General features: G+C 56.1%; 449 protein-coding genes, 6 tRNA genes, 2 pseudogenes and 1 riboswitch (2 of these 458 running past the window's edge). Of the genes and pseudogenes, 200 read left to right on the forward strand and 257 right to left on the reverse strand.

The window, feature by feature from the left end; genetic code table 11:
* From AAC620_RS03145 to grxD, 5 genes are all read left to right on the forward strand, one after another.
* On the forward strand, positions 1 to 371 hold the 3' portion of the coding sequence (locus tag AAC620_RS03145; protein ID WP_317654587.1) for a TetR/AcrR family transcriptional regulator. It extends 244 nt beyond the left edge of the window; 371 of the gene's 615 nt are visible here — the last part of the coding sequence; its start codon lies off the left edge, out of view; the stop codon is at positions 369 to 371.
* A 143-nt stretch (positions 372 to 514) separates the two neighbouring features.
* The gene (locus AAC620_RS03150) at positions 515 to 1,417 is read left to right on the forward strand and encodes a LysR family transcriptional regulator (protein WP_340242767.1); all 903 of its coding nucleotides are present in this window, start codon (positions 515 to 517) and stop codon (positions 1,415 to 1,417) included.
* 328 nt (positions 1,418 to 1,745) lie between these two features.
* Positions 1,746 to 3,908 (forward strand): phosphoribosylformylglycinamidine synthase subunit PurL, encoded by a 2,163-nt coding sequence (gene purL, locus AAC620_RS03155; RefSeq protein ID WP_340242768.1) that lies wholly within the window; start codon positions 1,746 to 1,748, stop codon positions 3,906 to 3,908.
* 88 nt (positions 3,909 to 3,996) lie between these two features.
* A complete protein-coding gene (locus AAC620_RS03160) occupies positions 3,997 to 4,233 on the forward strand; it encodes a BolA/IbaG family iron-sulfur metabolism protein (protein ID WP_340242769.1) in 237 nt (78 codons plus the stop codon).
* A 13-nt stretch (positions 4,234 to 4,246) separates the two neighbouring features.
* Positions 4,247 to 4,606, forward strand: a complete 360-nt coding sequence (gene grxD, locus AAC620_RS03165; protein ID WP_317654583.1) for a Grx4 family monothiol glutaredoxin — start codon at positions 4,247 to 4,249, stop codon at positions 4,604 to 4,606.
* 55 nt (positions 4,607 to 4,661) lie between these two features.
* Here grxD and der read toward each other — a convergent pair whose 3' ends face one another.
* Complete coding sequence (gene der / locus AAC620_RS03170) at positions 4,662 to 6,122, reverse strand: ribosome biogenesis GTPase Der (protein WP_340242770.1); 1,461 nt, start codon at positions 6,120 to 6,122, stop codon at positions 4,662 to 4,664.
* Between the two features lie 81 nt (positions 6,123 to 6,203).
* Entirely contained in the window at positions 6,204 to 6,698 is a 495-nt protein-coding gene (locus AAC620_RS03175) for a YaiI/YqxD family protein (RefSeq protein ID WP_340242771.1), read from the reverse strand.
* 256 nt (positions 6,699 to 6,954) lie between these two features.
* Between AAC620_RS03175 and AAC620_RS03180 the strand changes: the two genes are divergently transcribed.
* From AAC620_RS03180 to AAC620_RS03200, 5 genes are all read left to right on the forward strand, one after another.
* Positions 6,955 to 8,139, forward strand: a complete 1,185-nt coding sequence (locus AAC620_RS03180) for an ABC transporter substrate-binding protein (RefSeq protein ID WP_317654580.1) — start codon at positions 6,955 to 6,957, stop codon at positions 8,137 to 8,139.
* 75 nt (positions 8,140 to 8,214) lie between these two features.
* Positions 8,215 to 8,997 carry an ABC transporter ATP-binding protein gene (locus AAC620_RS03185; RefSeq protein WP_340242772.1) on the forward strand — a complete coding sequence of 261 codons (783 nt, stop codon included), beginning with the start codon at positions 8,215 to 8,217 and terminating at the stop codon, positions 8,995 to 8,997.
* Positions 8,994 to 9,713 (forward strand): ABC transporter ATP-binding protein, encoded by a 720-nt coding sequence (locus tag AAC620_RS03190; RefSeq protein ID WP_340242773.1) that lies wholly within the window; start codon positions 8,994 to 8,996, stop codon positions 9,711 to 9,713. The genes AAC620_RS03185 and AAC620_RS03190 overlap by 4 nt, the downstream gene beginning before the upstream one ends.
* Before the next feature lie 3 nt (positions 9,714 to 9,716).
* The gene (locus AAC620_RS03195) at positions 9,717 to 10,727 is read left to right on the forward strand and encodes a branched-chain amino acid ABC transporter permease (protein ID WP_340242774.1); all 1,011 of its coding nucleotides are present in this window, start codon (positions 9,717 to 9,719) and stop codon (positions 10,725 to 10,727) included.
* Entirely contained in the window at positions 10,724 to 12,034 is a 1,311-nt protein-coding gene (locus tag AAC620_RS03200; RefSeq protein WP_340242775.1) for a branched-chain amino acid ABC transporter permease, read from the forward strand. The genes AAC620_RS03195 and AAC620_RS03200 overlap by 4 nt, the downstream gene beginning before the upstream one ends.
* 63 nt (positions 12,035 to 12,097) lie before the next feature.
* Here the strand turns inward: AAC620_RS03200 and AAC620_RS03205 are convergent, their stop codons facing one another.
* From AAC620_RS03205 to pyrH, 9 genes are all read right to left on the reverse strand, one after another.
* Entirely contained in the window at positions 12,098 to 12,691 is a 594-nt protein-coding gene (locus AAC620_RS03205; RefSeq protein WP_340242776.1) for an OmpH family outer membrane protein, read from the reverse strand.
* On the reverse strand, positions 12,691 to 14,997 hold the full coding sequence (gene bamA / locus AAC620_RS03210) for an outer membrane protein assembly factor BamA (protein WP_340242777.1): 2,307 nt from the start codon (positions 14,995 to 14,997) through the stop codon (positions 12,691 to 12,693). The genes AAC620_RS03205 and bamA overlap by 1 nt, the downstream gene beginning before the upstream one ends.
* A 121-nt stretch (positions 14,998 to 15,118) precedes the next feature.
* Positions 15,119 to 15,253, reverse strand: coding sequence for a hypothetical protein (locus AAC620_RS03215; RefSeq protein WP_317654573.1), 135 nt, complete (start codon positions 15,251 to 15,253; stop codon positions 15,119 to 15,121).
* Between the two features lie 94 nt (positions 15,254 to 15,347).
* Positions 15,348 to 16,679 carry an RIP metalloprotease RseP gene (gene rseP, locus AAC620_RS03220; protein WP_340242778.1) on the reverse strand — a complete coding sequence of 444 codons (1,332 nt, stop codon included), beginning with the start codon at positions 16,677 to 16,679 and terminating at the stop codon, positions 15,348 to 15,350.
* Between the two features lie 15 nt (positions 16,680 to 16,694).
* Entirely contained in the window at positions 16,695 to 17,873 is a 1,179-nt protein-coding gene (gene dxr / locus AAC620_RS03225; RefSeq protein WP_340242779.1) for a 1-deoxy-D-xylulose-5-phosphate reductoisomerase, read from the reverse strand.
* Positions 17,874 to 17,888: 15 nt separating this feature from the next.
* Positions 17,889 to 18,677 (reverse strand): phosphatidate cytidylyltransferase, encoded by a 789-nt coding sequence (locus tag AAC620_RS03230; protein ID WP_340242780.1) that lies wholly within the window; start codon positions 18,675 to 18,677, stop codon positions 17,889 to 17,891.
* Positions 18,674 to 19,474 carry an isoprenyl transferase gene (locus AAC620_RS03235; protein ID WP_445322446.1) on the reverse strand — a complete coding sequence of 267 codons (801 nt, stop codon included), beginning with the start codon at positions 19,472 to 19,474 and terminating at the stop codon, positions 18,674 to 18,676. Before AAC620_RS03235 ends, AAC620_RS03230 begins: the two co-directional genes overlap by 4 nt.
* Positions 19,410 to 19,976, reverse strand: coding sequence for a ribosome recycling factor (frr, locus tag AAC620_RS03240; RefSeq protein ID WP_340242782.1), 567 nt, complete (start codon positions 19,974 to 19,976; stop codon positions 19,410 to 19,412). Before frr ends, AAC620_RS03235 begins: the two co-directional genes overlap by 65 nt.
* A 69-nt stretch (positions 19,977 to 20,045) precedes the next feature.
* Positions 20,046 to 20,777, reverse strand: coding sequence for a UMP kinase (gene pyrH / locus AAC620_RS03245; protein WP_340243602.1), 732 nt, complete (start codon positions 20,775 to 20,777; stop codon positions 20,046 to 20,048).
* Positions 20,778 to 20,905: 128 nt separating this feature from the next.
* Between pyrH and miaA the strand changes: the two genes are divergently transcribed.
* Entirely contained in the window at positions 20,906 to 21,868 is a 963-nt protein-coding gene (gene miaA / locus AAC620_RS03250; protein ID WP_340242783.1) for a tRNA (adenosine(37)-N6)-dimethylallyltransferase MiaA, read from the forward strand.
* A gap of 52 nt (positions 21,869 to 21,920) precedes the next feature.
* Positions 21,921 to 22,796: a helix-turn-helix domain-containing protein gene (locus tag AAC620_RS03255; RefSeq protein ID WP_340242784.1), complete on the forward strand. Its 876-nt coding sequence runs from the start codon at positions 21,921 to 21,923 to the stop codon at positions 22,794 to 22,796.
* Between the two features lie 12 nt (positions 22,797 to 22,808).
* Here AAC620_RS03255 and AAC620_RS03260 read toward each other — a convergent pair whose 3' ends face one another.
* From AAC620_RS03260 to pdxH, 9 genes are all read right to left on the reverse strand, one after another.
* Positions 22,809 to 23,831 carry a quaternary amine ABC transporter ATP-binding protein gene (locus tag AAC620_RS03260; RefSeq protein ID WP_340242785.1) on the reverse strand — a complete coding sequence of 341 codons (1,023 nt, stop codon included), beginning with the start codon at positions 23,829 to 23,831 and terminating at the stop codon, positions 22,809 to 22,811.
* Positions 23,828 to 24,718, reverse strand: a complete 891-nt coding sequence (locus tag AAC620_RS03265; protein WP_317654562.1) for an ABC transporter permease — start codon at positions 24,716 to 24,718, stop codon at positions 23,828 to 23,830. Before AAC620_RS03265 ends, AAC620_RS03260 begins: the two co-directional genes overlap by 4 nt.
* Before the next feature lie 99 nt (positions 24,719 to 24,817).
* Complete coding sequence (locus AAC620_RS03270) at positions 24,818 to 25,831, reverse strand: ABC transporter substrate-binding protein (RefSeq protein WP_340242786.1); 1,014 nt, start codon at positions 25,829 to 25,831, stop codon at positions 24,818 to 24,820.
* Between the two features lie 416 nt (positions 25,832 to 26,247).
* Entirely contained in the window at positions 26,248 to 29,907 is a 3,660-nt protein-coding gene (locus AAC620_RS03275) for a vitamin B12-dependent ribonucleotide reductase (RefSeq protein WP_340242787.1), read from the reverse strand.
* Entirely contained in the window at positions 29,897 to 30,223 is a 327-nt protein-coding gene (locus AAC620_RS03280; RefSeq protein WP_340242788.1) for a hypothetical protein, read from the reverse strand. Before AAC620_RS03280 ends, AAC620_RS03275 begins: the two co-directional genes overlap by 11 nt.
* A 231-nt stretch (positions 30,224 to 30,454) precedes the next feature.
* Positions 30,455 to 30,531, reverse strand: a tRNA-Pro gene (locus AAC620_RS03285).
* Positions 30,532 to 30,585: 54 nt separating this feature from the next.
* A complete protein-coding gene (locus AAC620_RS03290; protein WP_340242789.1) occupies positions 30,586 to 31,029 on the reverse strand; it encodes a DUF192 domain-containing protein in 444 nt (147 codons plus the stop codon).
* A gap of 19 nt (positions 31,030 to 31,048) precedes the next feature.
* A complete protein-coding gene (locus tag AAC620_RS03295) occupies positions 31,049 to 31,576 on the reverse strand; it encodes a cold-shock protein (protein ID WP_317654555.1) in 528 nt (175 codons plus the stop codon).
* A 220-nt stretch (positions 31,577 to 31,796) separates the two neighbouring features.
* Positions 31,797 to 32,408 (reverse strand): pyridoxamine 5'-phosphate oxidase, encoded by a 612-nt coding sequence (gene pdxH, locus AAC620_RS03300; protein WP_340242790.1) that lies wholly within the window; start codon positions 32,406 to 32,408, stop codon positions 31,797 to 31,799.
* A 153-nt stretch (positions 32,409 to 32,561) separates the two neighbouring features.
* Here pdxH and fabI point away from each other — a divergent pair, with 153 nt between their 5' ends.
* The 3 genes from fabI to gpt are packed head-to-tail and all read left to right on the forward strand — an operon-like array spanning position 32,562 to position 34,543.
* The gene (fabI, locus tag AAC620_RS03305) at positions 32,562 to 33,377 is read left to right on the forward strand and encodes an enoyl-ACP reductase FabI (RefSeq protein WP_340242791.1); all 816 of its coding nucleotides are present in this window, start codon (positions 32,562 to 32,564) and stop codon (positions 33,375 to 33,377) included.
* A gap of 7 nt (positions 33,378 to 33,384) precedes the next feature.
* Positions 33,385 to 34,005, forward strand: a complete 621-nt coding sequence (locus AAC620_RS03310) for a LysE family translocator (protein WP_340242792.1) — start codon at positions 33,385 to 33,387, stop codon at positions 34,003 to 34,005.
* 19 nt (positions 34,006 to 34,024) lie between these two features.
* Complete coding sequence (gene gpt, locus AAC620_RS03315) at positions 34,025 to 34,543, forward strand: xanthine phosphoribosyltransferase (RefSeq protein ID WP_317654549.1); 519 nt, start codon at positions 34,025 to 34,027, stop codon at positions 34,541 to 34,543.
* On the opposite strand, the gene aroB is transcribed toward gpt, so the two are convergent.
* Entirely contained in the window at positions 34,540 to 35,655 is a 1,116-nt protein-coding gene (aroB, locus tag AAC620_RS03320; protein WP_340242793.1) for a 3-dehydroquinate synthase, read from the reverse strand. The genes gpt and aroB overlap by 4 nt on opposite strands.
* Complete coding sequence (locus AAC620_RS03325; RefSeq protein WP_445322426.1) at positions 35,652 to 36,233, reverse strand: shikimate kinase; 582 nt, start codon at positions 36,231 to 36,233, stop codon at positions 35,652 to 35,654. The genes aroB and AAC620_RS03325 overlap by 4 nt, the downstream gene beginning before the upstream one ends.
* A gap of 168 nt (positions 36,234 to 36,401) precedes the next feature.
* Between AAC620_RS03325 and AAC620_RS03330 the strand changes: the two genes are divergently transcribed.
* From AAC620_RS03330 to AAC620_RS03350, 5 genes are read left to right on the forward strand one after another with little or no spacing between them, the layout of a single operon-like run.
* On the forward strand, positions 36,402 to 36,536 hold the full coding sequence (locus AAC620_RS03330; protein ID WP_317654546.1) for a hypothetical protein: 135 nt from the start codon (positions 36,402 to 36,404) through the stop codon (positions 36,534 to 36,536).
* Between the two features lie 6 nt (positions 36,537 to 36,542).
* A complete protein-coding gene (locus tag AAC620_RS03335; protein ID WP_340242795.1) occupies positions 36,543 to 38,093 on the forward strand; it encodes a hypothetical protein in 1,551 nt (516 codons plus the stop codon).
* A gap of 12 nt (positions 38,094 to 38,105) precedes the next feature.
* Positions 38,106 to 39,056 (forward strand): tyrosine recombinase, encoded by a 951-nt coding sequence (locus AAC620_RS03340; protein WP_340242796.1) that lies wholly within the window; start codon positions 38,106 to 38,108, stop codon positions 39,054 to 39,056.
* 8 nt (positions 39,057 to 39,064) lie between these two features.
* Positions 39,065 to 40,366: an HlyC/CorC family transporter gene (locus AAC620_RS03345; protein ID WP_317654541.1), complete on the forward strand. Its 1,302-nt coding sequence runs from the start codon at positions 39,065 to 39,067 to the stop codon at positions 40,364 to 40,366.
* Positions 40,359 to 40,967: a nucleotidyltransferase family protein gene (locus AAC620_RS03350; RefSeq protein WP_340242797.1), complete on the forward strand. Its 609-nt coding sequence runs from the start codon at positions 40,359 to 40,361 to the stop codon at positions 40,965 to 40,967. Before AAC620_RS03345 ends, AAC620_RS03350 begins: the two co-directional genes overlap by 8 nt.
* Here the strand turns inward: AAC620_RS03350 and AAC620_RS03355 are convergent.
* Positions 40,964 to 41,620, reverse strand: coding sequence for a Hint domain-containing protein (locus AAC620_RS03355; protein ID WP_340242798.1), 657 nt, complete (start codon positions 41,618 to 41,620; stop codon positions 40,964 to 40,966). The two genes, AAC620_RS03350 and AAC620_RS03355, sit on opposite strands and share 4 nt — an antisense overlap.
* A gap of 617 nt (positions 41,621 to 42,237) precedes the next feature.
* Here AAC620_RS03355 and AAC620_RS03360 point away from each other — a divergent pair.
* Positions 42,238 to 42,924, forward strand: coding sequence for a haloacid dehalogenase type II (locus AAC620_RS03360; RefSeq protein WP_340242799.1), 687 nt, complete (start codon positions 42,238 to 42,240; stop codon positions 42,922 to 42,924).
* Between the two features lie 15 nt (positions 42,925 to 42,939).
* Here the strand turns inward: AAC620_RS03360 and AAC620_RS03365 are convergent.
* The 5 genes from AAC620_RS03365 to AAC620_RS03385 form a co-directional block, all read right to left on the reverse strand.
* Positions 42,940 to 43,024: transfer RNA gene (locus tag AAC620_RS03365), tRNA-Leu, on the reverse strand.
* A gap of 37 nt (positions 43,025 to 43,061) precedes the next feature.
* Entirely contained in the window at positions 43,062 to 43,901 is an 840-nt protein-coding gene (locus AAC620_RS03370; protein ID WP_340242800.1) for a YdcF family protein, read from the reverse strand.
* A gap of 9 nt (positions 43,902 to 43,910) precedes the next feature.
* Positions 43,911 to 44,495 carry an HNH endonuclease gene (locus tag AAC620_RS03375; RefSeq protein ID WP_317654532.1) on the reverse strand — a complete coding sequence of 195 codons (585 nt, stop codon included), beginning with the start codon at positions 44,493 to 44,495 and terminating at the stop codon, positions 43,911 to 43,913.
* 187 nt (positions 44,496 to 44,682) lie between these two features.
* On the reverse strand, positions 44,683 to 45,354 hold the full coding sequence (locus tag AAC620_RS03380; RefSeq protein ID WP_340242801.1) for an alpha/beta hydrolase: 672 nt from the start codon (positions 45,352 to 45,354) through the stop codon (positions 44,683 to 44,685).
* The gene (locus AAC620_RS03385; RefSeq protein WP_340242802.1) at positions 45,351 to 45,977 is read right to left on the reverse strand and encodes a DNA-3-methyladenine glycosylase family protein; all 627 of its coding nucleotides are present in this window, start codon (positions 45,975 to 45,977) and stop codon (positions 45,351 to 45,353) included. The genes AAC620_RS03380 and AAC620_RS03385 overlap by 4 nt, the downstream gene beginning before the upstream one ends.
* A gap of 100 nt (positions 45,978 to 46,077) precedes the next feature.
* Here AAC620_RS03385 and AAC620_RS03390 point away from each other — a divergent pair, with 100 nt between their 5' ends.
* A complete protein-coding gene (locus tag AAC620_RS03390) occupies positions 46,078 to 47,295 on the forward strand; it encodes an MFS transporter (protein ID WP_340242803.1) in 1,218 nt (405 codons plus the stop codon).
* 2 nt (positions 47,296 to 47,297) lie between these two features.
* On the opposite strand, the gene AAC620_RS03395 is transcribed toward AAC620_RS03390, so the two are convergent.
* The 3 genes from AAC620_RS03395 to cysS all read right to left on the reverse strand — a co-directional run bounded on the left by AAC620_RS03395 (position 47,298) and on the right by cysS (position 51,149).
* Entirely contained in the window at positions 47,298 to 48,074 is a 777-nt protein-coding gene (locus AAC620_RS03395; protein WP_317654526.1) for a squalene/phytoene synthase family protein, read from the reverse strand.
* On the reverse strand, positions 48,071 to 49,693 hold the full coding sequence (cimA, locus tag AAC620_RS03400) for a citramalate synthase (RefSeq protein ID WP_340242804.1): 1,623 nt from the start codon (positions 49,691 to 49,693) through the stop codon (positions 48,071 to 48,073). The genes AAC620_RS03395 and cimA overlap by 4 nt, the downstream gene beginning before the upstream one ends.
* Positions 49,694 to 49,781: 88 nt before the next feature.
* Positions 49,782 to 51,149 (reverse strand): cysteine--tRNA ligase, encoded by a 1,368-nt coding sequence (gene cysS, locus AAC620_RS03405; protein ID WP_340242805.1) that lies wholly within the window; start codon positions 51,147 to 51,149, stop codon positions 49,782 to 49,784.
* Positions 51,150 to 51,342: 193 nt separating this feature from the next.
* Here cysS and AAC620_RS03410 point away from each other — a divergent pair, with 193 nt between their 5' ends.
* Complete coding sequence (locus AAC620_RS03410; RefSeq protein ID WP_340242807.1) at positions 51,343 to 51,711, forward strand: MmcQ/YjbR family DNA-binding protein; 369 nt, start codon at positions 51,343 to 51,345, stop codon at positions 51,709 to 51,711.
* On the opposite strand, the gene eda is transcribed toward AAC620_RS03410, so the two are convergent.
* From eda to AAC620_RS03445, 7 genes are all read right to left on the reverse strand, one after another.
* Positions 51,708 to 52,349, reverse strand: a complete 642-nt coding sequence (gene eda / locus AAC620_RS03415; protein ID WP_340242808.1) for a bifunctional 4-hydroxy-2-oxoglutarate aldolase/2-dehydro-3-deoxy-phosphogluconate aldolase — start codon at positions 52,347 to 52,349, stop codon at positions 51,708 to 51,710. The two genes, AAC620_RS03410 and eda, sit on opposite strands and share 4 nt — an antisense overlap.
* A gap of 18 nt (positions 52,350 to 52,367) precedes the next feature.
* Positions 52,368 to 54,173, reverse strand: coding sequence for a phosphogluconate dehydratase (gene edd / locus AAC620_RS03420; protein WP_340242809.1), 1,806 nt, complete (start codon positions 54,171 to 54,173; stop codon positions 52,368 to 52,370).
* Between the two features lie 71 nt (positions 54,174 to 54,244).
* Complete coding sequence (locus AAC620_RS03425; protein WP_340242810.1) at positions 54,245 to 55,378, reverse strand: ABC transporter ATP-binding protein; 1,134 nt, start codon at positions 55,376 to 55,378, stop codon at positions 54,245 to 54,247.
* Positions 55,379 to 55,412: 34 nt separating this feature from the next.
* Positions 55,413 to 57,065: an alpha-amylase family glycosyl hydrolase gene (locus tag AAC620_RS03430; RefSeq protein ID WP_340242811.1), complete on the reverse strand. Its 1,653-nt coding sequence runs from the start codon at positions 57,063 to 57,065 to the stop codon at positions 55,413 to 55,415.
* A gap of 9 nt (positions 57,066 to 57,074) precedes the next feature.
* Positions 57,075 to 58,253 carry a carbohydrate ABC transporter permease gene (locus AAC620_RS03435; protein WP_340242812.1) on the reverse strand — a complete coding sequence of 393 codons (1,179 nt, stop codon included), beginning with the start codon at positions 58,251 to 58,253 and terminating at the stop codon, positions 57,075 to 57,077.
* Entirely contained in the window at positions 58,253 to 59,254 is a 1,002-nt protein-coding gene (locus AAC620_RS03440; RefSeq protein WP_317654513.1) for a carbohydrate ABC transporter permease, read from the reverse strand. The genes AAC620_RS03435 and AAC620_RS03440 overlap by 1 nt, the downstream gene beginning before the upstream one ends.
* A 92-nt stretch (positions 59,255 to 59,346) precedes the next feature.
* Positions 59,347 to 60,708, reverse strand: coding sequence for an ABC transporter substrate-binding protein (locus AAC620_RS03445; RefSeq protein WP_340242813.1), 1,362 nt, complete (start codon positions 60,706 to 60,708; stop codon positions 59,347 to 59,349).
* A 292-nt stretch (positions 60,709 to 61,000) separates the two neighbouring features.
* Here AAC620_RS03445 and AAC620_RS03450 point away from each other — a divergent pair, with 292 nt between their 5' ends.
* The 3 genes from AAC620_RS03450 to AAC620_RS03460 are packed head-to-tail and all read left to right on the forward strand — an operon-like array spanning position 61,001 to position 64,420.
* Entirely contained in the window at positions 61,001 to 62,065 is a 1,065-nt protein-coding gene (locus tag AAC620_RS03450; protein ID WP_340242814.1) for a substrate-binding domain-containing protein, read from the forward strand.
* 45 nt (positions 62,066 to 62,110) lie between these two features.
* Positions 62,111 to 63,454, forward strand: a complete 1,344-nt coding sequence (locus AAC620_RS03455; protein ID WP_340242815.1) for a GH1 family beta-glucosidase — start codon at positions 62,111 to 62,113, stop codon at positions 63,452 to 63,454.
* A 15-nt stretch (positions 63,455 to 63,469) separates the two neighbouring features.
* Complete coding sequence (locus AAC620_RS03460; RefSeq protein WP_340242816.1) at positions 63,470 to 64,420, forward strand: glucokinase; 951 nt, start codon at positions 63,470 to 63,472, stop codon at positions 64,418 to 64,420.
* Here the strand turns inward: AAC620_RS03460 and AAC620_RS03465 are convergent.
* Complete coding sequence (locus tag AAC620_RS03465) at positions 64,417 to 64,890, reverse strand: Lrp/AsnC family transcriptional regulator (RefSeq protein WP_317654506.1); 474 nt, start codon at positions 64,888 to 64,890, stop codon at positions 64,417 to 64,419. The genes AAC620_RS03460 and AAC620_RS03465 overlap by 4 nt on opposite strands.
* A 119-nt stretch (positions 64,891 to 65,009) precedes the next feature.
* Here AAC620_RS03465 and putA point away from each other — a divergent pair, with 119 nt between their 5' ends.
* The gene (putA, locus tag AAC620_RS03470; RefSeq protein ID WP_340242817.1) at positions 65,010 to 68,492 is read left to right on the forward strand and encodes a bifunctional proline dehydrogenase/L-glutamate gamma-semialdehyde dehydrogenase PutA; all 3,483 of its coding nucleotides are present in this window, start codon (positions 65,010 to 65,012) and stop codon (positions 68,490 to 68,492) included.
* Here the strand turns inward: putA and AAC620_RS03475 are convergent.
* The 5 genes from AAC620_RS03475 to AAC620_RS03495 all read right to left on the reverse strand — a co-directional run bounded on the left by AAC620_RS03475 (position 68,489) and on the right by AAC620_RS03495 (position 74,185).
* A complete protein-coding gene (locus tag AAC620_RS03475) occupies positions 68,489 to 69,214 on the reverse strand; it encodes a VIT1/CCC1 transporter family protein (protein WP_340242818.1) in 726 nt (241 codons plus the stop codon). The two genes, putA and AAC620_RS03475, sit on opposite strands and share 4 nt — an antisense overlap.
* A complete protein-coding gene (locus AAC620_RS03480; protein ID WP_340242819.1) occupies positions 69,207 to 70,622 on the reverse strand; it encodes an FAD-binding oxidoreductase in 1,416 nt (471 codons plus the stop codon). The genes AAC620_RS03475 and AAC620_RS03480 overlap by 8 nt, the downstream gene beginning before the upstream one ends.
* A 79-nt stretch (positions 70,623 to 70,701) precedes the next feature.
* Positions 70,702 to 72,180: a carboxypeptidase M32 gene (locus tag AAC620_RS03485; protein WP_340242820.1), complete on the reverse strand. Its 1,479-nt coding sequence runs from the start codon at positions 72,178 to 72,180 to the stop codon at positions 70,702 to 70,704.
* Complete coding sequence (gene ctaA, locus AAC620_RS03490; RefSeq protein ID WP_340242821.1) at positions 72,177 to 73,334, reverse strand: heme A synthase; 1,158 nt, start codon at positions 73,332 to 73,334, stop codon at positions 72,177 to 72,179. Before ctaA ends, AAC620_RS03485 begins: the two co-directional genes overlap by 4 nt.
* Positions 73,335 to 73,417: 83 nt before the next feature.
* Positions 73,418 to 74,185 carry an RNA methyltransferase gene (locus AAC620_RS03495; protein ID WP_340242822.1) on the reverse strand — a complete coding sequence of 256 codons (768 nt, stop codon included), beginning with the start codon at positions 74,183 to 74,185 and terminating at the stop codon, positions 73,418 to 73,420.
* A 100-nt stretch (positions 74,186 to 74,285) separates the two neighbouring features.
* On the opposite strand from AAC620_RS03495, the gene AAC620_RS03500 reads away from it, so the two are divergent.
* On the forward strand, positions 74,286 to 74,906 hold the full coding sequence (locus tag AAC620_RS03500; RefSeq protein ID WP_340242823.1) for a thiamine phosphate synthase: 621 nt from the start codon (positions 74,286 to 74,288) through the stop codon (positions 74,904 to 74,906).
* Here the strand turns inward: AAC620_RS03500 and AAC620_RS03505 are convergent.
* The 3 genes from AAC620_RS03505 to AAC620_RS03515 form a co-directional block, all read right to left on the reverse strand.
* On the reverse strand, positions 74,878 to 75,726 hold the full coding sequence (locus tag AAC620_RS03505; RefSeq protein ID WP_340242824.1) for a lysophospholipid acyltransferase family protein: 849 nt from the start codon (positions 75,724 to 75,726) through the stop codon (positions 74,878 to 74,880). The genes AAC620_RS03500 and AAC620_RS03505 overlap by 29 nt on opposite strands.
* A gap of 4 nt (positions 75,727 to 75,730) precedes the next feature.
* A complete protein-coding gene (locus tag AAC620_RS03510; RefSeq protein ID WP_340242825.1) occupies positions 75,731 to 76,504 on the reverse strand; it encodes a GNAT family N-acetyltransferase in 774 nt (257 codons plus the stop codon).
* A 160-nt stretch (positions 76,505 to 76,664) separates the two neighbouring features.
* Positions 76,665 to 76,850, reverse strand: coding sequence for a DUF3553 domain-containing protein (locus AAC620_RS03515; protein ID WP_340242826.1), 186 nt, complete (start codon positions 76,848 to 76,850; stop codon positions 76,665 to 76,667).
* A gap of 14 nt (positions 76,851 to 76,864) precedes the next feature.
* Between AAC620_RS03515 and AAC620_RS03520 the strand changes: the two genes are divergently transcribed.
* On the forward strand, positions 76,865 to 77,494 hold the full coding sequence (locus tag AAC620_RS03520) for a histidine phosphotransferase family protein (protein ID WP_340242827.1): 630 nt from the start codon (positions 76,865 to 76,867) through the stop codon (positions 77,492 to 77,494).
* Here AAC620_RS03520 and AAC620_RS03525 read toward each other — a convergent pair.
* Positions 77,489 to 78,007, reverse strand: a complete 519-nt coding sequence (locus AAC620_RS03525) for a gamma carbonic anhydrase family protein (protein ID WP_340242828.1) — start codon at positions 78,005 to 78,007, stop codon at positions 77,489 to 77,491. The genes AAC620_RS03520 and AAC620_RS03525 overlap by 6 nt on opposite strands.
* Positions 78,004 to 78,681, reverse strand: a complete 678-nt coding sequence (gmk, locus tag AAC620_RS03530) for a guanylate kinase (RefSeq protein ID WP_340242829.1) — start codon at positions 78,679 to 78,681, stop codon at positions 78,004 to 78,006. The genes AAC620_RS03525 and gmk overlap by 4 nt, the downstream gene beginning before the upstream one ends.
* A gap of 238 nt (positions 78,682 to 78,919) precedes the next feature.
* Between gmk and AAC620_RS03535 the strand changes: the two genes are divergently transcribed.
* Positions 78,920 to 79,552, forward strand: a complete 633-nt coding sequence (locus tag AAC620_RS03535) for a PAS domain-containing protein (protein ID WP_340242830.1) — start codon at positions 78,920 to 78,922, stop codon at positions 79,550 to 79,552.
* Between the two features lie 20 nt (positions 79,553 to 79,572).
* Here the strand turns inward: AAC620_RS03535 and AAC620_RS03540 are convergent, their stop codons facing one another.
* A complete protein-coding gene (locus tag AAC620_RS03540; protein ID WP_317654484.1) occupies positions 79,573 to 80,958 on the reverse strand; it encodes a class II 3-deoxy-7-phosphoheptulonate synthase in 1,386 nt (461 codons plus the stop codon).
* Between the two features lie 225 nt (positions 80,959 to 81,183).
* Between AAC620_RS03540 and AAC620_RS03545 the strand changes: the two genes are divergently transcribed.
* On the forward strand, positions 81,184 to 82,182 hold the full coding sequence (locus tag AAC620_RS03545) for a GlxA family transcriptional regulator (RefSeq protein ID WP_317654482.1): 999 nt from the start codon (positions 81,184 to 81,186) through the stop codon (positions 82,180 to 82,182).
* Positions 82,183 to 82,186: 4 nt separating this feature from the next.
* Here AAC620_RS03545 and AAC620_RS03550 read toward each other — a convergent pair whose 3' ends face one another.
* Positions 82,187 to 82,453 (reverse strand): hypothetical protein, encoded by a 267-nt coding sequence (locus tag AAC620_RS03550; protein ID WP_340242831.1) that lies wholly within the window; start codon positions 82,451 to 82,453, stop codon positions 82,187 to 82,189.
* 39 nt (positions 82,454 to 82,492) lie between these two features.
* Entirely contained in the window at positions 82,493 to 85,306 is a 2,814-nt protein-coding gene (locus tag AAC620_RS03555) for a glutamine-synthetase adenylyltransferase (RefSeq protein ID WP_340242832.1), read from the reverse strand.
* Positions 85,307 to 85,365: 59 nt separating this feature from the next.
* On the opposite strand from AAC620_RS03555, the gene AAC620_RS03560 reads away from it, so the two are divergent.
* The 3 genes from AAC620_RS03560 to speE all read left to right on the forward strand — a co-directional run bounded on the left by AAC620_RS03560 (position 85,366) and on the right by speE (position 87,431).
* On the forward strand, positions 85,366 to 85,839 hold the full coding sequence (locus AAC620_RS03560) for a YbaK/EbsC family protein (RefSeq protein ID WP_340242833.1): 474 nt from the start codon (positions 85,366 to 85,368) through the stop codon (positions 85,837 to 85,839).
* Between the two features lie 159 nt (positions 85,840 to 85,998).
* Positions 85,999 to 86,499: an adenosylmethionine decarboxylase gene (gene speD / locus AAC620_RS03565; protein WP_317654476.1), complete on the forward strand. Its 501-nt coding sequence runs from the start codon at positions 85,999 to 86,001 to the stop codon at positions 86,497 to 86,499.
* A 68-nt stretch (positions 86,500 to 86,567) separates the two neighbouring features.
* Complete coding sequence (speE, locus tag AAC620_RS03570; RefSeq protein WP_340242834.1) at positions 86,568 to 87,431, forward strand: polyamine aminopropyltransferase; 864 nt, start codon at positions 86,568 to 86,570, stop codon at positions 87,429 to 87,431.
* A gap of 4 nt (positions 87,432 to 87,435) precedes the next feature.
* Here the strand turns inward: speE and ispG are convergent, their stop codons facing one another.
* The 3 genes from ispG to hemA form a co-directional block, all read right to left on the reverse strand.
* Positions 87,436 to 88,563, reverse strand: a complete 1,128-nt coding sequence (gene ispG / locus AAC620_RS03575) for a flavodoxin-dependent (E)-4-hydroxy-3-methylbut-2-enyl-diphosphate synthase (RefSeq protein ID WP_317654474.1) — start codon at positions 88,561 to 88,563, stop codon at positions 87,436 to 87,438.
* A 113-nt stretch (positions 88,564 to 88,676) separates the two neighbouring features.
* Positions 88,677 to 89,930: a helix-turn-helix domain-containing protein gene (locus tag AAC620_RS03580; protein ID WP_317654473.1), complete on the reverse strand. Its 1,254-nt coding sequence runs from the start codon at positions 89,928 to 89,930 to the stop codon at positions 88,677 to 88,679.
* 151 nt (positions 89,931 to 90,081) lie between these two features.
* A complete protein-coding gene (gene hemA, locus AAC620_RS03585) occupies positions 90,082 to 91,305 on the reverse strand; it encodes a 5-aminolevulinate synthase (protein WP_317654471.1) in 1,224 nt (407 codons plus the stop codon).
* Between the two features lie 271 nt (positions 91,306 to 91,576).
* On the opposite strand from hemA, the gene parE reads away from it, so the two are divergent.
* A complete protein-coding gene (gene parE / locus AAC620_RS03590; protein WP_340242835.1) occupies positions 91,577 to 93,538 on the forward strand; it encodes a DNA topoisomerase IV subunit B in 1,962 nt (653 codons plus the stop codon).
* 30 nt (positions 93,539 to 93,568) lie between these two features.
* On the opposite strand, the gene AAC620_RS03595 is transcribed toward parE, so the two are convergent.
* The 5 genes from AAC620_RS03595 to AAC620_RS03615 form a co-directional block, all read right to left on the reverse strand.
* On the reverse strand, positions 93,569 to 95,398 hold the full coding sequence (locus AAC620_RS03595) for an ABC-F family ATP-binding cassette domain-containing protein (protein WP_340242836.1): 1,830 nt from the start codon (positions 95,396 to 95,398) through the stop codon (positions 93,569 to 93,571).
* Between the two features lie 51 nt (positions 95,399 to 95,449).
* The gene (locus AAC620_RS03600; protein WP_340242837.1) at positions 95,450 to 96,001 is read right to left on the reverse strand and encodes a peptidylprolyl isomerase; all 552 of its coding nucleotides are present in this window, start codon (positions 95,999 to 96,001) and stop codon (positions 95,450 to 95,452) included.
* Positions 95,994 to 96,500, reverse strand: coding sequence for a peptidylprolyl isomerase (locus AAC620_RS03605; protein WP_340242838.1), 507 nt, complete (start codon positions 96,498 to 96,500; stop codon positions 95,994 to 95,996). The genes AAC620_RS03600 and AAC620_RS03605 overlap by 8 nt, the downstream gene beginning before the upstream one ends.
* A 43-nt stretch (positions 96,501 to 96,543) precedes the next feature.
* Positions 96,544 to 97,038: a pantetheine-phosphate adenylyltransferase gene (gene coaD / locus AAC620_RS03610; protein WP_340242839.1), complete on the reverse strand. Its 495-nt coding sequence runs from the start codon at positions 97,036 to 97,038 to the stop codon at positions 96,544 to 96,546.
* A 76-nt stretch (positions 97,039 to 97,114) separates the two neighbouring features.
* Positions 97,115 to 98,002, reverse strand: coding sequence for a LysR family transcriptional regulator (locus tag AAC620_RS03615; RefSeq protein ID WP_340242840.1), 888 nt, complete (start codon positions 98,000 to 98,002; stop codon positions 97,115 to 97,117).
* Positions 98,003 to 98,118: 116 nt separating this feature from the next.
* On the opposite strand from AAC620_RS03615, the gene AAC620_RS03620 reads away from it, so the two are divergent.
* The 6 genes from AAC620_RS03620 to AAC620_RS03645 all read left to right on the forward strand — a co-directional run bounded on the left by AAC620_RS03620 (position 98,119) and on the right by AAC620_RS03645 (position 103,623).
* A complete protein-coding gene (locus AAC620_RS03620; RefSeq protein ID WP_340242841.1) occupies positions 98,119 to 99,618 on the forward strand; it encodes a CoA-acylating methylmalonate-semialdehyde dehydrogenase in 1,500 nt (499 codons plus the stop codon).
* An 84-nt stretch (positions 99,619 to 99,702) separates the two neighbouring features.
* The gene (locus AAC620_RS03625; RefSeq protein WP_340242842.1) at positions 99,703 to 100,752 is read left to right on the forward strand and encodes an enoyl-CoA hydratase/isomerase family protein; all 1,050 of its coding nucleotides are present in this window, start codon (positions 99,703 to 99,705) and stop codon (positions 100,750 to 100,752) included.
* A gap of 21 nt (positions 100,753 to 100,773) precedes the next feature.
* Complete coding sequence (gene mmsB, locus AAC620_RS03630) at positions 100,774 to 101,649, forward strand: 3-hydroxyisobutyrate dehydrogenase (protein WP_340242843.1); 876 nt, start codon at positions 100,774 to 100,776, stop codon at positions 101,647 to 101,649.
* 111 nt (positions 101,650 to 101,760) lie between these two features.
* A complete protein-coding gene (locus AAC620_RS03635; RefSeq protein ID WP_340242844.1) occupies positions 101,761 to 102,162 on the forward strand; it encodes a DUF2852 domain-containing protein in 402 nt (133 codons plus the stop codon).
* A 90-nt stretch (positions 102,163 to 102,252) separates the two neighbouring features.
* The gene (locus AAC620_RS03640) at positions 102,253 to 102,684 is read left to right on the forward strand and encodes an RDD family protein (protein WP_340242845.1); all 432 of its coding nucleotides are present in this window, start codon (positions 102,253 to 102,255) and stop codon (positions 102,682 to 102,684) included.
* 90 nt (positions 102,685 to 102,774) lie between these two features.
* Positions 102,775 to 103,623, forward strand: coding sequence for an arginyltransferase (locus AAC620_RS03645; protein ID WP_340242846.1), 849 nt, complete (start codon positions 102,775 to 102,777; stop codon positions 103,621 to 103,623).
* A gap of 93 nt (positions 103,624 to 103,716) precedes the next feature.
* Here AAC620_RS03645 and AAC620_RS03650 read toward each other — a convergent pair whose 3' ends face one another.
* From AAC620_RS03650 to AAC620_RS03660, 3 genes are all read right to left on the reverse strand, one after another.
* On the reverse strand, positions 103,717 to 106,074 hold the full coding sequence (locus AAC620_RS03650) for a TRAP transporter large permease (protein ID WP_340242847.1): 2,358 nt from the start codon (positions 106,072 to 106,074) through the stop codon (positions 103,717 to 103,719).
* A gap of 38 nt (positions 106,075 to 106,112) precedes the next feature.
* The gene (locus AAC620_RS03655; protein ID WP_340242848.1) at positions 106,113 to 107,012 is read right to left on the reverse strand and encodes a TRAP transporter small permease subunit; all 900 of its coding nucleotides are present in this window, start codon (positions 107,010 to 107,012) and stop codon (positions 106,113 to 106,115) included.
* Between the two features lie 173 nt (positions 107,013 to 107,185).
* Positions 107,186 to 108,271: a TRAP transporter substrate-binding protein gene (locus AAC620_RS03660; protein ID WP_340242849.1), complete on the reverse strand. Its 1,086-nt coding sequence runs from the start codon at positions 108,269 to 108,271 to the stop codon at positions 107,186 to 107,188.
* A 707-nt stretch (positions 108,272 to 108,978) separates the two neighbouring features.
* Here AAC620_RS03660 and AAC620_RS03665 point away from each other — a divergent pair.
* The 4 genes from AAC620_RS03665 (at position 108,979) to AAC620_RS03680 (ending at position 112,806) form a co-directional block, all read left to right on the forward strand.
* Positions 108,979 to 110,733, forward strand: coding sequence for an acetolactate synthase 3 large subunit (locus tag AAC620_RS03665; protein WP_340242850.1), 1,755 nt, complete (start codon positions 108,979 to 108,981; stop codon positions 110,731 to 110,733).
* A gap of 15 nt (positions 110,734 to 110,748) precedes the next feature.
* Entirely contained in the window at positions 110,749 to 111,309 is a 561-nt protein-coding gene (ilvN, locus tag AAC620_RS03670) for an acetolactate synthase small subunit (RefSeq protein WP_317654445.1), read from the forward strand.
* Between the two features lie 118 nt (positions 111,310 to 111,427).
* Entirely contained in the window at positions 111,428 to 112,582 is a 1,155-nt protein-coding gene (locus AAC620_RS03675) for an aromatic ring-hydroxylating oxygenase subunit alpha (protein WP_340242851.1), read from the forward strand.
* The gene (locus AAC620_RS03680; protein ID WP_340242852.1) at positions 112,579 to 112,806 is read left to right on the forward strand and encodes a hypothetical protein; all 228 of its coding nucleotides are present in this window, start codon (positions 112,579 to 112,581) and stop codon (positions 112,804 to 112,806) included. Before AAC620_RS03675 ends, AAC620_RS03680 begins: the two co-directional genes overlap by 4 nt.
* A gap of 4 nt (positions 112,807 to 112,810) precedes the next feature.
* On the opposite strand, the gene AAC620_RS03685 is transcribed toward AAC620_RS03680, so the two are convergent.
* Entirely contained in the window at positions 112,811 to 113,326 is a 516-nt protein-coding gene (locus AAC620_RS03685) for a lytic transglycosylase domain-containing protein (RefSeq protein ID WP_317655778.1), read from the reverse strand.
* Positions 113,327 to 113,556: 230 nt separating this feature from the next.
* Between AAC620_RS03685 and ssb the strand changes: the two genes are divergently transcribed.
* The 3 genes from ssb to trpE all read left to right on the forward strand — a co-directional run bounded on the left by ssb (position 113,557) and on the right by trpE (position 117,591).
* On the forward strand, positions 113,557 to 114,069 hold the full coding sequence (ssb, locus tag AAC620_RS03690) for a single-stranded DNA-binding protein (RefSeq protein WP_317654442.1): 513 nt from the start codon (positions 113,557 to 113,559) through the stop codon (positions 114,067 to 114,069).
* 131 nt (positions 114,070 to 114,200) lie between these two features.
* Positions 114,201 to 116,057 carry a SurA N-terminal domain-containing protein gene (locus AAC620_RS03695; RefSeq protein ID WP_340242853.1) on the forward strand — a complete coding sequence of 619 codons (1,857 nt, stop codon included), beginning with the start codon at positions 114,201 to 114,203 and terminating at the stop codon, positions 116,055 to 116,057.
* A 10-nt stretch (positions 116,058 to 116,067) separates the two neighbouring features.
* Complete coding sequence (gene trpE / locus AAC620_RS03700; protein ID WP_340242854.1) at positions 116,068 to 117,591, forward strand: anthranilate synthase component I; 1,524 nt, start codon at positions 116,068 to 116,070, stop codon at positions 117,589 to 117,591.
* 10 nt (positions 117,592 to 117,601) lie between these two features.
* Here trpE and AAC620_RS03705 read toward each other — a convergent pair whose 3' ends face one another.
* Entirely contained in the window at positions 117,602 to 118,612 is a 1,011-nt protein-coding gene (locus AAC620_RS03705) for a divergent polysaccharide deacetylase family protein (RefSeq protein WP_340242855.1), read from the reverse strand.
* Between the two features lie 141 nt (positions 118,613 to 118,753).
* On the opposite strand from AAC620_RS03705, the gene AAC620_RS03710 reads away from it, so the two are divergent.
* The 6 genes from AAC620_RS03710 (at position 118,754) to lexA (ending at position 123,682) form a co-directional block, all read left to right on the forward strand.
* Positions 118,754 to 119,341, forward strand: coding sequence for an anthranilate synthase component II (locus AAC620_RS03710; protein ID WP_340242856.1), 588 nt, complete (start codon positions 118,754 to 118,756; stop codon positions 119,339 to 119,341).
* Positions 119,338 to 120,354 carry an anthranilate phosphoribosyltransferase gene (gene trpD / locus AAC620_RS03715; protein WP_340242857.1) on the forward strand — a complete coding sequence of 339 codons (1,017 nt, stop codon included), beginning with the start codon at positions 119,338 to 119,340 and terminating at the stop codon, positions 120,352 to 120,354. Before AAC620_RS03710 ends, trpD begins: the two co-directional genes overlap by 4 nt.
* Before the next feature lie 27 nt (positions 120,355 to 120,381).
* Positions 120,382 to 121,194 carry an indole-3-glycerol phosphate synthase TrpC gene (gene trpC / locus AAC620_RS03720; protein ID WP_340242858.1) on the forward strand — a complete coding sequence of 271 codons (813 nt, stop codon included), beginning with the start codon at positions 120,382 to 120,384 and terminating at the stop codon, positions 121,192 to 121,194.
* Positions 121,195 to 121,201: 7 nt separating this feature from the next.
* Positions 121,202 to 121,684, forward strand: a complete 483-nt coding sequence (moaC, locus tag AAC620_RS03725; protein WP_317654433.1) for a cyclic pyranopterin monophosphate synthase MoaC — start codon at positions 121,202 to 121,204, stop codon at positions 121,682 to 121,684.
* On the forward strand, positions 121,681 to 122,868 hold the full coding sequence (locus AAC620_RS03730; RefSeq protein ID WP_340242859.1) for a molybdopterin molybdotransferase MoeA: 1,188 nt from the start codon (positions 121,681 to 121,683) through the stop codon (positions 122,866 to 122,868). Before moaC ends, AAC620_RS03730 begins: the two co-directional genes overlap by 4 nt.
* 106 nt (positions 122,869 to 122,974) lie before the next feature.
* A complete protein-coding gene (gene lexA / locus AAC620_RS03735; RefSeq protein WP_317654430.1) occupies positions 122,975 to 123,682 on the forward strand; it encodes a transcriptional repressor LexA in 708 nt (235 codons plus the stop codon).
* 9 nt (positions 123,683 to 123,691) lie between these two features.
* On the opposite strand, the gene AAC620_RS03740 is transcribed toward lexA, so the two are convergent.
* The gene (locus tag AAC620_RS03740) at positions 123,692 to 125,812 is read right to left on the reverse strand and encodes a ComEC/Rec2 family competence protein (protein ID WP_340242860.1); all 2,121 of its coding nucleotides are present in this window, start codon (positions 125,810 to 125,812) and stop codon (positions 123,692 to 123,694) included.
* 114 nt (positions 125,813 to 125,926) lie between these two features.
* On the opposite strand from AAC620_RS03740, the gene gltX reads away from it, so the two are divergent.
* Together gltX and gltA are read left to right on the forward strand one after the other, a co-directional pair.
* The gene (gene gltX / locus AAC620_RS03745) at positions 125,927 to 127,333 is read left to right on the forward strand and encodes a glutamate--tRNA ligase (RefSeq protein ID WP_340242861.1); all 1,407 of its coding nucleotides are present in this window, start codon (positions 125,927 to 125,929) and stop codon (positions 127,331 to 127,333) included.
* A 104-nt stretch (positions 127,334 to 127,437) separates the two neighbouring features.
* Entirely contained in the window at positions 127,438 to 128,730 is a 1,293-nt protein-coding gene (gene gltA / locus AAC620_RS03750; RefSeq protein WP_317654426.1) for a citrate synthase, read from the forward strand.
* 78 nt (positions 128,731 to 128,808) lie between these two features.
* Here gltA and AAC620_RS03755 read toward each other — a convergent pair whose 3' ends face one another.
* The 3 genes from AAC620_RS03755 to recA form a co-directional block, all read right to left on the reverse strand.
* The gene (locus AAC620_RS03755; RefSeq protein ID WP_340242862.1) at positions 128,809 to 129,099 is read right to left on the reverse strand and encodes a DUF1330 domain-containing protein; all 291 of its coding nucleotides are present in this window, start codon (positions 129,097 to 129,099) and stop codon (positions 128,809 to 128,811) included.
* A gap of 1 nt (position 129,100) precedes the next feature.
* Entirely contained in the window at positions 129,101 to 131,767 is a 2,667-nt protein-coding gene (alaS, locus tag AAC620_RS03760; RefSeq protein ID WP_340242863.1) for an alanine--tRNA ligase, read from the reverse strand.
* A gap of 179 nt (positions 131,768 to 131,946) precedes the next feature.
* On the reverse strand, positions 131,947 to 133,017 hold the full coding sequence (gene recA / locus AAC620_RS03765) for a recombinase RecA (RefSeq protein WP_317654423.1): 1,071 nt from the start codon (positions 133,015 to 133,017) through the stop codon (positions 131,947 to 131,949).
* 131 nt (positions 133,018 to 133,148) lie between these two features.
* Between recA and AAC620_RS03770 the strand changes: the two genes are divergently transcribed.
* Positions 133,149 to 133,682 (forward strand): gamma-glutamyl kinase, encoded by a 534-nt coding sequence (locus AAC620_RS03770; RefSeq protein ID WP_340242864.1) that lies wholly within the window; start codon positions 133,149 to 133,151, stop codon positions 133,680 to 133,682.
* Positions 133,683 to 133,771: 89 nt separating this feature from the next.
* Here the strand turns inward: AAC620_RS03770 and AAC620_RS03775 are convergent, their stop codons facing one another.
* The 4 genes from AAC620_RS03775 to AAC620_RS03790 all read right to left on the reverse strand — a co-directional run bounded on the left by AAC620_RS03775 (position 133,772) and on the right by AAC620_RS03790 (position 139,712).
* On the reverse strand, positions 133,772 to 136,105 hold the full coding sequence (locus AAC620_RS03775; protein WP_340242865.1) for a hybrid sensor histidine kinase/response regulator: 2,334 nt from the start codon (positions 136,103 to 136,105) through the stop codon (positions 133,772 to 133,774).
* A gap of 169 nt (positions 136,106 to 136,274) precedes the next feature.
* The gene (locus AAC620_RS03780; protein ID WP_340242866.1) at positions 136,275 to 137,444 is read right to left on the reverse strand and encodes an RsmB/NOP family class I SAM-dependent RNA methyltransferase; all 1,170 of its coding nucleotides are present in this window, start codon (positions 137,442 to 137,444) and stop codon (positions 136,275 to 136,277) included.
* Positions 137,445 to 137,453: 9 nt separating this feature from the next.
* The gene (gene guaB, locus AAC620_RS03785) at positions 137,454 to 138,908 is read right to left on the reverse strand and encodes an IMP dehydrogenase (protein ID WP_317655777.1); all 1,455 of its coding nucleotides are present in this window, start codon (positions 138,906 to 138,908) and stop codon (positions 137,454 to 137,456) included.
* A gap of 87 nt (positions 138,909 to 138,995) precedes the next feature.
* A complete protein-coding gene (locus AAC620_RS03790) occupies positions 138,996 to 139,712 on the reverse strand; it encodes an RlmE family RNA methyltransferase (RefSeq protein WP_340242867.1) in 717 nt (238 codons plus the stop codon).
* Between the two features lie 166 nt (positions 139,713 to 139,878).
* Between AAC620_RS03790 and AAC620_RS03795 the strand changes: the two genes are divergently transcribed.
* On the forward strand, positions 139,879 to 140,817 hold the full coding sequence (locus AAC620_RS03795) for a nucleoside hydrolase (RefSeq protein ID WP_340242868.1): 939 nt from the start codon (positions 139,879 to 139,881) through the stop codon (positions 140,815 to 140,817).
* Positions 140,814 to 142,271, forward strand: coding sequence for a protein adenylyltransferase SelO (locus tag AAC620_RS03800; protein ID WP_340242869.1), 1,458 nt, complete (start codon positions 140,814 to 140,816; stop codon positions 142,269 to 142,271). Before AAC620_RS03795 ends, AAC620_RS03800 begins: the two co-directional genes overlap by 4 nt.
* On the opposite strand, the gene AAC620_RS03805 is transcribed toward AAC620_RS03800, so the two are convergent.
* Positions 142,268 to 143,164: a DMT family transporter gene (locus AAC620_RS03805; protein ID WP_340242870.1), complete on the reverse strand. Its 897-nt coding sequence runs from the start codon at positions 143,162 to 143,164 to the stop codon at positions 142,268 to 142,270. The two genes, AAC620_RS03800 and AAC620_RS03805, sit on opposite strands and share 4 nt — an antisense overlap.
* A gap of 149 nt (positions 143,165 to 143,313) precedes the next feature.
* Between AAC620_RS03805 and AAC620_RS03810 the strand changes: the two genes are divergently transcribed.
* From AAC620_RS03810 to AAC620_RS03825, 4 genes are all read left to right on the forward strand, one after another.
* Positions 143,314 to 143,691, forward strand: coding sequence for a Fur family transcriptional regulator (locus AAC620_RS03810; RefSeq protein WP_445322427.1), 378 nt, complete (start codon positions 143,314 to 143,316; stop codon positions 143,689 to 143,691).
* An 84-nt stretch (positions 143,692 to 143,775) separates the two neighbouring features.
* Positions 143,776 to 144,684 (forward strand): DMT family transporter, encoded by a 909-nt coding sequence (locus AAC620_RS03815; RefSeq protein ID WP_340242872.1) that lies wholly within the window; start codon positions 143,776 to 143,778, stop codon positions 144,682 to 144,684.
* Positions 144,685 to 144,729: 45 nt separating this feature from the next.
* Complete coding sequence (gene eno / locus AAC620_RS03820; RefSeq protein WP_340242873.1) at positions 144,730 to 146,004, forward strand: phosphopyruvate hydratase; 1,275 nt, start codon at positions 144,730 to 144,732, stop codon at positions 146,002 to 146,004.
* A gap of 6 nt (positions 146,005 to 146,010) precedes the next feature.
* Entirely contained in the window at positions 146,011 to 146,439 is a 429-nt protein-coding gene (locus tag AAC620_RS03825; protein WP_340243605.1) for a cupin domain-containing protein, read from the forward strand.
* Here AAC620_RS03825 and AAC620_RS03830 read toward each other — a convergent pair.
* Positions 146,436 to 147,494: an anhydro-N-acetylmuramic acid kinase gene (locus AAC620_RS03830; RefSeq protein WP_445322428.1), complete on the reverse strand. Its 1,059-nt coding sequence runs from the start codon at positions 147,492 to 147,494 to the stop codon at positions 146,436 to 146,438. The two genes, AAC620_RS03825 and AAC620_RS03830, sit on opposite strands and share 4 nt — an antisense overlap.
* Before the next feature lie 124 nt (positions 147,495 to 147,618).
* Between AAC620_RS03830 and tyrS the strand changes: the two genes are divergently transcribed.
* The gene (tyrS, locus tag AAC620_RS03835) at positions 147,619 to 148,869 is read left to right on the forward strand and encodes a tyrosine--tRNA ligase (RefSeq protein WP_340242875.1); all 1,251 of its coding nucleotides are present in this window, start codon (positions 147,619 to 147,621) and stop codon (positions 148,867 to 148,869) included.
* 420 nt (positions 148,870 to 149,289) lie between these two features.
* Positions 149,290 to 149,727, forward strand: a complete 438-nt coding sequence (locus AAC620_RS03840; protein WP_340242876.1) for a hypothetical protein — start codon at positions 149,290 to 149,292, stop codon at positions 149,725 to 149,727.
* Between the two features lie 33 nt (positions 149,728 to 149,760).
* Here AAC620_RS03840 and AAC620_RS03845 read toward each other — a convergent pair whose 3' ends face one another.
* Together AAC620_RS03845 and AAC620_RS03850 are read right to left on the reverse strand one after the other, a co-directional pair.
* On the reverse strand, positions 149,761 to 150,498 hold the full coding sequence (locus AAC620_RS03845; RefSeq protein WP_340242877.1) for a GNAT family N-acetyltransferase: 738 nt from the start codon (positions 150,496 to 150,498) through the stop codon (positions 149,761 to 149,763).
* Between the two features lie 28 nt (positions 150,499 to 150,526).
* Positions 150,527 to 151,021, reverse strand: a complete 495-nt coding sequence (locus AAC620_RS03850; RefSeq protein WP_340242878.1) for an outer membrane protein assembly factor BamE — start codon at positions 151,019 to 151,021, stop codon at positions 150,527 to 150,529.
* Positions 151,022 to 151,192: 171 nt separating this feature from the next.
* On the opposite strand from AAC620_RS03850, the gene AAC620_RS03855 reads away from it, so the two are divergent.
* The 8 genes from AAC620_RS03855 to AAC620_RS03890 all read left to right on the forward strand — a co-directional run bounded on the left by AAC620_RS03855 (position 151,193) and on the right by AAC620_RS03890 (position 156,709).
* Positions 151,193 to 151,843: a YceD family protein gene (locus AAC620_RS03855; RefSeq protein WP_340242879.1), complete on the forward strand. Its 651-nt coding sequence runs from the start codon at positions 151,193 to 151,195 to the stop codon at positions 151,841 to 151,843.
* Between the two features lie 268 nt (positions 151,844 to 152,111).
* Positions 152,112 to 152,318: a 50S ribosomal protein L32 gene (gene rpmF / locus AAC620_RS03860; protein WP_317654399.1), complete on the forward strand. Its 207-nt coding sequence runs from the start codon at positions 152,112 to 152,114 to the stop codon at positions 152,316 to 152,318.
* Positions 152,319 to 152,357: 39 nt separating this feature from the next.
* Positions 152,358 to 153,455, forward strand: a complete 1,098-nt coding sequence (gene plsX / locus AAC620_RS03865) for a phosphate acyltransferase PlsX (protein WP_340242880.1) — start codon at positions 152,358 to 152,360, stop codon at positions 153,453 to 153,455.
* On the forward strand, positions 153,452 to 154,426 hold the full coding sequence (locus tag AAC620_RS03870) for a beta-ketoacyl-ACP synthase III (protein ID WP_340242881.1): 975 nt from the start codon (positions 153,452 to 153,454) through the stop codon (positions 154,424 to 154,426). Before plsX ends, AAC620_RS03870 begins: the two co-directional genes overlap by 4 nt.
* 118 nt (positions 154,427 to 154,544) lie before the next feature.
* Positions 154,545 to 154,850: an integration host factor subunit alpha gene (gene ihfA / locus AAC620_RS03875; RefSeq protein ID WP_317654394.1), complete on the forward strand. Its 306-nt coding sequence runs from the start codon at positions 154,545 to 154,547 to the stop codon at positions 154,848 to 154,850.
* A gap of 12 nt (positions 154,851 to 154,862) precedes the next feature.
* Positions 154,863 to 155,408, forward strand: coding sequence for a MerR family transcriptional regulator (locus AAC620_RS03880; RefSeq protein WP_340242883.1), 546 nt, complete (start codon positions 154,863 to 154,865; stop codon positions 155,406 to 155,408).
* Between the two features lie 73 nt (positions 155,409 to 155,481).
* Positions 155,482 to 155,558: transfer RNA gene (locus AAC620_RS03885), tRNA-Pro, on the forward strand.
* A gap of 74 nt (positions 155,559 to 155,632) precedes the next feature.
* Entirely contained in the window at positions 155,633 to 156,709 is a 1,077-nt protein-coding gene (locus tag AAC620_RS03890; RefSeq protein WP_340242884.1) for a 2'-deoxycytidine 5'-triphosphate deaminase, read from the forward strand.
* A gap of 3 nt (positions 156,710 to 156,712) precedes the next feature.
* Here AAC620_RS03890 and AAC620_RS03895 read toward each other — a convergent pair whose 3' ends face one another.
* Positions 156,713 to 157,537: a heme-dependent oxidative N-demethylase family protein gene (locus AAC620_RS03895; protein WP_340242885.1), complete on the reverse strand. Its 825-nt coding sequence runs from the start codon at positions 157,535 to 157,537 to the stop codon at positions 156,713 to 156,715.
* Positions 157,534 to 158,013 carry an Lrp/AsnC family transcriptional regulator gene (locus AAC620_RS03900; protein ID WP_317654389.1) on the reverse strand — a complete coding sequence of 160 codons (480 nt, stop codon included), beginning with the start codon at positions 158,011 to 158,013 and terminating at the stop codon, positions 157,534 to 157,536. Before AAC620_RS03900 ends, AAC620_RS03895 begins: the two co-directional genes overlap by 4 nt.
* 138 nt (positions 158,014 to 158,151) lie before the next feature.
* Between AAC620_RS03900 and cysG the strand changes: the two genes are divergently transcribed.
* The 7 genes from cysG (at position 158,152) to infC (ending at position 164,182) form a co-directional block, all read left to right on the forward strand.
* Positions 158,152 to 159,549 carry a siroheme synthase CysG gene (cysG, locus tag AAC620_RS03905; protein WP_340242886.1) on the forward strand — a complete coding sequence of 466 codons (1,398 nt, stop codon included), beginning with the start codon at positions 158,152 to 158,154 and terminating at the stop codon, positions 159,547 to 159,549.
* Positions 159,546 to 159,848, forward strand: coding sequence for a DUF2849 domain-containing protein (locus AAC620_RS03910; protein WP_340242887.1), 303 nt, complete (start codon positions 159,546 to 159,548; stop codon positions 159,846 to 159,848). Before cysG ends, AAC620_RS03910 begins: the two co-directional genes overlap by 4 nt.
* A gap of 5 nt (positions 159,849 to 159,853) precedes the next feature.
* Positions 159,854 to 161,512 carry a nitrite/sulfite reductase gene (locus AAC620_RS03915; RefSeq protein WP_340242888.1) on the forward strand — a complete coding sequence of 553 codons (1,659 nt, stop codon included), beginning with the start codon at positions 159,854 to 159,856 and terminating at the stop codon, positions 161,510 to 161,512.
* Positions 161,499 to 162,239, forward strand: coding sequence for a phosphoadenylyl-sulfate reductase (locus AAC620_RS03920; protein WP_340242889.1), 741 nt, complete (start codon positions 161,499 to 161,501; stop codon positions 162,237 to 162,239). The genes AAC620_RS03915 and AAC620_RS03920 overlap by 14 nt, the downstream gene beginning before the upstream one ends.
* A gap of 11 nt (positions 162,240 to 162,250) precedes the next feature.
* Positions 162,251 to 162,640, forward strand: coding sequence for a DUF934 domain-containing protein (locus tag AAC620_RS03925; RefSeq protein WP_340242890.1), 390 nt, complete (start codon positions 162,251 to 162,253; stop codon positions 162,638 to 162,640).
* Between the two features lie 42 nt (positions 162,641 to 162,682).
* Entirely contained in the window at positions 162,683 to 163,546 is an 864-nt protein-coding gene (locus AAC620_RS03930) for a ferredoxin--NADP reductase (protein ID WP_340242891.1), read from the forward strand.
* Positions 163,547 to 163,639: 93 nt separating this feature from the next.
* Entirely contained in the window at positions 163,640 to 164,182 is a 543-nt protein-coding gene (gene infC / locus AAC620_RS03935; RefSeq protein WP_411567085.1) for a translation initiation factor IF-3, read from the forward strand.
* A gap of 82 nt (positions 164,183 to 164,264) precedes the next feature.
* Here the strand turns inward: infC and AAC620_RS03940 are convergent, their stop codons facing one another.
* The 7 genes from AAC620_RS03940 to AAC620_RS03970 form a co-directional block, all read right to left on the reverse strand.
* The gene (locus AAC620_RS03940; protein WP_340242892.1) at positions 164,265 to 165,053 is read right to left on the reverse strand and encodes an FAD binding domain-containing protein; all 789 of its coding nucleotides are present in this window, start codon (positions 165,051 to 165,053) and stop codon (positions 164,265 to 164,267) included.
* Positions 165,054 to 165,140: 87 nt separating this feature from the next.
* Entirely contained in the window at positions 165,141 to 167,504 is a 2,364-nt protein-coding gene (locus AAC620_RS03945) for a xanthine dehydrogenase family protein molybdopterin-binding subunit (RefSeq protein WP_340242893.1), read from the reverse strand.
* A gap of 103 nt (positions 167,505 to 167,607) precedes the next feature.
* Positions 167,608 to 168,093, reverse strand: a complete 486-nt coding sequence (locus AAC620_RS03950) for a (2Fe-2S)-binding protein (protein ID WP_317654378.1) — start codon at positions 168,091 to 168,093, stop codon at positions 167,608 to 167,610.
* Positions 168,094 to 168,199: 106 nt separating this feature from the next.
* On the reverse strand, positions 168,200 to 169,207 hold the full coding sequence (locus AAC620_RS03955; protein ID WP_340242894.1) for a molybdopterin-binding protein: 1,008 nt from the start codon (positions 169,205 to 169,207) through the stop codon (positions 168,200 to 168,202).
* Positions 169,204 to 170,181 (reverse strand): XdhC family protein, encoded by a 978-nt coding sequence (locus AAC620_RS03960; RefSeq protein ID WP_340243607.1) that lies wholly within the window; start codon positions 170,179 to 170,181, stop codon positions 169,204 to 169,206. Before AAC620_RS03960 ends, AAC620_RS03955 begins: the two co-directional genes overlap by 4 nt.
* Positions 170,182 to 170,202: 21 nt before the next feature.
* On the reverse strand, positions 170,203 to 171,471 hold the full coding sequence (locus AAC620_RS03965; protein WP_340242895.1) for a vWA domain-containing protein: 1,269 nt from the start codon (positions 171,469 to 171,471) through the stop codon (positions 170,203 to 170,205).
* A gap of 6 nt (positions 171,472 to 171,477) precedes the next feature.
* Positions 171,478 to 172,401 (reverse strand): AAA family ATPase, encoded by a 924-nt coding sequence (locus AAC620_RS03970; RefSeq protein ID WP_340242896.1) that lies wholly within the window; start codon positions 172,399 to 172,401, stop codon positions 171,478 to 171,480.
* 169 nt (positions 172,402 to 172,570) lie between these two features.
* Between AAC620_RS03970 and AAC620_RS03975 the strand changes: the two genes are divergently transcribed.
* From AAC620_RS03975 to purF, 10 genes are all read left to right on the forward strand, one after another.
* The gene (locus AAC620_RS03975; protein WP_340242897.1) at positions 172,571 to 173,461 is read left to right on the forward strand and encodes a hypothetical protein; all 891 of its coding nucleotides are present in this window, start codon (positions 172,571 to 172,573) and stop codon (positions 173,459 to 173,461) included.
* Positions 173,462 to 173,509: 48 nt separating this feature from the next.
* Positions 173,510 to 174,556, forward strand: coding sequence for a dihydroorotase (gene pyrC / locus AAC620_RS03980; RefSeq protein WP_340242898.1), 1,047 nt, complete (start codon positions 173,510 to 173,512; stop codon positions 174,554 to 174,556).
* A 12-nt stretch (positions 174,557 to 174,568) separates the two neighbouring features.
* Positions 174,569 to 175,249: an orotate phosphoribosyltransferase gene (locus tag AAC620_RS03985; protein ID WP_340242899.1), complete on the forward strand. Its 681-nt coding sequence runs from the start codon at positions 174,569 to 174,571 to the stop codon at positions 175,247 to 175,249.
* A gap of 243 nt (positions 175,250 to 175,492) precedes the next feature.
* A complete protein-coding gene (locus AAC620_RS03990) occupies positions 175,493 to 177,019 on the forward strand; it encodes a replicative DNA helicase (protein ID WP_340242900.1) in 1,527 nt (508 codons plus the stop codon).
* Positions 177,020 to 177,109: 90 nt separating this feature from the next.
* On the forward strand, positions 177,110 to 178,159 hold the full coding sequence (gene alr / locus AAC620_RS03995) for an alanine racemase (protein ID WP_340242901.1): 1,050 nt from the start codon (positions 177,110 to 177,112) through the stop codon (positions 178,157 to 178,159).
* Between the two features lie 2 nt (positions 178,160 to 178,161).
* Positions 178,162 to 178,950 (forward strand): MlaE family ABC transporter permease, encoded by a 789-nt coding sequence (locus AAC620_RS04000; RefSeq protein WP_340242902.1) that lies wholly within the window; start codon positions 178,162 to 178,164, stop codon positions 178,948 to 178,950.
* Complete coding sequence (locus AAC620_RS04005) at positions 178,947 to 179,693, forward strand: ABC transporter ATP-binding protein (protein WP_317654368.1); 747 nt, start codon at positions 178,947 to 178,949, stop codon at positions 179,691 to 179,693. Before AAC620_RS04000 ends, AAC620_RS04005 begins: the two co-directional genes overlap by 4 nt.
* Positions 179,694 to 179,742: 49 nt before the next feature.
* On the forward strand, positions 179,743 to 181,110 hold the full coding sequence (radA, locus tag AAC620_RS04010; protein ID WP_340242903.1) for a DNA repair protein RadA: 1,368 nt from the start codon (positions 179,743 to 179,745) through the stop codon (positions 181,108 to 181,110).
* A gap of 26 nt (positions 181,111 to 181,136) precedes the next feature.
* Positions 181,137 to 181,745: a CvpA family protein gene (locus AAC620_RS04015; RefSeq protein ID WP_340242904.1), complete on the forward strand. Its 609-nt coding sequence runs from the start codon at positions 181,137 to 181,139 to the stop codon at positions 181,743 to 181,745.
* A gap of 173 nt (positions 181,746 to 181,918) precedes the next feature.
* Positions 181,919 to 183,424 carry an amidophosphoribosyltransferase gene (gene purF, locus AAC620_RS04020; RefSeq protein ID WP_317654365.1) on the forward strand — a complete coding sequence of 502 codons (1,506 nt, stop codon included), beginning with the start codon at positions 181,919 to 181,921 and terminating at the stop codon, positions 183,422 to 183,424.
* A gap of 70 nt (positions 183,425 to 183,494) precedes the next feature.
* Here purF and AAC620_RS04025 read toward each other — a convergent pair whose 3' ends face one another.
* Positions 183,495 to 184,067 (reverse strand): biotin transporter BioY, encoded by a 573-nt coding sequence (locus AAC620_RS04025; RefSeq protein ID WP_317654364.1) that lies wholly within the window; start codon positions 184,065 to 184,067, stop codon positions 183,495 to 183,497.
* A 166-nt stretch (positions 184,068 to 184,233) separates the two neighbouring features.
* On the opposite strand from AAC620_RS04025, the gene AAC620_RS04030 reads away from it, so the two are divergent.
* Positions 184,234 to 184,896: an SDR family NAD(P)-dependent oxidoreductase gene (locus AAC620_RS04030; RefSeq protein ID WP_317654363.1), complete on the forward strand. Its 663-nt coding sequence runs from the start codon at positions 184,234 to 184,236 to the stop codon at positions 184,894 to 184,896.
* Between the two features lie 14 nt (positions 184,897 to 184,910).
* On the opposite strand, the gene AAC620_RS04035 is transcribed toward AAC620_RS04030, so the two are convergent.
* Together AAC620_RS04035 and AAC620_RS04040 are read right to left on the reverse strand one after the other, a co-directional pair.
* Complete coding sequence (locus AAC620_RS04035) at positions 184,911 to 185,414, reverse strand: cell division protein ZapA (protein ID WP_340242905.1); 504 nt, start codon at positions 185,412 to 185,414, stop codon at positions 184,911 to 184,913.
* On the reverse strand, positions 185,414 to 186,148 hold the full coding sequence (locus AAC620_RS04040; protein WP_340242906.1) for a hypothetical protein: 735 nt from the start codon (positions 186,146 to 186,148) through the stop codon (positions 185,414 to 185,416). The genes AAC620_RS04035 and AAC620_RS04040 overlap by 1 nt, the downstream gene beginning before the upstream one ends.
* Positions 186,149 to 186,439: 291 nt before the next feature.
* Between AAC620_RS04040 and tkt the strand changes: the two genes are divergently transcribed.
* A complete protein-coding gene (tkt, locus tag AAC620_RS04045; protein ID WP_317654360.1) occupies positions 186,440 to 188,455 on the forward strand; it encodes a transketolase in 2,016 nt (671 codons plus the stop codon).
* 40 nt (positions 188,456 to 188,495) lie between these two features.
* Here the strand turns inward: tkt and AAC620_RS04050 are convergent, their stop codons facing one another.
* A complete protein-coding gene (locus AAC620_RS04050) occupies positions 188,496 to 189,440 on the reverse strand; it encodes a DUF808 domain-containing protein (RefSeq protein ID WP_317654359.1) in 945 nt (314 codons plus the stop codon).
* A 187-nt stretch (positions 189,441 to 189,627) separates the two neighbouring features.
* On the opposite strand from AAC620_RS04050, the gene gap (AAC620_RS04055) reads away from it, so the two are divergent.
* The 13 genes from gap (AAC620_RS04055) (at position 189,628) to AAC620_RS04115 (ending at position 201,185) form a co-directional block, all read left to right on the forward strand.
* Positions 189,628 to 190,632, forward strand: coding sequence for a type I glyceraldehyde-3-phosphate dehydrogenase (gene gap, locus AAC620_RS04055; protein ID WP_317654358.1), 1,005 nt, complete (start codon positions 189,628 to 189,630; stop codon positions 190,630 to 190,632).
* Between the two features lie 235 nt (positions 190,633 to 190,867).
* Positions 190,868 to 191,134, forward strand: coding sequence for a PepSY domain-containing protein (locus AAC620_RS04060; protein WP_317654357.1), 267 nt, complete (start codon positions 190,868 to 190,870; stop codon positions 191,132 to 191,134).
* An 86-nt stretch (positions 191,135 to 191,220) separates the two neighbouring features.
* Positions 191,221 to 191,766 (forward strand): cytochrome b/b6 domain-containing protein, encoded by a 546-nt coding sequence (locus tag AAC620_RS04065; RefSeq protein ID WP_317654356.1) that lies wholly within the window; start codon positions 191,221 to 191,223, stop codon positions 191,764 to 191,766.
* 11 nt (positions 191,767 to 191,777) lie between these two features.
* Positions 191,778 to 192,266: a helix-turn-helix transcriptional regulator gene (locus tag AAC620_RS04070; protein WP_317654355.1), complete on the forward strand. Its 489-nt coding sequence runs from the start codon at positions 191,778 to 191,780 to the stop codon at positions 192,264 to 192,266.
* A 67-nt stretch (positions 192,267 to 192,333) separates the two neighbouring features.
* A complete protein-coding gene (locus tag AAC620_RS04075) occupies positions 192,334 to 192,477 on the forward strand; it encodes a hypothetical protein (protein WP_340242907.1) in 144 nt (47 codons plus the stop codon).
* Positions 192,478 to 192,566: 89 nt separating this feature from the next.
* Positions 192,567 to 193,568: a type I glyceraldehyde-3-phosphate dehydrogenase gene (gene gap / locus AAC620_RS04080; RefSeq protein WP_317654354.1), complete on the forward strand. Its 1,002-nt coding sequence runs from the start codon at positions 192,567 to 192,569 to the stop codon at positions 193,566 to 193,568.
* Positions 193,569 to 193,679: 111 nt separating this feature from the next.
* A complete protein-coding gene (locus tag AAC620_RS04085) occupies positions 193,680 to 194,858 on the forward strand; it encodes a phosphoglycerate kinase (protein ID WP_317654353.1) in 1,179 nt (392 codons plus the stop codon).
* Between the two features lie 147 nt (positions 194,859 to 195,005).
* Positions 195,006 to 195,305 (forward strand): FtsB family cell division protein, encoded by a 300-nt coding sequence (locus AAC620_RS04090; protein WP_340242908.1) that lies wholly within the window; start codon positions 195,006 to 195,008, stop codon positions 195,303 to 195,305.
* A gap of 99 nt (positions 195,306 to 195,404) precedes the next feature.
* Positions 195,405 to 196,535, forward strand: a complete 1,131-nt coding sequence (locus AAC620_RS04095) for an S-(hydroxymethyl)glutathione dehydrogenase/class III alcohol dehydrogenase (protein ID WP_317654351.1) — start codon at positions 195,405 to 195,407, stop codon at positions 196,533 to 196,535.
* On the forward strand, positions 196,535 to 197,359 hold the full coding sequence (fghA, locus tag AAC620_RS04100; protein WP_340242909.1) for an S-formylglutathione hydrolase: 825 nt from the start codon (positions 196,535 to 196,537) through the stop codon (positions 197,357 to 197,359). The genes AAC620_RS04095 and fghA overlap by 1 nt, the downstream gene beginning before the upstream one ends.
* Before the next feature lie 120 nt (positions 197,360 to 197,479).
* Complete coding sequence (pdhA, locus tag AAC620_RS04105; protein WP_340242910.1) at positions 197,480 to 198,499, forward strand: pyruvate dehydrogenase (acetyl-transferring) E1 component subunit alpha; 1,020 nt, start codon at positions 197,480 to 197,482, stop codon at positions 198,497 to 198,499.
* Between the two features lie 21 nt (positions 198,500 to 198,520).
* Positions 198,521 to 199,885 (forward strand): pyruvate dehydrogenase complex E1 component subunit beta, encoded by a 1,365-nt coding sequence (locus AAC620_RS04110; RefSeq protein WP_317654348.1) that lies wholly within the window; start codon positions 198,521 to 198,523, stop codon positions 199,883 to 199,885.
* Between the two features lie 13 nt (positions 199,886 to 199,898).
* Positions 199,899 to 201,185, forward strand: a complete 1,287-nt coding sequence (locus AAC620_RS04115) for a pyruvate dehydrogenase complex dihydrolipoamide acetyltransferase (RefSeq protein WP_340242911.1) — start codon at positions 199,899 to 199,901, stop codon at positions 201,183 to 201,185.
* Between the two features lie 53 nt (positions 201,186 to 201,238).
* Here the strand turns inward: AAC620_RS04115 and AAC620_RS04120 are convergent, their stop codons facing one another.
* The 3 genes from AAC620_RS04120 to AAC620_RS04130 all read right to left on the reverse strand — a co-directional run bounded on the left by AAC620_RS04120 (position 201,239) and on the right by AAC620_RS04130 (position 204,912).
* On the reverse strand, positions 201,239 to 201,775 hold the full coding sequence (locus tag AAC620_RS04120; protein WP_317654346.1) for a pseudouridine synthase: 537 nt from the start codon (positions 201,773 to 201,775) through the stop codon (positions 201,239 to 201,241).
* A gap of 56 nt (positions 201,776 to 201,831) precedes the next feature.
* Positions 201,832 to 204,645, reverse strand: a complete 2,814-nt coding sequence (polA, locus tag AAC620_RS04125; protein ID WP_340242912.1) for a DNA polymerase I — start codon at positions 204,643 to 204,645, stop codon at positions 201,832 to 201,834.
* An 81-nt stretch (positions 204,646 to 204,726) separates the two neighbouring features.
* The gene (locus AAC620_RS04130; RefSeq protein ID WP_317654344.1) at positions 204,727 to 204,912 is read right to left on the reverse strand and encodes a zinc-finger domain-containing protein; all 186 of its coding nucleotides are present in this window, start codon (positions 204,910 to 204,912) and stop codon (positions 204,727 to 204,729) included.
* A 127-nt stretch (positions 204,913 to 205,039) separates the two neighbouring features.
* Between AAC620_RS04130 and AAC620_RS04135 the strand changes: the two genes are divergently transcribed.
* Positions 205,040 to 205,975 (forward strand): ABC transporter ATP-binding protein, encoded by a 936-nt coding sequence (locus AAC620_RS04135; protein ID WP_317654343.1) that lies wholly within the window; start codon positions 205,040 to 205,042, stop codon positions 205,973 to 205,975.
* On the opposite strand, the gene AAC620_RS04140 is transcribed toward AAC620_RS04135, so the two are convergent.
* Both AAC620_RS04140 and AAC620_RS04145 read right to left on the reverse strand, forming a co-directional pair.
* A complete protein-coding gene (locus AAC620_RS04140) occupies positions 205,967 to 206,353 on the reverse strand; it encodes a histidine triad nucleotide-binding protein (protein WP_317654342.1) in 387 nt (128 codons plus the stop codon). The two genes, AAC620_RS04135 and AAC620_RS04140, sit on opposite strands and share 9 nt — an antisense overlap.
* A 39-nt stretch (positions 206,354 to 206,392) precedes the next feature.
* Complete coding sequence (locus AAC620_RS04145; protein ID WP_317654341.1) at positions 206,393 to 207,970, reverse strand: DUF5928 domain-containing protein; 1,578 nt, start codon at positions 207,968 to 207,970, stop codon at positions 206,393 to 206,395.
* Between the two features lie 145 nt (positions 207,971 to 208,115).
* On the opposite strand from AAC620_RS04145, the gene AAC620_RS04150 reads away from it, so the two are divergent.
* Positions 208,116 to 208,934, forward strand: a complete 819-nt coding sequence (locus AAC620_RS04150; RefSeq protein ID WP_317654340.1) for a sulfotransferase family protein — start codon at positions 208,116 to 208,118, stop codon at positions 208,932 to 208,934.
* Here AAC620_RS04150 and AAC620_RS04155 read toward each other — a convergent pair whose 3' ends face one another.
* Both AAC620_RS04155 and nth read right to left on the reverse strand, forming a co-directional pair.
* Entirely contained in the window at positions 208,935 to 209,930 is a 996-nt protein-coding gene (locus AAC620_RS04155; RefSeq protein WP_317654339.1) for an adenosine kinase, read from the reverse strand.
* Positions 209,927 to 210,571: an endonuclease III gene (gene nth, locus AAC620_RS04160; protein ID WP_317655773.1), complete on the reverse strand. Its 645-nt coding sequence runs from the start codon at positions 210,569 to 210,571 to the stop codon at positions 209,927 to 209,929. The genes AAC620_RS04155 and nth overlap by 4 nt, the downstream gene beginning before the upstream one ends.
* 137 nt (positions 210,572 to 210,708) lie before the next feature.
* On the opposite strand from nth, the gene AAC620_RS04165 reads away from it, so the two are divergent.
* The 5 genes from AAC620_RS04165 (at position 210,709) to AAC620_RS04185 (ending at position 215,241) form a co-directional block, all read left to right on the forward strand.
* Positions 210,709 to 211,557 carry a bifunctional helix-turn-helix domain-containing protein/methylated-DNA--[protein]-cysteine S-methyltransferase gene (locus AAC620_RS04165; protein WP_340242913.1) on the forward strand — a complete coding sequence of 283 codons (849 nt, stop codon included), beginning with the start codon at positions 210,709 to 210,711 and terminating at the stop codon, positions 211,555 to 211,557.
* 121 nt (positions 211,558 to 211,678) lie between these two features.
* Positions 211,679 to 212,350: an OmpA family protein gene (locus tag AAC620_RS04170; RefSeq protein WP_317654337.1), complete on the forward strand. Its 672-nt coding sequence runs from the start codon at positions 211,679 to 211,681 to the stop codon at positions 212,348 to 212,350.
* Between the two features lie 70 nt (positions 212,351 to 212,420).
* Positions 212,421 to 213,188 carry a FadR/GntR family transcriptional regulator gene (locus AAC620_RS04175; protein WP_317654336.1) on the forward strand — a complete coding sequence of 256 codons (768 nt, stop codon included), beginning with the start codon at positions 212,421 to 212,423 and terminating at the stop codon, positions 213,186 to 213,188.
* Positions 213,142 to 213,987, forward strand: coding sequence for a 3-oxoadipate enol-lactonase (pcaD, locus tag AAC620_RS04180; protein ID WP_317654335.1), 846 nt, complete (start codon positions 213,142 to 213,144; stop codon positions 213,985 to 213,987). Before AAC620_RS04175 ends, pcaD begins: the two co-directional genes overlap by 47 nt.
* 36 nt (positions 213,988 to 214,023) lie before the next feature.
* Entirely contained in the window at positions 214,024 to 215,241 is a 1,218-nt protein-coding gene (locus AAC620_RS04185; protein ID WP_317654334.1) for a TCR/Tet family MFS transporter, read from the forward strand.
* Here the strand turns inward: AAC620_RS04185 and AAC620_RS04190 are convergent.
* Positions 215,230 to 216,201: a threonine ammonia-lyase gene (locus tag AAC620_RS04190; RefSeq protein ID WP_317654333.1), complete on the reverse strand. Its 972-nt coding sequence runs from the start codon at positions 216,199 to 216,201 to the stop codon at positions 215,230 to 215,232. The two genes, AAC620_RS04185 and AAC620_RS04190, sit on opposite strands and share 12 nt — an antisense overlap.
* Complete coding sequence (locus AAC620_RS04195; protein ID WP_340242914.1) at positions 216,198 to 217,040, reverse strand: alpha/beta fold hydrolase; 843 nt, start codon at positions 217,038 to 217,040, stop codon at positions 216,198 to 216,200. Before AAC620_RS04195 ends, AAC620_RS04190 begins: the two co-directional genes overlap by 4 nt.
* 189 nt (positions 217,041 to 217,229) lie before the next feature.
* Here AAC620_RS04195 and AAC620_RS04200 point away from each other — a divergent pair, with 189 nt between their 5' ends.
* Positions 217,230 to 217,658 carry an FKBP-type peptidyl-prolyl cis-trans isomerase gene (locus AAC620_RS04200; protein ID WP_317654331.1) on the forward strand — a complete coding sequence of 143 codons (429 nt, stop codon included), beginning with the start codon at positions 217,230 to 217,232 and terminating at the stop codon, positions 217,656 to 217,658.
* A gap of 138 nt (positions 217,659 to 217,796) precedes the next feature.
* On the opposite strand, the gene AAC620_RS04205 is transcribed toward AAC620_RS04200, so the two are convergent.
* The 3 genes from AAC620_RS04205 to fabA are packed head-to-tail and all read right to left on the reverse strand — an operon-like array spanning position 217,797 to position 220,367.
* Positions 217,797 to 218,585, reverse strand: coding sequence for an enoyl-ACP reductase FabI (locus tag AAC620_RS04205; protein WP_317654330.1), 789 nt, complete (start codon positions 218,583 to 218,585; stop codon positions 217,797 to 217,799).
* Positions 218,586 to 218,591: 6 nt separating this feature from the next.
* On the reverse strand, positions 218,592 to 219,821 hold the full coding sequence (fabB, locus tag AAC620_RS04210; protein ID WP_317654329.1) for a beta-ketoacyl-ACP synthase I: 1,230 nt from the start codon (positions 219,819 to 219,821) through the stop codon (positions 218,592 to 218,594).
* A gap of 36 nt (positions 219,822 to 219,857) precedes the next feature.
* Positions 219,858 to 220,367, reverse strand: a complete 510-nt coding sequence (gene fabA / locus AAC620_RS04215) for a bifunctional 3-hydroxydecanoyl-ACP dehydratase/trans-2-decenoyl-ACP isomerase (RefSeq protein ID WP_317654328.1) — start codon at positions 220,365 to 220,367, stop codon at positions 219,858 to 219,860.
* A 255-nt stretch (positions 220,368 to 220,622) separates the two neighbouring features.
* Here fabA and irrA point away from each other — a divergent pair, with 255 nt between their 5' ends.
* Positions 220,623 to 221,057, forward strand: coding sequence for an iron response transcriptional regulator IrrA (gene irrA, locus AAC620_RS04220; RefSeq protein WP_317655772.1), 435 nt, complete (start codon positions 220,623 to 220,625; stop codon positions 221,055 to 221,057).
* Positions 221,058 to 221,082: 25 nt separating this feature from the next.
* On the opposite strand, the gene AAC620_RS04225 is transcribed toward irrA, so the two are convergent.
* The 6 genes from AAC620_RS04225 to AAC620_RS04250 form a co-directional block, all read right to left on the reverse strand.
* Positions 221,083 to 222,798: a SulP family inorganic anion transporter gene (locus AAC620_RS04225; RefSeq protein ID WP_340242915.1), complete on the reverse strand. Its 1,716-nt coding sequence runs from the start codon at positions 222,796 to 222,798 to the stop codon at positions 221,083 to 221,085.
* A gap of 105 nt (positions 222,799 to 222,903) precedes the next feature.
* Positions 222,904 to 224,577, reverse strand: coding sequence for a TIGR01244 family sulfur transferase (locus tag AAC620_RS04230; RefSeq protein WP_340242916.1), 1,674 nt, complete (start codon positions 224,575 to 224,577; stop codon positions 222,904 to 222,906).
* A gap of 53 nt (positions 224,578 to 224,630) precedes the next feature.
* Complete coding sequence (locus AAC620_RS04235) at positions 224,631 to 225,515, reverse strand: MBL fold metallo-hydrolase (protein WP_317654325.1); 885 nt, start codon at positions 225,513 to 225,515, stop codon at positions 224,631 to 224,633.
* A gap of 30 nt (positions 225,516 to 225,545) precedes the next feature.
* Entirely contained in the window at positions 225,546 to 225,998 is a 453-nt protein-coding gene (locus AAC620_RS04240; RefSeq protein WP_340242917.1) for a YeeE/YedE family protein, read from the reverse strand.
* 4 nt (positions 225,999 to 226,002) lie between these two features.
* Positions 226,003 to 226,434, reverse strand: coding sequence for a YeeE/YedE family protein (locus AAC620_RS04245; protein ID WP_317654323.1), 432 nt, complete (start codon positions 226,432 to 226,434; stop codon positions 226,003 to 226,005).
* A gap of 177 nt (positions 226,435 to 226,611) precedes the next feature.
* Positions 226,612 to 227,289 carry a Crp/Fnr family transcriptional regulator gene (locus AAC620_RS04250; protein ID WP_317654322.1) on the reverse strand — a complete coding sequence of 226 codons (678 nt, stop codon included), beginning with the start codon at positions 227,287 to 227,289 and terminating at the stop codon, positions 226,612 to 226,614.
* A gap of 130 nt (positions 227,290 to 227,419) precedes the next feature.
* On the opposite strand from AAC620_RS04250, the gene AAC620_RS04255 reads away from it, so the two are divergent.
* The 4 genes from AAC620_RS04255 to AAC620_RS04270 all read left to right on the forward strand — a co-directional run bounded on the left by AAC620_RS04255 (position 227,420) and on the right by AAC620_RS04270 (position 234,406).
* Positions 227,420 to 229,354 carry a sensor histidine kinase gene (locus AAC620_RS04255; RefSeq protein WP_340242918.1) on the forward strand — a complete coding sequence of 645 codons (1,935 nt, stop codon included), beginning with the start codon at positions 227,420 to 227,422 and terminating at the stop codon, positions 229,352 to 229,354.
* Positions 229,351 to 230,706: a sigma-54-dependent transcriptional regulator gene (locus AAC620_RS04260; protein WP_340242919.1), complete on the forward strand. Its 1,356-nt coding sequence runs from the start codon at positions 229,351 to 229,353 to the stop codon at positions 230,704 to 230,706. Before AAC620_RS04255 ends, AAC620_RS04260 begins: the two co-directional genes overlap by 4 nt.
* A gap of 278 nt (positions 230,707 to 230,984) precedes the next feature.
* Positions 230,985 to 231,977 carry a TAXI family TRAP transporter solute-binding subunit gene (locus AAC620_RS04265; protein ID WP_340242920.1) on the forward strand — a complete coding sequence of 331 codons (993 nt, stop codon included), beginning with the start codon at positions 230,985 to 230,987 and terminating at the stop codon, positions 231,975 to 231,977.
* A gap of 86 nt (positions 231,978 to 232,063) precedes the next feature.
* On the forward strand, positions 232,064 to 234,406 hold the full coding sequence (locus tag AAC620_RS04270; protein ID WP_340242921.1) for a TRAP transporter permease: 2,343 nt from the start codon (positions 232,064 to 232,066) through the stop codon (positions 234,404 to 234,406).
* Positions 234,407 to 234,443: 37 nt separating this feature from the next.
* Here the strand turns inward: AAC620_RS04270 and AAC620_RS04275 are convergent, their stop codons facing one another.
* From AAC620_RS04275 to AAC620_RS04300, 6 genes are all read right to left on the reverse strand, one after another.
* On the reverse strand, positions 234,444 to 234,950 hold the full coding sequence (locus AAC620_RS04275) for a transcriptional activator RfaH (protein WP_340242922.1): 507 nt from the start codon (positions 234,948 to 234,950) through the stop codon (positions 234,444 to 234,446).
* A 68-nt stretch (positions 234,951 to 235,018) separates the two neighbouring features.
* The gene (locus AAC620_RS04280) at positions 235,019 to 237,484 is read right to left on the reverse strand and encodes an LPS-assembly protein LptD (protein WP_340242923.1); all 2,466 of its coding nucleotides are present in this window, start codon (positions 237,482 to 237,484) and stop codon (positions 235,019 to 235,021) included.
* A 67-nt stretch (positions 237,485 to 237,551) separates the two neighbouring features.
* Entirely contained in the window at positions 237,552 to 238,454 is a 903-nt protein-coding gene (locus AAC620_RS04285) for a hypothetical protein (RefSeq protein WP_340242924.1), read from the reverse strand.
* A gap of 5 nt (positions 238,455 to 238,459) precedes the next feature.
* Positions 238,460 to 239,905, reverse strand: coding sequence for a mannose-1-phosphate guanylyltransferase/mannose-6-phosphate isomerase (locus AAC620_RS04290; RefSeq protein WP_340242925.1), 1,446 nt, complete (start codon positions 239,903 to 239,905; stop codon positions 238,460 to 238,462).
* A gap of 13 nt (positions 239,906 to 239,918) precedes the next feature.
* On the reverse strand, positions 239,919 to 240,770 hold the full coding sequence (locus AAC620_RS04295; protein WP_340242926.1) for an FkbM family methyltransferase: 852 nt from the start codon (positions 240,768 to 240,770) through the stop codon (positions 239,919 to 239,921).
* Complete coding sequence (locus tag AAC620_RS04300; RefSeq protein ID WP_340242927.1) at positions 240,764 to 241,363, reverse strand: glycosyltransferase family 32 protein; 600 nt, start codon at positions 241,361 to 241,363, stop codon at positions 240,764 to 240,766. The genes AAC620_RS04295 and AAC620_RS04300 overlap by 7 nt, the downstream gene beginning before the upstream one ends.
* A 188-nt stretch (positions 241,364 to 241,551) precedes the next feature.
* Between AAC620_RS04300 and AAC620_RS04305 the strand changes: the two genes are divergently transcribed.
* Positions 241,552 to 242,361 carry an FkbM family methyltransferase gene (locus AAC620_RS04305; protein ID WP_340242928.1) on the forward strand — a complete coding sequence of 270 codons (810 nt, stop codon included), beginning with the start codon at positions 241,552 to 241,554 and terminating at the stop codon, positions 242,359 to 242,361.
* Here the strand turns inward: AAC620_RS04305 and AAC620_RS12365 are convergent.
* Positions 242,358 to 243,071 (reverse strand): glycosyltransferase, encoded by a 714-nt coding sequence (locus AAC620_RS12365; RefSeq protein WP_445322429.1) that lies wholly within the window; start codon positions 243,069 to 243,071, stop codon positions 242,358 to 242,360. The two genes, AAC620_RS04305 and AAC620_RS12365, sit on opposite strands and share 4 nt — an antisense overlap.
* Before the next feature lie 189 nt (positions 243,072 to 243,260).
* Between AAC620_RS12365 and AAC620_RS04310 the strand changes: the two genes are divergently transcribed.
* Positions 243,261 to 244,397, forward strand: coding sequence for a Wzz/FepE/Etk N-terminal domain-containing protein (locus AAC620_RS04310; protein WP_340242929.1), 1,137 nt, complete (start codon positions 243,261 to 243,263; stop codon positions 244,395 to 244,397).
* Positions 244,398 to 244,418: 21 nt separating this feature from the next.
* Here the strand turns inward: AAC620_RS04310 and galU are convergent, their stop codons facing one another.
* From galU to AAC620_RS04330, 4 genes are all read right to left on the reverse strand, one after another.
* Entirely contained in the window at positions 244,419 to 245,237 is an 819-nt protein-coding gene (galU, locus tag AAC620_RS04315) for a UTP--glucose-1-phosphate uridylyltransferase GalU (RefSeq protein WP_340242930.1), read from the reverse strand.
* A gap of 191 nt (positions 245,238 to 245,428) precedes the next feature.
* Positions 245,429 to 245,713, reverse strand: a complete 285-nt coding sequence (locus AAC620_RS04320) for a type II toxin-antitoxin system RelE family toxin (protein ID WP_340242931.1) — start codon at positions 245,711 to 245,713, stop codon at positions 245,429 to 245,431.
* 620 nt (positions 245,714 to 246,333) lie between these two features.
* Positions 246,334 to 247,449, reverse strand: coding sequence for an MraY family glycosyltransferase (locus tag AAC620_RS04325; RefSeq protein WP_340242932.1), 1,116 nt, complete (start codon positions 247,447 to 247,449; stop codon positions 246,334 to 246,336).
* 142 nt (positions 247,450 to 247,591) lie between these two features.
* Positions 247,592 to 248,857, reverse strand: a complete 1,266-nt coding sequence (locus tag AAC620_RS04330) for an O-antigen ligase family protein (protein ID WP_340242933.1) — start codon at positions 248,855 to 248,857, stop codon at positions 247,592 to 247,594.
* A gap of 462 nt (positions 248,858 to 249,319) precedes the next feature.
* Here AAC620_RS04330 and AAC620_RS12370 point away from each other — a divergent pair, with 462 nt between their 5' ends.
* A complete protein-coding gene (locus tag AAC620_RS12370) occupies positions 249,320 to 249,478 on the forward strand; it encodes a tyrosine-type recombinase/integrase (protein WP_445322430.1) in 159 nt (52 codons plus the stop codon).
* Positions 249,479 to 249,652: 174 nt separating this feature from the next.
* Here AAC620_RS12370 and galE read toward each other — a convergent pair whose 3' ends face one another.
* From galE to AAC620_RS04405, 16 genes and pseudogenes are all read right to left on the reverse strand, one after another.
* Positions 249,653 to 250,660: a UDP-glucose 4-epimerase GalE gene (gene galE, locus AAC620_RS04335; RefSeq protein WP_340242934.1), complete on the reverse strand. Its 1,008-nt coding sequence runs from the start codon at positions 250,658 to 250,660 to the stop codon at positions 249,653 to 249,655.
* Positions 250,661 to 250,680: 20 nt separating this feature from the next.
* On the reverse strand, positions 250,681 to 251,235 hold the full coding sequence (locus tag AAC620_RS04340; protein WP_340242935.1) for a class I SAM-dependent methyltransferase: 555 nt from the start codon (positions 251,233 to 251,235) through the stop codon (positions 250,681 to 250,683).
* 32 nt (positions 251,236 to 251,267) lie between these two features.
* Complete coding sequence (locus tag AAC620_RS04345) at positions 251,268 to 252,227, reverse strand: O-antigen ligase family protein (protein WP_340242936.1); 960 nt, start codon at positions 252,225 to 252,227, stop codon at positions 251,268 to 251,270.
* 110 nt (positions 252,228 to 252,337) lie between these two features.
* The gene (locus tag AAC620_RS04350) at positions 252,338 to 253,432 is read right to left on the reverse strand and encodes a glycosyltransferase (protein ID WP_340242937.1); all 1,095 of its coding nucleotides are present in this window, start codon (positions 253,430 to 253,432) and stop codon (positions 252,338 to 252,340) included.
* Positions 253,429 to 253,836, reverse strand: a complete 408-nt coding sequence (locus AAC620_RS04355) for an adenylyltransferase/cytidyltransferase family protein (RefSeq protein WP_340242938.1) — start codon at positions 253,834 to 253,836, stop codon at positions 253,429 to 253,431. Before AAC620_RS04355 ends, AAC620_RS04350 begins: the two co-directional genes overlap by 4 nt.
* Positions 253,833 to 254,963 carry a glycosyltransferase family 4 protein gene (locus tag AAC620_RS04360; RefSeq protein WP_340242939.1) on the reverse strand — a complete coding sequence of 377 codons (1,131 nt, stop codon included), beginning with the start codon at positions 254,961 to 254,963 and terminating at the stop codon, positions 253,833 to 253,835. Before AAC620_RS04360 ends, AAC620_RS04355 begins: the two co-directional genes overlap by 4 nt.
* Positions 254,956 to 256,041: a DegT/DnrJ/EryC1/StrS family aminotransferase gene (locus tag AAC620_RS04365; RefSeq protein WP_340242940.1), complete on the reverse strand. Its 1,086-nt coding sequence runs from the start codon at positions 256,039 to 256,041 to the stop codon at positions 254,956 to 254,958. The genes AAC620_RS04360 and AAC620_RS04365 overlap by 8 nt, the downstream gene beginning before the upstream one ends.
* On the reverse strand, positions 256,025 to 256,450 hold the full coding sequence (locus tag AAC620_RS04370) for a hypothetical protein (protein WP_340242941.1): 426 nt from the start codon (positions 256,448 to 256,450) through the stop codon (positions 256,025 to 256,027). Before AAC620_RS04370 ends, AAC620_RS04365 begins: the two co-directional genes overlap by 17 nt.
* Complete coding sequence (gene gmd, locus AAC620_RS04375; protein ID WP_340242942.1) at positions 256,447 to 257,499, reverse strand: GDP-mannose 4,6-dehydratase; 1,053 nt, start codon at positions 257,497 to 257,499, stop codon at positions 256,447 to 256,449. Before gmd ends, AAC620_RS04370 begins: the two co-directional genes overlap by 4 nt.
* The gene (locus AAC620_RS04380; RefSeq protein ID WP_340242943.1) at positions 257,492 to 258,199 is read right to left on the reverse strand and encodes a CDP-alcohol phosphatidyltransferase family protein; all 708 of its coding nucleotides are present in this window, start codon (positions 258,197 to 258,199) and stop codon (positions 257,492 to 257,494) included. Before AAC620_RS04380 ends, gmd begins: the two co-directional genes overlap by 8 nt.
* Positions 258,196 to 259,284 (reverse strand): hypothetical protein, encoded by a 1,089-nt coding sequence (locus tag AAC620_RS04385; RefSeq protein WP_340242944.1) that lies wholly within the window; start codon positions 259,282 to 259,284, stop codon positions 258,196 to 258,198. Before AAC620_RS04385 ends, AAC620_RS04380 begins: the two co-directional genes overlap by 4 nt.
* 20 nt (positions 259,285 to 259,304) lie before the next feature.
* Positions 259,305 to 259,391: a hypothetical protein gene (locus tag AAC620_RS12375; protein WP_445322447.1), complete on the reverse strand. Its 87-nt coding sequence runs from the start codon at positions 259,389 to 259,391 to the stop codon at positions 259,305 to 259,307.
* Between the two features lie 130 nt (positions 259,392 to 259,521).
* A pseudogene (locus tag AAC620_RS04390) lies at positions 259,522 to 259,836 on the reverse strand (adenosylhomocysteinase); the annotation flags it as partial.
* A 3-nt stretch (positions 259,837 to 259,839) separates the two neighbouring features.
* Positions 259,840 to 260,829 carry an NAD-dependent epimerase/dehydratase family protein gene (locus tag AAC620_RS04395; RefSeq protein WP_340242945.1) on the reverse strand — a complete coding sequence of 330 codons (990 nt, stop codon included), beginning with the start codon at positions 260,827 to 260,829 and terminating at the stop codon, positions 259,840 to 259,842.
* Positions 260,830 to 260,895: 66 nt separating this feature from the next.
* Positions 260,896 to 261,252 carry a MarR family EPS-associated transcriptional regulator gene (locus AAC620_RS04400; protein WP_340242946.1) on the reverse strand — a complete coding sequence of 119 codons (357 nt, stop codon included), beginning with the start codon at positions 261,250 to 261,252 and terminating at the stop codon, positions 260,896 to 260,898.
* 165 nt (positions 261,253 to 261,417) lie between these two features.
* Positions 261,418 to 262,314: a tyrosine-type recombinase/integrase gene (locus AAC620_RS04405; RefSeq protein WP_340242947.1), complete on the reverse strand. Its 897-nt coding sequence runs from the start codon at positions 262,312 to 262,314 to the stop codon at positions 261,418 to 261,420.
* Positions 262,315 to 262,343: 29 nt separating this feature from the next.
* On the opposite strand from AAC620_RS04405, the gene AAC620_RS04410 reads away from it, so the two are divergent.
* Positions 262,344 to 262,592 (forward strand): helix-turn-helix domain-containing protein, encoded by a 249-nt coding sequence (locus AAC620_RS04410; RefSeq protein WP_340242948.1) that lies wholly within the window; start codon positions 262,344 to 262,346, stop codon positions 262,590 to 262,592.
* A gap of 141 nt (positions 262,593 to 262,733) precedes the next feature.
* Positions 262,734 to 263,003: a hypothetical protein gene (locus AAC620_RS04415; protein WP_340242949.1), complete on the forward strand. Its 270-nt coding sequence runs from the start codon at positions 262,734 to 262,736 to the stop codon at positions 263,001 to 263,003.
* A gap of 208 nt (positions 263,004 to 263,211) precedes the next feature.
* Here AAC620_RS04415 and AAC620_RS04420 read toward each other — a convergent pair whose 3' ends face one another.
* The 9 genes from AAC620_RS04420 to AAC620_RS12380 all read right to left on the reverse strand — a co-directional run bounded on the left by AAC620_RS04420 (position 263,212) and on the right by AAC620_RS12380 (position 268,801).
* A complete protein-coding gene (locus AAC620_RS04420; protein ID WP_340242950.1) occupies positions 263,212 to 263,643 on the reverse strand; it encodes a DUF6641 family protein in 432 nt (143 codons plus the stop codon).
* Positions 263,644 to 263,789: 146 nt separating this feature from the next.
* The gene (locus AAC620_RS04425; protein WP_340242951.1) at positions 263,790 to 264,587 is read right to left on the reverse strand and encodes a hypothetical protein; all 798 of its coding nucleotides are present in this window, start codon (positions 264,585 to 264,587) and stop codon (positions 263,790 to 263,792) included.
* A complete protein-coding gene (locus AAC620_RS04430; protein WP_340242952.1) occupies positions 264,584 to 265,381 on the reverse strand; it encodes a PIG-L family deacetylase in 798 nt (265 codons plus the stop codon). Before AAC620_RS04430 ends, AAC620_RS04425 begins: the two co-directional genes overlap by 4 nt.
* Position 265,382: 1 nt before the next feature.
* Positions 265,383 to 266,678, reverse strand: coding sequence for an ANL family adenylate-forming protein (locus tag AAC620_RS04435; protein ID WP_340242953.1), 1,296 nt, complete (start codon positions 266,676 to 266,678; stop codon positions 265,383 to 265,385).
* Positions 266,678 to 267,355, reverse strand: coding sequence for an SDR family NAD(P)-dependent oxidoreductase (locus AAC620_RS04440; protein ID WP_340242954.1), 678 nt, complete (start codon positions 267,353 to 267,355; stop codon positions 266,678 to 266,680). The genes AAC620_RS04435 and AAC620_RS04440 overlap by 1 nt, the downstream gene beginning before the upstream one ends.
* Positions 267,356 to 267,631, reverse strand: coding sequence for a hypothetical protein (locus AAC620_RS04445; RefSeq protein WP_340242955.1), 276 nt, complete (start codon positions 267,629 to 267,631; stop codon positions 267,356 to 267,358).
* Positions 267,628 to 267,804, reverse strand: a complete 177-nt coding sequence (locus AAC620_RS04450; RefSeq protein WP_340242956.1) for an H-NS family nucleoid-associated regulatory protein — start codon at positions 267,802 to 267,804, stop codon at positions 267,628 to 267,630. Before AAC620_RS04450 ends, AAC620_RS04445 begins: the two co-directional genes overlap by 4 nt.
* Before the next feature lie 195 nt (positions 267,805 to 267,999).
* Positions 268,000 to 268,320, reverse strand: a complete 321-nt coding sequence (locus AAC620_RS04455) for a hypothetical protein (RefSeq protein WP_340242957.1) — start codon at positions 268,318 to 268,320, stop codon at positions 268,000 to 268,002.
* A 139-nt stretch (positions 268,321 to 268,459) separates the two neighbouring features.
* Positions 268,460 to 268,801 (reverse strand): DUF6626 family protein, encoded by a 342-nt coding sequence (locus AAC620_RS12380; RefSeq protein WP_445322431.1) that lies wholly within the window; start codon positions 268,799 to 268,801, stop codon positions 268,460 to 268,462.
* A 72-nt stretch (positions 268,802 to 268,873) separates the two neighbouring features.
* On the opposite strand from AAC620_RS12380, the gene AAC620_RS04460 reads away from it, so the two are divergent.
* Entirely contained in the window at positions 268,874 to 269,251 is a 378-nt protein-coding gene (locus AAC620_RS04460; RefSeq protein WP_340242958.1) for a hypothetical protein, read from the forward strand.
* A gap of 85 nt (positions 269,252 to 269,336) precedes the next feature.
* Here the strand turns inward: AAC620_RS04460 and AAC620_RS04465 are convergent, their stop codons facing one another.
* The 11 genes from AAC620_RS04465 to AAC620_RS04515 all read right to left on the reverse strand — a co-directional run bounded on the left by AAC620_RS04465 (position 269,337) and on the right by AAC620_RS04515 (position 281,207).
* Positions 269,337 to 270,380, reverse strand: a complete 1,044-nt coding sequence (locus tag AAC620_RS04465; protein ID WP_340242959.1) for a glycosyltransferase — start codon at positions 270,378 to 270,380, stop codon at positions 269,337 to 269,339.
* 41 nt (positions 270,381 to 270,421) lie between these two features.
* Positions 270,422 to 270,754, reverse strand: a complete 333-nt coding sequence (locus AAC620_RS04470) for a hypothetical protein (protein WP_340242960.1) — start codon at positions 270,752 to 270,754, stop codon at positions 270,422 to 270,424.
* Positions 270,755 to 271,107: 353 nt separating this feature from the next.
* Entirely contained in the window at positions 271,108 to 272,298 is a 1,191-nt protein-coding gene (locus AAC620_RS04475) for a hybrid nucleoside-diphosphate sugar epimerase/sugar transferase (protein ID WP_340242961.1), read from the reverse strand.
* Between the two features lie 127 nt (positions 272,299 to 272,425).
* The gene (locus tag AAC620_RS04480; protein ID WP_340242962.1) at positions 272,426 to 274,630 is read right to left on the reverse strand and encodes an NADP-dependent isocitrate dehydrogenase; all 2,205 of its coding nucleotides are present in this window, start codon (positions 274,628 to 274,630) and stop codon (positions 272,426 to 272,428) included.
* A 101-nt stretch (positions 274,631 to 274,731) separates the two neighbouring features.
* The gene (locus AAC620_RS04485; protein ID WP_317654289.1) at positions 274,732 to 275,664 is read right to left on the reverse strand and encodes an AEC family transporter; all 933 of its coding nucleotides are present in this window, start codon (positions 275,662 to 275,664) and stop codon (positions 274,732 to 274,734) included.
* A gap of 3 nt (positions 275,665 to 275,667) precedes the next feature.
* On the reverse strand, positions 275,668 to 276,465 hold the full coding sequence (locus AAC620_RS04490; RefSeq protein ID WP_317654288.1) for an MBL fold metallo-hydrolase: 798 nt from the start codon (positions 276,463 to 276,465) through the stop codon (positions 275,668 to 275,670).
* 4 nt (positions 276,466 to 276,469) lie between these two features.
* A complete protein-coding gene (locus AAC620_RS04495) occupies positions 276,470 to 277,300 on the reverse strand; it encodes a TatD family hydrolase (protein ID WP_340242963.1) in 831 nt (276 codons plus the stop codon).
* Positions 277,301 to 277,364: 64 nt separating this feature from the next.
* Positions 277,365 to 278,492, reverse strand: coding sequence for a DNA polymerase III subunit delta' (locus tag AAC620_RS04500; protein ID WP_317654286.1), 1,128 nt, complete (start codon positions 278,490 to 278,492; stop codon positions 277,365 to 277,367).
* Positions 278,489 to 279,118, reverse strand: coding sequence for a dTMP kinase (gene tmk, locus AAC620_RS04505; RefSeq protein WP_317654285.1), 630 nt, complete (start codon positions 279,116 to 279,118; stop codon positions 278,489 to 278,491). Before tmk ends, AAC620_RS04500 begins: the two co-directional genes overlap by 4 nt.
* Complete coding sequence (locus AAC620_RS04510; protein WP_445322432.1) at positions 279,119 to 280,318, reverse strand: D-alanyl-D-alanine carboxypeptidase family protein; 1,200 nt, start codon at positions 280,316 to 280,318, stop codon at positions 279,119 to 279,121.
* 46 nt (positions 280,319 to 280,364) lie between these two features.
* Positions 280,365 to 281,207 carry an SPOR domain-containing protein gene (locus AAC620_RS04515; RefSeq protein ID WP_317654283.1) on the reverse strand — a complete coding sequence of 281 codons (843 nt, stop codon included), beginning with the start codon at positions 281,205 to 281,207 and terminating at the stop codon, positions 280,365 to 280,367.
* A gap of 184 nt (positions 281,208 to 281,391) precedes the next feature.
* On the opposite strand from AAC620_RS04515, the gene AAC620_RS04520 reads away from it, so the two are divergent.
* Positions 281,392 to 281,482 (forward strand) — tRNA-Ser (locus AAC620_RS04520).
* Positions 281,483 to 281,619: 137 nt separating this feature from the next.
* Here AAC620_RS04520 and AAC620_RS12385 read toward each other — a convergent pair.
* From AAC620_RS12385 to AAC620_RS04535, 3 genes are all read right to left on the reverse strand, one after another.
* Entirely contained in the window at positions 281,620 to 281,814 is a 195-nt protein-coding gene (locus tag AAC620_RS12385; protein ID WP_445322448.1) for a type I secretion C-terminal target domain-containing protein, read from the reverse strand.
* 116 nt (positions 281,815 to 281,930) lie between these two features.
* The gene (locus tag AAC620_RS04530) at positions 281,931 to 283,094 is read right to left on the reverse strand and encodes a glycine cleavage T C-terminal barrel domain-containing protein (RefSeq protein WP_340242966.1); all 1,164 of its coding nucleotides are present in this window, start codon (positions 283,092 to 283,094) and stop codon (positions 281,931 to 281,933) included.
* Between the two features lie 157 nt (positions 283,095 to 283,251).
* On the reverse strand, positions 283,252 to 283,770 hold the full coding sequence (locus AAC620_RS04535; RefSeq protein WP_317655896.1) for an Lrp/AsnC family transcriptional regulator: 519 nt from the start codon (positions 283,768 to 283,770) through the stop codon (positions 283,252 to 283,254).
* 129 nt (positions 283,771 to 283,899) lie between these two features.
* On the opposite strand from AAC620_RS04535, the gene AAC620_RS04540 reads away from it, so the two are divergent.
* From AAC620_RS04540 to AAC620_RS04555, 4 genes are all read left to right on the forward strand, one after another.
* Positions 283,900 to 284,301 (forward strand): thiol-disulfide oxidoreductase DCC family protein, encoded by a 402-nt coding sequence (locus AAC620_RS04540; protein WP_340242970.1) that lies wholly within the window; start codon positions 283,900 to 283,902, stop codon positions 284,299 to 284,301.
* Complete coding sequence (locus AAC620_RS04545; protein WP_340242972.1) at positions 284,298 to 284,678, forward strand: hypothetical protein; 381 nt, start codon at positions 284,298 to 284,300, stop codon at positions 284,676 to 284,678. The genes AAC620_RS04540 and AAC620_RS04545 overlap by 4 nt, the downstream gene beginning before the upstream one ends.
* Before the next feature lie 93 nt (positions 284,679 to 284,771).
* Positions 284,772 to 285,452 carry a phosphatidylserine decarboxylase gene (locus tag AAC620_RS04550; protein ID WP_317655900.1) on the forward strand — a complete coding sequence of 227 codons (681 nt, stop codon included), beginning with the start codon at positions 284,772 to 284,774 and terminating at the stop codon, positions 285,450 to 285,452.
* A gap of 11 nt (positions 285,453 to 285,463) precedes the next feature.
* Entirely contained in the window at positions 285,464 to 286,261 is a 798-nt protein-coding gene (locus AAC620_RS04555; protein WP_340242975.1) for a CDP-alcohol phosphatidyltransferase family protein, read from the forward strand.
* On the opposite strand, the gene AAC620_RS04560 is transcribed toward AAC620_RS04555, so the two are convergent.
* From AAC620_RS04560 to AAC620_RS04585, 6 genes are read right to left on the reverse strand one after another with little or no spacing between them, the layout of a single operon-like run.
* Positions 286,262 to 286,639, reverse strand: coding sequence for a Na+/H+ antiporter subunit G (locus AAC620_RS04560; RefSeq protein WP_411567095.1), 378 nt, complete (start codon positions 286,637 to 286,639; stop codon positions 286,262 to 286,264).
* Positions 286,640 to 286,648: 9 nt separating this feature from the next.
* A complete protein-coding gene (locus tag AAC620_RS04565) occupies positions 286,649 to 286,918 on the reverse strand; it encodes a K+/H+ antiporter subunit F (RefSeq protein ID WP_317655903.1) in 270 nt (89 codons plus the stop codon).
* Positions 286,915 to 287,406 carry a Na+/H+ antiporter subunit E gene (locus AAC620_RS04570; protein ID WP_340242977.1) on the reverse strand — a complete coding sequence of 164 codons (492 nt, stop codon included), beginning with the start codon at positions 287,404 to 287,406 and terminating at the stop codon, positions 286,915 to 286,917. The genes AAC620_RS04565 and AAC620_RS04570 overlap by 4 nt, the downstream gene beginning before the upstream one ends.
* 5 nt (positions 287,407 to 287,411) lie before the next feature.
* Entirely contained in the window at positions 287,412 to 288,935 is a 1,524-nt protein-coding gene (locus AAC620_RS04575) for a monovalent cation/H+ antiporter subunit D (protein WP_340242979.1), read from the reverse strand.
* Complete coding sequence (locus AAC620_RS04580; protein ID WP_340242980.1) at positions 288,932 to 289,285, reverse strand: Na+/H+ antiporter subunit C; 354 nt, start codon at positions 289,283 to 289,285, stop codon at positions 288,932 to 288,934. The genes AAC620_RS04575 and AAC620_RS04580 overlap by 4 nt, the downstream gene beginning before the upstream one ends.
* A gap of 1 nt (position 289,286) precedes the next feature.
* Positions 289,287 to 292,172, reverse strand: coding sequence for a monovalent cation/H+ antiporter subunit A (locus AAC620_RS04585; RefSeq protein ID WP_340242982.1), 2,886 nt, complete (start codon positions 292,170 to 292,172; stop codon positions 289,287 to 289,289).
* A 428-nt stretch (positions 292,173 to 292,600) separates the two neighbouring features.
* Between AAC620_RS04585 and AAC620_RS04590 the strand changes: the two genes are divergently transcribed.
* Positions 292,601 to 293,497 (forward strand): hypothetical protein, encoded by an 897-nt coding sequence (locus AAC620_RS04590; RefSeq protein ID WP_340242984.1) that lies wholly within the window; start codon positions 292,601 to 292,603, stop codon positions 293,495 to 293,497.
* 107 nt (positions 293,498 to 293,604) lie between these two features.
* On the opposite strand, the gene AAC620_RS04595 is transcribed toward AAC620_RS04590, so the two are convergent.
* From AAC620_RS04595 to AAC620_RS04640, 10 genes are all read right to left on the reverse strand, one after another.
* Entirely contained in the window at positions 293,605 to 293,832 is a 228-nt protein-coding gene (locus AAC620_RS04595) for a formate dehydrogenase subunit delta (RefSeq protein WP_340242986.1), read from the reverse strand.
* A gap of 6 nt (positions 293,833 to 293,838) precedes the next feature.
* A complete protein-coding gene (fdhD, locus tag AAC620_RS04600; RefSeq protein WP_340242988.1) occupies positions 293,839 to 294,648 on the reverse strand; it encodes a formate dehydrogenase accessory sulfurtransferase FdhD in 810 nt (269 codons plus the stop codon).
* Between the two features lie 2 nt (positions 294,649 to 294,650).
* On the reverse strand, positions 294,651 to 297,548 hold the full coding sequence (gene fdhF, locus AAC620_RS04605) for a formate dehydrogenase subunit alpha (RefSeq protein ID WP_340242990.1): 2,898 nt from the start codon (positions 297,546 to 297,548) through the stop codon (positions 294,651 to 294,653).
* 14 nt (positions 297,549 to 297,562) lie between these two features.
* A complete protein-coding gene (locus tag AAC620_RS04610) occupies positions 297,563 to 299,089 on the reverse strand; it encodes a formate dehydrogenase beta subunit (protein WP_340242992.1) in 1,527 nt (508 codons plus the stop codon).
* Positions 299,086 to 299,562: a formate dehydrogenase subunit gamma gene (locus tag AAC620_RS04615; RefSeq protein ID WP_445322449.1), complete on the reverse strand. Its 477-nt coding sequence runs from the start codon at positions 299,560 to 299,562 to the stop codon at positions 299,086 to 299,088. The genes AAC620_RS04610 and AAC620_RS04615 overlap by 4 nt, the downstream gene beginning before the upstream one ends.
* Before the next feature lie 127 nt (positions 299,563 to 299,689).
* A complete protein-coding gene (locus AAC620_RS04620) occupies positions 299,690 to 300,580 on the reverse strand; it encodes a LysR family transcriptional regulator (protein ID WP_340242996.1) in 891 nt (296 codons plus the stop codon).
* A 104-nt stretch (positions 300,581 to 300,684) separates the two neighbouring features.
* Positions 300,685 to 301,905, reverse strand: coding sequence for an ABC transporter permease (locus AAC620_RS04625; RefSeq protein WP_317655918.1), 1,221 nt, complete (start codon positions 301,903 to 301,905; stop codon positions 300,685 to 300,687).
* Positions 301,906 to 301,909: 4 nt separating this feature from the next.
* Positions 301,910 to 303,577 carry an ABC transporter permease gene (locus AAC620_RS04630; RefSeq protein ID WP_340243000.1) on the reverse strand — a complete coding sequence of 556 codons (1,668 nt, stop codon included), beginning with the start codon at positions 303,575 to 303,577 and terminating at the stop codon, positions 301,910 to 301,912.
* Between the two features lie 165 nt (positions 303,578 to 303,742).
* Positions 303,743 to 304,864, reverse strand: coding sequence for an extracellular solute-binding protein (locus AAC620_RS04635; protein WP_340243002.1), 1,122 nt, complete (start codon positions 304,862 to 304,864; stop codon positions 303,743 to 303,745).
* Positions 304,865 to 304,944: 80 nt separating this feature from the next.
* Positions 304,945 to 306,042, reverse strand: a complete 1,098-nt coding sequence (locus AAC620_RS04640; RefSeq protein WP_317655923.1) for an ABC transporter ATP-binding protein — start codon at positions 306,040 to 306,042, stop codon at positions 304,945 to 304,947.
* 294 nt (positions 306,043 to 306,336) lie between these two features.
* Between AAC620_RS04640 and AAC620_RS04645 the strand changes: the two genes are divergently transcribed.
* Positions 306,337 to 308,133: an ABC transporter ATP-binding protein gene (locus AAC620_RS04645; protein WP_340243005.1), complete on the forward strand. Its 1,797-nt coding sequence runs from the start codon at positions 306,337 to 306,339 to the stop codon at positions 308,131 to 308,133.
* Here AAC620_RS04645 and AAC620_RS04650 read toward each other — a convergent pair.
* The 4 genes from AAC620_RS04650 to AAC620_RS04665 form a co-directional block, all read right to left on the reverse strand.
* On the reverse strand, positions 308,130 to 308,609 hold the full coding sequence (locus tag AAC620_RS04650) for a periplasmic heavy metal sensor (RefSeq protein ID WP_340243006.1): 480 nt from the start codon (positions 308,607 to 308,609) through the stop codon (positions 308,130 to 308,132). The two genes, AAC620_RS04645 and AAC620_RS04650, sit on opposite strands and share 4 nt — an antisense overlap.
* Positions 308,609 to 308,974, reverse strand: a complete 366-nt coding sequence (locus AAC620_RS04655; protein ID WP_340243008.1) for a dihydroorotate dehydrogenase — start codon at positions 308,972 to 308,974, stop codon at positions 308,609 to 308,611. The genes AAC620_RS04650 and AAC620_RS04655 overlap by 1 nt, the downstream gene beginning before the upstream one ends.
* Entirely contained in the window at positions 308,964 to 309,512 is a 549-nt protein-coding gene (locus tag AAC620_RS04660; RefSeq protein ID WP_340243009.1) for a sigma-70 family RNA polymerase sigma factor, read from the reverse strand. The genes AAC620_RS04655 and AAC620_RS04660 overlap by 11 nt, the downstream gene beginning before the upstream one ends.
* A 129-nt stretch (positions 309,513 to 309,641) precedes the next feature.
* A complete protein-coding gene (locus tag AAC620_RS04665; protein ID WP_340243011.1) occupies positions 309,642 to 310,145 on the reverse strand; it encodes an EF-hand domain-containing protein in 504 nt (167 codons plus the stop codon).
* A gap of 190 nt (positions 310,146 to 310,335) precedes the next feature.
* Between AAC620_RS04665 and AAC620_RS04670 the strand changes: the two genes are divergently transcribed.
* The 3 genes from AAC620_RS04670 (at position 310,336) to pepN (ending at position 314,078) form a co-directional block, all read left to right on the forward strand.
* Positions 310,336 to 310,767: a DUF983 domain-containing protein gene (locus tag AAC620_RS04670; RefSeq protein WP_317655930.1), complete on the forward strand. Its 432-nt coding sequence runs from the start codon at positions 310,336 to 310,338 to the stop codon at positions 310,765 to 310,767.
* Positions 310,768 to 310,864: 97 nt separating this feature from the next.
* Positions 310,865 to 311,371 (forward strand): NUDIX hydrolase, encoded by a 507-nt coding sequence (locus AAC620_RS04675; protein ID WP_340243013.1) that lies wholly within the window; start codon positions 310,865 to 310,867, stop codon positions 311,369 to 311,371.
* Between the two features lie 79 nt (positions 311,372 to 311,450).
* A complete protein-coding gene (gene pepN, locus AAC620_RS04680; RefSeq protein ID WP_340243015.1) occupies positions 311,451 to 314,078 on the forward strand; it encodes an aminopeptidase N in 2,628 nt (875 codons plus the stop codon).
* Here the strand turns inward: pepN and AAC620_RS04685 are convergent.
* Together AAC620_RS04685 and AAC620_RS04690 are read right to left on the reverse strand one after the other, a co-directional pair.
* A complete protein-coding gene (locus AAC620_RS04685; RefSeq protein ID WP_340243017.1) occupies positions 314,066 to 314,797 on the reverse strand; it encodes a heparan-alpha-glucosaminide N-acetyltransferase in 732 nt (243 codons plus the stop codon). The genes pepN and AAC620_RS04685 overlap by 13 nt on opposite strands.
* On the reverse strand, positions 314,794 to 315,411 hold the full coding sequence (locus AAC620_RS04690; protein ID WP_340243018.1) for a transglycosylase SLT domain-containing protein: 618 nt from the start codon (positions 315,409 to 315,411) through the stop codon (positions 314,794 to 314,796). The genes AAC620_RS04685 and AAC620_RS04690 overlap by 4 nt, the downstream gene beginning before the upstream one ends.
* Positions 315,412 to 315,544: 133 nt before the next feature.
* On the opposite strand from AAC620_RS04690, the gene gatB reads away from it, so the two are divergent.
* Complete coding sequence (gatB, locus tag AAC620_RS04695; RefSeq protein ID WP_340243019.1) at positions 315,545 to 317,059, forward strand: Asp-tRNA(Asn)/Glu-tRNA(Gln) amidotransferase subunit GatB; 1,515 nt, start codon at positions 315,545 to 315,547, stop codon at positions 317,057 to 317,059.
* A gap of 6 nt (positions 317,060 to 317,065) precedes the next feature.
* Here gatB and AAC620_RS04700 read toward each other — a convergent pair whose 3' ends face one another.
* A complete protein-coding gene (locus AAC620_RS04700) occupies positions 317,066 to 317,338 on the reverse strand; it encodes a BolA family protein (RefSeq protein WP_340243020.1) in 273 nt (90 codons plus the stop codon).
* 77 nt (positions 317,339 to 317,415) lie between these two features.
* On the opposite strand from AAC620_RS04700, the gene AAC620_RS04705 reads away from it, so the two are divergent.
* Both AAC620_RS04705 and AAC620_RS04710 read left to right on the forward strand, forming a co-directional pair.
* The gene (locus tag AAC620_RS04705; protein WP_340243022.1) at positions 317,416 to 318,051 is read left to right on the forward strand and encodes a DnaJ domain-containing protein; all 636 of its coding nucleotides are present in this window, start codon (positions 317,416 to 317,418) and stop codon (positions 318,049 to 318,051) included.
* A complete protein-coding gene (locus tag AAC620_RS04710) occupies positions 318,052 to 319,266 on the forward strand; it encodes a BaiN/RdsA family NAD(P)/FAD-dependent oxidoreductase (RefSeq protein ID WP_340243023.1) in 1,215 nt (404 codons plus the stop codon).
* Here the strand turns inward: AAC620_RS04710 and AAC620_RS04715 are convergent.
* The 3 genes from AAC620_RS04715 to metZ all read right to left on the reverse strand — a co-directional run bounded on the left by AAC620_RS04715 (position 319,241) and on the right by metZ (position 323,421).
* Entirely contained in the window at positions 319,241 to 320,689 is a 1,449-nt protein-coding gene (locus AAC620_RS04715) for a TrkH family potassium uptake protein (protein WP_340243025.1), read from the reverse strand. The two genes, AAC620_RS04710 and AAC620_RS04715, sit on opposite strands and share 26 nt — an antisense overlap.
* A gap of 227 nt (positions 320,690 to 320,916) precedes the next feature.
* Positions 320,917 to 322,014, reverse strand: coding sequence for a GTP cyclohydrolase FolE2 (folE2, locus tag AAC620_RS04720; RefSeq protein ID WP_340243027.1), 1,098 nt, complete (start codon positions 322,012 to 322,014; stop codon positions 320,917 to 320,919).
* Between the two features lie 168 nt (positions 322,015 to 322,182).
* Positions 322,183 to 323,421: an O-succinylhomoserine sulfhydrylase gene (gene metZ / locus AAC620_RS04725; protein WP_445322433.1), complete on the reverse strand. Its 1,239-nt coding sequence runs from the start codon at positions 323,419 to 323,421 to the stop codon at positions 322,183 to 322,185.
* 37 nt (positions 323,422 to 323,458) lie between these two features.
* Positions 323,459 to 323,537: riboswitch (SAM riboswitch) on the reverse strand.
* A gap of 341 nt (positions 323,538 to 323,878) precedes the next feature.
* On the opposite strand from metZ, the gene AAC620_RS04730 reads away from it, so the two are divergent.
* The 11 genes from AAC620_RS04730 to AAC620_RS04780 all read left to right on the forward strand — a co-directional run bounded on the left by AAC620_RS04730 (position 323,879) and on the right by AAC620_RS04780 (position 334,799).
* Entirely contained in the window at positions 323,879 to 324,751 is an 873-nt protein-coding gene (locus AAC620_RS04730) for a 5-bromo-4-chloroindolyl phosphate hydrolysis family protein (protein ID WP_340243029.1), read from the forward strand.
* A gap of 39 nt (positions 324,752 to 324,790) precedes the next feature.
* Positions 324,791 to 325,954, forward strand: coding sequence for a toxic anion resistance protein (locus tag AAC620_RS04735; protein WP_340243031.1), 1,164 nt, complete (start codon positions 324,791 to 324,793; stop codon positions 325,952 to 325,954).
* Positions 325,955 to 325,986: 32 nt separating this feature from the next.
* Entirely contained in the window at positions 325,987 to 326,943 is a 957-nt protein-coding gene (locus AAC620_RS04740; RefSeq protein WP_340243032.1) for a DUF2927 domain-containing protein, read from the forward strand.
* A 12-nt stretch (positions 326,944 to 326,955) separates the two neighbouring features.
* Entirely contained in the window at positions 326,956 to 328,086 is a 1,131-nt protein-coding gene (locus AAC620_RS04745; RefSeq protein ID WP_340243033.1) for an SPFH domain-containing protein, read from the forward strand.
* A 69-nt stretch (positions 328,087 to 328,155) separates the two neighbouring features.
* The gene (locus AAC620_RS04750; protein WP_340243035.1) at positions 328,156 to 329,199 is read left to right on the forward strand and encodes a primosomal protein N' (replication factor Y) - superfamily II helicase; all 1,044 of its coding nucleotides are present in this window, start codon (positions 328,156 to 328,158) and stop codon (positions 329,197 to 329,199) included.
* A gap of 98 nt (positions 329,200 to 329,297) precedes the next feature.
* Positions 329,298 to 330,221 (forward strand): carbohydrate kinase family protein, encoded by a 924-nt coding sequence (locus AAC620_RS04755; RefSeq protein WP_340243613.1) that lies wholly within the window; start codon positions 329,298 to 329,300, stop codon positions 330,219 to 330,221.
* A 3-nt stretch (positions 330,222 to 330,224) separates the two neighbouring features.
* Entirely contained in the window at positions 330,225 to 330,683 is a 459-nt protein-coding gene (gene dtd, locus AAC620_RS04760; protein WP_340243037.1) for a D-aminoacyl-tRNA deacylase, read from the forward strand.
* 109 nt (positions 330,684 to 330,792) lie between these two features.
* Positions 330,793 to 332,220, forward strand: a complete 1,428-nt coding sequence (locus AAC620_RS04765; protein WP_340243039.1) for a circularly permuted type 2 ATP-grasp protein — start codon at positions 330,793 to 330,795, stop codon at positions 332,218 to 332,220.
* A 22-nt stretch (positions 332,221 to 332,242) separates the two neighbouring features.
* Positions 332,243 to 333,184, forward strand: a complete 942-nt coding sequence (locus AAC620_RS04770) for an alpha-E domain-containing protein (RefSeq protein WP_317655954.1) — start codon at positions 332,243 to 332,245, stop codon at positions 333,182 to 333,184.
* Positions 333,185 to 333,191: 7 nt separating this feature from the next.
* Positions 333,192 to 333,995, forward strand: coding sequence for a transglutaminase family protein (locus tag AAC620_RS04775; protein WP_340243041.1), 804 nt, complete (start codon positions 333,192 to 333,194; stop codon positions 333,993 to 333,995).
* Positions 333,996 to 334,055: 60 nt separating this feature from the next.
* Complete coding sequence (locus tag AAC620_RS04780) at positions 334,056 to 334,799, forward strand: proteasome-type protease (protein ID WP_340243042.1); 744 nt, start codon at positions 334,056 to 334,058, stop codon at positions 334,797 to 334,799.
* On the opposite strand, the gene AAC620_RS04785 is transcribed toward AAC620_RS04780, so the two are convergent.
* Positions 334,789 to 335,946 (reverse strand): FAD-dependent monooxygenase, encoded by a 1,158-nt coding sequence (locus AAC620_RS04785; protein WP_340243044.1) that lies wholly within the window; start codon positions 335,944 to 335,946, stop codon positions 334,789 to 334,791. The genes AAC620_RS04780 and AAC620_RS04785 overlap by 11 nt on opposite strands.
* A 78-nt stretch (positions 335,947 to 336,024) precedes the next feature.
* Positions 336,025 to 336,447 carry an RNA polymerase-binding protein DksA gene (gene dksA, locus AAC620_RS04790; protein WP_317656682.1) on the reverse strand — a complete coding sequence of 141 codons (423 nt, stop codon included), beginning with the start codon at positions 336,445 to 336,447 and terminating at the stop codon, positions 336,025 to 336,027.
* Between the two features lie 355 nt (positions 336,448 to 336,802).
* On the opposite strand from dksA, the gene AAC620_RS04795 reads away from it, so the two are divergent.
* The 4 genes from AAC620_RS04795 to AAC620_RS04810 are packed head-to-tail and all read left to right on the forward strand — an operon-like array spanning position 336,803 to position 339,594.
* A complete protein-coding gene (locus tag AAC620_RS04795; RefSeq protein WP_340243045.1) occupies positions 336,803 to 337,249 on the forward strand; it encodes a GNAT family N-acetyltransferase in 447 nt (148 codons plus the stop codon).
* A gap of 49 nt (positions 337,250 to 337,298) precedes the next feature.
* Positions 337,299 to 338,642, forward strand: a complete 1,344-nt coding sequence (locus AAC620_RS04800; protein WP_340243047.1) for a DUF2927 domain-containing protein — start codon at positions 337,299 to 337,301, stop codon at positions 338,640 to 338,642.
* 22 nt (positions 338,643 to 338,664) lie between these two features.
* Positions 338,665 to 338,838 carry a hypothetical protein gene (locus AAC620_RS04805; protein ID WP_317655964.1) on the forward strand — a complete coding sequence of 58 codons (174 nt, stop codon included), beginning with the start codon at positions 338,665 to 338,667 and terminating at the stop codon, positions 338,836 to 338,838.
* Positions 338,839 to 338,895: 57 nt separating this feature from the next.
* A complete protein-coding gene (locus tag AAC620_RS04810) occupies positions 338,896 to 339,594 on the forward strand; it encodes a M48 family metallopeptidase (protein WP_340243050.1) in 699 nt (232 codons plus the stop codon).
* Here AAC620_RS04810 and AAC620_RS04815 read toward each other — a convergent pair.
* The 12 genes from AAC620_RS04815 to AAC620_RS04870 all read right to left on the reverse strand — a co-directional run bounded on the left by AAC620_RS04815 (position 339,591) and on the right by AAC620_RS04870 (position 350,357).
* Positions 339,591 to 340,136, reverse strand: coding sequence for an RSP_2648 family PIN domain-containing protein (locus AAC620_RS04815; protein WP_340243052.1), 546 nt, complete (start codon positions 340,134 to 340,136; stop codon positions 339,591 to 339,593). The genes AAC620_RS04810 and AAC620_RS04815 overlap by 4 nt on opposite strands.
* Complete coding sequence (locus AAC620_RS04820) at positions 340,133 to 341,341, reverse strand: RSP_2647 family RNA methyltransferase (RefSeq protein WP_340243054.1); 1,209 nt, start codon at positions 341,339 to 341,341, stop codon at positions 340,133 to 340,135. Before AAC620_RS04820 ends, AAC620_RS04815 begins: the two co-directional genes overlap by 4 nt.
* A 46-nt stretch (positions 341,342 to 341,387) precedes the next feature.
* Positions 341,388 to 342,062, reverse strand: coding sequence for a DUF6778 family protein (locus tag AAC620_RS04825; protein WP_340243056.1), 675 nt, complete (start codon positions 342,060 to 342,062; stop codon positions 341,388 to 341,390).
* A gap of 195 nt (positions 342,063 to 342,257) precedes the next feature.
* On the reverse strand, positions 342,258 to 342,431 hold the full coding sequence (locus AAC620_RS04830) for an RSP_7527 family protein (protein ID WP_340243058.1): 174 nt from the start codon (positions 342,429 to 342,431) through the stop codon (positions 342,258 to 342,260).
* 126 nt (positions 342,432 to 342,557) lie between these two features.
* Positions 342,558 to 343,286, reverse strand: coding sequence for a FliM/FliN family flagellar motor switch protein (locus tag AAC620_RS04835; RefSeq protein ID WP_340243060.1), 729 nt, complete (start codon positions 343,284 to 343,286; stop codon positions 342,558 to 342,560).
* Complete coding sequence (locus AAC620_RS04840) at positions 343,279 to 343,644, reverse strand: hypothetical protein (protein WP_340243062.1); 366 nt, start codon at positions 343,642 to 343,644, stop codon at positions 343,279 to 343,281. The genes AAC620_RS04835 and AAC620_RS04840 overlap by 8 nt, the downstream gene beginning before the upstream one ends.
* Before the next feature lie 70 nt (positions 343,645 to 343,714).
* On the reverse strand, positions 343,715 to 346,399 hold the full coding sequence (locus tag AAC620_RS04845) for an ATP-binding protein (protein WP_340243064.1): 2,685 nt from the start codon (positions 346,397 to 346,399) through the stop codon (positions 343,715 to 343,717).
* On the reverse strand, positions 346,399 to 346,734 hold the full coding sequence (locus tag AAC620_RS04850; RefSeq protein WP_317655976.1) for a hypothetical protein: 336 nt from the start codon (positions 346,732 to 346,734) through the stop codon (positions 346,399 to 346,401). The genes AAC620_RS04845 and AAC620_RS04850 overlap by 1 nt, the downstream gene beginning before the upstream one ends.
* On the reverse strand, positions 346,735 to 347,139 hold the full coding sequence (locus AAC620_RS04855) for a response regulator transcription factor (protein WP_317655977.1): 405 nt from the start codon (positions 347,137 to 347,139) through the stop codon (positions 346,735 to 346,737).
* 113 nt (positions 347,140 to 347,252) lie between these two features.
* Positions 347,253 to 348,608 (reverse strand): short-chain fatty acyl-CoA regulator family protein, encoded by a 1,356-nt coding sequence (locus tag AAC620_RS04860; protein ID WP_340243068.1) that lies wholly within the window; start codon positions 348,606 to 348,608, stop codon positions 347,253 to 347,255.
* Positions 348,609 to 348,672: 64 nt separating this feature from the next.
* The gene (locus AAC620_RS04865; protein WP_340243069.1) at positions 348,673 to 348,954 is read right to left on the reverse strand and encodes a hypothetical protein; all 282 of its coding nucleotides are present in this window, start codon (positions 348,952 to 348,954) and stop codon (positions 348,673 to 348,675) included.
* Positions 348,955 to 349,031: 77 nt separating this feature from the next.
* A complete protein-coding gene (locus AAC620_RS04870; RefSeq protein WP_340243071.1) occupies positions 349,032 to 350,357 on the reverse strand; it encodes an aspartate aminotransferase family protein in 1,326 nt (441 codons plus the stop codon).
* 330 nt (positions 350,358 to 350,687) lie between these two features.
* Here AAC620_RS04870 and accB point away from each other — a divergent pair, with 330 nt between their 5' ends.
* The 3 genes from accB to aat all read left to right on the forward strand — a co-directional run bounded on the left by accB (position 350,688) and on the right by aat (position 353,282).
* Positions 350,688 to 351,185 carry an acetyl-CoA carboxylase biotin carboxyl carrier protein gene (gene accB, locus AAC620_RS04875; protein WP_340243073.1) on the forward strand — a complete coding sequence of 166 codons (498 nt, stop codon included), beginning with the start codon at positions 350,688 to 350,690 and terminating at the stop codon, positions 351,183 to 351,185.
* Between the two features lie 13 nt (positions 351,186 to 351,198).
* Positions 351,199 to 352,551: an acetyl-CoA carboxylase biotin carboxylase subunit gene (accC, locus tag AAC620_RS04880; protein ID WP_340243075.1), complete on the forward strand. Its 1,353-nt coding sequence runs from the start codon at positions 351,199 to 351,201 to the stop codon at positions 352,549 to 352,551.
* Positions 352,552 to 352,625: 74 nt separating this feature from the next.
* The gene (gene aat, locus AAC620_RS04885; RefSeq protein WP_340243077.1) at positions 352,626 to 353,282 is read left to right on the forward strand and encodes a leucyl/phenylalanyl-tRNA--protein transferase; all 657 of its coding nucleotides are present in this window, start codon (positions 352,626 to 352,628) and stop codon (positions 353,280 to 353,282) included.
* On the opposite strand, the gene AAC620_RS04890 is transcribed toward aat, so the two are convergent.
* The 3 genes from AAC620_RS04890 to AAC620_RS04900 are packed head-to-tail and all read right to left on the reverse strand — an operon-like array spanning position 353,246 to position 354,794.
* Positions 353,246 to 353,869, reverse strand: a complete 624-nt coding sequence (locus AAC620_RS04890) for a DUF2155 domain-containing protein (protein ID WP_340243079.1) — start codon at positions 353,867 to 353,869, stop codon at positions 353,246 to 353,248. The two genes, aat and AAC620_RS04890, sit on opposite strands and share 37 nt — an antisense overlap.
* A 55-nt stretch (positions 353,870 to 353,924) precedes the next feature.
* A complete protein-coding gene (gene mlaD / locus AAC620_RS04895; RefSeq protein WP_340243081.1) occupies positions 353,925 to 354,377 on the reverse strand; it encodes an outer membrane lipid asymmetry maintenance protein MlaD in 453 nt (150 codons plus the stop codon).
* 39 nt (positions 354,378 to 354,416) lie between these two features.
* A complete protein-coding gene (locus AAC620_RS04900; RefSeq protein WP_411567097.1) occupies positions 354,417 to 354,794 on the reverse strand; it encodes an NADH:ubiquinone oxidoreductase subunit NDUFA12 in 378 nt (125 codons plus the stop codon).
* A gap of 161 nt (positions 354,795 to 354,955) precedes the next feature.
* On the opposite strand from AAC620_RS04900, the gene AAC620_RS04905 reads away from it, so the two are divergent.
* The 4 genes from AAC620_RS04905 (at position 354,956) to AAC620_RS04920 (ending at position 359,615) form a co-directional block, all read left to right on the forward strand.
* Positions 354,956 to 356,248, forward strand: a complete 1,293-nt coding sequence (locus tag AAC620_RS04905) for an O-acetylhomoserine aminocarboxypropyltransferase/cysteine synthase family protein (RefSeq protein ID WP_340243083.1) — start codon at positions 354,956 to 354,958, stop codon at positions 356,246 to 356,248.
* Between the two features lie 451 nt (positions 356,249 to 356,699).
* Positions 356,700 to 357,023, forward strand: a complete 324-nt coding sequence (locus tag AAC620_RS04910) for a hypothetical protein (RefSeq protein ID WP_340243084.1) — start codon at positions 356,700 to 356,702, stop codon at positions 357,021 to 357,023.
* A 123-nt stretch (positions 357,024 to 357,146) separates the two neighbouring features.
* Positions 357,147 to 357,740, forward strand: a complete 594-nt coding sequence (locus AAC620_RS04915; RefSeq protein ID WP_340243086.1) for a hypothetical protein — start codon at positions 357,147 to 357,149, stop codon at positions 357,738 to 357,740.
* 132 nt (positions 357,741 to 357,872) lie between these two features.
* Positions 357,873 to 359,615, forward strand: a complete 1,743-nt coding sequence (locus AAC620_RS04920; protein WP_340243088.1) for a hypothetical protein — start codon at positions 357,873 to 357,875, stop codon at positions 359,613 to 359,615.
* Here AAC620_RS04920 and mgtE read toward each other — a convergent pair.
* The 10 genes from mgtE to AAC620_RS04970 form a co-directional block, all read right to left on the reverse strand.
* A complete protein-coding gene (mgtE, locus tag AAC620_RS04925; RefSeq protein WP_340243090.1) occupies positions 359,612 to 361,000 on the reverse strand; it encodes a magnesium transporter in 1,389 nt (462 codons plus the stop codon). The two genes, AAC620_RS04920 and mgtE, sit on opposite strands and share 4 nt — an antisense overlap.
* 108 nt (positions 361,001 to 361,108) lie before the next feature.
* Positions 361,109 to 362,452 carry a phosphoglucosamine mutase gene (glmM, locus tag AAC620_RS04930; protein WP_340243092.1) on the reverse strand — a complete coding sequence of 448 codons (1,344 nt, stop codon included), beginning with the start codon at positions 362,450 to 362,452 and terminating at the stop codon, positions 361,109 to 361,111.
* Between the two features lie 4 nt (positions 362,453 to 362,456).
* A complete protein-coding gene (gene folP / locus AAC620_RS04935) occupies positions 362,457 to 363,476 on the reverse strand; it encodes a dihydropteroate synthase (protein ID WP_340243095.1) in 1,020 nt (339 codons plus the stop codon).
* A gap of 50 nt (positions 363,477 to 363,526) precedes the next feature.
* Entirely contained in the window at positions 363,527 to 364,453 is a 927-nt protein-coding gene (locus AAC620_RS04940) for a dihydroneopterin aldolase (RefSeq protein ID WP_317655999.1), read from the reverse strand.
* 115 nt (positions 364,454 to 364,568) lie between these two features.
* On the reverse strand, positions 364,569 to 365,273 hold the full coding sequence (locus tag AAC620_RS04945) for a cell wall hydrolase (RefSeq protein WP_340243098.1): 705 nt from the start codon (positions 365,271 to 365,273) through the stop codon (positions 364,569 to 364,571).
* 179 nt (positions 365,274 to 365,452) lie between these two features.
* Positions 365,453 to 367,984: a putative PEP-binding protein gene (locus tag AAC620_RS04950; RefSeq protein ID WP_340243100.1), complete on the reverse strand. Its 2,532-nt coding sequence runs from the start codon at positions 367,982 to 367,984 to the stop codon at positions 365,453 to 365,455.
* Positions 367,985 to 368,067: 83 nt separating this feature from the next.
* Complete coding sequence (glyS, locus tag AAC620_RS04955) at positions 368,068 to 370,146, reverse strand: glycine--tRNA ligase subunit beta (RefSeq protein ID WP_340243101.1); 2,079 nt, start codon at positions 370,144 to 370,146, stop codon at positions 368,068 to 368,070.
* 24 nt (positions 370,147 to 370,170) lie between these two features.
* On the reverse strand, positions 370,171 to 370,863 hold the full coding sequence (locus AAC620_RS04960) for an FkbM family methyltransferase (RefSeq protein ID WP_340243103.1): 693 nt from the start codon (positions 370,861 to 370,863) through the stop codon (positions 370,171 to 370,173).
* Positions 370,860 to 371,399 (reverse strand): DUF6446 family protein, encoded by a 540-nt coding sequence (locus AAC620_RS04965; protein WP_340243105.1) that lies wholly within the window; start codon positions 371,397 to 371,399, stop codon positions 370,860 to 370,862. The genes AAC620_RS04960 and AAC620_RS04965 overlap by 4 nt, the downstream gene beginning before the upstream one ends.
* Positions 371,396 to 372,325 (reverse strand): glycine--tRNA ligase subunit alpha, encoded by a 930-nt coding sequence (locus AAC620_RS04970; protein WP_445322434.1) that lies wholly within the window; start codon positions 372,323 to 372,325, stop codon positions 371,396 to 371,398. The genes AAC620_RS04965 and AAC620_RS04970 overlap by 4 nt, the downstream gene beginning before the upstream one ends.
* 193 nt (positions 372,326 to 372,518) lie before the next feature.
* Between AAC620_RS04970 and AAC620_RS04975 the strand changes: the two genes are divergently transcribed.
* From AAC620_RS04975 to AAC620_RS04995, 5 genes are all read left to right on the forward strand, one after another.
* Positions 372,519 to 374,297 carry a peptidoglycan-binding domain-containing protein gene (locus AAC620_RS04975; protein WP_340243107.1) on the forward strand — a complete coding sequence of 593 codons (1,779 nt, stop codon included), beginning with the start codon at positions 372,519 to 372,521 and terminating at the stop codon, positions 374,295 to 374,297.
* 127 nt (positions 374,298 to 374,424) lie between these two features.
* Positions 374,425 to 375,411: a cobaltochelatase subunit CobS gene (gene cobS / locus AAC620_RS04980; protein ID WP_340243110.1), complete on the forward strand. Its 987-nt coding sequence runs from the start codon at positions 374,425 to 374,427 to the stop codon at positions 375,409 to 375,411.
* Positions 375,412 to 375,428: 17 nt separating this feature from the next.
* Entirely contained in the window at positions 375,429 to 377,339 is a 1,911-nt protein-coding gene (gene cobT, locus AAC620_RS04985) for a cobaltochelatase subunit CobT (RefSeq protein WP_340243112.1), read from the forward strand.
* Positions 377,332 to 379,155, forward strand: coding sequence for an aminopeptidase P family protein (locus AAC620_RS04990; protein WP_340243114.1), 1,824 nt, complete (start codon positions 377,332 to 377,334; stop codon positions 379,153 to 379,155). The genes cobT and AAC620_RS04990 overlap by 8 nt, the downstream gene beginning before the upstream one ends.
* A gap of 70 nt (positions 379,156 to 379,225) precedes the next feature.
* Positions 379,226 to 379,570 (forward strand): DUF427 domain-containing protein, encoded by a 345-nt coding sequence (locus AAC620_RS04995; RefSeq protein ID WP_340243115.1) that lies wholly within the window; start codon positions 379,226 to 379,228, stop codon positions 379,568 to 379,570.
* A gap of 11 nt (positions 379,571 to 379,581) precedes the next feature.
* On the opposite strand, the gene AAC620_RS05000 is transcribed toward AAC620_RS04995, so the two are convergent.
* From AAC620_RS05000 to AAC620_RS05010, 3 genes are all read right to left on the reverse strand, one after another.
* Positions 379,582 to 381,249 carry a chloride channel protein gene (locus AAC620_RS05000; RefSeq protein WP_340243117.1) on the reverse strand — a complete coding sequence of 556 codons (1,668 nt, stop codon included), beginning with the start codon at positions 381,247 to 381,249 and terminating at the stop codon, positions 379,582 to 379,584.
* A 113-nt stretch (positions 381,250 to 381,362) separates the two neighbouring features.
* The gene (metG, locus tag AAC620_RS05005; protein ID WP_340243119.1) at positions 381,363 to 383,075 is read right to left on the reverse strand and encodes a methionine--tRNA ligase; all 1,713 of its coding nucleotides are present in this window, start codon (positions 383,073 to 383,075) and stop codon (positions 381,363 to 381,365) included.
* Between the two features lie 82 nt (positions 383,076 to 383,157).
* Positions 383,158 to 383,817 carry an ImuA family protein gene (locus AAC620_RS05010; protein ID WP_340243121.1) on the reverse strand — a complete coding sequence of 220 codons (660 nt, stop codon included), beginning with the start codon at positions 383,815 to 383,817 and terminating at the stop codon, positions 383,158 to 383,160.
* 115 nt (positions 383,818 to 383,932) lie between these two features.
* Between AAC620_RS05010 and AAC620_RS05015 the strand changes: the two genes are divergently transcribed.
* The 4 genes from AAC620_RS05015 to AAC620_RS05030 are packed head-to-tail and all read left to right on the forward strand — an operon-like array spanning position 383,933 to position 387,381.
* Positions 383,933 to 384,979 (forward strand): aldo/keto reductase, encoded by a 1,047-nt coding sequence (locus tag AAC620_RS05015; protein ID WP_340243123.1) that lies wholly within the window; start codon positions 383,933 to 383,935, stop codon positions 384,977 to 384,979.
* The gene (locus AAC620_RS05020; protein ID WP_340243125.1) at positions 384,979 to 385,470 is read left to right on the forward strand and encodes a lipocalin family protein; all 492 of its coding nucleotides are present in this window, start codon (positions 384,979 to 384,981) and stop codon (positions 385,468 to 385,470) included. Before AAC620_RS05015 ends, AAC620_RS05020 begins: the two co-directional genes overlap by 1 nt.
* Before the next feature lie 42 nt (positions 385,471 to 385,512).
* Positions 385,513 to 386,424, forward strand: a complete 912-nt coding sequence (locus tag AAC620_RS05025) for a DMT family transporter (RefSeq protein ID WP_340243127.1) — start codon at positions 385,513 to 385,515, stop codon at positions 386,422 to 386,424.
* 9 nt (positions 386,425 to 386,433) lie between these two features.
* Positions 386,434 to 387,381 (forward strand): AEC family transporter, encoded by a 948-nt coding sequence (locus tag AAC620_RS05030; RefSeq protein WP_340243128.1) that lies wholly within the window; start codon positions 386,434 to 386,436, stop codon positions 387,379 to 387,381.
* On the opposite strand, the gene AAC620_RS05035 is transcribed toward AAC620_RS05030, so the two are convergent.
* From AAC620_RS05035 to AAC620_RS05060, 6 genes are all read right to left on the reverse strand, one after another.
* Positions 387,382 to 388,224, reverse strand: coding sequence for an ATP-binding protein (locus tag AAC620_RS05035; protein WP_317656685.1), 843 nt, complete (start codon positions 388,222 to 388,224; stop codon positions 387,382 to 387,384).
* 15 nt (positions 388,225 to 388,239) lie between these two features.
* Complete coding sequence (gene tatC / locus AAC620_RS05040; RefSeq protein ID WP_340243130.1) at positions 388,240 to 389,133, reverse strand: twin-arginine translocase subunit TatC; 894 nt, start codon at positions 389,131 to 389,133, stop codon at positions 388,240 to 388,242.
* Positions 389,130 to 389,735, reverse strand: a complete 606-nt coding sequence (gene tatB, locus AAC620_RS05045) for a Sec-independent protein translocase protein TatB (RefSeq protein WP_340243132.1) — start codon at positions 389,733 to 389,735, stop codon at positions 389,130 to 389,132. Before tatB ends, tatC begins: the two co-directional genes overlap by 4 nt.
* 83 nt (positions 389,736 to 389,818) lie before the next feature.
* Positions 389,819 to 390,040 (reverse strand): twin-arginine translocase TatA/TatE family subunit, encoded by a 222-nt coding sequence (locus tag AAC620_RS05050; protein ID WP_317656028.1) that lies wholly within the window; start codon positions 390,038 to 390,040, stop codon positions 389,819 to 389,821.
* A 204-nt stretch (positions 390,041 to 390,244) separates the two neighbouring features.
* A complete protein-coding gene (locus tag AAC620_RS05055; protein WP_340243135.1) occupies positions 390,245 to 391,348 on the reverse strand; it encodes an ABC transporter ATP-binding protein in 1,104 nt (367 codons plus the stop codon).
* Positions 391,349 to 391,435: 87 nt separating this feature from the next.
* On the reverse strand, positions 391,436 to 392,215 hold the full coding sequence (locus tag AAC620_RS05060) for an SDR family oxidoreductase (RefSeq protein ID WP_317656032.1): 780 nt from the start codon (positions 392,213 to 392,215) through the stop codon (positions 391,436 to 391,438).
* 171 nt (positions 392,216 to 392,386) lie between these two features.
* Between AAC620_RS05060 and AAC620_RS05065 the strand changes: the two genes are divergently transcribed.
* From AAC620_RS05065 to AAC620_RS05075, 3 genes are all read left to right on the forward strand, one after another.
* A complete protein-coding gene (locus AAC620_RS05065; RefSeq protein WP_340243138.1) occupies positions 392,387 to 393,406 on the forward strand; it encodes a Hint domain-containing protein in 1,020 nt (339 codons plus the stop codon).
* A 68-nt stretch (positions 393,407 to 393,474) separates the two neighbouring features.
* Positions 393,475 to 395,094 (forward strand): peptide chain release factor 3, encoded by a 1,620-nt coding sequence (locus AAC620_RS05070; RefSeq protein ID WP_317656034.1) that lies wholly within the window; start codon positions 393,475 to 393,477, stop codon positions 395,092 to 395,094.
* 139 nt (positions 395,095 to 395,233) lie between these two features.
* The gene (locus AAC620_RS05075; RefSeq protein ID WP_340243140.1) at positions 395,234 to 396,919 is read left to right on the forward strand and encodes a DEAD/DEAH box helicase; all 1,686 of its coding nucleotides are present in this window, start codon (positions 395,234 to 395,236) and stop codon (positions 396,917 to 396,919) included.
* A 27-nt stretch (positions 396,920 to 396,946) separates the two neighbouring features.
* On the opposite strand, the gene AAC620_RS05080 is transcribed toward AAC620_RS05075, so the two are convergent.
* The 22 genes and pseudogenes from AAC620_RS05080 to AAC620_RS05185 form a co-directional block, all read right to left on the reverse strand.
* The gene (locus tag AAC620_RS05080) at positions 396,947 to 398,626 is read right to left on the reverse strand and encodes a ribonuclease J (protein ID WP_340243142.1); all 1,680 of its coding nucleotides are present in this window, start codon (positions 398,624 to 398,626) and stop codon (positions 396,947 to 396,949) included.
* Complete coding sequence (locus AAC620_RS05085) at positions 398,626 to 399,402, reverse strand: type III pantothenate kinase (RefSeq protein WP_317656040.1); 777 nt, start codon at positions 399,400 to 399,402, stop codon at positions 398,626 to 398,628. Before AAC620_RS05085 ends, AAC620_RS05080 begins: the two co-directional genes overlap by 1 nt.
* A 12-nt stretch (positions 399,403 to 399,414) precedes the next feature.
* A complete protein-coding gene (locus AAC620_RS05090) occupies positions 399,415 to 400,170 on the reverse strand; it encodes a biotin--[acetyl-CoA-carboxylase] ligase (RefSeq protein WP_340243144.1) in 756 nt (251 codons plus the stop codon).
* Entirely contained in the window at positions 400,160 to 401,596 is a 1,437-nt protein-coding gene (nuoN, locus tag AAC620_RS05095; RefSeq protein ID WP_340243146.1) for an NADH-quinone oxidoreductase subunit NuoN, read from the reverse strand. The genes AAC620_RS05090 and nuoN overlap by 11 nt, the downstream gene beginning before the upstream one ends.
* Positions 401,597 to 401,606: 10 nt before the next feature.
* Positions 401,607 to 403,151, reverse strand: a complete 1,545-nt coding sequence (locus tag AAC620_RS05100; protein ID WP_317656046.1) for an NADH-quinone oxidoreductase subunit M — start codon at positions 403,149 to 403,151, stop codon at positions 401,607 to 401,609.
* A 9-nt stretch (positions 403,152 to 403,160) separates the two neighbouring features.
* Positions 403,161 to 405,302 carry an NADH-quinone oxidoreductase subunit L gene (gene nuoL, locus AAC620_RS05105; RefSeq protein WP_340243150.1) on the reverse strand — a complete coding sequence of 714 codons (2,142 nt, stop codon included), beginning with the start codon at positions 405,300 to 405,302 and terminating at the stop codon, positions 403,161 to 403,163.
* Between the two features lie 4 nt (positions 405,303 to 405,306).
* Positions 405,307 to 405,615: an NADH-quinone oxidoreductase subunit NuoK gene (nuoK, locus tag AAC620_RS05110; protein WP_317656049.1), complete on the reverse strand. Its 309-nt coding sequence runs from the start codon at positions 405,613 to 405,615 to the stop codon at positions 405,307 to 405,309.
* Positions 405,616 to 405,683: 68 nt separating this feature from the next.
* Positions 405,684 to 406,298, reverse strand: a complete 615-nt coding sequence (locus tag AAC620_RS05115; RefSeq protein WP_317656051.1) for an NADH-quinone oxidoreductase subunit J — start codon at positions 406,296 to 406,298, stop codon at positions 405,684 to 405,686.
* A gap of 3 nt (positions 406,299 to 406,301) precedes the next feature.
* Positions 406,302 to 406,718: a carboxymuconolactone decarboxylase family protein gene (locus AAC620_RS05120; RefSeq protein ID WP_317656053.1), complete on the reverse strand. Its 417-nt coding sequence runs from the start codon at positions 406,716 to 406,718 to the stop codon at positions 406,302 to 406,304.
* A 23-nt stretch (positions 406,719 to 406,741) separates the two neighbouring features.
* Positions 406,742 to 407,236 carry an NADH-quinone oxidoreductase subunit NuoI gene (nuoI, locus tag AAC620_RS05125; protein WP_340243154.1) on the reverse strand — a complete coding sequence of 165 codons (495 nt, stop codon included), beginning with the start codon at positions 407,234 to 407,236 and terminating at the stop codon, positions 406,742 to 406,744.
* A 3-nt stretch (positions 407,237 to 407,239) separates the two neighbouring features.
* A complete protein-coding gene (nuoH, locus tag AAC620_RS05130; RefSeq protein ID WP_317656056.1) occupies positions 407,240 to 408,277 on the reverse strand; it encodes an NADH-quinone oxidoreductase subunit NuoH in 1,038 nt (345 codons plus the stop codon).
* Between the two features lie 7 nt (positions 408,278 to 408,284).
* Entirely contained in the window at positions 408,285 to 408,671 is a 387-nt protein-coding gene (locus tag AAC620_RS05135) for a hypothetical protein (protein WP_340243618.1), read from the reverse strand.
* Between the two features lie 49 nt (positions 408,672 to 408,720).
* Positions 408,721 to 410,742, reverse strand: a complete 2,022-nt coding sequence (gene nuoG, locus AAC620_RS05140; RefSeq protein ID WP_340243158.1) for an NADH-quinone oxidoreductase subunit NuoG — start codon at positions 410,740 to 410,742, stop codon at positions 408,721 to 408,723.
* Between the two features lie 70 nt (positions 410,743 to 410,812).
* Positions 410,813 to 411,256 (reverse strand): DUF5333 domain-containing protein, encoded by a 444-nt coding sequence (locus AAC620_RS05145; protein ID WP_340243160.1) that lies wholly within the window; start codon positions 411,254 to 411,256, stop codon positions 410,813 to 410,815.
* A 117-nt stretch (positions 411,257 to 411,373) separates the two neighbouring features.
* Entirely contained in the window at positions 411,374 to 412,660 is a 1,287-nt protein-coding gene (nuoF, locus tag AAC620_RS05150) for an NADH-quinone oxidoreductase subunit NuoF (protein WP_317656062.1), read from the reverse strand.
* 3 nt (positions 412,661 to 412,663) lie between these two features.
* Positions 412,664 to 412,936, reverse strand: a complete 273-nt coding sequence (locus AAC620_RS05155) for a DUF5337 domain-containing protein (RefSeq protein ID WP_317656064.1) — start codon at positions 412,934 to 412,936, stop codon at positions 412,664 to 412,666.
* Positions 412,937 to 413,062: 126 nt separating this feature from the next.
* Positions 413,063 to 413,752 carry a hypothetical protein gene (locus tag AAC620_RS05160; protein WP_340243163.1) on the reverse strand — a complete coding sequence of 230 codons (690 nt, stop codon included), beginning with the start codon at positions 413,750 to 413,752 and terminating at the stop codon, positions 413,063 to 413,065.
* Positions 413,753 to 413,946: 194 nt separating this feature from the next.
* Positions 413,947 to 414,801, reverse strand: a pseudogene (gene nuoE, locus AAC620_RS05165) (NADH-quinone oxidoreductase subunit NuoE); the annotation flags it as partial.
* Positions 414,802 to 414,867: 66 nt separating this feature from the next.
* Positions 414,868 to 416,091: an NADH-quinone oxidoreductase subunit D gene (locus tag AAC620_RS05170; RefSeq protein WP_340243165.1), complete on the reverse strand. Its 1,224-nt coding sequence runs from the start codon at positions 416,089 to 416,091 to the stop codon at positions 414,868 to 414,870.
* Positions 416,088 to 416,711 (reverse strand): NADH-quinone oxidoreductase subunit C, encoded by a 624-nt coding sequence (locus AAC620_RS05175; RefSeq protein ID WP_340243166.1) that lies wholly within the window; start codon positions 416,709 to 416,711, stop codon positions 416,088 to 416,090. The genes AAC620_RS05170 and AAC620_RS05175 overlap by 4 nt, the downstream gene beginning before the upstream one ends.
* Positions 416,712 to 416,759: 48 nt before the next feature.
* Positions 416,760 to 417,293 carry a NuoB/complex I 20 kDa subunit family protein gene (locus AAC620_RS05180; RefSeq protein WP_340243168.1) on the reverse strand — a complete coding sequence of 178 codons (534 nt, stop codon included), beginning with the start codon at positions 417,291 to 417,293 and terminating at the stop codon, positions 416,760 to 416,762.
* Positions 417,284 to 417,649, reverse strand: a complete 366-nt coding sequence (locus tag AAC620_RS05185; RefSeq protein WP_317656069.1) for an NADH-quinone oxidoreductase subunit A — start codon at positions 417,647 to 417,649, stop codon at positions 417,284 to 417,286. The genes AAC620_RS05180 and AAC620_RS05185 overlap by 10 nt, the downstream gene beginning before the upstream one ends.
* Positions 417,650 to 417,907: 258 nt before the next feature.
* Here AAC620_RS05185 and ptsP point away from each other — a divergent pair, with 258 nt between their 5' ends.
* The gene (gene ptsP, locus AAC620_RS05190; RefSeq protein ID WP_317656071.1) at positions 417,908 to 420,157 is read left to right on the forward strand and encodes a phosphoenolpyruvate--protein phosphotransferase; all 2,250 of its coding nucleotides are present in this window, start codon (positions 417,908 to 417,910) and stop codon (positions 420,155 to 420,157) included.
* A 3-nt stretch (positions 420,158 to 420,160) separates the two neighbouring features.
* On the opposite strand, the gene AAC620_RS05195 is transcribed toward ptsP, so the two are convergent.
* On the reverse strand, positions 420,161 to 420,910 hold the full coding sequence (locus AAC620_RS05195; protein WP_340243171.1) for an SDR family NAD(P)-dependent oxidoreductase: 750 nt from the start codon (positions 420,908 to 420,910) through the stop codon (positions 420,161 to 420,163).
* Between the two features lie 132 nt (positions 420,911 to 421,042).
* Between AAC620_RS05195 and acuR the strand changes: the two genes are divergently transcribed.
* From acuR to AAC620_RS05215, 4 genes are read left to right on the forward strand one after another with little or no spacing between them, the layout of a single operon-like run.
* Positions 421,043 to 421,720, forward strand: coding sequence for an acrylate utilization transcriptional regulator AcuR (gene acuR / locus AAC620_RS05200; protein ID WP_340243173.1), 678 nt, complete (start codon positions 421,043 to 421,045; stop codon positions 421,718 to 421,720).
* Positions 421,702 to 422,694 carry an acrylyl-CoA reductase (NADPH) gene (gene acuI, locus AAC620_RS05205; RefSeq protein WP_340243174.1) on the forward strand — a complete coding sequence of 331 codons (993 nt, stop codon included), beginning with the start codon at positions 421,702 to 421,704 and terminating at the stop codon, positions 422,692 to 422,694. The genes acuR and acuI overlap by 19 nt, the downstream gene beginning before the upstream one ends.
* Positions 422,695 to 422,718: 24 nt before the next feature.
* The gene (locus AAC620_RS05210) at positions 422,719 to 423,432 is read left to right on the forward strand and encodes a dimethylsulfonioproprionate lyase family protein (protein WP_445322436.1); all 714 of its coding nucleotides are present in this window, start codon (positions 422,719 to 422,721) and stop codon (positions 423,430 to 423,432) included.
* A 20-nt stretch (positions 423,433 to 423,452) separates the two neighbouring features.
* On the forward strand, positions 423,453 to 425,048 hold the full coding sequence (locus tag AAC620_RS05215) for a GMC family oxidoreductase (RefSeq protein ID WP_340243175.1): 1,596 nt from the start codon (positions 423,453 to 423,455) through the stop codon (positions 425,046 to 425,048).
* On the opposite strand, the gene AAC620_RS05220 is transcribed toward AAC620_RS05215, so the two are convergent.
* Positions 425,045 to 425,521 carry a GNAT family N-acetyltransferase gene (locus tag AAC620_RS05220; RefSeq protein WP_340243177.1) on the reverse strand — a complete coding sequence of 159 codons (477 nt, stop codon included), beginning with the start codon at positions 425,519 to 425,521 and terminating at the stop codon, positions 425,045 to 425,047. The two genes, AAC620_RS05215 and AAC620_RS05220, sit on opposite strands and share 4 nt — an antisense overlap.
* A gap of 82 nt (positions 425,522 to 425,603) precedes the next feature.
* Here AAC620_RS05220 and AAC620_RS05225 point away from each other — a divergent pair, with 82 nt between their 5' ends.
* From AAC620_RS05225 to AAC620_RS05240, 4 genes are all read left to right on the forward strand, one after another.
* Positions 425,604 to 426,206, forward strand: coding sequence for a flavin reductase family protein (locus AAC620_RS05225; RefSeq protein ID WP_340243179.1), 603 nt, complete (start codon positions 425,604 to 425,606; stop codon positions 426,204 to 426,206).
* 87 nt (positions 426,207 to 426,293) lie between these two features.
* Complete coding sequence (locus AAC620_RS05230) at positions 426,294 to 427,166, forward strand: S-methyl-5'-thioadenosine phosphorylase (protein WP_340243181.1); 873 nt, start codon at positions 426,294 to 426,296, stop codon at positions 427,164 to 427,166.
* A gap of 23 nt (positions 427,167 to 427,189) precedes the next feature.
* Entirely contained in the window at positions 427,190 to 427,729 is a 540-nt protein-coding gene (locus AAC620_RS05235) for an adenine phosphoribosyltransferase (protein WP_317656083.1), read from the forward strand.
* Positions 427,730 to 427,926: 197 nt separating this feature from the next.
* A tRNA-Leu gene (locus AAC620_RS05240) sits at positions 427,927 to 428,011 on the forward strand.
* A 62-nt stretch (positions 428,012 to 428,073) separates the two neighbouring features.
* Here the strand turns inward: AAC620_RS05240 and AAC620_RS05245 are convergent.
* Positions 428,074 to 428,385, reverse strand: coding sequence for a DUF6280 family protein (locus AAC620_RS05245; RefSeq protein WP_317656084.1), 312 nt, complete (start codon positions 428,383 to 428,385; stop codon positions 428,074 to 428,076).
* Between the two features lie 218 nt (positions 428,386 to 428,603).
* Here AAC620_RS05245 and efp point away from each other — a divergent pair, with 218 nt between their 5' ends.
* The gene (gene efp / locus AAC620_RS05250) at positions 428,604 to 429,167 is read left to right on the forward strand and encodes an elongation factor P (protein ID WP_317656085.1); all 564 of its coding nucleotides are present in this window, start codon (positions 428,604 to 428,606) and stop codon (positions 429,165 to 429,167) included.
* A 66-nt stretch (positions 429,168 to 429,233) separates the two neighbouring features.
* Here efp and AAC620_RS05255 read toward each other — a convergent pair whose 3' ends face one another.
* The 4 genes from AAC620_RS05255 to AAC620_RS05270 form a co-directional block, all read right to left on the reverse strand.
* Positions 429,234 to 430,055, reverse strand: a complete 822-nt coding sequence (locus AAC620_RS05255) for a rhomboid family intramembrane serine protease (RefSeq protein ID WP_340243184.1) — start codon at positions 430,053 to 430,055, stop codon at positions 429,234 to 429,236.
* 40 nt (positions 430,056 to 430,095) lie between these two features.
* Positions 430,096 to 431,007 (reverse strand): hypothetical protein, encoded by a 912-nt coding sequence (locus AAC620_RS05260; protein ID WP_340243186.1) that lies wholly within the window; start codon positions 431,005 to 431,007, stop codon positions 430,096 to 430,098.
* A 280-nt stretch (positions 431,008 to 431,287) separates the two neighbouring features.
* On the reverse strand, positions 431,288 to 432,676 hold the full coding sequence (locus tag AAC620_RS05265) for a TolC family outer membrane protein (RefSeq protein WP_340243188.1): 1,389 nt from the start codon (positions 432,674 to 432,676) through the stop codon (positions 431,288 to 431,290).
* 68 nt (positions 432,677 to 432,744) lie between these two features.
* Positions 432,745 to 433,398: a protein-L-isoaspartate O-methyltransferase family protein gene (locus AAC620_RS05270; protein WP_340243190.1), complete on the reverse strand. Its 654-nt coding sequence runs from the start codon at positions 433,396 to 433,398 to the stop codon at positions 432,745 to 432,747.
* Positions 433,399 to 433,630: 232 nt separating this feature from the next.
* On the opposite strand from AAC620_RS05270, the gene AAC620_RS05275 reads away from it, so the two are divergent.
* From AAC620_RS05275 to AAC620_RS05305, 7 genes are all read left to right on the forward strand, one after another.
* Positions 433,631 to 434,647, forward strand: a complete 1,017-nt coding sequence (locus tag AAC620_RS05275; RefSeq protein ID WP_340243191.1) for a rod shape-determining protein — start codon at positions 433,631 to 433,633, stop codon at positions 434,645 to 434,647.
* A gap of 68 nt (positions 434,648 to 434,715) precedes the next feature.
* Positions 434,716 to 435,111, forward strand: a complete 396-nt coding sequence (locus tag AAC620_RS05280) for a bactofilin family protein (protein WP_340243193.1) — start codon at positions 434,716 to 434,718, stop codon at positions 435,109 to 435,111.
* Positions 435,112 to 435,140: 29 nt separating this feature from the next.
* Positions 435,141 to 435,854 (forward strand): leucine-rich repeat domain-containing protein, encoded by a 714-nt coding sequence (locus AAC620_RS05285; RefSeq protein ID WP_340243195.1) that lies wholly within the window; start codon positions 435,141 to 435,143, stop codon positions 435,852 to 435,854.
* Positions 435,855 to 435,950: 96 nt separating this feature from the next.
* Positions 435,951 to 436,024, forward strand: a tRNA-Cys gene (locus tag AAC620_RS05290).
* 295 nt (positions 436,025 to 436,319) lie between these two features.
* Entirely contained in the window at positions 436,320 to 437,273 is a 954-nt protein-coding gene (locus AAC620_RS05295) for a sulfurtransferase (protein WP_340243197.1), read from the forward strand.
* A gap of 11 nt (positions 437,274 to 437,284) precedes the next feature.
* Positions 437,285 to 438,430: a YeeE/YedE thiosulfate transporter family protein gene (locus AAC620_RS05300; RefSeq protein WP_340243199.1), complete on the forward strand. Its 1,146-nt coding sequence runs from the start codon at positions 437,285 to 437,287 to the stop codon at positions 438,428 to 438,430.
* Positions 438,427 to 438,603 (forward strand): hypothetical protein, encoded by a 177-nt coding sequence (locus AAC620_RS05305; RefSeq protein WP_340243201.1) that lies wholly within the window; start codon positions 438,427 to 438,429, stop codon positions 438,601 to 438,603. Before AAC620_RS05300 ends, AAC620_RS05305 begins: the two co-directional genes overlap by 4 nt.
* Positions 438,604 to 438,642: 39 nt before the next feature.
* Here AAC620_RS05305 and AAC620_RS05310 read toward each other — a convergent pair whose 3' ends face one another.
* A complete protein-coding gene (locus AAC620_RS05310; protein ID WP_340243203.1) occupies positions 438,643 to 439,812 on the reverse strand; it encodes a pyridoxal phosphate-dependent aminotransferase in 1,170 nt (389 codons plus the stop codon).
* A 156-nt stretch (positions 439,813 to 439,968) separates the two neighbouring features.
* Between AAC620_RS05310 and ltnD the strand changes: the two genes are divergently transcribed.
* The 9 genes from ltnD to AAC620_RS05355 all read left to right on the forward strand — a co-directional run bounded on the left by ltnD (position 439,969) and on the right by AAC620_RS05355 (position 448,822).
* Entirely contained in the window at positions 439,969 to 440,862 is an 894-nt protein-coding gene (ltnD, locus tag AAC620_RS05315; protein ID WP_340243206.1) for an L-threonate dehydrogenase, read from the forward strand.
* 4 nt (positions 440,863 to 440,866) lie between these two features.
* Complete coding sequence (gene otnK / locus AAC620_RS05320; protein ID WP_340243208.1) at positions 440,867 to 442,138, forward strand: 3-oxo-tetronate kinase; 1,272 nt, start codon at positions 440,867 to 440,869, stop codon at positions 442,136 to 442,138.
* The gene (gene otnC / locus AAC620_RS05325; protein WP_340243209.1) at positions 442,135 to 442,782 is read left to right on the forward strand and encodes a 3-oxo-tetronate 4-phosphate decarboxylase; all 648 of its coding nucleotides are present in this window, start codon (positions 442,135 to 442,137) and stop codon (positions 442,780 to 442,782) included. Before otnK ends, otnC begins: the two co-directional genes overlap by 4 nt.
* The gene (locus AAC620_RS05330; protein ID WP_340243210.1) at positions 442,782 to 443,543 is read left to right on the forward strand and encodes a hydroxypyruvate isomerase family protein; all 762 of its coding nucleotides are present in this window, start codon (positions 442,782 to 442,784) and stop codon (positions 443,541 to 443,543) included. The genes otnC and AAC620_RS05330 overlap by 1 nt, the downstream gene beginning before the upstream one ends.
* Positions 443,544 to 443,594: 51 nt before the next feature.
* Positions 443,595 to 444,341: a transcriptional regulator NanR gene (gene nanR / locus AAC620_RS05335; protein WP_340243212.1), complete on the forward strand. Its 747-nt coding sequence runs from the start codon at positions 443,595 to 443,597 to the stop codon at positions 444,339 to 444,341.
* Positions 444,338 to 445,585, forward strand: coding sequence for a ribulose-bisphosphate carboxylase large subunit family protein (locus AAC620_RS05340; protein ID WP_340243214.1), 1,248 nt, complete (start codon positions 444,338 to 444,340; stop codon positions 445,583 to 445,585). Before nanR ends, AAC620_RS05340 begins: the two co-directional genes overlap by 4 nt.
* Positions 445,582 to 446,952, forward strand: a complete 1,371-nt coding sequence (locus tag AAC620_RS05345; protein WP_340243216.1) for a four-carbon acid sugar kinase family protein — start codon at positions 445,582 to 445,584, stop codon at positions 446,950 to 446,952. Before AAC620_RS05340 ends, AAC620_RS05345 begins: the two co-directional genes overlap by 4 nt.
* Positions 446,953 to 446,955: 3 nt before the next feature.
* Positions 446,956 to 447,795, forward strand: a complete 840-nt coding sequence (locus AAC620_RS05350) for a phosphogluconate dehydrogenase C-terminal domain-containing protein (protein WP_340243218.1) — start codon at positions 446,956 to 446,958, stop codon at positions 447,793 to 447,795.
* Positions 447,796 to 447,883: 88 nt separating this feature from the next.
* A complete protein-coding gene (locus tag AAC620_RS05355) occupies positions 447,884 to 448,822 on the forward strand; it encodes a 2-hydroxyacid dehydrogenase (protein WP_340243219.1) in 939 nt (312 codons plus the stop codon).
* 55 nt (positions 448,823 to 448,877) lie between these two features.
* Here AAC620_RS05355 and denD read toward each other — a convergent pair whose 3' ends face one another.
* From denD to AAC620_RS05390, 7 genes are read right to left on the reverse strand one after another with little or no spacing between them, the layout of a single operon-like run.
* A complete protein-coding gene (gene denD, locus AAC620_RS05360; protein WP_340243220.1) occupies positions 448,878 to 449,843 on the reverse strand; it encodes a D-erythronate dehydrogenase in 966 nt (321 codons plus the stop codon).
* Positions 449,843 to 450,817, reverse strand: coding sequence for a sugar kinase (locus tag AAC620_RS05365; protein WP_445322437.1), 975 nt, complete (start codon positions 450,815 to 450,817; stop codon positions 449,843 to 449,845). Before AAC620_RS05365 ends, denD begins: the two co-directional genes overlap by 1 nt.
* Positions 450,760 to 451,920, reverse strand: a complete 1,161-nt coding sequence (locus AAC620_RS05370) for a fumarylacetoacetate hydrolase family protein (protein WP_340243222.1) — start codon at positions 451,918 to 451,920, stop codon at positions 450,760 to 450,762. Before AAC620_RS05370 ends, AAC620_RS05365 begins: the two co-directional genes overlap by 58 nt.
* A gap of 13 nt (positions 451,921 to 451,933) precedes the next feature.
* A complete protein-coding gene (locus AAC620_RS05375; RefSeq protein ID WP_340243224.1) occupies positions 451,934 to 453,310 on the reverse strand; it encodes an FAD-binding oxidoreductase in 1,377 nt (458 codons plus the stop codon).
* Positions 453,311 to 453,318: 8 nt separating this feature from the next.
* Positions 453,319 to 454,509, reverse strand: coding sequence for a mandelate racemase/muconate lactonizing enzyme family protein (locus tag AAC620_RS05380; RefSeq protein ID WP_340243226.1), 1,191 nt, complete (start codon positions 454,507 to 454,509; stop codon positions 453,319 to 453,321).
* Positions 454,506 to 455,108 carry a LysE family translocator gene (locus tag AAC620_RS05385; protein ID WP_317656118.1) on the reverse strand — a complete coding sequence of 201 codons (603 nt, stop codon included), beginning with the start codon at positions 455,106 to 455,108 and terminating at the stop codon, positions 454,506 to 454,508. The genes AAC620_RS05380 and AAC620_RS05385 overlap by 4 nt, the downstream gene beginning before the upstream one ends.
* On the reverse strand, positions 455,102 to 456,142 hold the full coding sequence (locus AAC620_RS05390) for an L-idonate 5-dehydrogenase (RefSeq protein WP_340243228.1): 1,041 nt from the start codon (positions 456,140 to 456,142) through the stop codon (positions 455,102 to 455,104). Before AAC620_RS05390 ends, AAC620_RS05385 begins: the two co-directional genes overlap by 7 nt.
* Before the next feature lie 167 nt (positions 456,143 to 456,309).
* Here AAC620_RS05390 and AAC620_RS05395 point away from each other — a divergent pair, with 167 nt between their 5' ends.
* The 3 genes in view from AAC620_RS05395 to AAC620_RS05405 are tightly spaced (at most 26 nt apart) and all read left to right on the forward strand, a layout consistent with a single transcriptional unit that may run on beyond the window.
* Complete coding sequence (locus AAC620_RS05395; RefSeq protein WP_340243621.1) at positions 456,310 to 457,071, forward strand: SDR family oxidoreductase; 762 nt, start codon at positions 456,310 to 456,312, stop codon at positions 457,069 to 457,071.
* An 18-nt stretch (positions 457,072 to 457,089) separates the two neighbouring features.
* Entirely contained in the window at positions 457,090 to 458,013 is a 924-nt protein-coding gene (locus AAC620_RS05400) for an NAD(P)-dependent oxidoreductase (protein ID WP_317656120.1), read from the forward strand.
* Positions 458,014 to 458,039: 26 nt separating this feature from the next.
* Positions 458,040 to 458,783, forward strand: partial view of a phytanoyl-CoA dioxygenase family protein gene (locus AAC620_RS05405; protein ID WP_340243230.1) — the 5' portion only. 147 nt of this gene lie beyond the right edge of the window; the window shows 744 of its 891 coding nt (coding positions 1-744); the start codon lies at positions 458,040 to 458,042; the stop codon falls past the right edge of the window.

The following is a 458,783-nucleotide window of genomic DNA, read 5'->3' on the forward strand; positions in this document are numbered from 1 at the left end:
CCCCTCTGGCCGCATTCGAGGCCACGGGCCGCGCTTATTTGCGTTTTGCGCAATCTTATCCTGGTCACTACATGGCCATGTTTGAAAGCGGCCTTTCGGCCAATGCCCATCCTGATTTGGCCCGTGCATCAGAAAGATCCCGCGCGATTTTGGAACGGGCCGCCGAGGCACTTAGCGCACAATTGCCCGCCGACAGACGCCCGCCTGCATCCATGTTTACCGCACATATCTGGGCCATGAGCCACGGGGTGGTCGAACTCTTTGCGCGCGGTCGCGAAGGTGGCAATGCCCCCTTCCCCGCCGAAGACCTTCTTGAGGCAGGGATCGGGATTTATCTGCGTGGTCTTGGCCTGCTCGACAAAGACTGTTAGCGCAGGACACAGGAGACGACACGCAGTGCCAAAAAAAATGGCACTGGCCCGTAAAATTTACACAAATGTGACGATCTCCCTTTAAAGAACGCAAGAAAACCCTTATAGTCCAACTACTTGGATATGCGCGCAGGATGAATGTAATGGATTGGGATCGTTTACGGATCTTTCACGCCGTGGCGGATGCAGGCAGTTTGACCCATGCGGGGGACGTGCTGCATCTCAGCCAATCGGCGGTGTCGCGCCAAATTCGATCCTTGGAAGACGAATTAAACGCAACCCTGTTCCATCGTCACGCGCGCGGTTTGATCCTGACCGAACAAGGCGAATTGCTATTCGATGCCACGCGCCATATGGCAAAGCGACTTGATGCCGCCGCCGCCCGCATTCGCGACAGCGAAGAAGAGGTATTCGGTGAATTGCGCGTGACCACCACCATCGGCTTTGGCTCGCTTTGGTTGGCACCGCGCCTGCCCGCGCTTTATGAAAAATATCCCAATCTCAAGATTGATTTGATGCTTGAGGAACGGGTGCTGGATTTGCCAATGCGCGAGGCCGATGTGGCCATCCGCATGAAGGAACCCAGCCAAGCGGATCTCATTCGCAAGCGTTTGATGAATATTCGCATGCGTCTTTACGCATCGCCCCAATATCTTGAACAAAACGGCGTTCCCCAAACACTTGAGGATTTACGCGACCATCGCCTGATCAGTCAAAATGCAACGGCGGCACAGGTCTCCTCAGGTGCGCTTTTGGTGCGTCAGCTGATGTCTTATGAAATTGGCAGCTTCTTGACTGTAAATAACTATTTCGGGGTGCTGCAGGGCGTCATCCATCACCTTGGCATTGGGGTCTTGCCCGATTACCTGACCCAAGACTTTCCCAATTTGGTGCGCGTTCTCGACACTGTCGAAAGCAATGATGTGCCCGTTTTCCTTGCCTATCCCGAAGAACTGCGGCAGTCCAAACGCATTGAGGCCTTCCGCGAATTTGTGACCGAAGAAATCATCGCACATCGCCGCAAAGAACGGGACGGAAACGTCTAAACGGCCCGAACTCCTGCGTGACATTTCCGCCATGATCCTGTGTGATATGCGCCACATGCATAGCGGGTTTGCATTCTTGTGGCGGGATTTTTCTTGATACTTCGCAAAGTGATCATTAATTGGGCAGCAGTGATGACATTTGCACAAAGTGTCATGACTACCTCCCTGTTGGACTTCGGCCGAGACTTGTCTCGGCCTTTTTTTTGGCCAAAGCGCAAGATGCGGCTTTTGCAAAACCTGTGCCCCGCCCCCCTTTCCCCTCGCGCGCCTATGCCGTAAAGACGGGGTGTCTGCGCGCCATTGCGCCTCGCCACAGGAACGATACCCCATGACCGAACCCGAAATCACCCCCGAGTTGATCGCTGCACATGGCCTTAAGCCTGATGAATATGAGCGCATCCTCGAGATTATCGGACGCATCCCGAATTTCACGGAACTTGGCATTTTTTCGGCCATGTGGAACGAGCATTGCTCGTATAAATCTTCGAAAAAATGGTTGCGCACCCTACCAACCGAAGGGCCGCAGGTCATTTGCGGGCCAGGCGAGAACGCGGGCATTGTCGATATTGGCGATGGTCAGGCGGTCGTGTTCAAAATGGAAAGCCACAACCACCCCTCTTATATCGAGCCCTATCAGGGCGCGGCCACGGGCGTGGGTGGAATTTTGCGCGATGTTTTCACAATGGGCGCGCGTCCAATTGCGGCGATGAATGCACTCTCCTTTGGTGCGGTAGATCATCCCAAAACACGCTCTTTGATCCATGGGGTTGTGCGCGGTGTTGGCGGCTATGGCAACAGTTTCGGCGTCCCCACTGTGGGCGGCGAGTTGCGCTTTGACGCGGCATATAATGGCAATTGCTTGGTCAATGCCTTTGCCGCTGGTCTGGCTGAGACGGATAAGATTTTCTATTCCGCCGCCTCTGGCGTGGGGATGCCTGTTGTCTATTTGGGCGCCAAGACAGGTCGTGACGGGGTTGGCGGGGCCACGATGGCCAGCGCCGAATTTGACGACACGATTGAAGAAAAGCGCCCAACTGTTCAGGTTGGCGACCCTTTCACAGAAAAGCGCTTGCTTGAGGCCTGCCTTGAATTGATGGCCTCAGGCGCGGTCATCTCGATCCAAGATATGGGCGCCGCAGGTCTGACCTGTTCTGCGGTCGAGATGGGGGATAAGGGCGGCTTGGGGATCAAGCTGCAACTTGATCATGTGCCGCAGCGCGAGCCCAATATGACCGCCTATGAAATGATGCTCTCTGAAAGCCAAGAGCGCATGTTGATGGTGCTACGCCCCGAAAAAGAGGCCGAGGCACGCGCCATTTTTGAAAAATGGGATCTCGATTTTGCTATTGTCGGGGAAACGATTGCTGAAGACCGCTTCGTGATCATGCACGGCAATGCGGTGAAGGCGGATTTGCCGCTGTCGAAACTGTCCTCTACGGCACCAGAATATGACCGCCCTTGGGTCGAAACCCCCGCCGCCGAGGCGGTGGATTTCATCCCAGAAATCGACCCGATTGATGGGTTAAAGGCGCTTTTGTCTTCGCCCAATTACTGCGGGCGCGGGTGGGTCTATCAACAATATGACACCCAAGTTGGCGCAGACACGATCCGCACGCCGGGCTATGGGGCGGGCGTTGTGCGCGTGGCAGGCACGAATAAGGCGCTGGCATTCACCTCGGATGTGACACCGCGCTATGTCAAAGCGAACCCCTTTGAGGGCGGCAAGCAGGCCGTGGCTGAGGCCTATCGCAACCTTGTCTCTGTAGGGGCAACACCGCTTGCAACCACCGACAACCTGAATTTTGGAAACCCTGAAAAGCCCGAAATTATGGGCCAATTCGTGGGTGCCATTAAGGGCATTGGCGCGGCCTGTTCAGCGCTCGACACCCCAATCGTTTCGGGCAATGTCAGCCTTTACAATGAAACCGATGGCAGCGCGATCCTGCCCACTCCCACCATTGGGGCGGTTGGTTTGATTGTGGATATTGACCGCGACCTGATCAACGGAACGGCACGCGAAGGACACTGGGCGCTTTTGATCGGGGAAACCCAAGGTCATTTGGGCCAATCTGCGCTGTTGGCCGAAGTGTTCCATCGCGTTGAGGGCGATGCCCCCCCCGTGGATCTTGAGGCAGAGCGGAAAGCGGGCCAATTCATTCTCGACAATCGCGAAATGATTTCGGCATGCAATGACCTCTCGGATGGCGGGCTTGCCTTGGCTGCGTTTGAGATGGCCGCAGCCTCCGACACGGGTGTAACATTGGACGCAAGCGATGCGGCCAGCTTGTTTGGCGAAGATCAGGGGCGCTATTTGATTGCCTGCTCGACCGATAAGGCCGAAGCCTTGATGGTTGCCGCGGGCCAAGTGGGCCTTCAGATCACCACGGTTGGAAAATTTGGCGGCGACCAGATCACCATCGGCGGCTCTAGCGAAAGTCTTGATGCGCTTCGGACCCTATCAGATGGCACGCTGTCCCGCCTGTTTGACTGACCCATAATGCGCCCCCAACAGGCCCCTTGTTTGGGGCCATATCGGGGCCTAGATTAGACGTAACAGACCGGAATTCATGAGGGCAGATATGGCAATCACAGCACAAGACATCGAGGACCTAATCCGCGCATCTTTTCCTCAAGCGCAGATCACGGTTGAGGGTGATGATGGCCAGCATTTCGCGGCTCAAGTGATTGACGCTAGCTTTAAGGGCATGAACCGCGTGGCCCAACAACGTGCTGTTTATGCCGCCCTCAAAGGCAAAATGGATGGCAGCGCGGGCGAATTGCACGCGCTTGCCCTCACCACCCGCGCCCCCGATTAAAAGGAAGACCCAGATGAGCGTAGAAGATCAGATCAAAGAGATGATCACGAAAAATGACGTGGTCTTGTTCATGAAAGGCACAAAATCCATGCCACAATGCGGGTTTTCCAGCCGCGTGGCAGGTGTTCTGAATTACATGGGCGTGGAATTTGCCGATGTGAATGTGTTAGAAGATGAAAATATCCGCCAAGGGATCAAGGATTTCTCAGATTGGCCCACGATCCCGCAACTCTATGTGAAGGGCGAATTCGTGGGCGGCTGCGATATCATCACTGAGATGACCCTCTCAGGCGAGTTGGACGCGATGTTTGACGCGCAAAATGTCAGCTATGACAAAGAAGCCGCAGATAAAATTCGCGAGGCAAACGCCTGATTTCGTTTGATATTCTGAAAATTGGCGCGTTAGGTTTTGCCTGACGCGCCATTTTTTATTTCTTTTTCGTATCCCCCTTGCGCACATGTTTGCTGAGGCGCGAGGGAATGGATTTTTTGCGATCCTTGTAGGGGTTTTTATCCGCTTGGCTGCGCATGAACAGACGGATCGGCACACCTGGCATGTCAAAACTATCGCGCAACCCATTGACCAAATAGCGCGAATAGCTCTCAGGCAGCTTTTCTGGCATCGAACACATCACAACAAACGAGGGCGGGCGCGCTTTGGCTTGGGTCATATAGCGCAGGCGAATACGCCGCCCTGATGGTGCGGGCGGTGGATGCGCCTCTATCATTTCCCCCAACCATCGGTTCAGCGTGGCTGTTGGCACACGGCGGTTCCAAATCGTGGCGGCGTTAATGATTGCCGCATGCAGTCGATCTAGCCCTTTGCCTGTCTTGGCCGAAACCGTGACCATCGACACGCCTTTGATTTGCGGCAATAATTTTTCAAGACGATCGCGCAGGAATTTGAGTTTTTCCTGCTTCTCATCCTCAACATCCCATTTGTTTACCGCAATCACCACCGCGCGCCCCTCGCGCTCGGCCAGATCAGCGATGCGCAAATCTTGCGCCTCAAATGGAATGGCCGCATCCAGCAAAACCACGACCACTTCGGCAAATTTGACAGCACGCAGGCCATCGGCCACGGAGAGCTTTTCCAGTTTTTCCTGCACGCGGGCGCGTTTGCGCATCCCTGCCGTGTCGAAAATTCGCATCGGCACCCCATCCCATGTCACTGGAAGGGAGATCGCATCACGGGTAATCCCCGCCTCGGGGCCCGTGAGCAAACGCTCCTCCCCCAAGATTTGGTTGATGAGGGTGGATTTGCCTGCATTTGGGCGGCCGATAACGGCGATTTGCAAAGGCCGCTCAAGCGTTAATTCGCGCAGGCCCCCTTCCTCGGTTTCATCCTCATCAAGCTCGATATCGGTTTCGGGGCTGTAATCCTCGGCTTCCTTCGCCTCGATCAGCGGGGCAAGGGCCACGGCCAATTCGCCCATACCTTCGCCATGCTCAGCGGATAGGGCTAAAGGCTCGCCCAAGCCCAGCTCATAGGCCTCAAGCCACCCTGCCTGCCCTGCCCGTCCTTCGGATTTATTTGCGCCCAAAAGAACAGTGACACCGCGCTTGCGCAGCAGATCGGCAAAGGCATGATCGGTCGGCGTCAGGCCTGTGCGCGCGTCAATCAAAAACAGACACGCATCCGCCATATCAACCGCCCGTTCTGTCAGGCGGCGCATACGGCCTTGCAGACTGTCATCTGTGGCTTCCTCAAGACCCGCCGTGTCAACCACAGTGAACCGCATGGATCCAAGCCGCGCCGCGCCTTCGCGCAGATCACGGGTGACACCGGGTTGATCATCAACCAAGGCAAGGCGCTTGCCCACCAAACGATTGAACAAGGTGGATTTGCCCACATTGGGCCGACCAATAATGGCGAGGGTAAAGCTCATGATCTCGACAGTGTAAAATTCCTAAGACCCGTCCCCTATCTTAAGGCAGGGACGAAGGAAAGCCCAAGCAAATCTCGACCGCTATTTTGCACGGCGCAGCATCAGATCGAACCGCTCAAGAAACCGCGAACGATCCGCCTTGGCAAAGGGGCGCGGGCCAGAAGGGGCGCCCTCCTGCAGCAGGCCAGCCCGCAAATCAGCCATCAGCGCGCGTGTCGCCACCTGCGCGCCAATTGTGCCCATTGTATAGGCATCCCCCTTGGGCGAAATCACCTGCGCGCCTAATTTCAACGCGCGTTCCGCCAAAAGAATATCGTCAGTCACCACAATATCATTCGCTTCAAGCCCGGCTATAATCGCATCATCGGCGGCATCAAACCCGTCCCCCACCAGATGCATCGCCAAAAGCGGGTGATCGGGCAGACGCAAATATTGATTGGCCACAAAGCGCACTCCAATCTTGTGGCGCAGCGCCACGCGAATGGCCTCTTCGCGCACGGGACAGGCATCTGCATCCACAAACACCATTGGTGAGCTTGGCCTTGGCATTTCAGTCTTGGGGGCATCTTCCGTCATTTTCACGTCTCCCGCGTCTGCTATCCGCGAATCTTCCAATTTCCGCCCGCGGGAAAAAAATCGTCTAGCGGGGCATTTTGCAGAAAAATGTAAGGCGAATTGGCTCAATTCCCTCTATCCACAGGCGAATGATCCGCAAATCCGCGCAAATGCGGTTCAATTCCCCGCCGTTATGGGTCGTTTTCTCTTTCCAACCCCGTAAGCTGGCATTAATTCTTATCCATCTGGGGTAATAACAACAACTTGGGAGTTCTTCATGAAAAAACTTTTGCTGGCTTCGGCCGCCTCCTTGGCGCTTGCGTCCATGGCAACCGCACAAGAGGTAAAGATCGGCACTGTTGTGGGCTTTACAGGCCCGCTTGAATCGCTTGCGCCTGACATGGCTGGTGGCTCGGAATTGGCGATGAACGAAGTGAACGCAAGCGGCAATTTCCTGAACGGCGCGACTGTTGTCTCCGTGCGCGGCGACAGCACGTGTATTGACGCGGCCGCTGCAACTGCTGTTGCAGAACGCCTCATCACATCTGATGGCGTCAGCGGGATTGTCGGCGCGGATTGCTCGGGCGTCACCAACGCAATGCTGCAAAACGTAGCCGTGCCAAATGGCATGGTCATGGTGTCCCCATCCGCCACTTCGCCTGCGCTGACCACCGTTGAAGACAATGGCCTCTTCTTCCGCACCGCGCCATCTGACGCGCGTCAGGGTGTTGTGATGACCGAAGTGATCATGGATCGCGGCATCAAATCCGTTGCGGTGACCTATACCAACAACGATTACGGCCAAGGCTTGGCTGATAGCTTTGCCGCAGCATTCGAAGCTGCAGGTGGCACTGTGACCCTCGTTGCAGCGCATGAAGATGGCCGTGCGGATTACTCTGCAGAAGTAGGCGCCTTGGCAGCTGCGGGCGGTGACGCATTGGTCGTTGCAGGCTATGTGGATCAGGGCGGCTCGGGCATCATCCGCGCGGCGCTGGATTCTGGCGCGTTTGAGACCTTCGTCTTCCCTGACGGCATGGTGTCTTCAGCCCTCGTTGAAAATTTTGGTAGCGAGATTGATGGCTCCTTCGGCCAGCACCCTGGCACCGATAGCGAAGGTGCATCGATTTTCGAAACCCTCGCCGCTGAAGCAGGGTTCGATGGCACCCAGCCTTTCGCAAAAGAATCCTATGACGCAGCTGCATTGATCATGTTGGCCATGCAGGCCGCAGGCTCAAGCAACCCTGCCGATTACGCAGGCGAGATCATGGATATCGCAAACGCCCCAGGCACACCAATCCTGCCTGGTGAATTGGGCAAAGCCTTGGAATTGATCGCAGCGGGCGAAGACATCGACTATGTTGGTGCCTCTGCCGTTGAATTGATCGAGCCAGGTGAATCCGCGGGCAACTATCGCGAGATCGAAATCTCTGGCGGCGAGATCACAACAGCACGCTTCCGCTAAGTTGATCTAATCAAGACCAACGGGCAGCCCGGAGTGATTTCCGGGCTGCTTCGTTTAAAGGATGCGGGACAAGCGATGATTACTGTCGAAAATCTGCACAAACATTTTGGCGGCTTTCACGCCGTGGATGGCGCAAGCCTGACAATTGAAACAGGCTCGATCACGGGTCTGGTTGGCCCAAATGGCGCGGGAAAGACCACGCTGTTTAACGTGATTGCGGGCGTTTTACCCCCGACATCTGGCCGCGTTGTCATGGATGGCGAGGATATTACGGGCCTTCCGCCGCACGAGCTATTTGGCAAGGGATTGCTGCGCACATTTCAGATCGCGCATGAATTCTCATCCATGAGCTGCCGCGAGAACCTGATGATGGTGCCAAGCGGCCAATCGGGGGAAACGCTGTGGAACACATGGTTCGGTCGCAAACGCATTGCTGAAGAAGAGCGCGCGCTGAAAGCCAAGGCCGATGAGGTGTTGGAGTTTTTGACCATTTCCCATCTCGCAGATCATCCGGCAGGCGCGATTTCTGGTGGCCAAAAAAAGCTGCTGGAACTGGGCCGCACGATGATGGTTGATGCACAGATCGTGTTTCTAGACGAGGTGGGTGCAGGCGTTAACCGCACGCTGTTGAACACGATTGGCGATGCGATCATCCGCCTGAACAAAGAGCGCGGATATACATTCTGCGTCATTGAACATGACATGGATTTCATCGGGCGGCTTTGTGACCCTGTGATCGTGATGGCCGAAGGGCGCGTTTTGGCCGAAGGCACATTGGACGAGATCAAAGCCAATGACGATGTGATTGAGGCCTATCTTGGGACAGGTCTAAAAAATAAGGACAAGATCGGGGCATGAGCGAGACATCACCCTTTTTGATCGGCGAGGCGATGACGGGCGGATATGGCAAAGGGGCCGATATCCTGCACAGCTGCACCATCGCGGTCGAGCGCGGCGAGATCGCCGTCATTGTGGGCCCTAATGGCGCGGGCAAATCGACCGCCATGAAGGCGGTCTTTGGCATGCTGTCGCTGCGCGAGGGGCGTGTTGTGTTGGACGGGGATGATATCACCGCACTTTCGCCGCAAGATCGCGTTGTGCGCGGGATGGGGTTTGTGCCGCAAACCAATAACATCTTCACCTCTATGACGGTCGAGGAAAATTTGGAGATGGGTGCCTATATCCGCCGCGATGATTTACGCGACACGATGGAGCAGGTCTATAGCCTCTTTCCAATCCTTAAAGACAAACGCCGCCAAGCGGCGGGCGAATTATCAGGCGGGCAGCGTCAACAAGTGGCCGTGGGTCGCGCGCTGATGACCAAGCCGAAAGTGTTGATGTTGGATGAGCCGACCGCAGGTGTTTCGCCCATTGTCATGGACGAGTTATTTGACCGCATCATCGAAGTGTCCCGCACGGGCATCCCCATTTTGATGGTCGAACAAAACGCGCGTCAGGCGTTGGAAATCGCGGATAAGGGCTTTGTTTTGGTGCAAGGGCGCAATGCCCATACAGGCACAGGCAAAGAATTGTTGGCAGATGCGGATGTGCGCCGCTCCTTCTTGGGGGGTTGAGGAATGGATCTTCTAAACGCAATTGTCGCTTTGTTGAATTTCGTGATTGTGCCTGCCACCGCCTATGGCGCGCAATTGGCGCTTGGTGCGCTTGGGGTGACGTTGATTTACGGCATCTTGCGCTTTTCCAATTTCGCGCATGGTGACACGATGGCCTTTGGCACGATGATCACCATTCTGGCCACATGGGGCCTACAATCTTTAGGTGTCACGGCGGGGCCTTTGCCAACCGCCCTTATAGCCCTGCCCCTTGGCATCACTGCCACAGCCGCCTTGGTGGTCGGCACGGATAAGATGGTCTATCGCTTTTATCGCCAAACCAAAGCCAAGCCTGTGATCTTTGTGATTGCCTCAATTGGCGTGATGTTCGTGATGAATGGGATCGTGCGCTTTATCATCGGGGTTGATGATCAAAACTTCGCCGATGGGGCAAGGTTCCTGATCTCTGCTCGTAATTTCAAAGACATGACAGGCCTTGACGAAGGGCTCGCCATCCGTTCGACCCAAGCCATCACGGTGATCGTGGCGATTTTGGCGGTGGTGGCCCTGTTTTGGTTCTTGAACAAAACCCGCACGGGCAAATCCATGCGCGCGTTTTCCGATAACGAAGATTTGGCACTGCTCTCAGGCATCAACCCTGAGCGTGTTGTGATGATCACGTGGTTGATTGTGGCGGCTTTGGCGACCACGGCGGGCGTGCTTTATGGTCTCGACAAAAGCTTTAAGCCCTTCACCTATTTCCAACTGCTCTTGCCCATATTTGCCGCCGCGATTGTGGGCGGGCTTGGCAATCCTCTGGGGGCAATCTTGGGGGGCTTCCTGATCGCCTATTCCGAAATCGCGGTCACCTATGCCTTCCGTAAGGTGGTTGGATATATCGGCCCCGAAGGCTGGAGCCCCGAAGGAATGCTGCAGCTTCTATCGACCGATTATAAATTTGCCGTCAGCTTTACGATCCTTCTGATCGTGCTTCTGTTTAAACCCACAGGGATCATGAAAGGAAAATCGGTATGAACCTGACAGTGGATCGCAAGGCGTCAGTTCTCTTTGCGTTGGTGGCTGTGCTTTATATCGGCACAGGCTTTGTTCAATCATGGAATACCGCGCTGTCTATTCTGAACATGGGTCTGATCTCGGCCATCATGGCGCTTGGTGTGAATATCCAATGGGGCTATGCGGGCCTCTTTAACGTGGGTGTCATGGGCTTTACCGCGCTTGGCGGTTTGGCGGCTGTTTTGGTGGCCTCTGACCCTGTTGAGGGGGCATGGGGGGCCACAGGCGGATGGCAAATCTTGCTTGCCCTGTTAATGGGCGGCGCAACCATTGCCGCCGCGATTGCGCTATGGGGCAAGATGAAAGGTCACAAATTGCGCGGCCTTGCGATGGCGGGCTTGTTAATTGCGGGCTTTTTCATCTTCCGCACGGTGTTTGACCCTGCCGTGGCCACGGTTGAGGCCATTGACCCTGCCTTGACGGGCAATATCGGGGGTCTTGGTTTGCCCATCATTCTGGCATGGCCTGTGGGTGGGCTGCTTGCCGCAGGGGCCGCATGGATCATCGGGAAAACCGCGCTTGGTCTGCGGTCGGATTATCTGGCGATTGCCACTTTGGGTGTGGCTGAGATCATCATCTACATCCTGAAAAACGAAGATTGGTTGGCGCGCGGCGTGAAAAACGTTATCGGCCTGCCCCGCCCCGTGCCCTACGAGGTTGACCTACAAGCCAACCAAGCCTTTGTTGGCGCGATGCAGGGATTAGGCGCTGACCCTGTCACCGCCTCCTCCATCGCGGTCAAGCTGGCCTATGCGGTGTTATTCTCAATCGTCCTGATTGCCCTGATCTGGCTGACACAGCGCGCGCTCAACTCGCCCTGGGGGCGGATGATCCGCGCCATTCGCGACAACGAAGTTTCTGCCGCCGCGATGGGAAAAAATGTCACGGCGCGGCATTTGCAGATTTTCATCCTTGGCTCGGCCGTTTGTGGCCTTGCAGGCGCAATGATGACCACGTTGGACAGCCAACTTGTGCCAAGCACCTATCAACCGCTGCGCTTTACCTTCCTGATCTGGGTGATGGTGATTGTGGGCGGATCAGGCAACAATATCGGCGCGGTCTTGGGCGGCTTCTTGATCTGGTGGTTCTGGATTCAGGTGGAACCTTTGGGTCTGCTGCTGTTGCAGGGGATCACGGCGGGCATGGCCGAAGGATGGCTGAAAGATCACCTTATGGATGCCGCCGCACATATGCGCCTTTTGACCATGGGTCTTATCCTGCTCTTGGTCTTACGCTTCAGCCCGCGTGGCCTGTTGCCAGAACGCTGAAAAAACAGCGCCCGCGAAGCGAAGGGGTCCCCTTGGGCTGCGCGGGCGCGTCAAAACCACGCTTCAAAGCTGAGGTTCAGGTAACTCAGCGAGGATCTCATCAATGCGATCTGCCAAGGCCGCATCAATCGCGGCAATCGCCTCATCGGTGATATCAATATCATCTCGGGCAAAGATCACAGCGCGGCGATCCATCAGCACCTCAGCCCCGCTGCGCTGCACCAGATCAATAAGAATTGGCCCCATGATCTCAAGGAACCGCTGTCGCGCCGCTTCCGCATAGGCGCCAAGCGCGCGGTTTTTCGCGTCTTGCTCACTGCGGATTTCAACGACACGGGCGTCAAATTCAGCAGCACGCAGACGAAAATCCTCGATGCTGAGGCTGCTGCGCAATTCGGTTAACCGTTGTTCTTCTTGGGTCAGAACATCTTCAATCTCACGGTTCTGTGCCGAAAGATCACGCCCCACGCGATCAATCACCCCCCCGACTGCCTGACCAAAGACCGACCCAGAAAACAGACGATCTTGATCAATCAGCAACACCTGTGCGGGTGCTTGCGGGGGTTGAGCGCTGATATCCTGCGCCCTCACCCCTGCCCCATAGAGGGCAAACACAAGGGCACATCCACCCACGCGCAGCCAAGCGCGCAAAGGCATCAGAAGCGCGCCTCAACCGTAAAGTCGAAGTTGCGGGTGCGGTCATAGGATTCATTAGAGACAGGCCGCGAGAAGTTAAACCGCAGCGGGCCGATTTGCGTATCCCAGAAGATCGAGAAGCCAATCGTGCTGCGCAGATAGCTGTCATCGTCAACGAGGTTGCCACCTGTGCCCAAGACGTCATCCAAGCCCCATAGGGTGCCGACGTCATAAAAGACGCCGCCTGAAATGCCATATTCGGCGGGCACCCCGATGGGGAAGCCTGCCTCAAAGCGCGCAACGGCGAATTGGTTGCCGCCAAGCGCGTCTTGGTTCGCAGAATTGCGATCCCGTGGCCCGATCCCGCCGGCATCAAAACCACGCATTTGGCGCGACCCGAGGAAGAAACGATCCGTAACGCGGCTATTGCCATCAAGCATATTCACCGAGCCAAGCTCGAACGCGGCACGCAACGAAACCTCTTCACGGAAGGCCGTGGTCTCCCCCTGCACAAGCGCGGTGGTGCGCAGGAATTGATCATCACCCAATCCCCCCAATTCAGCATTGGCGCGCACCAATACGCCCGAGGTTGGGTCAAGCCCCACGCCGCGCGTGTCGTAAATATAGCCCAGACCGATGGAGCTGCTGTCATAGCTGCCCGCCTCGCGCCGCAGAATATCCGATGATGTGGTCGGAACATTGGTCAATTCTGACTGCGCAATCCGCAAAGAGGGGCGCAAACGTCCGTATTCACTGACAGGGAATTCCAACGCACCGCTGACACCCACTTCATTGGTGTTATAGGTCGCATTTTGTTGGTCAGTCGAACTGCTGAAAACCGAAAGAGCCAATTCCAAATCACGGCGCAAATAGGCGGGTTCTACGAAATTAGCCCGCAAGGAACGCGAGCCAGAGGTGGTATCAAAGGACAGACCCACGGTCTGACCCCGCCCGCGCCAATTGCGTTCGTTAAACTGAACGGCAAGCCCGGTGCCAACATCGGTCGAATAATTGACCGAGAAGCCAAGCGTGCCTGTTGGCGTTTCTTCGACATTCACATCCACGATCACCTGATCGCTGCCCGTGCCTTCGCGCGCATTCACGTCAACATTTGAAAAGAAATTCAGCGCACGGATCCGTTCAGCCGCTTGGCGAATTTCGCGTGGATCAAACGGATCCCCTTCGACCATATCGAATTGACGCCGCACAACGCGGTCAAGCGTGGTTGCGTTGCCCTCAATATCAATCCGTTCTACGAAAACCCGCGGGCCGCGGACAATGGCAAATTCCACATCCAAGGTGAGATCTTCGTCATTTCGGGTAATCCGCGGCTCAACACGGATGAAGCGCAACCCCTGCTCGGTCGCCAGATTTTCAAGCCGCGAAATCGTGCGATCCACCAGACGCGGAGAATAGGTTACACCCTCGTCCAGGTCGATTGCGGCTTGGAATTCTTCGACATTCACTTCGGGCAAGTCACTGCTTGCGGTTAATGCACCGAAGGAAAAGCTTTGTCCTTCAACAATGTTAAAGGTCACAAAGAACCCATCCCGCGCACGGGCAAGTTCCGATGTGACAGATTGCACCTCAAAATCAACATAGCCGCGATCACGATAGAAATCGGTCAAAAGCTGTTGATCAAAGGCCAGTCGATCCGCCACAAATGTATCGCGGCTGATAATCGCGCGGAAAAACCCCGCTTGGGTGGATTGCAGAACACGGCGCAAACGGCGGTCTGAAAAGGCGCGGTTGCCGACAAAGGTGATGCTTTCGGTTTCCACCACGCGGCCTTCGGTGATTTCAAAGGCAAGATCAACGCGGTTGTCGCTGCGGCGGATGATCTGCGGGGTCACCGTTGCACTCAGGCGGCCTGTCTGGCGATAGGCATCCACGATGGCCTGTGCATCGGCCTCAGCGATGGCGGGACTATAGACGCGGCGCGGTTGCGATGTCAGCAAAGCTGAAAGCGCATCATCATCAAGCAGATCATTTCCCTCGATGCTGATCTCGTTGATCGTAGGGTATTCTTGCAACTCGATAAACACCGTGTTGCCCTCTAGGCGCAGATCAACTGTTTCAAATAGACCTGTATCCTGCAGGCGGCGCAAAGCATCATTGGCTTGGCCTGCTGTGATTGTGCCGCCGGGCGCGATGCCTGCATATGAGAGGATCGTTGCCTCTTCGATACGGATATTTCCGTCAATCACGATAGCGTCCAGCGCAATATCCTGCGCAACCGCAAGCCCTGAAAGGGCCATCCCCATCGCCAAAACCGAGGCTGTCATCAGCCCGCTGCGATATTTGCGATTGTTTGATTTACGCGACATTCTGCGCCCGCCTTTTTTTGCTTTAGCAAATCCTAAAGCATCCCTAGCGATTGCAGGGGGCAATGTCAAAAAAATGCGCGCAAAAACGGGCGAAACTTACGCCCTTTTCAACCTCTTGGTGTTAGCTTTGCACAATCGGTGCAAGCATCACCGCAAAACCCAAAGCCAAAACAACGATACTGGGGCCAAGGATACGATCCCCAAGAATCGCCGACAGATAGCTGAGACGCGGCAATTGGCGCTGTAAAAATTTCATCGGTCTTTGATCCCCGAATATGTGAAACACATGAACGGATACCAAAACACTTGGGCAGAATTGGGGCGAATTCAGGGGAATTCAGCGGCCTGCCTTAGGGGCAGAGCAGAACATCGTTGAACACCGCGAACACCATCAACCCCATGATCAGGGTCAACCCAACCGTCATGAAAACACGCATGAACATTTCAGGCGGTTTGCGCCCTGCAACGGCCTCAAAGGCGTAAAGCATCAGATGCCCACCATCCAGAATTGGGATCGGGAAAAGGTTCATCAAACCAACCGCGGTAGAGAGAACCGCAATCAGCCAGATAAAGCTTGCAATCCCTTGCGCGGCGGCAGCACCTGAGGTTTCCGCAATTCCCACTGGGCCTTGCAGATTACAGGTCGAAATCGCCCCTGTGATCATATGCCAAAGCCCCGATAGCGATGAGGTGATGATGAACCCCGTTTGCGACACCCCATAGGAGAGCGCGGCCAAGGGCCCCACCGCCTCGGTTTGCGGAACAAAGAGCATGCCCCCCGTGACGCCGATCAGGTAACGCGTTTCAAACCCACCCGATGCGACAGGCAAATCGGTGCGCCGCGGCGACAGGGTCACAGCGATTTCCTGCCCCTCTTGGGTGCCATTTGCCCGCCAAAGCGTCAAATCAATCGGCGCACCCTCGGCCTGATCAACCGCCGCGCGGAGTTGGGAAAAGCTCCAAATATCCGCGCCATTCACGGCCAAAATCACATCGCCCTCGCGCAAGCCCGCCTCCATAGCCGCCGATTGCGGCTGAACGCCATCAACGACAGGCGGCAGCGGCGCTGAGGCCTCGACCAAAATGGCGCGATCATCGCGCAGCACTTCATAGCTCACACGCGGACGAGGCGGCAGGTCAGAGGCGATTTGCAAAAGCGCCGCAAAACTTTCGATCTCTTGCCCCTCAAGCGCAAGGATCAGATCCCCCGCCTCCAGCGATTGATAGACGGGCGGCAGGTCGCGCGGCGCCCCAACACGGGGCTCATCCGTTGCTTGACCCGAGACCAAGACCACGCCTGCGAAAATCGCAATGGACAGGATAAAATTGAACAACGGCCCCGCCACAACCGTGGCCGCGCGGGCCCAAAGGGGCGCGCCATGCATCGTATTACGCGCAGGCGTAACCGCCGCATCCGCCCCAACAGAGGCGGCATTCGCATCGCCTGCAAATTTGACATAACCGCCAAACGGCAAAGCCGCGATTTGCCATTGCGTGCCCCGCCGATCTTTGCGCGAGAGCAGCACAGGCCCGAACCCGATAGAAAACACATCCGCACGGATGCCAGACCACCGCCCGACAATGTAGTGACCATATTCATGGATCGCTACGATGATTGAAATCGCTGCAATAAAGGCCAACATGGTAAAGGCAAAACTGCCGAATTGGGGGAGGAAATCCATCACTTGCCCTGTATTTTATGTCTTTTTGATCCGCGCAGAAATCACTGACCGCGCCCGCACCCTCGCGAGATGGTTCATCGCGAGAACATCTGCAAGGGTTTCAAGCGGATTTGACAGGGTTAATTCCTTGGAAAGCGCAGCAAGCGTCTCTTCGACCACCGCGGCCATGTCCATAAATCCAATCTCGCGCGCCAAAAACGCGTCAAGCGCCACTTCTTTGGCGGCGTTGAACGCCGCCCCAGCCCCCCCGCGCATCTCCATCACATCGCGGGCAAGGCGCAAGGCAGGGAAACGCGCCAAATCTGGCGCCTCGAATTGCAGCTGCGCAATCTGCGCCAGATCAAGCCGCGCGACAGGAAGATCCTGACGCTTTGGCCAATATAAGGCATAGCCAATCGCATGGCGCATATCTGGCGGGCCAAGATGGGCCATCAACGCACCATCGCGAAACCCCACCAAAGCATGGATTAACGATTGCGGATGAATGATGGTCTCGATCTGCGCGGGCGAAATCCCGAAATATTCTCGCGTTTCAATGAGTTCCAGCGCCTTATTAAACATTGATGCACTGTCGATTGTAATCCTTTGCCCCATATCCCAATTCGGATGCGCCCCCGCATCTTCGGGTGTTGCATGGGCCAATTTCTCAATCGGCCAATGCCGTAACCCGCCGCCAGACGCGGTGATGATCACGCGCTCAACCTCGGCAATATCTTCACCGACAAGGGCTTGAAACACGGCGGAATGTTCGCTGTCTACGGGCAAGATCCGCGCGCCATGGGATGCGGCCGTTGCCAAAAGCAATTGCCCCGCCGCAACCAAGCTTTCCTTATTTGCCAAGGCCAGCGTTGCGCCTTGTTGCAGCGCCGCAAATCCAGGCGCGATGCCCGCCGCGCCTACAATGGCCGACATGACCCAATCGGCAGGGCGCGATGCGGCCTCGATCAACGCGGCCTCGCCTGCGGCGGCCTCAACCCCCGTCCCTGCAAGTGCAGATTTCAGATCAGGCAGTCGATCTTCATAGGCGGTTACCGCGATTTCGGCACGATGTGCGATGGCATCCCGCGCCAATTGGTCAATATTGCCCCCGCCCGAAAGTGCCACAACCCGATAGGCATCAGGGGCGCGCGCGATCAAATCGAGGGTGTTCTGCCCGATGGAGCCAGTGGCCCCAAAAATACTGACACGGCGCATCTGAGCAATTTTCCCTTATTGCGGTGGGAAGCTTGTTAAGCTTTCAACCAAGAGTAGCAAAGCCGCAGCGCCAATCATACCATCAAAACGATCGAAAACCCCGCCATGTCCGGGCAATAATCGCGAGCTGTCCTTGACCCCCACATGACGCTTAATGGCGCTTTCCGCCAAATCACCCATCTGGCTGGCAAAGGCCAAGGCAACTGAAATTGCAATAATCCCTGCGCCTGCTTCTGTTTGGGTCATATAGGCAACCCCAACGCAGCCCGCACCAATCCAGCCTGCAATCGTTCCAGACCATGTTTTCTTTGGGCTAACACGCGGCCAAAACTTTGGCCCACCCACAACGCGACCAACGAGATAACCTGCAATATCGGTCACAACCACAACCAAAACGAGCCATGTCATCCAGACAAAGCCAAAGGTCTCGCGATGTGCCAAAAGGCCGTAAGCGGCAAAGCTGATCAACAGCGCGAAGGGCATATATTTTTCGCGCCGCTCTTGCACCAAAACAAGGCCAAGAAAGGCAGGCAAAAACAAAATAGGCAGCGCATAGGCAGGTGGCAGACTATGGGCGGCATAAAGGCAGGCAATCATCCCTGCCCCAAGCCCCGTCGCGCGCATCAACGAGGCGCCCAACATCACTGCCAATTCCCAGATCAAAATCCCTGCGATCAGGAAAATCATGCCAACATAAACAGGGCCACCCAACCAAACCGCATAAAGACCCGTCACAGCCATCAAAAGCCCTGTGATCATACGCGGCCAGAAATCAGAAAACAGGCTTTGGGGTTGATCGCTCACGCAGTGACCCCACCAAAACGGCGCTCGCGCAGACCATAGCGGGCAAGAATTTCTGCAAATTCTTGGGCGGTGAAATCAGGCCAAAGCGTATTGACGAATTCATATTCAGAATAGGCAGATTGCCACAAAAGAAAATTCGAAATGCGCGCCTCGCCCGATGTGCGGATCACCAGATCAGGATCAGGCAACACATAGGTGTCGAGATATTTGGGGAAGGTTTCGTCATCAATATCAGCGGGTTTGATTTTCCCTGCGGCCACATCATGGGCCAAACGCTTGGCGGCGCGGCTCACCTCATCGCGGCCGCCATAATTCAAGGCAACCGTCAAATGCAGCTTGTCATTTTCAGCGGTCATCAATTCAAGATTGTCCATCATCTCGACCAAAGACGGCTCAAGGCGCACGCGATCCCCGATGAAACGCACCCGCACCCCGGCCTTGATCAAGGCCTTGGTTTCACTGGTCAGATACCGCCGAAACAGCCGCATGAGGCCCGCAACTTCTGTTTGGGTGCGTTTCCAGTTTTCGGTCGAAAAGGCGAAAATCGTCAGGTATTTCACACCTAGATCAGGGCAGGCCCGCGCGATTTCCTTGACCCGCGCAGCGCCCGCATGATGGCCAACAAGACGCGGGCGGCCGCGCATCTTTGCCCAACGACCATTGCCATCCATGATAATGGCGACATGGGCAGGATTGCTTCGGCTCATCCGCTTATCCCCTTTTTTGCTTTGCCTAGACCTGCATAATCTCGGCTTGCTTGCCCTCAAGCGCCGCGTCAACTTTGGCGATAAAACTATCGGTCAACTGTTGCACTTCGGCCTCCCAGAATTTCTGGTCATCCTCACTCAGGCCCGTTGATTTGGCTTTTTTAATTTGATCCATCCCGTCACGGCGCAAATTACGCACGGCCACACGGGCGTGTTCGGCATATTGCGCAGCAACTTTGGTCAATTCGCGGCGGCGTTCTTCGTTCAATTCGGGGATCGGCAGCATGATGATCGTGCCGTTCAGTTGCGGGTTAATACCCAAGCCCGATTCACGAATGGCTTTTTCCACCTTACCGACCATTGCCTTGTCCCACACATTGATGGTGACCATGCGGGGCTCTGGCACGTTTACGGTGCCCACCTGATTGATTGGGGTCATCTGGCCATAGGCCTCGACCATCACAGGTTCGAGCATGGTTGCGGAGGCGCGGCCTGTGCGCAGAGAGGCGAATTCCGTTTTCAGAGCGGAAATTGCGCCCTCCATCCGGCGGGTCAGATCATCTAGATCAAGTTCGAATTCATCTGCTGACATTGCCTCACTCCTCGCTTGTCAGGTCGCTTTGGCCCCATATAACCTGCGGGGCTGCCTGTTTCTATGGCTTTAGCGCACTTTTGTATAGGTTCCCTGCCCCGACAAAATCCCCCGAAATCCACCTGGCTCATCAAGGCTAAAGACAATGATCGGGGTGTCGTTTTCGCGCGCAAGCGCGATGGCCGAGGCATCCATGACGCCAAGATGCTGTGCGAGAACCTCATCATAGCTGATCTCGTCAAAGCGTTTCGCATCGGCGTGTTTTTTGGGATCTTTATCATAGACCCCGTCCACCTTGGTGCCCTTTAAGATTGCATCACAATGCATCTCATTGGCGCGCAATGTGGCGGCTGTATCTGTTGTGAAATAGGGGTTTCCTGTGCCTGCCGCAAAAATACAGACGCGCTTTTTCTCCAAATGGCGCACCGCACGGCGGCGGATATAAGGCTCGCAGACCTGATCCATCGGAATGGCCGAGATCACGCGGGTAAAGACCCCAAGCCCCTCAAGCGCGCTTTGCATCGCAAGCGCGTTCATCACCGTGGCCAGCATCCCCATATAATCGGCTGTGGTGCGCTCCATCCCCTGCGCGCTGCCTTGCAAGCCGCGAAAGATATTACCGCCTCCAATGACCATGCAAATTTCCACCCCCAGATCATGCACCGATTTTACCTCGCGCGCGATCCGCTCGACTGTGGGCGGATTGAGGCCAAAGCCCTTATCGCCCATCAAGGCCTCGCCCGAAATTTTCAGCATGACGCGTTTATAGGTTGTTTTGGGGGTGGCATCGCTTGCGGCCATGATATCCTCGTTCAAACGGGTGACAGGCCGCAGATCGGGCCAAAGCCACCAATGGGTGATTGAGCTTAGCGCATCATCGTCTAAAATGCGGATCACTTCAACGGTCGCGCCTGCCCTAGCGACTAAATATGCCAAAGCACGCCCAAGCGAAACCAGATATTGCTAGGCGCGCCGCAAAAGATCAGGAAAAAGGCACGGCATTGGACGCATTTAATTTGGAATTCGCAAAAGACATTGCGCCTGATCGTCCGATCCTGATTGCGGGGGCCACGGCCAGCGGGAAATCTGCGCTTGCCCTTGCCTTGGCTGACAGGTGGGGTGGGCAAATCATCAATGCAGACGCACTGCAAGTCTATGACGGATGGCGCCTCTTGACCGCCCGCCCCAGTGCCGCGGACGAGGAAAGATGCCCGCATCATCTCTATGGGCATGTGCCGTTTTTGGGCGATTATTCCGTGGGGGCATGGCTGCGCGATTTGGCGCCGCTGCTGCGAACAGGGCCGCGTCCCATTATCGTGGGGGGCACAGGGCTTTATTTTCGTGCGCTAACCGAAGGTTTGGCCGAAATCCCGCCCGTGCCAAAACCCGTGCGCATCGTGGCAGATGAACAAAGCCATGCCGCCCTTTTGGCCGATTTAGAGCAATCCGACCCCGTGATTTATGCAAAGATTGACCGACAAAACCGCGCCCGCGTTCAGCGCGCTTGGGAGGTGTGGCGCGCCACAGGCAAACCCCTCTCGCAATGGCAGGCTGAAACGCCCGCCCCCCTCCTGCCTCTGGATCATGTGGCGGCGTTCAAACTCATGGCGGATCGAGATTGGCTCAATGACCGCATCGCCCGCCGTTTCCATACAATGATAAAAGAGGGCGCATTGGATGAGGCGCGGGCCGCCTTGCCCCATTGGGATCAGGTGCAAGGCGCGGCAAAAGCCATCGGCGCACCTGAATTGATCGCCCACCTTCGTGGTGACATTTCGCTTGAGACAGCCATAGAGGCCGCCATTATCGCCTCGCGCCAATATGCAAAAAGGCAACGGACGTGGCTGCGCGCACAGTCCACAGGATGGACAGATCTATATATTCCTGTCTAAATTTTAGGTGCCTATAAATTTGGGGATATAGGCACGAATCGGATAGGGGATAATGTCGGATCAGCAAGAGGTGGGCCCTACCAACGCGCCCGCCTATGCCGCACGAACGATTGGTCAAATTCGACTTCATGGCACTTGGCGGCATGAATTGGCGCATCACTGCCCCAAATCGCGCTTGTTTTGGCTGACGCGCGGCACAACCCGCATCACGGCGGATTTGCACCCGATCATGGCCACAGGCCCCAAGATTTTATTTATTCCAGCGTCAATGCTGTTGTCGATTGAATTGCCCACGCAATTACAAGGCCATGTGGCCTATTTCCCAAATCTTGCCGATTTGGAATTGCCGCAAACATCCCTTTGCCTCACGCCCAGTTCCGCCGAAGCGCAGGTGGAGTTGACGGGCCTAATTGAGCGGATGGCGCGGCTAGAAGATCAAGACACCTCTTCGGCGAGACGGATGAAACTGGGATTTGGTCTGCTGCTCTCAGCGATGCTTGAGCGTGAAAGACTCATTTCCAGCCAACGTGACCGCGATGCCACTCACAGATTGCGCACCCAAATCAAAAAGCCCAGCAAATCGGCGCAGCTCCTCTCGCGTTTTGCGGCGCTCTTGGCGCAAGGGTTCAACGCTCAATTGGGCGTGTCCGACTATGCCGCGCGCCTTGATGTGACGCCCACCCATCTCACGCGCATCTGTCGCGAAATCACAGGGCGCACGGCCCTTGCCCTGATCAATGAGGTGCTGATGGCCGAGGCCCGCCGCCGTTTGGTCGATACCCATGACAGCGCCGCAAAAATCGCACGCGATTTAGGCTATTCGTCACCCGCCTATTTCACCCGCGCCTTTGGCCAAGAAACAGGCACAACCCCCACCGGATATCGCGATCAAAAACAGGGGCAATGGCACAGCACGCGCCACCGATAGCCCCTGTTTCACTTAGCCATGCAGCGCCTCAATGACAGCGCGGGTGGTAATTTTTCCCTTGGGCTGACCGCGTTCTTCGACAATTACGGTGTTGCCCTTTGATTGCGCGACCACCATCAACGCATCTTGCAAAATAGTGTCAGCATCCAAGCGCGGTGCAGAGTCAGGCAATTTCCCACGACCCAGAGGTTGCATGATGGAACCCAATTTGATCACGCGGGCGCGGTTGATGTCCTTGATGAAATCCTCAATGTAATCATCGGCAGGACGCAACACGATATCTTGCGCGCTGCCTTGCTGCACCAAATGACCATCGCGCAAAATCGCGATATTGTCGCCAAGGCGCAGCGCCTCGTCCAAATCATGGGTGATGAAGACAATCGTTTTGTGCAGTTCCTTTTGCAGATCAATCAAAATGGATTGCATATCATAGCGGATCAACGGGTCGAGCGCGGAAAACGCCTCGTCCATCAGCAAGATATCAGCATCCGTTGCCAAACCGCGCGCCAGACCCACGCGCTGCCGCATGCCGCCCGACAATTGACCTGGATAATTGTTTTCATACCCCTCAAGCCCCACGCGGGAAATCCATTGCTTGGCCCGCTTTTCGGCCTCGCTCTCATCCACGCCTTGCACGATCAAGCCATAGGTGACGTTTTCAATCACACGGCGATGCGGGAAAAGACCAAAATGTTGAAACACCATCGACATCTTGAAACGCCGCAGATCCCGCAAAGCATCCTTGTCCATGGTCAAAACATTTTCGCCATCCACCAAAATTTCACCTGCGGTCGGCTCAATCAGGCGGTTGATATGGCGGATTAGGGTGGATTTACCCGACCCCGACAACCCCATCACCACCTGAATATTTTGCGGCGCAATATCAAGCGAGACGTTATCCACGCCCAGAACATGCCCCGTTTCTTCGCGCAAAGCATCCTTGCCCATGCCTGACTGGACGGATTTCAACGCCTTTTGCGGAGATTTTCCAAAAATCTTATAAAGGTTTTTGATTTGAATTTTGGGATCGCTCATTTCTCGCCCCCCTCACGATGCGCCTGTAGGCGTTTGCCATAGGATTGGCTGACGCGGTCGAAAATGATGGCCAGCGCGACAATCGCCAAACCATTCATCAAACCAAGGGCCAAATATTGGTTGGAAATCGCGCGCAATACGGGCACGCCAAGACCCCGCACCCCGATCATTGACGCAATTACAACCATGGCCAAAGCCATCATGATCGTCTGGTTCACGCCTGCGAAAATATTGGGCAAAGCCAAGGGAATTTGCACATCAAATAGCTTCTGGCGCGGGCTTGCGCCAAAGGCCTCAGCCGCTTCTAAAACCTCGCGATCCACCAAACGGATGCCGAGATTTGTCAGTCGCACGATGGGGGGAATGGCATAGATGCAAACTGCAATCAGACCAGGCACCTTGCCAATACCAAGCAGCATAACCACGGGGATCAAATACACAAATGACGGGATTGTCTGCATCACATCCAAAATCGGCGTAATCGCGCCCTGCAGCCTGTCGGATTTTGCCATCAAAATCCCCAAAGGGATCCCCACGATGATACAAACAAAGGTTGCGACCGAAATGATCGCCAAAGTCGCCATCGTATCTTCCCACATTCCAAAATAGCCAATTACGGCAAAGGCAAGGAATGTTCCGATGGTGATTTTCCATGACCGTGAGCCAAGCCACGCAAGCCCGCTGAGAACGACCAAGATAATTGGCCAAGGCGTGGCCAGAAGCAGTTTTTCAAACCACACCAAGAAATGCAAAAGCGGGCTGAAAAATATCTCAAGCGCCTCTCCATAGGCACGCGAAAAGGCGCGGAACCCGTCATCAATGCCCTGTTGTAATTGGCTCAGATCGCGGCGCCCGATGCTTGGAAATTCGGCAAAGAAATCCCACATTTAGATGGCCTCGTATATTTTAATGAATTGAAAAAGCGGAAAGGACAGCGCCCTTTCCGCTTGGATGTCTATGCCCGTCTCAATCGCACAGACAGCGTTTTACAGCGCGCTGCGAATGGCAGCGGCGGCATCCTCGGTCACCCATTGCGTCCAAATATCCTCATGGGTGGCCAGAAATTCAAAGGCCGCAGCCTCGCCCGTGGCTTGGTTATCGGTCATGTAGACCAACATCGCGTTCATCGCCTCACCGGGGAAGATGCGGTTGGCCAGATAATCCACCGCGATACCACCCTCCTGCATCAGGCGATCTGTGATGACCGTATGCACCTCGGATTCGGTATAAGAGGTTGGCTGTGGATCAAGGCATTCCTGCTCTGGCTTCACGATACAGCCATCCCAGTTTTCAGAACCGCCCCACGGGGTTTCCCACTCCAACATCACAAGGTTGTATTTGCCGACAACGGCGGTAGGCGACCAGTAATAGCCGAACCAATATTCGCCCCGATCCACCGCACGGGCGATTGAGCCATCAAGCCCTGCCGCGGATCCAGGATCGACCAAATGCCACCCCAAATCTTCCATGCCGTAGGCGCGGAACAGTTGCGCATTCGACAATTGGCAACCCCACCCCGCGGGGCAGCCCATGAAAGCACCCATATCTTCGTCTTCCGCCCATGGGAACAGATCAGGCCGCGCCAGCACTTTCTCGACTGTGTCTAATTCGGGGTGATCAATCGCAAATTGCGGATCAACCCACCACCCTTCACCAAGGCCAGTAATCGGGCCTTGCACCACGGAATGCAGGCTGCCTTCGGCAATCGCATTGTTCAGCGGGTCGCGCACCGCGTTGATCCACAATTCAGGCGCGACATCAGGTTCCGCCTTTTCATTCATCGAGGTGAAAGTGGTCATGGTCGCACCAGGGATCAGCTCGACATCGCAGCCATAGCCTTCCTCAAGGATGATCTTGTCGACATTTGCCATCAATTCGGCAGATGCCCAGTTCATTTCAGCAATGGTCAATGAACCACAATCTTGCGCAGATGCAGCCCCCCCAAACCCAAGCGCGGCAGCGCCAACAATGCCAGCGGCAAGCGGTTTTACGAATTTCATATGATCTCTCCTGTCGGTCGTTTTATTTTGGGCCGCGCAAAGCGACCCAGACGAATTATGTCGCTATCGTTCTATAACGACTTAAAATTCTCAAGCTCTTATTTCTAAAATCATCCTAAGACACTGAAATAATGTGATTAAAAATATTGCACAACCCACGGATGAATATCGCAAAAGCGACATTTATTTGCTTTGCGACACCATTTTACAATTCAGTCACAAACCAAACGCCAAAAAAATGGGGGCGCCGATGGCACCCCCAGTTTCGCTGATCAAGCTCACTCTATTTACCGCCCGTTGTTTCTGCCTGCGGCTTGATCCGCGTCAGGGGCGAGCGCACCCGCCCCGTGTTCCCCTCCCGCTGCGCGTGATCGTGGGCAAACGACCATCAGCGCGGCGGGATGGAAAATCTGTGCTTAACTGCAGCCCGATGTGCCGCCGCAGGTGTTGCACTTCATGCATGTGCCGTTGCGCACGAGGGTGTAGTTCCCACATTCCCCACAAGCCTCGCCCTCATAGCCTTGCATCTTGGCCTTTGTGCGCGCGTCAATCTCAACGGCGGCTGTGGTGACAGCAGCAGCTTGCACCGCCTCGGCCACGACCGCACCAGATTGGCCAACCGCCGTAGCGGCAAGGCTAGAGACACCCCCCTGCAACACGACCAAATCCTGTGGGACACGCTTGCGCAAATAGCCTGTTGAGCTGATCTGTTTGAGCACTTCCAAGGATTTTGACGCCGCGCTGTCGGACAGTTCCTTGACGTTCGAGACACCCTCTTCGACACCGCGGCCCATATCGTCAAAGCTTGCGCCTTCTGGCTTTACATGGGCCAGATCGGTGCGGTCGAGATAGGACACCGCCAATTCGCGGAAGATGTAATCAAGGATCGAAGTTGCATTCTTGATCGAGTCATTGCCCTGCACCATGCCCGAAGGCTCGAACTTGGTGAAGGTGAAGGCATCCACGAATTCCTCAAGCGGCACACCATATTGCAGGCCAACCGATACTGCGATGGCGAAGTTGTTCATCATAGCACGGAAGCCTGCGCCCTCTTTGTGCATATCGATGAAAATCTCACCAAGCGCGCCATCGGCATATTCGCCTGTGCGCAGATAGACCTTGTGACCGCCCACAATCGCCTTCTGGGTGTAGCCTTTGCGGCGTTCAGGCAGTTTCTCGCGCTTGGCGCGGGCCACTTCCTTGATCACAATCTTTTCGATCACCTTTTCCGCCAAAACAGCCGCTTTTTCCTGCGGGCTGCCGCTTTCAAGGATCTCTGCCGCCTCGTCATCATCTTCGACCAAGGCCGCTGCCAAAGGCTGGCTCAATTTCGAGCCATCACGATACAGCGCATTTGCCTTGATCCCCAAAGACCAGCTCAATTCATAGGCCTCTTGGCAATCTTCGATTGTCGCCGAATTTGGCATGTTGATCGTCTTGGAAATCGCGCCAGAGATAAAGCTCTGCGCTGCAGCCATCATATAGATATGGCTGTTGACCGAGAGGTAACGCTTGCCCTTCTTGCCGCATGGGTTGGCGCAATCGAACACGTTGTAATGCTCTTCCTTTAGGAAAGGTGCGCCCTCCAAGGTCATGGTGCCGCAGACATGATCATTGGCAGCTTCGATGTCCTGCTTCGAGAAGCCCAAATGTTGCAGAAGATTGAAGCTCGGATCATTCAGCTTGGCCTGTGGAATGCCCAAGGTTTTGGTGCAGAATTCCTCACCCAAGGTCCACTGGTTGAACACAAAGCGGATATCAAAGGCCTGTGGCAAAGCCGCTTCGATCTTGTCCAATTCAGCCTGACCAAACCCATGCCCCACCAAGGCGGTATGGTTGATACCAGGCGCATTGCCAAGCGTGCCATGGCCGACCGCATAGGCAATGATTTCTTCAATCTCGGAGGAAGAATAGCCCAGTTTTTCCAAGGCGGCAGGCACAGAGCGGTTGATGATTTTGAAGTAACCACCACCGGCCAGTTTCTTGAACTTTACCAATGCGAAATCGGGCTCGATGCCTGTTGTGTCGCAATCCATGACCAGACCGATTGTGCCCGTTGGCGCAATCACAGTGGCCTGAGCGTTGCGATAGCCATGCTTTTGGCCCAAATCCAACGCCTCATCCCATGCTTGCTTGGCCAGATCAACCAGACGCGCATCGGGGCAGTTGGCGTGATCCAATGGCACAGGGGTGACGTTGACATCTTCATAACCATCCGCCTCGCCATAGGCCGCACGGCGATGGTTACGGATGACGCGCAGCATATTATCCGCGTTGCGCTTATACCCTGAGAATGGCCCCAGTTCAGACGCGATTTCCGCAGATGTTGCATAGGACACGCCCGTCATAAGCGCCGTCAATGCACCGCATAATGCGCGCCCCTCATCACTGTCATAGCCCAAGCCCATATTCATCAACAGGCCGCCAATATTGGCATAACCCAGACCCAATGTGCGGAAATCATAAGAAAGCTGCGCGATTTCCTTTGAGGGGAACTGCGCCATCATCACCGAGATTTCCAAAGTCAATGTCCAAAGCCGGGTCGCGTGCATGTAGCCATCTGCATCAAACTTGCCATCCTTGTAGAAGGTCAGCAGGTTCATGGAGGCAAGGTTACAAGCCGTATCGTCCAAGAACATATATTCCGAACAGGGGTTCGACCCACGGATCGGCCCGTCTGCAGGGCATGTGTGCCATGCGTTAACGGTGTCATGGAACTGGATGCCAGGATCAGCGCAGGCCCATGCAGCATGACCAACCTTTTCCCACAGATCACGGGCCTGCAGGGTTTTGGTGGGCTTGCCGTTCACGCGTGATTTCAGATGCCATTCCGCATCATCCTTGACCGCCTGAAGGAAATCATCCGTCACGCGGATCGAGTTGTTGGAATTCTGACCCGAGACGCTGGCATAAGCCTCGCTGTCCCAATCTGTGTCATAGGTCGGAAATTCAATCGATGTGTAACCCTGACGCGCATAATCCAAGACGCGCTTGATATAGGTTTCGGGGATCGACACCTTTTTCGCCGCGCGGATTGCATCCTTCAGCGCGCCGTTTTTCGCCGGGTCGGTCGCATCCGCGAGATCCCCGTCCCATGTCTTGACCGCCGCAAAGAGACCGTTGAGCATTTTCTCATGCATCTTCGAGCCTGCAACAAGCGAAGCAACCTTCTGTTCTTCGATCACCTTCCAATCGATGAAGGCTTCGATATCCGGGTGGTCTGCATCCACGATCACCATCTTTGCCGCGCGGCGTGTGGTGCCGCCCGACTTGATGGCGCCTGCCGCACGGTCACCGATTTTCAAAAAGCCCATCAGACCGCTGGATTTGCCGCCGCCCGACAGTTTTTCACCTTCGCCACGCAGCATCGAAAAGTTCGTGCCTGTGCCAGAGCCATATTTGAACAGGCGCGCTTCACGCACCCAGAGATCCATGATCCCGCCCTCATTCACCAGATCGTCCGCAACGGATTGGATGAAGCAAGCATGCGGTTGGGGATGCTCATAGGCCGAGGCTGATTTGGTCAGCTTACCCGTTTTATAATCAACATAGTGGTGGCCTTGGCTTGGGCCATCAATGCCATAAGCCCAGTGGAGGCCTGTGTTGAACCACTGCGGGCTGTTTGGCGCGGCCATCTGGCGCGCGAGCATCAATTGCATTTCTTCGAAATAGGCGCGCGCATCGGCCTCGGTCGAGAAATAGCCGCCTTTCCATCCCCAATAGGCCCATGCCCCTGCCAAACGGCGGAACACTTGCTTGGCGGATGTTTCGCCCACAATGCGCTGATCTTCGGGCAGCTCGGCCAAGGCCTCGTCATCCGCCACATGGCGCCAAAGGAAATCAGGCACACCCTTTTCTTTCACGGGCTTCAGCCGTGCAGGAACGCCTGCTTTGCGGAAATATTTCTGTGCGATCACATCCGAGGCAACTTGGCTCCACGATTTGGGAACCTCTACTTCGTCTAGTTTAAAGACGATGGTGCCGTCTGGATTGCGAATTTCAGAAGATGTGAGAGTGAATTCGAGATCTGCGTATACATCTGCGCCGTCGCGGGTGAACCTACGTTCAATTTTCATGGCTGCCTCTTTTGTTACTAGCCCTGTTCCAACTAACGCGGCCTGCCAGCGTCTTACGCGCTCTGACCGTCTTTTTTTGCGGAACCAGCCCGACACACCCAAACAAATTTGCCCGCACCGCCAAAAGAGGTTCGCTATGACAAAGGTTGAGGAACTGCCCCGCACCGAGACCACTAGATATTGTAGTGACACTCTCAGCCCCCACAACCTGACGTAGGGACACATATTTGGTCAATCGGTTTTTTTGTGAATTTTCAAAATTTTCAGTCTTGAAATCTGCCCAAACTGCAAAACCGCAAGAGGCGCTGTGATTCATCAAATCCCCTACAACAGGCTCAATTTGTGAAAGAATTGTTACAGCACGACAGGTTAGACCATGAAACGAAAGCCATGGATCAGGCCGCGCGCATCGTGGTGCGGTCGACAAATAAAAACATTGGCCCCAAGATCTGCCCACAAAATATAGTATGTCTTTTAGAGGTAAATTCACGCCAAAGGCAGATCGCGCCCCATCTCAGGCTCAAATGACGATCTGCTTTTGTGGAAGTGGTCGGGGCGATAGGATTCGAACCTACGACCTACGGTACCCAAAACCGCCGCGCTACCAGGCTGCGCCACGCCCCGACTGCGTGCCTCTTAGCGCCTCTTTTCACGGATGAAAAGAGCACTCATGCACTTCTATTGAACTTCACAGGGCCACAAAGCGCCCTGTTGTGGCATTTGCGGGTGGCGGATCACCGCACCGACCTGCAAATTCAGCATTTCTGACATGCCACCATTGATTTCCAGCACTGCGAGAATCTCATCACCGCCACGGATGGGCGTGCGATCAAGGGGAATCGCGTTTTCATGGATGTGAACCACTTGCCCGCGCGAATCGATGAACAGCATATCAAGCGGGATCAGCGTGTTTTCCATCCAAAAGCTGGCGGGCTGCGGACGCTCGTAGATGAATAACATCCCCGCCATACGCGGCATTGCGGGGCGATTCATCAAACCGACTGCGCGCTCTTGCGGATCGTCTGCGATTTCCACTGTAAAGCGTGCCGTCCCGAAATCACCTTTGATCTCGACCCGTTCGGGGCGGCAGGCCGCCCGCGCAGATATCGCACTGAAAGCCAACCCTAGGGCCGCGGCCGTGTTAATCCAAATTCTCGTGCTGCACATAATCCCACGCGCGCACCTCTGCGGCCATCTTACCGCGCGGGCCATCGACAATGCGAACGGCAAGCGCCTCGCCCGGCTGCAAATCGGCAAAGCCAAAGCGGCGCAAAATCTCGACATGGATAAATATGTCATCGGCAATGCCAAATTCATTCGCAAAGCCAAACCCCTTTGCCTTGTCAAACCATTTCACCCGCGCCGCAACGAAAGGTGCATCTGTCTGCGGTATATCAATACGCGGGTGAAAATCCACCTCTTGCTCGCTTGGCGGTGTCAGTGACAACACCTCCTGCGCTTGCGCACCGCGGTCTGTGTAATTTACGACCACCTCGACATATGCATTTTCAGCAATCGAGCTTTGGCCAAAATTTCTCAATACATTCGCGTGCAATAAAATGTCTGGGCCACCGTCATCGGCAAGGATAAATCCATACCCTTTGGTGGCATCAAACCATTTCACTTTGCCACGAACCGCCACCCCCATGTAGCGATCGACTTCCGTCATTGTGGTGCATCCTATGTCTTCGGGCCTAAGCCCATCCGTCCCTGCCTAAGGGTTTGGCCCGAAGCGAATATATCTGCAAGAATAAATTAAAATTTATGTCGAAAAAAGATAATTATTGGTGATTTATGCAAAATCACCCCCTAAAAATAATCAAATTAAGCATTTTCTGATGGCGCAGTTGATGCGTTTCTCAACAAGAAACGTCCCGCCCTCGCGCAATTTAAGGGTTTAACCGCTGCACTGTCCAATTCGATGCATCTGCCCCGAGATCACGCGTCCACCGAAACCGATCATGCAGACGAAATGCACCATCGGCCCAAAATTCAATTTCCACAGGTCTGATGCGAAATCCGCCCCAAAATGGGGGGCGCGGTGGGTTTGGGCCTTTCTCAACGGTGATTTTAGCAACATCCGCCATCAATGAGGCGCGACTGTCCAAGGGCTGTGATTGACGCGAGGCCCATGCCCCAAGCCTACTTTTCAGAGAGCGTGAGGCGAAATAATCATCCGCCTGCGCCCCATCCTCACGGGTCACCATGCCCCGCACTCGAATCTGACGGCGCAAGGATTTCCAATGCAGCACAAAGGCCGCCTTGCCGCTCGCGCTGATCTCTTGGCCCTTTTTGCTGTCGTAATTGGTGAAAAAAACAAAAGCGTCATCTTCAATTTGACGCAGCAAAACCATGCGCACATTGGGCAGGCCTTGCGCGTCAACCGTGGCCAAGGCAATCGCATCAGGATCGTTGAGTTCGCTTTTCTCAGCCTCCTTCATCCATGCGCGCGCAATGGCGAATGGATCATCCCCTGCAAAAATTCCTGTGCGATCGGTCATGCTATGCCCCATTAATTATTGCGGCATTTCTGCCGCGTCTCAACCTAGAGCGCACACGCCCCCCCTTCAAGGCTGACGGGACATCTTGAAGCTGTGACCCCAAAGGTCTAAACCCTTCCTAACCCAACAATAGCGACAAGGATTGAGGGCGGCATGGGGATTATGACTGGCAAGCGCGGGCTGATTATGGGCCTTGCAAATGACAAATCCATCGCGTGGGGGATTGCAAAAGCCCTTGCAGAGCATGGCGCCGAATTGGCGTTTTCATATCAAGGCGAACAACTGCTCAAGCGGGTGCAACCTTTGGCGGCGGAACTGGGTTCCGATCTGGTGCTGCCGTGCGATGTGACCGATAATGACAGCCTAGACGCGGTTTTTGAGTCCCTCAAAGACAAATGGGGCAGTCTCGATTTCATCGTTCACGCCATTGGATTTTCCGATAAAAACGAATTGCGTGGCCGCTATGTGGACACAAGCGCCGCGAATTTCGAAATGACGATGAATATTTCGGTCTATTCTTTCACCGCCGTGATGCAGCGCGCCGAAAAACTGATGACCAATGGCGGCTCGGCACTGACCCTGACCTATTATGGCGCGGAACAGGTGATGCCGCATTACAACGTCATGGGGGTCGCGAAAGCCGCGCTTGAAGCGTCCGTGATGTATCTGGCCGAAGATCTGGGCAAACAGAATATCCGCGTCAACGCCATCTCGGCGGGGCCGATCAAAACCTTGGCCGCCTCGGGCATTGGAGATTTCCGCTATATCCTCAAATGGAACGAGCTGAATTCGCCGCTGCGCCGCAATGTCTCCATCGAGGATGTGGGCAAATCCGCGCTTTATCTGCTGTCTGATCTCGCCTCTGGTGTGACGGGCGAGAATTTGCACGTGGATGCAGGATATCACGTGGTGGGCATGAAAGCGGTGGATGCGCCTGATATTGATGTGGTGACGGGACGCAAGGACTAGGGGCGCCATGACAGTCGCGGCATTTCTCGCGATTTATTTGGTGCATCTGGCCGCCGCTATGAGCCCCGGCCCCACAACACTTTTGGCGGCCCGCAGCGCAGCGCGCGATGGGTTTGATCGCGCAATTTTCCTCGCCATTGGTTTTGGCATTGGGGCCTGCTTGTGGGCCGTAGCCGCAATTTTCGGCCTTGCGATTCTGTTCGAACACGCCCCTGCCGTGCTTTTGGGGTTAAAACTGGTTGGAGCGGGGTATCTCTTTTACTTAGCTCTCAAGGTATGGCGCAGCGCCGCCCTGCCCTTTGAGGTCACGCCAATCCCCGCGGATGAGGCCCCAAAATCGGCGGCGAAATTGATCTGGCTTGGCATTGCGACACAGCTTGCCAATCCCAAGCCCGCCGTGTTTTTCGGCACGATCTTCCTCACCTTCCTGCCCGCCAATCCAGATCACTGGGTCTATGCTGTGGTGTTGGGCATGATCTTTCTAAATGACGCAGGCTGGAACCTGATTGTGGCGCGTATTTTCTCGCTATCGGGGCCACGGCGTGCCTATTTGGGTTTCAAACCCGTGATTGAGCGTATATTTGGCGGGCTTCTGGCACTTATGGGTGCCAAGCTTGCCCTTGGTTGATCAAAGGAGAAACAGTGCCATGGATCGTTTGCCACATGAGAAAGGCTTTCATGTCTCGTGGGATCAATTGCACCGCGATGCGCGCGCGCTTGCGTGGCGCTTGGACAAACGCGGGCCTGGGCCTGATGGGTCATGGCGGGCGGTGGTCGCCATCACGCGCGGCGGCATGGCCCCTGCAATGATTGTGGCGCGCGAATTGGATATTCGCACAGTGGATACGATCAGCGTCAAATCCTACCATTCTGGCGGCGGCAAGGCCGATCAGCGTCGCGAGGCAGAGGTGCTCAAAAGCCCAGATGTCGACATGATGGGGGATGGTGAGGGCGTCCTGATCGTGGATGATTTGGTCGATACAGGAAAAACCCTCGAACTGGTGCGCAAACTTTACCCCAAGGCGCATTTTGCTACGACCTATGCCAAACCCAAGGGCGAGCCTATGGTCGACACATTCATCACAGGTGTCAGCCAAGATACATGGATTTTCTTTCCATGGGATATGGCCCTGCAATATGTCGAGCCTTATCGCGGCAAGGATTAATTGCGCGCGCCAAGCGCCTCATTTAAAAGGGTTTTAACGGCATCAGGCGGCACATCCGAGGTCACAAAGGATGTGCCAATGCCGCGCATCAAGATAAAGCGCAGCTGCCCTTCAAGCACCTTTTTATCCTGCGCCATCAGCGCAAGCAGCGCGTCCGCATCGGGCAAATCGCCCTCAATATCCGCCAAATCGCGCTTCATGCCCATCTCGGCCAGATGCGCGCGGATGCGGGATGGCTCCTCTTGCGGGCACAACCCCAAGCGCGCCGATAATTCCGCCGCCAAAGCGCACCCAATCGCCACCCCCTCGCCATGCAACAGGCGATCAGAATAGCCCGTGGCCGCCTCAAGCGCATGGCAGAAGGTATGGCCCAAATTGAGAAGTGCGCGATCCCCCTGCTCTGTCTCATCGCGGGCCACGATATCGGCCTTCATCTGAACTGACCAACGCACCGCCTCTTCGCGCAAGGCCAAATCCCCTGCGGCCATGGCGGGGGCGTTTTCCTCAAGCCAGTCGAAAAACGCGGCATCGCCAAGCAAGCCATATTTCACCACTTCGCCATAACCCGCCAAAAAGTCACGCGGGGCCAAAGTAGACAAAAGATCAATATCGGCCAAAACAAGGCTTGGTTGGTGAAAGGCACCAACGAGGTTTTTGCCATGCCGCGTGTTGATGCCCGTTTTGCCACCAACCGAACTGTCGACCTGCGCCAGAAGCGAGCTTGGCATCTGCACGAAGCGCACGCCACGGCGCAGGATCGCAGCCGCAAAACCAACGAGATCCCCAATCACACCGCCGCCAAGCGCGATCACGATATCGCCCCGCTCAACCTTTTCATCGAGCAGCCATTCAACAGTCTGCGTCAGATATTGCCATGATTTTGTGCCCTCACCCGCAGGCAAAGTCAGCGCGCTTGCGGCAATCCCGCCCGCGCTCAAGGCCGCCTCAAGATGGGGCAAATGCAAGGGTGCCACCCGATCTTCGGTCACGATCCAAACTTTTGGACGCCGCAACAAAGGCGCAAGATGGGTTGCCGCCTGCGCAATCAGACCAGAGCCAATCACCACATCATAGCTGCGACTGTCCAGATTTACCCGCACCGTGGATGTCATTTTGCGACCTCCGACAAGACATTATGAGCGTGAAGCAAACGCAGCACATGATCGGTCGTATCCTCAATCGACCAATCATGCGCGATTTCAAGGCGCAATTCAGCCTGCTCATAGGCAGGGCGGCGCGCCACCATCAAAGCCTCAAGCTTGCCGCGCGGATCAGGCCCATGGAGCAGCGGCCGCGTGGTTTTGTGGCGCACCCGCGACCACAAAAGCTCAATATCGGCATCCAACCACAAGACCGCCGCTTGCGCCGAAATCAAATCGCGGTTTTCAGGCGACAGCCACGCCCCCCCGCCAGTAGACAGAACTGCAGGCGCACCCGTCAGTAGCCGTGCGATGACTTTGCTTTCGCGGTCACGGAAAAACGGCTCGCCGAAGCGTTCGAAAATCTCGGCGATGCTCATCTGTGCGCTTTCGACAATTTCGGTATCAGAATCGCGCAACTCGACCCCAAGCCGTGCCGACAAGGCCCGCCCGACGGCGGTTTTGCCCGAGCCTGGCATCCCGACCAAAACCACGGTTTTGTGCAAATTATAGGCGGTTTCAGCCCGTGTTTGCCCGTTCACCCTGTGCATCCTTTATGCATTTGCGAAGATTTCGCAAAATTCCCCCAAGAAATTCTGCGCGAACTCCCCTATATTGGCGCTAGATCGTCTACTATTCCACGCAATACGCGTTGGGGGACAGACACGCAAGCAAGCAACCGCGCGAGAATAAGCGCAGAAGGCAGAGGCACGAGAAATATGGTTAAGCTGTTCATGGGATTGGTGATTTTAATCCTGCTCACTGCTGTTGGCCTGTTGGGATATGGCTATTCGGGCCTTATGCAACCCGAGACAGTAGAATTGCGCGACACAATCTCGATCCCGCTTGAGTAACAGATCATGCGCAGGCTGAGGGGCGGAACATTTTGGGGGCTTGTAGCAGGTCTGATTTGGCTTTTGCCTGCGCTGCCACTGGCGGCACAAACGCCGCAAATGTCGCCACAGGATATCGCGCCCACTTGGCTTTCCGACACGATTGCGCCGCGCAGCCCCGATGTTGCCGCAGAAATTGTCACCGAAGATATCCGCGTGATGCCGATAGGGCCGATCACGCGCAACGCCGTGGGACTTTTGCCTGCGCGGGTTACGGGCTTTCCCAGTGGGCTTTGGGGCCAATCTGACAGTGCCGAGCTTGCAGGCCTGTTTCGCCGCTTGCCGATGACAGGGCCGCCCGCCATTTTGGATTTAACCGAACGTTTGGCCCTGTCCGAGCTTGATCCCCCCCTTGGGGGCAATGATGCCGCGGCGGATGATCTGTTTTTGGCGCGGATTGATATGCTCTTGGCGCGCGGCGCGCTTGAGCCTGCCCGCGCATTGATTGAGCGCGCAGGCGTAGAAGACGGCGAGGTATTTCGGCGTTGGTTCGATGTCTCGCTTCTTTTAGGGCAGGCAGATCGTGCCTGCGCCGCGATGCGCGCGAGCCCTGATATCGCACCAACATATCCCGCACGGATTTTTTGCTTGGCCCGTTCAGGCGATTGGTCAGCGGCGGCGCTCTCAATGGGCACGGGCGTTGCCTTAGGGTTTATCACCGAAGATGAGGCGGATTTGATCGCGCGCTTCCTTGATCCCGAGCTATTTGAGGGGGAGCCGCCCTTGCCCCTAGACCCCGATATAACACCGCTGCGCTATGTGATGCGCGCGGCCATTGCAGAACGCCCTTCATCGCTTGGGCTGCCTTTGGCCTTTGCCCATGCCGACCTCGCCCCGCAGGCGGGGTGGCGCGCACAGCTTGATGCCGCAGAACGCCTGTTGCGCGCAGGCGCGATTGAGCCAAGCCAATGGTTGGCCATTGCCACCTCGCGCCGCCCCTCCGCCTCGGGCGGGATATGGGAGCGCGTTGCAGCCGTTCAGGAATTTGATGCAAGCCTCCTTGCGGGTGATGTGGCGGCCATTGCCCGCAGCCTTGCGCGCGTGGTGGATGTGCTTGGCCCCACGGGGCTTTTGCCCGCTTTTGCACAGCTTTACGCCGACCCGCTTGGCCGCCAACCTTTGGTGGGTGAGGCGGCGATCCTCGCCCGCAAAATCGAACTCCTCTCCCGCAATTACGAAAGCCTTGCCCTGCGTGCGGTGCCGCAATCCGCACATGAGGCGGTGGCCTTTGCTTTGGCGCGCGGGCAGATGCCCAATTTGCCCGCAACGGCAAGCCCACGGGTTATGGCCCTTGCGGCGGGATTTGACGAAATTGCGCTGCCTGACCGCTATGCGCCCCTGATTACAGGCAATCGCGCGGGAGAGGCGCTTTTGCTCGCAGCCCTGACCCTATCAGGGGATGGTGCAGATTTAGACGATCTCTCAGATGCCTTGCGGGTCTTGCGCTATTTGGGTCTAGAAGACAGCGCGCGGCGCGCGGCCCTTCAGCTATATCTCCTGCCCGATAGAAACGGATAAGAGCGCCCGATCATGACAGATCAAAGATTGATCACCCAATTCCTTGAGGCGCAAGCAGCCGAGTTGAACGCAGCGCAAAACACGCTCTTGGCTTATGCCCGTGATTTGGAAGATGCGCGGGCATTTTTCACCGATCACGGCGCAGATTTCCTCAGCGTCACGCGAGATGGGATCGAAACCTATCTTGCCGATCTAGAGGTTCGGGGGCTGTCACGCGCCACGCGCGCGCGGCGCTTATCTGCGCTGAAACAAATGTGTCGATTTCTGTTTGAGGAAGGCCTGCGCAACGATAACCCAAGCCTCAAAATCAAGGGGCCTGCGCGCGAGAAATCTTTGCCCAAAACCCTCAGCCATGAGGCCGTGGATCGGCTTTTGGCGCAGGCTGAAATCCATGGGCGCAGTGCCGATGATCGGTTGCGCAACCATTGCATGATGCAAATTTTATACGCGACAGGGATGCGGGTAAGCGAGCTTGTCACCCTGCCCGTGGCCGCCGTGCGGGGTGACCCCAAGCTGATCTTGATCAAGGGCAAAGGCGGCAAGGAACGGATGCTGCCGCTAACGCAATCCGCGCGTTTGGCGCTGCAATCTTGGCTTGCCCGCCGCGATGCATTGGAAGAGCTCGCAACACGCGAAGGGGGTGCAAAACCCTCGCGCTACCTGTTCCCCAGCCGCAGCAAAGAAGGCCACATGACGCGGGTGCGGTTTTACACGCTGATCAAGGAAATTGCCCGTGATGCAGGCGTGCCACCGCAATCGGTCACCCCGCACCGCATGCGCCATGCCTTTGCCACCCATCTATTGGCGGGCGGCGCAGATTTACGCAGCATTCAGGCCCTTTTGGGTCACGCGGATATCGCAACGACCGAAATCTATACCCATATCTTAGATGAGCGGTTAAAAGCCCTCGTGCTCGAACATCACCCTTTGGCGGATCAAACATCTGCCTCGACTGAAAATTGATAGGCCCCATGACTGAAACGATTTCGTTTGATTCTGCCCTTTGGATAAGCGCCGCCTCGATTATGGGGCTTTTGGTGCTGTCTGCGTTTTTCTCAGGTTCTGAAACGGCATTGACCGCAGCCTCGCGCGGGAAATTGCGCGCACAGGCGGATCGGGGCTCAAAGGGGGCTGAGCGCGCCTTGCGCATGACCGAAGACAGCGAGCGGCTGATCGGATCGGTTCTATTGGGCAATAATGTGGTCAATATCTTGGCTGCTTCTTTGGCGACCGCCCTGTTCACGCGCCTGTTTGGGGAATCGGGCGTGGCGCTTGCCACGCTTGTCATGACCCTGTTGGTTTTGATCTTTGCCGAAGTGCTGCCCAAAACCTATGCCATCACCAATGCCGAAAAGACCGCCGCCCGCGTCTCGCCCGTGATTGCGGTGGTGATTTTCTTGTTTTCCCCGATTGTGGGCGCGGTGCGGATTTTGGTGCGCGGGGTCTTGCGCCTCTTTGGCGTGCAAACCGACCCTGACAGTAAAATCCTGTCTGCGCGCGAGGAAATCGCAGGTGCGATCACGCTGGGCCATTCCGAGGGGGCGGTGGAAAAAGAACATCGCGACCGCTTGCTTGGCGCGCTAGATTTGCACGAGCGGATGGTTGAGGAAATCATGTTGCATCGCTCAAAGATCGAAATGATCAATGCTGATGCCACCCCTGAGGAAATCTTGAGCCAAGCCTTGCAATCGCCCCATACCCGCCTGCCCGTCTATCGCGGCGAGACGGAAAATATCATTGGCGTGATCCATGCAAAGGATTTGCTGCGCGCCATGGATGGGCTGACGCGCGGCGAAAACGCGAAGGGGATCGAAAATTTCCGTATCACCGATGTCGCCATGAAACCCTATTTCGTGCCTGACACCACCACATTGGACGAACAGATGCGCCAATTCCTGCGCCGCAAAACGCATTTCGCGTTGGTGGTGGACGAATACGGCGCTTTGCGCGGCTTGATCACGCTTGAAGATATCCTTGAGGAGATTGTCGGTGAAATCACCGATGAATTTGATGTGGATGAAGCGCCGCAATTGAAACCTGGCCCCGATGGGCATTTCTTGATTGATGGGGCAATGACCATTCGTGATTTCAACCGCGCCACGGATTGGAGCCTTCCCGATGAAGAGGCCAACACTGTCGCAGGGTTGGTGATCCACGAGGCGCAAACAATTCCTGTCATCGGTCAAGCATTTTCCTTTCATGGCTTCCGCTTTGAGGTGGTGGCCCGTGAGAACAACCGTCTCACCCAGATCAAAATTCGCAAACTTGGCTGATCCGATCCCGCATAAAGCGCCCGCAATCGTGGTTCTCGCGGCAGGCAGGTCAAGCCGCATGCGGGGCCGCGACAAGTTGTTGGAAGATGTCGATGGCCAAGCCTTGCTGCGCCTCATGGTGGCGCGGGCACGCAAGGCGGGGGCATCTGCGGTGCGTGTGGTTCTGGCTGAGGGTCAAACAGACCGCGCCGCAGAACTGAGGGATTTCACGGATATCGAAATCATCCACCTGCCCGCAGGGCGCGACATGAGTGACAGTTTGAAAGCAGGGATTGCGGGGCTTGACTGCGCGGTCATGATCCTGTTGGCAGATTTGCCCGATCTGACAGCACATGACCTGTATCTGATGCTCACCTTCGCACGAATGCATCCAGATGCCATTTTGCGCGCGGCTGACAATAAAGGCCGCGCAGGACATCCAATTGTCTTTCCCCGCGATCTTCTGCCCGAACTTGTGAAAGTGACAGGGGATCAGGGCGCGCGCGCGGTGCTAGAGCAACATGGGGCGCGCATTGTGCACATCCCCCTGCCCGAAACCCGCGCGACAACAGACCTCGATACGCCCGAAGATTGGGCGGCATGGCGCAAATCGCGGGCTTAGATAATATTGCGCATCATCCGATCCGTCCGAATATCGGACGCATAATCAACAATCGGGCGGGCTGCACTTGCCTGCGCGATTTGGCCTTCTTCTGTCTCTAACTCTGGGAAGAGAGACAAGATCTCACGCCGCTGCGCCGCATCCATGCCCCGCAATGTTTTGGTTTCTGCGTGAAAGCTTTCTGTCCAAATGCTGTCAGACATCACGATTTGATGATGCTCGAACATGATATGGATGTAATTAACCCGCACCGTATCGACCGCCATCACCTCGCGGTGGTCAATCAGATCGCGTGCGGCAATCAGGCTTTCGCCCGCCAATGCGGCGGGATGTTCAGGCATCAACAAAATGCGGTGACTGGGCGAAACCAACATATCACGCACGGGTAGTCCATGTCCCAAACAGCCCGCACGCAAAAGGACGGGGCGTAAGCTCGCGGCGCACTGCATATCTGCACGCTCCAAAACACGGCCACCAATCCAAGCAATTTCTTGCACACCATTGTCACGGGTGACGATTTTATCCCCCTGCTGCAATGTCTCCACCGCGCGTTCGCCACGCAACGTGGCAATCATCGTGCCCGGCGTAAAGCAGGGCGTTACGGCAGTATGCGCGTCTTGTGCATGAAAATAGGATTGGGGCTGTGCTGTCATTTTTTTACTCCAAAATTCATTACTAACTCGATGGCACGGCTTAGACTCAGCCGAGGCGCCAAATTTTGACGGCCACATGCCTGTTCTCTGCCTCAATTGCTGCGATTCTAGGGCGCTCTTGCGGCGCTTTCATGACCATTTGAAATCCATGCCCCCGATTCCGTATAGCCGATACCTGTATATATTATTCATGCAAAATATTAACACATTTTTTCCACCTCTTCGCCCCACCTAGGACGGTCTGGCCGCAAAACCAAGACGCCCGCCTGCAACGGGCGCGAAAGCGTGAAGATGCAGCAAAGGATAACCAAACCCATACTTTCGACAACTGGTGTCAATAGCGGTAAAACCCTAAACATAAAGGCACCCCTAATACCCCGCTGCTCTCAATGTGGCTTCCCCTAGGCGACATTGAGAGCAGCCCCCAAATCCCAAGTGTTGCCACGGGATTCAGCCCCGCATTCCCCCAACGTGGCTGAAGAGAAACAGAATGTTTCTCACATGGGACAAGTTTGACGGGGCCCCTCACACGCAAAACATCGAAGGCTGACTTGGTTTTGCCATGGCGCAGATCACGCGCTAGGCTGATTGCGCCCCTTCCCGCTTTGTGAGGCCCCATGCACACCACTGACCGCCCGACCCTCGTCTTTGACGTCAATGAAACATTGCTTGACCTGACCACGCTTGAACCTGTGTTTGCCCGCGCCTTTGGCGATGCGGCCATGATGCGGGTCTGGTTTTCTGAATTGATCCTTTATTCCCAAACCCTAACATTCGCGGGTCACTACCGCCCGTTTGGTGAACTGGGCATGGCGGTCTTTACAATGCTGGCCACAGTAAAAGGCATCGCTGTTCACAAGGATGATACGGCGGCGCTTGGCCATGCCCTCACCCATATGCCGCCCCATGGGGATGTTGAGGCAGGATTAACGCGCTTGCGTGCGGCAGGGTTTCGATTGGTCACACTGACCAACTCGCCCCTTGGCGCAGAATCGGCCCTGTTTCGCGCGGGGCTAGACCGCTTTTTTGACGGAAATTTCAGCGTGGCCGAGGTTGCAGCCTTCAAACCCGCCCCCGCGGTTTACGAACATCTTGCCACATCGCTGAACCTAGCCCCTGCTCAGTTGTGTATGATTGCCTGCCATATCTGGGATACGATCGGCGCACAGGCCTGCGGCTATCGCGGCGCGTTTTTGCATCGCACAGGCAATGCGCCCTTGCCGATTGCGGATATACCGCAACCCGACATCATAGCGCGCGATATGACCGATCTGACAGATCAGCTCATTGCGCATTGGGGGTAAAGGAAAAACAGAGCTTGGTACCCGAGGCCGGACTCGAACCGGCAAGCCGTTAGGCGGTGGATTTTGAATCCACTGCGTCTACCAATTCCGCCACTCGGGCTCTGTGCAAAGCGTCCTATACCGCGCGCGGGGGCGCGTCAACGGGTCAACACGCAGCCAAGCGCGAAAGTTTGATCTTCGCTTACCGCGCGCCCTGTAAAGCGATAGACCAAAGCCCCGACCCGCTCATGCAATGCGCGCCGCATAACCGCGACCTTATCGCGATATTCCCCAGAAAACCACTGATCCGCCATCGGACTATGATCCACGGGATAAGGGATCAAACTGCGCCACCCCGCCGCACAAAAGCTCGAGATCGCGCGCGGCATATGCATCGCCGATGTCACGATGATCCAATTCTGATTGGCCAAATCGGGGGTGATCTCACGGGCAATCGCGGCGGCATTCACCGCTGACCCGGCCGAATTGCGACTTTGCGATTCGAGGGTGAGGCGCTCATCTGCAATCCCCGCTTCACGAATGGCCCTTGCGCTGACTTCAGCCTCACTCAAAGAATGGCCTTGAAGATCAAGCCGCCCCTGCCCACCTGCCACAATCACGGGCACATTCGGCAGGGCATGGGCCAAGGCAATGGTCGCCAAAATACGATCCGCCGCCTCGCCCGTATTGACGAGGCCCGTGCGGGCGGTGCGATCCGTATTCTCGGCCCCCGTCATCAGCAAAACACCGCGCGCCCCTGTCAGATCAGGATTGGCCATAAAACGCGCCTCAAGTGGCCCTGCAATCCAACGATCCACAGGCGCGGCCATCACAAACCCCACAAAGCCAAGCGATAAGAGCCAGAACCAAAGTGCTGCACGCCGCCACCGCAGGAGCAGCGCCAGCACCCCAAACGCCCCCAAGATATGCGGCCATAGCTCGACATAGAGCGCGAACCGCATCAGTTTAGACGCGAGGTAAAAAAGGTCTTCCCCCATCTCAGCCTTTCACGCTTCGAGTTCTGCATCCCAATACAGGAAATCCAACCAACTTTCATGCAGATAATTGGGTGGAAATTTTCGGCCGAGATTGCGCAGCTCCTCAGCCCCCGGTTGACGCGGGGCTTGGCGCAGGCTCATACCCGCCTGACGCAGGCTTTTTGCCCCTTTGCGCAGGTTACACCGACCACAGGCCGCCACAACATTTTCCCAAGATGTAACGCCCCCTCGCGCGCGCGGCACAACATGATCAAAGGTCAAATCCCCGCGCGAGCCGCAATATTGGCAAGAAAATTGATCCCGTAAAAAAAGATTAAAGCGCGTGAAGGCCACGCGCTTTTGAGGTTTCACATAATCTTTGAGAACAACCACAGAGGGGATTTTGATCTTGGTCGTTGGCGAATGAACAAAGGTGTCATACTCAGCCACGATATCCACCCGATCCAACCACACCGCCTTGACCGCTTCCTGCCACGGCCAAAGGGATAAAGGATAATAAGAAAGGGGGCGGTAATCCGCGTTCAGCACCAAAGCAGGATGTTGCTTTAGCGATGCGGGTTCGCGCGTAAATTCCGTCCTGAAATCGCCATCCATGAGTGACTCCGTCTCCGCTCTGTTTGCCTGCGCTTCAAGCACCAGAGCGGGAGCCCCGCTCCAGCATTGATCCCACTATATATGGGCATTGCAATCTGGCAAGCCCCTTCATCTATGTGGTCACAATCCCAAGGGTAACGAAACTGAACGTCACTTTTGTGACATTGGAGACACCCACCCCGTGTGTCTAATCTTCCAGCCCGAATTTATCCCGCAAAAAGGCCAGACAAACCTGCAACCCATCGGGCGCAATCCCATGCCCTGTGCCCCGCATGATATGGGCATAAACCTCGCGCCAGCCTGCTTCTTGCAGCGCCTCTGCGGCCTCGGGCAAGGCTTGTGGCGGGACAACATCATCTTGATCACCATGGATCAGCAATACGGGCGGGCGACACTCCGCCTCCTCTTTCAGGCGTTCTGGCTCCAACAAACGGCCCGAAAACCCAACCACTGCGCGCAGGCTATCTTCTAGGCGCGGCGCGACATGTAAGCTCAACATCGTGCCTTGCGAAAACCCAACCAAGGCCACATCGCGCGGTGTCAGGTTATTCTCTTCCATCACCTGTTCCAAAAACGCGTTGAAATCATCAAAGGCCCGCGCAAGCCCTGCGCGGGCATCCTCCTCGGATGAGCCATCAATCCACGGGATCGGGAACCATTGATACCCCATCGGATTAACCGAACAGGCCTCTGGTGCATTGGGGGCGATAAAAATTGTGTCAGGCAGATGTGGGGCCATCGGATCAGCCAATCCCAAAAGATCAGCCCCATCCGCGCCATAGCCATGGACGAAAATCACCGCGCGGGCGATATAGCCTGACTGCGGCTCGCTGCTTTTGTAATCCAATGCGCGCGTCATGCGACCCCCTCACGTTCTTTGACCATGTGGTAGTAGCCCCAGAGCGCCCGCGCGGCAATGGCCCGATGCGGCGACCAAGGCGCCGCCATGGCGCGCAATCGACGCTCATCTGGCCGCTGCGGCAGATCAAACAACACGCGCGCCGCCTCTTGCAGGGCCAAATCACCCGCGGCGAAGGCATCGGAATGACCAAGGGCAAACATCGCGTAAATTTCCGCCGTCCAACGGCCAATCCCTTTGACAGCGGTCAATGCGGCCACCACCTCATCGGTGCTTTGGCTGTGCAGCCGCGCGTAATCAATCCGCGCCTCGGCCAAAGCGCGCATATACCCTGCCTTTTGACGGCTGAGGCCAAGCGCGCGCAAATCGGCCTCGGATGCTGCCAAAACCGCATCTGGCTGTAACATTCCCGCCTCTGCAAGGCGCGCGGTGATCGCATTCGCACTGGCCACTGACACCTGCTGCGAGATAATGGCCTTGGCGAGGGCCACAAACCCCGCCTCTCTTGATCGCAAGGTGACGCGGGCCGGATCAACACGGGCAAAAGCAGGCTCAATTTGGCACAGGGCCGCCAACCCATCAGACAGCAAATTTTCGTCTTTGAGATGATAAGCCTGATCCATTGTTCAACCTGTCGCAGCAAAATCTTGCATTCCACCCTAGACCTGATGCGCAGAAAGGCCTAGCCCTGTGGCCATATGTGCCAAAGAATGAATATATCCCATGACCACTGCTCAAATTGATGATCGCGCCGCCAAACGCAATGTTTTCGTTTTGATCCTTGCGCAGGCCTTCCTTGGCGCGCAAATGCCGATGATCTTTGTGGTGGGCGGGCTTGCGGGCCTGATGATCGCACCAAGCCCCGCATTGGCCACAATCCCGATTTCTTTGATCGTCTTTGGCTCGATGACCACTGCACCATGGTTGTCGGCACTCATGCAGAAATATGGACGGCGGGTTGGGTTCTTTGTCGGCGCGCTTGGCGGGGCCTTAGGGGCGGGCATTGCCAGTTTGGGCCTCTATCTCGACAATTTCGCGGTCTTCCTAATCGGCTCCTATCTGACGGGCATTTATATGTCGGCGCATGGGTTTTACCGCTTTGCCGCAGCAGATAGCGCCTCGGACGATTTTCGCCCGCGCGCCATTTCCTACGTTATGGCGGGCGGCCTTCTGTCGGCATTGATCGGGCCGCAATTGGTCAAATTCACCTCCGATGCCACTGTTGTGCCCTTTCTGGGCACTTACCTTTCTGTGGTTTTGATCAATCTCATCGGTGTCACCTTGTTCTTCTTCCTCGATGTGCCACCCCCCAAAGCCCCAAGCGCGGATGCGCCGCAGGCCCGCAGTCGCCGCGAATTGCTGCGCGACCCGAAAATCGCCGTTGCGATTATCTGCGGCATGGTTTCCTACGCTTTGATGAATTTGATGATGACATCGACCCCTTTGGCCGTGGTCGGATGCGGATTTCCAACCGGAACCGCCGCAGATATCGTCTCGGCCCATGTGATCGCGATGTATGCCCCCTCGTTTTTCACGGGCCATGTCATCGCGCGATTTGGCGCGGTGCGGGTTGTGGCGCTTGGCCTATTCTTACTCGCGCTTGCGGGCGTGGTGGCCTTGATGGGCGTTGAATTGACGAATTTCTTCATCGCGCTTGTTCTTTTGGGCATTGGTTGGAATTTTGGGTTTATCGGCGCAACCGCCATGCTGACCCAAGCCCATCCTGCGCATGAGCGGGGGCGCGTGCAGGGCTTGAATGATTTTCTGGTCTTTGGCTGCGTCACCCTTGCATCGCTGTCATCAGGGGTTTTGATGTCTTTTGGGGAAAGCACCCTTGCAGGGTGGAATGCGGTCAATATCGCAATGATCCCGTTTTTGGCCCTCGCAGGCGCTGCCCTAATCTGGCTTGTGCTGCGCCCCGCTGATGAGGCCGCCGCCTGATCCTACCAGCGCCCTGTCAGGGAAACATAGGCAAGGCGCAGACGCTTGCCTGCCTCTGATGGCTCTAGCCCGCCTTGCGCGACAAGGGCAGGATGGGCAGCCGCCTTTTTCAAAATAGGCTCTGCCAGCCATGCCGCGTATAGCGCGGGCGTCACATGGGCGGGGATCATTCCCCGCTCTATGCGCGCGGCGCGCAATTTACCCAGCCCCATTCGCGCCAAATGGGCCACAGTGGACGGGCGACCATCATGCAAAGGGGCATGCCCCTTTTCCTCAAGCGCGGGGATCGCGCGCAGATAATTGGCCAACCCCATGGCCCAACCTATCGCACGAATGGCAGGCTCGAACATGTCCTGCGCCCCCAAACTGCGCGCAGCCATCCACAAAAGCCCTGCCCCCGTGGCCTCGATATAGGCGCTGAACGCGGCCTCATCTGCGAAGCCATCCTTGGTGGTGTCGCGCATCCGTGCCGCCACAAGATCGGACAAAAGCCCTGCATCGCGCGCGGGCAAACTGGCCGCCAAAGGGGCCGCCCATTCATGCGCAGGCAAGGCCCGCCCCGCCTGCAATGCATCGGCCAGATCCGCCCAAAATTGCAAGCGCATCTGTGCCACCAATGGCTCGGGCGAGGCATAGGGCGCGCGCGCAATTTCCAAATTTACCGCATAAATTGCAAAAAGACGGGCGCGCAGATCGGGCGGCGCGGCCATCACGGCCAAGAACCGCTCGGGATCGCCACGCTCAATCACGCTTGCAAGCCGCGCCAAATCTTGGCTCATGATGCAGGCGCCCCGTCTTGGATCAGTTTCCAATGCACCGCATCCAAAAGCGCCTCGAAACTCGCATCCACGATATTCGCAGAAACACCCACAGTCGACCAACGCCGCCCTGTATCATCTTCGCTGTCAATGATGACACGCGTAACCGCCTCGGTGCCCCCTTGGGTGATCCGCACTTTGAAATCAACCAGACGGATCGTGTCGATATAGCTTTGATACGGCCCCAAATCCTTGGCCAAGGCTTTGGAGAGCGCATTTACGGGGCCGCGATCTGATCCTGTCTCATCCATGCTTTCAGAGACAGACAACATTTTCTGATCGCCAATTTTCACAACCACGACCGCCTCAGAAAGGCTGACCATCTTGTCATATTTGTTTTTGCGCCGCTCGACAGTCACGCGATAGCGTTTGACCTCGAAAAAGCGGGGCATCTGGCCAAGGGCGCGCCGCGCAAGCAACTCGAAACTCGCTTGGGCGGTGTCATAGGAATACCCTGCCGCCTCGCGCGCTTTGATCTCCTCTAGGATTTGGCCAAGCGCGGGGTCACCATCATCCACCATGATCCCCGCCTCGCTCAGGCGGCGGCGCAGATTGGATTGCCCCGCTTGGTTGGACATCGGGATCACCCGCGCATTTCCGACCGACTCGGGCAGGATATGTTCATAAGTGGCGGGGTTTTTTAGGATTGCCGAAGCATGCAAACCCGCCTTATGCGCAAAGGCGGAGCTGCCCACATAGGGGGCTTGGCGCTGTGGCACGCGGTTCAGAATTTCATCCAACAAGCGCGAGGCACGGGTCAGGTTTTTCAACCCCGCTTCGCTGACGCCAATTTCATATTGGCCGCAATAGGGGTCTTTCAGAAGCAGGGTCGCAATCAGCGTTGTCAGATTGGCATTGCCGCAGCGCTCGCCCAAACCATTGAGCGTGCCTTGAATATGGCGCGCGCCCGCATCTATCGCGGCCAAACTGCCCGCAACCGCCGTTTCCGTGTCATTGTGGGTGTGAATGCCCAAACGATCCCCCGCCACGCCAGAGGCGATTACCGCCCGCGTGATCTGGCCTATTTCATCAGGCAAAGTGCCGCCATTCGTATCGCACAGAACGATCCACCGCGCCCCCGCCGCATGCGCCGCGTGAATGGCGGCCAAGGCATAATCTGGGTTGGCCTTATAGCCATCAAAGAAATGTTCTGCGTCAAACAGCGCCTCGCGCCCTGCGGCCACGAGATGGGCGATGGAGGCGCGGATATTTTCAAGGTTCTCTTCAAGGCTGATCCCAAGCGCCTCGGTCACATGGAAATCATGGGTTTTGCCCACCAGACAAACCGCAGCCGTGCCCGCATTCATCACGCCCGCCAGAACATCATCATTCGCGGCAGAGCGGCCTGCGCGTTTGGTCATCCCAAAGGCCGCCATGGTCGCGCGCGTGTCAGGCACCGCTTCGAAAAAGGCACTGTCCGTGGGGTTGGCGCCGGGCCAGCCCCCTTCGATATAATCCACGCCGAGATCATCAAGCATCGCAGCAATACGCAGCTTGTCTTGGGTGGAGAATTGCACCCCTTGGGTCTGCTGCCCGTCCCGCAAGGTGGTGTCATAGAGATAGAGGCGATCGCGGGTCATGTTGCCCCCCATGTTTTGCCTGCGCAAAGCGCCGGCAGCGCCCGCACCGCCCCCCAAGGGGCGGGCGCAGTTCTGTTCCAAAGGCCACTCACAAGAGGCCCTCCAATTTCAACGGGTCAAAATTCGCGGTCGGGATCAACTCGACCCCCTCCTTACTCATCCGCACCTCAACGCCTGCATCGGTCAGGGCAGATTTCAGGGCATCAACAGGCCCGAAATCTTTTGTCTCCATTGCGGTCTGACGCGCGGCAAACAACTGCGCCTCCAATGCCGATAGATCAACATCGGGGGAGGCTGCCCAATCAGGCACCCCGACAGAGGCTAGACCCAATATCGAGAGGCCCGCACGCAAGGATGCAGCATCCCCAGACTGCGAAATCTGATGCAAGGCCGTAATCGCAAGGGGGGTGTTCAAATCATCAAACAGCGCCGCAAGCATCGCGTCAGGCACAGGGGCCTGCGGCGCATCAGCGGCCTGAGCATACCATTTGCGCAGCGTCTTCTCCGCCTCCTCCGCCTTCTTCGCGGTCCAATCCATGGGCTTCGAATAATGCGTGGACAGCATCACGAAGCGGATCACCTCGCCCGGCACGCCCTGATCCAGCAAATCGCGCACGGTGAAGAAATTGCCCAAGGATTTGGACATTTTCTTACCCTCGACCTGCAGCATTTCATTATGCATCCAAATATTGGCAAAGCCCGCGCCTTGATGGGCGCAGCAGCTTTGCGCGATCTCGTTCTCATGATGCGGGAACATCAGATCATTGCCGCCGCCATGAATATCGAAATGCGACCCTAGCAATTCGTGGCTCATGGCCGAGCATTCAATATGCCACCCCGGACGGCCATACCCCCATGGGCTGTCCCATCCGGGCGTGTCCGCACCGGATGGTTTCCACAGCACGAAATCCATCGCATCGCGCTTATAGGGGGCCACCTCGATCCGCGCGCCTGCGATCATATCCTCGACTGTGCGCCCTGACAGGCGGCCATAGTCGGGATAAGAGGCAACAGAAAACAGCACATGACCTTCAGCCGCATAGGCGTGACCCTTGGCGATCAGGTCTTCGATCATCGCGATCATCTGCGGGATATATTCGGTCGCGCGCGGCTCATGGGTGGGGCGGCTTACGCCGATGGCATCCATATCGGCGTGATACCAACCGATGGTTTCCTCGGTGATCTCGCCAATCGCGCGCCCTGTTTCGCGGGCCTTCGCGTTGATCTTGTCATCCACATCGGTGAAATTGCGCACATAGGTGACATGATCTTTGCCGTAGACATGGCAAAGCAGCCGATACAGCACATCAAACACAATCGCAGGGCGGGCATTGCCGAGATGGGCGCGGTCATAGACAGTTGGCCCGCAAACATAGAGGCGCAGATTCGTTGGATCAATCGGGGCGAAAACCTCGATTTTGCGCGTCATAGAATTGCGAAGCTTGATCTCACCCATCGCTTAGATTGCCCCTCTCCCTGAGCCTGACGCGGCACTGCGGCCACACCAGAATTCGCGCCATTGCCCTATCAGGTTGTTTTGGAATTGAAAATAACCCTTCGCGCGCCCGTTCCCGTCAACGCCCCCAAACCTCAGACAAGCGCCGCATAAATTCCTTGCATTTGATAAGAAATTGCACATTTTTAGGGCCATGTTTGAAGAGTTTGTCGAGCGCCATTGCAAATCGCTGCCTGGTGCACGCCTGGCTGACCCCTTCGGCCCAGACATGTATGTCTGGACGGTGGCCGAGAAGATGTTTGCTGCTTACACCAAAGGCAGCACGGGCGTGTCTATCCGCGCAAGATCGGCCCAAGAGGCGCAAAAAATGATCCAACAAGGCAAGGCCGTCTCTGCCCCCTATCTCAAAAGCGGGGGTTGGGTGATGGTCGAATGGCGCAACACAAGCCCGCATGAGCTGCGCCGCTATATCACGCAAAGCTATGCGCAGGTTCGGGCGGAATTAAACCCAAACCAACAGGCCAGCCTGCCGCCCTTTGATGCGGCGCAATTCAAGGGTTAACGGGGCAATGCCGCCGCTTCGCGCGCAAGGCTGGTGATTGCCTCCCAATCCCCCGCGACCATGGCCGCCTTTGGCGCGACCCATGATCCGCCCGCGCACAGCACATTGGACAGGCTCAGATAGCTTTGCGCATTGGCAAGGCTGACCCCACCCGTGGGGCAAAAGGCCACTTGCGGGATTGGCCCGCCGATGGATTTCAACGCAGGCGCCCCGCCAACCGCCTCGGCGGGGAAGAATTTCAGCATATCATAGCCCCGCTCATAAAGCGCCATCACCTCAGACGCGGTGACAGCGCCTGGAAGAAGCGGCAGCGCCTCATCTTCTGCCGCAGCCAAGACACGATCTGTCGCACCGGGGCTAACCGCAAAACGCGCCCCCGCGGCCTTTGCGGCCTTCATATCGGCGGGTGTCAAGATCGTGCCTGCGCCCACAATCCCACCCTCAACCTCGGACATGGCAGCGATAGCATCCAAGGCACAGGCGCTGCGCAACGTGACCTCAAGCACAGGCAGACCGCCCGCAACCAAGGCACGGGCTAAAGGCACCGCATGGGCGAGATCCTCGATCACCAAAACGGGAATGATGGGGGCGTGGGCCGCAAGGCCCCGCGCGAATTTTGATTGCTCTTGCGGTGTCATGGAACCCCTTTCCCTTTTCTACACAACAACACCAGCACCGCTTGAGGCGGGGCCAGCATGGGCGCGGAAGATTTCAAACAATTCACGGCCAATCCCGTGGCTATTGGCGCCAAGATCAGGTGTGACAGCGGCGCGATCTGCCAGATCAGGCACAAGAGCCTCAAGCACGCCTTTGACGGCATCCACGCGGATCATATCGCCCTCCTGCAACCGCGCAAGGAAACCACCATCCAACGCCTCAGGGCTGACATGGATTGCGGCAGGCACTTTGCCCGATGCGCCCGACATACGGCCATCCGTCACCAAGGCCACCTTGTGGCCGCGATCCTGCAACACCGCCAAAATCGGTGTCAGGTTGTGCAATTCTGGCATCCCATTGGCCTTTGGCCCTTGGAACCGCACCACGACCACAACATCGCGGTTCAAATCGCCTGACTGAAACGCCGCTTTGACCGAGGCTTGATCATGGAAAATTGCGGCGGGGGCCTCGATCACCTGACGCTCAGGGGCGACAGCGGACACCTTCATCACACCTTCGCCCAAATTGCCCTTAAGCGCCACAAGCCCGCCTGTGCTTTGGAAGGCATCCTTCGCAGGGCGCAGGATTTTTTCGTTCAGCGTGGTCTTGGGCCCTGCCTGATACACTACCTCGCCATCGCTTAGTTTTGGCTCTTGCGTGTAATGGGCCAAACCCTGCCCCATCACTGTCTGGGTGTCGGGGTGCAACAAGCCCGCATCGAGCAATTCGCCAATCATAAAGCCCAAACCGCCCGCAGCGTGGAAATGGTTCACATCGGCCAACCCATTGGGATAGACCCGCGCCATCAGCGGCGTTGCAGCAGAGATATCCGCGAAATCCTGCGGCTCTAGGATCACACCCGCCGCGCGGGCCATGGCGACCAAATGGATGACCAAATTGGTCGACCCGCCTGTGGCCATCAAGCCCACAAGACCGTTCACAAAGGCCTTTTCATCCAGAATATCGCAAACGGGGCGATAGTGATCCCCAAGCGCGGTGATCTTAGCCACCTGCGCAACCCCTGCATCGGTCAGCGCATCGCGCAAGGGCGTATGCGGGTTCACGAAACTGGCGCCGGGCAAATGCAGCCCCATAAACTCCATCAGCATTTGGTTGGAATTGGCCGTGCCGTAAAAGGTGCAGGTGCCCGGCCCGTGATAAGAGGCCATCTCGGCCTTCATCAATTCCTCGCGCCCGACCTCGCCTGCGGCGAATTTCTGGCGCACCTTCGCCTTTTCATCATTGGGTAAGCCACTGGTCATCGGCCCTGCGGGCAAAAAGATGGATGGCAAATAGCCAAATGTTGCCGCTGAAATCACCAAACCCGGAACGATTTTATCGCAAACGCCCAAATAAATTGCGGCGTCAAAGGTGTTATGGCTTAACGCGACACCTGCGGCCAAGGCGATTACATCGCGGGAGAACAAGCTTAGCTCCATCCCCACCTGCCCTTGGGTGACCCCATCGCACATCGCAGGCACACCGCCCGCAACCTGCGCCGTGGCCCCGTTGGCCCGCGCTGCGGCCTTGATCCGTTCGGGGAAATTCTCAAAGGGCTTATGCGCGGAAAGCATATCGTTATAGGCGGTCACAATCCCAAGATTTGGCGCGCGTGCCGCCACCAAAGGATCCTTGTCCCCCTCCATCGCCGCATAAGCATGGGCCTGATTGCCACAGGTCAAATGCGCACGGCGCGGGCCATCGGCGGCGGCTGCACGCATCCGATCTAGATAGGTCTTACGCGGCCCTTGCGAGCGCGCAATGATCCGCGCGGTGACAGCTTCGATACGGGTATCCAAGGACATAGACAAAAACCTCCATCTTCTGAGGCTTGCTATAATATGTTAGCGCTAACTATGCCAGAGGGAAATCGCACTCAATGCGGGGCTACATTCGGCAAAAACACCTTGTCGCCGCGATAAAGCAGCGAAATTCCCTTGTGGAAAAGGTGAATTTTCTCAGGTGCTGCACCCAGTCGCAGAACTTCCCCGCGCTTTGAGGGGTGAATCCCCGAAAGTTTTGCAATCACAGGATCATCGCCCGTGCTGCCTTTGCTGTCGAAATAGAGAAGCGTCACTTCGCCAAGCGCCTCGGTGATGCCGACACGCCCCTCAAAAGCGAAATCATCCCCTTCTGCGGCGACAAAATCTTCGGGGCGGATGCCGATCTCAACCTTCATGCCTTCATCGCCCTTTTGGGTCGGGATGGCGGCTGTGATGATCCCGCCACCTTGATCCGCTCGGATCTTGGTGGTTTTGCCTGTGCCAACCACCTCACCCGAGAGCAGGTTCATCGCGGGGCTGCCGATAAACCGCGCCACGAATGTGGAATTGGGCCGCTCGTAGAGATCAAGCGGCGCACCGACCTGCGCAATACCGCCCCCTGCCAAGACCACGATACGGCTTGCCAAAGTCATGGCTTCAACCTGATCATGGGTCACATAGATCATGGTGGTTTCTGGCATCGCCTCTTTAAGCTGCGCGATTTCAAGACGGGTCGCCACACGCAAAGCCGCATCTAGGTTCGACAGAGGCTCGTCAAAGAGGAACACTTTGGGGTCGCGCACAATGGCACGGCCAATTGCCACGCGTTGGCGCTGACCGCCTGACAATTCCTTGGGCAGGCGATCAAGCAAGCTGCCAAGCTGCAATTTCTCGGCAGCGGCGCGCACGGCCTTGTCAATGGCCTCTTTCCCCTGCCCTGCAATCCGCAGGGAAAAGGCCATATTATCATAGACGCTCATATGCGGATAAAGCGCGTAGGATTGGAACACCATCGCAATCCCACGTTGCGAGGGCGGCATATCATTGACGCGCATCCCGTCAATTTCCAACGTGCCGCCCGTGATCCGCTCTAGCCCCGCGATCATCCGCAACAGCGTGGATTTCCCACAGCCAGAGGGGCCAACGAAAACAACCAATTCGCCCGTCTTGATCTCAAGATCAATGTCAGACAGCACCTTGACCTTCCCATAGGCCTTTTCCACGGCACTCAGTTTCAAATCGGTCATCTTCAGCCCCCCTCTTGAACAGCCTTGCCGCGCCTTAGCGGTTCTGCGCGCCAAACCATGCTTGATAGGCGGGCAAGGTTAACATGCCTCCCGCAACCGTTGCATGGAATGGTGCGGTAATTTCGTCATATGCGCCCTCAGGCAGTGGCAGCTCGCGTGTCTCGCCGCTGAGGTTGAAGGCACAAAAGACCGCGCGCCCCTGATATCTGCGCCAGAACGCGACCACATCTTGCGTATGGGTGACAAATTCAAACTCCCCTTTGACCAATTCGGGCAAAGATTTCCGCAAAGCGATCATGTTGCGATAGAAGGCCAAAGTGCTGTCTTCAAGGCGGGTCTGCGCCTCCACTGAGCGCTGCAAATGCTCAACCGCGACAGGCAGCCATGGCTTGCTTTGGCTAAACCCGCCATTGTGATTGTCGCTGACCCATGGGATCGGCGTGCGACAGCCATCACGGCCCTTGAATTTTGGCCAAAAGCGGATGCCATAGGGATCCTGCAATTCTTCAAAGGCGACATAGGCCTCGGTCAGCCCCAATTCCTCGCCCTGATACAGGCAAACTGAACCGCGCAGCGACAACAAAAGTGCCGCAAAGACGCGCTGCCCTGCCTCATCCAAATTCCAACGGGTTGGATGACGCACCACATCATGGTTGGAAAAGGCCCAACAGGCCCAACCATCGCCAATGCTGGCCTCTTGCTTTTCAATGACCGCGCCCACGGTTTCCGCACTTGGCGTCTCTCCTGAAAGGAAGTCAAAGCTATAGCACATATGCACCTTATCACCGCCTGAGGTGTATTGTGACTGTATCTCAAGGCCATATTGCGCATCACCCACCTCGCCTACGGCGGTGGCAGCAGGGTATTCGTCCATCACCGCGCGCATACGGCGCAAGAAATCCAAATTCTCGGGTTGGTTTTTGTCATAAAGGTGATCTTGCCAATTATAGGGGTTCACCTCAGGCGCGATGGTGAAATTCCGCCGCTCTGGCGCAAGCGCGGGATTGTCGCGCAGCAGCTTGTCGTGGAAATAGAAATTGATCGTATCAAGGCGGAACCCATCAACCCCCCGATCCAACCAGAAGCGGCACACATCCAAAAGCGCATCCTGCACATCTGGGTTATGCAGGTTCAAATCTGGCTGCTCGACAAGGAAATTGTGCAGGTAATATTGCATCCGCTCGGGCGACCATTCCCACGCGCTGCCGCCGAAAATTGACAACCAGTTATTGGGCGGGCTGCCATCTGGCTTGGCATCGGCCCACACATACCAATCCGCTTTTGGATTGTCGCGGGTTTCGCGGCTTTCGATAAACCAAGGATGCTGATCCGAGCTGTGCGACAGCACCAAATCAATCAGAACCTTCAGGCCCAGATTATGCGCCTTTTCAATCAACGCATCGAAATCACCCAATGTCCCAAACATCGGATCGACATCGCGGTAATCCGAGACATCATAGCCGAAATCAAGCATGGGGGATTTAAAGAATGGCGAGATCCAAATCGCATCCACCCCAAGGCTTGCGATATGATCAAGGCGGTGAATGATCCCCGCCAGGTCGCCAATCCCATCATCATTGCTGTCTTGATAGCTGCGCGGGTAGATCTGATAGATCACCGCACCACGCCACCAATCCTTATCAATGCCAAGGATATCGTTGGGGTTAATTTCAGGCATGATTGTCATTTATATCTCTCATTTTACAGAGCCAGCCAAAAGGCCGCGCACCAAGTAACGTTGTAAGGAAAAGAAAACCACCAAAGGCACCGCGATGGATACAAAGGCAGAGGTCGCCAATATTTCCCAATCGCCGCCGCGTGTGCCCATCATTTCGACCAATTGCCGCGTCATCACCGTGGTTTCGCCCGAACTGTCGATCAAGAACACCATCGCGACCAAAAGGTCATTCCATGTCCAAAGAAATTGGAAAATCGCAAAGGACGCCAAAGCAGGAAAACTGAGCGGCAGGATAATGCGCGTGAAAATCTGAAACTCGGTCGCCCCATCCACGCGCGCGTTTTCAATCACCTCGCGCGGCAGACCCACCATGTAATTGCGCAAAAGGTAAATCGCCAAGGGCAAACCAAAACCCGTATGCGCCAACCAAACGCCCAAATAGCCTTTGCCAATACCGATATCATTATGCAGCTTCAGCAGGGGGATCAGCGCCAATTGCAGCGGCACAACCAACAACCCCACAACAGCCGCAATCAGCAGCGCCCGCCCTGGAAACTCCATCCACGCCAAGGCATAGGCCGCAAAAGCCGCGATCAAAATGGGAATGATCGTTGCAGGGATTGTCACCGTCAGAGTGTTGAAAAACGCCTTTGACATCCCCTCGCGGTTCGAAGGGTCGAACAGAACATTTTGATAATTGCCAAGGGTGAAATCAGGGGGGGCAGAAACAGTCACGAAAATCCGCGCACCGCGCCCCTCAATCTGATCCGCAGTGCCGCGCCATTCATAATCGCCGCGCGCCGTGACGGTCAGGGTTTCCCCCTCGCCCAGATCAGCGACCTCATCGGGTTGATAGGCATCAATCGCGCGCGAGGATGCACCCCATGCGCTGATCTCTCGGACGATCCCATCAAAGTTTGCGGCGGCCCCGCCCTCGACAAAAATATTGCCAGAAACGAGATAGAGACCATCGCCCAATTCCACCCGCGCCTCGTCAGGGTCTGCGGTGCGATAGGTTTCGTTTTGCACCGCAGGAAACAGCGCAGCCCACCATCCCGAACTGCGGATTTGATCCGTTGTGCGGAAGGACGACACCAATAGCCCCAGTGTCGGCAGCACCCATACGATCACAAGGGCCAAGGCCGAAAAATGCACCGCCCATGACAGGCCCGATTTGCGCCCCGCAATATGATCCATCAGCGCATCTCCCGTCTGGCGTTATAGACGTTCCACACAAGGATCGGCAGCACCAAGATCATAATCACCATGGCGGCCGCTGAACCCACGCCCCAATCATTGGCGCGGAACAGTTTGTCATACATGTAATTCGCCAAAACTTGGGTTTCCCATTGTCCGTTGGTCATCGCAAAAACGATGTCGAACACCTTGAGAACCACAATCGTAATGGTCGTCCAAACCACAACAATCGTGCCGGCGATTTGCGGCACTTTGATTTTAAAGAAAATTTGAAACGGGTTTGCCCCGTCCACAATGGCGGCCTCAATGGTTTCCTCGGGAATACCGCGCAAAGCCGCGGATAGGATCACCATGGCAAAGCCTGTCTGAATCCAAATCAAAACAATGATCAGGAAAATATTGTTCCAAAAAGGCACAGTCAGCCAAGTGATTGGGCTATCGCCGCCAAGCTGCAAATAAACGGCGTTAAGAATCCCGATCTGTGCCACATCCTCGGGGCGGGCATCATAGACCAATTTGAAAATCACCGCCGCGCCAACAAATGAAATCGCCATCGGCATAAAGATCAGGGATTTCGCGATATTCCCCCAACTGATCCGATCTGTCAGCTGCGCCGCCAACAAGCCAAAGGCAGTCGAGGCCGCAGGCACAATCAAAAGCCACAGGAAATTGTTGCGCAACGCCTCCCAAAACTTGGGGTCATCCGTCATGCGCGCGTAATTCTCAAGCCCAACAAAGGCGCCACCAAGGCTGCGGTCAGTCAAGGACAGACGCAATGTCTCAAAGACGGGATAGGTCAAATAAAGCGCAAGCGCGAAAAGAGCGGGAAATAGAAAAAGCCACGGGCGTATCGCATTGGCGCGATTGATATTTCGCCCTGCATTTGCCCCGCGCGCAGGAAACAGCACGCGATCAAGAATTTGGTTCGAGAGGTAAAAATAACCCACGCAGCCCCCCACCCCGATCAGGATGGTCAATGCCGCTTGCATGATTGGTGACATGGGTGCCCTCCCCCGATGCGCACGAAAAATCCGCGCAATCAAAAATAGGATCAGCCCGCGATACGCAGGCTGATCCAAAACCTAGCGCAATTTTATTTAATCGCGTCCCAGCTTTGCTGGATGGTGTCTGCCACAGTCGCCGCATCTGCGCCGCCTGCATAATCCACCATACCCGTCCAGAAGCTGCCTGCGCCAATCGCGCCGGGCATCAGGTCGGAGCCATCAAAACGGAAGGTCGTTGCGTTGAGCAAGATTTCCCCCTGACCGCGCAGCGTATCGGTTTCATATGTAGCCAAGTTCACGCCAGAATGGGGCGTCAAGAAGCCACCCTGCGCCATCATGATCTCATGGGCGACAGGTGTTTTGAGAAACTCGATAAAGGCCATGGTCGCGTCAGATGGATCTGTGATTGCCATCAACGTGCCGCCACCCAAAACTGGGCTGCCAAGGTCTTTTTCCGCGAATGCAGGGAAGTAGAAGAAATCAGCATCCTCGCCCACAACCGTGCCATCAGGGAAGAAGGCCGGAATGAAGCTGGCCTGACGATGCATGTAGCAGCCGGGAGGGGACTGAAACAAGCCCGCAGGGCTATCACGGAAATCGGTGGTTGCAACCGCGCCAGCGCCGCCCATCACATAGGCATCATTGCGTGCGAATTGACCAAAGGTTTCGATCGCCTCAACAACGCGCGGGTCATTGAATGGGATCTCATTGGCAACCCATGCGTCATAGACATCTGGTGTCTGTGTGCGCAGCATCAGGTCTTCAACCCAGTCGGTCGCAGGCCAGCCTGTAGCGGCCCCTGAACCCAGACCAATACACCAAGGCGTGCCCCCATCGGCAACGATCTGGTCAGAAAGTGCGATCAACTCTTCCATGGTTGTTGGCACTTCGTAGCCTGCATCCTCGAAATTCTCAGGCACATACCACACCAACGACTTGACGTTGACGTTGAAGAAGAAGCCATAGAACTGATCCGCGCCCGATTGATCGGCATATGTGCCCAGATCAACCCATGATGGGCCTGCTGCAAAATTCTCAGACACCCATGCGGCATTATCCGCGCCAAGCGGGGTCAAAAGACCATTGGCCGCCATATTGGCCGCAAGGCCAGGCTGAGGGAAAACCGCGATATTGGGGGCAGAGCCTGCCTCAGCGTCAATCACGATTTGCTGCTCAAAGCTATCCGACCCTGTATAGGTCGCATCCGCGCCTGTTGCCGCCTCGAAATAAGCCAAAAGCGCATCAAAGCGATCCGCCTCAGGCGAAAGCCAAGGGCCAGAAATCGTGACAGTCTGACCTGTCAAATCATGCGCCGCTGCGAATGCCTCGTAGCTGGCCCAATTGAAATCCCCCTCACCCACGGGGAACACCAAACCACCATGCGCGTCAGCCATCGCCATCCCCGAGGACAGCGCAAGGGCAGCGGCGCTTGCGTAAAACGAACGTTTCATAAGTAACCTCCCAGAACCGCACCCCCTCATTGAGGATGCTTAGAACCCGCATTTCAAAACCTATTCCGCGATTCCGTCAAGAGTGTTTCAAAGCGCTTTGGAAAAGAAATAGCCTTAACGACCCAAGACGCTGAAAGGGCAAGAGAATTTCAATATATTTGATTTTGCATTTGTTTTTGGCAGATACAGCGCGCCGCAATTTTAAAAATTTATTTTTGACAAGCCGCATAAAATTCGCCTAGCTGAGAAGAAATTTGAAAGCGCTTTGAAGGCAATCTTGTCGCGCAAGACGATGAAACGACTCAGCGCCATGCGCGACATAGGAAGGAGGGAGGCGATGAATTTAAAAGAATTGGCATCATCGCTTGGGCTGTCTCAGACCACAGTCAGCCGCGCCTTGAATGGCTATCCCGAGGTGAACCCTGAAACCCGCGCTCGTGTCGAGGCTGCGGCGCGTGCGGCGAATTACCAACCCAATTCCCGCGCCCGCCGCTTGGCCACAGGGCGCGCTATGACCATTGGCCATGTGATTACGCATACGGGCGAAACCGAAATGGTGAACCCGATTTTCGCAGATTTTCTTGCAGGTGCGGGCGAGGTTTATGCCCGCGAAGGCTATGACCTGCTTTTATCTATCGTGCATGAGGGGGCCGCCGAACGCGCCTATCGCCAGATGGCCGCGAATGGCTCGGTTGATGGGGTGATGGTGCAAGGCCCCCGCCAAGAGGACCCGCGCATTGCGCTGCTACAAGAATTGGGGCTGCCGTTCTTGGTGCATGGCCGCACGGGGGATGCGCGCGGCTATAACTGGCTAGATATTGCCAATTTGCAGGCCTTTCGCCGTGCGACCGAATTCTTGTTGGATTTGGGGCATAGCCGCATTGCCCTAATCAATGGCCAAGAGGCGATGGATTTCGCCGCCCGCCGCCGCCGCGGATATGAAGAGGCGCTGCGCGCGCGTGGCATCACCCCTGACGCAAGCCTGATGTATGCCGATGTCATGACCGAAGGCTATGGCCACCGCGCCGCGGCACAATTGCTTGACCGTGAAAACCGCCCCACCGCCTTCTTGGTGTCATCGGTGATTTCTGCCATTGGGGTGCGTCAAGCGGCATGGGAGCGCGGGCTACAACTGGGCCGCGATGTCTCGATCATCACCCATGATGATGTGCTTTCCTATCTCAACAATGATGCCGAAGGCCCCGCTTTTACCTCAACCCGCAGTTCAATTCGTTTGGCGGGGCGGCGCTGTGCAGAAATTTTGATCGAACGGATCAAACAGCCTGACGCGCCCTTTGTGCATGAATTATGGGAGGCTGAATTGATGGTCGGGCGCTCGACTGGCCCTGCACCCTAACGCCTGTCTCTGCCTGCCCCGCTTCAACCCTGCTGCCGCATTGCAATGAGTTCTCTCACCATGACCACCCCCACCCTTCCCGCGCGGTCGGATTTTCCGCAAGATTTCCTGCTTGGTGTCGCCACATCAGCCTATCAAATCGAAGGCCACGCTCAGGGTGGCGCGGGCCAGACTCATTGGGACACATTCGCCGCAACGGGCAACAACGTCACCCGCGCTGAAAATGGCGCGCTTGCCTGCGATCACCTGAACCGATGGGAAGACGACCTTGACCTGATCCGTGATCTTGGCGCTGACATATATCGCTTTTCGCTGTCATGGGCGCGGATCATGCCCGAGGGGCGCGGCGCGGTGAATAAGGCGGGCTTGGATTTCTATGATCGTTTAATTGACGGGATGTTGGCGCGGGGGCTGCGCCCTGCAGCCACGCTGTATCATTGGGAATTGCCTTCGGCCCTCGCGGATCAAGGCGGTTGGGTGAATGGCGATATGCCAAATTGGTTTGCCGATTACACCGAGATTGTGATGGCACGCCTTGGCGACAGGCTGTGGTCGGTCGCCCCCATGAACGAGCCGTGGTGCGTCTCATGGTTATCGCATTTCGAGGGGCATCATGCGCCCGGTCTGCGCGATATTCGCGCCGCAGCCCGCGCTATGCACCATGTTCTCTCCTCGCATGGCCGCGCGATCGAGGTGATGCGCGCGCGTGGCATGCGCAATCTGGGTGCCGTGTGCAATTTTGAGGCCGCCCTGCCCGCCGATGAAAGCCCCGCATCAAAGGCCGCTGCCGCGCGTTACGATGCGATCTATAACCAATTCTTCCTGTCAGGCCTGTTTCATGGCCACTATCCAGATCTAGTGCTTGAGGGGTTAGAGCAACATCTTCCCCAGAATTACCAAGACGATTTTGCCCATATCACCGCCCCGCTCGATTGGTTGGGCTTGAATTACTACACCTGCAAACGCCTGAGCGCAGGATGCGGAATTTGGCCCAACTACCAAGGCGTTGAGGGGCCATTGCCCAAAACCCAAATGGGTTGGGAAATTTACCCCGAGGGGTTGCATCATTTCCTGACCCATACGGCGAAAACCTACACGGGTGACTTGCCGCTTTATGTGACCGAAAACGGAATGGCGAATGACGATACGCCCGATCAGCCAGATGTGGCGCGCATAACCTATCTTGATGCCCATATGCGCGCCTGTTTGCGCGCGATTAAGGATGGCGCACCCTTGAAAGGCTATATCGCATGGTCGCTGATGGATAATTACGAATGGGCCTTTGGGTATGAAAAACGCTTTGGCCTTGTCCATGTTGATTTCGACAGCTTGCAAAGACGACCAAAAGCGTCCTATCACGCGCTCGCACAGGGCTGGCGCGCGGGCTAAATAAGGCAGGACGGAATGACATCTTCCCCCGATTTGGATTTGGTCGCTGATATCGGCGGCACCAACACCCGCGTGGCTTTGGCGCGCGCGGGCGTCATTGACCGCGACAGCATCCGCCGCTTTGCCAATAAAGACGCCGCTGATTTGCGCGAGATATTGGCGCAATTCATGGAACAGGCGGGCCTCCGTTCTGGCGCGCTCTCGGGCATTTGCGTGGCCGCCGCAGGCCCCGTGCGCGATGGCGTGGCCAAGATGACCAATTTGGATTGGCATATTGACCGCACGATGTTGGCTGATGTCTCGGGTGCGTCACGCGTGGCTGTGCTCAATGATCTACAGGCGCAAGGCTATGCGATTGGCCATATTTCCGATACGGAATTGCGTGTGATCCTGCCCCATGATCCCGCCTCTGCCCATGCAGCGAAATTGGTCATCGGCCTTGGCACGGGGTTTAACGCCGCCGCCGTATTTGACGGGCCGCGGGGCCGCGTGGTGCCCCCTTCGGAATCGGGCCATATCACCCTGCCCACCCCTGATGACCAAACCCGCGATCTTGCCCGCTTCTTAGCCGAAAAGCATGGCTTCGCCGCAGTCGAGGAGGTTCTCTCAGGGCGCGGGATCAGCCATGTTCACGCCTTTTTGCATGGGAGTGATCAGCCTGCGCAACAGATCATGGATGCGCTTGAGCAAGATGATGACAAGGCCCGCGCTACTGCTGCGCTCGTTGCGCAGGTTCTGGGCAATGTCGCAGGCGATCTGGCCTTGGTGAACCTGCCCTTTGGTGGGGTCTATCTGATTGGCGGCGTCTCGCGCGCCCTTGCGCCCTATTTAATGCAATTCGGATTTGCCGAGGCCTTTTCGAATAAAGGCCGCTTTGGCCCCTTTATGGCGCAATTCGGGGTCAGTGTGGTTGAAGATGATTTTGCCGCGCTCACAGGCTGCGCGCAGGCCTTGATCGAGCTTTAGAACGCGCGGTCTTTGACGGCCTGCATAGAGACATGTGTCGAGGTTGAGGCGACATGCGGCAGGGCGGATATGACCTCGCCCAATACGCGGCGATAGGCGCCCATATCGCGGCAGCGCACCTTGACCAAATAATCAAACGCCCCCGCAATCATGTGGCATTCTTCGATTTCGGGCACGGCAATGGTGGCTTTGTTAAAGGCGGCCAATGCCGCCTCGCGCGTATCGGACAATTTCACCTCAACAAAAGCCACATGTTCGCGGTCAAGTTTTACGGGATCAAGTTCCGCGCGGTAGCCACGAATATAGCCTTCCTGCTCAAGACGGCGCAGGCGCACTTGGGTCGGACTTTTCGACAGCCCCACCCGATCCGCCAATTCCGTTACGGAAATTCGGCCATCTTCCGAGACTTCCTTCAGAATCTTCCGATCAAACCCATCAATTTGCCCGCGTTCTGGCGATTTTGATACCATCAGACCCAACCTTTTCCTGTTTAATCAATTTATTTTCCCGCAAAACTACAAAGTCAAGGCGGATTTCCCGCCGATATCTTCGTATTGTCGGTCATCTTCACTTTAGCCCTGGTGTCCACATGACCGACCTTTCTGTGCTGCGCGATGCGATCCGTCACGATCACTTGGCCGATGAGGCCGCTATTCTCGACCGCCTGATAAAATCGCACGGCCCCGATCAGGCCACGCGCACAGCCGCCAAGGCGCGCGCAACCCGCTTGGTCACGTCCATCCGCAATGACGCAGATGCAGGGTTGATGGAGGTGTTTTTGGCCGAATATGGCCTCTCAACCCGCGAAGGCATTGCGCTGATGTGTTTGGCCGAGGCGCTGTTGCGCGTGCCAGATGCGACCACGATTGATGCTTTGATCGAAGACAAAATCGCCCCGTCAGCCTGGGGCGAGCATTTGGGAAAATCTTCCTCCTCGCTTGTAAACGCGTCTACTTGGGCACTGATGCTGACGGGGCGCGTTTTACAAGACGGCGAAGGCATGGATCGCGTGTTGCGCGGGGCCTTGCGCCGTTTGGGCGAACCTGTGATCCGCACCGCCGTGGCGCGCGCCATGCGCGAGATGGGGCGGCAATTCGTGTTGGGGCAAACCATGCCAGACGCGATGGCGCGCGCCGCCAAGCAAGAGGCAAAGGGATATAGCTATTCCTATGATATGTTGGGCGAGGCCGCGATGACCATGGCCGATGCGGATGCCTTTTTTGCCTCTTACAAAACGGCCATTGCCAAGATCACCCCGCGTTGTAGGGCAGAGGATATCCGCAGCAACCCTGGAATTTCGATCAAACTCTCGGCGCTCCACCCACGCTATGAAGTGGCACAAAAAGATCGTGTTATGTCCGAACTTGTGCCGCGCGTTTTGGAACTGGCCCTTGATGCGCGTCAGGGCGGGATGGGTCTTAACATTGATGCCGAAGAAGCAAATCGTCTTGATCTGTCGCTTGATGTGATTGAGGCGGTCTTGGCTGATCTACGCCTTGCAGGGTGGGACGGGTTTGGTGTTGTGGTGCAGGGCTATGGCCTGCGCGCAGGCGCGGTGATTGACTGGCTTTACGCCCTTGCCACCAAACTTGACCGCAAGATCATGCTGCGTCTGGTCAAAGGCGCCTATTGGGACACCGAGGTGAAATTGGCGCAGGTTGAAGGGTTGTCTGGCTTTCCTGTCTATACACGAAAATCCGCCACCGATGTGGCCTATCTGTGTTTGGCCAAAAAGCTGCTGGGTCTGACGGATCGCATCTATCCGCAATTTGCCACCCATAACGCCCATTCTGTGGCGGCCATTATCGAAATGGCAACAGACCCTACCCGTTTTGAGTTCCAACGCCTGCATGGGATGGGCGAGGCGCTGCATGATCTGGTGCTGAAGGGCAACGCCACGCGCTGCCGCATCTATGCGCCCGTTGGGGCGCATCGGGATCTTTTGGCCTATCTCGTGCGCCGCTTGTTGGAGAATGGCGCAAATTCTTCCTTCGTGAACCAAATCATGGATGAAAACACGCCACCTGAGGTGGTCGCAGCCTGCCCCTTTGAACGGCTCGAAGGCGCAGGGCCAAATCTTGCTGTGCGCCACCCAAGCGCGCTTTTTGCGCCCGAGCGCGCAAATTCACGCGGGTTCGACCTTAGCGATCCTGTAACCTTGGCCGAGCTAGACGCGGCGCGCGCGCCATTTCGGACGCATCAGTGGCAGGCAGGCCCCATTTTGGTCAAACCTGCGACAGGGGCCGATGACATCACCCAAACCTGCCCCGCCGATCCCGCCGACATCGTGGGCCGTTTTACCGAGGCCGCCGCAGGTGATATCGAGACTGCACTGATATCTGCGCAGGCTTGGGACGCACCTGCCGCAGAACGCCGTGCCTGCCTTGAACGGGCCGCCGATCTTTACGAAGCGCATCATGCCGAATTATTTGCGCTTCTGGCCCGCGAGGCGGGCAAAAGCCCCGCCGATGCAGTGGCCGAACTGCGCGAGGCGGTGGATTTCTTACGCTACTACGCGGCCCATGCGCCGCTTTTGCAGCAGCCCGCGCGCGGGGTGTTTACCTGTATCAGCCCGTGGAATTTCCCCTTGGCAATTTTCACAGGGCAAATCGCTGCCGCGCTTGCGGCGGGAAATGGCGTTTTGGCAAAGCCCGCTGAGACAACCACCCTCATCGGTGCGCGGGCCGTGGAATTGCTCCATGCCGCAGGCGTGCCGCGTGGCGCCCTGCAATTTCTGCCAGGACAAGGGGCCAAGATCGGGGCGGCCCTTGTCAGCGATGCGCGTGTTGCGGGCGTGTGCTTTACGGGATCAACGGCAACTGCCCAAGGGATTAACCGCGCCATGGCGGCCCATCTGCACCCCGCAGCCCCTTTGATTGCAGAGACAGGCGGCCTGAATGCCATGATCGTGGACAGCACAGCCCTGCCCGAACAGGCCGTGCGCGACATTGTCGCCTCGGCCTTTCAATCAGCGGGTCAGCGTTGCTCGGCCCTGCGGTTGCTCTATGTGCAAGAAGATATCGCAGAAGGCCTGTTACAGATGTTGCAGGGCGCGATGGAGGAACTCTCCCTCTCCCACCCATGGAACATATCCTGCGATGTGGCCCCCGTGATCACGGCAAGCGCGGCGGCAGAGATCAATGCCTATGTCCAACAGGCCCAGAGAGAGGGGCGTTTGATCAAACAGATCACCCCGCCCAGCACGGGCCATTATGTGGGGCCTGCGTTGATCTCATTGCCCGATGGGATCAACGACCTTGAGCGCGAAGTCTTTGGCCCTGTCTTGCATGTGGCCACTTATAAGGCCCGCGATCTGGCGCGGGTTGTGGCCGATGTGAATGCAAAGGGCTATGGCCTGACCTTTGGGATGCACAGCCGCATTGATGACCGCATCGCCGAGGTGGCGAGCCAGATCAAGGTTGGCAATCTCTACATCAACCGCAACCAAATCGGTGCCATTGTGGGCAGTCAGCCCTTTGGGGGCGAGGGTTTGTCTGGCACAGGGCCAAAGGCGGGCGGGCCGCACTATTTGCCGCGCTTTACGACCCCCAACCTCGCAGCAGAAGGCCCAATGGGCGATGCGCCCCCCTGTGATGAGGCCAAAGTGACCCGCGCCCTTGCAGCACTTGCACGTCCCTCTGACAGGCCCCTTTCCCAAGCAGAAATGCCTGGGCCTACAGGTGAATCAAACCTCTTGTCACGCTATGCGCGCGGGCGGGTTCTGTGTCTTGGGCCAACGGCGGAAGCGGCCATGATGCAGGTGCAAATGGCTACCGAGGCAGGCTGCACCGCCCTTGCGATTGCGCCCGGTGTTGGCGCGCATGGGGTTGCGGGGCTACTTCCTGCTGACATGCTGCGCAGTCTCACGGGGTTTGATGCCGTGATCTTATGGGCAGACCCCGAAGAGGCCCGCCCCTATCGCGCGGCTTTGGCGGCGCGCGAGGGCGCCTTGATCCCGCTGATTTGTGAACGCGACCCCAAACCGCGCCTGATCCTTGAGCGGCATATCTGCATTGACACCACGGCGGCGGGCGGCAATGCGCGGCTTCTGGCGGCGGCAGGTGAGGCCTAGATCGCCAACCCCACGGCGCGGCCAATCAGGGATGTGGCCACCATCGCCAAAACGCCCCAAAACATGACACGGAATGCGGCGCGCCCTTTGGGGGCGCCGCCCGCCTGCGCACCAAGCGCCCCAAGCGTGCCAAGGGCCGCCAATGTGGCCGCCCCCACCCAAAGCTCCACCTGATCATGCGGGGCCACGACCCCCATCAGCAACGGCACCAAAGCACCGCCTGCAAATGTGGCGGCAGAGACCACCCCTGCCTCTACAGGCTTGGGCGGCGAAAGATCGGTCAGCCCAATCTCATCGCGCAAATGTGCGCCAAGCGCATCTTTGCGGGTCAATTCGCGCGCCACCTCATCGGCCAACTGCTCCGACAAGCCGCGTTGACGATAGATCGCCGCCAATTCGGCCAATTCGCCCGCAGGGTTCAATTTCAACTCGCGCTTTTCGCGCTCGACATCGGCGCGCTCAACATCGGCTTGGCTTGAGACGGAAACATATTCCCCCGCTGCCATCGACATCGCCCCCGCAACCATGCCTGCAATCCCCGACAAGAGGATCGTGCCTTGATCCGCACCGCCCGCAGCAACCCCCACGATCAATGACGCTGTCGACAAAATCCCATCATTCGCCCCCATCACCGCCGCGCGCAACCATCCTGAGCGTTGCGACAAATGCGGTTCCTCATGGGCCGAGGGGACATTGTGGGTATCAGGTCGGTGTTCAGCCATAATTGGGGAATCCCATTTTTCCGGGGTTGAAAATATTTTGCGGATCAATCCCGCGCTTGATTGTGGCCATGACCTCCATCGCCTCTGGCCCCAATTCGCGGATCAGATAGGCGGCTTTGCCTTGGCCGATGCCATGCTCACCTGTGCAGGTGCCCTCCATCGCAATCGCCATATCATTCAGCCATGCAACAAACCCTTCGGCCATCTCAACCTCGTCAGGACTGTCCGTGTTGATCAACATCAACACATGGAAATTTCCATCTCCCACATGGCCCACAACGGGGGCGATCATGCCCAAATCTGCCGCACGCGTCTGTGCCTTTGTCACAGCCTCGGCCAGACGGCTGACGGGCACGCAAATATCGGTGGAAATCCCCTTTGCCCCAGGGCGCAGGGCCAAACCCGCCCAATAGGCATCATGGCGCGCTTGCCACAGTTGATTGCGCTCCTCCTCAAGGGTGGTTGCGGCAAAGCCCGTGCCGCCAAAATCAGCTGCAATCTCGCCAAAACTTGCTGCGTCCTCGGCCACGCCTGTTTCGCTGCCATGAAATTCCAATAACAAAAGCGGCGTTTCTGGCAGGGACAGTTTGGAATAACGATTAACGGCCTCAACCATCAGCTTGTCGAGCAATTCAATGCGCGCCACGGGCAATCCATATTGCACAGTCGCAATGACACATTCGCAGGCAGCCTCGACCGAAGGGAACGAACAAGTCGCCGCAGAAATGGCCGCAGGGATACCGCGCAGACGCAAGGTTAACTCGGTGATCAGGCCAAGCGTGCCTTCAGAGCCGATCATCAGATGGGTCAAATCATACCCTGCCGAAGATTTCCGCGCCCGCGCGGCGGTTTTTACAATCTCCCCCGATGGCAAAACCGCCTTCAGCCCAAGGATATTTTCCTTCATCGTGCCGTAGCGCACGGCATTCGTGCCGCTTGCCCCCGTGGCCGCCATACCGCCAAGCGTTGCATCTGCTCCTGGATCCACGGGAAAGAACAGCCCCGTGTCGCGCAGATGCGTGTTCAACGCCTTACGCGTGACACCTGGCTCAATCACGACATCCATATCCTCGGCACTGACCCGAAGAATGCGGTTCATCTGACTGAAATCAATGCAAATTCCCCCCGCGGATGCATTCACATGCCCCTCAAGGGATGAGCCTGCCCCAAAGGGGATCACAGGCACATGATGACTCGCGCACAGGCGCACGACATGTTGAACTTCCTCGGTGGATTGCACAAAAACCACAGCATCAGGCGCTTGGGTGCGCAGCCATGTGGTGGTGTGGCCATGCTGTTCGCGCAAGGCGGCACTGGTCGCAAGCCGCGCCCCAAATTGCCCTGCAAGCGCCTCGATCACGGTGGCAATGCCATGCTCATTGCGCGGAAGATCTAAAATTTCAGCCATGGTGATGCACTTTCCCTGTTGCTGCCTTTATGTTTAGCGACAGCCGCACTGAAGAAAAAGGGGGGCCGCACACTCGGGGCTAAAGCCCGTAAAGGGCGCCGAATTTTTCCTCGAGATAGCGCAACAGCGGTTCAGGGGAGACAGGCCCACCGATTGCATCCTCAATCGTCTGGCGCGGCGGTTTCAGGCTGCCGTGGCGTTGCAATCTCTCGCGCAGCCAATCGGTTGCAGGGCGTGGATTGCCCTGTGCCAATGCCGCATCCAAATTTGGCACATCTGCGCGCAAAGCCTGCATCAAGCAGCCCGCATAGACATTGCCAAGCGCGTAGGTGGGGAAATATCCAAACAGGCCCGCCGACCAATGCACATCTTGCAAGACCCCGTGGCTTGGGCGAGCCACGGCGAACCCAAAATCAGCCATAAAGCGATCATTCCATGCCGCCTCAAGATCACCCACGGCCAGATCACCGCTGATCAATGCCTGCTCAAGATCAAACCGCAGCATGATATGCAGGTTATACTGCACCTCATCGGCCTCGGTGCGGATATAGCCTTTGGCAACCCGATTGATCGCCGCGTAAAGCGCGGCAGGGCTATCTGTTGACAGCCCACCAAAGGCCGTCTGCATCTGCCCATAAAGCCATGTCACAAAAGGCAGGGACCGACCAAGCTGATTTTCGTAAATGCGGCTTTGGCTTTCATGCACCCCCATCGAGGCCCCCTGCCCTAATGCGGTCAAATGATAGAGCGGGTCGATATTTTGCTCGTAGCAGGCATGGCCCACTTCGTGAATGGTCGAATAAAGCGCATTAAACGGATCATCCCGCGCCACCCGCGTGGTGATGCGACTGTCACTGCCTGAGCCAGAAGAAAACGGGTGAACGGCAAGATCAATCCGCCCTTTGTCGAGATCATAGCCAAAGGCCAAGGCAATCTCGCGCGTCAGGGCAAGTTGCGCTGTCTCGTCAAAATCACCCGATATCGCCGCGGGCATCGGTTTCTCAAGGATCGCCGCGCGCAAGGACACAAGGCGCGGACGCATCGCATCAAACAGGGCCGCAATTTCGCGGGCGCGCATTTCGGGTTCATAATCGTTTAACAGCGCATCATAAAGGGCCGCACCACGCGTCTCGCCTGACAGACAGGCAGCCTCTTCGCGGCGCAGGGTGATCAGTTGCTCAAGAACAGGTAAAAATCCCGCAACATCATCTTCGGCGCGGGCCTTGGCCCAGACCCCATGGGCGAGCGAGGCCGTGCGCGCCAATTCCGCCGCCAAACGCGCGGGGATTTTTGTAGCACGCTGATATGACCGCGAGATCAGCCGCAAAGAGGATACTTCAAAATCCGTTTCAGCCTGTGCGGTTTCCAGCAGTTCGCCAAGTGCAGGGTCAGTGCGGCGGGCGTGCAGAACCCCCTCCATCGCTGCGATTTCTTCGGCGCGCTGTGTCGCTGCCCCCTTGGGCATCATGGTTTCTTGATCCCAATGCAACCGCCCCGCGACCTGCTCAAGCGCGGCGGTTTGCGCTGCATGGGCCAAAAGATCCTGCATCGCGCTCATGCCGCTGCCCCACGCAAGGATTGCTCAGGCGGATAAATCGCGAGGAACCGCGCGCGCAAAATCAAGACAACCAAGGCCACCGCGCCAAGCTGATGGGTCAGCCCAAGGGCAATTGGCGCAGAATGCATCACCGTTACAATCCCGATCACCACCTGCCCAAATAGCATCACCGCCATCCACGCATAGGATTGGCGCACCATCGCATTGCCCGATTTGCGCCCTTTGAGCCAAACCGCAATCCCATAGGCAAACACAAGATAGCCCAGCATCCGGTGGATGAATTGGACGGTGCCATCATTTTCGAACAGATTGCGATACCAAGGGTCAATCGCCCACATATCAGGCGGGGTGAAACCGCCCGCCATCAAAGGCCAATCAATATAATTGCGCCCTGCATCGATACCCGCGACCAAAGCCCCAACCAAGACTTGCAAAAAGGTGAGATGCAAAAGCCCCGTGGTCATACCAAAAAGGCGCTTATCGCCCGCACGCCGCGCCGCCAATAACGCGGGCGCAGGTCGGCTGAGCTGCAAAATAAACCATGTGATAAGGGCAAGGATGAAGAACGCGACACCCAAATGTGTCGCCAACCGATAGGAGGCAACATCAAACATGCCAGGCGCAAGACCTGAATAGACCATCCACCATCCGATGGCCCCTTGCAGACCACCAAGCGCCCCAAGCGCCACGATTTTTGGAACCCACCCTTTGATCAGATTACCAGAGAGCGCAAGCGCGGCAAACCCAAGGGCCCAAACAAGACCGATTGCGCGCCCCCACTGACGATGGCCCCATTCCCACCAGAAAATATACTTAAACTCGGCCATCGACATGCCGCGATTTTGCTGTTGGTATTCGGTTGTCTGCTGATAGGCGGTGAATTGCTCTTGCCACTGGTCATCACTGAGCGGCGGAATGGCCCCCGAAATCGGCGCCCATTGAACGATAGACAACCCTGAATCGGTCAGGCGCGTCATGCCCCCAATGGCAATCATCGCCGCAACCATCACAAAGAGAACCGCCAAATAGGCCCGCATCCATCTGCGCGCCGCGCCCGTGTCGCGGGAAATCCCCGAAGGGTTCGGGCCTGTTTTCCCCGTCCCAGAGGGCCCTTTGACGGATTGGTCGACCTCTTCGAAAATATTGCGGCTCATGGCGCGGCCCCTTCTCGATCTTCATTTGGCAAAAGACCTAGCGCCTTGGCAAAGGCTTCGCAAGAATGCGCGGCAGTTTGGCGCTAGGGCCGATCGCGCCAACGCTGCATCTGTCGCAAAATGCCGTGAAACAGCTGAACATCGGCCCGCGTCAGGGGCAGACGCCCCCACAGATTGCGCAAGACCAGCTTCATGCCTGCAGCCTTTGTTTCGGGAAAGAAATAGCCCATTTCATCAAGCTTTTCTTCGTAGTGATCCGCCAGTTTTTCCACCTCAATCGCGGTTGCAAAATCGCTGCGGGCAAATTCCATGCGCATTTCCACCACCTCGGTGGTTTGGCGGCGCCACTCATAAGCGCAGAGCAGCACCGATTGCGCCAGATTGAGCGAGGGAAAATCAGGGTTCACGGGCACAGTTATAATCGCATCAGCCCGTGCGATATCGTCATTTTCCAAACCTGTGCGCTCGGGGCCAAAGATCACCGCAACCTTGCCGCCCGCGGCATGGATGGCCCGCGCCTGCGCCATCGCCGCCTCGGGGCTGAGGATGGGTTTGGTCAGGCCCCGTTCGCGGGCGGTGGTCACAAACACATGGGTGCAATCGCCAATCGCCTCGGGCGTTGTCTCCACCACCAAAGCAGGATCAAGCACCACGCCGGCGGCGCCACTGGCCAAGGCCACCGCGCGTTCATTCGGCCACCCATCGCGCGGGGCCACAAGGCGCATATGGTTCAGGCCGAAATTCCACATTGCCCGTGCCGCCGCGCCAATATTCTCACCCATCTGCGTGCGCACAAGCACGAAACAGGGCATTGGATGGGCGGTTGCGGGAATTTGGCTATCGTCACTCATGACCCTGCCATAACGCGCGGCGGCATTCTTGCCAAGCGCCCCATTGCTGAACGCAAAGCAAACCATTAGGAACACACAAAGACTGACAAGAGGCAGCCCTATGTCCGACATGGATATTCCACAGATTTACCTTGTGACCCCGCCAAATTTTGAGCTGACGGGCTTTGGCGCACAGCTTGCGGCAGTTTTGGATGCCTATCCTATCGCCTGCCTGCGCCTTGCTCTGGCAAGCCGTGATGAGGATGACCTCGCGCGCGCGGCAGATCACTTGCGCGAAATTGCCCATGCCCGCGACATCCCCTTGGTGATGTCAGAACATATCAAACTGGTCGAACGCTTGGGGCTTGATGGCGTGCATCTCTTGGATGGGTCGCGCAGCACCCGCAAAACCCGCGCGGATCTTGGCGGCGATGCAATCATCGGTTGCTTCTGCGCCAATTCCCGCCATGATGGGATGAATGCAGGGGAAATGGGGGCGGATTACATCAGTTTCGGCCCTGTTGGCGACACAAGCCTTGGCGATGGCAGCCGCGCCGAAGATGATCTTTTCGCATGGTGGAGCCAGATGATCGAACTGCCAGTCGTGGCCGAAGGCGCGCTGACGCTTGCAGATATCGAACGCCTTGCGCCGATCACAGATTTCTTCGCCATCGGTGAGGAAATTTGGCGCAAAGACGACCCTGTGGCAGCCCTTAAGACGCTGCTGTCCCCTCTGGGCTAAGGGCCTGAGCAAGCCCCGCACGCACGGCCGTTTCGGCGGCCTGCGCCAGTGCCTTGCGCGATGCAAACTGTGAGACGCGCAAAGGCGCGTGATAGATGACCGTGACATGGCCATTTTTGCGGACAGATAGCACCCGCATCAGACCCGCACCAAAGGATTGATCCCCCCACCACCCATAAAAGGCGGGATTTTCGCCTGCGGGGGCGTGATAGGCGATGGTGACGGGCTGAACAGTGATATCCCGTGGCAGATCAGCCGCAAAAAACGCCTCAAACAGGCTTGAGCGGAAGGGTAAAACGCGCAACCCATCGGTGGATGTACCTTCTGGGAAAAACACCAAACGCTCGGAACCTTCTGCAAGGCGCATATGCAACAGGCGATTTTGATCTTTTGCCGCCATGCGCCGCCGCTCGATGAAAACGGTGCCTGCTGCGCGCACCAAAATCCCAATACCCGCCCAATCGCGCACTTCGGATTTTGCCACGAACACCACAGGCCCGCCCGCATTGAGCGGGAAAATATCAAGCCAAGACACATGATTGGCGACAATCGCGCCCGCAGCTTGTGCGGCATTTCCTTTGCGCGTCACCTTGAGGCCCAAAATCATACAGACAAAGGCGCAGACGATTTGCGTGATCCGCGCAGTTACAGGGCGGCGCAAAGGCCCCGCTATGACGCGCTCTGGCACGCGGCACAAAAGCAGGGTCAAAAACCCAAACCCAATGACCAGAAGGATCGCTGCCCCGCGCAGACAGGCGCGCAGAAGACCCAAAACCCCAACAGATGCGGGCGTGACCTGAGGGGCGCCATCCCAGCGCATGCGCCTATATCCCCCGACCCCGCGCGTAGAGCGCGCGGTGTTTTTCCGACATCAGGGCCGTATCAAGGATCAAACAAATATCTGTGCAATTAAAGGCGTGATCCACAAAGGCCCCCTGCCCAACCGCACCACCAAGGCGCAGATAGGCCTTGATCAACACGGGCAGCGCACGCGTAGCAGCCGTGCGCTCAAGCGCGTCTTCGGCAATGAGGTTCATATCCTGATAACCCGCCGCCCGCGCCTTTGGGCGCAGCCCCTCAGGCGCAAGATGGCGGTGATGCAGCAGCGACAGAGGCGCGGCCAATTTAGCCACATCGGTGCCATGCAGGGACGCCACCCCAAATAGAATTTCAATCTCATGGGTCACGATATAATCGGCCAGCCCATTCCATAAATGCATCAGCGCCGTGCCCCCGCGATAATCGGCATGCACGCAAGACCGCCCTAATTCCAGCAAACGCCGACCCGAAGATTTGAGGGGCGCGAGATCATATTCGTCTTCCGAATAGAATTGACCTGCGGCTTTGGCCCCGTGCTCCTGCATCACGCGGTAAACGCCCACAACTTGCTCGCCCACAGCGCGGCGATGATCCAGAAGCATGAGATGATCAAAAAATGGGTCAAAGCGATCTGCCTCAAGCCGCGCCTCATGATCCACCAAGGCCCCATCAGCGCCCAATTCCGCCACGAATACCTCATAGCGCAGGCGCTGTGCCGCGCGAATATCCTCTGGGCTTGCGGCCAATCGCAGCTCAAAATGCGGCTCTTGCGACACCATAAGGTGGGCCTTCCTGTCTTGGCTGTGCCTTTCGCGCCGCAAATTTGCGGCCTTTGGGGCAAATGCGTTTATCTGTGCAGCGCGATGCGCCTTTCCAAGATATGATCTTCGTTATGCAGAATTAGGGTATTGTTAACCATCATTCCAGTAGACCGAACCCTTAAGCGCCCCATTCGGGCAGCAATGTCACATGGCGGGAGTCGATCACTTGTTTGCCTTGATGCTCGAAATTGACGGTCACCTTGCCGCTAATATTGGATTGCACCTGCCCCAACCCCCAATCGGGTTGCGCAGGGTTGCGCACCAACATTCCAGGCTCAAGCAGCGCATTCAACTCTTCGGTCATCGGAGGCCTCATTGATGGATCAAATCGTCTTTAGCCCAAATTCACAGGATTTGTCAGCCCTGGTTGCATCACGGCTCTGTCATGATTTGGGCAACCCTTTGGGGGCTGTGTCAAACGGGGTTGAGCTTCTGCAAATGAGCGGCATGGCCAACAGTCCTGAAATGGCCCTGATTGCCGATGCGCTGCGCGATACCGAAGCGCGGTTGCGGTTTTTCCGTATCGCCTATGGCGCGGCGCGGCCTGATCAGCATATCTCTGAACGCGAAGCGCGCAACATTCTGAGCCAGATGTATGGCGCGGGCCGCCTGACAGTTGACTGGCTTTTGACGGGAGATTTACCGCGCCATCATGTCAAAAGCGCCTTTTTGATGATCGCCTGTGCCGAAGCGGCCCTTCCCATGGGGGGGCATATCACAATCGCACAGCCCGAGCGCGGCACAGTTACAGTCAGCGCAGACGGGCCACGGATCTTGCACGACTTGTCAGGTCTGGCATGGCTCGGCGGGGCCAGTCACAGCACCCCAAGCCCGCGCGAGGTGCAATTCCTGATGCTGTTAAAGGAGGCCGCTGACATCGGGGCTGAGATTTCCCTTAGCCTCTCCGACACCCGTGTGCAGATCAGCCTGCAGGGGTCACGGTTATAAGGACTGCAATCCTGCGCGAAACCGCGCGGCTTTGGCCACATAGCCCGCCGCCGATTGAATAAGCCCCGCGCGTGCCGCCTCGTCTAGCGCGCGAATAACACGGCCGGGCATCCCCATCACCAAACTGCCGTCAGGAATAACTTTGCCCTCAGGGATCAAGGCCCCTGCCCCGATCAAGCAGCCCTTTCCGACAACCGCACCGTTCATCACCATCGCGCCCATGCCAATCAATGTGCCATCGCCAATCATGCAGCCATGCAAAAGCGCGCGATGCCCAATGGTGCAATCCTCGCCCACAGTCAGGGGCAGACCTGGGTCTGTGTGGCAGATCACATTTTCCTGCAGATTGCTGCGCGCGCCAATGGAAATCAGTTCATTGTCACCGCGCAACGTGGCCCCAAACCAAATGCTGCTTTCGGCAGCAAGGGCAATCTTACCGATGACATTGGCATCATCGGCAACCCATGCATCGGCAGCAATATCGGGCTGATGCCCCTCAAATGCGTAAATCATGGCGCGCGCATCCCCTCATATTCACTTTGTAAACCCCGCAAAAACCCGGCAAGGCTTGGCTGTTGAATGCGGCGCATCCGTTCAGCCGTGATGATTGTGGTCAGATTGTCAAAGCACGCGTCCAAATCATCATTGACGAGAACGTAATCATAGCCATCCCAATGGCTGATCTCGTCCCAAGATTTTGCCATCCGTTTGGCAATGGTTTCGGCATCATCTTGTGCGCGCGTCACCAGACGTTCGTGCAAGGCTGCGATGCTCGGGGGCAGGATAAAGATCGACAGCGCATGTGCGCCCAGCGCAGAGTTGCGGATTTGCTGCGCCCCCTGCCAGTCTATGTCAAATAAGACATCGCGCCCCGCATCAATGGCCGCACGCACAGGTGGCATCGGGCTGCCGTAGAGATTGCCGAACACCTCGGCATGTTCCAGCATCGCACCCTCATCCACCATCCGCTCAAACCCTGCGCGGTCGAGGAAATGGTAATGTTTCCCATCCACCTCGCCTGTACGCGGCGCGCGCGTGGTGGCGGATACTGAAAACCGCAACGAGCCATCCCATGCCATCAAACGCCGTGCCAAGGTGGATTTCCCCGCGCCCGAAGGCGAAGATAGAATGATCAGCAACCCACGGCGTGTGGCAGCGTTGAGAGATTTTGCATCGGTCTGAGACATCAGGCGCGTCTTTCTATGGCGATCTTTACTGTGCGCGCGCATCTTGAGGATCAGACCGCAGAGGTCAAGCCAAAGCAGCGCCCATGCCCCATTAACCAATTTCTGTCATATGGGCTGAATTTTCCGAAAATTTGCCGTTACTATGCTCGAGGTAACACACCTCAGCACATAAACCTTCGATCCGCCGCATAGGGGTATGCAGCAGGCGTATCGAACCCGTTGAGGATAGGGGAAAACGATGGGGAATTATTATTTTGGCGATGCCGCGCGTGACAAGGACGACACCCTTGATCACCATATGGCCTTCACACGATTGCGGCAGCATTGGAACAGTTTGCGTGACACCGTCCACCAACCACCCAAAGCACGCGATTTGCAGCCGCATATCTTAGGCGCGGCCCTACCATTCGTGTTTTTGGTGGAAAATCTAGGCGGCGAGATTTTGCGCCTGAAACTGGGCGGCACGCATTTATGCGATGTTATGGGGATGGAACTGCGCGGAATGCCGCTGCGGTGCTTTTTTGCCTGTAATGAACGCCCGCGCTTTGCCGCTGCGGTCGAGCCTGTTTTCACGGGGCCTGCGGAATTGGATATAAGACTGCAAAGCAGCTATAGCGGGATTGAGCCACCCGTTTTGGCGCGCATGATCCTTTTGCCCTTGCAAAGCGCCTCGGGCATGATTGATCGCGCCATTGGGGCTTTTGTGGCCAAAGGGCCGCTTAACCATGCGCCCTATCGGTTTGAGATTGAGCGCACGGATCTGCACCCGCTTCTTGCAGAAACGGCGGCTGTAACGCCGCCGCCCCATATGGACATGAAACCCACCAAAGTGCCCTATCTGCGCGTCCTGTCAGGGGGGCGTGCAGACTAGCGTATCAGCGCGGCGGGGTTTTATCCCGCCGCCGCTGCCGCCGCATCACGGCGGGTTGAGGACAATTCCTCCGCCACCAAGAAGGCCAATTCAAGCGACTGGCTGGCATTGAGGCGCGGATCACAGGCCGTGTGATAGCGGCTTGAGAGATCCTCATCGGTCACAGCGCGCACGCCACCTGTGCATTCGGTGACATCTTTGCCTGTCATCTCGAAATGCACCCCGCCCGGAATGGTGCCTTCAGCGCGGTGGATGGCAAAGAATTCCTGCACCTCCCGCAAAACCGAGTCGAAGGGTCGCGTCTTAAACCCACTGGCCGATTTGATCGTGTTGCCGTGCATCGGGTCACAGCTCCAGACCACATTTGCCCCGTGCGATTGCACCGTGCGCACAAGGCGTGGCAGATGATCGCCAACCTTGCCCGCACCAAAGCGCGCAATCAATGTCAGGCGGCCTGCCTCATTTTCTGGGTTCAACTTATCCATCAGGATTTTCAGATCATCCTCGGTGGTGGTTGGGCCGCATTTCAGACCAATCGGGTTTTGCACCCCTGCACAGAATTCAACATGCGCGCCCTCTGGCTGACGGGTGCGGTCGCCAATCCAGATCATATGACCCGAGCCTGCAATCGGCTTGCCAGTGGTCGAGTCAATCCGACACAGGGCTTCCTCATATTCCAACAACAGCGCCTCATGGCTCGTGTAGAAGTCAACACTGTGCAATTCATGTGTGGTCTGTGGGCTGATGCCAGCGGCACGCATGAAATCAAGGCTATCTTGGATATGATTGGCCATGTCGCGGTACCTCTCCGCGTCATCGTGATCGGTAAAGCCCAAGGTCCAGCTATGCACCCGTTCGATATCTGCAAAACCACCCGTTGAGAAAGCCCGCAACAGGTTTAGCGAGGCGGCAGCCTGCGTATAGGCCTGCAACATCTTGGCCGGGTCAGGAATGCGCGCCTCGGGCGTGAAGGCCAACTCGTTGATGATATCACCGCGATAAGAGGGCAACTCGACCCCGTTGATCACCTCGGTGGGCGCTGAGCGCGGCTTAGCGAATTGCCCTGCCATACGGCCCACTTTGACCACAGGAACCTTGGCGCCATAGGTCAAGACCATCGCCATTTGCAGCATAACTTTGAACGTGTCGCGAATGGAATCTGCAGAAAATTCAGCAAAGCTTTCGGCGCAATCGCCCCCTTGCAGCAAAAACGCCTCACCACGCGCCGCTTTACCAAGCGCTGCTTTGAGGCGGCGCGCCTCACCCGCAAAAACCAAAGGAGGATATTTCCCAAGCTGCGCCTCAACCGCCGCCAATGCCGCCTGATCAGGATAATCAGGCATCTGCACGCGCGGCTTGCTACGCCAGCTAGATTTCGTCCATGTTTGTGCGGCTTCAGCACCCATGGGAGCCTCCTTCGGTCTTCCATAAAAATTACGATTTCGGCCTGCTTATAGACGCGGAAACCCCCCGCGTCCAATGGCAATTTCGCAAGCTATGGATCAAAAGGGGGGCTTGCGGCGCGCGCAATTTGGTGGTTTCGCTAGAGAAACGACCGCGTAAGGTTGCATCGTGATATGCGCCTCGGTGCGATGTTTAATGATTGTGGCTTTGTTCAAAGGACTCTGAAGATGAGCAGACCAACCCCCCGCGATGCAGACGCCGCGAAACGCTATGTTTTCGTGCTGTTGGATCGCTTTACGATGCTCTGCTTTGCCTCTGCGGTCGAAGCCTTGCGCATTGCCAATCGGATGTCGGGACGCACACTCTATGAATGGGCCTTGGCGGGGGATGGGGGCGAGGTTGCGTATTGCTCTGCGGGGATCGGCTATAAGCTAGATATGGATCTCGAAGAGCTGACCCGCGAAGACACAATCATGCTGTGCGGCGGGATTGATGTGCAATCCGCCACAACGAAGCGCATTCTCAACTGGTTGCGGCGCGAGGCGCGGCGCGGGTCTGTTGTGGGCGGACTTTGCACGGCGGGCTATACATTGGCCAAGGCGGGTCTGTTAGACGGCAAACGCGCCACGATCCATTGGGAAAACCAAGACAGCTTTTCCGAAGAATTCGAAGACGTCACCCTGACAAAATCGGTCTTTGTGATTGATGGCAACCGCATCACCACCGCAGGCGGCACCGCCTCGATTGATTTGATGCTGAAAATCATCGCCAATGATCACGGCGAAGAATTGGCGAATTTGGTGGCCGATCAGTTGATCTATACCTCGATCCGCACCGACCAAGACACGCAGCGCCTGTCAATTCCAACCCGCATCGGCGTGCGTCATCCAAAACTCAGCCAAGTTATTCGGATGATGGAGCATAATATCGAAGACCCGATCAGCCCGGCAAGTTTGGCCAAAGAGGTCGGAATGTCCACGCGCCAATTAGAGCGATTGTTCCGCCGTTACCTGAACCGCAGCCCCAAGCGATATTACATGGAATTACGCCTTGCCAAGGCGCGCAATCTGCTGATGCAAACCGATATGAGCGTGATCAATGTGGCATTGGCCTGTGGCTTTGCATCCCCCTCGCATTTTTCAAAATGCTATCGCGCGCAATATGACACCACCCCCTATCGCGAGCGGGGCACCCATGCGAGCAAACCTGACATAATCGTCAAATAATACCTTATTGCCCCACCCGTGCGGCGCGCCCCCCACGGCGCACAGCGCGCGGGGCTTGCTCAAGCGCCTCGCGCAGGGTTTCGCTCATCGGGTGCGCTTGATCTTCGGCTGCATATTGCTCAAGCAGATGGCGAATATAGGTTTTGGGGTCATCCGCGGTGATGGACAATGCCCAATCCATGAAAATCGTGCGGCATTCGCCCCGCGTGATCCCCTCGATGCGATAGGCCTCGCGGATCAGCGCCTTTGGATCATAGATATCGCCCTTCATAACACCGAAACTCCTGCATCCCATATGCCCTTGGCCGATCTAGGGCTTGCGCGTCAAAGCGGCCTCGATAATTGCGACAGATTCCACGCGGCCAGCGTCAAGAGCCGCTTCCAAACTGGCGCGATCCGCATGGCCCGTGGCGCGCACCAGAAATTCTAGCCCACCCTGCCCGATATCACTTGGATCAAGCGGCGCGTCCGTCAAGAGGCGCGCAGCCTGCGCCGCACGAGAAAAGAGCGCATGCGCGGCGGATAAGGCCTCCGCTTCGGCTTGGGTCAGCCAACCGCATTTGGCCGCTGCGCGCAGATGGCGCGCAGTGGCGCGGGCCGCACTGCCCGCGATCAGCGCGCCCGCCTGCCCGATCAGATCAATATCCTGCATACCGCCCATGCCCGCCTTGACGTCAAAGGTGCTGCCCTTGCGCCCTGCCGCCGCAAGGCGTTGGCGCATATCGGCCAAATCCGCGATGATCGTGCTTGGCTTGCGCGGGGTTTGGATCACCTGCATCCGTGTGGCTTCGACATCTGCGCCAAGGCTTGCATCGCCCGCCACGACACGCGCGCGGGTGAGGGCCATATGTTCCCACCCCCATGCCTCATTCATTTGATAATGCGTGAAGGCCTCCAACGATGTCGCAACCGGCCCTTTGCGGCCTGAGGGTCGCAGACGCATATCCACCTCATAAAGCCGCCCCTCCGAGGTCGGTGCAGAGAGTGCGGTGATCAGCATTTTTGTCGCCTTCGAGAACCACCCCCGCGCGTCCAATGGGCGTGGGCCATCCGTCATCTCAACACCGCCCGCATCATAAATGACGATCAAATCCAAATCCGACCCCGCCGTAAGCCGTGCAGCGCCAAGGCTCCCCATGGCCAAAACAACCCCACCGCGACCCGGCGCGTCCCCATGTTTTTTGGCCAATTCCGCACAGACCAAAGGCCAGAAGCAGGCAATCACCACATCGGCCAAATCGGTATAGTGCTTGGCCGCTTCTTCGGCCTCTATGAGGCCGCGCAGGTGATGCACCCCAACACGGAAATGCCATTCTTTCAGCCAACGGCGCGCAGCATCCAACTGTCCTTCATAATCAAGCCCTTCAAGCGCGCTGCTGAGAGATTGCAGCAATTCGCCCCGTGCAGGCCATGGCGTAAAGAATCCACCGCTGAGAACCGCATCTAGAACTTTAGCATTGCGCGATAAGTATATGGAAAGCGCGGGCGCTGTTGCGCAAATATCGGCCAAAAGGTCAATCAATGACGGGTTTGATTGGAATAAAGAGAACAGTTGAACACCCGCAGGCAAGCCCTTGAGAAAGCTGTTAAAATTTGAAAGGCTTTCATCTGGATTTGCGGATTTCATCAGCTTGGCTAAGAGGGCGGGTTTGATCTGTTCGAAAATCTCGCGCCCGCGTGATGCGCGCAAACAGGAATAGCCCGGCCAACGCGATAAAATCTCTATTTGTGAGGGAGTAAGCGTAACATCTTCATGTTCAATCTCAGCTTGCTTTTGCGGTGTGTAAAACGGCTCGCAGGCATCATCAACCGCGTGCAATCGCGCGAGAAGCGCGGCACGAAATGCGGTGACATCGCCCTCGCCCATAAAGGCCGCAAGCCGCGCAAACCCTTCGGGCGATTTGGGCAAGCTGTGCGTCTGCGCGTCATGGATCATCTGCAAACGATGCTCGACCTCGCGATGCGCGATGTAATGCGCGGTCAGGCTTTCTGTGACTTCTGGATCAACCCATGATTTCTTGGCCAAGGCGGCCAAAGCATCAACCGTGCGCCGCATCCGCAAATCGGGATCTCTGCCACCTGCCACCAATTGGCGGGTCTGGGCAAAAAATTCGATCTCACGAATGCCGCCTGCCCCCAGTTTCATATTATGCCCCTCAAGGGTGAACCCATGCAGGCCCTTATGGTCGCGGATACGCTGGCGCATGTCTTGGGTGTCACGGATGGCGGCGAAATCCAAATGCTTGCGCCACACGAAGGGGGTGAGGGTTTTCAAGAACCGCTCGCCTGCCGCAATATCACCTGCGGCAGCGCGCGCCTTGATATATGCGGCGCGCTCCCAATTTCGACCCTCCGCCTCGTAATAGCGTTCAGCCGCAGCCATTGAGATACAAACGGGCGTCACAGAGGCATCGGGGCGCAGCCGAAGATCGGTGCGGAACACATAACCCTCGGATGTGATTTCCCCCAAACTTGCGGCAATGCGGCGGGTTGCGCGCACGAAGCCTGTGCGCGCCTCCATCTCATCACCTGCATCGAATCTTGTCTCATCAAAGAGGCAGATCAGGTCAATGTCAGAGGAATAATTCAACTCCCCCGCCCCCATTTTTCCCATCGCAAGCGCCACCATTCCCGCGCCATCGCGTAGCGCGTCCTCCTCGGTTTGGGTGGGAATGCGTCCGCGCCGCGCCTCGGCCCCGACATGAACCCGCAGCGCCGCCTGCACACAGGCATCAGCGAATTGCGACCAAAGGGCGGTGGTGGTCAACAAATCCCAAACACCGGCACAATCGGCCAAAGCCACAAGGATCGCGGCGCGGCGTTTGAGGCGGCGCAGCCCCGCATCGAGATCACTGGCCCCTAAGGCGGCCGCCTCTGCCAAAATTTCAGCCATACCCGCCTCAGGCGCGGCGCTGAGGGTGGGGATCAGCCAATCGACTTCGCGGCGGATCAGGCCCGCCAGATACGGCGCACATCCGGCCACGCCATGGATGACCTCACGCAGTTCAGGCGCAAGCTCGTTCAATTGGGGCAGATCCGCGAACAGACCCGTAGCCAAGGCCCCCTCATAGGCAAGGGGGGCGCGGGTGATCCGATTGGCAAAGGGGGCGGCGTTTAGGGTCATCTTGTCATTATCATGCGTTTGCGCTCAAAGGTTGTGACAGATGATAGAAGGGAATGCGCATGAGCAAAAGCCTTGCCCGCGTGGCCCATGCCCTAGAGAGGGCGGGGCTAGAGGCTGTGATCCTTGAGATGGCCGAAGGCACCCGCACCGCCGAAGATGCGGCGCGCGCGGCGAAATGCCAAATCGATCAAATTGCGAAATCAATCATATTCCGCGAGGTCGCGAGCGGTGAATTGGTTTTGTTCATCACCGCAGGCGGCAATCAGGTCGATCCCTCGCGCGCCGAAGCCCTGACTGGGTGCGCCTTGGCGCGGGCGGATGCCGACACGATTCGCCGTGTCACGGGCTTTGCAATCGGGGGCGTGGCCCCTGTCGGGCATCTGCGCCCCTTGCGCATATGGTTTGACCCACGGCTTTTAGCCTTTGATTTGGTATATGCGGCGGCAGGCACGCCGCGCCATATTTTCGGCATCTCCCCCGAACAGCTTTTGCAACTGAGCGGGGCGAAACAGGCCGATTTCGTGGCCGAATAAAAAGAATCGGAACAGATGCCAAGATTTTCCTTGAAATGGGAAACATGACGCACTAGGTGCCCCCCTTACGAACCGGGTGCCGATCCCAACCTCGCTGCCAACAGCGGGGGGGCGCTAAGGGCCCACCACATCAATCTGCTGGTAAGAAGGGGGCGTGCTATGTCTAGCGCCGACCTCTTCCAACTGGGGACTGGTCTGGAGACAGGCGCCCATGCGGAAGACACTCACAGCCTTTCGGCTGACCGAAGCGTGTTCGATGAAACACGCGATGATCACTTCATTCGCCGCGATGGCCGCGTTTTTGCGGGCACGCATCTGATCCTCGAAGTCGTCAATGGCCATGGCCTTGATGACGAGGCGCGGATTCAAACTGCATTTCGCGACTGCGTGCGCGAATGTGGGGCAACGCTTCTGCACATTCACACCCACAAATTCAGCCCCCAAGGCGTGTCGGGTGTGGCGGTTTTGGCGGAAAGCCATATCTCGGTGCATACATGGCCCGAGATTGGCTATGGCGCATTTGACGTCTTTATGTGCGGCGATGCCGAACCATGGCGCGCGGTGGATGTGCTTAAAGCGGCCTTTGGCACGCAAGATGTGCGCGTCAAAGAATTGCTGCGCGGCGAAGGTCTGGTGACCGAGGCGATTGCCGCAGCATAATTGCGCGTGCAGGGGCGGTGAAACCCCGCCCCTCCCCCTGCCCCAAACTGCCCGAAAGGAGGCCGCCTATGAGCGATCCTGAAACCATGCGCGATTGGAGCGTTGAGCGTCTGCACCAAGATCACGGGCAAGCCTTGCGCGTGGCGCAGATGCATTATGACAGCGAAACCGATCACCAACGCCTACGCGTGTTTGAAAACCCCACTTTTGGGCGCATCCTAACGCTTGATGGCGTGGTGCAGGTGACCGAAGCGGATAATTTCATCTATCATGAAATGCTGACCCATGTGCCAATTTTGGCCCATGGGGCCGCCAAGCGCGTGCTGATTGTGGGCGGCGGCGATGGTGGCATGGCGCGCGAGGTACTGAAACATGACAGCATCGAACAGGTGACCATGGTCGAGATTGATGCGGGCGTGGTGGATTTTTCCAAGAAATATCTGGCCGCCATTTCAGATGGGGCCTTTGACGACCCGCGCCTTGATCTGGTAATCAATGATGGTGCCGTGTTCATGAAACAAAACGCGGATGTCTATGATGTCATCATCATCGACAGCACCGATCCCGTTGGCCCCGGTGAGGTTCTCTTTACCGATCATTTCTACGGCCACGCCAAGGCGCGTTTGGCCGAAGGCGGGATTTTGGTCACGCAAAACGGGGTTCCGTTCCTGCAAGGGGATGAGCTGACAGGCACAATGCGGGCCTTCAAGACGCTATTTTCTGATTACAGCTGCTATCTGGCGAGCATTCCGACCTATGCAGGCGGGCCTATGGCCTTTGGTTGGGGCAGTGATAGTAACGCGCGGCATGTTGATCTTGCCACCCTTGAGGCGCGGTTCAAAGCAGCAGGGATCAGCACAGAGTATTATACCCCCGAGGTGCATCGCGGCGCGTTCGCCCTGCCCCCCTATGTGGCGCGTCTGATCCCCTAAGGGGTTATTCCGCCGCTTCGGTTTTCTGGGCCGCCTCAAGTTGGGCGGCCTTTTTTTCGACCTGCTCTACGATATGGTCGATCATTTGGTCATTGTTCAGCTTGTGGCTTTGTTTGCCTGCAAGATAGACCATACCTGACCCAGCACCGCCGCCTGTAAAGCCCACATCGGTCATCAGCGCCTCGCCTGGCCCGTTGACCACACAGCCGATAATCGAAAGGCTCATCGGGGTTTTGATATGCTCAAGACGCTTTTCCAAAGCCTCGACTGTTTTGATCACATCAAAGCCCTGACGCGCGCAAGATGGGCAGGAAATGATATTCACCCCGCGATGGCGCAGGCCCAAGGATTTGAGGATCTCATAGCCAACTTTCACCTCTTGCACAGGATCGGCCGAAAGGCTCACACGGATCGTGTCGCCAATCCCCATCCACAGCAGGCTGCCCAAACCAATTGCAGATTTGATCGTGCCTGAGGTCAAACCGCCTGCTTCAGTGATGCCCAAATGGATGGGGGCATCGGTGGCCTCAGCCAGACCTTGATAGGCCGCAGCCGCCAAAAACACATCGGACGCTTTGACCGAGATTTTGAACTCGTGAAAATCGTTATCCTGCAAGATCCGAATGTGATCGAGCCCTGATTCAATCATCGCCTCAGGGCAAGGTTCGCCATATTTCTCAAGCAAATGCTTTTCCAAGGAGCCTGCATTCACCCCGATACGGATCGAACAATTATGATCACGGGCGGCCTTGATCACCTCACGCACACGGGTTGCATCGCCAATATTACCAGGATTGATCCGCAAACAGGCCGCGCCTGCCTCTGCCGCCTCAATGCCGCGCTTATAGTGGAAATGGATATCTGCAACGATTGGCACAGGGCTTTCGCGCACAATCTCTTTCAGCGCCTTTGAGCTGGCCTCATCTGGCACAGAGACGCGCACGATATCGGCGCCTGCCTCAGCACAGGCCTGAACCTGCGCAATGGTCGCCTTAATATCGGTGGTGGGGGTGTTGGTCATGGTTTGCACGGAAATCGGTGCATCCCCCCCAACTGGCACAGAGCCTACATGAATCTGACGGCTTTTGCGGCGGTCGATATTGCGCCAAGGGCGGATCGGATTATGAGACATGGGGAGTGTGACCTTTATCTTGTCGCATCGCAAAGACGTTTCACCGCGCAAGATAAGCCCTTGCCACCGATTGCACAATGCTTGGACACGCAGAGCGCGAACAGGCCGCCGATTTATTCGCCTTGCGCGAGGCGCTCGAGAACCAATTGCGCCACTTCGGGCAATTGCGGATCAGAGGCCGCGCTTGCAATGGAATAGCGGGTTTGAATCTCATCGGCAGAAATCGGCACATCCTTGATCACACTGCTGCCTTCACCCGCAGGGCCAAAGGTGACAGAGTTCAGCGCAAAATAGAGTGCGCTTGAATTGCCTGCGCGCAGCACGGGCACCTCATCCATGACGGGGACGGTATAACTATCGCCCGCATTCAACGTGCCCTCAAAAAGAACGGTGCCATCGGTCGTGGTGATCCTGATCCATGACGGGCGCACAGCAAACAGGACAACCTCATCGCGCGGCTCTTGGGTCACGGGCGGATTGCTGGTTGAGGCGGTCGGTGTAGCCTCCCCCCCTCCTGCGGCGGCAATCGCGCGCGAGATATCATCGGGGCGCAAGACGGGACTGTTATCGCGGGCAAAGGCCCCTGTGGTTGAGGGGTTCAAGGTGCTGATGGCGCGGTCACGCGGCACCAAGACCGGAGCCTCAAGCAAGGTGGGGCGATACAGACGCTCCATCGCGGCACTGTCGCGCGTCTCTTCTTGGGCGGGCAGAGCGGGGCTTGCATCGGCCAAATCGCTGGTTGTGTTTTGCGGCAAGGGCAGCGGGTCAAGCGCCGTTAATGCAACGGGCGTATCAGCGACAGGGGCGAATTGAACGCGCTGAAAATCATTGAGCAAGACCCACGCGCCATAGCCCACGCCAAGCAAAACCACCGACAAGACAAAAAGCGAGCCAAGCGCGCCCGCCTCAAGTCGAGGGAGAAATCCGTCATCCGTGTCGTATAAAACATGGCGCTTTGAAAAGCGGCGGTCTTCTTGCAGGCCGCCCATCTGGCCTTTGGGCATTTCAATTTTCTGCGGTCTGCGCGCGGTGCGATCCACCTCGGGAGAGAACCCGCTCACACCTGAAAACCCTGTTTCCTCGCAAAACCGCGAAAACACCCATTCAGGGTCAAGACCCAGATACCGCGCATATGACCGCACATAACCCGCGATAAACCCGCGCGAGGTAAAGACCGTTAAATCTGCGTTTTCGATAGCGGCGATATATGAGGCACGGATCCGCAAATCCGCCTCAACATCCTGCAGCGATTTACCCATGGTTGCGCGTTCACCGCGCATCAGATCACCCAAAGGCACATCCATCAGCAATTCGCTGTGCAATTCTTCTGTTGATGCCCCCATCATCCCCGTCTCATCATGCCCCATTTGGCGCCCCGCTCAACCTGCCCTTGGATGCAGTTTCTGGCCAAAACTGCTTTTCCGTCGCCCATATATCACAAGGCCGATTCGTATCGGCCCCGTCATCCCCCAATGACAGAATAGCATAAGCTAGGCTAGGTGATAAACTTATTGTGTATTACCCCGCCAACTCGGCACGATTCAGCGCACAATGGCTCCAGAGGCGATCCATGGCATGCACCAAAGCATCCATCATTTTGGGGTCATGCACAGGGCTTGGGGTAAAGCGCAACCGCTCTGTCCCGCGGGGAACAGTTGGGAAATTGATGGGCTGCACATAAATCCCGTGATCCCGCAAAAGCATATCCGAGATTTTCTTGGTATGAACAGGGTCACCTACGATCACAGGCACAATGTGGCTGCCGTGATCAATGATAGGCAGGCCCATCCCCTTAAGGCGCAGTTTCAGAACTGCGGCGCGCTCTTGATGCAGATCCCGCAGGGCCTGATCCGTCTTAAGATGCGCAACCGAAGCGGCAGCGCCTGCTGCAACCACAGGTGGCAGGGATGTTGTAAAAATGAAACCCGGCGCATAGGAGCGCACAGCATCACACATTTTGGCCGATGCCGCGATATAGCCGCCCATCACACCATAGGCTTTGCCAAGCGTGCCATTGATAATGTCGATACGATCCGACAAGCCCAGTTTTTGGGCCACCCCGCCCCCGCGTGGGCCATACATCCCCACCGCGTGAACCTCGTCCAAATAGGTCAAAGCACCGAATTCCTCGGCCAATTCTACGATCCCTGCAATCGGGCCAAAATCGCCATCCATCGAATAAACCGATTCAAAGGCAATCAATTTTGGCGCGGCAGGATCATCTGCCGCCAGTTTGGCGCGCAAATCAGCAAGATCATTGTGTTTGAACACGCGCTTTGCCCCACCATTGCGGCGAATGCCCTCAATCATAGAGGCGTGGTTCAACTCATCCGAATAGATGATCAGACCCGGAAACAGCCGCGGCAGGGTCGAGAGGGTGGCATCATTGGCAATATAGGCAGAAGTGAACACAAGCGCCGCCTCTTTGTCGTGCAAATCGGCCAATTCCGCCTCAAGGCGTTTGTGATAGACAGTGGTGCCTGAAATGTTACGCGTGCCGCCAGACCCTGCACCTGTGGCGTCAAGCGCCTCATGCATCGCGTTCAAAACGACAGGGTGCTGGCCCATGCCCAAATAATCATTGCCACACCAGACCGTGATATCCTGCTGGCTGCCATCGGGCCGCGTCCAAGTTGCGTGCGGAAATTGCCCCTTGCGGCGTTCAATATCAATGAACGTGCGATAGCGACCCTCGTTGTGAAGGCTATCCAAGGCATGATTAAGGGCGTTGTTATAATCCACACTCGTCTCCTTACATTTCCGCGCGCAGGCCGTGGTTTAAGGCATAACGGCCAGCGTTGCGTGTCAGATAGTCCCTTCGCTGTTGAAAATCCAAGTAACAAATTGACGCGCGCCTGTATTTGATCTGGCGCAAATTTAAATTTGGTTGACATGCAAACATGCGCAAGCGCCCAAGATGTAGTGGTTTGCAAGGCCGTTTTTGGCTTTTCGCCGCGAGATAAAGCTGCCAATATAGGCAAAATCGTAAAGCAAAAATGTGATTGAGCAGAGCATGGCGGATGATCTTTTGGGCCAAGCGGCCTCGGAACAGGCCTATGACGCCTCATCTATTGAGGTGTTGGAAGGGTTGGAGCCCGTCCGCAAGCGCCCGGGCATGTATATTGGCGGCACCGATGAACGCGCCTTGCACCATTTGGTGGCAGAAATCCTTGACAACTCGATGGACGAGGCTGTCGCGGGTCATGCTAATCGGATTGAGATTGAACTGGCCGCAGATTACACCGTCACAATCCGCGACAATGGCCGCGGGATGCCGATTGATCCGCATCCCAAATTCCCCGACAAATCCGCGCTTGAGGTGATTTTATGCACCCTCCACGCGGGCGGTAAGTTTTCGGGCAAGGCCTATCAAACCTCGGGCGGCTTGCACGGGGTTGGGGCATCGGTCGTGAATGCGCTTTCCGATCATTTGCGGGTCGAGGTGGCCCGCAATCGCACGCTTTACGCGCAAGAATTCTCGCGCGGCCTGCCCCAAGGGGGATTGCAGAACCTTGGCGCGGCCCCCAATCGGCGCGGCACGCAAGTCAGCTTTCATGCCGATGAACAACTCTTTGGCAGCCATCGCTTTAAGCCTGCCCGCCTTTTCAAAATGGTGCGCTCTAAGGCCTATTTGTTTTCAGGCGTGGAAATTCGTTGGAAATCTGCAATTGACGATGGCGAAACCCCACAGGAAGCCACGTTCCATTTCCCAGGCGGCTTGGCCGACTATCTGGGCGAGGTTTTGGGAAATGCCGCGACCTATGCGCAAGCCCCCTTTGCGGGCAAGGTAGAGTTTCAAGAACGCTTCGGTGCGGCGGGTTCGGTCGAATGGGCGATCAATTGGACACCTGCGCGCGATGGGTTCATCCAATCTTATTGTAACACCGTTCCCACGCCCGAGGGCGGCACCCATGAGGCTGGATTTTGGGCGGCGATCCTGAAGGGCATTCGCGCATATGGCGAATTGGCGGGCAATCGCAAGGCCGCGAACATCACCCGCGAAGACCTGACTGCGGGCGGGTGTGCACTGGTGTCATGCTTTATCGCTGAGCCCGAATTTGTCGGGCAAACCAAAGACCGCCTCGCCACCACCGAAGCGGCGCGCATGGTCGAAGGGGCGGTGCGCGACCGCTTTGACAATTGGTTGGCCGCAGATACCAAATCGGCGGGGGCGATCCTCGATTTTCTGATACTGCGCGCCGAAGAACGCCTGCGCCGCAGACAAGAAAAAGAAACACAGCGCAAATCCGCCACCAAGCGCCTGCGTCTGCCGGGCAAGTTGGTGGATTGTTCGGCCACGAACCGCGAAGGCACCGAATTGTTTATCGTGGAAGGCGACAGTGCGGGCGGGTCTGCCAAAATGGCCCGTGACCGCAAGACCCAAGCTCTGCTGCCTCTGCGTGGTAAAATTTTGAACGTGCTTGGTGCGGCCTCCTCCAAAATGGGCCAAAACCAAGAGATCAACGATCTGTGTCAGGCGCTTGGCGTGTCGATGGGCACGAAATTCAATGTTGAAGATTTGCGTTATGACAAAATCATCATCATGACCGATGCCGATGTCGATGGGGCACATATCGCCTCGCTCTTGATGACATTTTTCTTCACCCAGATGCGTCCGATGATTGATCAGGGTCATCTCTATCTCGCCTGCCCGCCCTTGTTCCGCCTGACCCAAGGCGCGCATCGGGTCTATGCCCTTGATGAGGCCGAGAAAGAGAGCTGGATGGCGCGTGGCTTAGGCGGGCGCGGTAAGATTGATGTGAGCCGATTTAAGGGTCTGGGCGAGATGGACGCCAAAGACCTGAAAGAAACCACGATGGATCCCGCCTCGCGCAAGTTGATCCGTGTCACAGTGGATGAGGACACGCCCGGCGAAACCGGGGATCTGGTGGAACGTTTGATGGGCAAAAAGCCCGAATTGCGGTTCCAATATATCCAAGATAATGCGCGCTTTGTTGAGGAATTGGACGTTTAACCCTGTCGAATATTGGCGCAGTTTGGGCGTTCACGCCCCTTGCGCCTTTTCCTCAAGCAGCAGCCATTCTTCTTCGGCAGCCTCAAGTTTCGCCTGACGTTCGGCCAAGGCCTCGGTCGCTTTGGCGAATTTGACAGGCTCGCGCGTGTAGAGATCAGGGTCAGACAGCAATTCAGACAGCTTGCCCATTTCCGCCTCAAGCCGCGCAATCACCGATGGCAATTCCTTAAGACGATGAGTTTCCGTGAAACTAAGACCCGCAGCGGATTTTGCACCTGCATTTGACACCATTCGATCAGGGCCTGATTTTGTGGCAGGCGATGCTTCGCGATCCACCTGCACAGCCCCGATCCGCGCCCCTTGGGCCAAGGCATCGCTCCATCCGCCCGCATAGGCCTGCGCACGGCCCTGCCCCTCAAGGACAACCGTGCTGGTGGCAACCCGATCCAGAAAATCGCGGTCATGGCTGACCAAAAGAACCGTGCCCGCATAGTCGCCAAGCAGATCTTGCAGCAAATCCAATGTCTCGACATCGAGATCATTGGTCGGCTCGTCCAAGATCAAAAGATTGCTTTCGCGCGCCATGATTTTGGCCAACATCAACCGCGCCCGCTCGCCCCCTGAGAGGGAGCGCACAGGCGCGCGCGCTTGCGCCTCGTCAAAGAGGAAATCTTTGAGATAGCCCATCACATGTCGGGGGCTGCCGCGCACCATGACCTGATCAGAGGATCCATTCACCGCAATCTCACGATCCAAGGTCAGGCTGTCCCACAGACTGGCCTCAGGGTTCAATCCTGCGCGGTTTTGATCAAACACCGCCATCTCAAGGCCTTTGCCCAAGGTGACATGCCCTGTGTCAGGGGCAAGTTGGCCTGTCAGCATATTCAAAAGCGTGGTTTTGCCTGCGCCATTTGGGCCGACAAACCCCACCCGATCCCCGCGCAAAATGCGCAGATCAAAGGGTTTAAGAATTTGCGTTTCTCCAAAGGATTTTGAAATTCCCTTGGCCTCGATTACCTTTCGGCCAGATTGTGGCCCCTCCTCCAATACCATGGCGGCGGTGGATTGGCGGCGGATCATTGCGGCGCGTTCTGCGCGCAAATCGGCCAAAGCGCGCACACGGCCCTGATTGCGTTTGCGCCGCGCACTGATCCCCTCAACGGCCCAACGGGCCTCGGATTTGATTTTGCGATCCAATTTGTGGCGCGCTGTGTCTTCCTCGTCCCAAACCTTATCGCGCCACGCCTCGAAGCTGGCAAAGCCTTGTTCATTGCGGCGCACCTGCCCGCGATCCACCCATAAGGTGGCGCGGGTCAAAGCGTTCAAAAACGCACGATCATGCGAGATCACGACAAAGGCTGTGCGGGTTTCTGCAAGCCGCGCCTCGAGCCATCCGATGGCCTCGATATCAAGATGGTTGGTGGGTTCGTCCAAGAGCATGATATCAGGCTCTTCGGCCAAAAGCCGTGCAAGGGCTGCGCGGCGGCGCTCCCCGCCAGACGCCTTGGCAGGATCAGCCTCAAGGCGCAGCTTAAGACCATCGGCCAAGGCCTCGACCCGCCACGCTTCGCTTGGCCCAAGCGTGGCCGTGGCAAAATCACCCAATGTGGCAAAGCCCGTAAAATCAGGCTCTTGTTCCATATAGCCGACCGAGGTGCCTTGCGGGCTTGTGATGCTGCCTGTGTCAGGTTCGGTCAACCCCGCCATGACCTTCATCAAGGTCGATTTGCCCGACCCGTTGCGCCCAACGAGCGCCACACGATCCCCCTGATGCACAACCAAATCCAACCCATCAAAAATAGGGTCACCGCCAAAGGTCAGTGAAATATCCGAAAGCTGCAAAAGCGAAGGGCGGGCCATGGGGGCTATCTTTCACGCAAGCCCGCCTGAACACGGAGGGCTTGTCTTTGCTCAATCACGAATGGCCCGAACAGCCGCCATCTGATCAGGTTCGCCAATCACAGCACCATTTGGACCAAGCCCACGCTTGATCTGATCGACAATCTCCATCCCCGATGTGACCTCGCCCACAACGGTGTAATCCCCATTCAATTGGGGCACGGGGGCAAACATGATGAAGAATTGCGAATTGGCGCTGTCTGGGTTCGCGGCGCGGGCCATGCCGACCACGCCCCGCTCAAAGCTGAGATCAGAAAACTCGGCAGGCAGGTCTGGATATTGGGATCCGCCCCGCCCTGCAAAGCGCATATCTTGCCCGATGCGGCCATATTCCACATCGCCCGTTTGTGCCATGAACCCATCAATCACGCGGTGAAACACCACGCCATCATAGGCGCCATCTTCGGCCAGTTGCAGCATCCGCGCCGTATGTTCTGGGGCGACATCCTCGAACAAGTCGATGACGATGGTGCCATTCGCCTCGCCCGCGATATCAATCTCTAGCCCCGCCCCAAAGGCAGGGCTTGCCAGAAGCAAGGCCATCGCTGCGCCAAGCTTACGCATCTGCAGCCACCTTCATGCTGATCATTTTATCAGGGTTTGCAGGCGGCTCGCCGCGGGTGATCGCGTCAATATGCTCCATCCCTGCAATCACGCGGCCATAAACGGTATATTGGCGATTGAGGAAATGGTTGTCGTTAAAATTGATAAAGAACTGGCTGTTTGCCGAATTGGGGTTGGAAGAGCGCGCTGCCCCCAATGTGCCGCGATCATGCGGGATGCCAGAGAATTCAGCAGGCAAATCAGGCTTGTCCGAACCGCCCGTGCCCGCCATGCGGATATTCGCGCCCTTGTCGGCATTGCCATGTTCAACATCGCCCGTTTGCGCCATGAACCCGTCAATCACGCGGTGAAAGATCACGCCATCATAGGCGCCTTCACGCGCCAATTCCTTCATGCGCGCGCAATGCGCAGGCGCAATGTCGGGCAGCAATTCGATGGTGACAGTGCCGTCTTTCAGCTCCATCAGGATGGTGTTTTCGGGGTCTTTGATCTCGGCCATGCCTTTATTCCTTTTGCGGATATCTGACTTTGGCCTTGACCTATCAGGATGAGAATTTCGCGTCTAGCGCTTGATGCACAGCGGGCGGCACGAAATGGCTGACATCACCCCCAAGCCGCGCGATTTCTTTGACCAGTTTTGAGGCAATCGCCTGATGCTCGGCCTCGGCCATCAAAAAGACAGTGTTGATCTCATCATCCAGTTTGCGGTTCATGCCGACCATCTGGAATTCATATTCGAAATCAGCGACCGCACGCAGGCCACGGATGATAAGCCCCGCCCCAACCTCGCGCGCGCAATCAATCAAAAGATTGTCGAAGGGATGCGCGACAATCTCAATGCCCGTGGCGCGCGCCAGTTTCGCGCTTTCGGCCTCGACCATAGCCACCCGTTCCTCAAGGGTGAACAGCGGGCCTTTATCGCGGTTGATCGCAACACCAATCACCAATCGATCAACCAATGTGGCCGCACGGCGGATAATATCGACATGGCCCAATGTGATTGGATCGAATGTGCCCGGATATAGGCCTGTGCGCATCTGCAAATCTCCCAAACTTGGCATATGCTGCCGCAATTACGGGGTCACGCAACATTATTGCGCCGCGAAACGCAAGCTAAAAGCAGTGCGCGGCCGCCTCTGCTTCAAGCCGCGCCACCTCGGCGCGCAGCCCCGCTGACAAAGCCTCAACCAACCGCCCCAACCTGTCAGAGCGCCGATCTTGCTCGTGGCGCACAAGATAAAAGGCCCGTTTCAGGCTGATGTCATCCTTCAGCACAATCCGCAATTCGGGCGCAAAAGGCAGTGCAAAATCATGCACAAAGCCAATCCCGCCTTGCCGCAGCATGTGCAACTGCACCGCGACAGAATTTGACGCCATCTGTACCCGTCCGCGCCCCAATAGTCCAAGATAGTCCAATTCTTTGTCGAAAATCATATCGGGAATATAGCCCACCACCGCATGATCCCGCGCCTTGGCCAGATCATCGGGCGGCGTCAGATCGGCGCGCATTGCCAAATGCAAATGGTAATCGGTGATCTTTTGCACCAAAAGCCGCCCCGCATCGGGTGGGCTGACCGTAATCGCCAAATCCGCTTCGCGCTTGGACAGGTTCACAACCCGCGGTAAGGCCAGAATTTGGATGTCGAGATCAGGGTTATCGGCGCGAATGGCCGCGCAGACCTGTGGCAGCAAATAATTGGCGCAGCCATCAGGCGCGCCGATCCGCACCGTGCCAGACAACCCCGCCTGCCCCTGCCCCCCTGCAAGCGGAACGGCAAGGGCCGCCTCGGCAGCCTCGGCTGCGGGCAAAAGCTCCTCGCCTACACTGCTCAGGACATAGCCTTGCGGGGATTTCACAAACAGCTCGGCCCCCAGCCGCGCCTCAAGCCGTGCAATACGCCGCCCGATTGTGGCCGCATCAAGCCGCAGGGTTTTCCCTGCCCCTGTCAGGCTTTCGGCGCGCGCAACGGCCAGAAAGACACGCATATCATCCCAATTCATCGCCCCGTCCATTTTGCAAAAATGCAAGACTAATTTGGATTTCTGCCTCTTTTCCCGACAGGATTGCAAGTATAGAAGGGCCACCAAGTGTAGATTTTCAACAAAAGGGTGGGATCATGGAACAGATCGGTCACTGGATTAACGGCGCGCATGTCGCGGGCACATCAGGCCGCACAGCGGATGTCTTTAACCCCGCAACAGGGGAAGTGCAGGCGCAGGTGGCATTGGCCTCGCAGGAAGAAATGGATCGCGCAATCGCCTCCGCCGCAGAGGCGCAAATTGCATGGGGCGCCACAAACCCACAACGCCGCGCGCGCGTGATGATGGAATTGGTGCGCCTTCTTAACCGCGATATGGACAAACTGGCCGAGGCCATCAGCCGCGAACATGGCAAAACCTTCCCAGATGCGAAAGGCGATGTTCAGCGCGGGCTGGAGGTGATCGAATTTTGCATTGGCGCACCGCATCTGCTGAAGGGTGAATTCACAGATGCCGCAGGCCCTGGTATTGACATGTATTCCATGCGCCAACCTTTGGGTGTTGTTGCAGGGATCACGCCGTTCAACTTTCCCGCCATGATCCCTTTGTGGAAATTGGGCCCTGCCTTGGCATCGGGCAACGCGATGATCCTCAAACCTTCAGAACGTGATCCGTCCTGCCCGATGATGTTGGGTGCGCTTTTGAAAGAGGCGGGTTTGCCTGATGGCGTGTTCCAAGTGATCAATGGCGATAAGGGTGCTGTGGATGCCATCTTGGACAGTGAGATCATTCAGGCCGTTGGCTTTGTTGGGTCGACCCCAATTGCGCAGTATATCTATAGCCGCGCGGCCGAAACAGGCAAACGCTGCCAATGCTTTGGCGGGGCGAAAAACCATATGATCATCATGCCCGATGCCGATATGGATCAGGCCGCTGACGCCTTGGTCGGCGCGGGGTATGGGGCGGCAGGCGAACGCTGCATGGCGATTTCCGTGGCCGTGCCAGTGGGTGACGAAACCGCAGATCGGTTGATCGAAAAACTTGTCCCTCGGATCGAGGCCTTGAAGGTTGGCCCTTATATCGCCGGCAATGATGTCGATTTCGGGCCAGTTGTGACCAAGGCCGCCAAGGAAAACATCCTGCGCCTTGTGCAAACAGGCGTGGATCAGGGCGCGGAATTGGTTGTCGATGGCCGCGATTTCAATCTGCAAGGCTATGAAAACGGGTTCTTTGTGGGCGCGCATCTCTTTGACCGCGTCACCCCTGACATGGATATCTATAAGACCGAGATTTTCGGCCCCGTTCTGTCGACCGTGCGCGCTGCTTCCTACGAAGAGGCTTTGGGTCTTGCGATGGATCACGAATATGGCAATGGCACCGCGATCTTTACCCGTGACGGCGATGCAGCGCGCGATTTTGCGTCCCGCGTGAATATCGGGATGGTTGGCATCAACGTGCCAATCCCTGTTCCCTTGGCCTATCACACCTTTGGTGGTTGGAAGCGGTCAGGCTTTGGCGATTTGAACCAGCACGGGCCAGATTCCTTCCGTTTTTACACCCGCACCAAGACCGTGACCTCGCGTTGGCCAAGCGGGATCAAGGAAGGGGCTGCGTTTAACTTCAAGGCAATGGATTGATCCTGCCGCGAAAATCACCAAACTTAACACAAGCCCCCGCGCAGACCTTGCGCGGGGGTTCGCTGTGACACTAGGGAGGGGGCCATGAGCGAGGCAGAGTTTCTCAATATCCGAAAAGACGGGCGCGCAGGTCGTATCACGCTGACGCGGCCACAGGCCCTGAATGCGCTATCGCAATCCATGTGCGCGGAAATTGCCGCAACGATTGACGCATGGGCCACGGATGAGACAGTCGAGATTGTGATCCTAGATGCAATGGGCGAGCGGGCCTTTTGTGCAGGCGGGGATATTGCCGAAATTTACGAGGCGGGTCGCGCGGGCGATATGGAGATTGGCGCGCGCTACTGGGCCGATGAATATCGCATGAACGCAAAGCTATTCCACTTCCCCCGCCCTGTGATCAGCTTCATGCAAGGCTATACGATGGGCGGCGGCGTTGGGTTGGGCTGTCACGCCTCGCATCGTATCGTGGGCGACAGCAGCATTCTTGCCATGCCTGAGGTTGGAATCGGCCTTGTGCCAGATGTCGGCGGCACTTTGATCCTGAGCCGCGCCCAAGGTCGCTTGGGCGAATATCTGGGCGTCACGGGCGCGCGGATGACAGGGGCCGATGCGATTTACGCAGGCTTTGCAGATTATTATATTCCTGAGGCGGATTGGCCCACATTGATTACCCAGCTTTGCGAAAGCGCGGATTATGATTTGGTGGATCAGGCCGCTGCAGGCCATACGGCCCCTGCCGCCCCGCTTGCCGCCCTGCAAGCCGAGATTGACCACCATTTTGGTGGCGAAACCCTACGCGATATTCTCAATGCGTTGAAATTCTCTGACAGCGATTTTGCAAAATCCACCTTAGCCGAGATGGGCAAGAAATCACCCCTGTCGATGGCCTGCACGGTGGAACTGGTGCATCGTGCGCGCCTGCGCGACACAATCGAAAATGCGCTAGAACAAGAATACCGCTTTACCTCGCGCGCTGTGGAAAAGGCCGATTTCCTCGAGGGCGTGCGCGCGCAGATCATCGACAAAGATCGCAACCCGAATTGGATGCATAGCAGCCCGCGCGATGTGCCGCCTGCGATGGTGGCATCGCTGCTCTTGCCATTGGGGCCAAGGGCGCTGAAACTGGATTAAACAAAAATAAGGGGCCAAACCATGCAGATCGCATTCATCGGATTGGGCAATATGGGTGCACCCATGGCGCTTAATTTGCAAAACGCAGGTCACACAGTCACGGGGTTCGACACGGCTGCCGCACCTGACGGGATCGCCTGCGCCACATCGGCGGCGAAGGCCGCCCATGGGGCAGAAGTGGTGATCACCATGCTGCCCAATGGCAGGATTGCGCGCGCCGTGGCGGATGATGTTTTGGCCGTTCTGCCACAGGGCGCGCTGGTGATTGATTGCTCAACCATTGAGGTTGACGCGGCCCGCGCAATCGCCGAGGCCGCCGCCGCGAAAGGGATCGGGTTTCTCGATGCGCCCGTCTCAGGGGGCGTTGGTGGGGCGGCAGCAGGCACGCTGACATTCATGGTCGGCGGGAATGAGGCGGATTTCACCCGCGCCGCGCCCCTGTTCGAGATCATGGGGCAAAAGGCCGTGCATTGCGGCGCAGCGGGAAATGGTCAGGCGGCAAAGATCTGCAACAATATGATCCTAGGGATCACCATGATTGGCACGTGCGAGGCTTTTGCGCTGGCCGATAAGCTGGGCCTTGAGCGGCGGGCGATGTTTGATGTTGTCTCGACCTCATCGGGCGCCAGTTGGTCGATCAATGCCTATTGCCCTGCCCCCGGTGTTGGGCCGCAAAGCCCCGCTGATAACGGCTACAAGCCTGGATTTGCGGCGGAACTGATGCTGAAAGATCTGCGCCTCTCGCAGGATGCTGCAACGACCGCGGATGCCGCCACGCCGCTTGGTGCATTGGCCGAGGCGATCTATACGCAATTTGTCGAAAACGAAGATGGTCGCGGCAAAGATTTCTCTGCCATGCTGCCACGTTTGGCCGCAATGGGCAGAAAAAGCACCTAATTTACAAAGATATTTCCCCGCCCTCTTGTGGTGGGGTTTTTTCTGCCCATATGTGTTAATGTAATTAACATTAACATCATGGCGCGGCTGCGCAGCAAAGGAGAAACGCATATGCAAAGCCAAACACTTATGCCCCCTGCCCCTGTTCAAGGTTGGTTCTCGCGGGCCAAGGCGTTTTTGGATCAACGTGGCAAACCTGCATGGATTGCAGCGATGGTTCTGGGCTTCATCCTATTTTGGCCCGTAGGTCTGGCCCTTCTGTTTTATATGATCTGGAGAAAAGACATGTTCAAAACCTGCGAAAAATCGCGCCATGCTCACATGGGTGGCAGCACGGGCAACAGCGCCTTTGACGCCTATAAGGCCGATACGCTTAAGCGCCTTGAGGATGAGCAGCATGCTTTTGAAGGGTTTCTTGGACGTCTGCGCGAAGCCAAGGACAAAACCGAATTTGACGCCTTTATGAAAGAGCGTGATGCAAAAACAGGCGCCCCGGCCCCACAGGCCGAGTGATCCATAAATGCAACGCTTACCCCACCCTGCGCTTTTGGGTGGGGTATGGCTCTTCTCACCCTGCCCCGAAGCCAGTAGGTTACACCCATCATGTCTCACCTGCCCGATCCTTACGCGCAAAGCGAATTCTATTCATATGTCGCGCTCAAACGCTTTGGCGCTTGGGTGATTGATGTTCTGGTGATCACTGTGATCTTGCTGATTGCAGGGATTTTCACAGTGGGGCTTGCGTGGTTTTTCTGGCCCGTATTCTTTGTGGCGCTTTCTTTTGTCTATCGGTGGTTTACCATTGCCAGCCAATCCGCCACATGGGGGATGCGGATCATGGCGATTGAATTGCGCAATACAACGGGCGCGCGGCTCAATAGTTTCGAGGCGATGATGCATACGTTTTTGTTCATGCTCGCCTCTGGCTTTGTTCTGCCGCAAACGATTTCTGCCCTCATGATGATTTTGGGCGCGCGCAAACAGGGCCTGCACGATCTTTTCTTAGGCACAGTCGCCATAAATCGCCCGCAATAAGCGCGCAGATTTCGCGGCATGGTTGCAATTTACTTGCCCACGCCCCTACATTGAGGCAGGCTATGTTCAAATTTTCGCCGCTGAGGATCCATGCGCCACACTTTACCGATTGCACCGCAATTCTATGTGACTGCACCTCAAACCTGCCCTTACCTTCCAAATCGGCGGGAACGAAAGCTTTTTACCGCATTACAGGGCGATCATGCGACTGAACTGAACGATAGCCTATCGAAGCAAGGCTTTCGGCGCTCGCAAAATGTGCTCTATCGCCCCGCTTGCGCTGATTGCACCGCCTGTCTCTCTGCGCGGATAAGGGTGGCGGATTTTGTGCCAAGCAAAAGCCAAAAACGCACCAAAAAGCGCAATCTGGGGATGACCCGCAATGCCCGCGCCCCTTGGGCCACGGAAGAGCAATTCACCCTTTTTCGCCGCTATCTAGATGCGCGCCACGCCGATGGCGGCATGGCCGATATGGATGTGTTCGAATTTGCCGCGATGATTGAGGAAACACCCGTGCGCTCGCGCGTGGTGGAATATCGCGATGCGGGCAAGGATGCGGGATTAGCGGCGGTCTGCCTGACCGATATCCTCGATGACGGGCTCAGCCTTGTCTATTCCTTCTTTGATCCTGACTTGGATCACCGATCCCTTGGCACGCATGTGATCTTGGATCATATCGATCTCGCACGCGAGGCAGGGCTGCCCTATGTCTATCTCGGCTATTGGGTGCCAGGGTCGGATAAAATGGCCTATAAGGCGCGGTTCTCGGCCCTTGAAATATATGTTTATGGCGCGTGGCAGGAGATCGGCAATCCTGATGAATATTCCAACCAGACGCACCCTTTGTCGGTTGATCCGATTGCGCAACAGGTGGCGCAGATTTCCTTGCCCGACTTGATGGCCCCGCAGACAGCGAAATCTTCGCAGGACACGCCCTAAGGCCCATCTGGTTCACATCAGTATAAGCACCAAACGAAAACGGCCCCCCAAATTGGGGGGGCCGCGCTTTTTCATGCACCCTGTCCTCTGCCCTTAATTGTTGGGCAGAAGGTCAGGCACGATGGTCACGATGTCAGGGAACAGCCACAACAGGCCCAGTCCCAGAACTTGGATCAACACGAAGGGGATCACGCCGCGATAGATGTTGCGTGTCGTCACGCTGGCAGGGGCAACCCCGCGCAGATAGAACAAAGCAAATCCAAAGGGCGGTGTCAGGAACGAGGTCTGCAGGTTCACCGCGATCATGATGGTCACCCATTTCGGATCCAATGTGCCGCCATAAATCACAGGCCCCACGATTGGGATCACGATGTAGATGATCTCGAGGAAGTCGAGAACAAAGCCCAAGACAAACAAGATCAGCATCACCAAGAGGAACACGACCATCTCATTGTCGAAGGCGCGCAGGAATTGTTGAATGTAATGCTCGCCCCCGAAGGAGATCAGAACAAGGTTCAACAACTGCGACCCGATGAGAATGGTGAACACCATCGAGGTCACTTTCGCCGTTTCCCGCACCACAGGCGTCAGAACGCTGCGGCGATAGAGAACATAGCAGCTGTAAAGCAGCCCGCCGAAGGCGAAGTGATAGGCAAATTGCGCGATGAAATAGGCAATCCAATCTTGCAGTGGCACCTCAGAGCGGCTGATGCGCAGATCGAAATTGACACCCACCAAGATCAGGATGACCAGCGCGAAAGACGCCCAGATCACGATCTTTGATTTCTTGTCTTCTTCGCTCAGCTTACGATGCGCGGCGAGCATGATCGCCCCTGCCGCACCCAAAGCCGCCGCAGGTGTCGGGTTGGAAATACCGCCGAGGATAGATCCCAAAACCGCAACGATCAGAACGAGGGGCGGGAACACCACGCGCAACAGATCATTTTGCGACATCCGCATCATAGCAATCCGACAGCCGTAAATGGTGAGGGCAAACGGAAGGGCGAGGTAGATCCACGCTGCACCCGAGCTGGTCGCGGGCGTGATGAACAGCATATCCACCGCAAAGGCCAAGGCCACGCCGATCCCACCGATCAGCAACGGACGCGCGTTTTCATTTGGCGCAACACCGCGTGCCGTGGTCAGGATCAGTGCCAAGAGAATAAAGATTGTCGCCACGCCAGACCCGATCGGTGCCGCATTGGCAACCGCCGCCTCGCGAGCCGCAACCATTTCCTCTTCGGACAATTCGCGGGTTTCACCTGTTGCACCTGATGCTGCAATCTCGGCCGTCTCAACCACGGCTTGATCCCATGCCTCTTGGCCATGCAACTCAATCATCGCCGCTTGGCAGGTTTCGCTCACATTCGTGCGCAGGCTGGCGGAACGGCTGTTGTTTTCCATGTTGGAAACAAAGATCGACTGGCTGCCAATGACACCGCTACTTGCCCCAAGAACCACCGCAAAGATAAGGGCGGCAGGTGCGGCCAAGAACCATGTCAGCGCCTCATTGCGGGTGATCGGGTTCGGATTGGTCGACCCCATCTGAACCGCAGGCGCCTTGCTTGGATTGAACAAGGCAAAGCCGAAGGCATAAGCGGCATAAAGGAACGCCAAGAAGATACCTGGCAAAATCGCGGCTTGGAACAAGGTGCCCACAGAAAGAACCGCAGGCTCGCCCAGATAGGTCAACGCATCGGTGCAGCCCGCCACTTGGGCACGGGTTTCTTGGCCCGTAGCATAGAGGTCACCCACCAATGTGCCCAGAAGAACAATTACGATAGAGGGCGGGATAATCTGGCCCAAAGTGCCAGAGGCCGCAATCACCCCCGTTGCCAGTTCGGGCGAGTAGTTGTTGCGCAACATTGTTGGCAGAGCCAAGAGGCCCATGGTCACCACAGTCGCCCCAACGATCCCCGTGGAGGCCGCAAGGAACGCGCCCACAATCACGATAGACACCGCCAAGCCACCGGGCAGCGGGCCAAAGACGCGCGCCATGGTGGTCAGCAGGTCATCTGCGATCTTAGAACGCTCCAGCGTGATCCCCATCAAAACGAACATCAAAACGGCCAAAAGCGTTTCGATGGACTGACCCGCGATCACACGCTCGTTCATGCGGTTCACGATGAAGGAGATGTTGCGATCCATCGCCATTTCCCACCCGCCGGGGAAGAGATGTTCCTCAATCCGCGGCAATTCGGGGTATCGGAACACCGATATGGTTTCGCGGGCAATCCCGCTTTCGACCAAGGCGTGATACTGGTCAGAGGCCGTATCAATCGCTTGGTGGATCAATAACCCCGCCGAGTCGAGCGCAGCAATAATCGCAAAGGAGATGATCCCCGCCCCGCCAATAGCAAAGGCAACAGGGAAGCCTGTCATGATCCCGCCAAACAGCGTCAGGAACACGATAATCAGACCGATCTCAATTCCATCCAATCCAAAAATCATTTTCTTTTCTTTCCTTCAGGCACGTCTAGGCGTGGGTCTTAATGGCCCGCAGCATGCAGGGCTTCAGTCTCTGCATCTTGCGGATCAAGGTCACGATACTTGTCTGCGCTTTCTTCACCCTCGACATATTCGAGGAAGGCGCGCCAGAACACCGCCAGCGCATGGACGAAAACCATGACGCAGAAGATGACCAACAAGACCTTGAAGATGAAATAGGCGTTAAACCCGTTGGGGCTAAAGCCGATGGTTTCCACGTTCCACCGCAGCACACGCGCTTGCATGATCATACGATCCAACTCGCTTGAGGCGGAGGGGTTTGGCACCACAAGGTGACGCCACATAAAGAACCATGCGTAAAGGTAGGTCAGAACGGTTGTGGGCAGCATAAAGAACAGCGCCCCGCCCATGTCGACAATGCGCTTTGCGCGATGTTTCATGCCAGAATAAAACAGGTCAACGCGCACATGCCCGCCCTGCACGAATGTGTAAGACACGCAAAGGCAGACAATCATAGCGTTATAAAGCTTTAGTTCCTCAGCCCACCAAGACAGGTCTTGCGCAAAACTGATCCCAAGCGGGCCAAGCTGAATATCTGGCACGCGGAAAATTCGTTGCAGGAAGACGATCATCACCTGCTGCAGCACCATAATCAAGCCAACCCATGCAACTGTGCGACCCACGCCATTGGCGAATGCCTCAAGCGCGCGCACCATCGCCCATAGGATTTGGCGTTTCCAAACCGCACCGATGACGGTGACGATCAAGAAGGTGGTGAAGACAACAAAGAAGAACTCCACCGATGCGCCATAGTAGATGAACCGCACGAGGGACTCGTTATTGCTCCAATCCAACCATGACCCAGGGTTCATGAGCGCGATTGCCAGATTGTAAGGGGCCATCGCGATATTGGTGAAGACCCAGACAATGAAATCAATCATGTGACTATCCTTGCAGAAGCGGGCGTTGCATCGACGGAATTTGCAGCACCGCAGCACGCAGAAACCTGCACGCGCTTGGCGCTGGATCTGTCCCGCTATGAGAGGCAGCTTCGGGGAGATGTAAGAAAAACTCCTCCCCCGCTTGCACGGGAGAGGAGCCGAAGTTCAGACGATTAGCCTGCGTTCACACGGTTACGCTGGCGCATATATTCGCCATCACCGATGTCATACCAGCCAACCGATTCCTGCATCGCAGCGAAGTAGCTTTCTGCGATCTGTGCATAGATCGGATCGCCCATGTTCTCTTCGCGCACTTCTGCGGAAGCACGGCCGAACGCATCCCAAACATCATCAGGGAACTGACGTGTCTGGATGCCGCCTGCGCGCAGACGCTCAAGCGCCGCACCGTTTTCCTGCAACGTCATCGCCAAGGATTTGGAGTTTGCTGCCGCACAGGCCGCGTCAACGATTTGCTTCTGTGCACTGGTGAAGCTTTCGTAGACATCGAGGTTGAACGACAAGGTCAATGCAGAACCTGGCTCGTGGAAGCCTGCGGTGTAGTAGATCGAGGTTGCTTCCTGGAAGCCCATGCGCTCATCCGCGAAGGGGCCGATCCATTCCGCACCGTCAATCTGACCAGAAGCAAGCGCCTGATAGATTTCGCCGCCAGGAATGTTCTGAACGGATGCACCCAAGCGGCCAAGAACCTGACCACCCTGACCGGGCATACGGAAGCGCAGACCCTGAAGGTCATCAGCCGAGTTGATTTCTTTGTTGAACCAACCACCTGGCTGCATCGCTGTGTTGCCGCAAGTGAAGGATTTCAGGTTAAAGAGACCTGCAAGCTCGTTGTGCAGCTCGTGACCACCACGGTTGTAATACCAGTTGGCGAATTCCTGACCGGTCATACCGAAAGGCACGGCGGTGAAGAATGCAAAGCCAGGGTGCTGGTTCAAGAAGTAGTAATCAGCCGAGTGATACATATCAGCCTGACCAGAGGACACGGCGTCAAACACTTCGAACGCGCCAACAAGGCTGCCTGCAGGCATCTTGTTGATGGTCAGCTGACCATCGGTCATAGCAGTGATGTAGTCTGCCGCCATCTGTGCCGCATCATCAAAGATCGCGAAACCATCAGGAACCGAAGTTACCAATGTCAGCGTACGATTGCCCTGAGCGTAAAGTGGTGCGGCCAAAGTCGAAGCTGCGGCTGCTGTCCCCCCAAGGGCAGACGTTCTCAAGAAAGAACGACGATCCATAGTATTCCTCCCATTCGGACACTGCCGCATTGGTGCGACAGTTTTTCGTTTCAAGGTTCTGCCACGCTACAGCAACAAAATTGCGCCGCAAACCAATTTCCGCGCTCGAAGCCCCGATTTTGTAAAATTTTTTTACCAAAAGAGCCATTTTCCCTAAAATATATCGCAAATTCTGACCTAATTTTAGAAGAGGTGAATGGATTTTACGCAAGCGATCAACTTAAGGTTACAATTGAACGCGGCGCACTCGCCATGATCTGCGCCCGCGCCCCGAATCTTTTCAAACGCAAGGGCACCTGCAGTTTCACCGATCTTGGCCCTCCCAAAGCGCATAGCCCTATCGGAAAGCAAAAGCGGCCAATCATCCCCAAATTTGGATGGTCAAATTCAGAAAACCATCCATTCGGGCCATTCTGAGATATAAAATTGCGCATTTTCGCCGCCAAAAGACAGTTTATTTAATTTCTACCCTGCAAACGCTGTTGACCTCCCCCCCGCGGATACCTAATGTCGCCCCGATTATAGGAGATTGGGATGCTAGATTTGGTGGTCGTAAATGTGGGAGTGACAGCGCGCATGGGTCGGTGACGATAGCCATAAAAACCCCCATGCGCCCTCGGATATCACCGAGGGCTTTTTTATTCGCAACACCCCATAAAACACCGCCCCGTATAGCGGCCAAAGTGTAAAACGAAGGACAAAGACAGATGACGCGTCAGATGACCGGTGCAAAGATGGTGGTCGAAGCCTTGATCGAACAAGGCGTTGATACGGTGTTCGGGTATCCAGGTGGCGCCGTTCTGCCCATCTATGACGAGATCTTTCAACAAAATCACATTCGCCACATTCTTGTGCGTCATGAACAGGGGGCCGTGCATGCCGCCGAAGGCTATGCCCGCGCCACGGGTAAACCGGGTGTTGTGTTGGTCACCTCTGGCCCCGGGGCAACCAATGCTGTGACAGGATTGGTGGATGCCTTGATGGATTCGATCCCAATCGTGGTTCTGACGGGTCAGGTTCCAACCTTCATGATTGGGTCAGACGCATTCCAAGAGGCCGATACAGTCGGCATCACCCGCCCCTGCACCAAGATGAACTGGCTGGTCAAAGACACAGATCACCTGTCATCCACCATTCACGAGGCGTTTCATATCGCCACAAAAGGCCGCCCAGGCCCTGTTTTGATTGACATTCCAAAAGATGTGCAATTCGCAACAGGCACCTATGTCGAAAAGCCCCGCGCAAAGGTTGATCACTATACCCCGCGCGTCAAAGGCGACACCGCGATGATCACCGCCTTGGTCGAGACCATGGAACAGGCGGAGCGTCCGATTTTTTACACAGGCGGCGGCGTGATCAATTCTGGCCCCGCGGCAAGCAAGCTGCTGCGTGAACTGGTCGAGGCGACTGGATTTCCCATTACCTCAACCTTGATGGGGCTCGGCGCCTATCCCGCATCCGGCGAGAAATGGTTGGGGATGTTGGGTATGCATGGCCTTTACGAGGCCAACCTTGCCATGCATGGCTGCGATTTGATGATCAATATTGGCGCGCGGTTTGATGACCGCATCACAGGGCGTATCAACGCGTTTTCGCCAAACAGCCTCAAGGCGCATGTCGATATTGATCCCTCCTCGATTAACAAGGTGATCCATGCGGATTTCCCCATTATCGGGGATGTGTCCCATGTGTTGGAAGATATGCTGCGCATCTGGAAATCGCGCGGCAGCAAAACGAATTCCGCAGCGGTCAAGAAATGGTGGGGCCAGATCGAAGAATGGCGTGCCGTGAAATGCCTCAGCTATAAAAATTCGACCAAGACAATCAAACCGCAATATGCGCTTGAGCGGCTTGAGGCGCTGACGAAAGGCATGGATCGCTACATCACAACTGAGGTCGGCCAACACCAGATGTGGGCCGCGCAATATTTGGGTTTTGAAGACCCCAATCGTTGGATGACCTCTGGCGGCCTTGGCACAATGGGCTATGGCACACCCGCCTCAATCGGGGTGCAGGTCGCCCATCCTGACGCCTTAGTAATCAATGTGGCGGGCGAGGCATCATGGCTGATGAATATGCAGGAAATGGGCACGGCCGTGCAATACCGTCTGCCCGTCAAGCAATTCATCCTCAACAACGAACGTCTTGGCATGGTGCGCCAATGGCAGGAATTGCTGCATGGTGAACGCTACAGCCATTCATGGTCAGAGGCCCTGCCCGATTTCGTGAAACTGGCCGAAGCGTTCGGGTGCAAGGGTATCCTCTGCGACAATCCTGATGATCTGGATGAGGCGATCAAAGAAATGCTCGCCTATGACGGGCCTGTGATTTTCGACTGTTTGGTTGAAAAGCATGAAAATTGCTTCCCAATGATCCCATCGGGCAAGGCACATAATGAAATGTTGTTGGGCGAGGCTGAAACCCAAGGCGTGATTGACGCCAAGGGCAGCGTCTTGGTCTAAGGAAAGGGTGTAATCATGTCTCCGCTCAATATCGAAAAAGGCTCTAGCAGCCATTCGGCCTATGATCTGCGCAGCCATATGTCTGACGCGATTGAAACCCACACGCTCGCGGTTTTGGTGCAAAACGAAGCGGGCGTTCTGGCCCGTGTCATCGGGCTGTTTTCGGGCCGCGGCTATAATATCGAAAGCCTGACTGTGGCTGAGGTTGATCATGCAGGCCATCGGTCACGCATCACGATTGTGACCTCAGGCACGCCACAGGTGATCAACCAAATCAAAATGCAGCTTGAGCGTATGGTGCCCGTCCATGAGGTGCATGACCTCACCGTGGAAGGCGCGATGGTCAGCCGCGAATTGGCCTTGTTCAAGGTCAAAGGTAAGGGTGAGCATCGTGTCGAAGCCTTGCGCATTGCCGAGATTTTCCGCGCCAATGTGGTGGACAGCACTTTGGAAAGTTTCGTCTTTGAAATCACCGGCACGCCCGAGAAAATTGACGCCTTTGCCGATCTCATGCGCCCCTTGGGCCTGTTAGAGGTTGCCCGCACAGGCGTTGCTGCCATTGCGCGCGGTGCGTAACCGCATAGGTCGCTTCCCATAGTCTCAAAGGTCGCGTTTTGATAAGATCAGCGCGGCCTTAGCCTTCAAAAAAGATCATCCCCATTTGGGGCGCATCTTTTCTTGGGGGGAAAGACCTATGCCTGATGATTTGATCAAGCACGATCTCGACAGCGTTCTTGCGCCAATTTCGCGCGCCAATGGCCTGCCGAATGCGCATTACACCGACCCCGCAACAATCGCTCGTGAAAACCGCGCGGCGCTTGAGCATCAATGGGCCGCTTTGGCCGTTGGGGCCGATGTGCCTGAAAATGGTGATGCAAAACCGATTGAATTTTTGGGCCAACCCCTGCTGCTTTTGCGCGATGACACAGGGGCGGTGCGGGTCTTTTTCAACATCTGCCGCCACCGCGGTATGATCTTGGTCGATGCGCCGCGCAAAATCGAAGGCGCCATCCGCTGCCCCTATCATTCATGGTGCTATGCCAAGGATGGCCGCCTTGTGGCCACGCCCCATGTGGGCGGGCCAGGCCAAAACCAACATGAAGGGATTGAGCGGACGACCTTGGGCCTCAAAGAGGTGCGCAGCCTTATCTGGCGGGATGTAGTGTTTATCAACCTTTCGGGCGATGCGCCCGATTTTGAAACCCAACACCAAGCCGCCCTCACCCGTTGGGCTGAATTTGAAAAGCCGCTTTATCATGGCGGCGAAGACAGCCGCTTTACCTTGGATGTGAATACGAATTGGAAACTCGCGGTCGAGAATTATTGCGAAAGCTATCACTTGCCATGGGTGCATCCGGGCCTGAACAGCTATTCGCGCCTAGAAGATCACTATCACATTGAAGAAGAACAAAAATTCTCGGGCCAAGGCACGCTTGTCTATCGCCAGCTCAAGGATGAGAAAGGCCAAAGCTTTCCTGATTTTGACGGGCTGTCGCAGACATGGGACACCGCCGCTGAATATATCGCGCTTTATCCCAATGTCTTGCTGGGCGTGCATCGCGATCATGCCTTTGCGATCATCCTAGAGCCTGTCGCCCATAACCGCACGCGCGAGCATGTGCATCTCTACTATGCCACCCCAAAGACCGATCCTGCCTTGCGCGCGAAAAACGCCAAGCTGTGGAAGGATGTCTTTATCGAAGATATTTTTGTGGTGGAGGGGATGCAAAAAGGGCGTGCTGCCGCAGGGTTTGATGGGGGCCGCTTTGCCCCCGCGATGGACGGGCCGACACATATGTTCCACCAATGGGTGGCGCAGCGGTTGCGCGACACGGAAAGCGGATTGTGAGCGCCCCAAAATCCGCGCTTGATGCCGCACTTCTTGCGGCCCATGCGGCAGGCGACAAAGAACGCATTGCGCAAATATATGCCAAGGCCGCCGATGATATGGGTGCGGCCTCTGCCGCGTTTTATTTGACCCATGCTTATGTGTTTGCCCTAGATGCAGGGCTGCCCGAGGCCGAAACCTATCGCCGTGCCTTGGTCGAATTGGGGGCCGAGCCGACCAGCTAGGCGCTCACCCACCCCCCAAAATGCGGCGCACATAATTTTGCGTCTCTTGAAAGGGCGGCACACCGCCATGGGTGTTCACGGCTTGTGGCCCTGCATTATAGGCCGCCAAGGCCAAACGCCATGAGCGGAAATTGCGATATTGCATCGCCAAATAGCGCGCACCCCCTTCTAGGTTTTGCGCAGGATCATGCGGGTTTACCCCCAAGAGATCAGCGGTATCTGGCATCAATTGCGCCAAACCAATCGCCCCTGCGTGGCTGATGGCGCGCGGGTTCCAGTTCGATTCAACCGCAACAAGGCGTAGGAACAAATCCTCAGGCACGCCATGACGGCGCGCTGCATTGCGGGCAAGATCAAGATAGGCCTGAGGGGCCTGCCCTGAAAAGCGCGGGATCGCCGCGCCAAGGGCCGCATCGTAATCAGGGCGCAAGCGTTCTGAATTGGAATATTGGCTTGAGGCGCGGCTGTCCAAAACCCGTGCCGCCGAACGGAAACGATCAAGGCTATTGCCATAGGCCATAGAGATTTGCCCAAATATTAGGACAAATCCCACAGAAATCAGGCTGACTTTCTGCACCTTCACGGCCCATTCACCTCATAAAACCTGTGTTGTTTTAGCCTGTATCCCCCACAGGGCCAAGCGCTTGTGCGCCGCCTGCAAATGAAATTCGGGTTTCATTAACCAATTTACGATGGTCTAAACATATCTCAAAGGCGCAGATTCGCGGCCACGACTATGGGAGAGGTGACATGGCAGGTTCGGTTAATAAGGTAATTCTGGTCGGGAATTTGGGGCGCGACCCTGAGGTGCGCAGCTTTCAGAATGGCGGCAAAGTGTGCAATTTGCGCATCGCGACATCTGAAAACTGGAAAGATCGCAATACAGGCGAGCGGCGCGAGCGCACAGAATGGCACTCGGTGGCGATTTTCTCAGAACCTTTGGCCCGCATTGCAGAACAATATCTGCGCAAAGGGTCAAAGGTCTATATCGAAGGGCAGTTGGAAACCCGCAAATGGCAGGATCAAAATGGGCAGGATCGTTACACGACCGAGGTGGTCTTGCGCCCCTATCGTGGCGAGTTGACCTTGCTTGATGGTCGCAATGATCAATCGGGCGGCGGCGGCAGCTATGGCGATAGCGGCGGCTATGGCGGCGGAGATGACCGCATCAGCGGCGGCGGTTTCCCAGATGATCGCGGAATGGATCGCGGTGGTGCGGGCCAATCCATGCCAAGCGATATGGATGACGAAATCCCCTTCTAAGTTGCTTGCCCCCCCTGCCCCAAGCGCGTAAATCCTCATCACAAATTTGGTAAATGCCACCCGCGCGGGTTGCGCGTGGTGGCTTTTGTCAGGCACAAGATCGGCACAGCGCAACAAAGCGAGACACGCATATGAGCAAATCGGCCCGAAAATCCCTGTCCAAGATTTTTGTCTGGGCAATCCTTGGCCTGCTATTTGTGGCCCTAGCAGGCTTTGGGATCGGGTCGTTCTCAGGTGGCGCCTCGCGGATGGGATCGGTCGGCGATATTGAGATCAGCGCCGAAGACTATGCCCGCGCCCTAGATCAAGAATTGCGTGCCCGCAGCGGGGAGACAGGGCAAAATGTGACCCTATCGATGCTGATTGCCAACGGCATAGATGCACAGGTGCGTCAGGGCCTTTTTGCGCGCGCGGCCCTTGATAATGAGGCGGCGATGATGACGCTCTCCATCGGGGATGAGGAGATCGCCAACCAGATTTTGCAAATCCCCGCTTTCCAAGGCGCAGATGGCACGTTTGACCGCCAAGCCTATGAGTTTTTTCTCAGCCAACGCGGTTTGAGTGCCGGCGAATTTGAGGAAGAAATTCGTGCGGATATCGCCCGCTCCATCCTGCAATCTGCGATTTTGGGGCGCGTGCCTGCGCCTGCGGCATTGGTTGATCCTTTGGTGGCCTATCAACAAGAATCCCGTGGCTTTTCTTATCTGCCTTTGACCGCCGCCGATTTGGACACCGCCGTGCCCGCCCCTACGGAAGAACAGATCACAACCCATTACGAGGCATTCCCAGATCGCTTTACCCTGCCCGAGGCCCGCGAGATCACCTATATCTGGATCACGCCCAACATCATCATGGATGATATCCCCGTCAGCGACAGCACGCTGCAAAGCCTCTATCAAGAACGCATTGAGGCGTACCGCCAACCCGAGCGCCGCTTGGTTGAGCGTTTGGTCTACCCCACCGAAGCGGAGGCCGAAGCCGCTTGGACACGGCTCAATGACGGCAGCGCAGATTTTGAAACCCTCGTGAGTGAACGTGGGCTGTTGTTGGAAGACACCGATATGGGGGATGTCACGCGCGATGATCTCTCTGCCGCCGAGGCAGAGGCCGTTTTCGCCGCAAGCGATGCGGAATTCGTGGGCCCCGTTGCCTCGCCCTTTGGCCCTGCAATTTTCCGCATCAATGCCGTGTTGGATGCGACAGAAATCCCGTTTGAGGAGGTGCAGGACGACCTGCGCAGCGAAGTCACGGCGGATGCCGCGCGCCGCGCCATTTCTGACCTGCGCGAAGGGTTTGACGACCTCCTCGCCTCAGGCGCCACCCTTGAGGAGGTCGCGGATGAGACGCAAATGGTGCTTGGCACGATCCGCTATGATGGCAGCCAAGAGGATGGCATTGCCGCCTACGAGGCCTTCCGCGCGGTTGCAGACACGATTGAAGACGGGGATTTCCCCGAAATTCTCGATCTCTCCGATGGCGGGGTATTCGCCCTGCGGCTTGACCAAATCGTGTTGCCAACCCTGCCGCCTCTTGACGATGTGCGCGCGGATGTCATCGCGGATTGGACAATCTATGCGACCCAAGACGCGCTCTTGGCCCGCGCCGAAGAAATCCGCGCCGATATTGCGGCCTCGGGTCGGCGCCTTGAGCGGTTTGGCGGCTTGATGCGCGAGACAGATGTGCGGCGCAATGACTTTATCGCGGATACGCCTGACGCGCTGGTGCAAACAGTGTTTGGCCTGTCCCGCACGGGCGAGATTGCAGTTGTCGGCGGTGAGGCACAGGCCTTGGTGGTGCGCCTTGATGCGATCAACCCCGCCGATCGCGCCGACCCTGACACGGATCTACTGGCCAATATCCTGACCCAACAAATCAGCCAGTCCCTGACGGCTGATTTATTCGAAGATTTCGGACGCCAGATGCAATCGGCGGTCGGCCTTACCTTTAACCAATCCGTGGTCAACCAAGTCCACGCATCCTTCCCATAAGGCACGGATCATGGCGCTAATCACCCGTTTTGACAGCTTCGCCGAAGGTTGGGCGCAAGGCAAAAACCAGATTGTCTATGCTCGTTTGGCTGCTGATTTGGACACGCCTGTTTCGCTGATGCTGAAACTTGCGAATGCGGGCCAAGACAGTTTCATGCTTGAATCTGTCACGGGCGGTGAATTGCGCGGCCGCTATTCAATCGTGGGCATGGCCCCCGATGTGATCTGGGAATGTCACGGCACACAGGCGCGGATCAACCGCCACGCTGCCCAAGATCGGGATCATTTTGTTGAGTGCGACAGCGCGCCCCTCACCTCGCTGCGCGCGCTTTTGGCCGAAAGTCAAATTGATTTGCCCGCCGATATGCCACAGGCCGCAGCGGGTCTATTCGGCTATTTGGGCTATGACATGATCCGTTTGGTGGAGCATTTGCCCGATGTGAACCCAGACCCGCTTGGCCTGCCCGATGCCGTGATGATGCGCCCATCTTTGGTTGCAGTGCTAGATGGGGTTAAGGGCGATGTAACCTTGGTGTCGCCTGCGTTCTTCTCGGCGGATATTTCGGCGGAAACCGCCTATGCAGCGGCCTGCGCGCGGGTGCAAGAGGCGCTCGACAAGCTCGAACAGGCCCCTGCCATCGCGCAACGCCATTTGGGGGCGGATGCAGACACATCTGGCGTTGAGCCCGTTTCCAATTTCACCAAAGAGGGCTATTTCGCCGCCGTGGACAAGGCCAAGGCCTATATTCGAGCGGGCGATATTTTTCAGGTTGTCCCCTCGCAGCGCTGGACGCAGGATTTCCCGCATCCGCCCTTCGCCCTCTATCGCGCGTTGCGGCGCACGAACCCTTCGCCCTATATGTTCTTCTTCAATTTCGGGCCTTATCAGGTCGTTGGCGCAAGCCCCGAGATTTTGGTGCAGGTCAAAGGCAGCCAAGTCACCATTCGCCCGATTGCAGGCACACGCCCCCGCGGTGCTACGCCCGAAGAAGATCGCGCGCTTGAGGCGGATTTGCTGAGCGATAAAAAAGAATTGGCCGAACATCTGATGCTGCTGGATTTGGGCCGCAACGACGTGGGTCGTGTCGCAAAAATAGGCACGGTGCGTCCAACCGAAGAATTCATTGTCGAACGCTACAGCCATGTGATGCATATCGTCTCGAATGTGGTGGGCGAATTGTCGGATGAGCATGACGCGCTTTCTGCCCTTTTGGCGGGTCTGCCCGCAGGCACAGTCTCGGGCGCGCCGAAATTGCGCGCCATGCAGATCATTGACGAGTTAGAGCCAGAAAAGCGCGGCGTTTACGGGGGCGGTGTCGGGTATTTCAGTGCGGGCGGCGATATGGATATTTGTATCGCCTTGCGCACCGCTGTTTTAAAAGATGCACAGCTTTACATCCAAGCGGGCGGTGGCGTTGTCTATGACAGTGACCCCGAGGCGGAATTCATGGAAACCGTGAACAAATCGCGCGCCTTGCGCAAAGCGGCGGCAGAGGCCGCGCAATTCGCGGGCCAATCCCAAAGCAAAGATTAGACAAGAACGCCTAGCGCGCGAGGGTCTGTTGCAAGATCGCTGAGACGGGCGCGACCGCATAACTTGCGTTCACCGCCGCCTGCCCTGCCCCCCAAGACAAAAGCGCCGCCAAGGTTTCGGGATAGCTGCGGCCCAGAACAATCGCGCTGCCTGTTTGCTGTGCCTCAAAGGCCGCACGATCCAAAAGCCGCAACATGACGGGCGCAGATTGCCCCTCGTCATCCAAAACGCGGTAAAGACGCGCGGCAGGAACGCCATCGCGGGCGGCGGCCTGCTCAAGGCCGCCAAGACCGAAGGCGCCTGCAATCAGCCCATGGCCCGTTTCCCCCATCCGCGCCAGAACCTGACTTTGGAGGGAAATATCCCCGCGCAATGTTCCATCTGCGCTGTCGAGCAAGGCCACAGTTTGCGGCAGGCGGTCGAGCGCGACCTCGAATGCCGCAAGATCAGCAAATCGCGCCTCTATGACCGCCTCAATCCCTGCCGCACGATATCGCGCCAGTTGCGCCTCTGCATCCATGCGCGTGGGATCAATCACGATGCTCACAAGCACCGTTAGGCTTTGCAGGGTGCTATCGGTCAGCGGAAATTCGGGATCATCATAAAGCAAGATTGAGAAAAGCGGCACAAATTGCGGTGCAGAAAACGGCGTTGCGTAGGCCACGACCGCAGGCAGATCTTCGGGCTCTGGCATGGGTGCCGAGGCCGAAACGGGGGGCATCGCGGGTTGTGCAACAGGGGCATCTGGCGTGATTGTTGGCAAAACCACGCGTTCTGGCTCGGGTTCTGGTTGCGGCTCAGGCTCTGGCTCTGGCTGCGCTTCTGGCTGCGGTTCAGGCTCTGGCGCGGCGGCGGGGGCAGGATCTGGGGAGGGGGCGGCCACGGGATCAGGGCGTTCGGCCTCTTGGGCCTGCTCCACCACCCCGCCCGTGTCTTGCCCTAAGAAATAGGATGTGCCCAATAATCCCGTCACAGAGATCACCGTGCCGATCACGGCACCGACCAAAAACCCCTTTAGCATCCGACTTTACCCTCTCTTGTGCCAATCAATCTGCGCAGTGCCGCATGTTTTCAGCCCCACCTCCCTTGACCCCGAGGCGCGGCTCTGAACATTTATAGCCTGAGTGATCTGCCAAAACACCCCCAATTCCGCGAGCCCGTCATGCTTCTCTTGATCGATAATTACGACAGTTTCACCTATAACCTTGTTCACTACTTGGGCGAGCTTGGGGCAGAAACCCGCGTTTTGCGCAATGACGCGCTGACAGTGACCGAGGCCTTGGCCATGGGGCCAGATGGGATTGTTCTTTCACCTGGGCCTTGTGACCCCGCACAGGCGGGTATCTGTCTTGATCTGACCCGCGCTGCCGCCGAGGCCCGCGTGCCGCTTTTTGGCGTATGCTTGGGGCATCAAACCATTGGCGAGGCCTTTGGGGGTAAGGTCGTGCAGTGCCATGAAATCGTGCATGGCAAACTGGGCGAGATCCATCACAAAGGCATCGGGGTCTTTGCAGGCCTACCTTCGCCCCTTTTTGCCACGCGCTATCACAGTCTGGTGGTTGAGCGCGCCTCCCTGCCCGATTGTCTTGAGGTCACAGCGGAATTAACAGATGGCACGATTATGGGGCTGCGCCATAAAACCCTGCCGATTGAGGGCGTGCAATTTCATCCCGAAAGCATCCGTTCGGAACATGGCCATGCGATGCTGAAAACCTTTATCGACACCACGAAGGGAGCGGTGCCTGCATGAGCGATGCAATGAAACCCCTGATCTTTGCGGCCTCAGAAGGGCCGCTGTCCCGCGCCCAAGCCGAGACGGCCTTCACACATCTGTTCGAGGGCACAGCAACCGCCGCGCAAATGGGGGGCTTGTTGATGGCCTTGCGCGCGCGCGGTGAATCCGTCTCTGAATATGCGGCGGCGGCGGCTGTGATGCGCGCAAAATGCACCGCCGTGTCCGCACCCGCAGGCGCGATAGATATCGTGGGGACAGGTGGCGATGGCATGGGCACGCTGAACATTTCCACCGCGACCGCCTTTGTGGTGGCGGGTGCAGGGGTGACCGTGGCCAAACATGGCAATCGCAATCTGTCGTCCAAATCAGGGGCCGCAGATGCGCTAACCGCCTTGGGGGTCAATGTCATGGTCGGCGCCGAAGTCGCAGAACGTGCCATAAATGAAATTGGCATCGGCTTTATGATGGCCCCAATGCATCACCCCGCGATCAAACATGTCATGCCCGTGCGCCAAGAATTGGGATGCAAAACCATCTTTAACATCCTTGGGCCTCTGACCAACCCTGCAGGGGTGAGACGGCAATTGACCGGGGCCTTTGCGATTGACCTGATTTTCCCAATGGCTGAAGTTCTCAAGGATTTGGGATCCGAGAAAGCATGGCTTGTCCATGGGGATGACGGCAGCGATGAGGTGTCGATCTGCGGGGCTACACAGGTTGCAAAGCTTGAGGATGGAAAAATCACAGGAGGTGAAATTCACCCCGAGGATGCAGGCCTGCCCGTTCACCCCTTGCGCGATATCTTGGGTGGCTCTCCTGAGGAGAATGGCCGCGCCTTTGCCGCGCTGCTTGAGGGGGCGCCATCCGCCTATCGCGATGCGGTTCTTTTGAATGCGGCCTGTGCGCTTGTGGTTGCGGATCACGCCAGTGATCTGCGCGCAGGGGTCGAGATGGCCCGCGACAGCATCGACAGCGGCAAGGCCAAGGCAAAACTAACCGCCCTTGCCCGCCTGACATGGCAAGCCTGACATCGCAAGCCTGACATCGGAGGCCGCATGAGCACCCCCACGATCCTAGAAAAAATCAAAGCTTATAAGCTTGAGGAAATCGCAGCCGCAAAGGCAGCGAGGCCTCTTAGCGAGGTTGAGGATGCGGCACGCAATGCCCCGCCCCTCCGCCCCTTCGCCGAGGCGCTACAAGAGGCCAGCCGCGAAGGCTATGGTTTGATTGCTGAAATCAAGAAGGCGAGCCCGTCCAAAGGGTTGATCCGCCCTGATTTTGATCCGCCCGCCCTGGCACGCGCCTATGAGGCGGGCGGGGCCACCTGCCTCTCGGTTCTGACCGACACCCCCAGTTTTCAGGGTGCGCCTGACTATCTGGTGGCGGCACGCGCCGCAACCACCCTGCCCGCGCTGCGCAAAGATTTCCTCTATGACACGTATCAAGTGGCCGAGGCGCGCGCTTGGGGGGCCGATTGCATTTTGATCATCATGGCATCTGTCAGTGATGCCCAAGCCGCCGAGCTTGAGGCGGCGGCGTTCGATTGGGGAATGGATGCGCTGATCGAAGTGCATGATGAGGCCGAGCTAGAGCGCGCAAGCGCCCTAAAATCACGCCTCTTGGGGATCAATAACCGCAATCTCAACACCTTTGAGACCAGCCTTGAGACCACCCGCCGCCTGTCGCGCATGGCCCCTGAAGATCGGCTTTTGATCTGTGAAAGCGGGCTTTTCACCCCCGCAGATTTGGCCGATATGGCAAAATATGGGGCGCGCAGTTTCCTGATCGGCGAAAGCCTGATGCGCGCAGATGATGTGGCCGCGGCCACAAGCGCGCTCTTATCTGACCCCTATACTGGCACAATGTGAGGGCGGCATGAGCGAGCAAAAACTGACCCATTTCGACAAAGACGGACAGGCGCATATGGTGGACATCTCTGCCAAAGACGCAACTGACCGCGTGGCGATGGCCGAATGTTTTGTGCGCATGGCCCCTGAGACATTGGCGCTTGTGGAAAGTGGCACTGCGAAAAAGGGCGATGTTTTGGGGGTCGCGCGGCTTGCGGGGATCATGGGGGCGAAGAAAACCGCCGATTTGATCCCGCTGTGCCATCCTTTATCCCTGTCAAAAGTGGCCTTGACGCTCGAGGCAGACAGCGCCCTGCCTGGGGTGCGGATTGTAGCGATTGTGAAAACCACGGGCCAAACGGGGGTTGAGATGGAGGCGCTGACCGCCGCCTCCACCGCCGCGCTGACGGTCTATGACATGCTCAAAGCCGCCGACCGCGCGATGGAAATCGGCGGGCTGCGCGTGCTGCTCAAAGATGGCGGCAAGTCAGGGAAATACGAGGCGCAATGATTTCCGTAAGTGAGGCCCTCGCGCAGTGTTTGGACTTGGCGCAGCCCTTGGGGGTTGAAGATATCCCCTTGCGCCATGCAGCGGGGCGGGTTTTGGCGCGGCCTGTTGTGGCGATGCGTGATCAGCCGCCCTTTGCGGCCTCTGCGATGGATGGCTATGCAATCCGCAAAGCGGATTTGTGCCTTGGCGCGCGGCTGCGGGTGGTGGGTGCGGCCCCCGCGGGGCAAGCATGGCAGGGCCAGATTGGCCAAGGTGAGGCGGTGCGAATTTTCACGGGCGCCCCGCTGCCGCAAGGGGCCGATCATATTGTGATCCAAGAGGATGTCACCGCCGCAGAGGATCATATCGTGATCAATGCGGTGGATGACGCGCCCCATATTCGCCCTGCAGGCGCTGATTTCAAAGCAGGGGCAGAGATGACCCCACCACGCCGCCTGACCCCTGCGGATCTGGCCTTGGCCGCGGCCATGAATGCGCCGCGCCTTTCGGTTTATCGCCGCCCTGAGGTGGCAATCATTGCCACAGGGGATGAATTGGTCAGTCCCGGCGAAACCCCGCGCCCTGATCAAATCATTGCCTCAAACACTTATGGTTTGGCCGCAATGGCCGAGGCTGAGGGTGCGGTCGTGCGCCTTTTGCCGATTACGCGCGACAGGCGCGACAGCCTTGCCGCCACGTTTGAAATGGCAAAAGGCGCAGATTTGATTGTCACTGTGGGCGGCGCATCGGTAGGCGATCATGATTTGGTTGGCGCCGTGGCCCAAGATCTGGGGCTTGAGCGCAGTTTTTACAAAATTGCGATGCGCCCTGGAAAGCCCCTGATGGCGGGGCGGATGGGGGATGCGGCCCTCTTGGGTTTGCCCGGAAACCCCGTATCCGCCATGGTGTGCGGGCATCTTTTCATGGTGCCGCAATTGCGCGCCTTCCAAGGGCTGCCCAAATCCCCGCGCCGCACCAAACAGGCGCAACTGTCAACGGATCTGCCCGCCAATGGCCCCCGCGCCCATTACATGCGCGCAAGCCTTGCGCCGCAAAAGGGGGCGGCGCTGCCACATATTGCCCCCTTTACAAGCCAAGACAGCGCGCTCTTGACCATTTTCGCCGAGGCGGGTGCCTTGTTGATCCGCCCCCCGAATGACGGGCCGCGCAAGGCGGGTGATCTTGTTGATTACCTCAGCCTTTAACACCTAAAATCGCAGGGGCGTTGACAAAATAGGCGAACAAGGGTAGAACATTCATCGAACATAACCGCATCACGCCAAGCGATGCATGAGCAGAGGCCCGTTCGAGATGTTGACGAAAAAGCAGCTAGACCTGTTGGAATTCATCCACCGCCGCATGCAAAAGGACGGTGTTCCCCCCAGTTTTGACGAGATGAAAGATGAGCTGGATTTGCGCTCGAAATCGGGCATCCATCGTCTGATCACCGCCCTTGAGGAACGGGGCTTTATCCGCCGTCTGGCCCATAAGGCCCGCGCGCTGGAGATTGTAAAACTGCCCGATGCGTTAGAGCAGAAATTTGGCACTGGGGCCAAAGCAGGCTTTGCGCCCCGCGTGATCGAGGGGGACAGGGTCGACCCGCCCGCCCGCGCGCAAGCGGTTGAGACGCGCGGGGTCAGCGAATTGCCAATGATGGGCCGCATCGCAGCGGGCACCCCGATTGAGGCTTTGGCGGATATCTCGCATCACGTCAGCGTGCCAGCCTCCATGTTGGCGGCAGGGCGGGCGCATTACGCGCTCGAAGTGAAAGGCGACTCTATGATTGAGGCGGGCATCAATGATGGCGATATGGTCATCATCGAAGAACGCAACAGCGCCGAGAATGGTGACATCGTTGTGGCCTTGGTCGAAGGCTATGAGGCCACGCTCAAACGCTTTCGCCGCAAGGGCAATATGATCGCGCTTGAGGCGGCCAACCCTGCCTATGAAACCCGCGTCCTGCCCGAAGGTCAGGTGAAGGTGCAAGGTCGCCTTGTTGGCTTGGTGCGGGTTTACTGACCCGCCCTCTTATCGTGACCTGCCAGACCAAAGCCGCGCACCCTGTGATGCGCGGCTTGTTTCTATGGTGATTGGGCCGATACCCCCTTGGGGCAAATGCAAGGCCACAGCGCCCGCACGGGCCATATCGCGCGCATCAAAAAATAGGCAAGGCCCCGGACTATCCGATGTGTTTAGACGGGCGGCAAGGATCACAACATCCGCCGCCCTGCAGGCCGAGCGGGCCTCAGCCAAGGCCGCCTCGCCCCGTCCGTGCCAAACACGATACCCATTGACGGTGGCACGCTGCCCTGCCCCCTGCGCCTGCCAAAGCGGTCGTGCGGCCGCCTCGGGTTGGGTCGCAGGATCCCCATCGTTTTCAAGCCAGAGATCCACCACGAACCCCTCGCCGCGCGCGTGGCTTGGCACACGCAGGTCCGCCGCATCCATCACCCCGACAAGACGCGCTGAAGGGGCAATCAAAATATCAGGTCGCGGGCTTTGCCCCCAAATCCAAAGGGCCACCCCCATGGGCAAGAAAAAGGCGGCCCGCATTGGCCCGTTCCAAATCAATCCGCCCACAAACCCCGCCGCGAAAACGGGCATAACAAGCGGTGCGGGGCTGACGACCATACGCACCGCGCGCGGCCATGCCGCCACCTCATGGGCCACGGATAAGATGAGGGTCAGGCCCTGCTCCATCGGATAGAGCGCCAGATTGGCAAGACCGAAAGGCGCAAGCAGTCCTGCCACAACCCCCAATGGCATCACCAAAATGCCCATGATCGGCATCGCAATCAAATTCGCGACCAAGCCATAGGTGGTGAGGCGGTTGAAATGCATCGCCGCAAAAGGCGCCGTTGCTGCCCCTGCAAGAATGGATGAGACAAGCACCCCAATCACCGCCATTCCCAACCGCCACCCCCAAGAGCGCGGGCCCGTCCGCCCCGTCAAGAGGCGCGACAAGGCCCCAAACCCAACCACAAGCGCCGCCGTGGCTGCAAATGACATCTGAAAGCCTGGCGACAATAATGTCTCGGGTCGGCGGATCAGCACGATCAAGGCTGCAATCGCAACAGAGCGCAGTGAAATCGCCCGCCGATCACAGAGAACAGCCGTGAACATGACCGCGACCTGAATATAGGCGCGCTCGGTCGCGACTGACCCGCCCGAAAGGGCCAGATAGAACCCGCCCGCGGCAAGGGCCGCAACAGCCGCCCATTTCTTGGTCGGGTAGTAGAGCGCCACGCGCGGGAAAAGGGCCAAGATCACCCGCAAGGCGGTAAAAACAAACCCCGTCAAAAGCCCCATATGCAGCCCAGATATTGCAAGGAGATGGGCGATATTGGTGTCGCGCATCGCCTCGACATCTGTGGCGATCAGGCCCGCGCGATCCCCTGTTGAAATCGCGGCGGCAAATCCCCCTGCCCCCGCCTGCATGCGTGCTTGAATGGCGCGCGAAAGATCAAGCCGCGCGCGGGTCAACCACAGGCCCGATGGATCATGGTCAATCACTTCGAAATCTTTGCGGCTGTAGCCAACGGCACCAAGCCCCAGAAAATAGGCATGGCGCTGGAAATCGAACCCGTTTGGTTCTGATGCAGGGGATGGCGGCAAGGCGCGCGCCTCAATCCGAATGATATCGCCAATTTGCGGCACTTGCACCGATTGCCCATGCAAAGACAAGCGCAGCCTGTCTGGCGTTCTGGGGGGGCTGATGGGGGCCATGGTGACGCGGTCTAAAGTCAGGCTCGGCGCCTCTGAGGCCGAGCGATCCAGCATCACCACCCGCCCCTCAATCACGCCGTAATATGGCCATCCCAAGATAGGGGCCTGCATGTGATGCGCGCGCCATGCCCCAAGGGACAGCCCCATTAAGAAAAGTGAAAGCCCGATAGAGATCAGCGCAATCCCGCCACGCGTCCAAACACCAAGGGCTGCGCAGCACAGCCCTGCTGCAAAAACGGCGATGCGCGTGCCCGTGTCAGGTTCCACAGGCAGCGCAAAATACGCTGCAATGCCTGCGGCCAAAAAGACAGGCACCCATAAAAATCGATCTTGGGCTTGCGCGCGGAGGTTAGAAACAAAAGCGCGAAACCCAAGGCGGCGCGTCCAGATGTGGATCGGTGGATGTGGTGCTGCAATCGGCACGTTCTGCGCCCTTGTTTCCCTGTTGCGGAGTGCCTAAACACAGGGCCAAACCTAGCCGTAAGTTTGTAAGAGAAGGGTTAAGGGCCACCGCCCAAACCCGCGAAAGGAAAGCCGATGAGCCAGCCTGTCACACGTTTCGCCCCCTCGCCCACGGGGTATTTGCATATTGGCGGCGCGCGCACGGCCTTGTTCAACTGGCTTTACGCGCGCGGGCGGGGTGGGAAATTCCTGCTTCGGATCGAAGATACGGATCGCGCCCGCTCGACCCCAGAGGCGACAGAGGCTATTTTAAAGGGCTTGGCTTGGCTGGGCCTCGACTGGGATGGGGAACCCATCAGCCAGTTTGAGCGCGCAGATCGCCATGCCGAAGTGGCGCGCGCGATGCTGGAAAATGGCACGGCCTATAAATGCTTTGCCACCCAAGACGAGATCGAAGCCTTTCGCGAGGCGGCGCGGGCCGAAGGCAAATCCACCCTTTATCAAAGCCCGTGGCGGGATGCGGCCCCTGACACCCACCCTGACGCGCCCTTTGTGATCCGTCTGCGCGCGCCGCGTGATGGTGAAACCATCATCGAAGATCAGGTTCAGGGGCGTGTCACCATCGGCAATGCGCAATTGGATGATATGGTTTTGCTGCGCTCGGACGGAACCCCGACCTATATGTTGGCGGTGGTGGTCGATGACCATGACATGGGTGTGACCCATGTGATCCGCGGCGATGACCATCTCAACAATGCCGCACGGCAAAGCCAGATTTATCGCGCAATGGGATGGGATTTACCGATTTGGGCGCATATCCCGCTGATCCACGGGCCAGACGGCAAAAAACTGTCCAAGCGCCACGGGGCTTTGGGGGTCGAGGAATATGCCGCGATGGGATACCCGCCTGCCGCGATGCGCAATTATCTCGCCCGTCTGGGATGGAGCCATGGTGATGATGAATTGTTCACCGATGCCCAAGCGATCGAATGGTTTGATCTGGGCGGCATTGGCAAATCGCCTGCGCGGCTTGACTTCAAAAAGCTCGAAAATGTCTGCCAATGGCATATCGCACAGATGGAAGATGCCGCGCTTTTGGGGGATATTGAAACATATCTCGCAGCGGCCAATCAGCCCGCCCTTTCGCAATCGCAGAAAGATGGCCTCAAATCCGCGCTCTATTGCACAAAGGATCGCGCCAAATCCCTGCCAGAGCTTTTGATGAAGGCCGCATTTGTTTTAAACGAAAGACCAATAAAACCTGACGAAAAGGCCTTAGGGGCGCTGGATAATGTATCCCGTGGTATACTGAAATCATTGACTGCGCAGTTGCAGAATGCTACGTGGACGCGTGAGGGTCTTGAAACGCTGATCGGCGCAGTCGCCGAGGCGCATAAGACCAAGCTTGGCAAATTGGCAGCACCGCTTCGTGCGGCCTTGTCGGGACAAACAGTTTCACCGAGTGTCTTTGATATGATGCTCGTGCTGGGTCGGGACGAATCCATTGCCCGACTTACGGATGCAACGGTTGGTGCGGATTAAACCAGACCCGCACCAATGAGGCCCCAAGCGCATGCTACGGCCAGATACGTCAACACCCCCCGTGCAAACCCTGTGTTTTGCGCGGCAAAGCGAGAGGGAACGTCATGACTGACACGAAAACGGCCAAACTCAGCATCAATGATCGCGACTTCGATCTACCCGTCTACAGCCCCACAGCAGGGCCTGATGTCATCGACATCACCAAACTATATGGCCAAGCGGGCGTGTTCACCCATGACCCAGGCTTTACCTCCACCTCGTCTTGCGAAAGCCAGATCACCTTTATTGATGGCGACAAGGGCGAACTTTTGCACCGCGGCTATCCGATCGACCAACTGGCGAAAGATTCGCATTATCTCGAGGTTTGCTACCTCTTGCTTTATGGCGAATTGCCGACCGCGGCCGAATTGGAAGATTTTGAGACCCGCGTGACCCGTCACACCATGATCCACGAACAGATGCATAATTTCTTCCGTGGCTTCCGCCGTGACGCGCATCCAATGGCGACAATGGTGGGTGTCGTGGGGGCAATGTCGGCCTTCTATCACGACAGCACCGATATTGCGGATCCTTGGCAGCGCGAAGTGGCCTCGATCCGTATGATCGCGAAAATGCCAACCATTGCTGCGATGGCCTATAAATATTCCATCGGTCAGCCCTTTGTGTATCCACGCAATGACCTCGATTATGCGACGAATTTCTTGCGGATGTGCTTTGCCGTGCCCGCCGAGGAATATGTGCCTGATCCTGTGCTAAGCCGCGCGATGGATCGCATTTTCACGCTGCACGCAGATCACGAACAAAACGCCTCCACCTCAACAGTGCGCTTGGCGGGCTCGTCTGGGGCGAACCCGTTTGCCTGTATCGCGGCGGGTATTGCCTGCCTTTGGGGGCCTGCACATGGCGGTGCGAACCAAGCCTGCCTTGAAATGCTGCGCGAAATTGGCACTGTGGATCGCATTCCCGAATATATCGCCCGCGCGAAAGACAAAAACGACCCGTTCCGCCTGATGGGCTTTGGTCACCGCGTCTATAAAAACTTTGACCCGCGCGCGAAGGTGATGAAGGAAAGCGCCGATGAGGTGCTGGATTTGTTGGGTGTTGAAAACAACCCAACCCTGCAAGTTGCGAAAGAACTTGAGAAAATCGCGCTTGAGGACAGCTATTTCGCGGATAAGAAACTCTATCCAAACGTGGATTTCTATTCGGGCATCATTTTGGATGCGATGGGGTTCCCAACCTCAATGTTCACCCCAATTTTTGCGGTCAGCCGCACAGTGGGTTGGATTGCACAGTGGAAAGAAATGCTGAACGATCCTGCGGCAAAAATTGGCCGTCCGCGTCAGCTTTATACGGGCCCAACCAAGCGCGATTATGTCGATATCGCCAAGCGCTAAGGCAGGACTGTAGACGAAAAAAGAAAAGCCGCCCTCTAGGGGGCGGCTTTTTTTCGTGTCGTGCAAGGCAGCGGTGGATTATTCCACGCCTTCAATCAAGACCAATTCGCGTATTGAGCTGTCCTTGGCAAATGCCATCGCCTCTTGATAGGCGGGGCTGTCATAGCAGGCATTGGCATCTGCCAAACTGGGGAACCAGATCACCACATTGCGCGCATGACCCTGCCCTTCTTTGATGATCACCTCACCACCGCGCGCCAAGAATTTGCCACCAAAGGCCGCAATCGCGGGGCCTGCCAATTCGGCATAGCGCGCATATTCCGCTGGATTTGTAACGGTGACATGCGCTACCCAATATGCCCCTGCCATGTTATGATACTCCCTTAATCACATCCCGCACGGCTGCAAGCGCCGCATCGGCTTGGGTGGCATCCTTCGCCCCCCCTTGCGCCAAATCTGCGCGGCCACCGCCGCCCTTGCCGCCAAGCGCCTCAACGGCTGCCTTGACCAGGTCAACGGCGCTAAGCCGCGCGGTCAGATCATCGCTGACCCCTGCAGCCACTGCGGCCTTGCCATCGCCTTCGGCAATCAAAAGAACCGCGCCAGAGCCGATTTTGGCCTTATGCGCATCAATCAGGCTGGGCAGATCTTTGCCAGTAACACCTGCAACCACCTGCCCAAAAAAGGCGATGCCGCCGATATCTTCGGCAGCGACCTCTTTGGCCCCCGCACCACCACCCGCAAGCGCAAGCTGTTGGCGCAATTGGTCGCGTTCATTCTGAAGCGCGCGGCGCTCCTCCATCAAGGACTGGACACGGGCCAAAACATCAGTCCCTTGCGCCTTGAGCATCCCGCCAAGCTGGCTGAGGATGCGATCTTGTTGCGCCAAATAATCAAAGGCCGCTTGCCCCGTCAGCGCCTCAATGCGCCGCACACCCGAGGAAGAGGCGGTTTCCGCAAGGGTCACATAAAGCCCAATGTCGCCCGTCTGGCGCACATGGGTGCCGCCGCACAGTTCAAGACTATAGGTCGCGCCATCGCTGCCCTTGCCCGACCCTGCAAGCTTACCCATGGAGACCACGCGCACCTCATCGCCGTATTTCTCACCAAAGAGCGCCTGCGCCCCCAAATCACGCGCCGCATCAGGGGTCATGATCCGTGTCTCAACAGCCGCGTTTTGGCGGATGAATTCATTCACCTCGGCATCGACCCGCGCCAATTCCTCGGTGCTGAGCGCCTTGGCGTGCGAGAAGTCAAAGCGCAAGCGATCCGCCGCGTTCAATGAGCCACGCTGCGCCACATGATCGCCGAGCGCGCGGCGCAGGGCCTCGTGCAACAAATGCGTGGCCGAATGGTTCGCGCGAATGGCGCTGCGGCGGTTGTGATCCACAACCAATTCCGCGGCCTGCCCCGTCTTAATCTCGCCTTCTGTCACCTTGGCGATATGCAAGAACAGGCCCGCAACCTTTTTCGTGTCTGATATTTCAGCGCGGCCCGTATCGGTCTTGACCAGACCAGTATCGCCAACCTGACCACCGCTTTCGCCGTAGAACGGGGTTTGGTTCGTGATCAGCGTGACAGCGCCGCCTTTTGCCGCGGCAGTCACTTCGGCCCCGTCAGAAACAAGGGCCAAAATCTGACCTTCGGCCTGTTCCGTGTCATAGCCCAAAAATTCGGTCGGGCCATGTTGATCGGCCAGATCATACCAAATTGCGGCATCTGCCGCTTCGCCCGACCCCGACCATGCGGCGCGCGCCTTGGCCTTTTGGGCCTCCATCGCTTGGTCAAACCCGTCTGTGTCGACCTTGCGGCCCTTTTCGCGCAGAGCGTCTTGGGTCAAATCCAGCGGAAAGCCGTATGTGTCATAAAGTTTGAACGCCGTCTCACCTGCCAAAGCGGCCCCTTCGGGCAGATCAACAAGGGCCTCATCCAACAGTTTAAGCCCACGATCAAGGGTGGTGCGGAAGCGTTCTTCCTCAAGCTTAAGCGTCTCGGTGATCAGCGCCTGCGCGCGGCCAAGCTCGGGATAGGCCTGCCCCATCTGGCTGACCAAAGCAGGCACGAGGCGATACATCAACGGGTCTTGCGCGCCCAAAAGATGGGCGTGGCGCATCGCGCGGCGCATGATGCGGCGCAACACATACCCCCGCCCCTCGTTTGAGGGCATAACCCCATCCGCAATCAAGAATGAGGTCGAGCGCAAGTGATCTGCAATCACACGGTGATGCACATTCTTTGGCCCGTCTGGATCAACGGATGTTGCGTGCGCGGAAGCCTCAATCAAGGCGCGCATCAGATCGGTGTCATAATTGTCGTGCTTGCCCTGCAAAAGCGCGCCAATTCGCTCAAGACCCATGCCTGTATCGATGCTCTGCATCTTAAGAGGCACCATCGAGCCATCCGCGAATTGCTCATTTTGCATAAAGACCACGTTCCAAATCTCGATGAAACGATCGCCATCTTCTTCGGCCGATCCAGGAGGGCCGCCCCAGATATGGTCGCCATGATCATAGAAAATCTCGGTGCAAGGGCCGCAAGGGCCTGTTGGCCCCATCTGCCAGAAATTGTCGGATGTGGCGATGCGGATGATCCGATCCTCAGGCACGCCCACTTTTTTCCAAATCTCAAACGCCTCATCATCGGTATGGTAGACCGTGGTCAAAAGACGTTTCGGGTCGATATCAAAATCCTTAGTGATCAATTCCCATGCAAAGGGAATGGCCTCTTTTTTAAAGTAATCACCAAAGGAGAAATTCCCAAGCATTTCAAAAAACGTGTGATGGCGCGCCGTGTAGCCGACATTATCAAGGTCATTATGCTTGCCGCCTGCGCGCACGCATTTTTGCGCCGTGGTGGCGCGCGGCGGGTCGCGATGCTCAAGCCCTGTGAAGACGTTTTTGAACTGCACCATGCCCGAATTGGTGAACATCAAAGTCGGGTCATTGCGCGGCACAAGCGGCGAGCTTTCAACAATGGCATGGCCGTTGCGTTCAAAATATTTGAGAAAGGTTGAGCGAATATCGTTCAAACTGGCCATGAGCACGCGGTCTTTCTGACTAAATCCATCGGTTCTGCGTGGGATACAAGTTTGTCAAAGCACTGTCCACAGGACAAAAACTTGGGACGGGGATGGAAATTTCAAGGGCCTAAAATACAAGACGCGCGCAGCCCGATTGGGGCTACGCGCGAAACTGTGCTGACGCAAGGAGTGCGGAATTAATCCTCTACCATCGCGCTGTCATCACTGTCATCCATGCCGAATTCCAACCCATGGGCGGCGCGGATTTTGTCTTCGATCTCCAAAGCCATGCTTGGATTGTCTTTCAGGAATTGCTTGGCGTTTTCGCGGCCCTGTCCAATCCGCTCGTCCCCGTAAGAAAACCAAGCGCCTGATTTCTCAACCACGCCTGCCTTAACACCTAAATCAAGCAATTCGCCCGTTTTCGAGATGCCCTCGCCATACATGATGTCGAATTCCACCTGTTTGAACGGAGGGGCCACCTTGTTTTTGACCACTTTCACACGGGTTTGGTTGCCGACAACCTCGTCACGATCTTTGATCGCACCGATGCGGCGGATATCCAAGCGCACGGATGAATAGAATTTCAGCGCATTGCCACCTGTGGTGGTTTCTGGGCTGCCAAACATCACACCGATCTTCATGCGAATCTGGTTGATGAAAATCACCATACAGTTTGAGCGCGCGATAGAACCTGTCAGTTTGCGCATCGCCTGAGACATGAGGCGCGCATGCACCCCGACCGAGCTGTCGCCCATATCGCCCTCAAGTTCGGATTTCGGGGTCAAAGCTGCAACGGAATCCACCACCACGAGGCTGACCGCGCCAGAGCGCACCAATGTATCGGTGATTTCAAGCGCCTGTTCCCCTGTATCGGGCTGAGAAATCAGGAGATCATCCAAGTTCACGCCCAATTTTTTGGCATATTGTGGGTCAAGCGCGTGTTCGGCATCGACAAAGGCGCAAACCCCGCCCTTCTTTTGCTCCTCCGCGACCGCGTGAAGCGTCAGCGTGGTCTTCCCCGAGCTTTCAGGGCCATAGATTTCGATGATCCGCCCCTTTGGCAGACCCCCAATCCCAAGGGCGATATCGAGCCCGAGCGAGCCTGTCGATGTCGCCTCAATTTCTTGGATGGCGTTCTCGCCCCCAAGGCGCATGATCGAGCCCTTGCCAAATTGGCGCTCGATCTGTGCCAAGGCGCTGTCGAGTGCCTTTTGCTTTTCCGCCGCGTTGCGATCCGTCATGTCCAGAATATCCGCCATTGCCATTGGTTTGGCTCCTTATTTCACACTGCTGCCAAGGCGGCAATGCTTGCCCGTGTTCACCTCTTGTTCTCAGATATAAATGCAAACAAAAAGAGAACATTTCAAGTAAAATCTTGCAAGGCCCATGTTTTACGGTGAATGGTAAAGAGGTGGTTACGGGGATCGCCCTTGGCGATAATATTAATATGCTCTTGTTTTTTAAACAGAAACTGGTGCTTTTCAGTGTGCCAAAAACAGGCACAACCGCATTAGAGGCCGCAGCCCTGCCCTATGCGAGTGCGGCGATTCTTGACCCGCCGGGGATGAAACATGTCTCCGTGTCGCGCTATCAGGCGCAGCTTGCCCCGTTTTTTGAGGCGCGCGGCAAGCAGCCGCATGAAACCATGGCCATCATGCGCGAACCCATTGACTGGCTTGGAAGTTGGTATCGCTACAGGCGGCGCGATCAGATCAAGGGAAAACCAAATTCCACCGCTGATGTAAGTTTCGCCGAATTTGTTGAGGCGTGGTTACTGGATACCCCCCCTGCCTTTGCACAAATCGGCGCGCAGGCGCGTTTTTTGGGCACGGACACGGCGCAGATCGGGGTCGATCACTTGTTTCGATATGACAAAATGGATCAGGCAGTCGCGTTTTTGGAACAAAGATTGGGGGGGCGCTGCAGCTAGAGCGGCGCAATGTCTCGCCAAGCCTGCCGTTGGAATTGCCCAAGGGGCTTGAGGCGCGCCTCAGGGCAGAGCGACCCGAGGAATTCGCACTATGGGAGGCGCTCTGCGCGCGTTTGTAATTGATGCTCTACCTTGGCCAAGAGATCGGCCAGCGCAAAGGGTTTTTGCAAAAAGGCAGAATTGGGGATCTCGCCCAAGGTTTTTTGATACACATCCTCCGCATAGCCCGACATGAACACAACAGGGGTTTGCGGGCGTGTTTCCAACGCCTCGCGCACCCAAGAGGGGCCATCACGCCCCGGCATCACCACATCGCTGATGAATAAATCAACCTCGCAATTTGGGGCGCGCAGCTTTTCAAGGGCTGCTTCCGCGCTCTCAGCCTCTTCCACCTCATAGCCGCGCAGACGCAGCGCGCGGGCGGCGAAGGCGCGCACGGGCGGCTCATCCTCAACCAACAGGATTTTCTCGCCCCGTCCCTTGGATTGCTTTGCGGGCACAGGCGCCTGCGGGGTGGCCGCATTTGGCGTGTCTACGGGCGGGGCGGCCGCAGGATCATAGGCAGGGCAGTAAATCGTAAATGTCGCCCCTTGCCCCAACTCGCTATCGACAAAAATATACCCGCCCGTCTGTTTGATAATGCCATAGACCATCGACAACCCAAGGCCTGTGCCCTTCCCCACGCCTTTGGTTGTGTAAAACGGCTCAAAAATCTTGTCCCGCTTGTCAGGGGCAATGCCTGTGCCTTGATCGCGCACTTGCAAGGTCACATAGCGCCCTTCTGGCACAAGCGCGCGGTCGCGCGCCAAGGGGGCATCAAGCGTCACCATTTTCGTCTCGACCGTGATTTCGCCCCCTTCGGGCATGGCATCACGGGCGTTTACCACCAAATTCATCACCACCTGCTCAAATTGGCGCCGATCCGCCCGAATGGGCATAAGCGCAGGGTCATGCGCGATGCGCAGCCTGACAGTCTCGCCCACCAATCGATTTAGAAGATGGCCCAGATCAGACAGGCAATCGCGTAAATCAACCACTTCTGGGGCCAAGCTTTGCTTGCGCGAAAAGGCCAAAAGCTGCCCCACAAGGGCGGTGGCGCGATTGGTGTTTTGTCGGATTTGCTCGATATCCGAAAAGTCAGGATCACCTTGATCATGACGCAGCAACAAAAGATCCGTGTGACCGCTAATTGCGGTTAGAACATTGTTGAAATCATGCGCAACGCCACCTGCCAATTCGCCAATAGCCTGCATCTTCTGGCTCTGCACGAATTGGGCCTCGAGTTGCTTTAATTCGGTCGCATCATGCAAAACCGCCAAGAGTGTATCCCCCCCCAACCCCGCAGGCGCATTTTCAGCAACAACACGCCCTAGGGTGATTTGCACAAAGCAATCATCATCACGATTGCGCACCCGCACCATCTCGGGGCGGTTTGGCACGCGCTCAGCGAGAACATCAGCCACCCAGTCGCGCACGGGGCGGCCTAAGCCTTCGACCAGATTGCCCAGGGGGCCGAGATCCCCCCCCGCCTCAATCGCCAAAAGCCGTTGTGCCGCGCGGTTGGCGACCAGAACCTGACCATAGCCCGCAACATGCAATAGGGCCGCAGGCAAAGCATCAAACACCTCAGATAGGCCCGTAGAATTGCGTGGCAGGTGATCGGGGCCAAGCAAGAACAATTCTCGCATCCCATCAACCCGTGCTGCAAGCGCCGCACGCATGTCCACCACCCCGCGCGGGGAATGAACCCGATGGGTCTGGCCCGATTTCAAGGGCAAGTCATCGACAATATCCTCCAATCTTTCGATCTTTTTCCCATCGCGCGCCATAAGCCGCGCGATTGCGGCATCATTAATGGCCAAAACCTCATCTTCGGCGGATAGAAGAAGCGCGGGCAGGCCCAACCCTGCACCAAAGCCCGAAACCTCGCCACGCGCCTCCATGAATTCAATGCGCCAGATGACGAAATCGCCCGTGTTGTGCAGCGCCAGTCGCAAACCGCCCTTTGAAAGCCGCAGCACCTCGCGTGCGGGGGTTTGCGCGCCGAGATCTTGATCCAATTGCGCCAGGTGACGGGCAACAACCGCCGCGGCATTGGGCAGACGCTGTGCCAAGGCCAGATCAATACGATCACATCCTTGTAGGCGCAGCATAGTGTGCGCAGACGGGTTGGCATGTTCCAACTTCCCGCGACTATCGGTGATCAAAACCGCATCAACATCGCCGTGATAGACCTTGGCCAAGGCCCTTAAATCTGCATCACGGCGCGATTGTGCCCATAAGGCAGGGATCAAAGCGGCCAAAAGCCCGCCCGCCCCACAAATCAGCGCGACCGACCACAGCGGTGACATAGAGGTCGTGCGCCCCGCATAGGTCAGGCCCAAGCCAAGGGTCACAATCCCAAGCACCACAAGAACTGTCAAAAGAACAGGAGAAAATTGACCAAACCGCGGCTTGGTTTGCCCGCTCGCTATACTGGCTTGATCTGACAAGCCGCGCCTCCGTGTTCACGTTTTTTCACGCAGCATCGGCCGAAACAATTAACGATTGATTAAGATTTACACGAAAGGCGCGGCAGCGCGCGAAGATGCCTTATTTTGCCTGTAACACGGCAAAAAAGAACCCGTCCGAGGCATTGCGCGGATCAAATCGGCGTGACTGAAGCAGGTCAAACTGCGGGTGGCGCGCCAAAAACGCATGCACTGCATCCTGATTTTCCGCACACAGCAGCGAACAGGTCATGTAAATGATAAGGCCGCGCGGCGCGGTAAGGGTCACCGCCCGATCCAAGATCTGCGCTTGCTCACTCTGCAAAGTCGCCAGAGTTTCGGGTGTCATCCGCCACCGCACCATCGGATCACGCCGCCATGTTCCACTGCCAGAACAGGGCACATCCAAGAGAACCACATCAAATGGGACTTCGTGATCCAATTGCGCATCTTCGCGGGTTTGATAGACCATCCCTGCCCGTTCGGCGCGCAAGGCGACATCGCCCATGCGTTTGGGGAACTTATCATGTAATGTCAGATCCGCATCACTGCGCGCGGCAATGGCCAAAGATTTCCCCCCTGCGCCTGCGCAATAATCCAAAATGCGCCCTGTTTGGGGCACTGGGATCTCGGCCATTGCCATCTGCACAGACAGATCTTGCACCTCGATCAAACCTGCCTGATAGGCGGCTGTGGCGGTAATTTTGCGCGCGCCCGTCTGCACCTCAAGCGCGGTGGCAAGGCGTGGGTCGGCTATCGCGTGCACGCCCGCTTGGGCCAAGTCAGAAATCACATGCTCAGGCGTGGTCTTGCGCGTGTTCACCCGCAGATAGACAGGCGCCCGCGTGGACATGGCGGCAAGCAAGCCTTCCAAGTCTGGCCCAAATTCCGCCTTGAGCAGCGCCAACAGCCAATCGGGCGTATCGCTCAAAATATCGGGGGTTGGGTGTTCCTTCGCCTCATCCGCCGAAAGCGCGCTAGGGCCGTATGGCATCTGCCCAAAGACATCCTCAACCGCCACATTTTGCAGGCGCAAAAGCCCCAAAATCAGCGCGCGCCCCGTGGCCTGCGTGACGGTGCATCCCGCAAGGGCCGCCACGCGGCCGCGATTGCGCAGCACATCGTAGACATGATCGCTAATGGCCGCGCGGTCTTTTGACCCTGCAAAGCGGGCAGACCTGCCCCATGCCCGCAAGGCGGGTTCAGGGGTTTGGCCCGCAAGAATGGCGTCCAAGACTTCAATCGCGGCCTGATATCGCGCGGCAGGCGTCACGCGCGCGCCTCAGCCCACGCGGTAATTGGGGCTCTCGCGGGTGATTTGCACATCATGCACATGGCTTTCTTGCAGGCCCGCATTGGTGATTTTCACGAATTGGCAGTTTTTGCGCATCTCATCCACAGTGGCCGAGCCCGTATAGCCCATCGCCGCGCGCAAACCGCCCACCAACTGGTGGATGACCGCATTGGCACTGCCTTTATAGGGCACCTGCCCCTCGATGCCTTCGGGCACCAATTTGTCAGAGGCGGCATCTTTTTGGAAATAGCGATCCGCTGAGCCGCGCGCCATGGCGCCAAGACTGCCCATCCCGCGATAGGATTTGAACGAGCGACCTTGATAGAGGATCACCTCACCAGGGGATTCATCTGTGCCCGCAATAGCAGAGCCGACCATCGCGCAAGAGGCGCCTGCGGCAATCGCCTTGGCAAAATCGCCCGAGAATTTAATACCACCATCAGCAATGATCGGCGTGCCAGAGGCCGCGGCTGCTTCGGCACAATCCATGATCGCGGTTAATTGCGGCACACCAACGCCCGCCACAATCCGCGTGGTGCAAATGGATCCGGGGCCAATGCCCACTTTGACCGCATCTGCGCCCGCATCAATCAAGGCGCGAGTGGCATCGCCTGTGGCGACATTGCCCGCCACGACCTGCACAGCATTGGACAGTTTCTTAACCCGCTCAACCGCATGGGCCACGCCCTCGGAATGCCCGTGCGCAGTGTCGATCACGATCAGATCACAGCCCGCGTCAATCAACGCCTCCGAACGCTCAAAGCCCGCATCACCCACGGTTGTGGCGGCGGCCACGCGCAAACGGCCCAAATCATCTTTGCAGGCATTGGGGTTCAGCACTGCTTTCTCAGTATCTTTCAGGGTCAAAAGACCCGTTAGCTTGCCCGATTTATCGACAACCAACAGCTTCTCGATCCGCCGTGCCTTCATCAGGCTTTTGGCTTCTTCCAAATCTGCAGGTTCGCGCAGCATCGCCAAATTATCAGATGTCATCATCGCGCGCACAGGCGTCTCGTCAGATGTCGCAAAGCGCATATCGCGGTTGGTGACGATCCCCACCACGAGGCCCTTTTCATCCACAACAGGAAAGCCCGTGAAATTATACCGCTCAATCAGGGCCTTGGCATCGGCCAAGGTCTGATCTGGGGTCAATGTGACGGGGGAATAGACAATGCCGCTTTCAAACCGTTTGACGCGCCGCACCTCGCGGGCTTGTTCCTCAAGCGTAAGATTGCGGTGGATTACCCCCATACCGCCCGCCTGCGCCATTGCAATCGCCATGCGCGCCTCGGTCACTGTATCCATAGCGGAAGACAAAAGCGGGATGTTCAGCGCAATCGATTTTGTCACCCGCGTGCGCGTATCTGCGGTCGAGGGCAGCACGCTAGACGCGGCAGGCAGCAGCAAAACATCATCAAAGGTAAGGGCCTCACGAATCTCCATCACGCATCTCTCCTTGCGGGAGTTTCAATTGGCACTGCCCTATCTCATGCATAAGCCCTGAGGGAAAGCCCCAATTGGGAAAAAATCTCAGCCGCGAAATCCTGAGGCGACCACAAATTTCTCGGAACTATCCGCGCGGCTCGCGCCTGGTTTCACATTTGCCACCTTGGAAAAGCGCTGTTTGAGGATCTTTTGCAGATCACCCTCAGCGCCCCCTGCCAACACTTTGGCCACAAATGTGCCGCCCTCTTCCAAGACATCAAAGGCAAAATAGGCTGCGGCCTCGCACAAGGCGATGATGCGCAAATGGTCGGTTTGCTTATGCCCTGACGAGGCTGCGGCCATATCGCTCATCACGACATCGGCCTTGCCACCAAGCCAGCCTTTGACCTTTTCATCTGCATCATCTTCCATGAAGTCCAATTGATGCAGCTCTGCGCCTGCGATGGCTTCGACCTCTTGCAGATCAACACCGATGATACGGCCAATGGCCTTGCCTGATTTCTCACCCAAGGCGTTGATGCGGGGCACGGCCACCTGACACCATCCCCCCGGCGCACAGCCCAAATCGACCACCCGCGCGCCTGGCACGAGAAAGCGGAACTTATCATCCAATTCCATGATCTTAAACGCCGCGCGGCCGCGATAGCCTTCGCGCTTGGCGCGCTGCACATAGGGGTCGTTTAACTGCCGCTCCAACCAACGGGTTGAGCTGAGTTTCCGCCCGCGCGCGGTTTTGACCTTCACACGCAAATCCCGCGCGCCGCGCCCGCTGCCGCTTTTTCCTGTGGGGGTTTTGGTCATCTCAGGTTCCAACTCGCTTCTTTCCCTCGCTTACTGCGCAGACCGCATTAGCGCAAGGGATTGCGCCTTTTGCGCGAATTTCCAAAACCTACCGCACAGGTCATGGACAAGCCTGCCAAGCCACGCCAATTTAGCCGCAATGACGCAGCGCAAGGATCAACACCACATGGCACGCAAAATCATCATTGATACGGATCCAGGCCAAGATGATGCCGTGGCCATTCTGTTGGCTTTGGCCTGCCCTGAGGCGCTTGACGTGTTGGGCGTGGTGGCCGTTGCGGGCAATGTCCCACTGCCCTTGACCGAGCGTAATGCCCGCATTGTAACGGGTCTGTCTGGGCGCACTGATGTGCCCGTCTTCGCGGGCGAGGCTGCCCCGCTTGCCCGCCCGCTTGTGACCGCCGAGCATGTGCATGGGCAAACAGGTCTAGATGGCACGCCTTTGCCCGAACCCCATCTGCCGCTTGATCCTGAACATGGGGTGGATTTCATCATTCGCAGCCTGCGCGCCCATCCCAACCAAGTGACGCTTTGCCCGCTTGGCCCCCTGACCAATATCGCACGGGCCTTTCAAAAGGCCCCCGATGTGATCCCACTGGTGCAAGAGATCGTGCTGATGGGCGGCGCTTATTTTGAGGTCGGAAACATCACCCCTGCCGCAGAATTTAACATTTACGTAGACCCAGAGGCCGCCGAGATTGTGTTTCAATCAGGCGCGCCGATCACGATGATGCCGCTTGATGTCACGCATCAGGCCCTGACGACCGCGCCCCGCGTTGCGGGCTTTGAGGCAATGGGAAATCACGCAGGCGCGATGGTTGCCGCATGGACAGGGTTTTTTGAACGCTTCGACAAAGAAAAATACGGCGCTGCTGGGGCGCCTTTGCATGATCCTTGCGTAATTGCCTATCTGCTAGAACCTGACCTTTTTTCTGGCCGCACCATCAATGTCGAGATTGAAACCCAATCCGCGCTGACGCTCGGCATGACAGTTGCGGATTATTGGGGTGTTACAGATCGCAAGGCCAATGCGCTGTTTATCCGAAATATGGATGCGGATGGATTTTATGCGCTGCTGCATGACAGGGTCGCAAGACTGCCATGACGGGCCAAGACAAACCCCATGCTCATGTTGGCTTTGACAACAGCTATGCCCGCTTGCCCGATCGCTTTTTTGCGCGGGTTGCCCCGACCCTTGCTCCAGATCCACAGCTTTTGGCGCTAAACCGCGCGCTTGCAGACCGCTTGGGGCTGGCTGACACGCTCCGCGCTATGAATGATGCTGAACTGGCCCAGATTTTCGCAGGCAACAAGATGCTTGCAGGGGCAGACCCGATTGCACAGGCCTATGCGGGGCATCAATTCGGCGGATGGGTGCCGCAATTGGGGGATGGGCGTGCAATCCTCTTGGGCGAGGTGGTAACGGATCAGGGGCGCTTTGACATCCAACTCAAAGGCGCAGGGCCCACACCCTTCTCGCGCATGGGGGATGGGCGCGCATGGCTTGGGCCCGTCTTGCGCGAATATGTCTTGAGCGAGGCGATGGCGGCCTTTGGGATACCCACCACCCGCGCTTTGGCCGCTGTCACCACGGGCGAGGATATTTTGCGCGAAGATATCCGCCCCGGCGCGGTTCTCACCCGCGTTGCCCAAAGCCATATCCGCGTGGGCACATTCCAGTATTTTGCAGCGCAGGATGATCGCGAGGCCCTGCGCGCTTTGGCGGATCACGCAATCGCGCGCCACTATCCGCAGGCCCAAAGCCTTGATGATCTTTTGATCGGGATGCGCGATGCGCAAGCGCGCCTGATTGCGCAATGGATGGGGGTGGGGTTCATTCATGGCGTGATGAACACCGACAATATGACAATATCGGGCGAAACCATTGACTATGGCCCTGCCGCCTTCATGGATCGTTATGATCCTGAACAGGTGTTTTCATCCATCGACCAGTTTGGGCGCTATGCTTATGCCAATCAGCCCAATATCGCGGTCTGGAACATCGCCCAATTCGCCACCTCGCTTTTGCCCATCTGCGATGGCCCGCGTGAGGATGCAATAGACCGTTTCACCCAGATCGTGCAGGGATTTGCGGATCGCTTTGACGCGGAATGGCATGCGGTTTTGGGGCGCAAACTGGGGCTTGGCCCTGATCATCCGCAGGCAGGCACAATGGGGCTTCAGTTTCTCGAGCATATCGCACGGCTGGGCGGGGATTTCACCCGCGCCTTTCGGGCACTGACCGATGGGGGCCTGTCGGGTTTTGAGGCTGAACTGGGCGCAACAGGGGATCAAGCCCTGCGCGACTGGGGCATGATGTGGGAGGCCGAAACCACCCCAGAGACGCGCGCAAAAATGGGTCAGGCCAACCCTGTGCGCATCCCGCGCAATCATCAGGTTGAGGCAATGATCGCAGCCGCGCTATCGGGTGATCTCTCGAAATTTCAGGCCCTAAGCCATGCCTTGGCTGCGCCCTACACGCCCGATCCCAGCCTTTCCGCCTATGAGGCCGCGCCAACAGCCGCAGAACGGGTGACACAGACCTTCTGCGGCACCTAGCGGCGATTGATCAAGATCAGCCCCGCACAAACCAAAGCAAGCGCAAGCAAAAGCTCAAGCCCAACCGCCTCGCCCAAAAAGAGCCACCCCATCGCAACCCCAAAAATCGGCGATAAAAAGCTAAAGGACGCAATGGAGGAGGCAGGGTAAATCGAGATAAACCAAAACCAGACCAGAAAGGCGGCAAAGGCAATCACCACAATCTGAAAGCCCAGCCCCGCCCAATGGATCAGCTCAGGGTCACGCAAAAACGGGCCAAAAAACAGCGCCGCCGCGATTAATATCGGGCCAGAAACGAGAAGCTGCCAGAATAACTGCATTTCAATCCGCAGCGTGCGCAACGGCGTGATCCGTGCCGACACCGCAATCGCAGCCCAACACATTGCCCCTGCAATCGCATAAATATCGCCCAAAACCCCGCCTGCGCCGCTTGCCCGCCCATTATGCGGCCATGCCAAAGCGCACAGCACCCCGCCAAACGCAAGCGCCAACCCGATGCCTTTTTGGGCTGTAATCCGCTCGTCATGGATCAGAAAATGCGCGGCCAGTGTCAGCCAAATCGGCATGGTGTAAAACAAAACCGAGGCGCGCGCGACCGTGGTGTAATCAAGAGCAAGGAACAGAAACATAAACTGTCCCGCAAAGAGTAGCGCCACCCAAAGGCCCGAGAGGGGCGCACGGGCGAAATCAAGCGGGATCCCGCGAAATCGCATCCACACCAGCAGCAAAAATGCGGCCCCCACAGATCGGATGCCTGCAAAAAACACGGGCTGAATCCCCTCATTCGTGACCCTGACCACGACCTGATTAAAAGCCAGAAGAACCGCAAAAAGGATCATACCCACAGTGCCGAATTGATCCATCTGCGCTTTGCGCTGTGATTGATGCTCCATCACCCTGCCTATGTGTTTTGATATGCCATGACCCAAGCGGTCTTTTCGGGCGATGTCAAATCCCTTACAGAAGAAAAGACACAGGTAGAAAAAGGGCCAAATTGGTGACTGAGACGATCGAAATGAGATGCAATGCGCAAGGGCTGCGCATGACGGAACAGCGCCGCGTCATTGCGCAGGTTCTAGACGCATCTGCCGATCACCCCGATGTCGAAGAACTCTATTCTCGGGCCTCCGCCGTTGATCCACGGATTTCCTTGGCCACAGTCTATCGCACCGTTAAATTATTCGAAGAAGCAGGCATCCTAGAGAAGGTGGAATTCGGCGATGGCCGCGCACGCTATGAGGATGCAGAGCGCGAACATCACGATCATCTCATCGATGTGACAACAGGCGATGTCATCGAATTCATCGACCCCGAGATCGAAGCCCTGCAAGAAAAAATCGCAGCTAAGTTGGGCTATCGGCTTCAAGGGCATAAGCTTGAGCTTTACGGCGTTCCTATTACAGCGCCCAAGAAAAAATAGTCAGACCCACCACAGGGCTAGCATCGCGCCACGGCACAGGCTAAGCCACGCGCAAGGCTATTTTGCACGGAAGCGACCCCCAGAATGGAAAATATACGCGGCATCGCCTTGATGACGGCAGCGATGTTTGGCTTTGCGATTGAGGATGCGCTGGTCAAAACCCTCAGCGTGACCATGCCTGTCGGGCAAATTTTGATCCTTTTGGGCTTAGGGGGCGCGCTGATCTTTGGCGGGATCGCGTGGGCGCAAGGCACCAAATTGATCACCCGTGACTTGCTTGACCCGCTGATGCTGACCCGCAATTTGGGCGAGATGTTTGGCACGATGGCCTTTGTCTCTGCCCTCGCGCTGTCGCCCATGTCCCTTGTCGCGGCCATTGTGCAGGCCATGCCCTTGATGGTGACGATGGGCGCGGCTCTGTTTTTAGGCGCGCCTGTTGGGTGGCGGCGGTGGAGTGCGATCATCATCGGCTTTATCGGGGTTCTTATCATCATCCGCCCCGGCACAGCCGAATTTGATATCGGCGCGGTTTTAGCCCTTTTGGGGGTCACGGGCCTGACGGCACGCGATTTGGCAACCCGTGTGATGCCCGCGAAATACAGCTCAATGCAGCTGTCGTGTTACGGTTTTTTTGCGGTCGTGCCCGCAGGGCTGTTACTCTGGGCCTTTTCAGGCGGGGCCTTTGCCCCGCAAAGCCCCGAGGTGATCCGCCTTGCTGCCGCCCTGCTTGCAGGGGTGATGGGCTATTACGCGCTGACCCTCTCCATGCGTATGGGGGATATCTCGGTCATTACACCGTTTCGCTACTCGCGGCTCTTATTCGCCCTGATCTTGGGCGCGATTGTTTTTGGCGAGCGGCCCGATGCCTATATGCTGACAGGGTCGGCCATCGTGATCGCGGCGGGGCTTTACACGTTGATCCGCGAAGCGCGGCTTGCGCGTGCGGCACAACAGGCGCAATCGACCCTTTCTTCTGATCCCACATCGCGCTAAAGCATCGCGCAAATCTTTTTTCTTTCTTCACAGACAGGCCAAGCCATGACCACCATCATTGATATTCACGCCCGCGAAATTCTCGACAGCCGTGGCAACCCCACTGTTGAGGTGGATGTAATCCTCGAAGATGGCACCTTGGGCCGCGCGGCTGTGCCTTCGGGTGCATCCACAGGCGCCTATGAGGCGGTTGAGATGCGCGATGGCGATAAAGCGCGCTATATGGGCAAAGGTGTTCAAAAGGCGGTCGCGGGCGTCAATGGCGAATTGGCCGACACGTTGGTTGGGTTTGACGCCACTGAACAGGCCGCGATTGACGCGGTGATGATCGAAATGGACGGCACCGAGAATAAGGGCCGTCTGGGCGCGAACGCAATTTTGGGCGTCTCGATGGCCGTTGCCAAAGCCGCCGCCGAGGCCACAGGCCAGCCGCTTTATCGCTATATCGGCGGCACTCAGGTGCGCGTGTTGCCTGTGCCGATGATGAACATCATCAATGGCGGTGAGCACGCTGATAACCCGATCGATATTCAAGAATTTATGGTCATGCCTGTTGCGGCCCCAACATTGTCTGAGGCTGTGCGGTGGGGGTCGGAAATTTTCCACACCCTGAAGAAGGAGCTTTCCGCCGCAGGTCTGGCAACGGGTGTTGGCGATGAGGGCGGCTTTGCCCCTGCGCTTTCGTCAAGCCGCGCGGCGCTTGATTTCATCATGCAGTCGATTGAAAAAGCAGGCTTCAAGCCTGGCTCTGATGTGATGTTGGCGCTTGATTGCGCGGCGACCGAATATTTCAAAGGCGGCAAATACGAGCTGACAGGCGAAGGCCTCAGCCTGACCCCTTCGGAAAATGTGGCCTATCTCAAGGCGCTTTGCGCTGATTACCCGATCTTGTCCATCGAGGATGGCATGTCCGAAGATGATTGGGCAGGTTGGAAAGAATTGACCGATGCGATTGGCGACAAGGTGCAATTGGTGGGCGATGATCTCTTTGTCACCAACCCTGCCCGTTTGGCCGAAGGTATCGAAAAAGGCTGCGCCAATGCGTTGCTGGTGAAAGTGAACCAGATCGGCACATTGACCGAAACCTTGGACGCGGTCGAACTGGCGCATCGCAACCGCATGGCCTGCGTGATGAGCCACCGCTCGGGCGAGACCGAGGATGCCACGATTGCCGATCTAGCCGTGGCCACCAATTGTGGGCAGATCAAAACAGGCAGCCTCGCGCGGTCAGATCGTTTGGCAAAATACAATCAATTGATCCGCATCGAGGAAGAATTGGGCGATGTCGCGCGCTATGCGGGCACATCCATCCTGCGCTAAGGCATGATGACAGCCACCGAGATTATCGCCCATCTGGGCCTGATGCCCCATCCTGAGGGTGGGCATTATCGGCAAACATGGGTGGGCGGCGGCGTTGCCGACCGCCCTGCGGGGTCTTGCATCTATTTCCTTCTGGCCGCAGGCGAGGTCAGCCATTGGCACCATGTCGATGCGACCGAGGTGTGGCATTACCACGCGGGCGCGGAATTGATCCTGTCGCTCAGCGCCACCGATCAGGGGCCTGCGCACGATCATATTCTTGGGCCAGACCTGACCCGCGCCGCGCCGCAGATCATCGTGCCAGAGGGGCATTGGCAATCGGCGCGCAGCACGGGGGATTACACGCTGGTGTCTTGCACTGTCAGCCCTGCCTTTTCTTTTGAGGGCTTTACCCTTGCCCCTGCGGGGTTTGATATCCCGCGCGCGGCTGGCTAGGGGCGGCAGATTTGCCCGCCCCCTATGGCCGCCGCCACGCCCGTGGTTGCAGGTGCAGAGGTGGGCAGCCCTGCCTGCACCCGCGCCGCAAGATAGGCAAAGGCCTGCGCCTCGAGGAAATCCCCATCAAAGCCCGCCACCTCAACCGCCACGACCTCTAGGCCCGTTAACGCGGCGAGGCGCGCCATAAGATGGCCATTCTTACGCCCGCCACCACAGACCAAAATCTGGGCAACAGGCTTGGGCAGATGTGCGAGGGCTTCGGCGACAGCGCGCGCGCTGACCTCAGCCAAACTGGCCAGACCATCGGCCAAGGGCATCGTCTGCGCCTCGATCAGAACCTGCGCAAACGTATCGCGATCAAGGGATTTTGGGGGCATTTTCAAGAAATACCCCTGCGCCATGACGCGTGCGACAAAGGCCTCGTTCACGCGGCCCGATGCGGCCATGGCGCCGTCAGTGTCATAGACCTGCCCTGTCCCTGACATCAGATCATCCATCGGCGCATTGGCAGGCCCCGTGTCAAAGGCCAAAAGCGCCCCCTCCTGTTCTGGGAGGTCATGGCTTGGATCAACATAGGTGATATTCCCCACCCCCCCCAAATTGAGAAAGGCCAAGGGCGCCATGGCGCCCCTCTGTTTGGCAAGGGCAAAATGATAAAACGGGGCCAAAGGCGCGCCCTGTCCCCCCATCCGCATATCATTGCTACGAAAATCCCAAACCACGGGGCAGTCAAAGGCCTGCGCCAAAACCGCGCCATCGCCCAATTGATGCGTGCGTCCCTGATCAGGATCATGCGCCAAGGTTTGTCCATGAAACCCTATAAGATCAAACGGGGCGTTCAACGCCTGCAACGCCTCGATATGGGCGCGGTGAATGACCTCTTGGGCCTCTGCAAGGCCCGCATCATCGGGCCATTTGCCAAGGCAGCCCCGCAGCACGGCACGTTCCTGCGCGCTATAGGGACGGAAGGCCGTTTGACCAAAACCAAGCACATGCACCCCATCGGTGTCCAAAATGGCGGCATCCACCCCATCTAGCGATGTGCCAGACATCAATCCCGCCACGCGTAGCCTTGGGTTGGCTTGACCCTTTCCCTTCATCCCCGCCCCCGTTATAGATCACCGCGCAGAGCATAAAACCGCTGCGCCTCGCTTGCCAAGAATGGATCACACCGCAATGACCTACCAGCCCAAATCCGACTTCCTTCAGATCATCCGTGCGCGCGGTTTTCTTGCGGATTGCACGGATCTGCAAGAGCTAGACGAAAAGCTGCGCGCGGGCGTGACCCCTGCCTATATCGGATATGATGCAACAGCAAAATCCCTGCATGTGGGTCATTTGCTGAACATTATGTTGCTGCGTTGGTATCAGAAAACGGGGCATAAGCCGATCACATTGATGGGCGGCGGCACCACAAAGGTTGGTGATCCCTCCTTCCGATCTGATGAACGCCCGCTTTTGGATGCGGCGGCGATTGATAACAATATCGCGGGCATGAGCCACGTTTTTGCGCGCTATCTCAGCTATGATGACAGCGCGACAGGCGCGTTGATGCTGAACAATGCCGAATGGTTGGACGGGCTGAATTATCTGGAATTTTTGCGCGATATTGGGCGGCATTTTTCGGTCAATCGCATGTTGTCGTTTGAATCGGTCAAATCGCGTCTGGATCGCGAACAAAGCCTGAGCTTCCTTGAATTCAATTACATGATCCTTCAGGCCTATGACTTTCTTGAACTGAACCGCCGTTATGGCTGTGCGCTGCAGATGGGTGGGTCGGATCAATGGGGCAATATCATCAATGGTATCGACCTGACCCGCCGTGTTTTGGATCACGAGATTTTTGGCCTGACCACCCCGCTTTTGACCACATCAGATGGCAAGAAGATGGGCAAATCCCAAGGTGGCGCGATCTGGCTGGATGGCGAGATGCTGTCGCCCTACGAATTCTGGCAATTCTGGCGCAACACGACCGATGCGGATGTGGGGCGATTCCTGAAACTTTACACCGAATTGCCGCTTGAAGAGTGCGAGCGGCTTGGCGCGCTTGCAGGTTCCGAAATCAACGACGCTAAAATCGTTCTTGCCAATGAGGTGACGGGTCTGTTGCACGGGCGCGATGCCGCCGCCGCCGCAGAGGCCACCGCGCGCGAGGTGTTTGAAAAAGGGGGTATGGGCGATGACCTGCCCCGTCTCACGCTCAGCGCCGATGACATTGGTGAGGGCGTGTCGATTGTGCAGCTGATCACGCGCTCAGGCTTGGCAGGGTCGGGCAAAGAGGCCAAGCGCCTGATTGCAGAAGGCGGCGCACGGATGAATGACGCGGCCATCACCGATGCAGGCCTGATGATCACAGCTGGTGATCTGGCCACGCCCTTGAAACTGAGCGCAGGGAAAAAGCGCCACGCTTTGGTGGAATTGGGCTGATCCGTTAATCTTGGATTTACCTTGATCGGGCAGTCTTGCGGCTATGTTGCACAGCCTGCCCGATCTTGATGATGCCCTACCCATTGCCACAGCAGGCTTTGCCCAATCTGCGGGGTTTGAGCAGGCATTGCGCGCGCTCGGGCAGTCTGTTGCGCGCATTGACGGGCAGCTTTTCATAACGCGCCGATTTCCAATCCTAGGCCCCGTTGGCTATTGCGCAAAACCTGCCCATATACCCGCCTCCCTTCTTTCAGGCGCATCCCCACAGGGCATGGCACATATGCTCATCAACGCGGCCACCCCTGCCCAAGGGGCGGCCTTGGCGCGTGCGGGGTTTCTGCGCCTTGCCAAACCGCGCCACAGCTTGAGCGTGCCGCTGACACAAAACACCGCCGAGATGGTCGCGCGCCTGCATCCCAAATGGCGGGCCCGCGCAAAACCGCGCTGCAACGTGGCGCTGTGGCCCGCATTCGGCCCTTCTACACGCCGCGCGATGGGTGGCTTTTGGCCGCCGAAGCGGCACAGCGCAAAAGAAACCACTATGACGGGATCGCGCTGGCCCTGTTGGCCGAAATTGGCCGCAGCAAGACCCAAACCCTGCTTTATATCTGCGAGGGGGTGTCGCGGCAGGCAGCGTTGCTATTCTCACTTTCAGGGCATGAAGCGGCCTATCACATTGGATGGCGCAGCGCCGATTGCCCCTATGGCAGCCACCAGATGCTGCTCTTTGCGGCCATGGAATACGCCGTCAAGCGGGCGCAGCATTTTGATCTGGGGCTGAGTGAGCCGGATAGCCTTGGACTTGCGCGGTTCAAACGGGGAACGGGGGCAACACTTCTGCCGCTTGGGGGCACATAGGCGCTCAGCCGCGCCTTGGCCCCTTTGCACCCCTTAGCGCGCCAGACGCAACAGCCGCGCGCGGGCGGGCGGAACGGCGGCAATCTCTAGCCCTGTGAACACATGCAGCGTGTTCAAATCTTGATCAATCACAGCATGATCGCTGACCCATCCCCCCAACATCAAATAACTGCGCAAAAGCGGCGGCAGCGTTGCCATTGCCCGTTTCAGATCGGGTTTGCGCCGCAGCTTTGCCGCGAATGGAAACACATGGGACGACTTGATCTGAGGCCGCCATCGGGCGGGTGCAATATGGCGATCACGCAACAGCGCAAAGGCATCATGATAGGGCTGCGCATCCGTGCCGCGAAAAGACGAGCAACCAAAGAGCAGCTTGACCCCGATCTCATCCACATAGGCGGTCAATGCCCCCCATGCGAGACGCAAAATGTCAGGGTCATGCACCTCTGGCGCAAGGCAAAAACGCCCCATCTCAACCATTGGCCCATCAAAATCGGACAGGGGCGATAAATCGTAAAACTGCGCCGAATAACTGGTGTGCAAGGATGCCCCATCGGGCAGGCACATCAAGCGAAAGCAGGCGACCAATTCCCCCGCTTCCTGCGTTTCAATGAGGATATGGTCACAAAGCGCATCATAAGGATCTGCATCTAGAGCCGCCTCATCTGCCCCACCGCGAAAAGCGCGGTGGCGCAGGGTTTGCGCGGCGGTCACATCGGCGGCGGTTTGGGCCATGCGCAGCCGATATTTCCCAGCCACCTTCTCGCGCATGATGCACCTATGTTACGCAGACAAAGGATTAATTGTTGGCGTTGACCAACTCACCCACATTGATGCGACCAAAATTACCCACAACCTGACGGAAAATCGATACTTCACGGATCGAGCTTTCCGTAACGCGGCGCGAAATATCGACAATCTGACCATCGGCCAGCGTGTAGGTTTCCACATTCGACACGGTGCCGTTATCGGCAAAGGACACGGCCACGATATCGCGGCTGACAATTTCGGGCGCCCGCCATGCATAGCTGCGCACACGATATTGCGAATAGAACCATGTGGTTTCGCCAATCACGCCCTCACCAGCAGGGCGGCCAAGGGTTTGCCCGAGGCTGTCGCGGGTATCTTGACCGATGGTGATGGCATCCAATTCTTCTTGCGGCGGGATAAAGCCATGGTCACGGAAACTTTCGGTGCAGCCAGACAAAGCCAATCCAAAGGCCACTGCAATCGCCGCTGCACGCAGCCGTTTGCGCCCCATGCGTGCCTGCGTGCTGATCCGAAGTTCTGCCATGCCCATCTTCCTTACACTAGCGCCAGCTTCTCTTCTGCGCTTGGGCGCAAACATTCAGGCATGGCGTCTGTCTTCATTTGGGCTTAACTTACAGTGACCAACAGAGCAAGCATTGCAATCGCGCGACCCTCATTTTCGAGGGGAAATTGATCAGAAACTTGAGGGGAGATCATGTCAAACGCCAGCCCACGCCCTGATCTTTTGGCTTTGGCCGAACTGCGCCGCGCAGGCGGCAAAACATTTGCCTTGACCCCCGATGCGGATGCGTTGCGCGAGATTGCAGATGATCTAGAGCTGCGTGCGCTGCGCAAACTGCGCTTTACAGGCAAAATTATGCCCGAGGGCAAAAGCGATTGGCGCCTTGAGGGGCAACTGGGCGCAACTGTGACGCAGGCCTGCAGCGTCAGTTTGGCGGATGTGGTGACACGGATCGATACCGATGTGTTGCGCCGCTACATCGCCGATTTCACGGCGCCCGAGGCCGAAGAGGCCGAGATGCCCGAAGATGACAGCATCGAGCCATTACCCGCAAAAATTGACCTCTATGCCGTGATGACCGAAGCCTTGGCATTGGCCCTGCCCGATTATCCGCGCGCACCAGATACCGCAACCGAGGATGACGCCGCCGATTTGGTGCATATTTACAGTGCAAGCCCCCCCAATGCGGGCCCAGTAGAGGCAGAGGATCAGCCCCCCCAAACCGCAAACCCACTTTCTGCTTTGCAAGAATTACGGGATAAATTGGCGCAATCCCCCGCAGACAGCAGCGATGCGGGCGCAAGCAAAAACAAAGGCAGCCCCGCCAAAAACAGCAATAAATAACCGCAAACAAACGCAAACGCGCGGAATTTACCCAAAGGTCTATTAGGGCTTGCATAGGTGCAGAATCTTTGTATGTTCCCGCCCTCATTCGCCAATTGGATTTTATCCCAATTTTGCGCGCGTTTTTCGGGCAAATCACCCCATGAGCCGCGCATCACAGGTTGCCCTTTGGTGAAAAAAATGTGACAGAGATTTGAAACGTGACGATGGGCTGCCCCTGTTTGGTCAATCTTGACCGCGAAGCCCCTAACAAAACCGAGGTTGAGACATGGCTGTCCCCCAGAACCGAGTGACCCGCTCGCGCCGCAACCAACGCCGTTCGCATGACGCGTTGACCGCTGGCAATCCAAATGAATGCCCCAGCTGTGGTGAGCTGAAACGCCCCCACCACGTCTGCCCGTCTTGCGGCAGCTACAATGACCGCGAGGTTATTGCCCAAGCAGACGAGATTGATCTCGATGATGACGCGGCCTAAGGGCCGCGCGTTTTTCCGAGGCAAGCGGATTTAAAAGTCATGACAGAGACATCCGTTCTGACTGGGCGTCAAGTTCCTGGAACGGTGCTATCGATTGATGCAATGGGGGGCGATCTTGGCCCCTCTGCTGTTGTTTCTGGCATGGCCAAAGCTGCGCGCAAGAACCCTAATCTGCGGTTCATCGTGCATGGCGATGGCAAAACCCTGAACAAGCTGATTGCCAAACGCGGTGACCTGAAGGGGCGCTGCGACATTCGCCATTGTGACGATGTGGTCACGATGGATGCCAAACCCTCGCAGGTGGTGCGCCACGCCAAAGGCAGCTCGATGTGGAGCGCGGTTCAGGCCGTGGAAAACGGCGAGGCGCGGGCGGCTGTGTCTTGTGGCAACACGGGCGCGCTGATGGCGCTGTCAATGTTGCGGTTGCGCAAAATCCCAGGGGTGAACCGTCCCGCGATTGGTGTTTTGTGGCCTTCGCGCAACCCTTCTGGCTTTAACGTCATGTTGGATGTGGGCGCTGATATCCGGGCCGATGCCCAAGATTTGTTGCATTTCGCCCTGATGGGCAGCGCCTATGCGCGCAGCGGCTTAGACCAATCCCGCCCGCGTGTCGGAATCCTGAATGTAGGCACCGAGGAACATAAGGGCCGCACCGAATTACACGATGCCTATGACCTTGTCGCCCGCGCCGCACCTGCGGCAGATTTTGAATTCGTGGGCTTTGTCGAGGGGGGCGATATCCCCTCCGATAAGGTCGATGTCATCGTCTGTGACGGATTTACAGGGAATGCCGCGCTCAAAACGGGCGAAGGCACCGCGCGTCTTATCCGCGAATTTCTGCGCGAGGCATTTGAATATTCAATATTGTCGCGCTTGGCTGCGGTGATGGCCTATAGCTCGCTCAAGAGGTTGCAAAAACGTATGGATCCCCGCCGCGTTAATGGCGGTGTTTTCTTGGGCCTCAATGGCACAGTGGTCAAAAGCCACGGCTCGGCAGATGGAACAGGGGTTGCAGCCGCAATCAAATTGGCGGCACGATTGGCCGCAGCGGATTTTGCAGATCAGTTGACCAAACGGATCGCCGAGGCGGAAACAGCAGCAGATCAGATCGTCCATGGGGAAGGGAAACAGGCATGACACTTCGCGCGGTCGCAACTGGAATTGGCCATTACCTGCCTGAGCGGGTTGTGCCCAATTCGGAGTTCGAAGCGCAAATCGACACTTCGGATGAGTGGATTCGCGCCCGCACAGGGATTGAGCGGCGCCATTTCGCCGCAGAGGGCGAGACGACCAGCCAAATGGCAATCAAGGCCTGTGAGGCTGCCTTGGCCCATGCAGGCTTGTCTGCGGCCGATGTTGATGGCGTCATCGTTGCCACCTCAACCCCCGATCTCACCTTTCCCTCTACCGCCACGATGGTGCAGCATGGGCTTGGGATGACGCAGGGCTTTGCCTTTGATGTGCAGGCCGTCTGCGCGGGGTTTATCTATGCGCTCTCCACCGCCAATGCCTATATCCTCTCTGGTCAGGCCAAGCGGATTTTGGTGATTGGTGCGGAAACCTTTAGCCGCATTTTGGATTGGGAAGATCGCGGAACTTGCGTTTTGTTTGGGGATGGCGCAGGCGCCGTTCTGTTATGCGCCGAAGAAAGCGCAGGCGCGGCCACAGATCGGGGCGTTTTGGCCGTTGATCTGCACTCAGACGGTCAATTCCGTGATCTGCTTTATGTCGATGGCGGTGTCTCGCAGACACAAACCACGGGCCATCTGCGGATGGAGGGGCGTGAAGTGTTCCGCCATGCGGTCGAAAAACTGGCCGAAACCGCCCATGCCGCGCTCGCGCGTTCGGGCAATGCGGCGCAAGATGTCGACTGGATCGTGCCGCATCAGGCCAATTTGCGCATCATCACCCGCACCGCCCAAAAAATGGGGGTCGATATGGATCGGGTGATTGTGACCGTGCAAGATCACGGCAATACGTCAGCCGCCTCTATCCCCTTGGCATTGTCGGTTGGGGTCGCGCGCGGGCAGATCAAAAAAGGCGACCTCTTGGTCACCGAAGCGATTGGCGGTGGCTTGGCTTGGGGTGCGGTGGTTTTGCGCTGGTAAGGCGTTAAAATCTTGCCCTTACGTCACGGCGATTGACTCGCGCCGCAGCTTTGCTCATTCTGTGGCGGTGCTAAAACAACCCTTATACCGCTGCGCCAATGTCGGGAGGACATGAGCAATGAGCAATAAGACACTGACGCGGATGGATTTATCCGAAGCCGTGTTTCGTGAAGTGGGTTTGTCGCGCAATGAAAGCAGCGACCTTGTTGAGCGTGTAATTGAGTTGATGTCAGACGCATTGGTCGATGGGGGACAGGTCAAAATCTCGTCTTTCGGCACATTTAGCGTACGCGCCAAATCTGAACGCATTGGTCGCAACCCCAAAACGGGCGAAGAAGTGCCCATTACGCCCCGCCGTGTTCTCAGTTTTCGCCCCTCGCATTTGATGAAAGAGCGGGTCGCAGACGGCAATAAGAAACGCTAAGAGGCGGGCAGGATGGCCAAATCCCCCGATGCCTTTCGCACCATTCGCGAAGTCGCCGATTGGCTTGGTGTCGCGGCCCATGTGTTGCGGTTTTGGGAAAGCAAATTCACTCAGATCAAACCTGTGAAGCGCGCAGGCGGGCGGCGCTATTATCGCCCTGCCGATATGCGCCTGATCGGCGGGATCAAGGTGTTGCTGCATGATGAAGGGATGACCATTCGGGGCGTTCAGCGCCTTTTGCGCGAAGACGGGGTTGCGGCAGTCGCTGCGCGCTCGCCTGAGCTTGACCCCGATATGATGGTGGCCGAGGCGCAACCCGCCCCAAGCATTGCAGAGGTGGCGCGTGAAGCGGCCAATGAAAATACGCAAAACCCCACGCCGCGCCCTGCCCCCGCTCAGCCAGCGACACAAGGCGTTCCCCTGCCCCTCGCTGATGGGCTGGCCGCGCTAAAGGCGCGCAAGGCCGTGCTGAAATCATTGCCAGAGGCGCAATCCGCCCCGATCCTTGCACGGCTGCGCAAACTACAGGCGGGGCTCATGGCTGCGGCGCATGGGTAAAGCCTGCGCTTTGTCGAAATTCCTGCGCCCTAGCCCTTGCGCCACGCCATAAAATCGGTAGAAGAACCCCATTCGGGCTATAGCGCAGCCTGGTAGCGCGTCCGTCTGGGGGACGGAAGGTCGCAGGTTCAAGTCCTGCTAGCCCGACCAGATTTTTGAAAACCGCTCTTGCCCTTTGCGGCGGGGCGGTTTTTTCTTGGGTAAAGGTCAAGGGAGGGTTCGCAATGGCGACAGATCAGACACGGGGCGTGCTGCCGGATCATCGGATTGAGGCGATGATCGCAGAAGGTCAGATCACGCTCACGGCCCCACCTGCGGAAACCCAAGTGCAACCTGCAAGTCTTGACCTACGCCTTGGCCCCGTGGCCTATCGCGTGCGCGCCTCGTTTCTTGCAGGCAAAGGCGCGCGTGTCGCAGATCGGTTGGCCGAATTTGAGATGCATAAAATCGACATCAGCGCAGGCGCCGTGTTGGAGAAGGGCTGCGTTTATGTTGTGCCCCTGATGGAGGGCTTAAACCTGCCCCAAGATATCAGCGCCGTTGCCAATGCCAAAAGCTCAACCGGGCGTCTTGACCTTTTGACGCGCACGATCACCGATAGCGGCACAGAATTTGACCGCATCGCACATGGCTATAACGGGCCGCTGTATGCTGAAATTTGCCCGCGCAGTTTCTCGGTTCTGGTGCGGGCAGGCGCACGACTTAATCAAATCCGCTTTCGCCAAGGACAAGCGGTTCTCAGCGATGATGAATTGCGCACACGCCACGCAGAAAGCCCGCTTGTCTCCGGCGAGACAGCTGTGATTGACGAAGGATTGGGGTTCTCGGTTGACCTTAAGCGCGAGAATAGCACCCTTGTCGGCTATCGCGCCAAACCTCATACGGGCGTGATTGATCTTGATCGTATCGGGGCCTATGACGCGCGCGATTTTTGGGAAGAAATCCATACGGATCAAGGCCGTATCATCCTTGATCCCGGTGCGTTTTATATTCTGGTGAGCCGCGAGGAAGTCTCAATTCCGCCCGATTGCGCAGCGGAAATGTCGCCCTATCTGGCGATGGTTGGAGAATTCCGCGTTCATTATGCAGGCTTCTTTGATCCAGGTTTTGGTCACGGCCAACCCGCGCGCGGGGTTCTTGAGGTGCGCTGCCACGAAGCCCCTTTTGTGCTCGAACATGGGCAGGTGGTTGGCCGCTTGGTTTATGAACGGATGGAAAGCCTCCCCAGCACGCTCTATGGCCGTGAGATTGCCTCAAACTATCAGGGCCAAGGGCTAAAACTGTCCAAGCATTTCAAATAGGCGTCAGACAGAGCGCCCTGCGTAATGCACAGGGTGGGCTGCCAAACCTTCGACCTGTTCAAGGCTTAATTGCCCAAAGGGCAAAACCCATGTGTGTATAGAAAACACCATCGCCCCTGTAAGGGGCAAGCGCAGAATGACCTGCCGCTCTGAGCGCAAAAATTCTGGTCGCCGTTCAGGGGTTTTGCGTGGCTGTGCCTCTGAGGCAGGCTGAAACAGGGCGGGGTTTTGATAAAAAAGCGCATTCTGCCGCCACAGCGGGTGATCCACCCGCACCATATCAAACAGGCGCTGCACGCGCTTGGCCATAACATCATCGTATTTTTCAACGGGAATATGGATCGCGGTCAAAGGGCGCCCAATCTTTTCGGCCAATGTCCAACTGGCAGGAAAGCACAAAACCGCCGCGCTGAGCAGATGCTCGCCCTGCAGGGCATCATGGGTGAGGATGCACAAATCCTCCTGAACAAGACGGGCAGCGGTGATCAACGGGTGATCGGCATCAAGATCAAGCGCCACCCCATCTGGTCGGGTAATCACGCGGCCTTGACGCAGAAAGCCATCAGGCAGATGCGCGACCACCAGATCGCGCAATTCGGCACAGGCGGCTTCTGCGCCCGTGTGGCATTCAAACACCCGCGCACGATGCGCCGCCAACAGGTGATCGCGCAAGGCCATTTGTTCGGCATAGCGCTCGTCACGGATCAGCCAATCCGACATCGGCACAGGTTGCACCCCAGGCAGGCGGCGGGTCGCCTCGGCCATCCAAGGCGCGCTTGGCAGATGGTCGTGCAAAATAGGGTCGGATAAGATCCTGTCTGAGATCATTTCACCTCGGCCAATCCCAACGGCAACATGGAGGTGGATTTAATCTCCTCCATCGAAAGCAATGCGGTGACGTTGTAGATTTTCACCTCTGAAATCAAGGCCTGATAAAAGGCGTCATAGGCGCGTGCATTACGCACCCGAACCTTCAAAATATAGTCAATCTCCCCCGCGAGGCGATGCGCCTCTAACACTTCGGGGCGAGATTTGAGGCTGCGCAAAAACGCCTTTTGCCATTCGGCATCATGTTCAGATGTGCGGATCAAAACGAAAAAACACGCCTCAAGCCCTAACGCATCGGCATCCAATTCCACAGTATGCCGCCCGATAATCCCCGCCTCTTTCATGCGGCGAATCCGCGTCCAAACAGGCGTCTTGGACGAGCCAACACGGCGCGCAATTTCATCCAACGACAGGCTTGCATCCTCTTGCAGCACCGCAAGGATTTTTCGATCGGTCTCATCTATTTGAACAGCCATCCGCAAAGCCTTTCATCCACAGAACAGCGAGGGGTTATGCGGCATCAATACCGAACATATGTCCCTATCTGCAAGGGGTATCTGCCAAATTTCAGGAAATTGTTCTATATGATGCAGAGTGAACGCGGAGTTTTGACCATGCAGCATTTTCCGATCTTCCTTAATCTCGCGGGACGGCGTGTAATCGTGTCGGGCGGCGGCGAGTGCGCCTTGGCCAAGCTGCGCTTGCTGCTTAAGACCGAAGCCCGCATTTGGGTTTTTGCAGCTGACCCCGCCCCTGCGGTTTTGGATTTGGCTGCCACGGGCAAGATTACCTTGATCAAGCGTGCGCTTGCGGCGGGGGATGCGTTTTGTGCCGCCCTCTTTTACGCCGCAAATGATGATGATGCCGAGGATGCGCGCGTCATTCGTTTGGCCCGCGCGGATGGGGCATTGGTGAATTGGGTCGACCATCTCGAAGCATCCGAATTCATCACCCCCGCTATCGTTGATCGTGACCCCGTGACCATTGCCATCGGCACCGAGGGCGCGGCGCCCGTTTTGGCGCGGCGGATCAAGCGGGACTTGGAGGAGAGGTTAAGCCCTGCCCTTGGGATTTTTGCCCGTATGGCGAAGTCCTTTCGCCCTCAGGTCGAAGCCTTGCCCGAAGGGGCCGCGCGGCGCGGGTTTTGGGCACGCTATTATGATCAACTCGCGCCACGGATCTTTGCAGCCGAGGGTGAAGCAGGTCTTGAGGGTGCGCTTGAAACCCTGCTGACGGAGAGCCTGACCGCCACCCCCCCTATGGGCGAGGTGCTTTTGGTCGGTGCAGGCCCAGGCGACCCCGAACTTCTCACACTCAAGGCGCGCAAAGCCCTTGATGAGGCCGAGGTGGTGATCCACGACCGCCTGATCTCGCCCCAAATCCTAGAGCTTGCGCGGCGCGAGGCGGTGCTGATTGATGCAGGAAAAACGGGCTTTGGCCCTGCGATGAAGCAAGAAGATATTTCTGCCCTTATGGTGGAACATGCGCGCGCCGGCGCAAAGGTGGTGCGCCTTAAGGCGGGCGATCCGTGCGTCTATGGACGCTTGGATGATGAGATTGATGCGCTTTCTGATGCTGATATTCCATGGTCGATCATTCCAGGTATCACGGCGGCCAGCGCCGCTTCCGCGCAAATCGGGCAAAGCCTGACGAAACGGGGGCGCAATTCCGCGCTGCGATTTCTCACGGGCCATGATGTGGCAGGGTTTGCCGAACATGATTGGCGCGGCCTTGCGCGCAGTGGCGAGGTGGCGGCGATCTATATGGGCAAGCGCGGTGCGCTTTTTATCCAAGGGCGGCTTTTGATGCATGGCGCACGCCCCGACACACCCGTCACTGTGGTCGAACATGCAAGCCGCGCCGACACTCATGTCATCGATACCGATCTTGCACATCTTGCCCACGCCATTGAGGCCCAAGGCAAAGGTGCGCCTGCGGTGATCCTATATGGGCTTGCGCCGCGCGCCGCGCGCACGGCCCTTAACTCTCTCAAAGCGGAGATTGCGTTATGAGCCGTGATTATTCCAAAATCCTGACCGCGAATGACCTGCGCCTTGGCGATGTCGTCTATTGGGCGGCCGACCAAAGATGGGCGCGGGGCATCACCGATGCGGTGGTCTTTGCTGACAGTGCCACGGCCGAGGCCGCGCTTGCCGCAGCCTTCGCGCAAAGCGATCTGGTGGTTGGCCCCTATTTGGTCGATGCCATTACAACCGAAACAGGGCCAGCGCCTGCGCATTTTCGCGAGGCATTTCGGATGCGCGGCCCCTCAAACTATCCCCATGGCAAACAAGAACAAGCGCAAGGGTAAGGCAGATGTATCGCTACACTGAATTTGACGAAAGTTTCCTGCGCGCCCGCAACGCGCAATTCCGCGCGCAAGTGGCCCGCCGCCTGTCTGGCGAATTGACCGAGGATGAGTTTAAACCTCTGCGCTTGATGAACGGGCTATATCTGCAGCTTCACGCCTATATGCTGCGCGTAGCAATCCCCTATGGCACGCTCAATTCAGCACAGATGCGCGCCTTGGCGCGGGTCGCACGGCAATGGGACAAGGGCTATGGCCATTTCACCACGCGCCAAAACATCCAATTCAATTGGCCAAAATTAGAGGATGTGCCCGATATTCTGGACGCTTTGGCCGAAGTTGGCCTTCACGCCATCCAAACTTCGGGGAACACCGTGCGCAATGTCACCGCAGACCATTTTGCAGGGGCCGCTGCAGATGAGATTGCAGACCCTCGCCCCGTGGCTGAATTGATCCGCCAATGGTCAACCGATCATCCCGAATTTCAATTCCTACCGCGCAAGTTCAAAATTGCCGTAACAGGCAGCCCCAATGACCGTGCCGTCACCGCCGCCAATGATATCGGTCTGCGCCTTGTCGCGCGTGAAGGCGAGATTGGTTATCAGGTCTTGGTCGGGGGCGGCTTGGGCCGCACGCCTATGATCGGCAAGGTTTTGGCAGAGTTTCTGCCCGAGGCGGATCTTCTGCCCTATATCGAGGCGATTGTGGCGGTTTATAACCTGATCGGGCGGCGAGATAATAAATATAAGGCCCGCATCAAGATCACCCTACACGAGACAGGCTTGGACGAAATCAAACGCCTTGTCGAAGAGGAATTCATCCCACGCCGCGCGGCATTCAAAGGGGTTGATCGACGCCTTTTGGCAGAAATTCGCGGCCATTTTGCCCCCCCTGAGTTTATCAAAGGCGACAACGGCGCCCCACCCCTAAGCCCCGCGTTGCGCGCCTTTATCGACAGCAACGTAACGGCACACCGCCATCCAGATTACGCGATTGTGACGGTTTCGATGAAATCCCATGGCGCGACACCCGGTGATGCCACCGCCGCGCAAATGGAGGTCTTGGCCGATCTTACCGAAACCTATGGGCATGACGAGTTGCGCATCAGCCACGAGCAAAACGTGATCCTGCCCCATATTCCCCGCGCAGCGCTGCCTGATCTCTATCAGCGGCTGAAGGCTGTGGGTTTGGCCACGGCCAATATCGGGAAGATCTCGGATATTATCGCCTGCCCTGGCATGGATTACTGCGCCTTGGCCACGGCGCGCTCTATTCCTATTGCGCAGGAAATCGCCACGCATTTTCGCGATATCGGCCTAGAGGAGGAAATTGGCGCGCTGAAAATCAAAATCTCAGGCTGCATCAATGCCTGCGGGCATCACCATGTGGGCCATATCGGGATTTTGGGCTTGGATCGTGCAGGGGTCGAAAATTACCAAATCACCCTTGGGGGTGATCACACCGAGGCCGCCGCAATCGGCGAGCGCGCAGGCCCCGGATTTTCTGCCGATGCGCTGATCCCTGCGCTTGAGCGTCTATTGCGCGCCTATTTGACCTTGCGCGATGGGGTGGATGAGCCCTTCATCACGACCTATCGCCGCTTAGGGCTCGGCCCCTTTAAGGCCGCGCTTTACCCGCAGGAGGGCGCGCAAGATGTTGCAGCCTAGCCCCTTTGGCACAGTTGCCGAACGGGTGGCTGTGCTGAACCGCCGCTATGACAAACATGGTGCCACAGCCGTGCTTGAGCATGCGTTGCGGGACGCAGATTGCGGGCGCGTGGCCTTGGTGTCCTCCTTTGGGGCGGAGTCTGTGGTGTTGTTGCACATGGTGTCAGTGATTGATCGCACGACACCCGTTTTGTTCATCGACACCGAAATGCTCTTTCCCGAAACCTTAACCTATCAAAACGACTTGGCAGATCATCTGGGCCTTGAAGATGTGCGCCGCATTCACGCCAGCCGCACGATGATTGCGGCAAGCGACCCGCAGGGCGATTTGCATAAAACCAACCCCGATGCCTGCTGCGCCAAGCGCAAGACCGAACCGCTTGAACACGCCTTGGCCCCGTTTGACGCGTGGATCACGGGGCGCAAACGCTTTCAGGCGCAAAGCCGCGCGGCGTTGGACTTCTTCGAGAATGAGGCCGAGATCAGGATCAAAATCAACCCACTTGCCCATTGGGCACGCGAGGATGTGCAGGACTATATCACCAATAACCGCCTGCCCCGTCATCCGCTTGTGGCGCGGGGCTATCCGTCTATTGGCTGCGCCCCCTGCACGAGCCCCGTTGCCGCAGGCGAAGACCCGCGCGCAGGCCGTTGGCGCGGGCAGGACAAAGAGGAATGCGGCATCCATTTCGTGGATGGCAAAATCATCCGCCGCAACGTGGCGTGAAAGGATATATCATGAACACCACCCCCCATATTGTGGTTACTGATCAGGGCTTTACCCCAGAGGCTGCGCGGCCCGCAGAGATGGTTGAACTCAGCGATCCCGCCGCGTTTGACGCGGCCCTCCAGACACCGAAAGGCCATAGCGCGATCTGCATTCCCTTTGGCAGCTTTTCCGATGGCCGTGGCTTTACATGGGCTAAACGCCTGCGCATGGCGGGGTTTTCGGGGCGCTTGCGCGCTGCGGGTCATGTCATTGCGGATCAATACGCCATGGCGCGGCGCGCAGGGTTTGACGAGGTGGAAATCAGCCCTGATCTGGCCCGAAGGCAACCGCAAGAGGCATGGGTGTTTCGGGCCGATTGGCGCGCGCATGATTACCAAAATCGCCTGCGCGGCGAATAGCGCCTTTCCCTGACATAAATCAAAGTTTACAACTGCGGGCATATGCTAGGGCTGTGCCCATTCCGAACCATAGGCCAAAGTGACGTGACAGACGCAACATCGACCCTCCCCAAAGCCACCCCCACCCTGCCCGATGCGCAGCGCGTGACCTTTGTGAAACATTGGACGGATCGGCTGTTTTCCTTCCGCGTAACGCGGCCTGCAAGCCTGCGCTTTCGGTCGGGCGAATTTGTTATGATCGGATTGATGGGCGATAACGGCAAACCGCTATTGCGCGCCTATTCCATTGCATCCCCCTCCTGGGATGAAGAATTGGAATTCTATTCTATCAAGGTGCAAGACGGCCCCCTGACCTCAAAGCTGCAGCATATCCAAGTGGGTGATGAAATCATCCTGCGCCCCAAACCTGTGGGAACATTGGTGCATGATGCGCTGTTGCCTGGAAAGCGGATTTGGTTCTTTGCCACGGGCACGGGCTTTGCCCCTTTCGCAAGCCTCCTGCGCGAGCCGCAAACCTATGAAGATTATGACGAGGTCATCATCACCCATACCTGCCGCGAAGTGGCCGAGTTGGATTATGGCCGCACCCTGATCGAAGAGATCAGGCAAGATGAGCTGTTGCGCGAATTAATCGGTGACGGGTTTGCGGATAAAATCCGATACTACCCCACCACCACCCGCGAACCGAGCCCCAAGATGGGCCGCATCACCGATTTGATGCGGGCAGGCACTGTGTTCGAGGATTTGGGTGTTCCGCCCCTCAGCCCCGAATGCGACCGCGCCATGGTCTGTGGCAACCTCGCCTTCAATCTTGAGATCAAAGATATGCTTGAGGGCTATGGTTTGGTAGAAGGGGCCAATTCCAACCCACAGCATTACGTTGTGGAAAAGGCCTTTCTTGACTGATTGCAGCAGCCAAGAACGTGCCCCCTTGAAAGCCTTTTGGTGGGCCTGTAGGTTAATGCATCATCACTGCAAAACCACAGAAGGACAAAACCCATAGCCCGCAGACCCCACAACGCGCCGCCCAGCCGTGACACTGGCCCGCGCGTCAACGACCGTATCCGCTGCCCCGAAGTTCGCCTGATTGGCGCAGAGGGCGAGAATATTGGGGTGGTCACCCCAGAACGCGCAATGGAATTGGCAGATGAGGCAGGATTGGATTTGGTGGAAATCTCCCCAAATGCTGAACCGCCCGTTTGTAAAATCATGGATTTCGGCAAGTTCAAATATGAACAGCAGAAACGTGAAGCCGAAGCCCGCAAAAAGCAAAAGGTGATCGAGGTCAAAGAGGTCAAAATGCGGCCTGGCACCGATGATCACGATTTCGACCGCAAGGTGCGCGATGCCATCAAATTCCTTGAAAATGGGGATAAGGTGAAGGTAACGCTGCGCTTCCGTGGCCGCGAAATGGCGCACCAACAATTGGGCCGTGAATTGCTGGAACGTGTGGCCGAAAAGATTGAAGGCGTGGGTAAGATCGAGAATATGCCCAAGCTGGAAGGTCGCCAAATGGTGATGATGATCGGCCCCGCAAAATAATCTAGACGAGGGCATGGGCCTAGGCCCATGGCACGAAAAAAGCCCCGCTTTCGCGGGGCTTTTTTTTTGGATTGTGCTGACCTCAGGCTGCCGCGACAGCGCGCGCGGTCATCACTTTGACCAAATGCGCGCGATAGGCGCCTGTGCCGTGCAGATCAGAGATCATCCCATCCGCCGAAGGGGCCGCTACGCCATCAAGCGCCGCTGCGGTGAAATCCTTGGACAGCGCGGCTTCGGCCTCCGCCCAACGGAACACGCCCTCGCCTGACGCGCCCGTGACCGCCACGCGCACACCATCTGCGAATTTCGCAACAAACACCCCAACAAGCGCAAAGCGCGAGGCGGGCTGCACGAATTTTTGATAATTCGCCTTTTGCGGCACGGGGAATTTCACCTCGGTGATGATCTCGCCTTCTTCAAGGGCCGTGGTGAACATGCCTTGAAAGAAATCATCCGCAGCGATTTCGCGGCTGTTGGTTTTCACAACGGCCCCTGAGCCTAGCACCGCAGACGGGTAGCAGGCAGACGGGTCGTTATTGGCAAGGCTGCCGCCAATTGTGCCACGGTTGCGCACGGCAGGATCCCCGATATGGCCCGCAAGATCAGACAGCGCTGGATAAGATTTAGCCACCTCGCGCGCGACCTCTGCATGGGTTGTTGCCGCGCCGATGCAAATCTGGCCTGCATCATTGGTGCAAATGCCCTTCATCTCCTGAATGCCTGTGAGGCTGACCAAGGTTTCAGGCATGGCAAGCCGCGCTTTCATCGTGGGGATGAGGGTCTGCCCCCCGCTGAGCGCCTGACCGCCTGCGCCAATGGCCGCAACCGCGTCTTTGATGGTGCTTGGGCGGGTAAAGTCGAAATTATACATATCCCGTTTCCTCTGGTTCCAAGGGGCATGGCCCCTCTTTGACGTTTATGGTGCGCGGGTCAGAGCACCAACCCGCGCGTGTTTTCTTTAGCCCTGCATTGCTTGCCAGACGCGGTGCGGTGACAGGGGCATATCAATATGCGTCACGGCATGACCGCCGCGGTTCAACGCATCGACAACCGCATTCACCACCGCAGGGGGGGAGCCGATGGCCCCCGCCTCGCCGCAGCCTTTCACGCCCAACGGGTTATGGGTGCAAGGGGTCTGACAGGAATGATCGACCTTGTAGAAGGGCAGATCATCGGCGCGTGGCATCGCATAATCCATATAGCTCGCCGACAAGATTTGCCCGTTCTCATCATAGCTGACCCCTTCAAGCAGGGCCTGACCAATCCCTTGACCGATCCCGCCATGCACTTGGCCATCCACGATCATCGGGTTTACGATGTTGCCAAAGTCATCGGCGGCAGCAAAGGCCATGATCTCGACCTTGCCCGTTTCAGGATCAACCTCCACCTCACAGGCATAGGCACCCGCAGGATAGGTGAAGTTGGACGGATCATAAAAGGCCGTCTCCTCAAGACCGGGTTCGATCTCATCCAGCGGATAGTTATGCGGCACATAGGCGGCCAAGGTCACATCGCCCCAAGCCACCGATTTATCTGTGCCTGCCACTGAGAATTGACCATCTTTCAATTCGATATCGGCCTCAGACGCCTCCATCAAATGAGCCGCTATTTTCTTGGCCTTAGCGATGATCTTTTCCGTGGCGCGCACCATGGCAGAGCCGCCCACCGCCAAAGAGCGCGAGCCATAAGTGCCCATGCCCATTGGCGTGTTGGCTGTATCGCCATGCACGATTTCAACCATGTTTTCATCAATGCCAATCATATCGGCCACAACTTGGGCAAAGGATGTCTCGTGACCCTGCCCATGGCTGTGGCTGCCTGTCATGACAACAAGCCCGCCGGTGGCATTCACGCGCACAGTGGCCGATTCATAGAGGCCCGCGCGCGCGCCTAACTGACCGACCAATTGCGAAGGCGCAATACCACACGCCTCGATATAGGAGTTGATCCCAAGACCACGCAGCTTGCCGCGCTTTTTGGCTTCGGCAGCACGGGCATCAAACCCTTTGCGGTCGATCATCTCCATCAGCTTGTCCATGGTGGCGTTATAATCGCCCGTGTCATATTGCACGGCGACAGGTGTCTGATAGGGGAATTCGGTGACGAAATTCTGTCGCCGCAATTCCACAGGATCCACGCCCAATTCACGCGCCGCTTTGTCAATCACGCGCTCAAGCTGGAAGGTGGCCTCAGGCCGCCCCGCCCCGCGATAGGCGTCCACAGGCACGGTATTGGTAAAGACCGCCTTCACATTTACATAGATCAGCGGGGTTTTGTAATTGCCCGCCATCAAGGTGCCATGCAGCCAAGTTGGAACCGAAGGCGCGAAGGTGGACAGATACGCGCCCATATTCGCATAGGTTTCAGTGCGAATGGCGGTAAAATTATTGTCCTTATCCAAGGCAAGTTCGATTTTGGTCACGTGGTCACGGCCATGCGCGTCAGACATAAACGCCTCAGAGCGCGAAGATGTCCATTTCACGGGCCGTTTAATCGCTTTGGCCGCGAAGGTGCAGAAGGCCTCTTCTGCGTAATGGAAAATCTTTGAGCCAAACCCACCCCCCACATCAGGGGCAATCACGCGCAGCTTATGTTCAGGGATGCCAAGCACGAATGCGCCCATCAAAAGGCGGATCACATGGGGGTTTTGCGAGGTGGTATAGAGGGTCGATTCATCGGTGCCCTTATTATAATCACCAACCGCAACGCGCGGCTCCATTGCATTGGGGGCAAGGCGTTGGTTCACAAGTTCCAGCGTAGTGACATGCGCCGCGTTCTTGATCGCCTCATCCACCGCTGCGCGGTTGTCTTCGACAAAGCCCCAATCATAGCAAAGATTGTCGGCCAGATCGTCATGCACTTTCGGCGCGCCCGCAGCGACCGCCTTTTTCATGTCGATGACGGCAGGCAATTCTTCGATATCAACCTCGATGGCCTCAGCCGCATCGCGCGCGGCAGCCTGGCTTTCGGCCACAACGGCGGCAATCGGGTCACCCACATGGCGCACTTTCCCTTGGGCAAGGATTGGGTGCGCGGGCTCCTTCATTGGGTTGCCCTCGCGGTCGGTCACCTGCCAGCCGCAGGGGATGGTGCCCACCCCTTCAAAATCTGCGCCGGTAAAGATCCGCACCACGCCCGGCATTGCAGAAGCCGCTTTGGTGTCGATGGATTTAATCCGACCATGCGCCACATCCGAGCGCAGGAAATAGACATAAGCCTGTCCATTGAGATTGATATCATCGGTGTAGCGACCGCCACCCGTCAGAAATCTAAGGTCTTCGCGCCGCTTTGACGCGGCCCCGATGCCACTATCTTTTGGCATGGTCATTCCTCCCTTGGGTTCTGTCACGCCCACCTGACGCTGAGGCAGGCCAGTTTGTTCTGATTACCTACCCTCGGGCCTCCTCTGCCCGAAGGGGTGGCGTTTATTCTGCAGCCATCGCCGCGACATCTTGGCCCGAGGCCGCAAGGATCGCTTTGACGATGTTATGATAGCCCGTGCAGCGGCAGATATTGCCTTCAAGATAGGCGCGCACTTCGCCTTCGGTGGGCTTTGGGTTTTCTTTCAGCAAGGCAGCTGCCGTCATCACCATACCAGGTGTGCAGAACCCGCATTGCAGGCCATGATGCTCTTTGAAGGCGGCTTGGATCACGGAAAGCGAGCCATCAGGATTGGCCATGCCTTCGATAGTGGTCACCTCTGCGCCCGCGACATCCATCGCCAGAACCGAGCATGATTTCATAGATTTGCCGTCCACATGCACGGTGCAAGCCCCGCATTGGCTTGTATCACAGCCCACATGGGTGCCTGTCAGACCAAGTTTTTCGCGCAGCACCTCAACAAGAAGTGTGCGGCCTTCAACCTCGGCTGACATTTCCTTTCCATTTACTGATAGTTTGACCGTCGTCATTCGATCCTCCCTGAACGATTGCTGTTATCCAAACATGGATTTTGCCAATGGCAAAACAAAAAAATGCATTCGCGCCAATTTGCCCCCTCAAACCCGCGTGAGGGGGCTATCGTCTGCGCCCATCACGGGGCTGTGGCCGCGTGGGAATTTCCTTTAACAAGCCCCCAACCCCCATCGCGCCAATTTCTTCGGCGCTTGGCGGATGGCCACAGATGACCCGCTCCAACACCCAATCTGCCCCATTCAAGGCGGGACTGCGCGCGCAGCCGGGCAAGCCTATGACAGGGATGTCTGCCAATGCGCCCAAAACCAAAAGATTGCCTGGATCAACGGGCATTCCAAACCGCGTCACCTGCCCCCCCGCGCCCCGCAACGCAGCAGGCATCACATCATCAATGTCAGATGTGGCCGAGGCGGTGAGGATTAAGATCAGGCTTGTCTTTGCCTGCGCAATCTCACCCTCAAGTGCGGCTTTGTCATGCGGGCAGATGCGGGTGTCTTTGAGGTCAACCTGCAACGCAGCGAGACGCGCCTCAACCGCAGCGATAGATTTCGCCTCAAGCGCGGCCGCCTTTTGCCCCTCATGGCTCGTGAGGATCAGGGTGGCCGAAGAGATCTGTGGCGCGATATGGGCCAGTGCCCCACCACGGGCCGCCTCTTCCGCGGCTAAGAGCGCGGCCTCTGGCACGGCGTAAGGAATGATCTTGATTGTGGCGACCATCATCCCCTTTGAGACACGCTGCCATGGCGGCAGGGTGGCAACCGTGATGCGTGGGTCAATCGCATTCACCGCCGCGATTTTTGCGGCATCTACCGAGACAATGCCCGCGCCGCGACTGCGCAGATTGACCCGCCCTGTAAAGGCAGCTTCAATCTCAAGGCCTGCATCGGCCCCACATAATGCATGCGCCAATCGCGCGGCGGCGGTGTTTTCATCGACATCGCCCGTCTCCATCGCGGCCACTGTCACCTCGGCCACGCCCGCAGCCCGCAGCGCCGCGATATGATCTGCCCCAAGGCGCGTGCCCTTCCGGATCAGCCCCCCTTCAACGGGCACGGAATGGGCCAAGATCGCGCCCATCCCTTCGGTTATCGGACGCGGCCCAAACCTCATGATTTGCGCAACCTTTCAGTGATTTGCGCCATGATCGAAATTGCAATCTCTGCAGGGCCCATCGCCCCAATATTCAGACCAACAGGGGCATGGATGCGTGCAATAGCCTCGGCACCAAAGCCTGCCTCGGTCAGGCGATCCACCCGTTTTGCATGGGTGCGCGTTGAGCCCAAACAGCCCAGATAAAACACATCGGCCCGCAGCGCGGCCATAATTGCGGGATCATCAAGCTTGGGATCATGGGTCAAGGTTACAACGGCCGTGCGAGCATCAAGCCCGATTTCATCCAAGGCCTCATCGGGCCAAGCATCGAGCAGTCGCACCGCCTCAAAGCGGGCGGTCGAGCCAAAGGCGGGGCGCGGATCAACTAGCGTCACATCATACCCTGCCATTTGCGCCATTGGGATCAGGCTTTGCGCGATATGCACCGCCCCCACAACAACCATGCGCAACGGCGGGTTGTGGATTGCAATATAGCGCAAGCCCTCCGCATCAAGGCCTGACTTATCCTTGGCGAAGGCCTCGCTCAGATCGGGCGCTTCTGCGCGTTCCACGACCTGCGGCGGGGCTTCGCCCGTGACATCGCTGATCAAAGCCACCGCTTGGCGGGCCGCACGGGCCGCAACGAGATCACGCAAGATGGCCTCGGGCAAGGCCCCGCCAATGGGCTGAAGCAGAATTTTGATCCGCCCCCCACAGGCTAAGCCCACAGCAAAGGCTGCATCATCAGAAACCCCAAATTCCAACAGCTTGGGCGCGGCGGCGTGGGTGGCAAGCATATCCTGCGCTTCAAGAACCACAGCCCCTTCGACACAGCCCCCCGATACGGAGCCTTGCATCTCGCCATCGCCTGCAACCACCAATTGGCTGCCCACACGGCGCGGCGCGCTGCCCCATGTCTCCACCACAGAGGCCAAGACAGCACCGCGACCCGCGCGATGCCATTCAAGCGCCAATTCGGGCATATTTTCCATCATGACCCCTCCCTTTCAACCTCAGCTTGCCGCATCGGATAGCATCCGCGCAAGCCGTGCTTTTTCGTTGAAATCCCCGCGCGCATTCAGCGCCTCGGCCAAGCCCTGCAATGCTGCGATATTGTGCCCAGCGCGGAACATATCAACATGGGGCAAAATGGCACGAATACCTGCGGCCTTTGGCGCAAACCCCTCCCAACGCAAAAGCGGGTTAATCCAGATCAACCGCTTAGATGACAGGCTAAGACGCTGCATCGCGCTCGATAACAGTTCGGGATCATCCCGATCCAGACCATCGGTGATCAAAAGAACAATCGCGCCTTGCCCCATGACACGGCGCGACCAATCGCGGTTAAAGCGGTCGATGCAATACCCAATGCGCGTGCCGCCTTCCCAATCTTGCGCCTCCGCCCCCGCAGCGGCCAGTGCCGCATCCACATCGCGCCCGCGCAAGTGGCGGGTGATATTGGTGATCCGCGTTCCAAAGGTGAACCCATAGACCTTTGACCACCCCGCACCTTTCGCGTTTGAGAGCGCGTGCAGAAAATGCAAAACCGCACGACTGTAGGCTGACATCGACCCAGAGATATCGCAGAGACAAATCAAGGCAGGCATCCTTTCGCGCCGCGCCTTGCGCGCGAAGCCTTGCATCTCGCCACCATGGCGCATGGCTTGGCGCAGGCTTCTGCGCCAATCGGGCTTGGGGCCATTGGCATCTGCCGCATAGCGGCGGGTCAGGAGCGGTGGCACAGGCAGGCTCAACCGCGCCAAAATACGCCGCGCCTCGGCCATTTCAGCCACGGACATTTGTTCAAAATCAAGGCTGCGCAAGCGTTCTTCACGGCTCATCGTCAGGCTTGCGTCAATTTCGATTTCCGTGTCCTGCGGGCGATCCTCGCCTTTTATATCGGGGGCCTCAGGCGTGATCCCGTCCAGCAAACTTTCTGCCGCGCGTTTTTCGGCAGGTTTGGCTTGGCGTTCCTCCGCCACGCCGCGAATAGCGGGCAGCATCAAGGACATCATATGTTCCATATAACGCGGATCCCGCCAATAGAGGCGGAAGATCTGCGCAAAAATTGGCAAATGCTCGGGGCGCGTGCAAAAACAGGCACGCAAAGCATAGAAAAACGTATCCCGATCCGTAAAACCGACACTGGCCAAGGCGCGCGCCGCATCCATCACACGCCCTGACCCCGCAGGCAGACCCGCCACGCGCAAGGCGCGCGCAAAATGCGCAAGGTTGCGCAAAAGCTGCGGATTGTCGGGCAGATCAAGCGGGGCGTATTCCATAGCGCCCTAGCCCAAATCGGCGCGGATTTCGTCCAAGATACGCTTGGCCTCAGACCCTTGCAGCCGCGCGATGTCGTCTTGATATTTCAAAATCGCGCCAAGCGTATCTGCAATCACCTCAGGCGATAATTCGATCACATCAAGCGCAAGCAGACATTTCGCCCAGTCAATCGTTTCTGCGACACCTGGCTTTTTGAATAGATCTTCGCTGCGCAGGCGCTGCACGAAGGCCACAACCTCGCGCGAGAGTGTCTCTGCCGCCTGCGGCACACGGGCGTGCAAAATCTCCATCTCGCGGGTGATGTCGGGATAGTCGACCCAATGATACAGGCACCGCCTTTTGAGCGCATCATGCACCTCGCGGGTGCGGTTTGATGTCAAGATGACGATGGGCGCCTCTGGGGCTTTGATCTGGCCAAGCTCGGGGATTGTGACCTGAAAATCTGACAGCGCCTCAAGGAGGAACGCCTCAAAAGGTTCATCTGTTCGGTCAATCTCATCAATCAACAAAACAGGCGCCCCTGCGGGATCAGGGCGCATGGCCTGCAACAAAGGCCGTTCGATCAAATAATCTTGCGAGAACAAGTCAGCGGTCAGGCTTGCGCGATCTGCGCCGCCCGCAGCCTCGCTTGCGCGGATGGCGACCATCTGCGCGGCAAAATTCCATTCATAGACGGCAGAGGCCGCATCAAGCCCCTCATAGCATTGCAAGCGGATCAGGCGGCGGCCCAACATCGCGGCAATAGATTTGGCAATCTCCGTTTTCCCCGTGCCTGCCTCGCCTTCTAGAAACAAAGGCCGCCCAAGGCTGAGGGCAAGATAGGCAACCGTGCCCAATGATTTGCCGCAGATATAGCCTTCGGCGCTTAACCCTGCGCGCAATGCGTCAATGGATGGGGGAATTGCCGTTTGGTTTGGTGTCCCGCTCATGCTGCCTCCCTCAATGTGTTGCCCCTATCAAGGCGAGAGAATAGCGCGCGGTCAAGCCCGTGCAAATTCCCTTTGTTCCGTCCTTCTCAGCTGCTAGGATCGCAACAGGGTTACGACAAAAAAGGAGCGGCAGCGGGCGCGAAAGTGGCCCCCTTGCAACGCATATTTCATGAATGAATTGATCCCAAGCACTGGCCAACCTCACCCGGGCGAGGGCCAGACTGCAAATGCAGCACAAGTCTGGCGCGCGAAAATGGCTCAGCTTGGCAAGGATTATGGCAGTTTTGCACAGCTTGGGCGCAAGCATTTCGCGCTCTTCGTTGAAAGTGGTATGGATTTGGTTGTGACCTTCGACAACGCGGCGCGATTGGCGGCGATGGGGGCAAAAGGCCTGCCCTTGGGTACAGAATTGGCACAGCAACATGGGTTTTCCACCCTGACATTTATGTCCGCAGGGCAAACATGGTTCCGCGATGCTGATCTTTTTGCCTATATCGACACATTGGTGGATGAGGGTTTTTTTGACAGTTTCAAACGCGTTGTCTTTTGCGGCCTCGGGCCTGTTGGCGGATATGCGGCCGCGGCCTTGTCGATTGCAGCGCCACAGCCCGAGTTGATCCTGACCTCCCCCGTGGCCAGCCTTGCGCCCAAAGATGCGCCGTTTGAGACGCGGTTTTCACGGGCCAAGCGGTTGGATTTTTCGACCCGATTTGGCTTTGCCCCCGAGATGAGTGCGTATGCCAAAGCGCTCTACCTGATTTTTGACCCTGCAACCACGATGTCCGCCGCTCATGCCGCGCTTTATCGTGGCGCGCATGTGACGAAAATATCTTTGCCCCGCCACAGCCCGCTGATCGAACGATTGGCGATGGCCGATGGCGGGTTGGGGGATCTTGTTTTGGCCCTTAAGGCCGACAATCCCACCGCCCGCTTGCGCCAAATTTTTCGAGGTCGCGCCCGCGCGGATGAAACCTATTTGGTCAATCTCGCGGCACAGGCCAAGGCGCGCAATCACCCAAAATTGGCCGCACGGGCCGCAGGCTATACGCCCACCAGATAGCGCGCTTACCCCTTGGCAAGGCTGCGGGAATTCTGTAGCGCAAAGGACATGACACACAGCCTGACCCTTCGCCGCCCCGATGATTGGCATTTGCACCTGCGCGATGGTGCAATGCTGCGCGCCGTATTGCCCGAAACCGCGCGCCATTTCGGTCGTGCTATCATCATGCCGAACCTCGTGCCGCCCGTGGTCACGGGGGACGATGCCCGCGCCTATTGCGACCGTATTTTGGCGGCCCTGCCCGAAGGCATGACCTTCACCCCATTGATGACATTATATCTCACCGAAGGCACGGATCCCAACGATCTGGCCGCCGCCCATGCGGCGGGGCTGATCACGGCGGTGAAGCTTTACCCTGCAGGGGCGACCACAAATTCCGCCTCAGGCGTGCGCGATATCGCCAATGTGCGCGCCGTTTTGGAAAAGATGGCGGAGATTGGCCTGCCTTTGTGCATCCATGGCGAGGTCACGCGCCATGATGTCGATATTTTCGACCGCGAAAAAGTGTTTCTAGACACGGTTCTTGACCCGCTGCGCCGTGACATTCCTGAACTCAAAGTGACGCTTGAACATGTCACCACCAGCGATGGGATCGACTATGTGCGCGAGGCAAGCGGCGATATTGCGGCCACCCTCACAACGCATCACCTGATGATCAACCGCAATCATATCTTGGTGGGCGGGATCAAGCCGCATTACTACTGCCTGCCCGTGGCCAAACGCGCGACCCATCAAGAGGCGCTGCGCAAAGCCGCCATTTCGGGAAATCCGCGCTTTTTCCTTGGCACGGACAGCGCCCCCCATACCGACCCCAATAAAGAAAGCGCCTGTGGCTGTGCGGGATGTTTCACCGCAACCAACACCATGGCCTGCCTCGCCCATGTATTCGAGGAAGAAGGCGCGCTTGATAAGCTTGAGGGCTTCGCCTCGCTGTTTGGCCCAGCGCGCTATGGTCTGGCCCCGAATGACACTATGATCACCTTGGTCAAGGAAGACACCCCTGTGACCTATCCCGCGAAAATCGAGACAGAAGATGGGCCTGTCACTGTCTTTGACCCAGGCCATCCGCTGTTTTGGCGGGTTCTCGACCAATAAAGGAGCCATGCCATGATCCCGACAAGCTATCCTGATCAGGCGCAGATTGCGAAAATGTCAGCACGGATGTTGCTGGATATTGGCGCGGTGCATTTCAACGCGGACGAGCCCTACACCCATGCCTCGGGCAAACGTGCGCCCACCTATATTGACTGTCGGCGGATTATTTCCTTCCCGCGCGTGCGCGCCACTTTGATGGATTTCCTGACCTGCAAAGTCATGCGCAATGCGGGGCTTGAGGCCTTTAACAATATCGCAGGCGGCGAGACGGCAGGCATTCCCTTTGCCGCCTTCGTGGCCGAGCGTATGGCCCTCCCCATGAGCTATGTGCGCAAAAAGCCCAAAGGGTATGGCAAAAACGCCCGTATCGAGGGCGCAATGGATGCGGGTGACCGCGTGCTATTGGTGGAAGATTTGACCACCGATGGTGGCTCGAAGCTAAGCTTTGTCGATGCAATCCGCGAGACAGGCGCAAGCTGTGCGCACACGGCGGTTGTATTCTATTACGGCATTTTCGAGGACACGATCCCGCGGTTGCGGGAGCACGGGGTTGAATTGCATTGGCTATGCACTTGGGCCGATGTGATTGCCGAGGCACGCGCAGGCAACGACTTTGACGCGAACACGCTTGAGCAGGTCGAACATTTCCTGCGCGACCCCGAAGGGTGGCGCGCCGCGCGGGGATTCGCCTAAGCCCCAAGGCACAGGCCCAAAAACGGCCCAGACTTAACGCGACCGCATTTGCCCGATCCATCAAGCAAAGCAGAGGCCCGAAAAAAATTCCTACCGCCTTGCCCTATGTGGTAGGGTTTGCAAAGGGGGCACCCATATCTTGCGGTGATTGTCGGGGATCAACATATCCACAGGATATCCAGATTGACGCTGCGTCATACGCAGCATACCGCAGATAGGGTGTGATTTGTCGGGGGAGTAATCATGAGCGAGATCGCCAATCTCAATGCCAAAGCATTGCGCAAGTCAGGCGATGGTGATCCCGACACGGACGCAACCGCCCTCTCCCCTCTGCCGCATAACATCGAAGCCGAACAGCAATTATTGGGCGCGATTTTGGCGTCAAATGACGTCATTGATCGCCTGCAAGACCTGATTGAACCTGCGCATTTCTATGACCCCGTGCATGGCGCGATTTTCGAGGTTGCGCGGGCGCGCATCCTCAAGGGGCAGCAAACAGACGCGACAACCCTCAAAAACTTTATGGCCGAACACGAAGGTCTGCGCGCCCTTGGGGGGGCCGAATACCTGTTGAAATTGCAGCTTTCGGCCATCGCTACATCGGCCGCGCGCGATTACGCCCAGCTGATCCATGATCTGGCTGTGCGCCGCAATCTGATTGATTTGGGCAAATCCATTTCAGATCGCGCGCAATCGATGCGCGAAGATGTCTCGCCCGATGAGCAGATCGTGCAGGCCGAATCCGATTTGTTCCAACTCGCCTCAACGGGCAGCACATCCCGCGGGTTTCAATCATTCTTGCGCGCGCTGCATGATGCGGTGGAAATGGCCAATGCAGCCTATAATCGGTCGGGCGGTTTGGCGGGGCTTTCCACGGGCTTGGCTGATCTGGATAAGATGTTGGGCGGTTTGCACCATTCTGACCTTTTGATCCTTGCGGGGCGCCCCTCGATGGGGAAAACCTCGCTTGCCACCAATATCGCCTTTAACGTGGCGCGTGCCTTTAAGCGGGGTCTTAAGGATGATGGCACAGAGGGCACAATTGATGGCGGTGTGGTGGGTTTTTTCAGCCTAGAGATGTCTGCTGCGCAATTGGCGCAGCGGGTTCTGTCAGAGGCGGCCGAGGTGCCATCGGAACTGATCCGCAAAGGCGATTTGAACGAGCAAGAATTCCAACGCTATCTGATCGCGGCGCAGGATTTGCAGAATTGCCCGCTATATATTGACGACACCCCCGCACTGCCGATTGCTCAAGTTGCCGCCCGCGCGCGCCGCCTCAAGCGCAGCCCGCAGGGGTTGGATTTGTTGATCATCGACTATTTGCAACTGTTGCGGGGCAATGGCCGCAACGAAAACCGCGTGAACGAAATTTCGGAAATCACCCAAGGGCTCAAGGCGATTGCGAAGGAATTGGATATCCCTGTGATCGCGCTGTCGCAGCTGTCCCGCCAGGTCGAAAACCGCGATGATAAGCGCCCCCAATTGTCAGACCTTCGGGAATCTGGATCAATCGAGCAAGATGCCGATGTGGTGATGTTCGTCTATCGCGGCGAATATTACAAAGAGCGCGAAAAACCAGGCGAAGAAAATCTCGAGGCCATGGCAAAATGGCAGCAGGACATGGACGCGCTTCATGGCAAGGCCGAGGTGATCATCGGCAAGCAGCGTCACGGGCCGGTTGGCACGGTTGAGCTAAGCTTTGAGGGGCGCTTCACCAAATTTGGCAATCTCGTCAAACCATGGCAGCAAGGCGCGGACGGGTTCAACTAAGGCGCGCATTCGTGCCATGATCTGTTGGAATTTCGGGCAAAACCCGCCTTGCCCCTTGACGGGTTCCGATGAAAACGGGACAGAAGGCGCATGGCATCTGGAAAGCTTCATATTGATCTGGGCGCGATTGTCGCCAATTGGCACGCCCTTGACGGCCTGACCAACGCGAAAACGGCCGCGGTGGTGAAGGCAGACAGCTATGGCTTGGGTGCAGGGCGCGTGGCGCCTGCCTTGGCCCGCGCAGGCGCTGACACATTTTTTGTGGCAATTGCCGAAGAAGGCGCGGCACTGCGTGCCGCCCTCACGGAGGCGGGTTTCCCGCACGCCCGCATTTTCGTCTTTTCGGGTCATATGGCGGGTGATGGCGCGCTGTTGCGAGATCACAATTTGATCCCCCTTTTGAATTCCGCCGCTCAATTCCGCCGCCACCGCGATGCGGGCGACCTGCCCTATGGGATTCAGCTGGATACAGGCATGAACCGCCTCGGCATGGAGGCGGCTGATTGGGCCGCCTTGCGCGATGAGGCCGAGCGCGGGCCCTGCCAGTTGATCATGAGCCATCTGGCCTGCGCTGATGAGCCTGATCACCCAGAAAATCCCGCGCAATTGGCAAATTTTCGCGTCATGACCGATGGCACGCATCACCCCCGTTCGCTCTCTGCCACGGGTGGCGTTCTTTTGGGCGAGGCTTATCATTTTGATCTCACCCGCCCTGGAATCGGGCTTTATGGCGGGCTGCCCTTTGCGGATGCGATCCCCGTGGTGCGTCTCTCCCTGCCTGTCATCCAAGTGCGGCAAGTCGAGTTGGGCGAGTTTGTGGGCTATGGCGCGGGCTACCGCCCCAACAGCCCCCGCCAGATCGCAACCGTGGCCGCAGGATATGCCGATGGGTTGATCCGCGCGATGACGGGCAAAGCCGCAGTCTATGCAGGTGACACGCCCTGCCCCCTTGCGGGGCGCGTGTCGATGGATTTGATGGGGGTGGATGTCAGCGGGCTTGGGTCAGATGTGCCAGATCACCTAGACATTCTCTGCCCCGCACAAGGCGTGGATCAACTGGCGGATCATGCGGGCACGATCGGCTATGAAATCCTCACCTCGCTTGGCGCGCGCTATCAGCGTCACTATCAAGGGGGTTAGGGATGGCTGCACTTATTCTTGCACCGCTTGCCACGATTGGCCGCTCGGTTATGGGGCTGTTGGCGGGTGTGGGGCGCGTCAGCATCTATGCAGGCGCGACTATCTCGCACCTGTTTCGCCCGCCATTTTACCCGCGCGAGTTCCTGATCCAACTGATGCAAATTGGGTTTTTATCCCTGCCCGTGGTCGGCCTGACCGCCCTGTTTACGGGCGGGGCCTTGGCGCTGCAAATCTATTCGGGGGGCGCGCGATTTAATGCCGAGGCGGTTGTGCCCTCGATTGTGGCCATTGGCATGGTGCGCGAACTTGGGCCTGTTTTGGGGGGCCTCATGGTTGCGGGCCGCGTGGCGGCTGCGATTGCCGCCGAGATTGGCACGATGAAAGTGACCGAACAGATTGATGCATTGGTCACGCTTTCGACCAACCCGCTCAAATATCTGACCCTACCAAGGGTCTTGGCCGCAACCCTGTCTTTGCCCCTTTTGGTGGCGGTTGGGGACAGTATCGGGATTTTCGGCGGCTATTTGGTCGGCACAACGCGGCTTGGGTTCAACGCGGCCAATTACATTCAGAACACCGTTGATTTTCTCGAAGCTTGGGATGTCATCTCGGGCATGATCAAGGGGGCGGTGTTTGGCTTTATTGTGGCCATGATGGGTTGCTATCACGGGATGAATTCAGGCAAAGGGGCCGCGGGTGTGGGCCGCGCCACAACCAATGCGGTGGTCTCGGCCTCTATCCTTATTTTGGCGTCAAACTACATTCTGACAGAGGTGTTTTTCAGCGCATGATTACCCTGTCCGATGTCCATAAATCCTTTGGCCCCAAGCAGGTCTTGCGCGGCGTGAACCTTGAGGTTCCCAAAGGCGAAAGCATGGTCATTATTGGCGGCTCTGGCACAGGCAAATCGGTTTTGCTGAAATCGGTTTTGGGTCTTGTGCGCCATGACAGTGGGATGATCCTGCTTGACGGCGAGGATGTCACCCGCGCCGCGCGTGACCCGTTTTTGGCCCGCTTTGGGATGCTGTTCCAAGGTGCGGCTCTGTTTGACAGTCTGCCCGTATGGCAGAACGTGGCCTTTCGTCTGATGCGCGGCCATCTTAAGCGGCCAAAATCAGAGGCGCGCGAGATCGCGATTGAAAAATTGCGCCGTGTGGGGCTGAAGCCCGATGTCGCTGACCTTTACCCGTCTGAATTGTCAGGGGGCATGCAAAAGCGCGTAGGCCTCGCCCGCGCCATTGCAGCGGAGCCTGAAATTATCTTTTTTGACGAGCCAACCACAGGGCTTGATCCGATCATGTCGGGCGTGATCAATGATTTAATCCGCGAAATCGTGGTTGAGATGGGCGCAACCGCCATGACCATCACCCATGATATGTCCTCGGTGCGCGCGATTGCCGATAAAATCGCCATGCTGCATGACGGGGTGATCCAATGGACTGGCCCCGTTGCGGATATGGACAGCGCCGATGACCCCTATTTGCGCCAGTTTATCACTGGCTCCGCCGATGGCCCGATTGAGGCGGTGCGCTAAGGCGCAGCATACTCTGGCCAAAGCGCGCGACCCGCGCTAATCCTGTGCCATGGCAAAACCTATAACCCAATTCATCTGCGGCCAATGCGGCACGGTTCATAAAAAATGGATCGGGCGTTGCGATGGCTGTGGCGAGTGGAACACGATTGTTGAGGAGGCCCCGCTTTCGGCAGGCCCCGCCAAATCGGGCTTGGGTGCAGGCAAGGGGCGCAAAATGGCGCTGATGGATTTGGCCAGCCAAGAGGCCCCGCCACCGCGCCACCCTTCAGGCTTGGCGGAATTGGATCGTGTTCTTGGTGGTGGGCTTGTGCCTGCCTCTGCGCTGCTTTTGGGGGGGGATCCGGGTATCGGGAAATCAACCCTATTGCTGCAGGCTGCGGCCAGTTTCGCGGCCAAGGGCCTGTCGGTTGTTTATGTCTCGGGCGAGGAAGCCAGCGCACAGGTGCGCATGCGCGCGCAACGTCTGGGGCTGGGCGCAGCCCCGATGGCCTTGGCGGCAGAAACCAATTTGCGCGATATTCTGACCACTTTGGACGAAACCCGCCCCGATTTAGTGATTATCGATTCCATCCAAACCATGTGGCTTGACACAGTCGACAGCGCGCCTGGATCTGTCAGCCAAGTGCGCGCCGCAGCACATGAATTGGTTACCTTCGCCAAACGGCGTGGGGTCAGCGTGATCTTGGTGGGCCATGTCACCAAAGATGGCCAAATTGCAGGGCCGCGCGTGGTCGAACATATGGTCGATTGCGTCCTTTATTTTGAGGGTGAACGCGGGCACCAATTCCGCATTCTGCGCTCGGTCAAAAATCGCTTTGGCCCTGCGGGGGAGATTGGTGTTTTCGAGATGACAGGCGCGGGCCTCTCCGAGGTTGCAAACCCGTCTGCTCTGTTTCTCTCAGAGAATGAAACCGCCTCACCTGGATCGGCGGTCTTTGCAGGCATTGAGGGCACAAGACCCGTCTTGGTCGAAATCCAAGCCTTGGTCGCCCCCTCCCCGCTTGGTCAACCCCGCCGTGCGGTTGTGGGTTGGGACAGCGCACGGCTTGCCATGATCTTGGCGGTGCTTGAGGCCCGTGTGGGGATCGCCTTTGCGGGGCTTGATGTTTATCTCAACATCGCAGGTGGGTTGCGGATCAGTGAACCTGCGGCTGATCTGGCGGTTGCCGCCGCCTTGCTGAGCGCGCGCGAGGATGCGGCGCTGCCACAAGGGGCGGTGATTTTTGGCGAATTAAGCCTATCTGGCGCGCTTCGGCCCGTGGCACAGGCGGAAAACAGGTTGAAAGAAGCGCAAAAACTTGGTTTCTCGACTGTGATCGCGCCAGAGGGCTGCAATTTTGGCTCGGTCGGGGGTGTTAAGCTGATGCAAATGGCGGATATGACGCGATTTGTGGGCGATATATTCGGCGCGGGCTAGCGCCAAAATAAGTGAGGGAGCGGGCGATGGATGGGTTCACGATGATTGACGGCATTGCAGGCGGGGTGATTTTCATCTCGGCCATATTGGCCTATTCGCGCGGTTTTGTGCGCGAGGTCATGTCAATCTTGGGCTGGATCGCCGCCGCCATCGTGGCCTATTGGGCCGCGCCAGAAGTGCGCCCACTGATCGCGGAAATTCCCTATATCGGGCCATATGTCGATGACAGTTGCGAATTGGGCATGATTTTGGGCTTTTCGGCAGCCTTTGCTGTGACGCTGATCGTTGTCTCGCTCTTCTCGCCGCTGTTTTCCTCGTTCATACAGAAAACCAAACTGGGCGGGTTTGATGCGGGCGCGGGTCTCTTCTTTGGCGTGCTGCGCGGTGTGGCCTTGGTGGCGGTGGCCTTGGTCGCCTATGACCGACTGGCCGGCAGCGATCCTGCGGCGGCAGTCGTGAACAGCCAAACCGCACAAATCTTTGCCTCGCTGACCACGCAGATCGACAGCGAAATCCCAAGCGATGCGCCGGGTTGGTTGATCGGTCGCTATGAGGGGCTGACCGCAGGATGCGTGGCCCCTGCCGCAGGCGACACGCAAAGCGCGCGCACACTCCTATCCGTGCCCGCAGCGTAACTGCGTGCCCGCGCCGCGTTGCGGTAAAATTATACGTGAATTTCGAGCGCAAATTGTGACGCATTCATGACAGCTAATAGGTGACAGCGCCGCGCCTTTGTCCTAGGTAAGGCGTGCAACCGACTCGCCCATTTCCGTAGCTTTCGGCTATGACCGCAGGCAGGAGCCCGCCGATGCCCAGCAATTTTGCGTCCCCGCGCACCGCACAATTCCCCGCCCATCCCTTTGATCCCCTCTCTGATGATAAGCTGCGTGAAGAATGCGGCGTCTTTGGTGTGATCGGTGTGGCGGATGCCGCGAATTTTGTGGCCCTTGGCCTGCACGCGCTGCAACATCGCGGCCAAGAGGCGGGTGGGATCGTCAGCTATGACCCTGTCGAAGGGTTCAACTCGGCCCGCCGTTTCGGATATGTGCGCGATAATTTCACCAATGCCAGTGTGATGGACACGCTGCCCGGTGCGCTTGCCATCGGCCATGTGCGTTATTCCACGGCAGGCAATAAGGGCAACACGGCAATTCGTGATGTGCAGCCCTTTTTTGGCGAATTCGCCATGGGTGGGGCGGCGATTGCGCATAATGGGAATATCGTCAACGCCGATGAACTGCGCCGCGAATTGATTGAACGCGGGTCCATCTTCCAATCCTCATCGGACAGTGAGTGCATCATTCACCTGATGGCGCGCAGCTATCAGAAAAATATCCCCGAGCGCATGAAAGACGCGCTGCGCCGCGTAGAGGGCGCGTTTTCGGTTGTGGCCATGACGCGCACAAAATTGATGGGTGTGCGCGACCCGCTTGGGGTGCGCCCCTTGGTGTTGGGCAAGATCGGCGATGGTTACGCGCTTTCCTCCGAAACCTGTGCGCTTGATATCATCGGCGCCGAATTCGTGCGCGAGATCAAGCCCGGTGAGATGGTCGTCATCACCGCGCAGGGCATCGAAAGCTATATGCCCTTCGAGCAGCGCAAATCGCGCTTTTGCATTTTCGAACATGTCTATTTCTCGCGCCCCGACAGTATTTTGGGCGGGCGGTCAGTATATGAAACCCGCCGCCAGATTGGCGTGGAATTGGCGCGCGAAGCCCCTGTTGAGGCAGATCTCGTCTGCCCCGTGCCCGATAGTGGCACGCCTGCGGCCATCGGGTTTGCCCATGAAAGCGGCATCCCGTTTGGCATGGGGATCATCCGCAACCAGTATATGGGCCGCACTTTTATCGAACCCACCGAACAGATCCGCAATATGGGTGTGCGTCTTAAGCTGAACATCAACCGCGCCTTGATTGAAGGCAAGCGGGTGATCTTGGTAGATGACAGCGTTGTGCGCGGCACCACCTCGCAAAAGATCAAAGAAATGATTTTGGACGCAGGCGCGGCCGAGGTGCATTTCCGCATCGCCTCTCCGCCGACAGCATGGCCTTGTTTTTACGGGGTGGACACGCCACAGCGCGACAAGCTTCTTGCGGCGACAATGAGCGCCGAAGAAATGCGCGCCCATCTGGGTGTGGACAGCCTGCGCTTTATCTCGCTTGATGGGCTCTATCGTGCCGTGGGTGAGGCCAAGGGCCGTGACCCCAAAAACCCCACCTATTGCGATGCCTGTTTCTCAGGCGAATATCCTGTGCGCCCCACAGATCAAATCGCCAAAGGTTTTGCCATGAATGAACCCGCCGCTGCTGAATAAACGGCACCATGGCACAAAAGAAAAAGGCCGCTCCGAGGAGCGGCCTTTTTCTTTTGATCTTTACTGCAGATCAGCGGATCGCTTTGCGCAAGTTAAACGCCCCCGCCACAATCAAAGCTGCCAAAAGCGCCTTGACCATATCACCCGCGATGAAGGGCGCCATCCAGCCAGAGAGCAAGGTTGAAGGCTCAACCCCCATGACCAAGGCAGGCCATGCAAGGCCGGGGACATAAAGCGCGGCCGAAGCAACCAGTGCCGCAGCAAAACCAAGGATTGGCTTACGCGCCATGCCACGATCCGCAGCCAAACCCGCGATATAAGCCATCACAACAAAGCCCAGAAGGAAACCACCGGTAGGCCCGAACATATAGGCCAAACCTGCACCGCCATTGGCGAACACAGGCAGCCCCATCGCGCCCTCAACCAAATAGGCCACAAGTGCCGCAACGCCCAAACGCGCGCCCAAGGCGAAAGCAACGGTCAGGATTGCTAAGGTTTGCAGCGTCATTGGAACGGGGAACATCGGCACCGAGATTTGCGCCGCAATCGCAATCACAAGCGAGCCCGCCAAGACCAATGCCGCTTTTTGCGCAAGGCTTGTGGGGGTGGTCAGGGATTTGGTTAGAAAGTCAGAACGGCTCATAAATCGGGCTCCTCAAAGGTTCTGGGGAATTCGCGTTTAAGCTGTTTTCCGCTTGCAGCACGGCAAAGTCAAGCAAAGAGCACGCAAATTACCCACAGCCACCGCAAATCAGGCGCGGCAAAAAACCCTGCTTGCCAAATCGCTGCTTTCATCCCATGTGGGAGGCATGGAAAAGATTTTGTCAGGTAAAATCGCCCTCGTCACAGGGGCATCGCGCGGAATTGGGGCAGCCTCGGCGGAATGGTTGGCCGCTCGCGGCGCTCATGTCGTTGCCGTTGCCCGCACCACGGGCGCTTTGGAAGAATTGGATGACCGCATCCAAGCCAAAGGCGGGCAAGCCACGCTTGCCCCCATGGATATTACCACGGATGCTGCAATGGCGCATTTGTGCCGTTCAATTTTTGATCGGTGGGGGCGCGCCGATATTTGGGTGCATGCGGCCTTTCACGCAACCGCGCTGACCCCTGCCCCGCATATCACGGAAAAAGACCTTGATCGGGCCATCGGCACCAATATCCGCGCAGTATCGCGTTTGATCACCATGATCGCGCCATTGATTGAGCCGTCTGACGACCCGCATGCCGTATTCTTTGACGATACATGGGACGCGAAATTCGCAGGCACCTATGGTATGAGCAAGGCCGCCACCCGCGCCTTGGTGCAAAACTGGCAATCCGAGACGGAAAAGCACGGGCCGAATGTGCATCTGCTACACCCAAAGCCCATGCCAACCGCGTTGCGCGCACGGTTTTATCCTGGTGAAGATCGGGAGGGGTTGGCAAAGCCCAGTGACGAAGCCGAACGGCTGTTGCAACCGATCTTCGGCTAAAAGCCGAAGGTCAGCTAATCTTTATCGTCATCTTCTTCGTCCTCGACCGCAGCCGCTTTGGCCTTCGGGGCTACAGGCGTGGGACGGGGCGCTTCAACCTCAGGCATTTCTTCGATACGATCTGCCAAGGCCTCGGCGCGGGCGGCAAGCTCGGCCAACCCATCCACCACTTGCGCAGGGATGACAGCCACCTCTGCCGGCGGTTTCGCGGCTTCAAGATCTGCGATTTTCATCTGCGATTTGCGCAAAAGATCCTCAGCTTTGGCCAGCGTCTCTTCCATCGCCTTGATTTTGGTTTGCGCGGCCTCAAGCTCATCGGTTTTGGCAAGGGTTTTATCGGCCAAAAGCAGACCCGCCATCAGCAACATCCGTTCCGCAGGCAACCGACCGATCTGACCCGAGACCACAGAGGCCTCGGTGTCCAACATTTTCGCCGCCGCTTTGAGAAGGGGTTCCTCGCCCTCTTGGCAGGCGACTGGGAAATTACGGCCACCGATGGTAATCGTTACATCAGGCATTACGCGCCCCCTTCTTCGGTCACGGTATCAATCTCGGCCAAAATCTGCGCCAGTTCTTGGGCATCAGCGGCGCGCTGCGCCTTGAGCGCACGAATTTCCGCCAAAAGACCAGATTGCAGCAATTCGCGATCAAAATTCCCTTCCGGCGCCTCGCGCAACTCTTCCAAGGTCTCTTGCAGCCTTGCGATTGTTGCGCGCAATTCGCCCAATGTGCTGTTCGTCATCTGAGCGCCCCGATCCTCGAGCGCATCGCGCGCGGCATCACGCTCATCGCGGGCCTCGTTGCGTTCTTCGCGCAAGCGCGCGGCGCGCATCCGCAGGATTTGCACCTCACTCTCGCCCGTGGCTTCGGGTATTGGGGCGGCATCAGATGCGGGCTCGGCTTGGGTGGTAGATTGGGCAAAGTTAGATTTCAGCTGCTCAACCTCGGCACGGGCGGCTGCCAATTCGGCCTTGAGCGCATCCCGCGCGGCCTCGGCCTCAGCGGCCCGCAATTCGGCCCCATCTGTGCTGCCCTGCGCCTGAGCCTCCATCGCTTTAAGCCGTGCCGCCAGATCCAATCGCGTGCGCTGCTCTAGCGCCAATTCCTCGCGCAGATCGGACAGCTCATCCGAGGACGCAGTGCCGTTTGCGGGGGCGCGGGCCTTTCCCATCGCCGCATCAATTCGCGCAAGCGCAGCTGACAGGCGCGCCTCAAGCTGATCGACTTTTTCAATGGCCAAAGGATCGCTCATTTTGCCTCCCCCAATTGCGGGCGTTTGGATCGCCTCATGAAACATTTACGCGGCAGTCGTATCACGCAGACCATGTCAGATCGTGCGGGCCGAATCTGACCCCCTGCGACACATTATGATCCAATTTCGGGAGTTTGGCAGGATTTCTTGATCTAAGGCAACCCTTGCGTCTTTAGCGACCAACAGGACTTGGGCGTGGGCTTCGGGCTTGAACTTTGGTCACGCCCTGCTAAACCCGTGCGCGTTAACGCTCGCACAAGCACTCCCGCAGCCCTCTTCTAGGACATTGATATGGATCTTTCTGCACTTGCCGCCCGCAATCCTGACCATTGGCGCCGCGCCGCCTGTATCCGCACGCTTGCCCTTGACGGGGTGGCCGCCGCGAATTCGGGCCATTCTGGCATGCCGATGGGGATGGCGGATGTTGCGACCGTGCTGTTTGACAAGCACCTCTCTTTTGACGCATCGGCCCCGAACTGGCCAAATCGTGACCGCTTTATTCTGTCGGCGGGCCATGGCTCGATGCTGATCTATGCGCTGCTGTATCTCACGGGTTACAAGCAGATGACATTGGAGCAGATCAAGAATTTCCGTCAGCTGGGCGCCATCACAGCGGGCCATCCTGAATTTGGCCATGTCGAAGGGGTTGAAACGACCACAGGCCCCTTGGGGCAAGGGATTTCCAACGCGGTTGGCTTTGCCATGGCCGAGGAACATCTGCGCGCCACATGGGGCGCAAAGATTATGGATCACTACACCTATTGCATCGCGGGCGATGGCTGCCTGATGGAGGGCATCAGCCAAGAGGCGATCGGTCTTGCAGGGCGTCATGAACTCAGCCGCCTGATTGTGCTTTGGGATGACAATAACATTACCATTGATGGCACGGTTGATATGGCCTGCCGTGTGGATCAGCGCGCGCGCTTTGCCGCCGCAGGGTGGGATGTGTTTGACTGTGACGGCCATGATGCCGCCGATATCGACCGCGCGATCACGGCAGCCAAGGCAAGCCCGCGCCCCGCAATGGTGGCCTGTAAAACCCATATCGCAATCGGCTCTGCCGCACAGGACACCCCCAAAGGCCACGGCGCATTGACCGACCCAAAAGTCGTGGCTGATACCAAGGCCGCCTATGGCTGGACGCATGGGGCCTTTGAAATCCCTGCCGATCTCAAAAACTGGTGGGAAGCTGTCGGCGCAAAAGGCGCCACCGCGCGCGCCGAATGGGAGGCCCGTCTTGCCGCCCTGCCCGCCGCCAAACAGGCCGAGTTTACCCGCGCCTTTGCAGGCGAGGTTCCCGCGAAATTGGGCAATGCGCTGCGCCGCTATAAAAAATCCCTCGCGGATGAGGCGCCCAAAGTGGCGACCCGCAAGGCCAGTGAAATGGCCCTTGCCGTGATCAATCCGATCATGAAAGAGACCTTGGGCGGCTCTGCAGATTTGACTGGGTCGAACAATACCAAAACGGGCGATATGGGGATTTTCACCCCTGAAAACCGCAAAGGGCGCTATGTCCATTACGGCATCCGCGAGCATGGCATGGCGGCAGCGATGAACGGCATGGCGCTACATGGGGGCGTGCGCCCCTATGGCGGGACATTCTTTACTTTTACCGATTACGCGCGCCCTTCGATGCGACTTTCCGCTTTGATGGGGATTAACGTGGTCTATGTGATGACCCATGACAGCATCGGCGTTGGCGAGGATGGCCCAACCCACCAACCTGTTGAGCATCTCGCCATGATGCGGGCCACGCCAAATTGCCTTGTGATGCGCCCTGCCGATGCGGTGGAAACCGCCGAATGTTGGGAGATTGCGCTGTCGCAACCAAACCGCCCGAGCGTTTTGGCCCTGACCCGTCAAAACCTGCCCACGTTGCGCAGAAAACATGTCTCGCGCAATTTGGCCGCCCAAGGGGCCTATGTTTTGGCCGAGGCCGAAGGCAAACGTCAGGTGATCTTGATGGCAACAGGGTCGGAAGTCGAAATCGCCATGGCGGCCCGCGACAAGTTGCAGGCCGAAGGTATCGGAACACGGGTTGTCTCGGTGCCGTCTATGGAACTCTTTGCCGAGCAAGACGAAGCCTATCGCAAGCGCGTTCTACCTGCTGGGCCCGTGCGCATTGCGGTTGAGGCCGCTGTGCGTCAGCCTTGGGATCGCTGGTTGTTGGGCGAGCGTGGTCGTGAGGCCAAGGCGGGCTTTGTTGGCATGAACAGTTTTGGCGCTTCTGCCCCTGCTGAAGTTCTCTACGAGCATTTCGGCATCACCGCAGAGGCGGTCGTGGCCGAGGCCAAAGCGCGCCTTTAGGCACAGAACCTAAGATGCACAATCGGGCGTGTGGGGCCTCCTACACGCCCTTTTTCATTGGGAAAAGTGGCAGGATCACCGCAACGACCGGGATCAAACAGGCCCCAACACCCAAGCCCAAAATACCTGACCCGAGGGCGAACACCGCCCATTCCACCAATCCGTGGGCCGAGGCCACAGCATCCGCTGCGGTAAGGCTGAGGTGATGCAGCATCTCTTCTGGGGCGGGCCAGCCCAGTTGCGCGGCCCCGTGCAGAAGGATCGCGCCCCCCACCCACAGCATCGCCGCTGTGCCAATTCGGGTGAGCCACAACAGGAAGCTTGGCATCGCGACCACGATCCCCCGCCCCAGACGTTGTAAGGCGGGCGCGCGGTCGGGATGCGCCAAATGCAACCCCACATCATCGGCCTTCACAATCAGGGCGACCGACCCATAGACCAAAGCGGTGATGCCAATCGCCACAAAGGCAAGCGCGAAACCCGCATAAATCAGGCTCGGCGCCTCAAGCGCCGAAAGCGCGATGGTCATGATTTCAGCGGAAAGGATGAAATCTGTTTTGATCGCACCTTTGACACGCGCCTCTTCCAAATGGGCGGGGTCGCTTGCCGCAGGATCGCGCGTCTCAGAATGCGAACGAAAGGCATGAAGGATTTTTTCCGCCCCCTCGTAACACAAATAAGCCCCCCCCATCATCAACAGCGGCGGAATCGCCCAAGGGGCGAATTGCGACAACAGAAGCGCCACAGGCAAAAGGATCACCAATTTATTGACAATCGAGCCGCGCGCGATCTTCCAGACAATCGGCAATTCTCGCTCAGGCGAAAAACCTGTAAGATATTTGGGGGTGACGGCCGCGTCATCAATCACCGCGCCTGCGGCCTTTGCCCCTGCTTTGGCTGCTTGTGCCGCGATATCGTCCACGGACGCCGCCGCAACCTTGGTCAAAGCCGCGACATCATCCAACAGCGCCAATAATCCGCTCATTCACCCCATTCCTTTTGCAGCCAACAGCCGCCTCTAGCATAGCGGCACGGCATGTTCGCGCAACCGTTCGCGCTAACATCGGATGTTTTCGCTAACATTATGAAAATTCGTCATTTTTTCCTTGGGGATCGGGCGCGGCTTTTGTATGCGGTCAAGCAAGAGCGCAAATCGGATCGGAGACAGGATCATGACCATCACCCTTGGCATCAATGGATTTGGCCGCATCGGGCGGTGCACCCTTGCCCATATCGCAGAGGCTGCACGCAACGATGTGCAAGTGGTCAAGATCAACGCGACTGGCCCGCTTGAGACAAATGCGCATCTTCTGAAATATGACAGCGTGCATGGCCGTTTTGGCGGCGAGGTGCGCCTGACCGAGGACACAATGGATTTGGGCCAAGGCCCGATTAAAGTCTTTTCCACCTACGACCCACAAGAGCTGGATTGGGAAGGCTGCGATGTCGTTCTCGAATGCACGGGCAAGTTCAACAATCGTGACGCGGCAGCGGTGCATTTGACCCGCGGCGCAAAGCGGGTTTTGGTCTCCGCCCCCGCGAAACAAGCCGATAAAACCATCGTCTATGGCGTAAACCACCGCGATCTGCGCGAAGATCATCATGTGGTCTCGAACGGGTCTTGCACCACGAATTGCTTGGCCCCTTTGGCAAAGGTTCTGAATGACGCGATTGGTATTGAACGCGGGATCATGACCACGATCCACAGCTACACAGGCGATCAGCCCACGCTAGACCGCCGCCACTCCGATCTTTACCGCGCGCGTGCCGCCGCGATGGCGATGATCCCCACATCGACTGGCGCTGCAAAAGCGCTGAAAGAAGTTCTGCCTGAGCTCGAAGGTCGGTTGGATGGCACGGCCATGCGGGTTCCGACACCGAATGTCTCTTGCGTTGATCTGACCTTTGAGGCGGGGCGCGATACATCGGTGGAGGAGGTCAACCAAATCATGCGCGATGCGGCCGAGGGCCATATGCGCAGCGTCTTGGCCTATGATCCAGAACCCAAGGTTTCGATTGATTTCAATCACACCACGCATAGCTCGATTTTTGCGCCAGACCAGACAAAGGTCATCGGTGGGCGCACGGTTCGGGTTTTGGCATGGTATGACAATGAATGGGGATTTTCGGCGCGTATGGCGGATGTCTCTGCTGCCATGGGGCGTCTGATCGCCTGACCCCCTGTCCTAAGGGACGACCTTTTGCAAAACCCAGCCATGATGCATGGCTGGGTTTTTGCTTTTTCACCCCCTGAACGGCCTAAACCCTAGTTATACTGGCCCCAACCACAGATCGAACTCTGCCATCTATAACCCGCGTCCAATGGTGATTGGGGCGATTTCCTCTCAAATCCTTTCTCACGAGGCCGCCACAAACAGGTGGGCCGTTCACCACAGCAGAAAGGAAATCCACATGTCTTTCATCAAAACATCGACCTTTGTCGCAGCACTGGCCCTGACCACCGCCCTACCTTTGGCGGCACAGGCCTCTGGCTACGAGCGTCTGACTGAAGAGCAGCGCGCAAACATCACCGCCGCCATGACCGAACAGGGCTATGAGACCCGCAAGATCGACATGGAAGATGGCATGATCGAAGTTTACGCCCTCAAGGATGGCGAACGCTTTGAGCTGTATCTCAATGACAATCTGGAAATCATCCGCGTGTCCCGCGGCGATTAATCCCGACCCTGCCCGCGCGCGCGTTTTGCAGCCCCCTCCCCAGTGTCTGCAAAACGCGCCTCTGCCCCCCTCGCTGAGGATATGACATGTCACATACGAAAAGTTACAAAATCTGGGATCCGCTGATCCGCCTGTTTCATTGGAGCCTTGTGATTGGCTTTGCATCGAATGCGCTGATCACTGACCCCGAAAGCAACCTGCACGAATATATCGGCTATGCGATTGCAGGGCTGATTGCCTTCCGCCTGATTTGGGGGCTGATTGGCACGAAATATGCGCGGTTTTCTTCCTTCATGCCATCGCGCGTGTCAATCAACACCCAGCTAGACGACATCATCACCGCGCGCCGCAGCACCCATTTGGGGCATTCGCCGCTTGGGGCGTTGATGATCTTTAATCTCATCGCAACCATTATCGGCATCGCGATCACAGGCTATATGATGACCACCGTGACCTTTTGGGGCATCGGATGGGTGGAAGAAACACATGAAATTCTCGTGACTTGGGCGGAACTTTCTATCGTTCTGCACATCGCTGCCGTATTGTGGGAGTCGCGCCGCACGGGTGTAAATCTTGCCCGCGCCATGGTGACAGGCATCAAAGCCATCCCCGAGACAGTCAAAATCAAATAGGGACGCGATCCATGCAGAAGCAGCCCATGTTCCTCGGCCTTTTAATTTTGGCACAGGTGGCCTCTATCCTGTTTTTCATGACGGATGTGGTCACCGATGCGCAGAGTTTGGGACGCTTCTGGTATCTGGATCAACATTTTCGGGTGGAATTGATCGCGGCTTTGCTGCTGACGGCAGCGGTCGCGATTGAAACCCGATATCTGAGCCATTTAGTGGCCCATGCGCGGCGAATGGAGAAACAACTGTCCACCGCCGCTATGGCCTTTCATGATGTGGTGGACGCCCATTTCACCGAATGGGGGCTGACCACATCCGAAAAGGATGTCGCGCATTTCATGGTCAAGGGCTGCTCTATTGCAGAAATCTCTGATTTGCGCGGCACAGCCGAGGGCACAGTCAAAAGTCACATGAACGCAATCTACCGCAAAGCAGGCGTCACCAATCGCGGCGAGCTTTTAAGCCTGCTGATCGAAGATTTAATGCAAGCCGAGCGCCCGTAATCTTTGGGCACGCGCGGCATCACCACCATCTTCCCCCCGGCCAGAAATTTGTTTAGACTTAATTTTTATGACAAATACGATTGCAATCTGGCTGGGTGTTTTAATCCTTTGCGTCATCGCAGTGGATTTTCTTTTTCTAGATGCGGCAGGCCTCGTTTTTCTTGGCAAAGATTTGATCCATATCCTCGATAAAATGGCGTTCTGGCGATAGAGATCCCCTTTCCTTTTCGCGGCTAAGGGACTATACCACCCGCAACTGTTACCGCTAACAATGCCATGCTTGGCGCACTGGAGGGGATTATGGCTGTTAAAGTTGCCATTAATGGGTTTGGTCGGATTGGACGCAACGTGCTGCGCGCGATCATCGAGTCGGGTCGCACCGATATTGAGGTGGTCGCAATCAATGATCTGGGGCCCGTTGAAACCAACGCGCATCTTTTGCGTTTTGACAGCGTGCATGGCCGCTTTCCCGCCGAAGTGAAAACAACCGAGACGACCATTGACGTGGGTCGTGGCCCAATTGAGGTCACCGCCATTCGCAACCCCGCTGAATTGCCATGGGGCCATATTGATATCGTCTTGGAATGCACGGGCATTTTCACCGACCGCGACAAGGCCGCCGTGCATCTTGAAAACGGGGCTTCGCGTGTCTTGGTTTCGGCCCCCTCAAAAGGGGCGGATAAGACCATCGTTTACGGGGTAAACCACGGCACGTTGACAAAGGACGACATCATCGTCTCCAACGCCTCTTGCACCACGAACTGCCTTAGCCCTGTGGCCTTTGCGATCCACAATGCCATCGGCATTTCGCGCGGCTTTATGACAACGATCCACAGCTACACAGGCGATCAGCCCACCTTGGACACGATGCACAAAGACCTCTATCGCGCCCGTGCCGCCGCGATGAGCATGATCCCCACCTCAACAGGGGCCGCGCGCGCCGTTGGTTTGGTTTTGCCCGAATTGAATGGCAAGCTGGACGGGGTCGCAATCCGCGTGCCGACACCGAATGTCTCGGTTGTTGACCTGACCTTTGAGGCGGCCCGCGCCACATCAGTTGAAGAAATCAACGAGGCGGTGATCAAGGCGGCCAATGGCCCGCTTAAGGGAATTTTGGGCGTAACGGATCAGCCTAATGTCTCGATGGATTTCAACCATGATCCCCGCTCCTCGATCTTCCATTTGGATCAGACCAAGGTGATGGATGGCAATATGTGCCGCGTTCTAAGTTGGTATGATAATGAATGGGGCTTCTCAAACCGCATGGCCGATACGGCCGTAGCGATGGGAAAACTGATCTAAAGACAAAAAGGCGCGGAACACCGCGCCTTTTTCTTTGCCAAAAAATTGACCTTTGCGCTGGAAAAGTCTAGCGCAAGGAAGTCTATATTTCCCAAATATTGGAGGCCGAAAATGGGCTGGAACACCTTGGATGATCTCGATCTTGCGGGCAAAACGGTGCTGACCCGTGTCGACATCAACGTGCCCATGGAAAATGGCCGCGTCACCGATGCGACACGGATTGAGAAGATCATCCCCACGATCCGCGACATCCGTGCGAAAGGTGGCCGCGTGGTTCTTTTGGCCCATTTTGGCCGCCCAAAAGGGCGCCCCGTTCCAGAAATGAGCCTTGCGCAATTGACGCCTGCCCTTGAGGCCGCGCTGGGGCATGAGGTGATTTTCATCGAAACCCCAAGCCGCGCCGCGATTGAGGCAACTCCCACAGATGCTGTGATCTTGGTTGAGAACACTCGCTTTTCCCCGATGGAGGAGGCAAACGATCCGCAAATGGCGCAATTCCTTGCAGGGCTTGGTGACATTTACTGCAATGACGCTTTTTCAGCGGCACATCGGGCGCATGCCTCGACCGAAGGTGTCGCGCATTTGCTGCCCTCTTGCGCAGGCCGCCTGATGGCTGCGGAATTGGCCGCATTGGAAGCCGCGCTTGGCACCCCTGCCCGCCCTGTTATGGCCGTTGTTGGCGGGGCAAAAGTCTCGACCAAGCTGGATCTTTTGCACAATCTGGTGGGTAAGGTGGATCGCCTCGTAATCGGGGGCGGCATGGCCAATACGTTTTTGGCGGCACAAGGCCATGATGTCGGCGCATCTTTGTGCGAACATGATCTGGCGCAAACGGCGCGCGACATTTTGGATCACGCAAAAACCACGGGTTGCGCCATCATTTTGCCAAGCGATGTGGTCATCGCCCGCGAATTCAAATCGGGTGCTGCGCATGAGGTGGTTGCAAGCACGGCCGTGCCCAAGGATGCAATGATTTTGGATGCAGGCCCGAACAGTGTGGCAGCCGTTATTGCCCAGATTGAAACTTCAAAAACCTTGATCTGGAACGGCCCGCTTGGCGCCTTTGAACTGAGCCCCTTTGACGCGGCCACCAATGCGGCCGCACAAGCGGCAGCGCAAGCCACCCAAGCAGGCCATCTGATTTCTGTCGCAGGTGGCGGGGATACGGTCGCGGCCCTCAATAAATCGGGCGCGGCAGAGCATTTCACCTATATCTCAACCGCTGGCGGTGCCTTCCTTGAATGGATGGAGGGTAAAACCCTCCCAGGTGTTGCGGCACTGGGGGTCTGACCCCCTAAATTTAGTGCTATAAATAACTGACTCTAAATATAAAAAAAATCGAATCAGGGGGATTCCCTTTTCGATTGGGATATGCGAATCTGCCCGCACGATATCGGCACAAATTCAAAGAATGCCGAATTGATGAGGCAGTAACGCATGTCGAAGACACGCAAACTTTCCCTTGCGGGGGCAGTTCTTCAGATCACGCTGATTTTGGTCGGTGGGTATTTTGGGCTTGCCGCGATCCAAGGGGACTCGGGCCTGTTCGAGCGCATCCAAATCGAAGCGGAAGCCGATGAGCTGCGTCTCGAATTGGCAGCGTTGCAGGCTGAAACGGCCCATCTTGAGACGCTGACACGGCGCATGTCGGACACGTTCCTCGACCTTGACCTTCTGGATGAGCAAGCCCGCGAAATCCTCGGCTATCTGCGCGCGGATGCGATCGTCCTGCGTTAAGGTGCAAAAAACCCCTTCAACCGCCGCATTCCGCCTTGCCCCCATGGGATGGGCTTCTTAACACTATGGCGAGATCGGATGAAAACAGGGGAGATCACCATGCGCACCAAAGCAGCCGTAGCCCTAAAAGCGGGCGAACCATTGACCGTGATGGAGGTCGAATTGGACGGCCCAAAGGCGGGCGAGGTCTTGGTGGAAATCAAAGCCACAGGCATTTGCCATACGGATGAATTTACCCGCTCAGGCGCGGACCCTGAGGGGATTTTCCCTGCTATTCTTGGCCATGAAGGTGCAGGCATTGTGGTTGAGGTGGGCGAAGGCGTGACCACCCTGAAACCTGGTGATCATGTGATCCCCCTCTACACGCCTGAATGTCGGCAATGCGCATCCTGCCGCTCAGGCAAGACCAACCTTTGCACCGCCATTCGCAACACCCAAGGTCAAGGGCTGATGCCTGATGGCACAACACGGTTTAAGATGCTCGATGGCACGCCGATTTATCACTATATGGGCTGCTCAACCTTCGCCAATCACACAGTGCTGCCCGAGATCGCATTGGCCAAAGTGCGCGATGACGCGCCGTTTGACAAAATCTGCTACATTGGCTGCGGCGTGACCACGGGTATTGGCGCGGTGATCAACACCGCAGGGGTCGAGATCGGATCAACAGCCGCCGTGTTTGGCCTTGGCGGCATCGGCTTGAACGTCATTCAAGGCCTGCGCATGGCAGGTGCAGATATGATCATCGGCGTTGATCTCAATGATGGCAAAGAGGAGATGGCGCGCAAATTCGGCATGACCCATTTCATCAACCCATCAAAGATCGAAGGCAGCGTTGTGCAGGAAATTGTAAACCTCACCAAGCGCGGCGATGACCAGATCGGTGGCGTGGATTATTCCTTTGACGCCACAGGCAATGTCAAAGTGATGCGCGATGCGTTAGAATGCAGCCACCGTGGGTGGGGTGTTTCCGTCATCATCGGTGTTGCCCCCGCAGGGGCCGAGATCAGCACGCGGCCCTTCCAACTTGTGACAGGGCGCGTCTGGAAAGGCACGGCCTTTGGCGGCGCGAAAGGGCGCAGCGATGTGCCAAAATTTGTCGATTGGTATATGGATGGTAAGATCGAAATTGATCCGATGATCACCCATAAATTGACACTTGATCAAATCAATGAGGGGTTTGATCTCATGCATGAGGGCAAATCCATCCGCGCGGTGGTGGAATTCTGATGCAGGTGATCAGCGAAAATCGTGCATTTGGCGGCAAGCAAATTGTCGCCAAGCACCTGTCAGATGCGTGCAACTGCGAAATGACCTTTGCCGTTTATCTGCCACCACAGGCCGAAGACGGGCCTGTGCCCGTGTTGTATTACCTGTCAGGTCTGACCTGCACACATGAGAATGCGATGACCAAAGCGGGCGCCCAAGCATGGGCGGCAGAGTATGGCATTGCCGTGGTCTTTCCCGACACCAGCCCGCGTGGCGAAGGCGTTGCCAATGACGAGGCCTATGATCTGGGCCAAGGTGCAGGGTTCTATGTCAATGCGACCGAGGCCCCTTGGGCTGCACATTTTAAGATGTGGGATTACATCGCAGAAGAATTGCCTGCCTTGATTGATGCGGAATTTCCCATTGACGGCACCCGCGCGGGCATCACGGGCCATTCAATGGGCGGGCATGGGGCGCTAACCCTTGCCATGACCTATCCTGAACGATTCAAAAGCCTTTCTGCCCTTGCACCAATCGCCAACCCCACCCAATCAGATTGGGGGAAAAAGCAGCTTGCCGCCTATTTGGGGCCTGATCAGGGCCAATGGGCCGCGCATGATGCAAGTCTTTTGATGGCTACACGGGGCTATCCGAGTGACATCTTGATTGACCAAGGCGGCGCAGATCAATTCCTTGACCTGCTGCGCCCTGCCAGTTTGGCCCATGCCATGACAGAGCGCGCGCAACCTCATGTGATGCGGATGCATGAGGGCTATGATCACAGCTATTTCTTTGTTGCGTCTGTAATCGAAGACCACATTCGTTGGCACGCTGAACGGCTGTAAAAATAGCAGAAATTTGCGCAAAAACCCTTGGGCCGAATTCCCCCTACCCTTTCCCCTGACTTTTGTGATAAAGAATAGTTCAACGTTAAACTATTCTTTCGAATGGGAGGGCCCAAGGATATGGCCGCGAAACGACCGACCCCCGCATCGAGCGGAAAAACCAAAGCGAAATCAAATGTTTCGCCTGATGAATTGAAAAAATTCTATCGCGAAATGTTGCTGATCCGCAGATTCGAAGAAAAAGCAGGTCAGCTTTACGGCATGGGTTTGATCGGTGGTTTTTGCCATCTCTATATTGGGCAAGAGGCGGTTGTTGTCGGCCTTGAGGCTGCGGCCAGCGAAGGTGACAAACGGATCACCTCCTATCGCGACCACGGGCACATGTTGGCCTGCGGGATGGACGCCAAGGGTGTTATGGCCGAATTGACGGGCCGCATCGGGGGCTATTCCAAGGGCAAAGGCGGCTCGATGCATATGTTCTCGAAAGAGAAACATTTCTACGGCGGCCACGGCATCGTGGGCGCGCAGGTGCCGTTGGGTGCAGGTTTGGCCTTCTCGGACAAATATCGCGGCAATGGTCGCGTCACCTTCACCTATTTCGGCGATGGTGCAGCCAACCAAGGTCAGGTCTACGAGACCTATAACATGGCCGAGCTGTGGTCGCTGCCCGTTGTTTTCGTGATTGAGAACAACCAATACGCGATGGGCACCTCGGTGCAGCGTTCAACAAAATCCCCAAGCCTATGGGAGCGCGGCGCGGCCTATGGGATCGCGGGCGAAGAGGTTGACGGGATGGATGTTCTGGCGGTCAAAGATGCGGGGCAACGCGCCGTTGCCTACTGCCGCGCGGGCAAAGGCCCTTACATTCTTGAGGTCAAAACCTATCGCTATCGCGGACATTCGATGTCTGACCCCGCAAAATATCGCACCCGCGAAGAAGTGCAGGAAATGCGCGAAAAGCGCGATGCGATTGAACATGTCCGCCAATTGTTGCTGACGGGCGGTCACGCCTCTGAGGACGACCTCAAGGCGATTGATAAAGAAATCAAAGACATCGTGAATGAGGCGGCCGAATTCTCCAAAGAAAGCCCTGAGCCACCTTTGGATGAATTGTGGACAGATATTTACGCGGACGCGTGAGCGGAAGGAGAGGATAAACCAATGGCAACCGAAATTTTGATGCCCGCCCTTTCGCCAACGATGGAAGAAGGCACTTTGGCCAAATGGCTGGTTAAGGAAGGCGACACCGTGCAAGCAGGTGATATTCTGGCCGAGATTGAAACCGACAAGGCCACAATGGAATTCGAGGCCGTGGATGAAGGCGTGATCGGCAAGATCCTTGTGGCTGAGGGCACTGAAGGGGTGAAGGTCAACACCGCCATCGCCATCATCGGCGAAGCGGGCGAGGATATGAGCGCGACCCCTGCGGCAGCCTCCCCCGCCCCTGCGGCCCCCGTTACAGAAGCGGCACCTGCCGCGCCCGTGGCCGCGGCCCCTGCGGCACCCGTGGCAGATCAAAGCCCCGATTGGCCCGAAGGCACGCCGATGAAAACGCAGACCGTGCGCGAAGCGTTGCGCGATGCCATGGCCGAAGAAATGCGCGGCAATGACAACGTGTTCTTGATGGGCGAAGAGGTCGGTGAATATCAAGGTGCCTATAAGATCAGCCAAGGTTTGTTGGATGAGTTCGGCGCAAAACGCGTGATCGACACCCCCATCACTGAGCATGGCTTTGCAGGGATCGCGGTTGGTGCGGCCTTTGGCGGGCTGAACCCCATCGTGGAGTTCATGACCTTTAACTTTGCCATGCAGGCGATTGACCAGATCATCAACTCGGCGGCAAAGACGCTTTATATGTCGGGCGGTCAGATGGGCTGTCCGATCGTGTTCCGTGGCCCGAACGGCGCCGCCGCCCGCGTGGGCGCACAGCACAGCCAAGATTACGCCGCATGGTATGCGCATATTCCAGGCCTCAAGGTGGTGCAGCCTTATACCGCGGCAGATGCCAAGGGCCTTTTGAAACAGGCTATCCGAGATCCGAACCCCGTGATTTTCCTTGAGAATGAAATTCTCTACGGCAAAACCTTTGAGGTGCCAGATCTACCCGATTTCACCATTCCGTTTGGCAAGGCAAAAATTGCCCGTGCAGGGGATGATGTGACCCTCGTGTCCTTCGGGATCGGCATGACATACGCCATGGAGGCCGCCGAACGCCTGGCCGCTGAGGGCATTTCTGCTGAGGTGATCGACCTGCGCACATTGCGCCCCTTGGATTACGGCACGGTTTTGGCCTCTGTTCAAAAAACCAACCGCTGCGTGACGATCGAAGAAGGCTTCCCTGTGGCCTCCATCGGCAATCACATCTCGGCATATCTGATGCAGAACGCCTTTGATTATCTCGATGCGCCCGTGATCAATTGCACGGGTAAAGATGTGCCAATGCCCTATGCGGCGAACCTTGAGAAACTGGCCCTTGTCACCACCGATGAAGTGGTCGCAGCGGTCAAATCTGTAACCTATCGCTAAGGAGGGGCTGATTATGGCAACCGAAATTCTAATGCCCGCCCTGTCGCCCACAATGGAAGAGGGCACATTGGCGAAATGGTTGGTCAAAGAGGGCGACACTGTGCAAGCAGGCGACCTCTTGGCCGAGATTGAAACCGACAAAGCCACGATGGAATTTGAGTCCGTGGATGAAGGCGTGATTGGCAAGATCCTTGTGGCTGAGGGCACCGAAGGGGTGAAGGTCAACACCGCCATCGCGATCATCGGCGAAGCGGGCGAGGATATGAGCGCGGCACCCGCCGCTGCGGCCCCTGCCCCTGCGGCATCTGCACCCGCAGCCCAAGCAGCCCCTGCGACACCTGCAACCCCCACCCCTGCACCTGCGGCCCCTAAGGCAGAAGGCGCACGGGTTTTTGCCTCACCGCTTGCGCGGCGGATTGCGGCGGAAAAGGGCATCGACCTGACCCAAGTGAAGGGCACAGGCCCACATGGGCGGATCGTGAAGGCCGATGTCGAAAGTGGCAAGGCGGTGGCATCTGCCCCCACGGCGACAGCGGCACCTGTGCAAAGCGCGCCCGCTCTGCCCGCCTCGCCTGGTGCAGATCAGATCAAGAAAATCTACGAAGGCCGCGATTATGAAGAAGTGGCTTTGGATGGGATGCGCAAAACTGTTGCCGCGCGCCTCACCGAAGCCAAGCAAACCATCCCGCATTTCTATCTGCGCCGCGATATTCGGATCGACAACTTACTTGCCTTCCGCGGCCAGCTGAACACGCAATTGGCTGCGCGCGATGTCAAGCTTTCGGTCAATGATTTCATCATCAAGGCCTGTGCCCTTGCCCTGCAGGAAGTGCCAGATGCCAATGCGGTTTGGGCGGGGGATCGTATCCTCAAGCTGAAACCGTCTGATGTTGCGGTGGCTGTGGCAATTGAAGGTGGGCTGTTCACGCCTGTCCTAAAAGATGCGGATCAAAAATCCCTGTCGCGCTTGTCGGCCGAGATGAAGGATCTGGCCGCACGCGCGCGGTCTAAGAAACTCGCCCCGCATGAATATCAGGGCGGCAGTTTCGCAATTTCCAATTTGGGTATGTTCGGGGTCGATAATTTCGATGCTGTTATCAACCCGCCCCATGGTGCGATTTTGGCGGTTGGTGCAGGGGTGAAAAAGCCTGTCGTCAGCGAGGATGGCGCGGTGCAAGTGGCGACTGTGATGTCGGTCACGCTTTCCGTGGATCACCGCGCGATTGATGGCGCACTTGGGGCAGAATTACTGGCCTCGATTGTGCGCAATCTGGAAAACCCAATGGCGATGCTGGCCTAACAGCTTCCGACATTCGGACAAGGGCGCGCAGGGTGAAAGCCTTGCGCGCCTTTTTATTTGGGCAATTCAATCTCGCGCCATGCGGCAGGGGGCAGGTCACCCAAAACCCAATCCCCGATTTGCCACCGAACAAGCCGCAAAACAGGCAAACCCACATGGGCGCACATCCGCCGCACTTGGCGGTTGCGTCCCTCGGTAATGGTGAGGCGCAGCCAATGATCTGGCACAGTTTGACGAAAACGCACAGGCGGCACACGCGGCCAGAGCCAGTCAGGCTCGGCCACCTGCGCAACCTCGGCAGGGCGTGTTGGCCCATCTTTTAGAGTAATCCCTGCGCGCAATGCGGCAACGGCATCGGGGTTTGGCGCGCCCTCTACCATCGCATAATAGGTCTTTGGCAATTTGGCGGCAGGGCTTGTGATCTGCGCTTGCAATCGGCCATCATTGGTCAACAGCAACAGCCCTTCGCTGTCGCGATCCAACCGCCCCGCAGGATAAAGGCCAGGCAGATCCAAATAATCAGAAAGCCCCCGCCAATGACCATCGGGCGAAAATTGGCTGAGGACATCCATGGGCTTGTTAAAAGCCACAAGCCGCCTTGGCCCCTCAAACGTCTTGCGGGGGCGCGGCCGATTTGTGCGCCGCCTCAATGCGCCTCCGCCCAATTTTTACCCTGCCCTGCATCCACGACCAACGGCACAGATAGATGCAAAACGGGGCTTGCCGCGCTTTCCATAACATCGCGGGCGCGGGCAATCAGGGCGTCCACCGCGCCCTCATCCACCTCAAAGACCAATTCATCATGCACCTGCAACAACATGGTTGCAGGCAAATCTGCGATTGCCTGATCCATGCGGATCATCGCGCGGCGGATAATATCGGCCGCGGTGCCTTGGATGGGCGCGTTGATGGCCGCGCGCTGCGCAAAGCCTGCGGCGGGGCCTTTCGCCTCGATATCGGGTGTATGAATTTTACGGCCAAACAAGGTTTGCACATAGCGGTGCGATTTGGCGAATTCCTTGGTCGCGGTCATATAATCACGGATGCCCGGGAAACGCTCAAAATAGCGGTCGATAAACCCTTGCGCCTCGGCGCGTGGGATCCGCAAATTGCGCGCAAGACCAAAGCCAGAAATGCCATAAATGACCCCAAAATTGATTGCCTTGGCCTGACGGCGAATGTCAGAGGTCATTTGATCCAGTGGGATGCCGAACATTTCAGATGCGGTTGCAGCGTGAATGTCTTGCCCTTCGCGGAAGGCCTGTTTCAATGCATCAATCCCCGCAATCTCGGCCAAAATGCGCAATTCGATTTGGCTATAATCCAAACTGACCAAAACGCGCCCCTCAGGGGCCACAAAGGCCTCGCGGATGCGGCGACCTTCTTCGCTGCGGATAGGAATATTTTGCAGGTTCGGATCGGTTGAGGCCAGACGGCCCGTATTCGCGCCCGCAATGACGTAGGAGGTATGCACGCGGCCCGTCTCGGGGTTGATATGATCTTGCAACGCATCGGTATAGGTCGATTTCAGCTTGGCAATCTGGCGCCAATCCAACAGGCGCGCAGGCAATTCGTGACCTGCGGCGGCGAGATCCTCGAGGATATCCGCCCCCGTGGAATAGGCCCCCGTCTTACCCTTTTTGCCCCCTTCAAGGCCCATCTTGTCGAACAAGATTTCACCAAGCTGTTTGGGGCTCGCCAGATTAAACGCCTCGCCCGCCAATTCATGCGCTTCAGCCTCGAGCGCCGCCATTTTCTGCGCAAAGGCGTTTGACATACGGCTCAGCACATCGCGGTCAACGCAGACCCCTGCCATTTCCATACGCGCCAAAACGGGCACAAGTGGGCGTTCTAGCGTTTCATAAACCCGTGTCACCTGGACCTGATGCAACTGAGGCTTGAACACCTGCCACAGGCGCAAGGTGATATCGGCATCCTCCGCCGCATAGGGGGCTGCATCCTCAATCTTGACCAAGTCAAAGGTGATTGCGGCCTTGCCCGCCCCAAGCAGGGTTTTAATCGGGATCGGTTCATGATCGAGATAGCGCGCAGAGAGCGCATCCATCCCATGCCCGTGCAACCCGCCATGCAGCGCATAGGACATCAACATCGTGTCATCAATTGGCGCGACCTTGATCCCGTATCGGGCCAAGATTTTCGCGTCATATTTCATATTTTGCCCGATTTTGACAATGGCCTCATCCTCGAACACGGGGCGCAATGCATCTAGGGCTGTGACAAGCGGCATTTGCCCCTCGACCAATGCGGCGCTGCCAAAGAGATCATCCCCGCCCGCGCGGTGTTGCAGCGGGATATAACAGGCGCGCCCTGCCTTTGTGGCCAAGGACACGCCAACCAATTCGGCGCGCATTTCATCTAGGGCGGTTGTCTCGGTATCAATCGCAATGAACCCTTGCGCGCGCGCCGCCTCAAGCCACGGGGTGAGGGCCTCAAGCGTTGTGATTGTCTCATACTGGCCATGATCAAAGGCAGGGAATTCTGGTGTGGCAGGGGCCGCCCCGCCCGAAGGCGCAGGGGCCGCGGCGCTCGTCTGAATTTCAGGGGCCTCAACCCCCAAATGATCCGCGACACGCTTGGTCAGGCTGCGAAACTCCATCGCGGCCAGAAATTGCATCAGCGTCTCTGGTTCGGGGTCTTTAACCTCTAAATCGTCAAGGGTGATCTCAAGCGGCACTTGATCATCAAGACTGACCAATTGCCGCGACAATCGAATTTGATCGGCAAATTCAATCAGCGCCTCCCGCCGCTTGGGCTGTTTGATTTCCTCGGCCCGCGCCAGAAGCGTGTCCAAATCGCCATATTCATTAATCAAAAGCGCGGCTGTTTTAATGCCGATGCCAGGCGCGCCGGGAATATTGTCAACACTATCCCCCGCCAAGGATTGCACATCAATCACCCGCTCAGGCCCGACCCCAAATTTTGCAAAAACACCTTCGGCATCAATGCGCGCATTTTTCATCGCATCGAACATCTCGACCCCACCGCCGACAAGCTGCATCAGGTCTTTATCCGATGAGATAATCGTGCAGCGCCCCCCTGCCTCGCGCGCTTGCCGCGCAAGGGTGGCGATGATGTCATCCGCCTCGTATCCCTCCAACTCCAGACAGGCGAGGTTGAACGCTCGCGTGGCCTCGCGGGTCAGCGGCATTTGCGGGCGCAAATCCTCGGGCATAGCATCACGATTGGCTTTGTAGAGATCGTATAGATCATTGCGGAACGTGTGGCTGCCTTTGTCAAACACCACCGCCGCATGGGTCGGCCCGTCAGAGCCGCCATTCTCAACAATCATTTTCAAAAGCATATTGCAAAAGCCCGACACCGCCCCGATGGGCAGGCCATCGGATTTGCGCGTCAGCGGCGGCAGCGCGTGATAGGCCCGAAAAATAAAGGCCGAGCCATCAACGAGATGAAGGTGGCACCCTTTGCTAAATCCGCTCATATTCACACCGCGCTTGTTTCTGGGGTCTTGCTTCCCCTGTTCTAGCGCAGCATCAGGCGGGATGCGACCCGAAAGCGGTGCTTAGGACTTGGCCTTTTTGGCGGCGCTTTCGTGAATGAACATTTTGTCACAATAGCCACATTCGACACGGCCCGATTCATGCGGAATGGACAGCCACACCCGTGGATGACCCAAGGCCCCCTGCCCGCCATCGCAGGCCACACGCCATTGGCTGACAATCTCGGTTTCTGGGGCGTCCATGGTCATTGAGCCGTTCCTCCTGTCCTGTCTGTCTGCGCGCGATGCGCGCGGGCTGCTTGCCCTAGCCGTAGCATAGGCTTACATCTGCCTCATATCGCAGTTTGCCTCTCATCGGGCAAGAGGAGACAGGACAATGCCACGCGAAAACGCCATCGAGTTGCGCAATTTGCGCAAGACCTACGCGGCCAGTGCGCGCAGCCCTGCCAAAGAGGCGCTGAAGGGCGTTGATCTCGACATTCCGCGCGGGTCTATTTTTGGGCTTTTAGGGCCAAATGGCGCGGGCAAATCCACGATGATCAATATTTTGGCGGGGCTTGTGACCAAGACCTCAGGCCAAGTGACAATTTGGGGGTTTGATCAGGACAAAAACCCGCGCCAATCGCGCGCCTCTATCGGGGTGATGCCCCAAGAATTGAACATCGACCCGTTTTTCACCCCCCGCGCGGCATTGGATGTGCAGGCAGGGTTATATGGAATGCCAAAATCGCAACGCGATGTTGAGGGGGTTTTGCGCCTCATTGGGCTTGAGGATAAGGCCGAAGCCTATGCCCGCACCCTATCAGGTGGGATGCGGCGCAGATTGCTGCTTGGCAAAGCATTGATCCATAACCCCCATGTGCTGGTCTTGGATGAACCAACCGCAGGGGTCGATATTGAATTGCGTCAAATGTTATGGGCCAATGTGCGCCGCCTGAATGAAGAGCGCGGCATGACCATCATTCTCACCACCCATTACCTCGAAGAAGCCGAGGAGATGTGCGATGAAATCGCCATCATCAACCATGGCGCGGTGATCGCACGCGACCGCACCGAAAACTTACTGGCGCAGATGGATCAAAAAAGCCTTGTGATCTTGCCAGAAGGGCCAAGCGATGCTGTCACCGCCCCGCAAGGCGTAACACTTGAGCGGCGCAGCGATGGCGCATTGGTCTTTAGCTATAGCCGCGCCAAAACTAGCCCTGCCGCGATTTTAGACAGTCTGCGGGTTGCGGGCGTGGGCATTCGTGACGTGAAAACCCAAGAACCCGATTTGCAGGATGTCTTTGTCTCGCTCACGCAATCAGCCTGAGCGCTGCGCCAACAAGGGCCCTAAAGCCGCCCCACCCAAAAGATGCAGGTGATAATGCGGCACTTCTTGTCCACCATGATCGCCCGCGTTAGAGATGACGCGATAGCCCTGCCCGCCTTCAGCCAAGGACAGGCCAAGCTCTTTGCACAGCCGCCCCGTTAGGCGCACAAAATCCAAGATTTCCGCGTCTGACGCGTTTTGTGCAAAATCATCATAGGTCACATAGGCCCCTTTCGGGATCACCAGAATATGGGTCGGCGCCTGTGGCCCGATATCGTGAAAGGCCAAACAATGATCAGTCTCAGCGACCGTGTTGTTTGGAATTTCCCCGCGCAGGATTTTGGCAAAGATATTCTGCGGATCGTACTCATGCGGCATGTGTTGCGGCCCCCTTTTGGCATTGGCGTTTGGCAGGGGTTAGTCGTCAAACAAATGCGGCGTGTTCAACAGCCCCTGCGCCCGTTCCTGCGATATGGTGAAGAATTGCGCAAGCGCCTGCAAGTTCTCATCGCTGTTGCGTGATTGGCGGATGATGTAATGCGGATCAAACCCTGCCTCCAAAAGCTGAATTTCTTGGTGTTGGAATTCATAGCGCAAAACGGGCAGCATCCGATCCATCACCTCCTGCGGGGCATCGGCACTGGCCAGACCCACGCGATAGGCATGACCGCGCAGGTAATCATCGTCAAAATCGCATTTGATCTCCAAAATGGCGGACTTCGCACGGTCATTCATCACATCCCTAATCCATTCGATATTATTGGGATCAAGACAGATGATCAGGCGGTCGGACTGGTAATAATCAAATAACATCCGCAACAAGGCGCGCCTGTGGCGATTGCGCTTTTTTAAGGTGCGCTCAATGCCGCCCAAATGCGGCAAGCCGCAATCTTCCTCGTCATAGAGATATTCCACGGCGGGAATGCCAAGCGTGTCTTTGGCGCTGTGCAGCAGTCGTTTGGCCACATGCCATTTCTTGCACACGATCATCAGAACCTCGCGCCCCTGCCCGATGGAGCCATCCCGTTCCCAGAACCGCGGCGCAAAGCGTTGCCCGATCCGCCCCCGTTCACGCAAGAATTTATAAAGCCGCCGCCCCCCATGCGAGATCACAAAATTCGTCTCGCCTGAGGCCCAGAGTTTCGACAAAGCCTCGCGCAGAAACGATGCTTCGGCACTGATTTTTCGGGCAAAAATATAATCCTGCGCCAAAAGCATCTGCAAATGGTCGTTATAAAACGTGGCGGGCATCCCGTAATCTGAGAACATCAAAAAGGTCAAAGTGCGCCGCTCAATCTCGCGATCTGGGACAAGATGATTGACCAAGGTTTGAAAGAACGTCTCGTCAGGGATCCATGTATATTTGAAGAACCGCATCACATCGGGGCGGGCTGCGCAAAACCCAAGGATTTTTTCGATTGTATCACGGCGCAAACACCACCATTGCGACCCGATCATCACATCCAAATCACGCGGAATTCTGCGCTTTAGACGCAATGCCCGTTGCAGGCGTAACGCCGCATAAAACAGAGGCTTGCTTTCGCGCTCATTGAAGAAATGGCGATAATAAAGCCGCTCCTCCTTGATGCCTGTTTGAATCCAACCTGATTTGAAGAAATCAAAGCTTTCGATGAAATCCTTGTTTTGTGCGGCAAGGAAATTGCGCGCATAGGCAGCAGATTTGATGGCCATGCAATCGCCCGACACCATATAAAAATGCGTGGCTTTGGGAAAGGCAGACACCGCCGCGTGCACCGCATTTAGCGTGGCGCGCACAAGGCTCCATTCCCCCCAACCGCATTTGACACGCTTTTGCGCAAAGGCCACAGAAGGATTGCCTGCGAAACGCGTGGTCAGCGCCGTGTAATCCGCGGCATCTGCATTGGCGTCAAAATGCACCGCCACATAGTCCCCAGTCGCCGTCAGACCCTCGATTTGCTCGATGATCTGCTTGGGGTTCTTGTGACATAGTAGAATGAAAGCGATGCGCACCATAGCGGGCCTGCCCTGCCGTCTCTTCTTTTTTCTTCTATATATTGTTAATACCTAAATTATATTGAATAAATAGCCCAAGTTGGATTTCAAGCCACGGGCGCAGAGAAAAGCCAAAGAATAGGGCGTAAAGTTCGAGGAAGAGATTATGGGTTTCCCAGGCACATGGATGACGGAAAGCGGGTCAATGATTTATCGGGTTGTGCCCAAATGCGCCTGCTCAAGCATCGGCCAAATCATGTTTTACTCAGATCATGGCCGCTTTTTTGATGGGGACATCCATGATGCAGGCGAAGGGTTGCACAAATGGGCGCAAGAGCATTCTCAGCCCATCATCGAGGCGGGCGTGACAGCGCAAAACACCCTGACCTTCACCTGTGTGCGCAACCCCTATACCCGCATTCTTTCCAGTTTCTTTGACAAAATTTGCGGCATCCAACGCAATGGCAATCGGTATCGCGGCAATCTCGTGCCGCAAGTCATGCAGCGCTACGGGGTCGAGGTGGGCGGTGATGATGGCAAACAAGAGTTCGACCAAATCGCCAGTTTCCGCCGATTTTTACTGTTTGCGCGCGACACGATCCGTTTTCGCAAACCCATGGAACCTGACATTCATTGGTCAGCCATGTCAGGTCACATCTCAACCCTGATTGCCAATGGCGGACGTTACAACCAGATTTTCTGGACAGAGCATTTCGATCAAGGAATGCAGCAGGTTCTGGACGCTGTAGAAACACCTGTTTCAGTCAATCTGGCGGATGTGCCGCGCTTTAACGAATCCGAAGGGCACGGCCCCAAGCGCGCCCATCCTGTTGAGGATTATTTTGACGATCTGTCGATGCATCTGGTCTATGAAATCTACAAACGGGATTTTCAGTTGTTCAAATATGACTTTGAAAACCCCGCCAATAAGATGCCCATTGGCGAGATTGATCTAGACGAGGTGCACGCCAAACTGGGCGATTGATCAGATCAAGTTTTGATCAGCGAATACCGCACGCAGGCTGCGCTTGGGGCGCGGGCCGATTTGGGCGATCACCTCTGCCGCCGCAGCCACACCCATCTCGCCTGCGCGCACAATGCCAACATCCATCGCCATCCCGCCCAAGAACCCCGCGGCGAATTGGTCGCCCGCCCCTGTTGCATCCACAGGGGTGACGGGGGTTACGGCAACTTCGTAACGCGTGCCTTGGTGAATGATCTTCACCGCTTCGCCCGAATGGGTGCAGACAATCAGCCCACAAGCCCCTGCTGCCTCAGCCAAGGCCGCGTCAAGATCGCTGGTCTGATAGAGCGACAGCCATTCTTCATGGTTGCCAATGGTGAAATCCATACCTTGCGCAATCAGATTGCGAAAATCATCGCGGTGCCTGTCCACACAAAACGGATCAGAGAGGGTGATCCCAACTTTGCCTCCGCCCGCGCGGCAGGCCTGACCTGCAAGGGTAAAGGCGGACTTGCCTTCGGGCTTGTCATAGAGATAGCCCTCCAAAAACATCCAGCGCGCGGCTTTGGCAGTGTCGACATCCACATCTGCCTCGTTAAAATCAGCGCCTGCGCCAAGATATGTATTCATCGAGCGCTCACCATCTGGTGAGACAAAAATCATCGAGCGCGATGTAGGCGGCAAATCCGTGTCCGCCACGGGCGGGTTGGGAAAATCACTGCCATCGGCACGCATGCCATCTGCGTAAAATCGGCCCAACTCATCGTCTTTGACCTTACCCAAAAACGCAGTTTTCAGTCCCAAACTGGCCGCACCTGCGATTGTATTGGCCACCGATCCGCCAGCGGTCTGCACACGATCCGTCATCGCGGCATAAAGCGTCTCAGCGCGATCCTTATCGATCAATTGCATAATGCCCTTGTCAATTCCCATGTCAGCCAAAAACGCGTCATTGCCATGTGCAATCACATCAACAATGGCATTCCCGATGCCGACCAGATCATAGGTTTTGCTCATTGGGTTTTTTCCTCGAATTGACACAAGTCTTTGATGGGGCAGGCCCCGCATTTGGGTTTGCGCGCCACGCAGATATAGCGACCATGCAAGATCAGCCAGTGATGGGCATGCAGCTGGTATGGGGCGGGGACATGATCCTCAATCGCGCGCTCAACCGCATCCACCGACTTGCCAACGGCAATGCCCGTTCGATTGCCCACGCGGAAAATATGCGTATCCACCGCCTGCGCGGGCTGCCGCCACCACATGTTCAAGACCACATTCGCGGTTTTGCGCCCTACCCCTGGCAACGCCTGAAGCGCGGCGCGCGAGGCAGGCACGACACCATCATATTCTTCGACCAAGATTTGCGCCATCTTGATCACATTCTTGGCCTTGTTGCGATAAAGCCCGATGGTCTTGATATGTTCAATCAGACCCGCTTCGCCCAGCTCCAGCATTTTCTGCGGGGTATCCGCGATCTGAAAGAGCTTTGCAGTGGCGCGGTTCACGCCTGCATCTGTGGCCTGTGCAGACAGGGCAACAGCCACTAAAAGCGTGTAGACATTGACATGGTTCAGCTCTCCCTTGGGTTCAGGTTCAGCCGCCTCAAAGCGGGAAAAGATTTCGACAAGGGTGCTGTAATCCAATTGGCGTGCCATGGCCTCTTGTGGCGATTGGGGCGCGCGGGCGCAAGCCCTGTTGAAGGGCTTTTGCGCAAGTTTCGGGTCGCGCGGCACCAAAGCCTCGCGTAGGTTTAGCATAGGCACAACAGAGCACATAGGGACGAAGGCGCGCGATGAAGACCACCGAAAGTGAAACCGAGTATCACTATGGCGTCATTGCCCGCGCCATCGCCCTTATTGATGAAAACCCTGCTGCGGCCAGTAACCTTGACCATCTGGCCGCGAAAATCGGCCTGAGCCCTGCGCATTTGCAGCGAGTTTTTTCGCGCTATGCGGGCATCTCACCCAAACGCTATGCGCAATTCCTGACGCTTGGCCATGCAAAATCGCTTTTGACCACGCGCCACAGCACGCTTGAAACAGCCGTGCTGACGGGGCTTTCTGGCACGGGCAGGCTTTATGACTTATTCCTGCGATGGGAGGCCATGGCCCCAGGTGACTATGCCAAAGGCGGCGCAGGCCTGACCCTGCGCTACGGATGGTTTGACAGCGCCTTTGGCCCCGCTTTGATCGTTGCATCAGATCGCGGGATTTGCGGGCTTGGCTTTGCCGCCGAGATCGGGGAAGCGGCCTGTTTGGCGGATATGGCAAGACGTTGGCCCAAAGCCGATTTGCAGCATGACCAAGCGGCCATCGCCCCATGGGCCAATGCCGCCCTAAGCGCCAAGGGCGAGGCGTCTTTGCACCTAATAGGCGCCCCGTTTCAGATTAAGGTATGGGAGGCGCTGATGAATGTGCCCGCAGGCCATGTCACCACCTATTCCGAAATTGCAGGGGCCATTGGCGCGCCAAAGGCGGTCAGGGCGGTTGGCACGGCGGTGGGACGCAATCCCATCTCGCTGCTTATTCCCTGCCATCGGGCCTTGCGCAAATCGGGCGAGATGGGGGGCTATCATTGGGGCCTGCCCGTCAAACGCGCGATGTTGGCATGGGAAACCGCCGCCTTTGAGGCGCAGGGATAAACCTCACGCGCCTCTCACGTCTGCGCGAGGCTTTGCCGATGAGAGGCTTGCCCGCTTTCTTTTGTGTCCAGGCAAAGCTATGATGAGCGCACGAGCAAATAACCAAGAAAGAAGGTGTTCCATGGCGCAACAGACTGCAGGCCTGCGCGTGAAATCTCTGGGCGCATTGAGCGCGATTGCCCTTGTGTTGAGTGGCTGTGTCCAAAGCACCGCCGCTGATCCAAACGCCAACCGCACCCGTGACGGGGCGATTGTAGGCGCGATGTTGGGCGGCTTTCTTGGCGCGACCCGTGACGGAGAAAACAGCCGCCGCGATACCGTGATCGGTGCGGCAGCGGGGGCAGCAATTGGTGCAGGGATTGGGTCCATGCTGGATCGCCAAGCGGCTGATCTGCGGGCGCAGATGGATAATGAAAACATCATGATCCAGAACACGGGCGAGGAATTGATTGTCACCTTACCCGAGGGCATCTTGTTCGACACTGACAGCGCCGCCATTCGGGCCATGCTGCAATCGGATTTGCGGGCCTTGGCGCAGAACCTTCAAACCTATCCAGACACGACTGTCGATGTGATCGGTCACACCGATAATACGGGGTCGTCTGGCTATAATATGGATCTGTCCTCGCGCCGTGCGAGCGCGGTTGCGGGTGTCTTGCTTGAAGAGGGGGTTGCCCCTTGGCGCGTGCGCAGTTTTGGCCATGGCGAAACTGAACCTGTCGCTTCGAACCTGACCCCCGAGGGACGGCAGCAAAACCGCCGCGTGGAAATCTTTATTCGCCCGAGCACCTGATAAGTCGCTAATTCCTTGCCCCACGCCCTGTCTGGTCATATAAATTGACCAATCAGGGAGGGGCGCGCGGATGCCATTTCAACGGATCGAAGCCGAAAAACTGTCGCATTCTGTGCAGCGCCAGATAGAAATGCTGATTTTGCGCGGCATATTGCGCCCTGGAGAGAGGCTGCCATCTGAGCGGGAATTGTCAGAACGGCTTGGGGTGTCGCGCCCCTCGCTGCGCGAAGCGATTGCCGATTTGCAAGATCGCGGCCTTCTGGCAACCCGCGCAGGCGCAGGGATTTATGTCGCCGATGTCTTGGGGTCTGCGTTCTCACCTGCCCTGATCCGTCTGTTTGGCAGCCACCCAGAAGCGGTGTTTGACTATGTGGCCTTCCGCCGAGATATGGAGGCTTTGGCCGCAGAACGCGCCGCACAATTTGCCTCGGACACCGACCTCAAAGTGATCGATACCGTATTTCGCAAAATGGAAGCTGCCCATTCCAAGCGCAATCCTGCGGATGAGGCCGATCTTGATGCCCAATTTCATATGGCGATCATTGAAGCCAGTCACAATGTCATCATGCTCCATATGATGCGCTCCATGTTTGATCTGCTGCGCGAAGGTGTGTTTTACAACCGCTCAGTCATGTTCAAGCAACGCACAACGCGCGATTTGCTGCTCGATCATCACCGCGCGATCAATGATGCAATCCAAGCCCGCGATGGCGAGGCGGCGCGGGCCGCCATCCGCCACCATCTGACCTATGTCGAGGAAGATTTGCATCGGCAACAAAAGGCCGAAGCCAATGAGCAAATCGCCAAATTACGCTATGACCATGAACGCGAAAGATAACACCGCCTTCGATTTGACCCTGAACGGGGTGCGCCATCATGTTGAACGATGGGGCGGTGAGCAGGCCCCCGCGCTTGTGCTGTGTCACGGCTTGGGGTGCAGCACGCGCCTTTGGGATGGGGTGATTCCGCATTTGCCCGAAGGTTTGCAGATCATCGCCTATGATATGCGCGGCCATGGCCAGAGCGATATTCCAGACGGCCCCTATTCCATGGGGATGCTGATCCGCGATGCTGAGGCGTTGTTGGACGAATTGGGGCTTTCTGAGGTGATGTTCTTAGGTCTGTCCCTTGGGGGGATGGTGGCGCAAGGATTGGCGGCAAAGCGGCTTGACCTCATCCGCGCGCTCATCCTGTCGAACACAGCCACCAAAATCGGCACGCGCGAGATGTGGCAGTCCCGCATTGCCACAATCGCCAAGGGCGGCATGGCGGCCGCAGCCCCCGCCTTGATGGAGCGTTGGTTCACCCGCGCCTTTCGCGCCAGAGGGGGACACGCAGCCTTTGAGGAAGACCTGAAAAATGTCTCCCTGACAGGCTATCTCGCCGGGGCCGAGGCCATATCAGGCAGTGATTTTTACACCACCACCGCCGCTTTGCGCCTCCAGACCCTTGTCATTGCGGGGGCCGAAGATGGATCAACCCCGCCCGATCTGATGCGCGAGATGGCGGATCTCATCCACGGCGCGCGGTTTGAATTGATGCGCAATGCAGGACATTTGCCCCCTATCGAGGCGCCCGAAGATTATGCTGCCTTGATCACAGATTTCATTGCGGCCACAGGCCATCTGTCAACCTAGCTTGACAAGTCGCATTCACCCTCGCATGAGGGGTCTATGACAATGCGCCTGTCGCTCACCTTTATCATGATCACTGTGACGCTTGATGCCATGGGTATCGGGCTGATCTTGCCTGTCATGCCAGATCTTATTGAGGAAGTGCAGGGGATCACCCTCTCTGATGCCGCGATTTGGGGGGGCATCTTGTCGGCCTCTTATGCGGTGATGCAATTCATCTTTTCCCCCATCATTGGCAATCTGTCCGACCGATTTGGCCGCCGCCCCATTTTGCTGATCTCGCTTTTGGTGATGACGGTGGATTATCTGATCATGTCGCAAGCCAATTCGATTTGGTTGCTGTTCTTGGGGCGGATTATTGCAGGCATTGCCGCTGCAACCCATGCCACTGCCCTTGCCTATATGGCCGATATTTCCCCCGCTGAAAAACGCGCGCAGAATTTTGGGCTGATCTCGGCAGGGTTTGGGATGGGCTTTATTTTGGGCCCCGTTCTGGGCGGTATTTTGGGCGGGCTTGATCCGCGCGCGCCGTTTTATGCGGCAGCCCTTCTGGCTGGATTGAACCTGATCTTTGGGATGTTCGTAGCACCCGAAACGCTGCGGGCCGAAAATCGCCGCCCCTTCAAATGGGCACGGGCCAACCCTTTGGGCGGCATCATGGAAATTGGGTCGTTGCCAAATCTCGCGCCACTTTTGACCGTGATGTTGGCGTATCAAATTTCAAATTTCGTCTACCCCACGATCTGGGCCTATTACACCCAAGCCGCTTTTGGATGGGATACTGGCCTGATCGGGGCCTCATTGGCGGCCTATGGCGTGGCCATTGCTGTTACACAAGGCGCATTGATCCGACCTATCCTGTCCTATTTAGGCGAGGCGCGCGCGGTGCGATATGGCTTGATCCTGAATATTCTATCGCTTTGGGGTTATGGATTTGCGCCTGAGGCATGGATGGTTTGGGTGTTGATCCCGATCTCATCCGTGGGCGCGGTGGTGGCCCCTGCGATGCAGGCGCTGATGTCCCGCGCGGCAGGGGCAGATCAACAAGGGGCGTTGCAAGGCGTGCTTGCTTCCTGCTCCGCCTTGTCGATGATCATCTCACCCCTTGTCATGACCCAAGCCTTTTTCTGGTTCACCCGCGAAGGGGCCAATCTTTACCTGCCGGGCGCGGCCTTCTTGGTGTCAAGCCTGCTGATGGTGGCGTCCCTCTTGATCTTCATCAGCAAGGGACGCGGGATTAAGACCTCAGCCGCGTAAAATATCGGCGAAGAGATCAGGATCAACATTGCCCCCTGACAAGGTGACGATGGCCGTGTCGCCCTCCAACGCAGCCCCATGAAAGAGTGCGGCGGCCAAAGCCACCGCGCCGCCGGGTTCAACCACCAGTTTCAAATGCGCATAGGCAGCGCGCATGGCAGCGCGCACCTCATCATCACTGACCACGATCCCCGCCCCTGCCAGGCGGTTAAGGATGGGAAAGGTCAACTGCCCTGGCGCAGGGGTGACAATCGCATCACAAAGCCCTGCTTCTGGCCCCGTGTTGCGGCAAATCTCGCCCGCAGCCAGACTGCGGGCCGTGTCATCAAACCCTTCTGGCTCGACTGTGCGCAGGCGCATTTGTGGTGCATCCGCCTCAAGCGCCAAGGCAATCCCCGCAGAAAGCCCGCCACCCCCGCAACAGGCCAGAACCTCGGCCTGCTCGATACCTGCCTCGCGCGCCTGTTGGGCAATCTCAAGCCCGCAGGTGCCCTGCCCTGCAATCACATCTGCATTGTCAAAGGGTTTGATCAAAGGCAGGCCGCGCTCTTCTTGCAGGCGCGCACCGATCACATTTCGATCCTCCCCCCCTTTGCGGTCATAAAGGATCACCTCGGCCCCATAAAAGCGCGTATTGTCGATCTTGGCCTGTGGCGCATCGGCGGGCATGATGATGGTGGCCTGCACCCCATGCAGCGCGGCGGCATAGGCCACACCTTGCGCATGATTGCCCGATGAAAAGGCAAGCACCCCTTTGGCGCGCTCTGCAGCGGGTAAATTCGAGACGGCAGACCATGCCCCGCGAAACTTAAAACTGCCTGTCAGTTGCAAAACCTCGGCCTTGGCAAAAACCCTGCGCCCCGCGATGTCATCGAGGGCGGGCGCGGATAAGAGCGGGGTTTGACGCACATGGCCCTTGGCGCGGGCAGCAGCGGCACGGATTTGCGCGATATCGCTCATGCGATCTCCTTGAGAAATTGGGATATCACCGCCTGTGATGCGGGTTCATCGAGAAAGGGAACATGGCCGCGATCAGGTAGGTCAGCGTAAATCATATCGGGCCTGCGAGCGCGCATTTCATCGGCTACCTCGCGCGACAGGATATTTGACCCTGCCCCACGGATCAGCGCGAGGGGCAGCGCGGCCAAAGCATCGAAACAGGGCCAAAGATCAATGGGCTTGGCATCAGCGGCAAAGGCGGGCGCAACCGCCTCGCGCAGGCGCGGATCATAGCGCAGATGCAGTCCTGCCTCATCCTCGCGCCACAGCCGCGCCACATGGGCGTCCCATGTTTCAGAGGGCACGTTGCGAAAACTGGGGTGCAGATCAGGCATGGCCGCCGCCGCCTCGGCCAAACTGCGAAACTTGGGTCTGCGGCCAATATAACCCATGATCGCAGACAAGCCTTCGGGCATAATTTCGGGGCCAATATCGTTGAGGCAAACACCGCTGAGCCGTGCGCGCGCCGTAAGCCCCATAATCATCGCTACAATGCCGCCGCGCGAGGTGCCCAATATAGCCGCTTGCGCAAGTCCCAAATGATCCAGCAGGGTCACAACATCTTCGGCCTCTTGCAAAGGGGTGTAGGTGGCGGGATCCGCATAATCCGAGCCGCCCCGCCCCCGAAAATCAAGGCGAATGATGCACGCCTGATCGCGAAAATCGCGCACCACAAAATCAAAATCCTCACGATTGCGCGTCAGCCCCGCAAGACAGAGCAGAACAGGCCCCGCCCCGCCCGTGTCATCATAGGCAAGGCGCACCCCATCTTTGGCGGTCACATAGGCCGTTTCGCCCATCAGATACCCCCCTTTCGCGCATCTATTGGGTCAGAGTATCAGTCGCCTTCGCGCGCACAATCGCAAAATTCACCAACGGGGTTTCAATCTGAGGTAGAAACGCCTAAGTTGAGACAGAACCCAATACGGGCACCTGCAAAGATGCGGCCCCGTGACATTCATTTCCCCCAAATATCCGAAAGGACAGCCATGACGCAGGCGAAAGCAGGCGATACAGTCGCCATTCATTACACAGGCACCTTGGCCGATGGCAGCCAATTTGACAGTTCCGAAGGGCGCGATCCGCTGCGCTTTACGCTTGGCTCAGGTCAGATCATCGCAGGTCTAGACGCGGCCATCACGGGCATGAGCCAAGGCGAAAAGAAATCGGTGACCATCGCCGCGGCTGAGGCCTATGGCGACCACCGCCCCGAGGCGGTTCAGGCGGTGCCACGGGCGCAAATCCCTGCTGAAATCCCCCTTGAAGTGGGTGGCGGCCTGCAAGTGCAAACCCCAGACGGCCAGACGATCCCCGTCACAGTGACCTCCGTCACCGATGAGGAAGTCACCCTAGACGCAAACCACCCGTTGGCAGGCAAGGATTTGACCTTTGCGGTGGAATTGGTCGAAATCGCCTAAATTAGGCTGATGAGAAAAACAAAACCGCCCCCAGATGCAGGGGCGGTTTTTTAATGCGGCGCGCCGTTTCTAACGCGGATCAAAATCAGCCAAAGAGCGGCCCAAAACCCGCCCGAGCCGATCATATTTTGGCCTTCGTCACAGATTCTCCGGCTGCGCCATGCCCAGAACGTGGTAGCCACCATCCACGCGCACAATCTCGCCCGTGGTGCAGGCCCCATAGTCAGAGGCGAGGTAGACCGCCGTTCCCCCAACCGCCTCAAGCGTTGCGTTGGCGCGCAAAGGTGCGTTCATCTCTGTCGTCTTAAAGGTTTTCCGCGCGCCGCCAATCGCGGCCCCTGCCAAGGTTTTCATTGGGCCCGGGCTGATGGCATTGACGCGGATATTTTGCGGGCCAAGGTCATTGGCCAAGTAGCGCACGGCACTTTCCAAGGCCGCCTTGGCCACGCCCATCACGTTGTAAAATGGCGTCACGCGGTTTGACCCTTGATAGGTCAGCGTCAACAATGTGCCACCCTCAGGCATCAATTCCGATGCGCGGCGGGCGACATCAATGAACGAGTAGCAAGAGATCTCCAAGGAATTAGAGAAATTCGCACGGCTTGTATCGGAAAACCGCCCCGTCAATTCGGACTTATCCGAAAAAGCGATGGCATGAACCACGAAATCGAGTGTGCCCCATTTCTCTTTGAGTGACGCAAATGCCGCCTCCATCGAGGCATCATCGGTCACATCAACATCAATCAAAATGTCCGACCCAACGGATGCGGCAAGCGGTTCGACCCGCTTGCCAAAGGCTTCGCCCTGATAGCTAAAGGCAAGCTCTGCACCCTCATCTGCCATGGCCTTGGCGATGCCCCATGCGATAGAGCGATCATTCGCGACCCCCATAATCAGGCCGCGCTTACCCTTCATCAAATCCGCCATAATCCCCTACCCCCGATAGCGCGACAACAGCATCGAGCCATTGGTGCCGCCAAAGCCAAATGAATTGGTCATCACCGTATCCAGATTTGCCGCCTCAACAAGTGTGGTGGCAATCTCACTGGGGTGCAAATTGGGATCAAGGGTTTCTACATTGATCGAAGGCGCAATGAAATCTTGGTCCAACATCAGCAAGCAATAGATCGCTTCCTGCGCGCCAGTGGCCCCTTGGCTGTGGCCTGTCATGGATTTAGTCGAGGAAATTGGCGGGGTCTGACCTTCGCCAAAGACGCGGCGCACCGCCTGAACCTCGCCCACATCCCCCACGGGTGTGGATGTGCCATGCGCATTGATATAGCTGATCTTGCGCCCCTCAGGCAGGGATTGCAGCGCAAGACGCATCGCGCGCTCTCCCCCCTCGCCCGATGGGGCAACCATGTCATGCCCATCCGATGTTGCGGCAAATCCCGTGACCTCGGCATAAATTTTGGCCCCGCGCGCCAGCGCGTGATCAAGGCTTTCCAACACAACGATGCCGCCGCCCCCTGCAATCACGAAACCATCACGGTCTGCATCAAAGGCGCGGCTCGCTTTTGTGGGTGTGTCATTATATTTTGAGGACATCGCCCCCATGGCGTCAAAGAGACAAGACAAGGTCCAATCCAATTCTTCCGCGCCACCTGCAAACATCACATCTTGCTTGCCCATCATGATTTGTTCAGCCGCGACCCCGATGCAATGCAAACTGGTCGAACAGGCCGAGGTGATCGAATAGTTGATCCCCTTGATCTGATAAGCGGTCGAAAGATTTGCCGAGATGGTGGAGGACATACATTTGGGCACGGCAAACGGCCCAATACGCTTGGTTGCGCCCGAATTCAGCACTGTTTGATGCGCAGCCAACATGGCACTGGTGGATGGCCCGCCTGAGCCTGCGATCAGACCTGTGCGTTCATTCACAACTTCGGCCTCAGACAGGCCTGCATCCGAAATTGCTTGCGCCATCGCGATATGCGCATAAGCGGCGCCCGGCCCCATAAAGCGCAAGGCGCGTTTATCGACATGTTCGGTCACATCAATTTTCAGCGTGCCCGAGACATGGCTGCGAAACCCGCGCTCGGCCATGTCAGGGTTGAATTCAACCCCAGACTGCCCCGCTTTCAAAGCTGCGGAAACCTCTTGGGCATTATTCCCGATGGGTGAGACAATGCCCAATCCCGTAACGACAACGCGGCGCATTCAAAGCTCCTTCTTGCGTATTCGAACCGCTTCCAATCAGCTTTCTGAAAGCGCGACTTTCATATCTTTGACTTGGTAAATCACCTCACCATCGGCCTCAACCCGACCATCGGCGACACCCATTGTCAGACGCCGTGTTTGCACGGCTTTGGTGAAATCTATATGATAGGTCAGCATTTTGCGATCAGGGCGCACCATACCCGTCAGCTTTACCTCACCCACGCCAAGCGCATATCCGCGCCCCTGCCAACCGCGCCAACCAAGGTTGAAGCCCGTCAATTGCCACAGGCCATCAAGGCCAAGGCAGCCCGGCATGATTGGGTTATTAGGAAAATGGCAGTCGAAAAACCAAAGATCTGGCTTGATGTCGAATTCTGCAACCACATGACCCTTGCCATGCGCGCCGCCATCTTCGGAAATATCGGTGATGCGATCCATCATCAGCATTGGGGGCTCGGGCAATTGCGCGTTGCCAGGCCCAAACAATTCGCCGCGCGCGCATTTCAATAGATCATCTCTGTCAAAGCGTGTCGGATATTGCGACATATGCTCTGCCTCCCCTGCTTATTTTTGCCGAGCACCCGCGAGGGGCGGCCTGTCCGATCGTGTGTATTCGACTTACCATTGCGTTTGCACCCCATGCAAGGGCAGCACGCAGCAAAGGTAACGATTTTGCGACAGCTTGCCTAAGGTTTTTTCCTGCGACTTGGCATCCAACTGCGTCAATTTCGACAAACGAATTGAAAAACCTACGCCTTAGGGCATATATTGCAATCAGAACTCGCAGGACATTGACCAATGATGACACCCGAAGCCCTAGAGCGCAGCACAAACTGGCTGGCACAGGCGGCGCTCCGCCCGACCCGTCAGCGCCTTTCGCTTGCAACTTTGTTGGTGGGGGATGGTCATCATCGCCATGTGACGGCTGAAGGCTTGCATGCAGCAACCCAAGCAGCGGGTGATCCAGTGTCCCTTGCGACCGTCTACAACACCTTGCGGGCCTTTTGCGATGCGGGGCTGATGCGCGAGGTGATCGTGGATGGCGCGCGCAGTTATTTCGACACCCGCATGGATGACCATCCGCATTTCTTCATGGAAGAAACAGGTCAGCTTGAAGATGCGCCTGCGGGCCAGTTAAAGGTCACGGCCCTACCCGATTTGCCTGAGGGCTATGAAATATCCAAATTGGATGTCGTGATCCGTCTGCGTAAAACCCCAGCACAAGCGGCGGAGTAATCCCCCGCCGCCCTGAGGCACGCTGTCATGCTTTGCCCGAGAGTTTGACCCACGCATCATATTGCGACAGGAACAATTCGCCTGACAATTCATCCAGAAAATGACTGCGCTTGAGGCGGTCAGTGACAGGCCCTTTCACTTCGGACATATGAAGCCGCACGCCCATGTCACTGAGGCGCGTATTCAACGCCTCAAGGGTTTCTAGTGCGGACATATCAATCTCGTTCACCGCAGAACACATCAGCACCACATCCTTGATCGGGCAATCCTCGACCACGCGATCCAGCACCAAATCCTCAAGGAAGCGGGCATTAGCAAAGTAAAGCGACTCGTCAATCCGAATGGCCAAAAGGCTATCCGCCGTCTCAACCTTGTGGCGGTTGATATTGCGAAAATGCTGTGTTCCCGGAACAAGACCCACTTCGGCGACATGGGGGCGCGAGGTTTTGTAAAGGTGCAGCAAGATTGACAAAATCACCCCTGCCGAAACCCCCGTCTCAACGCCAAAGCCCAAGGTCAACACAATGGTTGCAGCCACCGCCGCAAAATCGGCAAAGGAATAGCCCCATGTTTTTTTCAAAATTGATAAATCGACAAGGCTCAGCACCGCGACAATGATTGTGGCCGCAAGCGTGGCTTTGGGGAGGAAAAACACCAATGGCGTCAATGCCACGGCCGCAATGGCCAACCCCACCGCCGTATAAGCCCCTGCCGCTGGTGTCTCAGCCCCTGCATCAAAATTGACCACCGAACGGGCGAAACCACCCGTCACAGGATAGCCCCCCGTAAAGGCCGCGCCCAAATTGGCCGCACCAAGGCCAATCAATTCTTGGTCGGGATTGATGCGCTGCCGCTTTTTGGCGGCAAGGGTCTGTGCCACCGAAATCGATTCAACAAACCCAATAATCGAGATCAACAGCGCGGGCACAAACAATTGCCCCAACAGTGCTGGCGACAGGTCAGGCAGGGTCAAGGGCGGCAGGCTTTGGGGCACATCCCCCACAATCGCAACGCCGTGATCCGCCAACCCAAAGGCCCAAGTGGCAAGCGTTGTCACAACAACGGCCGCAACAGGCCCCGCTTTTTGCGCAATATCTGCCATGCGCGGCGCCATTCCCATGGCCAAAAGCCGCGGCTTTAGGCCCTTGCGCACCCAAAACAGAAACGCGGTTGCCGACACACCAATCACCACAGTGATCGGGTTGATCTGGCCAAGATGCTCGACCAAGGAAATGACCATCTCAACCAATGTATGGCCGCTGGCCTGCACCCCGATGATATGTTTGAACTGGCTTGCCGCAATCAAGATGCCAGAGGCGGTGATAAACCCTGCAATCACAGGATGGCTGAGGAAATTGGCCAAGAAGCCGAGGCGGAAAATGCCCAAAAACAGCAGCATCGCGCCCGATAACATCGCAAGGCTTAAGGCCGCCATGGCATAGCCCATTGTGCCCGCCTCGGCGACCTGTCCAACGGCAGCAGCGGTCATCAAGGACACAACCGCCACAGGCCCCACCGCCAAAGCGCGGCTTGTGCCGAAAATAGCATAAAGAATGATGGGCGCGATCGAGGCATAAATCCCCGCCTCAGGCGGCAAGCCTGCCAAAAGCGCATAAGCCAGCGATTGCGGGATCAGCATGATCGTCACGATCACCGCCGCAATCATATCATTGGAAAAGGCGTTAGAATTATATGTCCGCCCCCAATCAAGGACGGGGAGGTAACGGGAGAGCTTCTTCATGGGACAATTGCCTGTCGTCTAGCGGTAGGGTTTTGGCACGCGGCACGCTAGGTGTCGTGGCAGTTTAGCGGTCAGGGCCAGACGCGGCCCTGACCAATCTCATCCTCAGCTTGCGCTGATCTTTTCAGGCTTCACCATCCATTCGCGGCCCTTGAGCATACCTTTCCAATAGAAAGGCGGCAGGAAGCTTTCCTTCAGCCACCATGCAAGGCGCGAGGGTTTTGTGCCGTCAATCAACAGTTTCGGGAAGGAGGGCAGCAGCGCCCCACCATACCCAAATTCGGCCAAAACGATTTTGCCACGCTCAACCGTCAACGGGCAGGAGCCATAGCCATTATATTGGGCGGTGGCGCTGCGGCCATTGATGTCATCGACCACGTTTTGCGCGACCACAGGGGCCTGCATCCGCGCCGCCGCAGCGGTTTTTGCATTTGGCGCGTTCATCACATCGCCCAATGACCAGATATTGTCATAGGTTTTATGACGCAGCGTGGCTTGATCCACATCGACCCATCCCGCCGCGTCAGCCAAAGGCGAGACGCGAATGAAATCGGGTGCGATCTGCGGCGGCACGACATGGATCATGTCGAATTCCACCTCCACCTCAGTGGGCGTGGTGTCGGGCTTGGCCACAGTGAACCACGCCTTTTTCGCCTCCCCATCAATCGCCTTGAGATTGTGAAAGAAGTTCAGATTGGCGCCGTATTTTTGCACATAGCCCTCAAGCGCGGGGACGTAATCCTTGACCCCGAACAAAACGCCACCTGCATTCATGAAATCAATCGAGATGTCCTTGAGCACGCCCGCGCGCGTCCAATGATCCCCAGAGAGATACATCGCTTTTTGTGGCGCGCCTGCGCATTTGATGGGCATGGGGGGCTGCGTAAAGATTGCGCGCCCTTCCTTCATGTTCTTGACGAGGTTCCATGTGTAAGGCGCTAAATCATAACGATAATTTGAGGTCACGCCATTCTTGCCAAGCGTGGCTTCCAAGCCCTCAACCCGATCCCATGCCAGTTTCAAACCAGGTGCCACGATCAGGCGTTTGTATTTAACCACCCGACAGCCATCAAGGATCACGGAATCATCTTTGGGTTCAAAGGCCGCAACGGCGGATTTGATCCATGTGACCCCGCGTGGGATCAAGCCGCCCATGGTTTTGGCCGTGTCAGAGGCTTCAAAGATGCCCCCGCCCACCATTGTCCAACCGGGTTGATAGTAATGGATATCTGCGGGATCAATCACAGCAATATCAAGCGATGATTTGCGCGATTTGAGAGAGGCCGCAACAGCAAGCCCTGCCGCCCCGCCGCCTACGATGACGATGTCATAACTTGCATCTGCGCGATCTGTTGGGGTTTTGCCGCCATTGGCAATGCGGCGCACAACGCCCCCCATATCATAGCCCGCCGCCTTGGTGGCCGCCAAAATATCGGCAACTGACATTCGATTGGCTTGCGAGAGTGACCACAAAGTGGCCGAGCGCGTGCCCGTGCGGCAATAGGCCAAAATGGGACGCGGCAATTCCTGCATTGCCGCGCCAAAATCTGCTGCATCTTGGTCAGACACTTTGCCCGACACAATCGGCAGATTGCGGATTTCAAGACCTGCCTTTTTAGCAGCCGCCTCGATTTCCGAAAAATTCGGCTGATCCGCCGCCTCGCCATCAGGGCGGTTGCAGATCAAAGCGCGAAAGCCCTGATCTGCCAATTTCTGCACCTCATCAGGCGTGATTTGCGGTGCAACCGAAATCTCGGCATTGATGGTCTTGATTTCCATTGTCGTTCCTCCCTCCGAAAAACGGAGACTGTTGGCTTATGATAGCGAGACGCTCAAAGTGTGTTCAAAGGCACCTTGAGCATCGGACGGCCATCCTTGTCTGTCGGGATGTCGCCTGCGCGCATATTCACCTGCAATGAGGGAATAATCAATTTCGGCATATCAAGCTGCGCGTCACGCTCGGTGCGGAACTTGATAAATTCCTCGCGTGTCTTGCCCTCGCCCACGTGGATATTGTGCTTTTTCTCATCACCCACTGTGGTTTCCCACTCGATATTGCGGCCATTGGGGCCGTAATCATGGCACATAAAGAGACGCATCTCATCGGGCAGAGCCAAAACTTTCTGAATGCTGTCATAAAGCGTGCCTGCGTCCCCGCCTGGGAAATCCGCCCGCGCAGAGCCGCCATCAGGCATGAACAGCGTGTCGCCCACAAAGGCCGCATTCCCAACCACATGGGTCATGCAAGCGGGCGTGTGGCCAGGGGTGTAGATTGCAAAGGCACGTAGACCCCCGATCTCGTAGACATCGCCATCCTTAAAGAGCGCGTCAAACTGGCTGCCATCGCGCTGGAATTCAGTGCCTTCGTTGAACACTTTGCCGAAGGTTTCCTGAACGGTGATGATATTTTCACCAATGCCGATTTTCCCACCAAGTTTTTCTTGGATATAAGGTGCGGCCGACAGGTGATCAGCGTGAACATGGGTCTCAATCAGCCATTCAACTTTGAGGCCCTTTTCCTTGACATAGGAGATAATCGCATCGGCATTTTCATAGGAAATCTTGCCCGCCGCATAGTCGATATCCATAACGCTATCGACAATCGCGCAGGAATTGGAATTGGGATCTTTGACCACATAGGAGATTGTATTGGTCGCAGGATCAAAGAACGGCTCAACCTCGGGCTGAACATTCATATTTACGGGGAAGGTGGTCATTTTCTTGCTCCTTAAAGACGATCGTTTCAGTCAGGCGCGTTTCACATTTGAATTCAGTTCGGCATTTTGACGCGCCGCTATGATGGCGCGGGCTACGAAAATACCGACAAGCATTGCGGCGACAAAGGCCAAGACATCGAGGCGGCCAGTGCCGATTGCGGGCAAGGCGCCGCCAGGGCAAAAGCCTGCAATACCCCACCCCACCCCAAACAAGGCTGAGCCACCCAAGAGGCGCGCGTCCAATTTGCTTGCGGTTGGTAGGGCAAATTTACCCTCAAAAATAGGGCCAGAAGGGCGCGGCAGAACCAAGCGATACCCGATAAAGGTGACAAGCAAAGCACCGCCCATCACAAAGGCAAGGCTTGGATCCCAACTGCCCGCAACGTCAAAGAAGTTGATCACTTTTGCGGGGTTAGACATGCCCGAAAGCGAAATGCCGAGGCCGAAAATCAGGCCGATGATATATGTTGAAATATAGCGCATCAGATCAGCCTCCGATCACGTGGCGGATCACGAAAACAGTGATCGCGGTGGTTGCCATGAATGTTAAAGTTGCGGAGATTGACCGCTTGGACAGGCGCGCCATGCCGCAAACGCCGTGGCCCGAGGTGCAGCCAGAGCCAAAGGTGACGCCAAGTCCCACGATAAAGCCACCGATCAAAAGCATCGGCATCGAGGCGGGCACGCTGATTTCGGGCATCTCGCCGCGCAAAAAGAAATGTGCCGCAGGGCCAGTGATCATGCCCAACATCAAGGCCGCGCGCCAAGAAAAGTCGCTGCGGCTGGCAGGCGCCAAAACGCCCGTTAAAATGCCTGTGGCCCCCATGACGCGACCCAAGGTCAGCATCAACAGAACGGCCGAGAGGCCGATCAAAATACCGCCAGTGGCGGAAAGAAGTGGTGTAAATTCGGTTTCCATCTTACGTCCATATGTCTGCGCGTAAAATCAAGGCCTGAGAGATTCGCCCTTATTTTATGCGTGATTAAGCTGGTTACGTTGTTCGCTGGAAATCTATCTACAAAATACCACCCGCGCTGACAGTGATGTAGTCACATAAGCCAAAAATTTTTTGAGGTTACGAATAGCAACCCGCGCTTAATGCTCGGAACGCGCCAGTTTTTCGATGTCGCCACGCGCCTCAATTTTGATCTGCCCCCGTGACAGGCTGATCCAACCGCGGCGCTGAAATTCGGCCAGTTGACGGGAAATGACCTCGCGCGCGGTGCCAAGTTCGGCTGCCATTTGCTGATGGGTGGCTTGGATCAGATCATCCTTGGCCAAATCCAAAATCCGCTGTGCAAGGCGGATGTCCACGCGGCGAAATGCGATTTCTTCGATCACATGGAACAAATCGGTCATGCGCCGCGAATAGGCGGAAAACACGAAAGTGCGGAAACTTTCGGATTGGCTGATTAGATCATCAAAAACGCTGCGCGGGATCGCAACCGCCTCAACCGCCGTTTCGGCGATACCTTCGGCCGAGTAATCCTCATAGGCCAAAAGACAGGCCGAGGTCATCACACAGCTTTCCCCCGCATTGACCCGATAAAGAACCACCTCGCGCCCTGTTTCGGATGTTTGCTGCACGCGCACTGTGCCCTCAAGTAACAAAAGCAAGTTTTCAGGCCGCTTTCCTGGCCCGAAAATGACCGTTCCCTCGCGAATGGAAATCGTGGTCGCGCGCGCGGTCAGCACATCGCGCACCCGCGGCTCTAGCCGCGAAAGACCTGTAAATCGGTCAATCCAAGAGGCGCCTGCTGGCATCACATTCATCGCGCATCGTCCTTTTTGCTTGCGCCTATCATAAGTGGAACCACCTGCGGATCAAAGCGAAATCGCGGATTGCAAACATCGGCTAACAGACACTGGTCATGGGCGCAAAAATCAGCACATACTGCGCGTCATGGTGACAGCATCCACTCAAAAAACCCGCCCTCTGGGCAACAGCGCCAAGCGCCCTCGGCGCAATTTGGCGGCTTTGGCCTTGGTGGTTATGGTTTCGCTTGCCCTCAGCGTGGCCGCCCTGCCCCAGATTGAAGAGCGTTTGATGGGCGGTCGCCTGCGTCAGGATGAGGCCACAATGCGCCTTGTGACCGAGGTCATCCGTGGCGCGCTGTCGCGCACCGAAGCCCTGCCCGCCTTGATCGCAGAGCGCCCCATTTTACGCGACATTTTGCGCGACCCTGACAACACAGGACTTTTGCCCTTCGCCAATGAGCAGCTGCGCCAAACCGCGCTGTCGCTTGATATTTCAGATATCTATGTGATGGATACGTTCGGCACGACCATTGCCGCATCAAATTATCGGTTGGATCGCTCATTCATTGGGCAAAATTTCCGCTTTCGCCCCTATTTCACCGATGCCCTTGATAATGGGATTGGACGCTATCACGCGCTCGGCACGACATCGGGGCAACGCGGCTATTACTTTGCCGCGCCAATTTTTGACGGCACGCGGATCTTGGGTGTTGTGGCGGTGAAGATCACGCTTGACCGCTTTGAGGCGGCGTGGCGCGACAGTGACTCGCGCATCTTCGTGACGGATCAACATGGGGTGATTTTCATGGCGGATCGGTCGGATTGGCTGTTCCGCACGCTTGGCCCCTTGAGCGAAGCCGCGCTTGAGGAAATCCAAAGCACCCGCCAATATCCGATCACCTTGCTTACCCCCCTCAGCCTGCGGCGCGAGGCCGTGAGCCTGTCTGATTTTCGCAGCAACGCCCTGACCCGCATGGTCATCACCACATCAGATCAAGGGCCAGAACAGCGCCAAGCCTTTTTGGCGCAGCAATCCTTGATTGCCTCGGCTGGGTGGCGGGTGAATATCCTGACGCCATCAGGTTCGGCCCGCACCGAGGCTTTGGGGCTTTTGGCGATTTTGTGGCTGGTGATCCTGATTGCGGGACTATCGGCGGCCATTCTGTTACAGCGCCGCGCACAGTTGCTCGAACGCATCGCAGCCCAGCGCGAATTGGCCGAAACCCTTGAGGCGCGGGTGCGGGAGCGCACCCGTGACTTAAACAGTGCCAACACTCAATTGCGCCAGGAGGTTGAGGAACGCACCCGCACCGAAGACCGCCTTCGCCAAACCCAAGCCGAATTGGTGCAGGCGGGCAAATTGGCGGCTTTGGGGCAAATGTCGGCGGCCCTTAGCCATGAATTCAACCAACCCCTTGCTGCGGTGAAATCCTATGCGGAGAATGCCGCGACCTTTTTGGACCGGGGCCGCGGGGATGAGGCGCGCGAGAACATCACCCGTATCTCGCATATGGCGGATCGGATGGCGTCTATCTCGAAACATCTGCGCAATTTCGCACGCCGCCCGCAAGATCAGTTGCGCGATATTCCATTGCGCGCGGTGATCCGTGACGCGCTTGATTTGCTCGATCCAAGGCTGCGGCGTGCAAAGGTAGATTTGATCCTAGACATGCCGCCTGAGGACGATGAGATCATGGTTGTGGGCGGGCGCGTGCGGCTGCAGCAGGTCTTGGTGAATCTGCTGTCAAATGCGCTGGATGCCATGGCGGATGTCAGCGCCCCGATTTTGCACCTTTCTGTGACCGATGAGGCAGACGATATGATTGCCCTGCGGTTGCGCGATCAGGGGCATGGCCTGTCGCAAGATGCGCAAGCGCAATTGTTTGACCCGTTTTTCACCACCAAAGAGGTCGGACAGGGTCTTGGGCTTGGCCTATCAATTTCCTACAATATCATTCGTGACTTCGGCGGCCGCATTGAGGCGCGAAACCACCCAGAGGGGGGCGCGGAGTTCAGTTTGCATCTGCGCAAAGCCGCGCCAGAAACGCCATCGGCGCCAAGGGAAATGAAAAAAGCATGACCGAAACGCAGACCATCAAGAACGGCATGATCTATTTCGTGGATGACGAGGAAGACCTGCGGGTTGCTGCAAAGCAAACGCTGCACTTGGCGGATCTTGATGTGATCTGCTTTGAAACGGGTGAAGAGGCGCTTGCCCATATCGCACGCGATGGTGATGCGATCCTGATTACCGATATTCGTATGGCAGGCATGGACGGGATCACCCTGATGAACCGCGCCTTAGAGATTGACCCAGAATTTCCTGTGATCCTTGTGACAGGGCATGGCGATATCGAATTGGCGGTCAAATCCATGCAGCAAGGCGCCTATGATTTTCACGAAAAACCCTATGACCCAAAGCGTCTGGTCGATAGCGCGCGGCGCGCCTTGGAAAAGCGGCGTTTGACGATTGAGAACCGCGCCTTGCGCCGCGAGGTGGGGCAGCGCGACCCAGTCGAGGCGCGCCTGACAGGGCGGGCCAAGAATATGGTGCAGTTGCGCGCGGAACTGCGGGCCATCGCCGCGACCGAAGCCGATGTTCTGATCGAAGGTGAAACAGGCACGGGAAAGGAGGTGGCGGCCCGCGCCATCCATCGCATGTCCCCCCGCCAAAGCGGGCCCTTTGTTCATATCAACTGCGCCGCACTGCCCGCAGCCCTCATTGAAAGCGAATTGTTTGGCCATGAGGCGGGTGCCTTTGCGGGTGCGATGCGACCCCGCTACGGAAAGTTTGAGCATGGGCGCGGCGGCACGGTCTTTTTGGATGAGATCGACAGCCTCCCCCTTGAACTGCAAGCCAAGCTTTTGACCGCGATCCAGAACCGCGTCATCACGCGCCTTGGATCAAATGAACCGATTGATTTGGATCTGCGGTTCATTGCGGCCTCTAAGGTTGATCTGGCACAGGCGGCCGAGATTGGCACGTTTCGCGCAGATCTTCTCTATCGGTTGAATGTCACAAGCCTGCGGATGCCCCCCCTTTCAGAACGGCGCGAGGATATTCCGCGCCTCTTTATGGATCTCGTGGGGCAAGCGGCAGCACGCTATAAAATCAATCCCCCGCAGGTTCCTGGCGCGGTTTTAGACGCACTTGTTGCGCGGGATTGGCCTGGAAATGTGCGCGAATTGCGTAATATGGCGGATCGGTTTGTTTTGGGGTTGGATTTGGGTTTGGCGACACCCGATGCCGCCGCGCCCGAACAGGGGCTCGCTGTGCAAATGGCGCAATATGAGCGCAGTCTTATTGCGGCGGCCTTGGTGCGCTATGGCGGCAGCCTCAAGGCCACCTATGAGGGATTGGGGCTAAGCCGCAAAGCCCTGTATGAAAAGATGCAGAAACACGGGCTTGATAAAGGGGATTTCACCGAATAGCCCCGCGCGCTTGCCCTGCACTCTCTTGTGTCGATTTCGACACATGGATTTTGCGGCAATGGGTCAACTTTGACCAATTGGCCGAGATTCTTTTGCAATCGTATAATTTGTTAGCGCCAACTTAGTTGCTTTGATGGGATTTAGACCAGTTTGTGGACGTGACGGGCTGACCCCGTTGCAGACCAAGGAGGGAGCCTTGGCTGCAAAACCTGCATCCAGATCAAGCCCAATAGAGGGGCGCATGCTGGCGCAGGATGACCTTAGGGAGAGATTTGAACATGAAACTCACCAAAATGACCGCATTCGCGATGACCACTGCACTTTGCGCAACTGCCGCGTTTGCAGATGGCCATATGGATCGCACTGGATGGCCTGAAAGCTTTACTGTTGGCACCGCATCTCAAGGCGGCACCTATTTCGCTTATGGTTCTGGCTGGGCAAACCTTGTCGCAGAAGAATTGGGCATGACAGGCGGCGGCGAAGTCACCGGCGGCCCAATGCAGAACATGGCGCTTGTGCACACGGGCGAAGTCGCCTTCGGCATGACCACAATGGGCCCTGCGGCGGAATCCTTGGCAGGCACCAATCCAATCGCACCTGGTCTGCAAATGACCAATGCCTGTGCGATGTTCCCAATGTATCAAACGCCATTCTCGGTGACGGCGTTGTCCTCCTCGGGCATCACAAGCATTGATGAAATCCCAGATGGCGCGCGCATCGGCTTTGGCCCTGCGGGTTCGACCTCTGACACCTACTTCCCTCGCATGATGGAAGAGTTGGGCGTCAACTTTGAGCGCCGTAACGGCGGTTGGTCGGATCTCGGTGGCCAGTTGCAGGATGGTCTGCTGGACGTGATCGCCTTTGCCGCAGGTGTTCCTGTGCCCGCGGTCAGCCAGCTTGAAGTGCAGACGGACATCAACATCATCGAATTCACCGAAGAAGAGCAGGCCCAAATCATGGCGGCCTTCCCTGTGTCTGAATTCAACATCTCTGCGGATGCCTATACCACACTCGAAGCACCTGCGCGTTCCGTTTCCATGTGGAACTTTGCGATTGCAAACTGCGAATTGCCAGAAAGCTTTGTTTACGCGGTTGTGGACACTGTGATGTCTGACAATGCGCGTATGGTTGCCATCCACGGCGCCGCACGTTCGACCTTGCCCGAAAACTGGGACAAGAACGGCGTTTTGATGTGGCACCCAGGTGCGGCACGTTGGTTCACCGAAAATGCAGGCGCGACCATCGCGGCTGATCAGATTTTCGGCGGCTAATGCTGTAATCTATCAGGCGCGCGGGGGCCTCAAACCCTTCGCGCGCCTTTTCTTTTGCCCTTATCGGCAGAGCGGAAGCAAAAATCATGACCAACACCTTACAGACCAAAGCCAGCGATCTTGACGCGATCGCGGAGACAGGCCCCGTCATCGCCGAAGGCGTAGATCAGGAACCTGTTGAGAATAACCGCCGCCTGTTCACAGGCCCTCGTATGATTGCCGTGGCTATCCTTGCAACGCTCTATGCAGGGTTTCATATGGCCGCATTGAACGGGATTTCTATCTCGGCTTGGACGGGCATAGATCTGCCGCTTTTGCCGCAATTCCCGCTTGAGACTTGGAATTTCCGAATTGTCCACATCGCAGGCGCGCTTGTTTTGGGCTTTGTGCTTTATGCGTCCTACACTTGGAAAGAAGACGCAGAAGCCCCCAAAGATACGGCCCTCTTGTCTAAGGCGGGCTATGCTTTGTTCATTCCCGCCGCCTTGGCGTTATGGTCTGCGCTGTCCTTTGGGCGGTTGATCGACTCTGGCACATTGCCAGAGATGGGGGGGCTTGTGTCATGGGCCGCCTTCCCTGGAACCGAGATTTATGAAACCGAGATTTGGAACTTTGGTGTGCCCCTCTTGGTGGCGACCTTTGGCGCCATCATCTTGGGGTGGTTTGAACGCAAGCCACGCGATAGCTTTGCGACCAGCGATTTGGTGCTTGCGCTTTGCGCAATTGTGGTCGCGGCCTATCTTGTGCCAATTTTCTCAACCGCGGCGCGCAATTCAGTCGGCACGCCCTTTGTGCCAATCGGTGTGGCCTTTGCCGCGACAGCAGGCACAGCGATGATCATGGAATTGACACGCCGCGTGGCAGGTCTTGCCTTGGTGATCATCACAGGCGTGTTCCTTGTTTACACCTTCACCGCGCATTTGCTGCCTGGCATCTTGGCCGTGCGCAATCCCTATACGTGGCAACGCTTCTTCGGCCATCTCTATTCGGATGCAGGCATCCTTGGGCCAACAACGGCGGTGTCCTCAACCTATATCATCCTCTTCATCATTTTTGCGGCTTTCCTTCAGGCTTCGAAAGTGGGTGATTATTTCGTGAATTTCGCCTTTGCCGCAGCAGGGCGCGCCCGTGGTGGCCCCGCCAAAGTGGCCATTTTCGCAAGTGGCCTGATGGGTATGATCAACGGCACCTCCGCGGGGAACGTTGTGGCGACAGGATCGCTGACCATCCCCTTGATGAAAAAAGTAGGCTATCACAAGAAAACCGCAGGCGCGGTCGAAGCGGCCGCCTCAACAGGCGGCCAGATTATGCCCCCCATCATGGGCGCAGGCGCTTTCATCATGGCCGAGATCACAGGGATCCCCTATCAGGATATTGCAAGCGCCGCGATCATTCCCGCAATCCTCTACTTCGTGTCGGTCTATTTCATGGTCGATCTTGAGGCCGCGAAATTGGGTATGCGCGGCATGCGTGAGGATGAATTGCCAAAATTGGCACTGCTTTTGAAGCAGGTCTATCTGTTCTTGCCCATCCTGATCCTGATCTATGCCCTGTTCCAAGGCTATTCCGTCATCCGTGCGGGCACCTTGGCCACGCTCAGTGCCGCCGTTATTTCATGGATGCCCGTGTTGATGGTGCGCTTCTTCCCACAAAGCCTACCCGCCGCCTCGGTCGCGGGTATGGGGCCACGGGAGATTCTCAAGGCGTTTGAATTGGCTGGCATCATGGCCATTCAGATCATCGCGGTTTGTGCCTGTGCGGGTGTTATCGTGGGTGTGATCAGCCTGACAGGTGTTGGTGCGCGCTTCTCGTCCCTCCTGTTGGATTTGGCGGGTGTGAGCCAAGTTCTGGCACTATTCTTTGCGATGTGTATCGCGATCCTTCTGGGGATGGGCATGCCCACCACAGCCGCCTATGCGGTTGCGGCCTCGGTGGTCGCACCGGGCTTGGTTGAGCTTGGCATTCCGCAGCTGACCGCGCATTTCTTCGTGTTCTATTTCGCGGTTGTCTCGGCCATTACACCGCCTGTGGCGCTGGCCTCTTATGCGGCGGCGGGGATATCGGGGGCAAATGCAATGGAGACATCGGTGACCTCGTTCAAAATCGGTATCGCCGCCTTCATCGTGCCTTTCATGTTCTTCTACAATTCGGCCTTGCTGATGGATGGCACCACACTTGAAATCCTGCGCGCAGGGGCAACCGCCATTTTCGGCGTGTTCCTGTTGTCCTCAGGGGTGCAAGGGTGGTTCATGGGGGCGCGCAACCCGTGGTTCTTACGCGCCATCCTTATTGCGGCCGCGCTGTTCATGATTGAAGGCGGGCTGCTGACTGATCTGATTGGCCTTGGTGGCGCAGTTGGGGTCTATGTGATCCAAAAACTGTTCCACCCAAAGGCGGATGCACAGATCGATGTCAAAGGCCTAGATTGATCCGACAAAGCGGCCCCCTTGTGGGGCCGCTTTTCATTTAGGTCTTTGTTAGATCCTCTCGCGCGACATTGATCCGGGTCTTTTGCCCCATCAGGTCAATCAAAACCCAAACGCGCTGATCTTCATCCAAGCTTTCGACTGTCGCAACAAATTGTGAGAACGGGCCCTTTTGCAAGGTCACCTGATCTTGCGGGGCCAGATCACTGGCTGCTGTCAAAACCCCCGCATCATCGCACCGCGCCTGCAATCCCGCCACCAAATCATTGGGCACAGGGCTTGGCTGCCCTGCGAAAGAAACAATGCGCGCCACGCCATAGGTCGAGTTGATCTTGCGCCACGCCCCCTGCCCCGCATCTAGCGCCACAAAGAGATAGCCCGGGAAAAGCGGGCGGGACTTGGACATAAACCGCGCACCAACACGGGATGTGACACTCAGCATTGGTAGGAAAGTTTCAAAGCCTTGGCGGATCAAATTGCGCAAGGCAATGCTGTGCGAATTGGGTTTGAATTGCACCAAATACCATTCATTAGCTTTATCTGGCATCAGGCTCCTCCAATTTATTAAGCGAATCCAATCAACTTTAGCCACAGACGCGATAGTCTCCGGCCGCGTCAATTACACCTTCGGATTTGAGTTCCACTCCCACGCCCAAATGCTCCAAGTTCAAAATTCAGAGAAAATTCTGTTATCGGATCGAGATTTGTTACGCGGTTATCAACACGTGTCACTTGAGCACGCATCAATACACACTCGTTTTGGTAATCAAGTGACAGTCCGTAGCGCCGGACAGTGTCGTCCTCTCTCGCGTAAAGGGCAGAGATGTCGCCTCCCCAATCGAGGGAGTGCCCCACCATAAAGCGCAGGTCGTCATATTTGTTGCTATCGCGGTCATAAACCCAGCTCAGGGAAGAGTTCCAATCGATATCATTGTCAAAGCGAATAGAACCCTCCGTGTAAGACCGCTCGCTCTCGTATCTGTCGCTGGTCAAGCCAAGACTTGCATCGATCTGTGGTGTGATTTCGGCAGTCAGTCCTATTCCCCACCGACGCACTTCGTCGGGGCTGCCGATGGCCTCATCGCTATCAACCCTGTGGTAATTTCCATTCAGGGTCAGAAAGTCAAAATTTTGCGATGCCGTGACGCGGTCAGATATTCTTTCAAACTCTGGGTTGAACTGGCTGATGACCGAGAACTGAAAATCGCCGCCATTCTTGCCAAAGCGTGTCACGTATAACTCGCCCTCCCTCAAAAGCGCATTATCCGAGGAAAGTATGAAGTCTCTCTCTGCGGAACCGCCAATGTAGTAACCAGACGCTGTCTCAAAACGATACGTTAGGTCGACGTCACTTGCTGTAACGTCATATTGTGAATTCTGGTTGCGGTTTACACGACGAAAGCGGCCCAGAGACGAGTAATTGAATGGATCTACTTCATCAATTGAACCATCTACAGACGGCATGGTCACATCACCTGCAGCAAAATATACGAAGCCAATTGATGGTGTGATTGAGTGCCTTGAACCAGAAGCCGTATCAAATTGGAAAGGCCATGTAAGACGCGTCGACAAAACACCGCTGGATGATGACTGACTGTCAGGATTTACCGCGTCATCGTGAATTCCGTAATGGTCGAAGAATAACGAAGCATCACTGTCGACACGCAACACATTGCCGGCCTGCCAGGTGTCATTCCATCTCACATTCGCAGTTATTCGATTGATGTCTCTCTGCCGCGAATTGGAAGCACCGAACTCATTATAATTCGCTTGCGCCCCAAAATTGACGGTGAAATGCCCGGGTACGCCATCAAAGCTCTCAAACAGCGTCCACTGAGAATTCAGGACCCTGTTCGGCGCATCGTAAGTGTAATTAGGATCTCGCAATGCCGAGAAGCCCGTGTAATCAAACGCGATCAACTCATCGCTCTCTCTACGAGAAAACCGCAAAAAATTATTCAGTCGATCTTCGTTGAAGACGACATCATCATTGCCGAATGTGGTAATGCGATCCGCGAAGAAGTCGTATGTACCGATATAAGCGCGATCGCTTGACGACTGGCTCTGGAAGACGACGTTGAAACCGTTGTCCAAATCAAAGCGTCCATTAGAGAATAGAAACGCTCTCACATTGTCATTGGTCAAGTCGTCTTGGCTGAGGGCGCCGTGCATCTCGACGTACCCTGAGCTAAAGGCCTGACGATAACGCCCCTGCAGTGTCTGAAGGAGATAGTTTCCCGCGTCGCGCCCGCCATCAAGCGTCACTGTCGGCGTCACAGTGACGTCAGAGCTGTCACCCAACATACGGAAATACGGCAAACCAACACGCGCACCCAAGCGTGAATTGATCGAATATGTGGGTGCCAAAAAACCGTTTGCTCGCTCGACGGTCGGATCGGGCGTCCTTAGCCACGGCGTGTAGAGCACTGGGTAGCCGGCTATTCGCAGCTGCGCGTCATTGTATGTAATCGTTCGAGCTTCTTGGTCGTGAACAGCACGTCGCGCTCGCAATTCCCAAAGTGGCGTCGCGTTTTCTGAGCACACCTCGCAGGCAGACGCCCTCACATATTCTAGCTCAGTGTAGCGGCCATCACGCCGCACCATTTGATCTGATGCAATCTGCATATTTTGGTCGATCAACTGGCGAGCCGATGTGATTACGCCATCCCTTAGGTCGGCGGACATGTCCGCAAATTCACCGTAGAGTGTCTGCTGGCCGGCTTCATCGATCAACATCAGCGGGCCGTCGACGATTACGCGATTGGATACTACGTCGTATGCGACACTGGGCGCGCGAAGCTCCAAGCCATTAAAGAAAATTTGGACATTGCCGGTTGCGTGGTAAAACTGACGGTCTTGATCGAAGTAGAGGTCATCAGCGATCATTGATGATACCAGTGGATCATCTGCCTCCTGATCCTGTGCGAACGCAAGCGGGGCAGTCACGCTAAAGGCCGCCATGAGGGCCAAAACTGCGCACCAATCCCTTAACGTTTCTCTTGTATTTTCGGCTCGCAACAGTGGCATCCAGTGTCCTCCAGTCACCACCAGTATTGGAATAAAATTATCATTCCAATACATGATCAACGCGCTTAGCTAAAAATATGAGACTGTTGTGGCCACCCATACATAAGAAACAAATCGACCGTTACTTACGGTCCGATGGCATAACCCGCTCTTCTACGCTCGAAAACAATGGCTTAACAGACTTGCGGCGCCACTCATTTACAACAAACCTTAATGGAAGCCACACCAGTCTCACTATCCCTTTGAAACGCCTCTCAACAAAAAATTGAAAAAAATCGTCCATATATGTCCTGCATCGGCCCTTAAAATGATAGAGCACAACACCTCTTGGCGGCGGCAGAAGATATGGGTGATCCCTATTCGGAGAAAAATTATATTTGGCTGCATCAAGAATTTTTATACGCAGACCGTCACAGTCATAGACATCGTTCGAAACTTGCGTGGAACGCTTTTCAATGATTTCTGTGAGTACCAATTGGTCCCCGAACCAACCCGCCTCTTTGCTGAAAAGCTCCGTAATTATTTCATCTTGCAAACGATAAAACCGCTGACCACAGTCGGAAGAATGATCATTAACAAACACAACACCGCTGTTATAAGGCATTCGCCTGTCATCACGGCGCGTAATTGCTATGTCAAAACTGTCATCAAAGACTTGCTCAATTCCGGCCCTAACTAATAGCACATCCGGATCACACACTACGTATTTACCGCGATCAGCATGGAACTGAAAGAATTCAACGAACTGCCGAATGACGGCCAAAGTGAGCTCGCTCTCCGACGGCCGCAGGGCTCTGATTGTCTTCAAAACATCTGAGACGACTTCGACATCTGAAATGAAGTAGGCGGACCCGAGACGTGCGTTTTTCTGAAACGAACGCGCAAGTAGTTCAGCTTGGCGGGCTCCACCGATTAATTCATTGATTGCCGCGTTCGATGAGCCAGGTACTGGAGAGAAGTGGCACGTCAATAGGTTGACACATGTTAAATCACCGTTTTCATCGTTGCCTGCAGTTAAGTTCATGGACATTAGCTACGGCTATAAACGTCTTGGTATCTGACAATGTCGTCCTCACCGAGATATGCCCCTGTTTGAACCTCGACCAACGTCATTGGAAGCTTTCCCGGGTTTTCCATCCGATGTGTCGCACCCAGTGGAATGTAGATAGACTGGCCCTCAGTGACCAAGCGGACATCGTCATTCACTGTCACCCGCGCGGTGCCCTCGACGACAATCCAGTGTTCCGAGCGGTGGTGATGGCTTTGCAAAGACAAAGCCGCACCTGGATTAACGTGGATGCGCTTCACCTGAAAACGATCACCAAGCGCCAAGCTCTCAAACCATCCCCACGGCCTGTGATCTTTAGTCGACTGCTGCGCCTGCTTGATGCCGCGGCGCGTAAGTTCGCTGACGACAAGCTTTACATCCTGACTTCGGTCCTTGTGAGCAACCAACACCGCATCCCGCGTCGCCACAGCGACAATGTTGTCTAGCCCCAGCCCAACCAAGTGCACACTCGGATCGTCCGACCGCAACAGAGAATTACTGCAGTCAATAATCGTCACTTCACCATTGGCGGCGACACCATGTTTATCGGGATCACCTGCCTCCCAGATTGCATCCCAACCACCCAAGTCAGACCACTCCCCGACAAAGCGCACCGCAGACACATTGCCGGCCCGCTCCATGACGGCATAGTCAACAGAAATATCTGGGCATTTGCCCCACGGCTCCGCAGCGAGACGTAAAAAGCCAATGTCCTCCTCACTATTCTCCACGGCGGACGCGACAGGCTGCAATAAATCTGGGCAATACTGCTTGACTGCATCCCGGAAATCGCTGGCACGAAACAGGAATATTCCAGAATTCCAAAAGTAGTTCCCATCCCGCAAATAGCGTTCTGCAGTTGCAGCATCAGGCTTCTCAACAAATGAGGTAACGGATGCAGCCCCATCCTTGCTCCCAAATGAGCACTCAATGTAACCATAACCAGTTTCTGGACGAGAAGGCTGTACTCCAAAGGTGACAATATTTCCGTCGAGAGCCGCTCGTATGCCTGAGCCCACACAGTCAACAAATGCCATTACATCTGGCACCAAGTGATCGGATGGCATCACCAACACCAAAGCCTCGGGATCTAGCGCCCCAATGTGCTCAACCGCTGCAAGTATTGCGGGGGCAGTGTTTCGAGGCTCGGGCTCAATCAAGATTGCGCCGGGATCAATGCCCAGAGCCTGTAATTGTTCGGCAACGATAAATCGAAAATCGTTATTGGTTACGATTATAGGTGCCTGAAATTCAAGGTCCCCACAATTCACCAAGCGCAGCGCGGACTGCTGAAACAAAGAGTGATCGCCCACTAGTTTTGAAAATTGCTTTGGATAGCTCTTGCGGGAAGTCGGCCAAAGGCGGGTGCCCGATCCACCCGCTAGGAGCACGGGATAAATTTTTTGTGTGGAGCTTGTTAATGACATATTACCCCCAAAGCTAATGACTGCGCTTCATCACGGCTACGACATCAAGTTGACGGCCCTCGGTGATAGCACGACTAAAAAAATCTCTGCCTTGTTCGACAATCTTCATCTCAGTTACGATTGATACAGATTCAGCGCTGGAAAAAAGGAAATTCACAAATTTTATAGCATCTTCCTCACCAAGAAGTGATGGGGAAAATTCAACAACTAACAGATCCGGAAAAATGCCAGCATCAAACATGCTCGTCAGCACTTTGAGTTCAAAACCTTCGGCATCCACCCAAACGAATGCCACTTCCTGTGCGTTAATTTTATTTTCATGCAGCACCGAAGCCAACGTCTTTAGCTCCAAAATATTTTCAGAGACAGAGGCCTGCGGCCGAAATTGTGGCAAGTTTTTTGAAAAGCTGGCCGCACCCAAATTTTTGGGGTCGATAAACATCGTCTCTGAACTAGGAACGTCTGAGACACCTACCGGGCAGACAAGCACTCTCGACACAGTGTCGTTCAAATTCAAGTTGGACCGGAGAATTGGCACGATCTTCTCCTGAGGCTCAATTGCGACCACTAGATCAAACAGGCTAGATTGCGCCAGTATGAGCGTCTGAGTACCTATATTTGCGCCAACCTCTAAAGCGACTTTCCGACCGCGCCGCGGCGAATCATTTTGAATAAAATGACCTAGGGTAAGTTCTGTCTCATCTTGGAAATACAGTCGATTAGAAATGTATGAGCGCGCAAAAATGTAGTCTCTTGGGTATCCAACCAAGCGATTGCGTCCAACTCTCACACTAACCGGAACGTTTCTGAGCCGCATTAAACGCAGCCAAATAATTCTAAATATTTTTTTAATTGGCCCTACCACGCAATCTGTGCCCCCGAATATGCTATCGGCAAGATTGGCGGAAATTCCCTGCGCCAAAAATGATACAACACACAGCGGCCCTCCGCGTCCAGAGACTTAGCGACCTTCCGCGAGTGCAGCACTTCATCAAATAGTGTCACAGTGTCTGGCTTAATATCCTGCTCTGAGAGTGCTTGCTGCAAAAACAAGTGTAGATTTTTACACAGCAGGTGATGGTCCGCCTTGAGCTGAGCGTTCGTGGTGTCGCACACATCCTTAATCGCGCGCTTTAGAACAGGATGCCCAGGCCCTGCAGCCAAAAACCCTTGAAACAGACTATCTGGGACTGCTCCAGACTTTACTGACAGAAAATCACAACCCAACAAATACCGGTGCAGGGGCGCAGTGAGCAGCACATCTGTGTCGAAGTACACGCCACCCATAGTGTAGAGGTAATAGTATCGAAATAAATCGGCTTTGTGCTCTCCAGATTTGAGCTCCCTGAAACGATCCGACACACCTGGAAAATCACTGTGGGGATGTTCGTCAAAGAATTTTAAAATCGCGTCATCATCAAAGTGAACATATGAAAACCCATCGCCCAACACGCGCATTGTACGCCGAATGATGCGCTCAGGCGGGCGCCTTAACGAAGTTTGCATTACTGTCCGCGGTATCATCTGACACTAACCTTTTTGCTCCACAGGCCTGGTAACGGCTATTAAATTTTGAAACAAGGGCAACACCTAACTCTATACGGGCCAAAATGCGAAAATCATTCATTCATGACCGCATAATGCAAATGCGTGAGCGGATTGTGCTGAGCAACCTGAGAAAGCTCGCGCGACGCAACTTAGAGAGCCACCCCCAAATGGTGGTATTCGCCCACGACTTGGTTTCTCATGAAATAGCCGCCCGTGGGCTCTACGAGGCAGACCTCCTGCACAGCATATTTAGCTCACCCGGCTTCAACACGGACATATATAATGGAGCGTGCCTAGATATTGGGGCCAATATTGGCAATCACTCAGTATTTTTCGCCAGAGAATTTTCTGAGGTTCTGGCCTTTGAGCCCAACCCCCTGACGGCCCAACTGCTTCAAATTAATGTTCGTGCCTGGCCGAATGTGAGGACGCTTCAATTTGGGCTCAGTACGCAAACAGGCGATGCGTTGCTTCAACCCGGCACCTTCAACGTTGGAGGCTCCAAAATAGTGAGCCAAAATACTGGCGACTGCATGCCAATCAGGTTGGAGAGGTTAGACACCGTCATCGATACACTCGAAATTCCAGTCACATTCATAAAGCTAGATGTTGAGGGGCATGAGTGTGACGCACTCAAGGGCGGAGAAGTTACCATAAATGAAGCCTTACCCATCATTTTGTTCGAGCAACATGCGAAAGACTTTCAAAATGGAACCTCTCCAACGATAGAACTCCTGAAGTCCTGGGGCTATCAATTCTTCACCCGAGACGACAATGGGTCACCAATCTTCCGTCCCCGCCCAAGTCGCAAATGGCACCGGGAAATGTCATTCGTCGAGAAATACTATCCGGGGATATTGGCCGCACACCCCATGGGCCACAAGATTTGGACGGATGACGAACACTAAGCCGTTTCATTCAAAGTCGCGATGCGATTGCGCTCAAATATTTCAATCCGCCGTAAATTTGTGTGGTGACCATCTCTCGTGCGCGTGAATTGCTTTCTGTGTCTACGGTACAGGACATGTAGCCGACTATCGGTGTGTATAACGCACTCGGACCACAACACCCGGCTCCATAATTCAAAGTCCTCCACGCCATCAAAATATGGGTCGTATCCCCCAACGCGCTGCACGGCTAATTTGGTGAACGCCGATCCCGGATGCACAAATGGGCACTCGTGCAATGAACGACGGCGCGCAGCCTCAATGCCCTGTGGCACCGTGATACGCTTTAGCTTAGGGAAGCGGAGCGCCGATCCAAATACAAACTCGGCCCCAGCATCAAACAGTTCCGCACAATAGTTCAGCCTACCCGGCATCATAATGTCATCAATGTCATGACGAATTACAAATGGCGCGCTTGCAGCCTGTATCCCAGTATTCAGCGCAGCCGAGATACCCCCCCCCTGGCTAGTGATCAAATTCACGGAAATACCGGCGCGCTTTATTTGTCTTTTGAGGAGCGAATACTCTTGAGAACTGGGGCCGTCGAGACAAATTATGACTTCGGCATCAAAGTCTCGCGCCGCTAACCGACAACTCAACAAGGCAGACAAAGCATATTTGGCGCCATGACGAAATGGTATAACTATTGAGAAATCGTGCACGCGCGCCACCTCATCAACTACCTGCCGCCCACCTAAGAATTATAGGCTCAAAACACAACACGATTTTGGCTATATTATCCAAATTGACTTATCGAACGAAGCCCCATTCCTTCGTCCAATTAATGAGTTATGCCTTTCAATCATTACACTGAAATGACTATATACACTCAGAGCAAGACTTAAGAAGGACGACAGATTTTGCCCACTGATCAATACCCCAACGACGAAATCGACCTCATCGAACTCCTACAGAGCCTGTGGGACGGGAAGTGGTTAATTGGTGGCGTGTCGGCGGCGGCCCTCTCGATAGGTGGAGCATATGTCGCACTGACGCCCGATAGCTTTGATGGGAGGCTCGAGCTCCGCCCGATCAGTATCAACTCACAGTCCGCTTACTTAGAACTCAATGAACTAGATTACTTCAATATATCGCCCGACCTCCTCCTAAATACCTTTGCCGACGTGCTTTTGGAGGGACAGGTGTTCATAGAACAAATGGATACGCTCTCCGTTTTAAATCGCTCAAATTATGACAGCGAGGCTGAATACCGCGACGCACTGTCACAAAAGTCATTTGAGGAGATCAAAATCAGTCAATCGCTACCACCTGAGAACGTCACGATAGACCCTGAGGAAGGTCAATTGACCACGCCTTGGGTAATTGAAATTTCTGGGGACCACATAGAGACCACCACGACGCTGCTCACCAATGCACTCACGCGCGCAGAAGAAATCACGCGCTCCCGCCTGATTGAGAACTTTGAAGTCCTCGCCGCAAACACAGAACGCTCTCAAGCTTACACAATTGAAGACACCGAGACGGAAATAGAGAATGCATTTGAAGACTACACAACACAGCTCTCCGACCGCCTCGAGTTTCTGCAGGAGCAGGCGCAAATCGCGCGTGCACTTAACGTCGCGCGCAACACCCTCGAGGTTAATAGTTTCACGCAGGGCACATCAATATTAGCCAACGTGAACGCTGAGACGCCATTCTACATGCGGGGCTACGAGGCAATTGAAAAAGAAATCGACCTCCTACAGTCGCGAACCAGTGCAGATGCATTCATACCGAACCTGCGAGAACTACAGACGAGAATAAGATCGACACAGCAGGACCGGACACTCGAGAGAGCAGTGGCGGCAATTGAGGCAAGCCCGATACACGAACCAGAGCGCTTCACCGCGGCGCGCTACGACATTGCCTCACTCGATGTCGAGTACCACAAGAAGACGCCACTAATCCTGGCACTGTCAATGATACTGGGCGTCTTTGTGGGGGCAGTTTCGGTCCTCATACGCGGCGCCCTGCGATCACGCACAACTCAAAATTAATGGCTCCTTGGCGAACTGAATTTAACCGCGGCCGGAGACGGCAATGATCGCGTCGAGATATCCCTGCACGCTGCCGCAGTCAAAGCGGCGGCCACGAAGCGTGACGGCATCCACGGCTCCATTGGCGGCCTGAGCGTTAATTGCATCAGCGAGCTGCACCTCTCCCCCCGCTCCCGCTGGCTGTGTCCGCAATATATCGAAGATGTCTGGCGTTAGGACGTAGCGACCGATGCTCGCCATGTTCGAGGGGGCATCCTCGGCGGCTGGCTTCTCCACGAGGCCCGCGACAGATCCCGGAACTGAGCCCGGCACCACGACGCCGTATTTTGAAATGTCCGGGCCGTCGACTTCCATCACACTCAATTGAGTGCGGCCCGTGGCGCCAAATGCACGCACGAGGTCACTCGTGACGCCGCCCCCCTCACCAATTGTCAGGAAGTCATCGGCGAGGAGCACTGCAAAGGGCTCATCGCCCACCACTCTCTCCGCGCAGAGGACTGCGTGGCCCAGCCCCAATTGCTCTGCCTGCCGCACGAAGATGCACTCAATTCCCTCCGGCAGGATATTCTTGACCATGTCGGCCTGGTCGTGCTTGCCCTTGGCACGCAGCGCCATCTCGAGCTCCTGATTATTGTCGAAGTGGTCTTCGATGGCGCGCTTATTGCGACCAGTGACGAAGATGAGAGTGTCAATGCCAGCTGCGATGGCCTCCTCGGCGGCATATTGGATGAGCGGCTTGTCAACAATCGGCAGCAGCTCCTTCGGCATCGCCTTGGTCGCGGGCAAGAAGCGCGTGCCGAAGCCCGCCACCGGAAACACTGCCTTACGTAGTCTCGCCATTTTTGACTATCCGCCCCGCCACAACTTGAAGATTAAATCTGTTTAATGGCTTCAATTCTGAGCGCAAGACCCAACGCCCAGGCGATACTGTGGGCCTAAGCGACCTCAGTTAAGCCGGATACGAGCCGCGACGCCAGCACGCGTGCGTCAGCCCATTGGCGTCGCATAATATATTTTCGTTAGGGTGATACTCACTCACGCGCATCAGCTGAGCGATACACAGCCCCGCGCTCCCGCTTTCCGACGGCAATTACCCCCACCGTGACGGTAGTGTCATCAACGCTGTAGACGAGGCGATATCCAGAGGAGCGCAACTTAATTTTATAGCGATTTTTTCCGCCCGACAGGCGGTCTGCAGGCACGTGAGGGGCAATAAGACGCTCACCTAGCTTCGCCTTGAACTGTGCCCTACTTGTCACCCCAAGCTTCTTCCACTCGCGCAACGCGGCCACGTGGAACTCGAGACTATAAGTCACTCAGATCAACGCTCACAAATGGCCCGCCGTCGCGTGCGTCGGCGAGCGCATTGAGCTCAGCGTCTTCGAGAGCTTCTAGCATTTGGCCGTATAGATCCGCCGGCACGCAGTAGAATGCCGGCGCGTTCCGGTTCAAGACTGCCACTGGCGCCCCGCCGCCAGACGCGACAGTCCCCATCGGATTTTTTTTCAATTCCGTGACACTCACTGTGAATTCTGTGAGAACTTGACTGACCATAAATTCGCCCCCTATTGAGTGCTTTCTTTAGCACCAAATAGAGTACTTTTCAAGCGCACCATTACAGTGCTCACCACACATGAAATCACGCACCGGCAGTCTTTTTTAAAAATCTCTCCGCGTCGCATAATCAGCGTTTCGTGACATTCAGACAATTATTTTGCCTCACTAGAGAGGCAGCCCATTGCATTTATTGAAAGCCAAACACGTCCGCGTAAGAGTTACTCTATTCGAGGCGCATACGATGCCTGTGATGATGTAGTCGCTGAAGATCGACAGAATTGGTTGCGGACACATCACTGCCGAAGAAACTACCACCACAGAGTTGGTTTGACTGTGGCAGCAGGATAACTGGAAAGCTTCGCGGAGTGAGATAATAATACTAGACTTCCCCGCGCCCGCGCCCGCGCCCGCGCCCGCGCCCGCGCCCGCGCCCGCGCCGAGACCAGTGCATTCCGGCGAGATATGTCAAGAAGAAGACGCCAAAGGCCACAGCCGACAGCCAGGCAGTGGCCACGACGTTGTCGTAAAAGAGGACCCCCGCAAACATCGGCGCGAGCGCCATCGGGACGATCATCGCGGCGGCGAGCGGGTTGGCGATGTGGCGGCGCCCCCGCCCGAGGACTGAAATCTCGAGGCCGCGCATTACCAGCTGGTGGAAGTGCAGCCTATCGGGCCGCGTCATGTCGGCCCCCCGGACCGTCCGGCGCCAGATGGCGAGGAGCGTGTCAGCAATCGGCCAGAAAAAAATCAAGAGGATCGCGAAGGCAGACACGTGTGGGGAGTTCCAGACAATCGACACGGAGGTCCACACGAGGATGTGCCCCACCACATAAGCGCCGCCGTCTCCCATAAACACGCGCCCAAATGGAAAATTGACCACCAGGAAACCCGCCAGCGCCGTCAGCAGGAGGCCCAGCGCCTGAAAATGTGCAGCGAGACCCACTTGCGCGCAAATCGCCATGAGGGCGGCGCAGACACCCATCGACACGAAAGACGACAGCCCATTGAGACCATCGATCAGATTGAAGGCGTGCGTCACGCCCGCGCAGGCGAGCACCGTGAAGGGGATTGCGACAGCCGGCACGGCCATGCCTCGGTCGACAATCGGAATATCCAGCCGGGGCAGCCACTGCCCAAACGCGACCACGAACGCGGCCCCGGACACGACGGCCGCCAGCAGGCGTAGTCTCACGCCCGTCGGGTAGCCCAAGTCCTCCGTCACGCCCGCCACGAATAGCGGCGAGGAGACCAATAGGAAGAGCTGGTAGCCCGACGACACTGCTGGAGCGGAGAACCAGAACCAAGTACCCGCGAACACGACCCCAAATACCGCAACTCCGCCAAGGCGCGACGTGGGCCGCGTGTGTGACGCCTGAACCGCAGACAAATCCACGGCCCCGCGCCCGATCCGCACAAATATCAGCGCCACGCTCAGGGCGAGGGACGCGCCGAAGACGTAAATGAAGTTCGTCAGAAATGCATAGTTCAAAAGCATGCGGCACTCACTACACTAATGGCAGTATGCTTCAAGCGGAAATACACTACGGTAACAAATGCGATACGACCGCCCAATGCCAGACCAGAGTGATTCCCTCGATCATTGCAATGTGCCACTTACTATACACAGCTGGCCAAAATTATCCTGACCTAAGCGGCAATATCCCCCTGCCCCGTAGGTACCCGTACGCCACGGCAATGAACGCCATACCAGCGTGGCCGTGCTCATTAATCATGGTAGTGTTGCCCAATCCGGCCACAGCGAAGCCAATGGCCACAAGAAGTGCAGCAACCGCCGCCCCCCGATCCATTGGGTCAAGTTGATCACGGCTGAGTGCAATCGGGAGAAATGTTTTAAAATATAAAAACAGAAGAATGGTCACCAGCGTAACGCCGACCAGCCCGCGCTCGATTAGCATGGTTGTCCAGAGATTGTGACCGTGTTCGTAGTGCCAGTACACATTCGGGTCATACTCTATACCGTCCGCCTCGAGCGCTGCGCGCACCGCCTCCTCTGACGTGGCCGTGCCGAAGCTGAACCACCCAGTACCGAGAAGTGGGTGCTGGTCCCACACTGCCAGAGCAGAGTTCAGGATCTTGTCCCGCCCGGAGAAGAAATTGTCGCCAGTAACCCGTTGCACCAACTCTGACCGGAAGCCTTCCGCAGTTGGCGTCATTAAAACTGCAGACACCAGGGCTAGCCCCGCAACTGTCGAAAGAACAAGGCCGCGTAGCGACCACTTTCGCACCGCAACAATACTGAGTGCCACAATTATTACTGCCGTAATTGCCACGCCCCCGACGAGGCTGCGTGATGGAGGCAAGAATGCCAAGGAAGATATAATTGCAATCACACCAAGGATCTGCAGCCACCTCTCGCGTGCGTAAAGGGCACCAAGGCCGGCAGCAAGCGGTATTAGTGTGTACATGGAGGAGTGGTTAACGTGGCCTACCGATCGGAATTCTGGGTATGGCTTGTCGTTAAATTGCCAGACCCAAAAGCTTTCGACTACTGCGACTGCGCCGCCAAACATTAACGCCGCCCACACAATGAATAGTTGTGCACGTGAATAATTTAATCGCGCGGCGGCAATCACGAAGAGCGCCAGCAGCGTCCACCTAGGGGCTGAGTTTAGTGGTGTTATAGTGTCGCCATAAGTAGAGAAGAGAGGTGAAACCCATAGGACAGCCGCGAGGCCCCAGATCGGCCAATTCAGGGCGCAGTGGGCGCCAACAGACTTACACCTGAATGACTGCACAACCCACGCCAATAGGAACAGCAGGCTGAAGATGTTCTTAGGAGCCTCAAACAGCGGGAGGCTGACGAAGGTTGCGGCAATAAGTAAGACTTCAAAATGCGACGCAGTTCGCTCTTCACTACATGCAAAAATGCCCCAAAAATTCATTTTCTCTGTGGCCTTTACAATCTACTAGCATGGCAGGTCACTACTTAAGACGATGTTGAAATGCAAGACCACCAGAACTTGTTCACCGTAGCTGATTTTATCGCAATCACACATCATCGGAACCCCCAACCCCATGAATTGGCGCGGCTTTCTACTTAACCGCGCCCCCACCAAAGCGACAGCTTCCGCTTGTGTTTTGCGCCCAGCGCCGTTAGGCGGTTTGCATGCGCAAGTACCTCGACATACCCCTCACCATAGTCGTGACGCTGGCTTGTCCCTGGCTCTGAACGAAGCGCTAAATTGTTAAGGGGATGATTTCGAAAGAAACCCAAGGAAATTGAAGCAGTCTTCTGCGCACTTAATCACGGTCGATGTATTGACCGCCCAATTTGCCATCGTAACGTCAATGAAATTATCAAGAAGAGTGTTGTAAAGGTTTAACCGTGTGAGCGGCCAAGTAACTTGGAAGTTTCAGGGCATTCACTGCGCGTTGGGGCTGCTCAAGACTTACTCACAAAGGGCTACGATCTAGCAGCAATCATGCGCGCGGGTGGATGGTCGAATGCAGAGACTGTTTCGAGATATTTGCGGTTTTCGCAGCACAATATTTGGAAAGGCTGACATATACACATGCAATTAATCATAACAATTTGCTTATTATTTTTCCTTTATTCAAAACGATACTTTTCCATTCAACTAGCCGAAAATAATTACCTACAAGCTCGTACACTTCACAATGCTGAAGTATATTTGGACATTTATATTCCTAGAAAGTGCACTGTCTACACACATCCTTTAAGTCAATGGTTTCGTTGTCTCACACCAATTCCACGCTGTGTCACACATTTGGTGTAACCCATACTGGGACGTCCACCCAAGTACTCTCTTAATTTTGGCTACATCGGCAAAACAGTTTGGAGCGTCACCGGAACGCCGGTCAACAAACTTGTATGGAACCTGGATTTTCGTAACATGCTCAAATGCTTTGATAACATCTAAGACTGTATAACTACGACCTGTGCCCACATTGAAAGTTTCCACCCCCTCGAACACCGCTAACAAATCCAGTGCCGCTAGATGCGCCGACGCTAAATCTTCAATGTGAATGTAGTCACGCGCTGCAGTCCCATCATGCGTATCGTAATCATATCCATATATTTCCAGATTTGGTTGAATCCCTAATATCGTTCGCAAAATAATCGGGAATAAGTTTGAAGGAACACCCGTTGGGTTTTCTCCGATTAAACCTGACGAGTGTGCACCAACAGGATTAAAATACCTTAAAATAACCGCCGACCGATCAGATCCCGCATTGCTCCAATCTTTAATAATATTTTCACCGACTAATTTTGAACGCCCATACGGAGAAATCGGATTAAGACCGTGCTCTTCCGTAATTGGAAGGATTGTTGGCAGTCCATAAACAGTCGCTGAAGAAGAAAAAACAATATTTTTACAAGAATATTTTTCCATTAATTGCAGAATATTTAACAATCCCACAACATTTTCGCGATAGTACTTTTCGGGCACTTTAAAAGATTCCGCTACGGCCTTCAGACCAGCAAAATGCATAACTGCCTCTGGTTGGAAATTCCGAAAAGCGCACTCTAACTTATCATTATCTAAAATGTCGACTTCTTCCAAATCATAACTTAAGTTACACAGTCTTTGTATTTCTATTTTCACTTCTTGCTTACTATTTGAAAAATTATCTAGCACCAAAACCCTATGACCAGCTGCAAGAAGCTGCCTCACCGTATGGCTACCAATATAACCATTTCCGCCTGTAACTAAGATACGCATAACATATTCCTAACTATAATTTATAAATCTTTATCCTCAACTTTGCGCAATTCAAAATAAACTTCATTACATGGTATAACGCTGGAGAAGAATTTCTCATAAATCCTTGGAAATTTATTTATTATATATTCCACACCTGTCCAATAAAAAATATTTTTTATACTTTTTCTTTGATCGTAATTAAACATCGATAAATAACGATAAGTGATTGACAGATTTGTTTTCACATATGTTAAAGGCCAATCTACGTCATTGACAAAATAATTCAAAGATCGATATCCGATCGAAATTTGATGTGTCGGATCAGTTTTATAATTATCACTAGAGAAGTGCGGTGCATATATACGTAAAATACCTCCGTATTTTGTTACTCTGTCAAGCTCTAGCATTAAACTATTAATATCATGAATATGAGAAATAAAGTGTCTACAAAGCACTTCGTCAATTGATTCGCTTTCAAACGGATATGGGAAAACATCTAAATTGAGAACCTGATCTACGGTTGGCAAATCTAAGATATCCACGTTTAAAAAACCCTCTTCTGCTCGCAAACCACACCCTAAATTAAGTTTCATTATTTCTTCTCACCAGTTATAATGATCGCTTTTTAATTGGAAACACGGGTACGACTTAACTTTTCTTGATCAACTAAATTTTTGAACACAAAAAAAAGTAATACCATCAGAAAACTTCCAATAATATGCAAAAACTGAAGTGGGGCTACTGCCATAATAAAATAACTTTTTCGCTGCCCTGTTAACTTGATGGATATTGCCATGAATAAACTCACAGAGACCGCATAGCTAACTATGCCAAACTCAGCCAATATTTGAAACCAAGTATTGTGAGGTTGCATCCCAGTAGAACGCAAAGAGAATGGACTTTCATAAACGCCAACAAATTCAGTAGACTTAAAATACCCGACCCCAAACGGATAATCAAGTACAGTTCCAAGAAGTTGGTCCCAGATTTCTAAACGATTAGAAGACAAAGCGTTAAGCAAGACCAAAAAATCGTAGTCTAAACTCTGCAGTAATCCATACACTAACCATGGAGAAAGTGCCGTAATGAGGCATATAATATTCAAAATTACCGTTCTTAATGGTAGTAAGTTTAAGATTGATAGAAGTGGCCACAATATAATTGACAGCATCGCACCTCTGCTTCCACTTATAAAAATCATGCACAATAATATAAAACCAGTAACAGATCCCTTGCGTTGAAGTAAAATAAACATCAGCAAACTAAAATACCCAAAATAATTAGGTTCGCCAATAGTACCCGTTAGCCGAGGAATGCTTTCCCCAAAGTATTTTGCGTAATCAACGTGAATAGAAGCATATTGTATTAAAAATATCTCTAGCAGGAGAAATAAGACACTGATAATTACTGAGTGCGATATAAATTTTGAAATTTTATACGTGCGCGGTAATTTGAGAACCAGTGAGGCAAAGATCAACATCAAAAATAGTATTATGAAGCGATAAATATTTATACTTGAATATAGACTCACCAAAAGTTGTGAAACTATTAGCGTTGCAGAGAAAATAAATAAAAAGAAATTCATTGATCGTATGTGAATGAAGGCTAGCAAACTTGTCAAATATGCAAGCGCGTCAAGGTATAGCCTGATTGTAGCTATCGCCTTGATTTGAGCCAAAATCAGTACCCAGTGCATTAACAGAAGTCTTCGTAACTAGCGGCAACAGCATCAAAATGGGTCACGTGCGTAAATTTTTTAATAACAGTGCTTCTTGCTTCGTTGCCAATAAACACACGCAGACTGGCGTCATTTTCTAGCGCGTTAATGGTATCTAATATTTCGTTTAAATAATAGTCAGATTTTTTTATCAGGTAGCCATTTCTGCCGTGCTCGATTAAATCACAATGTCCACTAACATCGGTTAAAACACAATTTAACCCCATAGACATCGCTTGTAATACGGCAAGAGGCAAACCTTCCCCTTTTGAGGTTGAAACATAGTAACGCCCACCAGCTAAAATCGCCTTGGGATCAGCTGAATATGGTAAAACTCTGAAATTCCCTAATCTTTTTGCCTGATTTATTATTTCGCGCAATGATCCTGGAGGATCAATAAGCTCAACAGGATCTAAGCCAACTAAGTCAAACATTAAATTTGAATGGCTCATCGAAGACAACTCGGCCAACCTTGCAAAATCTTTTAAATTTTTGATGGCGTCATTGCGGGCAAGATAAATTGCTCTAGGTTCGGCCGTCAGATTCTCACTAGGATGAAATACTGCTGTATCCACACCATTGGGATTGACGTATATTTTGTGATTTTTAATCTTAACAATTGAGCCGACTTTTTCTGCTTCTGATTGCGAGATAAAACAATATAAGCTCGTAAAATACTGCAATATTTTTTCCGATGCCAGATATAAAGTTTTACCCATTTTACTTAAGTGAGAATAATGAAAGCCATGAAAATAATGAAAAGTTGGAAGTCTTAAAATCAGGCCTGTCATGCGACCGTAAATTCCAGCTCCTTTACCATGAGATACGACTATATCGATCTTCTTTTTTTTTAAAATATTCGTTAACCTTATAAAGGTACATAAATCAATTCTTTTTGTATTAATTTTATGTAAGAAAACGTTTTTTCCTACGATAAAGCTTGTTAAATTTTCAACATCTGGTGAAAATATGTGAAATTCATAACGGTGACTTAAATGTTTTATTAAATTTCGTATGTAATCTCCGCCACCTCCATTACCAACATGGACACAAATATGCGCTATTCTTTTCATAATTGTATCAAACGCTCTTTTAATTCGGATGTGGATATTGATTTAGTATATGGAAGATATACTATCTCAATGTTATGTTCTATTGCGCCCTGCTCATATTGTTGCCACTTATTGGTACCATACCAATCGTCGCCGACAAATAATTTCGAACACTTAAGTTTCGTCATAGTTGAAATTTTATCCATATCCATCTGTGGAACGACCAAGTCAACGTATTTGCATGCGTCAACTACAGAAAATCTTTCTTCGTATGTAAACAGCGACTTTGTTCCTTTATAGGAAACCAACTTATCGACAGTTAACCCGACAATAAGTTTATCACATAAGCTTCTTGCATTCCTTAGTAAATTTACATGCCCATAATGAAATGCATCAAATACGCCTGCTGTATATCCTATTATCATTTTTGCCTTTCCATTATGCTGATGATCTGAGCCCCTACTTTATCCCACGAATATTCTGATGCATGGTCAATTATTTTCTCCCGATCGGTGTCCCGTGTGTGCCGAGTGAAAAACCAAAGGGTAGTCGCCGCAACATCTTCTGGGGACAAAGATGGTGTGACAATTGCAGTTAAATCTTTCTCATAAAAGTAAGTATCTATTGCTGCCGGATGCTCAATAATCAGTGCCGGTAATCCACATCGATTGGCTTCATGCAGTGCTATACTCGCGCCACCCTCGGACTCTGTTAGGAGAATAAAGATACCTGCATTTTTCATTGCCGCATATGCTTGAACTGGAGAAATTTCTCCGTCTTTAAATGTTACAGCATGCCTAATTTTTAATTCATCTGCGAGCGAAATGAGTTTTGATTGTTCACGTCCGTTACCAATTATTATGAATTGGAAATCTGGGCGTGTTTTTAAAATAATAGGAATTGCTTGTAGAAATTTGTCAATATTTTTATAATCAACTAAGCGGCCAAAGTATATGGCGTCAAAAAATTCAGTACTCGGACTTACAGTTTGAATAGTATTATTATCAATTCCATTTGGATTGAAATAAACTTTTTTACGCGTCGTTTTTAAACATAACTCCGTCTGTTTTGATATTGTACTCACGCTGCCAACAGTTTGCACAATTAGCCACTCCAAAAACATACCAATCACTCCTATAAAGAAAGAGTAATTTTTGAACCATTGTTTGCCCCAATACTCCCACAATTCAAGAATAGTTTGCTTGCGCAGCCCACCTAGATATATGGGAAGCAAATGAAGCCATGGTGTATTGCTTGCGACGACATAATCAAATCTGGGACGTTTTTTTAGAAATCTTTGTAATTCAATTGCATATTTAATCGCGAATGATAAGCTCATTCGCCCACTTGTGCTCCTTACGTCGGGATCGAAATAACAGTGCACATAATAGTTTGTCTCTAGGTCATTATTATAACTAGAAGCGAAATAGTGAACCTCATAGTCGCCTGACGCTTGAAGCATCTCAGCGATTTTATGCATGCGAAGTGCACCACCACCTAACATATTCGAGAAATGGTGAGGGTAAGCAAGTAAAACCGTTTTCTTATTCATATTTATTCAGTTTTTCGATAACAAAATCGAATTCGTCAAGAGTGTTACCAAGACCACTAGGTATGTATAGACCTTTTTCACGGAGATAACTTGAGATTCTACAATGTGGATGATTTCTTTTCAGAAGTGGCTGTTGCTCTAATGGAAAAAAGAATGGACGCGTTTGTATCCCGTGCTCTAACAAATAACTAGAAAGCTGTGCAGCTGTATGGCGTCCTTTAACCAATAATCCAAAAACCCAGTAATGATTTTTGCCCATAGAATTTTTTACAGAAGGCAAAGTAAACTTTTCGGGGTCAATTCGTTCACGATAGTAATTTCCATTGGAGATACGCATATCATTGGCCTCATCTATATGTCTAAGTTGACCCAATGCAAATGCAGATTGTAAACCGCTTAATCTGTAGTTCGAACCTATTTCAAAATGCTTAAACCGTTCGTTGGGTTCAAAGCATAAGTTACTGTACCATCTTATTTTCTCTGCTATACTTTCATCATCGGTCAGGCAAAAGCCACCCTCTCCAGATGTTATATTTTTGTTTGCATAAAGTGAGCAACAGGAAACATCGCCGAATGAACCAGCCATTCCGCTGTCGAACTTATTTCCAATGGCCTGGGCAAAATCCTCAATAAGATAAACATTATTTTCTTTAGCAATTTTCGAAAGTCGAACCATGTCCGCTGCTAAACCATAGGTATGCGGAGCAATAATAGCTTTTGTTCGCTCAGTAATTTTCTCCGGTAGAAGATCAATATCTAAATTCCAATCGTGCAATGAGCTATCGATAAATACGGGTGTCGCACCTACTCGTAAAATTGAATTTAAAAGCGAAACTATCATATGGCTAGGAATTATTACTTCATCACCTTCACTAATATTTAGCACCTTTAAAGCGAGTTCTAAAGCAACCGTTCCATTAGAAACGGCTACTCCATATTTTCGATCACAAGCTTTTGCGAATTCGGTCTCCAAGCGTTTAGAATATGGACTCTCTGAAGATATCCAGCCGTCATCTATCGCTTCTTTGATGATATCAATTTCTGAACCCCATATTTTTGGCCTATTTACAGGTATCATCAAAAACCTCTTTATCTGCATATTTACCTAAATATGGCCCTTGTTTGATTTCGAAATATTTTGTACCTGGCAAAATCTTAAAAGCATGTCCACCTGTAAGTTGCAGGAGCGCCATGTTGGAAGTTAATTTTACTTTTTGCACTTCGTTAGAATAGTTGTCTAAAATACAGCATTGGAGTTGACCTGATATCACATAGATGAATTCGCTAGTTGTATCAATCACCCGAGTATTTTTTTTATGTATATGTGCTGGGATAGACAGCGGAATATCATTTATAACACCAAACCCTAGTTGGAAATTTTCCGAGACACTTGATATGAAACCCCGATCTTCGATCAAATTAAAGTTTAGAACCCTCGCTAGAAGAACATCAGCACTAAAAATTTCGGTCTGAATCACTTTTCTCACAAATTAACTCCAATATCATTTAGCACCATTTCCGAAACTAAGTCATCAAACCTATACTTTGGTCTCCAACCGAGTTTGCGTTTTATTTTACTTGGGTCACCAATTAGCAAATCTACTTCGCTTGGACGAAAATATTCGGCATCTACCTTAACTACTGTGTCCCCAACTCTGATAGCTGAGAATCCTCCATTATTTGAAATTACGCGCCCAACCTCATTTATTCCGTCTCCCTCGAAACCTATTTCCACACCGATCACAGCAAATGCTCTTAACAAAAATTCGCGGATACTATAGCATTCCCCTGTGGCCACAACCCAATCCGACGCGGCATCCGCTTGGTTAATAAGCCACATGGCGCGTACATAATCTTTCGCGTGTCCCCAATCGCGTTTAGCATTCAAATTCCCTAGCACAATTTCTTTTTGTGTGCCCTTTGCGATCCTCGCTAATGCCATAGTTATCTTGCGAGTTACAAATGTCTCTCCCCTCCGTGGTGATTCGTGATTGAATAAGATACCGTTGCTAGCCTTCATATTATACGCTTCTCGATAATTCTTTACTATCCAGAAGGCATAAAGCTTCGCTACAGCATATGGAGATCTAGGGTAGAATGGCGTTTGCTCGGATTGCGGAACTTGTTGAACTTTTCCATATAATTCTGATGTGCTCGCATGGTAAATGGAGCATGTACTTTCTAGACCTGCCAACCGCACAGCCTCCATCAACGCAATTGTACCCATGGCATCTACATTAGCGGTATACAGTGGAGTTTCAAAACTCACCGCAACGTGACTCATGGCGGCTAAATTATATATTTCGTCTGGTCTTACTTCCGTCAAGATCCTTACCAAACTTAAAGGATCAGTCAAATCGCTATAATATAACTTTAGTTTGTGTCGTCCATCTAACAAATGATCGATCCTCGACGTATTAAACTGCGAACTACGGCGCCTTAGACCATGAACCATGTAACCTTTCTCTAAAAGAAACTCAGCGAGGTATGATCCATCTTGACCGGTAATACCTGTTATGATTACATTTTTACTCATTTACCAACCTCAGTGTATTTATAACCTTGTAAATTTGGTAGCTTACCCAAATAATTATTATTAAAAATAGGTGTAGTGACACGATATTAGGCATCGACAATATTAAAAGTGTGGACAAAATAAAGTGCCCCGGTTTCGTAAATGAATATTTTAGAAACGTTTTCAATCCACTTCGATCGCCAGTGTGCGAGCTTCTCTTGGCCGCCGTTTCTCTACTCAAATCTACATAATTCAGATAACGTTCCAGCAAAGTAGAAACAATTACTAAATATAAACAAATCAAGCCATAGCTACTTTCACTAAAAATATAAAAGCAGTACAGGATAAAATAAAGGTCAACTAAATACCACAACAAAATATCGAGCCATTTACCTAGTTTTGATTTTTGCTGTCGCAATCTTGCGACTTCGCCATCAACAACATCCAAAAAATATATTATAAAATAACAAATGGGGTACCCAATACCTGCAGCATTAGAAATGACAAGCGCGGGTGCAGATACCAGCGCAAACACAACCATTAAAAAACTGATTTGATTACCAGTTATAGAAGTGCGCTCAACCAAAGCCATACTTAAATATATAGAAAACTTCCTAAAAGTATAAAATGAAAAAGGGTCAGCAACCGAAAGCTCCTTTTGTGCTATAGTCCTGCTTTTTTTAATTTTTGGCGTATCAAGAAAAAATGATGGATACTTCATCGATACTTATACACTCCAGCTAAGTTAAAGAGACACGTGCAACTATTAATCACTGCGATAAGATATAACAATTGCACCAAAGTAATTTCATGCAAACTATAAAGGGCAATAATATAGCACCACCCTGTTATGACTAGCCCAGAAGTTCGAAGTGACTGATGTCCAGTCGCTGTTAGCAAGCTACCAAAAAACAACGTAAGAGTTCTTATTACTAAAATAAACCCTACTATTAAAATGGTGTATGCGCTAAATTTTCCAATGATGAGGGCGGTCAATACAAGTATTAATCCAATAAAACCGTATAATATAATATTTGAAAGATTTTTTAAAACTAAATAATTCTTTGCCTCAATCCATTGAGGCATATTTTTCAGCGCATATGTAGACGCGAAAAAGAGACCAATATTCACTAATCTTGCCAAAACAGCATACGCACCAAAATCTTCTAAGGTCATTAAATTGTTTAATAGTATTAAATCAAAATAGCCTACAATAACACCAAGAACATTGTGTATACCAAAGCTAAAACTTAGATTTAATTCCAAATTATCTGTAAAATTCTCTTTGTAAAAATTATGTAAAATAAAGTTTTCAACACAGTAGCAAATGAAAAGCATAGCTACTAAGGCGGCTATGTCATCCAAAAGTAAATATAGACAAATGGAAAAAAAGATGCCTACAGACTTTATAATTCCAGCTGCAGACTCAATCTTTAATTGTTGTTTTTTGTGAATATAGGCCCGCCGAAAGTTTGAGTGCGCAGATATAATACATGTCAACAGTATAATGATCTTAACAACATTACTAAAATCAGTAGCAAGAAATATGTATGCATATGTTATTAGTATAGGAATTATTTTATTTTTTACATAAATAAATGGATTAATATTTCTATTATGATGATTTTTTACCTGTAATTCTGATCCATATGACCCAAAGTCAATTAAAACTTCTCCGACGATGATACAAGATGAAATTAACGCAATAACAAAAATATTTTCATATGCACCAAAAATTTTGAATGCAAATATGAATATTGTAAAAATAAAATTTCGAGATACTTGCGTTATAATTAAATTAAGCACTTTGTGACAGATTTTTCGTTTTATGTATTTCGACTATACCGATCTTCATAGCGGACTATATCGTCTTCATCCAAATAACTGCCAATTTTCACATCTATCGGCATCATCGGGACCTTACCGGGGTTTTCCTAACAATGAATCGCTCCCAAGGGAACATAAATAGACTGACCTTCAGTCAATATTTTTGGTCTGCATCAATTTGTATCTTGGCAATACCTTCTACAACGATCCAATGGTCTCCAATGACTGGCCTTTGATCGCAAACACAGGAATGTTCGCTACCGCAATTGCTGCCGCTGCGTGGTCCTGTGTGGAAAAGATATTGCAAGACGCCCAGTGCACATCAGCACCAAGGGCCACCAATGTTTCAATCAAAACGGCTGTCTGGATCGTCATGTGAAGAGAGCCAACAATGCGTGCACCTTTCAGGGGCTTGCTTTCGCCGTATTCAGAACGAAGCGCCATCAATCCTGGCATTTAAGTTTCCGCAATATCCAATTCCTTGCGGCCAAAATCCGCTAAAGCTAAGTCCTTAACAACATAATCCGTCATTTTTTACTCCGTGTAAAATATTTCTCGATTAGGTTCAGGTGAGATAAATTCACTCTGCAGAGTGCGTTCGATGCCGTCGCTGAGTGTAAACGGTGCTTGAAAGGTTTCTAAGCTGGCTTTTGCGCTTCTAAACTCGGTCGATGAAGCAAATTTCTTAACGCGAATTGCACTCACTGGTAAATTTTTACCGCTGAGCATAGCAACGGCATCCGCGACGTAACCCAAAAGCATCCCTAACCAATACGGTAATCGCAGACCTACTCCGGTTTTACCCTTCAATTTTGCTCTCACCTGCGAAACCAGCTCATTCATGGTCAAGTCAGGCGTATCAACATAATTGTATACACCATATTTCTGTTCAGTAGCGACGCATGTTTCTAAAAAGGCAACAATATTGCCGATATAGGCCATCGACTTCTTGTTTTCGCCTTTGCCCACCATAAGAAATTTTCCTGAAGCGATTTGATTTAGAAGATTGAAAACGTTTCCGCGATTGCCCTCACCAAAAATCACAGTTGGGCGAACAATGATCAGCGAGTTTTTCCCTTTCATCTGCCAAGCGCGAAGTTTCTCTTCAGCTTCAAACTTAGTCCGTCCATATTCATTAAAGGGGTTTATTGCCCCGCTTTCATCTGTCCCCGGCTCTGCAAATCCATAAACCGCAACGGTACTGGTGAAGACAATCTTTTTGATACCCTTTTCTTCACATACTAGAGCAACGTTTTCCGCGCCATCTACATTTGTACGCTGATATTCTGACTTATCCCTTACGTCGTCGCGATGCACTGCCGCCAAATTTACGACCACGTCACCCGTAATCGTTTTCCGCAAAGTACCCATATCGCGAACATCCGCAATCTTACACTTGTCCGGGAACTGATTGCTCATCTTGATGTCAATGATCTCAAAATCTTGCTGCTTTAACGAAAGCTGCCGGCATAGGTTAGTACCAACAAAACCAGACCCACCAATCACTGTTATTTTTTTTGCCATTATCTGTTCAAATTTTCTTTTTTTCGAGGTCGAAATAGTCCCATTTGACCTACCCATAACGCCCCATTATCGGGTACTAAGCTGCTGTGCGGCATACTCGCGCTCGAGAACTTCAATTTCCACTTTCAATGCCTGATACTCTGCCTTCTTCCGCCGAATAAACTTGGCAGTGAGCCGCGCCTTCTCCCCTAGCCCAGCGGGAGTGAGCAAGTAAAAGTACCGTGACTTACTGGTGTTGTTTTTAAAACTCTCAGCCTTGACGTAGCCCTTCTCGATCAATGCGCTGAGAACATAATAGGCTGCGCCGTTGGATATTTTCATACGCTCAGCTAACTCCCGGGTGGAAATGTCACCACATTTATGTATCAGGCACATACACTGAAAAGTCCGCTCGAGTGCGACATCCTCACGGACACTTGCCATTAAGTCGCAATCTCCATAGCTACCGCACGGCAGATCGAAAAAATTGGCCGCCACATAATATTAACAATTTGAAGCAGTGTAATCATTTGCTCAAATTTGAGCGTACTGGAGGTGCTTGAGATTCGTAAGTGCTAAAGTCACACGGCAATTTTTATTGTGATAGTTCTAGCCACCCCAGACTGAGTGCTCAGCGCGTTCAAGATAACGTGCCAGTGTGGACACGGACTTCCAACCGCCGGCCCGCATGATACCCGCGGTGTCACGGCCCATTCGTAATAATTCCTGCGCAGCACCCACACGCAGCGCATGCCCCGTGTAGCAATGGCACTGATCATGACCAATTTCTTCGAGACAACGCTTAATCGCACGCTGCACGGACACCGGGTTGAGCCATCGATCAATCACCACGCCACCATAGATTGGCCCAAACAAAAGCTGCGCATTAGAACTTAGGTTAACCCACTCTCGCAACACTTGCGATGATGTCGGAGTGAGCCAAACCACCCTGCCCCGCGCCAACTGATCCGTCTTGCCGCGTCTTACGATCAAGCGCGCCGTACCTTCATTAATCCATGTAACATCAGACACCTTGAGCACGACAATCTCAGAGCGCCGCATCAGTCCGTCAAATCCTACGGAGATCATGGCAGCGTCACGCATGTGACGCAGCGATCGATGTCGCATCGCCACAATCGCGTTCACGTCTTCCCTCGTGAGGCCCAGTGATTGCCTCTGCGGCGCGATAGCAGACCGCTGCGCCCGCCGCAGAGCCAGCCGCACAAGTTCAGCCTTCGTCGGGTCATCAAAATTCAAGAGGCGGTGTATTTTTCCGATGGACACGGTATAGCGGCGGACAGTCACGGCGGCCTTTGTCTTGGACTGATCATCCAAAAACGAGGCAAGCAGTCTGGCTTCACACGGCAGCGGATCTATAATCTGAGTTTCACACCATTGGACAAAGACGCAGAAGTCTCGATAATACCCGTCAATCGTCGACTGAGCATAAGCACCCTGTAGCATGTCGAGTGCTTTGACCCAGTCATTTTGAGCATGATGTTCCATATGTCCAATATGATACTTGAGGTATCAAATTGCAAGAGAAAATTATAACCGTGAGTCAAATGAGAGCAGCTCGTGCAGCTCTGGTACTGACATTGGCACAAGTTGCGGATGCAACCGGAATCGGAATAGCGACATTAAAGCGATACGAGGCCACAACCGGCGTACCCGCAGCCAAGAAAAATAACTTACAAAAAATTAAAACCTTCTACGAAGCCGCCGGCATCGAATTCATCGGCACGCCCGACGACCGCCCCGGCATCCGCATCACAACCAAGTGAAACCGGGTGAGACAAACCCGAGACACAATGAGACAACGTGAGACAATATCCCCATAATTATTGAACATTTCGTTATTTTAGATTTGACATGTTCATTATTTGTTCCAAAATTCTTGCAGACCAACTGTAAGGATTTCGAATATGTCAGAACACCTCCGGATTATCTCTGGCCCCATACTCTCCGTTGGAGAGGAGCCACACGACTTCCAAATTCACTTCGACGCCATTAAGGCGCACTTCAGTCCATTAGAGCCCTTCGAGGTGAGGCAAGTCGAACTCATCGCGTATTGTGACCTCGAGATCGACCGAAACCGCCGCCGCATGCAGTCATACATGGAGCGAGCGATCGACGAATACGCGCACGAGATAGCGCCAATGTTTGACGCCGACCCACCGATCGCCCCCCACTAACTAGTAACGCCAATATTTAATTGTTTAATATCAATCATTTAACGTCTAAAAATAATTTGTGTGCAACTAATGTGTAACTCAATATCCACTTTGCACGTTTTATCTACGCTTGTGTAACTATTGCAATTAAATTGTTTACGCAATCATTTGCTGCACATTGTAAGACGAAGAACGTGCTTAATCCATCCACGTTCTTGTCTTCTTTCGTTCACTTGTTCTTTCGTGTAACTCGTCTTCCAAACTGCGCTTGCTGTTCAATAAGTGCATCTAACTCACCATTCTCTGCAGCTTCGCGCACCTTAGCTAGTACATCAGCAACTTCTGCTTCACTAGCTAGTTCGATTGCATTCTTACCTTCAGCAAACTCTAAAGCCTTGCTTCCATAGCGCACTACAAGATTTATCTTTCCATCAACACTAGCAGCCCACCAACGTTTAACACGTTTAGCAACTTCTACTTTGCGTTGGTTACCATCTTCGTCAGTAACCCACTTGTGTTGCACAGGTGTGTAGTCTTTGTTTGCTGCAAGTTGGATTTGTTCATCAATCTTTTCAATCAGCTTACGACGACGAACAGCGATAGGGTTGTTGTTTTGAAGTGGGTTAAATGCAACAAAATTAAGGGTATCAAGTACAGTCATGTCAGCCTCCTAGTTAGCCAAAAGCATTGTGCTTTCAGAGTTCAAAGGCTGTCATCCGAAGATTAGTAATCTGTAATCAAAAACTTATCTAGCTTAGAAACTCAAGCTTCAATACTTGAAAATAACAAAAATTAAAATTAGTCCACTTATTGGGTAATCGATAACTCTGAATTTTGAGGGTGTACATAAAGATTATTTTCGAAGCTTTTCACAAGCCATGGTGCTTCTTTTGAGGTACCGCATGTTTCCGCGTATATGTTTACGCGCACCACGAAATTGCGCAAGCACTGTGCAAACAACCAGGTGAAAGAAACAGAACTGACGTCTTCTCTCAAGTAGATATTTAAAATTCTTAGCTTTAATCCAAATTTTTTAACTGTAACTAATTGGTACCCAGCATGAGAGATATCACTATCACGGTTATAAATTAATTTTACAGGCTTAACTGCTCCTTCAGAAAAATTGATTTTCTTGTTGATGTGCTTCAGTTGAACAAAAGGAAACTGCTTTACCACACCATAGGAAAAAAGTTCAACATTCATGTATTTATAACCCAATGCAATAAGTATTTTTTTGACAGCGGAACTCGGTGTGTAATTTGTAATCGTATAATCAGAAAGCTTTGCAGTGAGCTTTTTAGCAAATCTGACCGCGTCAATTCCTCTGTGAGATTCTTTAGCATACCAAGAAGAGAGATTAATAACCTTGTCAGAGCTACTATGAATAGTATTTTGTTCAAAAAGAAGGATTGCAATCTTGATTTGACCGTGTTCAGAAAATAAAGCCGCTTTAGGCGTCTCCTTATCTAAAGATCCAAGACATTCCAAAATTTCTTTACTTCTACGATTATCCCACCCAAAACCCAGCTCCAAAAACGCTATCACTCTTTTCAGTGTGTTGATATCATAAACTACGTGGAAACCACTTTGAGATATCGAAGTCATTTTCTAACTTTTTTCAATAAATTTTTGATGTAGGTCTTGAGGGCTTTGGGAAGCATCCGACGAACCAAGGTCCCTAGTAAACTTTGTTTGAATGACATTGTTAACAGCAAAACAGGAGGATTTGCAGTAGGATTCTGATATTTATTTTTGGTTGGTACTGAGAGATCATTAATTTTTATGAATAATTCCGTGTAAGGCCAGATGTAATCGTCATTCCAAGTCCAGCAATTATTCTCCATATACAGACTTTTTATAGAATGGCAGAGGTTCGTGGGGATGCTCCCTACTATCAGCTCAGGACCTAGCAGAGCTTTCTGAATATCAAAAACCTTCTTGGATCGATCGCTAAGATAGCTTGAAACATAAATTGAAGGTTTCGTAGATTTAGTTGCTACGCAAACAGCCCTAAAAACTGAAATATGCTCTTCATGACCATATTCACCCCAAGGATTGTGAGTATATACAACATCAAATGAAGATAATTTTAACTTAAGTAATTCAGCTAAATGGTTAAAGTTTTTTTCGTAGTCATTTTTATTGCGGGAAACAACCATACCACAGTCATTCAGTTTAGGAGAATTCCAATTCCCTGAGCGAAATACATTGCTTTCTTCAACATTTAACCATTCAATGTTTTTAAGTGGATATCTACTTTGAAGTTCTTTTCGCCCATTGGTGACGTCATCATTACTTGATGGACCAAAGCATACAATAATCTGATCAACCGCTTCTAAAACTGAGCTAAAGAATAGAACTTCGTCATCAGGGTGTGCTACTACTATAGCTTTTTTCATTTTAATTCCTTTTAAATCTATGTCCAACACTTACAGAACCTACTCTTATGCGCTTAGGCATCATGTGGTTAGGTAGTTGTGCAGCAAGAAAAGTTTTCAAGCCAACTTTATCTACTTCATGATTTGATGCAGACTGAACCGCTAACTCTACATGCTCTCCAGTAATTGGATTAGGTTTTGCTTCGGCTTTAGCAAGCTCAACATGCTCATATTGCAGAGCTACCCTTTCAACTTCAGAAGCCATAAACTTTAGCCCACCAACATTTATAACCTCACTCGTCCGTCCAGTTACTTTGTAGTAGCCATCACGTTCTTCAACGATATCCTTTGTGTTATACCAACCTTCATCATCAAAGGGGCTTTCAGCATTTAGGTATCCAAGCATTCTTGTCTGCGAGCGAATTTCCAGTACGTTATCTACAACCCTTGTCTCTACGCCCTCGCCACCAACTTTCATAAAGAGGCTATTAGATGATTCACTCTTTACACGCACGATTCCAAGCTCAGACATACCAAACGTTTGTCTAAATTCTACGTTCGGCAATAACTCACAAAGCGAATCAAGCGTAGGTTGATCCATACGTTCAGTACCGTATGTAATAATGCGTAACGATTTAGGAACGCTATCTGGTATAAGCCCACTCATTAACATCATTCGAAGAAATGTTGGTGTGGTAGGCAGAACTTCTATTTCATGCTCAGAACATGTAGTTAAGATGTCTTCGACGCTGCGAGACTTTGGTGCAACTACGGTTCCTTTGTTAAACAAAGTGTGAAGCAGTGTATTGAGTCCACCAATATGATCAAACAGCAAGAAATTGATCGTTTTTAGAGTTGGACGTGGCGTTTCGAATCGCTGCATAAACAGCGTTAAATCATGCAAAATCGCTTTAGGACGTCCAGTAGTACCCGTTGAGAAGAGAATAAGTCCAGCATGTTCTTTTAGCCTTAACTCGTCAATCAATTCATGCGTTTGGCTATGACTAAGGCGTTTAACTTCATCACCTTCGATGACAACATCTACAAGAGCTGACCCAAAGAAGTATTCATGTTGAGATCTTGTATCTACTGTCAGTGGCACAAGAATTACATTCTTATCAATTAGCTGCAAAAGAGTAAGAATGGATTGGGGATTAAAGTCACCAATAAGCGCAACAACATCTCCGCTTTTAACTTCAGTCAAATCAACGTGCTGCTGGTTAACAACTTCATCGAATTTTAACGAACCATTAGCGTGTATTAAGAATGGGTAATCAATCCCTTTCCATCTCTCGGACAGTTTTCTTATGATATCCATTACACACCACCTACATTAAGTACTTGTCCACTGAGAGATGTTGCTTTTTCGTCAAGCAATAATTCAACAAGATCGCATACATCGGACTTTTGGAATTGCCTTTGAATTACTTGTTGTGATGTGATTTTTTCTATTTGGGCATCCGTAATTCCTCGTAGAAGATCAGTACGTATAGGCCCCGGCGCAATACAATTTACCCTTACATTGAAGTCAGCCATCTCTCTTGCGAATGTGCGAGAGAATGATTCAACACCAGCCTTAGATGCAGCGTAAACAGACTCACCTTTCAAAGCTAAAGCCACAGCTATCGTAGAGAAATTGATAAAGCTCCCTTGCTTCTGACGCAGCATTAACGGAGCGAATAACTGACAACAATATATAGTTCCAACGAGATTTGTCTGTATCAACTTCTGCACTGTTGATTCATTCGTTGTCACTGCCATGTTCATAGAAGCAACACCAGCCGCGTTGATAAATGCTTTAACTGGCTTTTTCATCCGCTTTACTTCTTTTGAAGCATTCTTTACCGAGGCATAGTCACTTACATCACATTCAATAGCGTTTATATTCAATCCGCTTGTGTTGCGAGCTAACCCTATTACTTCTTCACCTCTCTCAATGAGACGCTCAGTTATGGCTTGCCCCAGTCCACGACTTGCCCCAGTAACAATAATCACTTAAACCTCCGATTGATTTGCAAACTCTTCCGCAAGTGCAGCTACACTTCTGAACATACTGCGTGACTTTGACATCGCTGCTTCTGATGTCCAGTCAAACTCAAATCCATGCTCATCTGCTAAATCTTCTAGTGCAAGACACACTTCAACTAGCTTCATAGAGTCAAGCAACGACTCGCCACCGATAAGCTGCATATCTTCGGTAATTTCTGCTTTGCCTTCTAATGCAGTGTTTATAGCTGAGATAACAATTTCTTTAGCTTTTTCGATATTCATTGTTTCTTTCTGCCTTCAGCCAAAAAACCCTTCAACATGCCAGCAGTAAAGCCAAACTCTTTGCAAAGACGCTTTACTTCCTTCAGTGCGTTCGCACGTTCATTCTTCTTCGCTTCAACCATCTGCTGCTGAATTGCTTCCATTTCAGCTTTTAATTCATCATAAGATTTCATCTCACACCTCCATAGGTTAAGTGTCAGTCTTATATTATAGATTTGTTAAAGGGATGAACAGCACGTGTTTTCTACGCTTGCCGTAACGTGTTGTATTGTGACAACGGTATATGTACAGCGCCTCACTATGCCAGTCAGCCGTAGTGTCAACCACGCAATCAAACAGCTACAAACCATGCACTTTTGACTGGTTTCCTAACGTTTGTCTCTGTCGTCTTGTTGATTTGGTAACGGTGGTTGTGGACGAATAGGTGTGAAGTCTGTTCGTTCTGTGTCTTTTGGCGTCGTCTGCTGCTGTGGCTCTTGTTTGACTATCGTTGTCTTTGGAACAGCTACAGTGCGTGTAACAGTCTTTGTTTCTGGTTTTGCCATCTTCTTAGCAAGCGCCACAATACAGCTGCTTGTGCCTAGCATTAACTCAAGTGCAGCCCACTTTGTCTCGTCGTCAACACGTTCGATTTCGCTACGTATCGCGTTTAATGCTTGCTGTATGTCTTGTAATGCACTCTTGTTCATACTGTTATTTAGCAACTAGCAGAATGGGATGATGCAAAATCACCACCTCACTTCTGTAAGTACTCCACCGCAGAAAACCGCAGCACGAAAATTTACTGCTTAAAACCCAATTTCGGATGACGAGGTTGTTGACGTGAAGCTACAGTGCTATTTGTCCAACCCTCACCTCGTCTTTCCACCAACCCACAGCATCACTATTAATCTGCTTGTGGCACTGTTCGCTGAGTTCAATAAAACGCTTACCAAGCTGCGTATGCTGTTCTGTCGCCGTCATACAGCGTCCGTAGTGCTGTAATTTGCTTGCGCATATAGCCAACGTACCCACACTGGGTTTAACACGCTTAAAACGCAGCGTACGCATGTAACACTCGCTTCTACATAGCCAATCTTTGCTGAACTCGCTTTCACTGCTGACAGCGCCAATCTGCAAGTCGCCGCCAACCGCTCTAACGCGCAGAAGAGCAGCGGACCCAAGACGCAAGCGGGCAGGCGCAAGTCATCACAAAACGGCGTCCTCCACGGGTTAAACCAGCCGCCGCCCCACGACCTCGTCTTGAAATACCTGGCGCCATACGCCGATGAGTTCGGTGTCAATGCGTCCGAGGCCTACCAGACGGACCTCGGCCGCGCCCTCCTCGCGGTCGCGACGGCGGACGCACAAATCGACAGCGTCTTGACGGTCATCGCCAGCGCACCAACGCACGAGGAGGAGCGAGAGCGTGCCGAGTTCTGGATGGACTTCATGATGACATTTCCGCGGCGATCCGGCCAAGACCCCATATACCGGCAGGCCATCAAACTCATTTACAGATGCGAGCAAAATGACAACAGGCGCAAATACTCGAACCACAAGACCCGCAACCGCTACCTCGACGCCGCCATCAACGCCCGCCGCAAGGCCATCAAACGCCTCGACAGTCTCTTGTCATGATTTTCCGAAGCGAAGCCAAATTCACCTTGAGGTTGTATCGCTCTAAAACAGGCAAAAGCTCGTACGGAGCGCACCCGCCCCATAGTCACGTCCGGCCGGCATTAATCCCGTCAAACAACGCCAGATACGCGTCCACCACTCCGCCGCGGTCAAACCTCTTCGAAAGAGTGGTTCGCGCTCCCTCCACCAGCCGCCCCCTCAGGCCCCCATCCTCCACCAGACGCCGCACTGCACCGGCAATAGCCCCAGCATCCCCCACTGGCACCAGCAATACATCCCGACCATCCTCTGCATACCAATTCGGGCCGTCGGTCATGCTCGCCACAGACGGCACACCCACCCGCCACGCCTCTATGAGGGCATTGCCCAGTGGCTCGTCGCGCGACGGCAGGACAAATGCATCGGCAGCCCCGATGACCTCGGTCGGGTCGTCGCGCCAGCCAGCAAATCGCACGCGGTCGGAGACGCCCAAGTCCTCCGCCTGCCACAGCAGTGCATCAGCCTCTGGCCCGTCCCCCACCAGCCACAAATACACGCCGGGGACCTGCGCGATCGCCTCGATCAGCAGGTCAAAGCCTTTGACCTTGGTAAAGCGACCTGCACCGCACACGACAAACGCGCCCTCTGGCGCGTCGAGCTCAGCGCGCGATATCGGGGCGCCCGCCACCGGCCGCGAGAAGTTCGATATGATCGGGGCGTCCCCCTGCCACCCTAGCTCCTCAATGTGGCGGGCGATGCTCGGGTTATTGCACACGACCGCGTCGAGACCAGCGAAGTGGCGGACGTGGCGCGGGTAGTCGCCGAGGCGGACAATTTTCGCGGCCGCCACGTCCCGCGGGATCAATCGCGCCGCCGGAGCCCGCCACGCCATAATCGCGTCGGGCTGAAACGCGCGAATGGCCCTGTGAAGGCGCCACAGGTCGAACATCCCCCCCGGCGTGCGCCGCAGGAACTGTCCCTCCCTAATTTCGCCAAATCCCTCCACCTCCTGCCGCCACGCGCGGCCCGAACGAATGGCAAATGCCTGCTCGATGCCCCGCTCCGCGAAGGCGTCAGCCAGCGTCACGAAGAAGCGCTCCGTCCCGCCGTCTGTCCCGGGCTGTATGTGGAATATCCTGCGGACCGTCACTAGGCAGCCTCAAACAAATTCATCAGCAATTCACGATCCCGCTACTTGCACCACTCAGGGATCACGGCCGCATACTCAATGCAGTACTCCGGCGCCGCGAACCACACACCCGTCGCACCGATCGAGTGGTGAACGGCCACCCACGTCTCCCTCAGCTTGCGGTACAGAACCGCCACATGCGCCCCGTCCATGTACTCAGGCTCCATCTCACCACGCCGAGAACCCGGGGTATTGGAGAGATCGATCGCGCCGCCGCCCGGCCGCTGCGGAGAGAGGGAGCCATAGGCCACATCGCCCGCCACCCGCAATTCGTCGACGACAAACTCAATGGGCTGCCCGAGGTCCCACTCGATGTGCGGGCGTATCGCATCCATCAGAGCGGCCCGCGTGGCAGTGCCCCGCGCGGGCTCCGAATAACTCTGAGCAACCGCCGGGGCACAGCCCAATGCAGACACTCCCAAGACAAGAGCAAAAACAAACCTCACAGCGATGCCCTCCCAGATAAAACCACGAAGCCATCAGACGCCACGCCGCCAGAATTTGCAACACTCACGCCACCAAAAACACGCGCCAAGCATACCCCGAAACGCACCACGGACCTAAATCCCTAAGCCACTGATTTTAAATAACGAAACGCGTCCCGCGCGCGCGGCTGTGTGTTTATAGCGTTTTTTGATTTTTCTAAATGTCACGAAACATCAGTTATCAAACACGCGCAAAATCAATCTCATTTCCCAACGCGATCGCCCTGTCCCGCCCCAAGGGCGGTTTGCAAGATCAACCGAATGTCCAAAATCAGACCGCGCAGCGCGATGTAGCGGGCATCCCATGCAACGAGGCGTGCGGGGTCGCTCATGTCCACGCCCGCAACTTGGGCAAGACCTGAGATGCCAGGGCGAATGTCCAAAACACCCGCCTGATCACGCAGGCGCACCAATTCCTCTTGCGCAGGTAGGCAGGGGCGTGGGCCAATAAGGCTCATGTCACCCCAAAGCACGTTCCAAAGCTGCGGCAGCTCATCAAGTTTATATCGGCGCAGCTTGGCCCCCAAGGGCGTGACGGCGGCGCTAGACACCTCATGCGTGCCCGCCTGTTTCGTGCCAATCGCCATGGTGCGGAATTTATAGCAAGTGAAAACCTGCCCGCCACGGCCCACGCGCGGTTGCGCGAAAATTGCAGGGCCATCGCCCTCTTTGCAGATCAAAGCCCACAAGATCAGCATGGGCAGCGCGAATAGGATCAAGCCACCCACTGCGGCAGCTAAATCCATGACGCGGCTGACCGCGCGATAGGTGAGGTTGCCCCCCTGCCCGTCACTCAGCACAAGCTCACGCGGGGCCGTCCGCGCGTGATGACACAGCCACTCCGCCAGCCGCGTCACGGACAGGGTCGGCTTTAGCGCCGAAATCGGGCCAAAGGCAAACCGCGCCAGAGGCTTGGGTAAGCGGTTTAGATGGCGCAGCGCGCCTGCAAATGTCGCGCCATAAATCGCGGGCAGATAGAGATGGACAACATCCCCCCCCACCGCGTCAACTGCGGCGACACCATCGCGCTTGCTTTGTGCATAGGCGGATCGGTTGGCTGCCTCCAAAGCATGGGTTGAGCTGACATTGATAAACCGCACCCCCGCATCCTGCGCCGCCTGCGCAAGCGTGGCTGCAAATTCTACATTAACGGACTGATAAGCGCTCAGGCTTGCCCCCGCATCTGAATTCACCACCGCCAAATTGAGCAGCAGATCTGCCCCCTGCAACGCCTGCGATAGGTTTGCATAATCCGACACTGCGCATTCGGGGAATTTCGCCTGCAGCGCCTCAGGGTCGCGGCCAAGCAGCATCACATCTGCGCCGCGCGCGCGCAATTCGGGCACAAGCATTTGCCCCACAAACCCGCTCGCCCCTGCAATGACAATGCGCATGGCATCCCCCCTCATGTTGCGCCATGTTCTGTCTGATTGGGGTCGATATGGAAAGCCCCCAAACAGAGAAAAGCCCCCCGAAACCACGGGGGGCTTTGCTAAAATATCACGCGAAGTGGCCTATGCGTCAGGCGAAAATTGCGTTCATCGTGGCCGAGGGGCGCATGACGGCTGCAACCTTTGCGGGGTCTGCGTGATAATATCCGCCCAAATCCACAGCCGTACCACGACCGGCGTGCAACTCTGCCAAAATCTGCGCCTCATGTTCCGCCAATGCTTTGGCGATTGGCGCGAATTCTGCGGCAAGCTTTGCATCCTCGTCTTGCGCGGCCAAGGCCTCGGCCCAGTAGCGCGCGAACCAGTAATGGCTGTCGCGGTTGTCAGGCTCGCCCACCTTGCGGCCAGGGCTGCGGTTATCGTCCAACACGCCTTGGGTCGCGGCCTCGACCGCTTCGCCCAAGATACGGGCTGCGGCATTGTTCTTTGTCTCAGCCAAGAACTTAAAGCTTTCACCAAGGGCGCAGAACTCGCCCAGACTGTCCCAACGCAGGTGGTTTTCACCTTGCAACTGCTGCACATGTTTCGGGGCCGAGCCGCCTGCACCCGTCTCAAACAAACCACCGCCCTGCATCAACTTTACAATCGACAGCATCTTGGCCGATGTCGCCAATTCAAGGATGGGGAAGAGATCGGTCAGGTAATCGCGCAACACATTGCCTGTGATGGCGATATGGTTCTTACCTGCGCGGATCGTTTCTAGGGCTTTGCGGGTCGCTTCACGCGGCGCCATAATCGCGAATTTATCAGCCACACCGCGCGCTTCCAAAATCGGGCGCACATAGGCGATCAATTCCGCATCATGGGCGCGGGTTTCATCCAACCAAAACACCGCCTCGCAGCCTTCGGCGCGTTGACGATCAATCGCCAAATTCACCCAATCCTCAATCGGTGCCTTGCGTGCATAGGCGGAACGCCAAATATCACCCGCCTCAACAGCGTGTTCATGGATCACTGTGCCATCTTCCAAGATCATCCGAACCGTGCCTTTTGCGGCCATTTCGAATGTGGTCGGGTGGCTACCATATTCTTCGGCCTTTTGCGCCATCAGGCCTATATTCTGCACTGTGCCGCAGGTGGCAGGATCAAGCTTGCCCGTTTCTTTGAAATACTTGATCGTCTCGTCATAGACGGGCGCGTAAGAATTATCAGGGATCACACAGACCGCGTCATGTTCCTTGCCATCTGGCCCCCAGCCTTTGCCACCTGCACGGATCAGCGCAGGCATGGATGCATCAACAATTACATCCGAGGGAACATGCAAATTGGTGATGCCGCGATCACTGTCGACCATATACATTGGCGGGCGCGCTGCCATGCAGGCGTCAATCGCCGCTTTGATATCGGCCTCACCTGCAATGCGGGCCATGAGATCACCCAAACCCGAATTGGGGTTGACGCCAAGTGCCGCCAAACGATCCCCAAATTCGTCAAAGACGGGCGCAAGATAGGCTTTGACCGCATGGCCAAAGATGATCGGGTCAGAGACCTTCATCATTGTGGCCTTCATATGCAGCGAGAACAGCACGCCATCTTTCTTCGTTTGTTCAATCTCAGCCGCCAGAAAATCGCTCAGCGCGGCGGCACTCATGAAGGTCGCATCAACAACCGTGCCCGCAGGGTAGCTGACTGCATCCTTCAAAACGGTTTCAGTGCCATCTTCCGCAACGTGAACGATGCGCGCGGTTGCGGCATCTTTCAGCGTGACCGATGTTTCATTACTGCGGAAATCGCCGCCCGACATGGCCGCAACGCGGGTTTTGCTATCCTTCGTCCACTCGCCCATGCGATGTGGGTTGGCCTGCGCATAGGCCTTCACGGCTTTAGCCGCGCGGCGGTCTGAATTCCCTTCACGCAAAACGGGGTTCACAGCAGAGCCTTTGATCGCATCATATTTCGCGCGCGCGTCTTTTTCCGCATCAGTTTTGGGGTTTTCTGGATAATCAGGGATCGCATAGCCCTGCCCCTGCAATTCTTTGATTGCGGCTTGCAATTGCGGCACAGAGGCCGAGATGTTTGGCAGCTTGATCACATTGGCATCCGCCGTTTTGACCAATTCCCCCAAGGCGGCCAGATCATCACTTTGGCGCTGATCGGCGGGCAATTGATCGGCAAATGCCGCCAAAATGCGCCCTGCCAGCGAAATGTCGCGCGTGCCAACCGATACACCCGCCGCCCGCGCAAAGCGCGCGATGATCGGCAAAAGCGAAGCCGAGGCAAGTTCAGGCGCTTCGTCAACTTTGGTATAGATGATATCTGGGGTCTGGTCGGTCATAGCTTTGGCTCCTTAGGGAGGATGATTTCGGCATCCCATAGTATACAATTGACCAAATGGGAAGCGTGAAGGTTGCCGCAGCACAAAATTTACAAGGGGCCTCACCCGAGGATGATCAGCCAAATTGATGAGGTCAAAACTGTCACGCCCGTGCCAACCAAAACCGAACTGGCCGCAACGCGCCGCCCTGCCCCATACATATTGGCAAACAGATAGGCATTGGCGCCTGGGGCCATCGCGGCGGTGATGACCACAGATTTCAGATCATCACTGGGAATATGCAAAATCTGCGATCCCATCATCCACCCAATTGCGGGATGCACAATCAGCGACAGGATCAAGACCATCGCGATCACCCGCACCTCGCCCTCAGGACGATAACGATAGAGCACCCCACCCAAGCCAAAAAGCGCGGTCGGCAGGGCCGCACGGGCCAAAAGGGCAATCCCATCCTCGACAACAACGGGCATGCCAAGCCCGATGAAATTCACAACAAACCCCGCCCCAATGGCCAAGGTCAGCGCATTGCGCGACAGCGCGCGCCCCACGGCAAGGGCCAAGATATGCGGGGCCACGCGGCCCGCCTTGACCCCCTCCATTGCGGTTACGCCCACCAGATAACAAAACGGGGCGTGCAGCGCGACAATCGCAAAATTCCCTGCAAGGCTATCGGGGCCATAAGCGCGCTCCATGATCGGCAGGCCCAACAGCACGGAATTGGCGAACATGGCCACAAAACCAATCGCCACCGCATCTGTCCAAACCCGCCCAAAGATGACGCGCGCCCCGAACATCCCCAAAAGGAACACAAGGATTGAGCCAGAATAATAGCTCAGCAGCAGCGGGAAATGGAAATCTTGGCTCAGATCAAGCCGCGCAATCGCCAAAAATAGCAGCGCAGGGATCGCAATCCCTTGTGAAAACTTCATGAGAAGGTCAACGCCTTCCTCAGAAAACAAGCCGCGCCAGACCATCACATAGCCAAAGCCAATGACGATAAAGACGGGCAAGACAACTTCAAGAAGGGCGGACATCCTCTAGAAATCCAAACTGATACGCAGCCCATCATAGGCGGGCGAGATATGCGCAGGCAATTCATCGCAAAGCGTTTGATAGTCCAAATCTAAATGCATATTGGTCAGGATTGCGCGGCGCGGGCGGGCGCGGGCAATCCAATCTAGGCTTTGCTCAAGATGCGCGTGGCTTGGGTGGGGCGTGCGGCGCAGCGCGTCCAAAATCCAACAATCCAAACCCGATAGCATCTCCCAGGCAGGCGCAGGAATGTCCGAGACATCCGGCAAATAGGCCACGTCACCGATGCGAAACCCTTTCGCCATGATGCGCCCGTGTTGCACATCGAATGGCTGCAGCGTCACAGGCCCGCCTGCCCCCGTCACCACAATCTCACCCTCAATCGGGTTCAGCGTCAGGATCGGTGGATAATCCGACCCTTCGGGCTGCACAAAGGCATAGCTAAAGCGGGATAAGAGATCGCTGGCCGTGGCTGCATCTGCCCAAACATTGAGGCGGGATTTCATGTTGAAAACGATCATGCGCAGATCATCCAAACCATGCACGTGATCCGCGTGTGAATGGGTGTAAACCACACCATCCAGCGCGCCCACATCTGCATCCAATAGCTGGGCGCGCATATCAGGCGAGGTATCAATCAAGACCCGCGTTGTGCCGCCCTCGCCCAAACGCTCCACCAAAAGCGAGCAGCGGCGGCGGCGGTTCTTGGGTTCACGCGGATCACAGGCGCCCCAATTGCCCCCCAAACGCGGCACCCCGCCTGATGAGCCGCAGCCAAGTATGGTATAACGCAGCTTGCCCATAACCCTAAACGCCCCCCTGCCATTGGGCGGCCTTGGAAAACAGCCTGTCAAAATTCGCACTGGTTGCCGCGGCGAATTCGGCAAGGCTGATGCCAAAGATATCCGCCCCCACCTGCGCGGTCAGGGCTGTATAGCTAGGCTCATTGCGCCGTCCGCGATGGGGCGGCGGGGCCAAATAGGGGCTGTCGGTTTCAACCAAAATCCGATCAAGGGACGCTTCGGCAAAAATGGCGCGCAACTCGCCCGATTTTGGGAAGGCCGCAATGCCCGACATTGAAAGATAAAACCCCAAATCCAATGCCGCGCGCGCCAATTCAGCCGAAGAGCTGAAACAATGCATCACGCAGGAATAAGGGCCGTTTGCATATCCTTCGCGCAGGATCTGCGCCATATCCTCATCTGCGGCGCGGGCATGGATGATCAAGGGCAGCCCTGTCTCGCGCGCGGCATCAATATGGATGCGCAAACTGTCTTTTTGCGCCTCTGCGCTATCGGCGGTGTAGTGATAATCCAGACCCGTCTCGCCTATGCCAACGAATTTTGGATGCGCTGCAAGGGCCACTAAATCCTCAACCGTGACGGGCGGTTGAGCGGCCACGCTCATCGGATGAAGGCCCGCAGCCCAGAACACGGGCGCATGGCTCTCGGCAATGCTGCGCACCTGTGGAACATTGCCCATTTTGGTGCAAATCGTCACCATACGGGACACACCCGCCTCCACGGCCCGCGCCACGACATCGCCCAATTCGCCTTCAAAATCGGGAAAATCCAGATGGCAATGGCTGTCGACCAATTGCGGGGTGGCATCAGAGGAGGGGGTCACGCGGTCACTCATGGGCTAAAAGATCAGTCTCGCAGATTATGGCACAGCAAGGGGGTGATGCGCCCCTCCAGGAGGATCACGCCATCACACGCGGTGCCGCTTTTTCGATGCTTATGATCATATCAAGGATCAAAGCGGCAGGGTCAAGGTTCACCGCGCGCCCCTGTCGTGCCTTGGCGGATAAACGATCCGCAAGATCGGCCCATCCCCGACCCTCATGGGGGCTTGGCGAAAGGCGCGCCAAAATTGCCCCCTCGCCCGTGACAATGTCGGGGGGCAGTGCGCCAGTTACCCCCACACGGGCCAAGCGCGCCAACAACCGATCCAACAGCGCAAGCATCAGATCAAACTGCGCTTCTCCTGCTTTGCCCGTGACCTGCTCGGAGAGGGCCATCGCTTGGGCGCGATCCAATCGCGGCAAGGTTCCAATCAGCGAAACCAAAGCGCCGTAAAGCGCCAAACCGCCCCCCTCAATCATCTGCGCGGCCACCCCAACCGATCCATTGGCCAACTCAACCACCGCGCGCGGGTCGTCCACTGCCACATCAATGCTGTGCATGGCTTGGGCCATCTCATCCGCCCCAAGCGGGTTAAGACGCAACGTGCGACAACGCGAGCGGATTGTGGGCAGAAGCTTCGCGGGTTGATGCGCAACCAAAAGCAAAATCGCATCCTCAGGCGGTTCTTCAAGCAGTTTGAGCAATGCATTGGCCGCGTTGCGGTTCATCTCATCCACCGCATCAACAATCACCACACGCCGCCCGCCATCTACGGCGGAAAGTCCAAAAAATTGGTTCAGGCGGCGCACTTCATCCACAGTGATTTCGGCGGAGAGCTTCTTGGTTTTTTCATTCCATCCGCGCCGCACCAGCAAAACCCGTGACTCAGACAGCGCGCGCAAACGCCGTGCCACGGCCCCCTCAGGATCAGTGACGAAGCCCTGCGGATCAGGCGGCATGTCGAACAAAGCCGCCCCTGCGTCATCGGGGCTGTTCAATAAATGCTCTGCCGCTTTCCACGCGAATGTAGCCTTGCCAATGCCCTTTGGCCCCGTAATCAGCCACGCGTGATGCATCCGATCAGAGGCAAGCGCCGCACAAAACTCGGTCACGGCGGCGGCGTGACCAATCAGTTGCGGGGCATGGCGCGGATGCGGCAGACCCTCGGCGGCATCCGCCTCTGGCAGGAGATCATCATCTTTCATAGCCGCGCCTCTACGATCCGCGCGATATCCTGTGCAATCGCCTCGGGCGCTTGATTGGCATCAACCATTGCGCAGCGGTCAGGAAAATCGCGGGCAAGCGCCTGAAACCCAGACCGCAGCCGCTCTTGAAAGGGCAGCCCCATGTCCTCGAACCGATCTTCGCCCGATTGCCGCGCCAACCCACGCGCCAAGGCCACAGCGGGGTCCATATCCAATATCAAGGTCAGGTCAGGCTCCACCCCGATCACACGGGCATGGATATCATCGACAAGATCGCGCAGATCGCCACGCGCAGCCCCCTGATAGACACGGGTGGAGTCCGCAAATCGATCACAAATCACCACGGCCCCACGGGCAAGCGCAGGCGCAATCGTGCGCTCAAGGTGATCACGGCGCGCGGCAGAAAAAAGCAAGATCTCCGTTTCGGGCGACCAGCGATCTGGATCCCCCTCGACCAACAGCTTGCGAATATCCTCTGCCCCCGCCGCACCGCCAGGTTCGCGTGTCTCAATCACATCACGGCCAAGGCCGCGCAGATGCGCCGCCAAAAGGCGGCTTTGCGTGGATTTTCCCGCCCCATCTATCCCTTCAAGACTGATAAACAGCCCGCTTGCCGCGCCCGACATTCAATTATCACTCAGGCTAGACACCTGACCCATCACGGCCGCCATAGCGCGCGAAGTTGCAGCCCCCAGACGCCCCATTATGCCTGCCTGCGCCACATCAGTGGCGGCAATCAAGGGCACTGTTGTCGGCGCCAGCCCCTCAACCGCGATGTGCAGCTCACCCAAAGGCGTGCCCGCCGCAATCGGCGCGGGAATAGGGCCAGACAGCGTAACCTCCGCCTCAAGCAACCCGCCCGTGACCGTCAATTGCGGCAAGAGCATCCGCACATCATCGGCCACTGTCAGAGGCACGGTTGGCGTTTCGCCCAAGAACACAGGCGCCTGCGCCAAAATATCCCCCGCTGCGATCACATCGCGCTCGACAAATTGACGAAAGGCCCAATTCACGATCCGCTCCGCCTCACCGGCGCGGGCATCCGCCGTAGGCAAGCCCGAAATCACAAAGGTCACGCGGCGATCGCCTTGCACGGCAGAGCCGACCAAACCATAGCCTGCCTCCTCGGTATGGCCCGTTTTCAGACCATCAGCCCCGATGCCCAATCCCAAAATCGGGTTGCGGTTAAAGCGATTGTCAGGCGCGCGGTTGTCGAAGGGAAATTCACGCTCGTTGAAATAGTGATAATATTGCGGAAACTCGGTGATCAGACGTTCCGCCAAAATGCCCAGATCGCGCATCGACATCACATGCCCCGCAGCGGGCCAGCCGCTGGCGTTGCGAAAGGTTGCCGTCTCCATCCCCAATTGCCGTGCGCGTTCTGTCATCAGTGCGGCAAATCCTGCCTCAGTGCCATCAGGGCTTAGCGCCTCGGCCAAAACCACCGTTGCGTCATTGCCAGACAGAACAACAATTCCGCGGATCAAATCCTCGACCCGAACGCGGTCGGTGGTGTTGAGAAACATGGTTGAGCCACCAAAGGACATGGCATGCTCTGAGACAGGCAATGAGGTGTCTAACGTGAGGCGCCCATCTTCCAGTGCCTCAAACGTCATGTTCAACGTCATCAGCTTGGACATCGAGGCAGGCGGCAAGGGCACATCCGCATTCAGAGCGAACAGAACCTGCCCTGAATTGTGATCCACCACATAGGCCGATCCTGCCTGTGTCTCAAACCCTTGGGCCTTGACCGCCTGAGGCAGCAAAATTCCCAAGGCCAAGGCCAAACTGCAGCCAAAACTGCCGAGTGTCTTTGCCAATGTCACGCCCATTCCCCACCTGTCACTCGACCCGCAGGGCTTGGCTGCGGGTTCAATTGGTTACAAAATACGCATCTTGGAAGCCAAGCCTGCGTGCAACGTCCAGATTATTGGCCCGCTCCGCAGTTGTCGAGGCAGGCCCGACCACCACCCGCCAAAAACGGCGGCCATTGGAGGTCTGATCATAGATGGTGGGCTGCAATCCAGAATTTCGCAAGGCCTGCGCGGTGTTATTTGCATTTTCTTGCACTGCAAAAATGCCAATTTGCACGAAAGGCCGCTCAAGGGCGCTTGTCGCAACGGGTGCGGGGCTTGCGGCAGGTGCAGGCGCAACGGGGGCAGCAGAGGCAGGCCTATCCAAAGGCAAGGCGGCAATCGTCTCGGCCCCGCCCGCATCAGGCCCGTCATAATTCGGCGGCGCAATCCCTTCGGCAGGGGTGGCCAAGGCGATATCCTCCGCGACCTCCTCGCGGCGCAAGGCGGTGACGTTCAACATCGAGGGCGCCCCCGCCAGTAGCCCCAAAGCCGAAGCTGCGTCAGATGACACCTGAAGCGCAGGCCCAGGATTGTCGCGTTCACGGCGGAACAACGCACCAATCACAAAGCGCCCATTGGCCTCGTTGCGAATAATCACCCGCTCGGGATCCGTGGCTGACGGGTGCGCCACCCAAACACCGCCCAAGGAGGGCCGCCCATCCCAAAGCCCGTCTTCGGTCACCTGAAACACATCGGGCGCCTCAACATCGCGCTCGACCAAACGGGTCGTGCCAGTATCAGCAAGGCTTGGATCGGCCGCATTCCCCGTGAGCCCCGTCTGACACCCGCCAAGCCCGAAAGCCGCCACCACCAAAAGGGCATAGATCGGCCTTGCCCGTCCAAAAAAGGAAAAATCCATCTGCCCTACCCTGTTCTCAATCTGATGCCGCGCGCCCATCTGGGTGCAATTGTTATTTTTTGCACGAATAATATACATGAAAAAGCAACCTGAAAACCCATGTCGCGCAATTTTGACTACGGATGAATCCACAACCGCAGCCCCCCTTCCAGAATCGCCCTCCACAAGCTATCCCGCCCAAGTCGGAGGAGTGGCAGAGTGGTTTAATGCACCGGTCTTGAAAACCGACGTACGTCAAAAGCGTACCGTGGGTTCGAATCCCACCTCCTCCGCCATCAGGCGCCAAGCCGCGGCTCTTGGGCCGCCGTGCCGTTTCATCCCAGCATCTTTGGCCTTCTCATGCCTGCCATAAAGCGCGGGCTTGGGGACATCCCTCTTAGCCACCGCGCCGTTCTGGTTACCGGCCTGGCCTTTAAATGATCAAATTATTGGTAAGGAACGTCAGGTCATCTTCGGCAATCACTTGGCCGATGATCACCACCAGATCACTCTGCGCATATGTGCCACCGCCTGCATCGCGATCAATTGAGATGGTGGTGTTTCCTGCGCTTGATGTGAAGGTCAGATAATCCCCGATATTGCTGGCATTTTGGTTGCCATCAAGCAGGGTGAATTACTGAGGGAAGACTGCCTTGGCATGACAAAGGCGCACAGAAAAACCCCGCCAAGCGTCATGCTGGCGGGGTTGTTATTGATAGGATCTTGCGAAAGACGCGCGGCGCTTTATGCGCTGATTGAGGTGGCCTTAGCACCCGCAGCCAATTCTTTGCGGGGATCAAAGAACGGTTTTTCCACAACACGGGCCTGCCGTGGCCCCTCATGCGTTGTGACCTCTAATTCTGTGCCAAGCTCTGCGGCGGCCAGATCGACCATGGCCAATGCAATATTGGCCTGCAACCGTGGCGAATAGACCGCAGAAGTCACTTTGCCCACGGGTTGCCCCTGATGCGACAGCGCCCAGAAACGGGTGTTTGGCGTGGCCAAGGGCGCCCCATCCAGAATAACGCCCACCTGACGGCGGGTGATCCCATTGTCACGGATGCGTTGCAGGGCGAATTTTCCGATGAAATCTGCCTCCATCTCGAGATCGACCAAGCGATCAAGGCCCAGTTCGAACGGGTTGGTTTGGATATCTGCATCCGCGTGATAAGACAGCATCCCCCCTTCAATGCGGCGGATTGTGGAGGTGTGACCTGGCTTCAACCCCATCGGCAGACCTGTGGCCATGATCCGTTCCCACAGCGCATCGCCATATTCCGAATTGCGGAGATAAATTTCATAGCCAAGCTCGCTTGACCATCCTGTGCGGGACACGATCAGGGGGATGCCGTCCAACTCCATCTCGCGGAACCAGTAATAGCGCAGATCGGCAATCTCATCGCCAAACAGCGCCTTCATAATCTCGCCCGATTTCGGGCCTTGCAGCTGAAGGGGTGACACATCTGGCTCGGTGATGGTGACATCCATTCCCGAATGCACCGCCACGCCCTGCGCCCATAGCAGGATATCGCTATCGGCAAGCGAGAACCAAAAATGGTTTTCACCAAGGCGCAGAAGGATGGGGTCGTTCAAAATCCCGCCCGAGGCATTGGTCATCAAAACATATTTGCACTGGCCCACCGCCATGTTGGACAGATTGCGTGGCGTCAGCATCTGCACGAATGCCGCTGCATCTGGCCCCGTGACCTCAACCTGACGCTCTACCGCCACATCGCACAAGATGGCGTCATTGACGAGGTTCCAGAAATTCGCCTCAGGATAGCCGAAATCGCGGGGGATATACATGTGGTTGTAAACCGAAAACCCCTGCGCGCCCCAGCGCACGGTTGCGTCAAAATAGGGCGATTTACGAATTTGCGTGCCAAAGCCAAAATCCTGAACATGCATCTGTGCCTCCCTCAGATGATATGGGCGGGGGGATACCCGTCCCTGATCAGCGGGATTTAAGGCAGGATGGTCGCGCGGCGAGACTAAAAATCGGCCCATTCAAAGACCAGTCAGACTGAAAAAATCGGCATCGCTAGTCTGGCTGGACTAGACCGGCCTAGGGGGTTTTGCGTGCTTGCGTCACAAGCTTGGCCAGATTGGGCTGTTCGGCCTTGACCAATCGCGTTGCAAAATAGGTCATGTAGCGCTCAATCAGCAGATCAGCCTGCAGCATGGTTTCCATCAAATCTTGGAATTCCGCCATGGATGTGGTGACAACTGTCATCACATAGTCAGACCCACCCCCTGTTGAGACGCAGTTGATGATTTCATCGCGGCCGAGCACATAGGCCTCGAAGCGCTCAAAATCCGTTTTGCGGTGGCGTGATAGCGAGAGGGTCACAATTACCCGTGTGGTGTCGAGCACCGCATCCAGAACAATATCTGCGTGATATCCTTTGATATATCCCGCGGCCCGCAACCGTGTGAGGCGCGCCCAACAGGGCGTGGCAGACAGGTTCACCAGTTCCGCCAGTTTTGTTTTGCTTAATTGACCATGCTTTTGCACCGCACTGAGAATGCGGATATCCGTTGCATCAAGGCCTAGTCGATCTCGCAAAACACATCCCCCACTCATCACCCTTATCCCCTAGCATGGGCGCAGGCGCGGGCAAAGGCCGCGATGATTGCGACCCTTGGGGCGGCCGCGGCGGCAGGATCAGCGCCAAAACGGTGACAATGCCCAAACACGCCCTATCTTTGGCCCATGACCGAGCATAGCACCCCTTCGACCCCGAAAATCGAACTGCTTTACAATGCCGATTGTCCCATCTGCAATTGGGAGATCAATCAGTATAAGAAACACGCGCCCGACCATCTGCGTTTTGTGCCGATCACGGATGAGGCCGCCGCAGACTGGGGCGTCAGCCCTGATACAGCTTTGCGGGCGCTGCATTTACGCGACATGGGCAACCCTGATCTGCATCAAACGGGAGTTGCGGCCTTTCTGGCGCTTTGGCAGGCTATGCCGCGCACAAGATGGATTGCGCGTCTGGTTGGGCTATGGCCGCTGCGCCCCTTAGTGGATTGGGCCTATCGCAAATTGGCGGCACCCGCCCTTTACCATTTGCACCAAAGGCGCAAGGTAAAACGGGGGGACAGATCGTGAAGCCTATTCTTGCCGCATGGGCCCTCTTGGGTTTCGCAGTCGCGGGGCTTGCTTTTGCAACCGCCACCCCGCCTTATCAGCTTGAGCTGACCTGTCGCGCGGGGGATGTCACGGCCACTGTGCGGGTCGATCAACCTCGGCGCTATTTCGCGTCTCTGCGTGCCACGGCACTGCCACAGGCCGAGATCGATGATGGGCGCGCGCGCTTTACGGCGCAATTTGCACATCAACACTCTGATCGGGGCGAGGAAGTTACTTTTTATCTCGAGAGCGGGGCATATTTGGGCGCTTGGACGGATGCAATCAATGAATTATGGCTCTATCGCGATGCTACGGGCGCAGTTTATGACAACGCCCTTGTCCTGCCCTGCACATAGGGGCAGAATGACGGGCATCGGTTATTGCCCCTTTACGCATGGGCCTTCGCAGATTAGTCAATCGCTAACGTAATCCTTTCAGGAATGGCCAAAATGTCGGTTTCGATGCTCTCCACCTTTGTCAAACCCATGCATCCCGAAGGGCGCAAATTCGTGGCCATTGCAGCGGCAATCACGCTTGTCCTCTTCGCGCTATGGGAACCTTTGGGGTGGATTGGCACGGGTCTGACAGTGTGGGTCTATTACTTTTTTCGCGACCCGGAGCGCGTCACCCCAGATCGCGCTGGCGTGATGGTCTCGCCCGCCGATGGTGTGGTGTCCCTGCTTGAACCTGCGACCCCGCCCGCCGAACTTGGCTTGGGCGAGGCGCCGATGACGCGCATCTCGGTTTTCATGTCCGTCTTTAATTGCCATGTGAACCGTATCCCTGCGGCGGGGCGGATCACGGCCGTGGCCTATCATGAGGGCAAATTCCTCAACGCCTCGCTTGACAAAGCCTCGACCGATAATGAGCGCAACGGCATCGCCGTTGAACTGCCCGATGGCCGCAAATACGGCGTGGTGCAGATTGCAGGGTTGGTTGCACGCCGCATCCTGTGTTGGAGCGTTGTGGATGAGGCGATGGAGCGCGGGCAACGCTTTGGCCTGATCCGCTTTGGCTCGCGGCTTGATATCTACCTGCCAGAGGGCGCAGAACCTTTGGTCGAGATCGGACAAACCATGGTCGCAGGCGAGACTGTGATCGCCACGCTTGACCCTGACACGCAACACTAAGGCCCGCGGCAATGAAACGTCTGTTTTCACGCAATTCTGGAAATGAAGGGGTGCCTTTCGCCCTTCTACTGCCCAATCTTGTTACTTTGACAGGCATGTGTTTGGGCCTTACCTCGATCCGCTTTGCGATGGATGGGCGATTTAAAACGGCGGTGGTGTTAATCCTGCTTGCGGCTGTCATGGACGGGCTAGACGGGCTGATCGCCCGCCGCCTCAACGCCACCTCTCGCCTTGGCGCAGAATTGGACAGCCTGTCAGATTTCCTTTGCTTTGGGGTCGCGCCCGCGCTGCTTGTCTATCATATGATCTTGGATGGCACTGGATCTTTAGGATGGATCGCCGTTTTGACCTTTGCAGGGGCAAGTTGCCTGCGCCTTGCGCGCTTTAACGTCATGCGGGCCGAACCTGACAAAACCGAGGACAGCACACCTGATCTCGATGATGTCATCGAAGAGGTTGAAAACAGCAAACCCCATTTCGTAGGCGTGCCTGCCCCAGGTGGCGCAATGTTGGGGCTATTGCCGCTTTATCTCATTTTTGCAGGCTGGGATTTCCCAATCATGCACCCGTTCGCTGCCGCGCTTTGGTTGGGGATTGTGGCGATTTTGATGATCTCCACGCTAAAAACCTTTTCGCCAAAGGCGCTGAAAATCCCGCGCTGGTCAATCGCACCTTTGATGATTGTCACAGTGGTCTTTATCGGCTTGATCTTTTCGATGCCTTGGACGCTCTTCGCTGCAATCTGCGCGGGCTACGGCGCGCTCATCGCGGGCAATATCATCACGGCCCGCGGCAGGCTGTTTGGCTGATTAAGCGGTCTTATCGCCCTCAGGCTGTGCGGGTGGATCATTATAGGCGGCCCAGCCGTAATCCCCACCTGATGGCGGCAATTCCGTTTCGCGCACCCGCCGCGCCATATAGGCCTTGGCGATGAAATGACCCGAAATCGGTGCGGTGAGGAACAAAAACAAGGTGATCAACAGCTCGTGAAAACTCAGATGCCCCTTGATCAATAGGAAGTAGAGCATCGAGGCCAGAAGCACCCCACCCACACCCAAAGTTGCGGCCTTGGTCGGCGCGTGCAGCCTTTGCAACGTGTCTTGCAACTTGATCATCCCGAATGATCCCACGAGGCCAAAAATCCCGCCGATGACCAAGAGCGCGCTGATGATAATCTCTGCCAACATCGCTATCCCCTATTCGATAATGTCGCCGCGCAACAAAAAGCGGCAATAAGCAACGGTTGACACAAACCCGACCATTGCGATCAGCATGGAGGCTTCGAAATAAACGCCCGTGCCCTGCCAAATGCCGTAAAGCACGACCAAGGCAATGACATTCAGCACCATTGTATCCAAGGCAAGGATGCGATCCGCAAGATCAGCGCCCGTGGCAAGAATATAGAGATTGGCCAAGAGGCCGATGCCAAAACAGGCCATCGCGAAAATCAACGCATAGGTGATCATTGGAAAATCTCCTTCAAACGGCGCTCATAGCGGGTTTTGATCTCATCGCGCACGGCATCGGGATCATCCGTGTCCAAAGTGTGAACCAAGATCGCTTTCCCATCTGAGGACAGCATGGTCGAAACCGTGCCTGGGGTCATCGTGATGGTTCCCGCCAAAATCGTGATCGCCTCAGCCGAGGTCAGATCATGCGGCACAACCACCCATTGCGAATGGATATTGGCATTGCGCTTGAACAAGATCACCTTCGCGACTTGAATATTCGCGACAATAATATCCCACAGCACGATCAGCATAAATTCGATCGCCTTGAACGGGTGGCGTAGAATTGGCCGATGCGGCCAGTAGATCGAGGTCATCAATGGCAGAACAAGCCCAAGGAACCCGCCAAGCAAAATATTGCCAAGCGTCACCTTGTTGACGAGGCCCAACCAGACCAATGTCAGCAAAAGCGAAAGATAGGGATGTGGAAAGATGCGTCTGAGCATGGGGGTCATCCTTCGCCATGGGGTGCAAGCACCGCCTCAATATAGCCCTGCGGGAAGAACAATTGATCCGCCGCAGCCGCGCCCGCGTCATAAATTGGGCCTGCGAAGAGGGTCAGCCCCACTAAGAGCGCGACAAGCGCACCCATTCCTGCCCCGTGCGATAGGGTGACAGGCGGGGCGGCCTCTGCATCGGGGTCTGGTGCGACCGTCACCGATTTCCAGAACAGGATTGATCCCGCACGCACAAAGCCCAAGATCATCACCAAAGAGCCTATCAAGATGGCCGAAAAGGCCAAAGTGATATGCGGGCCATCGGCCAAGGCCTCGAGGATCAACAACTTACCCAAGAAGCCGCTCAATGGGGGCATACCCACCATCGCAATCCCTGCGGCAAAAAAGGCAGCCGCAAACAGCCCGTTTTTCGCCAAAGGTGCTGCAAGGGTTAGCCTGCCATCTTCGCCGCGCCGTGACAGGTAAATATCTGCAAATAAGAACAGCGCAGCGGCCGCAAGGGTCGAGTTCAGCATGTAATATATCGCCGCAGAGGCCGCCGCAGGGGTCATGGCGGCAACCGCCAACATCATCGTGCCCATTGACCCGATTACCGCATAGGCGATGAGGTGCTCCAAACGTTTGGCGCCAAAGACACCAATCGCCCCAACCGCCAAAGTCAAAGCCGCCATTGGGATCAACCACGCGGTCACCATATCCCCAATCGCGCCCGCCTCAGGGCCAAAGGCGATGGTGTGAATGCGCAAGATTGCATAAGCCCCGACCTTGGTCATGATGGCGAAAAGCGCAGCAACGGGGGCTGGTGCGTTGGAATAGGTTGCAGGCAACCAAAATTGCACAGGGAACAACGCGGCTTTGACCGCAAAGACAAACAGCAACAAAATCCCCGCAACCCGCACGAGGGCCGCATCCTCTACAGGCACCTGCGCAATTTTCACGGCCATATCCGCAATATTCAGCGTGCCAGTCGAGGCGTAAAGCGTGCCAAGCGCGAACAAAAAGAGGGTCGAGCCTGCAAGATTCATCACCACATATTGCAAGCCTGCCTTCAGACGGATCTTGCCACCCGCATGGATCATCAACCCATAAGACGCGATCAAGAGAACCTCAAAGAACACAAAGAGGTTGAAGGCGTCCCCCGTCAGGAATGCCCCGACAATCCCCATAAGTTGGAATTGATAGAGCGCGTGGAAATGGCGGCCTCGCTTATCCCAATCGGTTGCAACAACATGATAAAGCACCACTAAGGCCAAAATCGCCGTGAGCAAGACCATCAGAGCCGAAAGGCGATCAAGCACCAAAACAATGCCAAAAGGTGCGGGCCAATCGCCGAGGCGATAGACAAATGTCTCACCGCCCGAAGCCATTACAAAGAGGCCAGTCGCAAGACCCAATAGGCCAAGAACGCCTGCAAATGACCCAACCCGCGCAAGGGTTATGTCGTGCCGCATCACATAAGCGATGATCGGTGCAAGCATCGCGGGCAGAATAACGGGGGCAATGATCCAATGCATCATTTCGTTCCCTCTTCTGCTGCGTCTTCGGCATCAAGATTGATCTCATCACTTTCGTTTTCGAAAAATGAACCCAAGGAAATCATCACCAAAACCGCCGTCATCCCGAAGGAAATCACAATCGCCGTCAGAACCAAGGCCTGTGGCAACGGATCTGTGTAGGGCTGATCACCATAGGGGTTGAGGATGGGCGCTGCATTTACCACAAGGCGGCCTGTTGAGAACAAAAACAGGTTTACCGCATAGGATAAGAGGGCCAGACCAAGGATCACGGGAAAGGCCCGCAACCGCAAGATCAGGTAAACGCCCCCAGCGGTCAGAATGCCGACCGCGCTGGCTACAAGAGACTCCATCTCAAACCCCCTTCGCAGTCTGCTCTTGCGCCGTGTCATCGGCGCGGGCGGGATCAAAATCCATTGGTTCGGGATTGGCACGCTCGCCGCTGGTAAAGGCAATACGAGCCAAGGAATAGAGCATCAGCATCACCGCCCCCAGAACCGTTAAGAAGACGCCCAGATCAAAAAGGGCCGCTGTTGCCAATTCGAATTCCTCAATGGGCGGGAAATGGAAATACCCAAAGGCAGAGGTCAGGAACGGCGTGCCCGAAAGCCACGCGCCCATCCCCGTCATGCCTGCAATCACCACGCCCCAACCAATCAAGCTGTGATATTCGAATTTTTGCCGCTCCTGCGCCCACGCAAAGCCTGACGCCATATATTGCGTCAAAAGCGCAATCGACACGATCAGCCCCGCAACAAAGCCACCACCCGGTTGGTTATGGCCGCGCAGGAACATATAGACCCCGACCATCAACACGATAGGCAGCATCACGCGGGTTGCGACAACCATCATCAACGGGTGACGATCACGCGATAAATCCCCACGATCAGGGTTCGCTCTGCGCCGCAACCGCCGCCCCACTGGGCCAGAGAGCAGCGCCTCCATCAATGCATAGATCACCAGACCCGCAATACCCAGAACGATGATCTCGCCATAGGTGTCGTAGCCACGGAAATCGACCAAGATCACGTTCACCACATTGGTGCCGCCGCCGCCGGTTTTGGAATTGGCGAGGTGGTAATGCGAGATTGACGAAAAATCCCGCAAGAGGAACGCCATAGACAAGGCCGCGACCCCAACACCCGCCGCAATCGCAATCGCACCATCGCGCATGCGCAAAGCGGGGCTGCTTTCAGTCGGAGTGTATTTCGGCAAGAAATGTAGCGCGATCAACAACAGCAAGATCGTCACCGTCTCAACCGAGATTTGCGTCAGCGCCAAATCAGGCGCCGAGAGATAGACAAAAGCACCAGAGACACCCAGGCCGATAATACTGATCAAAATCAGCGACAAGAAACGCTTGCGGTGGTTCAAGACAACAAGCGCCGTTGCGATCACCATGGCCACCCACCCCGCTGCGGCTATCGGGGTGATTGGCAAAGCCTCGCGCGTGACAGGGCCGATACCCGCGCCGCTATATGCAATGTAGCCTGCCGCTAAAATGGCAACCACGAAGATTGCCAAATAGCGACTGATCGCGCCATTGTGCAACGTCCCGTTAAGGACCGACATGGCCCGCTGAACCGCGCCATAGAGAGCATCAAAAATCACTTTCGCCTCAGGGCGCGGCACCGCGTTCCAAAGACGCTCAAGCTTGTCATGCAGGGCGAGCAGGATCAAACCACCGACCACCGCGCCGATGGACATAAACAGGGCGGGCGTGAAGCCATGCCAAATCTTGAGGGCGTAATAGGGCAACTCTCCGCCGATGACCGCCTGCCCTGCCGTGGCCACCAAAGGCCCCGCAATCAGGGCAGGGAAGAGGCCGATTAAAACAACGAAAACGACCAAGACGGCAGGCGCGGCCCACATCCCAAATCCTGGATCATGCGGCATATGCGGATAGTCATCCCGCTTTGGCCCAAAAAAGACATGAACGATCAAACGGAACGAATAGGCGACCGAGAATAATGCCCCCAAGGTTGCGAATACTGGCATCACCCAATGCGCCCCCGCCCAAGGGGTATGCACCGCCGCCTCAAGCATCATTTCCTTGGACAAGAACCCGTTGAAAAGCGGGATCCCTGCCATAGACAACGACCCAATCACCGCAATCACCGCGGTGATGGGCATCAGGTGACGCAAACCGCCAAGCCGCTTGATATCGCGGGTATGGGTTTCATGGTCGACAATCCCCACGCTCATGAACAAAGCGGCCTTAAAGGTCAGGTGGTTGAGGATATGAAACACCGCCGCAACAGCGGCAAATTTCGTGCCCATCCCCAAGAGCAAGGTCAAAAGACCCAAATGGCTGACAGTCGAGAAGGCCAACAATGCCTTTAGGTCATCTTTGAACAGCGCGATTTTCGCGGCCATCACCATCGTGATCAAACCTGTCGTGGCCACGATGTAGAACCACTCAGGCGTGCCTGCCAAAACGGGCCACATCCGCGCCATCAGGAAAATGCCCGCCTTCACCATAGTTGCCGAATGCAGATAGGCTGATACAGGTGTGGGCGCAGCCATCGCGTGGGGCAGCCAGAAATGGAAGGGGAACTGCGCGGATTTTGTAAAGGCGCCAAGCAGGATCAAAATCAGCGCAGGCAAATACCAGTCGGAAGCGCGGATCGCATCGCCTGCCTGCAAAATATCCGTCAGGTTATAGCTGCCTGCAATCTGGCCCAAAATGACCAATCCCCCGATCATGGCCAAACCACCCGCACCCGTGACAGCCAAAGCCATACGCGCGCCTTGGCGACCTTCGGGCAGGTGTTTCCAATAGCCAATCAGCAAGAAGGAGGAGAGCGAGGTCAACTCCCAGAAAATTAGCAAAAGCAGGATATTGTCAGACAAAACAATGCCGAGCATCGCGCCTTGGAACAGCAGAAGATAGGTGTAAAACTGCCCCATCGGGTCTTTGTCCGACAGGTAGAACCGCGCATAAAGCGTGATCAACAGGCCCACGCCCAAGATCATGCCCGCAAACATCAGGCCCAAACCATCAAGGAAGAATGCCATCTCCAAACCCATGGCAGGCAGCCAAGGGACGGAATAGGTCAAAACCTCGCCAAGAAATACCGCAGGGGCAAGCGTGCCCAACATAATAAGCGCCAAAGCCGTGGGGATCGCGGTAAATGTGGCGCAAGCATTGCGCCCCGCGCGGATCATCAACCCCGGCACCAAGGCGCCCAAAAACGGTAAAATGGCAATGATAGGCAATATCTGGCCTGCGCTGCTCATGTTACTTCCCTGTTCTAGGCGCATCTTGGGTGATGCGCGATTATGCTGTCTCAATCTGCAAAGGCTTTGCGGGAAAGGTCAATATCTGACACCCAATTAACGGCGCATTTTCTGCGTCCGATAGAGAATGCGCGTGAAAAACGCCAAGATATCGCCCCAACCTGCGCCAACCTGCCATGAGCGCATAATGGGAAGGTCACACTGACCGCTGCCCGTTCCTTTTGCCTTCTTCGGTGGTCTCAACTTTCTGTGAGGTGATCTAGAGCCCGAGATATGGTTCTGCAAGAGGTGGGCGGCTCATTTATGTAGGATTTCGGAAGGATTGGCTGCCACAGGGCTTGAGATATTCTGTTCGATATGGTCTGACTTGCCCTGCTAAACTCGGGGATTACCAAAAGGCCAGTGCATCGACCATGCAACCTACAGCTATGAGCGCAAAACACGCAATTTTGACCTGTTGCGATGAAGCTTCGGGATGGAATGCTGCCTTTTTGATGTCGCAGTTGCGTCAGCGCACAGATACGCGCAGCTGCGTCTATTATGTCTTTACCGACCGCGCCCTCTCGGCCAGCACATCCGCCATGATCAAGCGTTACGCCACCTTGATCCGCTGCGAAGACGTCTTTGATTTGGACGAATTTGCCCCTGATGGCCCCGATGGCGCCCCAAACCCCGCGCGGGAAAGTTTCCTTGTGCTCTTCGCGCTTGAGACGTTGACGCGGATTCACAGCAAGGTGCTGTTTGTCGATAAGTTCAGCTTTGCCTTGGGGGATGGGTTTGATGCGCTGTTCTCTTATCCCTTCAGCGCCCCAGCGGCAGCTGTGCGCCATATCTCATCATGGACATTGGCAGAGAGCGACAAAATCCCTGCCCCGTTCAAAGATCGCATGCCTGCGGGATATGAACGCGCGCTCAGCCCTGCTTTGCTGCTTGTGGATGCCGCACAATTTTCAGAAACGGGCATCGGGCAAGCCGCAATTGCCGATTTACGCAGCGAGGGCGGCACAAGTTTCAGCGCCTTGAACGTGGCCTTCGCGGATCGTTGGCAAGAGCTTGCGCCAAGATGGAATTGGCCGATGACGGAACAAATGGCCATTATTGGTGCGATGCGACCCTTGCAGCTTGTGAATTTCTTGGGCGGGCGGAAACCATGGTCAGACAATATCGGCTTTTTTGATGTGAAATATCTGACCGAAATCACCGCCTTTCTCACCTATGAGGAACGCGAACAAGATTTGCAGATGATCCGCAATAATGGGTTTCAACCGCATAGAGAGCGGCGCCGCCTGCGCTTTCTTGAAGGGTGGTCAAGCAATCTGGTGTAAAGCTATGACCAGATCAAAGACTACATTGACCGCGAAGATTTCATTGATGGCGGCTTTTCACCCGCATCGAAACTTGATCTCACCTCTGACCTCGCAGCAGAGGATGATCAAACGTCCTGAGGCAGACGCAACAACGCCACAGCATCGCGTGCCAGCGGATGCAATCGGTCAGCCTGTGATGGGTCGCTCACCAGATGCACGAAATCAGCGCGCATCTCTGGCCCCCAAAAATCGTTCAGATGGGCCGCAACACGTTCGGCCAAATCATCGCCTTTTTGGCTTTCGAAAAATGTGGCGATCTGGTTCGCCATCGTAATCAGCTTATCCAATGCCATAGTGATCTATCCTTGTTCTATCCGCTCAGGATGCGTGAAAATTTCAAATTGCCCTTTGCGCGCCAATGCCGCCACGCACAGACCCGCCTGATCTGCAACATCTAAGGCCAACGCGGTTGGTGCGGAAACCGCGATCAGCACAGGCGCGCCTGCGATAACGGTTTTTTGCACCATCTCAACCGAGACGCGGCTGGTGATCACAATCGCGCCCGCAGTCGGATCAATATGTGCCGCCCCCATCGCGCCGATTAGCTTATCAAGCGCATTGTGCCGCCCGACATCCTCGCGCGCCAAGACAATGCCCTGTGCGGGCTGAAAAAACCCCGCCGCGTGAACCGCATGGGTTTCATCGTGCAAAGGTTGGTGACCCCGCAAGGCCTCCGCCGCGCCCAAAAGCGGGGTGAGGGGCAAAGGGGCTATATCGTGCGGCAAGGGCGCGATATCCCGCATCGCTTGCGCAAGGCTGTCAATACCACACAGCCCGCATCCCACAGGGCCCATCATCGAGCGGCGCCGAGCTTGCAAGGCCTGCGATTGCGCGGCATCAAGCCAAAGCCGTGCTTCAATGCCTTGACCCGCCTCGTGGCGGACAATCTCAATCTCGCGAATATCGGCATCGCTTGCGATAAAGCCTTCGGTCTTGGCAAAGCCGCGCGCGAAATCTTCAAGATCACGCGGGGTGGCCATCATGACCGCTTGCGTGCCCCCATCAAACACCATGGCCACAGGGCATTCTTCGGCCAAGGCACGGTCTTCGGCCGTCAGGCCGTCACGGGTGGCTTTTACCACCGCGCGCGCCAACGGGGCCGCAGCCATAGCTATTCCGCCGCAGGCAGGATACGCCGCGCCGCCTTGGCCTGCGCCTCATAGCTTTCTTGCCATTCAGTCGGGCCATTTGATTGCGACACCTGCACTGCTGTCACCTTATATTCAGGGCAATTCGTGGCCCAATCCGAGAAATCGGTGGTGATCACATTGGCCTGAGTCTGCGGGTGGTGGAAGGTTGTATAAACCACACCTGGGCTAACGCGATCGGTGATCTTGGCGCGCAGGGATGTCTCGCCTGACCGCGAGGCCAGCTTGACGTAATCCCCCTCCTTGATCCCGCGTGTTTCTGCGTCATGGGGATGGATTTCCAACACATCCTCCTCATGCCAGACGGTGTTTTCCGTGCGCCGTGTCTGCGCGCCCACATTATACTGGCTCAAGATACGCCCTGTGGTCAGCAACAGTGGGAAGCGCGGCCCTGTGCGCTCATCAGTGGCAACATATTCAGTCAGAATAAAGCGCCCCTTGCCGCGCACAAACCCATCAACATGCATCAGTGGCGTGCCCTCTGGGTTTGCGTCATTGCACGGCCATTGCACACTGCCTTTTTCCTCAAGCACCGCGTAATCAACGCCAGCAAAGCTTGGGGTGGTGGCGGCGATTTCCTCCATGATTTGAGACGGGTGGGTATAGTTCCACCCTGCCCCCATGGCATTGGCCAAGGCTTGCGTTACTTCCCAATCAGCCATCCCTGCCTTTGGCGCCATAACTTCGCGCACGCGGTTGATGCGGCGCTCAGCATTGGTGAAGGTGCCATCTTTCTCAAGGAAGGTTGAGCCAGGCAAGAAAACATGGGCGTAATTCGCAGTTTCGTTCAAGAAAAGATCATGCACGATCACGCAGTCCATCGCGGCCAAACCTGCCGCCACATGTTTGGTATCTGGGTCAGACTGAAGGATATCTTCGCCTTGGCAGTAAAGCCCTTTAAATTTACCCGCCACTGCCGCATCCAACATATTGGGAATGCGCAGGCCCGGCTCTGGGTCAATCTCAACGCCCCAAGCTTGCTCAAAAATAGCGCGCACATCAGCGTTTTTGACATGGCGATAGCCCGGCAATTCATGCGGGAAAGACCCCATATCACACGAGCCTTGCACGTTATTTTGCCCACGAAGCGGGTTCACACCCACACCTTCGCGGCCCACATTGCCCGTAAGCATCGCCAAATTGGCGATCCCCATCACTGTGGTCGAGCCTTGGGAATGCTCCGTGACACCCAAGCCGTAATAAATCGCCCCATTACCGCCCGTTGCATATAAGCGCGCTGCGGCGCGCAGTTCCGCAGCAGGCACACCCGTCAAGGCCTCAACCGCCTCAGGGCTATGGCGCGGGTCAGAAATGAATTCTGCGTAATCCTCGAACTCATCCCAATCGCAGCGCTCGCGGATATAGGCCTCGTTCGCAAGACCTTCGGTGACAATCACATGGGCCATGGCCGTAACAACCGCCACATTGGTGCCTGGTTTCAACGGCAGGTGATGCGCGGCCTTGATATGGGCGGATTTCACCAGATCAATGCGGCGTGGGTCGATCACGATCAGCTTTGCCCCTTGGCGCAGGCGCTTTTTCAGACGGCTTGCGAAAACGGGGTGGCCATCGGTTGGGTTGGCCCCAATCACGACAACCACATCTGCGTGCGCGACCGAGTCAAAATCTTGCGTCCCTGCCGATGTGCCAAAGGTCTGGCCCAAGCCATAACCCGTTGGCGAATGGCAGACCCGCGCACAAGTGTCGGTGTTGTTATTGCCAAACACCGCACGCGCCAGTTTTTGCACAAGGAAGGTTTCCTCGTTCGTGCAACGGCTTGAGGTGATCACGCCGATGGATTTCTGGCCATACTTCGCCTGAATGCCCCGCAGTTTTTGCGCGGCGAAGCCAAGCGCCTCCTCCCATGACACTTCGCGCCATGGCTCGGAGATGTCATCGCGGATCATCGGGTTCAAAATACGGTCTTTATGGGTGGCATAGCCATAGGCAAAGCGCCCCTTCACACAGGAATGCCCGCGATTGGCCTTGCCGTGTTTATAGGGCACCATCCGCACCAATTGATCGCCATTCAATTCTGCTTTGAACGAACAGCCCACACCACAATAGGCGCATGTGGTCACGACCGAGCGTTGCGGCGTGCCCAATTCGATGACAGATTTTTCCTGCAAGGTTGCCGTTGGACAGGCCTGCACGCAAGCGCCGCATGACACGCAATCCGAACTGAGGAAATCATCCAACGGGCCGCCTGCGGATACGCGGCTGTCAAACCCACGTCCTTCGATGGTCAGCGCAAACGTGCCTTGCACCTCCTCGCAGGCCCGAACACAGCGGTTGCAGACGATACATTTGGAGGGGTCATAGGTGAAATAGGGATTGCTTTCATCCTTGGGTAAATATTCGGGGTTGAGATCCCCATTGGTGTCACGCGCGGTGAAATGGTTGGCGATACTCGCCCCTTCGGTCGCGCTATAGCGCACATCGCGCAATCCAACCGCGCCCGCCATGTCCTGCAATTCGCAATCGCCATTGGCGGCACATGTCAAACAATCAAGCGGGTGATCGCTGATATACAATTCCATCACCCCGCGGCGCAGTTTGTGCAGCTTGGCGTTCTGAGTATGAACCACCATACCTTCGGCCACGGGTGTCGTGCAGGAAGCGGGCGTGCCGCGCCGCCCCTCAATTTCGACAACGCATAAACGGCAAGAGCCAAAGGCCTCAAGGCTGTCTGTGGCGCAGAGCTTGGGGATCGACAACCCCGCCTCGGCTGCGGCGCGCATAACGCTTGTGCCCTCTGGCACAGTAACCGCAACACCATCAATCGTCAGACTGACAGGCGCGCCCGTCTTAGCGGGCGTTCCCATGTCGCGGTCATCCCAAGGAATGATAAAATCTTTCATGGATCAAAACCCTCCTATTCAGCGGCCTGATTGGCGGGGGTGGCCCCAAATTCATCTGGAAAATTCTGAAGGGCCGACATGACAGGGTAAGGCGTGAACCCGCCAAGCGCGCAGAGCGAGCCGTCTTTCATCGTCTCGCACAGATCGGTCAACAAGGGGATTGCGGTCGCATCCCCCGCGGCAATGCGGTCGATGGTTTCCACCCCGCGTCTTGCCCCAATGCGGCAGGGCGTGCATTTCCCGCAAGATTCCACCGCGCAGAATTCCATCGCAAACCGCGCCATCTGAACCATGTCTGCGCTGTCGTCAAAGACGACCACGCCCGCATGCCCGATCAGCCCACCTTGCCCATCAAATTCCTCATAGGCAAAAGGCGTGTCAAATTTGGACGGGGGCATATAGGCACCCAAGGGGCCGCCCACCTGAACCGCTTTGACGGGCCGCCCCGTAGCGGTGCCGCCTGCAATCTCGTTGACCAATTCGCCCAAAGGCATCCCAAAGGCGGTTTCAAACAACCCGCCGCGCGCAACATTGCCTGCAATCTGGATTGGCATCGTCCCTTTAGACCGACCAAGGCCGAAACTGGCATAATGCGCCGCACCTTTTTCGAAAATCACGGGGATCGTTGCCAAGGACAGGACGTTATTCACAACTGTTGGCCGCCCGAGAAAACCCTCTAAGGCGGGCAACGGCGGCTTGGCGCGCACAACACCGCGCTTGCCCTCAAGGCTGTTCAAAAGCGATGTCTCTTCGCCGCAAACATAGGCCCCTGCCCCCACACGGATCTCAAGATCAAAGGCTTTGCCTGATCCCAAGACATCGTCACCCAAAACGCCTTCGGCACGGGCGATGGTGACCGCCTGTTCCATCACTTCAATCGCATCGGGATATTCGGAACGGATATATACAAACCCGCGCGTGGCCCCTGTGGCCAGCCCCGCAATCGCCATGCCTTCAATCAAGCAGAAAGGATCCCCTTCCATGATCATCCGATCCGCGAAAGTGCCGCTATCCCCCTCGTCTGCGTTGCAAACGATGTATTTCTGAGGGCCTGCCGCCTCTGAGACAGTTTTCCACTTGATCCCAGTCGGGAAGCCTGCGCCACCACGCCCGCGCAATCCAGAGGCGATCACCTCTGCGACAATGTCAGCGGCACTCGTGGCGGAGGCACGAGACAGTCCCACAAGGCCGCCGTGATCGCGGTAATCCGACAAGCTGAGCGGATCAATCAAACCGCAGCGCGCAAAAGTCAGACGGTTTTGCTTGGCAAAAAACGGAATATCTTCGACAGGGCCGAGCGTCTCGATCTTGCCTGCCAGAAGATCCTCGACTTGATCCGCAGCAATCGGGCCGTAAGCCAAACGGGTGCCATTTTCTTCGATCTCTATCAGAGGTTCTAGCCAGATCATCCCGCGACTTCCGTTGCGGATGATCTGCGCCTCTTCCCCACGCGCCATAAGCGCATCGGCCAAAGTGGCCGCAACCTCATCAGACCCAAGCGCCTTGGCGGCGGCATCGCGGGGGATGTAAATCTTTTTCATAGGGCCGCCTCCGACAAGGTTTTACTGATTTTTTCTTCGGTGGCGCGACCGATCAATTTGCCATCCAGCATAGCCGCAGGCGCACAGGCGCATAGGCCCAGACAATAGACAGGCTCAACCACCAATTTCCCATCGGCGCGCGCCTGGCCCCAATCCAGTCCAAGCATCGCGAGAATACGATCAGACAGCGCCTTGCCGCCAACAGCCTGACAGGCCTCAGCGCGGCAGATTTTCAAGCTGTGCCGCGCGGACGGCGCTGTGCGGAAATCATGATAAAAGCTGATCACCCCGTGCAGTTCCGCGCCTGTGATATTGAGCGCATCGCAAATGATCGGGCGGGCCGCTTCAGGAATATACCCGAATTCTTCTTGCAAGGCATGCAGCATGGGCAGCAGCGGCCCCTCCATCCCCATGTGGCGCATCACAATCGCCGTGATGTCTTGATCATTCGCATCAGCATGGTCGCGGGGCATGGCCGTCATCCTTTGGTCGTGAGGATCGCGCGCATCCACGCTTGAGCGCGCGCGCGATACCCGACCAATGCCCGAGGTATAATTCTGATTCAATATCAGTATTTCGTCAAACGATAGACAAAATCTATCAACCAACCTCGCCCGCCATCTCGCGTGCAACGCGTAAAAGGCTTCGGAAAACGGGGGTATAAGGCTCTTGATGGGGGGCAATCAAACCCACCTCAGGGCGCAGCGCCCCATCTTCCAACGGGATCACCCGCAGATCATGGCCAATGGCAAGGAACTGCGCCATGGATTGCGGCAAAACTGTCAGCGCACCTGCCTCAATCACATGGCTCACCAGAACAATGGTCGAATTGCTTTCGACAACCGATTTTGGCTCAAGACCATGCGCCGCGAAATTGCGGTTTAAGATCCGCCGATTTTGCATATCAGGGGTCAGGAGGCTCAGGCTCATCCCCTCGAGCGCGGCCCATGCCACTTGGGTCTGTGCCGCAAAAGGGTGATCTGATCGGCACAGAACCGCGTAATTTTCACGATAGAGCCCCGTGCTCACCATGCGTCCCAAAGGCTCATTGTCCAAATAGGTCACACCCGCATCTGCATCGAGATTTTCCAACAGCTTGAGGATTTCGGCGGACGAACGGGACAGAATAGAAAAACTGACATTGGGATGCACGCGCGAAAAGCGGCTGACCAGACGCGCGGCTTCGGTCAATGCAGTCGGGATCACCGCAAGGCGCAAATGGCCCGATAACCCCTCGCGGCTATAACGCATTTCTTCACGCAACTGGCGGCTATCGCCCACGATACGCCGCGCCCACTCCAATGCGCGTTGCCCCTCAGGGGTCAGACCGCCAAAGCGTGACCCGCGCTGCACCAGCTTCACCCCAAGCTGGTCTTCCAGTTGCTTGATCCCTGAGGACAGGCTTGGCTGAGTAACCCCCAACAATTCAGCCGCACGGCCAAAGTGCTGGGTTTTGGCCAAAGCAAGTAGCATTTCCAGTTTTTGGATCATAGGCAAGTCCTATCAATTTCCACAAATTCTATCGCAATATCAGATCAAAAAAAAGGCCGCATCGGCATATCCAATGCGGCCTTGATGATGTGATCTTGCGCCAATCAGCTTGGGCTGAGGCCCCTCAGGCGCTCTGATCTGCGGCGCAGAAGTTCGACTGTGGTCAAAAGCAGGATAGAGATGGTCACAAGGATCGTGGCCGCCGCCAAAATCGTTGGCGAAATTTGTTCGCGGAGGCCCGTGAACATCTGCCAAGGCAGGGTCTGCTGCTGCGCTGAACCAACAAACAGCACCACGACAACCTCGTCAAACGAGGTGATAAAGGCGAACAGACCGCCTGAGATAACACCCGGCAAAATCAGCGGCATCTGCACACGGAAGAAGGTGGTCACAGGGTTGGCGCCCATATTCGCCGCCGCCCGCGTCAGCGACCGATCAAAACCAACAAGCGTGGCGGTCACTGTGATGATCACAAAGGGCACGCCCAACACGGCATGCGCCAAGATCACTTTCACATATCCCACGAAGGACTTGTTCAGACCCAAGGTCAGTTCCAACCAATTACCAAGAGGGGCGTAGAAAAAGAACATCCCTGTCGCGGAGATGATCAAAGGCACGATCATAGGCGAGATCAAAACCGCCATGATGGTTTGACGCCCAGGCACATGCGATTGCGACAAACCGATGGCCGCCAATGTGCCAAGACTAACTGAGATAACAGTCGCAATTGGCGCAATGATCAGCGAGTTTTTCAGCGGCTGCATCCACTCATCCGTGGTTAGGAAATCGCGGTAATGCTTCAGCGAATACCCCTCGGGATCAAAGGCCAGCATCTCGGGCGTGAAGGTAAAGAAATCCTGCGCGTTAAACGACAGCCACATCACGGGGAAAAGCGGGGCAATCAGAAAGAAGAAGATCAGCCCACAGATAAACAGGAAACTGTTATGCCAAAGGGTCTGCCCGCCTGTGTAATAAATCGGCACGCCTTTGCGATAATCGCCCGTGTCGATCCAGAAGACGAACCATGACAGCACCGCGCCTACAAGGCCTGCTGCGATCCCGCCGCCCAAATTGGTGGCGAAAAGACCCGCGGCAAAGAAGATCGCAATCACACCAAGGCGCGCCATCATCCGCTTTTCAGCCATAGGGTGCAGCAAGGCCGCCAATACGGCCCCAATGACAGCGCCCGCAACAATCCCCATGAGCGGATTTCCAAAGGATGTGCCTGCGATATAGCCAAAGGCCGCTGACACAGCCGCAGTCAGGGGTGCCGTGAACCCCCAAAGGGAGGGGCGCTTGAGCGTAAGTTTCAGCGATTGAGCCATAATCTCAGCCCCCCAATTTCACGTTATCAATGCCGACAATGCGGTCATAAAGCCAATACAGCGCCAAGACCAAGGCCAGAAGGATCGACCCCAAAGCCGCCGCCAAGCCCCAGTTGAGCGAGGATGAAATATGGTAGGCAATGCGGTTCGAGATAAAGACACCATCTGTGCCGCCCACGATTTCGGGCGTGATGTAATAGCCAATCGCCAAGATGAACACGAGAATCGACCCCGCCCCAATGCCTGGAACAGATTGTGGGAAATAGACCCGCCAGAACGCTGTCCAATTGGTCGCGCCAAGACTTTTGGCGGCGCGAAGGTAGGACGGCGGAATGGTTTTCATCACCGAATAAAGCGGCAAAATCATAAAGGGCAGCAAAATATGCGTCATCGCAATGATCGTGCCTGTCGAGTTATTCATCAAAATCAGGCGGTTTGCATCATCGACAAATCCAAGCCAGACAAGGATTTCATTGATCACGCCTTGCTGTTGCAGCAGCACTTTCCACGCACTGGTGCGCACCAAGAGCGATGTCCAGAACGGCAGAAGAACAAGGATCATCAATACATTGGCGCTGCGCACGGGCAGGTTGGCCAAAAGCCACGCCACAGGATACCCCAAAAGGATACAGGAGCCCGTGATGATCAAGGACATGATCATCGTACGAATGAACAGTTTGATATAAAGCTGCTGGCTTTCAGGGCGGGCATTCACACCCTCAAGCCCCTTTTCCATATCAATCGCGTTGAGGAAATAGCCAGTGGTGTAATCAGGGCTGTAAATCTTGATCGTTTGCCAGTTTTCCGTATCGCCCCACCCATCATTTTCTTCGATGAATGCGGCGCGGAAATCAATTTGCGGCAGGCTTGGCAGGGCTGCAATCGCATTGGCCAATGGGCCTGCGCCCGCCCCTGTGTATGAGGCCAGGGCGGACGCTGTATCAGCGCGCGCCAGATCAAGGGCCAAGGCCGCATATACCGCCTCCCATGGGTCTTCTTCGGAAACCACATCCTCATCCGCGATGGCGGTATAGATGGCCCAGTCACTATAGGCGGCGGCGGTTTGGGGCAGAAGTGCTGCCATCTCACCCGATAGGGTAAACCCAATATCGCCTGCAAACCCCTCGCCCACCATATTCGCCCAAAGGGCGCGTCGGGCTTCGATCACATCTTCGCCGCCTGTGCCAGACAGCATCTCATACCATGTGATCCCATCCTTGAAGGCAGGATCTGCATCTTCAAGCCAATCTTGAAAAACCTCGCCAATATCATCAACGCCCCGCCCTGTGGTGCGGAACATCGAAGAAAGGCCCGTGCGTTCATAATTTAGGCGCGAGCCAAGTTTGGTATGTTCCTTGGCCTCGGCAGCGCGAAAAATGTCGAAAAATAAGGCTTGGAACACGGTCTCATCTGGCAAGGTGCCGTCTTGGCCATCCCAAGCGTCAAGCGCTTCAACCGTTTCGGGAAGCGTGCCAGATACAATTTGGTTTTCTACCGATCGAAACAACATCGATCCGATCGGGACAACAAATGTCAAAACAACAAAGGCCAAAAGGGGCGCAATCAACATCAGCGCACGCAGCTTTTGACGTCTGAGGGCACGGGCGAGGCTCGTCTTGAGGGGGGTTCCATCCGCCGCCAGCATCGGGCCTGAATTGGTGGTGTCGCTCATCCTGTCCCCGTCAGTCGTTTCTATCTTCAATCGTCATGAATTTGGTCGGGCCGCGCCGCGGTTTCACGCGCGTTAGATCTGCCGAGACCCTTGCCCTCATGGGGCTACCCGATGGTTGAGAGGGGGCCGCGTTTGATCGCGGCCCCGCCCCAAATTCAGCTCAGATTACTGAGCCAGCCATGCTTGGAATTTCGCGTCAATATCATCGCGATAATCCGCCCAGAACTCGTAGTTATAGAGGAACGTGTTCTGTGCATTGTTTGGATCGGTTGGCATATGGGGTGCCATTTCGATGCCAAGCTCTGCATGGTTGCCAACCAGTGGCGCAGAGGACAGACGTGCAGGGCCATAGGAAATGTAGGCGGCCTGATCTGCCAGACGCTGCGTGTCGGTTGCGAAATAGACGAAGTCCATCACGCGCGCCAGACGATCTTCTGGCAGACCTGCTGGGATGATCCAACCATCAAGGTCGAATACCTGTGCGTCCCACATCATGCCGATTGGCTGGTTCTGCTCAACGATGGCCGAGAATAGACGGCCATTATAGGTCGAACCGATAAAGACTTCGCCATCCGCCAAAAGCTGTGGCGTATCGGCGCCAGCGTTCCACCAAATCACGCTGTCGCGGATGGTGTCGAGCTTGGCCAAAGCCTGCTCTTGGCCTTCATCAGTGGCCAGAACGTCATAGACGTCTTCCTTTGCAACGCCGTCACAAAGCAAGGCCCATTCCATGTTGTTGATTGGGCGGCTCTCAAGCGAACGCATGCCAGGATATGTTTCGAGATCGAACACATCACAAATGTCATTTGGAGGCTCTACACCATCAGGCACCATGTCGGTGCGATAGCCGAAGGTGGTGGAGTAAACGATCTGTGGGATGAAGCAATCGCCAACCAAAAGGTCACCGAAATCTTCGCTTGCGGGAGTGCCATCGGGCGCAGGTGCAAGCATCTCATCAGGATCGATTTCCATGGCGAGACCTTCGTCACACAGACGCAACGCGTCCGATGCCACAACGTCAACCAAATCCCATGTCAGGTTGCCCGCTTCGTTCATCGCGCGCAGTTTTGCCACCGCTTCGTTCGAGCTTTCGTCCCAAACGATCTGAACATCAGGGTTATTCGCGGTGTATGGATCCGTATAAGCGTTGGTTTGGCTGGCCTGATAGGCACCGCCCCAGCTTACGAAGGTAAATGTGCCAGTGGCCATGTGGCCGCCCGCATAGGCCAAACCTGCTGCGGCGACGCCGAGTGCAGAAGTTGCCAGAAGTGTTTTTGACAGTTTCATGTCAGTCTCCCGTGTTGTTACCTGGTATGGTCTTATGCATGGCCACCCTCCAGGCGAAGGTGGCAGCTTAGGCCATGCGCTTAAGCATCAAGCGCGCGGCAATCGTCAGGCAACCATCCTATTTCAATCTGGGTGCCAGGTGTGAGTCGTTTTTGATCGGGGGCGTTGCGGGTCTTAATGATGAAGTCATCCGACCCGGCCACGCGCAGGCGCGTGCGGAAAATATCGCCCATGTAAATAAATTCGAGAACCTCGCCTTTCAGCGTATGCGCGTCAGGCGAAAGGCGGCGCTTGTCCATTTCCACCCGCTCGGGACGGATTGAAACAGTTGTGCGATCCCCCACGGCCGAGACGTTTACAGGACGCGCGTCAATTTCGTCACCGCTGTCCAGCTTCACAACGCAGCGATCGCCTGAGATTTTCGTCACCACACCCGAAAGCGTGTTATTTTCGCCAATAAACTGCGCCACAAAGCTGTTTTGCGGCTGTTCATAGAGAACATCAGGCGGATCAAGCTGTTGGATACGGCCATCATCAAACACCGCGACACGATCTGACATGGTCAGGGCTTCGGTCTGGTCATGGGTCACATAAACTGTGGTGATGCCCAACTGATGCGCCAGATTGGTGATTTCAAATTGCATATGTTCGCGCAATTGCTTGTCGAGCGCCCCCAAAGGTTCGTCCATCAAAACAAGCTCAGGCTCGAACACCAAGGCCCGCGCCAAGGCGATACGCTGTTGCTGCCCACCCGAAAGCTGCGCGGGACGGCGACCGCCAAAATCCCCCATCTGCACCATATCAAGCGCGCGTTTGATCTTTCCTTCGCGCTCCGATTTGCCCATGCCGCGCACTTCCAAGGGGAAGGCAAGGTTTTCTGCAACCGACATATGCGGGAACAAAGCGTAATTCTGGAACACCATCCCAATGCCGCGCTTATGGGGCGGAATGTTGTTGATCGGACGACCCTGCAACAGGATCTCGCCATGGGTGGCTGTCTCGAAACCTGCAAGCATCATCAAGCAGGTCGTTTTGCCCGACCCCGAAGGCCCAAGCATCGTTAGAAATTCGCCCTGACCGATCTGAAGGTTAAGATCTTTTACGACCAGCGTTTCGCCATCGTAACTTTTCTGGACATGCTCAAAAGCGACAAACGCGTCTTTTGCTGTGTCGAACAAAGTGTCGAACTCCCGTTGTGGTTGCGGTGTAGCCCCGCATTCAATTGCCCTAAGCTAAACAGCCTGAGCCTTAGATGACAACCAATTAACAGAAATTAGTGCAAAACCGTCCTGAAAACGCCGCTTTGCACCTCAGAAAAGACATCGACCCGAAAACAATGGCGGATTCAGGAAATATGACCCCATACATTGCGGGTGCTTGTTTGCAGGGGCGGCATAGCCTAATCAGGGCGGATGATGATTTGCTAAGCATTCTTTAGCAGAATGCGAAATTTTTCGCAGATTTGGAGACGCATGTCAGACCCAAGCCCCGCATCAGATTCGCAGGCCACGGCCCCAAATGGGGTTGATCTGCGCTCGTCTCGACTTGTGATCCGCCTGTGGCGCGAGCATGTCCTCAGATATTGGCCCGCCCTGACATTCGCACTGATCTTGATGAGCCTTGAAGGCGCCGCACTTGGTGCATTTGCATGGATGGTGCGCCCTCTTTTCGATGAACTTTTTGCCGCACAAACCTTGGATGGGCTTTGGAAAGTGGTCACGGTCATCGGCTTTTTGTTCCTGTTCCGCGCCGTTGCGGGCTTTGTGCAGCGCGTCATTATGTCGGCGCTTGGCCTGAAAGTGACAACCGCATTGCAAACACGCCTGGTCGAGCATCTTTTGACGCTTGATGGTGCCGTCTTTACCCGCCACCCCCCAGGTGAATTGATCGAACGCGTGCGCGGGGACAGCCAGACGCTGCAATCTGCGGCGACAAGTGTCCTTCTCTCCTTTGGGCGTGATTTAGTTTCGCTTGTGGCTTTGTCCTTTGTGATGTTCTCAAATGATTGGCAATGGTCACTGGTGGCCTTGGTTGGGCTGCCTTTGATGATCGTGCCCATGACCCTGCTGCTCAAGCAAATCCGCCGCACCGCATTTGCCGCGCGCGAGGCTGCCGCGACCCTGACCACGCGGCTGGACGAGATGTTTCACGGCATTCAATCCATCAAGGTCAACCGCCTTGAGGCGCATGAGCGCGGGCGGTTTGAGCGCAGCGTCAAGCAATACCTCAAGCAACAGATCCGCTCGAGTGCAGGCCAATCCGCGAACCCCTCGTTGATCGACCTCATGTCGGGCATTGGGTTTGTTTCAGTCACATTATTTGGGGCCACCGCCATTGTGACGGGTGATAAATCGGTGGGGGATTTCATGTCCTTTATCACCGCGCTTTCGCTGATGTTCGACCCGCTCAAACGTCTGTCAAATATTGCAGGCAGCCTTCAGGCCGCCGCAGCCTCGCTAGAGCGGATCTATTCCATGCTTGATCTGCGCCCCACCGTTCTTAGCCCTGCCCACCCTGCCCCGCTGAGTTCTGGCGATATCTGCTTTGAGAATGTCGAATTCTCCTATGGCGACATGCCCGTTCTGCATGATCTGACCTTCACCGCCAAAGAGGGGCAGACAACCGCGATTGTGGGGCCATCAGGCGCGGGCAAGACCACGCTGTTTGCCTTGCTGACCCGCTTGATTGATCCAGTGGCAGGCAGGGTGCGCATCGGCAGTGTTGCGACCACCGAGGCTGATCTGGCCGCCTTGCGTGACATGATCGCGGTTGTGGGCCAAGACACGGCGCTGTTCGATGAAAGCATCGAAGATAATATCCGCATGGGGCGGCTTAATGCTGACAGCGCCGATGTGGCCAAAGCCGCAGAAAACGCCGCCGTGATGGAATTTGCCAAATCCCTGCCCGCAGGGTTGGAAACGGCTGTTGGCCCGCGCGGCTCGTCCCTGTCGGGCGGCCAACGTCAGCGCGTGGCCATCGCCCGCGCGATGCTGAAAGATGCGCCGATTTTGCTGTTGGATGAACCCACATCGGCCCTCGACACGCAATCTGAAAAATTGGTGCAAACTGCCCTATCGCGCCTATCGCAAGGGCGCACGACCCTTGTAATTGCGCATCGGCTGTCCACCATTCGCGATGCCGATAAGATTGTGGTCATGGATAAAGGCCATGTTGTCGAAGAAGGCACCCATGACAGCCTGATGCAAAGGGGCGGCATTTACGCGCGTCTTGTTGAATTGCAATCCGCAGGGATGAGTGCCGATCTCTAACGCCTGCGCCCTTCGGCCAATTCATCGGCCAAGGCCGCACGGCGTTCAGGCGGCATATCCGCGATCAAATCAACCAAAGCACGATGCCCGCTTTCCTGCATGGCGCCAAGATATCCGCGCTGCTCAGACAGGGCCTGCATCAACGCATCAGGCACAAAGGGGGTTGCGCGCAACGCAGCCTCAACCTGCAGATTGGCCGCCGCGATCCCACGGCGCGCGGCGCCCATCCCTTCGCGCCCCCCCATGCGCCCAATCAACACCCGCATTTCATCGCGGTTCAATTCCCCCGCCAATGGCCCCAAACTGCGCAAGGCGTTGATCCGCTCACGCGGGCCTTCGCCGTCTGGGCCGCGATGCAAGACCACCGCCCCTAGAACCGCGCCCGCAATCGCCAAATTAATCGCCAGAGAGACACCAAGAACGATCTTCATGCCCCGCGGCGCTTGGGGTTTCGGGGTTGTCATCATCTCATCCATCACTCACCTCCCAAATCGGCCAAAGCCCAAGGATCCCCAAAATCAGAAACCGATGTGCTGGCCCATCCGCTGGCCTCTTGCAAACTTAAGGTCATATCGGGGTTCAAGGTCGAAAGACCCACCCCAAACAGCAGCCCCGCGATTCCCGCCATCGCCGCACCTGAGACAACCGACCAGCCCCCAAATAGGCGGTCAATCAGATCAGACAGGCGCGAGAGCGTATGCTCACGGACGTGGTGGGTTTGTCTTTGCACGTTCTGTGCATCCGCCAAGACCCGCGCCATGAGCGCATCACTTGGCGCATCCGCCGCGCGCGCTTCGGCGAAAAGATCATCCAGATCTTGGTCTGCCTGTTCATTGCGCATAGCCCAATGCCTCCTTTTCCTTGGCCAAATGGGCGCTCAATGCCCTTTTGCCGCGTGCGGTCAAACTTTCGACCGCCTCAATCGTAATATTCAGAATTTGGGCAATCTCACCATTTGATAACCCTTCGATGTGACGCAATACCACCGCCTGCCTTTGACGCTCGGGCAAAGTGGCAAGCGCCGCATCCAGGGCATCAAGTCGCGCCCTTTGCATCATTTGCGCGGGCACTGAGGCCGCATGATCCTCGATTTGTTCAACCGTATCCGTATCAAGGGTGGGCGCGGCGCGGCGGTTCTGCTTGCGTAAGCGATCAATACATAGGTTCGCTGTCACCTGATGCGCCCAAGTGCTCAGTTTTGCGCGGCCTGCGTCCCAGTCAGGGGCAATGCGCCAGATGCGCATCATCACCTCTTGCGCGACATCTTCGGCCTCGGCCTGATCCCCCAAAACACGGCGCGCATGCGACAGAATGCGGGGCAGATGCCGCGCGGCCAAATCCCGCGCCGCAGCCGCATCGCCCTTGGCGAAGCGGGCCATCAGATGATCATCTTCTGATGCTGCCTTTGGTGGTCTTTGCACGCTGCCCTCGCCGCCGCAATCTGCTGCAACTATTGCATTCAAGCACGCGACTGCCAAGGGAGAGGGGCAGCCGCGTCTGATTGCGCCTTAGCCGCGATGGCCACGCCCTTCGCGGCCACCTTCGCCGCGCTCATGGCCGCCGGGCATTTGGGACATGGCCGAGAATTCCTCAAGGCTGATGCTGCCATCCCCATTGCTGTCCATGCGCGACAACATCCGATCAAAATTTGGCTCACCGCGCCCCTCATGTTGGTCGCGGCCACCCATCATTTCAGATTGCGACAAAAGCCCATCGCCATCCAAATCAAGATCGCCAATCATACGATCCACGCGATCCGCCATGCGGGCCTGCAGGGAGGCGCCCAATTCTTGGGCGTCCAACATGCCATCCCCATTGGTGTCTTGGGCCGCAAATCGCGCCTCTGGCATACGCTCCAATTCCTCAGCCGTGACCTGACCATTGCGATCCGCATCTAGGGCGGCAAATATCGCATCTGCATCAGCCTGCGCCATTGGGGCGGCGGTTGCCATTTGCGCAGCAAGACCTAAAGGCAGGGCCAAGCCCAAAGTGAAAAGTTTGAATGTGCTCATCTCAATAACTCCTGATCTTGTGGCAAATGGCCCATCCATCTGCCGATCTATTCCTTTCACGCGCTCGCCCGCAGTTTCCGTCACATTTTTTTGCGGCTCTCTTTTGCCCCGCGTCAAAACGGCCCGCCCCTTTGCCAATGATTGCGCTTTGCGCTAGGGCTAGGGTCGAGACAAGAAAAGGATGCGCGCCATGGCAAACCCCAGCACCGAAGCGGCTGAAATCGATCCAATCACTGCCTTGGCGGATGGTGTTTTCGATCATGTCCCGCAGGAACGCCCAACATGGCCCGCGATTGCCAAAGCCATGCGCGGCCGCTGCCCGTGCTGTGGTGAGGGCGCACTGTTTAGCGGCTATCTGAACCTTGTAAAAACCTGTGGCAGCTGTGGCGAAGATCTGAGCCACGCCCGCGCGGATGATGGGCCTGCCTATTTGACGATCCTCGTCACAGCGAAAATCTTGGGCACCTTAATGCTCTGGGTTTATACGGCCTATCAACCAAGCCCATGGGTTATGGCAGGCGGGTTTTCGCTTGGGGCCTTTGTGGTGGCACTGTTCCTCTTACCCCGCTTTAAGGGGCTGATTGTGGGCATCCAATGGGCCAAGCGGATGCATGGTTTCTGATCCTCCCATTCGGGATGCCGCAAGCATCATCTTATTGCGCGACAGCACAAAAGGCGCCCAGGTCTTAATGGGCCAACGCGGGGCATCTGCCGCGTTCATGCCGCAAAAATTTGTATTCCCCGGCGGGGCGGTGGATGCGGTGGATCACGATACCCCGCTTGCCCACGCAATCCCTGATGCGCTTGCAGCGCGCCTCGGCCATGACAGCACCTGTTCACCCAAGGCCTTGATCAACGCAGCCTTTCGCGAATTGCACGAAGAAACAGGGCTCAGCCTTGGCCCACACGACCCGCGACAGGTTGATTTCTTTTTTCGTGCCGTCACCCCCACAGGCCGCCCACGCCGCTTTGACGCGCGCTTTTTTTTGGCGCGTGCTGACGATCTGAGGGGCGTTGCGCAGGATTTCACCAAAGGCGATGGCGAGTTGTCTCATCTGACATGGCTGGATCTGGCAGAGGCGCAAAGCTTGGACATCCCCTTTATCACCCATGTGATCCTCGCGGAATTATCCCAAGCGGTGGCGCGGCACGGCTATGGATTTCGGCCTGAGGCGGTGGCATTCTTTGACAATCGCACAGATATATCGCGGTTTTACTGGCTCTAACCCACCTATCTGGTTGCAGCCTGTCACCGCCGCGCATAGCCTAAGGCCAACCCTTCCCCGATATAATGAGGCCCGCCCCGTGTCCGCCCTGCCCCTTGATGCAACATCCGCCACTGCCACGCCCCGCACCATTTGGCTCAGTGACTACACCCCGCCCGAGTATTTGATTGACCACGTGCATCTCACCTTTCGCCTTACCCCAAAGGCCACGCGGGTCATTTCACGGATCACCTTTCGCCCCAACCCCGAGGCGCAAGGTTTGGGCGAAGGGGCGCTTGTGCTTGATGGCGAGGATCTGCGTCTGATCTGGGCAAAGATAGATGGAACAGCGTTAAGTGAGGCCGATTATCGCCTCAACGAAACAGCCCTGACTGTGCCTGCCGCACGCCTGCCAGAGGGTGGCTTTGTTTGGGAGGCCGAAGTCGAAATCGCACCACAGGATAACACAGCCCTTGAGGGGCTTTATATGTCCAAAGGCATGTATTGCACCCAATGCGAGGCGGAAGGGTTTCGCAAAATAACCTATTACCCCGACCGCCCCGATGTCATGGCGCCCTTTGATGTGCGCATTGAGGGGGATGCACCGATCCTGCTGTCCAATGGCAATCGGGGCGAGACAGGCGCAGGCTATGCAGAATGGCATGACCCTTGGCCCAAACCTGCTTATCTCTTTGCTTTGGTGGCGGGCGATTTGCGCGCCTATAGCGATCAGTTCACCACGGCCTCGGGACGCGAGGTTGATCTCAATATCTATGTCCGCCCCGGTGATGAGGGGTATTGCGCCTATGCGATGGACGCGCTCAAGCGGTCAATGATCTGGGATGAACAGGTTTATGGCCGCGAATATGACCTCGATCTGTTTAACATCGTGGCGGTCGATGATTTCAACATGGGCGCGATGGAGAATAAGGGGCTGAACATCTTCAACTCCAAATATGTGCTGGCCAGCCCTGAAACCGCGACGGATCAAGATTATGCCTTTATCGAGCGGATCATCGCCCATGAATATTTCCACAATTGGACAGGCAATCGCATCACCTGCCGCGATTGGTTTCAACTCTGCCTCAAAGAGGGCTTAACCGTCTTTCGCGATCAACAGTTCAGCGCAGATGCCCGATCTGCGCCTGTGCAGCGAATTGGCGATGTGCTGAATCTGCGCGCGCGCCAATTCCGCGAGGATGCAGGCCCATTGGCGCATCCCGTGCGCCCTGCAAGTTTTATCGAGATCAACAATTTCTACACGGCCACCGTTTACGAAAAAGGGGCGGAGCTGATCCGAATGCTGCGGCTTTTGGTAGGCGAAGGGGCCTATCGCGCGGCGCTTGATCTCTATTTCGACCGCCATGATGGGCAGGCCTGCACCATCGAGGATTGGTTGCAGGTGTTCGAAGACACCACGTTGCGCGATCTGTCGCAATTCAAACGGTGGTATGAACAGGCAGGCACGCCGCGTTTGACAGTCACCTCCACCTATCAAGATGGGCGCTTGGTGCTGAAATTGGCACAGCGCACCGACCCTACCCCCAACCAACCGCTGAAAGAGCCCTTGTTGTTTCCTGTGGCGCTTGGCCTATTGGGTCGGGACGGGCGCGAATTGCGGCCCACGCAGATTGTCGAAATGGCGGATCCTGAGATGGAATTGTTGTTTGACGATCTGCCTGAGGCCCCTGTGCTGTCGGTCTTGCGCGAATTCTCGGCCCCTGTGATTTTAGAAATCGAGCAAGATTTTGCTGCGCGCGCGACCCTCTTTGCGCATGACACAGACCCGTTCAACCGATGGGAAGCGGGCCGCAGTCTATCGCGTGAGGTTCTGTGCGCAATGATCACCAATGGCACAGCCCCGAACCCTGACTATATCTCAGCCCTCGCTGCGGTGATGCAGGATGACACGCTCGACCCCGAGTTTCGGGCGCTATGCGCAAGCCTGCCAAGCGAAGATGCGCTGACCAATGATTTGGCCGAAGCAGGCGTGGTGCCTGATCCAAGCATGATCTATGAAAAGCGCCGCGCTTTGGAACAGTCCATCGCAGCTGCACTTGCGCCGATTTACACGCGGCTGTTTGAAACACTGACCGATAAAGACGGCTATAGCCCTGATGCGGCCTCCGCGGGCCGGCGCAGTTTGCGCAACGTGGCCCTGCGTGCCTTGACCCGTGTGCATGGCCCAGAGCTCGCGCAGACGCAATTCGAGACGGCCACCAATATGACTGATCAATTGGCCGCTTTCGGTGCGCTGTTGGATCACGGGGGTGATGTTGCGCAGCAGGCAAGCATGGCCTTCTACAACCAATGGCATGAAAACCGCATCGTGATGGATAAATGGTTCATGCTGCAAATCGCCCATGCCGCCCCTGATGAGGCCGCGCAAGTTGCACATCGCCTGACCGAGCACGCAGATTTTGATTGGAAAAACCCCAATCGCTTCCGCGCGGTGATTGCAGGTCTGACCTCGGCCAACCCTGCGGGCTTTCATGCGCCCTCAGGCGCGGGCTATCAGTTCCTCGCGGATTGGCTAATCCGCATGGATGGCAAAAACCCGCAAACTGCGGCGCGGATGTCCACCGCCTTTGAGACTTGGGCGCGCTATGATGTTGATCGTCAGGCCCTGATCCAAGAGGCGCTAAAGCGTATTTCTGACACCCCGAACCTCAGCCGCGATATGAGCGAGATGGTGGCAAGAATGCGTGCGGGTTATCAAGGCGCATAATCCAGCAGCCAAACATATCCACCGACCAATGCCAGCAGCACGGGTTGGTGGATCAGATAAAACGCAAGGGAATTGCGCCCCAAAAGGGCCAAACCCGCCCCAAGCACACCATCGCATATCTGTTGGGGCATGATCGGCCGGCCCAGATCACGGGCAAATTGCGCCCAAGCCATGCCCAAAAGATAGGGGCCGATCCATGGCAAGATTGGCAAATAATCCACTGTCACAGGCCGCGCCGCCTGTGCGCCTGTGATCCAAAATATCGGGCACTCAAGCGAAGGCAGGCGCAGCCAAACCCCTGCAGCAAGGGCCAAGACACCAAGCACTGCCAAGCCCCAAGCAGGCACCCGTCCCAAAAGGACAATCCCCACTAGGCTTGCAGCCGCCATCATGTGCAAGATGCCCCAAAAGACAAATTGCGCCCCAAAGGCAAAATAGGTCGCAAGGCTGACCGCCGCCGCAGCAGCGACCAAAATGCCCCACCGCCGCCAAAAGGCGGGCCACCGCCGCCCCACCCCATGGGCCAAGACCATGCTGAGGCCCGACAGGAACAGAAAGCTGCCCGCAATCGCGATAGCATAGCCGCGCATATAGGGGGACAGGGCTGTGCCCGAAGGCACAAGCCCGAATAAATCGAGATCAAAGATGAAATGATAGCTTGCCATGGCCACAAGCGCGACACCGCGCGCCTGATCCAAACCCGACAAGCGCGCCGTCATGACTGGCAGTAATCCTGCTCCGACACCCAACCGCGAATATCATTGCGCAAGGCTTCGCGTTGCAACGGCCCCCAATCGGCCGCAACCCCGCCTTGATCTGCGGCAATGACCCCATCGCGCACGACAGTTGATGACCAAATGCGCAAAGCGCAGCGCAAATTCGCCTCGCCCTCGCGCAAAGCCTCGCTTGTGCCAGCAGCACAGCCATAGCCGCGCGCCGTTGCGGGCGAGATTTGCAAAAGACCATGCCACTTACCATTTGACGAAATCGCATCTTCGCGGAAGGTGCTTTCACGATAGGCCAAACTGGACAAAAGCCCGTTCCAGAACGCAGCACGCTGTTCTGGGTTCGCCTCATCATAGGCGGGACACCATGCCTCAATATCCGCAGGGGTTGTCTCAACCAAAACGGCCGCGTCCTCCTCCAACATCGAGAGGCTTGCCTTTGTCCAATCTTGGGCCTGTGGGGTTTCATCCCAACGTGCGGCGGGCAAATCAGCCTGCGCGCCGACACATCCCATCAGAACCGCCGCGCCCAAAAAGGTTGCAGCACATTTGCCGAATTTCCGCGCATGATGCGCCAGATCGCGTTCATTCCTTTTGAATGAAAACATGCAATTCCCTCAGGTGGCCAATAGATGCCCGCCCTTTGCCCTTATTTTGCCTCAAAATGCAAGTCCTGCCCTTGCCGCGCCCTACGCGCTGGCCTAGTAAACGGCGGGAAACCGCCTGTTGGAGAGATGCGCCATGCTTGACCTCAGCTATGAAGCCCCAAAACCCAAAGTGATCGCGGGTGCCAAATCCGATTGGGAACTTGTGATCGGGATGGAAGTGCACGCGCAGGTCGCAACCCGTGCGAAACTCTTTTCGGGGGCTTCAACGAAATTTGGGGCCGAACCCAATTCCAACGTGGCCTTTGTGGATGCTGGCATGCCAGGAATGCTGCCTGTGATCAACGAGGCCTGCGTGGCCCAAGCGGTGCGCACAGGGTTGGGTCTGAAGGCGGAAATCAATTTGATCTCGGCCTTTGATCGCAAAAACTACTTCTACCCTGACCTTCCGCAAGGCTATCAGATCAGCCAATTGTATCACCCGATCGTGGGCGAAGGCGAGGTTTTGGTCGAGCTTGGCGATGGCACGGCAAGGATTGTGCGCATTGAGCGTATCCACTTGGAGCAAGACGCAGGCAAATCCATCCATGATATGGATCCCGCCCTGTCTTTCGTGGATCTCAACCGCACGGGTGTCGCGTTGATGGAGATCGTCTCGCGCCCCGATATTCGCGGCCCAGAGGAGGCCGCGGCCTATGTCTCTAAATTGCGCCAAATCATGCTCTATCTGGGCACGTGTGACGGGAATATGCAAAACGGCAATCTGCGTGCGGATGTAAACGTGTCTGTCTGCGCACCGGGCGCCTATGAAAAATTCCGTGAAACAGGTGATTTCAGCCATCTTGGCACGCGCTGCGAGATCAAGAACATGAATTCGCTGCGGTTCATTCAACAGGCCATCGAATATGAGGCACGCCGCCAAATCGCCATTATCGAAAATGGCGGCACTGTGGATCAGGAAACACGGCTCTATGATCCTGATAAGGGCGAAACGCGTTCGATGCGGTCGAAAGAAGAGGCGCATGATTATCGCTACTTCCCAGATCCCGACCTCTTGCCGCTTGAGATTGAGCAGGCATGGGTGGACGACATTCGCGCGAACCTGCCCGAATTGCCCGATGCCAAAAAGGCGCGCTTTATCGGCGATTTTGGTCTGTCAGATTACGATGCTAGCGTTTTGACCGCCGATGTCACCGCCAGCGCGTTTTTTGAAGAGGTCGCGGCGACCGCCAAAGACGGGAAACTGGCCGCGAATTGGGTCATCAACGAACTCTTTGGCCGCCTAAAGAAAGACGAGCGCGAAATCAGTGACAGCCCTGTCTCACCTGCACAGCTTGCAGGCATCATCGCGCTGATTAAGGCGGGGGATATTTCGGGCAAAATCGCAAAAGACCTGTTCGAAATCGTCTATACCGAAGGCGGTGACCCCGCGCAGATTGTCGAAGCGCGCGGCATGAAACAGGTCACAGATACAGGCGCGATTGAAGCAGCGGTAGACGAGATCATTGCCGCCAATCCCACCCAAGTGGAAAAGGCCAAGCAGAACCCGAAACTTGCGGGGTGGTTCGTGGGTCAGGTGATGAAGGCCACAGGCGGCAAGGCAAACCCTGCCGCTGTGAACCAGTTGGTCAGCCAGAAACTAGGGCTGTAACCCTTCTCAGGCGGGCCGCTCAGGCCCGTCTGCATCAATGGCCAAAGCGTGAATTTCGCCCATCAAAGGCTTGCCGATGGCATCATGCACGGCACGATGGCGCGCAATGCGCGACAACCCCGCCAATCCATCAGCGCGGATCACCACGCGAAAATGACTTTCGCCCCCCTCTTGATAGCCGCTATGGCCACGATGGACCTCACTTTCATCGTGAACATCCAACACTTTGGGATTGAATGCTTTTTCTAATGCGTCACGAATTTTTTCGGTTCTTGTCATGAAAATCTTCACCCTAGCCCTTCACCTTCGCCACCAATAGCTTAGACTGCCCGTTCCGAGTCGAGAAGGACAGGCCCATGACCGACAAAGATCCATTTAATTTTGACCTTCGCGTTTCGACCGACAAGAAGAAACGCAAGACGGGCCGGCGTGGCATGTCTGGGGCATTTGAAACCTCGCAGCGCAAATGCGAGCATCCCACCTGCGAAGAGGCGGGGCAGTATCGCGCGCCCAAATCCCCCGACAATCTTGAGGATTTCTTCTGGTTCTGTCGCGAACATGTGCGCGAATATAACCTCAAATGGAATTTCTTTGAGGGCACGACCGAGGCCGAGATGGAAGCGCAGCTTGACCGCGATCGCGTCTGGGACAGGCCGACCAAACCCTTCAAAAAATCGGTTGAAGAAAAAGCATGGGCACGGCTAGGCGTGGATGACCCGCATCAGGTTTTGGGCGGCAATGCCACCCGTAATCCAGGGCAGGCAGGTGGGGCACAATCGGGTCGCAAACTGCCGCCAACAGAACGGCGTGCGCTTGAAATTTTGGAAGCACGCGACACGATGAACAAGACCGAAATTCGCAAATGCTACAAGGCGCTGATCAAGGTTCTACATCCCGATATGAATGGCGGTGACCGTTCGGATGAGGAACGCCTCCAAGAGGTGGTCTGGGCTTGGGATCAGATCAAGATTAGCCGCAATTTCGTGGACTAAATGGCACAGCTGCCGCAGCATCATGTCAGCACCCTAATCCTTGGCGCGGGTGCGGCGGGGATGATGGCCGCGGCCCATTCGGGCGCGGGCGTTTTGGTGATAGACCACGCAAAAGCCGCGGGCGAGAAAATCCGCATCTCAGGCGGCGGGCGATGTAACTTTACCAATATCTACTGTGACCCTTCGGCGTTTTTGTCCGAAAATCCGCATTTCGCCAAATCTGCCCTGTCGCGATACGGCCCCTATGATTTTCTAGATTTGGTCAATCGTCACCGCATTTCATGGCATGAGAAAACCTTGGGGCAGCTTTTCTGCGACACATCTGCAAAAGAGATCATCGCCATGCTGCGGGCCGAGATGGCGGTGGTCGGTGCCGAACTTTGGCTAGAAACAAGCATTTCTTCCGTGCGGCAGAGCGGGGATAAATTTTGCGCATTAGTCGAAAAACAGGGCCAAGCGCGCGAGATATATGCCGATCATCTCATCGTGGCTACAGGCGGAAAATCCATCCCCAAAATGGGTGCTACAGGCTTGGCCTATCAGATTGCGGAAACCTTCGGTCACCGCGTCACTGATACCCGCCCTGCCCTTGTGCCCTTTACGTTTGACGAGGGGCTGCGCGCGCGGTTCGTGGCGCTGGCTGGGCTCTCCCTGCCTGTGCGCGCAAAGGCGGCCGATGCAGAATTTGACGAAGCCATGCTTTTCACCCATCGCGGCCTGTCTGGCCCCGCCATTTTGCAAATTTCATCCTATTGGCGCGAAGGGCACGAGATCACGCTGCATATCGACCCCGAAACGGATTTTTTCGCTGTCCTGCGCGAAGCGCGGGGTCAATCAGGCAAGCGCAGCCTGCAAGGGGTGCTGTCCGATTATCTGCCCAAAGCCTTTGTTGCGGATTTTGGGCAAACCCAAAGCCTTGCCGGCAATATCGCCGATTGCAGCGATGCGCGCCTGCGCGAGATTGTAGAGGCATTGCAAGACTGGCGACTGCGGCCCACAGCCACCGAAGGGTATCGCACCGCCGAAGTGACCTTGGGCGGTGTCGCGACCGATGGCTTAAGTTCCAAAACCATGCAGTCCACGCATATCCCCAATCTCTATTTCATTGGTGAAGCGGTGGATGTGACGGGTTGGTTGGGCGGATATAATTTTCAATGGGCATGGGCCTCGGCCGTTGCGGCAGGGGCGGCTATCCGCGCCAAAAGGCAGGCATGAACAGCACCAAAACCGCCAACAATTCAAGGCGGCCAAGCAACATGCCCAGCGTCAAAATCCACTTCGCCGCATCATTGAGCAGCGCGAAATTGCCAGAGGGGCCAATCACATCCCCCAACCCTGGCCCGATATTTGCCAAGGCGGTGGCAGCCCCGGATACCGAGGTGACGAAATCTAGCCCCGTCAGTCCCAAAGCCACCGAGAAAATCCCCAACAACACGAAGAACAGCACAAAGAACCCCATGACGGAGGAGAGGACATCTGCCGAAACAGGCCGCCCCTCAAAGCGAGGTTCGAACACACCATGGGGGGCCGACAAGCGGCGCACTTGGGTGGAGATGGATTCGAGCAAAATCTGGTAGCGGAATATTTTGATGGAACAGGAGGTCGAACCCGCGCATCCCCCGATCAAGCCGACAAAGAAGAACACCACCACGGGCAAAGGCCCCCAAAGTTGGTAATCCACCGAAGAATAGCCTGTGCCAGATATGATGGAGGTGACGTTGAACAGCCCTTCGCGGATCCCATGCTCGAGATGGTCGCCATTCGCGACAATCCGATACACTGTCATGATCAGCACAAGGGCCGTGATGACCCCGAGATAAGCGCGCACTTGGCTGTCGCGATAAAGCGGTTCTGCCGTGCCCGCCAAAAGTTGCACAAAGCGCACAAAGGGCAGGCTTGCCAAAATCATGAACACCGCCGCGACATATTCAAGCGGGCCTTGATAAACCCCAAAAGAGGCATCCGTGTTCGAAAACCCACCCGTGGACAGCGTGGTAAAGGCGTGGAAGATCGCGTTGTAAAAGGTCATGCCTAAGGCCCAATAAGCCAGAAAGCACAGGAAGGTCAGCGCCACATAGATCACCGAAATACGCGCCGCAATTTCAGTTGCGCGGGGCAAGATTTTTCCCATTGTTTCAAATGCCTCGGAGCGGAAGATTTGCATCCCCCCCACCCGCAATTCAGGCAAAAACACCATCGCGACCACGATGATACCCACCCCGCCAAACCATTGGATCATCGCCCGCCAAAGGTTCAGCCCGTGGGGTAAATATTCCAAGCCTGTGAAAACAGTTGAGCCTGTTGTCGTCAGCCCTGACATCGCCTCAAACACTGCATCAACAATCCGTGCATCTGTTGCGCCGAACACAAAGGGAAGCGCCGCAAAGATCGGCAAAATCGCCCAAATCGCGGTTGTCAGAAGAAAGGTCTGTTGTAGGCTCAGGCCCTGCTGCACCCCATTTGCGCAAGAAAACACCAAAGCAAGGCCGATAAACACAGAGATTGCGGCAGACTCGGCAAAGACACCCCATTCGCCATTGGCCAAGGCAAGATCCACCCCCATAGGCACAAGCATCGATACCCCAAGAAAGGTAACGATCAGGCCAATGACATATCCAACGGGGCGTATATCAAACATGACGCAGAGCGTTGGCCCCTGACTTAGGCAGTGTCAAGCATGGAAGGGCCTAAAACCCCGCCAAAGCCTTGATCTGGGGCTTCATTTCATTTGCAAACACCACGCCCGCAGTTTACTGTGTTCGGTAGTATACGACCGGACTGCTTCGTCAGACCGAGCAAAGCCTCAAGACAGCGTCACATCCGTGACCCGCGTCTTGGGGCTTTTTTCGTATGGGGTCTTGGCCCTTAGCCGATATGGAACAGGCTTTGGAACAGGCGCGGGTCAAGGCTGGCCTGCTCAAACGTGGCGCCTTCGGTCAAGAGGCTAACCGCGTCATGGCTGTGCAGGCTTTCTTGGTGGCTTGCCAAAACACGGAAATCGCCCACGCGTGGATCAGCTTGCAACTCGCCCGCGAAAAGGCGGGCCGCATCTTCCACAAAGATCGGGTTTGCGGCGTTTAATTCCGCGAAGGCTTGTTCATCCTCGCGTTTCACCATGACCTGCGTTTCTGTTGGCACAGCGCGGCGCGCCATCTCAATCAGGTCTTCAAACCACAAACACCCTGCGTCAGAGGCAATCGCGACCGAAATCCGCGCAACAGATCGCTGCGAATGCGGGGTGGCCAATTGCCCACGCGTGGCGCGCGCATGTTCGCTCAATTCAAGCGAGCAGGGGCAGGTCGAAGAATAAACGTAATCCAGATGCACCAATTTCTGGCGCACCCCATCGCGCTCGACCAGTTCCAACGCAATGTCATAATATTGATAACCCGACAGGCCAGACCGCAGGCTCTGCACCTTCATTGGGAAGGAAAGGCGCATTTGGATACGCGCATCAAAACTTTCGAGGTCGGATTTGTAATCATCAAGCGCGGCTTCGATCACCTCAAAGCTGAACGTTTTTTCGGCATGGGCATAGAAGCTGCGCATGATGCGGCTCATATTGATGCCCTTTTTTCCTGCCTCTAGGCTGACGGTGCCCGTCACCGAAGTTTCCAGCATCACATCGCCATTGTCGCGGGTGTGATAGCGGATAGGCAGGCGGAAATTGGAAATCCCCACATGTTGGATCTGACGCTTGGCTCCTTTGATCAGCGAGGCGGGGCCATTTTGAAGATCAGGAAGACCCGCCTTATAGGCTGCATCCACTGTAAAATCCTGCGGATAGCTGCGCGAAAATTCGGGATAATCTTGGGAGGGGGTCAAAAGTTTGGAGACAGCAGGATCAAGGGCGGCACGCTCCGCCATGCTTGCGCTTTCCGCCCACTGTTTCAAAAGCGCCAAGGCCGCACGGGCCTCGTCTTGGGTTGGTTCACTCGCAACTGCACCAATATGGACGTTCATCTCATCACCCCTTCGGCCACGCGACCCTCCCATCATATGGGTGTTGGTGCGCGGAATCCAAACTTGTTTTGTGAATAGTTTACGATTGTGAACGCTGAACGGATCAATATTGGCCCGACAAATATCGACCAATTCCTTGAGTTTCCGACAAAATCCCAAAAATAAGGGTTAATTTGCAGCGTGCGCAGCACCGAGCGCGTGTTTCAAATCCCTTAACAGGTCGTTAACGTCCTCAAGCCCCACCGACAGGCGCACAAGACCAGATGTGATGCCCAGATGTTGCTTTTGGTCCTCAGGCAAACGCTGGTGAGTCGTTGTGGCAGGATGGGTGATAATAGATTTTGCATCGCCCAAATTATTGGAGATTGTAATGATCTCTAACGCGTTGAGGAACCGAAACGCCGCATCGCGCCCGCCCTCCAGTTCAATCGCGATCACTGTGCCGCCTTTTTGCATTTGCGTGCGGGCAAGCATGGCTTGCGGGTGGCTGTCGAGATGAGGATAGAGCACCCGCGCCACACCCGTCTCGCCCTCTAGCCCTTGCGCAATGGCAAGAGCAGTGTCGGCTTGGGCGTTCACCCTCAGGTGGAGCGTTTCCAAACCCTTGAGCATAACCCATGCGTTAAAGGGCGACATCGCCGCGCCTGTATGTTTCAGATAGGGTTCCACGGTCTTGCGAATGAACGCGCGGGTGCCACAAATCACCCCGCCCAAACATCGCCCCTGCCCATCAATATGCTTGGTCGTGGAATAGATGACGACATCAACGCCCAGTTTACGATTGTCTTGGAACAAGGGAGAGGCAAACACGTTGTCCACCACCACCAAAGCGCCTGCATCATGGGCCAGACGCGCAACCGCGGCGATATCGACAACCTGCAACGTGGGGTTCGAAACACTTTCAAAGAATACAGCGCGGGTTTTGCCCTTGATGATTGCGGCTTCCCATTGGGTCAGGTCATCGCCATCCACAAACGTGACCTCAACCCCGTAACGGGTCAAAATCTCCTCAAGAATGTAGAGACAAGACCCGAACAAGGCGCGCGCAGACACCACATGATCCCCCGCGCGCAACATGGACATCAGCGCGCCATTCACCGCCGCCATTCCAGAGGCGGTTGCAAAAGCATCTTCGGTGCCCTCAATCGCCGCAATCCGATCCTCGAACATTGCGACAGTCGGGTTGCCATAGCGGGCATAGATAAATTCCTCACGCCCCGCTTCGATAAAGCGGGCCTCGGCCGCCTCGGCGCTGTCATAGACAAAACCTTGGGTCATAAAGATTGCCTCAGACACTTCGCCATATTGGCTGCGGCGGGTGCCTGAATGCACTGCGCGTGTCTGCACCGAAACAGTATCGGGCAAGGATTTCAAACCTACGGATTTCTTGGCGCCTGTGTCTGACATTTCATATCCCTTCCATCTGAACGGTCGGGCATCATGCGGCAAGCAGGCCTCGACCTCTTTAGCGGCATTTTTTTTGTGGCCCGCAATCCGGTAAACAAATCGCCACGCGACAGGGCATTACGCCTTGACCCTGATCGGGTCAAGGGGCCGCAAGCCAAAGCACCGCGCCAAGCGGCGGGATTGCAACCCCGACAAGGACACCCCACATCTTTGCCAGTCACACCACCGCAAAGCAGCCGCAGGGTGCAATATATGTATGAATTTTATGTTCTTTAGGTTGACACATTGGGTTGCTAAAGGTGAAACCTAAAACAGGGGTAAGGGAATGACCAATCCCATCTGTGGTATTGTAAAAGGATTTGGCCATGTCGGCTAAACCCATCGGGGCAATTGCATTTGCGATCTTGGTGATCGTCATCCTAACGGCCGCTTTTGGCGGCTTTGGGGAATTCTAGACATGGCCACACGCTACACAGCTCAATTCAGCCCCAACGCCCCTTCAGGCGCACGAGACGCCACCCTCCCCTTCAAGGGCCGCCGTCCCATGCGGTTTGGGGCGCGCCTGAATATTTACGCGGCCTTGCCTGTCATCGCGGCCTTTCCCAGTTTCTTTCAACCCGTCTCAACGATGTTGGTTGATATGGCGGGCGCGGCTCTGCTTGGCTTTGCGGCAGGGTTGACGCGGGAGGGCATCAAGGCAGAAGACGCATATTCCGTGCGCATTGTGGCGCGCCGCCCCATGATCCCGCGCAAAATTATGGCTGCCCTCATTTGCGGTCTGGCGGTGGGTCTGTTGGTTTGGGGCGGGACATGGGCCATCTTGAACGCCACTGCAATTGCGGTTTTCGCAGGGGTTTTGCACCTTGCAGCTTTCGGTATTGATCCGCTGCAGAATAAGGGCATTTCGGAGGTAAACAGCACCGCTGAGCGCCGCCTCGCCGATAAAATCGAAGCGGCCGAGGCCCTATTGCAGGAGATGCGCGATGCGGTCACCCAGACGGGGCAGCGCGATCTAGAGGCGCGGGTTATCGCCTTCCAACAGACAGCGCAGGCGATGTTCCGCCAAATCGAAAGCGACCCGCGTGATCTGAATGCCGCGCGGCGCTTTTTGGGGGTTTACCTTGAAGGCGCACGCGATGCCGCAGTTAAGTTCCAAAGCCTATATGCGGCACATCCTGATGCGGCGCTTAAAACCCGCTTTGAGGGGCTTTTGAACGATCTTGAGCGCGACTTTGCCGCGCGCACCACCAAACTGGCTCAAAACGACACGGAAGACTTGGATCTAGATATCGAGCTTTTGCGCGAAAGACTGGCGCGCGAGGCTGTTTAAAACCGCCCCTCCGCGCAGGGGTTTACATTGGGGGATAGAATGACCGACACAAAAACTGCCGCGCGTGACGCAAGTAAATTGGTCGATGAAATTAACGCCGTGGTCTTGACTGACCCAAGCGACCTGCTGCCAGACCCGAAGGCCGCAGACAAACCGACCGCCGAGGCCATCGCCAAAGCAATTGCAGAAATTGATATGCATGACACAAATTCAATCGTGTCTTTCGGTTCCGCCGCGCAGGCAGAATTGCAGGTCATTTCACAGGCAATGCTCGATGGCGTCCGCAACAAGGATGTCGGCCCCGCAGGTGCATCGTTGCGCGATATTGTTGGCACGATCCGCGGCTTTTCCGTGGAGGAGCTTGACCCCACCCGCAAAATCAGTTGGTGGGATCGCCTGCTTGGCCGCGCCAAGCCCGTGCATGATTTCCTTGCGCGTTATGAAACCGTGCAGGGTCAAATCGACAAGATCACCGATGATCTGTTGCGGCATGAACATCAGCTCATGCGTGACATTAAGTCATTAGATCAACTTTATGAAAAGACATTACAATTTTATGATGCGCTTGCCATTTATATTGCCGCAGGCGAGGCCAAACTGGCCGCGTTGGACAATAATGACATCCCTGCGAAGGAAGCGGAGGTGGCCGCCCCACCCGAAGCCGATCAAGTGATCCGCGCGCAAGAATTGCGCGACCTGCGCGCTGCTCGCGATGATCTTGAGCGGCGGGTGCATGACCTTAAGCTGACACGCCAAGTCACCATGCAATCCCTGCCCTCGATCCGCTTGGTGCAAGAAAATGACAAATCCTTGGTCACCAAGATCAACTCAACCTTGGTCAATACCGTGCCGCTGTGGGAAACTCAATTGGCACAGGCCGTGACCATCCAACGCTCGACCGAAGCGGCCGAAGCGGTGCGCGCAGCCAATGATCTGACCAATGAACTGTTGGAAAAGAATGCCTCGAATTTGCGCACATCCAATCGTATGATCCGCGAAGAAATGGAGCGTGGCGTTTTTGATATTGAGGCGGTGAAACGCGCCAATGCAGAATTGGTTGCAACCATCGAAGATAGCCTTGCGATTGCAGATGAAGGGCGGATGCGCCGCGCCAAAGCAGAAGAAGACATGATCAAAATGGAGGCGGAATTGCGCGATACGCTGGCCGCCGCCAAGGCAAAATCCACAAGCACCGCGTCCTAAGCGCGGAGAGATAAGGCGTCATTGTGTTGATTATGGGTAAAGTGAGGGTTTTGGGGCAAAAGGCTTGGCGCGGTCTATGGGTTGGGGCGGCGCTTGGCCTTTTGGCGGGATGTCAGGCCCTCGGGCCAAGTGCCACGGGGCAGAACGGGGTGGCAAGCAGCATAGCGACCACCACCCCTTCGGCTGAGAGCGCGCTTTACGCGCAATATTACGCCCAAACCGAGGCGCGGCTTCTGCGTGAGGGGTTATTGCGCCAATCCGCCACCCCCTCGGATGCGCCCGTGTCGCGCCGTGCTTTGGCGCGCAATTTCGAGGCCATTGCGCTTTATGATGAATATGCTCTGGAAAACGGGCGCTTTGTCGCCCGTCAAACCCCCTCGCGGCTGAGGCGATGGATTGATCCTGTCCGTATCGAAGCCCATTTTGGGCCAGCAACCGACCCACAGAAAATGGCACGGGATCGCCAAATTCTGGCCAATTACACCCGACAACTCAGCCGCGCCGCGCGGCATCCGATTGATTTGGTCGGATCGGGTGGAAATTTCCATGTGCTGTTCATCAGCCGTGACGAGCAAGCAGAAATCGGCCCCTATCTGCGCAGCATCGCGCCCAATATTGATGCTTCAATCATCCGCGAAATTGAGAACCTGCCGCGCTATACGTTCTGCTCTGTCTATGCATTTGCGCGTTCAAATGCGCAGCCAGAATATCGCAGCGCCATTGCCGTAATCCGCACAGAGCATCCCGATTTGATGCGCACCTCCTGCATCCATGAGGAAATCGCCCAAGGGTTGGGATTGCCCAATGACAGCCCAACGGCGCGTCCCTCGATTTTTAATGATGATGAAGAATTTGCACTTTTGACCGCGCATGACGAATTGCTGTTGCGCGTGCTGTATGACCCGCGCCTAGACATTGGCATGACCCCTGATGAGGCGCGCCCCATTGTCGAAGCGATTGCCGCAGAATTGATTGACGCGTCTAGCTAAAGAAGGCTGCTCATGCCCATTTTTGATTTCCTCTCAGGTCAATTCATTGATGTCATTGAATGGACGGACGACACCCGTGACACATTGGTTTATCGCTTTGAGCGCGAGGGGCATGAAATCAAATACGGGGCCAAGCTGACTGTGCGCGAAGGCCAAGTTGCGGTGTTCATCCATGAAGGCCAATTGGCGGATGTCTTTACGCCCGGTCTCTACATGCTTGAGACTAACAATATGCCGATTATGACCAGCCTTCAGCATTGGGATCATGGGTTCAAATCGCCGTTCAAATCCGAAATTTATTTCGTCTCGACACAGCGGTTCACCGATTTGAAATGGGGCACGAAGAACCCTGTGATGCTACGTGATCCCGAATTTGGGCCAATCCGCCTGCGCGCCTTTGGCACCTATACTGTGCGCGTCAGCGATGCGGCGCGGTTCATGACCGAAATCGTGGGAACAGATGGCGAGTTCACCACGGATGAGATCAGCTTCCAAATCCGCAACATCATCGTGCAGCAATTCTGCCAAACTGTGGCCAATAGCGCCATTCCCGTTTTGGACATGGCCGCGAATACGGCTGAATTCGCCAAACTGATCGCCGCGCGGATTTCTGACACCATAACCCAATATGGCCTGAGCCTTCCCGAGCTTTATATCGAGAATATATCCCTGCCCGAGGCGGTTGAAGCCGCGCTTGATAAGCGGTCTTCGATGGGCATCTTGGGCGATATGAAGACCTATACTCAATTTGCCGCCGCGGAGGCCATGCAGGCGGCAGCACAAAACCCTCAGGGGGATGGCGGCATGGGCGCGGGTCTGGGTATGGGCTTGGGCATAGGGGCCGCACAGGCCGCGTTTCAAGCAGGGCCTTGGGGTGCAGCCCCTGTTGCCCCCGTTGCGCCTGCCGCACCACCCCCGCCACCAGTCGAACATGTGTGGCACATTGCCGAGAACGGTGCGACCAAAGGGCCATTTTCCAAGGCCAGCCTTGGCCGCATGGCAACCGATGGCACATTGACCCGCGACACGCTTGTATGGACGGCAGGGCAAGACGGATGGATGCGCGCCGAGGATGTGCGCGAATTGGCGCAGCTCTTCACCATCCTTCCACCGCCGCCACCGCCACCGCCACCCGCGCCCTAAGTCGTGATGCCAAAGGCAAAGACAGATCAACCCCATCGCCGCTTTCCCTGCACCGCCTGCGGGGGCGATATGCGTTGGACCCCTCAAGTAGGCGCGATGGTCTGCGCGCATTGCGGCGCGCAAAGCAGCGTGGAGATGCCCGATCAAGGCCCTTGGGATGTCACGGCAATCCGCGAACAGGATTATCGCGCGGCTTTGCGCGCATCCCGCGAGACAGCGCAGGAGGTTGAAACCCGCGTCTCAACCTGCCCGAATTGCGCTGCCCGTGTTGAAGTGTCAGACACAGATCACGCGCTAGAATGCCCGTTTTGCGCCACGCCTGTTGTGGTTGGATCTGGCGCACATCGACAGATCAAACCCCAAGCCGTGCTTCCCTTTACCTTGACCGAGCGCGAAGCACATCGCGCGATGGAAAATTGGCTCAAGGGGCTGTGGTTCGCCCCCAATGGTTTGAAGAAATACGCAAGCGCCTCGCGGCAGACGGAAGGGATTTACACCCCCTATTGGACATATGACGCCAAAACCGCGAGCCAATATCGCGGGCAGCGCGGCACCGATCACACCACCAGCGTCTCGGATGGCAAGGGGGGCCGGCGCAGCAGCACCACAACAACATGGCGCCGCGTCACGGGGCAGGTGCGATTGGCGTTTGACGCTCTCTTGGTCTTGGCTTCAGAAAGCCTGCCCAAGCGATTTACCGACACGCTCGCACCGTGGGATTTGACCGCCCTTGCCCCCTATCAGCCAGAATTCCTGTCAGGTTTTCGGGCCGAAGCCTATAGCATCGACCTAGAGACGGGGATGGAGGAGGCCCGCGCGCGGATGGATCAAGCAATCCGTGCCGCAATCCGCCGCGATATTGGCGGCGATCATCAGCGCATTGACCATGTCGACACGGAAATTTGGGATGTGACCTTCAAGCATATCCTGTTGCCTGTCTGGGTATCGGCCTATCGCTATGGCGGAAAGTCCTATCGCTTTGTTGTCAATGGGCAGACGGGCAAAGTAATGGGAGAGCGACCCTATTCCGCGATCAAAATCGCTATCGCGCTGATCCTGGCGGCTCTGTTGGCGCTTGGCCTCGCTTATGTCTATGACGGATACATCCGTTAAGGCGCTGCATTCTTGTTTGCGCTAACATCAATCTCTTGCTAGACCACGCGGGCCGCAAAGCGCGGCGGGGATACGTCACATTTGGAAAGGCCTACGCCATGCTGCTGTGCTGTGGTGAATCTTTGATTGATATGTTGCCACGCGAAACCCGTGCAGGCGAAGCCGCCTTTGCACCTTACTCAGGCGGCGCAGTTCTCAACACGGCGATTGCCGCAGCGCGCTTGGGACAAAAGACTGCGATGCTGACGGGCCTATCCCGTGATCTTTTCGGGCAGATTTTAGAAGGGCATTTGGCGGGCAATCATGTGGACACAAGCCTGTGCTTGCTCAGCGACCGCCCTACGACCTTGGCCTTTGTGACGTTGAAAGATGGCCACGCCACCTATGCGTTTTACGATGAAAACACCGCAGGGCGCATGATCTCTCCCGCTGACCTGCCCGCCTCTTTGGAGGGGATCACGGCGCTGTTCTTTGGGGGCATATCCTTGGCCGTAGAGCCCTGCGCAGATACCTATGAGACACTCTGCCTCCGCGAGGCAGCCCGTCTGCCTGTCATGATCGACCCAAATATTCGACCTAGCTTTATCGCGGACGCGGCCCGCTATCGCGCACGACTGGCGCGGATGTTGGCCGTGGCTGACATCATAAAGCTGTCAGATGAGGATCTTGCATGGCTGAGCAATAACAGCTCAGAGGCAGAGGCCGTGGGTGATCTTTTAACGGCGGGCGCGAAACTTGTGCTGATCACAAAAGGGGCCGATGGGGTTACCGCTTATTCGGCAGATGGGCAGCTGACCCATCCCGTGATCCCCGCCACGGTTGTGGATACTGTGGGCGCGGGCGATACGTTTAACGCAGGCATCCTGACGGGCTTGGCCGAAGCAGGATATCTGAGCAAAGCGGCGCTTGCAGCCCCCTTGCCACAAGATGTTCTAAATGCCGCGCTTGATCTGGGCGTGCGGGCCGCCGCCGTAACTGTCGCACGAGCGGGCGCGAACCCGCCACTGCGCGCCGAGATTTAACCGATGCGCGCCTTGCTTCAACGGGTAAGTGAGGCTGCCGTCCGTGTGGATGGGGAAACGATTGGGCAATGCGGCGCAGGCCTTTTGATCTTGATCTGCGCAATGCGCGGTGACACCGCAGCGCAGGCCGAACATTTGACCCAAAAGATCGCCAAAATGCGCATCTTCAAGGATGAGGCGGGCAAGATGAACCGCGCACTTGTGGACATAGGCGGCGCGGCACTGGTGGTCAGCCAATTTACCCTTGCCGCCGATACGCGCACAGGCAACAGGCCAGGGTTTTCGCAGGCCGCAGACCCTGAGACGGGGCGTGCCCTATACGAACATTTCGCGCAAAGCCTTGCCGCGCTTGGCCCCAAAGTTGAGACGGGACAGTTTGGTGCAGATATGAAAGTTTCACTGATCAATGACGGCCCCGTTACCATTTGGCTCGATACTGAGGCATCTGCGCCTAAAAATTAGGCAGTTGAGCCAAAGTTAACCATTGCCCCCCAAGCTGCAGGGCGATGCGCCCTAGCCCAGACCCCGATATCGCGCCACCGATAGGGGAACTGGTATTGGGTAAGCGTAGATGGAAAACCCCACCCCCTTTTTTGATGAAATGCTCGGCCCTGATAACGGGGCGCGCCCGCCTTACGAGGCCTATCATAGATGGTTCGAGGGCGAAGATCGCCGCGACCTGATCCGCAAATCGGGCGAGGCTGAGCGGTTCTTCCGCCGCACGGGCATCACCTTCAACGTTTATGGTGCCGCTGATGCAGATGAACGTCTGATCCCGTTTGACATCGTGCCGCGTATCATCTCTGGCCGAGAATGGGCGCGTCTGACGCGCGGCATCGAACAGCGCGTTCGCGCCATCAACGCCTTTTTGCACGATATATACCACCGGCAAGAAATCATCCGCGCAGGCCGCATTCCGATTGAGCTGATTGCCAAAAACGATGCGTTCCTCAAGGCTATGATCGGGCTAGAACCACCGGGCGGCGTTTACACGCATATCGTGGGAATTGATCTGGTGCGCGTGGCCGAGGATCAATTCTATGTGCTTGAGGACAATGCACGCACCCCATCGGGCGTGTCCTATATGCTCGAAAACCGCGAAACCATGCTTCAGATGTTCCCCGAACTGTTCGGGCGCATTAAGGTGCGCGGCGTTGGGGATTATCCACTTGCTTTGCGGCGTTCGCTTGGCGCTTCGATGCCGCGCCATGCCTCAGGCGATGGGGCTGTGGCCGTGCTGACACCGGGCATTCATAATTCCGCTTATTTTGAACACGCGTTTTTGGCCGACCATATGGGGGTCGAATTGGTCGAGGGCAGCGATTTGCGCGTTGTGGATGGTAAAATCGCCATGCGCACCACGCGCGCCTACAAACCGATTGATGTCCTTTATCGGCGTGTCGATGATGATTTCCTTGATCCGCTCAGCTTTAACCCTGACAGCTTGCTTGGTGTGCCAGGGATTATGGATGTTTATCGCGCAGGCGGCATCACCATTGCCAACGCGCCTGGAACAGGGATTGCCGATGATAAGGCGATCTATTCCTACATGCCCGAGATTGTCGAATTCTATACGGGCGAAAAGCCGCTTTTGGAAAATGTGCCGACTTGGCGGTGCTCTGAGGCGGACGCATTGGCCTATGTGCTAGACCATCTCGATGAATTGGTGGTCAAAGAGGTGCATGGGTCGGGCGGCTATGGAATGCTTGTTGGGCCTGCCGCCTCGAAAAAGGAATTGGCAGCGTTTCGCGCCAAGCTGAAATCACGGCCCGCGAATTACATCGCACAACCGACCTTGGCGCTTTCGACAGTGCCCATCCTGACCAAAGCGGGGCTTGCCCCTCGCCATGTCGATCTGCGCCCCTTCGTCTTGGTCAGCCCCAATGGCATCGAAATCACCCCCGGCGGACTGACGCGCGTGGCGCTGAAGAAAGGCTCACTCGTGGTGAATTCCAGCCAAGGGGGCGGGACGAAAGACACATGGGTTCTGGAAGAATGAGCGCGCATAGGGGGCAACGGCCATGTTAGGCAAAACCGCGGGCGGATTGTTTTGGATGTTCCGCCATTTAGAGCGCGCCGAGAACACGACCCGTCTGATTGAGACGGGCCTGCGCATTGCGCTGACACGGCCAGATCGTTCCAATGACGAATGGCAAAGCCTGCTGAAAACAGCCGCCGCAGAGCAGTTGTTTTTCACCAAATACGAGACGGCTGATGCAGCCAATGTCGTGGATTTTCTATTGCGGGATGCGACCAATCCGTCATCTGTGCAATCAAGCATGGCCCAAGCCCGCCAAAACGCCCGCATGGTGCGCACCGCCCTCACCCGCGAGGTCTGGGAAGCAGTCAATGACACCTATATGCAATTGCGCAGCACCCTTGCCCGCCCCGCCACAGATAAAAACCTACCCGATACGATTGCCTTGGTGCGACAGCAATCCGCACTGGTGCGCGGCGCCTTGCACGGGTCGATGCTGCGCAATGATGTTTTCGATTTCGCGCGGCTTGGCACATTCCTAGAACGCGCCGATAACACCGCACGTATTTTGGATGTGAAATACTATGTCCTGCTGCCCTCTATCAGCCAAATCGGGTCAAACCTTGATAACGTGCAATGGGAAACGATCCTGCGCGCGGTGGCGGGTCAACGCGCCTATTCTTGGTTGACCCAAGGGGCGGTCACACCCAAAGGCATCGCAGACTTTCTCATCTTTGACGGGCGCATGCCCCGCAGCCTGAAATTCGCACTTGGTAAATTGCAAAGTAATCTGGGCTACCTTGAGGCGGAATATGGCAGCACCCTGCCCTGCCACGCGATGGCAGCACGGCTCAATGCGCGGCTTTGCACAAGCAGCATCGACCAAGTCTTTGAGGAAGGATTGCATGAGTTCATCCTGACCTTTTTGCAGGACTTAGCGGCACTTGGCCGCCAGATCGAAACCGATTACCGTTTTATCGGATGAGGTGCTTATGCGATTAAAACTGTCCCACCGCACAAGCTATGGTTTTGACACTGCGCCCTCTTACGGGCTTCAGCAATTGCGACTGACGCCGCAAAACACGCCTGCGCAATCTGTGCAGGATTGGCAAATGCAGGTGACGGGTGGCACAGTGGAATGCAGTTATCTTGACCATAACCAAAACCTTGTAACGCTGATTTCTTTTGCCCCTGATGCACAAGCGGTTGAGGTCACTTGCACAGGCGAGATCGAAACAAACGAGGTTGCGGGCGTGCATGGGGCCCATCGTGGACTTGTCCCCCTATGGGTGTTTTTACAGCCCTCCGATCTGACCCGTGCGGGCAATGGGACGCGCAAACTGACCGCGGGGCTTAGGGATGCCAAACTCAGCGATATTGAACGACTGCACACCCTGTCTGCCCGTATCCTAGAGGCTGTCCCCTATGCCATTGGCCCCACCCATGCAGGCAGCAGCGCCGAAGAAGCCATAGAGGCAGGCAGCGGTGTCTGTCAGGATCACGCCCATATTTTCATCTCAGCCGCCCGCCTTTTGGGATACCCCGCGCGCTATGTCTCGGGCTATTTGATGATGGAAGACCGCATCCACCAAGACGCAAGCCATGCTTGGGCAGAGGCCCATATTGAGGGGTTGGGATGGGTTGGTTTTGACGTCTCAAACGGCATCAGCCCAGATACGCGTTATGTGCGCGTGGCCTCGGGTGTCGATTACCGCGAAGCGGCCCCCATCATTGGCCTGCGCTACGGCGCGGGAGACGAGCGGCTTTCAGTAGATATTCAGGTTCAACAGCAATAATAAAGACAAGGCGCGATTCTCGAGCTCGCGCAAAAATACAGGTGAAAGACAGCCCCCGATATGACCTATTGCGTTGGTTTGAAACTGAATTCTGGCCTTGTGTTCATGTCAGACACGCGCACGAATGCGGGCGTGGATAACATATCGACCTTCCGCAAAATGTTCACATGGGAAGGCCCGGGCGAGCGAAGCATCACCCTGATGACCGCGGGCAATTTGGCAACAACACAAGCGGTGATCAGCCTCTTGAATGAACGCGCCAAACCCGCCGAAGATCGGGGGAACCCCTCGATCCTCGAAGCGCCTTCGATGTTTCAGGTCGCCAAATTGGTCGGGGAAACCTTGCGCGAGGTGATCAAAACACAATCAGGCCAAGATGGGCCTGAGGCAGAGGCAACCTTTTCCGCAACCATAATATTGGGCGGCCAGATCAAAGGCGCCCCCCCGCGCCTGTTCCTAATTTATCCTGAGGGCAATTTCATCGAGGCCAGCGATGACACGCCATTCTTTCAGATTGGCGAGACGAAATATGGCCGCCCCATTTTGGTGCGTGCCTTTGACCCCGAAATGAGTTTTGAGGATGCGGTCAAGCTTTTGATGGTGAGTTTTGACTCGACCATTAAGGCCAATCTTTCGGTCAACCTGCCGCTTGATCTTCATGTCTATACCGCAGACAGCTTGAAGCATGGAACAATAACACGGATCGAAAAAGATGATCCGTATTTCAACGTAATTTCAATGGGTTGGGGTGATGCGCTAAAGCATGCGTTTAACAGCCTACCCCCCTATAGCTTTACGACTTAGTCGGATCAAATCCGTAAATCCACTCAAAGCGTTGCGCCAACAGATGCGGCGCGTAGCGCGTTACCATGCGTAGCCCTGTATGCGCAGCCACCCGCAACAGGCTTGGCCGCATATGATAATGGTCTGCATTGTCCGAGGCCGCCTGAACAATCCGCGCGGTGCGGGGGCGGCGCAGCGCCTCATATTCAGCCAAAGCCCCGGTTAGATCATGCGTATCGGACAGGCGCGCGGCCAAAATCCAAGCATCCTCTAACGCCATATTGGCCCCTTGCGCGAGGAAGGGAAGCGTTGGATGCGCTGCATCCCCCAAAAGAACCATCTGGCCATTTTGCCAGTTGCGCGCGACCGGATGGCGAAACAACCCCCATTGATAGCATTCCGTCACGCGGGCTAAATAGGCACGCGCCTCGGGGCAAAAATCACCAAATCGGCCCGTCAGCTGTGCAGGATCGCCCCGCTCCGACCACGAGTCCTTAACCCACTGGTCATGTTCCTCAACCGCCACGATATTGATCAATGTCCCGCCCCGAAGCGGATAGATCACCATATGGCGGGCAGGCCCCATAAACACCTGCACATCGCGCAACGCATCGCCCTGTTGCGCCTCAATCACCGCGCGCCACGCTACTTGGCCCGTGAAAAACGGATGCCCACGCGGCTCAAGATGGGTGCGGATGCGGGAATGCAATCCGTCTGCCCCGACAATCACATCCGCAGTTTCGCGCTGACCATCGGCCAAGATCACATCACGCCCCTCGACCCCTGTCACAGCCGCGCCAAGGGTGATCTCAACCCCAAGATCACGGGCACGACTGGCCAAAATCTCGATCAAATCCGCCCGATGGACATAGTGATATGGGCGTCCATGACCGGATAAGGGCACACGCGCCACCGCCGCCCCTTTGCGAAAATCGCGCAGATATACGGCATTGGCGCGGGGGGATATCGCGCTGATCTCTTCGGCCAGCCCAAGGCCTGCTAACGTGGCCATCCCATTGGGGCTAAGTTGAAGCCCTGCCCCAAAGGCGCGGATTTCCTCGGCCTGTTCTAGCACGCGCACCGAAGCGCCGCGTTGCGCAAGGCAGCAGGCCGCAGCCAAGCCACCAACACCTGCCCCAACCACCAAAATACTGCGCCCGATAAGCATGCTCAGCCTCGCACCCGTCAAAGAAAAAAGGCATCCGAAAAGATGCCTTTTTTAATCTTATAAACTCGCTGCGCGCAATCAATCGTCCCGATGGACTTTTTCGCGGCGCTCATGGCGCTCTTGTGCTTCAAGCGTCATGGTCGCAATCGGGCGCGCATCCAGACGTTTAAGGCTGATCGGGTCGCCTGTGACCTCGCAATAGCCATATTCGCCCTCTTCGATACGGCGCAAAGCAGCATCAATCTTCGTGATCAGCTTGCGCTGACGATCGCGGGTGCGCAATTCAAGCGCGCGGTCTGTTTCCTCACTCGCGCGATCCGCAACATCAGGGATGCTGCGCGTGCCATCTTGCAGCGCGGTGACAGTTGTGCGGCTTTCATCAAGCAGATCAGCTTTCCAGTTGAGCAGTTTCCTGCGGAAATACTCTAACTGTCGCTCATTCATAAACGGCTCGTCCTCGGCGGGACGATAGTCTTCTGGAAGAAAGGTCTCAGCTTTCATCTCGTTCCCCTCAGCGGCGGCTGACCCGATTTTTGATTTTACATCAGACGTCATTTTACCACCTCGGGCTCCGCTTACAGGATGGCGTGGGTAATGTCACCCACCTAAAGACGGTTTTTCCGCTCAAAATCACCTGAACGGATCGGCACGCGCCTAGGCCCTATTATAAAACCGTTTCTAACTGCGCCTCAAATCGCTTTGGACTGGCGAATGGCCCCAATTCGGCTTGGCCCGCGCAATTTGTCGCGGCTATAATGCCTTAGGGATTATCACCCAGAACAACACCAGTTTTCGCCAAATTTGCGACAGAATCTGTGGATACATCCGCAACAGCAATTGGTAGTCGGAGTAACATATGCCCAGATCAATCGATATTTTGCCCTTGCGCCCTGAAGACCGGGGCGCGTGGGAGGGGCTGTGGAAGGCCTATCTCGCATTCTACGAAACCACCCTCGCCGAGGCGGTGATTGATCTCAGCTTTACCCGCTACAGCACCCCTGCGCATAGCGATATGATGGCATGGTTGGCATGGCAGGATGGGCGCGCGATTGGTTTGGTTCATGTCATCTCTCACGCTCACGGGTGGAAGGCCGAACCCGTAACATATCTGCAAGATCTGTTTGTCGCCCCTGATGCACGCGGGCAGGGTATCGGGGCCGCTTTGATTGATCATGTCTGCGCCGATGCCGCAGCGGCAGGGCGGCCTTCGGTATATTGGCTGACACAAAGCCACAATGCGACCGCGCGGCGGCTTTATGATCGCGTGGCAACGGATACGGGCTTTGTTAAATATGCGAAATAAATTAAACCGCGCTTTTGGCCTTTTGGCGCTGCTCACGCTGTGCGCCTGCATGGCCGATATGCCGCGCGATGATGCGGCGGCGCGTCTTGCGCCCGCATTGGACACATCCACATCTGATCTGCCAAGTTTTGGTGCGCCAAACCCAATCCGTTTTTCGCGCAGCAACCAATCCTTAGCTGAAGATTTCATGGCCCTCAGTTTTGTTTTGGAATCGGGGCGGCAAATCCCACGGATCAGCCGTTTTGAAGGGCCGATTACGGTGGCCCTTGCGCCCTCCGCCCCACCTGCATTGGAGGGGGAGCTGTCGCGCCTGCTGACCCGTCTGCGCACCGAAGCGGGGATTGCGATCAGCGCAACCGCCTATCGCACGAACAGCCCCGCAAAAATCACAATCGAGGCCCTGCCCGCCGAACGCATTGCGGCTGCCGTGCCTCAAGCGGCCTGTTTTGTCGTGCCCAATGCCAGCACATGGCAAGAATTCATCCGCCAACGAGGGCGCGTCACCTCCGATTGGGCGAGCCTCACCACCCGAAACCGCGCGGCTATTTTCCTGCCCGCCGATGCCAGCCTGCAAGAAATGCGTGATTGCCTCCACGAAGAATTGGGGCAGGCTTTGGGGCCATTGAACGACCTATATGACCTGACCGACAGTGTCTTTAACGATGACAATTTTCATGCGGTGCTCACCACGACCGATATGATGTTTCTGCGGATCTTCAATGACCCGTCCTTGCAAAGCGGCATGGGTCAGGCCGATGTCGCCGCGCGCCTGCCCGCGATTTTGGGGCGGATCAACCCGACAGGTGGTGTTGTTTCCAGCATCAATCTGGCCAACCGCGACAATCGGGCATGGTCAAATGCCATCGGTCGCGCGCTTGGCCCGAATATGCCCGAAGGACAGCGCCTTGAACACGCGCAAGCGGCGCTCAACATTGCGCAACGCTCAAACATGCGCGATGCGCGTTTGGGATTTAGCTATTATGCCTTGGGTCGGATTGCCTTGGCCCGCGACCCTGATCGTGCCGCAGTCGCCTTTGCATCGGCGCTAGATATATATCAACGTCTGCCCAACACCGATGTGCAGCGCGCCCATATCGCGATGCAAATCGGGGCCTTGGCCCTTGCGCGTGGGGATATGACCGCAGCACTTTTGCAAAGCACAATCGCCCTTCCCATTGCGCGGCGCAGTGAAAATGCCCATCTCTTGGCAAGCCTTTCAATGCTGCGCGCAACAGCACTCGAAGGATTGGGGCGCGGGTCTGAGGCACAGAGATCACGGCTTGAAGCCTACGCATGGGGCCGCTATGGGTTTGCGGATCGCAGCCTGATGCAAATTCGTTTGGGCGAAATCGCAAATCTCGCTCCAAACGCAACTCAAGCCGCGCGCAATTAAGACGAGAAAAGGACAGCTTCGCATGATCCCCTTGCCCGCACTTCTTGGCCTTTTGGGCGGCATTGCCCTCGGCCTCTTTATGGCCTTTCGCAAAAAGGGCAATAAGCTAGACCTCTTGCATTATGGCGCGGTCTGCGGGCTGATCGGGTTCACTTTGGGCTATTTTGTGATGTTGGTCGTGCCTGCCCCCGTTTAGGCAACCCTTGCATAAGCACCCCTTGTCCGAGGCGCAGGGCCGCGCCATATCAGCCTTATGTTGAAGCTGACCCCGATCCTTTTGGCCATTGGCTATGCGCTGCTCAGTTACCAGTTCTCAAGCTGGCGACTGAAGCGAGAGCTTGACGAACGCTCAACCCGTCTGGTCGATCCGCGACTGCGCGAAATCTCTAAGCGGATGGCCAAGGTGCTCGACCTTGAGGATATTCCTGTCCATCTCTACGAGGTTGATGCCATCAATGGGCTTGCAGCACCAGATGGGCGCATTTTCATTACCCGTGGTTTTTATCAAAAATATCGCGCGGGCGAAGTCACTGCCGAAGAGCTGGCCTCGGTGATCGCGCATGAATTGGGCCATGTCTCACTGGGTCACACCAAGCGGCGGATGATTGATTTTTCGGGTCAAAATGCAATCCGTGTTGCCCTCAGCAGCCTTTTGGGGCGGTTGATCCCCGTTGCGGCGGTGGGGATTTGGGTCGCCAATATCCTGACCTCTCTTTTGGCCGCGCGCCTAAGCCGTGCCGATGAATACGAGGCGGATGCCTATGCCGCCTCATTATTGACGGCAAGCGGCATCGGGACAGAGCCGCAAAAATCGCTCTTTCGGAAACTCGAAGCCCTGTCTGGCGGAGGATTGCGCGGGGGGGCGGCGTGGCTGATGAGCCATCCAAGCACGGCTGATCGGATCAAAGCCATCGAAACCCTCGAAGATAAATGGCGCGGGCAAATCCGCTAATCTGCAAGGCGTTTCGCCAATTTTGGCAGGCGCGCGCGCTTTAGCATTTTGCGCAGATTAGATGGCGCCTCGCGCAAATCATTCATGCGCGCCAGAACGCCCGCGCAAATTTTGGCCACCAAGTCAGGTTCCTGCGCCCAGATATCGCACAGGTAGCTGTCAGGATGGAGGGCCACGATATCATGGCCCGCCAATTCAGCCCGAGGAAAATCGCGCAGGTTAAAGGTCAAAATGGCTTCGGCCTTTCCCGTGATAGCGGTGGCCAACACATGAATATCAGCACGATCAGGCAGGTAAAGCCGCGCTTCTATCTCAGAATCCGCCTCGATGACGGCAGCGGGGAAATTGGCGCGCAACAGCGCAATTTCGCCGCGTGCAATCATACCCCCCTCAGGCCCAAGATTACGCTCTGCGGCACGGGCCCATTCCTCGAGAATGCGATCGGACCAAAGCGGCGTCATCTGCCCTGCCTGCGCAAGCCCCATCAAACAGTCGCGCAGAACCGTGGGGTATAGCACACAGGCATCCAGACAAAGCCTCATGGCATCAGGCGGAAGGCCAAAGCCTTCAGATAGCCTGTTGCAGTCAAACTTGGATGTTGCGGATGATCAGGCCCCGCGAAGCCCGTATAGATCAATCGCGCCTCACGCCCCGCGCGCCCGATGCCGCGCAAACACGCGGCGCGGAATTTTTCCAGATCCGCCGCGTGCGAACAAGAGCATAGGATCAGAACACCCCCCTCAGCCACCAAGGGGGCTGACAAACGTGCAACGCGTTCATAGGCGCGCAGGCCTTTTTCCAAAGCGGGCTTGGATGGCGCAAATGCGGGTGGATCGGCCACGACAAGATCAAACTGCGCAGCCTCGCCTGCCAAGGCCTCAAGAACGTCAAAAGCATCCCCTTGGCGGGTGGAAAATCGCGCCTCGGCCCCCATGGCCTTGGCCCCTTGCGTTGCCAGATCAAGCGCCGCTTGCGAGGCATCAACCGACAGGGCCGAGCGCGCACCCGCGGCCAGACTTGCCAAGGCAAACCCGCCGACATGCGAGAATACATCCAAAACCCGTGCATCCTTGGCCAATTGCGCAGCAAAGGCATGGTTGGGGCGTTGGTCGTAAAAGAGACCAGTCTTTTGCCCCCCCATCACATCGGCCATATAGGTGGCCCCGTTCATGACCACCGGCAATGGCCCGGAAATCGGTGCGCCAGAAAGCTGCACCATCTCCTCGGGAAGGTTTTCCGCGGCGCGCGCGCGGGACGTGCCGTTCTTGATCAGCGTTTCAGCGCCCGTCACATGGCGCAAAGCGGTGGCGATCTCCTCAATCCGATCTTCTAGCCAAATCGCATTGGGTTGGATCACCAAACAGTCGCCAAAGCGGTCAACGATCAAACCTGGCAACCCATCCCCCTCGGCATGGATCAGGCGGTAATAGGGGGCGGGATAGATCTTGTGGCGCAGGTCATGAGCTGCTTGGATCTTTGCCTGCAGCCACGCAGAATCTATCACGACATCCACGCGGCGCTCCAAAACCCGAAAAGCAATCTTCGCCTCAGGTGTCGCGATGCCAAGGGCCAGCGGATTGCGCTCGGCATCCTCTAGAATGGCAAGACTGCCTGCCGCAATCGCGCGGCTGCGGCGATCAAGCACCAGATCATCGGCCCAAGCCCAAGGGTGACCAAAGCGGATGGCACGCGCATCGGCCTTGGGACGCAGACGCAAAACGGGAAGGGGCGAAGGTTTATGTGTCATGCCCCGCCTTTAGCTCAGAATACCGCGCCCTGAAAGAGGGGCGAGATTAGAATGTGACGCCCGATGGGGCCACAGGTAGTCGGAATTCGGAAATCATCCAATCATGCATCCGCGCCTCGATGCGCGCACGCTGGGTCAAACCCATCGCTTCGGCTTCCACGGCGCGCCGTCCGCCATAAGCGGCAAAGGTCAGATCCCGTGATGCGGGGCCATATACCAAGGCACCCGTTGTCGCGTCATAAAGCGAAAAGGTGAATTCGATCTCATGCTCACCGCCAAACGTGCTGCGCACCAAGGGTGTCTGGGCATGAAAGAACGACACGTTGAGTTGCAAAACCACGTCACGGCTGCCCTCAAAGGCAGACAGAAGCCCGCGCATAGGCCGCTCTAGAATGTCACGCACTTGGGCATAGCGATCCCCATAGGGCTCATCCTGCCACAAAAGTTCGACATTGGGTTTCATGGTATTTGCTTCAGAGGTGCTGAGACTGCGCGGCACATTCACGCGCACATCTGTGATCCTCCAGCCCCGCTCGCGCATCAACGCCGCAAGGGTGGGTTGGGTTTGTGCCGATGGGTTTGAAACATTTCCGGCAACATCGAAAAAGGTGGATGTGTCAAAGGCGTTGGTCGCTTCGCGGGTTACTGTCCCGTTCGAGACACAGGCCGAAGCCGAGAGCGCGACGGCAACAAGGCCTAATGCGGTTTTCAATCGTGACATATCTTCCCCCATTCTGGGTTTCTTCTCTATCGCAGTGGCCAAGATAGGCGCAGATGCGACTCAAGAATTGTGCTCGTTTTCAGCACCAATGACCCATAAATGAGGCGGAAATAAGAAAGCCTCGGCACATTGCCGAGGCTATTCTTGATCTCAAACCCCTGCGCGCAAGGGCCGCGCGAGGCGAGGGCCGTAAAATTAGGCCAAATGCGCCGCTTGTTTGCCACCCAATTTTGCGGCAGCGCGGAAGGGGGCGCCAAGTGCGTTAAAGAGTGCGCCAAAGATTTCTTTCATCGCTTCAGCGCGCAAACGGCGGGCTTCAAGCTCTACACGGCGAACATCAGCGAAAGAATAAACAGAAGCAGTTGTCATTTCATTTCTCCTCTATGGCTGTCACATCAGCCTTTCTGCTATGCAGCATATGGGACAGCATGGGTGACTTACCACTGCCGATTTGATCATCCCGCCATGCGCCAGACGCATAGCTTATTCAAAAGCCTATGCGCCTGGCGGCAAAGGTGCAGCTTCCATCGCAAGCGGTGTTGGTATCTCAGGCAGGTCAACCGCAGGCGGTGCTGCTGCAGGCGGCGGCGCAAGCCCTCCAGTCGCGCGCATCGTAATTTCTTTGCCAAGGCGCACGGCGCGCATGCCTGACTTTTGTCCCAACCGACCGCGCAACACGGCCCGCCCTGTCACATCCTCAAGCCGTATTTCGGTCAATGTTGCATCTGTAAACGGCAGCACAGTGCCGACAGACAGCCCCTCAACCTCAACAAAAGGCAGTTTGCGGCGCATCAAAATGGCCTCAAGCGAAACGCTAGCCTCGCCAATTGCAGCGCCCCATGCAGCGCGCCATTTCTGCCGCTCTGCCTCGGTGAATTTGCGCAGCTTTTTAGGGGCTTGGGCCACGGCATCGGCGCGCCCAATGACAGGCAGGATCAACGCGATCTGCCCCGATTTCACCCCGCCGCCCAACTCAAGGCTTAATTTCCACATGTGATAATCCCGCTCCTCCAAAATCAAAGGCAAGCGATGACGTTCTTCTACAGGTTCCCCCAAAGACAGACGCAACGGCCAATCGCGGGCTTGGAAATCGCCGAATTCCCGCGCGCAGCCTGCCAAAAGCAGGTCGATAAAATCGCGCACCAACACGATATCAACCCGCGTCACGGGGCGGGCGGGGCCTGTTTGCGCCTCAACACGGCCCGTTGTCTGCACCTCAACCATGGCATCGACAAACGTCTGAGGACAGCGCCACCGCGCCGTAAATCATAGCTTCTCCTGCACCAGTTTGCTCAGGCACTTGCCCCTCGAGAAGGGCGACAAACCCGTCTGTGGGCATGACCGCGCCCAAATCCCCTAGATCGCGCCCCCAATGAAAGGTCGAGTCCAACGCATTCGGGGAAAGTGTGCCGTAACTGTCGCCCGCTGCAATCAAGGCCCGCTGCACCCCACGGATCACACGCGCCTCTTGCCGCGGATCTGGCGGGGTCGTGGCACTGGCCTGCCGCGGCAGATCACGGCCCAGCATTTTGGACAGGATCCGCGTATGATCGGATCGATTTTTTGAAATGCCCTCTGTCATCCTGCGCGCTTTCTGCCCCCAAATTCATCGGCCTTTCGGGGATCATAGCCGCGCAAAGGTTGAGCAAAGTTTAAGCCGCGCGCGCCTCCGCTTTGGGAAGGCGCACCAAAAACACGGCTCCGCCCTCTGAAGGCACATAGTGCAGCCCCCCGCCAAGGCGCTGCATGATCTCGCGGCTGATGGCCAAACCCAACCCCGCGCCTCGCGCGGGGCGCGTGCCATCAAGGCGCACGAATTTCTCGAAAATCAAACTTCTCTGGCGTTCAGGAATGCCTGCGCCATTATCGGCAAATTCCACCTCAAGATGTCGTGCTGTCTCGCGCAGGGTGATGGTGAGGCGCGGGGCCTCTGCCTCGCAATATTTCTGGGCGTTCGAAATCAAATTGATAAAGACCTGAGCCAAACGATCTGCGTCCGTGTTCAGACGAAAGCCCGCCTCCTCCGTCCCGTTGTAAATGATCTCAAGGCGATGGCTTTCCTCAAGGGCGGCGGTGGCATTGATCGCCCGCTCTAAGACCCGCGCGAGATGCACCTCACTGGGGTTCAGAGAGACATGGCCATTCTCGAGAACGGATAAATCCAGCAGATCATCCAAAAGCCGTGTCAGACGGCGGCTTTCATCATGGATGATCTTAGAGAACCGCGCCCGCGCCGCGTCATCCAAACCGTCAGATTGCATCAGGATTTCAGAAAACGCGCGAATTGAGGTCATAGGCGTGCGCAATTCATGGCTGATCTGCGATAGAAACGCATCTTTTTGCACAGAGAGTTCCGTCAGCTTTTGGTTCACCTCACGCAAGCGCGCCGCGGTGCGGGCCAATTCCGCCGATTGCGCCTCAAGTTTCGATGAATATTCCATGATCTGCGCGGTCTCATCGGCCACAGCCAGAAGGTCTTGCACCGACACGCCTGCGCCGCCCGTAATTTGCCCGACCATCGCATGGGCTGTTGCAGCACCAACAGACCCCGCCAGTTCCCGTTCAAGGCGCTCCAGAAAATCGGGGGTTGGATCGGGTAATTCACTGTCCCGCCCCTGCGCGCGGGCCGCCTGCCCAAACAGACGCGCAGCACGCCCTGCCCCTAAAATACGCCGCGCCATGATCAAAAGATCATCAGCCGTGCCCTGCGCCGCCTGCCACCCCGATGGGGCATGGGTATAGTCAAACACTTTGACAAATTGCGCGCCCTGCAAGCGCTCTAGCGGGGACGGGAAGCTTGCCAAAGACACCACGATAAACACAACCGTGTTCAGCCCCAAAGACAGCACCATCGCCGTCAAGAGCGGGTCTGTTCCAGCCATGCCAAGGAAATTATTGGGGCGCAGCCATTGCACCCCCATTGGCCCCAAGGTCAGCACATCATGCAGCAACTCACCCGCAAAGGCATTTGGCAGCAACAGAAGCCACGCCCATACGGCAAAGCCCGTCAAAATGCCCGCCCCTGCCCCAAGCCGCGTGGCCCCGCGCCAGAATATGCCCCCTGCCAGCGCAGGCAAAACCTGCGCCACACCCAAAAAGGCAATCAATCCCATTGCGGCCAAAGCCTCGGTTCCGCCAGAGAGGCGGTAATAGGCAAGGCCCAGCGCCATGATCCCAAGGATCGAAAACCGCCGCGCCATCAGCGCCACGCGGCGCATATCGCCAGACATCGGATCATCGTGGCGCGTGGCGCGCAGCCAGACAGGCATAATAATATGGTTCGACAACATCGTAGCCAAGGCCAAGGCCGCCACAATAACCATTGAGGTGGCGGCAGAGAACCCGCCCAAAAACGCAAGCAGGGCTAGGAATTCGCGCCCTTGCGACAAAGGCAGGGTCAGAACGAACAAATCAGGGTTCGCGCCTTGCGGCATTTCTTGCAGGCCAGCCACAGCAATTGGCACCACGAAAATCGAAATCAGCAGCATATAAAGCGGGAAGGCCCAAGCCGCCGTTGCCAGATGTCGCTCGTCAGAGTTTTCAACGACCAAGACCTGAAACATCCGCGGCAGGCACAAAATCGCGGCGCCCGATAACAGTGTTAAACCGACCCAACGCGCGCCATTGGACGAAATCGAGGCAAGCGGGCTTGCATCGATCCGCGCCAACATATCCATCGGGCCAGAAGCCACGCCCCAGACCACGAAGACGCCCACAGCGATCAGGGCGAATAACTTGACGATGGCCTCTAGGGCAATAGCGGAAACCAGACCCGGGTGACGCTCGTTCACATCCAAAGAGCGCGTCCCAAACACGATAGTAAAGAGCGCAAGCCCCCCCGCAACCCATATAGCCATCAGGCCTGTATCCATCTCGCGCCCTGAATTTGGCGTGATAAAGGCAGAGAAAGACAGCGTCACCGATTGCATCTGCAAGGCGATATAGGGCGTTGCCCCGATCACCATGAGGATGGTCACAATCGCAGCCAATCCCCCCGATTTCCCATATCGAGACGAGATCATATCCGCGATAGATGTGATCCTTTGCGTGCGACCAATGCGCACCAATTTTCGCAAGATCCAAAACCATCCGATGAAGACCAAGGTCGGGCCAAGATAGATCGTTATATACTCAAGCCCTGATCGCGCGGCAGACCCGACCGCGCCGTAAAATGTCCATGCGGTGGTGTAGATCGACAATGACAGCGTATAGGTCACAGGGGATTGCAGCCAACGCGCTTTGCCCTCGGCTGCGCGTTTCTCCGCCCAAAAAGCCGCGCCAAAAAGCCCCACCACATACAGAACCGCAACCGCGACCAACCCGTCAAAGGACAGCATCACCCCTCCCCCGATGCTGGATCGGCCGCAGGGTCTGGGAGGTCTGCGGAGGCATCTTCGCGCTCAATCTGGCGCAGCGCGCGCGACAGAATATAGGTGATCACAATCAAGATTGTCCAAACCGCGAAAAAATAGACAAGCCAGAATGATATCCCCCCTGCCAGTTGCTCGCGCGGGGTGAGGATGAAGGCGGGGCCAAAGAACAACAATCCCCCAAAGACAGGCATCAAAGCAGCCGCATCACGCAGGCGATTCTTGCGATAGCTTTCGCGTTCAAGAAACAAATGCCTGCGCGCAGGTGGCGCCGCGCGGGACGTGTCGCGTGGGGGGCTCATTTAGGCCGATCCTTTTTGCACGGCTGATTTTGCCCCGCGTTCGTCCAAAATTTGGGTCAAAAGCTGCAACATTTCGGAATTGGAAAAGGGTTTGGTCAAATAGGCATCCGCCCCCAACCCAAGCGCCGTCTCGCGATCCTTGGCTTGGCCTTTTGCGGTCAGCATGACCACAGGCAATGCCTCCGTGCTCGGATCAGCGCGCAGGTCACGCAGAATATCCAAGCCCGATCTGCCAGGCAGCATGACATCTAATACGATCAGATCAGGGCCATAGCGTTTGACCTCCTCCACGGCGGTGGCCCCATTGCCGTGGCTGCGCACCTCCATTCCAGCACGCGAGAGGATGAACGTGATGGCCTCAAGAATATTGGCCTCATCCTCAACCAGCAAAATGCGGTTCGTCATGATGTCCCTCCCCAAAGCAGATATGGGCTTGGCATTTGCGCCTTCTGTCCCACGCTGCTTTTCCTATGGAATCCCCGCGACACCGCTTTTGTCAATCTTTCTGCATCAAGCCCCTAGGCCAGAACAGAAGGCACGCGGCGCGCGGCACAGGCGTCACGCGGGCAAACATGACAACCAGACCCGATGGGAAGCGCGGTTTGCGGCAAGGCATTCTCAGCGTCCTGCAAAGGACGTAGAAGCATCGTTGCATTCAAAATTGGCGCGGCTGCAAACCCCGCACCGCCGCGTGGTTGCGCCACCGCCCATGCATGATAGGCCAAACCGTTAGGCAATTCCAAAACCCCATCCGTTGGCATCATTGGGCGCGACAGCACGGTATATAGCGGCCATAAGGGGCAGCCCGCCCCAAAGCGCGGGATCGAAAACCCCGTGATACGTTTGCGGAACATCAGCGCGCCCGAAGCATCGCAAATCGCAAGTCCAAATTCAGGCATATCAGGGTCAGGCGGCAGCGTGGCCAAGCGGCGCAAGATCAAGGCCACATCCCCCTGCCCCAGATGCAGCAATTGAGACGGGTTATAGCCCGCCGATTTGGCGGCAGATTGAAACTGCGCCAAGGGAAGTCGCGCAGCATCTTGCGCATAGGCCTGCAACATAGCACGCGCCAAATCTCGCGATGTGCGATCCTCCATCCCAGCAGCGCGCGCAATCACCGCGTCTATCGCGTCCACGCCATGCGCCTCAATCGCCGCAAAATGATGCCCTGCCGCGTCAAACATGGCCTCAACCGTTTCTTGCGCTGTTGAGCTTGCGCCATCATTTGTATCACCTTGTTGCTCGAAATGGCTGAGCATTTGCGTGGCCCGCAACGATAGGCGTTCTGCCTCTTCGTTTAGGTTACGATGAAAGCGGGCACGCCATTGCGTTTCGAGATCAGGCTCGCGCACCAAAATATCAGCGGTCGAACGGATTGCCGCAACGCTTGAGAGGATCTCATGCATGGCTTCAGCCAAAACGGGGTCATTGGCCAATCGATCCTGCAAACTGTCAATCATCGCCTCAAGTGCGGTGATCCGTTTTTGCTGTTGGGTCAGAACCCCCGACCATCCCGGAAAGCGGCCAGACAATTCATCTATGCGATCCAATTCTGGCTCAGCCAAAAGGTTCGGGCGCAAATCTGTCGCGGCCTTGTGCAGCGCGTCAAAAACCGTTGCGTCCGCGCCTGATGACAGGGCGGTCGGCTCGACCGATAGGGCGCGGGCAATATCGACCAATAATTTACCGCCAATTCGGCGGCGGCCATGCTCAATCAGATTGAGATAACTGGGCGAAATCTCGACCGCTTTCGCCAAATCAGCCTGCCGCATCCCCAAAGCACTGCGGCGTTGACGGATACGACTGCCTGTTAGCGCGCTGCTTGAAGGCAGGGCGGCGGTTTTCGTTGTAGGGGGCAGGTCAGCATGGCTCATAATCCCTGCTTATCGCAAGTTGGCCGGCCTTGTAAAAGAATTTACTAACCGCCTCTCGCCTGCCTTACTGGTTGCAGATCATGCGCCCTTCTTCGGTGAGGATTGGCAGCAAAGTGGTTTCGACCACGCCATTATAGAGATACCAGTAACAGTTATCTTCCATCAGACGCACGCGGGCAATGTCTTGCCCATCCGCCGCCAACTCGACCAAAGCCTCTGGCAATTCAACCAAATAGCCCTCGTCATCCACAGGCGGGCTTGTGACGCAACCGGTCAAAAACGCGGCCATCGCCACGGCCCCTGCTGCAAATCGCAGATTTGATCCGGTGAAGTTCAGTATCATCACGACAGAGGCCCCCTATGGCGCATTTGGTTTTTATGTGGGCAAGCACACAGCCGCACCCCGCTGTTCGTCAAATCAGATCAATGCAGTTTTTTCAACACATCTGCCAATGTTCCGATCAATTGATCAATATGCGATTTCTCAATGATCAACGGCGGTGACATTGCGATAATATCGCCCGTGGTGCGGATCAAGATGCCTTTTTCATAAGCGTCAAGGAAGGCTGCAAAGGCGCGCTTGGCTGGCTCGCCTGCAATCGGCTCTAGCTCGACCGCGCCAATCAAACCCATATTGCGGATGTCTTTGACATGCGGCAGGCCTTTCAGGCTATGCAGCGCCTCTTGCCAATACGGGGCAAGTTCGGCTGCACGCTCAAAAAGGCCTTCTTCTTTGTAGGTTTCGAGCGTAGCAATCCCTGCCGCAGAGGCAATCGGGCTGCCTGAATAGGTATAGCCGTGGAAGAGCTCAATCATATGTTCTGGGCCTTGCATAAAGGCATCGTGAATTTCCTTTGTGGCCAGAACCGCCCCCATGGGGATCACGCCATTGGTCAAGCCTTTGGCACAGGTGATCAGATCAGGCATGACCCCGAAATGTTCCGCAGCAAAGGACGAGCCCAGACGACCAAACCCTGTGATCACCTCGTCAAAAATCAGTAAAATGCCATGTTTCCGGGTGATCTCGCGCAGGCGCTCAAGATATCCTTTGGGCGGCAGAAGCACACCCGTTGAGCCCGCCATAGGCTCGACAATCACGGCGGCAATGGTTTCAGGCCCGTGCAGCGCCACGATCCGCTCGAGATCATCGGCAAGATGCGCGCCATGCTCAGGCTGACCTTTGCTATAAGCGTTTTCAGCCAGATGCGTATGCGGCAGGTGATCGACACCTGTCAACAAACTGCCGAAGAATTTGCGGTTATTGACGATGCCGCCCACAGAAATCCCGCCGAAATTTACACCATGATAGCCGCGCTCGCGTCCAATCAGGCGGGTGCGGCTGCCTTGGCCGATGGCCCGCTGATAGGCCAGCGCAATTTTCAAAGCTGTTTCAACAGACTCAGAGCCCGAATTCGTGAAGAACACATGCTCAAAGGGCGCAGGCGCCATATCCCGCAGGCGAGAGGCCAATTCAAACGCCACAGGATGCCCCATCTGGAACGCAGGCGCATAATCCAATTCGCCTGCCTGTTTGCGGATGGCTTCGACAATTTTGGGGCGATTATGCCCTGCATTGCAGCACCACAATCCCGCCGTCCCATCCAAAACATCGCGCCCATCCGCTGTTTTGTAGAACATCCCATCGGCCGAGACGAGCATCCGAGGCGCTTTCTTGAACTGCCGATTGGCGGTAAACGGCATCCAAAATGCCGAAAGATCATTGGGTGTGTTCGACCGATCCAAAGCCATGATGCATCTCTCCCGTGGCGAAAGCGCCCTAGTTCCGTTTCCAAGAATATGAACGCCTTTATTGGCTTTGGCGCAAGAGGGAACGGGGCAAATCTATGCGTATATCCTCAATCATTGCATGCGCAATCGTTCTGGCCTATCACAGAAGATGCAAATACAGATAAGGAAAGAAATGCGCATTCGTTGCAAAAGAAGCATAATTTTTTGACCATCTGGTGCTTTCCACTCTGGCCGAGGTGGCATATAGAACTTCTGATTTTGCTGCAATTCAGGGCGCAAACATAAGCGAAGGGCTCAGCCAAAGGCGGGCGAATAATCTGCGAGGGATCCATGAGCAAGAATACGCATGACGGTGACGTTGGCTTTATCAAAGCCTTGGCTGAGTTGCTGCGCGAAAACGATCTGACCGAATTGGAAGTTATCCGCGAGTATGGCGAAGATGACAGCCTGAATGTGCGCGTGGCGCGGCAAATCCATGCGGCCCCCGTTGCAATGGCCCCTGCCCCAGTTGCAGCAGCCCCATCTGCAGCGGCCCCAGTCGCCGCCGCCGCACCCGCAGCGGCCCCTGCTGCCGCCGAAGACCCAACCCAAAGCCCAAATGCGCTGACCTCTCCAATGGTGGGCACCGCATATCTCGCACCAGAACCTGGCGCGGCGGCCTTTGTCTCGGTGGGCGATAAAGTCACCGAAGGTCAGCCTGTCTTGATCATCGAAGCAATGAAAACCATGAACCAAATCCCAAGCCCGCGCGCAGGCACGGTGAAACGGATTCTGGTGGAAGATGGCTCACCCGTGGAATTCGGCGCGCCATTGATGATCATCGAATAAGATGGCTGCCCCGATGTTCAAAAAAATTCTCATCGCCAATCGCGGGGAAATCGCGCTGCGCGTGATCCGCGCCGCGCGCGAAATGGGTATTGAGACAGTCGCCGTGCATTCCACCGCCGATGCCGATGCCATGCATGTGCGCATGGCCGATGAAAGCGTCTGTATCGGCCCGCCCACCAGCACCAACAGCTATCTGTCGATCCCTTCAATCATCTCGGCATGCGAGATCACAGGGGCCGAAGCGATCCATCCTGGCTATGGGTTTCTCTCCGAGAACGCGAATTTCGTGCAGATCGTAGAGGATCACGGGATCAAATTCATTGGCCCCTCTGCCGAGCATATACGCATCATGGGCGATAAAATCACCGCTAAGGAAACGGCAAAGGCGCTTGGTATTCCTTGCGTGCCCGGTTCTGAGGGGGGGGTTCCCGATCTGGACGCGGCCAAGAAAGTCGCCGCCGATATGGACTACCCCGTCATTATCAAAGCCACTGCAGGGGGCGGCGGTCGCGGCATGAAAGTGGCGCAAAGCGCCAAAGACTTGGAAAACGCATTCCGCACGGCGCGCAGCGAGGCAAAATCTGCCTTTGGCAATGACGCGGTTTATATTGAGAAATACCTCACCACGCCGCGCCACATTGAGGTGCAGGTGTTTGGCGATGGTAAGGGCAATGCGGTTCATTTGGGCGAGCGGGATTGCTCCCTGCAGCGCCGTCACCAAAAGGTCTTCGAAGAGGCCCCGGGCCCCTGCATAAGCGAAAAGGAACGCGCCGAGATCGGGGCGATCTGTGCCAATGCGATTGCCAAAATGGGATATGAGGGTGCTGGCACCATTGAATTTCTCTACGAGAAAGGCGCGTTTTATTTCATCGAAATGAACACCCGCTTGCAGGTGGAGCATCCCGTGACCGAAGGGATTTTCGGGGTGGATTTGGTGCGCGAGCAAATTCGCGTGGCAGCGGGCCTGCCGCTTAGCTTTGCGCAGGAAGATTTGCAGATCAACGGCCATGCCATTGAGGTGCGGATCAACGCGGAAAAAGTGCCACAATTCTCCCCCTGCCCCGGCAAGATCACGCAATACCACGCCCCAGGTGGCTTGGGTGTAAGAATGGATAGCGCGCTGTATGATGGCTACCGCATCCCGCCTTATTATGACAGCTTGATTGCCAAACTGATCGTGCACGGCCGTGACCGACCCGAGGCGCTTGCCCGCCTAAAGCGCGCCTTGTCGGAATTGATTGTGGATGGTGTCGACACCACGGTGCCCTTGTTCCACGATTTGCTCGACCAAGAGGCGGTGCAAACAGGTCAATATAACATCCACTGGCTGGAACATTGGCTGGAAGAAACCTTCGGCAAGGCCTAATTCTGGCACGAAATCAAAGATCACAGGCCAAAATGCGTGCAGCATTTTGGCCTTTATCATGCTAAATTTCATTCATGCCCGACACCCAAGCCCCTCTTAAAATTACCCCGCAACTTCTGTTGCAAGCCTATGCAGCGGGCATATTTCCAATGTCCGAGGGCCGCGATGACCCAAACTTATTTTGGGTTGAACCAAAACGGCGCGGGATCATTCCCCTAGATGGCTTTCACATATCCCGCAGCCTTGCGCGCAAGATCCGCCAAAACCCATTTGAGATTAGGATCAATAGCGATTTTGCAGGTGTTGTGGCGGCCTGTGCGGATCGGGATGAAACATGGATCAACGCAGAAATAACCGCTTTATACAGCGCGCTGCATGAGGAAGGCTTCGCCCATTCCCTTGAGCTGTGGCAAGGGCGTGATCTGGTGGGCGGTGTCTATGGCGTGGCGCTTGGGGCTGCGTTTTTTGGGGAAAGTATGTTTTCGCGGGCGCGTGATGCCTCGAAAATTGCGCTCGCCTATTTGGTCGCGCGCCTCAATGCAGGCGGGTTCACGCTCTTTGACGTGCAATTTACCACGCCCCATTTGATCCGTTTAGGTGCTATCGAGATCTCGCGCATCGACTATCGCAAGCGGCTTGATGCGGCGCTTGAGAAACAGGCAGATTTCATGGCGGGCGGGGCCCTATTCACCCCTCAGGATGTGCTACAGCGCAACACCCATACATCATAGCGCGGGTGATCAAAGGCGATCAGCGCAGGGCTAGAGGCCACCATCCATCCATCAAACAAGGCCCGCCCATCGGTGTCGGTGATGCGCATATGGGCGAAAGCATCTGAATTGGCGTCACCCTCAGGATAACGGCATTCAACCATTTCAACCGTGATACGGCCAAGCCGCGCCGCGGCCCCAGTCGCCAATTCCAGATCACGCGATTGCGCCAAGGTTTTGTCCAAGGCGCGCAACAGCGCCCCTGACCCCGTTTCTGTTGCGATTTCTGTGATGGACGTCACGCCGCCCAAATCGGGTTCAGCGGGGCTTGTTTCCAAGAGGACGCCCGATTGCCCCGCATCGCCATTATCGGTCAGGTTCACATCCCCGTTTTCCTCTTGCGGCACGATCACAGGCGCCACCTCCCCCATAACGGGGGCAGGCGCGATGACTGTGCCGCTGCCAAGAGGAAGGCTGCCTTCACCAAAGGTTTGCGGGCGGCTTGTCTCTGCGCCAGTATCAAGCGGCAAAGGATCAATCGGGATCACAACAATGCCATCGGCCGACACTTGCCCATTCAAACCCAAGGTTTGATCTTGCGCACTCACAGGGCCTACGCAAATGGCTGATATCAACGCCAATCCCGCCAGACGCGCCCGCATGTTACTGCCCAGATCCCGAGAAAGCGCGCATCAGCAAGGTCACAAGGCTGACCGAACTTTGTGTGTTTAATACCTCATCCCCAGCGGCCAAGTTAAACGGCGAACCACCCGGTTGGATGTCAACAAATGACCCACCCAAAAGCCCCTCTGAGGCGATGCTGACAATGCTGTCATCAGGCAACAGAATATCGTCACGGATATTCAAGGTCGCTTCTGCGCGGAACGTGGCAGGGTCAAGATTGAGTCTACTGACAGTGCCAACCCGAACGCCCGCAAGGCGCACATCTGTGCCAATCCCGATCCCTTCTGCAGAGCGGAACAGCGCCGATACCTCGTAGCTTGACCCCGTGCTGCGCCCAATCCCGCCGATTTCAGCGGCATAGAGCAGAAACCCCGCAGCTACGGCCAAGACCGCGCCGCCAACCAAAATTTCGCTCAATCTATTTTCGGCCATCACGGAACCCCTCTCATGCTGCCAAAAAAGCGCACAGGCTTATTCGGGGCTCCATGCCTCGTAATCCTTGCGCGCGACTGGTGCGGCCTGACGCAACGAACCCGCAGGCGCATAGGCCGCTTCTGATCCCGTCAGGTTCATTTCGTGCTCTTTTTCCCATGCCTTACGCGCAAGCGGCGCATCGGCAGGGGATTTATCCCACGTGTGATGCAACCAGCCATGCCAATCGGGGCTGATGCGGCTGGCTTCGGCCTCGCCATTGAAAATCACCCAACGGCGTTTGCCATCGCGGGATTGGTAGAACACATTGCCCTGCGCATCCTCACCCACCTTCTGGCCCTTCCGCCAAGTGTAGAGTTGCGTTCCAACCGTCTGACCATTCCACCAAGTCACAAGGCGCAGCAGGAATGAGAGCATGACAATCTCCAAACTAAATCGCGTGTCGTTTTGTCTTCTAATGCCGCAACACGCCGCTAAGGTCTAGGGGCAATGCCAATAACAACTGCGACAGATGTTGTTTTGCACACGCCAGCGCCCTAAACATAACCCTCAGGGAAACACGCGAGGAGAAAAACGCCATGTCCGACCCCAAAAGCCTAAAATTTGACACGCTGCAGATCCATGCAGGTGCGCATCCAGACCCTGCAACCGGCGCACGCCAAACGCCGATCTATCAAACCACGGCCTATGTGTTCAAAGATGCTGATCACGCGGCGCGTCTGTTTAATTTGCAAGAGGTCGGCTTTATTTACTCGCGCCTGACCAACCCCACAGTCGCTGTGCTTCAAGAGCGGATCGCGACCCTCGAGGGCGGTGTTGGTGCGGTTTGTTGCTCGTCTGGTCATGCGGCGCAGATCATGGCCCTGTTTCCGCTCATGGGGCCAGGCTGCAACATCGTGGCCTCTACGCGCCTTTATGGCGGCACAATCACCCAATTCAGCCAGACCATCAAACGCTTTGGGTGGTCTGCAAAATTTGTTGATTTCGATGATCTTGACGCGGTGAAAGCGGCGATTGACGATAACACGCGCGCCGTGTTCTGCGAGGCCATCGCAAACCCTGGTGGCTATATCACCGACCTGCGCAGTATTGCGAATATCGCAGATGGCGCAGGCATCCCCTTGATCGTGGATAACACCTCTGCAACACCTTATCTCTGCAGCCCAATTGAACATGGCGCGACATTGGTTGTCCATTCCACCACAAAATATCTCACGGGCAATGGCACTGTCACAGGCGGCTGTGTGGTTGATAGCGGCAAATTTGACTGGTCAGCCAGTGATAAATTTCCTTCGCTCTCGGCACCTGAACCCGCCTATCACGGCCTAAAATTCCACGAGGCGTTGGGGCCGATGGCCTTTACCTTCCACTCAATCGCGATTGGCTTGCGCGATTTGGGGATGACCATGAACCCGCAAGCGGCGCATTACACGCTGATGGGGATTGAAACCTTGTCGCTGCGGATGCAGCGCCATGTTGAGAATGCCGCGAAAATCGCTGCATGGCTTGAAAAGGATCCCCGCGTTGATTTCGTGACCTATGCGGGTCTGCCATCCTCGCCATATCATGGGCGGGTCAAGGATATCTGCCCCAAGGGTGCGGGCGCATTGTTCACCTTTGCTGTGAAAGGCGGATATGAGGCTTGTGTGAAACTGGTAGATAGTCTTGAGCTGTTCAGCCATGTCGCCAATTTGGGCGATACGCGTTCGCTGATCATTCATTCAGCATCAACCACCCACCGCCAGCTGACCCCAGAACAGCAACAAGCAGCAGGGGCCGCACCTAATGTGGTGCGTGTCTCCATTGGGATTGAAGATGCTGATGATCTGATTGCCGATCTTGATCAGGCCTTGGCCAAAGCAACCGCGTAAACCTTGCACCACTGAAAAAGAAAAACCCTCGTCCAAACAGATTTGGATGGGGGTTTTTGATAGGTTCGGGCAGAGGCCAGTGTCGGCTGCTAAACTGGGGACTGGCCTCTGCCCCGGGCTACGATGGGGTTACGGAGTAGCCCGCACCCAACCTGCAAGATTGGCCAGCTGCAGGAGGGGTGTTCGAATATCTGCGGAAAAGTCCCAAATTGATACGCCCGACTAAAGCGCTTGCATCAAGAATTCAGGTCTGAGATTTCCCCGTGAATCGCATGTGACACATCGGGCGCTCGTTTTCAATCATTTTGATTATTTTTTATGAATTTCAATGCAGAGAAGGCGTTGTATTTGGGAAACATATATGAATTATAGTTACATATAGATATGAGATATGAGCGGCTTAGCGGCGAGATTGGTATAAACGCGCGGTCGGTTAGTACGGAGTTTAAGCGTGGATCAAAGCTCGCTCAATGTGTTGTCGCGCATGCGCCAGCTTTTGGCGTCGCTTGAGCGGGACTTGGGCCTTGTTTCGCTGCCGAAAGTAGAACTTGATCTTCTATACGCGATCGATCTTTTGGCTGAAAATCCAGATGAGATTTTAACATCCGCAGAGATCCACAATCATCCTTTGATGCGAGACGTCCCCACAGCCACTTTCAATCGTGCGCTGAAATCCCTTATGAAAAAGGGGTTTATACAGTTGAATCCTGACAGTCGCGCCAAACATTATCGCAAGACAGAGCATTGGCCCCGTCTTTTGCAGCGTGACGATTGACATCAGTCAAATATAAGCACTTGCAATCTTTAGGCATGAGTAATAGATCTTGATTCACAACAAGACTTTAAGATTGGTTATCGTAGTTCGGAGCGGGCTCTTACCTCCAAAGGAGTTAACCGCGTGGTTAAATGGTTTAAATGTCTTGCGGGACCTGCGTTCCTGCGCGGTGTTTCACATCTGAAAACCGCTTTTTTCGTGTCCGCAGGCCTGTTGACTGCTGCGGCGATCAATCATGGCTTGATGGGCCAAACCAATGCGACCCTCCATCATGCCACGGAGTCCGTTTTGATCTTCTTTGGCTTTGCAACCATTGTCAAAGTGCTGACCGCTTGGCTTTATTCACATTCTGGGCTTCTCTACGGCCTGCCAGGTATCGCGCTGACTGTATATATCTACGACACCGAAAATGATGCCCATCTTTTCTTACTGGGCATGATCGGGCTCACGGTGCCCGTTCTCGCGTTCAAACTGCTGGCCTTCTTGGGGCACTATATCACAGTGGCACAGCGCCAGTCATGGCGGGTGTTACCACCCGTTACTATCGCAAGTAGTGCAATTTTGATGATCTGTGCATGGGTGATAGCGCCCAACGCAGAATTTGGGCTTTCAGCACTGTTTGAATTGGCGGCTGTCGCACTATTTGATGCATGCCTGCTGATGAGTGTGCTGTTGATCGCCTTGGCCCTGACACGCGCCTACGAGCAATGGCGCTGATCTCGTTCAAATTTTTATAAATATCGCGCTTATCTGGTTTATGCCCCCTGCAACTATCGTATAGAGTTGGGCGCAAGGAAGGAAAAATTAGCCCCCCCCTTTGGCCCACTTAACGAGAAGCGCATCGGTATTTTGAGCACGGAGTTCACGCTACACCTGTCGCCCGAGGCCATTAGCCTTGCATCACGCCGCTCTGATGATGCGTGGGAGGTTGTCGTTCGCACCGCGCCAGATGCAGAGGATCTCAGCGCCGCTTTCGCGCAGATGAAATCTCTGATTGAGGCCAAAGACAACGCACAAGTTTTGGTGATTGTCCCGCGCGAGCAAGTTCTGTTTACAAGCTGCGAAGCCCCTGATGAGGCCACCCCCACCGCTGAGCGGCGCGCAGTCGAGGCCAAACTGGATGGCCTCACCCCCTATGAATTGTCGGAATTGCAATATGATTGGCTGCGCACAGATTCCGTGATCCAAATCGCCGCGATTGCAGCGGAAACCATCCAAGCCGCGCAAGAGTTTATAAAATCCTACGGGATCACGGCTGTGGCATTGACCGTGGAAACACTGCCAGATGATTATGATGGAACGCCCATCTTTCGTTTGGCAAAGCGCTCCAAACCGACACCGCATGTGGAAAACCTTGCGACCATTCCTGCCCCAAAGCGCAAAATTCGCCTAGAGGACATCGCGCTCTTCGTGCCGCGTTTTCGCAAAGGAATGGCCCTTGGTCTTGGCGGAGGGATTGCCGTGATTGTTGCGGCATTTCTCCTGATGCCTTCTGTCCCAAAGCAAGATGTGACGCCTGAAGCCCCCGCTGTTGTCGCAGCAACGCCCCCAGTTACCGAAGCTGTCCCAAGCGCGCCTGTGGCAAGCGGCCTGCCTGCGCCCGATGTGGCACTTATGGCGACAGCGCCTACCCTTACTGCGCCAAGGCTACGGCGTGACGGCACCATCCTTGCCGCGATTGACCCGATCTTGACCCAACAAGATGCACTGGCCCTACGCCCCCCCTTGGGCGGTATCGGCGATGATGCCCCGCCGCCAATCCTCTCGCCGATCCCCTTTGGCACAGGCAGCGTTTTGAACAGCGCAGGTCTTGTTGATCCAACCCCTGAGGGAGCGTTGAACCCCGATGGTGTATTGGTCTTTGATGCGGCGCCCCCCGTTGCGGCAATCCCGCGCCCCGATGCCATCCTAGAGGCAGCCCGTGCGGCACAGCTTGAGCAAATCGAAACATTGGCAGGCACGCTGCCACGCCTCAGACCTGAGAATTTCGCAGAAATCCTTGAGCGCCAGCAATTAAACGGCTTTACGCGCAGCGAATTAAGCAGCATCACGCCGCAACTGCGCCCTGCCTCGCTTCAAGAAATTGCCGAAGCGGCCCGCGCCGCCGAGGCAGCAGCCTTTGCCGTCAGTGAAGGACGCAGCGCCAATCAGGCCTTGATCAGCGATTTGGCTGTCGCGCGTTCGCTTTTGCCACAGGCCCGCCCCTCGGGCTTTGAGGCGGTGGTGACCGCTGCAACACCTGCAAGCGCCGCTGCACCAAATGGTGTTGCTGCAGAGGCCGCGGCACAATCAGGCGCAGATGAGGAAATTGAGGCGGAAATTGCCGCCGTCAGCACCGACACCCCATCCGGCGAACGGGTGACCCGCGCCGCGACCAATCGCAATGCCATAAATTTGCGCGACACGAATTTGATCGGTATCACTGGCCCTTCGAGCAGCCGCCGCGCCTTGGTGCGCCTGCCATCGGGTCGGTTTGTTACGGTCGAAGTTGGAGATCGTCTTGACGGGGGGCGTGTCGCCGCGATTGGCGATGACAGCCTTCAATACATCAAGGACGGCGAAAACATCACGCTAGAAGTGCCAAACGGCTAAATCAGGACAAGTGCGGCGAGGCCAAGAAAGGCGAAGAAGCCCACAACATCGGTGACCGTGGTCACGAATGTGCCAGAGGCGAGCGCAGGATCCGCGCCAAAGCGTTCCAACGCAACGGGGATCAATATCCCCGCCAATCCCGCCACAACAAGATTAACCACCATTGCGCCTGCAATCACGCCGCCCAAGAGAACGGAATCAAACCAAACATACCCCACAACGCCCATCACAAGGGCAAAGGCCAAACCGTTCAAGGCCCCCACGCCCGCCTCACGCATCACAACGCGCCACAGGTTGGCGGAGGTTAGGTCGCGCGTTGCAAGCCCACGCACAGCCAAGGCAAGGCTTTGCGTTCCCGCATTGCCCCCCATAGAGGCCACAATCGGCATCAACACGGCCAAGGCCACCAATTGCGCAATCACCGCTTCGAATTGTGCAATCACCACCGAGGCCAAAATCGCTGTGCCCAAATTAACAAACAACCAAGGAAAGCGTTGACGCACAGTTTCAAAGGTTGTGTCGCTGAGGCTTTCGTCCACGCCCAAACCTGCAAGGCGGCGCAAATCCTCTTCATTGACTTCATCAAGAACGCTCATCGCGTCATCAATGGTGATCACGCCCACCAATCGCCCATCATCATCGACAACGGGCGCAGAGATCAGGTGATACTGGTTAAAGGCGTAGGCGACATCATCTTCATCCTGCTTGGCAGGGATGGTGCGAAAACTGTCTTCCAGAATGTCCTTCAATGATGTTGCCCGCGCACTCGACAACAGCCGCCCAAGCGAGACATAACCCACAGGTTTCATTGCAGGGGTCACGAGAATGATGTGATAGAATTGTTCGGGCAATTCCGCTTTTTCGGAACGCAGATAGTCAATCATCTGCCCGACATTCCAATGTTCGGGCGCGCGCACCACCTCGCGCTGCATAAGACGCCCAGCAGACCCTTCTGGAAAACTCAGCGCCTGTTCAACCGCGACCCGATCCGCATCGTCAAGCGCGCCAAGAATGGCCCCTTGCTGATCTTCTTCTAGGTCTTCGACCAGATCAACAACATCATCCGAGTCCAACTCGCGCACAGCATCGGCCAGAACATCGCTTGGCAAAAGCGGCAGAATGTCTTCGCGGATTGACCAATCAAGTTCAGAGAGAACCTCACCATCAATCCCACGCGACCAAAGCGCCAGAAGGGCTGCACGCTCGCCGCTGGAGATTTGTTCGAGAATATCAGCGATATCAGCAGGGTGTAGCGGCTCCATCAACGCATCAATGGCATCTACATCCTCTGCGCTGACCGCACGCCGCAATTGCGCGCGCAGACTATCGTCCAACGCATAAGCGTCACGATCATCATCTAGATGGAGGTCTTGTTCGTCCAACATGATCCACCTCGCGCAACAAGATCAGGCGTTGCGCGGGGTATGACATTGCAAAGCCGATCTGAAAAGGTGGTTTTGCGAAAAATCCCAAAAGGGACAGTCAGCACGGGGTTACAGCTCGGCGCGAATGGCCGCTGCAATATCCCCAACCACAGCCGCCATGAGCCCCTCATCCTCGGCTTCGGCCATAACGCGAATAAGGGGTTCTGTGCCTGATTTACGGATCAAAATACGCCCCGCCTGCCCCAATCGGGCCTCTGCCTCGGCGATGGCGGCCTTGACTGATGCTGCCTCTAACGGGGCTTTGTCAGGCGAAAAGCGCAGGTTCTCTAACATCTGCGGAACGGGATCAAAGCTGCGCGCAAGCGCGCTTGCCGGTTTGTTCTGGCGCACCATTTCAGCCAAGAATTGCAAACCTGCCATCAACCCATCACCCGTGGTGGCATGGTCGCTCATGACGATATGGCCTGATTGCTCACCGCCAAGATTGTAGCCACCTGCGCGCATCGCCTCGACAACATAGCGATCCCCAACGGCCGTGCGGTGTAGGCCAATCCCGCGCCCGCCCAAAAACCGTTCCAATCCCAAATTCGACATCACGGTGCTCACCAAGGCACCACCTTTGAGACGGTTCTCATCTGCCCATCGCGCCGCCAACAGCGCCATGATCTGATCCCCATCCGCGACTTGGCCCGCCTCATCAATGATCACAATGCGATCAGCATCGCCATCAAGGCACAAGGCCACATCGGCCCCTGTTTCCTTGATCTTGGCAATCGCGGCTTGCGGCTTTGTTGAGCCGACATTTTCGTTGATATTGAACCCATCTGGGCTCACGCCAATCGCCACGACTTCGGCGCCCAATTCCCACAGCACTTCGGGGGCGGCGCGATATGCGGCACCATTGGCGCAGTCGATGACAACCTTCAAACCTTCAAGGCTCAGACCTTGGGGGAATGTGCCTTTGACGCGTTCGACATAGCGGAAACGACCATCATCAATGCGCCGCGCGCGCCCGATATTGCCCGCTTGTGCAGGTTGAATATCCCCAAACACAAGGGCTTCGATCTCGGCCTCTGCCTCGTCTGACAGTTTGAATCCCTCAGGGCCAAAAAACTTAATCCCATTATCTGAGGCGGGGTTGTGGCTTGCCGATATCATCACACCAACATCGGCCCGCATGGAGGGGGTCAAAAGGCCCACAGCAGGGGTTGGCACAGGCCCCAGCAACAGCACATCCATGCCCGTGGAGGTGAAGCCCGCCGTCAGCGCATTTTCCAACATGTAGCCCGAAAGGCGCGTGTCTTTCCCGATCACAACACGATGGCCGCGCTCCATATCGCGGCGGAAATAGCGCCCTGCCGCGGCCCCCAATTTCAGCGCCATATCGGCGGTCATGGGATAGCTGTTTGCCTGACCCCGCACCCCATCCGTGCCAAATAATTTTCGTGCCATTTTATTACCCCTCCCCAAGGGTCAAACCGCTTGCTGCCATATAGGCAGAAATCATCGCTTGATGCACGGCTATATCATGGACACGCAGCATCTGAACCCCCTGCGATATGGCCCATAGGCCGATTGCCGCCGATGCAGCATCACGCTGATCTGCCTGTTTGATCCCCGTCACATGGCCCACAAACCCTTTGCGCGATACGCCCAAAAGCAACCCACAGCCAAGCCCGTGGAACAGGCTGATGTCACGCAACAACGCGCGGGTTTGCGCAAAGGTCTTGCCAAAGCCCGCCCCAATATCAAGCAAGATTTGGTCATACGTCAGCCCCACAGAAAGCGCCTGATCGCGCATCGCAGCAAGCCCATCGTAGATATCGAGAACGACATCTTGATAGGCATCGGGGGCCAAATCTTGCATGGTTTCAGGCGTGCCAAGCGAATGCATCAAGATCACGGGCGCGCGGCTCTCGCGCAGAACCTCAATCATATTTGTATCAAAGCGCAGCCCCGAAACATCGTTGATCACCTGCGCGCCCGCAGCAAGGCCCGCACGCGCCACATCGGCCTTGCGCGTGTCAAGCGAGATCACGCCAGAGCCGCGCAAGGCCTCTAGCGCAGGCATCAGGCGCGCGATTTCTTGCTGTTGCGGCACTTCTTTGGCGCCTGGCCGGGTGCTTTCTGCGCCCAAATCCAAAATATCTGCGCCTTCCGCCACAAGACGATGGGCTTGCTCCAGCGCGGCTTGGATGTCCTCATGCCGCCCACCATCGGAAAAGCTGTCTGGGGTGAGGTTCAAAATCCCCATAAGGCTTGGGCGCCCCATAGGCACAGTCGCAAAATCACCACGCGCTGCCGTCAAAGGCGCGCGCCATGCCGCGGGCAAGTCTGCGGCGGGCAAAATCTCGCGCGCGCCCGTGCGGCTTAACCGCTCAACATGCGTGAAATGGCACCAGCCCCCTGCAAGGGGCACGGCCTCAGGCCCAATCGCGGGGCCCGTAACGGGTATGGGGCGATAATAATCAGTCATAGGAGTAGCCCTACCCTGTGGCTCAGCGTCCATCAAGTTTACTGCCCAGATTAAAGATCAGGCATCACGTCAAACGGCCATGCCTGCACTGGGATAGACGATTTCAACGGCGGGTGGCCGCCCAAATAAACAATACGCTGCGCCTCAAATTGCTCGGCCAACCACAGCGCCAATTGCTCCCCCGTCACTTTTGCCCCTTTGGGTGGTTCGGCACTGTCCAAAACCAGTTTTGAGGGGGCCCAAACCGAAATTTGCCCCTGCCGCATGGCCCAGTCCAATTCTGTGCGACTGTCCACCACCACACAGCGATCATCGCAAGAGGCCAAGACCCAAGCGTTCTTTTCCATATCCAACAGATCAATCCGCCGCTGCGGCAGGCCGTGGCGGGCTTGAGGCTGCGCCAAGCCCGTGCTGCCCACGCACAAAATGACAGGGGCACCTGCCTGCTCAAGGTGATCCAGAAGCTGCGCCAAATCAGGGCGCGCAATTGCATCATTGGCCAAATACACGATCAAAGGATGCGGGCCATCATCCGCAAGAAGACTAAGGCGCTGATTGGCCTCTGCTTCGCGCATAATCTCGACCCCCAAAACATAGGGCCCGCGATCCAATTTCTCAATTCGCACGAAACAGCGCGCAGCCAATGGGTGGCTCAAGACCCGCTCTGCAATTCGCACCGAGAGCGTTTCCAGCAAATTGACACGGCCCTGCGCAAGCTCGGCATCAATCGCCTCGACAATGCGGTCATAGGACAAAATGCGATCCACATCATCCTCGGCGCTTTCCGCCTGAGAGCGCACCTCAACGACCACATTAAAACGGATACGCTGCAAAATCCCGCGCTCGGCCTGAAAGGCGCCGATTTCAACATCCCGCTCATGATTGGACATCGAAATACGATCAAGCGGGGCATCTGTGGCGGTCGCCTTGGCCCGCTCGGACGGGTGGGCAAAAGCAAGTCGAATATCATCCGTCATAGGCGTAGGCTTTCGTGATCGTCTTTCCGCAGGTTGCATAGCCCAAAACACGGCAAAAGACAGGCGTCAAAACCGCCGCAACCCGCGCTATCAGCGACCCGCTCTTGCGCTGCGATTAATATTGCTGACGATAGAACAGATGCTGCCCAATCGTGGCAGTGCGCGGATAAACCCGCGCCCAGTCAGGATGGACATAATCCGCATGATAATGCGTGGCCCCTGAGGTGAGGGTGCGCGGCGCGCCATCCATCATCAAACGGGCGATACGCGACAGGCGGTCCCATGTGGCACGATCCGTCACATTCTCGGGGATGCCATCACAGGCATAGGTGAATTGGCAGGCCAAATGCCGATGCGCGTTTTGGTAGACGACATCGCAAATGTTATCTGGATAATTGTCGTTATCCACGCGGTTCAAAATCACTTCGGCCACGGCATATTGACCGCGGATCGGCTCACCACGCGCCTCGAAATAAAGCGCCTCGGTGAGGCATCGATGCTGCGCGTTACTGCGTGGACGGGGCAAGGACATCAATTGGGCTTCGTTATAAATCTGACGCGGCGCCCCATTTCGACCAAAGGGGGAGCGCACAGGCGCACCCAAACGGGCGACTTGTGAGGGGCTGATGCCGCGCAACGCAGCGCGCTCATCAAACATCAAAGACGATAGGCGCAATTCCATCGAACCGGCTTGCGGCTGCGAAGATGACATAACAACGGGATAATCCCCATCATAGATTGAGGACGTTTCCGCCAAGGCGGCATTTGACATAAATAACAAGGAGGCCGCAATCGCAGCGCATGCCTGTTTGAAACCCATTACCTCTGCTCCTTGGGGTTGATCCCCAATGTCGCAATCCGTTGATCAGAATGCGACAGAGCCATTAGCACGGTTTTCTAAAACCGACAACTTGACCCGCGTTTTTGTGTTTGACGCGCAGCACACCGCATCATTTAGACGTAGGCCTTGGCAAATCAGATGGCAGACTCAACGCAATATCAACGCTTTGCGGGGAGAGTCTCATCCTCCAACACCCATTGTGCCGCCGACAGCTTGGCCAAGGGAACACGGAAAGGTGAACAAGACACATAGTCGAAACCAGCGATCCGCGAAAAGCGGATCGAATCTGGATCACCGCCATGCTCCCCACAGATGGAGAGGGTCACTTCGGGGCGGACAGCGCGCCCACGTTCTGCGCCAATGAGCAGCAATTCACCCACCCCTTCCGTGTCCAAGCGGGTGAACGGGTCTTCCACAAACACACCTTGCTGAACATAGGCCGACATAAAGCGCCCCGCATCATCGCGCGACAAACCATAGGTCATTTGGGTTAAGTCATTGGTGCCAAATGACAAAAAGGACGAAGATTCCGCGATCTCACCCGCCCGCAACGCTGCGCGCGGCGTCTCAACCATCACCCCAAGGCGATAGGTGAAACTTTTGCCATTTTGCGCGGCAACGGCGGCGGCGACCGCATCCACCCGTGATTTTACCAACTCAACCTCGCGCTTGGCCGAAACAAGCGGGATCATGATTTCGGGAACAACGGGGTTTTTCCCCTCGCTTGCGGCAATGGTTGCCTCAAAAATCGCACGGGCCTGCATGTCATAAATCTCAGGCACGGTGATCCCAAGACGCACGCCGCGCATCCCCAGCATTGGGTTATATTCTTGCAACGATTCAATGCGCGCGGCCACGCGGCTTACGGGCAAATCCAACGCTTCGGCCAAGGCGCGAATGCCATCGCGATCTGAGGGCAAGAATTCGTGCAAAGGCGGATCAAACAGTCGGATACACACAGGCTTGCCCTGCATCCGTTTAAACAGCTCGGTGAAATCACCCCGTTGCATTGGCAATAATCGATCCAAGGCTGCCGCGCGGTCACTTTCGGTTTCGGCAAAAATCATTTCCCGCATCAAAGTCAGGCGATTTGGATCAAAGAACATATGCTCTGTGCGGCACAATCCGATCCCGTCAACTCCGAATTGCTGCGCGGTTTCCACATCCTCGACTGTGTCCGCATTGACGCGAATGCCGATATCGCGAATTTCATCGGCCCATTGGATCAGCGTGGCAAAGGCCCCGCCAACAGCAGGCTCGATCATCTTGGCCGCCCCCACCAAAATATCACCAGAGGAGCCATCAACAGTAATCACATCCCCCTCATGGAACACGCGCCGCCCTGCGGTGGTGAGCGTTTTCTTACGCATATCCAGTTGCAGGCTGCTTGCCCCCGTCACACAGGGCAAACCAAGCCCGCGTGCAATCACGGCGGCATGGCTGGTCATACCACCCCGCTCGGTCAAAACGGCCTGCGCGGCGTGCATCCCACGCACATCTTCGGAACTGGTTTCACGCTTGACCAAAATTGTGGCTTCGCCTTGCGCGGCCAAGGCCTGGGCCGCGGTAGACGAAAAGACAATCTTGCCGGTCGCAGCCCCAGGTGCGGCGGCAATACCACGCCCCAAAACATCACGCGGGGCCTCGGCATCCACCTGACGGTGCAACAATTGCCCCAAGGAAAAGGGCGGTATCCGCGACAACGCCTCACCGCGCGAAATAACGCCATCATTGGCCAAATTGACCACCGTTGCGACTGCCGCGCGTGCAGACCGGGGCGCGCGCACCGCGTCAAGAATGTTCAGCTGACCATTCATCAAGGTGAATTCAATCTGCATTTCTTCGCGCAATTTCTCACGCATCAAAGCGCCCGCAGCGATCAAGTCATGATAGGCCTCTGGCGCAGCATCTTGAAGGGAATGGCCACGCGCATCACTGCGGATGTAGAGCGCATCATCATCACGCAATGCCACCCGGCCCTGCGCCTGCGGCACGAAACGACCGATCACATCGGCGTCTCCCGTGTCGGGGTCGATCATCTGAACGATACCAGAGCCCGAAACGCCCTCACCGACACCCAGTGCCATGCGCTGCACCACAAGACCAAGCCCCGCATCAGCAGGTGCGCCTTGCGCCTGCCGCAACAGCCGCGCGGTTGTCCCCTCCCACGCCCGCGCCATAGAGCGCAGAACCTCGCGCAACTGCACGGCGGGGTCTTGGGGAAAGGCCTCCTCCGCTTCATCCTCGAAATGGTCTTTGGCAATCCGTGGGGTCAGCGGCCCCTCAAATTCATCGGCATCCAGACGCAAGACATCCACCGCATAGGCGCGGATGAAATTGACATAAAGCTGATCTGCCGCGCTGCGGCCATGAACCTTGGCCAAATGTTCGGCCAAGTCGTCATTCATCCCGATATTCAGCACCGTGCCAGGCCCGCCCCAATCCGCAGCTTGGCTGCTGGAGCGCACAGAAACCAAGGCATGAGGGCCAAACTCGGCCCAAAGCGGGGCCAGATCAGGAACCACCCCTTGCGCGATTTGGCGCACAGCGTCAAAGGACAAAGCCGCTGTCAAAGGCACGGGCAAACCCAAGCGCACCAAACGCTGCAAGCATTTGGCGCGATTGCCATGGGTGGCTGTGTGCATATCCGCCGTGGCGGTGATCAGCATATAGTCGGGGCGATTTTTCATTTGCAATTCTTACTCTTAGCCGAAGCTGGCCAAGACACTAAGATACAATCATAACGCGATCTGTAAAGCGCCGCGATGCAGCATTACCCCTCGATGCGCGACAAATCGGCGACCTTGCCACAGGTTTCCACGATTTCATGCAGCAAGTTCAGACGATTGCGCCGCACAATTTCGCTATCCGCATTAACCTGCACCTTTTCGAAAAAGGCATCAATCGGCCCGCGCAGCGCGGCCAAAGCCGCCATGGCGGCCGCAAAATCCTCTGACGCTAGGGCGGGGTTGGCCGCCTCCCGCGCGGCGGCAAGGGCCGCGAAAAGCGCGCGTTCTTCATCGGTTTCTGCAAATTTCATATCTGCGCCAAACCGATATTCCACCCCATCCTTGGCCTCTGCTTGCGTCAGGATGTTGTTGGCACGGCGATAGCCTTGGATCAGATTTTCACCATCATCGGTCGACAGCACCGCCTGCACGGCGCGCGCCCGCGCCACGACCAAGGCCAGATCATCATTGCCCGCCATTGACAGGCAGGCATCAATCACATCATGTCGAGTGCCCTCATCGCGCAAATGCACCTTAAGGCGGTCATGAAAGAACGAAAGGAGGTCTGCGGCTACAGCCTCAGGTGCATCAGACCCAAAAGCCGCACCACGCGAAACGAAGGGGGCAGATAGGTTCAACCGCACACCATTGTCCAAGATCAGGCGGATCACCCCCAAGGCCGCGCGGCGAAGCGCGTAGGGGTCTTTGCTGCCTGTTGGTTTCTCATCAATCGCCCAGAAGCCCGTCAGCGTGTCGATCTTATCGGCCAAGGCCACGGCAACGGACAAAGGCGCGTTTGGCACATCATCTGACGGGCCAAGGGGTTGGTAATGTTCCTGCGCAACCGCTGCAATTTCAGGCGCATAGCCTGCCTCAGCGGCGTAATAGCGCCCCATCAGACCTTGCAATTCAGGGAATTCATAGACCATCTCAGAGGACAAATCCGCTTTGGCGATTTTGGCCGCTTGGCGTGCTTGATCTGCGTCCGCCCCCACAATTGGCGCCAGTTCCGCCGCCAACTCCGCAATCCGTTCGATCCGCGCGGCCTGCGAGCCAAGTTTCGCCTGAAAGGTCACATTCTCAAGGCTTTGCGTCCATTGGGTGATATCCGATTTTGCCACGCGCAAATCATTTTCCCAAAAGAATTTCGCATCTGACAGACGCGCAGAAAGCACCTTTTGATTGCCCGCCAAAATGGTCGCACCCTCATCTGCGGTGATGCGGTTGGCTACAGTCACAAAGCGCTCAATCCGCCCTGTCTTGGGGTTCTTCACAGAAAAGAATTTCTGATGCTCTTTCATCGAGGTCTGCAAAACCTCTGGTGGCAGGTTCAAGAAATCCGCGCCAATCTCGCCCATTAAAACAACGGGCCATTCCACAAGGCCCGCCACCTCGGCCAAAAGGCCGCGATCTTCGACCAATTCCAACCCCGCGGCGAAGGCCATTTGACTGGCCTCGTGCCAAATGGCATCTGCGCGTTCATCTGCGCGCAAGATCACATGGGCACGTTTCAGCTTGGCTTCATAATCCTCAAAACTGCTGACAGCAAAAGCATCAGGGGCCATGAAGCGATGGCCGCGTGTTTTGTCACCCGCCACGATATCATCTACCTCGAAGGGCACAACGCCTGCGCCCGCCTCATCGGTCAAGAGGCATAGGATGGAATGCAAAGGCCGCACCCAACGCAAAGAGCCTGCCCCCCAGCGCATGGATTTCGGCCATGGGAAATTGCGAATGACTGATGGCACCAATTCCGCAATAATATCCGCAGCATCACGCCCCTGATGGGTGATACGGGCGACATAAATCTCGCCCTTCTTATCTTCGCGCGTCTCAAGCGCATCGCGTGACACGCCTGCGCCGCGCAAGAACCCTTCGATCGCGGCCTCTGGCGCATCCACGCGCGGGCCTTTGCGCTCTTCTGTTGTGGTTGGGGAATTGGCGCTCAGCCCGTCCACCACCAAACACAGGCGGCGGGGGGTCGCGAAACTAGCCGCGGACGCATAGGTCAGCCCCGCCTCAACCAGACCATTGGTCACAAGCGATTTCAAATCCTCGGCCGCTTTGGCTTGCATGCGGGCAGGGATTTCTTCGGAAAACAGTTCCAGCAGAAGATCGGGCATAGATTTCGTCCTATTGCGGTCGCGTTAGATCCAATCAAGGTTGACGCGGGTGATCGGATAGGCCTCGCTCAGCCGTTCGCGCAAAGCGCGGAAACGGGGGCGAAGCTCTTTGAATTTATTTTCATGGGTTTCAGCCACAGTCAGGCGGATTTTGTCAAACAGGCCCACCGCCTCCATCGCCTCGAGAAGGTCAAGCTCAGCGCCCTCGACATCCATTTTGACAAAGGCAATTTCGCCATGCTCTGCGATGAGATCACGCAAAAAGGTGGGGAAATCCAACAGGCGCACATCTATCGCGTGCTCCAGATCCTGATCAATCATCCGCCCGCCTTCCAAGACAGTGGATTTGACGGATGCACCTTTTGGGTTTTCGTCAAAATTGACAGCCCGCATCAATTGGATCGTGCCTTCGCGCGTGCCAAGTGCCGCTTCGTGAATGGTCACGTTGGGCGCATCGGCAAAGCGTTTTTTTAACGTATCGATGCAATAGGGATCAGGATCAAATGCGTGAACATGGGCGCCTGACGCGGCAAGCTGTGCGGTCACATCCCCAACATTCGCCCCACAATCGCAGACCACATCACGCGGGGTCAGCATCGACACAACCCCCATCAACAGCCCATCCGCCTGCGCCTTGCGCGTATTGCGGCGCGCGCGGCGGCGGAACCGATCAAACTCGGCTTGCAGCTGTTCAAGTTCGGTGAGGGTTTCGGTCATTGCATCCCCTCAGGGACAGGGGGGCACCCTTCTGGCACAGGATCCCCATTAAAGGCCGCTTCGCCGCACAGGTTGATCTGCCGCCAAGCATGGCCCTGCCCTGCGTCATCCAAGGCAACCACGATATCGACCCCATAGACAAAATCGCGCGCGCCCAAATAGGCGGTTGCGCGCCCCGCCTCTAGGGCGGCACCAATCGCCTCGGCGTCAAAACATTGGAACCAAGATGGCGCGATCAAGGGCGTTGCCCCCTCGTAAGGTTCCGCTGCCGAAATCAGCGCCTCTTGGCCTGCCTCAAGATCAAAACAAGCGCGGAACCGAATGGGCGAGCTGTTGCTGTCAATGCCATCGAAGTTGGAAATAGCCAAAGGCATGGGCGCGCCATCAACGCTGAGCGTGATCTGCCCGCGCGGATCATCGGGCATAACAGGGGCATAATAGGCGCGGGTTTGCGCATACCACATTCCCGCCCCTGCCGCCAAAGCCGAGAGGGCAATCGCCGCCACCACAAAACGACCCACGCGTTTATTGCTCATGCGTGCTGCCCCGCCTCAAATCCGCCCGCCTCAGTTTGCACGAAAGCGTCAGCGCACAGTTTCGCCAATGCGCGCACCCGCCCAATGTAACCTTGCCGCTCCGTCACCGAAATGACCCCACGGGCATCCAACAGGTTGAACATGTGGCTTGCCTTGATGCATTGATCATAGGCGGGATGCGCCATGATGATCCGCTTGCCTGTTTTGGGATCAATATTTTCTGCGGCAAGGATGCGCTGACATTCGGCTTCTGCCTCTTCGAACTGACGCAAAAGAATGTCTGTGTTGGCCGTGTCAAAGTTAAAACGGGAATATTCTTCCTCGGTCTGACGGAACACATCCCCATATTTCAACGCAATCGGTGCATCTGGATCATTAAACGGCATCTCCATCACATGATCCACGCCCAGAACATACATCGCCAGACGCTCAAGACCATAGGTCAACTCGCCCGACACAGGGTGGCAATCATGCCCGCCCACCTGTTGGAAATAGGTGAATTGGCTGACCTCCATGCCATCACACCAAACTTCCCAACCAAGACCCCAAGCGCCCAAAGTCGGACTTTCCCAGTCGTCTTCCACAAAGCGAATGTCATGCATCGCCATATCAATCCCAATGGCCTCAAGGCTACCAAGATAGAGATCTTGCAAATTGGGCGGGCTTGGTTTGATCAGCACCTGATACTGGTAATAATGCTGCAAGCGGTTCGGGTTCTCCCCATACCGGCCATCGGTGGGGCGGCGCGAGGGCTGCACATAAGCTGCCGCCCAAGGCCGCGAGCCTAAGCTGCGCAAGGTTGTGGCAGGGTGAAAGGTTCCCGCCCCGACCTCCATGTCATAGGGCTGCATCACGGCACAGCCTTTCTGCGCCCAGTAGGTTTGAAGACGCAGGATGATCTCTTGGAAACTGCGGGGCTTTTCCATGCGCGACATTGATCGTTCCTTGGGCTTAACGAAAGTTGTCGACCACATAGGACGCAGGATGCCGAGGGTCAATCACAGCTTATGACCTGCGCGATGGGAAATTTAAGAAATTATTGATGAAAACGGGGTGCATCCCGTCCGTTTCGCGGATAACCTGCACAAAATCACCCTTAAGGTTACAGATTAGGGCAGTATGCAAAATCACGGGGTTCGGGCAGGTCAGACTGCGCGGTTGCGGGCGGCAATTGTGATCTCTTTGGCCATTCTATGCGCCAGTCTGATTGGCCACGCGCCACAGGCCCAAGCGCAGGCCCAAACAGATTTGGTTTGGGTGCAAATCGAAGCGCATCCCGATCTGGTTACGGCGCAATCGCGTCTGCGCGTCTATGAAAGCCGCAGCGCCACCATGGGGGTGGCAGGGTTCATGATGCGCACGGGCCTATATGCACTGGCCCTCGGCCCCTATCCGCGCGAGGTCGCACAGGAACGCCTGCGCGATCTACGGGCCTCGGGTCAAATCCCTAGCGACAGCTATATGCAAACGCCGCAAAATTATACGCGCCAATTCTGGCCTATTGCGGCCCAAGCGACAGCACCGCAGGTGATCGCAATTGAACCTTTGCCCGAGGTCGCGCCACAAGACGCGCCTGAAAAACCATCACAAACACCCGTGGAACCAAAAGCCGCCCCTGTAACCACGCCCCAAACAGATGCGCCACCGCGAGAAACCCTTGCCCAAGCGCGCGCAGGCGAAGCGGATCTTGATCCCGCCGCGCGCGATGATTTACAGCGCGCGCTGCAATGGTTCGGGTTTTATGATGGGGCGATTGATGGGGTATTTGGCGCGGGCACGCGGGCGGCTATGGCGGCATGGCAGCGCAGGAATGACTGGCCCGAAACGGGGGTATTAACCACCGCCGAACGGTCAGATTTGATCGCGCAATGGCAAGCAGATTTGGGGGAACTTGGGCTAGAGCGGATCACGGACACCCGCGCGGGCATCGCAGCACTCTTGCCCATGGGATATGTGGAATTCGCGGCCTATGCCCCCCCTTTCGCGGTCTTTGCCCCGACAGATGCGCGCGGGGTCGAGGTCGTGCTGATCTCCGCTGAGGGGGATCAGGCGCGGCTGCAATCGTTGTTCGAAATCGTAACGAATGCCGACATCATGCCCGAAGGGGGCTTGCGCGATATGCTGCGGGGCCGTTTTGATATTGCCGCCAGTGATGCGGCGCGCTTTGCCACAGGTTTTGCCCGCTTAGAGGGCGGCGCGATTAAGGGTTTAATCATCCGTGGCCCCGCCACAGAATATACCCCCATCGCACGGCTGATGCCGCAGATTGAGGAAAATTTCTTGGCATTAGAGGGCGTGTTAGAGCGTGACACCGCACAAAGCGGCACATCACCCGCGCTGAATGCATCGGAAACAGAGCCAAGCCCCCTTGCGCAACGCTCAGGCGTTTTTGTGACGGACACTGGCCATGTCCTAACCGATGCAAGCCTGCCGCAAACCTGCCCCACCCTGCGCCTCAATGATGCGATTGCCGCGCGGGAGATTTACCGCGACAGCGCCCTTGGGATTGTAGTGATTGCGCCCGACACCCCACTGACCCCACCAGATTTGGCTGAATTTACCGCCGCCTCTCGCATGGGATCGGCGCAGTATATCGCTGGATTTGCCTATGAGGGCAGGCTTTCAGCGGCCACCTTGCGACCCTTGGAGGACGCAGGCCCCGCCTATCCAAACCCCTCGCAAACCGAGTTGGGCGGGCCCGTCCTTGATGCCACGGGCGGGCTTTTGGGGCTTTATCGCGGGGGAGCTGTCACGCCTGCTGCAGATATCACCACAACGCTTGCGGCGGCAGGGCTGCCTGCCCTGCCCCGTGTGATCCGAGAGGAACCGCTGCGCGGCGAGACCTTAGCGCGGCTTGCGCAGGCGATTACAGCAAAGGTGACCTGTCTTTCGCGTTAAGCGTGTATTTTGGCAGAAATAGCCCCAAATCGGAGACAAAATTCCTACGCCCCTTCCCCTTGCGGCGCGGCGCGATATGTTGCACCACCACAGGTGACGCATTTTAACTCCCCCGAGGTTTTACGATATGGCAGATGGCAGCTTGGCAATGGATGCAAAACCCACCGAAGAAATTTCGGTGCGGGATGTCTTTGGCATCGACAGTGATATGAAGGTTAAAGGCTTTGCTGACGCGACTGATCGTGTGCCTGAGATCGACTCGACCTATAAATTTGATCGCGATACGACATTGGCGATTTTGGCGGGGTTTTCGCACAATCGCCGCGTGATGATCCAAGGCTATCACGGCACAGGGAAATCCACCCATATCGAACAGGTCGCCGCCCGCCTGAACTGGCCCGCCGTGCGCGTGAACCTCGATAGCCATATCAGCCGTATTGACCTCATCGGCAAAGACGCCATCAAACTACGCGATGGGAAACAGGTGACCGAATTCCACGAGGGCATCCTTCCTTGGGCTTTGCGCAATCCTGTCGCCATCGTGTTTGACGAATATGATGCGGGCCGCGCTGATGTGATGTTCGTGATCCAGCGCGTGCTCGAGCATGATGGAAAGCTCACCCTGCTTGACCAAAACGAGATCATTCAGCCGCATAAATATTTCCGTCTTTTCGCAACGGCAAACACAGTCGGTTTGGGCGACACCACAGGTCTTTATCACGGCACGCAGCAGATCAACCAAGCGCAGATGGACCGTTGGAGCCTCGTGGCAACCTTGAACTATCTCAGCCATGATGCCGAAGCCGCAATCGTTCTGTCAAAGGCCCCCCATTACAACACGGCAGAGGGGCGCAAAACGGTCAGCCAGATGGTCACAGTTGCAGATCTCACGCGCACGGCCTTTATGAACGGGGAGTTGTCGACTGTGATGAGCCCGCGCACCGTCATCAATTGGGCGCAGAATGCCGAGATTTTCCGCGATACGGGCTATGCGTTCCGTTTGTCCTTCCTCAACAAATGTGACGAACTCGAGCGCCAGACCGTGGCGGAGTTTTATCAGCGCTGCTTTGATGAAGAATTGCCAGAAAGTGCTGCAAGCGTAAGCCTTGGCTAAGGAAAGACCGACACCCAATGGGCAAGCCCACCGATAATCCAGCCGATCCGTTCAAAAAGGCGCTTGCCGATGCGACACGGGTTTTGGCCAATGACCCCGATCTTGGGGTCAGCTATTCGGTTGACCCGCCCGGCGCCAGCAATGACACGATCCGCCTGCCGCAAATCAGCCGCCGCATGAGCCGTGATGAGGTTCTGCTTGCGCGCGGCACGGCTGATGCGTTTGCACTGCGTCATCGCTTTCACAACCCCCGCATTGCCGCGAAATACGAACCCACGGGGCCTATTGCGCGCGATTTGATGACGGCGATTGAAACCGCCCGTTGCGAAGCCATTGGCGCCCGCGTCATGCCTGGCACAGCTGGGAATATTGACGCAAAAATCGGCGCAGAGGCGCGGCGCAAGGCCTATGGTGAAATCACCGAGCGCAGCGATGCGCCGCTGTCGACCGCGGCGGGATATATGCTGCGTCAGATTGCAACAGGCCGCCCGCTGCCCGCTGAGGCGCAAAATATCGTAGAGCTGTGGCGCCCCTTCATTGAAGAACGCTGCGGCGAAAGCCTAGATGCCCTCAAAGGGTCACTGGACGATCAAGCCGCCTTTTCGCGCGTTGCGCGGCAATTCATCTCTGATTTGGGATATGCTGACCAACTGGGCGATGACCCCGACCAATTGGACGACCAAGAGGACGAGGACAGCGCCGATCAAGATCAGGATCAAGAAGAAACACCAGACAGCACAGGCGATAGCGAAAGTCAGGAAGATGACAGCGCCGATGCCGACCCAGAGCGTTCGCAAGAAGAACAGCAGGACGCCTCTCAGGCACAGGTGCAAATGGATGAGAACGGCGATGCCGAGGAGGGCGAGGAACAAGAGCTGCCCGATGGGGATGCGCCCGTTGAACCGCCCCAAGCGCCCCCTCATTCGGATGCTGATCCAGATTACACCGTATTCTCAACCGCCCATGACGAGGAAATCGCCGCCGAAGATTTGGCCGAAGCGCAAGAGCTTGAACGCCTGCGCGCCTATCTTGATCAGCAGTTGGAACCTTTGAAAGGCGCGGTCAGCCGCTTGGCCAATAAACTCCAGCGCCGCCTTCAGGCACAGCAAAACCGCTCGTGGGAGTTTGACCGCGAAGAAGGAATATTGGATGCAGGCCGCCTTGCGCGGGTTGTAGCCAATCCTACAACGCCTTTGTCCTTTAAGGTGGAAAAGGATACCGAATTCCGCGACACGGTGGTCACGCTTCTTTTGGACAATTCAGGCTCGATGCGCGGGCGGCCCATTTCCATCGCGGCAATCTGCGCCGATGTTCTGGCGCGCACGCTAGAGCGCTGCGATGTAAAGGTCGAAATCTTGGGCTTCACCACCCGCGCGTGGAAAGGTGGCCGCGCGCGCGAGGAATGGCTGGCACAAGGGCGCGCGCAGCAACCTGGTCGTCTGAATGATCTGCGCCACATCATCTACAAATCGGCCGATGCCCCATGGCGGCGGGTGCGCGACAATTTGGGCCTGATGATGAAAGAAGGCCTTTTGAAAGAAAACATTGATGGCGAGGCGCTGGAATGGGCGCATAAGCGGATGTTGGCCCGCCCCGAAGCCCGTAAAATTTTGATGGTCATTTCGGATGGCGCGCCTGTCGATGACAGCACCTTATCCGTGAACCCCGCGAATTACCTCGAAAAGCACCTGCGCGATGTGATCAGCATGGTTGAACGCCGCCGTGCCGTTGAATTGCTGGCGATTGGGATTGGTCATGATGTAACCCGCTATTACGAGCGCGCCGTGACGATCACTGATGCCGAACAATTGGCAGGGGCAATCACCGAACAATTGGCGGCCCTCTTTGACAATGACCCACGGGCCCGCGCCCGCGTTATGGGACTGCGCAGCGGGGGCGCAAAATCAGGGTTATATCGGTTTGGATAAGCGGGCAGAGTTTCAAAGTTTTGATACAGCCTCCCGCCCCGACCAAGGCGCCCCACGCGTGGCCGCTTTGCGTGATTGTTTCCCAAAACTTGGGGTCGATGGTGTTCTAGTGCCGCGCGCCGATGCCCATCAAGGCGAATATGTTGCGCCTTGTGATGCACGGCTTTTGTGGTTGAGCGGATTTTCAGGCTCGGCGGGGTTCTGTGCCGTTCTCAAAGATCAGGTTGGTATCTTTATTGATGGCCGTTACCGCCTGCAGGTGCGCGATGAGGTCGATTTAGACATCTTCACCCCTGTAGATTGGCCCAAAACCAAACTTGAAACATGGCTGCCCACAGCATTGCCGAAGGGCGGCGTGATCGGGTTTGATCCATGGCTGCACACAATGGCCGAGATTGATCGCTTGGCCGAGGCCGTTGCCGGCCATCAGATCACCTTGCGCCCTCTTGCTGAAAACCCAATTGACGCGCTTTGGTCTGACCGCCCGCCGCCGCCTGATGGGAAGGCGAGCGCCTATCCGCTGCGCTATGCGGGCCGCAGCGCCGTTGAAAAATGTAGCGAAGTGGCGCTTGATCTCGCCGCCCAAGGCGTGAGCGCCGCTGTGCTCAGCCTGCCCGACTCCATCTGCTGGCTTTTAAACATTCGCGGCGCCGACCTGCCGCATCTTCCCGTGGTGCAGGCCTTCGCCATTCTCTCAAGCACAGGCAGCATCAGCGTATTTGCCGACCCTGCGAAATTCGCGGATGTTGATCTGCCCAATCAGGTCACGCTTTACCCGCTTGACCGCTTTGCGGAGCGGTTGCGCCAAGAGGCAAACTCTGGCCCCATCCGCCTTGATCCTAAGACAGCCCCCCATAAGCTGCGGATGATTTTGGCCGAGGCAGGGGCAGAAATTGACGAAGGCCCCGAGCCTTGCACCCTGCCCAAGGCGCGCAAGCATCCCGCCGAGATTGACGCAACCCGTGCCGCACATCTGCGCGATGGGGCCGCCATGGTGCGGTTTTTGCATTGGTTTGATCACCGCGCCCTTCAAGGCGGGTTGACTGAAATTGAGTGCGTCTGTGCGCTTGAACGCTTTCGCCGCGAGACGGGTGCGCTGCAAGATATCAGTTTTGATACAATCGCAGGCGCAGGCGCACATGGCGCGATTGTGCATTATCGCGTGAGCGAGGCCACCAATGCGCCACTTGCGCCAAACACGCTGTTTTTGATTGATTCAGGCGGGCAATATCTTGATGGCACCTCCGACATCACCCGCACCCTGCCCGTGGGGGATGTTGGGCTTGAGGAAAAACAGGCCTTTACCCAAGTTTTGCGTGGCATGATTGCGCTGTCGCGCGCGCGCTTCCCCAAAGGATTGGCAGGGCGAGATTTGGATGCATTGGCCCGCGCCCCCCTCTGGGCCGCTGGACGCGATTATGACCACGGAACAGGTCACGGTGTCGGGGTCTATCTCAGCGTGCATGAGGCCCCGCAACGGATCAGTCGCGCCTCGGATGTGCCCCTTGAGGTTGGGATGATTTTATCAAACGAACCAGGCTTCTACAAAGAGGGGGCTTATGGGATCCGCATTGAAAACCTGATTGTCGTCCAAGAGGCCGCCCCAATTGCGGGGGGGGATGCGCGGGCGATGTTGGAATTTGAAACTTTGACCCTCGCCCCCATTGATCGGCGCTTGGTGGTCAGTCATGACATGACGGCGGCGGATATCGCATGGCTGAACGAATATCACGCCCGCGTGGCCAAAGCCCTGATGCCGCTGGTGCCGCCCGAGGCGCAAGCATGGCTGCGGCAGGCCACTGCGCCCATCGCGTAGTCTTTCCGTTACCTTCCCTAGCTATTCTCCGACCAAGCCTGTATGAGAGGCCCAAGAAGGAGATCTATTCATGACCAACACAATGTCGATTCGCCCTGCATCGGGGAAATATGTTGTGCGCGCAGGTGGCGCGATCGTAGCGGAATCTGCTGCGGCATTGGAATTGAGCGAGGGCGATCTGCCCGCTGTGATCTACTTTCCGCGCGCAGATATCGCCATGGCGCTTTTGGAAAAGACCCAAAGCACCACCAAATGCCCCAAAAAGGGAATGGCCAGCTACTATGCCATTTCAACGGCATCAGGGCAGATTGACGATGCGGCGTGGTCTTATGAAGACCCAAAAACGGACGAAGCCCAAGCCATTAAGGGCCATATCGCCTTCTTTACCGACCGCGTCACAGTCGAGCGTATTTAACAGAGTGTCCGTCAGCTGTGCTCTTCTGCGGCAGTGTCCGCCATGGCACGGGTATAGGCTTTGAGCGCATCAATATGGAACACCGCCCCCTCTAGGGCGGGTGGCCCATCCTGCGGATTTTCTTTGATTACGGGAATGTAATCCGCTTCGGTTTTCTCAAAAATCGGCATGATGGTTTCAAGCGTATCCTCAAGCGTCACAAACACCCCTTCCGCAACCTGCGCCAAGAGGGCATCAGCGGGCGCGGCACGCGGATCAGTCATGGGCCGCATGATCCGCCCTGCCCCCACCATGGCCAACAAATAGGCCTGTGGCCCTGCCGCCAAATGGATGTTTCGCCGTTCAAGTTGGGTCAAAAAGAACGAGCGATCCACAAGGCGGCTGGCAAGCGCCGTGGAAAGGGACACAGAAACCATCACCGCAAGGCCCGTTTGCCAGTCGCCTGTCAGTTCAAACACGATCAACGTGGTTGAGATGGGCGCGCCCAAAACAGCGGCGGCAACCGCCCCCATCCCTGCCAACGCGTAGAGCGTCACCGACCCTGACATTTCAGGCAGGATTGCGGTCGCGATCAAACCAAAGGCAAGCCCCGTCAGCGCGCCAATCATCAATGAGGGCGAAAACACCCCGCCCCCCATGCGCCCCGCAACCGTGATTGCCACGGCAACCGTCTTGAGAATGGCGAAGATAATCGCCTCATGCAGCACCAATTGCCCCGTCAAAGCGGCGCTTGTGGTTTCATAGCCCACGCCAATGATATGGGGGAAGAAAATCGCCAAACCGCCCAGTAACGCCCCCGCAATCGCAGGACGCAAGAACCGCGGCAAGCGTAAGAGATTTTGCACCCGAGTGCCTTGGTCATCGGCCCAAAAGGCCGCGCGGATAAACACCACGGCAACAAGCCCACAGATCAATCCCAACATAAGATAGGCGGGTAGTTCCGCGTAAAAGCCTAAGGCGCTTTCACGACCCAATGTGAACTCGGTCACATCGCCCAAGGTGAGGCGACTGATTACTGTGCCTGCCACACTGGCAATGACAATGGGCGCAAATGCATGCACTGCGAAATGGCGCAAGATCACCTCAAGCGCGAAAAGCGCCCCTGCAATCGGTGCATTGAACGAGGCGGAGACAGCCGCAGCCACCGCGCAGCCCAACAAATCCCGCCCCGTGATCCCATCGGCACGAATAAGCGCGGAGATTTTACTAGAGATTACGGCAGCCAAATGCACCACAGGCCCCTCTCGACCCGTAGAGCCGCCTGAGCCAAGCGTGATTAAGGACGCCGCAGCCGAGGCAAGGCCCGCGCGTATCTCAACGCGACCTTCATTCAGCGCGGCCCCCTCAATCACATCCGCCACAGAGCGCACCCGCCCATCAGGCGTAAAGCGATGCAGGATCAGCCCCACCAAAAGCCCCCCTAAAATGGGGATCAGCAAAATCAGATACCACGGCAAACTTTCGGCGTAGCTGTGCAAATGACGGATATCATCAGTGCCATAAAGCGTGGCTTGCAAGCGATCCACACCAAGGCGGAACAAAACCGCCGCACTGCCTGCTGCACCCCCAAGCACAAGCGCGATAAACCAAAACTGAATTTGGCTTGGGCCTTTGCGGCGCAGGATAAACCATGCCTCCGACAACAAGGCGCGCTGCTGGCGCCATATTGCTGCCAACATCGCCTTAAGGGGGTGTTGCCCAGATCGGGACGGGTCTTTATCCAACTTACCAGCCTTTGCGCCGCGCCTCTATCACCACCAAAGGCCCAAAGAGGTTGAAATTCAACCCTCTATCAGCTGCGCACCCCCGCAAAGCGGGCTTGCCATTCTTCGCGCTGCTCGTCACTGATCTTTGCGAAAAGAACCTCAGGCACAGTGAAGCCCTGCCCAGCTGGCAGCCGCGAGAGGCCTTCTGCAACATCTTCGGGCCATGCGTAATCTTTGCACCCCATCGCATCCAACATTGCCTGTGCGGCATCTGGGATGAACGGCGCAGATAAGAGCGCATAAAACGGGATGAGGTTCAGAGAAAACCGCGTGATGGCCGCGGCGCGATCTGGATCTTCCTTGAACACCGTCCAAGGGGCTGCAGATTGCAAATATTCATTCCCCAAAACCCAAATTGCGCGCAACTCGGCGGCGGCTTTGCGAATTTCAATCGCCTCCATATGCGCCTGATAGGCCGCAAGGCGGGCCTGTAAATCAGCCATCACTTGGGCCTCTTGTGCGCTGTAGTCGCCCGCTTCAGGGATCACTTCACCGAATTTCGAGCGGCAGAATTTGGTGATCCGACTGACGAAATTGCCCAGAACATCTGCCAAATCCTTGTTCACGCCTGCTTGGAAATTCTCCCAAGTGAATTCGCTATCCGAGGTTTCTGGCGCATGGCTCAGCAACCACCACCGCCAATAATCCGAAGGCAGGATCGACAAAGCCTGATCCATGAACACGCCACGCCCTTGGCTGGTCGAGAATTGGCCGCCATCATAATTGAGATAGTTGAAGGATTTGATGTAATCCACCAGCTTCCATGGCTCGCCGGAGCCTAAGATCGTTGCAGGGAAACTCAAGGTGTGGAAGGGCACGTTATCCTTGCCCATGAACTGGACGTAACGCACATCTTGGGCGCCCTTGTCAGTGCGCCACCACCGCTCCCAATCATCTCCCTTGCCTGCGTCAACCCATTCTGCGGCGCAGGCGATATATTCAATCGGCGCATCAAACCAAACATAGAAGACCTTGCCCTCCATCCCTGGCCATTCATCCTTGCCCTTTTTAACAAGGATGCCCCAATCCAAATCGCGCGTGATCCCACGATCTTGCAACCCGTCCCCGTCATTGAGCCATTTTTTGGCGATAGAGGTGGTCAGAATTGGCCAATCTGTCTTGCTGTCGATCCAAGCGTTCAATTGATCCCGCATAGAGGATTGGCGCAGATAGAGATGCTTGGTTTCACGCACCTCCAAATCTGTTGATCCAGAAATCGCACTGCGCGGGTCAATCAAATCGGTCGGGTCAAGCTGCTTGGTGCAGTTCTCGCATTGATCGCCGCGGGCCTTGTCATAGCCGCAATTGGGGCATGTGCCCTCAATGTAGCGATCAGGCAAAAAGCGGCCATCGGCGTTGGAATAGACCTGCCGCTCGCTCACCTCAGAGATCAGCCCTGCCTCGGCCAAACGGCCTGCGAAATGCTGGGTCAATTCGTGGTTTTGCGGGCTAGAAGACCGGCCAAAGTGATCGAAACTCAGGCGAAAACCCCGTGCAATCTCAGCCTGAACTGCGTGCATTTTTGCGCAATATTCCGCGACATCCATGCCCGCTTTCGCGGCGGCTAATTCGGCGGGCGTGCCATGCTCATCTGTGGCACAGAGGAACAACACCTCACGGCCCCGACCGCGGTTGTAACGGGCGAAAAGATCGGCAGGCAATTGGCTGCCTACGAGATTTCCCAAATGCTTGATCCCATTGATATATGGGATCGCCGAAGTGATCAGAACACGCTCCATCACGCCCGCCTTGTCTTAGATGATTTCCTTCGCTCCCGCGTCTAACCCAAAGCAAAGCGGATGGCTAGACGGTGCAAAGATGTCAAACAAAACTGGGCGCTATGGATTTCGCACAAAGGCCTGAGGATGTGCGCGTCACGCGCCATGCGGCGGGCGGGGCAAGGCGCGCGCGCAAACGCTGCATATGCCATGCGCGCCCCTCCAGACCTGCGGGCAGATTTCCTGCAAGCGCCCCTTGCATGGATAAGGCCCCATGATTGGCCGCCAAGGAAAAGCGCGTCTCAACCCCAGCCGCGCCCCCATGATGCGGTGTTAAAATCGCGGCAAAAGGCTGCTTTCCCGCATGTTCAGCCGCCAGATGCAAACGGCGGATCGCGGTCAGGTTGGGGGGCTCTAGAACTTCGGCCACCACGGTTTCACAGGCCCCGCTGCGCAAAGCCTCCTCCATGCACCATAACAGGTCTTCGCGCCGCTCAGGCGCGACAAAGATCATGTGGGCGGGGTCAATTTCCTCCGCCACGGCTTGCATATGCAGATGATCAGGGTGCCACGCAGGGCGGATCCAAAGCACCGCCCCCTCCATCCGCGCCGCCGCCCAAAGCGCCAGACGCCGCCGTGCGGGGCCGCAAAACTCATGCACCCGCCCAAGCCGCAAATCACACCCCTCGAAAAGGCGCAAAGACGGGTTTGCGCGCGCCACAGAGGCCGTAATGTGATCAAAAGAGGCATGGGTGATTTGCATAAGGCGAGACTAAGTGTTCTTCTTTTGTTCTGCAAGAAATTTTCGCACTCCCCTTGCCCTTCTTGGGCATCTCGCTACCAATAACGCCGAAGATAGCAGCGAAGGATAGGATGGGATGCGCAAAATTCAGCTTGGCACCACAGACACAATGATCACCGATTACTGCCTCGGCACGATGACATGGGGCAACCAAACCCCAGAGGCAGACGCACATCGCCAAATGGATATGGCGCTTGCGGCAGGGATCAATATTGTCGACACCGCCGAGATGTATCCCGTTAACCCTGTGCGGGCGGAAACAGTCGGCAATACCGAAACCATTCTTGGCAATTGGAACCGCGCCAACCCTGCGCGGCGCGGCGATTATATCTTGGCCACCAAAATCACCGGCAAAAACGCCGCGTTTGTGCGCATGGGTGAGGATATAACAGCCGCAAGTTTTACCGCAGCACTCGATGCTTCGCTCGCACGACTGGGCACAGAGTATATCGACATTTACCAAATGCATTGGCCCAATCGCGGTTCATATCATTTCCGCCAAAACTGGGGCTATGATCCTTCGGCACAGGTGAAATCCGTGACGCTGGCCCATATGGAAGAGATCTTGGATGCGGCGGATCGGATGATCAAAGCAGGCAAAATGCGCTATTTCGCGCTGTCCAATGATACGGTCTGGGGCGTTGCGCAATGGATGCGCCTTTCCGAAGAGCGCGGCCTGCCGCGTGTGATGTCCTTGCAAAATGAATATTCGCTCCTGTGCCGCCTCTATGACACAGATTTTGCGGAACTGGCCGTGAATGAGCAGCTGACCCTGCTGGCCTATTCGCCCCTTGCCGCGGGCCTATTGACGGGGAAATACCAAAACGGGGCCATTCCAGAAGGCTCGCGCATGGAGGGCAACGGGGATTTGGGCGGTCGCAAAAGCCCGCGCGTCTTTGATGCGGTCGCAGCCTATCTAGACTTGGCGCAAAAGCACGGGATTGACCCCGTTCACATGGCATTGGCCTTTACGGTGCAGCGCCCTTTCCCTGTCTCGACCATCTTTGGCGCAACCACAAGCGCACAGCTTACCCGCATTCTAGATGGCTTGGATGTGACCCTATCGGGCGATGTTCTGGACGAGATAGACGCGATCCATCGCGCCCATCCGTTGCCCTATTGATGCGCCTGCGCCTCACCCAAACCGCGCTCCTATTGGCCCTGTGTTTGATCACGGCCTGTAGCCCGCCCATGGTGGGGGCAAGACGGGCGGATGCACCGATTGCCTCGACCACGCGGTTTGAAGCCGCACGATTTGCGGGGCCATGGGTGATGCGCCACGCTATTGATAGAACCGCGCCGCGCAACCTCAGCTTTGAGGAAGGCGGCGGCCAAATCATAGGTTTGCATTATGTGGATGGGTCTGGCCAAAGGATGGCGCTGACCTCGGACGGCCCGCACCCTGCCCGCTTTACAGACGCGCGCGGGCGGGCGCTTTGGGTGCTTTGGGTTGATGATGACTATCGCACCGCATTGCTTGGCGCGCCTGACGGGCGCTTGGCGTGGATCATTGACCGCAGAACAACGGGGGGCGCTGATCGCATTGACGCTGCATTGCGCCTTGCTGCGGCCAATGGCTATGACCCGAATGATTTTATCGCGCTGAACCCATGACTGCACGCTTGCCCTTTCTCAGGAAAGGCGCAATCTGATCGCATGCCAATTTGGATTGCCGCCACCATCTTTGCTGCCTTCATGCAGAACCTCAGGTTTCTGTTGCAGCATCACTTGCGCAAATGTGCGCTGTCGACCGCAGGCGCCACTTGGGCGCGGTTTCTTTACAGCGCGCCCATAGTGGCCTGTGGCGTGATCCTATATGCCCGCCTACGCGGGTTTGATTTGCCGCAGATCCAACCCCAGTTCTGGGCCTATATCGTTCTTGGATCATTGGCCCAAGTTCTGGCCACAGCCTGTGTTGTGGCGCTGTTTGGATTTCGTAACTTCGCAATTGGCGTGACCCTGAAAAAGACGGAAACCATCCTGACCGCCTGCCTCGGTTTGGTGGTTTTAGGCGAAGGCGTATCGCTATGGGTTTTTGCCGCCATCGTGGTTGGGGTAATCGGCGTTATTTTGATCTCAGACGGGGGGCAAAAGGGCGATGGTCAAACCCTTCTCGCACGCTTTGCCACGAAGGCCGCATTTTTCGGGCTGGCCTCTGGCGGGCTTTTCGGGGTGTCTGCCGTGACCTATCGCGGCGCGATCCTAAGCCTTGAAGGGGGGGATGCGCTGCTGCGATCTGGATTTGCCCTTGCGGTGGCCTGCGCCATTCAAGCCAGCAGTTTGGGCCTTTGGATTGCTTGGCGCGAGCGCGCACAAATTGGTTCTGTGCTGCATCAATGGCGCATTGGGCTTGCCACGGGGGCCACCTCACTTTTGGGTTCACTTGGATGGTTCTTGGCCTTTGGCCTGCAAAATGCGGCATTGGTCAAAGCGGTCGGGCAAGTGGAATTGGTCTTTACCTATCTCTTTTCCATCTTCTGGCTTAAAGAACGCAGCACCAAAAAAGAGGTGATGGGATTGGTTCTGATCCTCGCCGCGCTGCTCGCCATTATCCTGCAAGAGGCGTAAGACAGCGCCATGTTCACGATACCCCTCGCCATTGCGCCGATTTTCGTTCTGATTGCCACAGGCTACGGCCTGCGCCGCGCGGGCCTGCCCTCGGCCGAGTTTTGGAACCTTAATGATCGTCTGGTCTATCTGGTTCTAATGCCTGCCATCTTCTTTGATAGCATTTCTACAGCCGATTTGGGCGCCGCTGCTTTGGGTGGCTTTTCGGCATTGCTCTATGTGGGTTTTTTCGTGGGCATCCTTGCGGGGCTCATCGGGGCAGGCTTAATGCGCCACCATGGGCGCGCCGCAGGCAGTTCTTTGGTGCAAGGGGCGGGACGGTTCAACACGTTCATCGCCCTTGCTGTCGCAGGCGCCCTCTATGGGCCTGAGGGGTTGGAGCTTGCGATTTTAGGCGCGGCCATTCTGGTGCCTGTGGTCAACCTAACAGTGGTGACCACGCTTGTCCTCATGTTGCCACAAGAGCGCGGCACGGGGATTGGCGGCCAGATCACCGCCACGCTGAAAAATCTTGCGAAAAACCCTTTGATCCTGTCGATTGCCGCCGCCTTAGCATGGAACCTTGCAGGGTTGCCGCGCGTGCCAGTTTTTCATGACAGCCTCGAAATTCTGGGCCAAGCGGCCCTGCCCATTATGTTGCTGTGCGTTGGGGCGAACCTCAAACTGCGCGGCCTCTCGGCGGAGGCGGGGCCATTATTTCTTGCAGCCATCGCAAAGCTTGGCTTGTTTCCTGCCGCAATTATGGGGTTGGCTTTGATCCTCGATGTGCCGCCCCTACAGGCACAAATCGCGCTGACCTTTGGCGCGCTGCCAACAGGCGTCGCCGCCTATACATTGGCCCGACAAATGGGGGGGGATGCGCCGCTTATGGCCGCAATGATCACCGTGCAAACGCTGCTCTCCTTCGCAACCATGCCATTGTGGCTGAGCCTTGGGGAGCGGGTTTTCGGTCTGTAATTATTTCAGCGCAACGCCGTGTCGACCTGCCAAATCAGTGAAAAATTGCCATGCCACGCGGCCTGACCGCGCCCCGCGCGTTGCAGTCCACTCAATCGCCTCGGCACGCAACTGATCTTGGGGCACAGCCACGCCATAGGCACGGCAATAGCCGTCAATCATCTCGAAATATTCGTCTTGCGTGCAAGGATGGAACCCAAGCCACAGCCCAAACCGATCCGAGAGCGAGACCTTCTCCTCCACCGCCTCAGATGGGTTTATAGCACCGCTGCGCTCATTCTCGATCATATCACGCGGCATCAGGTGACGGCGGTTAGAGGTGGCGTAGAAAATCACATTTTCAGGGCGGCCTTGCACACCACCATCCAAAACCGCCTTGAGCGACTTATAATGTTGGTCATCATGGCTGAAGGATAGATCATCACAAAACAAGATCACGCGTGCAGGGGCCGCGCGCAACAGCGTCAAAAGCCTGCCAATCGTGGGCAAATCTTCGCGCTGCATTTCCACCAATTTGAGTGGCAGACCCTCGGCCACCACGGCCCCATGTGCGGCCTTAACCAACGAGGATTTCCCCATCCCCCGCGCGCCCCATAAGAGCGCGTTATTGGCGGCATAGCCGCGCGCAAATTGGCGCGTATTGGCCATAAGCGTGTCGCGCGCGCGATCCACGCCCACCAACATTTCAACACCCACGCGCGAAATCTGTGCGACAGGTTCCAAATGATCAGGATCTGCATGCCACACAAAGGCATCAGCCGCATCCCAATCAGGGGTTTGCGCGGCGGGCGGGGCCATCCGTTCTAACGCATCCGCAATTCGGGCAAGCTGCTTTTTCGCCATAGCCATTACTACCGTTTACTCTTTCTTTGCCCCGTCCTCGGCGGGCGCTTCATCTGCCTCGTCTTCATCCCACAGGCCTTCGGCCTTGAGGCGCTCCTTACGCTTTTTCTCAACCATGGCGACCAAGAAAATGGAAATCTCGTATAGCCCATAAACGGCGCTGAACAGGATCAGCTGCGTAACAACATCTGGCGGGGTCACCAAGGCCGCAACAACCAAAATGCCCACAATCGCATATTTGCGCACATCGCGCAGACCTGCGGCTGAAACCAAACCCGCCTTACCCATCAAGGTCAAAAGCACGGGCAGCTGAAAGCACAGCCCGAAGGCAAAGATAAACTTAAGCGCCAGATCAAGCGACTCGCGCACCGAACCGAGAAAGACTGTTTGCAGCTCTTGTGAGGGCGCGGAGGGTTGGAATTCCCCCTCCCCTGCAATCAAGTTGGCCAAGGCAGGGATCGCATCGGAAAACCCGATGAAGAAATTCATGGCCAAGGGCGTAACAATGAAATGCGCGAAGGCAGCCCCCAAGAGAAACAAAAGCGGCGAAGCAATCAAGAAGGGTAAAAACGCATTTTTCTCGGTCTTGTAGAGACCCGGTGCCACAAAGCGCCAAAGCTGATGCGCGATCACTGGGAAAGAAATCGCAAAGCCCGCGATCACCGAAATACGGATCAAGACAAAGAATTTCTCTTGCGGGGCGGTGAAGATCAAACGTGCATCTTCGCCCCGCGCGCGTAAGACATCGGCCAGAGGTTGCGAAATAAATTCAAGCAATGGCTCGGCTACAGTGAACATAATCACCATACCCGCCACAAAGGCCAAAACCGAGCGGATCAACCGCGTGCGCAATTCCGCCAAATGCTCAATCAATGGGGCGGAATGATCTTCAATCTCGTCTTCGCTCATGCCTCATCCGCCTTTTTCGCGCGGGGTTTAGGGGCCGCTTTGGGCGCAGTCGTCTTGGCCTTTGCAGGCGCGGCCTTGGCCCGTGTCGTTTTTGCGGGTTCGGCTTTTTTCGCAGGCGCCTTTTTCGGCGCAGCCTTCGGGGCCGCCTTTGCTTTGGGTGCCGTCTTTTTGGCAGGCGCGGCTTTTGCCTGCGCTGGCACCTCGCTTGGCGCCTCTGCAGGCTCACTGCGCTTAACGGCAGGTGCGGGGGCTTGGGTCGGATTTCCTTGCGCGCCCGCAGGTTTACCCTGATTGCCCGTCTTCAGCGGCTTGTCGCTGTTGAAATCTGCATCCAGCTCAAGATCCGCGTTGAGAGATTGCTTGACCTTATCCAGACCATATTGACGCGGATTGGTCAGGGCTTTCATCTCGCGGTTCATTTCGCGCATGCCCGTTTGATCAGCCGCATCATTCATAGCCGAGGTAAACTCGCGCGCCATGCCTTTGATGCGCCCCACAAACAGACCCGCTTTGCGGAACATAACAGGCAAGTCTTTTGGCCCGACAACGATCAAGGCGACAATGCCGATCACCATCAATTCCATCCACCCGATATCAGGCATGGCGTCCCTCTCGTGACAAACCGCGATTAGCGCAGGGTTTCATGATCCCGCCCCGCGCCAAGGCGCAAGGCCAAAGACGATCATTAGGCCTTGTCACGCTCGTTTTCAGGGGTGACATCGCGCGCGCCCTCACCATCGGCAGCTTTATTTTCAAGCTCCTCGGTGCTGTCTTTGACGCCGCGCTTAAAGGCGGTGATACCTTTCCCCACTTCGCCCATCAGGCCCGCGATTTTGCCGCGCCCGAATAGAACCAGCACGACCACCGCAATCAGCAAAAGCCCTGCAGGGCCAATATTGTTGAACATTTCGCTCTCCCATTTCAGCGCAGGCTGATGACACAATCCGCACATCAACCGCGCCGCGTTTATATCTTGGCCTCAACGCCACAGCCCCCAAAGGCCAATGCCGCTTGCCCACCAAGGGAATGTCGCGAAATCCTGCGCCGCCTGCAAGGGGCAAAACGCCCCTACACGCGGGAAACTGATCACGATTGTATAATGAAGGCCCCTTTAGAATGCTTTGGCCGCGGGAAAGACAAAACATTTCTCGCGGCGCAGGCTCAACCACATCGCGGTGCCTTTCTTGGGCAAAAATACGCCCGGCACCGTGGCACGGATCACCTCGCCGTTGAAATCCATGCGAAACTCAACAAGGCTTTCATGGCCCATGAAGCGCGCGCGCTCGACCATGCCGCGTGCTGGCACACCATCGCTGACAGTCGGGTTTGGGCCACGACCGCCCCGATCAAAATCAATCTTCACATGTTGGGGGCGAAAGACAATCTCAACAGCCGTGCCATCGGCAAAACCCGGCGCCAAGAATTGCCCAAAGGCAGTGTCGGTCAGCGCCCCCTCCACACGGCCAGAGATGACATTCACATCCGAGAAAAACGCCGCCGCCGCCTTATCCACGGGGGCATTGTAAATATTATAAGGCGCGCCCTGTTGCACGATGTGACCGTTGCGCATCAAGGCAATTTGATCTGCCATGCGCATCGCTTCCTCGGGCTCATGGGTGACAAGAACCACCGCTGTGCCCTCTTCTTTCAGCAATTCCAATGTTTCATCGCGGATGCCATCGCGCAGACGATTGTCCAACCCCGAAAAGGGTTCATCCATCAGCATCACTTTCGGGCGCGGCGCAAGCGCGCGGGCCAAGGCCACACGCTGCTGCTCGCCGCCCGACAGCATATGGATGCCTTTTTCCCCATAGCCTTTGAGATCGACACGGGCGAGCAAGTCCTCAACCCGCGCGCCCACTTCAGGGCCGCGCCCCTTTAGACCAAAGGCAATATTTTGCGCCACGTTGAGATGCGGAAAAAGCGCGAAATCTTGAAAGATCAAACCGACCGACCGCGCCTCGGGGGGCAGATGCAGCCCTGCATCGGAGACAGTGACACCATCAAGCGCAACCGTCCCACCCGTTTGACGCTCGACCCCCGCGATGACACGCAATGTGGTGGATTTTCCGCATCCCGAAGGGCCAAGCAAACACATCACCTGCCCAGCCGCCACCGACAAGGATATGCCCCGCACCACTTCCGTCCCATCAAAGACGCAAGAGAGGTTGCTTACCTCAAGCCGCGGGGAATTTTGGCGCGGGACTTGGTTCATAGGGCGCTTGCATCCTGATAAAAACACTCAACTTGGTCAGCTATCAGGCACAAGCCCCCCTTTCAAGCGCCGCTTTGCTGCGGCCTCTCAAATGGTGATGGCGTTCTGACCACCATCCAAGAGCACATTTTGCCCCACCATGAAGCCCACATGTTGCGAGCATAGAAAGGCACAAGTAGCGCCAAATTCCTGCGCCGTGCCGTAGCGCCCAACGGGTAGGGTGCCAAAGCGGCGGGTGCGTGCCTCCTCAACACTGATCCCCTCGCGCTCCGCCACACCCTTATCAAGCGCATCGGCGCGATCCGTGGCGTGGATACCAGGCAAGAGATTGTTGATGATCACCCCTTTGGCAGCAACCTGTCGGGCTGTGCCCGCAACATAGCCCGTCAAGCCTGCACGTGCAGAATTGGACAAGCCCAATTGTGGGATCGGTGCCTTGACCGATTGCGAGGTGATATTGACCACACGACCCCATGATTTTTCCATCATCTGCGGCATGTAATGTTTCATCAGCGCAATCGGCGTCAGCATATTGGCATCCAACGCCTTGATGAAATCCTCACGCGTCCAATCCGACCACAAACCTGGTGGGGGGCCGCCTGCATTGGTCACAAGAATATCAATTGCACCCGCCCCCGCGATCACATCGGCGCGCGCCGCCTCATCCGTGATATCGGCGGCAATCGCGGTGACTGAAACACCATAGGTGTCGCGAATATGCGCGGCAGTCGCCTCAAGCGCCTCTGCACCGCGGGCGTTGAGCACCAGATCAACCCCTGCCTCAGCCAAAGCTTCGGCGCAGCCGCGCCCCAAGCCCTTGGACGATGCACAAACCAATGCGCGCTTTCCCTTAATGCCCAAATCCATGATCTGCTCCCTCGCATTCTTTACTATCTTTCCTTGCGCGCAAGCGCGCCTCTGGGGGCAAGTTAGGTGCCTGTTGCCGCCAAATCCAGTCTTGCGCGAGATTTACCTTTCACCAAAAGCGCCGCTTGACCGCGCCCTGCCCCGTTTCTATTGAGAAAAAAGGAGGGTGAAATGGCCAGCTTACCCGCACAATTAAAATTCGATGTTTATCCTGCCACGCAGTTCTGCGTGGATCGCGGCGCCAATGAAGGCGATGCGCTTGGCACCTTTGACGAGGTGGAAGCAGGCGATATCTACCGCATGCGCAAAGATGCCAGCGCCCTCACCCTTGCCATGCGGGATGATGCCGATGGCACGCAGTTGGTGGCCGAAGGCAGTCAATTGGGGCGTGCAGGCGACAAGCTGACGATTGCAGCCTGTCACCAATTGATGACCCCAGACGGGACTTTGGCCGAAATCCTGACCCTGACAATCTGGCCTGCAGGCCAACCCGCCCATTACATCCTGCCGCTGTGCAATCTTGAGCCGGGTGAAGATTATGAATTGGTGGGCTCTGAGGCCGAAACAGCATCGCTGCGCTTTGCTGATATTGCCTGCCTGTCCTTTTTGGCAGGCACGCACCTTACCCTTGCCTCTGGCGCACAAATTGCCGTTGAAGCGCTGCAAGAGGGCGACCTGCTGCTGACCCGCGAAAATGGGGCGCAGCCTATTCGATGGATTGGGCGCACTGTGTTGCGCGGCACAGGCAGCACAGCGCCCGTGCTGATCCGCCAAGGCGCGTTAAACACGGCGCGAGATTTGGTTTTGATGCCGAACCATCGCCTCTTTGTATGGCAGCGCCAAGATATGCTTGGCACAGGCCGGGCTGAGGTCATGGTGAAGGCCGCCCATTTGATCAATGGCAGCACCATCACGCGGCTTGAGGGCGGCTTCTTTGATGGGTTCCAAATCCTACTTGATCGTCACGAAATCCTATATGCCGAGGGGATCGCGGTCGAAAGCCTGATGGTTACAGGACAAACCCGCCCCGCCTTGCCCGAAGCGATCCTTGCAACCGCCGCGCCAGATCTGAGCCCCGAATTACGCACCGCGCTTGAGCTTGACGCGCTGGCGCTTTCCCGCGCGGGGGGTGATCCCGCCAAGGCGCTTTACGAGGCCTCACTGGGTGGCAAAAAACGCCCTAACCCATAGCATATTCTCATCACCCTGCCGCATCATCCCCCTTTCCAAAGGGCGCATCGCGCCATATACCGCGCCCCATGTCCGATATATCGCCTTCACCCCTCGCCAATCGCCCTGCCCTGCCGCCTGAAATCGGGCGCAGACGCACCTTTGCGATCATTTCCCACCCAGACGCGGGCAAGACCACGCTGACCGAGAAATTCTTGCTCTATGGCGGTGCCATTCAAATGGCGGGTCAAGTGCGCGCCAAAGGCGAAGCACGGCGCACGCGCTCGGACTTTATGAAAATGGAACAGGATCGGGGCATCTCGGTCTCGGCATCGGCCATGTCCTTTGATTACCGCGAGTTCCGCTTTAACCTTGTGGACACCCCCGGCCACAGCGATTTCTCAGAGGATACCTACCGCACGCTTACGGCGGTGGATGCCGCCATCATGGTGATTGATGGGGCCAAGGGCGTAGAAAGCCAGACCCAAAAGCTCTTTGAGGTTTGCCGCTTGCGCGATTTGCCCATCCTCACCTTCTGCAACAAGATGGATCGCGAAAGCCGCGACACATTCGAAATCATTGACGAAATCCAAGAAAACCTCGCGATTGATGTGGCTCCCGCCAGTTGGCCCATTGGGATGGGGCGCGATTTCTTGGGGTGCTACGACCTGATCCATGATCGGCTTGAATTGATGGATCGCGCAGATCGCAACCGCGTTGCCGAAACGGTCAAGATGAGTGGGCTAGATGACCCCAAACTTGCGGATCACATCCCCGAAGCACAGCTGGCCAAGCTGCGCGAAGAAATCGAGATGGCGCGCGAATTGCTGCCCGCCTTTGACCGCGCCACATTCCTTGCGGGTGCGATGACCCCGATTTGGTTCGGCTCGGCCATCAACTCATTTGGGGTGCGGGAATTGATGGAAGGCATTGCCGAATTCGGCCCCGCGCCACAGGTGCAAACGGCCGATCCGCGCGAAATTGCGCCAGAGGAAGGCAAGGTTACGGGCTTCGTGTTCAAAGTTCAGGCCAATATGGACCCAAAACACCGCGATCGCGTGGCCTTTATTCGTTTGGCGTCAGGACATTTTGAGCGGGGCATGAAACTGCATCATGTGCGCTCTAAGAAACCGATGGCTGTATCCAACCCCGTGCTCTTCCTCGCCGCTGACCGCGAATTGGCGGAAGAGGCATGGGCAGGCGACATCATCGGCATTCCCAATCACGGGCAGTTGCGCATCGGGGATGCCCTGACCGAAGGGGAGGCGCTGCGCTTTACAGGGATACCCAGTTTCGCGCCTGAATTGTTGCAAGTGGCGCGCGCAGGCGACCCGATGAAGGCCAAACACCTTGAAAAGGCCCTGATGCAATTCGCCGAAGAGGGGGCTGCAAAAATCTTTAAGCCACAGCTTGGCTCAGGTTTTATCGTGGGCGTTGTGGGCGCGCTGCAATTCGAGGTTCTCGCCAGTCGGATAGAACTGGAATATGGCCTGCCCGTGCGCTTTGAAGCCAGCCAATTCACATCGGCCCGATGGGTGCATGGCGCGCGCGACAAGGTCGATGCATTTGCGACCGCCAATAAACAACATATGGCGGTCGATAATGATGGCGACCCTGTGTATCTGACGCGCCTGCAATGGGACATTGATCGTGTCGAACGCGACTACCCCGATGTGCGGCTCTCGGCGACCAAGGAATTGATGGTTTAACACCCCGTTTGACCCTTGCCGTGGTTTCGGCTAAATGCTTGTCCATTCTTGGCAATCTGGCCAAGGATCACGCCGCGGAGCGCGCGAGGATATGCGCTCCTTCACATATGCCAGTTGAGACTGGCCAGAACGGACGCATATGACCAAATTCACCGATCTAAACCTCAATCCGAAGGTTCTGAAAGCTATATCTGAAGCAGGGTATGAAACCCCAACCCCCATTCAGGCAGGCGCGATCCCCCCCGCATTGGAAGGGCGCGATGTTTTGGGGATTGCCCAGACGGGCACAGGCAAAACCGCCAGTTTCACATTGCCCATGATCACGCTTTTGGCACGGGGTCGGGCACGGGCGCGGATGCCACGCAGCCTTGTTCTTTGTCCCACCCGCGAATTGGCGGCACAGGTGGCCGAAAATTTCGACACCTACACCAAGCATCTGAAACTGACCAAAGCGCTGCTGATTGGCGGGGTGTCATTCAAAGAGCAAGACCTTCTGATTGATCGGGGTGTCGATGTTCTGATCGCAACACCAGGCCGTCTCTTGGATCATTTCGAGCGCGGCAAACTGCTGTTGACGGGCGTTCAGATCATGGTGGTGGATGAGGCCGACCGCATGTTGGATATGGGCTTTATCCCAGATATTGAGCGGATTTTCTCGCTGACGCCCTTCACGCGCCAAACCTTCTTTTTCTCTGCCACGATGGCCCCAGAGATTGAGCGGATCACATCAACATTTTTGTCGAACCCTGCGCGGATCGAAGTGGCGCGCCAATCCACGACATCCGACACAATCACGCAGGCGTTGTTTTCTTTCAAACCCACCCGCCGCGACACAAGCGCGAAAGAAAAGCGCACCATGCTGCGCGCCGCGATTGCCGCAGAGGGCGAGGGTTGCACAAATGCCATCATCTTCTGCAATCGCAAGGTGGATGTCGATATAGTCGCAAAATCGTTGAAGAAACACGGGCTGGATGCGGCCCCTATTCATGGCGATTTGGATCAATCGCAACGCATGCGTACCTTGGATGGGTTCCGCGAAGGAAGCCTTCGCTTTCTTGTGGCCTCAGATGTGGCCGCGCGCGGGCTTGATGTGCCAAGCGTAAGCCATGTGTTCAATTATGACGTCCCCTCCCACGCCGAGGATTACGTCCACCGTATTGGCCGCACGGGCCGCGCAGGGCGTAAGGGCCGCGCAATCACCATCGCGGTGCCTGCAGATGAAAAATATCTCACGGCGATTGAGGCCTTGATTGGCAAGCCCATTCCGACTGATGAGCCCCTGCCATGGAGCCCCACAAACGCGCAAAAGCCTCATGAAGCGGACGCGGCGAATGATGACCGCGACAAACCCCGCCGCAGCCGCGGGGGGCGTGGTCGCCGCAAGTCGCACGAGGGCGATGAAGGCAGCACAGCAAAGACTGAAACACAGACCGAAGCGCCCAAAGAGGTGTCCGAAGACAACACCCCGCCCCAGCCAACGCCGAGCAGCGCGGCGCCGCACCCCGAGCGCAGCCATGACCGCCATGAGCGCGGCGGACGCAATCGCGGCGGACAAGGTGGCGGACATCGTGTTGTTGGCATGGGTGAGCATTTGCCAAGCTTCATCGCGCTCAGCTTTGACGAACGCCGCGGGCCAAGCAGCAGCTATGTTCCTGCCGATACAGAGGATGAGCAGAGCCAAGCTGAGGCGCAAGAGATTGAGACGCCCGTGGCCGCCACTGAGGAGGCCCCAAAGCCAAAGCGCAAGCGCAGCCCGCGCAAACCTAAAGAAAAACCTGAGGCGGAAGGGGCAGAAACCCCCGCCGAAGCAGTATCAGAAGAATAACAAAACGCCCCATCTTGGGGCGTTTTGTTATTCAGCGACAAGGCGGCTGATAATCACGCTGACCTCAGGCTTTTTGCCGATTTCAGCCTGAACAGATTGGCGGATGGCGCGGCGCACCGCCTCCTCAATCTTGTCGTCATCACGGGTGATCTTGCGATCCAGACGCGGCAGAAGATCGGCCAATTCATCCTCGAGCATCTCGGTTAAACTGCCATGGCCATTGCGCAAATGATCTGGCAGGCCACGCAGCTCGACCCATGCATCTTCAATCAAGCTGTCATCTTCATCGACAATCAGCGCCGCAATCACAAGGCCGTTTAGGGCCAGTTTCATGCGATCACGGATCACCCCGTCATAGGCGCCCACCCGTGTGCTGCCATCTAGGTAATCGCGCGCGACCTCGACATATTCGACCGCAGCGGGCGCATTGCCTGACAATTCCAACATTGTGCCATTTGGCGCTACAAGGCCAAGCATTCCCTTTTCCGTGGCAAGCCGCGCATGTTCGCGCAAATGGCGGAATTCACCATGATTGGGCACAAGGATACGTGGACGCAAAATATCATGCATCTTTTCCAAATCGGGGCGATTGGCATGGCCCGACACATGGAAAAAGCCCGATTGTTCATCCACAATCTCTACCCCGATTTCTGCAAGCGCGTTTTGAATACGCCCCACGGAAACCTCATTGCCCGGAATTGTTTTGGATGAGAACAGGAACATATCGCCCTCTTTCAGCTCCATCCCCAAATAAGAGCCGCGCGATAGGGCCGCCGAGGCTGCCCGCCGTTCCCCCTGACTGCCTGTCACAATCAGCATGAGGTTTTCGCGTGGGATATCGCGGGCCTCCTCAACTGACACGGTCGAGGGGAAATCTGTCAGCACGCCTGCCTCGACCGAGGCGCGGATCATGCGTTGCATCGCACGGCCCAGCAGACAAACGGAACGGCCATTGGCCACCGCGGCATCGGCCAAGGTTTTCACCCGCGCAACATTGGAGGCAAAGGTGGTCGCCACCATCATACCCCGCGCGCGCCCAATCAGCGCTGTGATGGGTTCTGGCAACTGGCTTTCGCTGCGCCCCTCATGGCGCGAAAACACATTGGTGCTGTCGCAGATATAGGCCAAGACCCCCTTCCCTGCGATCTCGCCCCACATGGCTTCGTCAAAGGGTTCGCCGACCATCGGGTTCGTATCGATTTTGAAATCACCCGAATGCACCACACGGCCATGTTCAGTGTCGATAACAAGGCCCGAGCTTTCAGGGATGGAATGCGAGACGGGGGCAAATTGCACCTTGAACGGGCCTGCTTCCACCACTTCGGGATAGGCCCGAACGACCCGCACCTGATCCGGCTCGTGACCCGCCTCCTCCAATTTTCGGCGCGCATGGATGGCCGTGAAATTACGGGCGTAAACAGGCGCGCGCAGGCGCCCCCACAAATGGCCAAGGGCGCCAACGTGATCTTCATGGGCGTGGGTGATGAAAATCCCCTCAAGGCGATCTGCGCGTTCTTCCAACCACGCGATATCAGGCAGGATCAGGTCAACGCCAGGTTGACCATCCATGTCGGGAAAGCTGACGCCGCAATCGACAAGGATCAAACGCTCCGCACCTTGTTCTCCAACACCATAGACATATGCGTTCATTCCGATCTCACCTGCCCCGCCAAGGGGAAGATAGATCAGCCTGTTTCGATCGCTCATCAGCTTGCCTGTTCCTCGTTATATTTATGGATCACGGTCAGACCATGCATGGTCAGATCATCTTCGATCCTGTCAAACAACACATCGCCCGTAGAGAAGAGCGGCGCAAGCCCCCCTGTCCCAACTATCCGCATCGGGCGGTCGCGCTCGGCGCGAATGCGGTCACAAATACCACGCACAAGGCCCACATAGCCCCAAAACACGCCCGACTGCATGCAGGCCACCGTATTGGTGCCAATCACCGATTGCGGTTTTGTCACATCCACATGGGGCAAGGCGGCGGCTGCATGATGCAATGCTTCAAGGCTAAGGTTTACGCCAGGCGCGATAACACCACCCACATAAGCGCCATCCTCGGCCACAACGTCAAAGGTGGTTGCTGTGCCAAAATCCACCACAATCAAATCGCCGCCATGGCGATCATAGGCGCCCGCGGTATTGACCAAGCGGTCAGGCCCCACTTGCGTGCCTGCATCCACCCGTGGCGGCACAGGCAAGAGACACTCAGATTTACCAACCACAAGCGGGCGGCAGTCGAAATAGCGATCACACAACACGCGCAAGTTAAACACCACGCGTGGCACAGTTGAGGAGATAATCACCGCGTCAATCTTGGGTTTTAGCCCATAATGATCCATCAAGGTCGAATACCAAACGTAATATTGATCTGCGGTGCGTTGATGCTCGGTTGCGGTGCGTAATGTGCACAGAAATTGCGCGCCATCCCAAAGGGAAAACACTGTATTCGTATTGCCGCAATCCACGCAAAGAAGCATCTCGCACGCCCCCTAAAAATAAATATCCGCCGCCGCAATAGCACAAGGCCCGCTTGGCGTGGTTAATATCAGATTACCAGTTTCATCGACATCGTCAAAAACACCACGAATGTCCCGATTGGGCAAACGCGCCAAAATGACTTCGCCGCGCTTGGCGGCGTGGGTCATCCATGCGGCGCGCACAGGGGCAAAACCCTGCTGAGAGATCTGCGCCTCCCAATGAGCCATGCGCGGGGTCAGCTGATCTAAAAAGGTTTCAGGGTCTGGGCATTGGCCTGCAACGCTGAACAGATCAATGGGCGCAAGCGCGCCCTCCTCAAGGCCCGCCACATCTGGGCTGTGCCGAAGGTTCACACCGATGCCGATCACCAAATGCCCCTGCTGGCCCGCAGTGATCGCGTGGCTTTGCAGCAGGATGCCCGCGATTTTCTGACCATGAAGCAGCACATCATTGGGCCATTTTAAGGTCAATGCGTCAGGCGCCACATAATTGGCCAAAGCATCGCGCAAGGCCAGCGCCGCGGTGAACGAGCGCAAAGCTGCCTCTTGCGGGGGGCAGTTGAGTGGCAGGATGAGTGAGGCTGTGAAGTTACCAAGGGGGGCGCGCCATGCCCGCCCCCGCCGACCATATCCCGCTTCTTGGGTATGGGCCAAAATCCATGTGGGTCGCTCTAGCGGCGCGGCGCGCAAGCGCCGCTCCGCTTCGGCCATGGTGCTGTCGACACGGGCTAAAATGACCCGTTCAACCGCCGTGCTGTCAGCGCACAAGTGCCTGCGCCGCGTTGGCCGCCAAATGGTCAATCCCGAACAAATTCACAATGCCCGCAATCATGACCACAGCGGAAATCGTCAGGCCCAAGAATTGGATGATCGACATCCGCCCATCTAGGCCTTCGCGCGGTTCGCCAAAATACATGAAATAGACGATACGCAAATAATAGTAGGCGCCGATCACAGAGGCGATGACCCCTGCCACGGCCAACCACACCAAGCCCGCATCAACAGCCGCGACCAAGACCGCGTATTTCGCGAAAAAGCCCAACATGGGTGGGACACCCGCAAGACTGAACATCAGCACCAAAACCGCCAAGGCCTGGCCCGATTGCGCGGTGGCATAGCCGTTCAAGGCAGAGATATCAGTGACGGGGTAACCATCTTTCTCCATCGACATGATGAAGGAGAAAACACCAATATTCATGGTCACATAAATCGCCATATAGATCAGCATCGCCTCGACACCCTGCCCCGTGCCAGACGCCAGACCCATCAGGGCAAAACCCATATGCCCGATGGAGGAATAAGCCATCAGGCGTTTGATATCGGTTTGGCCAATGGCTGCAATGGCCCCGACAAACATCGACAAAACCGCCAAGGCCGCAACGATCTGCTGCCAATCGGAAATGGCCATGCCAAAGGCATCGTAGACCACACGGGCAAATAGCCCCATTGCGGCCATTTTCGGGGCAGTTGCGAAAAGGGCTGTCACAGGGGTTGGTGCGCCCTCATAAACATCAGGTGTCCACATATGGAACGGGGCCGCTGATACTTTGAAGGCCAGACCTGCCGCCATAAAGACAAGGCCAAACACCATACCCAAAGACATACTGCCCATCGATGCCTCGATGATGCCCGCAAAAAGCGTGGTGCCCGCAAAGCCGTAAACGAGGGACGCGCCATAGAGCAAAAGACCCGAGGAGAGAGCGCCAAGCACGAAATATTTAAGGCCCGCTTCGGTTGAGCGGACACTGTCACGGCGCAAGGCGGCAACCACATAAAGGGCTAGGGATTGCAGCTCCAACCCCATGTAAAGCACGATCAAATCACCAGCGGACACCATGATCATCATGCCAACAACCGCCAAGGTGACAATCATCGGATATTCGAACCGACCAAGGCCCGATTTCTGCATCGCCTCTTGGCCCACGATCAAAATTGCCGCCGCGGATAAAAGGATCACAATTTTGGCAAAGCGCGCAAAATCATCAACCACGATCATGCCACCAAAGCTGCTTGCATCGCCTTGACCTGTTGCCGCGACATAGAGCGCCATAATCGCAAAGACTGCGGCGGTCGCGTAGGTCAAGGCAGGCGCCATGCCATCTTTGGTTGTGTAAACAGCCAACATCAGCCCCGCCATCGCATAGATGGACAGGACAATCTCTGGGATCAAAACTGCGAGGTCTGCGCCGATCATTAGAAATTCCTCAATGGCTGGCTGCAAGGGCAGTTGCGGGGGCAAACTCCGCAACGCTTGTGTGATAATTCGACAAAAGCGCCTCTACCGAGGGGCCAATAATATCGGTGACGAGGCTCGGATAGACACCCAATAGAATGGTCATCACCACCAATGGCGCGAAAATCGCCTTTTCGCGCGCGGTCATGTCGGTGATGGATTTCAGGCTTTCCTTGATCAGGTCACCAAACACCACGCGGCGATAGAGCCACAGCGCATAGGCCGCCGACAAGATCACGCCTGTTGCCGCCAAAAGCCCAATCAACGTGTTCACATGGAAAACACCCATCAAGGTCAGGAATTCGCCGACAAAGCCCGATGTGCCAGGAAGGCCCACATTGGCCATGGTGAACAGCATGAACACCGCCGCATAAGCGGGCATCCGATTTACCAGACCGCCATAAGCATCAATCTCGCGCGTATGCATGCGATCATAGATGACGCCAACACAGAGGAACAATGCCCCCGAAACAAAGCCGTGACTGATCATTTGGAAAATCGCGCCATCTACACCTTGTTGATTGGCGGCGAAAATCCCCATCGTCACATATCCCATATGCGCAACTGATGAGTAAGCGATCAGCTTTTTCATATCTTCTTGCACCATCGCGACCAGTGAAGTGTAGATGATCGCAATCACAGACATCCACAGCACCAATGGCGCCATGATGTCAGAGGCGACTGGGAACATTGGTAAGCTAAAGCGCAAGAAACCGTATCCGCCCATCTTCAGCAAGATTGCCGCCAGAACCACAGAGCCTGCGGTTGGCGCCTGAACGTGTGCATCGGGCAACCATGTATGGACAGGCCACATTGGCATTTTGACGGCAAAGGACGCGAAGAAAGCAAGCCAAAGCAACATCTGCATCCCACCTGCGATCTGCCATCCAAAGAGGCTGATGCCTGCCGCCGAGAATTCATGTGTCAGCAATGTTGGGATATCGGTGGTGCCGGCATCGATATACATCGCCACCATCGCCACCAGCATCAGCACCGAGCCAAGGAAGGTGTAGAGGAAGAATTTGAACGCCGCATAGATGCGGTTTTTGCCGCCCCAAATCCCAATAATTAGGAACATCGGGATCAGGCCTGCTTCGAAGAACAGGTAGAACAGCACCAAATCCAATGCCACAAAGACGCCGATCATCAGGCTTTCGAGAACCAAAAGCGCGATCATGTATTCTTTGACGCGATGCTCTACACCCCAACAGGCAGCGATTGTAATCGGCATCAAGAATGTGGTCAGCAGAACGAATAGCACGCTGATCCCGTCTACGCCCAATTTATAGCTGAGGCCAAAGAGCCATTCGCGTTCTTCCACCATTTGGAAGCCCGTGTCATTCGCATCGAATTGCACAAGGATCGCCAAGGAGATCAGGAAGGTTGCTGTGGTGGCTGCCAGCGCCAAACGCTTGGCTCCAAGCTGTGCCGCCTCATCCTCGCCGCGCAAAAACAGCGCAAGGATGAGGGCCGCAACCATAGGCAGGAAGGTGACGATGGAAAGTAAGTTGTCCATGGAAATCCCTTAGCCTCCGATCGAAAGGCTGATCCATGTGATCAGTGCTACCACACCGACCACCATGGCAAATGCATAATGGAAAACGTAACCCGACTGCGCACGCCCTGCGAGGCGGGTTAAGAAGGGGATGATCCCAAGGGCAAGGCCGTTGATCCCCCCGTCAATGATTTTGGTATCGCCAAGCTTCCAAAAGACACGGCCAATCGCCTGAGCAGGGCGCACAAAGACCGCGTCATAAATCTCGTCAAAATACCACTTGTTCAGCAAGAACAGATAAAGCGGGCGGTTGACCGCTGCCCAACGGGCAGGAAGGCTTGGGACAGCGATGTAGAAGATATAAGCCACAAGCAGCCCGCCCAACATCGCGATAAACGGCGCAACTTTGACCCATTTGGGCACTTCATGCGCGTCACTGAGAACCGTGTTATCCGGGGCTTGGTGGATGGCCCCTTCACCAGGTGCGCCCGTAAAGACGTAGTGATGTTCAGCTTCGGCTGTGCCCTCATGCGTGGCGGCATGGGTCGCATCATGACCTGCTTCGGCCATGGCCGCATCGGTGTGACCTTCGGTGCCATGGGTTGCATCCCCTTCACCATGGGCCATCGCCTCAGCATAGGGGACGCCAAAGAATTTACCGACCTCATCTGGATGCCCAAAGAACGGCTTCAGCCAGATCATACCGGCAAACACCGCACCAAAGGCCAGAACGCCAAGCGGGATCAACATCACCACAGGGCTTTCATGTGCGTGATCATGCGTGTGCTTGTCACCCCGCGGAGTGCCAAAGAATGTGAGGAACATCAAACGCCATGAATAGAAGCTGGTGAAGGCAGCAGCGATCACCAACATCCAGAAGGCGTAATGGCCCAAACCACCGCCAAAGGCATAGGCGCTTTCAATCACCGCATCTTTGGACAGGAACCCTGCAAAGCCATAATAGGTCAGCGGGATACCAACGCCCGTGATGGCCAATGTGCCAATCAGCATGGCCGCGAATGTATAGGGGATCTTCTTCCGCAATCCGCCGTAATTGCGCATATCCTGTTCATGATGCATCGCGTGGATGACCGAGCCCGCGCCAAGGAACAGCATTGCTTTGAAGAATGCGTGGGTGAAGAGGTGGAACATCGCCACCGAATAGACCCCAACCCCTGCCGCAACGAACATATATCCCAATTGCGAACAGGTGGAATAGGCGATGACGCGCTTGATATCGTTCTGCACCAATCCAACCGTGGCCGCAAAGAACGCGGTCAGCGCGCCAAGGATGATGATGAAATTTGTAGCAAAGGGGGCGTATTCCATAATTGGCGACATACGGCAGACCAAGAAGACCCCCGCCGTCACCATGGTTGCAGCGTGGATCAGCGCGGATACAGGGGTCGGGCCTTCCATCGCGTCAGGCAACCATGTGTGCAGCAAGAGCTGCGCCGATTTCCCCATCGCACCGATGAACAACAGCATTGCGATTGTATTGGCGGCATTTACCTCAAAACCGAGGAAGGCAAAGCTTTGCTCTGCCAATTCCGCACCCATCGGCAAAATCACATCGAATTGGATCGAGTCCGCCATCCAATACAGACCGAAGATCCCCAACAGGAAGCCGAAATCGCCAACGCGGTTGACGATAAAGGCCTTCATCGCCGCCGCACCTGCGCTTGGCTTGCGGAAATAGAAGCCAATCAAAAGATAGGAGGCGACCCCGACCCCTTCCCACCCGAAGAAGAGTTGCAGCAGGTTATCCGCGGTCACCAGCATCAGCATGGCAAAAGTGAAGAACGACAGATAGGCAAAGAACCGCGGGCGATAGCTTTCGCCTTCGCGGAAATTGTCATCATGCGCCATGTAGCCAAAGGAATAAAGATGCACCAGCGCAGAGACAGAGGTGATCACAATCAACATAATCGCCGTTAAGCGATCAATGCGAATGGCCCAATCCGTGAACAGGCTGCCTGATTCCACCCAACGCAGGATTGAGATGGAATAGGTTTCGCCATCAAACCCGATGAACACGGCCCAAGACAGGATCATCGACAAGAACAAAAGCGCGGTTGCAATGATGCAGGCGAGTTGTTCACCAAACCACCGCCAGCCAAAGCCAGCCAAAAGCGCGCCGATGAGCGGTGCAAAAAGCAGGATCGTTTCCATCGGCTCAGCCCTTCATATTCGAAACATCTTCAACCGCGATGGTGCCACGGTTGCGGAAGAAACAGACAAGGATCGCAAGACCAATCGCGGCCTCTGCCGCGGCGACTGTCAGGACGAACATGGTAAAGACCTGCCCCGTCAAATCCCCCAAATAGGAGGAAAAGGCGACAAGGTTGATATTCACCGATAGCAAAATCAATTCGACTGACATCAGGATCACGATGACATTCTTCCGATTGAGGAAGATGCCAAAAATCCCGATCACAAAGAGCGCAGCCGCCACCGTCAGGTAGTGTTCCAGTCCGATCGTCATCTCGTCCCTCCGAGGGGGTTTCCCTCATGGTCATTCAATATTCTGCAGGGCCAAAAGCCCCGCTTTTGTCACAGCCCTTGACCAGGCTTTACGTCTTTTAGTTCCATCGCTTTCGCAGGATCACGATACATTTGTGCCAAGACATTCTGGCGTTTGACGTCTACGCGGTGGCGCAGCGTCAGAACAATCGCGCCCACCATCGCAACCAACAAAACCAAACCTGCCAATTGGAACACCAACAGGTAATGATCATAAAGGATCATCCCCAAGGCTTTGGTGTTGTGCATCTGATCAATTGCGGGGGTTGGGTTGCCAAGGCGGGTATCAATCCCATCTGAAAAGGCCCATGTGCCATAGGCAAGGCCAAGCTGGATCAACAAAACCACACCAATCAAAAGCGCGAGTGGCATATATTGCGCCATTCCCGCCTTAAGTTCGGCGAAATCAACGTCCAACATCATCACCACAAAGAGGAACAACACCGCCACCGCGCCCACATAGACAATGATCAGCAGCATCGCGACAAATTCAGCGCCCAAAAGGACGAACAAACCCGCCGCAGACAGGAAGCTGAGGATCAGCCACAGAACCGAATGCACGGGGTTGCGGGCCAGCACCACCAAAAGTGCTGCGGCAACCAGAACGGTTGAAAACGCATAGAAGGTGATATCGGCCACGCCCATATTTCAGTCCTCGCCTTCGTCAATGGCCGCTTTGGCCAGTTCCATCGCTTTGTTCATCGCAGGCACACCGCCAAACATCGCGGCCATGCCAATGGTCTCAGCAATCTCTTGCGGGCTTGCCCCTGCCTCGACCGCGTGGCGCACCGTCATACGGATTTGCGCCTCGGCCAATGCGCCCTGAACGGTCAGACCATGCAGGGTCAAAAGCAGCCGCGTTTTCGCGTCCAAACCCCCAGGATTGAATTGCTTTCCAAAGAAAGCCTCCATCATTTCGGCGGGCATGGTGGGCCAAAGTTTATCAAGGTTTGACGCAGTAATATTCGCCATGGCGGGGTTAACCGCCTTGAGGAAGTCCTGTGTCATCTCTTGCGTTTGGCGCATCAATGCCTCGAAAGGGTTCTGGGGGGACTCGTTACTCATTTTACACACTCACAGGTTCGGACTTACCGATACGGCGCGTCCAACTCTAGGTTGCGGGCAATTTCCGCTTCCCATCTCTCACCATTGGCCAGAAGTTTGGCCTTGTCGTAATACAGTTCTTCACGGGTTTCAGTGGCGAATTCGAAATTCGGCCCTTCAACAATCGCATCCACAGGGCAAGCCTCTTGGCAGAAACCGCAATAGATGCATTTGGTCATATCGATATCGTAGCGCGTGGTGCGGCGGCTGCCGTCCTCGCGGGGTTCAGCGTCAATCGTAATCGCCTGTGCGGGGCAAATCGCCTCGCATAATTTACACGCGATGCAGCGTTCTTCGCCATTAGGATAGCGGCGCAGCGCATGTTCACCGCGAAAACGCGGAGACAACGGCCCCTTTTCATGCGGGTAATTGACGGTCACTTTGGGGGCAAAGAAATACTTAAAGCCCAGCTTGAAGCCCTTAAAAAAGTCGACCAGCAAGAAATATTTTGCAGCACGGGTATAATCGATCTGTGTCATCGTTCAGCCCCCAATTGCCCAACGGGCATATGCCCCACCAAAGAGTTCAAACTTTGCGAGGAAGGCGACCAAAACGACCCAAGCCAAAGACATAGGCAGGAACACTTTCCAACCGATGCGCATCAATTGGTCATAGCGGTAGCGCGGCACAACCGCCTTTACCATCGCGAAGAAGAAGAAGAATACGGCCATCTTAGCGACCATCCACAGCGCGCCATCTGCGACCCCTGGAATGGGCGACAGCCAACCGCCGAAGAACAACAGCGTCATCAGCGCGCACATCAAGAAAATTGCGATATATTCGCCGGCCATGAACAGCAAGAACGGTGTCGAAGAATATTCAACTTGATAGCCCGCGACCAGTTCCGACTCCGCTTCGGGCAGATCGAAGGGCGGGCGGTTGGTTTCGGCAAGCGCCGAGATGAAGAACAAAAACACCATCGGCAAATGCGGCAACCAATACCACGAGAACAGGCCGAAATCCCCGTCCTGCGCGCGCACGATATCGCCAAAGTTCAGCGATCCAGTCGAAATGATCACCCCAACGATGATCAGACCAATCGACACCTCATAAGAGATCATTTGCGCTGCCGAACGCAAAGAGCCAAGGAACGGATATTTCGAGTTGGACGCCCATCCCCCCATGATCACGCCATAAACCTCAAGCGAGGAAATCGCGAAAACATACAGGATTGCCACGTTCAAATCGGCCAAAACCCATGTATCGTTGAACGGGATCACCGCCCAAGCAATCATGGCCAAGACAAAACTGGTCATTGGTGCCAGAAGGAACACGGGGCGATCCGCACCTGCGGGGATCACGACCTCCTTCACGACATATTTCAGCGCATCGGCCACGGTCTGCAACAGGCCAAACACACCCACCACATTGGGGCCGCGGCGCATCTGAACAGCCGCCCAGATTTTGCGGTCGCCATAAACAAGGAAAAGTAGCGAAACCATCACAAAGCCGATCACAAGCAAACATTGTGCTGCGATGATCAGCATCATTCCGGGCGTGGTTGATAAGAAACCGTCCATGTCGTCCTCAAACCGTCGGTATGCCGTTATCCTGACAGGCCGCAACGATGACTTCTGCATCTATCGTCTGCGACCCGAGCGGGAGCGATGGCGAGATGGTGTAAACCGCATCTCCGCGCCAAATGCCACCCTCTTCGTATACATTTGTGCGCACATGTCGCGCAAAACCATATCCGCGGATCAGCGCATATTGCGCTGCCGCACATTTGGCATAGTCCTCGACATTACTTGTCGTGGCCGCGCCTGACATTTGCACGATGAAATTCACCAAGTCGTCGTCCAGTAGTCTTGTCTCTACACCGTCATAAAAAGCGGGTGGCCCTTGATCGTAACGCGGAATAGTCTGGCATCCCGCAAGGCCTAAGCCCGCCCATATCAGCCCCGCGACCATCATAGAACCCCGTTTCGAGATAATATGATGTAAATCGCGGAACATCATTTCTTCATTCAGCCGCCAGTGCGGCCGCATTACGCGCCTTTGCATTCGCGGATAGCTCGGCCATCAATTGGCTGGCGCGGGCAATCGGGTTGGTTAGGTAATGATCTGCAATGGCCGATTTGAAATCTGCCTTGCCCAAGGCCTTTTGCGTCAGAGCCGCACCTGAATTTGCGGGCAACTCGTCCACCATAGCCAAATGCGGCACGGCTTTCACCAAGGCCTGACGCAATTGGGTTTGGGTGTCGTAAGGCAATGTTGCGCCCAATTCAGCGGAAAGCGCGCGCAAAATCGCCCAATTTTCCTTGGCCTCATTGGGCGGGAAATTCGCGCGCAGCGCCAATTGCGGACGCCCTTCGGTGTTTACGAAGAGACCATTTTCTTCGGTATAAGCCGCAGCAGGCAGAATGACATCCGCACGATGCGCGCCACGATCCCCGTGGCTGCCTTGATAGATGACAAAAGCACCATCGGCGATCTCAACCTCATCTGCGCCGAGGTTATAGATGACATCCGCATCTTTTACCGCGGCGCTCAGCCCCCCCTTGGTAACAGCGCCCACATCCATCGCGCCCACGCGGGCCGCGGCCGTGTGCAAGACCAAGAGGCCCGATTTGGTTTTCTCAGCCACGGCTTGCGCTGCGGCCAAAACCGCCTCGCCATCGGCCTCGCGCAGGGCGCCTTGACCGATGATGACCAGTGATGCCTGTTTTGCGACCGCCCCTGCCGCACGGGACAAGGTTTTCTCCAAGGCCGCACGATCTGTGCCCAGATGTGCATAGTCATAGGTCAGATCAGCCGCTTCGCCGATCACCTCGACATTTGCGCCGCGCGCCCATGCTTTGCGAATCCGCGCATTGAGCACGGGGGCCTCAAGGCGGGGGTTGGTGCCGATTAGGATGATATGATCTGCGTGATCAATATCTTCAATCGCCGCTGTGCCCACATAGGCCGCGCGATTGGCTTCGGGCAATTTCGCGCCATCGGTGCGGCATTCTACAACGCCACCTTGACCCTCGATCATCTGTTTCATTGCGAAAATCGCCTCAACGGGGGCCAAATCACCCACGAGACCCGCAATTTTCTTAGCGCCTTTCAGCGCCTCCGCGGCTTTGGCCAAAGCCTCGCCCCACGTTGCTTTGCGCAATTTACCTTTTTCGCGGATATAGGGCACATCAAGCCGCTGGCGGCGCAGGCCATCCCACACAAAGCGGGTTTTATCCGAAATCCATTCCTCGTTCACGCCATCATGGTTGCGCGGCAGGATGCGCATCACTTCGCGTCCTTTTGTATCCACGCGAATATTGCTGCCAAGCGCGTCCATCACATCGATAGTCTCGGTCTTGCTCAACTCCCAAGGCCGCGCGGTAAAGGCATAAGGCTTGGAGGTCAGCGCGCCCACAGGGCACAGGTCGATAATGTTGCCCTGCAAGTTCGAATTCAAAGTTTCCCCAAGATAAGAGGTGATCTCTGCATCCTCGCCACGGCCTGTCTGGCCCATTTGGGTGATCCCCGCCACCTCGGTGGTGAAGCGCACGCAGCGCGTGCAGGAAATGCAGCGCGTCATATGGGTTTCGACCAAGGGGCCCAAATCCAAATCTTCTGAGGCACGTTTGGGTTCGCGATACCGGCTGAAATCCACGCCATAAGCCATGGCCTGATCTTGCAGATCACATTCACCGCCTTGGTCACAAATCGGGCAATCCAGCGGGTGGTTGATCAGAAGAAACTCCATCACCCCTTCGCGGGCTTTCTTCACCATAGGCGAATTGGTTTTCACCACAGGCGGCTGACCTTCTGGACCGGGGCGCAAATCGCGCACCTGCATCGCGCAAGAGGCCGCAGGTTTGGGGGGGCCACCCACAACCTCAACCAAACACATCCGGCAGTTGCCCGCGATGGAGAGGCGCTCGTGATAGCAGAAGCGCGGAATTTCGATTCCTGCCACTTCACAAGCTTGGATCAGGGTCATCGCCCCTTCCACCTCGATCTCATTCCCATCAATTACGATTTTTCTCAGGTCGCTCATGCGCGCGGTCCTTCGTTGGCCTCAGGGCGGGTCTGGAATTTATGCCCTGCAAATTCGCTTTTGGTGCCTTCTAACCCTCAATAAGCAATCTGCCAACGGCTGACTGCGAAGAAATTTCATCGCGGCCCAATCTGCACATAGATTGGGCATCTTCGACACTTGCTTCGCGCTCTGCCAGATAGGCCGCTGCTAGGGCACGGTATCGTGCTTTGTCAGCATCGCTATCGAGATAGTCTTCTAGCTCAGCACGCGAATAGCCCAAGGATATGCCGCGATCAACCAAGCTTTGTGCAAAAGCCCAAGCGCGCAGAATGCGTGCATTGATACTGTCACAATGATTGCGCACCAATCGCCCGATTGAGATGACCAAAAGACCCTCATGAATTTGGGGATCGTTACGCAAGGCATCAAAGCGATCCTCAGCCCTTGCAGGCATCGCCGCAGCCGCCAAAAGCAGCGTAACGGCCAAGGCACGCATCATTGCGCGCGGGCCATTTCGTGGGGATTTGTGCATCTGCGTTACCATATTCAAATCAGGCCACATCGGGTGCCAGAGCGCAATTCACAAGCCCGTGCAGGGCTTAGGCCAACGATAGATACAAAAACGGGGCCGCAAGGGCCCCGTTCTCTCTCATTCTGCTGCAATCGCGGCACCGCGTTTTGATTTGATGCGATCTTCAATTTCATCACGGAAATTGCGGATCAAACCTTGGATCGGCCATGCAGCCGCATCACCAAGCGCGCAAATTGTATGACCTTCAACCTGCTTGGTCACATCAAGCAGCATATCGATTTCTTCAACCGATGCCTCGCCTTTGACCAAACGATCCATCACGCGCATCATCCAGCCCGTGCCTTCGCGGCAAGGCGTGCATTGGCCACAAGATTCGTGTTTGTAGAATTTCGACAAACGCCAAATCGCTTTGATGATGTCTGTGGATTTATCCATCACGATCACCGCTGCTGTGCCAAGGCCAGAGCGCTGTTCGCGCAGATAATCAAAATCCATGATCGCTTCGCGCATATCCTCACCACGGATACAGGGCACAGATGATCCACCGGGAATGACCGCCTTAAGGTTATCCCAACCACCGCGAATGCCGCCGCAATGACGCTCGATCAATTCCTCAAAGGTGATCGACATCGCCTCTTCCACCACGCAAGGGGTGTTCACATGGCCAGAAATCGCAAAAAGTTTTGTCCCTGCATTATTGGGGCGCCCAAAGCCCGCAAACCATTCAGCCCCACGGCGCAAAATGGTCGGCACAACTGCTATTGATTCGACATTGTTCACCGTGGTCGGGCATCCATAAAGACCCGCCCCCGCAGGGAAGGGTGGCTTCATGCGTGGCATGCCTTTTTTGCCCTCAAGGCTTTCAAGAAGTGCGGTTTCCTCGCCGCAAATATAGGCCCCTGCCCCGTGATGCAGGTATAGATCAAAATCCCAACCCGATTTCGCGGCATTTTTGCCCAGAAGGCCCGCATCATAACATTCATCAATCGCGGCCTGCAGGGCCTCGCGTTCGCGGATATATTCACCGCGGATATAGATATAACAGGCATGGGCCCCCATCGCGAAAGAGGCGATCAAACACCCCTCAATCAGCGTATGCGGGTCATGGCGCATGATCTCGCGGTCTTTACAGGTGCCAGGCTCAGATTCGTCCGCATTCACCACCAAGTAGGAGGGGCGACCATCGCTTTCCTTCGGCATGAAGGACCATTTCAGACCTGTGGGGAACCCTGCCCCGCCACGGCCCCGCAATCCCGATGCTTTCATGATCTCAATGATTTTGTCACGGCCCAGCGCAATCAGGTCTTTGGTGCCATCCCAATGGCCCCGCGCCTTTGCGCCTTTCAGGCTGCGCTCATGCATCCCATAGATGTTGGTAAAGATGCGGTCTTTATCCTGAAGCATGTCCTAGTCCTTGTCGTTCTGGCGCTGCCCGTGCCCCGCACGGAGTTTTTTACGGCCTTGCCATACCTGATACGTTACCACAAGCGCCCAGAAAAGGGCCGCAATTGCCGCAAGGTCAAACAAAAAAGCCAGTCTCGCAGGCCACCCAAGATGGGCACCAATGGCCTGCATCAACATCCACAACAGCATTGCCCCCGCAATAACCAAGGCAGCCACCCGCCCCTTGCGGTCGAGCGCGGCATCTTCAGCGTTTTGCATGGGCAGTTTGCGGGTCATTCATTTGGTCTGCAACATGGCATGTCATTTGCTCGGGGTTGTAACGGGGGTGGCTGCAAGCTGCAAGAAAAAGCGGCCCCGCATCTGGGATGCAGAGCCGCCTTTTGCAGGAATTCGTATTAGGACTTAGTAGACATCCCCATCGCCAACGCGTTTTGAGAATTCCGTTTGTCCACCTGCGGCCAAGGTTTTGGCTTGCGCGACCCAATTATCGCGGCTGACGCGGCCCTTGAACCCTTCGAGGTTCTGATCAACCCATGCGACCTCATCCGCCGTCCAAGAGGCCACTTGGTCAAAATGGTAAAACCCTAGACGATTGAGCAACGCCTCCAGTTTCGGGCCAACGCCTTTGATCATTTTCAGATCATCTGCCCCCGAGGCGCGCGCGGCGCTCAAGGCGGCAGGGCGCGTGCCTGCACCTGTGGTGGCCGCAGGCGCGGCGGCTTTGGCAGGCGCTTTGGGTTTTGCTGTGGCTTTGGGTTTTGCCGCTGCTTTTGGCTTGGGGGCGGCTTTAGGTTTTGCAGCAGGTTTTGTTGTTGCGGATGCTGCAGGTGCCGCCGCCTTCGGGGCCGCGGGTTTTGGCGTTGCGGGCTGTGGCGCAGACACACTCTTATTGGCGGGCTCAGGCAAGCTGCGACACAGCGTGAGCATCAAAAACAACCCCACACCAACCGCCACGATCACGGCCGCAAACACCGCTTGCATAAAGCTCCAATCACCAAGGACTGCCACAAGCACCCCTGCAAATGCGCCGACCAATGCCGCCAAGCCCCATGACACAGCTGCACAGGTCAAACCCCCTGAATTCTCGCTCATTTATTTTCCCCCGTCTGATCGTAGATTTTTGATCACTGATTTCGACATGCGCCTGTCGCGCCTTAATGCCCCGCAACTTACCCTATCTTTTCACATATAAAAAACATCTTTTCATGGGGTAAGATGTAAAAAACCCGCCATAAAGGCGGGTTTTTTGTGGAATTGATCCGAGTTTTACGTGGTAAAGCCGCTTATTCGCTCGACTTTGGCTTGCGCGATGTGGGCTTTGCGGCCGCCTTTTTGGCGGCTGGTTTCTTCGCAGCAGGCTTTTTCGCAGGGGCTTTCTTCGCCGCATTTGCGGGTTTAGGCCGCGCGGCCTCCTTGGGAAGGCCAGCAGATGACTGCTTACCCCACGGGGCTAGCAATGGCACCTCGGTGCCATCAATCCGCTTGACCGTATCACCGATATCTGCCGCCAATCGCGCGGAGGCATTCAGCGGATCGCGGCCCTTTTCATGTGCGGCCAGACTGGTCAGACCCGATGCAGGCTCGGATGTGTAGCGGCCATTTTGTGGCCCCGGTGTCGGCACCTTGCCTGCCGACAATTCATCAATAATCTCAGACAGGCGCGCCGCCGTCAGGTCTTCGTAATAGTCCTTGCCGATCTGCGCCATTGGCGCGTTGGAACAGGCGCCCAAACATTCGACCTCTTCCCACGAGAACTTGCCATCTTTCGACAGCTCATGCGGGTTGGGGGAAATTTTCTCGCGGCAAATGCCAATCAAATCTTCCGCGCCACAGATCATGCAGGAGGTGGTGCCGCAAACCTGAATATGCGCCACGCTGCCCACGGGCTGCAATTGGAACATGAAATAGAAGGTCGCGACTTCCAAGGCGCGGATATAGGCCATGCCGAGCATATCAGCGACATATTCAATCGCAGGCTTGCTGAGCCACCCTTCCTGTTCTTGTGCGCGCCACAACAGGGGAATAATCGCCGAAGCCTGACGTCCTTCGGGATATTTGGTGATCTGCGCCTGAGCCCATGCCTGATTTTCAGGGGTAAAGGCAAAGCTATCTGGCTGTTCCGAATGAAGGCGTCTGAGCATCGTAAAGTTTTCCGTCAACAGGTTGAACGCGGCAGTGATCCCGCCGCTGCAAAGGCCGATCCGAGATCAGCGGTCAATCTCACCAAACACAACATCAAGCGACCCAAGAACAGCAGACACATCCGCCAATTGGTGGCCGCGGCATAGGTGATCCATCGCCTGAAGATGCGCAAATCCAGGGGCGCGGATCTTAGAGCGGTAAGGTTTGTTGCTGCCATCAGAAACCAGATAGACACCAAACTCACCTTTCGGGGCCTCGACCGCGGCGTAAATTTCGCCCTCAGGGACGTGGAAGCCCTCGGTGTAAAGTTTGAAGTGATGGATCAGCGCCTCCATCGAGGTTTTCATCTCACCGCGTGAGGGCGGGGTGATCTTGCCGCGTGCCAGAACATCGCCCTGATTTTCGGGCAGTTGCAACTTGGCACAGGCTTGGCGGATGATCGAAATGGATTGGCGCATTTCCTCCATGCGGCACAGGTAGCGATCATAGCAATCGCCATTCTTGCCCACAGGGATTTGGAATTCGAACTCGTCATAGCATTCATAGGGCTGTGCGCGGCGCAAATCCCATGCCAAACCAGACCCGCGCGCCATAACCCCCGAGAATGCCCAGTTTTGAATATCTTCTTCAGTGACAATGCCAATATCGACATTGCGCTGTTTGAAGATGCGGTTTTCGGTCAAAAGCCCGTCAATATCTGACAATACGCGCGGGAAGTCCTGCGCCCATGTATCGATATCCGCAATCAATTCAGGGGGCAGGTCTTGGTGCACGCCACCGGGGCGGAAATAGGCTGCGTGCAAACGCGCACCACAGGCGCGCTCGTAGAACACCATCAGCTTTTCGCGCTCCTCAAAGCCCCAAAGGGGTGGCGTCAGCGCGCCCACATCCATCGCCTGCGTTGTTACGTTCAGCAAATGGTTCAAGATACGCCCGATCTCGCAATAGAGAACACGGATCAACTGGGCGCGGCGCGGCACCTCGACACCTGTCATACGTTCGATCGCCAAGCACCATGCGTGCTCTTGGTTCATCGTGCCAACGTAATCCAAACGGTCGAAATAGGGCAGGTTTTGCAGATAGGTGCGGCTTTCCATCAGCTTTTCTGTGCCACGATGCAAAAGGCCGATATGCGGATCGCAGCGCTCGCAAATCTCGCCGTCCAATTCTAGCACCAAACGCAACACGCCATGCGCGGCGGGGTGTTGTGGCCCGAAATTGATATTGAAATTGCGAATTTTCTGCTCGCCTGTCAGCGCGTCTTCAAATCCTTTGGAGCCGTCCATCATTTCTGCGCCTCCTTGGCTTGGTCTGCCTTCTCATCCCCGGGCAGCACATATTGCGCGCCTTCCCATGGGCTCATGAAATCAAATTGGCGGTATTCTTGAACCAGTTTTACAGGCTCGTAGACCACACGCTTAAGCGCCTCGTCATAGCGCAGCTCGACATAGCCAGTGGTCGGGAAATCCTTGCGCAACGGATGACCGCGAAAGCCGTAATCGGTCAAAATGCGGCGCAGATCGGGATGGCCTGTAAAGAGAATGCCGAACATATCGAACACTTCACGCTCGAACCAATTCGCCGATGGGTGAATCGACACAATGGAGGGGGCCATCTCATTCTCGCGCAGCGCCGCTTTAAGGCGGATGCGCTGATTTTGATACATGGACAAGAAATGCCAGACCAAATCAAAGCGCCGCTCCCGACCGGGGTAATCCACAGCGGTCACATCGACCAAGGTCGAAAAGGCGCAATTACGGTCGAGTTTCAAGAATTCCACGAAATCCAACAGATGGGCCAAGGAGACCTCAACCGTCAATTCGCCGCGTGTGATGGTGCTGCCCATCACGGCTTCGGGCTGCTTTTCGGCCAGATAATTCGCCAATTCTTGCAAGGCCTGGTCGCTCATTGCGTCACTCTCTTTTTGGTTCGGGCGCCTTGCGCCCAAAGATGCGCCTTAGCGCGTAATCGTTCCCGTGCGGCGGATTTTGCGCTGCAACTGAAGGATACCATAAAGCAGCGCTTCAGCGGTCGGAGGGCAGCCAGGAACATAAATATCCACTGGCACAATCCGATCACAGCCGCGCACAACGGAATAGCTGTAATGGTAGTAACCGCCGCCATTCGCACAAGATCCCATCGAGATCACATAGCGCGGTTCAGGCATCTGGTCGTAAACCTTGCGCAACGCAGGGGCCATTTTATTGGTCAAAGTGCCCGCCACGATCATAACATCCGACTGGCGTGGAGAGGCGCGTGGGGCGATCCCGAACCGCTCCGCATCATAGCGCGGCATTGAGGTGTGCATCATCTCAACCGCGCAGCACGCCAGACCAAATGTCATCCAATGCAAGCTGCCCGTGCGCGCCCAGTTGATGATCTCCTCTGTCGAGGTCAGCAAGAACCCTTTATCCTGAAGCTCGCGATTAAGCGCTTGGGTGGCGACCTCTTTGTCCACACCTGCGGTGTTTTGACCTGTCATCACTCCCATTCCAGCGCTCCTTTCTTCCATTCATAGGCAAAGCCAATGGTCAGCACGCCTAAGAACACCATCATCGACCAGAACGCCGTCATCGACATATCTGGGAAGGCAACCGCCCATGGGAACAGGAACGCGATTTCCAAATCAAAGATGATGAACAGGATCGACACCAAATAGAAACGCACATCAAATTTCATGCGCGCATCATCAAAGGCGTTGAACCCACATTCATAGGCGGAAACTTTTTCAGGATCAGGATTGCGCACAGCGACAATCACAGCAGCCAAAATCAGGATCAGGCCAAGGCCGATGGCCATGGCAAGAAAGATCAAAATTGGCGCGTATTCAGAAAGAAGGTCTTGCAAGATGCTCTCCCTCGGTTGTCAGGAACCGTGGCAAAGGGTGTCCGGTCAGCGCAGGGTCTAGCGTCAAGCCTTGAAGTGGTCAACCGATGCGCGCGCATTGCGCACCTTTTGTCGCTGCTTTTTTCAACCAAAGGCCCGAGTTTCGGGCAAATTTATGCCGCAAGGCGCAGATTGCGCCAACCCTATGTTGCGCGACACCTGCATCGGGCGGTATGTCTAGGCCGAACGACAAGCCCCCATGGGGCTAAATGAGGGACTATGCCAGAGCGCACGGAAACCGAGAGCCGCAAATTGCTGCGCCGCTTGCAAGCCAGTTTGGCCGAAGCAGGCGCAGGACAGGAGCGACTTGACCGTATCACCCATCTGATCGCCGATTCGATGGGCACGGAGGTATGCTCGATTTACCTGCTGCGCGATTCTGACACCCTCGAGCTTTGCGCGACCGAGGGCTTGGCCCCAGAGGCCGTTCACGTCACCCGAATGCGCCTTGGCGAGGGTCTGGTGGGGCGCGTTGCCCGCGATGCCCGCCCCATTAACACCCCCAACGCCCCCGCCGCGCGTGGATTTCGCTATATGCCTGAGACGGGCGAAGAGCGGTATTCCAGTTTCTTGGGCGTGCCGATCCAGCGATTGGGGGAACGGCTTGGCGTTTTGGTTGTGCAATCGAAAGAGGCGCGCAGCTATTCGGAAGATGAACTCTATGCCCTAGAGGTTGTCGCGATGGTTCTGGCTGAAATGACAGAACTTGGTGCCTTTGTCGGTGAGGGCGAGGCTTTATCTGCCCGTCACCAATCGCAGGTGATGATCCGTGGCGGTGTCGCGCAAGAGGGCGTGACCGAAGGCGCGGTTTACTTGCACGAACCGCGCGTGGTCGTCACCCGCCCCGTGGCGGATGACCCAGAGGCCGAACAAGCCCGCCTATCGGATGCAATCGCCACGCTGCGCCAATCGGTTGATCAGCTTTTGACCCGTATGGACAACGATGACAGCGAAGAACGCCAAGTTCTCGAAGCCTATCGCATGTTCGCTAATTCGCGCAGTTGGATCAAACGGATGCAAGAGGACATTGCGCGCGGCCTATCGGCCGAAGCCGCCGTTGAGAAAGAACAGTCCGCCGCCCGCGCGCGGCTCGAAACTGTGCCTGATGCCTATTTGCGCGAACGTTTGCAGGATTTGGACGACCTTTCAAACCGCCTTTTGCGGATTTTGACAGGTCAAGGCGGCGACACGGGCGCGGAAATGCCCGAACACCCGATTCTCGTGGCGCGCAACATTGGGCCAGGGGAATTGTTGGATTATGGCCGCCGCCTCAAAGGGGTGGTGCTTGAGGAAGGATCGGTTGGAAGTCACGCGGCGATTGTGGCCCGCGCCCTTGCGATTCCGCTAATCATCAATGCAAAACGTATCACAACCGAGGCGCTGAACGGTGACCCGATTTTGGTCGATGGCGAGCAGGGTATCGTGCATTTGCGGCCCGAAGAAAATGTGGCCAAGGCGTTTCGCGATAAAATCGCCATGCAGGCCGCGGCCCAAGAACGCTATGCCTCGATCCGTGACAAACCCGCTGAGACGCTTTGCGGCACGCGTATCACGCTTGAGATGAATGCGGGCCTTATGGCGGATCTGCCCTCCCTGCCCTCCTCTGGTGCGGAAGGGGTGGGGTTGTTTCGCACGGAATTGCAATTTCTAACGCGCAACCAAGTGCCACGGCGCGGGGAATTGGCCGCGCTTTATTCCCGCGTCATGGATGCAGCAGGCGGCAAGCGCGTGGTGTTTCGCACGCTTGATATAGGCTCGGATAAGGTGCTGCCCTATATGAAGCGGCCAGAAGAACCGAACCCCGCCTTGGGGTGGCGTGCGATCCGCGTGGGTCTTGATAAACCGGGCGTTATGCGGATGCAGTTGCAGGCCCTAATCCGCGCAGCACAAGGCCGCCCGCTTTCGGTCATGTTCCCCTTTGTGGCCCAGCTTGAAGAATTCACCGAGGCCCGTGATCATCTTTTGCGCGAAATGGATCGCGAAGCGGCCTTGGGACATATCTTGCCCGAAACTCTTAAAATCGGGGCAATGCTGGAAACCCCAAGCCTTGCTTTCGCACCGCGCCAATTTTTTGAAATGGCTGATTTTGTCTCAATCGGCGGCAATGACCTTAAGCAGTTCTTCTTCGCCGCTGACCGCGAGAACGAACAGGTGCGCCGCCGCTATGACACGCTCAATGTCAGTTTCTTGAATTTCCTAGAAATGATCGTCACGCGCTGCGCGGAAACTGAAACCGATTTGTCATTTTGTGGCGAGGATGCAGGCCGCCCCCTTGAGGCGTTGTGCTTTGCCGCGATGGGGTTGCGCAAATTGTCGATGCGCCCCGCCTCCATCGGCCCCGTCAAAAGCCTCTTGCGGCGGGTTGATTTGCGCGAATTGCGGGCCGTGATCCGCGAAGCGCAGGCAACAGGAGCGATGAGCGTGCGCAGCGCGGTTGCAAACTGGCTCGCTCATCAAAACGGCCATTAGGCCCTAGCTGCGCAGCGCAGGCAGCCCAACGCCTGTCGACTCAAACCCCCCATCCGCGGCCAGTATTTGACCAGAGATGTAGCTCGCTTTTTCACTGCACAGGAAGCAGATCGCTTCGGCAATCTCGCGCTCGGACCCATAACGATTGAGCGGGATCGCATCATGATAGGCGGCGATGATGGCGGGCGAATGCACCGCTATCGACAATTTCGTGCGCACAGGGCCAGGGCAGACGCAATTCGAACGAATGCCGTATTCGCCCAATTCCGCCGCCTGCTGTTTGGTCAAATGAATAACAGCCGCCTTGGTCGTGCCATAAGCCACCCGCAAGGTTGACGCCCTCAGACCCGAAATTGATCCAATATTGACAATCGCGCCGTGGGTTTCCTTTAGCGCAGGCGTCAGCGCCTGTGACATCAGAAAAACACCATCTAAATTGGTCGCCATGACACGGCGCCATGTTGTGAAATCGCATTCTTCAATCGGCCCAAATTCCGCGACCCCTGCATTATTCACCAAAGCATCCACGCGCCCCATTTTGGCGCTGATCTGGGTCGCCAGTTCTGCCACGGCCTCAGGGTCTGAGACATCGCAGACAAACCCTAGGGCCCCATCACGCGGGGTCGCTGTCGCATCAAGTTCGGCCGCATCGCGATCCACCATCGCAACCCGCCAGCCCATCTCAAGGAAAAGATCCGTGGTGGCCAATCCGATACCGCGCGCGGCCCCCGTTACAATCGCTACTTTGCTCACCCGTTTGACCCTCCCTTTATGTTGGCTTTGCCGTGGCATCCTGACGGGTTCCGCGCTCGTGGCAAGCGGAATTTATGCCACCCGAAAAATGAGGGCTTTTATTATTAGACCGAGCCGTCTAAGAAATATCGCATGAGCTTAGCCGATGTGACATATGACGCCCCCAAACGCCGTGGCCGCCCCGCCACTGCGCCCCAAGACGCGGCCACCTATCAGCGATTGATCCGCGCAGGGTTGGTGCATCTCACAGAGCGGGGTTATTCTGCGGTCGGGCTTGATATGATCCTGACGCATGCCCGTGTGCCAAAGGGCAGTTTCTATCATTATTTTCCCAACAAGTCCGCCTTCGGTCGCGCCGCCATCGCGGCCTATCGCGCCTATTTCGTGGCAAAGATGGAACGCCACTTGAGCGATGACAGTCTAGCCCCGCTTGCCCGTGTCGCGGCCTTTGCTGCGGCGGCCGAGGCGGGCATGGCCCGTCACGGCTTTCGGCGCGGATGTTTGATTGGCAATCTGGGCCAAGAAATGGGCGCATTGCCCGAAGAATTTCGCGCCGATCTCATTGCGACCTTGGAAGATTGGCAAGCCCGCTTGGCGCGGGTTCTACAGCTTGCCCAAAATCAGGGCGAGATATCCCCCCATCACAACCCCGCCGATCTGGCGCAAATGTTCTGGATCGGATGGGAGGGCGCCGTTTTGCGGGCCAAATTGGAACGCGGGCCTGCGCCCTTGCGCCTGTTTGCAGCGCAATTTCTTGCACAGCTTAACACCACCCCAAAAGGAGATGCCCCATGTTCGATGCCATCGTAATCAGCAAAGAGGATGATCAGCAAAGCGTGGCCTTGCGCCAAATCGCCAAGGAAGACTTGCCCGAGGGGGATGTTTTGGTCGAAGTGGCTTGGTCAACCTTGAATTACAAGGACGCGCTCGCCATCACTGGGGCCGCGCCTGTGGTGCGCAGTTTTCCGATGGTTCCCGGCATTGACCTATCGGGCATCGTCCGTGAAAGCGCAGATCCGCGCTATAATCCCGGCGATCGGGTGGTCTTGAACGGATGGGGTGTTGGTGAAAAACATTGGGGCGGTTTGGCGCGTTTTGCGCGCCTCAAGGGCGATTGGTTGGTTCCACTTCCCGATGGTGTCAGCCTGCGCCAAGCGATGGAGATCGGCACGGCAGGATATACCGCGCAGCTCTGCGTCAGCGCCTTGTTGAAGGCAGGGCTGACGCCAGAGGCGGGCGAGGTCGTGGTCACGGGGGCCGCGGGCGGTGTTGGCAGTGTTGCCGTGGCCCTTTTGGCGGCGAAAGGATTTACTGTCTGTGCGGTCACCGGCCGCGCCGAGGAAGAAGCCTATCTTAAATCCTTGGGCGCAAGCGAAATCCTGCCGCGAGAGGAATTCGCAGGCAAACCCCGCCCCCTCGACAAGGAGCGTTTCGCAGGTGCGGTCGATGTTGCGGGCAGCACCGTCTTGGCTAATGTTATCTCGAAAATGAAATATCGTGGGCTTGTCGCCGCCTGTGGCCTTGCCGCAGGCATGGATTTGCCAAGCTCGGTCGCGCCCTTCATTTTGCGCGGGGTCAGCCTATTGGGGGTCGACAGTGTCATGGTGCCGCGCGATGAGCGGATTGATGCATGGGCGGCCTTGGCCAAAGATTTGGATATGAGCAAATTGGCGGCAATCGCCCATGAAATGGCCCTTGAAGATGTCATCGCCGAGGCGCCAAAATTTCTTGAAGGTAAAATCCGCGGCCGCGTGGTTGTGCCTTTGAATGCGGCACTGGCCTAATAGGGCCCCAGAAGGATAGCAGCTATGACAGACCCCCTTGCCCCGGTGGCGCTTGAGGTTGAGGCCCCAAAGCGGCTTATGGCCTTTCCAAATTGGGTCTATCTCTTGCGCGAGTTTGAGGCGCTTTACAGGCGCGGCTCGGCGGGGGGATCAAAACCAATCCGCAGCCACCGAAAACGGGTGCGTGAAGGCATCTCGCAGGTATTTGACACAAATCCCGTGGTGATGCCGCGCGGGCCATTGCTTAAACCCGTCACCGACCATTTGCCCCGCGCCCTTGATCTGGGCGAGCGGGGTTTGGTCGCGGGATTGTCGCGCGCGCTGTCGCGGGTCGCAACCGAACTGACATGGGAATACGGCTATGAGAAAGTGCCAAAGGCCTTGGCGCAGAAATATGCCTATTGCGAGATATTGGGGCCGCGGGGGCCGATCTATTCTGAAAAGATGATCTTGGGCTTTGTTCTCTTTGCCCCCCGCACCACTTACCCGCAACACAGCCATGCGGAAATTGAAGAAAGCTATATCTCGGTCGCGGGCGATTGGTCTGAAAACGAGGTCGCAGTTCATGCGCCAGGTTCGTTAATCCTAAACCGCCCCGGTGACGAACATCGGATCACAACGGCGGATCTTGATCCCTGCCTCTTGGCATATGCATGGCTTGGGCCTGAGAGCAAACTTTCAAGCCCAGGGATGAAGCTTTCCGCGACAAGAAAAGCCCGCATTGAAGCGGGCATATAAAAAGCAATCGAGGATAAATCATGCAGGCAGCGGATATTGTGATTGTCGGCGCAGGGTCAGCGGGATGTGTATTGGCCAATCGACTGTCTGAAAATGGCAAGCACAAGGTCGTGTTGTTGGAGGCAGGTGGGCATGACCGCCACCCTTGGGTGCATATCCCCGTGGGATATCTCTATGCGATGGGAAATCCGCGCCTTGATTGGTGCTATAAAACCGCGCCTGTGGCGGGGTTAAATGGGCGCGCGCTCAACTATCCGCGTGGAAGGGTTTTAGGGGGCTGCTCCTCAATCAATGGAATGATCTATATGCGCGGCCAAGCGCGCGACTATGATCTTTGGCGCCAGATGGGCAATACGGGCTGGGGATGGGAGGATGTCCTGCCCTATTTCAAACGCTCGGAAGATTATCATCGCGGCGCGGACGCCCTGCATGGCGCAGGCGGCGAAATGCGCGTGGAAAATCAGCGCCTATCGTGGGAAATTTTAGATGCGGTGCGGGAAGCCGCCGCTGAAATGGGCATCCCGCCCTCAGATGATTTCAACACAGGCGACAATGAGGGCGCGGGATATTTCGAAGTGACCCAAAGAGGCGGTTTGCGGTGGAACGCGCGCCGCGCCTTCCTTGATCCTGCCAAAACCCGTAAGAACCTGAGCATCCTCACGAATGCCGAGGCCGAGCAAATCGTCATCACCGAGGGGCGCGTTCGCGCCTTGCGCTATCGTCAAAACGGGATCGTCAAAGACATCCAAATCCGTGGTGAGTTGGTCTTAGCCGCAGGGGCAATTGGCACACCGAAACTGTTGGAGTTATCAGGCATCGGCCAAGCGGAGCGCCTACAGGGTTTGGGCATACCCGTGATCCAAGACAGCCCCGAGATTGGCGAAAACCTCGCCGATCACCTTCAGATCCGCACGATTTTCCGCATCACAGGCGCGAAAACACTCAACACCCTTTACGCCTCGCTCTGGGGGCGGGCCAAAATTGCGATTGAATATGCGCTCAAGCGATCTGGCCCGATGGCCATGGCCCCCTCACAACTTGGCATTTTCACGAAATCAAGTTCCGATTACGAAACCGCCAATATCGAATATCATGTGCAGCCCCTATCGCTTGAAGCTTTTGGTCAGCCTTTGCATGACTTCCCCGCCCTCACCATCTCGGTCTGCAACCTGCGCCCAGAAAGCCGCGGTTCGGTGCATATCACCTCGCCTGATGCAAAGGCCGCGCCTGTGATTGACCCAAATTACCTATCGGCTGAAGCAGATCAGCGCGTGGCGGTCGATAGCATCAAACATGCCCGCCGCCTGATGCAAACCGAACGCTTGCGCGCCTTTGCGCCGCAAGAAATCAAACCCGGCGCCCATATCAATAGCGAAGGTGATCTGGTGCGCGCCGCAGGCGATATCGCAACCACGATTTTTCACCCTGTCTCAACCGTTCGAATGGGGGCGGATCAAAACGCGCCGCTTGACCCAGAGCTGCGCTTGCGCGGGATTTCCGGCCTGTCCGTGGCGGATGCCAGCGTGATGCCATCCATCCCCTCGGGCAATACCCATGCGCCCGTGACCATGATTGCCGAAAAAGCCGCAGATCTGATCTTGGCGCGCCTCGCTTAGGCGCCCCAACGCGTCACTTTCCCCGTCACCCCTGACCAGTCCCCAACGCCCAAAATGCGGGCGGGGTTGGTGGGTGGTGGCATCTCCACCCCCTCGAGGCGGTGAAACCCGAAGCGGCTATAATACGGGGCATCCCCCACCAACATGGTGCGCGGCCAGTGCAAGGCGTCAGCCCGCCGCAGACCTTCGCGGATCAGCAGCCCGCCCAAACCCTCCCCCTGACGGGTGGGATGCACGGCAATCGGGCCAAGCAACAACGCCTCTTTGGCCCCGACACGCACGGGCCAAAAGCGGATCGCCCCACCAATCGCGCCATAGTCATCGCGGGCTATGAGACAGAGCCCCTCAACAGGCGGCACCCCATCACGCAAGCGATAGGAACTCAGGGCCGTGCGCCCGGGCGCAAAGCACAGATCGAAAAGGGCTTCGACCTCCCACCGGTCATTTGGCTGCTCTTTGGCGATATCGACCATTGGCTGCTCATGTAATGCCTCTGGTCAAACTGGTAGCACGGCGCTAGCTCAATGCCAAACCGAAGAAGCAAAAGGCGCGGCGATGTTCTATAAAACTGATGACGGCCACCCCCTGCCCCACAACCCGTTCAATGCCATAGTCGCACCGCGCCCGATTGGGTGGATTTCGACACGGGGGAGCGATGGTCAGGACAATCTTGCGCCTTATTCCTTTTTCAACGCAGTCGCCTATGTGCCGCCACAGGTTATGTTCGCCTCGACCTCGGCCAAAGCGGATCGCGGCGACACCAAGGATAGCGTGGCCAATATTCGCGAGACGGGGGTGTTTTGTGTCAATCTCGTGGGCTACGAGATGCGCGATATGATGAACCAAAGCTCTGGCCCGTGGCCAAGGGGCGTGGATGAATTCACCCATGCAAAGATCGCCCGTGCCCCCTGTGAAACCATTGCGGCGGCGCGGGTCGCAAACGCCCCCGCAAGCCTTGAATGCAAACTGACCCAAATCGTTGCCTTGGACGGGGTACATAATTTTGCGGTCTTTGGCGAAGTGACAGGGGTGCATATCCGCCCCGATTGCCTGAATGATGGCCGCTTTGACATCACCCGCGCGGGCTTGATTTCACGGCTTGGCTATCAGGATTACGCGCAAATCGGTGAAATTTTCACCATGACGCGGCCTGAATAGGCCAAAATACCAATTCGCGGGTTCCCTTCCCCCCGCCGCTTGCGATACTGCGCGCGTGGATTTGGAACCAACCCATGGAGGGGCAGGATGACAGAGCGCGTGATTGGCGTGATCGGCGGCTCGGGCGTCTATGAGATAGACGGGCTTGAGGGCGCGAAATGGGTTGAGGTTAACAGCCCCTTTGGCACGCCATCTGACGCCATCCTGACGGGCCGCCTGAGCGGGGTCAGCATGGCCTTTTTGCCACGCCACGGGCGCGGCCATGTCCACAGCCCCACCACCGTGCCCTATCGCGCCAATATTGACGCGCTAAAACGCCTTGGGGTGACCGATTTGATCTCTGTCTCCGCCTGCGGGTCATTCCGCGAAGATTTGGCGCCTGGTGATTTCGTCTTGGTTGATCAATTTATCGACCGCACCTTCGCGCGCGATAAATCCTTTTTCGGCACAGGTCTGGTGGCCCATGTCAGCGTGGCGCATCCCACCTGCGCGGATCTCAGCGCAAAATTGGCCAAGGCCGCAAGCGCAAGCAGCGCAAGACTGCATCAAGGCGGCACGTATCTGGCGATGGAAGGCCCGCAATTCTCGACCCTGGCGGAATCACTGATGTATCGCAATGAATGGAAGGCCGATGTGATCGGCATGACCAATATGCCAGAGGCAAAATTGGCCCGCGAAGCGGAGATGTGCTACGCCCCGATTGCGATGATCACGGATTATGACAGTTGGCATGCTGATCACGGCGCGGTGGATATCACCGAGATCATCAAAACCCTTACAGGAAATGCAGAAAATGCGCGCAAGACCATTGCCGCCTTGCCTGCGCTTTTGGGGCCTGAGCGCGCGCCTTGTCCATGCGGCTGTGATCGCGCATTGGATCACGCCATCATGACGGCCCCCGATAAGCGCGACCCTGATATGGTCGCCAAGCTAGATGCGATTGCAGGCCGCGTGCTGTAAGGCCCGCCGAACGGAGAGATGCTATGACGCCCCAAAAAACGGTTCAGGATTATATCCGCACCATTCCCGATTTCCCGCATGAGGGAATTTTGTTTCGTGACGTGACCACGCTTTTTGCAGACCCGCGCGGGTTTCGATTGGCTGTGGATCAATTGCTTGCCCCTTATGTTGGGCAAAAGATTGATAAGGTCGCGGGGCTTGAGGCGCGGGGGTTCATCCTTGGCGGCGCGGTCGCGCATCAACTGGGCAAAGGTTTTGTTCCTATTCGCAAGAAAGGCAAATTGCCCGCGGCCACAATCAGCGAAGATTACGCATTGGAATATGGCACCGCCACTGTCGAGATCCATGATGATGCTTTCGAGGCGGGTGAACGTGTCCTGCTCGTGGATGATCTCTTGGCCACTGGCGGCACGGCGCGGGCGGGCATTCACTTGATTGAGCGCCTCGGCGCGCAGGTGACGGGCTGCGCCTTTGTGGTTGATCTGCCCGAATTGGGGGGGCGCGCCAAGCTTGAGGAGATGGGCCAAAGCGTTCACGCGCTCTGCCAATTTGATGGGCTATAAAATTTTTCGCAATTTCACCAAAATTTAACGCCCTGCCCTGTATCGAAGGGGCGTTCGCCAGCACGTGCGAAAATGTTGCTTGCTAACCCAAACCCTCGCCTCGCTCATTTTATGGGCGGGGCGAATTTTGGATGTAGGGGATGGAACGTGCCTTGGCCGCTTGCGGGGCGGGAAACTTTCCTCTAGTCAAACCCTGTGGCCGCTTGCTGGAACTGGTAGACAGACCGGACTTAAAATCCGAGGCTTTCGGGCGTGTGGGTTCGAGTCCCACAGCGGCCACCACCTTCCCAACAAAAAACGCGCCCCAATGGGACGCGTTTTGAAAGATCAGGCGTGACGTTAGATCAGGCAGCTTCGGCCTGATTGCGGCGTTCGCTTTCCTCGCGGCTCAGCGCAACAGAGGTGCGCACGCCAGAGGCCACAAATTTCATCAAGCCTTGAACAACGCGCTCGTTCGGGTCAATGCCCGCGCAGCTGAGCACTTCGCGCCCATCACGCGAGCGCGCCCAGCGCGCGATTTGCTCTGGGCCGTTGCCGAATTTCTTGTCATCGGCGATTGCATCATCCAGCGCGGCCAAAACAACAGCAGCAAATAGTTTGCGTGCGCGTTGACCTTGCTCGTAATTGAAGGCGGTGCCATCAACGAAATCTCGCATTTCGTCGTCCTTTTTATTTTTTGCTCTTGCGTTTTGCGGCGTGGGGCCCCTTATGCACATGTTCTAAGCGATTCTGGTATGCGAATATTGCATACCTCGTATGCGTTTTTTGCATGGGATCGCATTTAATGCTGCACGGCGCTTGTGTATTGCCACCCTGATATCGCCTAGATATAGGGAGCATTAATCAATCATCAAGGTTTGCTAGGGTTTACACTATGCCTAAAATCAACGGCAATGAAATTCGTCCCGGAAATGTTTTGGAACATAATGGTGGCCTCTGGGCCGCTGTAAAAGTGGATCACGTGAAGCCTGGTAAGGGCGGTGCTTTTGCTCAGGTCGAGATGCGCAATCTGCGCAATGGCAGCAAATTGAACGAGCGTTTCCGCTCTGCGGACAAGGTTGAACGCGTGCGTCTTGAACAAAAAGACCAGCAATTTCTCTATGAGCAAGATGGAATGTTGGTGTTCATGGACGCCGAAACCTATGAGCAGATCGAATTGCCTGCGGAATTGTTGGGCGACCGCCGCCCCTTCTTGCAAGATGGGATGACCATCGTGGTGGAATTCCATGAAAGCGAGGCGCTCAACGCAACCTTGCCTCAGAAGGTCACTTGCAAAGTTGTGGAAACAGAACCCGTGGTGAAGGGCCAAACAGCGGCGAATAGCTTTAAGCCCGCAATCCTCGACAATGGCGTGAAGGTTATGGTTCCCCCCTTTGTCGGCCAAGAGGAAATGATCATCGTGAACACCGAAACGATGGAATATTCCGAACGCGCCTAAACAGGCACGCGGTCGGTCAGATCAAATGCCCTGCGCGATGCGCGGGGCATTTTTCGTTTTCACAGATCACTTTGACCAAGGGTTGTCGCCGCGCGTCTTGCGGGTCACCCGCGGCACACGGGTGACTGCGGGTGGCGCATTTTTGGGCCGACCCACAGCGGGAATACGGCTTTGGCCGAAGCGATATTGCGCCTCTTCATGGGGGGGAACCCCCGCGGTGCGCGCCCAAAAAGCCTGGGCGCCACGATTGATCCAAAACGGCAGCATCAATGCGAAGCCTGCGATAAACCCGCCCGCATGGGCCCAATAGGCCACACCACCACCTGTGGCATCCATCGACAAACCATTAAACAGCTGCAGCCCAAACCATAGCCCCAACATGGCCCATGCGGGCACAGTGAAGACTTTGAAGAAAATGATGAAGATAAAAAGGATGTCGATCTTCGCGCGCGGGAATAACAGCAAATATCCCCCCATCACCCCAGCGATGGCCCCAGAGGCACCCACCATCGGCACTTGCGAAGCGGGGTTTGACAAAATTTGTCCAAACCCCGCTGCCAGCCCTGCGACAAGGTAAAAGGCCAAAAACCCAACATGCCCGAGCTGGTCCTCTAGGTTATCGCCAAAAATCCATAAGAACAGCATATTGCCGATCAGGTGCATCCAGCCGCCATGCAGAAACATGGACGTAATCAAACTATGGGGATCTCCGCCCTTCAGCACTTCGGCGGGGACAAGGGCCCAACTGTCAAAAAACCGCGCAAGCCCTGCGGGGGTCGATGAAAGTTCGGGGTAATAGCCCAGAAACACGACTACATTCACCAAGATCAGACCGATCGTGATCACGGGCTTGCGGTTGGATGGGTTATGGTCGCGTATCGGAAACATGACACTGCCATCTTCGCGGGACGGCGCCTGTCGTCAAGGCTTATCCATCCAGTTTCTCAGCCGCGAGGATCATACGAATTTCGCGGCGCACCAATTTGCGCAGATTGCTGGTAATCCGTTGCCCCAAATCACCCTGCAATTCCTCGCGGACAACACGCGCAACAAGGGCGCGTAACGCAACTTCGTCTTGCTCGGCCAAGATGAAACCGGCCTCTTTTGCAGCGAACCGCACATGCGGGGCATGGCCCAAGTCATCAACAGGACCCTCCGTTGCAAGATCATCTTCTTGCACCTCTGGCTCGGGCTCGACCGTGTATACAGGGGGGGCCTCCCGTTTGGGCTTGGCCCTCAATGGCGGCGGCGGCGCGGCGAAGAGGGTCAGGGTTTCCACCTCCTCGTCATAGCCATCTTCATCGGCTATCTCGGTTGAGATAAAATTATGATGCCTTTCAGGCGCGTCTTGTTGCACTGCATCTGCCTGATCAGGCAGGGGGTCCGCGGCGGGAGGCATGGCCGCTTGAAGCAAAGCGTCTTTCCGCTCTGGCCCTGCAGGTGACGCGGCGGGGCCGCGCAACCCTTCTGCAGCGGCAGCCAAGGCAGCACCAAGCGCATCTTGCGGCGCGGCTGAAGGCGAAGCGCCGCCATCTGCATAATCCGCCAAGCGATCCTCACGCGCCCAAGCCCGTCCATCGCCAGACGCGTGATCTGCAGGATCCAGGGGGATCACTGTCCAAGGGTTTTCAGGCTCACTCACCCGTTGGCTTGGGGACAGCACCAATTTTTGCTCAACAGCGTCACCCACTGGGCGCGTTGGTCGCAAGCGTGGTTCTGCGCGCAAAGCGCCGCGGCGCTCGGCCGATGACACCGTTTGCGCGGGCGCTGTCTTAGCCACCAAACGGCGGATCGAAGAGAGCACATCCTCTATATCAGCACCGTCTTTATCTTCGCTCATCCCGTCACCCCAAATGCCATCCGCTTTGCGGTCTTGTTGCTGATCCCACCCGCACTGCGGGGCAGAACACTTTGATAATAGCAAAATAGTAAATTATTTATGTATTTATTTAATTATATACTCTGCACGGAAGTCAAACGGCAACGTAAAGAATTCTGCCGATGCGGCAGCTGCGACACGTGACACGGCAGAGCGGATATAAGACCAGTGGCCTAGATGTAAAAAACCCGCCACATGGGGCGGGTTTCATCGGGCCTAATTGCGACTTAGCCGTTTGGGCTTACTCACGCCCTAAGCGTTCCAGAACACCGTCAAGGCGGCTGCCTTGCACCGATGGGCGGCCAAGTGGTGCGCCTGAGAAGCGCGCACCATAGGCGTCAGCATCGTATAGCTCTACATCCAGCCCCATCGCCTCTGCGGTCAGCCCACCCATCGCATTCAAAACGCCGTAGCTTGCCGTATAGAGATCCGTCTGCGCCTGAATGCGGGCTATGCGCGCATCAAGCAAATCTTGTTCCGCATTCAGCACATCAAGCGTTGTGCGCGCACCCAAAGACGCCTCTTCACGGACGCCTTCAAAGGCCAGCTGCGCCGCGTTAATCTGCTGCTCGGTGGCCGCAATTTGCGCCGATGCGATAGAAAGGCGTGCATAAGCATTGCCCAAATTTTGGATGACTGTTGCGGTCTGGCGGCTCAAATTAGATTGAGAGGCCGCAAGATTGGCCAGCGCCGTGCGCTCAAGAGAGGCTAGACGCCCACCTTGGTAAATGGGTTGCGTGATGGTCAGCGACAGACGCTCGCTGTTTCCGATGGTATTGGGGGCCCCTTCCCGCGTGTCTGTCGAGGTCGCGCTCATGGTGACAGTTGGGCCATAGGCGGCACGGGCCGCGGTCAAATTGTGCTGATTGGCCGTCACCTCATGCTGTGCTGCGAGGATCAAGGGGGCTGAGTTGCGCGCAATCACCTCCGCTGCCTCAGCAGACGCAGGTAATTCGGGCCGCGCACCTGGCGCGCCAAGCGCCTCTGGTGCTACGCCCACGGCCAATTGATACAGTTCGCGGCTAATGCTGAGCGTCCCTTGCGCCGCTGCCAAAGCGGATCGTGCCGCGGCCATCTGCGCCTCGGCATGCGCAACATCGGTTCGGGTGGCCTCGCCTAAATCAAAGCGATCTCTAGCGGCACGTAATTGTTCTTCAACCACGCGCAAATTGGATTGACGCACATTCACCACCTGAACATCGCGCCAGACATTCATATAGGCCGTGACAGCATCAAGCAGCACCTGCCCCTCAAGCCCCAAAAGCTGCGCTTGGGTGGCCTCGGCAGAGGCCCGCGCCGCCGCAATCTGAGCGCTGCGACTGCCACTTGCAAACAGCACCAATTCAGCGGTCAGGGCAATGGTTTCAGTCAAGCTGCCTGCCGCGTCCGTGCGCGCCCGCTGTGCGACCATATTCAGGGTGGGTCGCAACGCGGCAACGCGCTGCGCAATGCCTTCATTAGATACTCGCGCAAGATAGCGGTTTTGCTCAAGCAGATCAGAATTTTCATAGGCCGCTTCCATCGCGGCCTGCAACCCTTGCGCGCTTACCTGCCCTGCCCCAATGACGGACAGGGACATGGCCAACGAGACGCCAAGCATCTGAAAGGATTTCTTGATCCGAACACTCACAAGCAACACTCCTTCACGGGGCCCATCGGCACCCCAAATTTACTTCGTGCCGCCGCTGATGCGCGTTCTTAGAGCTGAAACGCCGCTTCGCGCTTGAACCCGTCCAAAACAGGCGCATTGGCATGGCACAACAGCCGCCAATTCATTTGGCCGTCAATTTTGCGCCCAATCCGCAATTCGCAGAGTTGACCAACCGCGAAGATCGCGCCCATGCGGCCACCTTCCTTCAGTTGATCCGTCAGGCTTGGGGGCATGGTTTCAACAGCCCCGTTCACAACTATGACGTCATAGGGGCCATATTTGGTCGCGCCTTCCGCGTGGCTTGCGCAAATCATTGCGGCATTATCAACAGATTGCGCCGCGAAATTTGCTTCTGCCTCTTGGGCAAAGTCGGCATTTTCTTCGACCGCAACCACAGCCTCGGCCATATGGGCCAAAACCGCACTGGAATAACCAAGACCTGCGGCGACATCGAGAACCAGATCACTCGGCCCAATATCGAGCGCGTCCAACATTTTCGCAAAACTGCGGGCTTCAAGGATCACGCGACCTGCCCCAAGGATCAGGTTTTCACCGATATAAGCCACATCCTGCATATCGGCGGGCACATAGGCCTCGCGCGGGATGGCAAGCATGGCATCAATCACTTGGAATTTCGTGACATCTGAGGGGCGCACTTGGGTGTCTACCATCGTGACGCGGCGAGATTTAAAGTCGGCCATTCAACTGAACCAATGAGTCTAGTTTGCGTTGCTCCTGCTATGGCACATGGCGGGCTCTCGTGCAACGCCTGCTGGGCGCTTTGGTGCAAGTTAGGTCTGCTTTGCCGCATCCTTGCCCAAAATTCCCTCGCAATGGGGTGATAGACGCGCGCATCACAATAGATTAACACTTGCGCTAGGGCGGCCTGATTGATGCCCATCTGTCAGTTTATTTGTATTTCGGTTAACCAGTATGACGTCAAAAATCAGCATTGATCTTGGCACGGCCAATACCGTTTTCGTGGATAGCGAGTCGGGCGTGATCTTGGATGAGCCATCTGTCGTGGCGTTTCACATCAAAGACGGGCGCAAAAAGCTATTCGCGGTGGGTGAAGATGCCAAATTAATGCTCGGCAAGACGCCGGAATCGATCCAAGCCTGCCGCCCCCTATCCGATGGGGTCATCGCCGATTTTGATGCCGCGCAAGAAATGATCGGCGCGTTTTTTCGCAAGGCTTTGAACCGCTTCATGCTGCGAAAGCCGATCGTGTATGTCTGCGTGCCATATGGGGCCACCCCCGTTGAAAAGCGTGCGATCAAGCATTCGGTCGAAGCGGCAGGGGCGCGCAAAGTTGGGCTAGTCGAAGAACCGATGGCCGCCGCACTTGGTGCGGGCCTGCCTGTTCTTGACCCACGCGGCGCGATGATTGTCGATATTGGCGGCGGCACAACCGAAGTTGCAGTTCTCTCCTTGGGCGGCATTGTCACAGCACGCTCAGTACGCATTGGGGGTGACCATTTTGATGAGGCTATCTCAAACTTCATCAAGAAGAACTACAATTTGAACGTGGGCGTCTCATCCTGTGAAAAGCTCAAACATGAGATTGGCACCGCCATCTTCCCCGCAGATGGCAAAGGACGCAGCGCCACAGTGCGGGGGCGCGATGCCTTTAATGGCCTGCCCAAAGAGCAAGTTGTGACCGAACAAGATGTGGCCGAGGCGCTGCACCCGCTAATTGAACAGATTTGGACGGCGGTGATGTCACTGCTCGATCAAACACCGCCCGATCTGGCATCGGACATCCATGAATATGGGTTGATGCTTACAGGCGGTGGCGCGGGCCTCAGGGGCATTGACAAAGCCTTGTCTGACCTCACGGGCGTTCCTGCAACCGTGGCCGAAAATCCCAAATATTGCGTGGCCTTTGGCACCCGAATTGCGATGAATTTGGGCAAGCGCATGGAGCACGCCATACAGCGCGATCCATAGGGTCGCAGCGGATTGACCCTTGGCCCTGCAAAGGCATATTATATCATATTGATAATTTTTCTGGATGAATGATGACGCCGTTCTCTCCCACAAGCCCGAATGAACCCAACCTTGACGGCCCACGCGGCACAGCGTCTGCAACAGTCATCCATGCAGGTATGACGATTGAGGGGAAGTTGCGCAGCAATGGCGATGTCGTCATCGAAGGCAGCGTGACGGGCGACATCACGGGTCATAACGTAACCATTGCCCACGGGGCTAAAGTGCGCGGCACAATCACCGCTGACATGGTTAAAATTGATAGCCAGTTCGAGGGCACGATCACCTGTAGAAAGCTGCAAATCGACAGCAACGCACAAGCGCGCGGCGAGTTCAACCAAAACATCCTCGCCGTGGCCTTTGGTGCGCGCTTTGAAGGCAATGTCACCGTGAAGCAGCAATCTAGCATGGCGATAAACGATTGAACCGCGCAGCAATCAATAGGCACGGCATCATGAGCGCAGAGTATGAAAACGCCAATGAACTGGTCTTTGTGTCCAATGCCTCGCAGATGAAACTTGCGCGCAGCATGGATGTTGAGGCGCCATCGACCGAATATTTGCGCAACCTACCCGAATGCGCCGCCGATTACTCAATTTGCCAAGGCATGATCGCAGATTGTTTGATGAGTGACGGTCAATCGCTTGATCTTTCAGGGCTTAACAATTTGGTGGAATTGCCCTCAAGCATCGCCAAATGCAGCAATTTACGCAGCCTGAACATTTCAAACACGCGCGTCACCAGCCTACAGCCTTTGCGCGGCCTGTCTCATCTTGAGCGCGTCTCAGCTTGGGCCACGCCAATTAGTGATCTCAGCCCCTTGGCAGGTATGCGCAGCTTGACTCATCTGCAGCTTGGCGGGACATTTATATCCGACATCACAGCTTTGCGCGAATTGACGGTGCTGCGCTATCTTGATGTATCTCATAGCCGCGTTGCGGATATCAGCCCGTTGAGCCTGTGCAAAGATCTGCGGGAATTGATTCTGCGTGACACCGAAGTTTATGACATCACGCCGATTGCGCGGCTGCAACGGCTTGAGATCCTTGACCTCAGCCTTTGCCCCGTGGATCCATCCATGATCCAAACGGGGCCCCGCATCAAAATCGTGATCCGTGAGGCCGCTGCCGTAGAAAAGCCAAAGCGCAAAGGACTGTTTTCAAGCTAAGCCAACCCGTTCTTCCGCGCGTTTTGCCCTCTTACCACTTGCGCAGGCGCAAACCTTGCAGTAGCACCGCCCCATAGACACCACAGATACCCCGAAGGCGAGTTGGCGGAGTGGTGACGCAGCGGATTGCAAATCCGTGTACACCGGTTCGATTCCGGTACTCGCCTCCACTTCCCCCCAGTTTTAGTATCCCCATACAAAAATCGCCCCAAGCGGGTGGATTGTTCGCGCAATCCATGGATCTATGCAAAAAAGAACGAAAATATTCCGTGAAATCGAAAATTGCGGAACAATTTTCCTCGATCAGCCCTGCTGCGTGACAGGAATTCTGCCGATCCTCCTTGCTTAGAATTTTGGCCGCCTTCGGGGCTGTTTTCTGATGTGCTGTCCCCTTGTCAGTCATGCATTCTCACGTCACATGCAGCGCCGTAATCGTCCCTCTCACCCGAAAAACGAGGCCATGAGATGAAACTTATTGCTTATGCAGCCGCAGCTCTTGTGCTGATGGCGAATGTTGCAGCGGCGCAGTTTGGCCCTTTGGTCAGCCCCGCTGAATTGAACGCCAGCTTGGGCACGAATGCGCCCGTCATCTTGGACATTCGCGCGCCCGCTGCAGCCGAAGGCCAAGAAAATGTGAACACCTACAGCGCAGGCCATATCAAGGGCGCAATCAACGCCCCCTATGGTCGGTTCCGTGGGCCTGCTGAAAATCCTGGCCAATTGCCGAGCGCCGCAGAGCTTACCGCATTGCTACGTGAATTGGGTTTGCGCCAGAACCAGACTGTTGTGATTGCCCATCAAGGCGCGAATGAAACCGATTTCGGTGCCGCGGCGCGTGTTTATTGGACGTTGAAATCCGCAGGTTTCGGAAATCTGTCGATCCTCAATGGCGGCGTTGCCGCATGGACGGAGGCAGGGCTTGCCCTGTCGACCGAGCCAACCACCCCAACACCAAGCACAATCACTGTCACCCTCTCTGATCAGTGGACAGCCACGGCAGAGCAAATCCAGACCGTGATTGCAGGCGACAGCAATGGTTTGTTGCTTGATGCGCGCCCTGAAAGCTTCTGGAACGGCGACCAAAGCCACCCTGCCGCTGCCCGTCCAGGCACGCTGCCGCAGTCGCAATATTTTGTGCATAGCAGCTGGTTCGACAATGGCCCTGCGATTGTGGATGCCGATGCCGCGCGTGCTTTGGCCGAGGCCGAGGGGTTCACGGATGCAGAAACCTTGGTGTCTTTCTGCAACACGGGCCACTGGGCTGCAACCAACTGGTTCGCCCTCTCGGAATTGGCAGGGATTGAGAATGTGAAACTCTACCCCGAATCCATGGTCGGATGGTCGAATGCAGGCTATGAGATGGCCAATGTCCCTGGCCCAATCCGCAACCTGTGGAACCAGATCAAATCGGTTTTCTAAGGAGAGACGCAATGGCGCCGCTGGCCCAAAGCGACCAAAGCAGCCACTTAGACCGCCCCCAACGCCCCGCGCGTTGGGGGCGCCTTGCCTTGCTGATTGGCGCGATTTCTTTTGTTTTGATCCTTGCCGCCGCTGCGGGTGCGCGGTTTGGTCTGCTTTTGCTGATCGGTCTTAGCCTTGGCGCAACGCTTGAAGGGTTGCGGTTCGGCTTTGCGGGGCCGTGGCGCGCGATGATCCTGCGCCGTGATCCATCGGGCCTTTTTGCGCAGCTCTTGGCCATCGCCCTTGTGGCCGCTGTGGCCTTCCCGCTATTGGCCAGCCATTCGGGCGAGTTGATCGGGGCCCATGCGCCCATCGGGTTTGCGATGGTGGGCGGTGCCTTTGTCTTTGGCGTCGCAATGCAAGTGGTTCTGGGCTGTGGCTCTGGCACCTTGGTTAATGCAGGCAGCGGCAATCCGGTGGCTTTGGTCGCGTTACCTTTCTTCGCCATTGGCAGCTTTCTTGGCGCTGCACATCTCAACTGGTGGACGTCACTTGGCACTTTGCCTCTTGTCACGCTTGAGGGCGGCGCGGGCCTTGGCCTGACCCTTATAGGGCTTGGCAGTGTCGCGCTCATCGTGTGGATTTTCGCCGAACAAGGCCAACGCCGCCTGCCCCGCCGTCTTGTGATGGCTGCAATATTGGTCGCTCTCTTGGCACTGGGCAATCTTGTGGTCGCAGGGCAACCTTGGGGCGTGGTTTACGGTCTTGGCCTTTGGGTTGCTAAGGGCGTTAGTACGGCAGGCGTTGATCTGACGCTTAACCCGTTTTGGGGAAGCCCCGCCCATGCTGAACGCATCGCGCAAAGCCTTTTGACCGATGTCACCTCGCTCACCAATCTCGGCCTGATCGGGGGCGCATTCATCGTGGCCGCATGGCGCGCGGGCCTCTCGCAACCAATCCCGCGACTGCCCTTGATTGCGTGGGGTGCTACGATCCTTGCGGGGCTTGCGCTTGGCTACTCCTCACGCCTTGCCTTTGGCTGCAATGTGGGTGCCTTTTTCAGCGGCATTTCCACAGGCAGCCTGCATGGATGGGTTTGGTTTGCAGCAGCCTTTGTTGGATCCATCATCGGTGTGCGTCTGCGCCCGCTTCTACAACTGGAGCCCCGCACATGACAGTGTCTCGCAAACATGGGGTCATCGCGCTGTTCGTGATGATCGGCGCTCTTTTGGCTTTTGATCTTAGCCACAGCGCACCGCTTGATCCATTCCGCGCCCCTGCCATTCTGGCACTGGGTTCAGGTCAAGCCGCCAGCGGCGCGCATTGCGCCGCAGCGCCCGGGTCTTAAAAAGTGACGCGCGAAGGGTCATCTTCGCGCGTCATTGCATCACAACACCTTCGCAATACGATCAAGCGCAGCGAGGATATTCTCGGTGGAATTGGCGTATGAAAAGCGCACATAGCCCTCGCCCATCGCGCCAAAACTTGTGCCCGCCACCGTGGCCACGCCCGCCTCATTCAGGAACAGGTTCTGTGCCTCCACGGCCGTCATGCCAGTGCCCGAGATATTTGGGAATGCATAAAACGCACCCGCCGCATCGGTGCAGGTCACGCCTTTAAGGGTGTTCAACCCCTCAACAATCACTTGTCTGCGCGCATCGAATTGGGCGACCATCTCGCGCACGGCATCTTGAGGGCCATTGAGCGCCGCAATCCCTGCAAATTGCGTAGCGGCATTCACACAGGAATGGTCATTGATGCACAGGCGGGTCACATGCGGCACGCAGGCCTCAGGCCAAACGGCGTAACCCAAACGCCACCCTGTCATCGCATAGGTCTTTGACCACCCATCTAGCATGATCAATCGATCCCGAATTTCGGGATATTGCAGAAGCGAAACATGCTCGCGCCCGCCATAAAGCATGTTGGAATAGATCTCATCCGACATCAGCGCCACATGGGGATGATCCAAAAGACCCGCGACTAACTTGTCGATCTCCTCCTTCGGGGTCACGCCGCCTGTTGGGTTGGCGGGCGAGTTGATGATGATCAACCGCGTCTTGGGCGTGATCTGCGCCAAGACCTCCTCTGCCGAAAAGGAAAACCCGTTTTCCTCGCGCAGCGCAATCGGCACTGGTGTTGCCCCTGAATAGCGGATGACAGATTCGTAAATCGGGAACCCAGGGTTGGGATACATGATCTCGGCGCCAGGCTCTCCGAACATCATCACCGCAAAGAACATCGTGGGCTTGCCCCCAGGAACGGCGACCACACAATCAGGGTTCACCTCTACCCCATGGCGGCGATGCAAATCGGCGGCCACCGCCTCGCGCAGTGCGGGCAGGCCGTTGGCGGGCGTATAGCCATGATGACCATCCCGCAGCGCCTTGATGCCCGCTTCAACGATATGCTCAGGCGTCCGAAAATCGGGCTGACCGATGCCCAGATTGATGATGTCGCGCCCCTCGGCGGCCAAGGCTTGCGCGCGGGCCAAAACGACAAAGGCAGATTCCGTGCCCAAGCGAGACAGGCTTTGGGCGAATTTCAAGTCAGACATGCGCGCTCCCTCTATGATGCGCGGCCAAAATGGCCACTCTTTTTTGGTATACCAAACTTGTGATACCCAAGGCATAGAGCTATGTGAAGAGGGCAGCAACCTCAAGCATGACGCGCGAAGGCTTGCATCTCACAACTCAGGCAAAGGGGCCGAGACATGCAAAAGATCGGAATTATCGGATTGGGATCTATGGGCTATGGGATGGCGCGCAATCTGATCAAGGCGGGTCATCAGGTTTGGGGCCATGATATTAACCCCGATGCGGTCGCGCGACTTGTGGCAGATGGCGCACAAGCAGGCGCGCTCCTAGATCATGCCGAGGCTTTGGACGCGCTAGTTGTGGTCGTGCTCAACGCGGCGCAAACCGAAGCCGTCCTTTTCGACCCTGAGGGCGTGGCGGCGGCGCTTCAACAAAACACGGTGATCCTTTCTTGCGCCACGATCCCCCCTGCTTTTGCCGCCGAAATGGAAGCGCGCGCAGAAAGCGCAGGGCTGCTTTATCTGGACGCGCCAATTTCTGGCGGGGCGATTAAGGCCGCCTCGGGTGAGTTGACGATCATGGCCTCGGGGCGCAAAGCGGCCTTTGATGCCGCAAAGCCCGCGCTCGATGCCATCTCTGCAAAAGTCTTTGAAATGGGCGACCGCGCGGGGGCAGGATCTGCAATGAAGGCCACAAATCAAATGTTGGCAGGTATTCACATCGCCTCAATGGCTGAGGCGATCACCTTTGCGCTGGCGCAGGGCATCTCTCCTGAGCGGTTTTTAGAGGTGGTGTCGCAAAGCGCGGGAACCAGTTGGATGTTAGAAAACCGCGCCCCCCATATCATCGAAGGTGATTATACCCCACGCAGCACCATCAATATCTGGCCCAAAGATTTGGGGATTGTGATGGATATTGCGCAAAACTCGGGCTTTTCCGCCCCGATCACTGAGGCCGCGCTTGCGTTATTCAAAGAGGCCGCAGCGCAGGGTCTTGGGGCAGAGGATGATGCAGCCCTTGCCAAACTCTATGCCAAGGCCGCAGGTCTGACCTTGCCCAAGGGACAATAACACAATGACCACGCTTTTTGGTGCAATTGCCGATGATTTCACTGGCGCCACGGATCTTGCAGGGCTTTTGGCGCGCAGCGGATACCCTGTTTCCTTGCGGATTGGCGTTCCTGATGAACCGCCACAGGACACAAGCCCCTTTGAGGTCATCGCGCTTAAAATCCGCACTGAACCCGTGACAGATGCGGTCGCAGAGGCGCGCGCGGCCCTCGCATGGCTCAAACGCGCGGGGGCACAGCAATATTTTTGGAAATACTGCTCAACCTTCGACTCGACCCCAGAGGGCAATATCGGGCCAGTGGCCGAGGCGATTATGGCCGATCTGGGTGTCGCGCAGACGATCTATTGCCCCGCCTTTCCCGAAAATGGCCGTGCCATTTTCATGGGCAATTTGTTTGTGGGCCAACTGCCCTTGTCAGAAAGCCCGATGAAAGATCACCCCCTGACGCCCATGCGCGACAGCAATCTGATGCGGCTTTTGCAGCCGCAGGTGCGTGGAAAAGTTGGGCTGATTGATCGCCTGACTGTTGCCGCAGGGGCCGCGGCCATTAAAAAAGCTTGTGCAGACTTGGCCGAGAAAAACGTGGCGCATATCGTGGTCGATGCGGTGGAAAATGCCGATCTTGCGCGGATCACCGAGGCCTGCGCCGATATGCGGTTTCTGACGGGCGGCTCTGCGATTACGATGCCGATCCCCCAGATTTATGCCAAGCGCGGCCTACTGGCTGCGCATGAGAAGGAAACCACATCCCGCGACATCGCGCCCGAAGGGATCGTTTTATCTGGCAGTTGCTCTGCCATGACAAATGCACAAGTTGCGCGGTATGAATCCCAAGGAAAGCCCAGTTTCCAGCTTGACCCCCTAAGCCTGAAGGCAAGGGGCCTGCAACCCGCCATGGATTGGCTTGCAGCGCAAGATCTCGCAGCGCAGCCCCTGATCTATGCGACCGCAACACCCGATGCGGTGCGCGCCGCACAAGACCAATTGGGCAAGGCTGAGGCGGGCGCAATCGTTGAGGCGGCACTTGCAGATTTGGCCGTTGCCGCACGCGATCAGGGCGCACGGCGGATTGTGGTCGCGGGCGGGGAAACCTCAGGCGCGGTCACAAAGGCCCTGCGGGTCGACAGGTTAGATATCGGGCCTGAAATTGCCGCAGGCGTGCCATGGTGTTTTTGCACATCAGAGGGGCAGGATATCGCCCTCACCCTCAAATCAGGCAATTTTGGCGCAGAAAGCTTTTTCAGCGATGCTTTCGCAAAATTGGAGGACGCATGAGTTCTGAATCCAAACTGCGCGAGCAGATTTGCCTCTTGGCGAAATCGATGTTCGATCGTGGCCTGACGGGGGGATCAACAGGCAATATCTCCGCCCGCACCGAAGATGGGGGGCTTTTGGTTTCGCCCACAGGCAGTTCCTTTGGGCGGCTTGATCCCGCAGAATTGTCCCGCTTCGATGCAGCGGGCCAACATATCGCGGGCCTGAAACCAACCAAGGAAATGCCGCTTCACAGTGCCTTTTACGAGACACGAAAATCAGCAGGCGCGGTGGTTCATTTACACTCTTGCCATTCTGTGGCGTGGTCAATGATGCCTGAAATTGACCCCGACAATGTGCTGCCGCCGCTGACCCCTTATGCGATCATGAAACTGGGCAAGGTGCAGCTTTTGCCGTTCTTCATGCCAGGCGATGCCGCTATGGGTGAAGCCCTGCGCAGTCTAGGGGGCAAACGCAGCGCCGTTTTGCTAGCCAATCACGGCCCAGTGGTTGCAGGCAAAGATGTCGAGGCCGCCTGCAACGCAATTGAGGAGCTGGAGGAAACAGCCAAGCTTGCGATCATGATGCGTGGCTTTGATGCCCGCGCCTTGACGCCTGCACAGGTGCGCGATGTCGTGCGTAAATTCGAGGTGGAGTGGGAGTGATGCGTTTTTCTGCAAATCTAGGGTTTCTATGGACTGACCGTCCCCTGCCTGATGCCATCCGCGCAGCAAAAGCGGCAGGTTTTGATGCGGTCGAATGTCATTGGCCCTATGCCCATGACCCGCATGATGTGAAGGCCGCCTTAGATGAAACGGGTCTTGAGATGCTTGGGCTCAACACAAGCCGAGGCGATGTTGCAGCTGGCGAAAACGGATTGGCCGCTTTACCCAACCGCGAGGCAGAGGCGCGCGCCGCGATTGATCAATCCCTCGACTATGCCCAGATCATCGGCGCAGGCGCTGTGCATGTAATGGCAGGGTTCGCCAGTGGCGAAAGCGCCCATAAGACCTTTGTAGCCAATCTGCGCCACGCGACCACACAGGCCGCCGAAAAGGGCATCACAATATTGATTGAGCCCCTCAATCACTATGATGCAAAGGGCTATTTCCTTTCGACAACCGCACAAGCGGTCGCCATTATAGAAGAGGTCAAAGCCCCAAATTTGCGGCTGATGTTTGATTGCTATCATGTTCAGTTAATGGAGGGGGATTTGACCAACCGCCTCAGCCGTCTGTTGCCTGTGATCGGGCATATTCAATTTGCCTCTGTGCCTGATCGTGGCACCCCTGATCATGGTGAGGTGAATTATGAGCATATCTTCTCTCATATCGATAGCCTTGGTTGGGCCCGTCCGATAGGTGCAGAATATAAGCCGAAACGCGATACAGGCCTGACCTTAGACTGGATGGCACAGTTTCGCTGATCTCCGCACGTGTTTGGGATTGCGGAGGGTCTTTTTCTGCGCCAAACTGGTATGACCAGTATACCAGAATCATGGCAGCCCATGTCCGAACGCGACCAGATCATACGGCCAAAAAAACTGTCAGACGAAGTCGAAGATCGTCTATTGGCCCTGATCCGCGCCGATGACCTAAAACCAGGTGATGCTTTGCCAAGCGAGCGCGCCTTGATGGCGCGCTATGGCATTGGCCGCCCTGCCATTCGCGAAGCCATGCAAAGCCTGCAGCACAAAGGCGTGATCGATATCCGCCACGGCGGCAAGCCGCGCGTGGCGACCCCATCCTTAGATGGAGTTATTGATCAATTGGGCATTTCCATGCGCCATATTTTGACGCATTCGCACTCCTCTCTCGAACATCTCAAAGAGGCGCGTGTGGCCCTTGAGGTGGAAATGGTGCGCATTGCCGCAGAACGCCGCAGCGCAGATGACTTGAACGATTTAGAACAGCTTTTGCGCGCCCAAGCCGCCGCCAAGCGCGATGTGCCGCTTTTTACCCAAATAGACGGGCAGTTTCACCGCCGCATCTCGGCCATCTCGGGCAACCCGATCTTTGAAACCCTGACCCATGGTGTTTTCTCTTGGATGAGCGCCTTTCATAAAGAACAGGTTCACAAATTGGGCCTAGAGCCACTGACCTTGACCGAACATCGCGCCATTTTGGATGGAATTGCCCGCAAAGATACCAATGCCGCCGCCCGTGCCATGCGCGAGCATTTGGAGCGCGCCAACGCCCTATATCATCAGGATCACGCGCAATGAGCGACAGAATTGAAGCAGATTACCTGATCGAAACCCCGATTGACCCCGCCCGCGCCGCCGCCGTGATGGCGGGCGAGCAAAGCGCGGGCACCTTTGTAAAAGTGCCGGGCGAAACGCCAGAACTACAGGCCCGCGCGGGGGCCCAAGTGGTTTCCCTAACCCCGCTTGATGCAACCGACAGCCCAAGCTTGAGAGGCGGGCAGCAGGGCACGCGCTATCAGCGCGCCAAGGTCACACTCAGTTGGCCCTTGGATAATATCGGCCCTGATTTACCCAACCTCATGGCTACAGTCGCGGGCAATCTTTTCGAATTGGCGCAATTCTCAGGGCTACGTTTGCTTGATCTCCGCCTGCCGCGCGCATTTGCGGAGGCCTATTCTGGCCCAAAATTTGGGATCACCGGCACCCGCAAATTGGCAGGGGTTGCGGATGGCCCGCTGATTGGCACGATTATTAAACCCTCGGTCGGGCTTGACCCGCAGGACACTGCCAAATTGGTCGGCACACTGGCCGAAGCGGGCATTGATTTCATCAAGGATGATGAATTGCAGGCCAATGGCCCCGCCTGCCCCTTCGAGGAGAGGGTGAGCGCGGTGATGGATGTCATCAACGCCCATGCCGACCGCACTGGTAAAAAGGTCATGTATGCCTTCAACCTAACAGGTGAAGTCGATGAGATGCGCGCCCGACATGATTTTGCCCTCTCAAAAGGTGCAACTTGCGTGATGGTCAGCCTCAATTCGGTCGGCGTGGCGGGCTTCTTGGGCCTGTCACGGCATAGCGCGCTGCCTCTCCATGCTCATCGCAACGGATGGGGATATCTCAGCCGTGCCGAATTGCTAGGATGGGACTATGCGGCATGGTCGAAAATCTGGCGCTTGGCGGGGGCAGATCATATGCACGTCAACGGCCTCCAAAACAAATTCAGCGAAAGTGACGCAAGCGTCATCGCCTCGGCCAAATCTCTGCTCACCCCACTCTTTGGCGATGCACCCTGCATCCCGATGCCCGTCTTTTCATCGGGCCAATCCGCGCTGCAACCCCCTGAAACCTATCGCCACCTCGGCCATGCAGATTGCATTTATGCAGCAGGAGGTGGGATTATGGCCCACCCTGACGGGCCGCGTGCAGGTGTCGCGGCATTGCGGCAATCGTGGCAAGCGGCGATGGCGGGCATCCCCGCCGCTGATTACGCCAAATCCCATCCCGAGCTTGCCCGCGCGCTAAAGGCCTATGCGAAATGACACTTCCCGATGGGCCATTAATTGCCTTTTTGGGCGATGATTTCACAGGCTCCGCCGCCACGATGGAGGTGTTGAGTTTTGCAGGCCTGCCAACGGTGCTGTTCCTTGCGCCCCCAACAAAGGCGCAAGCGGCCCGATTTGGCGCGATGCGGGGCATTGGCATTGCCACCACCGCGCGCAGCCAATCACCCGATTGGATGGCCAGACATCTGCCACCCCTTTTTGCACATTTGGCCGCTACGGGCGCGCCCCTGTTGCATTACAAAACCTGCTCCACCTTGGACAGCGCACCGCATACAGGCTCGATCGGCAAGGCAGTTGAATTAGCCCTCACGGTGCGCGGCAGCGATTGGGTTTCTTGCTTGATCGCCGCACCACCTCTGCGGCGTTACCAAGCCTTTGGTCAGCTATTTGCCGCCGCAGGGGACGCCGTCTATCGGCTTGATCGCCACCCTGTGATGGCATCCCACCCCGTAACCCCGATGCAAGAGGCCGATGTGGCCATGCATCTGCGGAAGCAAACCAACCTGCCGCTTGCGACACTGACGCTTGAGCATCTCAACCCCACAGGCCTTGCATCCTTGCGCGCAAATGCGCCCGCGAAAATCATAACGCTTGATTGCATCGACATGGATCACGCGGCGCAACTGGGCGCGTTGATCTGGGATGCCGCAGAGGCGGATGGACATCTGGCAATAGGATCGCAGGGGGTGGAATATGCACTGGTGGCCCATTGGCAAAAATCGGGCCTTATCCCCCCGCCCGAACCCGCCCCAAGTTTTGGCAAAGTGGATCAGGTGATTGCGATTTCGGGCTCTGTCTCACCCACCACTGCGGCGCAAATTGCCCGCGCTGAAGAAGATGGGTTTGTCGTCATCCCACTGGACGCTGCCGCACTGATCAAGGGCGGCGATAGCGCCAAGCGGGCTGTGACCGACAGCTATGAAGCCGCACGCGCCGCGCTCTCCCAAGGGCGCGATCCGCTGATTTGCAGCGCGCGCGGGCCAGATGACCCGGCCGTTGCGGCCATGCGCGCGGCGCTGTCAGCATCTCAGCATACACCGCATGAGGCCAATGCGCTTATTGGCACAAGTCTCGGCGCGCTTCTGCGTGATCTTTTGCGCGGCACGGGCCTTGCGCGCGCGATCATCGCAGGCGGCGACACATCAGGCTTTGCCGCTCAAGCGCTCGGGTTGTTTGCCCTCACCGCGATTGGCGCAACCACGGCAGGCGCGGCCCTTTTGAAAGGGCATAGCGACACCCCCGAATTCGATGGTTTGGAATTGGCCCTAAAGGGCGGGCAAATGGGCAGCCCTGATTATTTCTCTTGGATCAAAAACGGCGCGCGTGCCGAAGCGAAAGGATAGATCATGACAAAAATTGCACTTCTTGGTGCGGGCGGCAAAATGGGTGTGCGGATTGCGCGCAACCTGATGCAAAGCAGCTATCATCTTGCCCCTGTCGAAGTGACCGAAGCAGGCCAAGCACGCCTTAAGTCGGAAACGGGGCTTGACTGTGTGGCCGCTGAAACCGCCCTTGGCGATGCGGATGTTGTTGTCATGGCTGTGCCAGATCGCCTGATCGGCAAAATCGCGCATGGCTTTGTGGATCAATTGAAATCTGGCGCGGCCGTGATCGTGTTGGATGCTGCCGCACCCTATGCAGGTCAGATGCCCGTGCGCGAAGATGTCACTTATTTCTGCACGCATCCCTGCCACCCCCATATCCTAGAGGCACATGACAGCATTGCCGCGCAGGAGGATTATTTTGGTGGGATCGCAGCACCACAGGGCATTGTTTGCGCGCTGATCCAAGGGCCAGAGCCGCATTATGCGCTATGTGAAGATATCGCCAAAGTGATCTATGCTCCCGTTGCGCGCTCGCATCGGTGCAGCCTTGAAAATATTGCTGTTCTGGAACCCGCCCTGTCTGAGACGGTCGGGGCAACCATGGCCTTGGCGCTGCGCGAGGCAACAGATCGCGCCGTATCCATGGGCATCCCTGAGGCGGCCGCACATGATTTCATCTTAGGCCATCTCAAAATTGAATTGGCCATCGCCTTTGGCATCTTCCCTGAGGGCAAATTTTCAGACGGGGCCTTGATGGCGATTGATAAAGCGCGCTCTGTGATCTTCCAACCCGATTGGCTAGATCGCGTCTTTGATCTGGCCGCCGTCAAGAAATCCGTCACTGAAATCTGCGAGGGCTAAGCGCGCAACCGCCCTGCTTTCGGATTGACACCGCCTACGGGCGGGGACAAGGTTTGGTATACCATATTTACCTAAGGGAGATCCTCACATGACCCAGACGCTGGCCATCGGCGCTTATAGCGAGAGCGATATTGCAGGGCTGAAAGCCGCGTTTGACCCCATTTTTCTGGATACGCCCGCCGATCTTGCGGGCGTTGACGCCAGCAAAAGGGCCAGCATCCATGCGCTTGCGTTCAAAGGGCATACGGCCTTTGGCGGCGCAGAAATGGATTTGCTGCCCGACCTCAAGCTGATTGCGAATTATGGGGTGGGGTATGATGCGATTGACATCCCCGCCGCGAATGCGCGCGGGATCAAAGTGACAAACACGCCTGAGGTGTTGAACGATGATGTCGCCGATATTGCCGTTGGGATGCTCTTGATGCAGGTGCGCGAGATGACCCAAGCGGCAGATTGGGCACGCTCGGGGCAATGGAAAACGGGCGGGGAGTATCGCCTGAACCGCAAATTCTCAGGCGGGCGTGTGGGCATTGTCGGGCTTGGGCGGATCGGCCGCGAAATCGCCAATCGGTTGGCCGCGTTCAAAATGGATATCCATTACTATGCGCGCAGCGAGAAAGAGACGCCAAATTGGACGTATCACGCGGATCCCGTCAGTCTTGCTGGCGCCGTGGATTATCTGATTGTGGCCCTTGTGGGTGGGCCTGATACCGCGAAATTCGTCTCGCGCGAGGTCATTGCGGCGCTTGGCCCGCGTGCCATTATCGTCAATATCTCGCGCGGCAGCACGATTGACGAAGACGCGATGCTAGAGGCGTTAGAGCAGGGCAAGATCGGTGGCGCTGCGTTGGATGTGTTCCTCAACGAGCCCAATATCAACCCACGTTTCTATGACCTGCCCAATGTGGTGATCCAACCCCATCAAGGGTCAGGCACAGTCGAGACGCGCGAGGCGATGGCGGCGTTGCAGCGCGACAATATCCATGCGCTGATGAAGGGGGCCGCATTGATCACGCCCGTCAATTGACCGCAGATAAAAACCCCCGCCATGGCGGGGATTTTCTTTACAGATCGCGCAGGCCTTAGGCAGCGGGCTTATCGTCTTCGAGATAATAGCGAATATTATCCTCGAAACTTTCATCGGCTGTGAGGCCCAGTTTGAGCGCCTTTTCAGGGCGCAAATCAAACCGCCACCCTTTGACGATCTCTTGGATGGCGGGCTGCGCCTCAAAACGGATCAGCTTGGCAGGCTCAGGCCCCGCGACAGCCGTCATCGCGTCAATCATCTGGCGGATTGTCCACATCTTGCCTGGCATCATCATGCAGCGGTTTTGGCCCAATTCAGCGGCCTCAATCTCAGCCCCGCGAATAAGGTTTTCGACACATTTGCGCGGTGACAGATAGAAATGCGGGAAATCATCGCTGACCGGGCAAATTGCCTCTTGCCCATTGAGCGGCTCGCGCAAAATCGATGACATGAAGCTAGACGCGGCGCGATTGGGTTTGCCAGGCCGCACCGATATGGTGGGCAAACGGAAGCCGCGCCCATCAATATAGCCTTTGCGGCTGAAATCATTGACCAACAATTCCCCCATGGCTTTTTGCGCCCCGTATGAGGTTTGGGGGTTGAGGAAACTATGATCCAAAATCGGGTCTGGCACCTCGCCGCCGTAAACCGCGATGGACGATGTAAAGACCACCACTGGTTTCGTCTGCAATTCGCGCGCGCGCTGTAACACGTTCAGCGTGCCCATCAAATTGATCGACAGCCCTGCGTCAAAATCTTCTTCTGCATGGGCAGAGACAATGGCAGCAAGCAGATAGATCACATCCACATCCGCCCCTAGCGTGGCCGCGACCGAGGCAGGGTTGCTGATATCACAGGCCACGCACTCCACGTCAAACGGGGCCTCGACCATGGCGGGGTCGACAATATCGGCCAAGGTGATCTTGCGGATCGCTTTCCCCCGCAACTGCCCGCGCGCGGCCAAGGATCGGGCCAATTTTTGCCCAACGACACCGCCGCCGCCAATAATCAGAATATGCATTACGTTTCTCCCTCAAAAATCTGTGGCACCAAGGCCCCGCGATATTGGATCACCTGACCCGCAAGCTGCATCGCGGCCAATGCCGCCTCCTCTAGGGCTCGACCTTGCGCCACATGGGCCACGAAAGCCGCGCCAAAACTGTCACCTGCGGCGGTGCTGTCGACCACATGGTCAACGGGCTGACAGGGCAAAACACGCACCCCGCCTGCGTCATCCCACAATTGCACATCCCCTGCGCCATCTTTGAGCGCGATGATATGCGCCCCTACCTTGCGATAGCGGGCAATCGTATCTGTGGCTGTCGCGCCCTCGAACAGGATTTGCTCTTCATCGAATGATGGCAAAATAATATCGGCCACGGCCGCGCCCGCCATCATGCCCGCTTGCATGGTCGCGTGGTCCTCCCACAAACGGGGGCGAAGGTTCGTGTCAAAGGCGATCAAGGCCCCTTCTGAGCGCGCCCGCGCTAAAGCGGCACATAGGGACGCGCGTCCCTCAGGCGAAAGAATTGCGAGGGTGATGCCCGAGAAATAGATCACATCGCGCCCCGCCAGAGTGGCATGAAGCCATGCGGGATCATCGGCTAGGCAGCGCGCAGCAGATTGACTGCGCCAATAAGAAAAGCTGCGTTCGCCCTGATCAAGGCTGATCATATATAGCCCCACTGTGCGCTCGGGGATCACGCGCAGCGCATCCGTGTCAATGCCACCTGCGGCCATAAAGGCCTGCATCTCGCCCGAGGCCGCATCTGCCCCGATGCAACTGCCATAGGCGACCGACCATGTGGGCGGCAAAATGCGGCGCGCATACCATGCGGTGTTGAATGTATCCCCCGCAAAGCCACGCCGATAGAGGCCGCCGCCCTGATCGGACAGCTCGACCATACATTCCCCCAAAGAGATGAAGGACGACCCCATTAAATCAATCCGCGCTGTGCCAAATTGCGCATCAAGGCCGCCGTGCCAAAGCACCATTCAGGGCATTCGGTCGACAGCCGCACCGTGTTTTGCAAAGACCCCAGCCGCGCTTCGGTGATCGTCACCACATCATCCCCGTGATGAGTAAAGCCCTGGCCTGCCGCGTCACGATCTTTGACAGGGGCAAACATCGTGCCCAAGAACAGGAAAAACCCGTCAGGATATTGGTGATGCCGCCCAATGGTCTGGGCCACGATATCAGCAGGGTCGCGGCTGATCTTGGTCATGGAAGAATGCCCTTCCAGAACGAACCCATCCGTGCCCTCAACCCGCATGGACAGCTCCGCCGTTCGGATATCATCAAGGCTAAAGCTGTCATCAAACAGGCGCAGGAAGGGGCCGATTGAACAGGAAGCATTATTGTCCTTGGCCTTCCCCAAGAGAAGCGCAGAGCGCCCTTCGACATCGCGCAGATTGACATCGTTGCCAAGCGTGGCCCCAACAATCGCACCCTTGGAATTGATCGCCAAAACAATCTCAGGCTCAGGGTTGTTCCAACTGGACATCGGGTGCAGCCCCACAAGGGCACCATAACCCACCGACCCCATGGGTTGGGATTTGGTGAAAACTTCGGCGTCAGGGCCAATGCCGACCTCTAGATATTGCGACCAAAGCCCCTCATCTTGAAGAACCGTTTTCACCTTCATCGCTGCGTCTGATCCGGGCTTAATACCCGACAAACTGTCGCCAATCACCGCCTTTACACGGGCGCGGATCCCGTCAGCCAAATCTGCATTGCCTGCCGCCTGTTCCTCTATCACCCGCTCAACCATGCTTTCGGCGAAGGTCACGCCAGAGGCTTTGATCGCCTGCAAATCAGGCGGGGCCAAAAGGCGCAAGGCATTGGCATCACCGGTTTGCGCGGCAGCAAGGCTGCTTGCGACCAGATCGTCAAGACCGCAGATCACCTCGCCCTTGGCAGCACGGGCAGTTTCCGCAGGATGATCGCCTTCAAGAAGGTCATGCATGGTGGGGCAGGCACGGCTTGTGATATCAACCACACCCCCCCCCTCAAGCCGCACAAGCGCAGGCCCAAGATCAGGACGCCAGACGCGGCCCACATAAATTCCTTTTGGATCAAAATCTTTTACGGAAATCATGCTTTGCCCTTTCCTATTGCGCTGGAAACATCTTGTTTGGATTAAGGATATTCTTGGGGTCAAATGCGGTTTTAATCGCCCGCATATAAGCCACCGCTGCGCCATGTTCGGCATTCATGAATTTGACCTTACCAAGGCCAATCCCATGCTCGCCCGAAACAGTGCCCCCCAAGCGCAGCGCAGTTTCAGCCAAGGCCGTGGTGAATTTTTCAGCCCGCTCCATTTCATCAGGATCATTGGGATCAACACTAAGACCAGCGTGGAAATTTCCATCGCCAACATGGCCAACAATCGTTGCGGTCAGCCCCATGGAGTTTGCATCGCGTTGCGCCTGCAACACGGCCTCTGCCAGTTTTGAGATCGGCACGCACACATCCGTGGGCCAGATATGGCCGCCCTGCCCTAAGGCCGCACTGGCATAATGGGAATTATGGCGGATCGCCCAAAGGGCATTGCGCGCTTCGGTGGTGGTGGCTGTCTCAAACCCATCTGCGCCAAACTCCCCCGCGATATCCGAGAAGGCCTCCATCTGCTCCTTGACGCCCGCATCGGTGCCGTGAAATTCCAAAAATAAATGCGGGATTTCGGGGAAGTCTGATTTTGCATAGGCGTTAAAGCCGCGCACCATCATCTCATCCACCAATTCAATCCGCGCCATGGGGATGCCCGACTGGATCGTTAAGATCACACAATTGACCGCATCCTCAACGCTTGGAAAACGGCAGGTTGCGGCCGCGATTGCCTCGGGGACGCCGTGCAATTTCAAGGTCAATTCCGTGATAATGCCCAGCGTGCCTTCCGAGCCAATCAACAGATGGGCAAGGTCATAGCCAGTCGAAGATTTGCGCGCCCCTGATCCTGCGCGGATAATCGTGCCATCGGCCATCACGGCCTCAAGGGCAAGGACGTTCTCGCGCATCGTTCCGTAGCGCACCGCGGTTGTGCCAGAGGCGCGGGTGGCGGCCATCCCCCCGACTGACGCATCTGCGCCGGGATCGACCGAGAAAAACAACCCCGTTGCGCGCAATTCCTCGTTCAGGGCTTTGCGCGTAATGCCAGGCTGCACAGTCACCTTCAGATCTTCGGCATCCAAGGACAGCACGCGCGCCATGCGCGACATATCCAAGCTGATCCCCCCTGCAACGGCAAGATGCTGACCCTCAAGGGACGAGGCCGCGCCATAAGCCACCACAGGGCATCCCTGCGCATGGCAAATTTTGAGGATTTGCGATACTTCCTCGGTCGTCTCAGGATAGGCGACCGCATCGGGCGGCGTATTGGGATAATATGTCTCGTTTTGGCCATGCAGGGTCAAATCAGCCGCACTCGTGACCAAGCGATCGCCCAACAAATCGCACAATGCAACAATGGTCTGTGAATGATCCGCCATCTCATCCCTCATTGCGACACACGCCGCGCAGTGGTGAAAGCGCGGTCAAGATCAGGGATCAATTCCATGCCCAAGCCCGCGGCACGGCTGACGGAAATATGACCGTCTTTCACCTCAGGCAAACCCGTGACGATATCGGCATACCATCCTTTATAAAAGGCGCGCACGCTCTCTTGGATCAGGGCATTTGGGGCCGAAAGCGACAAATGCGTTGAGGCAGCCAAGACCACGGGCCCCGTGCAATCATGCGGGGCCACGGGCAGTTTTTCCGCCTCTGCCATCGCGGCGATTTTGCGCGCCGCGGTCAACCCCCCACACCATGACAAATCCAGCATCACAATTCCCGCCGCCTGCGCGGCTAAGAGGTCACGAAAGGCGCCAATCCCGTTTAATGTCTCAGAGGCACAAACGGGTACGGGGCTTTCCTTGGCATAGCGGGCAAGAGCCGCAAAATTATCCATGCGGATTGGATCTTCATGCCAATATGTTTGATAAGGTTGAAGCGCACGCGCGATACGGATCGCAGGCGTCAATTGCCACAGTGAGTGGAATTCAACCATAATATCCATCTGATCGCCCACGGCATTGCGGATTTTCTCAAAAGGCAAAAGCGCGGATTTTAATTCCGCCGCAGAAATATGCGCCCCTTCATTGGCTTCGGCTGCCGCATCAAAGGGCCATATTTTCATTGCGGTTATCCCCTCCTCCAAAAGGGAGTGGGCCAATTCATCAGCGCGATGCAAAAAAGCATTCAGATCATCATATTGATCGCCCGCGCCCAAACCAAAATTGCGCGTGTTTTGCCCTTCGTCTTTTTTGATATAGTCATTGCCCGCGCAGGTATTATAGGTGCGGATACTGTCACGCGTGAACCCGCCCAAAAGCTGCGCCACGGGTTGCGCTGTGGCCTTCCCCCACAAATCCCAAAGCGCAATATCAAAGGCAGAATTGCCCCGCGCCTCTGCCCCAGTCGAGCGCCAGCCCAGATACCCTTCCAATTTGCGCGCGAGATATTCAATGCGCAACGGATCTTCGCCAATGACCAAAGGGGCAAGGGTATCATGAATATAGGCTTCTACCGCGCCTGCCCCAAAAAATGTCTCGCCAAGGCCCGTCACACCTTCATCCGTATGCACATGCAGCCACAACAAGTTGGGCCGCTCTGCAACGCGAATGGTTTCTAATTTGGTGATTTTCATCCCTGACCTCCGAAACTTGACCATAGCGCCAAACCAACAACGCCAAGCATGGCCAATGCCATGAAAATATTGATGATCCGCTGCGTGCGAGACGGCAGATCAAGGCGATGCAGCGTCACCCCTGCCCAAAGCCACGCCAGATGGATCGGGATCCAAATTGCGTTGGCAATCAGGATTTTCATGGTGATCTCAAAGACCAAATTATCGGGCGCAAATCCAAAACCCGTCATCAACGATGTGTTGACGGCATAGGCCTTTGGGTTGATCGCTTGCAGCAAGATACCCCCCAAGATGCCCGGCGGGGCAGCCGCCTCGATAAACGCGATTTTTGCGCCCGCAAAACCAATCTTCGCCGCAAGATAGAGCAGATAGGCCACCGAGGCCCCCATCAGCACCACGCGCAACCATGGCACCGACAAAACCACCGCCGCCAATCCAGACACGACCGCCAACATCACCAAATTCGTGCCGATAAACAGGCCCAAAACATAGCGCAGCGAGGGCTTGAACCCATAAGCCGCGCCAAAGCCCGCGGTGCTAAGAACACCAGGCCCAGGCGTGATGATGAGCAAGATGACAGCAAGCGCAAAGGTCAGCACGGGCCAAACTCCAATTGCACTTTCATGGCCTGTGTGCGGTCATTGGCCATCGCAAAAGCCGCCGCAAATTCCACCCATGCAAAGCTATGCGTAATGAGGGGCCGCGTGTCGATCAGCCCGTTTTGCATCATCCGCACGGCCATTGCGAATTCTTCATGGAAGCGGAAGGAGCCCATCAGCTGCAATTCGCGCGCGGTGATCTGCATCACAGGAAGCTGCATATCCCCAGACATTCCCAATTGCACAAGGCGGCCTTGGGGGCGGATTGTGGGCAGCGCAGAAACAAGCGCCACTTGCGCGCCCGAACATTCGAACAGCACATCAACCGTGCCTTTGCCTTCGGCATAGGGGCTTAGCGCCTCTGGGTCGCGCGCGGTGTTCAGGCAGGTATCTGCCCCCGCCTTGCGCGCATAGTCCAGCATCGTGTCGCTGATATCTGTGGCAATGATTTCGCCTGCACCCGCGCGGCGCGCGGCCATAATCGCCAACACGCCAATCGGGCCGCAGCCCGTCACCAAAACGCGCTGCCCCACAAGGTTCCCTGCGCGGCGGGTTGCGTGCAGCGCAACGGCCAAAGGTTCGGCCATTGCAGCCTCAGCCGCACTCAAACCATCGGCTTTGATACAGTTTTCCGCGCGCGCCGTGATCAACTCGCGAAACGCACCTTGGATATGGGGAAACGGCATAGCTGATCCGTAAAACCGCATATTCAGGCATTGATTGGGCAATCCGCGCTTGCATTCAACACAAGTGAAACAGGGGCGCGAGGGGGAAATGGCAACCAAATCCCCAACCGCCAAGCCCGTTACATCTGACCCAATTTCCGTGATCTCGCCCGCCACCTCATGACCCAAAATCATCGGCTCGCGCAGGCGCACTGTGCCAAAGCCGCCATGGTTGAAATAGTGCAAATCAGACCCGCAAATCCCGCCGCGGCGCAGCGCAACTTGCACCTCGCCCGCCGCGGGATTGGCCGTTTCACAGGGGCCAAGGCGCAGATCGCCAGAGCCATGCACGAATAGCGCTTGTGCCAAAACACCCTCCCCGTTTGTGGCCGTCAGGCTTTCTCTTGCACCGACTTAAAAATGGTATACCATTTGCGCATAGAACGCGGGATCAGCGGGAAATGTCAAGGGCGCGGGTGGCGTTTGGGACGGCCAATTCCACCAAAACCATGACGCCAAAACCCGAAGGAGAAATGATGAAGCTGTTTGACCTAAGCGGGCGGCGCGCCATGATTACAGGTTCCTCAATGGGGATTGGATTTGCCTTGGCCAAGGGCCTCAGCGCGGCAGGGGCGCAGGTGGTGCTCAATGCCCGCAATGCAGAGCGCCTTGAAGAAGCAGCCGAAAAGCTGCGCGCGACTGGCGCAGATGTTTTGACATTGGCCTTTGATGTCACCGATGCCACCGCAGCGCGCCAAGCGATTGATACATTCGAGGCCGACACAGGCGCGATTGATATTTTGGTGAATAACGCAGGCATGCAGCATCGCGCACCGCTTGAGGATTTTCCCGCCGATGCGTTCGACCGTTTGATGCGCACCAATGTGAATTCAGTTTTTTACGTTGCCCAAGCCGTGGCACGCCACATGATCGCACGCGGCAAAGGCCGCATCATCAATATTGCAAGCGTGCAAACCGCCCTCGCCCGCCCCTCTATCGCCCCCTACACGGCGTCTAAGGGTGCGGTTGCGAACCTCACCAAAGGTATGGCGACCGATTGGGCAAAATACGGGCTGAACTGCAATGCCATTGCCCCTGGCTATTTTAACACCCCCCTCAACGCGGCGCTTGTCGCTGACCCTGAATTCTCCGCATGGCTTGAAAAGCGCACCCCTGCAGGCCGTTGGGGGGAGGTCGATGAATTGGTGGGCGCTTGCGTGTTTTTATCTGCGGAGGCGTCCAGCTTCGTGAACGGCCACACGCTCTTTGTTGATGGCGGCATCACCGCAAGCCTATAGGAAAGGGAGATCCATATTATGACACAAAAACCCGTTATAGGTTTTATCGGCGTAGGTTTCATGGGCCATGGGATGGCGAAAAACATCCTAAAGGGCGGGTATGAGCTGTGGATCTTGGGCAACCGCAACCGCGCGCCTGTCGAAAGCTTGCTCAGCATGGGTGCGAAAGAGGCCGCATCGCCCCAAGACATGGCCGCAAAATGCGATATCATCCATCTCTGCCTGTCCAACTCGCCCCAAGTCGAAGCGGTGATCACGGGCGAAAGTGGCATCATCGCTGGCGCACGCAAAGGTTTAATTGTGATCGACACGACCACCGCTGATCCAACCTCAACATTGGCCATGGCAGAAAAGCTGGCAGAGGTTGGCGCGCATATGGTCGATGCCCCGTTGGGCCGCACGCCCAAAGAGGCCGAGGAAGGGATGCTTGACGCGATGGTGGGCTGCGATGCAGCGCTGTTTGATCAAGTGCATCCCGTTATTGATTGCTGGGCTGGCACCATCACGCGCATCGGCGAGGTGGGCACAGGCCATAAGATGAAGCTCTTGATGAATTTCTTGGGCGCGGCCTATTCGGCGCTCTATTCCGAGGCGACTGTTTTGGGCGCGGCCGTTGGCATCTCGCCCCATGCGTTTCGCGAAGTCATCGCGCCCAGTCGCCTTGGGTCGGGATTTTTTGGCACGTTCATGCAATATGTCTGCGACAGGGACGAGAATGCACATAAATTCTCGATTGCGAACCTGTCGAAGGACATCCGCTATGTGAATGCGATGGCAACGGATGCAGGCGTGATGAATGTCATGGCCTCTGCCGCGCGGCATTATTTCACCCATGCCGAAGCCATCGGAAAAGGCGGGGATTTTGTCCCGATGCTGTCCGATCACATTGGCAACTTAAACGGAATGGATTTGGCCGCAGAAGTGGCCAAAGGCAAAAAGTAACGCCTGTATCAAAAGGGGGGCTTATCATGCTGTCCAAAGACGAGATCGCATCCTACCACAAAAATGGCTATCTGATGGTGGAGGATGCGGTCAGCCCCTCCCAATTGGATGAACTGCGCCGCTTGACCGCGCAGTTCATCGAAGCGTCACGCGATGTGCGCGAAAGCAACGCGGTCTATGATCTTGATAAGGGCCACGGGCCAAATACCCCGCGTCTGACGCGGATCAAGATCCCGCATAAGCAGCATCCCTATTTCTGGGAGGTGCTGCGCAATTCGCGCATGACCGAGGTATTGGCGAGCCTGCTTGGCCCCGATACGGCCATCATCACCTCAAAGCTCAACACCAAGGCACCAGGCGGTGGGGCGGCGGTGGAATGGCACCAAGATTGGGCTTTTTATCCACATACGAATGATGACCTTCTGGCCTTTGGCCTCATGCTTGAAGATGTGGACGCGGCCAATGGCCCGTTGATGGTGATCCCTGAAACCCATCGCGGGCCAATTTTGGATCACAGCATGAACGGGGTTTTTGCAGGGGCGATCAATCCCGATGATCCGCTGTTTGAGCGCGACAAGATCGTGACTTTGACAGGGAAAGCGGGATCAATGACGGTGCATCACGCCCGCATTCTGCACGGATCGGCCCCGAATGTCAGCGATAGACCGCGCTATATTCTATTCTATGAAATCGCCAAAGCAGACGCATGGCCGATCCTTGGCGCTGCGTCCTATATCCACGAATTGGGGCAGCGGCGCTTTTGGGAGGAT

It is taken from the genome of Roseobacter sp. HKCCA2468 (assembly GCF_037805105.1).
Taxonomy (GTDB): domain Bacteria; phylum Pseudomonadota; class Alphaproteobacteria; order Rhodobacterales; family Rhodobacteraceae; genus M30B80.

Coding starts and splice junctions, on each gene's coding strand:
- AAC620_RS03150 (WP_340242767.1), top strand. CDS start 515: ATGGATTGGGATCGTTTACGGATCTTTCACGCCGTGGCGGATGCAGGC.
- purL (WP_340242768.1), top strand. CDS start 1,746: ATGACCGAACCCGAAATCACCCCCGAGTTGATCGCTGCACATGGCCTT.
- AAC620_RS03160 (WP_340242769.1), top strand. CDS start 3,997: ATGGCAATCACAGCACAAGACATCGAGGACCTAATCCGCGCATCTTTT.
- grxD (WP_317654583.1), top strand. CDS start 4,247: ATGAGCGTAGAAGATCAGATCAAAGAGATGATCACGAAAAATGACGTG.
- der (WP_340242770.1), bottom strand. CDS start 6,122: ATGAGCTTTACCCTCGCCATTATTGGTCGGCCCAATGTGGGCAAATCC.
- AAC620_RS03175 (WP_340242771.1), bottom strand. CDS start 6,698: ATGACGGAAGATGCCCCCAAGACTGAAATGCCAAGGCCAAGCTCACCA.
- AAC620_RS03180 (WP_317654580.1), top strand. CDS start 6,955: ATGAAAAAACTTTTGCTGGCTTCGGCCGCCTCCTTGGCGCTTGCGTCC.
- AAC620_RS03185 (WP_340242772.1), top strand. CDS start 8,215: ATGATTACTGTCGAAAATCTGCACAAACATTTTGGCGGCTTTCACGCC.
- AAC620_RS03190 (WP_340242773.1), top strand. CDS start 8,994: ATGAGCGAGACATCACCCTTTTTGATCGGCGAGGCGATGACGGGCGGA.
- AAC620_RS03195 (WP_340242774.1), top strand. CDS start 9,717: ATGGATCTTCTAAACGCAATTGTCGCTTTGTTGAATTTCGTGATTGTG.
- AAC620_RS03200 (WP_340242775.1), top strand. CDS start 10,724: ATGAACCTGACAGTGGATCGCAAGGCGTCAGTTCTCTTTGCGTTGGTG.
- AAC620_RS03205 (WP_340242776.1), bottom strand. CDS start 12,691: ATGCCTTTGCGCGCTTGGCTGCGCGTGGGTGGATGTGCCCTTGTGTTT.
- bamA (WP_340242777.1), bottom strand. CDS start 14,997: ATGTCGCGTAAATCAAACAATCGCAAATATCGCAGCGGGCTGATGACA.
- AAC620_RS03215 (WP_317654573.1), bottom strand. CDS start 15,253: ATGAAATTTTTACAGCGCCAATTGCCGCGTCTCAGCTATCTGTCGGCG.
- rseP (WP_340242778.1), bottom strand. CDS start 16,679: ATGGATTTCCTCCCCCAATTCGGCAGTTTTGCCTTTACCATGTTGGCC.
- dxr (WP_340242779.1), bottom strand. CDS start 17,873: ATGCGCCGTGTCAGTATTTTTGGGGCCACTGGCTCCATCGGGCAGAAC.
- frr (WP_340242782.1), bottom strand. CDS start 19,976: ATGTCAGCAGATGAATTCGAACTTGATCTAGATGATCTGACCCGCCGG.
- pyrH (WP_340243602.1), bottom strand. CDS start 20,777: ATGGCCGCAAGCGATGCCACCCCCAAAACAACCTATAAACGCGTCATG.
- miaA (WP_340242783.1), top strand. CDS start 20,906: ATGCCAAAGCACGCCCAAGCGAAACCAGATATTGCTAGGCGCGCCGCA.
- AAC620_RS03255 (WP_340242784.1), top strand. CDS start 21,921: ATGTCGGATCAGCAAGAGGTGGGCCCTACCAACGCGCCCGCCTATGCC.
- AAC620_RS03260 (WP_340242785.1), bottom strand. CDS start 23,831: ATGAGCGATCCCAAAATTCAAATCAAAAACCTTTATAAGATTTTTGGA.
- AAC620_RS03265 (WP_317654562.1), bottom strand. CDS start 24,718: ATGTGGGATTTCTTTGCCGAATTTCCAAGCATCGGGCGCCGCGATCTG.
- AAC620_RS03270 (WP_340242786.1), bottom strand. CDS start 25,831: ATGAAATTCGTAAAACCGCTTGCCGCTGGCATTGTTGGCGCTGCCGCG.
- AAC620_RS03275 (WP_340242787.1), bottom strand. CDS start 29,907: ATGAAAATTGAACGTAGGTTCACCCGCGACGGCGCAGATGTATACGCA.
- AAC620_RS03280 (WP_340242788.1), bottom strand. CDS start 30,223: ATGAATCACAGCGCCTCTTGCGGTTTTGCAGTTTGGGCAGATTTCAAG.
- AAC620_RS03295 (WP_317654555.1), bottom strand. CDS start 31,576: ATGACGGAAGTCGATCGCTACATGGGGGTGGCGGTTCGTGGCAAAGTG.
- pdxH (WP_340242790.1), bottom strand. CDS start 32,408: ATGACCGATCGCACAGGAATTTTTGCAGGGGATGATCCATTCGCCATT.
- fabI (WP_340242791.1), top strand. CDS start 32,562: ATGGGGATTATGACTGGCAAGCGCGGGCTGATTATGGGCCTTGCAAAT.
- AAC620_RS03310 (WP_340242792.1), top strand. CDS start 33,385: ATGACAGTCGCGGCATTTCTCGCGATTTATTTGGTGCATCTGGCCGCC.
- gpt (WP_317654549.1), top strand. CDS start 34,025: ATGGATCGTTTGCCACATGAGAAAGGCTTTCATGTCTCGTGGGATCAA.
- aroB (WP_340242793.1), bottom strand. CDS start 35,655: ATGACATCCACGGTGCGGGTAAATCTGGACAGTCGCAGCTATGATGTG.
- AAC620_RS03325 (WP_445322426.1), bottom strand. CDS start 36,233: ATGCACAGGGTGAACGGGCAAACACGGGCTGAAACCGCCTATAATTTG.
- AAC620_RS03330 (WP_317654546.1), top strand. CDS start 36,402: ATGGTTAAGCTGTTCATGGGATTGGTGATTTTAATCCTGCTCACTGCT.
- AAC620_RS03335 (WP_340242795.1), top strand. CDS start 36,543: ATGCGCAGGCTGAGGGGCGGAACATTTTGGGGGCTTGTAGCAGGTCTG.
- AAC620_RS03340 (WP_340242796.1), top strand. CDS start 38,106: ATGACAGATCAAAGATTGATCACCCAATTCCTTGAGGCGCAAGCAGCC.
- AAC620_RS03345 (WP_317654541.1), top strand. CDS start 39,065: ATGACTGAAACGATTTCGTTTGATTCTGCCCTTTGGATAAGCGCCGCC.
- AAC620_RS03355 (WP_340242798.1), bottom strand. CDS start 41,620: ATGACAGCACAGCCCCAATCCTATTTTCATGCACAAGACGCGCATACT.
- AAC620_RS03360 (WP_340242799.1), top strand. CDS start 42,238: ATGCACACCACTGACCGCCCGACCCTCGTCTTTGACGTCAATGAAACA.
- AAC620_RS03370 (WP_340242800.1), bottom strand. CDS start 43,901: ATGGGGGAAGACCTTTTTTACCTCGCGTCTAAACTGATGCGGTTCGCG.
- AAC620_RS03375 (WP_317654532.1), bottom strand. CDS start 44,495: ATGGATGGCGATTTCAGGACGGAATTTACGCGCGAACCCGCATCGCTA.
- AAC620_RS03380 (WP_340242801.1), bottom strand. CDS start 45,354: ATGACGCGCGCATTGGATTACAAAAGCAGCGAGCCGCAGTCAGGCTAT.
- AAC620_RS03385 (WP_340242802.1), bottom strand. CDS start 45,977: ATGGATCAGGCTTATCATCTCAAAGACGAAAATTTGCTGTCTGATGGG.
- AAC620_RS03390 (WP_340242803.1), top strand. CDS start 46,078: ATGACCACTGCTCAAATTGATGATCGCGCCGCCAAACGCAATGTTTTC.
- AAC620_RS03395 (WP_317654526.1), bottom strand. CDS start 48,074: ATGAGCCAAGATTTGGCGCGGCTTGCAAGCGTGATTGAGCGTGGCGAT.
- cimA (WP_340242804.1), bottom strand. CDS start 49,693: ATGACCCGCGATCGCCTCTATCTCTATGACACCACCTTGCGGGACGGG.
- cysS (WP_340242805.1), bottom strand. CDS start 51,149: ATGGGTGAGATCAAGCTTCGCAATTCTATGACGCGCAAAATCGAGGTT.
- AAC620_RS03410 (WP_340242807.1), top strand. CDS start 51,343: ATGTTTGAAGAGTTTGTCGAGCGCCATTGCAAATCGCTGCCTGGTGCA.
- eda (WP_340242808.1), bottom strand. CDS start 52,349: ATGACACCGCAAGAGCAATCAAAATTCGCGCGGGGCCTTGCGGCCCAC.
- edd (WP_340242809.1), bottom strand. CDS start 54,173: ATGTCCTTGGATACCCGTATCGAAGCTGTCACCGCGCGGATCATTGCG.
- AAC620_RS03425 (WP_340242810.1), bottom strand. CDS start 55,378: ATGACCGATTTGAAACTGAGTGCCGTGGAAAAGGCCTATGGGAAGGTC.
- AAC620_RS03430 (WP_340242811.1), bottom strand. CDS start 57,065: ATGACAATCATGCCTGAAATTAACCCCAACGATATCCTTGGCATTGAT.
- AAC620_RS03435 (WP_340242812.1), bottom strand. CDS start 58,253: ATGGATCATATTGCGGGGCGCAAATCGGGCCTGTCATGGGCGGTGCAT.
- AAC620_RS03440 (WP_317654513.1), bottom strand. CDS start 59,254: ATGTCACCAATCATGCAAGCGGCATTGACCATCCTGATCGGGGTGGGG.
- AAC620_RS03445 (WP_340242813.1), bottom strand. CDS start 60,708: ATGAAACGTTCGTTTTACGCAAGCGCCGCTGCCCTTGCGCTGTCCTCG.
- AAC620_RS03450 (WP_340242814.1), top strand. CDS start 61,001: ATGAAACGACTCAGCGCCATGCGCGACATAGGAAGGAGGGAGGCGATG.
- AAC620_RS03455 (WP_340242815.1), top strand. CDS start 62,111: ATGAGTTCTCTCACCATGACCACCCCCACCCTTCCCGCGCGGTCGGAT.
- AAC620_RS03460 (WP_340242816.1), top strand. CDS start 63,470: ATGACATCTTCCCCCGATTTGGATTTGGTCGCTGATATCGGCGGCACC.
- AAC620_RS03465 (WP_317654506.1), bottom strand. CDS start 64,890: ATGGTATCAAAATCGCCAGAACGCGGGCAAATTGATGGGTTTGATCGG.
- putA (WP_340242817.1), top strand. CDS start 65,010: ATGACCGACCTTTCTGTGCTGCGCGATGCGATCCGTCACGATCACTTG.
- AAC620_RS03475 (WP_340242818.1), bottom strand. CDS start 69,214: ATGGCTGAACACCGACCTGATACCCACAATGTCCCCTCGGCCCATGAG.
- AAC620_RS03480 (WP_340242819.1), bottom strand. CDS start 70,622: ATGGCTGAAATTTTAGATCTTCCGCGCAATGAGCATGGCATTGCCACC.
- AAC620_RS03485 (WP_340242820.1), bottom strand. CDS start 72,180: ATGAGCGCGATGCAGGATCTTTTGGCCCATGCAGCGCAAACCGCCGCG.
- ctaA (WP_340242821.1), bottom strand. CDS start 73,334: ATGAGCCGCAATATTTTCGAAGAGGTCGACCAATCCGTCAAAGGGCCC.
- AAC620_RS03495 (WP_340242822.1), bottom strand. CDS start 74,185: ATGAGTGACGATAGCCAAATTCCCGCAACCGCCCATCCAATGCCCTGT.
- AAC620_RS03500 (WP_340242823.1), top strand. CDS start 74,286: ATGTCCGACATGGATATTCCACAGATTTACCTTGTGACCCCGCCAAAT.
- AAC620_RS03505 (WP_340242824.1), bottom strand. CDS start 75,726: ATGCGCTGGGATGGCGCCCCTCAGGTCACGCCCGCATCTGTTGGGGTT.
- AAC620_RS03510 (WP_340242825.1), bottom strand. CDS start 76,504: ATGGTGTCGCAAGAGCCGCATTTTGAGCTGCGATTGGCCGCAAGCCCA.
- AAC620_RS03515 (WP_340242826.1), bottom strand. CDS start 76,850: ATGACCGAAGAGTTGAATGCGCTGCTTGAGCCTGGAATGTTGGTGCGC.
- AAC620_RS03520 (WP_340242827.1), top strand. CDS start 76,865: ATGGATCAAATCGTCTTTAGCCCAAATTCACAGGATTTGTCAGCCCTG.
- AAC620_RS03525 (WP_340242828.1), bottom strand. CDS start 78,007: ATGATTTACGCATTTGAGGGGCATCAGCCCGATATTGCTGCCGATGCA.
- gmk (WP_340242829.1), bottom strand. CDS start 78,681: ATGTCTCAGACCGATGCAAAATCTCTCAACGCTGCCACACGCCGTGGG.
- AAC620_RS03535 (WP_340242830.1), top strand. CDS start 78,920: ATGGGGAATTATTATTTTGGCGATGCCGCGCGTGACAAGGACGACACC.
- AAC620_RS03540 (WP_317654484.1), bottom strand. CDS start 80,958: ATGGGTGCTGAAGCCGCACAAACATGGACGAAATCTAGCTGGCGTAGC.
- AAC620_RS03545 (WP_317654482.1), top strand. CDS start 81,184: ATGAGCAGACCAACCCCCCGCGATGCAGACGCCGCGAAACGCTATGTT.
- AAC620_RS03550 (WP_340242831.1), bottom strand. CDS start 82,453: ATGAAGGGCGATATCTATGATCCAAAGGCGCTGATCCGCGAGGCCTAT.
- AAC620_RS03555 (WP_340242832.1), bottom strand. CDS start 85,306: ATGACCCTAAACGCCGCCCCCTTTGCCAATCGGATCACCCGCGCCCCC.
- AAC620_RS03560 (WP_340242833.1), top strand. CDS start 85,366: ATGAGCAAAAGCCTTGCCCGCGTGGCCCATGCCCTAGAGAGGGCGGGG.
- speD (WP_317654476.1), top strand. CDS start 85,999: ATGTCTAGCGCCGACCTCTTCCAACTGGGGACTGGTCTGGAGACAGGC.
- speE (WP_340242834.1), top strand. CDS start 86,568: ATGAGCGATCCTGAAACCATGCGCGATTGGAGCGTTGAGCGTCTGCAC.
- ispG (WP_317654474.1), bottom strand. CDS start 88,563: ATGTCTCATAATCCGATCCGCCCTTGGCGCAATATCGACCGCCGCAAA.
- AAC620_RS03580 (WP_317654473.1), bottom strand. CDS start 89,930: ATGGGGCATGATGAGACGGGGATGATGGGGGCATCAACAGAAGAATTG.
- parE (WP_340242835.1), top strand. CDS start 91,577: ATGGCGGATGATCTTTTGGGCCAAGCGGCCTCGGAACAGGCCTATGAC.
- AAC620_RS03595 (WP_340242836.1), bottom strand. CDS start 95,398: ATGGCCCGCCCTTCGCTTTTGCAGCTTTCGGATATTTCACTGACCTTT.
- AAC620_RS03600 (WP_340242837.1), bottom strand. CDS start 96,001: ATGCGTAAGCTTGGCGCAGCGATGGCCTTGCTTCTGGCAAGCCCTGCC.
- AAC620_RS03605 (WP_340242838.1), bottom strand. CDS start 96,500: ATGGCCGAGATCAAAGACCCCGAAAACACCATCCTGATGGAGCTGAAA.
- coaD (WP_340242839.1), bottom strand. CDS start 97,038: ATGCGCACAGGCCTATATCCGGGCACATTCGATCCAATCACATTGGGC.
- AAC620_RS03615 (WP_340242840.1), bottom strand. CDS start 98,002: ATGAATTGGGATGATATGCGTGTCTTTCTGGCCGTTGCGCGCGCCGAA.
- AAC620_RS03620 (WP_340242841.1), top strand. CDS start 98,119: ATGGAACAGATCGGTCACTGGATTAACGGCGCGCATGTCGCGGGCACA.
- AAC620_RS03625 (WP_340242842.1), top strand. CDS start 99,703: ATGAGCGAGGCAGAGTTTCTCAATATCCGAAAAGACGGGCGCGCAGGT.
- mmsB (WP_340242843.1), top strand. CDS start 100,774: ATGCAGATCGCATTCATCGGATTGGGCAATATGGGTGCACCCATGGCG.
- AAC620_RS03635 (WP_340242844.1), top strand. CDS start 101,761: ATGCAAAGCCAAACACTTATGCCCCCTGCCCCTGTTCAAGGTTGGTTC.
- AAC620_RS03640 (WP_340242845.1), top strand. CDS start 102,253: ATGTCTCACCTGCCCGATCCTTACGCGCAAAGCGAATTCTATTCATAT.
- AAC620_RS03645 (WP_340242846.1), top strand. CDS start 102,775: ATGCGCCACACTTTACCGATTGCACCGCAATTCTATGTGACTGCACCT.
- AAC620_RS03650 (WP_340242847.1), bottom strand. CDS start 106,074: ATGATTTTTGGATTGGATGGAATTGAGATCGGTCTGATTATCGTGTTC.
- AAC620_RS03655 (WP_340242848.1), bottom strand. CDS start 107,012: ATGATTGATTTCATTGTCTGGGTCTTCACCAATATCGCGATGGCCCCT.
- AAC620_RS03660 (WP_340242849.1), bottom strand. CDS start 108,271: ATGGATCGTCGTTCTTTCTTGAGAACGTCTGCCCTTGGGGGGACAGCA.
- AAC620_RS03665 (WP_340242850.1), top strand. CDS start 108,979: ATGACGCGTCAGATGACCGGTGCAAAGATGGTGGTCGAAGCCTTGATC.
- ilvN (WP_317654445.1), top strand. CDS start 110,749: ATGTCTCCGCTCAATATCGAAAAAGGCTCTAGCAGCCATTCGGCCTAT.
- AAC620_RS03675 (WP_340242851.1), top strand. CDS start 111,428: ATGCCTGATGATTTGATCAAGCACGATCTCGACAGCGTTCTTGCGCCA.
- AAC620_RS03685 (WP_317655778.1), bottom strand. CDS start 113,326: ATGGCCTATGGCAATAGCCTTGATCGTTTCCGTTCGGCGGCACGGGTT.
- ssb (WP_317654442.1), top strand. CDS start 113,557: ATGGCAGGTTCGGTTAATAAGGTAATTCTGGTCGGGAATTTGGGGCGC.
- AAC620_RS03695 (WP_340242853.1), top strand. CDS start 114,201: ATGAGCAAATCGGCCCGAAAATCCCTGTCCAAGATTTTTGTCTGGGCA.
- trpE (WP_340242854.1), top strand. CDS start 116,068: ATGGCGCTAATCACCCGTTTTGACAGCTTCGCCGAAGGTTGGGCGCAA.
- AAC620_RS03705 (WP_340242855.1), bottom strand. CDS start 118,612: ATGCTAAAGGGGTTTTTGGTCGGTGCCGTGATCGGCACGGTGATCTCT.
- AAC620_RS03710 (WP_340242856.1), top strand. CDS start 118,754: ATGCTTCTCTTGATCGATAATTACGACAGTTTCACCTATAACCTTGTT.
- trpD (WP_340242857.1), top strand. CDS start 119,338: ATGAGCGATGCAATGAAACCCCTGATCTTTGCGGCCTCAGAAGGGCCG.
- trpC (WP_340242858.1), top strand. CDS start 120,382: ATGAGCACCCCCACGATCCTAGAAAAAATCAAAGCTTATAAGCTTGAG.
- moaC (WP_317654433.1), top strand. CDS start 121,202: ATGAGCGAGCAAAAACTGACCCATTTCGACAAAGACGGACAGGCGCAT.
- AAC620_RS03730 (WP_340242859.1), top strand. CDS start 121,681: ATGATTTCCGTAAGTGAGGCCCTCGCGCAGTGTTTGGACTTGGCGCAG.
- lexA (WP_317654430.1), top strand. CDS start 122,975: ATGTTGACGAAAAAGCAGCTAGACCTGTTGGAATTCATCCACCGCCGC.
- gltX (WP_340242861.1), top strand. CDS start 125,927: ATGAGCCAGCCTGTCACACGTTTCGCCCCCTCGCCCACGGGGTATTTG.
- gltA (WP_317654426.1), top strand. CDS start 127,438: ATGACTGACACGAAAACGGCCAAACTCAGCATCAATGATCGCGACTTC.
- AAC620_RS03755 (WP_340242862.1), bottom strand. CDS start 129,099: ATGGCAGGGGCATATTGGGTAGCGCATGTCACCGTTACAAATCCAGCG.
- alaS (WP_340242863.1), bottom strand. CDS start 131,767: ATGGCCAGTTTGAACGATATTCGCTCAACCTTTCTCAAATATTTTGAA.
- recA (WP_317654423.1), bottom strand. CDS start 133,017: ATGGCAATGGCGGATATTCTGGACATGACGGATCGCAACGCGGCGGAA.
- guaB (WP_317655777.1), bottom strand. CDS start 138,908: ATGGAGATTCGTGAGGCCCTTACCTTTGATGATGTTTTGCTGCTGCCT.
- AAC620_RS03790 (WP_340242867.1), bottom strand. CDS start 139,712: ATGACCAAAACCCCCACAGGAAAAAGCGGCAGCGGGCGCGGCGCGCGG.
- AAC620_RS03795 (WP_340242868.1), top strand. CDS start 139,879: ATGGCACGCAAAATCATCATTGATACGGATCCAGGCCAAGATGATGCC.
- AAC620_RS03800 (WP_340242869.1), top strand. CDS start 140,814: ATGACGGGCCAAGACAAACCCCATGCTCATGTTGGCTTTGACAACAGC.
- AAC620_RS03805 (WP_340242870.1), bottom strand. CDS start 143,164: ATGGAGCATCAATCACAGCGCAAAGCGCAGATGGATCAATTCGGCACT.
- AAC620_RS03810 (WP_445322427.1), top strand. CDS start 143,314: ATGACGGAACAGCGCCGCGTCATTGCGCAGGTTCTAGACGCATCTGCC.
- AAC620_RS03815 (WP_340242872.1), top strand. CDS start 143,776: ATGGAAAATATACGCGGCATCGCCTTGATGACGGCAGCGATGTTTGGC.
- eno (WP_340242873.1), top strand. CDS start 144,730: ATGACCACCATCATTGATATTCACGCCCGCGAAATTCTCGACAGCCGT.
- AAC620_RS03825 (WP_340243605.1), top strand. CDS start 146,011: ATGACAGCCACCGAGATTATCGCCCATCTGGGCCTGATGCCCCATCCT.
- AAC620_RS03830 (WP_445322428.1), bottom strand. CDS start 147,494: ATGTCTGGCACATCGCTAGATGGGGTGGATGCCGCCATTTTGGACACC.
- tyrS (WP_340242875.1), top strand. CDS start 147,619: ATGACCTACCAGCCCAAATCCGACTTCCTTCAGATCATCCGTGCGCGC.
- AAC620_RS03840 (WP_340242876.1), top strand. CDS start 149,290: ATGGCGGGCCCGCGCAAAACCGCGCTGCAACGTGGCGCTGTGGCCCGC.
- AAC620_RS03845 (WP_340242877.1), bottom strand. CDS start 150,498: ATGCGCGAGAAGGTGGCTGGGAAATATCGGCTGCGCATGGCCCAAACC.
- AAC620_RS03850 (WP_340242878.1), bottom strand. CDS start 151,021: ATGGCAGAACTTCGGATCAGCACGCAGGCACGCATGGGGCGCAAACGG.
- AAC620_RS03855 (WP_340242879.1), top strand. CDS start 151,193: ATGTCAAACGCCAGCCCACGCCCTGATCTTTTGGCTTTGGCCGAACTG.
- rpmF (WP_317654399.1), top strand. CDS start 152,112: ATGGCTGTCCCCCAGAACCGAGTGACCCGCTCGCGCCGCAACCAACGC.
- plsX (WP_340242880.1), top strand. CDS start 152,358: ATGACAGAGACATCCGTTCTGACTGGGCGTCAAGTTCCTGGAACGGTG.
- AAC620_RS03870 (WP_340242881.1), top strand. CDS start 153,452: ATGACACTTCGCGCGGTCGCAACTGGAATTGGCCATTACCTGCCTGAG.
- ihfA (WP_317654394.1), top strand. CDS start 154,545: ATGAGCAATAAGACACTGACGCGGATGGATTTATCCGAAGCCGTGTTT.
- AAC620_RS03880 (WP_340242883.1), top strand. CDS start 154,863: ATGGCCAAATCCCCCGATGCCTTTCGCACCATTCGCGAAGTCGCCGAT.
- AAC620_RS03890 (WP_340242884.1), top strand. CDS start 155,633: ATGGCGACAGATCAGACACGGGGCGTGCTGCCGGATCATCGGATTGAG.
- AAC620_RS03895 (WP_340242885.1), bottom strand. CDS start 157,537: ATGATCTCAGACAGGATCTTATCCGACCCTATTTTGCACGACCATCTG.
- AAC620_RS03900 (WP_317654389.1), bottom strand. CDS start 158,013: ATGGCTGTTCAAATAGATGAGACCGATCGAAAAATCCTTGCGGTGCTG.
- cysG (WP_340242886.1), top strand. CDS start 158,152: ATGCAGCATTTTCCGATCTTCCTTAATCTCGCGGGACGGCGTGTAATC.
- AAC620_RS03910 (WP_340242887.1), top strand. CDS start 159,546: ATGAGCCGTGATTATTCCAAAATCCTGACCGCGAATGACCTGCGCCTT.
- AAC620_RS03915 (WP_340242888.1), top strand. CDS start 159,854: ATGTATCGCTACACTGAATTTGACGAAAGTTTCCTGCGCGCCCGCAAC.
- AAC620_RS03920 (WP_340242889.1), top strand. CDS start 161,499: ATGTTGCAGCCTAGCCCCTTTGGCACAGTTGCCGAACGGGTGGCTGTG.
- AAC620_RS03925 (WP_340242890.1), top strand. CDS start 162,251: ATGAACACCACCCCCCATATTGTGGTTACTGATCAGGGCTTTACCCCA.
- AAC620_RS03930 (WP_340242891.1), top strand. CDS start 162,683: ATGCTAGGGCTGTGCCCATTCCGAACCATAGGCCAAAGTGACGTGACA.
- AAC620_RS03940 (WP_340242892.1), bottom strand. CDS start 165,053: ATGTATAATTTCGACTTTACCCGCCCAAGCACCATCAAAGACGCGGTT.
- AAC620_RS03945 (WP_340242893.1), bottom strand. CDS start 167,504: ATGCCAAAAGATAGTGGCATCGGGGCCGCGTCAAAGCGGCGCGAAGAC.
- AAC620_RS03950 (WP_317654378.1), bottom strand. CDS start 168,093: ATGACGACGGTCAAACTATCAGTAAATGGAAAGGAAATGTCAGCCGAG.
- AAC620_RS03955 (WP_340242894.1), bottom strand. CDS start 169,207: ATGAGGTTTGGGCCGCGTCCGATAACCGAAGGGATGGGCGCGATCTTG.
- AAC620_RS03960 (WP_340243607.1), bottom strand. CDS start 170,181: ATGGAAAATATGCCCGAATTGGCGCTTGAATGGCATCGCGCGGGTCGC.
- AAC620_RS03965 (WP_340242895.1), bottom strand. CDS start 171,471: ATGGAATACGCCCCGCTTGATCTGCCCGACAATCCGCAGCTTTTGCGC.
- AAC620_RS03970 (WP_340242896.1), bottom strand. CDS start 172,401: ATGAGCGGGACACCAAACCAAACGGCAATTCCCCCATCCATTGACGCA.
- AAC620_RS03975 (WP_340242897.1), top strand. CDS start 172,571: ATGAATGAATTGATCCCAAGCACTGGCCAACCTCACCCGGGCGAGGGC.
- pyrC (WP_340242898.1), top strand. CDS start 173,510: ATGACACACAGCCTGACCCTTCGCCGCCCCGATGATTGGCATTTGCAC.
- AAC620_RS03985 (WP_340242899.1), top strand. CDS start 174,569: ATGATCCCGACAAGCTATCCTGATCAGGCGCAGATTGCGAAAATGTCA.
- AAC620_RS03990 (WP_340242900.1), top strand. CDS start 175,493: ATGAGCGAGATCGCCAATCTCAATGCCAAAGCATTGCGCAAGTCAGGC.
- alr (WP_340242901.1), top strand. CDS start 177,110: ATGGCATCTGGAAAGCTTCATATTGATCTGGGCGCGATTGTCGCCAAT.
- AAC620_RS04000 (WP_340242902.1), top strand. CDS start 178,162: ATGGCTGCACTTATTCTTGCACCGCTTGCCACGATTGGCCGCTCGGTT.
- AAC620_RS04005 (WP_317654368.1), top strand. CDS start 178,947: ATGATTACCCTGTCCGATGTCCATAAATCCTTTGGCCCCAAGCAGGTC.
- radA (WP_340242903.1), top strand. CDS start 179,743: ATGGCAAAACCTATAACCCAATTCATCTGCGGCCAATGCGGCACGGTT.
- AAC620_RS04015 (WP_340242904.1), top strand. CDS start 181,137: ATGGATGGGTTCACGATGATTGACGGCATTGCAGGCGGGGTGATTTTC.
- purF (WP_317654365.1), top strand. CDS start 181,919: ATGCCCAGCAATTTTGCGTCCCCGCGCACCGCACAATTCCCCGCCCAT.
- AAC620_RS04025 (WP_317654364.1), bottom strand. CDS start 184,067: ATGAGCCGTTCTGACTTTCTAACCAAATCCCTGACCACCCCCACAAGC.
- AAC620_RS04030 (WP_317654363.1), top strand. CDS start 184,234: ATGGAAAAGATTTTGTCAGGTAAAATCGCCCTCGTCACAGGGGCATCG.
- AAC620_RS04035 (WP_340242905.1), bottom strand. CDS start 185,414: ATGCCTGATGTAACGATTACCATCGGTGGCCGTAATTTCCCAGTCGCC.
- AAC620_RS04040 (WP_340242906.1), bottom strand. CDS start 186,148: ATGAGCGATCCTTTGGCCATTGAAAAAGTCGATCAGCTTGAGGCGCGC.
- tkt (WP_317654360.1), top strand. CDS start 186,440: ATGGATCTTTCTGCACTTGCCGCCCGCAATCCTGACCATTGGCGCCGC.
- AAC620_RS04050 (WP_317654359.1), bottom strand. CDS start 189,440: ATGAGCGGATTATTGGCGCTGTTGGATGATGTCGCGGCTTTGACCAAG.
- gap (WP_317654358.1), top strand. CDS start 189,628: ATGACCATCACCCTTGGCATCAATGGATTTGGCCGCATCGGGCGGTGC.
- AAC620_RS04060 (WP_317654357.1), top strand. CDS start 190,868: ATGTCTTTCATCAAAACATCGACCTTTGTCGCAGCACTGGCCCTGACC.
- AAC620_RS04065 (WP_317654356.1), top strand. CDS start 191,221: ATGTCACATACGAAAAGTTACAAAATCTGGGATCCGCTGATCCGCCTG.
- AAC620_RS04070 (WP_317654355.1), top strand. CDS start 191,778: ATGCAGAAGCAGCCCATGTTCCTCGGCCTTTTAATTTTGGCACAGGTG.
- AAC620_RS04075 (WP_340242907.1), top strand. CDS start 192,334: ATGACAAATACGATTGCAATCTGGCTGGGTGTTTTAATCCTTTGCGTC.
- gap (WP_317654354.1), top strand. CDS start 192,567: ATGGCTGTTAAAGTTGCCATTAATGGGTTTGGTCGGATTGGACGCAAC.
- AAC620_RS04085 (WP_317654353.1), top strand. CDS start 193,680: ATGGGCTGGAACACCTTGGATGATCTCGATCTTGCGGGCAAAACGGTG.
- AAC620_RS04090 (WP_340242908.1), top strand. CDS start 195,006: ATGTCGAAGACACGCAAACTTTCCCTTGCGGGGGCAGTTCTTCAGATC.
- AAC620_RS04095 (WP_317654351.1), top strand. CDS start 195,405: ATGCGCACCAAAGCAGCCGTAGCCCTAAAAGCGGGCGAACCATTGACC.
- fghA (WP_340242909.1), top strand. CDS start 196,535: ATGCAGGTGATCAGCGAAAATCGTGCATTTGGCGGCAAGCAAATTGTC.
- pdhA (WP_340242910.1), top strand. CDS start 197,480: ATGGCCGCGAAACGACCGACCCCCGCATCGAGCGGAAAAACCAAAGCG.
- AAC620_RS04110 (WP_317654348.1), top strand. CDS start 198,521: ATGGCAACCGAAATTTTGATGCCCGCCCTTTCGCCAACGATGGAAGAA.
- AAC620_RS04115 (WP_340242911.1), top strand. CDS start 199,899: ATGGCAACCGAAATTCTAATGCCCGCCCTGTCGCCCACAATGGAAGAG.
- polA (WP_340242912.1), bottom strand. CDS start 204,645: ATGAGCGGATTTAGCAAAGGGTGCCACCTTCATCTCGTTGATGGCTCG.
- AAC620_RS04130 (WP_317654344.1), bottom strand. CDS start 204,912: ATGACCATGGACGCCCCAGAAACCGAGATTGTCAGCCAATGGCGTGTG.
- AAC620_RS04135 (WP_317654343.1), top strand. CDS start 205,040: ATGCCACGCGAAAACGCCATCGAGTTGCGCAATTTGCGCAAGACCTAC.
- AAC620_RS04140 (WP_317654342.1), bottom strand. CDS start 206,353: ATGCCGCATGAGTACGATCCGCAGAATATCTTTGCCAAAATCCTGCGC.
- AAC620_RS04145 (WP_317654341.1), bottom strand. CDS start 207,970: ATGGTGCGCATCGCTTTCATTCTACTATGTCACAAGAACCCCAAGCAG.
- AAC620_RS04150 (WP_317654340.1), top strand. CDS start 208,116: ATGGGTTTCCCAGGCACATGGATGACGGAAAGCGGGTCAATGATTTAT.
- AAC620_RS04155 (WP_317654339.1), bottom strand. CDS start 209,930: ATGAGCAAAACCTATGATCTGGTCGGCATCGGGAATGCCATTGTTGAT.
- nth (WP_317655773.1), bottom strand. CDS start 210,571: ATGGCACGCCAATTGGATTACAGCACCCTTGTCGAAATCTTTTCCCGC.
- AAC620_RS04165 (WP_340242913.1), top strand. CDS start 210,709: ATGAAGACCACCGAAAGTGAAACCGAGTATCACTATGGCGTCATTGCC.
- AAC620_RS04170 (WP_317654337.1), top strand. CDS start 211,679: ATGGCGCAACAGACTGCAGGCCTGCGCGTGAAATCTCTGGGCGCATTG.
- AAC620_RS04175 (WP_317654336.1), top strand. CDS start 212,421: ATGCCATTTCAACGGATCGAAGCCGAAAAACTGTCGCATTCTGTGCAG.
- pcaD (WP_317654335.1), top strand. CDS start 213,142: ATGAGCAAATCGCCAAATTACGCTATGACCATGAACGCGAAAGATAAC.
- AAC620_RS04185 (WP_317654334.1), top strand. CDS start 214,024: ATGACAATGCGCCTGTCGCTCACCTTTATCATGATCACTGTGACGCTT.
- AAC620_RS04190 (WP_317654333.1), bottom strand. CDS start 216,201: ATGAGCGATATCGCGCAAATCCGTGCCGCTGCTGCCCGCGCCAAGGGC.
- AAC620_RS04195 (WP_340242914.1), bottom strand. CDS start 217,040: ATGGGCGAAACGGCCTATGTGACCGCCAAAGATGGGGTGCGCCTTGCC.
- AAC620_RS04200 (WP_317654331.1), top strand. CDS start 217,230: ATGACGCAGGCGAAAGCAGGCGATACAGTCGCCATTCATTACACAGGC.
- AAC620_RS04205 (WP_317654330.1), bottom strand. CDS start 218,585: ATGGCGGATTTGATGAAGGGTAAGCGCGGCCTGATTATGGGGGTCGCG.
- fabB (WP_317654329.1), bottom strand. CDS start 219,821: ATGCGCCGCGTTGTCGTTACGGGATTGGGCATTGTCTCACCCATCGGG.
- fabA (WP_317654328.1), bottom strand. CDS start 220,367: ATGTCGCAATATCCGACACGCTTTGACAGAGATGATCTATTGAAATGC.
- irrA (WP_317655772.1), top strand. CDS start 220,623: ATGACACCCGAAGCCCTAGAGCGCAGCACAAACTGGCTGGCACAGGCG.
- AAC620_RS04225 (WP_340242915.1), bottom strand. CDS start 222,798: ATGAAGAAGCTCTCCCGTTACCTCCCCGTCCTTGATTGGGGGCGGACA.
- AAC620_RS04230 (WP_340242916.1), bottom strand. CDS start 224,577: ATGGAAATCAAGACCATCAATGCCGAGATTTCGGTTGCACCGCAAATC.
- AAC620_RS04235 (WP_317654325.1), bottom strand. CDS start 225,515: ATGACCACCTTCCCCGTAAATATGAATGTTCAGCCCGAGGTTGAGCCG.
- AAC620_RS04240 (WP_340242917.1), bottom strand. CDS start 225,998: ATGCGCTATATTTCAACATATATCATCGGCCTGATTTTCGGCCTCGGC.
- AAC620_RS04245 (WP_317654323.1), bottom strand. CDS start 226,434: ATGGAAACCGAATTTACACCACTTCTTTCCGCCACTGGCGGTATTTTG.
- AAC620_RS04250 (WP_317654322.1), bottom strand. CDS start 227,289: ATGAATGTGATGCCAGCAGGCGCCTCTTGGATTGACCGATTTACAGGT.
- AAC620_RS04255 (WP_340242918.1), top strand. CDS start 227,420: ATGGTGACAGCATCCACTCAAAAAACCCGCCCTCTGGGCAACAGCGCC.
- AAC620_RS04260 (WP_340242919.1), top strand. CDS start 229,351: ATGACCGAAACGCAGACCATCAAGAACGGCATGATCTATTTCGTGGAT.
- AAC620_RS04265 (WP_340242920.1), top strand. CDS start 230,985: ATGAAACTCACCAAAATGACCGCATTCGCGATGACCACTGCACTTTGC.
- AAC620_RS04270 (WP_340242921.1), top strand. CDS start 232,064: ATGACCAACACCTTACAGACCAAAGCCAGCGATCTTGACGCGATCGCG.
- AAC620_RS04275 (WP_340242922.1), bottom strand. CDS start 234,950: ATGCCAGATAAAGCTAATGAATGGTATTTGGTGCAATTCAAACCCAAT.
- AAC620_RS04280 (WP_340242923.1), bottom strand. CDS start 237,484: ATGTATTGGAATGATAATTTTATTCCAATACTGGTGGTGACTGGAGGA.
- AAC620_RS04285 (WP_340242924.1), bottom strand. CDS start 238,454: ATGAACTTAACTGCAGGCAACGATGAAAACGGTGATTTAACATGTGTC.
- AAC620_RS04290 (WP_340242925.1), bottom strand. CDS start 239,905: ATGTCATTAACAAGCTCCACACAAAAAATTTATCCCGTGCTCCTAGCG.
- AAC620_RS04300 (WP_340242927.1), bottom strand. CDS start 241,363: ATGCGCGTGTTGGGCGATGGGTTTTCATATGTTCACTTTGATGATGAC.
- AAC620_RS04305 (WP_340242928.1), top strand. CDS start 241,552: ATGCGTGAGCGGATTGTGCTGAGCAACCTGAGAAAGCTCGCGCGACGC.
- galU (WP_340242930.1), bottom strand. CDS start 245,237: ATGGCGAGACTACGTAAGGCAGTGTTTCCGGTGGCGGGCTTCGGCACG.
- AAC620_RS04325 (WP_340242932.1), bottom strand. CDS start 247,449: ATGCTTTTGAACTATGCATTTCTGACGAACTTCATTTACGTCTTCGGC.
- AAC620_RS04330 (WP_340242933.1), bottom strand. CDS start 248,857: ATGAATTTTTGGGGCATTTTTGCATGTAGTGAAGAGCGAACTGCGTCG.
- galE (WP_340242934.1), bottom strand. CDS start 250,660: ATGCGTATCTTAGTTACAGGCGGAAATGGTTATATTGGTAGCCATACG.
- AAC620_RS04340 (WP_340242935.1), bottom strand. CDS start 251,235: ATGAAACTTAATTTAGGGTGTGGTTTGCGAGCAGAAGAGGGTTTTTTA.
- AAC620_RS04345 (WP_340242936.1), bottom strand. CDS start 252,227: ATGAATTTCTTTTTATTTATTTTCTCTGCAACGCTAATAGTTTCACAA.
- AAC620_RS04350 (WP_340242937.1), bottom strand. CDS start 253,432: ATGAAAAGAATAGCGCATATTTGTGTCCATGTTGGTAATGGAGGTGGC.
- AAC620_RS04355 (WP_340242938.1), bottom strand. CDS start 253,836: ATGATAATAGGATATACAGCAGGCGTATTTGATGCATTTCATTATGGG.
- AAC620_RS04360 (WP_340242939.1), bottom strand. CDS start 254,963: ATGAATAAGAAAACGGTTTTACTTGCTTACCCTCACCATTTCTCGAAT.
- AAC620_RS04365 (WP_340242940.1), bottom strand. CDS start 256,041: ATGATACCTGTAAATAGGCCAAAAATATGGGGTTCAGAAATTGATATC.
- gmd (WP_340242942.1), bottom strand. CDS start 257,499: ATGAGTAAAAATGTAATCATAACAGGTATTACCGGTCAAGATGGATCA.
- AAC620_RS04380 (WP_340242943.1), bottom strand. CDS start 258,199: ATGAAGTATCCATCATTTTTTCTTGATACGCCAAAAATTAAAAAAAGC.
- AAC620_RS12375 (WP_445322447.1), bottom strand. CDS start 259,391: ATGATGCCGATAGATGTGAAAATTGGCAGTTATTTGGATGAAGACGAT.
- AAC620_RS04395 (WP_340242945.1), bottom strand. CDS start 260,829: ATGGCAAAAAAAATAACAGTGATTGGTGGGTCTGGTTTTGTTGGTACT.
- AAC620_RS04400 (WP_340242946.1), bottom strand. CDS start 261,252: ATGGCAAGTGTCCGTGAGGATGTCGCACTCGAGCGGACTTTTCAGTGT.
- AAC620_RS04405 (WP_340242947.1), bottom strand. CDS start 262,314: ATGGAACATCATGCTCAAAATGACTGGGTCAAAGCACTCGACATGCTA.
- AAC620_RS04415 (WP_340242949.1), top strand. CDS start 262,734: ATGTCAGAACACCTCCGGATTATCTCTGGCCCCATACTCTCCGTTGGA.
- AAC620_RS04420 (WP_340242950.1), bottom strand. CDS start 263,643: ATGACTGTACTTGATACCCTTAATTTTGTTGCATTTAACCCACTTCAA.
- AAC620_RS04425 (WP_340242951.1), bottom strand. CDS start 264,587: ATGACTTCGATATCTCAAAGTGGTTTCCACGTAGTTTATGATATCAAC.
- AAC620_RS04430 (WP_340242952.1), bottom strand. CDS start 265,381: ATGAAAAAAGCTATAGTAGTAGCACACCCTGATGACGAAGTTCTATTC.
- AAC620_RS04435 (WP_340242953.1), bottom strand. CDS start 266,678: ATGGATATCATAAGAAAACTGTCCGAGAGATGGAAAGGGATTGATTAC.
- AAC620_RS04445 (WP_340242955.1), bottom strand. CDS start 267,631: ATGAATATCGAAAAAGCTAAAGAAATTGTTATCTCAGCTATAAACACT.
- AAC620_RS04450 (WP_340242956.1), bottom strand. CDS start 267,804: ATGAAATCTTATGATGAATTAAAAGCTGAAATGGAAGCAATTCAGCAG.
- AAC620_RS04455 (WP_340242957.1), bottom strand. CDS start 268,320: ATGAACAAGAGTGCATTACAAGACATACAGCAAGCATTAAACGCGATA.
- AAC620_RS04470 (WP_340242960.1), bottom strand. CDS start 270,754: ATGGATGCGATACGCCCGCACATCGAGTGGGACCTCGGGCAGCCCATT.
- AAC620_RS04475 (WP_340242961.1), bottom strand. CDS start 272,298: ATGCGCATTGTCATTGCAGGGGCGAGCGGGTTTGTGGGGCAAATGCTT.
- AAC620_RS04480 (WP_340242962.1), bottom strand. CDS start 274,630: ATGACCGACCAGACCCCAGATATCATCTATACCAAAGTTGACGAAGCG.
- AAC620_RS04485 (WP_317654289.1), bottom strand. CDS start 275,664: ATGTCCGCCCTTCTTGAAGTTGTCTTGCCCGTCTTTATCGTCATTGGC.
- AAC620_RS04490 (WP_317654288.1), bottom strand. CDS start 276,465: ATGGGCAAGCTGCGTTATACCATACTTGGCTGCGGCTCATCAGGCGGG.
- AAC620_RS04495 (WP_340242963.1), bottom strand. CDS start 277,300: ATGAGTGACCGCGTGACCCCCTCCTCTGATGCCACCCCGCAATTGGTC.
- AAC620_RS04500 (WP_317654286.1), bottom strand. CDS start 278,492: ATGAAAGATGATGATCTCCTGCCAGAGGCGGATGCCGCCGAGGGTCTG.
- tmk (WP_317654285.1), bottom strand. CDS start 279,118: ATGTCGGGCGCGGCAAGCGGGCTGTTTATCAGTCTTGAAGGGATAGAT.
- AAC620_RS04515 (WP_317654283.1), bottom strand. CDS start 281,207: ATGGATTTTTCCTTTTTTGGACGGGCAAGGCCGATCTATGCCCTTTTG.
- AAC620_RS04530 (WP_340242966.1), bottom strand. CDS start 283,094: ATGCATGTTCAGGATTTTGGCTTTGGCACGCAAATTCGTAAATCGCCC.
- AAC620_RS04535 (WP_317655896.1), bottom strand. CDS start 283,770: ATGAGTGGGGGATGTGTTTTGCGAGATCGACTAGGCCTTGATGCAACG.
- AAC620_RS04540 (WP_340242970.1), top strand. CDS start 283,900: ATGACCGAGCATAGCACCCCTTCGACCCCGAAAATCGAACTGCTTTAC.
- AAC620_RS04550 (WP_317655900.1), top strand. CDS start 284,772: ATGTCGGTTTCGATGCTCTCCACCTTTGTCAAACCCATGCATCCCGAA.
- AAC620_RS04555 (WP_340242975.1), top strand. CDS start 285,464: ATGAAACGTCTGTTTTCACGCAATTCTGGAAATGAAGGGGTGCCTTTC.
- AAC620_RS04560 (WP_411567095.1), bottom strand. CDS start 286,639: ATGTTGGCAGAGATTATCATCAGCGCGCTCTTGGTCATCGGCGGGATT.
- AAC620_RS04565 (WP_317655903.1), bottom strand. CDS start 286,918: ATGATCACCTATGCGTTGATTTTCGCGATGGCCTGTTTTGGCATCGGC.
- AAC620_RS04570 (WP_340242977.1), bottom strand. CDS start 287,406: ATGCTCAGACGCATCTTTCCACATCCCTATCTTTCGCTTTTGCTGACA.
- AAC620_RS04575 (WP_340242979.1), bottom strand. CDS start 288,935: ATGATGCATTGGATCATTGCCCCCGTTATTCTGCCCGCGATGCTTGCA.
- AAC620_RS04580 (WP_340242980.1), bottom strand. CDS start 289,285: ATGGAGTCTCTTGTAGCCAGCGCGGTCGGCATTCTGACCGCTGGGGGC.
- AAC620_RS04585 (WP_340242982.1), bottom strand. CDS start 292,172: ATGAGCAGCGCAGGCCAGATATTGCCTATCATTGCCATTTTACCGTTT.
- AAC620_RS04590 (WP_340242984.1), top strand. CDS start 292,601: ATGAGCGCAAAACACGCAATTTTGACCTGTTGCGATGAAGCTTCGGGA.
- AAC620_RS04595 (WP_340242986.1), bottom strand. CDS start 293,832: ATGGCATTGGATAAGCTGATTACGATGGCGAACCAGATCGCCACATTT.
- fdhD (WP_340242988.1), bottom strand. CDS start 294,648: ATGGCTGCGGCCCCGTTGGCGCGCGCGGTGGTAAAAGCCACCCGTGAC.
- fdhF (WP_340242990.1), bottom strand. CDS start 297,548: ATGAAAGATTTTATCATTCCTTGGGATGACCGCGACATGGGAACGCCC.
- AAC620_RS04610 (WP_340242992.1), bottom strand. CDS start 299,089: ATGAAAAAGATTTACATCCCCCGCGATGCCGCCGCCAAGGCGCTTGGG.
- AAC620_RS04615 (WP_445322449.1), bottom strand. CDS start 299,562: ATGCCCCGCGACCATGCTGATGCGAATGATCAAGACATCACGGCGATT.
- AAC620_RS04620 (WP_340242996.1), bottom strand. CDS start 300,580: ATGATCCAAAAACTGGAAATGCTACTTGCTTTGGCCAAAACCCAGCAC.
- AAC620_RS04625 (WP_317655918.1), bottom strand. CDS start 301,905: ATGGCTCAATCGCTGAAACTTACGCTCAAGCGCCCCTCCCTTTGGGGG.
- AAC620_RS04630 (WP_340243000.1), bottom strand. CDS start 303,577: ATGAGCGACACCACCAATTCAGGCCCGATGCTGGCGGCGGATGGAACC.
- AAC620_RS04635 (WP_340243002.1), bottom strand. CDS start 304,864: ATGAAACTGTCAAAAACACTTCTGGCAACTTCTGCACTCGGCGTCGCC.
- AAC620_RS04645 (WP_340243005.1), top strand. CDS start 306,337: ATGTCAGACCCAAGCCCCGCATCAGATTCGCAGGCCACGGCCCCAAAT.
- AAC620_RS04650 (WP_340243006.1), bottom strand. CDS start 308,609: ATGGATGAGATGATGACAACCCCGAAACCCCAAGCGCCGCGGGGCATG.
- AAC620_RS04655 (WP_340243008.1), bottom strand. CDS start 308,974: ATGCGCAATGAACAGGCAGACCAAGATCTGGATGATCTTTTCGCCGAA.
- AAC620_RS04660 (WP_340243009.1), bottom strand. CDS start 309,512: ATGGCCCGCTTCGCCAAGGGCGATGCGGCTGCGGCGCGGGATTTGGCC.
- AAC620_RS04665 (WP_340243011.1), bottom strand. CDS start 310,145: ATGAGCACATTCAAACTTTTCACTTTGGGCTTGGCCCTGCCTTTAGGT.
- AAC620_RS04670 (WP_317655930.1), top strand. CDS start 310,336: ATGGCAAACCCCAGCACCGAAGCGGCTGAAATCGATCCAATCACTGCC.
- AAC620_RS04675 (WP_340243013.1), top strand. CDS start 310,865: ATGCCGCAAAAATTTGTATTCCCCGGCGGGGCGGTGGATGCGGTGGAT.
- AAC620_RS04685 (WP_340243017.1), bottom strand. CDS start 314,797: ATGACGGCGCGCTTGTCGGGTTTGGATCAGGCGCGCGGTGTCGCGCTT.
- AAC620_RS04690 (WP_340243018.1), bottom strand. CDS start 315,411: ATGTTTTCATTCAAAAGGAATGAACGCGATCTGGCGCATCATGCGCGG.
- gatB (WP_340243019.1), top strand. CDS start 315,545: ATGCTTGACCTCAGCTATGAAGCCCCAAAACCCAAAGTGATCGCGGGT.
- AAC620_RS04700 (WP_340243020.1), bottom strand. CDS start 317,338: ATGACAAGAACCGAAAAAATTCGTGACGCATTAGAAAAAGCATTCAAT.
- AAC620_RS04705 (WP_340243022.1), top strand. CDS start 317,416: ATGACCGACAAAGATCCATTTAATTTTGACCTTCGCGTTTCGACCGAC.
- AAC620_RS04710 (WP_340243023.1), top strand. CDS start 318,052: ATGGCACAGCTGCCGCAGCATCATGTCAGCACCCTAATCCTTGGCGCG.
- AAC620_RS04715 (WP_340243025.1), bottom strand. CDS start 320,689: ATGTTTGATATACGCCCCGTTGGATATGTCATTGGCCTGATCGTTACC.
- folE2 (WP_340243027.1), bottom strand. CDS start 322,014: ATGAACGTCCATATTGGTGCAGTTGCGAGTGAACCAACCCAAGACGAG.
- metZ (WP_445322433.1), bottom strand. CDS start 323,421: ATGTCAGACACAGGCGCCAAGAAATCCGTAGGTTTGAAATCCTTGCCC.
- AAC620_RS04730 (WP_340243029.1), top strand. CDS start 323,879: ATGGCCACACGCTACACAGCTCAATTCAGCCCCAACGCCCCTTCAGGC.
- AAC620_RS04735 (WP_340243031.1), top strand. CDS start 324,791: ATGACCGACACAAAAACTGCCGCGCGTGACGCAAGTAAATTGGTCGAT.
- AAC620_RS04740 (WP_340243032.1), top strand. CDS start 325,987: ATGGGTAAAGTGAGGGTTTTGGGGCAAAAGGCTTGGCGCGGTCTATGG.
- AAC620_RS04745 (WP_340243033.1), top strand. CDS start 326,956: ATGCCCATTTTTGATTTCCTCTCAGGTCAATTCATTGATGTCATTGAA.
- AAC620_RS04750 (WP_340243035.1), top strand. CDS start 328,156: ATGCGTTGGACCCCTCAAGTAGGCGCGATGGTCTGCGCGCATTGCGGC.
- AAC620_RS04755 (WP_340243613.1), top strand. CDS start 329,298: ATGCTGCTGTGCTGTGGTGAATCTTTGATTGATATGTTGCCACGCGAA.
- dtd (WP_340243037.1), top strand. CDS start 330,225: ATGCGCGCCTTGCTTCAACGGGTAAGTGAGGCTGCCGTCCGTGTGGAT.
- AAC620_RS04765 (WP_340243039.1), top strand. CDS start 330,793: ATGGAAAACCCCACCCCCTTTTTTGATGAAATGCTCGGCCCTGATAAC.
- AAC620_RS04770 (WP_317655954.1), top strand. CDS start 332,243: ATGTTAGGCAAAACCGCGGGCGGATTGTTTTGGATGTTCCGCCATTTA.
- AAC620_RS04775 (WP_340243041.1), top strand. CDS start 333,192: ATGCGATTAAAACTGTCCCACCGCACAAGCTATGGTTTTGACACTGCG.
- AAC620_RS04780 (WP_340243042.1), top strand. CDS start 334,056: ATGACCTATTGCGTTGGTTTGAAACTGAATTCTGGCCTTGTGTTCATG.
- AAC620_RS04785 (WP_340243044.1), bottom strand. CDS start 335,946: ATGCTTATCGGGCGCAGTATTTTGGTGGTTGGGGCAGGTGTTGGTGGC.
- dksA (WP_317656682.1), bottom strand. CDS start 336,447: ATGAAAGCTGAGACCTTTCTTCCAGAAGACTATCGTCCCGCCGAGGAC.
- AAC620_RS04795 (WP_340243045.1), top strand. CDS start 336,803: ATGCCCAGATCAATCGATATTTTGCCCTTGCGCCCTGAAGACCGGGGC.
- AAC620_RS04800 (WP_340243047.1), top strand. CDS start 337,299: ATGGCCGATATGCCGCGCGATGATGCGGCGGCGCGTCTTGCGCCCGCA.
- AAC620_RS04805 (WP_317655964.1), top strand. CDS start 338,665: ATGATCCCCTTGCCCGCACTTCTTGGCCTTTTGGGCGGCATTGCCCTC.
- AAC620_RS04810 (WP_340243050.1), top strand. CDS start 338,896: ATGTTGAAGCTGACCCCGATCCTTTTGGCCATTGGCTATGCGCTGCTC.
- AAC620_RS04815 (WP_340243052.1), bottom strand. CDS start 340,136: ATGAGGCTTTGTCTGGATGCCTGTGTGCTATACCCCACGGTTCTGCGC.
- AAC620_RS04820 (WP_340243054.1), bottom strand. CDS start 341,341: ATGACACATAAACCTTCGCCCCTTCCCGTTTTGCGTCTGCGTCCCAAG.
- AAC620_RS04825 (WP_340243056.1), bottom strand. CDS start 342,062: ATGTCACGATTGAAAACCGCATTAGGCCTTGTTGCCGTCGCGCTCTCG.
- AAC620_RS04830 (WP_340243058.1), bottom strand. CDS start 342,431: ATGACAACTGCTTCTGTTTATTCTTTCGCTGATGTTCGCCGTGTAGAG.
- AAC620_RS04835 (WP_340243060.1), bottom strand. CDS start 343,286: ATGGTTGAGGTGCAGACAACGGGCCGTGTTGAGGCGCAAACAGGCCCC.
- AAC620_RS04840 (WP_340243062.1), bottom strand. CDS start 343,644: ATGACAGAGGGCATTTCAAAAAATCGATCCGATCATACGCGGATCCTG.
- AAC620_RS04845 (WP_340243064.1), bottom strand. CDS start 346,399: ATGCTGTCCTTTGACGGGTTGGTCGCGGTTGCGGTTCTGTATGTGGTG.
- AAC620_RS04850 (WP_317655976.1), bottom strand. CDS start 346,734: ATGAGCCCCCCACGCGACACGTCCCGCGCGGCGCCACCTGCGCGCAGG.
- AAC620_RS04855 (WP_317655977.1), bottom strand. CDS start 347,139: ATGACGAACCGCATTTTGCTGGTTGAGGATGAGGCCAATATTCTTGAG.
- AAC620_RS04860 (WP_340243068.1), bottom strand. CDS start 348,608: ATGAGCCATGCTGACCTGCCCCCTACAACGAAAACCGCCGCCCTGCCT.
- AAC620_RS04870 (WP_340243071.1), bottom strand. CDS start 350,357: ATGGCTTTGGATCGGTCGAACACACCCAATGATCTTTCGGCATTTTGG.
- accB (WP_340243073.1), top strand. CDS start 350,688: ATGAGCAAGAATACGCATGACGGTGACGTTGGCTTTATCAAAGCCTTG.
- accC (WP_340243075.1), top strand. CDS start 351,199: ATGTTCAAAAAAATTCTCATCGCCAATCGCGGGGAAATCGCGCTGCGC.
- aat (WP_340243077.1), top strand. CDS start 352,626: ATGCCCGACACCCAAGCCCCTCTTAAAATTACCCCGCAACTTCTGTTG.
- mlaD (WP_340243081.1), bottom strand. CDS start 354,377: ATGGCCGAAAATAGATTGAGCGAAATTTTGGTTGGCGGCGCGGTCTTG.
- AAC620_RS04900 (WP_411567097.1), bottom strand. CDS start 354,794: ATGCTCTCATTCCTGCTGCGCCTTGTGACTTGGTGGAATGGTCAGACG.
- AAC620_RS04905 (WP_340243083.1), top strand. CDS start 354,956: ATGTCCGACCCCAAAAGCCTAAAATTTGACACGCTGCAGATCCATGCA.
- mgtE (WP_340243090.1), bottom strand. CDS start 361,000: ATGTTGGACGAACAAGACCTCCATCTAGATGATGATCGTGACGCTTAT.
- glmM (WP_340243092.1), bottom strand. CDS start 362,452: ATGGCACGAAAATTATTTGGCACGGATGGGGTGCGGGGTCAGGCAAAC.
- folP (WP_340243095.1), bottom strand. CDS start 363,476: ATGACTGATTATTATCGCCCCATACCCGTTACGGGCCCCGCGATTGGG.
- AAC620_RS04940 (WP_317655999.1), bottom strand. CDS start 364,453: ATGACGGATGATATTCGACTTGCTTTTGCCCACCCGTCCGAGCGGGCC.
- AAC620_RS04945 (WP_340243098.1), bottom strand. CDS start 365,273: ATGGGTTTCAAACAGGCATGCGCTGCGATTGCGGCCTCCTTGTTATTT.
- AAC620_RS04950 (WP_340243100.1), bottom strand. CDS start 367,984: ATGAAAAATCGCCCCGACTATATGCTGATCACCGCCACGGCGGATATG.
- glyS (WP_340243101.1), bottom strand. CDS start 370,146: ATGCCCGATCTTCTGCTGGAACTGTTTTCCGAAGAAATCCCTGCCCGC.
- AAC620_RS04960 (WP_340243103.1), bottom strand. CDS start 370,863: ATGACCGAAACCCTCACCGAACTTGAACAGCTGCAAGCCGAGTTTGAT.
- AAC620_RS04965 (WP_340243105.1), bottom strand. CDS start 371,399: ATGAGCAATAAACGCGTGGGTCGTTTTGTGGTGGCGGCGATTGCCCTC.
- AAC620_RS04970 (WP_445322434.1), bottom strand. CDS start 372,325: ATGGAAAAGCCCCGCAGTTTCCAAGAGATCATCCTGCGTCTTCAAACC.
- AAC620_RS04975 (WP_340243107.1), top strand. CDS start 372,519: ATGCAAAATCACGGGGTTCGGGCAGGTCAGACTGCGCGGTTGCGGGCG.
- cobS (WP_340243110.1), top strand. CDS start 374,425: ATGGCAGATGGCAGCTTGGCAATGGATGCAAAACCCACCGAAGAAATT.
- cobT (WP_340243112.1), top strand. CDS start 375,429: ATGGGCAAGCCCACCGATAATCCAGCCGATCCGTTCAAAAAGGCGCTT.
- AAC620_RS04995 (WP_340243115.1), top strand. CDS start 379,226: ATGACCAACACAATGTCGATTCGCCCTGCATCGGGGAAATATGTTGTG.
- AAC620_RS05000 (WP_340243117.1), bottom strand. CDS start 381,249: ATGTTGGCAGCAATATGGCGCCAGCAGCGCGCCTTGTTGTCGGAGGCA.
- metG (WP_340243119.1), bottom strand. CDS start 383,075: ATGGAGCGTGTTCTGATCACTTCGGCGATCCCATATATCAATGGGATC.
- AAC620_RS05010 (WP_340243121.1), bottom strand. CDS start 383,817: ATGCAAATCACCCATGCCTCTTTTGATCACATTACGGCCTCTGTGGCG.
- AAC620_RS05015 (WP_340243123.1), top strand. CDS start 383,933: ATGCGCAAAATTCAGCTTGGCACCACAGACACAATGATCACCGATTAC.
- AAC620_RS05020 (WP_340243125.1), top strand. CDS start 384,979: ATGCGCCTGCGCCTCACCCAAACCGCGCTCCTATTGGCCCTGTGTTTG.
- AAC620_RS05025 (WP_340243127.1), top strand. CDS start 385,513: ATGCCAATTTGGATTGCCGCCACCATCTTTGCTGCCTTCATGCAGAAC.
- AAC620_RS05030 (WP_340243128.1), top strand. CDS start 386,434: ATGTTCACGATACCCCTCGCCATTGCGCCGATTTTCGTTCTGATTGCC.
- AAC620_RS05035 (WP_317656685.1), bottom strand. CDS start 388,224: ATGGCGAAAAAGCAGCTTGCCCGAATTGCGGATGCGTTAGAACGGATG.
- tatC (WP_340243130.1), bottom strand. CDS start 389,133: ATGAGCGAAGACGAGATTGAAGATCATTCCGCCCCATTGATTGAGCAT.
- tatB (WP_340243132.1), bottom strand. CDS start 389,735: ATGCCTGATATCGGGTGGATGGAATTGATGGTGATCGGCATTGTCGCC.
- AAC620_RS05050 (WP_317656028.1), bottom strand. CDS start 390,040: ATGTTCAACAATATTGGCCCTGCAGGGCTTTTGCTGATTGCGGTGGTC.
- AAC620_RS05055 (WP_340243135.1), bottom strand. CDS start 391,348: ATGAACCAAGTCCCGCGCCAAAATTCCCCGCGGCTTGAGGTAAGCAAC.
- AAC620_RS05060 (WP_317656032.1), bottom strand. CDS start 392,215: ATGGATTTGGGCATTAAGGGAAAGCGCGCATTGGTTTGTGCATCGTCC.
- AAC620_RS05065 (WP_340243138.1), top strand. CDS start 392,387: ATGGCCAGCTTACCCGCACAATTAAAATTCGATGTTTATCCTGCCACG.
- AAC620_RS05070 (WP_317656034.1), top strand. CDS start 393,475: ATGTCCGATATATCGCCTTCACCCCTCGCCAATCGCCCTGCCCTGCCG.
- AAC620_RS05075 (WP_340243140.1), top strand. CDS start 395,234: ATGACCAAATTCACCGATCTAAACCTCAATCCGAAGGTTCTGAAAGCT.
- AAC620_RS05080 (WP_340243142.1), bottom strand. CDS start 398,626: ATGAGCGATCGAAACAGGCTGATCTATCTTCCCCTTGGCGGGGCAGGT.
- AAC620_RS05085 (WP_317656040.1), bottom strand. CDS start 399,402: ATGCTTCTTTGCGTGGATTGCGGCAATACGAATACAGTGTTTTCCCTT.
- nuoN (WP_340243146.1), bottom strand. CDS start 401,596: ATGATCGGCGCAGACCTCGCAGTTTTGATCCCAGAGATTGTCCTGTCC.
- AAC620_RS05100 (WP_317656046.1), bottom strand. CDS start 403,151: ATGGACAACTTACTTTCCATCGTCACCTTCCTGCCTATGGTTGCGGCC.
- nuoL (WP_340243150.1), bottom strand. CDS start 405,302: ATGGAAACGATCCTGCTTTTTGCACCGCTCATCGGCGCGCTTTTGGCT.
- nuoK (WP_317656049.1), bottom strand. CDS start 405,615: ATGACGATCGGACTGGAACACTACCTGACGGTGGCGGCTGCGCTCTTT.
- AAC620_RS05115 (WP_317656051.1), bottom strand. CDS start 406,298: ATGGGCGTGGCCGATATCACCTTCTATGCGTTTTCAACCGTTCTGGTT.
- AAC620_RS05120 (WP_317656053.1), bottom strand. CDS start 406,718: ATGAGTAACGAGTCCCCCCAGAACCCTTTCGAGGCATTGATGCGCCAA.
- nuoI (WP_340243154.1), bottom strand. CDS start 407,236: ATGACACAGATCGATTATACCCGTGCTGCAAAATATTTCTTGCTGGTC.
- nuoH (WP_317656056.1), bottom strand. CDS start 408,277: ATGGACGGTTTCTTATCAACCACGCCCGGAATGATGCTGATCATCGCA.
- AAC620_RS05135 (WP_340243618.1), bottom strand. CDS start 408,671: ATGATGGTCGCGGGGCTGATATGGGCGGGCTTAGGCCTTGCGGGATGC.
- nuoG (WP_340243158.1), bottom strand. CDS start 410,742: ATGAGCGACCTGAGAAAAATCGTAATTGATGGGAATGAGATCGAGGTG.
- AAC620_RS05145 (WP_340243160.1), bottom strand. CDS start 411,256: ATGCACAAATCCCCACGAAATGGCCCGCGCGCAATGATGCGTGCCTTG.
- nuoF (WP_317656062.1), bottom strand. CDS start 412,660: ATGCTTCAGGATAAAGACCGCATCTTTACCAACATCTATGGGATGCAT.
- AAC620_RS05155 (WP_317656064.1), bottom strand. CDS start 412,936: ATGACCCGCAAACTGCCCATGCAAAACGCTGAAGATGCCGCGCTCGAC.
- AAC620_RS05160 (WP_340243163.1), bottom strand. CDS start 413,752: ATGAGCGAGAATTCAGGGGGTTTGACCTGTGCAGCTGTGTCATGGGGC.
- AAC620_RS05170 (WP_340243165.1), bottom strand. CDS start 416,091: ATGATGGACGGCTCCAAAGGATTTGAAGACGCGCTGACAGGCGAGCAG.
- AAC620_RS05175 (WP_340243166.1), bottom strand. CDS start 416,711: ATGAGCGACCAGGCCTTGCAAGAATTGGCGAATTATCTGGCCGAAAAG.
- AAC620_RS05180 (WP_340243168.1), bottom strand. CDS start 417,293: ATGGGAGTGATGACAGGTCAAAACACCGCAGGTGTGGACAAAGAGGTC.
- ptsP (WP_317656071.1), top strand. CDS start 417,908: ATGCCAGAGCGCACGGAAACCGAGAGCCGCAAATTGCTGCGCCGCTTG.
- acuR (WP_340243173.1), top strand. CDS start 421,043: ATGAGCTTAGCCGATGTGACATATGACGCCCCCAAACGCCGTGGCCGC.
- acuI (WP_340243174.1), top strand. CDS start 421,702: ATGTTCGATGCCATCGTAATCAGCAAAGAGGATGATCAGCAAAGCGTG.
- AAC620_RS05210 (WP_445322436.1), top strand. CDS start 422,719: ATGACAGACCCCCTTGCCCCGGTGGCGCTTGAGGTTGAGGCCCCAAAG.
- AAC620_RS05215 (WP_340243175.1), top strand. CDS start 423,453: ATGCAGGCAGCGGATATTGTGATTGTCGGCGCAGGGTCAGCGGGATGT.
- AAC620_RS05220 (WP_340243177.1), bottom strand. CDS start 425,521: ATGGTCGATATCGCCAAAGAGCAGCCAAATGACCGGTGGGAGGTCGAA.
- AAC620_RS05225 (WP_340243179.1), top strand. CDS start 425,604: ATGTTCTATAAAACTGATGACGGCCACCCCCTGCCCCACAACCCGTTC.
- AAC620_RS05230 (WP_340243181.1), top strand. CDS start 426,294: ATGACAGAGCGCGTGATTGGCGTGATCGGCGGCTCGGGCGTCTATGAG.
- AAC620_RS05235 (WP_317656083.1), top strand. CDS start 427,190: ATGACGCCCCAAAAAACGGTTCAGGATTATATCCGCACCATTCCCGAT.
- AAC620_RS05245 (WP_317656084.1), bottom strand. CDS start 428,385: ATGCGAGATTTCGTTGATGGCACCGCCTTCAATTACGAGCAAGGTCAA.
- efp (WP_317656085.1), top strand. CDS start 428,604: ATGCCTAAAATCAACGGCAATGAAATTCGTCCCGGAAATGTTTTGGAA.
- AAC620_RS05255 (WP_340243184.1), bottom strand. CDS start 430,055: ATGTTTCCGATACGCGACCATAACCCATCCAACCGCAAGCCCGTGATC.
- AAC620_RS05260 (WP_340243186.1), bottom strand. CDS start 431,007: ATGAGCGAAGATAAAGACGGTGCTGATATAGAGGATGTGCTCTCTTCG.
- AAC620_RS05270 (WP_340243190.1), bottom strand. CDS start 433,398: ATGGCCGACTTTAAATCTCGCCGCGTCACGATGGTAGACACCCAAGTG.
- AAC620_RS05275 (WP_340243191.1), top strand. CDS start 433,631: ATGACGTCAAAAATCAGCATTGATCTTGGCACGGCCAATACCGTTTTC.
- AAC620_RS05280 (WP_340243193.1), top strand. CDS start 434,716: ATGATGACGCCGTTCTCTCCCACAAGCCCGAATGAACCCAACCTTGAC.
- AAC620_RS05285 (WP_340243195.1), top strand. CDS start 435,141: ATGAGCGCAGAGTATGAAAACGCCAATGAACTGGTCTTTGTGTCCAAT.
- AAC620_RS05295 (WP_340243197.1), top strand. CDS start 436,320: ATGAAACTTATTGCTTATGCAGCCGCAGCTCTTGTGCTGATGGCGAAT.
- AAC620_RS05300 (WP_340243199.1), top strand. CDS start 437,285: ATGGCGCCGCTGGCCCAAAGCGACCAAAGCAGCCACTTAGACCGCCCC.
- AAC620_RS05305 (WP_340243201.1), top strand. CDS start 438,427: ATGACAGTGTCTCGCAAACATGGGGTCATCGCGCTGTTCGTGATGATC.
- AAC620_RS05310 (WP_340243203.1), bottom strand. CDS start 439,812: ATGTCTGACTTGAAATTCGCCCAAAGCCTGTCTCGCTTGGGCACGGAA.
- ltnD (WP_340243206.1), top strand. CDS start 439,969: ATGCAAAAGATCGGAATTATCGGATTGGGATCTATGGGCTATGGGATG.
- otnK (WP_340243208.1), top strand. CDS start 440,867: ATGACCACGCTTTTTGGTGCAATTGCCGATGATTTCACTGGCGCCACG.
- otnC (WP_340243209.1), top strand. CDS start 442,135: ATGAGTTCTGAATCCAAACTGCGCGAGCAGATTTGCCTCTTGGCGAAA.
- AAC620_RS05330 (WP_340243210.1), top strand. CDS start 442,782: ATGCGTTTTTCTGCAAATCTAGGGTTTCTATGGACTGACCGTCCCCTG.
- nanR (WP_340243212.1), top strand. CDS start 443,595: ATGACCAGTATACCAGAATCATGGCAGCCCATGTCCGAACGCGACCAG.
- AAC620_RS05340 (WP_340243214.1), top strand. CDS start 444,338: ATGAGCGACAGAATTGAAGCAGATTACCTGATCGAAACCCCGATTGAC.
- AAC620_RS05345 (WP_340243216.1), top strand. CDS start 445,582: ATGACACTTCCCGATGGGCCATTAATTGCCTTTTTGGGCGATGATTTC.
- AAC620_RS05350 (WP_340243218.1), top strand. CDS start 446,956: ATGACAAAAATTGCACTTCTTGGTGCGGGCGGCAAAATGGGTGTGCGG.
- AAC620_RS05355 (WP_340243219.1), top strand. CDS start 447,884: ATGACCCAGACGCTGGCCATCGGCGCTTATAGCGAGAGCGATATTGCA.
- denD (WP_340243220.1), bottom strand. CDS start 449,843: ATGCATATTCTGATTATTGGCGGCGGCGGTGTCGTTGGGCAAAAATTG.
- AAC620_RS05365 (WP_445322437.1), bottom strand. CDS start 450,817: ATGGTGCTTTGGCACGGCGGCCTTGATGCGCAATTTGGCACAGCGCGG.
- AAC620_RS05370 (WP_340243222.1), bottom strand. CDS start 451,920: ATGATTTCCGTAAAAGATTTTGATCCAAAAGGAATTTATGTGGGCCGC.
- AAC620_RS05375 (WP_340243224.1), bottom strand. CDS start 453,310: ATGGCGGATCATTCACAGACCATTGTTGCATTGTGCGATTTGTTGGGC.
- AAC620_RS05380 (WP_340243226.1), bottom strand. CDS start 454,509: ATGAAAATCACCAAATTAGAAACCATTCGCGTTGCAGAGCGGCCCAAC.
- AAC620_RS05395 (WP_340243621.1), top strand. CDS start 456,310: ATGAAGCTGTTTGACCTAAGCGGGCGGCGCGCCATGATTACAGGTTCC.
- AAC620_RS05400 (WP_317656120.1), top strand. CDS start 457,090: ATGACACAAAAACCCGTTATAGGTTTTATCGGCGTAGGTTTCATGGGC.